Consider the following 461,373-nt stretch of genomic DNA (forward strand, 5'->3'; position numbering starts at 1 on the left):
GGTGCGCCGCCGTCGGCGCCGCCAGCGGACCCGGTCGACGATCCACTTCACGACGGTGCGGCGGTACACGGTCAGCATCAGCGCAAGAATCGCCACCACCGCGGTAGCCGCCGTCGGCCACCACGACCAGCGGCCCGGCGGGAGGATCAGGATGGCGGCGAGCGTCGCGACCTCCACCCCGACCACCACGGGGATCGAGGCGTTGACGCCGATGGTGCGCGCCTTCATGAGCGCCTCCGCCGGACTGCCGCGGCGGCGGCCACCACCACGGCGAGTGCGCCGACGACCGCAGCGCCGATCAGCGCGGTGTGCCGCGGCCGGAGATCGGGTGCGGGCGGAGGTTCGGGCACGTTCAGCAACTTGGTCAGGTGCTCCGTCGGCAGCCGATCACCAGGCGGCACATCGAATGTCAGCGCCGCGACCGGATCGATGACGCCGTAGCCGACCTTGTTGTCGAAACCGCGCGGCGGGTTGTGCGCGGTCTCGGTGATCCGCCGGATGATCTGATGTGACGACAGCTGTGGGTACTTCGCGCGGACCAGCGCGGCCACACCGGACGTGTAGGCGGTGGCGAAGCTGGTGCCCGACAAGGGCACCGCCCTGCCTGGCTCACGGCCGGGCAGCGCGTTGATCGGCGCCCCGTTGACGCTGGCGAGGCCCATCACGTCGAGGCCGGGCGCCGCGACGCCGACCCACGGACCGGCGATGCTCTGCGGCAGCGGCTGGCCGTCAGGCGACACCGCGCCGACCGTGAGGACGTAGTCGGAGTACCAGGCGGGCGTGACGATGGTGGACACGTCCTGCCAGTCGCGGGGGTCGTCGGCCCGCAGCGGGTTGAACAACGGATTTTGTCCGCACGCCGAACCCTCGCCCTCGTTGCCCGCGGCGGCCACGATGACGATGTCCTTCTCGACGGCCGCGTAGCGGATTGCGGCGCCGAGTGCGGCCTGATCGATGGGCTGTGCGGCGTTAATGCAGGCCGTCACCGAGATGTTAATGACTTTCACCCCGAGGTTGGCCAGGTGCACGACGGCACGGGCCAACGTGGCGATATCGCCTGCCTTGCGGCGGATCTCGTCGTTGTCGCCGGGCTGCGGCCGTGCCGGCCCGAACGCCGAAGAGGATTGCCGAACCGAGATCAGCGCGGCATCGGGCGCAACTCCGACGACGCCGTCGGGGCTGCCGGGTGGCGGGCCGGGCACCGGTGGCACTTCGGCTCCGCCCGGGCCGGCCGCGGGGGCGACCTCCTCCGGCGGCGGCGGCGGTTCGGCGGGCGGCGCCGGTGGTGCGGTCACCGTCACTGTGCTCGGTTTCGGCGGCGCAGGTGGGGGCGTTGTCGGGAACGGTGACGCCACCACCTCCGGTGGGGGCGGCGGCGGCCCGATGTTGGCAGGCATCGGCGGGGGTTTGGCCGCCGGGTCGGACGGTTGGGCCGCGATGATCGAGGCGACGACGGTGCCGTGCGAATCGCAGTCGAACAGGCCTCCGTTCTCGTCACCCATCACATAGTCGCCGCCGGCGAACAGGGCAGGCAGCCGCGGGTTCGGTGTCACGCCGGTGTCGATCATCCCGACGGTCACGCCCGCGCCGGTGGAGTACCTCCACGCCTTGGTGATGTCCAGCATCACGTTTCCCGGTGCCGCCGCAGTGACGTCGGGTGTCGCGACTGTCAGCGGATCGGCGCAGGTGTTCTGCTGCTTCATCTCCTGATCGGGCCCCGGTGTGTCGTCCGGCGGCAATGCGGCGGGGTCCACACCCGGCGGTTCGACGGCCACAGCCGCAGCTGGCATTACCAGGTTGGCGCCGACCAGCAGCACCGCCGCTGCCGTCGCAGAAGAGGTCCGCGCGCCTCGGGTGAGCCGGTGCATCAGTGGTAGCGGATGTATTGCAGGATGCCGAGCGCCCATGCGGCGAAGGGGATCACCAACGCCAACAGGATGTACTCGGTGTACTCGACGACCTTTCGGATCGGCGGGGAGAAGATCCGCGGCGGGACGACGGTGGCGGCCACCAGGGCGAGGGCCGCGATACCGAGTGCCGCACCCGCGGCGACGAGCGTCATGGTCGTGTCGTCCGCCGCGGCCTCGAGCCCGTATTTGGCGGCCGCACCGATCAGACCGGTGACGGCGACGCCGACCAGGATGATCGCGTGTCGCCGGTCACGAAATGCCCTGGCGCGCAGGATCAGAACGGCGGCGACGGCTCCGAGTACGACCAGCTGCGCCCATTCCCGCCCGCCGTGCGGGGTCACGGTGAGCCACGCCGCGGGCACCGCGACGGCGGCAACGCCGAGCAGCACGCCGGTCAGCACCGTGTTCGACTTGCGAGCCGCGGCGGCCACCTGTTCGCCGGTGAGGGTGACATCGGACGGCGGGCCGTCTTCGACGGGGGAGACCGTGTCCTCCGGCTGACCGGGAGCGCGGGCGAAGATGTCGCGGCCGGTGATGGATCCGAAGGTTTGCCGAGGGACGTTCGCCATGCGCAGTGCGATCGTGGGCGCGGTGGAGACGGCGACAAGAACCGCCACCAGCACGGCGATCCCGATCCGGGGGGCAGGCACCTCCCAGTACATCCGCACCAAGGCGATCACCGCCGCGCCGAAGCCCGCTGTCATGATCGCCGCGGCCGCCGTCCAGTACCGGCCGGTGAATCGCACGAGCAGCCAGACGCCCGCCAAAGCGGTTGCGGCGCTGAGGAAGGCGTGCGGAGCGCCCGGCGAACCGCCCGGCGGTATCGTCGCGGCGGCCAGCCCCGCGGTGACCAGCGCAGCCCATGCGGCGCCGTCGGTGATGACGCGTCCCGCTCCGACCCGGGCGCCCACCGCGACCGTGATGAGCAACCCGATGGTGGCGGCCGCGAACAGGATCGGTACCAGAAGTGCGCTTTCGTGAGCCCAGCGCAGCCGCCACAACAGGGCGCTCGCCACCCCGAGCGCGCCCCCGATGATCACCACCGCGACCGCCATCGCGGTTTTCGCCGTCACCCGGACGAAGTGATCGGATGCGTACTGCGCCAGCGCCGTCGACACGTTCTCCACCACCGGTCCGTACCGTTCGGCGGATCCGGCGGGCACGAGTGCCAGCACTTCGCCGTCGGCGATGTTGTGGCCGGCGAGCGAAACATCCGACGCCAAGGCGGTCATGCCCGCAGCACGCGCGAATTCGTATGCGGCAGGCGATAGTCCGGTAGCACCGCGACCGCGCAGCACCTTGTTGATGGCGATGACGGTCGGATCCACCAGCGTCGTGAGTGGTACGGCCGATGGCAGCACGAGATCGATTTGGTGGGAGTCGCCCGCAAGAATCGACACCCGGCACGACGGCGGCACCTCAACCGGGGTCGCGGTGCGACTGGCCGCGGCGGCGGCCGGTTCACGAACCGTTGTCACCGGCGGTCCCGCGGTCCGTCTGTCGTGGAGGCGAAGTGCTCGGCCAGTGCGGCGGTGATCTCGATGAACCGCCGCCTCGTCACGGGCGACATCTCCGCTTGCACGTCGATCACCCCGCCGGGCCGCAGATGCGAGTCGAACGGCACCTCGACGACGACCTGTCCGCGACTTGCGAACTGCTGCACCAGGATCGACCGGGTGCGTTTGTCGGCATGCCCGTCGGAGTCGTTGAGCACAACGACGGTGCGATGCAGCAGGCCGGTGTACCCGCGGTTGGCGAGCCACTCCATGGTCTGGCCTGCCGCCGACGCGCCGTCCACCCACGGCGAGGACACCACGATCAGCGCGTCGAGGTCACGCAGCACCTCCTGCGCGATGGCGGAGTCCATCGTCGATCCGCAGTCCACGATCGAGATCGTGAAGTGGCGGTCCAGTCGGCCCGTCGCTTCGCGGTAGATGGCGGGATCCAGCACGCGTCGCCTGGCCGTGCTCGCCTCGCCGGCGAGCACGAACAGACCTGCGGAGTTGTTGCCTACCCGGCTGCGAACGTCGGCGAAGGTGTCGAGGTGCTCGTCGGCGGCCAACTCCCAGTAAGACCCCGCGGCATTGGGGTCGATACGGCTGCCGAGCTTGCCGAAGGCGGTGTCGGCGTCGATGGCGACCACGCGGTCGTCCTGACGGAACTCGGCGAAGATGGAGCCCACACAGGCCGAGACGGTCGTCTTTCCGACCCCGCCCTTGCCGAACACGCCGATCTTGTAGTGGCCGCGCAGCAGTGAACGGATCTTGTTTTCAAGGTCGGCGAGCCGCTGCTCGTCAGGCGACGGCCCGAGGTTGACCAACCCGAATGTGCCGCGATAGATGAAGCGCCGCCAGCCTTTTCGGGGCGGCACCTTCTTGCTTGGCACCAGCTCACTGGTGCGGATGCTGTCGACGTAGGAGTAGCCGGTCGACGGCGGCGCGGCGGGCGCCACCGCCCAGTTCGTCGACGACGGGGCCGGCGCCGACGGCGAGCCCCAATCCTGGCCCGCCGGGCGCGGCGTGCGCTCACCTCGGGACAAGTCCTGCTGCCAGGCGGGGCGGGGGCCGGTGGGCGGCATCATCCTGGTGGATTCGGCTTCGGCCGCGTCCCGCGGCCTGGCCTCGGCGCCCCCGTCACCGCCGCGGGCGGGCGGCGGGGCCTGCCGGAAACCCCCGGGCGCGATGCGCTGCGGTCCGGCCGGTCCGCGACTGGTGTCCGCTGTCCAACGGGGCCGGGGATTGTCGGGGCCCGCAGGCCGACCCGGCTCCTCCGGGGGCCTGCGTACGGCGTCGTCGGGTACATGGCGGGCATCGGCGTCAGAGCCGCCGGCTCGCGGCACCTCGTCGACTCCGTTGCGGATCTGGCCGTCGTCTGGCACGGGCGGGCGCGGCTGCTCGACCGGCCGAGCGGGCGGCGTGTCGTCGGACGGGGGTGAAAGGTGTTCCCGCAGAAAGTCGTCGCGGTCGGTCACGGCGTCAATCCTGACTGCGTGTCCATGGTCTCCTCCGGTGCTTTTCGTGGTCTGCGAGCGGTCATCGATCTCACTGCGGTCCGTTCGCCGAGGTCAGCGGCGCCGCCTCCGCGGGCGCTGCCAAGGTGTCGTGCTGCGTCATCGCGTCGGCGCGACTGAGCGCTGGTCCGGGGGCGAACACCCGGATCAACGGCCACGGCGCCTGCCGCGCCTGCGACGGTGAAATACCAAGTGCCCGCAAGGTTTCGTCTTCCAGTGAGATCCCGTACCGCACGCCCTGGTCGCTGATCCACCACATGGATTCACGGCTGGTGGCGTCCGGCGCCGCACCGGTGGCCATCACGAGGTTGGTCGCCCCCGCAGACATATATACCTGGTCGGCTTCGATGCTTTCGGGCGACCGGTCATTCTTCACCAGCCTTATCAACCGGTTGTCTGACCCTATCGGGATCGGCAGCCCCTTACCGGACAGCACGACGGTTTCAGCGGTTCGATCCGTTGAGCCCTTCGACCACTTCAGGCATGTGACCGGGTTGGCGGCGGTGTCGACGAGATCCAGCCGGGTGGTGGGGTAGTAGTCGATCGGGAGACTGTCCACGACCGGCACGCTGGCCAGCTTGTCGGGTGCGACCACCACGGGCAACTCGTCGCCGAAGGAGTTGGCGGACCGCAGAAGCGAGGCAACGAACGGCGAGATCGGCTGGACACCGTTGCGCAGCAGGACGTAGAAGTTGTCGGCGTCTGTCTGCAGGTCGCGTACCGACAGCACCGACCCTACTACGGCCCGCCGCGCCATGTTGAACTGCGACGGGGCGCCTGCTGCAGGAATGACCGGGGAGTTCAGCGGTTCGGTGGCGGGCAGCGAGTCGAACAGCGGGGTGGAGATCTTCACCGGCGGCGGCGCGTCGGTGTCGACTCCAAGTGCCAAGGCCACCGCCTTGTTGGACAGGTCGATTTGCGACCGCTGCCCATTCCAGATGACATAGGTCTTGTCGTCGTGCTCGGCGAGCACCGCCTTCGACGCGTCGAGCGGCATGGCGCGTGACCCGATCGAGAGCGGACCGCCGATCGCCGTGACGATGGGGGCCGCGTTGGGATTGTCGGGCGCGCTGTCGCAGACCGTCCACTCCGAGCTGTCTGCCGTGCGCAACGGCATGGCCGGGGGCGCGCCCGCGATGCCGACCGACGGGCCCTGCGGGTACTTCGCCAGTTCGTTGGCCTTGACGAAGGTGGGGTTACTGGCCTGACCGGTGATGAGGCGCGCGCTGATCAGGTTCACCGCCGGATGCAAGCGCCCGTCGACGAGGACGAAGGTCGCGCCGGTATCGCGGTCCGCGAGCATCGCCGACTGCCCGACCTGTCCGGCCGGCTTGAACCAGGACAGGACGAACATCAACGCCACCGCGAGAATCGCGAAAATGAAGCCGAGAATCAGCGATGCGCGCTGCCGCTGCACGGGGTCGAACTCCATTCGCACACCGTGGTGCGACAGCGCCGCGGCGTTTCGCCGGTTCCAGAAAAAATGGGCCGACACCTGAAGTCCGCTGGCCAGGTTCAAAGCCATGACTCAATACCTTACTTGCGGGTCCGGTCCCGTCGAGCCGCAGATTCGGGGAGGGAACGTGGTCTTCATCGGTGCGTCGAATCGATTTGCTGCGTGCGTTATCGCGCCGCGGAAGCAGCCGGCGCCTTTGCCGAATTGAGTAGCTTGCCGATGTCTTGTCGCAGGCCCTCGACCGAGGTGGGCCAAATGCTCGTCCAGCGAGTCCCGTCGGGCCCGGCCGTGTGGCTGATGGTGATGCGTCCGAACTCGGAGTCGGCGATGGCGATGACGTTGTCGTGGAAGTGGTCCTGTATGCCGTGGTCGATCACCGACACCACGGCCATGGCTGATTCGTCGAGGTGACAGGCGGCCGACAGCACCGCGACCTGATCGGGTGACAAGCCGAGCCGGGCCAGAGCCGTCGCCAGTACCCGGCGACCCTTGGGGACGTTCTCCCTGAGCGTGGCTTCGAATGTCGCGCTCGGCACGTTGAAACCCGAGATCGCCGCTGCCTCCCCGCGAGAGAAGGCGTGCATCAAGGTGTCGCAGATCAAGTCGATCTGCTCGTCGCTACGCGCAGCCTCGCCCAGTGGGGCGAGCACGACCTCGTCTCCGCTGCGCGCGATCATGGCCAGCCAGCGGTCGCGCTGACAGATCGACATCACGCGCTCCTCGATGAACGCCGGGGGTTCCTCATCCTCGGGCACTGGGCCGTCGAGCGGTGCAGGCCGACGGATGACCACAAGGACTTCTCGCTGCGGCCTGCCGACGACGGCCATCCAGTCCCGAACCGCATCGTCGACGCGACCGTCGGCGTCGATGACTTCGGCGGCGACGTGCGATTGATACTCGGCGGTCTGAGACCAGGGCACATCGCCTAGCACCGTAGCGACGGCGCCATCGCCGTCCACCGACGGGATGAAGGGACGCAACCGCAACGCGGTGGGCATCTTCTCGACGCCGAGCAGCGCCTGAAGTATCCAGATTCCGTTCGGTGTCGTCGTCAGGTCTGCCATGCTGTCCCTCCGTCGGTGTCAGACGTATCAGGGGAGGCCAACACGTCGGTCGGCCTCCCCTGTCGCGCGGGTGCGGCGGTCTGGCTACGCGCCGAACGAGCCTGCGTTGGCGATGTCGGTGTTCACCATCTCATCGAGCACGTGCATGACGGTGGTGGAATGCCTGTTGCAGACCTCGACGCCTTCGTCGATGCCGCTGTTGATCAGCATCTGGGCGTGTTCGAACGATCCACCGCCTTGGCCTTCGAACTCCTCGCGGACCGCGACGAGGGCGTTCGTCGCCGAGGACCGGATGTTCTCGAGGTGGCTGGCGGCTCCGCCGATGCTCTGCGCGAGATCGGCGATCTCGCCCGGGCTGTATGCAAACATTTGATAGTCCTTTCGGATAGGTCGGTTCAGGTCAGTCGGGTCACATCGATTGCGAGACGCCTTGCATGGCGGCGCGTGCGGCCGCTTCCTGCTCTTCGTACCTGGTCGCCGCGGTTTGCAGGGCATGGATCAGCTCGCCCCACTGGGTGTTGAGCTTCATCTGGGCGTTGTGGATCTCCTCGGTGGTGACCACGTTGGCCAGCGACGCGTCGCCCTTCCACCCGCCGCCGGCGACATTGTGCGAGGCCTGCAGGTAGTTGGTGAGAGCGCCCTCGGCCTCGTTGCGCAGATTCTCGAGCTGGCTGGCTGCGGCGCGCAGTTTGTCGGCGCCGACGACAATGTTCTGTCCCACTAGATATTCCTCTTCTTCAGTTTGCTGACGGGATGTCTAGAGCCTATTCCGCTGGCGCGGAGGTCTTTGCACCAATTTTTCGGTCAATCCTCCCTTCCGGAGCGGGGACCAACCGTTAGCTGCATGGTCCTGCCCTCAGCGGAACCGTCCCTGCCGCGTTCGTCGCGTCCCATATGGCCCGCGGCACCTGCGGCAGCCGGTGCGCCGTACAGGCCGCCCGTGCCGGCACCCGTCGCCGGGCCCGCCGATGTGGCCACCTCCGGAACTCCGGCTCCCGGCGTCCAACCGGTCGGCAACTTCGGGGGACCGGGTGCATTGAAACTGCCCGTGGGTCGGGTGAAGCTGGACATCACGCCGGCTCCGCCGCCGAGACCGCCCGCGCCGCCGCCACCACCGCCGCCTCGTGCGGCGGCATCGGTGGTGGCCGCCAGCGTCGCCTGGTCGAACTGGCCGACCTTGTCGATTCCCGCTCCGCCGAGGCCGCCCTGGCCCATGCCCTGCGACAGGGGGCCGAGCATGCCCATCGCCATCTGTGGCATCTGACCGAGCATCTGCGGGAACTGACCGAGCATCTGCATAGGCTGGGCGGCCATTTGCGGCAGCTGGCCGAGCTGGCTCATCATCTGCATCGGCATCTGTGCCATCGAGTTCGCTGGCGCGGCTGCCGCCTGGGCGCCCGGCTGCACCGCGCTGGACGCCTGGTTCACGCCGTTGAGGCTCTGCGACATCGCGGCGCTGGCCGCGCCGCTCGCCGCTGCCTGGCTGACCGCGGCGGCCTGGCCTGCAGGCCCTGCGGGATTGGCGGTGAGGGGGGCCGGTGGCGGCGGGGTGAGCAGCGCGGTGAGGATCGTGGTAACGATTCCCTCGTATCCGCCCATCTGCCCGGCGTTGTTCAACCAGTACCCCTCGTAAAGGCCGTCCAGAACCCCCATCGGCGGAAAGTTGATACCGCAGAAGTTCGTCATGGCCAGACCGGTCCACGTGGTGCGGTTTGAGGTGCAGACCGGTACCGGAATCATCGCCGTCTTGGCGGTGACGTATGCCTGCTCGATACCCGCGGCCGATACCGCTGACTGCTGCACCCAGGCGGCGAGCAGCTGGAGGGCGGCGACGTAGGGCATCGCCGTGGCCATCATGGCTGTTCCACCGGCGCCGACCCATCCGGTCGACGCCGTGACGCCCGCGGTGGCCGCCATCTTCGCGCCCTCGGCGGTGAGTGCTGCGGCGAGCGCCTCGTATGCCGCGGCCGCCGCGGCGATGCTGGCGCCGTTGTCACCGGCCATCAGCTGACCGGCGTTCACCTCAGGGGGGAACGCACTCCACTGGCCCGCCATGGACGGCTAGGCCCCTCCGATGGTGGCCGCAGCGGTGTTGATGGCCTCGACCGCGGTGTAGGTGGCGCCGCTGGAGCCGATCGCGCCAGCGAACATTTCCCGCATGGCGACGTACTCGGCGAGAATGCCGGTCGTAGCCGCGCTGCGGGCGACCAGCGCCGCGGCCGCGCGTACCGACACGTCGTCTGCGCCAGGGGGGATGACAGCGGAGGTGGGTCCTGCTGCTGCGGCCGCGGCACCCGCCAGGGTTGCGGCGCCGCCGCTCTCCGAGGTGGCCGCGGCTGCCAAGATTGCCGGATCGACGTTCACTAGCATGTTCTCTCCCGACTGACGTAGCTGCTGTATGGAGTCTAAGGCCGTTTTGGACTACTGCCGGACGCCAATTTCAAATCCGGGATCACTGTACGCCTATGTTTGCGGACCCGCCGAAGTCGGTGGAGTCGGGGGAGTGCTCCACCCGATGAGAGCACCCGTAGTACCTGTTCGGGTGAAATAGATCGCTTTGCCGGGGCGCTGCGGCTCGGCGTAGATGTCGGCAACGATCTTTCCGGCGTCCCTTCGACCGTCCATCACAAGAATGGGTGCAAGCGACGCGCGGAGTTTGCCGAGCACGGAGCTGCCGATTGCGACCTGGTTCCAGTTCGCCACCGCGGTGGCGGCAAAGATATGGAGTCCGGTGTCTCGGGCCCCCTCGACGTGCGGGCCCAGATTCATCAGCGGGTTGTCCATCGACGACCACACCCCGGCATCGTCGATCACGACGAAGATCTCGGGTCCGGAGTAGAACTTCTTCGTCATCATCTCCTCCTGCGTCGTTCCGGGGGGAGGCTGGCGACTCTCGAGTTCAGCAACGAGATCGCGGATCGCTTCGCGGATCGCCGTCTGCGTGTAGGCATAGTCCAGAAGGTGTGGCCCCTGAACCACGCCGAGCAGTGTCCGGCGGGGGTCGAGCACCAGTATCTGGGCCTCTTCCGGCCGGTAGAGAGAGATGATCGACCGGCACATGACCCGCAGGAAGTTGGACCGTCCCGACCGCGGTGCACCGACCGCGACCGCATGCGGATGGTCGGCGATATCGACATAGGCGGGCCCGAGATCGGTCTCCGAAAGGCCGAACGGCACAAGACTGCGCCGTGTGATCGGCTGGGCCAGTCGCTGAACCTCTTCGAAGGGCACCGCTTCGGGCAGCCTGCTCACGGTTGCGGCTTTCTGAACGCCCGAGACCTGCGCGATCAGCGTGCCGATGTCGCGCGTCGCCACCCGGACCCCGTCGGGTCGTTCACCGAGTTCAGGCACACCTATCAAAAGATGCATACCGGGCTTGGTCAACCCCCGGCCCGGCATTCCTTTCGGGACCTTCTTGGCGAGCTGGCGATTCATCTCGGAATCGCCCGGGTCGGTCAGCCGCAGCTCGATGCGCTCGGTGGCCAGCGGCTTGAGTGCCTGCTTGAAACCCTGCAGATAACTGGTGTGCGAGATGACGATGTGCACGCCGTAGCCCAGGCTGCGCCCCAACGCGACGATGTGATCGACGTACTGGGGAAACTCGGTGGCGAACGTTGCCCAGCCGTCGATGACGAGCACGACGTCGCCGCCCGCGACCGGGACCGGCTCCGGCTTGTCGCTGAACTTGCGCCGCCGGACCTCGTCCATGTCCAGCCCGGTCTTGGCGAACACCGCCTCCCGCTCGGCGACGATGCCCTGCACCGACGAGATGATGCGGCCGACGCCTTCACGGTCGACGGCGGGAGCGAGACCCGCCACGTGCGGCAGCCCTGCGACGGCCGACAGGCTCGGGCCTCCTGCGGCCACGCAGTAGAACTGCACCCGCTCAGGCCGGTACATCAGTGCCGCCGTGGTCATCGTCGTCGCGAGTGTGGTCGTGACACCGGACTGCGGCCCGCCGATCACCAGGGCGTTGGCGCCGAGCAGATCCATTGTGTGCACGTCCTGGCGGTGCTGGCGCGGGCGGTCCTCGATGCCGACCGGGAACGTCAGGCCCGGATTGCGGCCGTAATCGACATCCCATGGCTTGCCCCGCATCAGCCGGACCAGCTGATCGGCGGTCGCCGGTGTCTCCAGCGGCGGAAGCCACAGCTTGCGCGGCGGCCTGGCGCCCGTTGCCTGCAGCGAGTTCACGATCGTGTCGACGACGGTCGGCGGCAGCTCCCCGGGGGCCAACGCCACCGGCGCCTGCTCCTGAACGGGAGCGGGTTCGTGACCGTTCGTCTCAGGCGGTGCCAGCAGACCCTCGACGTCGGGGACCTCGGTGGCGGTGAACGTCCGCGGGGTGAACCACGTGCCCGCGGCGGCGACCTGGGCCGGGCCGCCGTCCTCGGGCGGCGGCACAAACGGTGGCGACGTGTAGAACGCCCGGAACTCGCGCGGTGGCCGCATGCCCTCGCGCAGATAGCCCGTGCCCTCCTTGCCCTTTTCGGGCAGATGGGCGGCGATCGACGAGCCGATGGCTTCGCGGGAGTCCTCTTCGGTGCCGGTGCGCAGCGCCATGAAGAAGCCGATCAGGCTGCGGATCTTCATCAACCGGTGCGCGTCGACGGTCTGGCCGGCCAGTTGGAGGAAGACGTGCATCGAGCGGCCCTGCCGCACGATGCGCCAGCACAGGTCGACGAATTCGGCCCCGAGCTCGCTTCGGAACAGCTCCTGGTATTCGTCGATGATCACCACGAGACCGGGCACGGGCTCCAGTGACGGGTCGACCATGCGCTTCTCGTTGTAGACGTTGAGGTCTTTGCAGTTCGTGGCCGCGCAGAGCGCGCCGCGCCGGTCGAGCTCACCTTCGAGCGCCTCGAGCATGCGCTCGACGAGGTGCATCTCGTCGCCGAGGTTGCTGACGCTGGCCACGACATGCGGAAACCGTTCCAGCACAATGCCTGCCGACTTCATCTTCCAGTCGAGAAATGCGACGTTGACCGTCTCGGGCGAGTGCGTCAGCGCCAACGAGGTGACCTCGGTGATGATCGTCTCCGACTTACCGGAGCCCGAGAATCCGATCAACACCGAGTGCATGCCCATCCCGTATTGGGAGGTTTCCTTGAGGTCCAGTTCGACCACTTCGCCGGTCGGGTCGAGCCCGATGGGGAAGCGCATCCACAGCCGGTTCTGCGTGCGGCGGGCCGACCACAGGCGGTCGACGTCCAGCTTGCGTGCGTCGCGAATCCCGAGCACTTCCAACAGGTCTCGACCTGGGCCGTCGGAGGCCGCAGTGGCCGTGGCCGCGCCGGCGGGCCGCCACGGAGCCATGCTGCGCGCGAACCGCTCCGCCTCGGCGATGCTCATGGAGTCGGCGACGGCGTAGAAGGCGTCGTCGAGTTCTTCGGGCAGCGATGTCACCGGTAACCCAACCCCACTCGCTTGCGCAGCACGCCGCCCGAAAGTCGGTAGGTAGTGTCGGGGTCGAAGCCGACGCCCCGGTGAGATGTCGCAGGCCCGACGGCTTCGAGGCCCACTTCGGGCGCCAACCGGATGAAGCACACCCGGCCAACGCCGCGCTTGCCGGTGGCCCCCGCCCAGTCTTCGGCAGCGCCGCAGTTGTCGTCGATGATCACCCACAGCGGCGGCGCCGAGGGATCCGGTCCGCCGTGCAGGCCGCTGGCCGGCGGCGTCCACTCCTTGCGGTCGAGCAGCTCGTCGCCGGCGAAGGCCTCGAGGTCTATGGGTGAGGTGAACACCAGCCTGCGCTCGCCGCAGCCGTCGCGCGCCTCGCGGTGCTGGCAGTGCGGAAGCCACTTCAGCCAGTCCCAGCTCTCCGGTGCCGACGTGACGACCATGATCTGCAGATCGGCCGGGCTGTGAAATGCCGCGAGTTGGCAGATCATCGACCTGGCGACGCCGCGCACGCCGTCCATGTCACCGACCAGGGAGATGCCGGGGCTGCGCTCCAGCCACAGCACCCGCGCCATACCGCGGACGTGCCGTTGCTCGAGGAGGAACTTACGAAGGGCATGGCCAGTCGCAGGCTCGATCTTGGACGCCGCCGCGATCTGGGGCTTGTCGACGGTCATCGCCAGCTCGACGCGCCCGGTGCCCAGCCGCACCACACCGAACTCAGGGTCGCCCGGGCGGCGTTCCCACATCCGGGGCGACCCCGCGACACTCACCAATTCCGAAGGCGCCCGATGGCTGTGCTTGCGGTGCTCCCACTGCTTGCGCGCGGCCTCCTGCACCTCGTCGCGGACCTCGTCGAGGCGGGCGAAATATTCGCGCCGGTACTGCTCGAGCTGGCTCCACGGCATCTTCTGGGCGGCACCGCGTCCACGGAAGAGCATTCCGCCCATGCTCATCAGCATGATCAGCGGGAAGATAGCAAACCCGGTAGCAAGCGATCGCTGGCCCGAGACGTACATCGCGATGATGAAGCCGAGGACGCCGACGATGAGGCCGATCGGCAGCACGATGCCCCAGATACTGCGCGGTGGCGGGACCGGCGCCGCGATCGGTGGCTCTACCGCGATCTTGCCTCCACCGGCCTCGGGAGGAGGAACCCGCGGTGGCGGCACGAAGGGGCGGGTGGTCACTTCGTAACCCTAACCGAGATCCTGCGCCGAGCAGGTCGGCAACTTTTGTGCGCTGATCAGCGGCTTGCCTTCCACGACTCTTGAGCAACCACATTGGCTCTGGCAAGCAAATCGTTGAGCTTCTCTTCGAGCGCGAGGTGGGTGAGCCTGCCGGGGACCGATTCGCCGATGGCCAGGCTGAGCAGCCTGCCGTCGGGTCCGAGCTGTATCTGGATGTCCCCGTCGGGGTCGATCGCATCGGTGCGCAGGGCGGCGAGCCGGGCCAGGATGGACGTCAGCTCGTCATAAGTAGCCGCCAACTCCGCCTGGCTGAATTTGACCTTGGCGGCGTCGTCGAGGTCCTCGAACCCGGTCACGACCGCTCATCGTTCAACGGCGCCAGGGTAATTCGGCGCATGATCGGTCCGCGAGGCGGATCGTCGTCGGAATCCGTCTTGGAGTCGGCGCGGTTTCGCGACGCTTCCGCGGCTGCCACGGTGCGGTCGGGCACCCTCCCGGTCACCGGCTCGGTGTGCGCCTGGGGCGGCGTGACGACCTTCTTGTCCGCCGGGACCTTGTCCGCACCGTCGCCACCACCCTGGCCGTGCGGCATCATCCCGCCCATCGGCATGCCCATGGGCATCCCGCCCATCGCGGAACCGCCCGATGCGGTGGGCGTGGTCGGAGGCGGCGCCGCACCCGCAGGCATGCTCGGCGGCGTGTGGGACGTCGACGGGGTGACGGGTGGGCCGAGCGAACCGGCGGGATGGGTGTCGCCGACGCCACCGCCACCACCGCCGCCTGTTCCGCCGCCGCCGAGTCCTTCCTTGGACAGCTCGCCCGCCTTGAAGTCGCCTGCCTTCTTCGCCAGCTCGGCATCGGTCGCGTTCTTTCCCAGGAGCCCGCCGAGCCCCTGTTGCGCGGTCTGGGCCAGACCCTGACCCGCTTGCATCAGCTGCTGCGGCACCTGGCCTGCCATCCCGGCCAACCCACCGGCCATCCCGCCGATCGACTGAAGCGCCTGCGGAAGCATCTGGGCGAGCTGATCGGCCCCCTGTCCGGTCTCGGCTGCTTCCGTCGCGCCTGACTTGGCCACTTGCTGGGCCTGGCCACCGACCGCGCTTGCGGCCTGGGCTGGAGCGGCTGATCCGGCGCCCGCCGCTACGGGAACTCCGGGTGGTCCCGGTACGCCGGGCGCCTGCGAAGTACCGACGCCGGTGGTGGCGTCGGTCACCCCGGCATACCGCGACGCTTCCGCTGTCGCAAGCGATTCGAGCCTGCCGAGCGCCAAGGCCGCCTGCGATTTCGCGATCGGATCGGTGGCCTGGTTGAACTGGCTGCGGGCCTGCTCGAACTCCTCCGGCTTTGGCGTCGCCAAGACCGTAGCGCTGTAGTCGTCGGCATGCCTGCGCGACTGGTCCCCGAGCGCGAACGACCGGTCGGCGATCGCGTTGAGGGTGGTGACGTACTCGTTGAGCCTGCCCGCAAGTGCGGCCGTGCCGGTCGGGCTCTCCCACAGCTCGGGCACCGCTGCGGCGACCTCCCGCACGGTCATGGCGGCGGTGTCGATGGCGACTCCGTTGTTCGTGGACGTGTTGCTGAACCCGGCCCCGTTGGCCGCCGACCCCTTGTGCACCAGCTTGGCGAACCCCTCACCGGTGAGCGGTGGCCCCGGCGAAATGGGCACCCGCGCGTCGGGCGGAAGCGGGGGCACGGGCGGCAGCGTGGCGAGGGCGACGTCGTCGGTGGCCTTCGACGCGCCTTCCAACATCGTCAGCCCGTAGGTGTTGATCTCCTCAAGGGTGCCGAACTTGGCCGCGACCATCATCAGCTGGGTCGCCGCCGTGTGCAGGCTTGCCGCCTGCGCGCACGCCGCCCCCCACAACGCCATCGAGGCGGTATCGAGGCGGAGCGCCGCGCCGCCCGATGTGGGATCGGCCGCCAGCGGCGCCGTCTCGGCAAGCAGACCCTGCGCCGAAGTCGCCAAGCCGAGCAGCTTCTGCGCGGCGGCCATGAGCCCTGGTACGTCGACCTTGATCATCAGCGGCCTACAGCTCCGCCAGCTTCCGCTCGGCGTCGGCGAGGTCCTGTTCAGTGGGCATATCGTCCACCGGGATCGACCTCCCCTCCAACTCGGCACGGATCACCAGCTGCCCCCTCAGATAGGCGACATCGTTACACGCCATGATGCTGCGTGCGATATCGATGGCCGGTCGCTTCATGGCGGCGGGCTCGATCTGCACGCCGAGGGTGTGGCCTGCGAGTGCGACCCGGACGAAGATGGCGTTGTCCGGCGTCGCGGCGGTGAAGGACTCCTCAGTCAAGGCGGACCGCCGCCGCGTTGATCTCTTCTTGGTCGGCGAACCGTTTTGCGATGGAGCGCAGGTTGTCGGCTGCGGCGCGGTGCGCGGCCTCGTGGTCGGCGAACGCCGATTCACGGCGCCGTACGACGTCGTTGGCGGCCGCCTTGAACTGATGCATGATCGGTCCGTGCGTGGCCACCAACGCGAGGATCTCCTCGGATGCGTTGCGGGCCACCGCGATCTCGTCGGCGACGTTGTCATGCTGCAGCGCAACCTGATTCAACAACGACGGGGTGATGCGGATGGTAGTCATGTGTGCTCCTACAGAAGGCGGGCGGGCCGGGTCTGCGCGGGACCGCTCGTCGGCGGCTCGCGATCGCTGGGCGGGTGCGGGTCGGCAGGACGGTCTCGCGCGTCGTCTTCCACGTCTTCGCCGGCTTCGTCGTCTTCGCCGGCTTCGTAGTCTTCTTCGTCCGGCGCGCGCTCGTCGCTGTCCTCGGTCTTTTCGGCCGAGTCCTCGGCGATGTCGGCGTGGCCTCCACGCTCGAGAAGACCCGAAACTAACCCGGCCAGCGGCGATGCCGCACCGGCCAGCCCGCCCGCCCCCTGGGCAGGAGCGGCGGCCGCGCCCTGCGCCGCCTGAGGCAAGGAACCGAGGGCGGAGCCGATCGCGGGCACCATGCCCGCAGCCTCGTCGGCCATCGGCGCACCTGCCTGCGCTGTCGCGGGCGCCATGGGCTCACCACGCTGCGAGCCCGCTAGCAGGTAGCCGCTGCCGAGTGCGCGGGTCAGCTTGGCGTGGTCCTCGTCGGTGAGTGCGCCAGCGTCGACGATGCCTTGGATCTCGGCGATCTTGCTGCGAAGAAACATCAGGAACTGACGCTCGCCCGCGGGCGTATCGAGCGCCGCGACCGGATTGTTGATGGCCTCGATCAACTGCCGCTGGATGTCCTGCAGCCGCGCGCGGCCGGAAACCGTCACCGCATGTGCGCTCAGGATCGCCTCGGTCAGTTGAACTTCCGCCGAGCGCATGTCGGAGTAACTCTTACTGAGCTCGTTCTGGAGTGTCCGGACCGCGTCGGCGGCCCTGCCGGACTGAGACTCGACGGCCGGTTGCGTCACAGCAGTCCGCCGAGGTTGTCCATGAGGTCCGGGCAAGGCGCGAACTCGGTCGGCAGCGTCGGTCGGCCGACGCCGTCATACAGCTCTTGGGCATGTGAGAGTGCCGTCAGCACGGTGCTGACCTGCCCGAGCAGCCATCCGTCCACGTCCGCCCCTTTCCTCGGACGCCAGCCTAACCCGCAGTACGGAGGCCTTTCTGCGGCAATTTCGAGGTTGGGGGCGGGCCTGCAGCAAAACGCCGAACGTGAACCCACTGCGGGAATCGCGGTGATTTTTCACAGTGAGCGCACGTTCGGCGTACGAGCTATGCGTCGAGATCCTGCTCGACGAGCTCGGCGATCTTCTTCAGCGTCGCGTCGTCGTCGCAGTGCACGGTCACCTGCGCGCCGTTGGCCGCACCGAGCGTCATGATCATCAGTGCCGAGCCGGCGTCGACGGGCTCACCGCCGTCCGTCGAAAGCGATACAGGCACAGCCGCGTTGACGGCGGCCTCGGCGATGATCGCCGCGGGCCGTGCGTGCAGGCCGATCGCCGATCCGACGGTCACGGTCATTTCTGCCATGGTTTCTCCTTGTGTGTTGGGTTGGTTCTGCGGATCAAGCGGTCGCGAGCGCGGGCGTTTCGTCGACGCTGGCGGCCGGCTTCGCGAACTGCTTGGCGGCCATGACGGCAAGCGCACCGGCCACGGTGCCGACGAGGATCGCGATGATGAACCAGATGATGTGGCCGATCGCGAAGAACACGAAGATGCCGCCGTGCGGTGCCCGCGAGGTCACGCCCGTCGCCATGCAGAGGGCGCCGGTTATCGCACCGCCGAACATCATCGACGGAATCACGCGGAACGGGTCGGCGGCCGCGAACGGGATGGCGCCCTCGGAGATGAAGCATGCGCCGAGAAGTACAGCGGCCCGGCCGTTTTCCCGCTCGGGCTCGCTGAACAGTTGCGGCCGCACAAAGGTCGCCAGCGCCATCGCGAGCGGTGGCACCATACCGGCGGCCATCACCGTGGCCATGATCTCGAAGGACGTCGTGGTGGCTGCGGTCAGCCCTGCGGTGGCGAATGCGTAGGCCGCCTTGTTGACCGGGCCGCCGAGGTCGAAGCACATCATCAGGCCGAGGATGACGCCGAGCAGGACGGCCGACGTGCCGGACATCCCGCTGAGCCAGTTGGTCAGGCCCGTCGTAGCCGCGGCGAGCGGGCGACCGAGCAGCATGAACATCAGGAGGCCGACGACGAGCGACGCGCACAGCGGGATGATGACCACCGGCATCAGCCCTCGGAACCACTGCGGGACAGCCCATTTGCTGATCCACAGCGCCGCGAAGCCTGCGATGAGGCCGCCGACGATGCCGCCGATGAACCCGGCGCCCACGAATACGGCCACCGCACCTGCTGTGAATCCGGGCGCGATGCCGGGCCGGTCGGCGATCGCGAACGCGATGTAGCCGGCGAGCGCGGGCACCAGGAAGCTGAAGGCAAGTCCGCCGAGGCTGAACAACACCGCGCCGAGGTACTGCGCGAAGCCGCCGGGCGGCAGGTTCCACAGCGAGTTCTCCAGCGCGTACATGTTGGCGAACGACTGGGTGCCGCCGTCGGGCTTGTTGGCGATCTCGTAGCCGCCGAACAGGAAGCCCAGCGCGATGAGCAGACCACCGGCCGCGACGAACGGGATCATGTAGCTCACGCCGGTGAGCAGGATCTGCCGGGTGCGGGTGCCCCAGCCGACGCCGCCGGCCTGCGCCGCGCTCGCGGGCGTCCCGTAACCGCTGCCCTCGACGCGGGCGGCGTTCGGATTGCCCGCTGCGGCAAGCGCTTCGGCGACCATCTTGGCCGGCTCGTTGATCGCGCGCTTGACGCCGGATGCGACGACCGGCTTCCCCGCGAACCGGCCCTTGTCCTTCACTCCCACATCTGTGGCGAAGATGACCGCGTCGGCTCGGGCGATCGTCGACGGGTCCAGGGGGGTGCTGCCCGACGAGCCCTGCGTCTCGACGTGCAGCGTCACGCCGGCTGCTTTCGCCGCGGCGGCGAGCGAGTCGGCGGCCATGTAGGTGTGGGCGATTCCGGTGGGGCAGGCGGTGATCGCCACGAGCGTTCTCGGCTCGGCAGCGACGGGCTCCTCGGCCGGTGCGGCTGGCTTTGGCTTCTCGCCGGGGTTGAGCACCTCGCCGACAAGGCCGACCACCTCGTCGGTGGTGGAGGCGTCCCGCAGCGACTGCACGAACTCCTTGCGGACCAGCGCGCGGGCCAGGCTGGAGAGCAGCTTCATGTGCTCGGCGCCGCCCGCCTCAGGCGCCGCGATCAGGAACGCCAGATCGGCGGGGCCGTCGGGGGCGCCGAAGTCGACGGGCGGCCGCAGGCGGGCGAATCCGATCGATGCCGTCTCGACATGCGGTGAGCGGCAGTGCGGTATCGCGATGCCCCCGGGCAATCCGGTCGCCGACTGTCCCTCGCGGGCCATGGCCGCGGCGATGAGTCCTTCTGCGTCGGTGGTGCGCCCGGAATCGGCGAGCCTGCCGACAAGGCGTGCGATCACGGCCTGCTTGTCTGCGCCCGCATCGACGTCGAGCAGTATCAGATCGGCGTCGATGATGGGCCGGGAAGCGGTGCTGGTCATGGCGATACCTTCGGTTGTTGTTGCTAACAGGCGGGGTTGGCGGCGGGGGAAACAGCCGAGAGGACAACGGCATCGAGGTCGATCTCGGCCGGGGTGGGCAGGGCGGAGCCCGGCAGGGCGGCGGCGGCGCTGCCGTATGCGACGGCCATCTGCAGCCGTCGCGGCGGCTCGGCGCCCCCGACGTCGGCGCGAATGTAGCCGGCCAGACTGGAGTCGCCTGCGCCGACGGTGCTGCGCGGTTCGATGGGCGGCGGGGTGGCGAGCCAGCTGCCCGTGTCGTTGACGAGGACGGCGCCGGCAGCCCCGAGGGTGGCGAGCACCGCGCCGATGCCGCGGTCGACGAGCCGCTGCGCTGCGAGGACGACGGGTTCTGGATCGCCCGCAGTCACTGCGGCTTCCAGCGCTTGCGGCGAGAAGCCGATGACGCCGGCGAGCTCCTCGGCGTTGGGTTTGATCAGATCGGGGGCGGCGCGGTCGAGTCCGTCGACCAGAGCGGCCAGCGGGCGGTCTGAGGTGTCGACGGCGACCATGCACGGGTACGGCGCGAGCAGCGCGACGATCTCGGCGAACCAGGTGTCCGGCATACCCGGCGGCAGCGATCCCGACATCACCACCCACGAGGCATGCTCGGCGCTGCCGACGACGGAACGGGCGAGTGCGTCGACGGCGGCGGCGTCCATGGGGGCGCCGGGCTCATTGATCTTTGTTGTCGTGCCGTCCATCTCGGTGACGGCGATGTTGGTCCGCACCGCCGCGGTGATGGGCACACAGCGAAACGGCACGCCGATGTCCCGCAGGGCGACCACCATCGGATCGGTGCCCGACGCGGGCAGCAGCGCCACGGCGTCGACGCCCGCGAGGGACAACGCCCGCGCGACGTTGACCCCCTTACCGCCGGGCTCGGTGGTCACCGAGCTGACCCGGTGCACCGCGCCGCGGGTGAGCGGCGTCGCGAGGGTGACCGTGCGGTCCAGGCTCGGGTTCGGTGTGACGGTGACGATCATGCGATCACGACTTCGATGCCCTGCTCGGTGAGTTGCTCGCGGTAGGCGCCGCTGAGCTCGGAGTCGGTGACCAGCGCGTCGACGCTCGACAGCGGTGAGAAGCTGATGAAGTCCTCCCGGCCGACTTTCGACGAATCCGCGACCACCACAACGAAGTTCGCACTGGCGATCATCGCGCGCTTAACCGCGGCCTCCTCGCTGTCGGGGGTGGACAGTCCATGCCGGACGCTGATGCCGTTGGTGCCGATGAACGCGATGTCGACACGCAATGTCTCGAGCACGCGCAGTACGTGCTCGCCGACGGCCGCCTGGGTGAGGCCGCGCACCCGGCCGCCCAGCAGTTGCAGCGACACCGACGGCACTGCGGCCAGCCGGGCCGCGATGGGTACCGAGTTCGTCACGACGTTCAGCTCGCGATCGGACGGCAGCGCGGCGGCGACCCGGCTTGTGGTGGTGCCCGCGTCGAGCAGCACGCTGGCGCCGCTACGCGGAAAGAACTCGGCCGCTGCCGCGGCGATGGCGTCCTTGTGCTCGGCGCGGGTGTTCTCGCGCTCTCCGACGCCGGACTCGACCAACTTCAACGCACGCACAGGTACGGCGCCGCCGTGTACGCGCCGCAGCAGCCCGGCGCGATCGAGGACGGCGAGGTCGCGGCGGACCGTCTCGGTGGTGACGTCGTAGGTCTCAGCCAACTCGGCCACGGAGGCGCGGCCCTGGCTGATCACCAGCGAGGCGATCGCTTGCTGACGCTCTTCGGCATACATGGCGCTCCGTCTGTGTGGGTTTAGGCCCATATGAATGTTGATATCTGTTGTTTTACTCCTGAACATGTTGACTTGTCAATGGTTAGTTTGTAACCTGCTTCACATGACCGCACCATCGCCGTCCACGTCACTCGCCGCTTCCTCCGGATCGGAAACGCCGCCAGCGGGCACCGTTCTGCAGGGCGTTCCCGTGGTCGCGGGTATCCAGTACGGCCCCGTCATCAGGCCCGGTCGCCTCCCGGTGCTCGACAACGTCGATGCGCCGCCCGAGGTGGAAGAGGAAGAGCGTCCTGCGGAGGCGGCGCGCTTCACCGCGGCGGCCAACGCGGTGGCTGCCCGGCTGCGCGACCGCGCCGCGCATGCGACCGGCGCCGCGTCGGAGGTGCTGGCCGCGACGGCCACCCTGGCGCAGGACCGCGCCTGGCTGGGCGCCGCAGAGAAGCTGATCAACGCAGGCGCCCCTGCGCCGCGGGCCGTGGTTGCGGCCGTCGACCAGTTCGTGGACCTCTTCACACAGCTCGGCGGCCTGATGGCCGAACGCGTCACCGATCTGCGTGACATCCGCGACCGGGTCATCGCCGAACTCAGCGGACTGCCCGAGCCCGGCGTGCCGCTACCCGATGTGCCGTCGGTGCTGCTGGCCGACGACCTCGCACCCGCCGACACCGCGGGCCTTGACCCCGCACTCGTCGTGGCGCTGGCCACCACGTTGGGCGGACCGACCAGCCACACCGCGATCATCGCCCGCCAACTCGGCCTGCCGTGCGTGGTCGCGGTCGACGGCCTCGATGTGGTCGGCGCGGGCGCGATGGTGCTCGTCGACGGCACGCGCGGCACCGTCACCGTCGCACCGGATGCCGCGGCAGCGGCGGAGGCCGTGGCGTCGGCCAAGCAGGAGGCGGAACTCGCGGCGCAATGGGGCGGCCCCGGCGCGACGTCGGACGGCCACGCCGTCGCCGTGCTCGCCAACGTGCAGGACGGCGCAGCGGCCCGCAGTGCCCGCGAGACACCCGCCGAAGGCGTGGGACTGTTCCGTACCGAGCTGTGCTTCCTCAACCGCGACACCGAGCCCAGCGTCGACGAGCAGGCGCAGATCTACGGGGAGGTGCTCGATGCCTTCGCCGGCCACAAGGTCGTCGTGCGGACGCTCGACGCCGGCTCGGACAAGCCGTTGAAGTTCGCCGGGCATCCCGATGAGGCCAACCCGGCGCTCGGGGTGCGGGGGATCCGGATCGCCGACGGCAACCCGGGGATTCTCGAGCGTCAGCTGGACGCCATCGCCGCGGCGGGCAAGGCCACCGGCAACGCTCCGTGGGTGATGGCGCCGATGATCGCGACCGTCGATGAGGCGAGCCGCTTTGCCGCTCAGGTCCGCATCCGCGGCCTGGCCCCCGGTGTGATGATCGAGGTGCCTGCTGCGGCTCTGCTCGCTGACCGGATCCTGGAACACGTCGACTTCCTGTCGATCGGGACCAATGACCTTGCGCAGTACACGATGGCCGCCGACCGGATGTCGGCCGAGCTGGCGACCCTCACCGACCCGTGGCAGCCCGCGGTGCTTGCTTTGGTCGCGATGGCCGCCAGGGCGGGTGCGGCCGTCGGCAAGCCGGTCGGCGTGTGCGGCGAGGCCGCCGCCGACCCGCTGTTGGCATGCGTTCTCACGGGGCTCGGGGTGTCGTCGCTGTCTGCTGCGGCGGCGGCGGTGAACGGCGTCGGCGCCAAGCTCTCGCAGGTGACTCTTCAGCAGTGCCGTGAGGCGGGCGACGCCGTGTTGGCGACCGGTAGCGCCGCCGAGGCACGGGCCGCCGCGCTTGAAGTGCTGGGCTAGGAATTAATCGGACCGCAGTCCGGTTCTATGCGACATGCCTGCTATCACCGCTGACACCCTGACCTTGCCGAGGCTTTCTGCGCCTACGGCAGCCGACACCGAGCGGCCCGTCCGCTCCATCACCACCGGGCCGCGCGGTTACGAAGGCGAGGGCTTTCCCGTCGTGCGCGCCTTCGCCGGCGTGAGCTCCGCCGACCTCGACCCCTTCGTCCACATGGACCAGATGGGCGAGGTCGAATACCAGCCCGGCGAACCGAGGGGCACCGACTGGCACCCCCACCGCGGCTTCGAAACGGTCACGTACATGATCGACGGCCGCTTCGCCCACCAGGACAGCCACGGCGGCGGAGGCCTGATCACCGACGGCGCCACGCAGTGGATGACCGCGGGCTCCGGCATCCTGCACATCGAGACCCCGCCCGCCGAGCTCGTCGAAAGCGGCGGCATGTTCCACGGCATCCAGCTGTGGGTGAACCTGCCGCGCAAGGACAAGTTCGCGACGCCGCGCTACCAGGCGATCGAGGGCAACGAGGTCAAACTGCTCTCGTCTGAAGATGGCGGCGCCCTGGTTCGCGTCATCGCCGGTGACGTCGACGGACATGGCGGCCCTGGTTCCACCCACACTCCGATCACTCTGGCGCACAGCACCATCGAGCCCGGTGCCCGGTTGAGCCTGCCGTGGAACCGCGACTTCAACGCGCTGGTGTACGTGCTGTCGGGCCGCGGCACTGTCGGTCCGGTAGGGCATCCGATCCACGAAGGCCAGCTCGCGGTGTTCGGTCCCGGTGACCGCATCACCGTCGCCGCCGAAGGGGCGCTGGGGGTACCACCCGGCCGAAGGCGAGGGGGAGAATCGCGGCGGCCCGCCATGGAAGTGCTGGTCCTGGGCGGCGAGCCGATCCGCGAGCCCGTTGTCGCCTACGGGCCGTTCGTGATGAACTCCAAGGCCGAACTGGTCAAGGCGCTGGAGGACTACAACGCGGGCAAGTTCGGCACGATCCCGCCGAACGCCCTGATGCCGCACAGCGTTTCGTAACAAACTAACGGTGCGCCCGCGGCACCTCGACGGGATGCGGGTACACCAGTTCCAGCTCGCCGATCGCGGCCGCCACCGTCACCAACGGCATGGCGGCCGCGATGGCCATTTCATCACCATTCGACTCGGCGCGCAGGGCCACCACGAACTCGTCGCCGATCGGCACCCAGTCGCCGCCGGATCCGATTGTCCCCGACAGCCGTTCTCCGATCGCGGTGACGTGCCGCTCGACCACCTCGCGCACCCGCGGATAGGTACCCAGCGGCGGCGGCGTCGGGATGTCGGTGATCAGGTCGGCGGCCGCGCGCACCCTGATCGCCCGGTTGAAGGCACGTACGATCGGTCCGCGGAAATCGGTCTCCCCGCCGCCCTCGGAAAGATATTGCCGCACAGCGTCATCCGCCACTCGTGACGACGCGATCGCAGCTTGACTGAGCGTGGCCAGCCTGTCAGCGGTCTGTTCGTAGTCGCCGCGGGTGATCCGGTGCACGGCGGCCTCGAGATACCTCGCGAAGGCGTTGCGGGCCGATTCGACCGCCGCCTCCGCCGACGCGGTCGCGCCGCGCGGCCACAACAGCAACGAGACCACCACGCCGACGAGGGCGCCGACGATGACGTCCTCTACGCGGATCAGACCGACGCTCCACCCCGTCGGCACAATCAGGTTGAAGAAGATAAGCACCATCATCGTGAACGCCGCCTGCCCTGCGGTGAACGACGCGATCTCGGGTACGAACGCCGAGCCGAACACCACCAACGGCATGAGGATCCACAACACCGCGGGATCGACGCCCACCACGCTGATCAACAGTGCACCGAGGACGAAGCCGATGCCGGTGCCCAGCACCGCGCGCAGCATCTTGGTGCCGGTGGTGAGCGCGCTGCTGCGCAGCACCGACAAGGCGCCGAGCACCACCCAGAACCCGTGCTCGACGGGGAACACGTTGGTGACGGCGACTGCCAACGCCAGGCCAAGGCCGGTGCGCAGCGCATTGCGCACCGCGACCGATCGACCGCCGAGGAAACTCGACGTCGTCGAGCTCACCGATCTGCTCGCAGGCAACAGCCGGTCGGTCGCTGTCGTCGCGGGCATCCCCAGCCCGAGCGCCCTGGCCCACACCGGCCTGGCGTCGGCGGCCGCCGCTGCGGCGATCACCCTTCCGGTCGCCCCGATGGTGGCCGCGATGGTGCGTCGGTCCAGCAGCCGGTGCCCGATCGCGACGGCCGCGTCGTCGTCGGGTGCGCCGAGGATCGCTTCGACGTCCTGGCGGTAGCGTCCACGCGCGACCGAACGCAGATGGATGAGCGCCGCTTCGAGATTCGCGCGGTCGGTCGTCCGGTCGGCGGCCCTGGTCTCCCGCAGCACCGCGGCCGAGCACCTCAGCACCCGCACGCCCGGTGCCTGCATGTCCCGCATGCCGGGGCCAGCCTCGTCGCTGACCCGGTCGGCGAGCCATTCGAGGTCCTCGACGACGCGCACCAGCGCGCGGCTGCCCGCCGACAGGCCGACCGGGCGGAAGTCGGCGCCGAGAAAGCTCTCCCGTAAGGCCAGCATCGCCACCACCACCTCGTCGCGGCTGGCCTTGCCCTCGAGCCGATCAGCCAGCGCGGCGACGGCATCGGCGGCGTGCGTGCGCAATTCGCCGTGGTGTCGCGGCGGCAGGAAGAACAGCGCCGCGGGGACGCACACGGCGAGCGCGATCGCCCAACCGAGCAGCCGCTCGTCGATCGGTCCCGCAGGCGTGCACGCGGGCAACACGAATGTCAGCAGCGTGGGCCGTTGGCCCGCCGCGATCGTCTCGCTGAGCACGCCGGAGAACATCACCGCCACGCCGAGCGCGAACATCAACCCGACCGACAGCCACGGATGCGGAGACACCAGCGTGCCGAGCGTGATCAGAACGGCGCCGTTGATGCCCAGTCCCGTGTATGCCAGCGCCCTTGTCTGCCTGTTGCCGGGGAAGTCCGCCAGCACCATCAGCGCGAAGGAGCCGAAGATCGTGAACAGCGGGGTCTGCGAGTTGCCTGCGACGGCGAAGCTGACCGCCGCGGCAAGGGGCACGACGACCGCGGCCCGCACCGCGCGCCGCAGCGCGTCCAACTCGGGATCGCGTTCGCGGATTCGAGCGCGAACGCGAGGAGCGGAAATGGTACCGACGGCGCGGCGTGTCAGGCCGGCCGGCGCGCTAGTCATTCGTGGGAACGGAGGCGAATCGCCCGCTGTCGAGCGCGTCGGTGAGCTGCCTTGCGATCCATGTCAGCGCCACGGTGTCACGCGGAAGAGTGGACTGCTCATGTCCGACGAGGAGGTAGACGGCCCAGCGGGCGAACATCTCCGCCTGGTGTTGGTCGCCGAGGATCTCCAGCGCCGACGAGTACATGATGTCGTAGCGTTGCTGGTCCACCTTCACCTGAATGTCGTGGACATCCGGGTCCAGTGAACTCCACGCCCGAATCGCGGCTTCGGCGCCGTGCGGCAGCTCCAGACCGACCTGCACGAGGCTGTCGATCCGGCGGCGGGGGTCGGTTTCGCGTTTCAGGAATTCGATGACGAGAACCGTGCGCTCTTCCATCCAGTTCTCGAGCAACTCGCGGGTGTAGGCAGGCCAGCCGGAAAAGTAGTGATAGAAGGACCCGGTCGTGACCCCGAGGCGATTGCACACCTCGGCCAGCTTGAATCCGCCGTATCCGAGGTCGGAGAGCACGTCGAGGCCCGTTTCGAAATAAGCCTCGCGCGAAACCAGGCCCGCCATGGGTCCGAACCCTAGCCTGCGATCAGGATCACCGAGTGCTGTCGCGCATTTGCCTGGCCGATCATGAGCAACTGGCCTGACCGGGGTTTCTGTGCACGCAGTTTGCTGAACTAGCGTTCAAATCGGGTGTTCTGCGAAGCCCCTTGATGTCGTGTGGCAAGATATTGACTATGCCGCATACGGCGAGCAGGGGGCCAGGTCGTCCACCAGCAGCGAAGGCCGCTGAAACACGTGAGCGCATATTGCGTGCCGCTCGCGAGGTGTTCAGCGAACTCGGCTATGACGCTGCGACTTTTCAGGCGATCGCCATACGCGCCGACTTGACCCGGCCTGCCATCAACCACTATTTCGCGAGCAAACGGTTGCTGTACCGCGAAGTAGTCGAGCAGACCAATGCGATGGTGGTCGCTGCGGGCATGGCGAAGGCTCAAGGTCAGACGACCCTGCTCCGCCGACTGTCGGCGTTCTTCTCCGCGGCGATGCAGGCCGACAGCGAAGATCGTTCTGCCGCAGCGTTTCTGGTGACCTCGGTGCTCGAGGGACAGCGACATCCCGAGCTTCGCAGCGACGATCACGATTCGATGCGCAATTCGAGGGCCTTTGTTTCGTGGGCGGTCAACGACGCCATTGAGAAGGGCGAGCTGACCACTGACACCGACGTACCGCAACTCGTCGAGATGCTTGTCGCGGTGATGTGGGGGATGGGCTTCTATGCCGGATATGTCGGCTCGCACAACGAACTGGAAGCCATTGTCGACAAGCTCGAACTGCTGCTGGCCAACAAGCTGTGGAAGCTGGCCGAGTAAACCTTCCTGGCAAATTGCTGTGTGACCTGTGGTGATGTCTGCCACACATGCATGTAGATCAGCTAACTTATTGGGTAGCATGGCTTACGAAATGACTGACCTCCATGACGCCCCCACCGTCCGCACCGATGGCGACAGCTGGGAAATCACCGAAAGCGTCGGCGCGACCGCACTCGGAGTCGCCGCCGCCAGGGCCGTCGAAACGGCCCGCGACGACGCACTGATCCGCGACGAGTTCGCCTACCTGTTGGTGTCGTCAGCCGGGCCGGAGTGGGCGCAGATGGCCAGCAGCGATCTCACCTGGCTTGCCGACGACGAGGAGTTCCGTCGGCTGCACGACATGTCTCGCGACTATCAGGCCGTCCGTACCCACTACTTCGACGACTTCTTCCGCGCCGTGATGCGGGCGGGCATCCGGCAGGTGGTGATTCTCGCCGCGGGGCTGGACTCACGCGCTTATCGGTTGGACTGGCCCCCGGCCACCACCGTGTTTGAGATTGACCAGCCCAAGGTGCTGGAGTACAAGACCGCGACGCTGGACGCGCACGGCGCGCACCCGAAGTCGGAGCGCATTCCGGTGCCCGTCGACCTGCGCGACGACTGGCCTTCGGCGTTGATCGCCGCCGGCTTCGACGCCGCACAGCCGACCGCCTGGCTGGCCGAGGGGCTGCTGCCCTACCTGCCGCCGGACGCGCAAAACCGGCTCTTCGAACTCGTCACCAGCCACAGCGCGGCCGGCAGCCGCATCGCCGTCGAGGCGTTCAGCATGGACCTGTCGGAGCAGGCCGAGCAGGACAGGGTGGCCCGCCGCGAGCGGACCGCGCGGATGCGCGAGCGCACCGGCATCGACATCGACGTGGACACGTTGACCTACGCCGACGGCAACCGCGCGGACGCGGCGGGATGGCTGGCCGAGCACGGCTGGACCGTCGACGCGGTGCCGAGCGAGGTGGAGATGACCCGGCTCGGCCGGGCCGTGCCCGACTACGAGGCCGAAGAAATCGCCTCGAGCGTGCTGTTGCGTGCCGAACTGTCCTGAGGAGTCTCGATGAGCTCACTGCGCACCCACGACGACACCTGGGACATCGCCACCAGCGTCGGCACCACCGCGGTGATGGTTGCAGCGGCGCGTGCCGCCGAGAGCAGGCAGGACGACGCGCTGATCAACGACCCGTACGCCGACGTCCTCGTGGAGGGTGCGGGAACCGGCCCGTGGAGCACCATGCTCGATGACGAAATCGTCGAGAAGACCGCCGCCATCGATCCGGAGATCGCCGCGATGTTCCGCCACATGCGCAACTACCAGGCCGTGCGCACTCACTTCTTCGACGAGCACTTCACCGCGGCGGCCGAGGCCGGTATCCGCCAGATCGTCATCTTGGCGTCCGGTCTCGATTCGCGGGCCTACCGGTTGGCTTGGCCCGCGGGCACCACCGTCTTCGAGATCGATCAGCCCAAGGTGCTGGAGTACAAGGCGACGAAGCTCGCCGACAACGACGTGCAGCCGGCGGCGACACTGCACCAGGTACCGATCGATCTGCGCAACGACTGGCCGAAAGCCCTGCGCGACAAGGGTTTCGACCCGAGCAAGCCGACGGCATGGCTGGCAGAGGGTCTGCTGATGTATCTGCCCGCCGATGCGCAGGACCGGCTCTTCGCGTTGATCACCGAGCTGAGCGCGCCCGGCAGCCGGATCGCCGCCGAAGCGGTCGGTGTGCGCTCGGACGAACGGCGCCAGGAGATGTCCGCGCGGTTCGACAAGATCGCCCAAGAACTCGGCATCGAACGCGAGATCGACGTAGCTGAACTGATGTACAACGACCCTGACCGTGCCGACGTCGCCGATTGGCTGAATGCGCAGGGCTGGCGGGCAAAGGCCGTGACGTCACAGGACGAGATGCGCAGGCTGGGCCGCTTCGTCTTGCCGCCCGGCGCCGAAGACGACGCGTTCGCCACATTCGCCACTGCGGAGAAGCTGTAGGTCGGTCACTTCTGGGCGTCCCAACCGGTTGGTTAGGATCAGGGACGCACGTGAGGAGCAGGAAAACCCCTGCCCTCCTCGGGTCAGGAAGGACCTCCGCCATGACCGCCGACTCAATTTCCCAGCCTGCGCCCGCTGTGCCAGCTCCGACGGCACCCGGCATCCCCGAAACTGTCGCCCGCCTGCGGGCCACCTTCGCCAGCGGCCGCACCCGCAGCATCGAGTGGCGTAAGCAGCAGCTGCAGGCGCTTGAACGGATGATGACCGAGAACGAGGCGGCCGTCGCCGCCGCGCTCGAGCAGGACCTCGGCCGCGGCGCGTTCGAGTCGTGGCTGGCCGACATCGCCAGCACCGTCGGGGAAGCCAAGGACGCCGCCAAGAACGTCAAGAAGTGGACCCGCAGGCGCTATCGGCTGTTGGAGATGTCGCAGCTGCCGGGCCGCGGCTGGGTCGAGTACGAGCCGTACGGCACCGTGCTGGTCATCGGGGCGTGGAACTTCCCGTTCGTGCTGACGCTGGGGCCCGCCGTCGGCGCGATCGCGGCCGGCAACACCGTCGTGCTCAAGCCTTCTGAGGTGTGCCCGGCGTCGTCGGCCCTGATGGCCGAGTTGGTGCCCCGCTACCTCGACAACGACGCGGTTGCGGTCATCGAGGGCGACAGCGCAGTGAGCCAGGAGCTGATCGCCCAAGGCTTCGACCACATCTGCTTCACCGGAGGCACCGAAATCGGTCGCAAGGTTTACGAGGCCGCGGCCCCGCACCTGACGCCGGTCACACTCGAACTGGGTGGCAAGAGCCCGGTGATCGTGGCTGCCGACGCCGATATCGAGGTCGCGGCCAAGCGGATCGCGTGGACCAAGCTGATCAACTCCGGTCAGATCTGCATCGCGCCGGATTACGTGCTGGCCGACGCGAAGATCCGCGATCAGCTGGTCGACAAGATCAAGGAGGCCGTGACGACGTTCGAAGCCGAAAACCCAGACGGCAAGCGGATTGTCAACGAACGTCACTTCGATCGGCTGACCTCCGCGCTGGCGGCCACCAAGGGCAACATAGCGATCGGAGGCGGCTCCGATTCGTCGAAGATCAGCATCCAGCCCACCGTCGTGGTCGATCCCGATCCGGCCGAACCGCTGATGACCGACGAGATCTTCGGCCCGATCCTGCCGATCATGACGGTCCAATCCCTCGACGAGGCAATCGGTTTCGTGAATTCACGGCCCAAGCCGCTGGCCGCCTACCTGTTCACCAAGACCAAGAACATCCGTGAGCGGGTGATCAAGGAAGTCGCCGCAGGCGGCATGGTGATCAACCATTTGCTCTTCCACTTCGCGACGAACAAGCTGCCGTTCGGTGGTGTCGGGCCCTCGGGGATGGGCGCCTACCACGGCAAGTTCGGCTTCGAGCAGTTCAGTCACAAGAAGACCGTGATGACCAAGCCGACCCGACCCGACGTCGGCGCCTTCATCTATCCCCCGTATACAGAAAAAGCATTGAAGCTCGCCAAACGGCTGTTCTAGGAAGGAACGTCATGCCAGGAGTGCAGGATCGCGTCATCGTCGTCACCGGAGCCGGCGGTGGGCTGGGGCGTGAGTACGCGTTGACGCTCGCCAGGGAGGGCGCCAGCGTCGTCGTCAACGACCTCGGTGGTGCGCGTGACGGCACGGGCGCCGGCCACAACATGGCCGACGAGGTGGTCAAGGAGATTCGCGACGCCGGCGGCCGCGCCGTCGCGAACTACGACTCCGTAGCCGAATCCGAGGCCGCCGAGAACATCATCAAGACCGCGATCGACGAGTTCGGCAAGGTCGACGGCGTGGTGAGCAACGCGGGCATCCTGCGCGACGGCACATTCCACAAGATGGAGTTCGGCGCCTGGGACTCGGTGCTTAAGGTGCATCTGTACGGCGGCTACAACGTGATTCGCGCCGCTTGGCCGCACTTCCGGGAGAACAGTTACGGCAGGGTCGTCGTCGCGACATCCACCAGCGGCCTGTTCGGCAACTTCGGCCAGGCCAACTACGGCGCGGCGAAGCTTGGCCTCGTCGGGCTGATCAACACGCTGGCTCAAGAGGGCGCGAAGTACAACATCAAGACCAACGCCGTCGCGCCGATCGCCGCCACCCGCATGACGCAGGACATCCTGCCGCCCGAGGTGTTCGAGAAGCTGACGCCGGAGTACGTCGCCCCGGTGGTGGCTTACCTGATGAGCGAGGAAAACCCCGATACCGCATCGGTGTTCATCGTCGGTGGCGGCAAAGTACAAAGGGCAGCGCTCTTTCAAAACGAAGGCACCACATTCACAACTGTGCCGTCGGTCGACGACGTCGCAGCCAAGTGGGGCGAGATCACCGACCTGTCCGCTGCGCAGCGGGCGACCTTCAGCCTGGGTTGATCGCCTCCGAATGAAAGCGCTTGTCGCGCGCGAACTTTCCGGGCCGACCGGACTCGACTACACCGAGGTCGACGACGTCAGCGGCGGCGACGACGCCATCGTCGTCGACGTCTGCGCGGCCGGGGTCAGCTTCCCGGACCTGCTGCTGCTTCGTGACGAGTACCAGCTGCGGCTGGAACCACCGTTCGTCCCCGGCATGGAGGTCGCAGGCGTCGTGCGGTCGGCGCCCTATGAATCCGAATTCAGACCGGGTCAACGGGTTACCGCGCTGTCGATGCTCGGCGGCTGGGCTGAGCAGGTGGTGGTGCCACCGGCCAACCTGACGCGGACACCGGATGTTCTCGACGACGCCGAAGCCGTCGCGCTGCTGGGCAACTACCAGACGATGTACTTCGCGTTGGCCAAGCGCGCTGCGCTGCGGGCAGGCGAGACGGTCTTGGTGCTCGGCTCAGCGGGCGGCGTCGGGACGGCGGCCATTCAGATCGCAAAGGCCTTGGGCGCCAGAGTGGTCGCGATGGTGCACCGGCCACAGGCCCACGACTTCGTGCGTTCGCTCGGTGCCGACGTCGTGCTGCCGTTGACCGACGGCTGGCTGCAGGCCGTGAAGGACCACACCGACGGCCGCGGCGTCGACCTTGTGGTCGACCCCGTCGGCGGTGACGCGTTCGACGATGCGGTGCGCGCGCTCGACACCGAGGGCAGGCTGCTGGTGATCGGCTTTGCGGCGGGTGGCATTCCGACGGTCAAGGTCAACCGGCTGCTGCTGCGCAACGTCAGCGTCATCGGCGTGGGCTACGGCGAGTACGTCAACCGCAGACCCGGTTCGCAGGCGGTGTTCGAATTCGGGGTGGGCGAACTGGTGAAGGCCGGTCTCCGGCCGCCGCCGCCGATGAGGTACCCGCTTTCTGAAGGCAGCGCTGCGTTGCAGGCTCTGGCCGACGGCGGTGTGCTGGGGAAGGTCGTGCTGGAGCCGTGACGAGCGCTTGCGCGAGAAACCGACAAATATGACGAGCGCTTGCGCGAGAAACCGACAACTATGACGCCGAAAGCCTTGGCGTTCGACGTGTTCGGCACGGTCGTCGATTGGCGCTCCAGCATCATCCGCGAGCTCGAACAGTTCGGGCAGATGCACGGCGTCGCCGCTGACTGGGCCGGCATGGCCGACGACTGGCGTAAGGGCTACGCGCCGGCGATGAACCGGGTGCGCGGCGGGGAACTGCCGTGGACGCGCATCGACGACCTGCACCAGATGATCCTCGACGAACTGCTTGCCGCAGCGGGTATCACGTCGGTCGGCGAGGACGACATCGACCACCTCAACCGGGCCTGGCACCGGCTGGACCCCTGGCCGGACAGCGTGGCGGGCTTGACCCGGCTGAAGGAGGGGTTCGTCATCACCACTCTGTCGAACGGGAACGTGTCGCTGCTGACGAACATGGCCAAACGGGCTGGGCTGCCGTGGGATTGCGTGATCTCGGCGGAATTGTTCCACCACTACAAGCCCGACCCGCAGGCATATCTGGGCTGCGCGGATCTGCTCGGCGTGCGACCGGGGGAGTCGATGCTCGTCGCCGCGCACCCCTCCGATCTGCGGGCGGCGCGCGACGTCGGTCTGAAGACCGCGTTCGTCTCCCGGCCGCAGGAGTACGGTCCCGGTCAGCGGCCGCCGAGGATGGACGACGGCGAATTCGATTTCACGGCAACCGATTTTCTCGACCTCGCCGGTCAGCTGGGTGCCTGAAACGACGGCGTAGCGTGAAAGGATGACCGATCAGTTGACGACGGAACTGCCGCCCGCATTGCGCAGGGCGATCGGCCTGCTCAAAGATCCGCCTGCCGACCCGGACGTGAGCAGAGGCTATCTCGACCTGACCTTCGACATCCCGGTGTCCGACGCCGCGCTGCCGAAGAACACCGGCGCCATTCAGGCGGCGTGGGCGTCGGGGCTCGGATCGATGCTCTACGACAACGCGCAGGCCTTCGCGCGCAGGTTCGTCGGCGCCTGGCAGTTGCCGGTCGACTGGCTGAACGTGCCGGCGGGCGGGGTCGCCCTCGACGTCGGCAGCGGCCCTGGCAATGTCACCGCGTTGCTGGCCCGCGCCGCGGGCCCCGACGGGCTGGCGCTGGGCGTCGACATCTCCGAGCCGATGCTGGCCCGCGCTGTCAGTACCGAGGCCGGTCCCACTGTCGGTTTCCTGCGTGCCGACGCCCAGCGGCTGCCGTTTCGCGACGAGACCTTCGATGCGGCGACGTCGATGGCGGTGCTGCAGCTGATCCCGAATCCGGCGACGACGCTGTCGGAGATCGCACGGGTGCTGAAGCCCGGTGGCCGGGTCGCCGTCATGGTGCCGACCGTGGGCCGCGGCGCCGAATTTCTGCGCTGGCTGCCCAACGGCGGCGTGCATTTCTTCACCGAGGACGAACTCGGCGACACCTTCGAGGAACTCGGCCTCGTCGGCGTCCGGACGAAGACGCTGGGCAATATCCAGTGGGCGCGCGGCCGCAAGCCCTGAGGCCGTAGATTCGACCTCTACGAGGAGGTGCAGGCGATGGCAGGCCCTGACCTTGCCGAGTTGTGGGATGCGCACTGCAGATGCGAGTTCGAGTCGCGTGACGTCGACGCAACCATGGCGACCATGGTCGCCGAGCCATACGTGAACCACATTCCCACCATGACCGGCGGCGTCGGCTTCGCCGATTTGCACTACTTCTACTCAAACCATTTCGTCGGGGTGAACCCACCCGACATGGAGCTGGAGCCCGTCAGCCGCACGGTCGGCGACAGTTCCGTTGTCGATGAGTTCATCCTGCGTTTCACCCACACGACGGTGATGGACTGGATGCTGCCCGGAATCGAACCCACCGGGCGCGCCGTTGAGGTTCCGATGGTTGCGATCGTCCAGTTCACGGGCGACAAGCTTTCCCATGAGCACATCTACTGGGATCAGGCCAGCGTGCTTCTGCAACTCGGATTGCTCGAGGCCGACGGTCTTCCGATTGCCGGCGCCGCGACCGCGGACAAGGTGCGCGACGTCGGCCTGCCCAGCAATACTCTGATCCCGTGAGCGCCGGCGGGATCGTCCTCGTTGCACTCGTCATCGCCGTCGGCATCATCGGCATCATCGTGCCGCTGCTGCCCGGCATCCTGCTGGTGTACGCGGCGATCCTCGTGTGGGCCGTCGTCGAGCACAACGTGGCGGCATGGGTGACGCTCGGCGTCGTCACCGCCTTGATCGGCGCGACCACGCTGATCAAGTACATGTGGCCGATGAAGCGCATGCGCGCCGCCGACGTCGGCACGATGACGCTGCTGGCCGGCGCGGTACTCGGCATCATCGGTTTCTTCGTGATCCCGGTTGTCGGGCTGGTGATCGGGTTCGTGCTCGGTGTCTATTTGGCCGAGCTGGCGAACCACCGCGACCAACGGGTCGCATGGACGTCGACGAAACACGCGCTCAAGGGAGTGGCTCTTTCGGTCGGTGTCGAGTTGGCGGGCGCGCTGCTGGCCACCGTCGCCTGGGCGTTCGGGGTCTACATAACGCAGTAAAACGCGCGCCGATCTGGCTAGGTTCTTTCCTATGGGCAAGCTCCGCTTCGGATACTTCATCGCGCCGTTCCACCGCGCAGGCACCAACCCCACCCTCGCTCTGCAGCGCGACCTCGAGTTCGTCGAGCATCTCGACAGGGTCGGTTTCGACGAGGTGTGGATCGGCGAGCATCACTCCGCCGGCAGCGAGATCATCAGCTCTCCGGAGGTGTTCATCGCCGCCGCGGCCGAGCGGGCGAAACGGATCCGGTTCGGCACCGGCGTGATCTCTCTGCCGTACCACAACCCGCTATGGGCGGCCGACCGGCTGATGCTGCTCGACCACCTCACCCACGGCCGCATCATCGGCGGCGTCGGACCCGGCTCACTGCCGACCGATTCGTCGATGATCGGCCTGACCCCGACCGACACCCGCGAGCTGCTCGAGACCAACCTCGACATCCTGGTGCGGCTGCTGGCCGGCGAGACCGTCACCGCCAAGACCGCGACGCACGAACTGCACGACGCACAGCTGCAGCTCGCGCCGTACTCCGACGGCGGCATCCCGCTCTCGGTTGCGGCCGTGGCCTCGCCGACCGGCGCGCGGCTGGCGGGCAAGCACGGCATCGGGCTGCTGTCTATCGGCGCGACGCTTATCGTCGAAGGGTTCGACGCGCTCGCGTTCCACTGGGGCATCGCAGAGGAACGCGCCGCCGCGTTCGGCACCACCGTCGACCGCAGGAACTGGTCGCTGGTGTGTCCGATGCACATCGCCGAAACCGAGGAGCAGGCGCGCGAGGACGTCCGCTTCGGTATCGCGCCGTGGTTCCGGTACTTCCAGAAGGTCGCGGCCTTCCCGCAGATGACCATGCCCGGCGATGAGGTCGACGAGATGATCGGCATCATCAACGACGCCGGCGCTGGCGTGATCGGCACACCCGAGACGGCCAGAGCTCAGGTGCAGCGGCTGTGGGACCAGTCGGGCGGGTTCGGCTGCATGCTGCAGATGGGCCACGAATGGGCCAACCCTGCCGCCACCAGACGCTCCGCGGAACTCTTTGCCGCAGAGGTCATTCCGCACTTTCAAGGGCAGGCGAAGCCGACACTCGACGCCGCGGCGCGCGCCAGCGACGTGCGCGAGGACCTGGCGCAGACGGCGATGAGCGCCATCGAGCACATGACAAAGAAGTACGAAGCCGAGAAGAGCGGCGGTTAGCGATTCGGGCGCGCTGGGTCACCCTCAGCGTGACTGCGCGCGCCGAAATCACTTCGTGCGGCGCGGTATGCGCGGAACGCCGGCCAGCAGGCCTCGCTGGGGAACTCCAAGCACGGGCTCGGCGGCAACACCGAGTTCGGCGAGGATGTCGTTGGCGGCGAGCACCCCGGACATCGCAGACCGCTCCATCAGCCCCGACAGATAGGGCAGCTCGACGAAGTCGCCGGCAATCCGCAGTCCCCGTGCGTCGGTGCGTACTCCGGGGCGGGTGCCTGCCGACCCCGGTGGAAAGGCGGGTGCGGTCGCCTCCATCCGGTCGTGCCGGTGGACGACGGCGGCGTCGGCGATTTCGGGCCACAGCGCGGCCAGCTCCTCGCGCATGGCCTTTGCCGCGACATCGGCGTTGTCGAGACCGCAGGAGTAGGAATGCAGTTCGATCACCGACCCGCCGGTCTCGCGGGCCCAGCGCGCACTGGGCTCCTCGAGCCTCGAGTACACGGCGACTGAGTCGAGGTTGGGCTGGCCGGTGACGGCGCTGAAGGACGCTCTCTCGGGTGCGACGTCTCGGTCGAGCCACAGCCTGCTGACCGCGAACGGCGGTGCCACGGTGAGCGATTGGCACTGACGCGCGAGCCCAGGCGCCGCTGCCGCAGTGGTCGGTGACGCCGCGAGCAGCGTCCGCAGTGCACCGGGGTCCAAGGCCAGTACGACGTGCCTGCTTCGGAGCTCGCCGGTTTCGGTGCCGATGCGCCAGCCCTGCCCGTCGGGCTCGACACCGGTGACCCGTGTCTCGGTCCGCAACTCGGCGTCGCGACCGATCAGGTACTCGCGCAACGGGTTCCAGATCGCCGTCGCGTAGTCGGTGTCGGTGACGTCGAAGCCGATGCCCTCCGGATTGCCGAGGAAGTAGTAGTGGAACATCGCCACCAACTCCGCGGCCGACAGGTCGCCCTGGTTGCAGAAGAACGACCGCGCGAAGGCCTCGAACAACATGCTGCGGGTGCGTTCGGACATGCCGAGGCTGTCAAGGAAAGCGGCGGCGTCGGTGTCGTCGAATTCGGCGGTCGTGGTGGCGCGGTCGTAGGCCAGCAGCGCCCGCCCCGCGTCGGGGTTGGCGCGCGTCAGTTCCCGACGGGTCAGGCTCTTCGAGCGCAGCGCCAGTGCCAGCAGGTTGAGCGGCGGAGCGGCAGGCAGACCCGAAAGGTCCTCGGCCGGGTATGTCGCCGAGATCACCGGATAGCTCGGCACCGGTTGAAGAAACGACAACTGCGGATCGACGCGGCGCAGGATGGACCGCCATGTGTAGTAGTGTCGGAAGAACGCGTGAAAACCGTGTTCGACGTGCTGCTCGCTGCCGCAGGGCAAGGTCTCATGCCACGCGCCCAAGCGGCCGCCGAGATACCCGGCCGACTCCAAAACCGTGACCTTGACGCCTCTTTCGGCCAACACGACCGCAGCGGACATCCCCGCGATGCCCCCGCCGACGACCGTCACCTCCGCCGGATCGGAGACATCGCGCGGCAGCAACGGATCGGCGACGACCAGACGGCGGGGCCGCATCCGGAACGGGGCGGCACGGCTCCGCAATGCGCTCATGCCTCGACTCCCGCTCGCTCCGGTCCTCGCTCGTTCCTCGCTGCGATCCTCACTCGCGCTCGTCTTCGGGGGTCGCTCACGCCGCCACCATATGTGGCGTACGTCCGCGGCGGCGCACCAGCGCAACGGCGAAGGGCACCGCGATCGCGCCCATGAGCACGGCGCCGGTGATGGCCGACCCGGGCAGATCGAAGAAGACCGCATGACCCATCACCGAGGAGAAGTACACCCACAGATACAGCGCCGACGCGGGCGCCGACGGGACCTGCTCGCGCGGCAGCGCGCGGTCGAGGCTCGCCATGATGACCGTCGAAACCAGCAACCAGCCGAGGTAATTGGTCAGGGGGATGCCCGGTATCAGCGGCAGGCCCGGCGCGGGATCGAACCACGTCCAGTGCCCCGCGGCCACCATCTGCGGGTCGAGGAACACGTCCCATGCGGTCAGTGCCGCCGCCCCGACGACCGCGACGGCCGGACCGCGCGCCACCAGCGTTCGGGCCACCACCAGCGCAGGCCAGGCCATCATCACCCAGGCCAGCGGCACGACCACCGGCACACCGAGCAGTTCGGGGCCGAGCGTGCCGGTGTAGGCGTAGTGCCCGAACGGTCGTCCCGTCGCCACGCCGACCGCCTCGGCGGCCAGCCCCCCTCCGCCGGCCACCGCGGTAAGGACGCCGGCGCCCGCAGGACCGTGCACCCGCGCGGCGTCGGCCACCGCGGCGACGAAGAACACCACCACGCTCGCCACCGTGACCTCGGTGCGCCAGCCTTCTGGCATCAGCGGGTAGGCGATCTGCACCCCGACCGCCGCCGCGACGAGCGTCCACACCACATAGGCGACGCGCAGCTGCGCAACGGGCACGGCGATCGCCACGCGCACTACCTCCGCAGTTCTCCAAACCCGGTGCTGCCACCCGGTGGGCTGCCTTGCCCCGGTACGACTTCGTAGAGTTTCCAAGGTGCCCGATACGCGCCTCGACAAAACGCTGCGCGCGCTCGTCGTCACGGGTTCGTCACTTGCTTGCCTCGGCACGGCCCACCAGCTGATCAATCAGCGCGTGCTCCGCCGGCCGCCCGCCGATCCACCGCAGGTGTCCGCTGCGGTGTCGATTCTGGTGCCCGCCCGCGACGAAGCGCACCGCATCGCGCCGACGATCCGGTCGATGCTCGCGCAGCAGGGGTTGTCCGACGCCGAGATCCTGGTGCTCGACGACGGTTCGACCGACGGCACCGCCCACGCCGTCCGGGTTGCGGCCGCGTCGGATCCGCGCCTGACCGTGCTGACCGGGACCCCGCCGCCGCAAGGCTTCCTAGGTAAGCCGCACGCCTGCGCGCAACTGGCCGCCGCGGCGCGCGGTGAGGTGCTGGTGTTCGTCGACGCCGACGTCGTCCTCGAACCGGACGCCGTTGCGGCCGCCGTCGCGGTGCTGCGCGGGCCGCAGCCACTGGACCTGCTGTCGCCGTGGCCGCGCCAGATTGTCGCGGGATGGTCGGGTCGTCTGATCCAACCGCTGTTGGCGTGGTCGTGGCTCACCACCCTGCCGCTCCGCCTGGCCGAGCGTTCGCGTCGGCCCTCGATGGCGGCGGCCAACGGCCAGTTCCTGCTGATCGAGGCCGCCGCGCTGGCACGGGCCGGGGGCTGGCAGGCGGTGGCGGGCGCCGTGCTCGACGACATCGGCATGGCCCGCGCGATTCGGGCGTCCGGCGGCCGCACCGGTATCGCCGACGGTTCGGCGTTGGCGACGTGCCGGATGTACGCGAGCGGGCGGGAACTACGCGAGGGGTATCGCAAGTCGCTGTGGGCGGCGTTCGGGTCACCGGCGGGTGCGCTGGCGGTGGCGGCGGCGCTCGCGGTCGTTTACGTGCTGCCCGCGGCCGCCGCGCTGACCGGTTCGCGGGTCGGCGCGCTTGGCTACGCAGCCGCCGTCGTCGGGCGCGTTTTGGTGACCCGGTGGGGCGGCAGGCCGGTCGACGCCCTCGCGCATCCGCTTTCGGTGGTTGCCCTGCTGACCTTGTTGGCGTCGTCGTGGGCGGGCCGGACGCGGGGCTCGCTGCGCTGGAAGGGCCGGGCGGTATGAGCCGGATCGTCGTGATCGGCGCGGGCCTCGGCGGCCTCGCCGCAGCGGCCCGGCTGGCCGCTGCCGGGCATCGCGTCACCGTGTTCGACCGCGCAACCCCCGTCGGCGGCAAGCTGGGCGTCCTCGAGCGCGACGGTTTCACGTTCGACACCGGTCCCTCGCTTGTGACGTTGCCCGACGAGTTGACCCGGCTGTTCGGCGACACCGGTGGGCCGGCCGACCTGGCCCTGACGCCCGTCGACCCGGCGTGCGCCTACGTGTTCGCCGATGGCACCGAAGTGGCGTTTCCGCACGACGCCGCGGCCGTTCCCGCCGCACTCGACGAGGCGCTCGGGGTCGGCGCGGGAGAGCCGTGGCGCCTGTTGCACGATCGATCGCGACGGGTGTGGGAGCTGGTCGGCGAGCCAGTGCTGCGCCGGCCCGTCACACTCGCCGCACTGGCCCGGATGAGCCTGCGTCCCGCGGACCTGCGGGCGGTGGCCCCGTGGCGGACCCTCGACACCCTTGGCAGGCAGATGTTCGCCGACCCGCGAATGCGCATGTGGCTCAACAGGTATGCGACGTACTCGGGTTCCGATCCGCGCCGCATCCCTGCGGTCTTGGCGGTGACGAGCTTCGTCGAGCAGGAATTCGGCGCGTGGTACGTGCCGGGCGGATTGCGGCGCATCGTCGATGCCGTCGCGGCACGCTGCCGAGAACTCGGCGCCGAGATCCACACCGGTTCGGCCGTCGACGGGGTTCTGGTGTCCGGCGGTCGCGCCAGCGGCGTGCGCGTCGGCGGTCGCGAGTTCGCGGCCGACGCGGTGGTCAGCAATGCCGACGCCGCCGCCCTCTACGGCCAGCTGCTGCCCGCGGGCGCAACGCGGGCCGGCGGGCGCCGACTGCGACGCAGCCCGCGCTCGATGGCCGGGTTCGTGCTGCTTCTCGGGTTGTCGGGGCGCAGGCCAGGAGTGGCCCACAGGGTGTACTTCCCGCGCGACTACGACGCCGAGTTCGACGCCGTCTTCGGACGCCGGCCGCAGCCCGTCGCCGATCCGACGGTCTACGTGCACGCCCCCGACGACCCGGCGCAGCGTCCCGACGACGACTCCGAGGGCTGGTTCGTGATGGTCAACGCCCCGTCACACGATCCAGGCCTTGGCGTCGACTGGGACGAACCCGGCCTTCGCGAGCGCTATGCCGGACACGTCCTTGACGTGCTGGCCGGGCGCGGCGCCGACGTCCGCGACCGCATCCGCTTCGTCGAGACGATCACCCCCGCCGATCTCGAGCGTCGCACCGGCTCACCGGGTGGCGCGATCTACGGCACGGCCTCACACGGACCGAGGGCCGCGCTGCGCAGGCCGGCCAACCGCAGCCCGCTGCCCGGGCTGTACCTCGTCGGCGGTTCGGCTCATCCCGGTGGCGGCATTCCCCTGGTGTTGATGTCCGCCGAGATCGTCGCCGGGCTCATCGGCCCGGCGGAAACGTCGGCGGGATCGAGCGCCGGATCCCGCGGACGAGTTGGGCCAGCCCGACCACCCCGACGACGGTCCAGATGATGGCCATCATGGCCGCCCATCCCCAGCCGAGGCCGGGCACGCCCGCCGGGAACACCGCCGAACCTACCGCCGCGACGCCGACCAGGATCAGCCGCGTCGGTCGTTCCGCCACGGTGACGGCGCCGACGCCGGGCATACCGACCGACTGCGCGCGGGCGCGCAGATACTCCAGCAGCATCAGCAGCGCGATTGCCGCCAGCACCAACGGCGGCGGCGCGCCGAGCGCCAGCAGACACGCCCCGAGCAGCAGGTCGCCGAGGCGGTCGGCGACGGAGTCGACCACCGCGCCCCATGGTCTGGCCCGGCCGGTCGCCAGCGCGACGGCGCCGTCGAGCCCGTCCAGCACCCCGCCGACCACGATCAGCAGCACGCTGACCGCGGGCCAACCGGGCCCCGCTATCGCGGCCCACGCCCCGGCCAGAGCAATGACCCCGGCGGCGGAAAGCACGTCGGGCGGAATGTGCGCGACCGGACCGCCGGCGAGGATCCGCACCATGGAAAGCCATCCACGCACCAGGCGGGACGGCTGTATCCCGCCGTGCAGCGACGACCACCCCGCATCACCGGCGCCGCCGCCGGTTGAGCCGTCCGACGTCATGCCGCCAGCCTGCCAGTGCCGTCACCGGAGCGAGTGGGTAGTGCGATGAGCATGTTGCAGAAATTGACGGCGGGGGCGCGTCGAACATTCCCGGGCACCGATCTGGCGTTGTGGGCGGCCGGTGCGACGTACTTCGGCGTGATCGGGTTGGTTTCGCTGGCGCTGACCTCGTTGTGGGCGGTCGGCGCGCTGGTGGGTCACAACACCGTCGTCGAAGCCATGGATGCGGCGATCGCCGGGTTACCCGGCGGGCACGGAACGCCGGAGGCGCTGCGCACGCTGACGTCGGTGGCGCTGTCCATGTCGTGGCTGCAGGCACTTGTCGTGCTGTTCCCCGCGAGCCTGTACGGCGAGGGCCTGCGCAGAGCCTTCGTCCAGATGTCCGCGGCACGCGACACCCTGACCGGCTGGCGCGGTCGGGCGGGTCTCATCGGCGTTGCGGCCGTCGCCCCGTTCTTGGTGCTTGCGGTGCTCGCCACAGCGCCCTACGTCGGCCCGTTGTACGCCGGGGATGGCTGGTCGCTCGTCTGGGGGGTGGTGGTCGCATTCCACATCGTGTGGCTCGCGGTGTCCACCGCGCTGCTGGGAGTCTTCGCGCTCATCGGTCCGGGCCGCATCGGCTGGAAAGCGTTGTGCATCGGTGCTTTCGGCACGGGCGCGATCGTGGCCGGCTTCCTCCAGGGGTTCCTGCTGTTTCTCGCGATCCCGATCCCGTGGTCGGCTCCGTTCGGGGGCCTGCCCATCATCGGCGCGGTGTCGGCGCTCGCGCTGTGGCTCTACGTGCTGCACATCCTGGTGCTGTGCGGGTTCCGGGTCACCGTGGTGCTCGACGAGCTGCGACGCTGAGAACTCGCTGAGACGGCCAAAGCCCGCTCGGCCCAACCACTTTCCGCCCGTGACGGGCCAGTTCATCAATGGCGTGTATAACGCCGAGTTATGGGTAATTGACCAAAGGGATAACGCGAGGAGTTCGATCATGAACATCGTCTCGGGCGCTGTCCGTGTCGTCACCAAAACAGCGGACGCCACCACGGCGGCGGCCGGAGCGGTGGGCGGCGCGGCAATCAACGGTGTGGTCGGGGGCATCCAGGGCACGGCCGCCGGACTGCGCAATGGCTTGAGCAACGGCAGCCAGTCGCCAGCTGCCGCGGCCCTGACGCTGGCGGCGGTCGGCACCGCAGGGCTGGTGGAGTGGCCGGTTGTGCTCGCGGTCGGCGGCACGGCACTTGTCGTGCATCAGCTGAACCAGCGGTCCGGCGAAGGCGAAACCGCAGTGGAGCGCGCGACTACGGCGAAGCCCGCGAAGGCATCGAAGGCGTCGAAGCGCGCCCCGGCGAGGTCACGCCGGACCGCCGCTAAGTGAAGCCCCCGTTCTCAGCACTGGTCGTCCGCGCGTCGACCATGGCCGTCGCGCCTGTCGCCGTCGGCCTGGCGGTTACGGCCACCGCAGTCGAAACGGGGCTGCGAATCGGCTCTTCGCCTGCGCGCGCAGCGGCACGGATCGCTAACCGGGAGTCGCTGGAGTTCACGCTGAGCGTGGCGAGGGAACTCATTGGCGGCGCGCCGAGCAGGCGGTGTTGGACGGGTCGCGACCGCTGCTGGATCGAGGTTCGCGGCCTGCATTCCGATGACGGCAGCCGAGTCGGCACGGCGATACTGCGTGCTCTGCGGTCGACCGACGGCGTGGCTTCGGCTCAGCTCAACTATCCGCTGAGCCGGGTCGTCGTGGAACTCGACGAGCCCGGCCCGGCCATTGCCGATCTCTGTGACCTCGTCGCGGAGGCGGAAGCATGGGTTCTGCTATACGACGGCCCGGAGTTCGCCGCGCCCACCAATCTGCCCGCCGACGGTGTGGTGCTGGCCGGCAAGCTGATCGCGACCGCGGCCAACGGCGTCGGTCTCTGCCTGGCGACTGCGGGCCGGGTGTTCATGTGGCCCAGCCTTACTGCCGGCCTTTCGGCGGCGGTGACCCTGGTCGACTATCAACCGAAGCTGCGCGAAGCGGTCGAGGCGCGGCTCGGGCAGGACGCCGCCGACGCCGTTATCGCCGTCGCGGCCGCAACGGTGTACGCGATCACGCAAGCTCCCGCAACGGTGGCCGTGGAGTTAGTCCGCCACTTCGCCCAGATCGGTGAAGCCGTCGCCGCGGCCCGTGCCTGGGAGGCCTACGAACCCGAGTTGGCCGCCGGTGCGCAGTGCATCGACGCGGTTCCGAAAAGGCAGCGGCCGTGCCCGATGCCGCCAGGGATGGTCGAGAGGCACGCGGCGCGCAGCGGCGCCGCTCAAGGTCTGGCGGCGCTGGCTGTCGGGCTGCTGACGCGCAATCCGAATGCGGCGGCGACCGCGGCCGTCGTAGCCGCGCCCAAGGCGGCGCGCAACGCCAGGGAGGCGTTCGCGAGCACCCTAGGCAGAGGACTCGCCGACGAGCACGGCGTGCTGCCGCTGCGGTCAGCGGCGCTGCGCGTCCTCGATCGGGTCGACGCCGTCGTCGTCGACCCCCGTGTCCTGCTCATCGAAAACCTGCGGATAGGGCAGATGCGCGACGTCGCAGAGCGGGATCGGAGGGCGGCCTGGCAATGGGCACAGGACGCGTTGGAGCGGGGTGAACTCGATGCGGGTTGGCATCGCATACCGCCGGAACTGAAAGGCGGACGCACGAACGGCGCTCCGCGTGGCGAGGTGTTCGTGCGCAACACGCACCATCCGCTTGCGCACAGTGTGCTCGCCGAGATACGCCGCGCTGCCGTCGAGGTCGTCTCGGTCGATGTGGATCTACTCGACGATCTGCGCTCCTCGTTCGACGAGTTGTGGCCTCATAAAGGGTATTTCGATGCGGCGCTGGCACGGGCCGTCGATGATCTTCAGCGGGACGGCAAGACCGTAGCCGTACTCGCGACGGGCGCGCCGCTCACGCTTAACGCGGCGGACGTCGCCGTCGGCCTGATCGAGTCGAACGGTGCGCCACCGTGGCATGCCGACCTGCTGGTCGGCGATCTCGAGGGCATGTGGCGCATCCTGCATGCGCTGCCCGCCGCACGGAAGGCGAGTCGGCGTGGAGTCGAACTCGCCACCAGCGGAACACTTCTGGGCGCACTGTTGATGATCCCCGGTGTCCGCGGCCGTGGGCCTGGCCCCGTGGTCGCCGGCGCAGGAGCAGGTCTGGCGACCGGCTATTCGCTTGCGCGCGGAGCGCTTCGCGGGAAGGCGCCGACCCCCGCCCCTGTGCAGGACTGGCATGCGATGTCACCCGATCGGGTGCGTACCGCGCTATCTCAGTCGAATAAGATTCCGTCCGTCGATCTTTCGCGATCAGCGGCAAGCAGGGCGAAGCACCGAGTCGGAACGGTCGGCGAATCGGTGCGCCGCCCTGTCGCGGAGTTCCTGACCGTGCTGCGCGGTGAGCTGTCCGATCCGCTGACCCCGGTGCTTGCGGTCGGCTCGGCGGCGAGCGCGCTGCTCGGGTCTCCTGTCGACGCCGTGCTCGTCGGCTCCGTGCTGACCGGCAACGCCCTGCTCGCTGCGACGCAGGGGGTCCGTGCCGAACGACTGCTGCGTCGCCTGCTCGCCGTCCAGGATCCGCCGGCCCGCCGGCTGGTCGACGGCAGGGCGCAAGACGTCGCGACCGCAGCGCTGCGACCGGGCGACGTGATCGAGGTGCGACCGGGGGAGGTGGTGCCCGCGGATGCCCGCATCGTGGAGGCAGGTGATCTCGAGGCCGATGAGTCGGCGCTCACCGGTGAGTCCCTGCCGGTGCCCAAGCAGGTCGATGCGACTCCGGGAGCGGTGCTGGCCGAGCGCAGCTGCATGCTGCACGCCGGCACGACGGTGGTGGCGGGCTCGGCGACCGCAATCGTGACGACGGTCGGAGCACAGACCCAGGTGCGCCGCGCCGCGGAGGTTCCGCGCACCGAGGGATCGACTGTGGGGCTGCAAACACAACTTCGCGACCTCACCAACCAAGCGCTGCCATTCGGCCTCGCCGGCGGCGCATTGGTGAGCGGCCTGAGTATGTTGCGGCTCTTCCCGCTTCGCCAGGCGGTGGCCAGCGGCGTGGCGGTGGCCGTTGCGGCGGTCCCGGAGGGCCTGCCCTTGGTCGCCACCCTGGCGCAGCAGGCATCGGCTCGGCGACTGACGCGTGCCGGAGCCCTTGTTCGAAGCCCACGCTCGGTCGAGGCGCTCGGCCGCATCGACGTCGTGTGTTTCGACAAGACCGGCACGCTCAGCGAGAACCGGCTGCGGGTCACCAGCGTCGAGACGGCACAAGGACATTCGCGCGACGATGTCCTCGCTTGCGCCGGCCGGGCCACCCCGGCGCCTAACGGGGCGCGCCACGAGCACGCAACGGACGCCGCCATCGCCGAAGCCGCCTTGGCCGTCAGCGCCGAAGCTCTCGATGATGCCGCGCACCTGCCGTTCCGGTCCGGGAGACCGTTCTCGGCGTCGGTCGCCGGCGACGAGTTGTCTGTGAAGGGTGCGCCCGAGGTCGTGCTGGCGGGCTGTGTCGACCTCGACCCGGCCGACGAGGAGACGGTCGCCGAGATGGCGCGGGCGGGACTGCGTGTCATCGCCGTCGCGAGCCGCACGCTGACGGCGAAGCAAGCCGCGCGGGTCGGCGACGACGCCGACCACTTCGCCGCACTGTCGGGTTCGGACCTGCGGCTGGTTGGCCTCCTCGGTCTCTCCGACACTCCGCGTGAGAAGTCCGCGGCAGTGCTGGAGTCGTTGCAGGAGCGGCAGATCGGCGTGCGGCTCATCACCGGCGACCACCCGGTCACCGCCACCGCGATCGCTGCGGAGCTCGGGCTCGCGGTGACCGCCGAACAGGTGATCAGCGGATCGGAGTGGGATGCGCTCCCGCGCCGCGCGCAGGAGCGCGCCGTCCGCGACCGCGTCGTCTTCGCCCGCATGTCGCCCGAGCACAAGGTTCAGATAGTGCAGACGCTCGAACGAACCGGGCTGGTCTGCGCGATGGTCGGCGACGGCGCCAACGACGCGGCCGCCATCAGGGCGGCGACGGTCGGCATCGGCGTTGCGTCGCGGGGCAGCGACCCGGCCCGCACCTCTGCCGACGTCATGCTGCTCGATGGTCGGATCGGCGCCCTGCTCGACTGCCTCGATGAGGGTCGTCAGCTTTGGCGGCGCGTCGAGGCGGCGGTCTCGGTCCTGTTGGGCGGCAACGCCGGTGAGGTGGCGTTCGCGATCGTGGGGAGTGCGCTGACGGGACGGTCGCCGATGAACACCCGCCAACTGCTGCTGGTCAACATGATGACCGATGCGCTGCCTGCCGCCGCTCTGGCGGTGAGCCCGACCACCAACGGCGCAGACGATCGCAGTGGCCACGGCCCCGATCGCGCCGCGCTGTGGCGCACCGTCGCGATCCGCGGCACGACGACGGCCGGAGCGGCCACCGCCGCCTGGTTGATGTCGGGCTTCACACTGTCACCGCGCCACGCCTCGACGGTATCGCTCGTCGCACTGGTGTCGACCCAGCTCGGTCAGACGTTGATCGATTCACACAGTCCGCTGGTGGTGGCCACGGCAGCGGGATCGCTGGTGTCGCTTGGCGCGCTGATCTCCACGCCGGGCATCAGTCAACTGCTCGGGTGCACACCCATCGGACCGATCGGGTGGACTCAGGCGCTCGGCACGGCGGCCGCTGCGACGGCGGCTGCGGCAGTCGCCCCGCGTCTGCTCGGCGCGGTGGCGTCGTCGATGTCGACGACGCCGATTCTCCACAGCGCCGCATACAGTTCACGCAACGGAATGGACAGCACGCGCGCGACGATCGTCACGGGATCCGACGGCGTGTTGATAACGGAAGCGGTCATGGATTCCACGCTGGAAAAGCCACGGGTCGAGAAGCCGAAAACGACATGACGGGAAGGCAAAGAATGGCTGAAGAATCCCAACCGACCACTCATCGCGACGCGGTCGAGCGGGTTCGGGAGGCCCAATCGTTCACGGTCACGTTGCCCGTCGTCGGTCGGGTGCGGGTGCCCCGGCCCGAACAACTGGCGTTCTACGGAGCGCTCGGAGCGCTGGCGGCTGTCGAGATCATCGAATGGCCCGTCGCCCTTGTCCTCGGCGTCGGGCATGCGCTGATGCAGAACGAGCACAGCCGCGTTGCCCAGGAAGTCGGCGAGGCGCTCGAGGACGCGTAACGGGTCAACCCCGCAGCGCTGCGCGCAGCTTCGCGACATCGTCGGCGGACACGCCCGCGGCGTCGAGGTAGCCGTCGAACGAGCCGAAATCCGCGACGAGCGCACCGCGCGCCGCATCGAGGTAGGCCTCCTGCACACCGAGCACCGCATCGGTGAGACGGGCCTCGGCCACCTCGGCGATCTCGGGCGAGTCCGACATCCGGTTGCGGATGGTCTCGACGATGTGGCCGCGCAGTTCGGGCACGGCGGCATTGCTGGCCAGATAGTCGGCCATGATGGCGTCGCGGTCGACGCCCGCCGCCTCGAGCACCACCGCGACGGTGAACCCGGTCCGGTCCTTGCCCGCGAAGCAGTGTGCCAGGACGCGGTCGCCGTCACCGAGCATCGTGATCACCTTGTGTACGGCGCGCTGCGCGAGCGCCGACCTCGCGATCCGCCCGTACTCATCGGTCATGTAGCGGGCCGCGGCGTGGCCGACGGACTCGTCGTCGGGCTTCTCGGTCAGCATTTTCTGGAAAGCGTGCTCGTGCGGCGCATCAGCATCGGAGGCGAGGGTTTCCACGAACGGCAGGTGGTGGATCGTCACGCTGTCGGGCACCAGGCCCTTGCCGTGCCGCTCCAGCTCCGGCGCCGAGCGCAGATCGGCGACAGCGGTGACCCCGACGACGGTCAGCGTTTCGCGGCCCGCGTCGTCGAGGTTGCTCAGCTCACCGGACCGGAACAGCCTGCCCGGCGCGATCCCGGCATTGTCGGCGACGTCGCGAAAGTTCCATGCCCCGGAAAGCGGCGGCACTAGCGCGTCACCGCCGCTGCGAAAGCCGACTTCTCCCTGCCGAGTTCCGCCCGGGCGATCGTGCGCATGTGCACCTCGTCGGGACCGTCGAACAGCCGCATGGCGCGATGCCAGGCGTACAGCTTCGACAACGGCACGTCGTCGCAGATACCCATGGCGCCGTGCACCTGGATGGCTCGGTCGACGACGTCGCACGCCACCTGCGGCGCCACCGCCTTGATCTGCGCGACGAGCACCTGGGCTTCCTTGCTCTTGTTGCCATGCTGGTCGATGGTCCAGGCCGCCTTGTGGCACAGCAGCCGGGCCTGGTCGATCTCGTTGCGGGACTTCGCAACCTGTTCGCGCACCACGCCCTGTTCGGCCAACGGCTTGCCGAACGCGACCCGCTTCTGCACCCGGTCCACCATCAGGGCAAGCGCACGCTCGGCGGCACCCATGGCGCGCATGCAGTGATGGATGCGGCCCGGGCCGAGCCGCGCCTGGGCGATCGCGAAACCGCTGCCCTCCTCGGCGAGCAGGTTCGCGGCGGGCACCCGCGCGTTCTCGAAGGAGATCTCGCAGTGCCCGTGCTGGTCCTGCCAGCCGAACACCGGCAGCGACCGCTCGATGGACACCCCGGGGGTGCCGACCGGCACCAGGATCATCGACTGCTGCTGGTGGCTGGCCGCGTCGGGGTTGGTACGGCCCATCACGATGAGGATCTTGCAGCGGGGATCGGCCGCGCCGGTGATCCACCACTTGCGGCCGTTGATGATGTAGTCGTCGCCGTCGCGGAGGATCGTCGTCTCGATGTTGCGGGCGTCGCTGGACGCGACCGCAGGCTCGGTCATCGCGAACGCGCTGCGGATCTCGCCGGCAAGCAGCGGTTCGAGCCACTGCTTGCGCTGCTCCTCGGTGGCGAACAGGTGCAGCGTCTCCATGTTGCCGGTGTCGGGCGCCGCGCAGTTGGTCACCTCCGGCGCGATCTCCATGCTCCAACCGGTCAGCTCGGCCAGTTGCGCGTACTCGAGGTTGGTCAGGCCGGACTCGTCGGGCAGGAAGAGGTTCCACAGGCCCCGCTCCTTGGCCACCTTCTTGAGGTCCTCCACGACGGGCGGAACCGTGTGGTCGTCGGGGCCCGCCGCGCGCCGGTACTCCTCGTAGGAGGCCTCGGCGGGGAAGACGAATTCGGTCATGAAGGCCGAAAGGCGTTTGTGGTAGTCCTGCGCCTTTGCCGACATCGCGAAGTCCATGTAGCCACACTAAACGGTGCGCAAAATGGGCTGATGACCGAGAGCCGTCCCCCGTTCCCGCCGTTCACCCTCGAGACAGCGCGTCGCAAAGTCCAGGCCGCCGAGGACGCCTGGAACACCCGCGACCCGGAGCGCGTCAGCCTCGCGTACACCCCCGATTCGCAATGGCGCAACCGCGACCAGCACACCGTCGGCCGCGAGCAGATCGTCGCGTTCCTGACCCGAAAATGGGAACGCGAACTCGACTACGCGCTGCGAAAGAGCCTGTGGGACTTCCACGACAACCGCATCGCCGTGCGCTTCCAGTACGAGTACCGCGACGCGGCCGGGCAGTGGTACCGCAGCTACGGCAACGAATTGTGGGAGTTCACCGCAGAGGGGCTGTCCCCCGCAAGCGGGAGGTGCCCCCAGGCGCGCGGGGGAGGCCAGTATCAACGACGTCAAAATCAGCGAATCGGAACGCCGCTACGCCGGCCCGCGTCCGGAATCCGAGGACGGGCTCGAGATCCCGCTCTGGTGAGCGGCTAGGCCGAGGTGTCCGGGTTGTGCGGCGTCGGGCTCTCCCGATTCCCACTTGGACTCCATCGCGTGGGTCACCAAGGTGCCGGCCGGGATCTCCTTCTGGAAGGTCTCGCCGTCGTTGTCTTCGAATGTGATGGTGTAGACGGCCCCAGCCTCGTCGGAGTCCTTGAACACCACCTTCGACGGCTGCGGATCGCCGATGCCCCGGTCAACGGCGATGATGTCACCCGGCGCCACGTCGTCGATCCGGTCGCTGGAAATGTTCGACATGGCACCGACGGTAGTCAAAGAGCCGAACCAGTGAGGCCCTCCCCTGGTTACGCCGCCTGGGGAGGGCCTCTGTGGAGGAAGGTCTATTCAGTTTCCGGTTGTGCCCTTACTGGCCGAGGTAGCTGTGGCCGTGGCCGTGGTGGTAACGCCAGCCAGGCAACGCGCCGGGCGCCGGCTTCGCGTAAATGTCCGGGGTGGCGACGATCGCGGTGTGCGAGCCGCTGTCGTTCTGGGTGGTGGTGACTGTGGCGTTGGCCATGCCTGCCAGGCCGAGGGCGGCTCCGCCGAGGACACCTGCGGAGACCATGGGGAGAGCGATGCGGGCGATGATGTTGTTCATGTCGATTCCTCTGTCTTGGTTGGCTTTCGATTTCCCCGCCGGTGTTCTCCGGCGATGAGATAAGAGTGCCGGAGCGAGACGTCGGCGTCTGTCCGCCGACCGGCTCACGACACGGTGGAATTCGTTGTCCCCCAATCGGGGGAACGGCCGGCGTCGCTGTGCCAAGCTGAAGCCGTGACCAGCGAAAAGGTGCGCGTGGTGGTCGGTGACGACCATCCGATGTTCCGCGAGGGTGTGGTGCGTGCGCTGGTGTCCAGCGGGGAGATCGAGGTGGTGGCCGAGGCGGAGGACGGCACGGAGGCGCTCGAGCTGATCCGCGAGCACCGACCGCAGGTCGCGTTGCTCGACTATCGAATGCCCGGGATGGACGGCGCGGAGGTGGCCGCCGCTGTCACCCGCGATGAACTGCCGACCCGGGTGCTGCTGGTGTCGGCGCACGACGAGTCGGCGATCGTCTACAAGGCGCTGCAGCAGGGGGCCGCGGGCTTCTTGTCGAAGGAGTCGACCCGCAGCGAACTGGTGAGCGCCGTGGTGAGGTGCTCGAAGGGCAAGGACGTCCTCGATCCCGAGCTCGCAGCGGGACTGGCCTCGGAGATCAGGCGCCGCAACGAGCCCGACGTGCCCGCGCTGAGTCCCCGCGAGCGGGAGGTGTTGAAGCTGATCGCCACGGGCAGCAGCATTCCGGCCATGGCCAAGGAGCTGTTCCTCGCGCCGTCGACGGTCAAGACCCACGTGCAACGGCTGTACGAGAAGCTCGGGGTCAGCGACCGCGCCGCCGCGGTGGCCGAGGCCATGCGGCGCAAGCTGCTGGACTGACCGGGCCGCAGGGAGCACAACCGTACCGTGGACCGATCTGTTCGCCGTCTGGTCGACGACCTTGCGACCGAACCGGTCCGCGTCTCGGCGATCCTGCGTCTGCCGCTGATCGCCTTGATCGCGATCCTGGTGTGGATCTGGGAGGTCGACCACTGGCTGCCCGGGCTGTACGCCGTGATCCTCGGCGTATATGCGGTGGCGGCGGTGCTGTGGCTGGCGGCCGTGCTGCGCGGGCCGGTGCCGCGGTGGGCGGACTGGGCGTCGACGATCGTCGACCTGTTGGTGATCGTCGCGCTGTGTCTGGTGTCGGGAGGTGCGACGTCGGCGCTGCTGCCGGTGTTCTTCCTGCTGCCGATCTCGGTGGCGTTCGGTGACCGGCCCGCGTTGACGGCGATCTTCGGGATCGTCACGGCGGCAGGCTATCTCGCGGTGTGGATCTTCTACTCCAAGCGCGACGACCGGATCGGGCTGCCGAACATCGTCTACACGCACTTCGGTTTCCTGCTGTGGCTGGCCGTCGCGACGACGGCGCTGTGCATAGTGCTGGCTCGGAGATCGCTGCGGGTCAGGGCTTTACAGGAGGTGCGGCGTCAATTGGTGTCGGAGGCGATGCAGGCCGACGAACGCCGCAGTCGCGAATTGGCCGAGCACCTGCACGACGGGCCGTTGCAGACCCTGCTCGCGGCGCGGCTGGAGCTCGACGAGGCGCGTGGACGAAATTCCGATCCCGCGCTGAACATGGTCTACGAGGCGCTGCAGGAGACGGCCACCGGCCTGCGCTCCACCGTCACCGAGCTGCATCCGCAGGTGCTCGCGCAGCTGGGGCTCACCGCCGCGCTGCGAGAGATGGTGAAGCAGTTCGAGACCCGTGCACCGATCCGCGTCGACGCCGATCTCGAAGAGGTGGGGAAGCCGGCGTCCGCGCAGCTGCTCCACCGCGCCGCGCGCGAGCTTCTTGTCAACGTCGACAAGCACGCGGCGGCGTCCCGCGTGCAGGTCAGATTGACGCGCAACGGCGAGCGGATCACGCTGACCGTCGCCGACGACGGCAGGGGTTTCGATCCGGAGGTGGTGGGTCAGTCGGTCGCCGAGGGCCACATCGGGCTCGGCTCGCTGCTGGCCAGGTTCGACGCGATGGGCGGCGCGATGCACATCGACTCGAAGCCGGGCAGCGGCACACGGGTGACTGTCACCTCGCCGCCCGAGCCGGTCAATTCTTTGGCCGAGCAATAGCTCCTATGTCAAGCCGCGACCGGTTGTAGCGCTTGGTTTCGGGTTTGGTGGTCGGCGAGTAGGGCTTGGTAGACGCGGCGGGCGATGCGTCGTTTGAGGCAGCGTCGAGCGGCAGCTTTGGTTTTTCCTTCCGAAATCAGTCGTTGGTAGTAGGTATGACCCTCGCTGCCGGTCATGCGGATCTGGGTGACGGCGATGCGGTGCAAGGCGGCGTTGAGTTGGCGGTTACCTGAGCGGCTTAACCGCATCTGGCCTTCGCTGGCACCTGACCACGCCGGGATAGGGGCCACTCCGGCGTGGCAGGCGAAGGCGTCGGCACTTTTGAACCGCTCGATGCCGGCGGCTTCGCCGACGATCTTGGTCGCGGTCAACTGGGCGCAGCCGTCGATAGCCAGCAGCGCGGGGGCAACCACGTCGGCCCTGTCGCTGAGACGCTTATCCAACACGTTGATCTCGGCGGTGAGGCGGATGATGTCGGCGAGCTCGGCACGCGCCATTTCCGCCACCATCCCCGACACCGTGGCAAGCCACTCGCGCAGGGCCTTCTGGTGCTTGGCGGCATTGAGCGAGCGTGGCGCGGGGCCGCGTTCGGGGTCAAGTTCATGCACATGCCAGCGCAACCGGTTGATCGACGACGTGCGTTGGGCCACCAGCACATCACGGCGATCAGTCAACAGCTTCAACTCCCGCGAGACCTCATCATGGGAAGCCACCGGCAGATCGGGTTCACGCAACACCGCACGGGCCACCGACTCGGCATCGATCGGATCGGACTTGCCCCGCCTGCGCGCGGACTTGCGGGTGACGGCCATCAGCTTGGTGGGCACCCGCACCACCAGCTGACCGGCGGTGAGCAGGTCGCGTTCCAGCCGCGCCGACATGTTGCGGCAGTCCTCGATACCCCATTTCAGATCGGTGCCGAACTGCTCACGGGCCCACCTGATGGCCGCAATGTGGCCCTGCGTGGTGGCTTTGACGGTCTTCTCACCCAGCGTGCGTCCTAGCTCATCGACAGCGACAAAGGTGTGTTTGTGCTTGTGTACATCGGCGCCAATCACAATCATGAGCAGTGCCTCCTTCACTTCCTGGACAGAGGTGTTGAGGTTGGGCCGGCCGGCGGACACATCTCAGTCGAGGCGAAAGCCACGCTCCTATCAAGTCACCCGGCCGGTCCGTCTCACCCGGTGCCGGCACTACTGCTCAACGCCAACCCATTTGCAGGCGGCAGACGTAAAACGAGCCAGACACCAGGTGAAACGGAACCAACCACCGCGCCACGACACCTGTCACGCAGACACGCCGCAAACCCGGCAAAATCCACACTCACACTGAGACGTAAAAGTGCCCCGCACAGACGGTCTCAGGGTACTTTTGCGTCTGTTCGCGGCTTCGCGGGCCCCACGCGCTAAGTGGTGGCCAGCCCGCGGGCGATGACGAGACGCTGAATCTGGTTGGTGCCCTCGAAGATCTGGGTGATCTTCGCCTCCCGCATGTAGCGCTCGACGCGGAAGTCGCGGGTGTAGCCGACGCCGCCGAGCACCTGCACGGCGTCCGTCGTCACCTTCATCGCGGCGTCGGTCGCGGTCAGTTTGGCGATGGAGGCCTGCGTTGAGTACGGCATGCCGAGGTCGCGCCTGCGGGCGGCGTCGAGGTACGTCGCGCGCGCACTGGCGACGGCCGCGGCCATGTCCGCGAGGACGAACCCCAGGCCCTGGTGGTCGATGATCTTGCGGCCGAACGTCGTTCGCTCGTTGGCGTAGGCCGTCGCGTCGTCGAGCGCGGCCTGGGCGAGCCCGACGGCGACCGCGGCGATGCCCAGCCGCCCGGAATCCAGTGCGCTGAAGGCGATCTGCAGGCCCTGCCCCTCGTCGCCGATGCGGCGGTCGGCGTCGACGGCGGCGTCGTCGTAGAACGCCGCTGTGGTGGGCACCGCATGCAGGCCCATCTTCTCCTCGGGCTTGCCGAAGCTCAGCCCGTCGAGGTCGCCGGGAATCAGGAAGCAGGAGATCCCGCGCGAGCCTTCGCCGGTGCGCGCGAACAACGTGTAGAAATCCGCCACCCCGCCGTGGGTGATCCACGACTTCGAGCCGTTGATGACATAGCCGCCATCAGTCGCCACAGCCGCGCACTGCAGCGCCGCGGCGTCGGAGCCGGCCTGCGGTTCCGACAGGCTGTATGCCCCGATCTGCCGGCCCGAGAGCATGCCGGGCAGCCAGCGCTTCTTCTGCTCGTCGGTGCCGAAGGCGAGCAGTGGGTGCGACGAGAGGCTGTGCACGCTCACCGCGACGGCGACGGCCGCCCACCGCGCCGCGATCTCCTCGAGCACCTGCAGATACACCTCGTAGGGAACCCCACCGCCACCCCACTCCTCCGGCTGCGGCAGGCTCAGCAGCCCGGCCGCGCCGAGCTGGGCGAACACCCCTTCGGGGTAGGTCTCTTCCTTCTCGTGCACGTCGACGATCGGGTCGAGCACCTTGTCGCAGATGTCGCGAGTGAGTGCGATCAGCTCGATGGCGTCGTCGGAGGGCAGCAGGCGGTCCGCCGGCATGGGGCTGTGTCAGACCTTCTCGGCGACGGAGAGCTCCGCGTTGATCGCGTCGACCCGATCTTTGGCATCGCCGAACAGCATCTGTGTGTTCTGCCGGAAGAACAGCGGGTTCTGCACGCCGGCATAACCCGAGGCCATGGACCGCTTGAACACGATCACGTTGTTGGCGTTCCACACCGTCAGCACCGGCATCCCGGCGATCGGGCTGCCCGGGTCCTCTGCGGCCGCCGGGTTGACGGTGTCGTTGGCGCCGATGACCAGGACGACGTCGGTGTCGTCGAAGTCGTCGTTGATCTCGTCCATCTCCAACACGATGTCGTAGGGCACCTTGGCTTCGGCCAACAGCACGTTCATGTGGCCGGGCAGGCGTCCCGCGACGGGGTGGATCCCGAACCGGACGTTGACGCCGCGGGCGCGCAGCTTGCGGGTCAAATCGGCGACGCCGTATTGGGCTTGCGCGACGGCCATGCCGTAGCCAGGCGTGATGATCACCGAAGTGGCCGATTCGAGCAATTCGGCGGCGCCCTCGGCGCTGATCTCGCGGTGCTCGCCGTAATCCTTGTCGTCGGCGGGCCCGGCCTCGATCCCGAAGCCGCCGGCGATCACCGAGATGAACGACCGGTTCATTGCCCTGCACATGATGTAGGACAGGTACGCACCCGAGGAGCCGACGAGCGCGCCGGTGACGATGAGCAGGTCGTTGGACAGCAGGAAGCCCGAGGCCGCGGCAGCCCAACCCGAGTAGCTGTTGAGCATCGAGACCACGACGGGCATGTCGCCGCCGCCGATCGAGGCCACCAGGTGCCAGCCGAGCAGCAGCGCCAGCACGGTGACCACCACCAGCAGCCACAGCTGAGGGTCGATGACGAACCAGACGGTGAGCGCGGCGAAGGCGACGAGCGCGCCGACGTTGAGGAGGTTCTTGCCGGGCAGCATCATCGGCGCCGACTTGATGCGGGCCGACAGCTTGAGGTTGGCGACGATGGAGCCGGTGAACGTCACGGCACCGATGAAGACGCCGATGACTACCTCGGCGCTGTGGATCCCGAGCATGCCCTCCTGCTGCAGCAGCGTGGCTTCTGAGCCGGCGAGAGCACGTTCGACGTGCAGGTAGCCGTTCCAGCCGACCAGCACGGCGGCCAGACCGACGAACGAGTGCAGGAGCGCGATCAGCTCGGGCATCCCGGTCATCTCGACGACCTTGGCGCGCCACAGGCCGATCGCCGCGCCGATGACCATGGCGCCCACCAGAAGTGCCAGGCCAACGGGTTCGATGTGGCGGGCGAGCGCCAGTGCGATCGTCGCTATCAGGGCGACGGCCATTCCGGCAATGCCGAATGTGTTGCCAGCCCTTGATGTCTCATGCTTGGACAGTCCGGCCAGCGCCAGTATGAACAGCAGGGCCGCGACGACGTACGCCGCGGTTGCGGTGGTTTCCAGTGTGAACATTCCTTTAGCTCCTCGAGAACATCGCGAGCATGCGGCGGGTGACGGCGAAGCCGCCGAAGACGTTGATGCTGGCGAGCAGGATCGCCAGGGTTGCCACCGCGGTGATGGCGATATTGCCGTGCCCGATTTGCAGCAGCGCACCGACGACGATGATTCCGGAGATTGCGTTCGTCACCGACATCAGCGGGGTGTGCAGCGCGTGGTGCACATTGCCGATCACGTAGTAGCCGATCACGATGGCCAAGACGAACACGGTCAGGTGCACCTGCAGCGCGGCCGGCGAGAGCGCGATCAGCGCCAACAGCACCGCCGCGGCGGCGAAGGTCAACCCCAGCCGGCGCGCGGTGCTCATGTGTTCCTTGGCCGGCTTGGTCTCGACCGGAGCCGTTGCGGTAACGGGGGCCGCGGACACCTGCACAGGAGGCGGCGGCCAGGTGACCTCGCCGTCGCGGACCACCGTGACCGAGCGCTGAACCACGTCCTCGAAGTCGAGGATGAGCTTCCCGTCCTTCTCCGGGGTGAGCAGCTTGAGCAGATTGACCAGGTTGGTGCCGTACAGCTGCGAGGCGGTCGCGGGCAGGCGGCCTGCCAGATCGGTGTAGCCGATGATCGTCACGCCGTGGTCGGTGACGATCACCTCGTCCTTGACGGTGCCCTCGACGTTTCCGCCGTTGGCCGCGGCCATGTCGACGATGACGCTGCCGGGGTTCATCGAGGCCACCATGTCGGCGGTGATGATTCGCGGGGCTGGCTTACCCGGGATCAGTGCGGTGGTGATGATGATGTCGACGTCGCCTGCCTGCTCGGCGTAGAGCTGCGCCTCGCGGGCCTTGTAGTCGTCGCCCATCTCCTTGGCGTAGCCGGTGGCCGATACCTGTGCTTCCGGTGACTCGATCGAAAGATATTCGCCGCCAAGGGATTTGACCTGGTCGGCGACCTCGGGCCGCGGGTCGGTGGCGCGCACGATGGCGCCGAGGCTGCCCGCTGCGCCGACGGCGGCCAAACCGGCCACGCCCGCGCCGACGACGAGCACCTTGGCCGGCGGTACCTTGCCGGCCGCGGTGACCTGCCCGGTGAAGAACCGGCCGAATTTATTGGCGGCCTCAATGACGGCGCGATAGCCCGCGATGTTCGCCATCGACGACAGCACGTCCAGCGACTGCGCCCTGGAGATGCGCGGAACGGCGTCCATGGCGAGCACGGTGATAGGGCGGGTACCCAGCCGCTCGACGAGCTCCGGCTTGAGCGCGGGCGAGATCAGGCCGATCAGGGTGGCGCCGTCGCGTAGGGCGGCGATCTCGGCGTCGTCCGGTGCGTTGACCTTCAGCACCACGTCGGCGGCCCAGACCTGCTCGGCGGATCCGACAGTGCCGCCGGCCTCCGTGAACGCCTCGTCGGAGAAGCTCGAGGCGGCGCCCGCGCCGCTCTCGACCACTACCTCATAGCCGAGCTTGATGAGTTGGGCGATCGTCTGTGGCGTCGCGGCGACCCGCGTTTCCCCAGGCAGCGACTCTCTCGGAATCCCGATGATCATCGATTTCGATCCGATCTAGGTTCTTGTCACGGTCTGGTCGGGGCGCGAGAAGGCACCCCGACGCAGCTCGTCGTGGGACGAGTGGAATACGTCAGTGTAAGAGCCGGGCCAAATCGCCGGTACGGCGTGTGGGCCGGTGCCGGGGTTTCGGCAATCGCATCGTAGGGAACTCGAAATTAGCGGGCACGTCAGCGACGGCCCGAAAGGTTCCCACGGAAGGATCCGCCATGGACAACAACGTCATCGTCTGGATTGTCGTTGCCGTAGTCGCCGTCATCGTGATTGTGGCGTTGCTGCTCGCTGCGAGAAAGAGGCGCAATCAGCGCCGGCATGTCGAGGCGAAGCAAATCCGCGAAGACCTCACTACGCATGTCGCAAAGGTGGACAAGCGCGAGGCACTCGCCGATGAGACCGCTGCCCGCGCCCGCGCAGCTGAGGCCGAAGCCCAGGCGAAGGCTGCGGAGGCCGCCAGGCTCAAGGACCAGGCGGACAGCCATCGCGGCGTGGTCGCCGAATCGAGAGAAGAGATCGACGAGCGCCGCAGGCACGCCGACCGCATAGACCCGAAGACCAAGGTGCGTGACGACGCCGACGACTCCCACGGCGTCAAGCACGACGACGCTGCGCGGGATGCAGCCGCGCAGCGGGATGCCGCCGCGCAGCAGGACGCCGCACGGCGCGACACTCCGCGCAGGTAAACACCAAGCTCAGTGCCGCGCTCGGGGTAGGCGTATCCCGGAGCGCGGCGCTGCCATGCATTCATCACGGACGGCAATGCAGTAGTTCACTACTCGTGCCGTCGCGGCCGAGCCCGGAAACGATGGATGTCATGCGAGAGACACCGAGCGACGTGCTGCAGGGTCAGCTGCCGAAGCTGAAGGAGTCAACAGTCAAGGCGTTGATCGAGGATCACGAGGTGGAGCTGCTGCGCACGCAGCGCGTCCGGTTCGACGGGTTCTTCACCGGACCTACCTGGTAGGCCGGCGCGAAGCCGGTCGGCTACACCGGCGGATACGCAGGCGGCGGATAGACGCCGCGAAGCAGCCACGCCAACGCGGCGGCGCCGTACTCGAGCTCGTCACTGGCGTCATAGTCCGGATTCGGATCCATGTGCACACCCTTTCGTGTTCGGCTGCCTCTCTCGCAGAGAAGTCTAGACCCGCAGTGGCGGCCGCGACACCCCGAAGCCCTAGACTGCCAACCAGTTGATTGGTGCCCCGGACCGGTCCGGGCCTGCGTTAGTGAGTCGTATGTCCTCGGAGACCTCGAACGGGCTGTCCCGCCGCGAGGAGTTGCTGGCCGTAGCCACCAAGTTGTTCGCGGCGCGCGGCTACCACGGCACCAGGATGGACGACGTCGCCGACGCCGTCGGGCTGAATAAGGCGACGGTGTACCACTACTACGCCAGCAAGTCGCTGATCCTCTACGACATCTACAAGGGGGCCGCCGACTTCACGGTGGCCGCATTACACGACGATCCGTCGGCGTCGGCCCGCGAGACCATCTACCACTTCACCCGCAGGCTTCTGGTGGGCATCGCAGGCGATCTCGAGCGCGCGGCGGTGTACTTCCAGGAGGGGCCCTACATCACCGAGTGGTTCACCGAGGAGCAGGTGGAGTACATCCGCGAGAAGGAGACCCAGGTCTACGAGCATGTCCGCGACGTCATCGACCGCGGCATCGCCAGCGGCGAGTTCTACGAATGCGACTCGCATGTGCTGGCTCTCGGCTACATCGGGATGACCCTCGGGTCCTATCGCTGGTTGCGCCCGCAGGGCAGGCGCACCGCGCAGGAGATCGCTGCGGAGTTCAGCACCGCGCTGCTTCGCGGTCTGATCCGCGAGGAGGCCGTGCGGGTGGAATCGCCGCTGGGTCTTCGCGTCGGCGAGGTCAGTTAGCCGGTACTCGCTGCAGCGCTGTGGGAACCGGCGTACACCTCGCCGATAGGCTGGGCGGATGCCGTTGGTGAGCAAGACTGTGGAGGTCGACGCGTCCGCGGAGTCGATCATGTCGATCGTCGCGGATTTCGAGGCCTATCCCGAGTGGAACGAGGAGATCAAGGGCTGCTGGGTGCTGGCGCGTTATGACGATGGCCGGCCCAGCCAATTGCGACTCGACGTTGTCGTTCAGGGGCAATCGGGGACGTTCATCACCGCGGTCTACTACCCGACACCCAACGAGATCTACACCGTGCTGCAGCAGGGCGACCACTTCGAGAAGCAGGAGCAGAAGTTCTCGGTTGTCGCGATGGGGCCGACGTCGCTGCTGACCGTCGACCTCGACGTGGAGACCAAGTTGCCGTTCCCGAAGCCGATGGTGAAGAAGGCCATCGGCGACACGCTCGACTATCTCGCGGGCAACCTCAAAACGCGCGCCGAGCAACTCACCACAGGCTGACGCCCGCTGATTCGCGCTGAGGTTGTCCGCGCGACAGGCGGCTATTTTTCGTCGCGACGGGTACTCCATGCCGAGAGGGCGATTCGATGTGTGAGGAGGCGACATGGCCAAGGACCACGGCTCGAGCGTCAAGAATGACAAGCAATACGAAGGCCTGCGCAAGAAGGGCATGCCGAAGTCGCGCGCCGCGGCGATCGCAAACACCCCTGACGCCTCGAAGAAGGGCGGCAAGAACTCCGGCAAGAAGAAGAAGTCGAGCTAGCGGGTTCTCCAGAGCCCGCGGGCGTCAGCTCCAGATGCCCGTTTTCTCCAAGCGTTCGGTCAGGCGGCGCGCGCCGTCGTCGAACTGCCAGCTCGTCAGCCGGACCACTTCGGTGACGTCGCGGCGCCGCAGCGCCGCGATCAGCTGTCGATGGTTCGCCACGGCCTCGACGCCCCACTGCGGGTCGGCCGCATAGATCAACGGTGGCATGTAGCGGGCCACGTGCAGCAGGAACCACGCCAGCTTGATCCGTCCGGTGGTGTGATTGAGCGAGCGGTGGAATCGGAACTCCGCTGCCGCGATGGCTTCGGCCTCGCCGGTCTCGACGGTGGCGGCCAGTTCCTCGTTGAGCCGCTCCAACTCGGCGATCCGGTCATCGGTGATCCGCCGGGCCGCCGCCTCGGCGAGTTCCTTGGCGATCGTGGCCTGCAACCAGAAGATGTCCTCGATGTCGCGCCGGCTCAACGGGGCGACGACGTGGCCTCGGTGCGGCTCCAACAGCACCATGCCCTCGCCGCGCAGCGTCCGTAGGGCCTCCCGCACAGGGGTGATGCTCACGCCAAGCGCAGCGGCGGTTTCGTCGAGCCGGATGAAGGTGCCCGGCAACAACGTCCCAGACATGATCGCGGCCCTCAGATGGCCGGCGACCTCGTCCGACATCTGCTCGCGTCGAACGGGTCGAACGGCACGTCGCGGCCGGTGAAGGGCCTTCGCCACCGCGTTCACTGGGCCTCCGATCGAGGGGTTGTCCCGTGACCCCCGAAGCCATAGTGTGACCCTCGCGAACTCAATGTTTGATCAAATATCGCGTTAGTGCAACCGGGAGCCTCAGCCGTTGACCGATCAGCCCCATCTCGCGAGACGGCAGAACTGGAGTAACCAGTTGGCCCGCCACGCCTTGATGCAGCCCGAGGCGACGGCGCTGCGCCATCTGGGCCGCACGACCACCTGGGCTGAGCTCGACCGCCGGGTTTCGGCGCTCGCGGGCGCGCTGCACCGTCGCGGCGTCCGGTTCGGCGACCGGGTACTGATACTGATGCTGAACCGGACCGAGTTCATCGAGAGCTTCCTTGCCGCCAATCGGCTCGGCGCCATTGCCGTTCCGGTCAACTTCCGGATGACCCCGCCCGAAATCGCCTTTTTGGTCAGCGACTGCGACGCCGCGGTGATGGTCGCCGAGCCCGTGCTGGCGAAGGTGGCCACGGCGGTCCGTGGGCTGGAACTTAAGCTGGAAACGATCATCGTCGCGGACTCGCCCACCGACGACGACGTGCTGGGCTACGAGGACCTGCTGACCGAGGCCGGCGAACCCGCACCGCCGGCGGACATCCCCGACGATTCACCCGCGCTGATCATGTACACCTCGGGCACGACGGGCCGTCCCAAGGGCGCGGTGCTCACCCACAACAACCTCGCCGGCCAGGCGATGACGTTCCTGTTCACCAACGGCGCCGATATCAACAACGACGTCGGCTTCATCGGCGTCCCGCTGTTCCACATCGCCGGTATCGGCAACATGATCATCGGGCTGCTGCTCGGCCTGCCGACCGTCGTGTATCCGCTCGGCGACTTCGATCCCGGCGCGCTGCTCGACGTACTCGCGGCCGAGAAGGTGACCGGCATCTTCCTGGTGCCCGCGCAGTGGCAGGCCGTCTGCGCCGAACAGAAGGCCAACCCGCGCAACTTGCGGCTGCGCGTGCTGTCCTGGGGCGCGGCACCCGCGTCGGACACGCTGCTGCGAGCGATGTCCGAGACGTTCCCGGGCACCCAGATCCTCGCGGCGTTCGGCCAGACCGAGATGTCACCGGTGACGTGCATGTTGTTGGGAGACGACGCAATTCGCAAACTCGGCTCCGTCGGCAAGGTCATTCCGACGGTCAGCGCGCGGGTCGTCGACGACGACATGAACGATGTGCCCGTCGGCCAGGTCGGCGAGATCGTCTACCGGGCGCCGACGCTGATGGAAGGCTATTGGAACAACCCGAAGGCGACCGCGGAGGCGTTCGCCGGTGGCTGGTTCCACTCCGGCGACCTGGTGCGCCAGGACGAGGAGGGCTACATCTGGGTGGTCGACCGGAAGAAGGACATGATCATCTCCGGCGGTGAGAACATCTACTGCGCCGAGGTCGAGAACGTCCTCGCCGCCCATCCGGCGATCCTCGAGGTGGCCGTCATCGGGCGAACCCACGAGAAGTGGGGTGAGGTGCCCGTCGCCGTCGTGGTCCAGCGCGCGGTGTCGGAAAATGCCCTCGCGCTCGCTGATCTAGACGAATTTCTGACCGGTCGGCTGGCGCGGTACAAGCATCCGAAGCACCTGGAGATCGTCGACGCCCTACCCCGCAACCCGGCTGGCAAAGTACTGAAAACGGAACTGAGAAACCGGTTCGGAACCCAGAAATCAACTGACGCTGACGAAAGATCTTCTGCCCCAACGGTTTCTGCAGCCGGGGCAGAAAGTTAACTGGCGGGGGTGCGTTTGCTAACGGTTCTAGGCACAATCCGACGGATGCGGTGCAACGCGCGGGGAGCATCGTGTACATTCCTGTGGTCCGCCTTACTACCAGTCAGTAGGGAGACGGTGGTCACAGACAGGGGTTCAGTGCAAGGAGGGGGCGTGCGACAGGTATTGCCGTGCGGCCACGTCGGCCTGAGCGTGGGAGCGCGCCGGTGACGGCCACGCAGCAAGGGCTCGGCGGCTACGTCGCCAATCAGACCCGGCCTGCGTTGGAAGCAGTGGGCGGGTTCGTCCGCATGTGCGTGCTGACGGGCAAGGCGCTGGCTCGGCGCGATTTCCAGTGGCGGGAGTTCATCCTGCAGAGCTGGTTCCTCTTCAAGGTCTCCTTCCTGCCTACGCTCGCCGTTTCCATCCCTCTGACGGTGCTGCTCATCTTCACCCTCAACATCCTGTTGACGGAGTTCGGCGCGGCCGACATCTCCGGTGCGGGCGCGGCACTGGCCGCCGTCACTCAGCTGGGGCCGCTGGTCACCGTGCTCGTCGTCGCAGGCGCCGGATCGACGGCCATCTGCGCCGACCTCGGCGCCCGCACCATCCGCGAAGAGATCGACGCCCTCGAAGTGCTCGGCATCGATCCGATCCACCGGCTCGTGGTGCCGCGCGTGGTCGCGTCGACGTTCGTGGCTCTTCTGCTCAACGGCGCCGTGATCACCATCGGCCTCGTCGGCGGTTTCATCTTCGGCGTCTATCTGCAGAACGTGTCTGCGGGCGCCTACGTGTCCACGCTGACGCTCGTCACGGGACTGCCCGAGGTGCTGATCTCGGTCATCAAAGCCACCACGTTCGGCTTGATCGCCGGCCTGGTCGGCTGCTACCGCGGTCTCACCGTCGCAGGCGGCGCCAAGGGCGTCGGCACCGCGGTGAACGAGACGCTTGTGCTCTGCGTCATCGCGCTGTTCGCGGTCAACGTCGTGCTCACCACCATCGGTGTCCGGTTCGGCACGGGGAGTTGACGTGAGCACGACGAACGTTCTCAAGGCCCGCTTCCCCCGCGGCTACGCGCGCACCGAGAAGCTGGCCGGTGCACCGGCGCGCTTCCTCGACAGCGTCGGCCACGTCGCGTGGTTCGTCGTCACCGCGATCGGCTCCATCGGCCACGCGCTGAGGTACTACCGCAAGGAAACCCTGCGGCTGATCGCCGAGATCGGGATGGGCACCGGCGCCATGGCGGTCGTCGGCGGCACCGTCGCCATCGTCGGCTTCGTCACCCTGTCGGGGTCATCCCTCGTCGCGATCCAGGGTTTCGCGTCGCTCGGCAACATCGGTGTCGAGGCGTTCACCGGGTTCTTTGCCGCGATGATCAACGTGCGCATCGCCGCGCCGGTCGTCGCGGGGCAGGCGCTGGCGGCCACCGTCGGCGCGGGCGCCACAGCGGAACTCGGCGCCATGCGGATCAGCGAGGAGATCGACGCCCTCGAGGTGATGGGCATCAAGTCCATCTCGTATCTGGTCTCCACCCGCATCATGGCCGGCTTCGTGGTGATCATCCCGCTCTACGCGATGGCGATCATCATGTCGTTCCTGTCGGCTCAGGTGACGACGACCTTCTTCTACGGTCAGTCGATCGGCACCTACGAGCACTACTTCCGGACGTTCCTTCGCCCGGACGACGTGTTCTGGTCCTTCGTGCAGGCGATCATCATCTCGGTGATCGTCATGCTCAACCACTGCTACTACGGCTACTTCGCCAGCGGCGGACCGGTAGGCGTCGGCGAGGCCGTCGGCCGGTCGATGCGCGCCTCACTTGTCGCAATCGTGTGTGTTGTCCTGTTCGCATCGTTGGCGCTGTACGGCACCGACCCGAACTTCAACCTCACGGTGTAGCGCATGACGGCCCCACTGAACGCTCCGCGCACACCGCCGTACAAGTTGGCCGGTTTGGTGCTCACGCTGCTGACGATCGTGGCGATCGTGTTGGTGTACCTGCAGTTCCGCGGCGACTTCCTGCCGCGCGAAGAGGTGACGATGATGTCCGCCCGCGCAGGCCTCGTGATGGATCCGGGTTCCAAAGTCACCTACAACGGGGTCGAGATCGGACGGGTGTCCGAGGTCAGCGAGGTTTCGGTCGGCGACGACACGCGGGCCAAGATCCTGCTCGAGATCGACAAGAAGTACCTGAACCTGATCCCGAAGAACGTCGACGCGAAGATCAGCGCAACGACGGTGTTCGGCAACAAGTACGTCTCGTTCACGTCGCCGAAGAACCCGAGCCCTCAGCGGATCACGTCGGCCGACGTGATCGACGCGACCCACGTGACGACCGAGTTCAACACCCTCTTCGAGACGATCACCTCGATTTCGGAGAAGGTCGACCCGATCAAGCTGAACCAGACGCTCAGCGCGACCGCGCAGGCTCTGCAGGGCCTCGGCGAGCGGTTCGGTCAGTCGATCATCAACGGCAACGAGATCCTCGGCGACCTCAACCCGAGGATGCCGCAGATCCGCCGCGACAACCAGTTGCTCGCCGACCTCGGCGACGTGTACGCCGACGCCGCACCCGATCTGTTCGACGGGCTGGAGAACGCCGTCACCACTGCGCGCACGCTGAACGAGAATCAGGGCAACATCGACGCCGCGTTGATGGCCTCGATCGGATTCGGCAACGTCGGCGCCGAGATCTTCGAGAAGAGCGGCCCATACTTGATCCGCGGCGCCGAGGACCTGCTGCCGACGTCGGCACTGCTCGACGAATACAGCCCCGCGCTGTACTGCACGATCCGTAACTACCACGACGTCGAGCCCAGGGTCGCGGCGTCGCTCGGCGGCAACGGCTACTCGCTCAACACCCACTCGCTGGTGCTGGGTGCGAGCAACGCCTACGTCTACCCGGACAACCTGCCCCGCGTGAACGCCCGCGGTGGTCCAGAGGGCAGACCCGGCTGCTGGCAGCCCGTGACAAGGGACCTCTGGCCGAACCCGTACCTGGTGATGGACACCGGTGCGTCGATCGCGCCGTACAACCACATCGAGCTTGCGTCGCCGTTCGGCTGCGCGGGCCTGCCGCCCTGCCTGCTGCCGATCGTCATTCCCACGTTGCCTGTGCCGCTGGTCGCCGCCGCGCCCCTCATCACTCCGGGCATCGAATACGTCTGGGGCCGTCAGTTCGGGGAGCACACGATCAACCCATGAAAATCACCGGTACCGCCATCAAGCTCGGCATCTTCGCGTTGGTGCTGCTGCTGTTCACCGCGATCATCATCGTGGTGTTCGGTCAGATGCGTTTCGACCGCACGACCGGTTACTCGGCAATCTTCAGCAATGCCAGCGGTCTGCGCGCCGGCCAGTTCGTCCGGGCATCCGGCGTGGAGGTCGGCAAGGTCTCCAAGGTCGAGATCCAGGACGGCGGACGGGTGGCGAAGGTCGACTTCAAGGTCGAACGCGACCTGCAGCTGTTCCAGGGCACGACGGCGTCGATCCGCTACCTGAACCTGATCGGCGACCGCTACCTGGAGCTCAAGCGTGGCGACGACAACAAGCGTCTGCCCGGCGGCTCGACGATCCCGCTGGAGCGCACCGAACCCGCGCTGGACCTCGACGCGTTGATCGGCGGCTTCCGCCCGCTGTTCCGCGCGCTGGACCCCGACAAGGTGAACAACATCGCCCAGTCGATAGTCACGATCTTCCAGGGCCAGGGCGGCACCATCAGCGACATCCTGGATCAGACGGGGCAGCTGACGTCCGCGCTCGCCGACCGCGACCAGGCCATCGGCGACGTGATCCGCAACCTGAACAACGTGCTCGACACGACCGTCAAGCACCAACAGCAGTTCGACGAGACGGTCGTGGATTTCGAGAAGCTCATCACCGGACTCAAGAACCGCGCCGACCCGATCGCGACCTCCGTGGCGGATATCAGCGACGCGGCGGGCACCATCGGTGATCTGTTCGCCGACAACCGTCCGCTGCTGCAGAGCACGATCAGCCACCTCGAGGTCATCCAGCAGCCGCTCGTCGACCAGAAGGACCAGTTGAACGACATCCTGACCAGGCTGCCGACCGCGCTGAAGATCATCGGCCGCGCGGGCGGCGTCTACGGCGACTTCTTCAACTTCTACGCCTGCGACGTCACGCTCAAGCTGCCCGGCCTGCAGCCCGGCGGACCGGTTCGCACGGTGAAGGTCTGGTCGCAGCCCACGGGTAGGTGCACGCCGCAATGAGAACCCTGGAGGGTAGCAACCGCGTCAGGGGCGGGCTGATGGGCATTCTCATCACGCTCCTGGTGATCGGTGTGGGGCAGAGCTTCACCAGCGTGCCGATGCTGTTCGCAGAACCGTCGTACTACGCGTACTTCCAGGACACCGGCGGTCTGAGCGGTGGCGACAAGGTGCGCATCGCGGGCGTCGACATCGGGAAGGTGCAGTCGTTCACGATCGAGGGCGACAAGGTCAAGATCGGCTACACGCTGAGCGGCACGCAGATCGGCACCGACAGCCGCGCGGCCATCCGCACCGACACGATCCTGGGCCGCAAGAACCTGGAGATCGAGTCGCGCGGCACGACGGTCCTCGAGCCCAACGCCGCCCTGCCGCTCGGGCAGACGACGACGCCGTACCAGATCTACGACGCCTTCTTCGACGTGACGAAGGCGGCGCAGGGCTGGGACACCGAAACGGTCAAGCGCTCGCTGAACGTGTTGTCGGAGACCATCGATCAGACCTACCCGCACCTGAGCGCCGCCCTCGATGGGGTGGCCCGGTTCTCGGACACGATCGGCAAGCGCGACGTAGAGGTCCGGCAGCTGCTGGCCAACGCGAACAAGATCGCGGGCGTGCTCGGCAACCGCTCGGAGCAGATCAACGCCCTTCTGGTGAACGCGCAGACGCTGCTGGGGGCGATCAACGAACGTCAGTACGCCGTCAGCATGCTCCTGGAGCGTGTCAGTGAGTTCTCCGCTCAGATCGCCGGTTTCGTCAACGACAACCCGAACCTCAACAAGGTGCTGGAACAGCTGCGCACGATCAGCGACATCCTCGTGGACCGCAAGTTCGACCTCGTCGACGTGCTGTCCACGCTGAGCAAGTTCACCGCGTCGCTGGCCGAGGCCATCGCCTCGGGCCCCTTCTTCAAGGTCATGCTCGTCAACCTGCTCCCGCCGTGGCTGCTGCAGCCGTTCGTCGACGCCGCCTTCAAGAAGCGAGGCATCGACCCCGAGGAGTTCTGGCGCAACGCGGGTCTGCCCGCATGGCGGTTCCCCGACCCGAACGGCACTCGATTCCCCAACGGTGCGCCCGCGCCGGGACCGGACGTGCTCGAGGGCACCCCGGCGAACCCGGGACCCGCGGTCGTCGCCGGGCACCCGTGCTCGTACACGCCCGCGCCGGGCACCCTTCCGCGGCCCGGCGATCCGCTGCCGTGCGCCGACGAGCCGCACGGCCCGTTCGGCCCGAATCCGTACTCGGCCCCACCCGGACAGGGTTACACCCTGCCCGACGTGATCACCTCCCCGCCGAACCCGAACGGTCCCGGCTTCACCCCCGGCGTGCCCGCGGCGGCCGTACCGGGCCAGTTGCCGCCCGACATGGGGGGCGTGCCCGCACCGCTGCCACCGGCTCCGCACGGTGCGCGCACCGTGCCGGTCGGCCCACTGCCGCCGGAGGGACCGGACTTCACGCCCGGCATCGCGCCGCTGCCGCCGGCGCTCAACGGACCGCCGCCGCCGCCGGGACCCGGACAGCAGGTGCCGCCTGCCGACACGCCGCCGTTCCCCGGCAATCCGCCGTACCTCCCACCTGGTTCGCAGAGCGGAACGGGGCCCTAAGACATGTCAACTATTTTCAACGTACGAAACTTCAAGCTGCCGAACGTCTCCCGGACGACGGTGATCGTCGGCGCGCTCGTCGCGGTGCTGGCGCTGGTGGCCGGCATCGTCGGCTGGCAGCTGTACAAGAAGCTGACCTACAACACCGTGGTCGCCTACTTCCCGCAGACCCTGGCGCTGTATCCGGGCGACAAGGTCCAGATCATGGGCGTCAAGGTCGGCACGATCGACTCGATCGACCCTGCAGGCGACAAGATGAAGGTCACCTTCAACTACGCCAACAAGTACAAGGTTCCCGCGAACGCGACCGCGTCCGTGCTGAACCCCAGCCTTGTCGCGTCGCGCACCATTCAGCTGTCGCCGCCGTACACCGGTGGGCCCGAGATGCAGGACGACGCGGTCATCCCGATCGACCGCACCCAGGTTCCGGTCGAGTACGACGACCTGCGCGACTCGATCAACCGGATCCTCACCGACCTCGGCCCGACGCCGGATCAGCCCAAGGGCCCGTTCGGGGACGTCATCGAGTCCTTCTCCGACGGCCTGGCCGGCAAGGGCGACCAGCTCAACAAGACGCTCACCGGTCTGTCCGAAGCGGTCACCACGCTCAACGAGGGCCGCGGCGACTTCTTCTCGGTGGTGAAGAGCCTCGCGCTGTTCGTCAACGCGCTGTACCAGAGCGATCAGCAGTTCGTCGCGTTGAACAACGACCTGGCCACGTTCACCAACTCGTTCACCAACACCGACAACGAACTCGCCACGGCGCTCAACGATCTCAACGATCTGCTGACGACCACACGCAGGTTCATCAGCGAGAACGGTGAGGTGCTGGCCCACGACATCGACAACCTGGCCGAGGTCACCAACGCGATCCTGCAGCCGGAGCCCCTCAACGGTCTCGAGACCGGCCTGCACGTCTTCCCCAACCTCGCGTCGAACCTGATGAACATCTCGTCGCCGAACGCGGGTGGCATCGTCGGCCTGCCGACGATCGCCAACTTCGCCAACCCGATGCAGTTCATCTGCAGCTCGATTCAGGCGGGCAGCCGACTCGGCTACCAGGAATCGGCTGAGCTGTGCGCGCAGTACCTGGCGCCGATCCTCGATGCGATCAAGTTCAACTTCCCGCCGATCGGCATCAACCAGTTCGTGACGGCGATGACGCTGCCGAAGCAGATCTCGTACTCCGAGGACCGGCTGCGCCCCGCGCCGGGATACAAGGACACGACCGTGCCGGGCATCTGGTCGCGCGACACCCTGTTCTCGCACGGCAACCACGAGCCGGGCTGGGTCACCGCACCGGGCATGCAGGGCATCGAGGTGCAGCCGCACACCGAGCGCAACCTGACCCCGGAATGCCTCGCCGAGCTGCTCGGCGGACCCGACTGTGTGATCCCCGGCGCGCCACCGGCCTTCGGCGTCAACAACGGCAGGCTGCCAGGCCCGCCGAACGCCTACGACGAGCGCAATCCGCTGCCGCCGCCGTGGTACCCGCAGCCGGGACCGCCGCCTGGTCCATCACCCGGCGTGATCCCCGGCGATCCGCTCGGCGCCATCTCGCCCGCGCCCGCTGCCGCGCCTGCGGTAGCACCGGCACCGGCCGGACCACCGCTGCCCGCTGAAGCAGGAGGGGGCTAATGCCGCGCACGCGAGGAGCACGTACGTTCGGGGCCCGTAAGTGGAGCCGCATCGCACGGCGCGCCGCCGGACTGGTGGCGGTCGGTCTCGTGCTGACCTCCTGTGGCTGGCGCGGCATCGCGAACGTGCCGCTGCCGGGTGGCCCCGGCACAGCGCCCGACCACATGACGGTCTACGTGCAGATGCCGGATACGTTGGCGCTCAACGTCAACAGCCGGGTGCGCGTCGCCGACGTCTATGTCGGCCGGGTGCGTTCGATCGAGCTGAAGAACTGGATCGCCACGCTGACGCTGGATCTGCAACCGGGTATCAAGCTGCCGGAGAACGCGCTGGCGAAGATCGGCCAGACCAGCCTTCTCGGGTCGCAGCACGTGCAGCTCGACCCGCCGCCGGACCCATCGTCGCAGCAGCTGCGCAACGGCGACACGATCCCGCTGAAGAATGCGTCGGCGTTCCCGACGACGGAGCGGACGCTGGCCAGCATCGCCACCATCGTGCGCGGCGGCGGGATACCCAACATCGAGGTCATCCAGACCGAGGTGAACAACCTGCTGACCGGTCGCGCCGACCAGATCCGCGAGTTCCTGAACCGGTTGGACACCTTCACCGACGAACTCAATCAGCAGCGCAACGACATCACGCGGGCGATCGATTCGACGAACCGGCTGCTGAACATCGTGGGTCAGCGGACCAGCACGCTGGATCGGGTGCTGACCGAATTCCCGCCGCTGATCAAGCATTTCGCCGATACACGGGATCTGTTCGCCGACGCGGTGGAGTCGTTGGGCCGCATCAGCAACGCTGCCGACGACGCGCTCGCGCCGACGAGCGACAACCTGCACACCAACCTGCAGAACCTGCAGCGTCCGCTGAAGCAGCTGGGCAAGGCCTCGCCGTACCTCGTCGGCGCGCTCAGGTTCCTGTTCACGGCGCCGTTCAGCATCGAGAACGTGCCGAAGGTCGTGCGCGGCGACTACATCAACGTGTCGCTGAACGTCGACCTGACGCTGAGTTCGCTGGACCAGGGCTTCCTGTCCGGAACCGGTGTGGCGGGCATGCTGCGCGCCCTCGAGCAGGCCTGGGGCCGCAATCCCGAGACGATGATCCCGGATCTGCGCTACACGCCGAACCCGCACGACGCACCCGGCGGACCGTTAGTGGAAAGGGGTGAGTGAGCAGTGCTGACCAGGTTCATCAAGTTCCAGCTGGTCCTCTTCACGATTCTCACGATCCTCGCCCTGGTCGTGCTGGGTTGGTACTACCTGCGGCTGCCGAGCCTGGCCGGCATCGGTCAGTACACGCTGAGCGCCGACCTGCCGCGCTCGGGCGGCCTGTACGCCACGGCGAACGTCACCTACCGCGGCACGCAGATCGGCAAGGTCACCTCCGTCGAGCCCACGGAGAACGGCGCACGCGCCGAGATGAGCATCGACAACCGGTACAAGATCCCGGCCGATGCCACTGCCAATGTGCACTCCGTCTCGGCGATCGGTGAGCAGTACCTCGACCTGGTCTCGACCGGCAACCCGGGTCAGTACCTGGCAGACGGTCAGACGATCACCACCGGCACGGTGCCCAGCGAGGTGGGTCCTGCGCTGGATTCGGCGAACCGGGGTCTCGCCGTGCTGCCCAAGGAGAAGATCGACTCGCTGCTGACGGAGACGTCGAAGGCCGTTGGTGGCCTGGGCCCCGGGCTGCAACGGTTGGTCGACGGCACGACGAACCTGGCGCAAGGCTTCCAGGAGAACCTGCCTCAGGTCAACGACATCATCGAAAACGCGACGCCGATCCTGCAGAGCCAGGCCGATTCCCGTGACAACATCTCGCAATGGTCGAGAAACCTCAACATCCTTGCCGCGCAGTCGGCTTCGGAGGACCAGGCGTTGCGAAGCGGACTGCAGCAGGCGGCGCCGACGCTGGATCAGGTGACGGCCACGTTCAGCGACGTCCGCGAATCGTTGCCGCAGACGCTGGCGAACCTCGCGGTCGTCATCGACATGCTCAAGCGCTACAACAAGGGCCTTGAGCAGGCGCTGGTGATCCTTCCTCAGGGGGGCACGGTCGCGCAGGCAGGCACCATCTTCGAAGGGGAGGGCCTGCTGCACTTCGGCCTGTCGATCAATCAGCCGCCGCCGTGCCTCACCGGCTTCCTACCCGCGTCCGAGTGGCGGTCGCCTGCCGACACTTCCATGGCGCCGCTGCCCGCAGGCACGTACTGCAAGATCCCCAAGGACGTCCAGAACGTCGTCCGCGGTGCGCGTAACTACCCGTGCGCCGATGTGCCCGGTAAGCGTGCGGCGACTCCGAAGGAGTGCCGCGACGACAAGCCCTACATCCCGCTGGGCACCAACCCCTGGTACGGCGATCCGAACCAGATCGTCAACTGCCCGGCACCAGCCGCTCGCTGCGACCAGCCGGTCAAGCCCGGGTACGTCATACCGGCACCGTCGGTGAACAACGGTATGAACCCACTGCCAGCCGACCAACTGCCGCCTGGCGGATCACCGCAGCCGGTCAGCGACCCGCTGACCCCGCCGAACCAGGGCAGCGTCCAGTGCAGTGGACAGCAGCCCAACCCGTGCACGTACACTCCGGCACCAGGCAGTGCGGTCTACAGCCCGACAAGCGGCGAGGTCGTTGGGCCCGACGGCGTGAAGTACTCCGTCAGCAATTCGAATAACCCAGGAGACGACGGATGGAAGGAGATGCTGGCACCCGCCAGCTGAACCCCACCGATGCTGAGGACGCGCCGGACGATTCGGTAGCAGTATCTGAACAAGAGCAGACGAGCCAGGAGCACCGGGACACCGTCGACGAGCCAACCCAGGAGGCTGAGCCGTCAGATGCAGTCGCCCGTCGTCCGCCGCGGCTCGGCCGTGGCTGGATGGCCGGTATCTGCGCGGGACTGGTGGCACTGACCATCGCCGCTGTGGTCGGTGGCATCCTGCTGATCCGCGACAACCACGGTATCGAAGAGGTCAACCGCAACGATGCCGCCGCCCTCCAGGCCGCCAAGGACTGTGTCGCGGCGCTGCAGGCGCCGGACACCGATGCGATGTCTGCCGCACAGATGAAGATCATGGAGTGCTCCACCGGCGCGTTCGGCGCGCAGGCCTCCACGTTCGGCGGCGTCCTCGTCGAGGCGTACCGGGCCGCCAACGTCAAGGTGCAGGTGTCCGATATGCGTGCCGCCGTTGAGCGCCACGACCCCAGCGGATCGGTGGACGTCCTGGTGGCCGTACGCATCAAGGTGACGAATTCCGACGTGGAAAATCAGGAGTCGGGCTACCGGTTGCGGGTCACGATGACGCCGGATCAGGGTAAGTACCGGATCGACAAGTTGGAACAGGTCACGTCGTGACGGCTGTTCTCGACGCGAGCGCGAAGACGGCGGTGCACGTTCAGTCGTCGGCGCTTCCGCTGGCGTCGTGGCAGGCGCGCGCGGGCGCGCTGTGCCTCGACGTGCTGCTCGGCGTCGGTGTGCTCGCCGTGTTGGCGCCGCTGGTGGCGACCGCGCCGCAGCGTGGCTGGTTGTGGTGGGTGTACATGATCGCGGCCGCCGTCATCGTGCTCCTCGTGCTGGCCAATCGTTGGCTACTGCCCACCACGACGGGGTGGAGTTTGGGCCGGGCGGTGGTCGGCCTCAGGGTCGTGCGCCGGGGCGACGACGAACCTGCCGGCTTCGTGCGGCTGATGGTCCGGGACTTCGCACACCTGTTGGACACGGCGCTGCTCTTCATCGGATGGCTGTGGCCGTTGTGGGACTCCCGCCACCGGACATTCGCAGACCTGTTGGTGCGCACCGAGGTTCACCGGGTGGACCGGCCTGTCCGCAATATGCGCCGAACGGCGGCGAAGGTCATCGTCGCCGCGGTCGTGGCGTGCGCGGCGTTCGTCGCACTGAACTACTCCGTGGTGTACCGCCACGAGCGGGCCGTCGATCAGGCCCGCACCGAGATCGCGGAGCAGGGGCCGAAGATCGTCGAGCAGATGCTGACCTACAACGTCGACACGCTCAAGGACGACTTCGACCGGGCGCAGTCACTGGCCACCGACAGCTACCGTTCGCAGTTGGTCGCCCAGCAGGAGGCCGTGCAGAAGCAGGGCCCGGTGTCCAACGAGTACTGGGCGGTGAGCAGTGCGGTGCTGTCGGCGGACGCGGACCGGGCGGCGATGCTTCTGGCCATGCAGGGCCAGCGCGGCACCGATCCGAAGGACCTGCGGTTCATCACCGCGACGGTGCGAGTGGACTTCGACAAGTCACGCGACGGTAAGTGGCGGGTGGCAAGCCTGAGCGTGCTGAAGAAGCCATTGATGCAGGAGCAGGCGCCGCGATGAGCCCACGCCGCAAGATCGACGCCGAGGAGCCCGAGCTCTACACCGCGCCGCCGCCGAAACCCAAACGGCAGTGGGGACTTCCGCTTGTTGCGTGTGTCGCCGGTGTGCTGATCGCGGCGGCCATCACCGCGAGCACGCTGATGTTGGTGTCGCACGAGAACGATCGCCGCACACAGGTCCGCGACGCCGATGTGCTCGGCTACGTGAAGTCGTTCATGACGACGTACACGACGCTGGACCCGTTCCAGGCCAACTACTACGGCGATCGCATCCAGTCGCAGGCCACCGGTGACTTCGCCGAGATGTTCAAGGAGAAGATCAACGAGATCCTCGTCCAGGTGGCTCGGGTGGAGCCCACGCAGGGCACGGTGATGGATGCCGGTGTGCAGCGCTGGAACGACGATGGCAGCGCCGACGTCCTCGTCGCCACCAAGATCTCGAGCAAGGACCCGAGCGGTAAGTCCATCGAGAGTGGAAACCGTTGGGTGGTAACGGCGAAGAAGGAAGGGCAGCTGTGGAAGATCAGCCAACTGATTCAGGTGATCTGACCACGGATGCGGCCGCGGCACCTTCGGCGCCGGCGCCTCGTGGACGACATCGGATGCCGATCGGCAAGAAACTCCGTGCCACCAAACCGGAGGCCGAGGCGAGTGCGCCCGTCGATGACGAGGTCCAGGTGGAGGAGTCCGCTGACCCTGTCGAACTGCCAGCGCCGAGCGTCGAGGAGACGCCCGCCGAGGAGACGCCGACCAAGAAGGGCCGCCGACGGGGTTTCCTGCGGCGCGGCAAGGATCAGCCCGCTGCGGTTCCGGTCGAGGAGAAGGCGGACGAGCCCGTCGACGCCGTGGCCCCGGCCGAGGAGACCGTCGGCGAAACCGCCGAGCCGGTGGACGCAGACGATGAAGCGGCGGAGCCGGAGGAGCCAGCGGAAGGCGAGATCGCCGCCGAGGAAACCGTTCTCGTGCCGCACCGGCCTGCGGGTAAGCGCATGAAGATCGTCGCGGCGGCGGCCGCCGTGCTGTTCGTGGCGGGCGGTGCGTTCCTCGGTGCGACGGCGCAGCCGGTGATCGCGAACAACGCACTGGTCGAAACCAAGCTGAACATCGCCCGGACGGCCGCGAACGCCATCACCACGCTGTGGTCGTACACCCCCGAGAACATGGACTCGCTGGGCGAGCGGTCGGCCCGCTACCTGACAGGTGACTTCGCCTTCCAGTACAAGAAGTTCATCGACTCGATCGTGGCGACCAACAAGCAGGCGCAGGTCACCAACACCACCTCGGTGCTCGGCACAGCCGTCGAATCCGTGACATCGACCGACGCGTCAGCCGTGGTGTACACCAATTCGATTGCCACCAGCCCGGTTTCGAAGAACATTCCGTCGCTGCGGTATCTTTCCTACCGACTGGAGATGAAGCGCGACCACACCGAGTGGCGCATCACCAGGATGACGACCATCACCACGCTGGATCTGACCCCGCAGCTGTAGGCCGGCGCCGTGTCCGTCACCTCCCCGGTCTCGAATCGGCTGACGGTGACGGGGTTGCTCCTGCTGACGTTCGGGACCGGCATGATCGACGCGATCAGCGTCCTCGTACTGGGGCATGTCTTCGTCGCGAACATGACGGGAAACGTGGTGTTCCTCGGGTTCTGGTTCGCGCAGCAGAACGTCGTCGACATGACGGCAGCCGTCGTCGCCTTCGGGAGCTTCCTGTCGGGTGCCGTCCTCGGCGGTCGATTCTCCCGTCACCTCCAGCACGACACCCGACGTTGGGTGACGGTGGCGCTCGCTGTGGAATGCGCGCTGCTGCTGACGTTGTCGATGCTCGCGGGCACCGGCGTGCTCGACTACCACGACGACACGAAGCTGATCCTGATCGCCGGCCTGGCGGTGGCCTTCGGCAGCCAGAACGCGACGGCTCGGGAGTTCGGGATCCAGGAGTTGAGCACCACGGTGCTGACGTCGACGATCGTCGGCTTCGGTGTGGACAGCAGGTTGGCGGGAGGGAAGGGCGAGCGAAGGACGCTGCGTCTCTCCGTCGTGGTGACGATGTGCGCGGGAGCGGTGGTCGGGGCAACGCTGTCGCGGTTCATGGTGGCGCCGGTGATCGCGATGGTGGCGGCGCTGGTGGCGACGACGGCTGTTCTGTTCTAGTTCGGACCGCCGGTCCCGGCCGACGACTAAGGTCACGGCTATGCCAACAGTTCTCGTCACCGGCGCGGCCAGGGGCATCGGCAAGGCGATCGTCGAGCATCTGGCGTCGACCGGATGGGACGTCGTCGCCGGCGTACGCAGTGAGCAGGATGCCGATGCGATCACCAAGGTAGACACCCAGCGGGTGTCCGCGGTGATCCTCGACGTCACCGACGCGGACCACATCGCGAAGTTGGCCGATGCGTTGCCCGCGCGGCTCGACGCGGTGGTCAACAATGCGGGCGTGGCCGTCGGCGGTCCGGTGGAGACGGTGACGCCGGACGACTGGCGGAAGGTGCTGGAGGTCAATGTCATCGGGCAGTTCGCGGTGACCCGGGCGGTGCTGCCGAAGCTGCGTGAGTCGCGGGGAAGGGCGGTGTTCATCTCGAGCGTGAACGGCCGTATCGCGACGCCGATGCTCGGGCCGTACTCCGCGTCGAAGTTCGCGCTCGAGGCGGCATGTGACGCGTTGCGGGTCGAGTTGAGGGGCTGGGGCGTGCCGGTGGTGCTGATCGAACCGGCGCAGACCGACACCGACATGTGGCGCACGGCGGGGGACATGGTCGATCAGATCGAGGCCGACATGTCTCCCGACGACCGCGATCTATACGCCAAACACATCGCGGGCATGAAGAAATTCGTGCCGCGGGCCCGCAGGATGGCGTCGCCGACGACGAAGGTGGTCGCCGTGGTGGAGGATGCGCTGACCGCCCGCAGGCCGCGGGCCCGGTACGTGGTCGGACTGTTGCCGAAGATTCAGGCGGCCGTGGTGCCGAATCTGCCGACGGCGCTGAGTGATCGGGTGATGACGATGTTGGTTGGGCTTCCACGCCGCCCGCGTGGCTGAGTTCGTCAAGACCAATCTCAGCGCGCCGCCAGGCTTCTTCGCGCTGGAGGCGGCGGCATTGCGCTGGCTGGCGGTCGACGGCGGGGCGCGATGTGCGCGCGTCATCGACTACGACGAGCGCTCGTTGACGCTAGAGCGGCTGGATTCGGTGGCACCGACACGGGATGCGGCGCAGGAGTTCGGATCTCGACTTGCCGTGACACACGACGCGGGAGCGCAGCTGTTCGGCTCGGGTCCGGACGGCTGGCGCGAGGACGGCTTCTTCGGTCCATTAGCGGAGCCGCTGCCGATGTCGTTGAGGGGCCGTCCGACGTGGGGCGCCTTCTACGCCGAAGAGCGGTTACGCCCGATGGCCGATCGGGCCCAGCGGCGGCTGAGCGACGAGGCGGCGCGACTGGTCGACGCGGTGATCGAGAGATGCCGAGCGGGTGACTTCGACGACGACGACCCGCCGGCGCGCATCCACGGGGACCTGTGGAGCGGCAACGTGATGTGGACGGCCGACGGTGTGGTGCTCATCGACCCGGCGGCGCACGGCGGGCATCGGGAAACCGATCTGGCGATGCTGCAATTGTTCGGATGCCCGCATCTCGACGAGGTGTTGGCGGGGTACCAGAGCGTGCGACCGCTGCGGGACGGCTGGCGGGCCAGGGTGGGACTTCATCAGCTGTACCCGCTGCTGGCACACGTCGCGTTGTTCGGATCGGGCTACGTACGCCAGGTGGAAAGAGCCGCGAGGAGCGCGGTGGCGCTGGCTGACGACTGAGGTGTGTAGCAACGCGCCTAGCTGGCTAGGGCCCGCTCGACCATCTCGGTCAGCAATGGTACGAGCACCTTCGCGTACTCCGTCGTGATGTGGTTGTCGTCCCGGTACACCAAGGTGTTCCCGACAACGACCGGACACCGCTCCGCCGTGCAGAACAACTCCGACAGCTTCGCGTACTGGCCGCCGCCCGCTGCTGTCGCCGCGGCCTCCGCCGCGATGCCAGCGTCGTTGAGACCGTCAGTTCGTGGGGGCGCGCACGCGGCGGCATCATCCATATGTGCAGACACACACGTCGGCACTGTCGAATGCGGATCCGCGACCGGTCCCAGCACCAAGACCTCAGCGCCTGTTGCCCGTAAGGTTCGCACCACGAGCGTCAGGCGGTTCTGCCATGCCTGGTCATAACTCGTGAATCCGAAGTCCGCACCGTATCTGCGCGACATGTCGAGGACGATCATCTGCGGCTTGTCCCGATAGAGCCGCGCCATCACGTCTCCCCGCCACCGTTCACACTCGGTGAACTTGCGGCCGAGATACGGGCTGTTGATGGGTAGATCCAGAAACGGGCACAACACCTTGCTCATCGTGGCGAGTCGCCAGTGCTTCTCACGCGCAACGGGTTCCAGCGCCGGCTGCCACATCGCCGCATGCGAGTCGCCCACCAACGCCACCGTCGCCGGCGAACCCACATCGCCTGAGACACAGTCGGGCTGCGCCACGTCCTTCCACGAAAGCACGCAACCGTTGACGAACACCTCGGGCTTCGCGATCGCGTTCAAAGCCGGCGTGAGATTCGACGGCACCGGACCGCCGTCGGCTGACTTGGCCACCGCCGCCAACACCTGATCGCGCACCGACATCGGTGGAGGAGCCTTCTTTGCAGACGAATCCGCGGACTCAACCGGTGCGACGGGAGCCACCGGCGCCGCCGCCATGCCATGGCCCACCGGTACCGGTCTGACCGTCAACAGCACCAGGCACACCGCGACCGCTAGAGCGGTCAGCACACCGCCGACCGCCAAGCTCCGCAGCGATGAGCCCTTCACCGACGGCGCGAACCGCACCGGGTTCTCGATCAGATGCAGCGTCAGGATCGCCAACCCGAACGACACCACCACCATCGCCGACTTGCCCGTCAGCCCCAACGGGTGCCCGATCACCGCGGGCGCGAGCAGCAGCACCGGCCAGTGCCACAGGTACCACGAGTAGGACAACCGGCCGATCATTCGCATCGCCGGCTTCGACAGGAGCCGACCCACGCCGACATCCGGTGTCGCGCAACCAGCGCCGATGATCAGCGCCGTACCCATCACCGGCAGCAGCGCCGCCGTCCCCGGGTATGGCGTTCCCTCACCTATCTGAGTGCACGTGACGAGTATCAGTGCCAGGCCGCCCCAGCCCACCAGCGCCGTCGACGGACCCGGCAGATGCCGCCACGCACCGGCGGTCAACGCCACCAGCCCGCCGACCGCCAACTCCCACGCCCGCGTGGGCAGCGAGAAGAACGCCCACGACGGCCAGTTCTCGGTCCACGCCATCGACAGCGCGAACGACACCGCCGCCAACAGTCCGAGCACCAACACATACGGCGTCACCGATCGCGCGCCAATACGCTGGGCCGCCCGCGCCAGAACCCAAGCGGTGCCGATGATCAGCGCAGGCCACAGCAGATAGAACTGCTCTTCCACACCCAACGACCAGTAATGCTGTAGCGGCGACGGCGGCGCATCTACGGCCAGATAGTCGGTGCCGTGGATTGCAAACCGGTAGTTGCCGACATACAGCGCGCTCGCGATGCCGTCGCCGAGAACGCTTCGCGCCTGCAGCGGAGGCAGCAACACCGTCGACGCAACACAGGTAGCCACAAGAACGGTGACCGCCGCGGGCAACAGCCGTCGTGCCCGCGCCCCGTAGAACCGGGCCAGCCGAACGGTGCCGCTGTCGGACGCCTCTCGCCACAGCAGGCCGGTGATCAGGAAGCCGGAAACGACGAAGAAGACGTCGACGCCGATGAAGCCGCCGCTGACGCCGGGCACGCCGGCGTGGTAGAGCACCACGGCGATGACGGCGACGGCCCGTAAGCCCTCGATGTCCGGGCGAAACCCCTTCTGCGGCGGAGTCGTCCGCCCGCTCGCAGGGAAACCGCGTCGGGAAACAGATCGGGGGGACGTCGCAACTCTGTTCACTCGAGTAACGATCGTCTCACGAGACCCAGAGCTCTTCCGGGATCAACGCGCTACGTCGACAACCAGGCTAACTCTCGCGGTAGCTTCTCCTGCCAGGCCGACGCGTCGTGTCCGCCGACGAACGAGACTCCAGACGGCGGTTTACGCAGCGACGCGACGAATTGTTTCGTGGCGTCGTAGAACCGGTCACCTGCCCCGCAATCGATCCTCAACGGGATCTCCGACAGCGCCGGTGTGCCGTAGACCGAATACGCGAACCAATCCGCCGGGCCGTCGAACGCATGTTCCGCGATCGCCTCGCCGTAGTCGGTGAACAGTGCGGGCGCCACGGCACATATCGCCGCGGTGCGCGCCGGGCCCAATACACCGCCGAGCAACAAGGCGCCGTAGCCGCCCATCGACCATCCGATGAGACTCACCCGCCGAGTGTCCAGGCCCTTGCTCGTCAACATGGGCAGGAACTCTTTCAACACCATCGATCCGGAGTCTTCACCGGTGACGCGCCGGTGCCACCACCCGTTCCCACCGTCAACCGCCGCCACCGCGAACGGCGGGTAGCCGGCCTTCGCCAATTCGGCCAACACCGCCTCGACGCCCATACCCATGACGCCGTCTGCGTTCATATCGCGACCGTGCAATGCGATGACGGTGCGCAACGGCCGCGCAAAGCGGCCGGGCGGCACGGCGATCGCCCACTTGGTCTCGAGGCCGCCCCGTGCCGCCGAGACGAACGAGCCGGTGAAGTAGGTCTGTGTGGCCTTGGCCGACGAGGGAGACGGTTGGTCGGGCGGTGCGCCCGACGCGGTGGCGAGCCCCAACTGCAGGATCGGGTCGAGTGCACAGGCTCCGGCGAGCCCGGTGCCCAGCCGCAACAGCGTGCGGCGCGTCAACTCCAGCATCTGCGTCAGGCGAAGGCGAGCCAGCTCGGAAGCGCGCGTTCACGCGAATCGCAAAGTACCTGGCGAGTATCACAGCTGCCCTTGGGAACGCCTGCGCCACTCCACATTCCGCCGGTGTCACGGCGCAGCACGATCGCCGACGATCCACCTCCGTCCAGCAGCACCGCGCTATCGGAGCCCAGTCCGCGGAACAGGTCCTGAATCTGGTCGGGTGTGTAGCTTCCGCCCTGGAAGACGTACAACTGGTCGTTGGTGCGGTTGTAGGCGACCGCGGTCCGCGCTGCGCTTGGTCCTCCGTCGTTGAGCTGCCCGGTGTCACCCGGCGCGAGAAGGCCGATGCCCGCCACCGCGACGAAGCGCGCGTTCTGGTCGAGAAGCTTCTGGATCTCCGGCGATGCGGAGTCGTAGTCGTCAGGGCCCTTGGGCATGACGACATAGGGAGCACCGCCGGACGGAAGGATCATGGTGGCCAACGACGACCAGTGTTCGCTGCCGCCGGAAAGTCCCTGTTTACCCGCATACGCGAGCGTGCCGGTGACGGCGGCGTTGGCCCTGCCCTGGCCGCGCGTGTTGTCGACGTAGGCGCCGAGCGGCGAACTGCATTTGGTGTCGCGCCACGAACCGCCCTTCTGGCCGCGCACATCGAAGAAGTTGGCGTTGATCGCGATCGTCGGCTGACCGAGCGCCTGCCAGGCCTCGAGCGGTGCGAACACCTCGGAGGCCTGCCACAGCCCCTCGCCGGTGCGCGCACCTGGATCGCGTTCGCACCGACCCTGGTAGCCCTGATGGCTGTCGACGAGCAGTCGAGGCTTGAGGCGGCCCGCGGCGTTCTTGATCGTCATCAAGTGGCCGCCGCTGTTCATCTCGTACCAGCCGCCGCCCGCATTCAACATCGGGGCTGGGTGACCGTCACCGAAATTGTAGACGAGATACGACCCGCGGGTGTTTGCGATGGCTCCGGCGAGCAGTGTGCGGCCATCTGCCCGGGCGACCGGTGCCACCGTCGACGCGAGCCCGGCGCACAGCATCAGCGCAGCGGCGTACGCCATCAGGCGCCGGCTGAACGCCGCGACAGTCGACACGGTTGCCTCTCGACAAAAGACGAGGAAGTGGAATCACTTCAATCACACCAACCTCACAGTTACCTTCAGTAACAGCGACGTCACGATTGGGTATCGCACCCTACGGGCGTGGAATCGCCCGCCGAGTGGGTAATCCCGTCTGGGTCGGAACTCATTCGAAGGAGCAGACATGATCGGAACGATTCTCAGCGCTTTGATCGTCGGCTTGATTGTCGGCGCGCTTGCGCGACTCATCATGCCTGGTAAGCAGAACATCGGCGTGATCATGACGATCATCCTCGGCGCGCTCGGCTCGTTCATCGGGTCGTGGTTGACCTATCAGTTGGGCTACCAGAACTCCAACGGCGGCTGGCAGGTCATCCCGTTCCTCGTCGGAATCATCGTCGCGATCATCCTGATCGCGGTCTACGTCGGCATTACCGGTCGCCGGGCCACCAGGACGACCAGGACGACGCCGACGGCGCGTTAACGCCCAGGTGGCGCCAAGCGGTAAACGGCTCCCGCGTAGTCGTCGCTGACGTAGATGGCGCCGTCCGGTCCGACGACAGCCGCGACCGGGCGGCCCCATCGGGAGCCGTCCTCGGCTTGGAAGCCGCCCATCAACGTCTGCTGATCGCCCAGAGTGCCGTTGCGCCACGGGAAGAACGACACCTCCGGTGCGCGCGGCGGCTGTCGGTTCCACGAACCGTGGATGCCGACAAGTGCACCATCTGTGTACGGTGCCGGCAGCGCCCCAGTCGTGAACGCAAGGCCCAGTGGTGCCGCGTGCGCGCCCATGCTCTGCTCCACCGGAGGCAGCGCTGCGCAGTCCATCCGCGCCCCGTCCTCGTTGGTCGACATGTCGCGAACGAAGGGCAGGTCGGCAGGCCCGCCGTCGGGATTGCAGTAGGGCCAACCTAACTCGCGGCCGGGAGTCAATCGCGCCAGCGCTTCCGGTGGATGGTCGTTGACATACTGAATGTCGAGGTTGCCGTCTGGATCGGGTGCGTTGTCGCGGTTGTTGACCGCCGTCCAGATCGAACCATCGGGGGCGACGGCGAGGCCGGTGCCGTTGCGGACACCCGTCGCGAACGGTTCGGCGACGCCACCGCCCGGCGGAATGCGCATGATCGTCGCGCGCGGTGGGTCGGCGTCGCGGTCCTCGGCGGAGATGTTGCCCGTCGACCCGATCGAGAAGTACACGGCCCCATCGGGACCGACGGCGACGCTCTTCAGCGCATGCGCGTAGGCGCCGTTGAGTTCGGGGCTTTTGGCATCGGGCAGGTCGGCAGATACCGTCCGCGGATTGATCGCCGCGCCGTTGACGTAGTCGTACGCGTCGATCTGATCGCTTTCGGCGACGTACAGCGTCGGCCCGGCGAACGCCATGCCGTGCGGCTGGTCGAGGCCATCGAGCAGCGTCGACTGTTCCGGCGGCGCACCGGGTTTCGGTGTCAGCTTCACGATCTGGCCGGCTCTTGGCAGCGATACGAGCAGGGCGCCGTCAGGCGTCCAAGTTTCCAGGCGCGCCTTCGAAATCCGCGCCCACACACCGACTGTCCAGCCCTCGGGGATCATCGCCTGCCGCGATTCGTCGAGCGGCGCCTGGGCCAGGTCGCCGGGAACCTTCAGCGGTGCGGACACCAGATTCGGTGAACCGGGTGCCGGCGCGGCCGGTGTGGTCGACGACGCGGACGCGGGTGACTGCCGTTGAGCTGACTCTGACGAACATCCGGCCAGCGTGGCGAGGCCGACGAGGCCCACGACGACGGCGTCACGCGGAGGCCAGATCGGCATGCATCTCCCACACTAGGATCTCGGACGGTTCGGTGGCGGTGACGCGCTGGCCGCCTGCGCCGGTGAAGCGGGCGGCGTCCCCGTCGCGCAGCGGCCCGGAGCCTTCGAGCGTCACCGCGCCGCGTGCCACGAAGAGGTGCAGGAAAGGCGCATCCGGCAACTCGACGACCTGTCCTGGCTGTATCCGCGCAGCGTGCAGCGCGGCGTTCCTGTTGTGGAGGTGGACGGCGGCGTTGTCACCGCGGCCAGCTGCAATCGTCATCAATCCGCCGGTCAACCCCCTGTCGTCGATCTCGACCTGCTGATAGCCGGGATCGATGCCCGCCTCATCGGGGACAACCCACATCTGCACGAGATGCACTCGCTCGCTTGCCGATCCGTTCTTCTCCGAGTGCAGCACGCCGGTGCCTGCCGACATGCGCTGAGCCAGACCGGGGTAGATGACACCCGAGTTACCCATCGAGTCGCGGTGCTCGAGCGCGCCCTCCAGCACCCAGGTGACGATCTCCATGTCGCGGTGCGGGTGCGTATCAAACCCAGCATCCGCGGCAACGATGTCGTCGTTGTTGACGAGCAGCAGCCCGTGATGGGTGTTTTCCGGGTCGTAGTAACCGGCGAACGAGAACGAGTGTCGGGAGTCGAGCCACTCCGTCCTGCTCGCGCCCCGGTCGGACCCGCGGCGGATGTCTACCGATGACGTCATCCACCCCAGGGTAGCGAGCGGTCCGAGTCTGTGGATAACGCTGCTCCGGGGCCCAAACCTGTCGTTCGCACTTACGACGGTGTCTCCATGAAGACATGGCCTTTCGTCGGGACTGAAGCAATCGCTCGCGGCGCCGTCAGCCCGCGGACATTGAAGGGCGGGTATCACCGCATCTACCGCAACGTGTACGCGCCACGAGGCAGCGTGTTGATGCCGGCTGACAAGGCGGTTGCGGCGTGGTTGTGGTCGAACCGGCAGGCCACGCTCGCAGGTTTGTCGGCCTCAGCGATGCACGGTGCACAGTGGATCGGCGCTGAGAAACCGGCCGAGGTGTACCGCAGGAACGGGAAGCCGGTCGCGGGCATCCTCATCCACCGCGACGAGTTGTTCGACGACGAGCACAAGATGATTCGCGGAATCGACGTGACGACTCCGGCTCGGACCGCCTTCGACTTGGGACGCCGCCGTGGACGAACGATGGCGGTCGTCTACGTCGACGCCCTGGCCAACGCGACCGGGTTGCGACCGGGTCCGGTTCGCCCACCTCATCGACAGGCACCCGGGCGTGCGCGGACTCCGGCAACTTCGAGAAGTCCTCGAGTTGATGGACGGCGGCGCTGAGTCGCCTCAGGAAACCAGGACGCGGTTGGTTCTCATCGACGCGGGCCTGCCGAAACCGGAAACGCAGATTCGCGTGGCCCGGTGGCGCATCGACATGGGGTATCGCGAATTCAAGGTCGGTGTCGAGTACGACGGCGAACAGCATTGGACAGATCCGCGTCGCCGCAACCACGACATCGACAGGCACGCTGAGTTGTCGGCCCTCGGATGGGTCATCGTGAGGGTCAGCGCAGACATGCTGCGGTATCGCCGTCAGACAATCGTCGAGCGGACATGTGCCGCGCTGCGCGCAGCCGGCGCCGAATGGCCAGTTAAGCGGCATAAGTGGCCACTCGCGCTCTAGAGAGACGAAGGCAGCCCGAAGCTTTCGAACAACCCATCGCCAGCATGAAACGCCACGACATGGGCGATACCGCCTGGCCGGACGTCGAGCACGTGAAGCTGAAACTCCTCGTGCTTACCGGTGTCACGGTTGAGCATGTACAGCGCCGCGGCGGGCTGGTCGTTGGCGGTGGTCGCGATGAACTTCATGTCACCGGGACCCTCGGCGGGGCAGTGATTCTTCGACAACGAGACGATGTCGGCGGGGCCCTGATACCAGCCGTCGAACGGCGGCATCTCGAACACGGCGTCCTCGGTGAACAGCTTCACCAGCTCGTCCATGTCGTATTCCTCGAACGCCGCGATGTAGCGCGCGAGTTGGGCCTTGGCTTCCGGTGCTTCGGGAGTTGCCGGCTCGCCGTCGTGAGTCGGCCGGGCCGCATCGAGCTGGGCCCTCGCGCGCTGCAGCAAGCTGTTGACCGCGGCCGTCGACGCGCCGATGGCTTCACCCACCTCGGCCGCCTTCCACTGGAGAACCTCGCGAAGTATCAGCACCGCCCGCTGCCGCGCCGACAGGTGCTGAAGCGCCGCCACGAACGCCAGCCGCACCGACTCGCGGGACTCGACGATCACCGACGGGTCCGACGGGTCCTCTTTCGGGGAATCGGGCAGGGGCTCCAACCAGGTGACCTCGCGGTGCTCGGCGATGTCGCCCGTCGGGTTCGATGCCGACTGGCCGAGCCCAGAAGGAAGCGGGCGCCGCTGCCTGCTCTCCAACGCGGTCAGGCTGGTGTTCGTCGCGATCCGATACAGCCAGGTCCGCACCGACGATTTGCCCTGGAAGCCCTTGTAGGACTTCCACGCGCGCAGGTAGGTGTCCTGAACCAGGTCCTCGGCGTCATGGATCGAGCCGGTCATCCGGTAGCAGTGGGCAAGCAATTCGCGTCGATACCGCTGGGCATCGGCAAGAAATGCGTCCGCGGCGGCCGCCTCGTCAGCGGATTCCAGGCCTTCTGCGAGCACGCTCACGCCGTCGAGCTTACGCAGGGGTCCGACAACTGACACCGAACGAAGCCGCCGGGTTAGCTAGTCTGCGCTGATGGCCATCTGCCGACACGAACGGTCCTTCGAAGGGGTCGGTGGCGTCCACATCGTCTACGACGTGTGGGAGCCCGAGGAAGAGGACCCGCGCGGCGTCGTGGTGCTCTGTCACGGCTACGCCGAGCACGCCCGCCGCTACGATCACGTGGCCAAGCGGCTCGGCGAGTCGGGGCTGGCGGTCTACGCCCTCGACCTGCGCGGGCACGGCCGCTCCGGCGGCAAGCGCGTCTACCTCAAGGACATCTCCGAGTACATCGAGGACTTCCACACTCTGGTCGGCATCGCGGCCGCCGAGTACCCGGAGCTCAAGCGTGTCGTGCTTGGCCACAGCATGGGTGGTGGCGTCGTATTCGCCTACGGCGTCGAACACCCCGACGACTACGCGGCGATGGTGTTGTCCGGTCCGGCGGTCGACGCCCAGGACGACGTGTCGCCGGTGATGAAGTTCCTCGCCAACACGCTCGGCAGAATCGCGCCGGGCCTGCCCGTCGAACAACTGCCCGCCGACGCGGTGTCCCGCGACCCCGCCGTCGTCGCCGCCTACGAGAACGACCCGTTGGTGCATCACGGCAAGCTGCCCGCAGGCATCGGCCGCGCGCTCATCGGGGTCGGCGAAAACATGCCCCAACGGGCCCCCGCGCTGACCGCGCCGCTGCTCGTCGTGCACGGCGAACAGGACAAGCTGATCCCCGTCATGGGCAGCAAGCGACTGATGGAGTTCGTCGGGTCGAAGGACGCGGAGCTGAAGGTCTACCCGGAGCTCTACCACGAGGTGTTCAACGAACCCGAGCAGGCGACGGTGCTGAACGATGTCGCATCGTGGATCGAGGCGAGGCTTTGAAAGCGCTTGCCGCGCAGGTGCTTTCGCTGCTGATACTCGTTACGGGCTGCTCGTCCGATCAGAAACAGCAGCGGTGGGTCGAGGACGAGGTCAGCTTCGAAGCCGACGGCCTGACCATCCACGGCACGTACCGCCACCAGCAGGACGCGCCTCCCGCTGCCGCGGCGCTGCTGATCTCGGAGAGCGGCAACACCGACCGAAACGGCGACAACATCGTCGTCGGCAAGATCGGCAACATGCGCCAACTCGCGGAAGCGCTGTCGGACAAGGGTGAAGCCAGCCTGCGCTACGACAAGATCGGCACCGGCAAGACCGGCCTCGGCCCGTACCAGCAGCGTCCGACCGACGTCGTCAGCGCCGTCTACACCGCCGGCGCCGAGGCCGCGGCCCGCTACCTGCGCGAGCAGCCCGGCACCGACAAGGACCGCCTGTCGGCGTACGCGCTGGGGGAGGGCACCGTGCACGCGATGACGCTGGCGTCCGACACCTCGCCCGGCGCCCCGAAGATCCACTCGCTCGGCCTGCTGCAGCCGCTGTCGGGCCGCTACCTCGACATCATCACCAATCGGGTGCGCTCCGACGCCAGCCCCGAGACGCTGAACACCTGGCTGACCGCCGTCGACGAGGTCCGCACCAAGGGCACGGTGCCCAAGGACCTGCCCGAGGGCCTCGGAGCGATCCTCAACCCCGGTAATGCGAGGGCCATCGAGGAGGCCGACAAGATCGATCCGGTGGCGCTGGCCGCCAAGATTCCGGCAGCCACACCGGTGTTGCTGACCTGCTCGGACATGGACCGCCAGGCGCTGTGCACCACCATGAAGCCGCTCATCGACGCTTTGGCGCACACCGCGCTGACCGTTGTCGAACTCAAGGGGGTCAACCATGTGCTGCGTGACGACCCGACCGACAGCATCGCCAACCTCGCCAAGGACGCGCCGCTTTCTCCACAGCTTGTGAATGCGCTCGACGGGTTTGTCACGAAGTAGTTTTAGTCTGTTGGGCGATGACTGACGACAAGATGCTCGCCCGCATCGCCGCGCTGCTGCGCCAGGCCGAGGGCACCGACAACGCGCACGAAGCCGAGGCCTTCATGTCCGCTGCACAGCGCCTTGCGACGGCGACGTCGATCGACCTCGCCGTCGCCCGTTCGCATTCCACCGAACGCACAAAGGCGCAGACGCCGGTGCAGCGCACCATCACCATCGGCAATGCGGGCACGCGCGGGCTGCGTACCTATGTGCAGCTCTTCACCGTGATCGCCCATGCCAATGACGTGAAGTGCGACATCGCGTCGAACTCGACGTTCGTCTACGCCTACGGGTTCGCCGAGGACATCGATGCCAGCCACGCGCTCTACGCCAGCCTGGTCATGCAGATGGTCAGGGCGTCGGAGGCCTACATCTCCTCCGGAGCGCATAAGCCAACGCCGACCATCACCGCGCGCATCAACTTTCAGTTGGCCTTCGGCGCCCGCATCGGCCAGCGGCTGGCGGAGGCCCGGGAGCAGGCCCGCCGCGAAGCGACCAGGGGCAGGCGGCGCGAACCAGGTACCGCGATCGCGTTGCGCGACAAGGATCTCGAGCTCAAGGACTTCTACCGCGAGACGTCCGAGGCGCGCGGCACCTGGCGGGCCACCAGCGCGACCGCAGGCTATTCGTCCTCGGCGCGACGGGCCGGCGACCGCGCGGGTAAACGAGCCCGCCTCGGTAACAGCGCGGAGATCAACGGCGCGCGTACCGCGCTGAACCGGTGAGCGCCCGCGACACGCAGCGCGCCAAGGTCTACGCCGCAGAGGACTTCGTCCGAACCTTGTTCGACCGCGCGGGCGAACACGGCAACCGCGCAATCGAGTTCTTCGGCACCAATCTCACCCTGCCGCCGGAAGCCCGGTTCGCGTCGGTGGACTCCGTGCAGCGCTACGTCGACGACGTGCTCGCGCTCGGGCCCGTTCGCGAGCATTGGCCGGACGTCGCGCATCTGTCCGTCCGGCCGCGGCGAGGGCTCACCGCCGCGCACTACGAACGCGACGACGACGGCGCCGCGATAGCGGTGCCCGAGCGACGCACGACGTGGGCGTTGCGGGAACTCGTCGTCCTGCACGAGATTGCCCATCATCTCTGTGACGCCGACCCGCCGCACGGGGCTGAGTTCGTCGCGACGTTCTGCGAACTCGCCGAGGCGGTGATGGGCCCGGAGGTCGGCCACGTGCTGCGGGTCGTCTACGCCAAGGAAGGTGTGCAGTAGGCGGACGACGATCAAGCAGCGAGGTACGAGCTGCGTTGAGGAGTACGACCACTCCGCCCCCCGGAGTAACGTCGGGCCGGTGACCGAAGGTGCTGCCGCTCCTCGCGTGGGCGAGCCGGACCCCAAGGCCCTCGACGAGTTGTTCACCAGGGTGCTGCACACCGAGGACGCCGCACTGCGTGCCGCGCGGAAATCGGCTGCGGCGGCGGAGATGCCTGCAATCGAGGTGTCGGCTCAACACGGCAGGCTGCTGCAACTGATAGCGCGGATGTCCCATGCCAAGCGCGTGCTGGAGATCGGCACGCTGGCCGGCTACAGCACCATCAACCTGGCCCGCGGTGTCGGCGCCGACGGTCGCGTCGTCACCCTCGAGTTCGAGCCACGGCACGCCGAGGTGGCGCGCAGGAACTTCGAAGAAGCCGGTGTCGCCGACCGCATCGAGGTCATCGTCGGCACCGCGTTGGACACGCTGCCGCAACTGGCCGAGCGCGGCGAGAGCTTCGACATGTTCTTCATCGACGCCGACAAGGAGAACAACGTCGCCTACGTCGAGTGGGCCGTCAAGCTGGGCCATCCCGGCTCGATCATCGTGGTGGACAACATCGCCCGGATGGGGCGCGTGCTGCACCCGGCGGACGACGACCGTCAGGCCAAGGCCATTCGCGACATGTTCGAGATGATCGGCGAAAGCCCGCATCTGGACGCCGCGGCGATTCAGACCGTCGGCACCAAGAACTGGGACGGTTTCGCGGTCGCGCTGATCACCTGAACGCCGCGGTGATGTCGGCGACGCGCGGATCGGCCTTCAGTTCTTCCAGTGTCACGGGCAAGGGCAGTCGCCAGTTCGGGTATTCGTCGATCGTCCCGGGCAGATTCGGCTGCCGGGTCTCGGCCAGCACGTCATAGGGCGAGACCAGCTTGAGTCGGCTGGGGGCCGACGCCAGCAGCCGGTGCATCGCGGCGATGATCGCCCGCTCGTCCGATTCCGCCCCGCCATCGGACTCCGGCAGCAGCCCCTCGGAACGCAACAGCGCCAACCACTCCGCGCGCTCCTTGTCGGCGTTGGCCTGCTCGGCAGGAACGTCGTCGAGGATCCCGAGGTCGGCACGCGCTCGCACATGCTCTCCGCGCAGAAAGCCTGCCGCAGTGGGTAGGTCGTGGGTGGAGAGGCTGGCCGCCGCTCTCGACGGCCACTTCGCAGGCGGCAGAAGCGGTTCGCCGGGCGCGGACTCGTCACGGGTGAACCAGGCCACCGCGCAGCCGAGCATCTCGTTGTCGGCCAACGCCTCGGTGACTTCGGGTTCGACGGTGCCGAGGTCCTCGCCGACGACGGTGGCGCCGGCGCGGTGCGCTTCCAGCGCCAGGACCGCAAGCATGGTGTCGGCGTCGTAGTGCACGTACGTGCCTCGATCGGGACTGTCGCCCGGTGGAATCCACCACAGTCGCCACAGGCCCGCGACGTGGTCGATCCGCAGCCCGTCGGCGTGCGCGAGCACGGCACGCAGCATGTCACGCAGGGCCGCGTACCCGGTCGCTGCCAGCCGGTCGGGACGCCACGGCGGCAGTCCCCAGTCCTGGCCCCGCGGGGTGAAGTTGTCCGGCGGCGCGCCGACGCTGACCCCGGATGCGAGCACGTCGGCCAGCGCCCACGCGTCGGCGCCGTCGGCGTCGACGCCCACCGCGAGGTCGTGCAGCACCCCCAGCGACATGCCCGCGGCGTGCGCGCCGGCTCGGACGGCGGTCAGCTGCTGGGCGCACTGCAGCTGTACCCACGCGTGAAAAGCCAGGCGTGGCTTCAATTCCCGACGCGCCGAGGTCACCGCCGAGCCACCGACGTCGCGCAGCGCTTCGGGCCACCGCGACCAACGGCCGCCGTGCCGCTCGGCCAGCGCGCAGTAGGTCGCCCAGTCCCGTAACCCGTCCGACGCCGCGTGATCAGCCAAGGGATCGGGCCTGCCGTCGGCACGCCACAACAGTTCCAGCGCATCGCGTTTGGCTGCCCAGACGAGGTCGTGGTCGATGCGACCTGTGGCCGCCGACACCCGCAGGGCGTCCACCTCTGCGCGGGTGTCCGGATCGGCTCGGCGATAGGCGTCGACGTCCTCGATGCGCAGCGCCAGCGGATTGGCGAAGCGACGGCTCGACGGCGTGTAGGGCGACGGCTGCACAGGGTGGGTGGGTCCCGGTGCGTGAAGCGGATTCAGCAGGACGGCTCCCGCACCGTGCTCGGCTGCGGTCCAGTTCACGAATTCCCGAAGATCGCCGAGGTCGCCGATGCCCCACGAGCGAGATGAGCGCAGCGCATAGAGCTGCAGCATCCAGCCCCACGTCGCCGGTGAGATCGGAACCGTTGGAGGCGCGGCGACGAGGGTCGCCTCCTGCCCGTCCTGGGTGTGCAGCCGATACCAGCCCGGCGAAAGGTCAGCGGGCAGCGAATCGCGCACCGCCATTTCCGTACCGTCCTCGCTCACCAGCGACGAGGCGCCAGGCAGCGGGTGAGGACGCCCGTCCACCCGAATGGCGATCGTCGGTGCGATCACGCCCGCGCGGTCCCGGTGCGCCAGCTTGGTCAGCTCCGCTGTGCGGTCGGCTTCAGTTGCCGCTTCGACGTCGAGCAGTCCAAGCACCCGGATCACGACATCGGCGTCGACCTGGACCGGTTCACGGCGCTCATTGCGGTACGCGGTGGCTACTCCATGGGCTGCAGCCAACCGGCGCAGGTCATCGGGAATCGGTTTCGGTGGCACGCGGCTTCTATACCCAGGCCACCTATTCTCAAGCCGTGGCCCTCTCGCCTGACATCGTCGGTATGACCTACGTCTACCCCGACTATTACGAGGTGGGCCGGGAGAAGGTTCGCGAATACGCCGTGGCTGTGAAGAACGAGGACGCCGCGTATTTCGACGACGGCGCCGCCAACGCACTGGGGCACGACGCAATCCTTGCGCCCCTGACCTTTGTCTCGATCCTCGGGCTCAAGGCCCAGATGGCGTTCTTCGAACACCACAACATCCCGATCACGGAGGAGAAGCTGGTTCAGGCCGAGCAGGGTCTGACGATGCTGCGGCCCATCAAGGCCGGCGACAAGCTCTACTGCCACATCCGTCTGGAGTCGCTTCGGCGAGCGTTCGGGGCCGACGTCCTCACGATCAGAAGCCGCATCACGAACCAGCACGGCGAGATCGTCCAGGAGGACTACACCACGATGGCCGGGCGCACGGACGACTCCGACTAGCGCGGGGCAGTCGAGGCCACTTTACGATCGGCAAGCACTCTGCTGTACGATCGGCAAGTATGCAGACAGCCGCAGTGCAGTCGCCGAGCGCTGCCGACACCCGGCAGCGGCTGATCGACGTTGCCGTCGACCTGTTCACAAGGCACAGCTTCGCGGGCACCTCGTTGCAGATGATCGCCGACGAGATGGGCTTCACGAAGGCCGCGATCTACTACCATTTCCGGACCCGCGAAGAGCTGCTCGCCGCCGTCGTCGAACCGATATTCGAGCAGCTCAGTGTGGTCATCGCCGCCGCGGAGGCGCAGCGAAGCTCATCCGCGAGAGCCGGCCACATGCTGCGCGGCTACGCCGAACTCGCCGTCGCAAACCGTGCGCTGGTGTCGGTGCTGGCCTGCGATCCGAGCGTCATCATGCTGCTTCGCGAGCAGCCGAACTGGGCGCAGCTGATCACGCGGCAGCTGGCCCTGCTCGCCGGTGATGAGCAGGAACCGGGTGGACTGATCAGGGCCACCGTCGCGCTGGCCGGAATCTCGAGCGCCGTCGGACCCGCATGGATCGCCGTCGACGACGACGATTTGCTGCGGCACCTCGTGGAGACAGGACGGCGCACGCTCGGGCTGCGCAGGAAGGGAACTCGTTCATGAAGACAGCTGTTGTCACCGGCGGAGCGTCGGGCATCGGTCGTGCTATTGCCCAGCGGCTTGAAGCCGACGGCCACCACGTCGCCACCATCGATCTGCAGTCGTCGGGGTCTGACTTCGCCTACACCGCCGACGTCACCGACCGCGAGCAGGTCGACGCCGCGCTCGACGCGATCCGCACCCAGCTCGGTCCGGCGTCCATCCTGGTGAATGCGGCTGGCCTGGATGGGTTCTCACGCTTCGCCGACATCTCGTTCGAGAGCTGGCAGCGAGTGCTCGACGTCAACCTCAACGGTGTGTTCCACTGCTGTCAGGCCGTCTTGCCCGACATGGTCGAGGCCGGCTGGGGCCGAATCGTGAACATCAGCTCGTCGAGCACACACTCCGGTGTCGCGGGCATGGCGCATTACGTTGCAGCCAAATCCGCCGTCAACGGCCTGACGAAATCCTTGGCACTCGAGTACGGACCCAGCGGCGTCACCGTGAACGCGGTGCCGCCGGGGTTCATCGACACCCCGATGCTGCGCAGCGCCGAGGAGCGCGGCTTCACCAATGTCGAGAAGGCGATCGCGATGACACCGGTCCGCCGGATGGGCAGGCCCGAAGACATCGCCGCGGCGTGTGCGTTCCTGGTCTCCGATGAGGCCGGCTACATCACCGGGCAGATCCTCGGAGTGAACGGCGGGCGGAATACGTGACGTTCCGGCGTGGCTCACACCCGCTTGCGTAGGTGCGCACTCGCCAGGCCGATAGCGGGTACACCTCTGCAATGCTCACCGTCACCAGACGCATCGACGCCCCCGCAGAAGCCGTGTGGAAGCTGCTCGTCGACACCGACGCCTGGCCGCAGTGGGGACCGACCGTCGCCGGCGGCGAGATCGACGGCGATGCGCTGACCCTTGGCGCGACGGGCCGGGTGATCACGCCGGTCGGCATCCCGTTGCCGTTCACGATCACCGAATTCGATCCAGGCCGTCGGTGGGCGTGGGCGGTGGCCGGAGTGCCTGCCACCTCGCACGCCGTCGAACCCGACGGCGACGGTTGCCGCGCGAGCATGTCGGCACCGTGGTGGGCGCCTATCTACCTGCCGGTGTTGGCCATTGCGCTCGCGCGGATCGAGAAGATGGTCCGCTAGCCGCGTCGCTGTGCTAACCAGGCACTATGAGAAGCACGACGAGAAGGCTGGCGTTGTTCGGCGTCCTGGCTACAAGCGTCTGGTCGACCGTGGCGCCGGTCGCCCATGCGGATCGGCCGCAACCGCCGCCGCTGTACGGGTACTACGACGTGTCCGTGGACTTTTCGAAGCAGACGTTCAACGGGATGCCGACACCGATGGAGTCCAAGACCTTTCCCGTCCTGTTCACCACTCAATGCGACGTGAACGGATGCGTTGCCCGTATGGACAACCGGGACGACCAAAAACGCAACCCGGGCGCCCCCTTGGAATTCGAGTACCGATGGAACAACGGTCGGTGGGAGACAAGCGGTGAGCAGCCCTACCTCTGTCAACGCACCGATCCCGACAGCGGCGTGCCGTCCCGGCGCTCCGACTACTGGATCCCCAACCCGGACGGCAGCTTTCACGGTGAGCGCACTCTCGTCGTGGACGGTGCCGGCTGCCCTGGCGAGGGTCCCGGCACGCACTGGGTACCCATCAGCTTGACCCCGACCGAACCTCCGTCGGGCTAACCGAACCCACTCCCACGCTAAATGTCGTACCCGTCTGCGATGCTGGGTTCATGTCCTCGACGGCATACCCCACCTGCACGGGAAACGTTGCTGACCAACGTCTCGTGGCGTTGTTCGAGGAGTTGTCGGAGTTGGCCGGGCAGCGCAACGCGATCGACGGGCGCATCGTGGAGATTGCCGCGGAGATGGAGCGCGACTCGCTGTGGGGCGCCACGGGTGCGCGGTCGGTGGCGGCGTTGGTGGCCTGGAAGACCGGTTCGTCTCCGGCCAACGCGCACACCATCACTGCGATCGCGGATCGGTCGGCGGAGTTTCCCCGCTGCGTTGCGGGCTTGCGGGAGGGCCGGTTGTCGCTGGATCAGGTCGGCGTCATCGCCGAGCGGGCCGCAGACGGCTCCGACGCGCATTACGCGGCACTGGCCGAGGTCGCCTCGGTCAGCCAGCTGCGCACCGCGATCAAACTCGATCCACGACCCCAACCCGATCCACAACCGGAACGACAGCAGTCGATCAGCAAGACCAGCGACGGCGAAAGCACCACCTGGCGGATCACTCTCCCCAAGCTCGACGCGGCGAAATTCGACGCGGCGCTGCAATCACATCAGGATGCGTTGATCGCCGAGTGGAAGCGCGATCACGACGACGACCGACGCTCACCGAACCGGCCGCCGATACCCGGCACTATGGATGCCTTCCTGCGGTTGGTCGAGACCGGGTGGGACGCCGACGCCGCGCGGCGCCCGCACGGGCAGCACACCACGGTGGTGGCACACGTGGACGTCGACCAACGCGCTGCTGCACTGCATTTGGGTCCGCTGCTCACCGACGCCGAGCGTCGCTACTTGACCTGTGACGCCACCTGCGAGGTGTGGTTCGAGCGCGCCGGGCAAGTCATCGGCGCCGGCCGGGCGACGCGGGTGATCAACCGCCGGCTGCGCCGCGCCCTCGAGCACCGCCACCCCAGCTGCGCGGTGCCCGGCTGCGGCGCCACCCGCGGCCTGCACGCCCATCACATCCGACACTGGGAAGACGGCGGCCCCACCGAGTTGGACAATCTGGTGCTGGTCTGCCCGTACCACCACCGGCAGCACCACCGCGGAGTCATCACCATCACCGGACCCGCAGCCGACCTGACCGTCACCGACAGCGAAGGACGACAACTCAGCCCGGGATCACTCGCCCGCCCACCAACGAAACGCCCACCCGCGGTAGCGCCCTACCCCGGCCCCATCGGCGAACGCGCCGACTGGTGGTGGTACGACCCCTTCCAACCCCAACCACCACCCACAAACAACTGACTTGATGAGTGTTGCGTGAAGGGGCCGCGGTGAAGCGGCGGCCGAGCGATATTCGGTGCAGAACAACGTGATTGGGCAAACCGGCCAGCTCGCGGACGATCGCCGGACCGGCGACCAGGCGCCTGTGCGGTTTTAAGAGCAGACCGCGCCGGTGGCCGCAGACCCGACCAGCTTGGTGTACTTCGCCAGCACGCCGGTCTTGTAGACGGGCGGCAGCGGCTCGAATCCTGCCTTGCGCGACTCGAACTCGTCGGCGTCGACCACCACGTCGAGCGTTCCCTTCCCAACGTCAAGGCGGATCTTGTCACCGTCGCGGAGGAACGCGATGGGGCCGCCGTCGACGGCCTCTGGCGCGATGTGGCCGACGCACAGTCCGGTGGTGCCGCCGGAGAACCGCCCGTCGGTCATCAGCAGCACGTCCTTGCCGAGGCCAGCGCCCTTGATCGCGCCGGTGATCGCGAGCATCTCGCGCATCCCCGGTCCGCCCTTGGGGCCTTCGTACCGGATGACGACGACGTCGCCGTTGGTGATCGTGCCGTCCTCGAGGGCGTCAAGCGCCGCCCGCTCGCGTTCGAAAACCCTTGCGGTGCCCTCGAACACGTCGGAGTCGAAGCCCGCCGACTTCACCACCGCACCCTCGGGCGCCAGCGACCCGTGCAGGATCGTGATGCCGCCGGTGGGGTGGATCGGGTTGTCCATCGCCCGCAACACCTTGCCGTCGGGATCCGGCGGCTCGATGTGCGCCAGGTTCTCGGCCATGGTCTGGCCAGTGACAGTGAGGCAATCGCCGTGCAGCAGACCGGCGTCCAGAAGCGCCTTCATGACGACGGGCACACCGCCTATCTCGTCGACGTCCTTCATCACGTGTCGACCGAAGGGCTTCACGTCGGCGAGATGCGGGACCTTCTGCCCGATGCGGGTGAAGTCCTCGAGGCCGAGCTTCACGTTGGCCTCCCACGCGATCGCCAACAGATGCAGCACCGCGTTGGTGGAACCGCCGAAGGCCATCACGACCGCGATCGCGTTCTCGAACGCCTCCTTGGACAGGATGTCGCGCGCGGTGATCCCGCGCCGCAGCAGTTCCACGACGGCCTCACCGGACTTGCGGGCGTAGTCCTCGCGCCGGTTGTCGACGGCCAGCGGGGAAGCGCTGCCCGGCAGCGACAGGCCCAGCGCCTCGGCGGCGGACGCCATGGTGTTGGCGGTGTACATGCCGCCGCACGCACCCTCGCCGGGACAGATGGCGCGCTCGATGATGTCGACGTCCTCACGCGACATCAGCCCGCGGGCGCACGCGCCGACCGCCTCGAAGGCGTCGATGATCGTGACTTCCTTCTCGCTGCCGTCGGTGAGCTTGGCGACTCCCGGCATGATCGAGCCGTTGTAGAAGAACACGCTGGCGAGGTCGAGCCGGGCGGCGGCCATGAGCATGCCGGGTATCGACTTGTCGCAACCGGCCAGCAGCACCGTGCCGTCGAGGCGCTCGGCCTGCACGACGGTTTCGACGCTGTCGGCGATGACCTCACGCGAGACGAGGGAGAAGTGCATGCCCTCGTGGCCCATCGAAATGCCGTCTGACACGGAGATGGTGCCGAATTCGAGCGGATATCCGCCGGCATCGTGCACGCCGGCCTTGACCGACTGCGCCAGCCGCTGCAGCGACATGTTGCACGGAGTGATCTCATTCCACGACGAACCCACGCCTATCTGCGGCTTGGCCCAGTCGTCGTCCGTCATGCCTACCGCGCGCAACATTCCCCGTGCCGCGGTCTTCTCCAGGCCGTCGGTGACGTCGCGGGAACGGGGCTTGATGTCGATCTGACCGGAATCTGAGGGCATGGATGTCAGTATGCTCGTCTCGTTTCGCCCGGCCAAACCTATATGCATACCCCGTAGGGGTACCGGTAAGCTGGAGTGATGACAGCCACCCACGGCTATACGTACAACAAGGACAGTTACGCGAAACGACTGCGCCGCATCGAGGGCCAGGTGCGCGGGATCGCGAAGATGATCGAAGAGGACAAGTACTGCATCGACGTCCTCACGCAGATCAGCGCCGTCAACAGCGCCCTGCAATCGGTCGCGCTTGGCCTGCTCGACGAACATCTCGGCCACTGCGTGACGCAGGCGGTCGCCGAGGGCGGCGGCGAGGCCGATGCGAAACTCGCGGAGGCGTCAGCGGCGATCGCCCGGCTCGTGCGTTCGTAGCCGACGGCTACCCACCACCCAGCGCGTCCTCGATGCGCTGCACCTTGGCCGTCAACTGCCCGGTATGGCCGGGCCGGATGTCGGCCTTGAGCACCAGGCTCACCCGCGGTGAGGCCGCCGCGACCGCATCGACGGCCTGCTTCACCACCGCCATCACCTCGTCCCATTCGCCCTCGATGTTGGTGAACATCGCGTTGGTCTCGCACGGCAGACCCGATGCGCGGACCACGCGGACCGCCTCGGCGACGGCCGCGCCGACACTGCCGGATTCGTCGCCGCCCGACGGGGCGACGCTGAACGCCACCAACATCGGCTACTGCTTCGTGTAGCCGGTGGGCCGCACGACGAGGATCACGCGGTCGGCCTTGTCGGGAGGCGGCTCGGTCAGCGGCCCGCTGTAGCGGTCGTTGAGCTCGAGATAGAACGCGCCCGTCGGGTCCGGCACGATCTCCTCGACGACTCCACGGACCTCGAGATAGCGGTACGGGTTGTCCGGATCGACGATCGACATCGCGACTGCGGGGTTCGCCTCGATGTTGCGGAACTTCTGCCGCTTGTTGGTGTGGGTGAACCGCAGCAGGTCACCGTCCCAGGCGAACCACATCGGGTTCACCTGCGGACGGCCGTCGGGTCTCACCGTGGCGAGATGTCCGTACTCGGGTAGATCCAGCAGGTGTGCGTATCCGTCGGGAATGTCGGCCATCACGGTCCTCTCTCAATTTGGGCGGCGTTCGCGTGAAACAAGACAACCAGCTTCCCGGGTATCTGCATACCGAGCCGCTACCGTCGATCGGTACCCCCTTCAACCGCGGAGACCCGCACCTCGCCGGGCCGAACATGGTCGCCCCGCATCGCCGTGCAGATGGCGGTGCTGGCGTCGGCCGCCTTCGTCTACGTCACCGCCGAGATGGTTCCGGTTGGCGCGCTTCCCGACATCGCAGCCGATCTCCGCGTCAGCGAGGCCGTCGTCGGCACCCTGCTGGCCAGCTACGCCCTCGTCGCCGCGGTGACCACCGTGCCGTTGGTGCGGCTCACCGCACACTGGCCGCGGCGCCGCACCCTGATGGTCACACTGGTCTGTCTCACTGCGTCACAACTGATTTCGGCACTGGCCCCCAACTTCGCAGTGCTCGCCGGTGGCCGTGTGCTCTGCGCGCTGACACACGGGTTGATGTGGTCGGTGATCGCGCCCATCGGCGCGCGGCTGGTACCGGCGACCCACACCGGGCGGGCAACCACCGCGATCTACGCCGGCACGACGCTGGCGCTGGTCCTCGGTAATCCGCTGACGGCGGCGATGAGCGAGCTGTGGGGCTGGCGGCAGGCCGTCGTGGTGGTCACGGTCGCCGCAGCTGCGGTCACCGCCGCGGCATGGGTGACGCTGCCGCCGATGGTGTTGTCCGCAGCGGAGGTCGACACCGTCCGCAGCCATGACCGCCACCACCGCCGCGGCCGGTTGATGACGCTGAGTGTTCTGACGCTGGTCGGGGTGACCGGCCACTTCATCTCCTACACCTTCATCGTGGTGATCATCCGCGATGTCGTCGGAGTAGAAGGGCCGAATCTGGCCTGGCTTCTCGCCGGCTTCGGCGTCGCAGGGCTGACGGCGATGGCGGTCATGGCCAAACCGGCGGACCGGCACCCGAAGGCGTCGGTGCTCGGGTGCCTTGGCGCGCTCGCGGCCGCGTTCACGGTGCTGGCCGCGCTGGCAGGCGGGCGCCTGCCCGGTGCCGCCGCGATCGCGCTCGGCGCCGCGGCGATCATCGCGTGGGGCGCGGCGTCAACGGCACTGGCGCCGATCCTGCAGGCGATCGCCATGCGCACCGCCCCTGACGATCCCGACGGCGCGTCAGGCGTCTACGTCACGGCGTTCCAGTCGGGATCATGGCCGGGTCCCTGCTCGGCGGGCTGTTCTACGAGCAGGCCGGCCCCGCGGCGATGATCGGAGCGTCAGCGGCGCTGGTGACGTCGGCGCTGGTCGGCGTCGTGGCCGCGCGCGGGCTGTTCACCGACGTCCAGGTAACCAGCAGGAAGTAACATTCGACACCGACGGCCGATGAACCGGGCAGCCCAGCGCCGTTTACCGGACAAGTGTCCAGTATGGGGAGGCCCTCTTCGGCGTTAGCCGGTCTCCACCCTGTGCGAAACTGGTTCAAGCTTTTGACTGGAGGTGTACGCATGCGGCAGCGCATGATGCGGAGGCTTGTCACCGCGACGATCGCGGTCGGCCTGATCGGTGGTTCGGCGTTCGGTAGCCCGTTGGCGATCGCAGATCCCGAGCCCGCTCCCGACCCGTTCGCGCCGCCACCGGGGCCTGCCCCAGCGGCCGAGGCGCCGGTGGATCCCGCCGCGGCTGTCGCGCCCCCACCACCCGCTCCGGTCGACCCGTTCGCGCCCCCGCCGCCGCCCGCGGACCCGCTGGCCGTGCCGCCGCCTCCGCCCGGGCCGGTCGACCCGCTGGCGCCGCCTGCCGGCCCGGCTGCGCCCGCTGCTCCTGCCGATCCGTTCGCCAACCTTCCGACGACAATTCCCGAGGGCACGCCGGCCGGCCAGAACCCGACGCCGTACACCGGTGATCCGGTGTTCCTGCCGCCGTCGTTCAACCCGACCAACGGCTCCATGGTCGGCGTCGCCAAGCCGATCATCATCAACTTCCAGCGGCCGATCGTCGACCGCCCGATGGCCGAGCAGGCCATCCACATCTCGTCGAATCCGCCCGTGCCGGGCAAGTTCTACTGGATGAGCGACACCCAGGTGCGCTGGCGCCCGCTCGACTTCTGGCCGAAGAACACCACAGTGCTGATCGACGCCAGCGGTGCCAAGTCCACCTTCCGCACCGGTGACTCGCTGGTCGCCACCATCGACGACAAGGCGCATCAGATGACGATCACGCGCAACGGCAAGGTGGAGAAGACCTTCCCGGTGTCGATGGGCAAGCCCGACGGCAAGCACGAGACCAAGAACGGCACCTATTACGTGCTGGAGAAGTTCGCCGACATGGTGATGGATTCCGCGACATATGGTGTGCCCACCAACTCGGCGGAGGGCTACAAGCTGAAGGTGCAGGACGCGGTGCGGATCGACAACCTCGGCACATTCGTGCACAGCGCGCCATGGTCGACCGGTGACCAGGGCAAGCGCAACGTCAGCCACGGCTGTATCAACCTCAGCCCGGCCAACGCACAATGGTTCTACGACAACTTCGGCAGCGGCGACCCCATCGTCATCAAGAACTCCGTCGGCACATACGACAAGCTCGACGGCGCCTCCGACTGGCAGATCTAACGCCTTCAGCCATGGGTGTTGCGGCCGGGACCTGACCGCGCTCAGGATGGGTCATGGCCCATCGGCCGCGCGTCGTCGCCGTGATCGTGCTTGTGATCGTGGCGGCCGTCGCGCTGCACGGATACCTGCCCGGTGCGGAGACTCCGCCGCGCGAGCGGCCTGCCAGCAGCTTCGGCAGCCTGTTCGCCGTCATCGCGATGCTCGCGGTGTCGATGGCAATCATCGTCATCGCTGTCGTCACGCAGTCGCGCCACCGTCCCGTCTCCCACGGCGCCGGTGAGCTTCCCCGCGAGCGGGCGGGCGACAAAAGGCCGCTGACGTGGCGCATGGTGCTCGTCGCGGTGGCCGTCGTGATCGCGTGGCTGCTTCTGTTCGCGCTGTTGTCACGGATGAACGCGCAGCTCGACGTCGACGCACCGCCTCCGGACGCGGATGCGTCGCCATCGGGCACACCCGCACCGCCCGTAGAGCCCGCCGATGAGGCGCAACCGTCGTCCAACGTCTTCTCACTGCTGGCCGGGTCGACGGTGCTGCTCATGCTGGTGGTGTTCATCGGCGCGGCGATCGCAGGCCACCGGCAGCGCCGTCGCGGCGGGCCGGCGCCCGTACCCGGTGGCGAAAATCCAGTGGCGGCAACGACCTCCGCATCCGACCCGCTCACAAGGGCGGCCGAGATCGGGCTCGCGGAGGCGGGCGACCTGAGCCGAGAGCCACGCGAGGCGATCATTGCCTGCTACGCCGCGATGGAGCATGAGCTCGAGAACTCACCCGACGTCGTGCCCCGCGAATCGGATACGCCGACAGAGGTGCTGGCCCGCGCCGTCGAGCACCGCGCGCTACGCGCCGACAGCGCAACCGAACTCGTCGAGCTCTTCGAGGAGGCACGCTTCAGCCCGCATGTGATGACCGAGCAACACCGCGAGGCCGCGGTGCGGGTCCTGCGGCTCGTGCTCGCCGAACTGCGGAGCGTGGCATGACCGCCAAGAAGTTGACAGCTGCGGGCCTCTGCCTGGTGATCGGGGTGCAGATGCTGGCGATGCTGGCCCCCGACCGGCGGTTTGTGCTGGTCATCGTCGGGGTAGCCGTAGCGGTGTCCCTGCTGGCGCTGCGGTGGTATCTGGCGCGCGGAACCGAGGACGATGCGGTGCCGCCGAGTGCGAATGACGCCGAAGAGTCGTTGCGCCGCTGGCTGTCTCGCACCGAGACGTTGATCTCCTGGTCGGAGTCCACCCGGTCGGACTGGGACCGACATCTGCGGCCGATGCTGGCGCGGCAGTTCGGCATCGCCACCGGCCAGAAGCAGAACAAGAACCGGGACGGTTTCCGGGCCACCGGGCGGATGTTGTTCGGTGAGGAACTGTGGGCGTGGGTCGATCCTGAGAACGTCGCGCGCACGAACCAGCATGTGCCGGGCCCCGGCCGCGACGCGCTCGACGAAATTCTTCGAAGGTTGGAGCTGCTATGACCGGGATGTCACTGCCTGCGGCGACGACGACTGCCAACTGCGAAGCGGTGCTCGACGAGATCGGGAAGGTCGTGGTCGGCAAGCGGTGGGCACTGAACCTCATCCTGACGTCGGTGCTCGCGGGCGGACACGTGTTGATCGAAGACCTACCCGGGCTTGGCAAGACGTTGATCGCGCGGTCGTTCGCAGCGGCGCTCGGCCTGGAGTTCACCCGCGTCCAGTTCACCCCTGACCTGCTGCCCGCCGACCTGCTCGGCTCGACGGTCTACGACATGCAGTCCGGCCGATTCGAATTCCGATCGGGCCCGATATTCACCAATCTGCTTCTCGCCGACGAGATCAACAGGACGCCGCCCAAAACCCAGGCCGCACTCCTCGAGGCGATGGCCGAAGGTCAGGTGAGCATCGACGGAGTCACCCATCGGCTGCCGGACCCGTTCATCGTGCTCGCCACGGACAACCCGATCGAGTACGAGGGCACGTATCCGCTGCCGGAGGCGCAACTCGACCGGTTCGCGATCCGGCTGGAGTTGCGCTACCTCTCCGAGGACGAGGAGGCGTCGATGCTGCGCCGCCGTCTGGAGCGAGGCTCGGCGGAGCCGACGGTGAATCAGGTTGTCGACGCCCATGATCTGGTCGCCATGCGCGAGTCGGTGGAGCAGGTGACCGTGCACGACGACATGCTCGCGTACGTGGTGTCGCTGGCCAACGCGACGCGGCAGCATCCGCAGGTGGCCGTCGGCGCGAGCCCGCGCGCCGAACTCGACCTCGTCCAGCACGCCCGCGCGCGGGCGCTTCTGCTTGGCCGCGACTACGTGATTCCCGAGGACGTGAAATCGCTTGCCGTTCCCACCATGGCGCACCGGATCAGCCTCAAACCCGAGATGTGGGTACGTCGGGTGCACGGTGCCGACATCGTGGAGGAACTGTTGCGGCGGTTGCCGGTACCGCGGGCCCGCGGATGATCGGCGCGGACGCGAGGAGCAAGAACAACCTCAGTCGCGTCACGGAGCCCGAGCTACGCTGGCACGCTTCGCCTTTGGCACGTGCGGTCGCCACCTGTGCGGGGGTCCTGCTTGCGGCGGCGTTGATCGGGTCACGTTGGCAGCTGATCGCATTCGTCGCGCCGCTGCTTGGCGTGCTGTGTTCGATCGGTTGGCAGCGCGCCGTGCCCAAGGTCTTCGTGCACGCCGAGCCGGACCTGCAACGGTGTTTCGAAGGCGAGCAGGCACAGCTGACCATATGGGCGTCAGCCGATCCGGGTGACGTCGACGTCACCCTCGCGCTGGCAGCTGTGGACGGGATGACGCTCGAGGTGGCGGACGCGGGCGACGGCAGGCAGACGGTCACCGTTGCGGCCGACCGCTGGGGTCGCTACCCGATCCGCGCGACGGTCGACGTGGTCGCGCCGGGCGGGCTGCTCTCGGGCACCGCGACCGCCGACGCATGCGACGTGTTCGTGTTCCCGGTCGCCCCGCCGCAATCCACGGCGATCCCCAAGACGGAGCTGCTCGACCGGCTGGGCACCCACCTGACTCGGCACATCGGGCCGGGGGTCGAGTACGCCGACATCCGACCGTATGTGCCCGGTGACCAACTGCGCACGGTGAATTGGCCGGTGAGCGCGCGCCGCGGCAGCCTGCACGTCACCCAGCGGCTGACCGATCGGGCCGCCGATGTGGTGGTGCTGATCGATACCTACGCACAGCCGCCGGGGCCGGCGACAGAGGCGACCGAGCGCGCACTCCGCGGCGCCGTGCAGGTGGTGCAGAGCGCGCTGCGCAGCGGCGACCGCGCGGGCGTCGTGACGCTGGGCGGCGGGCGCCCACGCTGGCTCGGCGCCGACATCGGCAGGCGGCAGTTCTACCGGCTGCTCGACACACTGCTCGGCGCGGGCGACGAATTCGAGACCACGACAGGCACATTGGCGCCGCGCGCGGCGCTACCACCTGGCGCCGTCGTCGTCGCCTTCTCCACGATGCTCGACACCGAATTCGCCCTGTCCCTGATCGACCTGCGCAGGCGCGGGCACACGGTGGTGGCGGTCGACGTGCTCGAGGGCGCCCCGTTCGAGCCTGGAATGGACCCGTTGTTCACCCGCATGTGGGCGATGCAGAGGTCGTTCATGTACCGCGACATGGGCACCATCGGTGTCGACATCGTGTCCTGGCCGGAGCGGAACACCCTCGACCAGTCGATGAAGCTGGTCCCGGAGCACCGGCGGCCGGTGCGGGGGCGGCGATGAACCTTCTCGGCAGGGCGCATCTGCTGTCGACAGCCTTCGGGCTGGTGATGGTCGCGTCGGCCGGCCTCCAGACCACCGGGGCCGCACTGATTCTCGCCGTGGCGGCCGTGGTGGCCGTGCTGGCAGGCATCGTGGCCCGGGTCGCCGCGACCCTCGCGGTGTTGTTGTCGGCGGCGGCGATCGTCGTCGCCGACGCCCCGGCGGTGCTCGCGGCGCTCGCCGGGCTGTCCGCGGCGTGCTACCTCGTGCTGCGCTACACCGAAGGCGGATCCACGAGGGTGATCGGCGCATCCGCTCCGGCAATGCTTGCCGCCCTTGGTTTCACCTTCGTCGGCGTGCTCGCGGCGTCGTTCCCGTTCGAGTTGCCGTGGCTGCCGCTGCTCGCTCCGTTGGCGGTTTTCGGCATCTACGTGCTCGCCACCCGCCCCTTTTACCAGGCCGGTGAGGGCACGCTCGACATCAGTTCCAGATCCTGACCCGTCTCTCCGGCTCGAGATACAGGGTGTCGTCCTCGTCGACCTCGAACGCCTGGTAGAACGCGTCCATGTTGCGGATCACGCCGTTGCAGCGGAACTCCGGCGGTGAGTGCGGATCGACGGCCAGGCGCCGGAGCGCCTCAGCCTCGCGGGATTTGGTGCGCCACACCTGAGCCCATCCGAAGAACACGCGCTGCACACCTGTCAGCCCGTCGATGACCGGAGCCGGCTCACCACCCAGTGAGAGCTGATAGGCCAGCAGCGCGATCGACAGACCACCGAGGTCGCCGATGTTCTCGCCTACCGTGAAGGCGCCGTTGACATGTGATCCGTTGTGCCCTCGAAGTTCCCGCGGCACGAACTCGTCGTACTGCTCGATAAGCTTCTTGGTGCGCGCGCCGAACTCGGTGCGGTCGTCGTCGGTCCACCAGTCCACGAGGTTGCCGTCACCGTCGTACTTGGCGCCCTGATCGTCGAACCCGTGGCCGATCTCGTGGCCGATCACCGCGCCGATACCGCCGTAGTTGGCGGCGTCGTCGGCGTCGGCGTCGAAGAACGGCGGCTGCAGAATCGCCGCGGGAAAGACGATCTCGTTCATGCCGGGGTTGTAGTAGGCGTTCACCGTCTGCGGCGTCATGAACCACTCGTCGCGGTCGACAGGGCCGCCGAGCTTGGCGACCTCACGCTCCGAGCTGACGATCGCGCCGCGCCGGTAGTTGCCGTACAGGTCGTCGCGCTCGATGACCAGCGTCGAGTAGTCACGCCACTTCACCGGATAGCCGATCTTCGGCGTGAACTTGTCCAGCTTGGCCAGCGCGCGCTGACGGGTCTCGGGTGTCATCCACTCCAACTGATTGATGCTCACCCGGTAGGCCTCGCGCAGGTTGGCCACCAGTTCGTCCATCCGCGCCTTGGCGTCCGGCGGGAAGTGCCGCTCGACGTAGAGCTTGCCGAGCGGGTCGCCCATCAGGTTCTCCACCACCGAGACGCCGCGCTTCCAGCGTTCCCGGATGGATTCGGTGCCGCTGAGCGTCCGGCCGTAGAAGTCGAAGTCCTCGGCGACCAGGTCGTCGGTGAGCAGGAAGGCGCGCGAGTGAATGACCCGCCACCTGGCCCACCGCTTCCAGTCCTCGAGGTCTTCGGCGGCCCACAGCGCAGCGAACGCGGTCAGGTAATCCGGTTGCCGCACAACCAGTTCGGCTGCGGTGTCGGGACCGGCGCCCATCGCGGTGACCCAGCCGGCCCAGTCGAAGCCAGGCGCCTCTGCGGACAGGTCGGTGAACTGACGCAGGTTGTAGGTGAGGTCGGCGTCGCGCCGCTTGACGACGTCCCAGTGCGCGGCGGCCAGCTTGGCCTCCAGCGCGACGATCCGCTCGGCGGTGGCCTGCCATTCGCCCGGCTGCGGCTCCTCGCCGTGCACCAGCCCGAACATCGAGGCGATGTGGCGCGGGTAGGCGGCCAGGATCTCGGCATGCTGATCGTCGCGGTAGTAGGACTCGTCGGGCAGTCCGATGCCCGACTGGCTCAGGTGCAACAGATACCGGGCGGAGTTCTTGGAGTCGGTGTCGATGTAGGCGCCGGTGCCCCCGCCGACGCCCGCGCGCTGCAGCCCGCCGATCACCGCGGCCAGCGCGTCGGCATCGGCAGCCTCGTCGATCAGGGCGAGTTCGTCGAGCAGCGGCGCAACGCCGATCCGTTCGACCGTCGCCTCGTCGGTGAAGCTCGCGAACAGGTCGCCGATGCGCTGCTGGTCGGTGCCGTTGGCGGCACCGGCCGCAGCCGCCTCGTTGATGAGGTCGCGAATCTGCTCCTCCGCCCGGTCGTACAGCGACCGGAACGCCCCGTCGGTGGCCCGGTCGGGGGGGATCGCGTAGTCGGCCAGCCAGCGGCCGTTCACGTGCCCGAACAAGTCGTCCTGGGGGCGGGCCTGGTCGTCGACGTGGCTCAGATCGATGCCGGAGCGGATTGCTTCTACTGTCACCCCACCAGGTTGCCAGAAGGGTGGGAGAGCGCCGTGACCCCTCAGTCCCGCTCGGTACCGCCGGTGGCATCGCCCAGCTCGACCCCGAACATCGCGGCCAGGCAGCCGTGCTCGGCGCAGTCATGTCGCGCGACCGCAACGGCGGCACCTCGACGGTTCGAGGCGGTGGTGTCGGTGGTGGTGGTCATCTCAATTTCTCCTGTTCGCCGTGTATTTCGGCTGGTAACCGGATTGTTCCGGCGAACACAAGCTAGGTCTCCGCAGCTCACGTGGCTCGCTTGTGCGCACAAGCCGCACAGTTCGCGATCGCCGTTTTTTGCGCATTGTGCTCAAGGGCCGGGGTGGTGCCCGGGATAACAAGGAAAATGCCGACCGCTTCGGTACCCTCACGGCCATGCCCGCCGACCGCGCCGACGAAGCCATCGCCGACGACGACATCAAGAACGACGACATCAAGAACGACGACATCGAGAACGACGGTCCCGTCATCTCCGGTCTCGGCATCGCATCCGCGGCACTTGGCGTGCTGTCGGTGGCCGCGGTGGTGCTCGCGCTGATCATCTGGTCGGGCCATAGGGCCGACGCCGACGAGCGGGTCTATCAGACCGAGGTGCTCAACGCCGCCGCCGACTGGACCACCGTCCTCATCAACTTGAACTCCGGTGACGTCGACGCCAGCCTGCAGAAGCTGCACGACGGCACGGTGGGCAAGCTCAACAGCGAGTTCGAGTCGGCGCTGGAGCCGTACAAGAAGGTCGTGGAGACACTGCAGTCGCGGACCAAGGGCCAGGTCGACTCCGTCGCGATCGAGGCCATCCACCACCGACCTGCGACCCTGCCCGACGGCAGGCCCGCGCCGGCTCCGACGCCGCAGCCCGCGCTCGCCGAGGCGGTCAGACGCACCGACACCGTCATGGTGGTGGCGACGTCGATCAGCGACAACGTCGGCGGTAAGCCGCAGACCCTGCGCTGGAACATCCGGCTCGACGTCTCCGACGTCGACGGCAAGCTGCTGATCTCGCGGCTGGAGCAGGTGCAGTGAGGAACCGCCTGCGAGTGCTGGCGTTCGACGTCGTCGCACCGCTCGCGGTGATCGCCGCGCTGATCTACATCGGGATGGGGATGGGTTGGCCGCTGTGGTGGGTGTCGCTGGCATCGGTGCTGTGTCTTCTGGTCATCGAGGGCGTGATCGTCAACGTTGTGCTGGCCCGACGCGACGGCGTGACGGTCGGCACCGACGATGACGGGCCTGCGCTGCGGTTGGCGGTCGTCGGGATAGCCACGGTCGCCCTGATGGCCGCGGTGCTCGTCGGCTACACGCAGTGGACGGTGCCCGACCGCAACTTCCGCGACGATAGCGCCGAGGTCGTCGGCATTGCCAGCAGCGTGGCCGAGGCGAGCGCGACGTTCACCCCGTCGAGCCCGACCGCGGCGATCGACCGTGCCGCGGCGCTGATGACGCCGGAGCGCGCGGACAAGTACAAGAACGAATTCGCCACGGTGGCAAAGCAATTGACGAGCAAGAACGTGTCGGCTCAGGCGAGCACCATCTCGGCGGGTGTCGAGGCCATCGGTCCGACCGACGCCAGCGTCGCGGTGATGATGCGGGGCACCCAGAGCGTGCCCGGCAAGCCGGCGGACCTCGCGGTGCTCGCGCTGCGGGTGACGCTGGGAAAGGACGGCGACCGCTGGCTGGTCGACGACGTCGTGCCGATCAACTCGCGCTGAGCAGGCGCGCGTGGTCCACCTTGAGGCAGCGGTCCATCACGACCTGAAGGCCTGCGGCCTCGCCGTCGCGGGCCACTTGCTCGTCTGCCAGACCCGACTGCAGCCACAGTGTCTTGGCACCCACCCTGATCGCGTCGTCGAGCACGGCGGGCAGGTGCTCGTGGCGCCGGAACACGTCGACGAGGTCGGGCACGACGGGCAGCGACGCCAGGTCGGGATAGGTGGGTGTGCCGTCGACATCACCGATGGTCGGGTTGACGAGATACAACTCGTAGTCGCTGGCGGCCTTGAGATAGCTCCACACGCCGTAGACGGCGCGCGTCCTGTTCGCCGAGGCGCCGACGATCGCGACGGTTCGGGTTTCGCGCAGGATGGCATCGATGTCGGCAGTCATGACTACCGGTATACCCGCGCGGCGGTCAGGTGCTCAGTGCGGTCCGCCGGTGCGGTGTGCCTTGATCTTGGCGAACCGATCCGACAGCCGGCTCATCCGGACCATCAGCGACGCGGGCGGGCTGTTCCTGCCCTCGAGGTAGCCCGCGAGTTCCTCGCCGGGCACGCCGATGCGTGACGCGAACTCCGTCGGCTTCAGGCCGGACCGGCCGACCATCACCCTGATCTGACGGGCGACCTCAGCGCGTTCGTTGGCTTCCAGGTTCTCCCTGGTGCGGGTCAGCACTTCAGACAATGCCTTCGAGACCCCATACGGCCGTGTCGACTCCAACACCTCCTCGACTTGCCGCGCGGTCCTGCCATACGGATCACGCTTGATGGCGGTGACGATTAGCTGCCACACCGTCAGGTCGTCGGTTTCCAGCGCCTCGCGGATCGCGGCCGTCGGCCAGAACTCCACGGGCTTGTCGTCGTTGATCGGATGGCGCGTCCGCATCGGCGCGCCGGTGGGTATCCGTGCGGTCTCGGCATCGGATCGCGCGGCCCGTATCTCGGGAGCCACAGTCACCTCGCCTCCTCCAGCATCGCGACCGCCACTGACAGGCACCGCTCCCTGACCTTGGCCCAATCGGCCTCCGCATCAGGGCCCGACATGGGGATGTCGAACTCATCCGACGGATGCGGATCGGCCAGTCGGCGCACCAGCTGCGTGGCCACCCACTGCTTCCTGGATGGCTCACCACAGTAATACCGATCCATTCCGGCCAGAACCACAGCGGCCGTTTGAGTCTCCATCGAGTCGACCAAATCGGCAAACTCGGCGAAGTCTTTGGTGCTGTTCCGGCACATGATCAGGTAGCTCTTGAGCCGCAGCGTCTCGGCTCCGGTCGGGATCGACAGCCGGTCGCCGGTGGGCAGTTGGACGTTGGTGGTCTCCATCGGGCTGTTGCGCTCGACGGGCGGCCGGTCGGTGTCGGCCTCGGTTTCCAGGGCATCCAGCGCCACCAGCAGCCGTCCGCGCCACATCGTGACGGGATGCATCGGCCGCGGTCCACGCTTCAGCTTCACGGTCCTGCCGTTGTCGGCGCCGGTGGCATGCGGATGTCCGTTGGTGTACCCGTTGAGCGCGTTCACGCAGTCCGAACCGTTGGACGGCAGGCAGCCGCTGAACGCCAGCGGATCGGCGACGGAGATCGTGTGCGGCGCCATGTTCTTGAGTTTGGCCGCCGATTTGACCACGTTGCGGATGTCGATGCCCGATGCGGCCAGCGTCGAGATGTCGTCGGGGATGATGATCAGGTCGCCGATGTCGGCCTTCGGCAGCGGTTTCTCGAAGTCCACCGACGGCAGCAGGCGGTCCAGCCAGCGAGGCAGCCACCAGTTCCATTCGTCGAACATCGCCATCAACGCGGGCACCAGGATCAGCCGCACCACGGTCGCGTCGACGGCGATGGCCACCGCGCACGCCACGCCGAGCTGAGCGACCAGCGGCATACCGGCGAACGCGAAGCCGATGAACACCGCGATCATGATCAGCGCGGCGCTGGTGATCGTGCGCGCGCTGGTGCTCACCCCGTAGGCGACGGCGTCACGGGTGTTGTTGGTCTGCAGGAAGCGCTCGCGGATGCGGGTCAGTAGGAAGATCTCGTAGTCCATCGACAGCCCGAACGTCATCGCCAGTACCAACGGCGGAATCGTGCTGTCCAACGACGAGATCTGCCGGAACCCGAGCTCCTCCAGCCAGCCCCACTGGAAGACGACCACCAGGCTGCCGTAGGCCGCCGCGACCGAGAGCACGGTCATCAGCACGCCCTTGAACGCCAGGAACACCGACCGGATCGACACCAGCAGCATGACGAACGCGATCAGCGCGACGAAGCCGAACACGGCGGGCTGCGTCGCCGAGACGCGGTCGTCGAAGTCCTTGATCAATGCGGTCGGGCCGCCGACGTCGATCGTCGCGTTGTCTCCAACAACCGGCGGCAGTTCGGCCCGCATCCAGTCGACGGACTCGCGAGCGGCCATGTCCTCCGGGTCGACCGACAGCACGGCCGAGACGAGGGCGCTGCGGTAATCGTTGCCGAACACCGCAGGCTGCACGGTGACGACGTTGGGCGCCTGCGACATCCGCTGCTGCACTTCCTGCAGAAGCGGTTCCTTGGCTGGCGCGGAGGCGGAGTTGCCGTCGGGGAAGGTCACCAGCACGCGCACCGGGCCGAGCGCGCCAGGGCCGAGCGCGTCCGCGGCGGCGTTCACGCCACCGCGGATCTCGTGGGTCGGTTCGAACTGCCGTTGCATGCTGTTGCCGAGCACCATCGAGAACGCCGGTGCCGCCATCGCGAGCAGGAGCACCGTCGCGCCGAGCGCCGACACCCAGGGCCTCCGCATCACCGCGCCGGTCCACCGTGTCCAGAATCGCGACTGGGTGGTCTCGGGCCGTCTCGACCAGTGCAGCAGCCAAGACCGCTTCGCCGCCGCGCGGCCGAACGTCGCGAGCACCGCAGGCGTCAGCGTCGTCGACGTCAGCACCGCGACACCCACGGCGAGGATCGCCCCGGTGGCCATCGACACCAGCACCGGGGTGTTGATGAGGTAGATGCCGGTGACCGATGCGATGACGGTCAGACCGGACAGCACGACGGCCAGTCCCGAGGTGGCCATCGCGGCGTCGGCGGCCTGGTCCGGTTCCCGGCCCGCCCGCAGCTCCTCCCGAAACCGCATGAGAATGAACAACGAGTAGTCGATGGCCAGTGCGATCCCGAACATCGACACCGTCGACGTCACGAACACCGACATCGTCGTGTACATCGACAGCAGATAGACCAGACCCATGGTCACCGCGACCGTGCAGATGCCGAGAACGAGCGGCATCGCGGCCGCGGCCAGCGAGCCGAACACGGCGAGCAGGACGACAAGGACGATCGGGAGGTTCCACTGTTCGGCCTGCGCGATGTCGTGTTTGGTGGCCGCCGTCGCCGCCGCACCGAGCGCCCCCTGGCCGATGACGTACAGCTTGACCTTGCCGTCTTGCACTTCGCCCGGCTGATCGCCGTTGATGCCGACCTTCTGACGCAGTTGCTTGGCGACGTCCACCGCGCCGGTGTTGTTGAAGTCCAGCTGCAGCGTCACGACGTAGGGCCGGTCCGGCTGCGGCGGCGGCTGCTGCGGGTTGGGCACCACCTTCACGCTCGGCACCTCGCCTGCGAGCCGTTCCAGGTGCGCGACGGCGGCGTCCATGTCCGCGAACGAGGCGTCGGCGCGCGGTGCCGCGACCAGCGCGAGAGGTGAGGCGCCCTGGTCGGGGAACTGCTCCTCGAGCTCACGCTGGACGTAGAGAGACTGCGACCCGGTCACCTCGAAACCGCCGCCGGTGAGGTGGCCGGACTGATTCATCGCGAGATACACCGCGGGCACGAGGAGAAGTAGCCACACCACGAACACCGCCCAGCGGAATCTGCGCAGGCCACCACTCAAGCGCATCATGAACTGCTGGATGGTCTGTCCCGCTTTCTCCCCGCTCGCGTTACGTAGCGTGAGGATATATCAGCCTGCGCTGGCGCGACGCGGCCTAACTGACGCCTTAACGTGCTCTAACCGGCTCCTTGTGAATTCCCGGGCCTTGCCTGCGGCTGCCTGGCGCCCGGCTTCACCTGCGGGTCGTCGTCGCTGAATTGGTTCGCTTCCGACGGTGATGGCATTATGTCACCTTGGCCGCCACCGCGTCGGGGCCTGTTCGGCACCGATCGCAGCCGTTTGCGAGGCGCACGTCGTCCGCAAAACGTAAGGAGTTGTCTCGTGACACCGACACCTGTGACCGCCCGCCGCGGCCTGTTCGCCGCATTCGCTGTATGTGCCGCAGGCGGCGCGACCGTGTACGCGCTGACTGTGCCGCCGTCCCCGTCGGCAACCGCGGCACCCGATCCGTGCGCGGCCAGCCAGGTCGCCAAGACCGTCGGGTCGGTGGCCAACTCGACGGGGACCTACCTGGACTCCCATCCGCAGACCAACCAGGCGCTGACGAGGATCTCCCAGCAGCAGGGCGGACCGCAGTCGCTCGTCGCACTGAAGACGTACATGGACGCCAACCCGCAGGTCGCCGAGGACATGCAGACGCTGCAGCGGCCGCTGACGGACCTCGCCGGCCAGTGCCAGCTGCCGATCACGATCCCGCAGGTGCTTGGGCTGATGCAGAACGCACAGCAAGGCGGCGGGCTCACCGGCGGTTTGCCAGGCGCGTTGCCCGGCGCTCAGACCGCGGGTGCGCCCGGATCGGCTTTGCCAGCTCAGTCCTCGCCCGCATCGGCGACGGCCCAGGGCACCGGCCCGCTGCCCGGTCCGGCGACCGCCGCCACGCGGTAGCTGACCTGCACCACGCAGGCCAGAAGGCCGCGACGCTGAGCTGGGGTTTTTGATTTTTCTACTATTCGTTTCGCCGCAAGGCAGGAAAGTCGACGGCGATTCTGATTAGCTTTCGGTGGCTGTAACCGCAATGGTTACTGCCACACCTCATTCGATGAAGGAGCCTGTAGATGTTGCTCTCTGCCCGTACGGCGCGGCGTGCGGTAGCTGGCGCGGTTGGAACCGGCGCGCTCGCCGGCGTGATGCTGTTCGGTGCTCTTCCGTCGGCGATCGCCGAGGAGCCCGCCAACTGCACTGCCGCCGATCTGGCCTTCGTGGCCGCAGGCGTTTCGAAGGCGACGTCGGATTATCTGTTCAGCCACCCGGACGTCAACTTCTTCTTCACGAGCCTCGAGGGCAGGAACCGTGACGAGGTGCGTGCCGACGTGGACACCTATATGAACAACAACCCGATGGTCAAGGGCGAGCTGACCGGCATCCGCCAGCCGCTGGTGGACATCAAGAACCGCTGCGGCGACAGCAACGGCGACGGCATCGCTGACACCCAATAACCGGCGTGCGGGCCGGGGGAGAGCCGCCCGCGCAGGAGGGCACCGGTCGAATGGTGCTCATGGTGGACGACGATCCGGACGTCAGGACGTCTGTCGCCCGTGGGCTGCGGCTTTCGGGTTTTGACGTGCGGGTCGCCGCGACCGGCAAAGAGGCACTGCGGCTCCTATCCAACGAGAAGCACGACGCCCTGGTTCTGGACGTGCAGATGCCAGAACTCGACGGCGTCGCGGTGGTCACCGCGCTGCGCGCGCTGGGAAACGACATCCCCATCTGCGTGCTGTCCGCCCGCGACACCGTCAACGACCGCATCGCGGGTCTGGAGGCAGGCGCCGACGACTACCTGACCAAGCCCTTCGATCTCGGTGAACTCGTCGCGCGGCTGCACGCCCTGCTGCGCAGGACGAGTCACGGCGATCAATCCTCGGACACCATGTCGGTCGGTCCGCTGACGATCGACACCGCACGGCGGCTGGTGTTCGTCGACGGTGAGCGGGTCGATCTGACCAAACGTGAATTCGACCTGCTTGCGGTGCTGGCCGAGAATGCGGGGGTGGTGCTCAGTCGCCAGCGGCTGCTTGAACTGGTGTGGGGCTACGACTTCGACGTGGACACCAACGTGGCCGACGTCTTCATCAGCTACCTGCGCCGCAAGCTCGAACGCGAGGAGCTGCCCCGGGTCATTCATACGGTGCGCGGGATCGGCTACGTGTTGCGGGACGAAGCGTAGCGGCGCTTGAGCATGTTGTACCGAGACGAGCAGTGAGTGCGCTGGATCCCGAACATCCGCTCGCCGTCGCTGCGTACCAGGGTCGCCCTCGCCGCCGCGACCGCCGCGGCCGCCGTTGTGGCGGTGTTCACGATCCTGACGTCGGTCGTCCTCGCCAACAACGATGCCGCCCAACTAGATCGGCGCTTGGACGCGATCGTCGAGGCCAGCATGTATCCCGAGCAGCTGTCCGACCCCGGGCAGGGGGTACTGACGACCGGCCGCATGGAGTCGACCGGCCAGGTGGTGTTCCAGCGCGGGCTCCAGCTGCCCCCGCTGCAGCCCGGCACCGCCGACGTCGTGGTGAACGGTGTCGACTACCGGGTACGCACCATTCCCGTCGAGCAGCAGGGCGGCGTGCTGATGTCGATCGGCATCCGCGCCGACAGCATCCTGTTGAGCCGCGCCCGCATCCCGTTCTACGTCGCGGTCGGCCTCGTGACGGTGTTGATCGCCGCGGGTGTCGGGTGGCTGCTGTCCGGCCCGGCCATCCGGCCGCTGCGCAGGCTCACCGAACACACCCGCAGGCTGGGCAAGGGCACCGAGGAGATGCCGAAGGTGCGCGGCGTCCGTGAGGCGGAACAACTTTCGGAGGCGATGACCGGCATGCTCAGCCGGCTCGCCGCGGCGCAGCAATCCACCCAGAACTCGCTTCAGTCCGCACAGGATTTCGCCGCGAACGCCGCACATGAACTGCGCACCCCGCTGACGGCGATGCGGGCCGACCTCGACACCCTGCGAATCCACGACCTGCCCGCAGACGAACTGGCCGAGGTGGTCAACGACCTGTCGAGGGCCCAACGCCGCGTCGAGGCGATCATCACGGCGCTCGGCCAGCTCGCCTCCGGCGAGCTGGCACAGGCGGAGGACCGCGAAATCATCGATGTCACAGACCTTCTCGACAGGGTGGCGCGTGAAAATATGCGGCCGGGAGGGCCGGTGGAGGTGACGGTGGAGGCCGACGAGGACGTCGGCACCATCTGGGGGTGGCCGGGCGGGCTTCGTCTCGCCGTCGACAACCTCGTGCGTAACGCCGTCGCGCACGGACCCGCGACAAGGATTCTGCTGTCGGCCCGTCGGTTGGGCCGCTCCCTCACCATCACCGTCGACGACAACGGCCGCGGCATCCCCGCAGAGGAACACAAGAACGTGCTGGGCCGGTTCACGCGCGGAAGTACCGCTGCATCAGGTGGTTCCGGACTCGGCCTGGCACTGGTTGTCCAACAGGCTGCGCTGCACGGCGGCAGAATCGAGCTCTCCGACAGCCCGCTCGGTGGGCTGCGCGCCACCTTGACGGTGTCGGCGGCCGAGCCACAGCCGGACCGGGGTCAGTCCTGAGCGGACCTGCGCCGCAGAGCGGCAACGGTCACCCGCCAGCCGAGCAGCATCACCGCGGTCGCCGCGCTCGCCACGATGACGAAGCTCATCGCGACACCGGCGGAGGTGGCTTTGCGCAACAGCATTCCGACCACGACAGTGCACAGCCACACCACCACGCCGGTCGGCACCACCGCAGCGGGCTGCCGCCAGGCGCGGCTCAGCAGCCAGCCGACCGCGGTGCCGACGAGAAACGGCCACGCGGTGTCAGCGACGCCCGCCACCGTCAGGCCTTCGGCGTGGCTACGCCGTCCGATGGTGCAGAACAGCAACACACCGACGATGTCGGCGAGCGCAGCGTATGCGCTACTGCGTTTCATAGGTCATCACGTCGAGGACCAGTGGGCTGACCGAGGACTCGTCACGGGCGGTGAACCCGGGCTGCATCGTCGCAGGCTTGCCCTGCAGCAGCGGGTCGAGCGCCTCCTGCGAGACGAGCCGGTTGTCGAGCGAGAACGAGTCGATAAGGAACGGCAGGCCGTCCGACCTCAGCGGATCGGGGGTGCTCATCACATGGAAGTGCAGATGCGGCGCATCGGTGTTGCCCGAATTGCCCAGCGCGGCGATGACCTGACCGGTCGTCAGTTGGTCACCGACCTCGACCTTGAGGCTTCCGGTCTTCAGGTGTGCGTAGAACGCGTAGTTGCCGTCGCCGATGTCCTGCACGATGTGGTTGCCGCCGTACTGCTCGAGCGGCAGGCCGGTCGGGGTCTTCGCCGGGACCTGCTCGGGCAGTCCGTCCAGCACTGCGACCACGGGTCCGTCGGCGACGGCGCGGATGCCCGCACCGAAGTAGGGGTAGCTCTCGAGCTTGCTGACGTCGCCGGTGGTCATCATGCCGTCGGGCTGAAGTTGAACGTAGTCGATGGCGAACCGTTCGGCCGCCCACAGTCCGCCGCTGAGCGGGTTCATTGCGTTGCGGTGAGCGGTCATATCGCAGCAGCTGTTGCCGTCCAACCAGTTCGGGCCGTCCAACGGCGGCGCGATGACGGCAGCCCTGCGGGTCTGCACGGTGACCGGTGCAACCTCCTCCGCCATGCTGGCAGGGAACAGTGGGGGCGACGGCTTCGGGATCGCGACACCGATGGTGTGCACCAGGTCGCCGGGCACCTTCCCGTTCTCGACGGCGACGTCCAGCCACACGACTGCCGCTTGCCCCGGTGCCAGTTTCGTTGTCGGCGTTGGATTTCCGAGCGCGCGGGTCCAGTAGCCGAGTTTGTCGCCTGACAGTGTGAGCAGGCTTTGATCGCCTGCGCGCACCGCCACCGACGTCAGCGTCACCTCCTGCCCGAGCGTGTTCGTCAGCGCAAGCTCGTAGGCGAGATGGGTTTTGCCGTCGGTGGTCGGAGCGGGCACCGGCGCAGACACCACGTGCGCCAGTACCGGTGTTACGGCCACCGGCGCTTCGGGTTTCGAAGGAGCAGGCGCGGGAGCCGACGGCGTCGCGTCCTTCGACTGTTCGGCAGGCGAGCACGCGGCGCCCGCCACGGTGAGCACACCCAGAATCGCGGCGACGGTGCGTGTTCTGGTGTGCATCCAGTGCTCTCCTACGAGTCCGGTCGGGGGTCGTCGAGTGCGGCATCGGGGTCGACGTCCTTCTCGGTGCGGAACATGAAGAAGAACACCACCCACCCGATCGCCGCGATGAAGATCCAGCTGACCAGACGGTAGATCAACATCGCCGAGATCGCCGAGGCCAGCGTCATCCCGCTGGACACCAGACCGGGCACGAGCACCGCCTCCACGACCAGCAATCCGCCGGGCATCAGGGGGATCGATCCCACCGCGCGCGCCGCCGCGTAGGCAACCGTTAGGCCGGCGAGCGACGGCTTGCCGCCTGCGGCGTACGCGGCGAACGCCAGGCACGCCACGTCGGCGATCCAGTTGAACAGCGACCAGCTGAACGCGAGGGTGAGGTCGCGGCGGCTGAGGCTGACCGACTCCAACTGGTGGAGATGCTCGCGCCAGGTGGCCACACCGGTGTCGGCGGGCTTCCCGCGCAACGAGTTGAACCACGACAGCACCTTGACCCCGATGCCGTCGATGAGGTCGGGCCGCGACGCGACGGCCTGCGCCAGCAGTAGCAGCGCGACGAACCCGCCGAGTGTGAAGATAAGCGACAGAGGGTTTTTCGAGGCGCCGAGCATGAAGGCGCCGCCAAGGCCGAGCAATGCCAGCCCGACGACCTGCAGCACGCCGGACATCACCAGCTGCCAGGACGCCACCACCGGCGAGGCGCCCCACATCCGCTGCTGGCGGTACATGAACGTGGCCGAGAGCACCGGGCCGCCCGGCATCGTCGTCGACAGCGCGTTGCCCGCGTAGAACGCGGCCTCCGAGCGCCACTGGTGCACCTCGACGCCTGCCGACCTCAGCAGGGTGCGCTGAATCTGGGCGAAGCTGTGCATGGACGCCATCGCCGCGAGCACCGCGGCGAGCACCCACAGCCACTTGGCCGCGTAGAGGCTGTGAAATGCCTTGGCCAGTTGGTCCCACACAAGGGTGACCTCGACCGTCAACACCACCACCGCGACGCCGATGATCACCCACCGCAGCCACCAGTACTTGCCGCGGGTGGATCCCTCTTGGCTGCGGGCGTCGTTCGCCTGCGCGTCGTGGGACACGCTCTACAGGGTAAAGGTTTGCCCCTCCGACCGGCGGTTACGCTACCGGCATGGCCGCCACTGGATTTGCCGCTTCGGTTCATGATGATGCGGTACCTCCGCTGATCCGCAAGGCGGCGGCGTGGGCCTGGCGCCTGCTGGCGATCATCGCGCTCGCGGTGGCGCTACTGTGGGTGGTGCGGCGCCTCGAGGTCATCGTCGTTCCGGTCGCGCTTGCGTTGATGGTCAGCGCCCTGATGATCCCGGCCGTCGACTTCCTGGACCGCCGCGGCGCACCCCGGGGCGGTGCGGTCGCGCTGGTCCTGCTGACCGGGATGGCCATCGTCGGCGGCGTGCTCGCATTCGTCATCAGCCAGTTCGTCACCGGCGTGCCCGGCCTCGTCGACCAGGTCACCCAGTCGATCGAGAGCACCCGCACCTGGCTGATCGAGGGACCCCTTCACCTGAGCAGGGATCAGATCAACAACGCGGGCAACTCGGCCATCGAGGCGATCCGCAACAACCAGGAGAAGGTGACCAGCGGGGCGCTGTCGACGGCGGCCACCGTAACCGAGATCGTCACGGGCGCCCTGCTCACGCTGTTCACGGTCATCTTCTTCCTGCACGGCGGCCGCAACATCTGGCAGTTCGTCACCAAGATCTTCCCGGAGAACGTCCGCGACCGGGTGCGCGACGCGGGCAGCGCCGGCTTCCACTCCCTGATCGGGTATGTGCGTGCCACGTTTCTGGTGGCCCTGGTCGACGCCATCGGCATCGGCACCGGTCTGGCGATCATGGCGGTCCCGCTTGCGCTTCCGTTGGCGTCGCTGGTCTTCCTCGGTGCGTTCATCCCGTTGATCGGTGCCGTCATCGCCGGCTTCCTCGCCGTCGTCGTCGCGCTGCTCGCCAAGGGGTTCGTCTACGCGCTGATCACGCTGGCGCTCATCATCGCCGTGCAGCAATTGGAAGGCCATGTGCTGCAACCGCTCGTGATGGGCCGGGCGGTGTCGGTGCATCCGCTTGCGGTGGTGCTGGCGATCGCCGCGGGCAGCGTGCTGGCCGGAATCGTCGGCGCGCTTCTGGCCGTGCCGATCGTGGCCTTCCTCAACAGCGCGATCCGGGTGCTTGTCGCCAGCGCGCCCGAAGCCGAAATCGAGGCGCAGAGGGCGGAGAGCGGAAAGGTCATCGAGGCTGAACCCGACGACGTGGGAACCGCCGCCACGAGCTAGTGGTCCACCTAGGGGCTAGTGGCCGCGGCCTTCCCTGCGCAACAGCTCGGCGGCGCTGACACCGCCGTTGACACCGCGACGCGTGCTTTCTTCCTCGGCCTGCTGCGCGGTCAGCTTCTCTGTCGCCTCGGGATCTTGCGGCGCCTGGGCGGGGATCGCGGTCGTCGGATCGGCCCCGCCGTTGGAGGGGCGACTGGTGCGTGGACCCTGCGGCGTGGGAATCGCGGTGGTGGGCTCCGCGCTCGGCTGCTGCGGGGGCTGCCTCGGTACGGGCTTGGCGGCGGCGGGGCCGGTCCCGCGAAGTTCTCCGAGCCAGGACTCGATCTCGCGATCCTCGCGTACCGGCGGCGGCGGGGTCGGGCGTCTGCGCGCAGGGGCGGGATTGGTGTTGTTCACCGGGTTGCGGGGCTTGCGGGCGGCGGCGGGCATCCGCGTGGTCTGCGGCTCGCCCGCCGGGGTGGCCCGCGGCGTGCGCATCCTGGTGGTCCCGGCCACCGACGGAGCATTGGTGGCCGCCGGTGCGGTCGGGATGCGCGTCGTCGCGGCGCTCGGCCGTGACTTGCCCTCGACCGCGGGATGGCTGGGGTCGTGCGGCGGCCTCGGCCGCGGCGGCAGCGGTGCGCCGGCGCCGACCAGCGCCTCGTCCGGCTCGTGGACGGTCGGCCGCTTTCGTTCGTCGGGCAGTTCGGTCTCACCGAGGCCGAGCCGCTCCTGGAGCCGCTTCATCCACTTCGGGGCCCACCAGCAGTCGTCGCCGAGCAGCTTCATCACCGCGGGCACGAGGAACATGCGAATCACGGTGGCGTCCAACAGAAGTGCGATCAGCAGACCGAACGCGAGGTACTTCATCATCACGAGGTCGGAGAACGCGAAGGCGCCCGCGACGACCGCGAGGATCAACGCAGCGCCGGTGATCAGCCGGCCAGTGGTGGCCGTACCGATGCGAATGGCCTCGGCGGTGGACATGCCGCGCTCGCGGGCCTCCACCATGCGCGAGACCAGGAACACCTCGTAGTCGGTGGACAGGCCCCAGATGATCGCGATGATCATGCCGATCATCGGCGCCATCAGCGGCTGCGGCGTGTAGTTCATTAGGTCGGCACCGTGCCCGTCGACGAACATCCACGTGAGCACGCCCATCGTGGAGCCGAGGGTCAGCGCGCTCATCACCGCCGCCTTGATGGGCAGCACGACCGACCCGAACGCCAGGAACATCAGGATGGTGGTGGTGACGATGAGGACGGCGACCATCATCGGCAGCTTGTCGAACAGGCTGTGAATACTGTCCTGCTCCAGCGCGGGCGTGCCGCCGATGGACATGCTGATGCCGTGGGGCGGCGGTATCGCGCGCAGTTCCTCGATCTTCTCGGCGGCGTCGTTGCGGTTCTCCAGACCGTTCTGGATCACATGAACCGACGGGTCCTTGGACGCTCCGTCGAGAAAGGGCCGTTCCTGCCACATCTTCGACGGGTCGTTGTTGGGGTCGATGAAGCCCGGGATCTGCATCGCCTTGTTGCGCACCTCGGCGATCTGCGCATCGGTGACCGGTTGACCGTCGTCGTTTTCCATCACGATGGTCAGCGGCTCGGTGCGGAACCCGGGGAACGTCTTGTCGAACTGCTCCTGCGCCTGGCGCACGTTGTTGTCCGGCGGCAGGTACTTCTCGCTGATGCCGCCGAGCGACAGCTGGCCCAGCGGGATGATCAGCAGGATCATCACGATGATGATCGGCGCGGCGAACGCGATGGGCCGCTTCATCACCCGGTTGACGAGCTTGCCCCAGAAGCCCTGCTCGACCTCTTCGCGCGTCTTGGTCTTCTGCGTCTTCTCGGCGAACCAGTCGATGATCCGCCGGGAGAACGACCAGTTCCGCAGGAACGGCACCCGGAGCAGCGTGCGCACGCCGAGCGCGTCGATATTGGGTCCGACGATGGCGAGCGCACCCGCGAGCACGGTGATCGACAGCAGCGCGGACAGCACGACCGTGGCGATGATCGCGTAGGTGATGGACTTCAGGAAGGTCTGCGGGAACAGCAGCAGCGGAAGCGCCGACGCCACGATGATCACCGCGGAGAACGTGATCGTGCGGCCCGACGTCATCATCGTTCGACGGAGGGCGGCTTCGGTGTCGTAACCCTCGGCGATCTCCTCCCGGAACCGGCTCACGATGTAGAGCCCGAAGTCGATCGCGATGCCGAGCCCGACCAGCGTCACCACCGGTTGGGCGAAGAAGTGCACCGGGATGAACTCGGCCAGCAGACGGATGATGCCAAGGGACCCGGCGATGGTCAGGCCGCCGACGATCATCGGAAGGCTGGCCGCGATGACGCCGCCGAACACGAAGAACAGCACGACCATGACCAGCGGCACACCGAGTAGCTCACCGCGCTGCTGGTCCTCGCCGATGGTGCCGGTCAGCTCGCTGGCCAGCGGCTGCAGGCCGGCTTGCTGGACGTCGACGCCGGGGATGTTCAGCGCTTCGGAGACGGTCGTGCCGTCTTCGCCGACGTTCTTGTTGTAGTTGGTCAGGATCGTGTCGTCGTTGTCACCCTTGAGCTGGATCGACATGAACGCGTGCTGCTTGTCGGCATCGGCCATGTTGGTGAGCACTTCTGGGCTCTTGAAGTAGCCGATCGAGCGCAGGACCTGGTCGGGGTGGTTCTTCTCGACCTCGGCCAGGTTGTCCAGGATCTTCTTCCGGAAGGCCGGATCGTCGACCGTCTTGCCCTCGGGCGCGGTGTAGATCCCGATGATGTGGCCCGACGTGTCGCGGCCATACGCTTTATCCGACACGACAGAGGCATGCACCGACTGGCTGCCCTCGTCGTAGAACCCGCTCTGAGTGACGTGCTGGCCCAGGCTGATGCCGTAGACGCCGCCGCCAAGGCACAGTGCGACCATCACACCGATCACGATGTATCGGTAGCGGAAGACCGTACGGCCCCACCAGGCGAACACCTAAGCTCCTAACTCACAAAGTCTCTATACGCGCCGTGCGCTGGTTCTATTGTTCACACACGCGAGGTCAGTAGCGAGGACAGCGGCCGGAATGGCTGCAGCCAGGCCCCTTGCTCGGGCAGCGAATCTAGGCCGATTCGCGGTAGCGGTTCTCGGAACACACCCGGAATGTCTTCCAGGTCGACGAACTCCAAAGTATCCGAGGCTAGCGCCCAACTCGCATGTTCGCGAAATCCGAGCACCTGAACAGGGGTTCCGGCACGGGCGATGTCCTCCAGCGGCTGACGAAAAGCCTGTCCGTCAGCCGAGGCGACCAGCAGCCCGGCCAGCCCCTCGCCGCGGCGAAGGGCGATGTGATCGAGCATGTCGACGTCGACGTCGCTGTCTTCGTCGATCTTGGGTTTCGCGAAAACCGCGAATCCCACGTTGCGCAGCGCCTCGACCCATGGCCGGACCACGTCGGCGCTGCCGGGGGCGATATTGGTGAAGACGGTGGCCTCGGGCTCGAGCGTCGTGCCGTCGCCATCGGAAGCGTCGTTGTTCCTCGCCTGCGCGGCCGACAAGTCGGCCGTGCGGGCCAGCAGCCAGCGGCCCAGCGCGTCGAACCGGGGCCGGTGTGCGGCGGTCGGGCGGCCGCCGAGGATGGCGCCCAGGCCCATGTCGAGGTTGGGCGCGTCCCACACCAGCAGGACGCGTGACGTGCCCGGCGACACCTTCGGCGCCTCGACGATTTCCTCGGTGATGCTCATGGTCAGCATTTCTCCCAGAGCAGTTCAGCGACCGCACTGTCGGCGTCGTGCGCTTTCGACTCGTATTTGGTGATCGGTCGCGCCACCGAGATGGGCAGCCAGTCTTCTGAACCCTCTCCGCTCCTCGCGTGCGCGGCGTGAACGCGGCGCAACCGGGGTTCGGCGTCGCCGACCTCGGCGATGTGGTCTGCGTAGCCGGCATGGTCGGTCGCGACGTGCAGGACACCGCCGGGCCGCAGCCGGTCGGCGATCAGCGCGACGGTGTCGGGTTGCAGAAGCCTGCGCTTGTGATGGCGGGCCTTGGGCCACGGATCGGGGAAGAACACCCGCACACCGGTCAGCGACCCCGGTCCGAACATGTGCTCCAACACGTCGACTCCGTCGCCGCGGACCAGACGGATGTTGGACACCGGATCCGTTTCGGCCGACCGGTCGATCGCACTGAGCAGCTGCGCCAACCCGCGTCGGTAGACCTCGACGGCCACCACGTCGATATCCGGCTCAGCCTTGGCCATCGCCAATGTCGACGTGCCGGTTCCGCAGCCGATCTCCAGCACCAGCGGCGCCGATCGGCCGAACCACGTCGTGGTGTCGAGCAGCCCCGCGGGCCCGTCCTCGGAGCGCGCGTGCGTACCGAGCTCGGGCCAACGCCGGTCCCACGTCTGCTGCTGAGCGCTGGAGACGGCGGATCGCCGGGACCGGTAGGCCGTGACCCGGGGATGCAGATGCGATGCGGTTCGAGTCATCGCCGCCTCTCGAAGGACGGCAGTCCGACACCCCAGCGCTGCGCGTGCATCCGTCCATGGTCGCGCATCGATGTCCGGGAACCCGCACCGTGGTGCAATTTGATACCCAACAGTTGCCTTCTTTTCGATCCGCCCAAACTCACACGTGGGCGCAAATGTGCGAGCCATCGCCACCCATTCGTCGCTTTCGGCGCGCGGGGCCACCGAAACAAGCGCTCGCGGAGGGGCCGTGGAGATGCCACCATTTGCGGTGGGGGGCAGAAACGTGCGCGAGAAGGCGATAAGGGAAGGCCACGAGATTTTCACCAACGAGCTGACGCGGTTCGCGCGACGCGCAGGTGACGTGCGGATAACGGCGCTCATCGCGCAGCTCCGCGGGCCACTGCGGGTCGCGGTCCTCGGCCGCGACGGGGTGGGGCGTGCAACGGTGGCTGCCGCGCTCGCCGACGCTGGGCTGATCGTCTCCGACGACAACGCCGAGGTGTCGGTCGTGGTGGTGGCCGAGACGCTGAAACCGGAGGACCGGGCGATGCTGGGCGCGGTTCCGTCGCTGCTTGTGCTCAACAAGGCCGACCTCGCAGGCTTCGGCGCGGGCGGCCCGATCGCGGTCGCCGACCGGCGGGCGGCCGAGCTCCAGGCGATGACCGGGGTGCCCACGGTCTCGATGGTGGGCCTGCTGGCCGCCGCCACAGTCGACGAGGAACTGGTCGCGGCACTTCGCGTGCTGACCGTCGAGCCCGTCGATCTGATGTCGGTTGACGGCTTTCTGGCGGCCAACCACAGCCTGGCCCGCGACGTGCGCGAGCGACTGCTGGACACCCTCGACCTGTTCGGCATCGCCCACGGTGTCCTCGCGCTGCGACAGGGCGCCGAAGCCGCGGCGCTGCCCGCCGTGCTTCGTCGGCTCAGCCAGGTCGATCGGGTGATGGCGCGGCTGGCGGCGGTCGGCGCGGAGGCGAGGTACCGGCGGCTGCACGCGGCCCTGGTGACGCTGCGCACGATGGCGGTGGACGGCGCGCCCGGCATGGCCGAGTTCCTGTCCGGCGACGACGCCGTCATTGCGACGATGGCAGCCGCCGTCGACGTGGTGGAGGCAGCGGGCCTGACCGTCGACGACGGCGACGACCCGTCGGCCCATCTGCGGCGCGCTCTGCATTGGCACCGCTACAGCCGGGGACCTGTCAGCCACCTCCACGGGCGTTGCGCAGCGGACATCTGCCGCGGCTCGCTGAGGCTGCTGCAACGGGCGGAAGCGCGGTGACCGACGTCGACCACGCGAGCGACCCGATCGGTGCGGTCGACGCACTTGTCGCGGAGGTCGATCCCGGACTGAGCTCACCGGGTGTGGAGAATCGCGACGTCGTGCTCGTCACCGGGCCGTGGCTGGCCGGTGCGACCGGTGTGATCGCCGCGCTTCGCGACCGGCTGCCCGAGCACCAGTTCGTCGAGGCCGAGGACGTCAGGGCGGCCGACGCGCCGGCAGCGGTGGTTTTTGTGGTGTCGGCGGTGGCACCGATCGCCGAATCCGACTGTGCGCTGGTCGATCTCGCGGCCCAGCACACCGACCTGGTGATCGGCGTGGTGTCGAAGATCGACGTCCATCGAAACTGGCGCGATGTGCTCGCCGAGGACCGGGCGCGGCTCGCCGCACACGCCGAGCGCTACCGCGACGTGCCATGGGTCGGGGTGGCCGCGGTGCCCGATCTCGGTGACCCGAACATCGACGACCTCGTCGACCAGTTGCTGTCGCGTCTCGACGATCCCGATGTCAAGCGGCGAAACAGACTGCGGGCCTGGGAATCTCGGCTGCAAGCGGTGATCTCCCGATACGACAAGGACGGCGCGGGCGCGGACCGTCAGGCGCGGGTGACGGCACTGCGGACGCGACGGGAAACCGTCCTTCGGGAGCGCCGGGTGTCGAAGTCCGAGCGCACCATCGCGCTGCGCAGCCAGCTCCAGCAGGCTCGCGTTCAGCTGTCGTACTTCGCCCGCAACCGCTGCACCTCGGTGCGGACCGAACTGCAGGAGGACGCGTCGTCGATGACGAGGCGCAGGTTGCGCGGCTTCGAAAGCTACGTCGGAACCCGCATCGACGAGGTGGTCGACGAAGTCGAGGCGGGAATCACGCAGCACCTCTCCGACATGGCGACAGAACTCGGCCTCACTCCGCCCGAGCCGCCTGCCTCGTTCTCCCCGCCCGCGTTCGCTCCGCCGCCGCTGGAATCCCGTCGCCTCGAAACCCGGCTGATGATGGTGTTGGGGGCGGGCTTCGGGCTCGGGGTTGCGCTCGGCGTCAGCCGGTTGTTCGCCGGCCTCGCGCCGGAGTTCGCGATCGCCGGGCTGGTCGCGGGCGGCCTGATCGGGCTGTTGCTCACCGCCTGGGTGGTCAGCATGCGCGGTTTGCTGAGTGACCGCACGATGTTGGATCGTTGGGTCGGGGTGGTGATGGGGTTGCTGCAGGGCTCCCTGGAAGGACGTGTCGCCACTCGCATCGTCGCCGCAGAAGCGGAGCTGACCTCCGAGGCGGCCCGGCGCGACGAGGCCGACGTCGAGGTCGCGACGGCCGACGTCGGCGAGATCGACGCCGAACTCCGTGAGCACGCTGTCGCGACAGCACGGGCCGCGGCCCTGCGGGACAGGCGACTGCCGCCCCTGCAGAAGGCGCTTGACACCGTTCGGGCCGAGTTGGGCGACGGCCAACCGCAGTGATCAGGTCTTTCTGAATCGTTCCTGTGAGTGATCGGACATAGATCCGGATGTCGCAGGGTATGTCACCCGCGTTAACCTTGTTAAGAAGGCGATAAGTACCAGTGACGCCAATACTCGCGTCCCGGTGACCACCTACGCAGGAGATTTTCATGACGTCAGCGACCATCCCCGGTCTGGACACCGCACCCACGAAACACGCAGGCCTGCTCGCCTGGGTCCAGGAGGTCGCGGAGCTCACCCAGCCCGATCGGGTGGCGTTCGCCGACGGCTCCGACGAGGAGAACGCGCGGCTTTGCGCGCAGCTCGTCGAGGCAGGCACCTTCCGCAAGCTCGACGAGAGGAAGAAGCCGAACTCCTACCTCGCGCTGTCCGATCCGTCGGACGTCGCCCGCGTGGAATCGCGCACCTACATCTGTACCGAGCGGGAAATCGACGCAGGACCCACCAACAACTGGATGGACCCGGCCGAGATGCGCGAGACCATGACTGAGCTCTACCGCGGCTGCATGCGCGGTCGCACCATGTGGGTGGTGCCGTTCTGTATGGGCCCGCTGGGCGCCGAGGATCCCAAGCTCGGCGTCGAGATCACCGACTCGGAGTACGTCGTGGTGTCGATGCGCACGATGACCCGGATGGGCCAGGCGGCGCTGGACAAGATGGGCACCGACAGCTTCTTCGTCAAGGCGCTGCATTCGATCGGCGCCCCGCTGGAGCCCGGCCAGAAGGACGTGCCGTGGCCCTGCAACGACACCAAGTACATCAGCCATTTCCCCGAGACCCGCGAGATCTGGAGCTACGGCTCGGGCTACGGCGGCAACGCGCTGCTCGGCAAGAAGTGCTACTCGCTGCGCATCGCCTCGGCGATGGCGCACGACGAGGGCTGGCTCGCCGAGCACATGCTGATCCTCAAGCTGATCTCGCCGGAGAACAAGTCCTACTTCGTCGCCGCGGCGTTCCCGTCGGCGTGCGGTAAGACCAACCTCGCGATGCTGCAGCCGACCATCCCCGGCTGGCGCGCCGAGACCGTCGGCGACGACATCGCCTGGATGCGGTTCGGCAAGGACGGCCGCCTCTACGCCGTCAACCCGGAGTTCGGCTTCTTCGGCGTCGCGCCCGGCACCAACTGGAAGTCCAACCCGAACGCGATGAAGACAATCGAAGCGGGCAACACCGTCTTCACCAACGTCGCGCTGACCGACGACAACGACGTGTGGTGGGAGGGCCTGGAAGGCGAACCCGACCATCTGATCGACTGGAAGGGCAACGACTGGCTTCTTCGCGAGACGGAAAGCAAGGCCGCACACCCGAACTCGCGGTACTGCACCCCGATGTCGCAGTGTCCGACGCTGGCCTCGGAGTGGGACGACCCGCAGGGTGTGCCGATCTCGGCGATTCTGTTCGGCGCCCGCCGCAAGACGACGGTGCCGCTGGTGACCGAGGCCCGCGACTGGCAGCACGGTGTCTTCATCGGCGCCACCATGGGTTCGGAGCAGACCGCCGCCGCAGAGGGCAAGGTCGGCACCGTGCGCCGCGACCCGATGGCGATGCTGCCGTTCCTCGGCTACAACGTCGGCGACTACTTCGCCCACTGGATCGAGATCGGTAAGAAGTCCGACGAGTCCAAGATGCCGAAGATCTTCTTCGTCAACTGGTTCCGTCGCGGCGACGACGGGCGCTTCCTGTGGCCAGGCTTCGGTGAGAACAGCCGGGTCATGAAGTGGATCATCGACCGGATCGAGCACAAGGCGGGCGGCCGCACCACACCGATCGGTACCGTGCCGACCGCCGAGGATCTGGATCTCGAGGGCCTCGATGTCGACGCAGCCGACGTGGACGCCGCGTTGGCCGTGAACCCCGAGGAGTGGCGCAAAGAGCTACCCGATATCGAGGAGTGGTTCGAGTTCGTCGGTGAGAAGTTGCCGACCGGCATCAAGGACGAGTTCGACGCGCTGAAGCACCGGCTGGCAGAAGCCGACTAGTACTGCGCTGGAACGCAAAGCCCTCGGGAGACCGGGGGCTTTTGCGTGCTTATGCCGTGGCGACGAAGAAGACGCCGAGGGCGACGATCAGCAGCCCGATCCCGACGCCGACGACGAGGAGAGCGCGCCCACCCGGCTCGTCCACGGTCACCTGGGTCGGGTCGGCGGGGTCGTACCAGACGTCGACGAGATTTCGGTGCACCGGCTTGGAGTGGCCCTGGATCGAAACATGCTCCAGCCATTGGCCATTGGGGCCGGGAAAGCGGACCTTGGTGTGATAGAAGCGTGAGCCTTTCGCGCCGACCTCGACCTCTTGGCCGATCACCGTCGCGGTGACTCTCACCCCGGTGTGCTTGGCGTTCTTGACGCTGCGGTCGCCGAAGATGACCAGCGCCACCATCGCGAGCCCGAAGGCGATGCAGAACAGGCCGCCGAACATCTGCGACAGCCTACTCGGCGCCGACCGAAGGCGATCGGCTCGTGAGAAGACGGAAAAGTACCTGAGATCCTTGCGCTTCGGGCACTTTTGCGTCTGCTGGGCGGCTCAAGCGATCTACCGTTTTCCGCCCTCTTGACACCCGTCAAATTCGCGCATCGTAAAGTGCTGAGCATGCAGATCCGCGAGCATGCGCAAGCGCATGCCGACAAGCCCGCAGTCATCATGTATCCGTCGGGTACGACGGTCACCTTCGGCCAGCTCGAGGCGCGCGCCAACCAGCTCGCGCACGTCTTCCGACGCAACGGGCTGCGGGAAGGTGACGCCGTCGCGATCCTGATGGAGAACAACGAGCACTACCACGCCGTGATGTGGGCGGCGCGCCGCAGCGGGCTCTACTACGTGCCCATCAACACCCACCTGACCGCCGCGGAAGCGGCCTACATCATCGACAACAGCAGCGCCAAGGCGATCATCGGCTCGGCTGCGCTCCGTAAGGTCCTCGAAGGGCTGGCGGCCGAGCTGCCGAACGGTCTTCCCGACGTCTTGATCGCCGCCGACGACGATCTCGACGGATGGCGGCGCTACCCGGAATGCGTTGCAGATGAACCGGATACGCTGATCGACGACGAAATCGAAGGCGACCTGTTGCAGTATTCCTCCGGCACAACCGGACGCCCGAAGGGCATCAAGCGCGACCTGCCGCACGTGCCTCCGTCAGAAGCGCCGGGCATGATGTCGGCGCTGGTGAGCTTCTGGCTGGATCCCGAGGCCATCTACCTGAGCCCGGCACCGCTGTACCACACCGCGCCCTCGGTGTGGTCGATGACGATCCAGTCCGGCGGCATCACGACGGTGGTGATGGACAAGTTCGACGCAGAAGGCTGCCTCGATGCGATCCAGCGCAACAGGGTGACGCATGGCCAGTTCGTCCCCGTGATGTTCACGCGCATGCTGAAACTACCGCAGTCCGTGCGTGATTCGTACGACGTGTCGAGCCTCAAGCGGGTCATGCACGCCGCCGCCCCGTGCCCGGTCGAGATCAAGAAGCAGATGATCGACTGGTGGGGGCCGATCGTCGACGAGTACTACGCCTCCTCCGAGGCCCACGGATCGACGCTGATCACCGCCGACGAATGGCTGACCCATCCCGGATCGGTGGGCCGGCCGATGGGAGGCGCGCTGCACATCCTCGACGAGGACGGCAACGAGTTGCCGCCGGGCCAGGCGGGGGAGATCTACTTCGAGGGTGGCTTCGACTTCGAGTACCTCAACGACCCGGAGAAGACGGCGAAGTCACGCGACAAGCACGGCTGGAAGACCGTCGGCGACATCGGCTACCTCGACGACGACGGCTATCTCTACCTGACCGACCGCCGCCACCACATGATCATCTCGGGCGGGGTGAACATCTATCCGCAAGAGGCCGAGAACATGTTGGTCACCCATCCGAAGGTGATGGACGCCGCGGTGTTCGGGATCCCCGACGACGACATGGGCCAGAGCGTGAAGGGCGTGGTGCAGACCGTCGATGCGGCCGACGCCACCGACGAGTTCGCCGACGAGCTGCTCGGTTGGCTACGCGACCGGTTGGCCCACTACAAATGCCCGCGCTCGATCTCGTTCGAGGCACAGCTGCCGCGCACCGACACCGGGAAGCTCTACAAGCAGGAACTCATCGCGAAGTACTCGTAGGGCAAGCTGTGACGATGCGCGGCGACGAACCCGGCGGACCCTTCTTCGACGACCTGGAGGTCGGGCAGGTCTTCGACTGGGCGCCGTCGATGACGCTGACGGCGGGCGCGGCCGCCGTGCACCAGTCGATCGTCGGTGACCGGCTGCGGCTGGCGCTGGACGCCGACCTCGCGATCGCGGTCACCGGCGCGACCGCGGCGCTCGCGCATCCGCAGCTGGTCTGCGACGTCGCCATCGGACAGACCACGCTGGCCACCCAGCGGGTGAAGGCCAACCTATTCTATCGCGGGCTGGCGTTTCACCGGTTCCCTGTCATCGGCGACACGCTGTTCACCCGCACCCAGGTCGTCGCCCTCAAGCAGAACGCGGCCAGGCCGGGCCGGGCGCCCACGGGCCTCGCCGCGCTGCGGATGACGACGATCGATCAGATCGGCAGGCTGGTGCTCGACTTCCATCGCTGCGCCATGCTGCAGCTGCGCGACGCGGGCGCCGACACCGGCCACGCCGACGACATGTCCGCGATCGGCGTCGACGCGGCGCCCGCGCCCGACCCCACCGCGGGCTGGGACGCAGCCGCTTTCCGCGCCAGGGTGCCGGGGATCCACTTCGACTCCGGGATCGCAGGCATGGTGCTTCACAGTACGGCCGACGTCGTCAGCAGCGCGCCTGAGCTGGCCAGGCTGACGCTCAATATCGCTGCCACCCATCACGATTCCCGTGTAGGCGGGCATCGTCTGGTCTACGGCGGGCACACCATCGGGCTGGCTTTCGCACAGGCGACGCGACTCCTGCCGAACATCGCGACGGTGCTGGGCTGGGAATCGTGCGACCACACCCGCCCGGTATACGAGGGCGACACCGTTCACAGCGAGTTGCATGTCGACGGCGCCGTACCGCTGCCCGACAACCGCGGCGGCGTGCTGAAGTTGCGCTCGCTCGTCTACGCCGCAGGCGATGCCGCCGAGGACCGCCAGGTGCTCGATTGGCGGTTCACCGCACTGCAGTTCTGACCGCTCGCGACAGAGCTACTTCAGCAGCGGATCGCGGGGCAGGCCGAGGATGCGCTCGGCGATGGTGTTGCGGGTGATCTCCGATGTGCCGCCCGCGATCGTCATCGCCCGGCCGCCCATGTAGGTGCGGATCAGCTTCTGGTTGCCGCCGACGACCGCAGCCGAGCCCGCCAGCTCGATGCCCAATTCGGTCAGGTGCTGGCCCGACTCCGCCACCAGCAGCTTGGTCACGTTGCCCTCGGGACCCGGTTCGGCGCCCGCAATCGCCCGGCTTGCGCGCCGCAGGTTGAGCAGCCGCAGCGTGTGCAGTTCGGCGATCACCTCGCCCGCGCGACGCACGTGCTGAGCGGCGACGTCGGACGGCGCGCTGTCCAGCAACTTGACGAGATCGTCTGCGTCGAAACCGATCTGGCCACCGGAGCCGCCGCCGATCGAGACACGCTCATTGCCGAGAGTGGCCCTGGCCACCAGCCAACCCTTGTTCACGTCGCCGACCACGTCCTCGTCCGGCACGAAGACATCGTCGAAGAAGACCTCGTTGAAGTGGGCGTCGCCGGTCAGCCCGCGCAGCGGATTCACCGTCACCCCGTCGGCTTTCATATCGATCGCCATCATCGTCACACCGGCGTGCTTGGGCGCGTCGGGATCGGTGCGCACCGTCGCGAGCCCCCACTGGCAATGCTGAGCGAGGCTCGTCCACACCTTCTGCCCGGTGACCCGCCAGCCGCCGTCCACCTTCTTGGCGGCCGTACGCACCGCCGCGGCATCAGAGCCGGCGCCCGGTTCGGAGAACAACTGGCACCACATCACCTCGCCGCGCAGCACGGGCTCGACCCAGCGCTCACGCTGGTCATCGGTGCCGGCCTGCGCGATGGTGAGTGCGACCCAGCCCGTGATGCCCATGTCGGCGCGCTCGACGTCGGCGAACTCCTCTTCGATCACCAACTGCTCGAGCACATCTGCCGCCCGACCCCACGGCTTGGGCCAGTGCGGCGCCAGGTATCCGGAGTCGACGAGGAAGTCACGCTGCTTGTCCTCGGGCAGCGATCGCACCTGCGCGGCGGCCTCGGCGGCCTGACGGCGGTGCTCTTCTGCCGCCGCAGGAAGCATGAACGACGCACCGTGCGCCTGCCCGCTGCGCTTGCCGTCGACGACCTCCAACAGCGGGTCGACGCCGTCGCCGATCAGCGCTGCCAGCGTGCGCGCCCGGCGGAGATAGAGATGCGCATCGTGTTCCCAAGTGAAACCGATACCGCCGTGCAGCTGAATGTTGTTCTGCGCGTTGAAGACCTGCGCCCGGATCGCGTGCGATGCCGCCACCGCGGCGGGGAACCAGGCGCTGTCCAGGTCGTCGGCGCGGGCCGCGTCCCAGACCGCGGCCGTGGTCTGCTCCGCGTTGACGAGCATGTTGGCGGCGTGGTGCTTGACGGCCTGGAAGGTGCCGATGGTCCTGCCGAACTGCTCTCGCACCTTCGCGTAGTCCACCGCCATCTCGAGGGTGGCCCATGCGACACCGACGGCCTCAGCGGACGCCAGAATCCGGAACGCCGTGCGGGCCCGGCGCGCGGCGCCGCGCAACACCTTGTCCGCGTCGACCGTCACGCCGCGCAGCGCCACCGCCGCGATGCTGCGTGAGGTGTCGAGCGGTTCTAGTGCGGTGACCGTGACGCCTTCGGTGGCGGCGTCGACGACGACCACGTCGTCGCCCGCGATCAGAACGAGGATGTCGGCGTCCGACGCACCAAGCACCGCGGGGGCCTCGCCCGTGACATCGAGATCCGTGCCGACGACGATGCTGCCCGCCGTTCCGAGCGCGCCGACCGTCGACCCGTCCACCAGCCCGGGGAGCAGTTGAGCGCGAAGCGAGTCGGAGCCACACCTGTCGATCACCAGCGAAGCCGCCACGGTCGGCAGAAACGGGCCTGGGCTCAATTCACGGCCCTGGGCCTCGAGCACCACGGCCAGCTCAGCGGGCCCGAACCCCGACCCGCCGTGTTCCTCGGCGACAGCAAGGCCGAGCCAGCCCTGCTCGGCCGCCGCCTGCCACACGTTCTCAGGGTGCGACGGGCCGCCCTCTAGCGTGGCGCGCGCCGCTGCTCTGGTCGACAATCGTGTCAATTGGCCGATCGCCGCATCCGCGAGGTCGGAGTGTTCGTCGATGATGGCCAGTGCTGACTTGCTCACGTTGGAAGTCCTTTGCCGTTGACAGGTGTCAGAAGTAAGTTAATCCGCATTCTGGCAGGCGCGATATTGTGATTCAGGTCACATTTGTGCGCCTGACTTGGAGTTACTAGACAACCTCCGGATCTTCTCGTTTCAAAGTCGGCTACCGGGGTACGCTCGCGCCATGACGGTCAGGCCGGACATTCGGCACCCCGCGCCCTCCTTGGCCAAGCGCGCACGCTGGTTTCTCCGCGCAGGCCCTTCTGATTACCTGATGGCGTTGAGCGTCGGTTCGGCTTCACTGCCGTTCATCGGGAAACACCTTGAGCCACTTGGCACTGCGACCGTCATGGGCATCTGGGGCTACCGCCACATGCCGGACTTCTTCGCAAGCACTGCGCGCCCACGGCGCACGCCCGATCAGGCTGAGATCCGCAAGCAGGAGCGCGAATCCACCAACGCGGTGATCGACGCCGCGCTGCGCGGCATCGTGGCTCCGGCGAATCTCGCAATCGAATGGCCAGCCCCGGAGCGGCAGGCCCCGGTGTTGAAGATGCGCCAGCACCGTCGCAGCATGCACCGTGCCTCGGTGCGCTACGGCGATCACCCGTCACAGTTGCTCGATGTGTGGCGGCCGAAGGATTTGCCCGTCGAACCGGCCCCGGTGATGATCTTCGTGCCCGGTGGCGCGTGGGTGCACGGTGGCAGGCAGCTGCAGGGCTACGCGTTGATGTCGCATCTGGCCCAGCAGGGCTGGGTCTGCCTGTCGGTGAACTACCGTGTCGCGCCGCACCATCGCTGGCCGCAGCACATCACCGACGTGAAGACGGCGATCGCCTGGGCCAGGGCCAACGTCGACCGATTCGGCGGCGACCGGAATTTCGTTGCGGTGGCGGGCTGCTCGGCAGGCGGCCACCTGTCCGCCCTGGCGGGCCTCACGCAGAACGATCCCGAGATGCAGTCCGACCTGCCGGAGGACTCGGACACGTCGGTCGACGCCGTCGTCGGCATCTACGGGCGCTACGACTGGGAGGACCGCTCGACCCCCGAACGGGAGCGGTTCGTCGACTTCCTCGAGCGCGTGGTGGTCAAGCGCAAGATCGACCGTCATCCCGAGATCTTCCGCAAGGCGTCACCGATGGCGCAGATCCACCCCGACGCCCCGCCGTTCCTCGTCATTCACGGATCCGGCGACTCCGTCATTCCCGTCGCGCAGGCCCGCAGCTTCGTCGAGCGGCTCCGCTCGGTCTCCCGTTCGGTGGTCAGCTACGTCGAGTTGCCGGGTGCGGGTCACGGGTTCGATATGACCGATGGGGCGCGCACGGGTTCGGTGTCGACGGCAATCGGCCTGTTCCTCAACCATATTCACCGAAACCGGTCACTGATGAAGGCCAAAGAGGTTATATAGCCTCCTACTAGGGAGGTAAGTGTTTGAAGAGGCTCAGCGGCTGGGACGCGGTACTGCTCTACTCCGAGACGCCCACCGTGCACATGCACACGCTCAAGCTGGCGGTGATCGAGCTCGAAGACCTCAAGGGGCGCACGTTCGGCATCGATGAGTTCCGCGAGGTCATTCGCGGGCGGCTCCACAAACTCGACCCGTTCCGGTATCAACTCGTCGACATCCCGCTGAAGATGCACCACCCGATGTGGCGGGAGAACACCGAGGTCGATCTCACCTACCACGTCCGTCCCTACCGCATCGAGCCTCCGGGCGGCCGGCGCGAATTGGACGAGGCCGTCGGTCGGATCGCGAGCACACCCCTTGACCGAACCAAGCCGCTGTGGGAGATGTACTTCATCGAGGGCCTGGCGGGAGGCCGGATCGCGGTGCTCGGCAAGATCCACCACGCGCTGGCCGACGGGGTGGCGTCGGCGAACCTGCTGGCACAAGGTATGGACCTGCAGTCGGGACCGCAGGCCGATCACGATTCGTATACAACCGATCCCGCGCTGAGCCGCGGTGAACTGGTCCGGACCGCGTTCGCCGACCACATGCGACAGATCGGCCGGCTTCCCGGCGTCATGCGCTACACCGCGCAGGGGATCGGCAGGATTCGCAGGAGCGACAAGAAGCTGTCGCCCGAGCTGACGCGCCCGTTCACGCCGCCGCCGTCGTTCATGAATCACCGCGTCGATGCGCAGCGCAAGTTCGCCACCGCGACAGTGGCGCTCGCCGACGTCAAGGAGACCGCCAAGCACCTCGACGTGACGATCAACGACATGGTGCTCGCGATCTCCGCGGGCGCGTTGCGTGAACTGTCACTGAAATACGACGGGCATGCCGATCATCCGCTGTTGGCTTCTGTGCCGGTGAGTTTCGACTTCTCCCGCGATCGCATCTCAGGCAACCGCTTCAGCGGGGTGATGATGGTGGTGCCGATCCAGCTCGCCGATCCGCTCGAGCGGGTGCAGGCCACCCACGACGCGGCAGTCGACGCCAAGGAGACCCACAACCTGATGGGTCCCGAGCTGGTCAGCCGATGGTCGGCGTACTTCCCGCCCGCGCCCGCCGAGCGGCTGTTCGGATGGCTTGCGGAGAAGGACGGCCAGAACAAGGTGCTCAACCTGCCGATCTCCAACGTGCCCGGCCCTCGCGAGCCGGGCCGCGTCGGCGGCGCGCTGGTGACCGAAATCTACTCGGTGGGCCCGCTGACGACCGGAAGCGGTCTGAACATCACGGTGTGGAGCTACGTCGACCAGCTGAACATCTCGGTGCTGTCCGACGGCGCCACGCTGGATGACCCCCATGAGCTGACCGACGCGATGATCGAGGCGTTCATCGAGATCCGTCGTGCCGCCGGGCTTTCCGAGGAGTTGACGATCATCGCCAGCGCGATGGCGCAGTAGCTCAACGCTTCCGACGGCTGCTCGTCCGGATGATCCGGTTGAACGCGCGCCCGACGGCCGGTGCACGTCGGCCAGTGCTGTACAGCGCTCGCTCCGCGAGCGATGAGCTTGCACGGTCATCGGCCAGCGGAAGCGGTACTGACGTACCTTCTACGGCGAAGAGGTGCCATTCGCCGGGAACGCCTTTCAGGACGTGGTGACCACGATCTGCGAAGTCGATGCCCGAACCGAGCACCAAGTCGCGCACCGTTCCCGATACGAGGACTTCGTCGGGAGCGGCCAGAGCCCCGATCCGCGCCCCGATATGCACGGCGAGACCGGCGACGTCGTCGCCCCGCTGCTCGCATTCGCCGGTGTGCAGGCCGGCGCGGATGCTGATACCGAGTGAGGCCGCTTCCGACGCGATGTTGGTCGCAGAACGCACCGCGCGTGCGGGCCGGTCGAACATGGCAAGGAACCCATCGCCGAGATTCTTGATCTCGCGTCCTCCGTGCGCCGCGAGCTGTCTCCGTACGATCTCATCGTGCTCTTCGAGCACGGCGCGCCATGTAGCGTCACCAAGTGACGCGGCGCGCTCCGTCGAACCGACTATGTCGGTGAACAGGACAGTGGCAAGCAGTGTTTCGGATTCGGGCAGGCCGCGCACGCCCGTGACGAACTCCTCGACCTCGGCCACGATCGCATCCACATCGCCGACGAACGGCCAATGGTCGGATCCATGGAGTTCAACGATCCGCGCTCCCGGAATGTGATCGGCGTAATACCGTCCGTGCTCGATCGGCACGGCTTCGCCACTCCGGTGCAGCACAAGTGTCGGCACAGAAATCGAGGACAGTATGGGACGGATGTCGATCTCGAAGTTGGCCTTCATGTTCGCGCGCGCCATCGCCGGGCTCATGTAGAGGCGCTCCCACAGGCCCACTGCCCGTCGCATTGTCGGGGTGTCGATGCTCGGTGCTGCCCACGCGAGGTTCACGCCCTCTCCCCAGCGACCTTCGGCGTCTGCCCTGATCTCTCGCCAGCGATCGGCGTATCGCTCGACTCCGGGACCGTCAGCTCGGTCCAGGCTGCAAACGAACGAGCCGTAGATGATCAGTCTCTCGGTGCGTTCGGGATGCGTCGCCGCGAACAGCGCGCCGATAGGCCCGCCCTCGGAGATCCCGAAGATGGTTGTCCGTTCCGTCCCCGTGGCGTCGAGGACTGCGAGAACGTCATCCATGCGCTCGTCCAATGATGGCGCGGCAGGCACCGGATCGGACATGCCAGTGCCACGTTTGTCGTAGTTGATTACGCGGGCGAAATCGGTCAATTCGCGCATCATCCGGTGGTAGCCGGGTTCGTTCCACAGCTGCTCGATATGCCACACATAGCCCGGCACGATGAGTAGGTCATGCGGCCCGTCGCCGAATACCTGGTATGCGATGCTCAGATCGCCACACCGCGCATAGCGCGTCGGAGGAGGCACTTAGCGCTCCAGGTCAGCCGGTGGCCGCTTCATTCGCTGATGGTAGGCGCAGTAGCTATTTCTCGTCGCGGGTGGCGTGCACCCACGACAGAAACTTCTCGACGCTATGCGCCGTGTAGTAGCCGCGCGGCGAACCGAAGAAGTCGAACGCGTGCTGTGCGTGCGGAATCTCGGAGTAGACGACGGCGTCCTTGGAGACGTCTTTGAGAGCGGCGACGAACTTGCGTGCCTCCGGCACGGGAATCAACGAGTCGTCGACGCCGTGCAGGATGTAGAACGGCGGTGCGTCGGGCCGTACCCGGGTGATCGGCGACGCGTCGCGGTAGACCTGTAGGTGCTTGGTCAAACGCTTCTTGACGACCATCCGCTGCAGCAGGATCAGCACGAACTCCCAGCGGCCCGGCCCCTTAGTGGTGAACCAGTCGTAGCGGCCGTAGATCGGCACCGCTGCAACCACGGACGTGTCGGCGTCTTCGAATCCCGGCTGATACTGCGGATCGTCGGGCGTCAGCGCGGCGAGCGCGCACAGATGCCCACCGGCCGAGCCGCCGGTGATCGCCACGAAGTCCGGGTCGCCGCCGTATTCGGCGATGTGCTCCTTGATCCACGCCAGCGCGCGCTTGACGTCGACGATGTGGTCGGGCCAGGTGTTTTTCGGACTCACTCGGTAGTCGATCGAGACGCACACCCATCCCCGCTCGGCCATGTGGCTCATCAACGGATACCCCTGCGGCCGGCGCATGCCGATCGACCACCCGCCGCCCGGAACCTGAAGCAGCACAGGCGCCTTGCCGTCGCGTGGTAGGTCGCGTCGGCGCCAGATGTCGGCATGGTTCACCCGGGGGTGGGGCCCGTACTGGACGACGTTCGTCTTCTCGACATAACGACGGCGCAAAAACTCGTTCGGAAGCACATGACTGAGGCGTCTGCGCTTCACCGGCTGCGACTGCGCGGCGACGGCCTCGTAGTCGTCGCCGAGGGTGTCCCGCAACGGTGTTTCGAAATACGGCTCCGACGCCACGTTGCGGCGATGGATGAGGTACAACAGAGCCCACGTGATCGCCTTGAGCAGCAGGGAGATTCGTCCCCCACGGGTTGCGTAGTCGCCTCGCAGCCAGCGCCACGCCGCACCGAGCATCGAGCCTGCCAGGTACAGCGGCGCCATCTCGGTGGTCGGCCAGCCTGCGAAGAACGCGGGGACGGTCGGGTAGCCGTCGCGCCCGAAGGGGCGTACGCCGTTCGCGGCGTTGGCGAGTTCGATGCTTGCGCGGAGCAGCGGCCTGTGTTTACCCATTGTCCACCAATACGTTGAGTTCCTTGCGGTCGATCTTGCCGGTGATGCTGCGCGGGAGTTCCTCGAGCACCGTGATCTGCCGAGGAACCTTGTAGTTCGCCAGGCTCTCGCGAACGTGCTCTTTGAGCGTCTCGGGCGTGGCGCTCGCGCCGTCGTTCAGCACGACGAACGCCGCCAGCCGCTGACCGTACTGCTCGTCGTCGACGCCGATGACCGCCGCCTCTGCGACATCGGCGTGTGACGCCAGGGTCTTTTCGACCTCGATCGGGTAGACGTTCTCGCCACCGGAGACGATCATCTCGTCGTCGCGGCCGACGACGAACAGCCTGCCGTTCTCGTCGACGTAGCCCATATCTCCCGACGCCATGAAGCCCTCGTGGAAATCTTTGGTCTTGCCGGAGGTATAACCGCCGAACAATGTCCCGCTGCGGCAGAAGATCTGGCCGACCTCGCGGGTGGGGACCTCGTGAAAGTCCTTGTCGAGCACGCGGATCTCGGTGCCCGGAGCAGGCTTGCCCGCCGTATCGGGCGCCGCCCGCAGGTCTTCTGGCGTGGCCGACGCGATCAAACCGGCCTCCGTGGCGTTGTAGTTGTTGTAGATGACGTCCCCGAACTGGTCCATGAAGGCCGTCACCACATCCGGCCGCATCCGCGACCCCGACGCGGCGGCGAACCGCAGGGTCCGTCCGCTGTAGCGGTTTCGTACCCCGTCGGGCAGCTCCATAATCCGGTCGAACATGACGGGTACGACGGCGAGCCCGGTCGCGCGGTGGCGGTCGACCAGTTCGAGCGTCGCCTCGGGGTCGAATTTGCGCCGGGTGACGATCGTGCACGCCATGGTGGCGGCGAAGATCATCTGCGAGAAGCCCCACGCGTGGAACATCGGCGCGGCGACGACGACGGCCTCCTCGGTGTGCCACGGGGTGCGGTCAAGGATCGCCTTCAGCGCGCTGGCATTACCGCCCGTCATCGTGGCGCCCTTGGGGGTGCCGGTGGTGCCCGACGTCAGCAGAATCGTTCGGGGCTTCTGCTTGGCCCGCTGCGGCGTCTGACCCGCGTGCGCGGTGATCATGTTCTCGACAGTCGGTGAGTCGCCGAGCGCTGCGGGGTCGTCGGTCCACGCGACTATGCGGGTGACGTCGGGAACGCCGGTCAGCGCGCGGTCGACGATCTCGGTGAACTCCTCGTCGTAGACGACGGCATCCGCGCCCTCCCTGGCGACCACCTCGGCCAGGGCGGGACCGGCGAACGACGTGTTCAACAGCAGGAGATCGGAACCGATGCGGTTGGCCGCGACGACGGCCTCGATGAAGCCCCTGTGGTTGCGGCACATGATTCCGATCACCCGCGGCGCCCCACCGGGCAGTGCCTGGAGGGCCGCGCCGAACGCGTCGCAGCCCTGGTCGATCTCACGCCAGGTCAGCGTGCCGATTTCGTCGACGAGGCCCGGCCGGTCCGGGCACCGCTGCGCGGCGGACGCGAAACCCGAAACGGCTGAGATGTTTTCGCGGCTCATCGCCGCGGCGATCCGCAGGTACTTGTCGGGCCGAAGCGGTGCGATGATTCCTGCCCGCCGCATGGTGGCGACCATGCCGACGGTGTCGGTCAATTTATCGAAGAGTGCCATGTCTTCAGCCCAGGATCGGCAGGCGACGTTCGGCGGCCAGCTCGTCCAGCGCGCGCTGCATGACGTGCCGGACGTGGGCGTCGACCTCGTCGATGTCGGGGTCCTCGCCGAACTCGGCGACGATGTCGATGGGCGGCAACACCTCCATGACGATCTTTGCGGGCAGCGGAATGTTCAGCGGCACCACCAGGCTCAGGCCGAACGGGAAGCCGAACGAGATCGGCACGATCTTGGCGCGGGCCAGCCTCGCGATCGGTCCGAGGCGTTTGGCCAGCCACGTCCCCCTGGTGAGATACAGCTGGGTTTCCTGTCCGCCGATGCCGACCGTCGGCACGATCGGCACACCCGCGTTGAGTGCGGCCTTCACATAGCCGGTGCGGCCGCCGAAATCGATCTTGTTCTCCGACAACGTGGGCCGGTACGAGTCGTAGTCACCGCCGGGAAACACCACGACGAGCCCACCCGAGCGCAGCGCCGCGTCGGCATTCTCGTGGTTGGCACTTATGTAGCCGATCTTCTTGAAGAAGTCGCCTGTGGGCCCGACCGACAGCATGTCGTGGCTCAGCGTGTACAGGGGTCGGTCGTAGCCGTGCTTCTCGTAGAAGTCGACCGACAGGATCGGCACGTCCATCGGAAGCATCCCGCCGGAGTGGTTACTCACCAGCAGCGCGCCGCCGGGTGGCATGTTCTCCAGCCCCCGAACCTCCGATCGGAAGTACCGCTTGAGGAACGGCCGCATCACCCCCATCACACGCTCGGTCAGACCCGGATCCCACTTTGTGAGCTCCGACGCCTCGATATCAGTGGTGGCCATGGGGTCCCCTCGCTAAATTAGAACGTGTTCTAGTTTTACATAGTACCCAGTCGGTGTAGCGTGCCAAATTCTCCTCGCTAGCATCACCGGAGTGAGCGAAGAAGCCAACAACGAAGAAGTTGTGCTGGTCGAACAGCGCGACCGTATCCTGATCATCACCATCAACCGGCCCAATGCCAGGAACGCGGTGAATGCGGCGGTCAGCAGGGGCCTGGCCGACGCCATGGACCGACTCGACGGCGACGAAGGCCTTTCTGTCGGCATTTTGACCGGTGCGGGCGGCTCGTTCTCGGCTGGCATGGACCTCAAGGCCTTCGCGCGCGGCGAGAACGTCGTGGTCGAGGGCCGGGGCATGGGCTTCACCGAACGTCCGCCCGCCAAGCCGCTCATCGCGGCCGTCGAGGGCTACTGCCTGGCGGGCGGATGCGAGCTGGCGCTCGCCACCGACCTGATCGTGGCGTCGAAGGAGTCGGCGTTCGGCATCCCCGAGGTCAAGCGCGGGCTGGTGGCAGGCGGTGGCGGTCTGCTGCGGCTGCCCCAGCGCATCCCCTATGCCGTCGCCATGGAGCTCGCGCTGACCGGGGAGAACCTCTCGGCGCAGCGAGCGCATGAGCTCGGGTTGGTGAACGAGCTGGCCGAGCCGGGACAGGCGCTCGATGCCGCGATCGGGCTGGCCGAGCGCATCAGCGGCAACGGCCCGCTCGCAGTGGCCGCCACCAAGCGCATCATCGTCGAAGCGCGCGGCTGGAGCCCTGAGGAGATGTGGAACAAGCAGACCCAGATCCTGGCGCCGGTCTTCATGTCGAACGACGCCAGGGAGGGTGCGGTGGCCTTCGCCGAGAAGCGGGCGCCGCAATGGACAGGCACCTGATCGTTTTCGGTTCCCCACTGGTGGGCAACCGATAGGCATGGCTCACAGCGACGAACTGCCGATCCCGGACTACGACCAGCTGGCCCTCCCCGACATCCGACACCGGATCCGGTCCTTGGCGGAGGAACCGCTGCGGCGGCTCTTCGACCACGAAACCGAGCACGGCAACCGGATCCCGGTGCTGGAAGTGCTGCACGCGCGGCTGAAGGAACTGCACGACGGTGCGGAGCCGTCCGGCGGCGACCAGTCCAACGCACCAGGGGCGGCGCACACGTCCGCCGGTTCGCCGGTGCAGGAGTCGACGGCCGCAGAGCCGAACACGCCGTTGCGCCACGGTGTCGCGGGCCAGACCCCCTCGCGCGGCAAGCCCTAGAGCCGGTCAGCTGTTGCGTCTTTTGCGGTGCTCGCTCGCACTTCTCCGCAACAAACGCAACACTCGGTGACATGACCCCCCACGCCGCCGACATGGCCGACGACACCCTCGCCGAGTACTTCCGTCGCGTCTCCTACGACGGTTCTGCCGAGCCGACTGCAGACGTGCTGGCGGCCCTGGTCGCCGGGCACAACCGCTCGATCCCGTTCGAGAACCTCGACCCGCTGATGGGCATACCGGTGATCGACCTGAGCGCCGACGCACTCGTCGACAAGCTGGTGCGGCGCCACCGGGGCGGCTACTGCTTCGAGCAGAACGGTGTGATGGCACATGTGCTGTCGCGGTTGGGTTTCGGAGTCGACGTGCTCGGCGGGCGGGTGGTGTGGATGAGCGACGGCGGCGAGCTTCCCGCGCAGACGCACCAGGCGCTCGCGGTTTCGCCGCCAGGGGATGACGGCCGATATCTCGTCGACGTCGGCTTCGGCGGCCAGACCCTGACCTCGCCGATCCGTCTCGAGCTCGACATCGTGCAGCAGACCCGCCACGAGCCTTACCGGATCCGCGAGCATGGCGACGGGCTGGTGCTGGAGAGCGAGATCCGTGACAAGTGGGAGCCGCTCTACCTGTTCAGCACGAGGCCGTTTCCGATGATCGACCGTCAGGTCGGAAGCTGGTATGTGTCAACGTATCCGAAGTCGGGCTTCGTCACGGGGCTCTCCGTCGCGCTCATCACCGACGACGCGCGGTGGAACCTGCGCGGACGAAATCTCGCCATCCACGGCAAGGGCGGTAGCGAGCGGATCCGCTTCGACGCCGCATCCGACGTCGTCAATGCGCTGACCGAACGGTTCGGTATCGACCTCACCGGCCTCGGCGACGTCGAGGCACGTATCAACGAGGTGATGGACAGCTGACGACGACGTCCCACGGGTCGCCGGCTGCAAGCGTCACGCGGCCCAGCCGCCGCGCGTAATGCGCGGTCGTGCCGAAATCGTCGACCCAGCTTCGTGCCCGCATGGTGGCCAGCCACAACCGGTGCTCACGGGTGACACCGATCGCGCCGTGCAACTGGTGCGCGACAGTGGTGACCGGCTCGACGGCGCGCCCCACCGCCACCTTCGCGACGGTCACCGCATAGTCGGTCTGCGGACTGCCGAAACCGTAATCGGCAGCCGCAGCGATCGCCAATGTCGTTGCTGCGCGGGCCCGTTCGCTCTCGCCCGCCATCGCCGCCAGCGAATGCTGGACGGCCTGGAAGGCGCTCAGCGGCCTGCCGAACTGCCTGCGCTCGCGGGTGTGGGAGACGGTGAGATCCGCCGCGGCGTCGAATGTGCCGAGGATCTGCACGCAGCGAGCCCATGCTGCGCGGCGGGCGAGCTCGTCGCCGGTCCTCGGGTCCGCCACGGCGGCGCTGTCCGGGTGGAAGTCGAACGTGAACGTTCCGCGCGGTTCACCCGCGAGATTGTGCCCGTCGACGATGGTCGGCTCGTCGATCGTCGCGACGTAAAGCCCGTCGGGGGTCCGCGCGGCCAACAGCACCAGGCCCGTGTGCGGCCACGGCACGTCTGCCGCGGTGCCGGTGATGCGGCCGTCGATGGTGTCGGCGTGGGCCATCGCGATCGTGAGCGGCCCGTCGGCGGGCACGTCGGTTCCCACCTCGGCGGCGAGCCAGGCGGCGAGCATGTCCGTTTCGGCGATCGGCACCGCGCCTGCGTGCCGGGCCAGACCGGACAACACGATCGCGGCCTCCTTCGGACCAGCCTCCCCGCTGCTGAGCAGCCGGCTCAGGCCGGTCTCCTCGAGATTGCGCCACAGCGCGTCGTCGAACTGCTCAGGACCGCCGCGACGGCCCAACCGGGCATCGAACGACCGGCGGCCGATCTCGTCGACGAGCTGCGCGAGTTCGTTCGCCGCGGACGCGCGGAGCTTGAGCGGTTCCAGCGCCCCCATGCCCTTGGCGACCACGCCGCGCAGCACCTCGTTGGTGCCGCCGCGCAACGTGAACAACGGCGAATGCAGCCGCGCGGTGGCGAGCAGCCCCCGCAGCCGCTCGGTGTGCGGCGCCCGCGGGTCGAGGCCGTCGATCAGGTCGGCGACGCGCTCCACCGAGTCCTGCTCGAAGCGGGTGCCCAGGTCCTTCACCAGAGCGGCGCGGCCCCCGGCGTCCTCACCGTCGGACAGGGCGCGGGCCACCGATACCGATAGCTGCCGCAGTGAGATCATCCGGGCCATCAGATCGCCGAGCTCGGCGGCCGTCCGGTCGTCGACGTCTCCTTCGGCCATTGACAGCACCGCGGAGGATACCAGTGTCGCGGTGGACAGGATCCGTTCCGGCCCACTGCGTTCGAAGCTCAGCTCGGCGGTGACCTGGTGCCAGCCGTTGCCGATCTCCCCGAGCAGCCCACCCTCGGGGCCTTCGGCGACGAAGACGTCGTCGAAGGCCACCTCGTTGAAGTGGTGTTCGCCGTTCATCAGCTCGATCGGGCTGATGGTCATTCCGGCGGCGTCGGTTCCAACGATGAACTGGCTGAAGCCGGCATGGCGATGTTCGGGATCGAGCGGGCTGGTTCGGGCCAGCACGACGATCTGATGCGCGACGTGTGCACCACTGGTCCACACCTTGGTGCCGGACAGCCGCCAGCCGCCGTCCGTCGCGACCGCGCGCATCGAGACCGCGGCGAGATCGGAGCCTGCACCGTGCTCGCTCATCCCGATCGCCGAATACAGGGTGCCTGCGACGATGCGTGGCAGTAGGCGCCGCTTCTGTTCCTCGCTGCCGTAGGCGAGCAGGGCGGGAGCCACCTGTCGGTCGGCGATCCAGTGCGCGGCGACGGGTGCGCCGTTGGCCAGCAATTCCTCGGTGACCACGTAGCGGTGCAGGTAGCCGAGGCCATGGCCGCCGTACTCGGTCGGGATGGTCAGACCGACGAACCCAGCGTCGGCCAGCCGGACGGAGAAGTCCGGATCCCACTTGGCCAGCCAGCAGTCCACCGCTGGTGTCCATCCGTGCGTGGCGCGATCAGCGGCCAGGAAGCCCCGGATCGACGCACGCAGGGTGGCCAGTTCGCCGTCGTTGGCGCACAGGCCCTCGAATTCAGTCACCGAGTCGCGAGTCTATCCAGGCGCGGCGCAGCGGGATGCAGCAGAAATTGTCATGCCCAACACGGCAACGGCGGACCATACTCGGTGAGCGTGACAGACCCTGCCGGTCGCGACCGCCTTCGCGAACTGCTCGACGCGGTCGTCGACGCCGACAACAGCGCTGTCGGGGAGATGGCCCGCAGCAGCTTCGCGTCGGAATTCCACTTCTCGCGTGAGGTTCGCAGGCTGACCGGCGAGTCGCCCGCGGCCTTGCGGCGGCGCATCATGCTCGAGCGCGCGGCGTGGCGACTGCACGGCGGGGAGCGGGTGGCGAGGGTGGCCGCCGACGAAGGCTGGTCGTCGTCGGAGGTGTTCTCCAGGGCGTTTCGCCGCACGTACGGGGTGCCACCGTCGCGGGCCGCCGACATCGAGTTCCGGCTGCCCGCACCCAACGGCCTGCACTTCCATCCACCCCAGTCGCTGTGGCTCGACAGTGACGGCGACACGAAGGAGCCCGACATCTCGCAGCTGATGGTGAGGCATGACATCGCCGACACGGCCTATCTGATCGCCAAGGCGTCTGAACTGACGAAAGATCAGTGGTTACAGGACATCTCGCCGGGCCAGGTCATCCTCGACTGGGACGGTCCGGAGCCGAGCGTCGGCGCGGTGCTCGGCGCCACGGTCTGGACGAAGGAGGTCTGGTTGGCCACCATCGAGGGCCGTGACTTCCCGAGTCGGGAATCCACGCAACCGGATTCGACGACGGCGGCGCAACTGGCCGTCCATCATGAAGACCTCGGAACCCGTTGGGGCGCGATGGTATCCGAGTACACCGCCGAGGGCAGGCTCGGTGACACCATCATCGACGCGCTGTGTGATCCACCTGAGTCGTTTCAGCTCTACGGCATCGTCGCGCACGTGTTGACGTATTCCGCGCACCGCAGACAACTGGCCCGCGCCATGCTCGCGCGGCACGGCGTGGAAACCCGAAACGGTGACCCGCTCGACTGGATGAGAGGCAACTGACATGGCGACGGTCTACTACACGGCATCGAGCATCGACGGCTACATCGTCGACGACCGAAACAGCTTGCACTGGTTGCTGTCCCGCAACATCGACGCCGACGGCCCGTTCGGCTACCGTGCGTTCGAGGATTCGGTCGGCGCGGTGGTGATGGGTGCGACGACATACGAGTGGATTCTCGCCAACGACTCCGAATGGCATTACAAGCAACCGACGTGGGTGCTGACGCACCGCTCGGACATCGTGCGGGCAGGTGATTCGGTCACGGCCTACCAGGGCGACGTGACCGCGTTGCACCCCTTGCTGGTGCAGGCGGCGGGCTACCAGGACGTCTGGGTGGTGGGTGGCGGAGAAACCACTGCGCAGTTCGCGAACGCCGGGTTGATCGACGAGATGATCGTCAGCTATGCGCCGTGCACGCTCGGCACGGGCGGGCGGCTGCTGCCGCTGCACACCGAATGGCAGCTGATCGAATCGGGCGTCAACGGCGATTTCGTCTGTGCCCGTTGGCGAAGGGGTTAGCGATCGACGGTCGGCAGGCCGTTGCGACGAACGAATTCCCGTGACTTGATCAGGAATTCCATCTGGCTCGCCACCTGACGCAGCGGCTCGGCGTTGCGGATGGAGCGGCACAACACCACGGCGCCCTCCAGTGAGGCGATGCAGGTGACGGCGAGCGATTCGGCCTCGGCGGCATCGAAGTCGTCGGCGACGAAAGCACGGGTGAGCGCGTCGCGCCAGCGGCCGAAGATAGTGCTGGCGATGCGGGCCAACCCGGCCTCGTCGCTTGCGCAGCCGATCGCCGCGGCGACGACGGGGCAGCCTGCGCCGAAATCACTCTCCTGCAGCGTGCGCTCCCAGAACGCGGTGAAGCCGCGGACGAGGGACAGCGCGCCTTTCTCGGCGGCGGCGTCGATGCTGTCGGCGATCGCGTCCCCGGCCCACACCAATGCCTCGGCAAGGATCTGGTTGCGGCCCTCGGGAAAGTGGTAGTACACGGAGCCGCGTGGTGCGCCGCTGCGCGCGAGCACTTCGTCGATGGTCACGCCCGCGGCGCCGCGCTCGCGCATCACCTCGGCGGCTGCGATCAGCATCTTGCTGCGCGTCGAACCCCGTTTGGTTCGAGATCTGGTGGCCTGCACTGTCTGGTGGGCCCTCTACGCAGCCTGCTCGTTGCGCAGCTGCGCTGGACGCCATCCCGCAGTGCGGGTGGCCAGACGGTAGAGCGGTCGCCGGCGGTCGAACACACGATGGGTGAACCTGCGGCCGACGAAGTTGATCTCGATGACCCACATCATGTGCCTCCTCCTGGTGAGCGGCGCCGTTGCCGCCTCCCCGAATTATGTCTATGAGCATAGAAACGATCAGACACGTGTGCAATTCCCAAACCGCGATCGCACCGCGGTGAACTGGGTAAACGCACGTTAAACAGCTGCTGAGTCGCAGGTCAGGGGTTCGAGGCGGACTGAGCAATATTATGGTGTATTGCATAATCCTGCCGAAAGCGGTTGACTCCGGAGATGACTGCAACCGCCCTGATCCTCGACACGGTCACTGTGGAACGCGACGGCCACGTCCTGGCCATCGGCCTGAACCGCCCCGAGAAACGCAACTCCTTCAACCTGGCGATGCTCGCCGACCTCTCCCGCGCATACGGGCTGCTGGAGTCCGACGAGACGCTGCGCGCGGGCGTTCTGTTCGCCCACGGCGACCATTTCACGACCGGCCTCGACCTCGCCGACGTCGGCCCTAACATCGCCAGCGGCGAACTGCCGTTCCCCGACGACGGGCGCGATCCGTGGCGGTTGGACGGCGCGTGGACCAAACCCATCGTGGCCGCGGCGCACGGCTGGTGCATGACCCTTGGCATCGAACTGCTGCTCGCGGCCGACATCCGGGTGGCGGCCGCCGACACCCGATTCACGCAGATGGAGGTGCGTCGCGGGATCTACCCGTTGGGCGGGGCCACCATCCGACTGCCACAGCAGGCCGGCTGGGGCAACGCCATGCGATACCTGCTGACCGGCGACGAGTTCGACGCCGACGAGGCGATGCGCATCGGGCTCCTTCAGGAGGTCGCCGCCGACGCGGCGGAGGCGCAGGCCACCGCGCGCGCCATCGCGCACACCATCGCCGAGCGCGCCGCCCCGCTCGCTGTTGCCGCGGTGCTGTCGTCGGCGCACCTGGCCCGCGCCGACGGTGACGCGGCGGCGATCGATCGGCTGCGATCCGAGGTCACCCGCCTGTTCGGCACCGCGGACGCCGCTGAGGGCGTGCAGTCCTTCATCGAGCGTCGCGAAGCGCGGTTCGCAGGCTGCTAGGTCGGGTTACGCTCGGCGCAGTCGCGGCGAGAAGGGCTAGCCATGGGCCACTACAAGAGCAATATGCGCGATCTCGAGTTCAACCTCTTCGAGGTGCTTGCCCTCGAGAAGGCGTTGGCGACGGGAGAGTTCGGCGATCTCGACGGCGAGTCGGTGCGCCAGATGCTCGCGGAGGCGTCGAAGCTGGCGGAAGGACCGATCGCGGAGTCGTTCGCGGCGTCCGATCGCAAGCCGCCGACCTTCGATCCGCAGACGCACACGGTGTCGTTGCCTGAGTCGTTCAAGAAGTCACTGAACGCCTGGCGTGAGGGCGAGTGGTTCCGGATCGGGCTCGACGAGGGGCTCGACGGCGTGCCCGCACCCGCCATGCTCGCGTGGGCGATCAACGAACTGCCGCTCGGCGCCAACCCGCCGGTCTTCCTGTATATGGCGGGACCGATCATGGCCGACATCCTCTATAACATCGGCAACGAGCAGCAGCGGCATCTGGCATCGCGTGCCGTAGAACGCAATTGGGCCGCGACGATGGTGCTCACCGAACCCGACGCGGGCTCGGACGTCGGCGCGGGCCGAACGAAGGCGGTCGAGCAACCCGACGGCACCTGGCACATCGACGGCGTCAAACGGTTCATCACCAACGGCGACACCGACGACGTGTTCGAGAACATCATGCACTTGGTGCTCGCCCGACCCGAAGGGGCAGGACCGGGAACGAAGGGGCTGAGCCTGTTTTTCGTTCCGAAGTTCCTGCCCGACCTCGAGAGCGGCGAACCGGGCGAACGCAACGGCGTATTCGTCACCGGTCTCGAGCACAAGATGGGCCTGAAGGCGTCGGCGACCTGCGAGCTGACGTTCGGCCAGCACGGGGTGCCCGCTGTCGGATGGCTGGTCGGTGACAGCCACAACGGCATCGCCAAGATGTTCAAGATCATCGAGTACGCCCGAATGATGGTCGGCACCAAGGCGATCGCGACACTGTCGACCGGCTATCTGAATGCACTGGAGTATGCGAAGACCAGAATTCAGGGCGCCGATATGACGCAGATGACGGACAAGACGGCGCCGCGGGTCACCATCATTCATCACCCCGATGTGCGGCGCGCGCTGATGACGCAGAAGGCCTATGCCGAGGGCCTGCGGGCGCTGTATCTGTACACCGCTGCGCACCAAGACGTCTCGGTGGCGCAGATCGTGTCGGGGGCGAACGCCGAGATGGCCGAGCGGGTCAACGATCTGCTGCTGCCGATCGTCAAGGGAGTCGGGTCCGAGCGGGCCTACCAGTGCCTCACCGAGTCGCTGCAGACGTTCGGTGGGTCAGGCTTCCTGCAGGACTACCCGATCGAGCAGTACATCCGCGACGCGAAGATCGACAGCCTCTACGAGGGCACGACCGCGATTCAGGCGCAGGACTTCTTCTTCCGCAAGATCGCCCGCGATCAGGGTGTGGCGTTGGGCCACGTCGTCGCGCAGATCCAGAAATTCCTCGACAAGGAGAACGGCAGACCGGAACTTGCCGACAGCCGCATGCTGCTGGCAAAGGCGCTCGCCGACGCGCAGGCGATGGCGGCCACACTGACCGGATATCTGATGGGCGCCCAGGACAACGCCCGCGAACTGTACCGGCTCGGCCTGCAGTCGGTGGCGTTCCTGCTTGCGGTCGGAGATCTGTTGATCGGCTGGCTGCTGCTCGAGCACGCGGAGATCGCGCTGACCGCATCTGACGGCGAGGTGTCGGAGCGCGACCGCCCGTTCTATCAGGGCAAGGTGGCGGCGGCGAAATTCTTCGCGCGTAACGTGTTGCCGCGGTTGACCGCCGACCGCACGATCGTCGAGGGTGTGGATCTGACGGTCATGGATTTACGAGAGGAAGCATTCTGATGAAGGTGATCACGTCGATCGACGATGCCGTCGCTTCGGTGGGCCAGGAACTCGGCGTCGGCGAATGGCAGGAGATCGACCAGGACCGCATCAACACGTTCGCCGATGCGACAGGCGATCACCAGTGGATCCACATCGACGCCGAACGCGCCAAGACCGAAAGCCCCTACGGGCAGACGATTGCGCACGGCTTCCTGACGCTGTCGATGATCCCGGCGCTCACCAAGGACAACTACCGCGTCGACAACGCCAAGATGGCGATCAACTACGGGTCGAACAAGGTGCGGTTCATCGCCGCGGTGCCGTCGGGCGGGCGGATCCGGGCGCGCTCCGAGCTCATCGACGCCGCCAAGGTCGACGACAACACCGTCAACCTGACAGTGAAGAACACCATCGAACTCGACGGGTCCAACAAGCCGGCCGCGGTGGCCGAGACCATCGTGCGGGTGCTGTTCTAGCCCGTCGACACTGCGGTTCGTGACAAAAATTAGTCGAAAGTCCTCGAAAAACCGCAGTCTCGAAATGTCGCCTCAGTACCCCGGATAAGGCGGCGGATACGGCGGCGGGCACGGATACCCCGGATAACACGGCGGCGGCGGGGGAGGCGGCGGCGGGATGAAATACCACCACGGCGGAATCCAGTTCCCGACGTTCACGTCGACCCAATCGACTCCACCACCCCAGTTCCGGCCACCGAGGTCCCAGTCGGGACCCCAATGCCCCTTTCCGGGTCCGGGTATCCCCGGGATTTTAGGCCCGTGTGGTTTGGCGTCGGCCACTCCCGCGCCCAGGCCGAGGCCGGCGAAACCGACCATCAATGAGGTCGCGGCTACGGCAACGATTTTCTTGAGATTCATACTGCACCCCCAGGTGCAATCAGTTACCTCACTGATGGTCCTCTCGGAGAAACCGCATTACAAGAGAATCGCGTCGACGATCGGAACATCGTTCGCGACGACTACTCGGGCTTATAGCCAAACGGCAGCAGCACGCTCTTGGCCTGCGTGTACTGCTCGATACCCTCCGGTCCGTTCTCGCGGCCGATGCCCGAGTTCTTGTAGCCGCCGAACGGCGCGCCCGGATCGAACGCGTACATGTTCACCGCGTAGGTGCCGGTGCGGATCTTCGACGCGATCTTCATCGCCTTGTCGTTGTCGGTGGTGTACACGCTGCCGGCCAGGCCGTAGACCGAGTCGTTGGCGATGCGCACCGCGTCGTCCTCGGTGTCATAGGGGATGACCGCGAGCACGGGGCCGAAGATCTCTTCCTGGGCGATGGTCATCGAGTTGTCGACATCGGCGAAAACCGTCGGCTGAACGAACCATCCGTCGTCGAGGCCCTCGGGCCGGCCGCCGCCGGTGACCAGCCGCGCACCCTCTTCGACACCCTTCTTGATGTAGCCCTCGACACGCTCGCGCTGCTTCTCGGAGATCAGCGGGCCGATCATCGCCCCGGCATCGTCGGGCAGACCGATCGGCATGGCCGCCACGGCGCCCGACAGCTTCTCGACGACCTCGTCGTAGCGCGACCGCGGCGCGAGGATGCGGGTCTGCCCCACGCATGCCTGCCCGCAGTTCATCAACCCGGAGAACACCAGCATCGGCAGCGTCGAGTCGAGATCGGCGTCCTCGAGGATGATCGCCGCTGACTTGCCGCCCAGCTCGAGCGAACACGGCTTCAGCTTCTCGGCCGCGATCTTGCCGATCTCCTTGCCCACCGCGCTGCTGCCGGTGAACGTGAACTTGTCGATCTCGGGATTGGCGGTCAGCGCGCGGCCGGTCTCCGGACCGCCTGGCACCACCGACAGCACGCCCTCGGGGAGGCCCGCCTCGGCGAACATCTCGGCCATCGCGAACAGCGAAAGCGGCGTCTCGGCGGCCGGCTTGACCACGATCGTGCAGCCCGCGATCAGCGCTGGGCCCAGTTTGTTGGCAGCCAGGAAGAACGGCACGTTCCACGCGGTGACGGCGGCGACGACGCCGATCGGCTCGCGCAGCACCATCGTCTCGCCGTAGACACCCTGGCGGAAGTCGCGCCAGGTGAACTTGTCAGCCGCGGCAGCGTAGTACTGGAACGCCGACATCGCCGCGCCGTACTGCATCATGTCGACGATCGTCGGCGGCTGGCCCGTCTCGGCGGCGAGCAGGAACTTCAGCTCGTCGGCGCGCTCTTCCATGATCTTGACCGCCGCGGCGAGCACCGCCCCGCGCTCCTCCGGCGACATCTGCGGCCACGGGCCTTCGTCGAATGCCTTGCGTGCGGCCGCGCACGCGGCGTCGACATCGGCCGCGCTCGCCAGCGGAACCTTGCCGACGAGCTCACCGGTGGCAGGCGAATGCACCTCGATGACCTCGGCGGTCGCGGGCTCGGCCCACTTCCCGCCGATGAACAGCTTGTCCCACTCGGTCTTGAAAGCCGTGCTTTGTGTCATGGACGTCACATTACCCATCGAACGACGAAACGAGAACCTGTTGCAGTTCGGCCGGTCATCGCGGCCGCAGCACCAGCACCAGATTGCTCACCAGGAATTCCCGCAGAACCGGTACGCGGGTCATCCACCAGGCCCATCGCGGGTGGTAGCGCGGAAATGCGGCCACCAGCGCGCCGGTGCTTGAGCCGAAGTCGAGCCCGGCGGCGGCCGACACCGCGAACAACGACGAACCGTAGTCATTCTTGGCCCGGTGGCCGTGTTTGCGCGCGTAGCGCTCCGCCGCCCGTGCGCCGCCGAGATAGTGCGTCAGCCCCATCTCATGCCCGCCGAACGGGCCGAGCCACACCGTGTACGACAGCACGACCAGCCCGCCTGGCCTTGTGACCCGCAGCATCTCCCTGGCCAGCCGCCACGGCTCCCGAACATGCTCTGCGACATTGGACGACAGGCAGATGTCGACGCTGGCGTCGGCGAACGGCAGCGCCGTCCCTGAGGCGCGGACGTATCTGGCCGAGCCGGCGCCAGCAGGCCCGGCGTGCATCGCATGAATTTCTCTGGCGTCCGGTTCCACACCGATGTAGGTGAACCCAGCGTCTTCGAAGGCCGCCGCGAAATAGCCTGGGCCGCCTCCGACGTCGAGCAGGGTCCGGCCGGTGCCAGCCTCGCCGCGGGTCGCCTGCCACAGATCGCCGACCATCGCCGCGGTGTCTCGAGCCAGTGCGCCGTAGAACCGGGCCGGGTCGGACTGCTCGAAGCGGAACTGCGACAGCAGCCGAACCGACCGCGACAGTGTCGCGCGCCTGGCGAAGACGTCGGTGGCGGTCATTTTCGACGGCCGCTTGCGTGAGGAGACGACATCAAGGCGAACCATACGCAGCGGTTACGCTGGCACGGATGTCCAACCGTGCCGTTCGCTCCGTGCTGCTGTTGTGCTGGCGCGATACCGGCCATCCGCAGGGCGGCGGCAGCGAGGCCTATCTGCAGCGCATCGGTGCGCAATTGGCCGCCTCCGGGATTGATGTGACGCTGCGGACGGCCCGCTATGCCGGTGCCCCGCGCAACGAAACCGTCGACGGGGTGAAGATCAACCGCGCAGGCGGCACCAACTCGATCTACATCTGGGCGGGACTGGCGATGGTGGCGGCCCGCATCGGTCTCGGCCCGCTGCGCAAGGCTCGCCCGGACGTGGTCATCGACACCCAGAACGGGCTGCCGTTCCTTGCCCGGCTCGCCTACGGCCGCCGCGTCGTCGTGCTGGTGCACCACTGCCACCGCGAACTGTGGCCGGTGGCCGGCCGGCTGAAGGGTCGGTTCGGCTGGTTCGTCGAGTCACGGCTTTCGCCGTGGCTGCACCGGCGCAACCAGTACGTGACGGTGTCGCTGCCGTCGGCGCGGGACCTGACCGACCTCGGTGTGGACGCAGCGCGTATCGCGGTGGTGCGCAACGGGCTCGACGAGGCGCCTGCGGCGACGCTCGAACTGCCCCGTGCAGATCATCCGCGTGTCGCCGTGCTGAGCAGGCTGGTGCCGCACAAGCAGATCGAGGACGCGCTGACCGCCGTCGCCGAGCTGCGGCCGCGGATCAGCGGCCTGCACCTCGACATCGTCGGTGGCGGCTGGTGGCGCGACCGGCTCGTCGACCACGCGCGGGCGCTCGGCGTTTCGGACGCGGTGACCTTTCATGGCCACGTCGACGACAACGCCAAACACGAAGTGCTGCAACGGTGCTGGCTGCACGTGTTGCCATCGCGCAAGGAGGGCTGGGGCCTCGCGGTCACCGAGGCCGCCCAGCACGGGGTGCCGACCGTCGGCTACCGGTACTCCGGCGGGTTGACCGACTCGGTCGTCGACGGCGTCACCGGTCTGCTCGTCGACGACCACGCCGAGATGGTCGCGGGCATCGAGCGGCTGCTGACCGACCCCGTCCTGCGCGACCAGCTGGGCGGCAAGGCGCAGGCCCGCAGCGCCGAGTTCTCGTGGCGCCAGAGCGCCGAGGCGATGCGAGACGTGCTGGAATCGATGCTGGCGGGCGACCGCGTCAGCGGCGTCGTCCCGGCATCCGCCTAAGCGGCATTCCCGTTGCGCCCAAACCAACGATCGGGCGGAAAAGTGCGAGTAAACGCCGCCATTTTGTCGATCTCAGCGCCGCCCCGGCGAAGCCAAGCCTCGTACACGCGCGCGAGGATTTCGCTCGGACGGTCCTCGTTGAGCACCCGGATGACCTGCCAACCGAGCCGTTCGATCTTCGGAATACGCCTGGCATCCTTGACGTACTGGGGGCGATCGGTCCGATGTTGCTCACCGTCGTACTCGACCGCCAGGTGAAGCTCATGCCATCCCATGTCGAGGAAAGCGAACGGTTCGGCGCCGTCGAACACCGGAATCTGGGTTTCGGGAATCGGAAAGCCGTTGTCGATCAACAGCAATCGCAGCCAACTCTCCTTCAGCGATGCGGCGCCGGGATCGACCATCGAAAGAAGCTCGCGCAGCTGCCGGACCCCCCGAACCGGACCGTATCGCGACATGAGCATGGCCACGTCTTCCGCTGTGAAGGGTGCCGCGCGCATCAACGCATCGAGCCGGCCGAGGGCCATCGACCGCTTCTGGTATCGGCCCATGTCGAAGGCGGTGCGCGCAGGAGTCGTCACCGGCAGCCCGGCAACAGTGACGACCTCGTCGTCGGCGATGCGATCCATCCGCACGACGAGACCGGGTTGGCGGCGTCTCTCGTCGACCAGGATTTCGATCGGATGGTTGCCGTCGACCCAGTCGGCGCCGTGCAGGGCCGATGCGGCGACACCGGCGATGACGCCGTCCCGGTTCGATGTGAGCCACGCCCCTGTCGTCCTGTCGTGTAGCGACGGCGTCGACCATATCGGACTGTGAACGCCCCGGAACATCGGCCGATACCAACGCCGCAAGTCGTGCCGGGACAGGCCGTCGGCCAGTGCTTCTCTACCAAGAAATACTTCCCCCATGGATCGCATCGTGCTCCGGCGGTCCGACACGCGCCGAGATCGACGAAATGGCGCGATCTTCTCGCACTTTGCCGCCCGATCGTTGGTTTGGGCGTAAAGGGTCAGGCGTCGAAGGCGATGGGAAGCGTTGCCGGGCCGCTGATTCCGACCATCGGCTTCCACTGCGCGATGCCGTCGCGACGCAGGTTGGGCATGCGGCTTGCCATCGTCGACAACGCCGTGGCGATCTCACGCCGGGCGAGGTTCGCACCGAGGCAGTAGTGCGCGCCCGCGCCGAACGTCTGCATCGGCGGCGCGTCCTCGCGCGTGATGTCGAAACGCTCCGGCTCGACGAACACGTCGGCGTCGTGGTTGGCGGCTGCCGTGTTGCACATGACGAACGTGGCCGCAGGGATCGTCACGCCGCCGATCTCGACGTCCTCGGTCGTCATCCGCATCGCACCGAAAATCACCGGGCTGAAACGCATGACCTCTTCGACGGCCTTCATCGCCAGCTCCGGACGCTCGCCGAGCAGCGCCCACTGCTCGGGATAGTCGCAGAACACCTCCAGAGCGGCGGCCACCTGGTTGCGGGTGGTGTCCGTGCCTGCCATCAGGATTCCGGCGGCCAGCATCCGCAGCTCGCCGATCGACAAGCGGTCGCCGTCGTCCTCGGCCCGGATCATCTCCGAAATCAGGTCCTCGGTGAGGGATTCGCGCCTGTGCGCCACCATGTCGTCGATGTAGTCGTCGAGCTCTGCCCACGCGGTCAGGATGTCGTTCTCGTACTCGGCGACGTTCCAGCTGAACAGCTTGAAGAAGTCGTCGGCCCAGTCGGAGAACTGTCGCCAGTCTTCGCGCGGGGCACCCAGCAGCGCCGAGATGATCGGCACCGGATACGGCCGCGCGATCTCGGCGACCGCCTCGCACCGTCCGTCGGCGCCCAGTGAATCGATCAGCTCATTGATGACGTCGGCGATGATGCCGTCGAGCCGGTTGACCGACCGCGGCGTGAACGCCTTCGACACGAGCCTGCGCAACCGGGTGTGGTCGTCCCCGTTCATGGCCAGCAGCGACGTGCTCGCGCGGTGCCACAGCGGTCCCGACGTGATGCCCTGCGTCTCCAGCCCGAGGCCTCGCGGCACCTGGAACCGGGCGTCGCGCAGTGTCTCGCGCACGAGCTGGTAGCGCAGAATTTCGGGGCCGTGCGCCCCCATCGCTATCGGGCCCTGCTCGAGGGCCTTGCGGAGATTCCGGTGCGCCTCGTCGGGAGTCGTCGCTTCCTCGTACTCCACGGTCGGCAGGTCGGCTTCCAACACACTCGACGCAGTCATGGAAACCATGCTTCTTCGGTGTGAAGTGGGTCACTAGCGTAGTCCACTACCCCAGTCGGCGACGGACCAGCGCGACGAGCGCACCGACGCCGCCGACAGCCAGCATCGTCAGCCATAAACCATGCATGACAAGCATCAACGCCCGGTGCGGCGCAGCCGGGTGATCGCCGCCGATCCGCGTCACCGTCAGCTCGCCTGCCGTCTCAGTGACCAGCCACCCCACGCCGGCGCGGGCCAACTCGTCGCGGTCGGCGCCCGTCGCCAGCAGCCGTTCGACCTCGCGTGCGCGCCCGCCCTCGCCGGGCACCACACGGCCCGAGATCGTCAGGTCGCCGGTCGTCAACACATCGGCGGTGACCCAGCGCGGAAGCGGATCGAGCACCGGCGCATCGCCTGCCCACGAGAAGATCCGCATGCTGCCCGGCGGCCGCACCGCCACGGGACGCGGATCGTCGTTGATCGTCGCCGCGGCCGTGGCCCAGCCGGCCGGGTACTGCACGGCGACCACCTTGCCGCCGACCCCCCACGCCAGATCGGGCAGCGTCGCGATCAGGGCCAGACTGCAGACGGCCGCCGCGGCGACGGCGGGCAGCCACCGCCGCAATGTCAGCACGGTCGCGGCAGCGGCCAGCGTGTAGCCCGGCACCGCCAACGCCACCCACTTCTGCGCATCGCGGAGCACACCGAGCCCCGGCAGCGCCCGCACCATCGACTCGACGGCAGCGAGTCCGGGCGTCGTCGCCATCAGCGCGGGAACCACGACGGCGGCCGCGGCCAGCGCCAGTAGCGGAACCGCGGCGGGTGTGCGGATGACGACCGGTAGACCCGCGGCCACCACACCCAGCAGCACGACCGCGGCGATGACTGCGAAAAGCGTTGTCCGCGAGGATGGTACAGCGTCGGAGTTCCAGATACCGCCCAGGCTGGCAAGGCTCCCCAGCGTGGCGAGGCCCGGTTCGGCCCGCGCCGCGAACGCGGACACGCCCTCGGCCTGTGACGACGACAAGGACTCTGCGGCCAGCGCGGCCGTCAGCCACGGCAGGGCCGCCAGGATCGCCGCACCGAGCCCGACGCCCGCGCACAGAAGCCGTGACCGACCCGAACCCGGCGCGGATGCCGTCACCACCGCGACGGCCGCGGCCAGCATCAGCCCCGTCGGCGTCAGCCCGGCCAGCGCCGTCCAGAACGCCAGCGCGCAGATCTCGGCCCACAGCGCGCCTTTACCCGCGCGCATCGCCAGCACGGTCGCCGCCACCCACGGCAGACACCCGTACCCGACCAGCAGGCTCCAGTGCCCCTGCAGAAGCCGTTCGCCGACATAGGGATTCCACACCGCGAGCGTCGCGGCGAGAAATTGACCCGGCACACCGGCATCGGGCAGAACACGAGCCGCCAACCGTGCGGCGCCCCAGCCCGCGAGGCACAGCCCGGCGACGAGCAGCATCTTCACCACGACACCGCCGTCGACGACGTGCGACGCCAACGCGACTGCGAAGTCCTGGGGAAGGGCCCGCGGGGCAGCGGCCGAAAGGCCAAGTGCCGCATCGGACAGATACGAACGCGGAGTGGAAACGGCGTCGCGTAACAGGAGATAGCCGGGCGCCAGCAACGGGCCGGTCACCACAAGAGCGAGCGCCAGCGCATAGGCCGGCGCCCAGAACCTCGTCAGGAAACGGCTTATCGGTCCGGTGGCTGTCTGGGCCGCTGCGTCGGCAACTGCATCTTCTCGGTCTTCGCCTCCGCGCCGGGCACCTTGATGCCCTGGGTGTCGAAGAAACCGTGATCGGCCTCGTCGAGGCCGGGGTCGATCAGAGTGGACTCCGCACGCAGGCTGAACGATCCCAGCAGCGCGCCGCCGACCAGCGAGACCAGCCCGATGGCGGTGAACGTGATCGGCAGGATGCGACCCCACAGCGCGACCCGGTCCCGCTCGTCGCGTGCGGTGGCGACCTGCGACTCCACCGTCTGCTCGGTGGAGGTGACGGTGTAGTCGACGAACGTGACCTCGGGCCGCAGGGCCTCACGCGCGTAGTACTGGTTGGCCCGTTCCTTGGACCTGACGATGGTGCCCGACACCGGATCGACCCAGAAGGTGCGCTGGGCGGCGTAGAAGCGGGTCATGGTGATCCGCTCTTCGGGATCGCCGGGCAGGCCCCACATGCCCGCGGTCGCGGACACCTGGCTGTCCTCGTCGTCGTCGTACAGCGACGCGTACTTGACCGGTTCGACGAGCTTGCCGTCGGCGTCGTAGCCGACGTTCTGCGTGAACCGGTAGGTCGTCAGCCCGTTGACGTCTTCCTCGCCGTCGTAGTTGGCATCGAAGGCTTTCTGGGCGATCGGGTCGAAGAAGGGGTACGTCTTCTTCTCCGTATCGAACGGGAAGCGGTAGGCAAGCCCCTCGTGCGGCAGTGCGATGTTGGTCGGCGGCTGGTCGTCCTCGATCGTGCGCGGCTTCTGCACTGCACCACCGGGATTGCTCTCACTGGAGACCGCCATCGCGGTCTTGCGGTCGACGGTGACGGTGTCGACGAGGGCCAGCAGAAGGCCGTTGTCCTGTTGTTTGTCGGTGCGACGCAGCGTCGTGCCGACCTGGAGGGTGACGACGTCGGCGTTGGACGGCGCCTCGACACTGACCTGCTGCTGCTGGCTCACCGGTCTGTTCTTGCCGATCTCGAACTTCGGGGCGGAAAGCGACGCGGGGTCGAAGGCCGTTCCGGTGCCGTCGCTGACCAGGGTGGCGTCCAGGTCCAACGGGATCTTCGTGATCTTGCTCTTGGTGTAGGTCGTGAGCAGCAGCGCGGCGATCAACAGGGCAGCACCGAGCCCCAAGATTCCGCACGCCGCGATCCGCAACGCCACTGCGCGGTTCAAACCGTTCCTCCCGTGCTCCATGTCGCCGGCGTCCGGCTCCGTCGGTTTGGGCTGCCCCAATGGGAAGCGACCCTAACAGCACAAACTAAGGCCATCGTTTACCACGACGGCTTACCGGCCCTGCCGTATTGCACACTGGTCGCTGTGTCCGGTTCCGAAGCGCGCTCCGAGGGCGTTGGCGGCACGCGCGGATTCCTGCCGCCCGTCGAGGGCATGCGTGCCTGCGCTGCCGTCGGGGTCGTCGTCACCCACGTGGCATTTCAGACCGGGCACACCGGCGGAGTGGTCGGGCGGCTGTTCGGCCGCTTCGACCTGGCGGTCGCGGTGTTCTTCGCGTTGTCTGGCTTCCTGCTGTGGCGCGGCCACGCCGCGGCGGCGCGCGGCCTTCGCCCCGTGCCCGCGACCGGGCACTATCTCCGCTCCCGCCTTGTCCGCATCATGCCCGCCTACCTGGTTGCGGTCGTGGTGATCCTGACGCTGCTGCCCGACGTGAAGGCCGATCTCACGGTCTGGCTGGCGAACCTGACGCTCACCCAGATCTACGTCCCCCTGACGCTGACGGCCGGATTGACGCAGATGTGGAGCCTGGCCGTCGAGGTGAGCTTCTATGTCGCACTGCCCGTCATCGCGCTGCTGGTTCGCAGGGTGCCGGTGAAGGCCCGCATTCCCGCGCTGGCCGCTGCGGGGCTGCTGAGCCTCGGGTGGGCGCTCATTCCGTTCGCCACCCCGGTTGGGGTCAGCTCGGTGAACTGGCCGCCTGCGTTCTCGGCGTGGTTCGTCGCAGGCATGCTGCTGGCCGAGTTGACGGTGACACCGGTCTGTCTGGCGCACCGGTTGGCCAGGAAGCGGATCCTGATGGCGGCCGTCGCGCTGGTGGCCTTCTGCATCGCGGCGTCGCCGATCGCGGGCCCGGAGGGCCTCACACCGGGCACCGCGCAGCAGTTCATCGTCAAGGTCGCGATGGGCGCGGTGGTCGCCGGTGCGCTGCTCGCACCGCTCGTGCTCGACGCGCCGGACACCCCGCACCGCATCCTCGGCAACGCGACGATGGTGACGTTGGGCCGATGGTCCTACGGGCTTTTCATCTGGCACCTGGCCGCGCTGTGGATGGTGTTCCCGATCATCGGCGAGTTCGCATTCAACGGGCACATGCCGGTCGTACTCGTGCTGACGGTGGTGATCGGCTTCGCGATCGCGGCGGTCAGTTACGCGCTGGTCGAGTCGCCGTGCCGGGTTGCGTTGCGGTGCTGGGAATACCGCCGCAGCAGCCCCGCAGCACCCGCTCCGCCGCTGGACAGCGCGGTCGCGGTCGAACGGGTCGGCTGACCTCGACCCGCAACCCATGTGGACGGCTCTAATCTTTGCTGATTGTTAAGACGCGCCCGCCGTTGACCTGCAATGCTGCTCGTATCGCAGGAGAAGCGTGGTCGGGCAGCGGAGGGGAGAGCAAAATTTTCAGAGCCCGTATCGCCACCGTGTGCGCGGCGGTCCTCACCGCAGCGGGTATCGCCGCCTGCAGCTCGGGAGGGACAGAAGAGGGCACCGCCCAGACGCCGGCTTCGCCGTCGGCATCAGCCGAGCCGTCCTCGGGCACCAAGGACGGCAATCTCGCGTTCACGCTCGACCGTGTCGAACGCGATTGGGTGGACCCCGACCACAGTCGCGCGCCTCAGGGAACCTGGGTGCGGATACCACTGACGGTCAGAAATGAAGGCGACACCGCACAGACGTTCGCAGCCGATGACCAGAAGCTGAAGGAACCGGGAGGGCAGACGCTGTCGCCGGATACCGAGACGATGAACGCGGAGTTCCCCGGCCACACCTCGGTGGTGATACAGCCCGGTAGCCAGTCGCTTGTCTACCTGCTGTTCGACGTGCCGTTCGGTCTCATTGCGAACAAGATCGAACTGCACGAGTCCGCGCAGTCACCCGGCGTCACGCTCGATCTGCCGTAGCCACTGCGGTCAGGAGTGCGCCCCGGCCAACCGAGCGAGGATCTCGTCGCGCACCGCCGACCGCCGCGCCTTGCCCGCATCGTCGCGCAGCGGCGTGTCGGTGAACTCGACGGCGCGCGGCACCTTGTAGCCGGCGATGCGCTCGCGCAGGAAGTCGACGACGGCGGCCTCGTCGAGCCCGTCGGACTGGACGACCGCGTAGGGCACCTGGCCGAGATCCTCGTCGGGAACGCCGACGACCAAGCAGGTAAGCACCCCGGGGTGTGCGCTCAGCGCGGACTCGATCTCGGCGGGGTAGACGTTGCGGCCGCCGACGGTGAACATGTCGACGCGGCGGTCGTTGAGGTAGAGGAAGCCCTCGGCGTCGAAGTAGCCGAGATCGCCGAGTGAATCCCAGCCGTCGCGGCTCTTGGCCTTCGATCCGATGTAGCGGTAGGTCGGCGGGCTGCCGGGCGCGGGCCGCATGTAGATCTCCCCCGTGACGCCGGGCGGGCATTCGTTGCCGTCATCGTCGAGGACTTTCATCTCACCGGCGACGACAACGCCCACCGACCCGGGATGGGTCAGCCACTGATCGCCCGAGATGAACGTCAGCGCCTGAAGTTCGGTGCCGCCGTAGAGTTCCCACACGGCTTCTGGGCCCACGAGGTCGATCCAGGCCTGCTTGATCGCGGGCGGGCACGGCGCGGCCAGATGCCAGAACCGCCGGATCGACGACAGGTCATAGGCATCGGGGTTGGCCCGGTAGACGGGGAGCAGACGCTGCATGATCGTCGGCACCGTCGCCAGAAAAGTGACCTTGTGTTCGGTGACGAGCGACAGGAACTCGTGCGGATCGAAACGCGGCATCAGCACAAGGTGATGGCCCTGCACCAGTCCGATCCCAAAGGTGGAGAATCCGGTGTTGTGGCTCAGCGGCACCGAGATGAGGTTGACATCGTTGTCTTCAGCGCCCAGCGGGTACCCGGCTCCCGGGGGAAACCGGCTGTCGCCGCCCGCCTCGATCAACTTGGGCCTGCCGGTGCTGCCGCCCGACGCCATCGACTTCCACACCGGTGACACCATTTCGGGAAGCGGGTCGTCGGACAGCGCCGGATCCGGCGTGAAACCGACGGGCACACTGGCGGTTCTACCGCGCGGGTCGTCGCGTCCGACGATCAGCGCCTGCGACCGCAGGTCCAGCAGAGCTTCGAACTCCGCGTCGGGCAGCCGCGCCGACAGCGGCTGCGGCGTCGCGCCGAGTTTCCACGCGGCCAGCACCGACTGCGCCCACTGAATCGAGTTGGGCAGCACGATGGTCACGTAGTCGCCGACGCCCACCCCGCGTTCGGCGAACGCCCTCGCGAGCCGGTTCGTTGACAGGTCGAGCTCGCGGCGGGTCAGGGTCTGACCGGAGCAGGTGACCGCGGGCGCGTCGGGATCTTGGGTGGCCAGCGCGGCGACCTGCGTGCCGATCGGCGCCGTGTCGTCGGGCACGTCAGTAGCCGCCCTGGTTGGCGAAGATGTCGCGCGGGTTGTCCACCATCATCGTGTGGATCTGTTCGTCGGTCACGCCGCGTTCTCTCAGCGCGGGCAGCACATCGTCGGAGATGTGCAGGTAGTGCCAGTTCGGCATCGCGACCGGAACCAGTTCCTCAGGCAGCCAGTCCATGAAGCACGACGCGTCGTGCGAAAGCACCATCTTGTCGGAATGGCCGCGTTCGCACATCGTCGCCACCGTGTTCACCCGCTGCTCGCTGTCGAGGAAGGTGTCCAGCCCGAAGCGGTCCATGCCGATGTAGGAGCCGTTGCCGACGAGCTCTTCCAGGTAGTCGATGTCGGTGGTGTCGCCGCAGTGCCCGATCACGACGCGCGACAGGTCGACACCCGCTTCTTCGAAGATCCGCTGTTGCTCGAGCCCGCGGCGAGTGGCGGCGTGGGTGTGCGTCGAGATCGGCACACCGGTCTGGCGGTGCGCCTGCGCCACCGCCCGCAGCACCCGTTCGACACCGGGGGTGACGCCCGGTTCGTCGGTGGCGCACTTGAGGATCGCCGCCTTGACACCGGTGCCCGCGATGCCTTCGGTGATATCGCGGACGAACATGTCGGTCATCGTCTCGGGGCCGTCAAGCAGCGTGCCGGGGCCGGTGAAGTGGAAGTACATCGGCACGTCGTTGTAGGTGTACACCCCGGTGGCCACGACGATGTTGATGTCGGTCTGCGCGGCGATGCGCGCGATGCGCGGGATGTAGCGGCCGAGCCCGATCACCGTCAGGTCGACGATGCTCGTCACGCCGCGCGAGGCGAGTTCGTTGAGGCGGGCGACGGCATCGGCCTCACGCTTGGCCTCGTCGCCCCAGACCTCGGGATAGTTGTGGTGGATCTCAGGGGACAGCACGAAGACGTGTTCGTGCATCAATGTCACTCCGAGGTCTGCGGTGTCGATTTCGCCTCGCGCGGTATTGAGTTGCGGCACGACGCCGATGCTAGGGCGGCGACCGAGATCAGCGCCAGCAGTTGGACAACCCAGAAGTGTCCGGCGTACCCGTCAACCGAACGCCACGGGTTCTGCGACAGCACCGATCCTGCCAGGATCAGCCCGCCCGCACTCGTGCCCACCGTTACGGCGTCGTACAGCGTCGGCCGATGGCGAAGGAGGTGACCGGCACCGAGGGCCGCGGCGAACACGACGACGCCCGCGAAACCGGCGATCACCCCGCCAGCGGCCAGCACCGCCAGGCCGCAGAGAACTGTGTTGGGTTGCCAGGGCCGGGCCGGCTCGGCCACTGGCGGTGGACGCCGCGCGGGTACCAAGGCCAGCAGCGTGAGGATCGGCAGCAGCGCCAGGCCGCCGATGATTCCTGCGCGGTAGACGGCGTTGGAGCCGAACGTCAGAGTCACGGTCCCCGACGTGCCCTCTGGCACCACCCAGCCCTGCTGCCAGCCGTTGACGGTCACCGGGTGCAACGTCGTGCCTTCGGCGGTGCGCGCGGTCCACCCCGGGTTGATGCTCTCGGGCACCACGAGGACGCGGGATGTTCGCGACGCGGGGACCTTCACCTCGCGGTGGTCAGGTCTCCAGGCGCCTGTCTCCACCGGAACCGTTGGCGCGCTGCGCAATTGACGGCCCAACGGTCCGGTCAGTTGCACGCCGTCGGCAACGAAGGCCGCACCGGGGCTGACGATCAACTCCTGCTGACCCTCGGGCAAGGCTATCGGTCCGGCCCGGCACGGCGTTGCCGCGATGGGCTCGCCGTCGAGCAGCTGACCTACTGTCGTGTCGATCCTGGTCTGCACGAACTGTCCTGCGACGGCGATGACCGGGCCCGTGCCGCACGGCAGTGACACCGTCCGCGCTCTGTTGCGCGCGGCGTCGGCGGCGGCGATCGGACGGCCCTGCGCGTCGAGTGCGGTCACCTCGGCCAGCCCCGGCGGCTTGAGTTGGTCGAAGCCGAGAGCCGTCCGGTCGATGACGTCGTCCCAGTCGAGGATGGACACCGTGACCGTGTCGGTGACCAGCGGTCGCAGCTTCACCGTCTGCGCGCCCGCATCGGCGGCCAACGGACGCACCTGCGGGCCGTCGCCGAGGTCGATCGCGACCAACCGGGGATGCGCAGGCAGCGTCGACGCGCTCGGTGTCACCCGCAGGGCGCTCACCTCTTGCGCGGCAGGCAGTTTCACCGTCAGGTTGGGCGGTGTGCGGTGCTGCACCACGCGCTGCGGCGCCGTCCACGCTGTGCGAGGGTCGCCGTCGGTCGCGGAGTAGACGGAGCCGAGTACGTCGATCGGGTCGGAGTCTCCGGTGGCCGTCGCGGTCTCCGGCTGCCGGATCAGGTCGGCGAGGCTGGGGCCCTGGCGCGGCCGCACCCACACCCTCGAGCTCACCGAGATCGGCTCCGGCACCATCAATGTCCGGCTCATGTTCACCGGCTCCTCGGGCGCCAACGCCATCGCCGCCGCACAGTGCACACCGTCGGGCCCGTCGGCGCAGCCGGAGCGGCCGAGCAACTCGGGACCAAGATCCCATTGCGCGGCAGCGGAGTCCGGTGGCGGACCGGGCACCGCGACCGTATGGCGCAGCTCGATCGGATGGGCGAAGCCAGACGCGTCGTACTGCGTGACCGTGAAGTCGGTGATGCCGAACTGGACGCCGGGCGACCCGTCGTCGGTGCCTGCGGCGGTGATGCGGACCCATGGGGTCTCGCCATAGGGCAGCGCCGCGGTGATCGGCTTGCCCGGCTCGTCGAAGCGCAGCGTACTGGTGCCGTTGACGGTGGAGATCTCCATACGGCGAATCTGGGCGCCGACGGCCGTCGCGCTCGGCGTGATGGTGAGGGTGGCGTTCGTGACCGGATGGTCGAAATCGATTTGCATCCACTGCCCGACGGCGGACTGCAGCGCGTTGGACACCCAGCTCGTCGACGAGTCGCTGTCGATGGCCGCTGTCGGGGCGGTCGCGGGTGCGACGTTGGGCAGTGCGGTCGAGTCCGCCGCGGAGCTCGATACCGAGATACGGCCGCCGGTCCACTCGCCGTGCACCGTACGGGCATCACCCGCGGGATAGTCCGGCACGCGGTTGAACGTGTGCCGGGTGTCGCCCTCCGCGCGGATCGCCGACGAGTGGTCGTCGACGCGGCCGTAGTCGGTCTCGCGGGCGAGTGGGGTGTCGGTGACGGTGACGACGGGGGTCGGCAGCCCGGCGCGCTGGGCGTCGGCGGTCAGCACCATCGGCCCGAGCGGCGGCTGCTTGCTCAGCCTGCGGCGCTCGTCGAGGCGCAGCAGCGCCTCGGAACCGCCGTCGACGCGGGCCATCGCGTCGGTGTCGGTGAGATACGGACCACCGAGCCGTACTGCATCGACACGAAAGATCTCGACGGCCGGGTACTTGGGCCGCAGCCCGCTGTCGGTGATGAAGCCGGAGAGCGTGCCAGGGCCGACCGGTGCACCGAACTCGGCGACCTTCGTCAGCCCCTTCGAGTCCTCGATCGCGCGGTGCACCAGCACGGGCCGCGCCGACCGCGACGTCTCCGGGTCGAGGTCGTTTCGCACGACGACATACGAGATCCCCTGTCGGGCGAGGGTGTCCGCCAGTCCGGCCGACGGTCGGCCCGCTGCGAACAACCGCTGCACCGAGTCGAGCGCGCGGATGGTCTGCGGCGGTGTCAGCGGAATCGAGTCGCGCACACCCCACGGGCCGGCGCCAAGCACCTGCAGCGGTTCATCGTGGCTGGACCCCCACGTCTGCGTCGCGAACGGCGCACCCGGCGCCACCAGCACGCGACCCGGCGGCGACCCGGTGTTGTGCTCGTCGAGCCAGGCCGCCGTCTGGTGCCAGTAGGGCGGGATCGCGTCGAACGCGCCAGGTGGTGTCAGCCGTCCCGTCCACGCCAGTGAACTGCCCGCGGCCAGCGCGACGAGCACCACCATGCCGACCGCCACCCGCTTGTCGTTCTCCGGGTGCGCGAAGGCGTGCAGCCATTCGCGTCGCGGCACAGCTCCTGGCAGCGGGATGCGGCCGAGCAGGTGCGCAAGGCCGAGTACCAGTGGCAGCCGGATCAGCGGTTCGAGCTTGTGCACGTTGCGCAGCGGGGTGCCGTCGGCGTCGAGGAACGTCTGAACCGCATGTGCAAGAGGCGATCCGAGGCCGCCCGCATATCCGGCCGCCAGCAGCGTGATGCCGATCAGCAGGATCGTCACCAACCGACCGCGGGCAGGCATCCCGCGCATCGCGAGCCCCGCCAGTCCCGCGGCGGCCACAAGCGTGGTGGCCAGTACCGCGACGGTCCCGGTGACCAGCGTCGCCCCGGCGGTGGCGTTCGGCGCCACGAACGGCGTCCAGCTGTCGGTGCCGCGCAGCACCTCGGTCAGCGAGGTCCATTGCGTTGTGACACCGGAGGATTCGATGAAGTCGAGGAATGGCGGGCTGACCCGGCCGAGCATGACGAGTGCCACCACCCACCATGCGATGGCCAGTACCGCACACAGCGCCCACCACGCGGTGAACCGCAGCCACAGCCGGTTCGGCCGGTGACAGGCCCACCAGATGAGCGCCGGCAGGCAGCCGGTCAGCGTCGCGACCGCGTTGACCGCACCCATGAGCGCGAGCGCCAACGCCGACCGCGCGGCGAGCACCCGTACGTCACCTGAACCGCGCAGCGCCAGCACCACCGGCAGCAGCACCCACGGCGCCAGCATCATCGGCAGCGTCTCCGACGAGATCGCGCCGATCGTCGTCAGCACGCGCGGCGACAGCGCGAAGGCGGTGGCCGCGATGACACGCGAACCGGGCGATCCGATGCCGAGCGCTTCGGCCAGCCGCAGCAGTCCCCAGAACCCGATGGTGAGCAGCAACGCCCACCACAGCCGCTGGGTGACCCAGCCGGGCAGGCCGAGCACGTCGCCGAGAAGGAAGAACGCGCCGTGCGGGAACAGGTAGCCGTAGGCCTGGTTCTGGGTCTGGCCGAACGGCAGCTCGCTGTTCCACAGGTTTAGCGCGCGGGCAAGGAACCGCAGCGGGTTGGCGGTCAGGTCGAGCTTAGTGTCTGGCGAGATCTTGCCCGGCGACTGGGCGAACGTGAGGGCCAGCGAAATCGCCGCGACCAACCACAGCCAACGGCGAGGAACTGGCGTCAGGCTAGCTGCGGTCGCCGTACTCGACACGGTTCAGCACGGCTGACGCCGGATCGCCTGCCTGTACCGGCGGCTTGGTGTCCTGCTGCACCATCAGCGTGATGCCGAAGATGGCGGCCGCGCCCAGCAGAAGGCCGACAACGATGCTTGCCGCAGCGGGCACCAGAAACCGGTCCATGCTCGCCAAACTAACATGCTCGACGAGCCCGAGATCTCCCACGCGTCACCGTCCGGTAGCGCCATGACAGCATGACCCCATGGCCCTGCCCCGTGTAATCGGTGTTCTCGCGGCGACGACCGGCTTGCTGCTGGCGTGCTCGACCACCACCGAAAAGCCCGACGCGTCGCCCCAGTCCAACACCTCGCAGGACAGCCCGCTGCCCGCCGCGCCCGCACCACCGGCCTGCGGTGATGTGCTCGCTTCCATGTCGGTTCGCGACAAACTGGCCCAGCTGCTGATGGTCGGCGTCACCGGCGCCGACGACGCGCGCGCCGTCGTCGACAACCACCACGTCGGCGGCATCATGATCGGCAGCTGGACCGACCTGTCGATGATGGGTGCCCCGCTCGCCGGCATCGCCGACTCGGCGAACCCGCTGCCGCTGGCCGTCAGCGTCGACGAGGAGGGCGGCCGGGTGTCGCGCCTCGCCGGCCTGATCGGCCCCCAGCCGTCGCCGCGGGTGCTCGCACAGACCATGACGCCGGACCAGGTCCGCGGTATCGCGTTCCAGCGCGGCCAGGCCATGCGCGGGCTCGGGGTGACGATCGACTTCGCCCCTGTCGTCGACGTCACGACCGAGACCGATGAAGAGGTGATCGGCGACCGCTCGTTCGGCTCGGATCCGCAGCAGGTGATCGAGTATGCGGGCGCCTACGCCCAGGGATTGCGCGACGCCGGTGTGCTGCCGGTGCTCAAGCACTTCCCCGGGCACGGCCACGCGTCGGGCGACTCGCACGAGGGCGGCGTCGTCACCCCGCCGCTCGATGAGCTCAAAACCGACGACCTGATCCCGTATGCGACGTTGACCACCCAGGCGCCGGTCGCCGTCATGGTCGGCCACATGCAGGTGCCCGGCCTGACCGGCACCGACCCCGCCACCCTCAGCCCGGCCGCGTACGGCCTGCTGCGATCCGGCGGCTACGGCGGACCCGGCTTCGGCGGCCTCGTCTACAGCGACGACCTGTCCAGCATGGGCGCGATCAACCAGCGCTACGGCGTCGCCGACGCGGTGCTGCGCGCACTGCAGGCGGGCGCCGACGTCGCGCTGTGGGTCACCACCGACGAGGTGCCCGCGGTGCTGGACCGGCTGGAGAAGGCGCTGTCGGCGGGCGAGCTGTCGCAGGCCCGCGTCGACGACTCGGTGCTCAAGGTGGCCACCCAGAAGGGGCCTAACCCGAAGTGCTGATATCCCGTCACCGCACGGCCCGCACGACTCCCATCGTCGGATCCGATGCGCTGATCGGGTTGCCCGCATCGCGTAGCGCAGCGAGCAGCCCGATGACGTCGTCGTCCAACCGCTCGCCGGGCATAACCAGCGGAATGCCCGGGGGATAGGGCGTAATTGCTTCCGACGCAATGCGTTTCGAGGCCTGCCGCAGCGGGACCGCCTCGTCGGCGGCGAAGAACGCCTGCCGCGGCGTCAGCACCATCTCTGGACGAGCCGCGAGCACGTCGGCGGTCAGAGCGCGCGGTGCGCTGTGCCTAGCCGGCCCGACGTGCGCGGCGACTTCGGTGAAGCCGTCGACCAACCGGTCCATGTCCTCGTCGGTGTTGCCGATCGTTACGATGCACAGCACATGTCCCGTGCCCGCGAGTTCCGGTTGCACGCCGTGGACCTCGTTGAGACGCCGGACGATGTCTCGTGCGTCGGCGGCCAGACCCGAAGTGCCGACCAGCAGTTTGGTCTCGTCGAGCTGGTGCAGTCCGGTGCCTGCGCCCGTGAGATGCCGCGGTCGCAGCACAGTGAGACCGTCGACGGCCTCCACCCGCTCCGCGGTCCGCCTGGTCCGCGCCAGTGTCTCATCGAGGAGTGCCCGGCCCTCGAGCATCATCTGTCGACGGGCCAGGTCGATCGAGGCCATGATTGCGAAGTGCGGGCTGGTGGTCTGGATCAGCTGCAGGCCGCGCCGCACGGCGGCGGATTCGATGATCGCGGTGTCGACGTGCACGACGGCGGCCTGGCTGAGGCCCGACAAGATCTTGTGCACCGATTGCACCGTCGCCGCCGCACCCGCCCTCTCAGCGGGTGTGGGCAGGTCGGAGTGGAATGCGAAATGCGGCGAATGTGCGCCGTCGACAAGGAGCTTGGCGCCGTGACGGCGGCACAGCTCGGCGAGCGCGACGATGTCGCCCGTGGTCCCGTAGTACGTCGGGTGCAGAGTCCACAGCGCTTCGGCGGCGGTCTCGGCGAAGGCGCGTTGCACGGTCGCCGTGTCGAGGCCGTGTGCCACCCCGAACTCGTCGTCCCAGCGCGGTGCCAGCCACACCGGTCTCGCACCGACAGCCACGAGGCCCGCAAGCACCGACTTGTGCGCGTTCCTGGCGACGAGCACCGGCTGGTCGGCCCGCAGCGCCGACAGCGCGACGGCGATGTTCCCGGACGTCGATCCCTGCACCAGGATGAAGCTTTCGGGCACACCCCACGCGTCGGCGATCAGGCGTTCCGCTGCAAGGATCGGGCCCGCCGGGCAGTGCAGGGTGTCGGTGTCGGGCAGGTTGTTCAGGTCGATCGCGGCGATGTGCTCCCGAAACCACGCGTCGAGCGTCCGGCCGCCCTTGTGGCCCGGGCTGTAGAACGGCGCCTGGTCCCGCTCGACGAACCGTCTCAGCGCGTCGAAGAGCGGTGCGGCAGCGTGGGTCATAGCGAGTAGACGCGTTCGGCGTTGTGCACGCCGATCATGTCGACGATCGCGATCGCGTCCTGTTCGCCGCAGTCGCCGGTGCGGACCCACTCGCCGAGGACGAGCCCCATGGCCCGGCGCCACAGCACCGCGCCGAGCAGGTGTAGTTCCGGCGGTCCGAACGCGTCCGAGCTGTACAGCTGTTTGGCGAACGGTGCGGTGTCAAGAGCCTCGGCGACCAGTGAGGTCGATCGGCTGCCGAGATAGTTGATGGCAAGCCCCACATCGAAATTCACGTTGTCGAAGGCCTGGGCGAGGTAGCCGGCGTTGCGGTGGAACGGGTAGCAGTGCAGCAGCAGCACCGGCACCGGCGCCATGGTGCGCAGCAGCGGGAGCAGCAGCAGCGGGTCGGTCCGGTTCAGGTCCAGATCCCGGTCGCCGAATCCCACGTGCACCTGCAGCGGCAGCCCGTGTTCGGCGGCGGCGTGCACACCGAAGGCGATCAGCACCGGGCTGTCGACCCGTAAATCGTTGCCCCGCGCGCGGATTGCGGTGGCGCTGTCGACGACCGTCATGTCGGTCGGGCGCGACCAGTCGATGTCGAAGCCGGTCCGGTAGGCCACGATCGTCTTGGTGCCTACGACGTCGGGCGAGTCGGCCGCCCGCTGCAGCGCCGACCGGAACGCGTCGGGGAAGTCGATGGGGTCGGTCCCGGCCTCCAGCAGGTCTTCGGTGAGCCGCTCGAGCCGGAGGATCGACGAGGCGGGCGTGCCGCTGCGCTCGGTCATCTGGTCCGGGGTGGTGAGCAGGTCGCCCTTGAATCCGGTGTCGACCACCCAGCGCGCGACACCAGCCTGCGTGAGCATCGCGGTGGTCAACTCGTCGGGCCCGAGCTCGCTGCGTCGCGCCCAGTAGTCGTCGGCGGACGCATGCGGGGGCAGCCCGAGAACAGGTGCACACCAACGCCGGATCGCCAACCCGAGCGGTGAATCGAACATCGTCATGAAGTCGGGAACAGGGTCGGTGGACCCCTCGTTGATCGACGCTTCGAAGTCGGCCCTGTCGACGGGCTTGGAGAAGGCGCCATGCACGTGGTGATCGACGAGTTGAATGCCGCGGATGTGGTCGGCGAGCGCTGCGGGCACCTGGTCTTCGACGCCGGAGAAGACGTCTGGCACCTCACCAACCTCCATAACGTGCAACCTCCTCGGCGTCGACCTTTCCCGCTGCGGCGTCGGCGATGGCATCGCCGAGGATGGCGGCCGCCCGGCCCGCCTCGTCCTCGGTCAACACCAGCGGCGGCGTGATCTCCAGGACGTTTCCGCCGACGTAGAAGACGACCGCTCCCAACTCCCACGCACGGTAGACGACCTGCGCCGCGAAACGCGGATCGCGGTCGCCGGTCTGCGGGTCGACGAGTTCGAGCCCGATCGCCAGGCCGCGTCCGCGCACTTCGCCGATGCGGTCAGTACCGGGCGACCCGGCCAGCCCGCGGAGGGCATCGGCAAGGGCCGCGCCGACTTTCGCGGCATGGTCGGCGAGCTTGTCGGCGACGATGGTGGCGAGCACCGCGCGTCCGGCCGCGGTGCACACCGGGTTGCCCGCGGTGGTCAGCAGCGCGGCGGCGGGCGGTTCGTCGAGTATCGCCGCCGGGCCGACGGCCGCTGACAGCGGAAGCCCGCCGCCGAGCACCTTGCCGAAGGTGACGATGTCGGGCACCACGCCGTCGTGTTCGAAGGCGTGCAGCGTGCCTGGGCGGCCGAGGCCCATCTTGACCTCGTCGCAGATCATCGGAACGCCGTTGGCGCGGCAGAGGTCGTGCAGTCGGGCCAGAAAGCCGTCGGGCGGCACCACGAGCCCGCCGTCGGACAGGATCGGCTCGACGATCAGGCAGGCGGCCGATCCTGTCACCAGGTGTTTCTCGGCCAGATCGAGGCACTGGGCGACATCGGCGTCGATGCCGGCCCCCGACGGCCGAAACGGATTGGGATACGGCAGAAAGACCGCGTCGGCGTCGGGCGGTGCTCCGGCGTCGACGTGCACGCCGGAGACGCCCATGGCCACGCCGACGCCGCCGTGGTAGCTGTGCTCGAACGCGAGCACGGTGCGCTTGCCCGTTGCGTGCCTGCAGGCCCGAATGGCGACGTCGTTGGCGTCAGAACCGGCATGCCCCAGATAGACCCGGCGCTCTCCGCTTCCCGGCACCAGCGCAAGCAGATCCTCGGCGAGCCCGACAGAATCCGGATGCACCGCCGAGAGTCCGCCTGCGCCTGGGGCCGTGCGCACCGCCCTGCTGACCGCTTCTGCGACGGCCGGGTGGCCGTGGCCAAGCCCGCTTGCCGTCCAGGTGGCCGACAGGTCGAGCAGTTCGCGGCCGTCCGGATCGACCAGGGTCGAGCCGTACCCCGACACCACCTCGAGCGGGAAGAACCGCAGCTTCTCTATGCCTGCGATGGCGGCTTCGTCGCGCTCGTAGAGGGTGCTCACTGTGGCTTCAGGTTGAGCTCGGCCGACAGCGACTCGCCCACACGCTTGGCGATGCCGGAGGCGGCAACGGCGATGATCGCGCCGATGACACACCAGTACAGCCCGAGCAGCGGTGCCGAGGTGGCGGTTTCGGCGTCCTTGACGTTGAACCACAGCACGACGACGATCACCAGGGCACCGAGCAGCGGCAGCACGATGCCTGCGATCCTGCCTTTGCCTCCGTGCACGCCAACAAATTTCGGTGAGCCGACGAACCAGGTGGCAGCGAGCTCGACAAGCAAATAGCAGACCATCAGGCACACCGAACCGGCGACGGCGAACAGGAAATAGGTGTCGATCGCGTCGTTGCCGGTGCCCATGTCGGGCCAGCCGACCGCGCCGCAGATGAGGTTGACCACCACCGCGACGATGACGACGAGCCAGGTGGCGCGGCGCGGGCCGCCGGTCGTTGCGTGGATGTGCGCCAGCGCCTTCGGGCCGAAGCCGTCGCGCGCGAACGCGTACAGCATGCGCCCTGAGGTCGCCGATGTGGCCAGGTGACACCCGAACGCCGACACGATCGCGGTGAAGATGACCACGAGGCCGAACCACTGGCCGACATAGGTTCCGCCGAGGTCGCCCAATGTGTTTCCCGAGTTCTGGAACGCGTCGAGCCCGGCCTGGTCGGTGCCGAAACCGTTGACCTGAGCGAACATCACGACGACGAACAGCACGCCGGTGAGCAGGAGTGTGCCCGCCAGCGCCCTCGGGATGTTGCGGCCGGGATTGTCGGTCTCCTCGCCCATCGACGCGCACGCTTCGAAGCCCGCCCAGGACAGGAACGCCGCGACGACACCCGCGAGCACCGCCGACGGGGAGACGCCGCTACCGGAGAAGGAGAACACCGAGAAGTCGATACCCGTCGACGGTGCGCCGCCTTTCGCGAAGATCACCACGACGAGCGCGATCATCGCCAGGATGCCGAGGCCCTCGATGACGAGAAGGACCTTGGCGAGCAGCTTGACGTCGCGGCCCGCGAGCAGGAAGGAAATCACCGCGGCGATCACGACGACCACCAACCACGGCGGCTGGGAGGGGTTTTCGCTGTCGGGCCGCAGCTCGGTGATGAAGGCTCCTGTGAACGCCGCGGTCAAGGCGAGGGTGCCGATCGAGAACATCCAATACGCGCCGAGCATCGCGAAGCCGGCGAAGAACCCGGCCCTCGGCCCGATGGTGCCGCCGACCAGGCCGTAGGACGAGCCCGCGTGGTTGAGGTGCCGGGTCAGCCGCACGAAGCTGTAGCCGACGAGCGACACGCCGACGAGCCCGATCAGGAACACCAGCGGGATGGATTTACCGACGGTGCCGATCAGGCCCTGGCCGTTGCCCGACATCGCCAGGGTCGGACCGACGAGCGCCACCGAGAGGGCCAGCGCCACCCAGAAGGGCAGCTGCCTGTGCGGGATCTGGTCGACTTCGTCCGACGCCCCGGCGGGGGTCTCTGTGGTCATCGCCGTCTCCTTCTACTCGAGAGTTTCACGTGTGGTCAGCAGCTCCAGGCCAGGCGCAGGGCCTGGGTCGTCTCGGCCAGGGGCCGGTCGCCGTAGGTGGTGATCTCATGCCGCCGGACCGCGACCAGTCCTTCGATCACCCACGGAGACAACAGCTGCGCGGCGACGGGGGAGTTCTCCAGCGCCTTGATGACGGTCTGCTGGTCGGTCCGCAGCATGGGTGGCGGCTGAGCCGCCTTGGCCGGATCCTTGGGCACTTCGGCAGGCAGCTCGAGGTGCTGGTCGATGCCGAGCAGCGCGCTGCCGAGGAACGACACCGCGGCGAGGTAGGGGTTGGCACTCGGATCGATCAGCTTGAGTTCGATGTTGGCGCCGTGCGGTGTGCCCGGTGTGGCTGCGATGAATCGCAGTGCGGCTTCGCGGTTCTCCAGGCCCCAGCACTGCGCCGCGCCTGCCCAGTTGCCGGGTTTCAGTCGCGCCGACGACAGCACCGAGCCCGCGTAGACCCCGAGCAGATCGGGAAGCGTCTGCAGTACACCGGCGATCGCGGCGCCGCCCGCCTGGCGGGTGCCGTGCGGGCCTTCGCCGCCGGAGAACAGCGGCCCGTCGCCGTCGGCGAGGGAGAGGTGCAGGTGGGCGCCGTTACCCGCCTCACCCTCGAACGGCACGGGGGAGAACGAGATGCGCAGACCGTGCCGTGCGGCCGCCCTCCCCATCACGATGCGCGTGGCCGCGACGGCGTCGACGGCGGCCACCGGGGTGGACGGGGCGAGCGATACCTCGAGCTGATCGTGGCCGTACTCGGTGTGGATCTGCTCGATCGGCAGGCCGGCGCGCTCCGCCGCTTCGGCGAGGTCGACGAGGAACGCCGAACGGTCCAGCGAGGTGCGCACCCCGTACGGTGACCACGGCTGCGCGGATGCGTGTCCCGCGTCGTCGGACAACATCGTGGCCTCGAGCTCAGCGCCGATCTTGGCGGTCAGACCCTTTGCGCTCAAAGCTTTTTCGACACGCTTGAGCAGGGAGCGCATGCACAGGTCCGCCGGGTTGCCCTGCTGATCAGTGAGGTCGCCTGGGGCCCACGCGATTCCGTCCTCGACCAGCCGAAGGTCGGCGGGGTCGATTCGGATGCGGAGGTCGCCGTCGACGCCGATGTTCGGCGTGAACGCGATGCCGCTGTCCACGCAGAACACGCTCCATGACGGGGAGACGCCCATCCCTGACCGCTGAAAGGCCTCGAGTCGACGCAGCGGCACGTACTTTGCGCGCGTCACGCCCGCCAGGTCGGTGATCGAACCCGCGACGAGCCCGACACCCTGTGCGCGCAGCTCCTCGACGTCTTTGGGCAACGGCATTGAACCTCCTCGGACGTCACGAGTGTGCGAGCCGTTTATGTCATAAATGTTTCATAATCTCTAAGATCAGCGCTAGAGGATTGATATATAAAATTCTGACGCGTGCCGTTGAAGGGGTTCAGCCATGTGCCGATTGCTGGGTGTCGTCTCCGCCACCCCGATTTCGGTGTCGCGCGCCGTCGGTGAGCAGGTGTTGGCGGACTTCGTGGCGTTGACGAAGATCCACGGCGACGGATGGGGAGTCGCACGCGTCCGATTACCCGGTCACGACCCGAAGATCGAGGTGTCGGCGGGCAGTGCGGCAGATGATCCGCACTTCATCGCGGCCACCCACGATCAGCGGTCAGCGGCGAACCTCGTCCACCTGCGCTGGGCCACGACCGGCCTCGCGGTGCGGCCGGACAACTCACACCCGTTTCTCGCCGATCGAATTGCGATGGCGCACAACGGCTCCGTCAAGCCGATCGGTCAGCTCGATGACCTGTTGTCACCCGAGATCGCCGCGACGATGCGCGGGTCGACCGACAGCGAACGCTATTTCGGCCTGATCCGCCAGCAGCGCGCCTCGTCGCCGGATCTGGCTGAGGCGGTTCGCCGGGCGGTATCGCAGCTGCGCGAGGTCTTCCCGACCGCCAGTCTCAACGCGATCGTCATGGGCGAGGATCAGATGATCGCGGTGCATGCGCACGCCCGCAGCCAACTGCCCGACCCGGACATCGCCGAGATCACCGCGGCGGGTCTGCCCGCCGAGCACCTCGAGGACTACTTCGGTATGAGGTGGACCCGCACCGATGCGGACAGGGTCGTGATCGCGTCGACAGGTTTCGGCGACCTCGACTGGCAGCCGCTGGAGTCGGAAAGCGTCACCGCGATCTCGATGTACGACCTCTCCATGACGACGCTGCCGCTGATGACTCCTTCGACGCCATGACCGGCGAAACGGTGGCGGTGAAGGCGAATTCCGCGCTCTCGACGCTGAGCAAGGCCGAGCGCCGGGTGGGCCGTGCACTGCTCGCCGACTATCCGAGCGCCGGGCTGGCCAGCGCGGCCCGGCTGGCCGAACGCGCCGAAGTCAGTCCGCCGACCGTGCTGCGGTTCGCCCAGTCGCTGGGGTACGAGGGGTTCACCGATCTGCAGGTCGCGTTGCGCGCCGAGCTGTCGGCCCAGTCGAACGGGCCGATCACCCGGCTGCCGGACGCTCCGCCCGCGGGCGGCCTACTCGACCGGCTCCTTCAGCAGGCCCGGGCCCAGAACGAACGGGCCGTCGAAACGCTTGCCGCACTGCCGTCTCCGGCGCTCGAGGCGGCTGTCGCGCTGCTTTCGGACACCGGGCGGACGGTGCACCTGCACGGGGGACGGTTCTCCCATCTGCTGGCCGCGCACCTGGCCGCGCACCTGGAGCAGCTGCGTCCAGGGATTCGGGTACTCGCCGATCCCGACGGCACCGACATGGGCGTGATGCTCGAAATGTCGCGCACCGACGTCGTCGTTTTGTTCGACTACCACCGCTACCAGCGCAGCGTCGCCGAGCTCGCATTGCGCGTGCACCGGGCGGGGGCGACGGTTCTGCTCATCACCGACGACCTGGCCTGCCCGGTGGCGCCGGAAGCCGAGGTGGTGCTCGCCGCGTCGAGCACGGTCGGCACGGCCTACCAGAGCATGGCGGCCGGATTTCTCCTCACCGAGCTGCTGGTTCCGCTCGTCATGGACACATTGGGGGAACCGGCGCGCACGCGGATGGCGCTGTGGGAGGAGCAGCGCAGAGCCGTACTGCTGCCCTGAACCGTTACCCTGGAGCTACCCTGGTCCGATGGCTGGTGGTACCAAACGGCTCCCGCGTGCCGTCCGAGAGCAGCAAATGCTCGACGCCGCGGTGCAGATGTTCTCGATCAACGGCTATCACGAGACGTCGATGGATGCGATCGCCGCACAGGCCGAGATCTCCAAGCCGATGCTGTATCTCTACTACGGCTCCAAGGAAGAACTGTTCGGGGCGTGCCTGGATCGCGAGCTCGCCCGCTTCGTCGAGACGGTGCGCGCCGAGATCGACTTCAGTCAGAGCGCGAAGGATCTGCTGCGCAACGCGGTGCTGTCGTTTCTCAACTACATCGACACCAACCGCGCGTCCTGGATCGTGCTCTATACGCAGGCGACCAGTTCGCAGGCGTTCGCGCACACGGTGCGCGAGGGCCGCGAGCGGATCATCGACCTCGTCGCCCGGCTGCTGCAGTCCGGCACCCGAAACCCCGAGCCGGACGCCGATTTCGACATGATGGCAGTAGCGCTGGTGGGCGCGGGCGAGGCGGTGGCCAACCGCGTCAGCGCCGGCGACGCCGACGTCGACGAGGCCGCCGAGCTGATGATCAACCTGTTCTGGCGCGGACTGAAGGGCACGCCGTCAGAAAAGGAAGCCTCTGCGGCAACGACCACCGGCGGCTAGACGGCTCTGCCTTCCACGAGGCTGATCGGGCCTGCGGTTGGCACGACTCGGGTCATCTGAAAACTGGCCTGCTCGTGTAGGTTTCGATACTCGTCGGCGGTTCGTTCCCTGGCGGCCACCTGCACCAGCATCTCCATGTCGGCCCACTTGCCGATGAACCCCCTGTCGTGGTCGGGGATCACGAATTCGACCAGCAGCAGCGTGCTGCCCGGTTTCGCCGCCTTGCGGACGTTCTTCAAAATCGTCAGCGCCTCGGCGTCGGGCCAGTCGTGGATCACGTTCTTCATCACATAGGCGTCGCCGCCGCAAGGGGCGGCGTCGAAGAACGAGCCTCCGATGACCTGGACTCGTTCGGCGACTCCGTATTTCGTCAGAAACGCCGGTGCGCCCTCGACCACCGCAGGGAGGTCGTAGAGCACACCGCGAGCGCCGGGAGTCGCGGCGACGATCGCCGACAGCAAGCGGCCGTGCCCGCCGCCGACGTCGACGATGGTGGAGAACGGTGAGAAGTCATAGGCGGCAACGACAGGCGCGACAGCGAAGTCCGAAACACTCGTCATCGCATCGTTGAAGACCGCGGCGAACTCGGGTTGCGTCTCGAGCCACTCCCACGACCCCATGCCGCGCAGTTTCGGTGGGTACGCTTCGCCGGTCCTGGCCGCGTCGACCAAGCCGCTCCAGTGCTCGCGATAAGAAGGATGGCCCACCATCCTGGCCATCCCGGCCATCGACATCGGGGCGTCGGATCGCAGTGTTTCACCCAGTGCGTTGAGCGCGAACCGACCGTCGCGGCGGCGTTTGAAGATGCCTTCGCTGATCAGCGCACGCATCAGCCGCGCAAGCGCATCCGGGTCGGCACCAACGCGACGAGCAAGGTCGTCGGCGGTCAGCGGACCGTCGGACAGCGCATCGGCGACCTTCAGTTCGGCGGCAACGGAGATGCCCTGCACGCGCCACGCCCAGAGGATCATCTCCATCATGGCGCCCGCGGGCGGCGCACTTCGCTGATGCGCCATGCCGAGAACGTGGCGGACGCGTTCGATCACGCGGACGAGCTTGGCCGGAGGAATCCTCGAGGCGTTCACGGCTCGACTGTAGGACAGTTCGCCGCCCGTACCCCATGCTTTACACATGGCGTCGACCGGACTCGTGTGGCGCAGCCTCGGCATGCTGCGGGCGGTGCGCGGCCTCATCATGGTCTCGCTGGTCCTCGGCGTCGTCGCCGCGGCGCTGCCCTACGTTGCGGCGGCGGCCTTCGGGCCGATGGTGCAGGTGATTGCCGACGCGGGTGAAAGTGGAAACCTCAGCGGGGTATGGGAGCTGCGGGGCCCGCTCGTCGCGCGGGAGGACGGACTGCTGCGCTCGGTGGCGGGCTCTGTTCCGTTCGCGGTGCTGCTGGCGACGTGGATCATCGCGCTGCTGCTGACGCAGTTGATGTACTTCGTCAACGCGTGGGTCGGGGCGAATGTCGACAGGATGATCCTCGTCGACATCAGGCAGCGGGTTCACGACCACATGCAGACGCTGTCGCTGGACTTCTTCACGAGATCGCGAACCGGCGAGCTGATACAGCGGGTGACTGTCGAACCCGCAGGCGTGCAACGTCTTCTGACCGACTGCCTGCTCCCGCCCCTCATCGACATCGTCGTGCTGATCGTCGCGATCGGCTACTTGCTGGCGATCTCGTGGCAGATGACGGTCGCCGCGTTGGTGCTAACGCCGCTGGCCCTGATCGCGCTGAGAATCGCAGGCCGCGGCGTTCAGTCGGCGATGCGCCGGGTGATGACCGCAGACCGCGCGATGGTCGCCGAACTCGAGCAGACGGTGAGCGGGATCTCCGAAATCCAGACGTTCAATGCCGAGCCGCTGCGCAGCAGGCGGTTTCGCGAGGTCTCCGAGAACTCGGCGAAGAGCACCGCGACGTCGGTGGTCTGGATGCAGGCGACCGCGAACGGGTCGCAGGTGTTCATCGCCCTCAGCACCGTGGTGGTGCTGCTCGTCGGGATCGCGTTCAGCGCAGACTTCGGGCTGACGTTCGCGGGCCTCATCGTGTTCACCGGAATGGTCCCGACGATGTTCACTGCGGCGCAGCGGGTGTTGGGCGCCTACACCACGTACCAGTCGGTGGCACCGAACGCCACGTCGACCTACGAGCTTCTCGACACCAAGCCGTCGGTCGCGGAGCTTCCTGACGCCGTCGCGCTCGGCGATGTGCACGGCAACCTGGTGTTCGAGGAGGTGACTTTCGGTTATGCGCCCGGCCGGAATGTGCTTGACGGGTTGTCGTTGTCGATCGCGGAAGGCGAGACCGTTGCGGTGGTAGGCGGTATCGGATCCGGTAAATCGACGGTGTTGAACCTGTTACTGCGGTTCCTCGATCCGCAGCGCGGACGAATACTCCTGGACGGCAACGACATCACGACCGTCACCATCGCCTCACTGCGCGATCAGGTGTCCAAGCTCGCACAGTTTCCGTTCTTCATCAAGGACACCATCCGCGAGAACGTTCGGCTGGCGCGTCCGGACGCCGACGACGCCGATGTCGAAGAAGCCTGCAAGCAGGCCCACGTGCACACCGTCATCGTCGACAAGGGGAAGATGGCCGACGGCTACGACACGGTGATGGACGTTCAGGTGCCGTCGGGCGGTCAGAAGCGTCTGATCGCGCTGGCCCGCTGTCTGTTGCGCAGACCGGAGGTGCTCCTGCTCGACGAGCCGACGGAGAACCTGGACGCCGACCAGCGGGCCAGGCTGACCGGCGTGATCCGCGACTATGCGCGCGACCGAACCTGTGTGGTCATCAGCCACGACATGGATTTCGTTGCGGCGGTGGCGGACCGCATCCTCGTGCTGGAGAACGGCCGCATCGCACAGGTGGGCGGCCATCGGGCGCTGATCGCCGAGGGCGGTCTCTACAAGCGGCTGTACGAAGCGCAGAACGCCACCGCCTAGAGCGCGGTGACGGTGCCCTTCAGGTGCGGCTCGCCCTTCTTGACGTCGCGCAGGTTCAGCTCCCAGCCGCCGTCGATCCGCTCGACGTACAGCCCGGCGTTGGCCGGGAGCACCACCGGCTTGGCGAACCGCACCGAGTACTTCACCGCACCCGGCAGCTGACCCTCGATGTTCGCGAGCACCGCTGCGGCGCTGAACATTCCGTGGGCGATGACGGTCGGAAACCCGAACAGCTTCGCGGCGATCGGGTTGGTGTGGATCGGGTTGTGATCCCCGCCGATCGACGCGTAGTGGCGGATCTGGCCCGGCGTGATACGCAGCACGGCGTTCGGCGGCCCGAGCCTGGGTTGCTTCTCCTGCGGCGGCTTGGGCTCATCCGACAGGCTGGTCCGCTGCTGGTGTAAAAACGTCGTCACCTGATGCCATGCGGTCTCGTTGCCGACCTTCACATCGGTGACGATATCGACCAGCAGTCCCTTGCGGTGCTCGCGCAGGTTCTCCGCATGCACCGCGACGCCGACGGTGTCGGTGACCGCGATCGGGCGGTGCTGTGTGATGTGGTTCTCGATGTGCACCGAACCCATTGCGGCGAACGGGAAGTCGAAACCGGTCACCAACGCCATCACGGTCGGGAAGGCCAGCGCGAACGGGTAGGTGAGCGGCACCGTTGCGCCGAACCGCAACCCGGTGACGTTGGCGTAGGCGGCGACGTTGGCGGGGTCGATGGCGAGGTCGTCGACGGTCAGCGTGCGGTCGGGCAGCGAATCGCCACGGGGGACGAACGGCAGTGCCCCGGCGGCCGCACGCAGCAGGTTCTTCAGCCCAGACGGTTGAGTCACGGTGATCAGCCTAGGCACCAAGCCAGGCCTGGCCGCAGACCCGGATCGTGTTACCGGTCACGGCATTGCTGGCCGGGCTGGCGAAGTAGGCGATTGTCTCCGCGACGTCGACGGGCTTGCCGCCCTGATACAGCGAATTCAGTCGCCGCCCAACTTCGCGGGTGGCCAGCGGGATCGCCTCGGTCATCTTCGTCTCGATGAAGCCGGGAGCCACTGCGTTGATCGTGATGCCCTTCTCGCCGAGCTTCGGGGCCAGCGCATCGGTGAGGCCGATCATGCCCGCCTTGGTTGCGGCGTAGTTGGTCTGGCCGCGGTTGCCTGCTATGCCTGCCATCGACGAGAGCCCGATCACCCGGCCGTCCTCGGCCAGGGTGCCGTTGTCGGCGAGCCCCTCGGTGAGTTGCAGTGGCGCAAGGAGATTGACGGCGAGGACGGAGTCCCACCGCGACTCGTCCATGTTGGCCATCAGCTTGTCGCGGGTGATGCCCGCGTTGTTGACCAGGATGTCGAGCCGGCCGCCGTGGTGCTCGCGGATGTGTTCGGTGATCCGATCGACGGCGTCGGCGGCGGTCACGTCGAGGGTCAGTGCGGTGCCGCCCACCTTGGTCGCGGTGATGCCAAGCGGTTCGTGCGCTCCTTCGACATCGACGCAGACCACCTTCGCGCCGTCGCGTGCGAACACCTCGGCGATGGTGGCGCCGATCCCGCGCGCGGCGCCGGTCACGACGGCGACCTTGCCGTCGAGCGGCTTGTCCCAGTCAGCGGGCGGTGAGGCATCGGCCGGGCCGACGCGGAACACCTGCCCGTCGACGTAGGCCGACTTGCCCGACAGGATGAAGCGCAGGGTTGACTCGAGACCGGTCGCCGCGGGCTTGGCGTCGGGGGAGAGGTACACCAACGACACCGTGGCGCCGCGGCGCATCTCCTTGGCCAACGACCGGGTGAAGCCTTCGAGCGCCCGCTGCGCGATCTGCTCGTGCGGGCTGGCCGTTTCGTCGGGCGTCGTCCCGATGACTACGACGCGCCCCGACGGCCCGATGTTGCGCAACACCGGCGTGAAGAACTCGTACAGGCCCTTCAGTCCGGCCGGCTCGGTGATGCCGGTGGCATCGAACACCAGGCCGCCGAACGAGTCGGCCCAGCGGCCGCCGATGTTGTTGGACACCACGTCGTAGTCCTCGGCAAGCGCAAGCCGCATGGGCTCGACGACGCGGCCCTCCCCGCCGATCAGAAGGGAACCCGCCAGCGGCGGCTCCCCGGCACGGTAGCGGCGCAGCGTTTCGGGCTGCGGGATGCCGAGCTGTTTGGCGAGGAAGTTTCCGGGCGCCGAGTGAACGAGTTGTGAGTACAGGTCGGTAGCCATGGGGACGAACTTACTCCAGAGTAAGAAGGGTGGGTACTATGGGTGCATGGCTAGTGATACCCACCGACGGGTCGCAATCCTCGGCGGCAACCGAATCCCATTCGCACGTTCTGACGGCGCCTACGCGAACGCCTCCAACCAGGACATGTTCACCGCCGCGCTCGGCGGACTGATCGACCGCTTCGACCTGGCAGGCGAAAGGCTCGGCGCGGTCATCGGCGGCGCGGTGCTCAAGCACAGCCGCGACTTCAACCTGATGCGCGAATGCGTGCTCGGCGGCGCGCTGTCGTCGTACACGCCCGCCTTCGACATCCAGCAGGCGTGCGGCACCGGCCTGCAGGCCACCATCGCCGCGGCCGACGGCATCGCCGCAGGCAGATACGACGCGGCCGCTGCGGGCGGGGTCGACACCGCATCCGACGCCCCGATCGCTTTCGGCGACGACCTGCGCCGGGTGCTGCTCGGCCTGCGCCGGTCCAAGTCCAACGTCGATCGACTCAAGCTGGTCGGCAAGCTGCCCGCGGCGCTGGGTGTCGAGATCCCGGTGAACAGCGAACCGCGTACCGGAATGTCGATGGGCGAGCACGCGGCCGTCACCGCCAAGGAGATGGGCATCAAGCGGACCGACCAGGACGAACTGGCCGCGGCGAGCCACAACAACATGGCGGCCGCCTACGACCGCGGCTTCTTCGACGACCTGGTCACCCCGTTCCTCGGGCTGTACCGGGACAACAACCTGCGTGCCGACTCGTCGGCGGAGAAGCTGGCCAAGCTCAAGCCCGTTTTCGGGGTGCGTTCCGGTGACGCGACGATGACGGCAGGCAACTCCACGCCGCTGACCGACGGTGCGTCGGTGTCGTTGCTGGCCACCGAAGAATGGGCCGAGGCGCACGGGCATCCGGTGCTGGCGTACTACGTCGACGCCGAGACCGCGGCCGTTGACTACGTCAACGGGCGCGACGGCCTGCTGATGGCGCCGACGTACGCAGTGCCCCGGCTGCTGGCCCGAAACAACCTGAGCCTGCAGGACTTCGACTTCTACGAGATCCACGAGGCGTTCGCGTCGGTCGTGCTGGCGCACCTGCAGGCCTTCGAGTCAGAGGAGTACTGCAAGGAGCGTCTCGGCCTCGACGCGGCGCTCGGCTCGATCGACCGGTCCAAGCTCAACGTGAACGGCTCGTCGCTGGCGGCGGGTCACCCGTTCGCCGCGACGGGCGGCCGCATCGTGGCCCAACTGGCCAAGCAGCTCGCCGAGAAGAAAGCCGAGACCGGTAGGCCGGTGCGAGGCCTGATCTCGATCTGCGCCGCAGGCGGCCAGGGCGTCGCGGCGATCCTCGAGGCATGAGAAAAATTCTGACGCGGCTGTAACGGCCCCGTTCAACGGATCGATACATGGGATAGCTCCGTGTTGTCGTCTGACCCCCCGACCCGACGGCAACACGGGGCGACTACTTCGGCGGATCTTTCACCGCCTTGATCGGCCCCGCCGTCGGCGGCGGGGCGAACAGGTTCCCGCGCACGCTGCCGCGGGCGGTCTGCACCGCCACCAGCCCCCACGTCCCGAGCAGTGCGACGTAGGCGACGGCGGCGGCGATCCGGAACGCGGGCAGCCCGGTGTGGATGGCCAGCTGCGTGGTGCCGGTGACGAAGGTCCCCACCGGAAACGTCAGGCTCCACCAGGTCAGCGCGAACGGCATTCCGCGCCGCAGCGTGCGCACGGTCAACTGGGTGGCCAGCGTGATCCACAGCAGGGCGAAGCCCCACACCGGAACGCCGAACAGCACCGCGAAGACGCTCATCCCGCTGGCAATGTCGGGGGCCACCGCCAGCGCGGCGTTCGAGCCGAGCAGGCCCGCCGCCGTGATGCCCTGGCCGAGCGGGCCGAGCACGATCCACAGCGTCGGGACCCGCGTTGTCCCCGACGTCCCGTACAGCGCGAGCCTGCTCCAGATCATCGTGATGATGATCACCGCCGCGACCAGTGACAGTCCGAACATGGCGTAGCAGCCGTAGAGCATCGTCGTGCGGCCGCTACCCGGGGCCATGTGCGGGATCAGCAGGGCGCCCGTCGCCGCCGACACCATCGGTGGCACCACGGGCATCAGCCACCCGCCGAACGCCGCATCCGGTTCGACGTTGAGCTGGGTGAACATCAGGTAGGGAATCGTCGCGGCGGTGAACAGTCCGCCGAGGGTGCCCGCTGACCACAACATCCAGGAGAGATCGACGGCCATCCGCTCGCCGATCAGGTCCTTGCCGGTCAGCAGCGCGCCCGCACCGACTGTCATCAGCGCCATCGGCGCGGCGCCGTAGAAGTGGCTCATCTGCGGGTTGCGCGCATGGCTGCGCGCCACGGTGGGATGGCGCGCCCATTGCGCGGTCACCGCGATCACGAGCACCACAAGCAGTGCGGCGGCGACCACCCACACGATGTGCGAGAACCCCCGCAGCCCTGGCACGTGCACCGGCAGCGTGACGCCTGCGGTGGCCACGATCCCGGTGCCCATCACCGAGGCGAACCAATTCGGTCCGAAGTTCTGCAGCCGGGCCAATTCGGTGGTCATGGGGCAACATCGTGTCACGCACGTGCTTCGATGGGTCGCATGCGAATGAGCCTCAACCTCGTCAGCGCCATCGGCGGCTCGCCAATCGATTCTCTGGTGGCGGCCCTCGCCACCGCACGCGACGAGGGTTTCCGACGGATCTGGATGGCGCAGATGCCCTTCGACGGTGACCTGTTGACGGCCCTCGCCGTGGCGATGCGCGAGGTCGACGGGATCGAGGTCGGATCCGCGGTGCTGCCGATACAGAACCAGCATCCGATGCAGATGGCGCAGCGCGCGCTCACGTTGAACGCCATCGCAGGCGGCCGCTTCATCCTCGGCCTCGGCATGACGCATCAGGCCGTCACCGAGGGCATGTGGGGGATTCCCTACGACAAGCCGGTGCGCCGGATGCGGGAGTATCTCGACGCGCTGCAACCGCTGCTCGCCGGTGAGGCCGTCAACGCGGTCGGTGAGACGGTGACGGCTCGCGGCGCTCTTCAGATCGCGGGCGCGCCGGAACCCGAGGTGTATCTCGCCGCGCTCGGTCCGCAGATGCTCAAGCTGTGCGGCCGCCGCACGGCGGGCACGCTGACGTGGATGTGCGGGCCGAAGACGCTCGGCGACCACATCGGGCCGACGCTGCGGGCGGCGGCCGAGGAGGCTGGACGGCCTGCGGGAGCTGTTCGCGTGGTGGCCGGCCTGCCGGTCAGCGTCACCGACGATGTGGCAGGAGCGCGGGCGCAGGCCGCCGAGCAGTTCGGGATGTATGGAACGCTGCCCTCCTACCGCGCGATGCTCGACCGGGAGGGCTACGCCGACCCCGAGGACGCCGCGATCATCGGCGACGAGACGGCGGTGTCCGAGCGGCTCGAGGAGTTGAGCGCGCTCGGCGTCGACGAGTTCTCCGCGGTGGTCTTCGACACCGCCCCTGAGGTGCGCGAACGCACCCGCGCGCTGCTGCTCTCGAAGGACTCCTGAGGACCGGAAATTGCCTCTGGTATGACCGTTGTCACAGGGGTACAGTCGATCGCACGACGGGTTCGGGAGTGACCGATCCAAAGAGTCGGCAAGAGGTGAAAGCCGACCGCGCGAGACTAATGTGACGCACCTCGAATGTCCTCCCGGACCCGCCCTTTATTGTTTCTGGGTCAGGTACGCGACGATGCCCGCGGTGATCGCTTCGGCGTAGCGTTGCCGCCCTTCGGGGGTCTCCATCGCGGCAGCGTCGTCGGCGTTGCGCATGTTCCCGGTCTCCACGAGGACCGCCGGATAGTCGGCGAGGTTGAGACCCGCGAGGTCGGCACGGCCGTACAGCCCGTCAGAGCCGAGATACGTGGACGGCTGCAGTCCTGCCGCGACCATGGAGTCGCGCATGACGGTCGCCAACTGCACCGACCCGGCGCCCTGCGCGTCGTTGAGCGGGGGTGCGGAGTAGTTGACGTGGAAGCCGTGCCCGGAGGGCGGTCCGCCGTCGGCGTGGATGCTGACGTTGGCGTCGGGATGCATGGCGTTGGCCGCCGCCGCCCGCGCGTCGACGCACGGCCCGACCGAGCCGTCGTCGGCCCGCGACATCTGGGTGTGCACACCCCTGCGCTCGAGCGCGGTGCGCACCATGGCCGCGACGTCCCAGTTGAAGCTGTGCTCGGGATAGCCGTCGGCCGTCGACGTCCCCGTCGTCTGGCAGTCCTTGGTGCCTCCGCGTCCGTTGGGCACCTGGCTGGTGATCGACGCGTCGTTCGCGCCGCTGTGGCCGGGGTCGATGAAGACACTCATCCCTTCGATCGAAGACGCGCGTGCGGTCGCCGGGCAGACAAGCGCAGCGAGCACCAAAACGACGCAGGCAAGGGTCACACTTCGGGATGTCACCACAGGAACACTCTCGCACTCTGCCCGCCTTGGCGAATTCTTGGCGGCGATCAGCGCTCGATGGACCACTGTCAAGTGTCGCGCCACTCGAGCCCGCCGAGAGACCAGATCGTCAGGTACGCGAGCCCGAAGAACGCCGCCACGGCGACTGCCACCCCCGTGGACTGCACGTAGGCGAAGGGTGACCGCACCCACTCGAGCGTCTCGGTGATCACCAGGGTCGGCTGTCTGACCAGATCCCACGAGTTCCACCGCTGGAAGCGTCCGATGACGACCCCTATCGCGCAGAGTCCGACGGAGACGACGACGGTCGCCCATCCGAACACCGGGCCGAACTCGCGCTCGATTCGTATGTGCACCAAGCGCATCGACACGACACCGAGCAGGATGCCCGTCCATGCCGCGAAGCCGTACTGCAGGACATGGCGCCAGAGTTCAACGCCCTCCCCCAGGTGGACGAGGTCTGTCACCAGATAGGGCGCGTTCGGCAGGAAGGCGAGCCAGCCGAGGCCCAGCGGAAGCAGCCAGACGCGGCGGCCTGCGGTGGCGAACCAGATCGCGAAGAAGACCGGGATCCATGCGAGGAACAGATTCCAGACGAGGAACCGCGTCGGGTAGTACAGCGGGCTGTACGGGTCGGTGATGCCGAGCGCAACGGTCAGGGCGCTCGTCGCCACCAGCGATACGAACAGCGCAACGAGGCGCACGGTGATCACTGCTTCAGTGTGCCGAAGCGACGCAAAAGCCCCCGGGGAAGAGTCCCGGGGGCTTTTGGTCCGATGCGGCGAGAGAAGGCTTAGAAGGCCGCCTCGTCCAGTTCCATGATGTCGTTGTCGATGTTCTCGATCACCGCACGGGTGCTGGTGAGCAGCGGCAGCATGTTCTTGGCGAAGAACGACGCAACCGCGACCTTGCCCTCGTAGAAGGCGCGGTCGTCACCGCTGGCACCTGCGTCGAGCGCCTCGATCGCGACGGCGGCCTGCTTGGCGAGCAGCCAGCCGATGGCCAGGTCTCCGACACTCATCAGGAAGCGCACGGAACCGAGGCCGACCTTGTAGAGGCTCTGGGGGGTCTCCTGCGCGGCCATCAGGTATCCGGTCAGCGAGGCGGCCATCGCCTGCACGTCCTCCAGCGCGGTCGCCAGCAGCGCCCGCTCGGCCTTCAGGCGGCCGTTGCCGGACTCGTTGCGCACGAACTGCTCGATCTGGCCGGCCACGTGGGCCAGCGCCACACCCTTGTCACGGACGATCTTGCGGAAGAAGAAGTCCTGCGCCTGGATGGCGGTGGTGCCCTCGTAGAGCGAGTCGATCTTGGCGTCGCGGATGTACTGCTCGATCGGGTAGTCCTGCAGGAAGCCGGAGCCGCCGAAGGTCTGCAGGCTCTCGGTCAGCTTGGCGTAGGCCTGCTCCGAGCCGACGCCCTTGACGATCGGCAGCATCAGGTCGTTGACCTTGACCGCCAGCTCGGCGTCGACGTCGTGAAGGGCCTTGGCGACCGCGTCGTCCTGATAGGTCGACGTGAACAGGTACAGCGCGCGCAGACCCTCGGCGTAGGCCTTCTGGGTCATCAGGCTGCGACGCACATCGGGGTGATGCGTGATGGTCACCCGCGGCGCGGTCTTGTCGGTCATCTGGGTCATGTCGGCGCCCTGCACGCGGTTCTTCGCGTAGTCGAGCGCGTTGAGGTAACCGGTCGACAGGGTGGCGATGGCCTTGGTGCCGACCATCATTCGCGCCTGCTCGATGACGTCGAACATCTGCGCGATGCCCTCGTGCGTCTCGCCGACCAGCCAGCCGACGGCGGGCTTGTCGTGCTGGCCGAGGGACAGCTCGCATGTCGCGGAGACCTTCAGGCCCATCTTGTGCTCGACGTTGGTGACGTACACACCGTTGCGCTCGCCGATCTCGCCGGTCTCGAAGTCGAAGTGGAACTTCGGCACGAAGAACAGCGACAGCCCCTTGGTGCCAGGCCCTGCGCCCTCGGGGCGGGCCAGCACCAGGTGAAAGATGTTCTCGAACAGGTCGCCGGAGTCACCCGAGGTGATGAAGCGCTTCACACCGTCGATGTGCCAGGAACCGTCGTCCTGCTTGACCGCCTTCGTGCGGCCTGCGCCGACGTCGGAGCCCGCGTCGGGCTCGGTCAGCACCATCGTGGAGCCCCAACCGCGCTCGGCGGCGATGACGGCCCACTTCTTCTGCTCGTCGGTGCCGAGGCGGTACAGGATGTTGGCGAAGCCTGCGCCGCCGCCGTACATCCACACTGCCGGGTTGGCGCCGAGGATGTGCTCGTGCAGTGCCCACATGAGCGCCTTGGGCGCGGGTACACCGCCGAGTTCTTCATCGAGACCGACGCGGTCCCAGCCGCCGTCGAGCATGGCGCGGACCGACTTCTTGAACGGCTCGGGCAGCGTCACGGAGTGAGTCTTGGGGTCGAACGTCGGGGGGTTGCGGTCGCTGTCGGCGAACGACTCTGCGATCGGGCCCTCGGCCAGCCTGGCGATCTCGCCGAGCATGTCCCTGGCGGTGTCGGCGTCGAGGTCGGCGTATTCGCCCTCACCGAGCGCCTTGTCGAGGCCCAAGACCTCGAACAGATTGAAAACCTGGTCACGAACGTTGCTCTTGTAGTGGCTCACGTTTCCTCCTCGTCGAGAATGCCACTGTCGGTTGGGTACTTTTGGCTAAGTTACCCACCAGTAACTGCGGCCGACTATACCGCCCGGTAACTTCAACGCAAAGCCACCCCGAGCAATTTCCGGCGGCTAAGTAACCAGACGGTTGGTCGGGTGCCGTCTGACCGGCAGAAATCCGCATTGATCTGCTGTTTCGTTCGCCTGTGATACCTGCCACAGCGTTGTCACACAGACCACTAAGGTGAACGTATGCAACAGCGGGTGGCGGTATGGGGAACGGGCAACATGGGGTCGACGGCGATCCGGTCGGCACTCGCGTTCCCCGGGCTGGGGCTATCCGGGATCATCACCTCGTCGGAGGCGAAGAACGGCATGGACGCCGCCGAGTTCGTCGGCCTCGACAGCCCCACCGGGCTGATGGCGACGACGGACGTCGACGCCGCGCTCGCCGCATGCGACGCCGTCGCCTACATGGCGTCCGGCGACGTCCGTCCCGAGGAGGCGGTCAACGACATCGAGCGCTGCCTGCGGGCGGGCAAGCACGTCGTCACGCCGTCGCTGTACTCGCTCTACGACCCGCGGTCCGCGCCGCCCGAGTGGGTCGAGCGACTGACCGCGGCCGCCGAGGAGGGCGGTTCGACGCTGCTCGTCAGCGGCGTCGATCCGGGCTGGGGCAATGACGCGCTCGCTGTGACGGCGGCCAGCCTCTGCACCCGCATCCGATCCATCACCTGTCAGGAGATCTTCGACTACTCCACCTACGACCAGCCGTTCGCGGTCAAGGTGTCCTGCGGCTTCGGCGGCTCGATGGACGAGACGCCGATGATGCTGCTGCCGACGATCCCCACGATGGTGTGGGGCGGCAACGTCCGGCTGATCGGCCGCGGGCTCGGCATCGAGATCGACGACATCACCGAAGAGGTCGAGCGCCTTCCCCTCCAGCAGGCGGTGGACACCGTGATGGGCCGCTTCGACGAGGGCACGCAGGGCGCCTTCCGGCTCAAGGTGATCGGCTGGTCCGGCGGCAAGCAGCGGGTCGTCATCGACCACATCACCCGCATCCATGCCTCCTGTGCGCCCGAGTGGCCCTATCCCGACGAGGGCGTCGGCGATCACCGCGTCATCGTGGACGGCGATCCTGCGCTGACGATCACGACCCGCGCCGACGTGCCCGGTGGGACCCGCGCCGACGGTGGAAACACCACCGCCGCGAATCGACTGCTCGGCGCGATCACCTGGCTCGCGGAGCAGAAGCCGGGCATCTACGACGGACTGCAGGTGCCACTGCGCTCGGCGTTGCCCGCCGAGGCGGAAGCCGAGCGCTGGAGCGACTGAGCTAGTCCGAGTTCTCTTCCATTTCTGCACCACGGTCGCTGTCGAGCCCGAATCGCGACCCTGGCGCAGAAATCGCTACTGCGATGGGTGACTCCGCTGCGGCCGGCGCGGGTTCCGGCTCTTGCGGCTGTGTTTCCGTCGGTTCCGCATCGGGCAGCTGGCCAACGAGATACTCGGCGAGCCCACCGATGGTCGGGTAGTCGAAGACCGCGGTCGCGTTGATGGTGAACTTGCCGCCGAACTGACTGTGCAGCCGGTTGCGCAATTCGATCGCCATCAGCGAGTCGGTACCCAGATCGAGGAACCGGCTCGACGCGGCAGGCGGTTGAGCCAGGCGCAGGAAGTTCTGCACTTCCCGCTGAAGGAACTCGGTGACGAAACCGGCGCGCTGCGGCACCGGAATCTCCATCAGCGCCTTGAGCAACTCGCTGTCACCGGTCACCTCGCCAACGGCACTCGGCAGCACGAGGTCGAGGATCGGCGGCCGCGAACCGCCGAGCACTTTCGCCGCCCGCTGCCAGTTGGCCTTGATGACAGTGCCCTGGCCGGTGCCGTTGGCGACCACCTCGGCGAGAGCGCCGAGCGCGGCCGAAGGCTCGAGCGGAATCAGGCCCTGGGCGCCGATATTGGCGGTCGCCGCCTCCGAGGAGGCCATGCCGCCCTGCGCCCACGGACCGAAGTTCACGCCGGTGGCAGGCAGACCCTGCGCCCTCCTCCGCGCGACAAGGCCGTCCAGAAGCGCGTTGGCGGTGGCGTAGTTGGCCTGACCGGGCGAGCCGAACAGGCTGGAAACCGACGAGGACACGATGAAGAAGTCCAGCTCATCGTCCCTCGTCAACCGGTCCAAGTGGTAGGCGCCGAACGCCTTGGGCGACAACGTCGTCCGGAACCGCTCCACGCTCTGCGCGGACAGCAAGCCATCATCGAGCACACCGGCCAGATGCACCACCCCAGCCAGCGGCGGCAACTCGTCGTGAATCCGATCCAGCAGCGTTGCCACCTCGGACTCGTCGCCGACATCGGCTGAGAAGATGTGGATCCTGCAGTGGTAGCGCTCGGTGATCTCGTCGATCGCCTGTTGCGCCTGCGCGTCCGGCGCGCGGCGACTGGTCAGCACGATGTCACCGGCACAGCGTTGGGCCAGATAGGCCGCGGTATGCAGACCGATCGCGCCGAGGCCGCCGGTGATCAGGTAGCTCCGGTCGCCGCGCGGCTGCAGCGGGGTGGGTATCTGCACCACGATCTTGCCGATGTGCCGAGCCTGCTGCATGCGACGGAACGCGGCCCTCGCCTCGGTCAGCGGATAGATCTCGGCGGGCAGCGGCTTCCACTCACCCTTGCCCAATCCCTCCGACACCTCGGTCAGCAACTTCCGGATCCGCTCGGGCTCACAGAGGGTCACCGTGTCCAGCGCGACGATCTCGTATTCGATGTCGGGACGCGCTTCCGCCATCTGCTCCGTTGTCCAGATGTCGCGCTTGGCGATTTCGGCGAACCGGCCGTTCTTGGCAGTGGCCCGCACCGTCGCTTCGAGGAACCCCTCGTTGGTGAGGCTGTTGAGCACGACGTCAACACCCGAGCCGCCGGTGTCCGCCAAGATTTGATCAGCGAAATCCGTTGTGCGCGAGTCATATACGTATTCCACACCCAGATCGCGCAGGGTCGCGCGCTTGTAGGTGCTCGCGGTGGCGAAGACGATAGCGCCCTGCTGTTGAGCCAGCTGAACGGCGGCGAGGCCGACACCACCGCTGGCGGCGTGGATGAGGACCCGGTCGCCGGGCTTGATCTGAGCCCAGTCGAACGCCAGGCGGACCGTCAGCGCCGCGGCCGGGATGGTGGCCGCCTCGACCGCACTGATCCCGTCGGGAATCGGCGCGAGCAACTGGGCGGGCACATTGAACCGGCTGGCGAACGCGCCCTGCATGAAGCCGTAGACGCGCTGGCCGACCTCGAGTTCGCTGACGCCGTCGCCCAATTGGGTGACGGTGCCAGCGAAGTCGCCGCCGATCGGCCCGGGGTCGCCCGGGTAGAGCCCGAGGACGTTGAGCACGTCGCGGAAGTTGAGGCCCGCGGCCTCCACCGCGACCTGCACGTAGCCTTCCTCCGGCGGCGGCACGTCCTTCTCGATCAGGCGAAGGTTGTCGATCGCGCCACGTTCGGTGGGCGCGAGTGCGTAGTCGCCTCCCCGCGGCACCGTGAGATGACCGCTGCGGGCCCACGGCAGCAGCCGTGATGCCAGCAGCTTGCCTTGTCGCAGCGCCAGTTCCGGCTCGTCGGCACCGGTGCCGAGCAGGCCTGCCAGTACCTTCACGGCCTCCGGTGAACCGTCGCAGTCGACCAGCTTGCACCGCAGCGCAGGTTCCTCGTTGATCGTTGTCCGCCCGAGCCCCCACAGTGCCGCCTGCACCGGATCGACCGGCTCGCCGGATTCGCATGCCACCGCGCCCTCTGTGACGATCCACAGCCCGCCGGGCAGCTTCACCCGGCCGCCCTGCACGGTGTGCACGGCGCTGAGCAGGTTGGCGATCTCGTCTTCGAGCCGTGCGGCGACCTCGAGGGTGGACTCGTCTGGGCTCGGCCCAGCGCTGCGCCAGACCACACCGGAGAACGGCAGACCGCGTTCGGCCGCCTGGGTCAGCAGCTGCCCGAGGGGCTCCGGATCCGTTGTCCGGTCGAACGGAATGCAACCGGGCACCGTGGCGGCCAGCTCGTCGAATCCGGCGATCAGCCAGGTGCCGCTCGCGCTCTCGACCACGTCATCGGAACCCTGCAACGGAACCTCGTGCCAGCCGACGGTGTACAGGAGCCGGGTGGCGTCACCGCCGAGTCCGCGCAGCAGCGCCTCGCGCGGCGCGCGCTTGACCGTGAACTCGCGGATCCCGCCGAGCAGGCGGCCGTCCCGGTCGACGAAATCGAGGTCGAATACCTGGGTTTCGGCGTCGAGGTCGCTCTTGTGCCACCGCGCGCGGCAGTAGAACCTGCGCGGCATCTTCTCCCGAAGGAACACCTGCCCGTACCGCAGCGGCAGGTAGAGGTCGTCAACTCCCTGTTCGGCTGCCAGCATCGCCGGGAACGCCGGGAAGGCGACACCGGTGCAGAGATCCATCAGCACGGGATGCATCGGCTCGGTGCCGAGGTTCTCGGCGAGTTCCTCGCCGACGGTGATGTCGCCGATCGCCTCACCCTCGGTGAGCCACAGCGACTTCAGCGAACCAGACCAGTTCGGTCCCCACGCGAGCTCCATGTCGGCGAACGTCTCGAACAGGTCCTGCGGACGCATGCGCTCCATCCGCTCGATCGCCGCATCGACGGGCTCGTCCTGCTCGGGTGCCTGCTCGTCATCGACACCGGTGACGGCGGTGCCCTCGGCGTTGAGCGACCAGTCCGAGTCGCGGTCACCGTACGGGCGGCTGTGCACCTGGAAGCGCAACTCGCCATCGGCCTCCAGCGGATGCAATGTCAGCTGCACCTCCCGAGAAGCCTTCTCGGGCAGAATGATCGGCTCGTAGAAGAAGAGATCCTTCACCCTCGCAGGGGTACCGACAGCGGCCAGCGTCATCGCCGCATACGTCGCGCCCGGCACCACAACGGTGCCGTAGATGACGTGGTCGGAGAGCCACGGCTGCGACTTGACCGACAGCCTGCTGGTGTAGACGGTGTCACCGGAGGCGAGATCCTTGGCACTGCCGAGGATTGCCGAGCCCCCGGTGCCATAACCGTCGGAGCCGGCCATTGCCGATGTCTTGGGCCAGAACCGGCGACGCTGGAACGGATAGGTGGGCAGCTCGACCCTGCGGCGCGGCTGACGATCCAGCGCGGCGAAATCAGGCCGGTGGCCGCCGACGTATGCGGCGGCAAGTGCGTCGGCGATCTGACGGCGGTCGCCGACGCCCTTGCGCAGCGAGACGATCGCCCGCGGCGCGGCCAGATGCTCGGGCCAGACCTGCACCGCAGCTCCGGCCAGCACCGGCTGCGGACCGATCTCCATCAGGACCGAGCAGCCGAGCGCCGCCGCGGTGCGCACGCTCTCGGCGAACTGCACCGGCTGGCGGGAATGCCGCCGCCAATACCGGGCGTCGAGCGGCGTCTGTGTCGTCAGCACGGCACCGGTGCGGTTGCAGATCAGCGGCAGGGTCGGGGCGGCGTAGGTCAATTGCGCCGCGTACGACTCGAATTCGTCCAGTATCGGATCGAGGAGCTCCGAGTGGAACGCGTGGCTGGTCTGAAGCCAGGTGCAGCGAATCGCGTCGTCTTCGAGCGTGGCGACGATCTTCTCGAGATCCTCGCCGGGACCCGACAGCACGGTGTTGGGCCCGTTGTACGCGCCGACCGACCCCCGCGGGTACTGGCCTGCGACCTGCTCGACGTGCTTGGCGTCGGTGAACACCGCCACCATCCGCCCCCCTTCGGGCAGGCTGCCGAACAGCCGGCCGCGCTGGGCCATCAGCCGTGCGCCGTCATCGAGGCTGAACACGCCGGCCACACACGCCGCGGCGTACTGGCCGACACTGTGCCCGAGCACCACGTCGGGCTCGATGCCCCACGACTGCCACAGCCGGGCAAGGCCCATCTCCACGGCGAACAGCGCCGGCTGGGCAAACGACGTGTGCCGCAGTGTTTCTCCGGCTTGGCCGCCGGTCTCGCGACCAGTGGCGAACAGCACCTCGAGCAGCGGGCGCGGCAGTATGTCCTTGACAGCCTCCGCGCACCGGTCGACCGTCTCGGCGAAAACCGGCTCGGCGTCGTACAACTCGCGCGCCATCCCCGGATACTGACTGCCCTGCCCGGTGAACAACCATGCGGTCGTCGGTCGGTCAGTGCACTCGCCGCGGACCACGCCGGGGCGCACCCTGTTCGCCGCCAACTCGGTCAGCCCGTCGTGGGCCGTCTGCACCGAGTCCACGACCAGCGCGGCGCGGTGTTCGAAATGTGAGCGACCGGTTCCGGCGGTGCGGCACACGTCGGCGAGATCGGCATCGGGATGGGCGGTCAGCCAGGTCTCGTACCGTTCTGCGAGCGCAACCAGTGCTTCCGGTGACCGCGCCGACAGCGGCAGAACATTGACGGACTGCTGACCGGTGTCCGGCGAAATCGACTCCGCCGCAGCGCTTTCCGCCGCCGCCATTTCTGCGGGCACCGGTGGTGTCGGCGCCTCCTCGATCAGCACATGTGCGTTCGTACCGGTGAACCCGAAGGAGCTGACGCCTGCGCGCCGAGGCCGTCCGTTGGCGTGCCACGGAATCGCCTTGTCGACGACCCGGACCGGAAGTGAATCCCACGGGATGTGTGGCGACGGGTTGTCGAAGTGCAGGCTCTGCGGCAGCACCTCGTTCTGAAGCGACAACACGACCTTGATCAGGCCCGCTGCGCCCGACGCTGATTCGAGGTGGCCGATGTTGGTCTTCACCGATCCCATCAGCAACGGACGGTCCGCCTCACGTGACGCGCCGTAGGCGGCGGCTGCCGCCTGCACCTCGATCGGATCACCCAGCGGGGTTCCGGTGCCGTGTGCCTCGAGATAGTCGACGTCGCCGCCCGCGAGCCCCGCGCGAGCCAGCACCGTTCCGATCAGTCGTTGCTGCGCCCCGCCGTTTGGCACGGTGAGACCGCTGGATGCGCCGTCCTGGTTGACCGCGCTGCCCGGGATGATCGCGTGCACCCGGTCGCCGTCGCGTTGCGCATCGCTCAGCCGCTTGAGCACCAGCATGCCGCAGCCCTCACTGCGCACGTAGCCGTCGGCGGAAGCATCGAAGGTCTTGCATCGCCCGACGGGCGAGAGCATCCGCGCGCGGGACGCGGCGACCATCGTCACGGGACTCAGCAAGACGTTCACGCCGCCTGCCAGCGCCATGTCGCAGTCGCCGGAGTGCAGCGCCTGGCACGCCTGATGGACGGCCACGAGTGCCGAACTGCATGCGGTGTCGACGGCCATCGCGGGACCTTCGAGCCCGAGTGCGAAGGCCACCCGGCCCGAGATGGCGTTGAGTGCGTTTCCGGTGATGAAGTAGGGCTGGATCTTGTCGATCGACTCCGAGGACAGCAGGTGCGCGTATTCGTTGGCGGCCACGCCCGCGAAGATGCCGGTCCTGCTGCCGCGCAGTGTCGCGGGCGAGTATCCGGCCCTCTCGAGGCCCTCCCACACCGTTTCGAGCATCAACCGCTGCTGCGGCTCGATCCACACCGCCTCGCGCGGCGAGATGCCGAAGAACTCGGGATCGAATCCGTCGATACCGTCGAGGAAGCCACCGAAGCGCGTATAGGTCTTGCCGGGCGTCTCCGGATCCGGGTCGTAGAACTCGTCGATGTCGAACCGGTCTTCGGGAATTTCCCGGATCGCGTCGACGCCGCCGGCGAGCACGTCCCAGAATGCCTCCGGGTCGGGCGCGCCGGGGAAGCGGCACGACACCGCGACGATCGCGATGGGTTCGTCGGTTCGCGTCACCGATGCCACCTGCGCCGCCGGCTTCGGCTGCTCGCTGAGCCCAAGCACATCGCCAAGCAGGTATTCGGCGACGTCGATCAGTCGTGGGTAGTCCATCACCAGGGTGATGGGGATCTCGCGACCCACCCCCGCCTCGATGCGGCGCCGCAGTTCAACGGCCATCAGCGAATCCATGCCGAGGTCGAAGAAACCCGCGTCCTCGCGAATCTCCGCGGTGTCGACGCGCGTCACCTCGGCGACCGCGTTGCGCAGGTAATCTGTGAGAAGCTTCTTGCGTTGCTGGACAGGCGCATTCGTCAGCTGCTCGACCAGCTGGGTCGTCCCGGACGCCGTCACCGCGGGCGCCGCATCAGGCACCTCGCGGCTCAGCTCCGCCAGGAACGCTCTCCGGCCCGCCTGCTGGTAGAGCGGCAGGAACCGGGCCCAGTCGATCCGGGCCACCACGCCATGGGCGGCAGGGGACGCCGCGACGTCGGCCAGCCCAGCCAGTGCGTCGGCCGGCGACAACGTGCGGACTCCACGCCGGTCCAGTCGTGCGCGCGATTCCGCGTCGGCCATCCCCGCCGACCAGGGGCCGAAGTTCACGCTGATCCCGGCGATGCCCTTCTCACGCAGCCGAGAGGCCATCCCGTCGAGGAATGCGTTGGCCGCGCCGTAGGCGGTCTGACCGAATCCGCCCCATACCGAGGCGATCGACGAGATGTTGATGAAGAAGTCGAGCTCGAGATCTTCGGCTGCTTCACTGAGATGCCATGCGCCCCAGACCTTACCGGCGAAGACGCGATCCACCTCGGCATCGTCCTGGTCGCTCAGCGGAGTGGTTCCGATCTCGCCTGCCGCGTGCACTATCCCCGCCAGCGGCGGCATGTCGGCCTGTACGCCCGCCAAAAGGCGCGCGACGTCGTGCGCATCGGCGACATCGGCGGTGACGACGCGGATGTCGCAGGCGTGCTGCTTGCCGAGTGCGTCGATGCGCTCACGGGTCGCTTCGGTCGGCGCACGTCGACTGGTCAGTACCAGATGCTCGGCGCCTTGGGCGGCCAGGAATGCGGCGATCTCCAGCCCTATCGCCCCTAGCCCGCCGGTGACCAGATACGTTGCGCCCTTACGCAATTCCAGCGGCGCGCCGGTCGGCTTCGCTGTTCGTCGCACCAGCCGGGGGACATAGACAGCATGACCCCGCAGCGCGATCTGGTCCTCTCGGACCGCCGCGTCGTCCGACGTCGCGATCTGGTCGATGATCAGAGACCATTGGTCGGCGGTGCCGTCACCGAGATCGGCGAGGCCGCCCCACACCTGGGGAAGCTCAAGCGCCGCGGCGCGCCCGAATCCCCAGAGGCAGCTCTGATCCGGAGAAACGCTGTCGGTGTCGGTGACCCGTTGTGCGCCGCGGGTTATCACCCAGACGGGCCTGCGCAGCTCGGCGGCGAGCGCGGCGGCGAAGAGCCTGCGCGTTCCGCCGAGCACTCGGTGTTGCATCCGCAACAGGGACTGCATCGACGGTGCGGTTTCGGAGTCCAGGGCCGCGACATGCACGATGCGCAGCATCGGATCGTCGGTCGCCGCCGCACGCAGCGCATCTGCGAGCGTTTCGGTGTCCGCATCGGAGTCGGGCAGGCCGATGATCCGGTGCCGGTGGCCGCGCTGCGTCAACAGATCGACGAACGGCTCGATCGCCTCGGTGTGGTCGCCGATGATGATCCAGCTGCCGGCATCCGCACCGGAGCTCGACGTGGCGGATTTCTCCCAGCGGAACTCATAGCGGTCATCTGCGATGGACTGCGTCCTCCGCTGCTGATTGTGTTGTGCTGCAAGCTTAGTCAGCACGCCCAACGTCTGACCGTCGCCGCTTCCACCGTCGATCAGCGCCGCGAGTTCCTCGAGCCCGCCGTCCTCGAGAAGACGGACGGCTTCGGTGCGCGGTCCACCGATGTGCTGCTGCTGGTTGGGCCGCTCTCGGTTGTCCAGATACCAGTACTGGCGATGCTCGAACGGATAGGTGGGCAGGTCGAGCTTTCGCGCGTGTGGCGCAAGGAGTGCGCCGAAGTGCGGCAGGTGGCCCGCGACATAGGCGTCGGCGAGCGCCTCGGTGATCTGGCGATGGTCGGCGGTGTTGCGCCGCAACGACGCGATCGCACGCGGCGTGGTGGCCGGGTCGGGCCAGGCCCGCAGTGCTGCGGCGGTGAGAACCGGCTGTGGACCGATCTCCAGCAGCACCTTGCAGTTCAGGTCGGCGAGTGTCCGCACGCTCTTGGCGAACTCGACGGGTTGCCGGGCATGGCGGCGCCAATAGGCGCCGTCGAGTTTGACGTTTCTGCCGAGCGCCGCGCCCGTGCGGTTGCAGACCAGGATCCGCTGAGGTGCGCCGTATTCGAAGCGGTTCGCAAAGGCCTCGAACTCGTCGAGGATCGGGTCCAGAAGCGCAGAGTGGAACGCGTGGCTGGTTTCCAACCAGTCGCACCGGACGCCGGCAGCGGTCAAGGCGGCCACTGCCTGGTCGAGATCCTTTGCCGGCCCGGATAATACGGTGTTGGCGCCGTTGTACGCGGCTACCGACAGGCTCGGGAACTCATCGGTGAGGCTTTCGACGCGCTGGTCGTCGGCGAACACCGCGACCATCCGACCGCCCGCAGGCAGGCTGCCGAACAGTCGGCCGCGCTCGGCCATCAACAGCGCACCGTCGGTGAGGCTCAGCACACCCGCGACGCACGCCGCCGAATACTGGCCGACGCTGTGGCCGAGCACCACGTCGGGATCGAAGCCCCATGACTGCCACAGGTGAGCCAGGCCCATCTCCACCGCGAACAGTGCGGGCTGTGCGTAAGACGTCTGCCTCAGCGTCTCTTCGCCGTCCGGGCTGTCCAGATCGAAAATGACGTCGAGCAACGGCTTTTCCAGGACGTCGGCGACAGCGGCCGCGCACCGGTTGAGTGTCTCGGCGAAAACCGGTTCGGTGTCGAACAATTCGCGCGCCATGCCCGGGTATTGGCTGCCTTGGCCGGTGAACAGCCACGCCGTCTTCGGCGGATCGTGGGACTCGCCCCGGACAATGCCGGGTGCCGGGCGGTCATCTGCGAGTGCACCGAGAAGCTCGACGGCGGATTCCTTCGAGTTGACCACCAACGCGGCCCGCTGCTCCAGGTGCGCGCGCCCCGCTCCCGCGGTCAAGCACACGTCAGCAAGGGTGGCGTCCGGGTGCGCGGCCAGCCAGTTGCGGTAGGTGCCTGCGAGCTGAACCAGCGCGTCGGGTGTGTGCGCCGAGAGCGGGAGAATGCTGAACTTGCGCCGGCCGGGCTGCTCGATCCGGGCGGGCCGTTCGGCCGCCACCGGCGCTTCCTCGAGGAGGACGTGCGCGTTCGTGCCCGCGAAACCGAACGAGCTCACGCCTGCGATGCGCGGCTCGCCGTTGCGTTCCCACGGGGTCGCCTCCTTGACCACCTGCAGGGCGAGCCGGTCCCAGGGGATGTGCGGCGACGGGTTGTGGAAGTTCAGGTGCGGCGGGAGCAGTTCGTTCTCCAGCGACAGGACGACCTTGATGACGCCCGCGATGCCCGCGGCCGCCTCAAGGTGCCCGATGTTGGTCTTGGCCGAGCCGATCAACAGCGGCCGGCTCGCCTCGCGCCCCTGACCGAGCACGGCGCCTGCGGCCTGCGCCTCGATCGGGTCGCCGAGCGATGTCCCGGTGCCGTGCGCCTCCAGGTATCCCACGTCGCTTGGTTCGAGGTCGGCGCGTTTCAGCGCATCGGCGATTACCCGTTGTTGTGCAACGCCGTTGGGCACCGTCAAGCCGCCCGATGCACCGTCCTGGTTTATCGCACTGCCGCGAATTACGGCGCGGATGCGGTCACCGTCGCGGACCGCGTCCTCGAGGCGTTTGATGACGATGACGCCGCAGCCCTCGCCGCGTACGTAGCCGTCGGCGGCCGCGTCGAACGTCTTGCACCGGCCGTCGGGCGCGAGCATGTGGGCATGAGAGAAGGTGATCATGGTGGCAGGCGTGAGCATGACGTTCGCGCCGCCGGCCAGCGCGAGGTCACATTCGCCCAACCGCAGCGCCTGGCATGCCTGATGGATCGCCACCAGCGACGAACTGCACGCGGTGTCGACGGCGACACAGGGACCCTGCAGTCCAAGGCGGTAGCTGATCCGGCCCGCGGCGGCGGCGTTCGACGTCCCGATGGCCATGTAGGCCTCGATCTCGGGGTAGGTCAGCTCGTCGGAGGCCATTCCGAGGTAGTCGTGGGTGGCCAGGCCGACGAAAACGCCGGTGTTGGTGTCGGCCAGTTCCGTTGGGGCGGTGCCGGAGTGCTCCACCGCACGCCAGGCGGTCTCCAGAAGGATCCGATGCTGCGGGTCCATCAACCTGACCTCGCGGGTCGACATCCCGAAGAACGGCGCGTCGAACCCCGTCACGTCGTCGACGAAACCCGCACGACGGGTCACGACCTTGCCGGGTGTGCCGGGCTCCGGATCGAAGAACTCGTCGACGTCCCAGCGGTCCTCGGGCACCTCCGATATCGTTTCCCGGCCCTCCCGCAGCACGTCCCAGAATCCATCGGCATCCGGAGCACCCGGAAAGCGCGCTGCGTAGCCGACGATGGCGAAACGAGCCGGCTCGGTCAGCCGTTCGGCGGGAGCCACGAAGTTGTCCTCCTTGAGGGGTTCGGCGGTAGCGTGCAAATCAACGCAGACGAAAACTATTGCACGCAAGTCGTTGGCACGCGAGGCGTTGCTAATGGGCTGCCACAAGCGAAAAGCGACTCGACCGTAACCGAGGGTATGTTGATCCAGCAAAGTGTGATGCCGGGCGCCGGACCGGCCAACCAGGAAGGATGGCGTTTTGCGCATTGGCAAGATAACTATTGGCGCTCTTGACGAATGGGCGGTGAATCCGGGCTCGGTCACCTCTTGGCGCCCGACCGCGGCGGCTCAGGAAACGGCGCGACGCGCGCCTGTGAGCCCGGTGCCAGTTAGCTACATGCAACGTCAGCATCTACGCAACTACAGCGACCGCAGCGCTGCGGGACTGAACTTCTCCCGGCAGATCATCGCCAGCTGCGATGTGCCGGGCCAGTGCGATATCTCAGCCATGGACCACGCGGTCAATGCTTACCTGCGTCGGCACGACACGTTCCGCAGCTGGTTCTCCGAGACCGCCGAGGGAGAGTTCATCCGGCATGCCGTCGCCGATCCGGCCGACATCGAATTCCGGCCCGTCGATCACGGTCACATGACCGTCGACGAGATACGCGATCACGTTGTGGCGATACCGAATCCGCTGGAGTGGGGCTGCTTCGTTTTCGGGATAGTTCAGAACGACAGCTACTTCTCATTCTTCGCCGCTATGGACCATGTCCACGGGGACGCGACCCTGATCGGCACGACAATGCTGGAAGCCAACGGGATGTACTCGGCGTTGAGCGGGACCGGACAGGCCCTCGCGCTTCCCGACGCAGGTAGCTTCGACGACTTCTGCGTCCGTGAACGCGAGTACACGTCGGAGTTGACGGTGGATACGCCGGAGGTACAGGCCTGGATCGACTTCGCCGAGAACGACGGTGGTGGCTTCCCTGGATTCCCGCTGCCACTGGGCAATCCGAACGACTCGACGAAGAGCGACATGACGTCGCACATCCTGATGAACACGGCGCAGACCGAACGCTTCGAATCGGCCTGCACGGCCTCGGGCGCGCGGTTCGTCGGCGGCCTGTTTGCCTGTCTGGGCCTGGTGGAGCATGAACTCACCGGGGCGCTGACCTATTACGGGCTCACTCCGAGGGATTCCCGGACCGCAAGCGACAATTTCATGACGCAGGGATGGTTCACCGGGTTGATTCCGATCACCGTTCCGGTTGCGGCGACGTCTTTCACCGATGCCGCATGGGCGGCGCAGGCCTCTTTCGATTCCGGTCTGGACATGGCCAGGGTGCCGTATTACCGCGTTTTGGAGTTGGCGCCCTGGCTGAACTGGCCACAGCCGAACTTTCCTGTGTCGAATTTCCTGCACGGCGGTGCAGCACCGCTGAATGCGATTCTTGCGGCGGCGGACATGGGCCTTGCGAACAATATCGGGATCTACCCCGACGGCCGGTTCTCCTACCAGTTGACGATCTACATTTTCCGGTACGCGGAGGGCACGGTCATGGCGATCATGCATCCCGACAACCCGGTCGCCAGAAAATCGGTCACCCGCTACATGGACGCGATGAGATCGGTGGCCGTGCGGGTTGCTGACAGCGGCGACTGGGGACGCGTCGCATAGCGCGAGCAAAATATGGCCAGAGTTTTTTCGCGACGCGCGAATTCGCGGCGAGGATGAGGACGATATGCGACGTCTAGCCGGTGTTGTGGTGCGGTGGCCGTGGGTGGTCATCGGGGTGTGGATCGCGATCGCGGTCGCACTGCCCCTGACGTTCCCGAGCCTGAATGAGATGGCGCAGCGCAATCCGCTCGCCATCCTGCCCAGCGACGCCCCCTCCAGCGTCGCAGCCAGGCAGATGACCGAGGCGTTTCGCGAATCAGGCTCGGACAACCTGCTCGTCGTCGCGTTCATCAACGAAGACGGGCTCAAGCCCGCTGACGAGGACACCTATCGCAAGGTCACCGACGCCCTGCGCGACGATGTGACCGATGTGGTGATGGTTCAGGACTTCATCACCACCAAGCAGTTGCGCCCGTTTCTGACCAGCAAGGACAAGACGACATGGGTCCTGCCGGTCGGTCTCGCGGGCGAACTGGGTACGCCGCGCGCCTACGAGTCCTTCAACCGGGTGTCCGACATCGTTCAACACCACGTGCCCGACGGCCCACTCACCGTCTACGTCACCGGGCCTGCGGCCACCGTCGCCGACCTCACCGTCGCGGGCGAGCACGACCGAATGCCCATCGAGATCGCGATCGCCGTCCTCGTGCTGCTCGTCCTGCTGGTGGTCTATCGCAACCCGATCACCATGCTTCTGCCGCTGGCGGCGATCGGGACGTCGCTGGTGACCGCACAGGCCCTGGTGGCCGGAGTGTCGGAATTCTTTCACCTCGGCGTCTCCAATCAATCGGTCATCTTCCTGAGCGCGATGATCGCAGGCGCGGGCACGGACTACGCGGTCTTCCTCATCAGCCGCTACCACGACTACCTGCGACGAGGCGCCGATCTCGAGGATGCGGTGCGGCGCGCGATGATCTCGATCGGCAAGGTAATCACCGCATCCGCCGCCACGGTGGGTGTCACGTTCATCGGGATCAGCTTCGCCAAAATGGGCGTGTTCTCCACGATCGGCGTGGCGTGCGCAATCGGGGTCGGGGTGGCCTTCCTCGCCGCGATGACCCTCCTGCCTGCCATCCTGGTTCTGGCCGGGCCGCGCGGCTGGGTCAAACCGAGGCGTGAGCTCACCGCCCGGTTCTGGCGACGTTCGGGCGCGCGCATCGTGCGGCGGCCGAAGGCGCACCTCGTGGGGAGCCTGCTCGTGCTTGCTCTTCTGGCAGGCTGCGCCGGCCTCGTGCAGTACAACTACGACGATCGAAAAGCGCTCGGCCCTTCGGAGCCCAGCTCGATCGGCTACACGGCGCTGGAGCGCCACTTCCCGATCAGTCAGGCCGTGCCCGAATACGTTCTCGTCCAGTCACCGCGTGACCTGCGCACCCCGCAGGCCCTGGCCGACCTGGAGCAGATGGCGCAGCGGGTCAGCCAGCTGCCGAACATCGGCCTGGTCAGCGGCATCACCCGACCCACCGGACAGGTGCCGCCGGAGTTCCGCGCGACCTATCAGGCAGGCATCGTCGGTGACCGGATGGCGCAGGGTTCAGCCCAGATCGGTCAGAGCACCGGCGACCTCAACCGGTTGGCCGGCGGGGCCAACACGCTGGCCGACAGCCTCGCCGACGTCCGCGGCCAGATCAACAAAATCGCGCCGAGCATGCAACGCCTTATCGACACGCTCTCGGCGATGCGCAGCCAGTTCGGCGGGGACAAGTTGGTCAAGCAGGTCGAAGCCGCCGCCCAGCTGGTGCAGAGCATCAACGCCATCGGAAATGAAATGGGGGTGAACTTCTCCGCCGTCAGGGACATGTTCGCATGGGTGGGTCCGGTGCTGGCCGCGCTGAACGGCAACGCGATCTGCGACGCCAACCCGTCCTGCAGCGCCACCCGTATTCAATTCCAGAAGCTGGTCGACGCACGAAACGAAGGGCGCCTCGACCAGGTCAACACCCTTTCTGCCCAGCTACAGGAGTTCGGGGACCAGAAGTCGCTCAACGCAACGGTCAAACAACTCAACGACACGCTGTCCACGTTCAGCTCGGCGGTGCGTTCGATGGGTCTCGATCGGCCCGGTGGCCTTCAGGCGGGTCTGACCGAGGTCAGGCAGGGCGCCAACAAGTTGGCCGACGGGAGCCAGCAGGTGGCAGGCGGAGTGGACCAACTGGTCGGCCAGGTCAAACTCGTGGGCGCCGGACTCGACGAGGCGGCCGCCTTCCTGCTGGCGATGCGAAACGATGCGGCCGATCCGTCGATGGCGGGGTTCAACATCCCTGCCCAGATCCTGCAACTCGACGACTTCAAGAAGGCCGCGCAGATCTTCGTCTCGCCCGACGGGCACTCAGCGCGGTACCTGGTGCAGACCACGCTGAACCCGTTCAGCGCCGAGGCGATGGACCAGGTGAATGAGATCAGCAACGCCGCCAAGAGCGCGCAACCGAACACCCAACTGGCCGACGCGACGATATCGATGGGGGGCTTCCCCGCCGCGCTGCGGGATACGCGTGACTACTACGAGCACGATATCCGCTTCATCATCATCATGACGCTCATCGTGGTCCTGCTGATCCTGATGGCGCTGTTGCGCGCGATCATCGCGCCGCTGTATCTCATTGGCTCCGTGGTGGTCTCGTACTTCGCCGCGCTCGGCATCGGCGTTCTGACGTTCCAGTTCCTACTCGATCAGCCGTTGCATTGGAGCGTGCCGCCGCTGGCGTTCGTGGTGCTGGTCGCCGTCGGCGCCGACTACAACATGCTCTTCGTGTCGCGAATGCGCGACGAGTCTCCGCACGGTATGCGGTACGGCGTCATCCGCACCCTCAGTTCGACGGGCGGTGTGATCACCGCGGCGGGTCTGATCTTCGCCGCGTCGGTCGGCGGGCTGCTGTTCTCCAGCATCGGCATCGTGGTGCAGGGCGGCTTCGTGATCGCGGTGGGAATTCTCTTGGACACCTTCGTGGTGCGCACGATCACGGTGCCCGCCATCGCGTCGCTGCTCGGGCGGGCGAACTGGTGGCCGTCGAGGCCGTACGCCGTCGCCGCCGCGGGCCCAGCGAGCACGCCTGACCTGTGTGAAACTACGAAACCTGACGCGACGAGTAATACGGACGAAAAGTGACGCCTGCTCCCCAATCATCCATTCTGTCGATGCTGCACGGGCGTGCCAGTCTGCGTCCTCATGATGTGGCATTCACGTTCACCGACTACGCCCACGATCCCGGCGGTGTCCGCGCGAGCCTCACCTGGTCGCAGCTGTCGCACCGAACGTTGAACCTGGCACGCGAGATCCGTCGCCACGGGGCGGTCGGTGACAGGGCGGTGATCCTCGCCCCGCAAGGTCTGGAGTACGTTCTGGCTTTTCTCGGAGCCATGCAGGCCGGGTTCGTTGCGGTACCGCTCCCCCTGCCCCACCGCGGCTCGAGTCATGACCGGGTGACCGCGGTCTTCGCCGATACCGAGCCGTCGGTGGTGCTCACCACGTCGGAGGCCGCCGACGATGTCCGCGAGTACGTCGAGCAGTCACGGATGGACGACGCCCCGAAGATCGTCGAAATCGATTCGTTGAATCTCGATGCCGCAGACGGTGTCCTTCTCGAGCCGGCTGACCTGCCGAGCATCGCCTATCTGCAGTACAGCTCGGGCTCCACGCGGCTCCCGACGGGAGTCATGCTGTCCCACCGCAACCTCACGGTGAACTTCGAGCAGTTGATGAGAAGCTTCTTCGCCGACACGCAGACCAAGCTGCCGCCGGAGATGACGATCGTGTCGTGGCTGCCCTTCTACCACGACATGGGTCTGGTGCTGGGAGTCTGCGCGCCGATCCTCGGCGGCTTTCGTGCCGAGCTGACCAGTCCGCTCGCGTTCCTGGAGAGGCCGGCCAGATGGATGCGCGCGCTCGCCGAGAATCCGTACGCGTGGTCGTCGGCGCCGAACTTCGCCTTCGACCTGGCTGCGCGCAAGACCACCGATGCCGACCTGGCAGGCCTTGACCTCGGCGGGGTGGTCGGCATCATCAGCGGTGCCGAACGTGTCGAGCCGGCCACCTTGCAACGCTTCGTGGATCGGTTCGCGCACTTCAACTTTCGCGATCACATGATGCGGCCCTCGTACGGGTTGGCCGAGGCAACGGTCTTCGTGGCGGCCGGCACATGGAGCGAGTCGTCGCCCGCGAAGCACTTCGACGTAGGAGAGCTGGGAGCGGGCCGGGTGGCACCGTGCCCAGCCGGCAAAGGCACAGCGCTGGTGTCCTACAAGGCGCCGACTGCGCCTCTGCTGCGCATCGTCGACAGCGAGACCCTTCGTGAGTGCCCGCCGGATCTGGTCGGCGAGATCTGGGTGCACGGCGAGAACGTCGCCGACGGCTACTGGCGAAAGCCGCCGCAGGAGCAGCCGTGCTTCGGCGCAACCATCGCCGACCCGTCGCCAGGGACGCCGCAGCGGCCGTGGCTGCGCACCGGCGACCTCGGTTTCATCTACTCGGGCGAGCTGTACATCGTCGGCCGCATCAAGGACTTGGTGATCATCCGGGGGCGTAACCACTATCCCGAGGACATCGAGGCGACGGTCTCGGAGATCACTCGCGGGCGGGTCGCGGCGATATCGGTTCCGGTCGACAGCACCGAGAAACTCGTCACCGTCGTCGAGGTCACGAAGCGGACGGACCGGGGCGGCGACACGACGAGCTGGCTCAGCGAGGTCAGAAGCGACGTCACCTCGGCGGTATCGAACACGCACGGCGTGAATGTCTCTGATCTCGTTCTTGTCCAACCCGGGTCGATCCCCACCACGACGAGCGGCAAGATCCGCCGTGCCGCGTGCATCGAGGCCTACCGGCAGGACCAGTTCGTTCGGTTGGATGCCTGATATGCGGAGTACAGTCTGGGGAGTGGGAATGCGGAGGCTGTTCGCATCGGTCACTGCGCTGGTAACCGTCGGTGCCACAGGGTTTTTCACTGTCGGCATCGCGGCAGCCGATGATTCGCAGGCCGGGTGGACGCCCGAACACGGAGCGCCCGACAACACGGCTCCGGCGATTGGAACGCCGGGACGGGGTTACGCGCTCGGCGGTGCACACGTGCTGGGCATCCCCTATGACGAGTACATCAAGCGCACCGGCGCCGACTGGTTCCCCGGGCTCGACCGCCAGATCGTCGACTATCCCGCTGGCCAGGTACAGGGGCACACCCTGGAACGGCTGTTCCCCGGTATCGGTCGGCTGGACGACAACTTCCCGGGTATCGGCATCGACGGGCCGAGCGTCGGTGAGTCGGTCGACGAGGGAGCGCCCAACACCATCAACGCGATCCGCGAAGGCGGTCCCGGCACCGTGATCGGCCTCTCCGAGGGTGCGATGGTGCTCAACGAAGTGCAGGCGCGCCTCGCGAACGATCCGAACGCGCCGCCGCCGGATCGGTTGAGCTTCGCGATGTATGGCGACCCGGTGGCCAAGCACGCCTTCGGGGAGAGCTTCCTGACGCAGATGTTCCCCGTCGGCAGCGTTGTTCCGTCCCTCGATTACCGCATTCCGCAGCCGGTCGAAAGCCAGTACGACACTTATCAATTCGTCTCTGCCTACGACAGCATCGCCGACTGGCCCGACAGGCCGGACAACTGGATGTCACTGGCCAACGCCGTCGTCGGGCTGGCGACCGGCCACACCGCGGTGGCGTTCACCGACCCGAGCATGGTGCCTGCGCGCAACATCAGGACGACCGTCAACTCCAAGGGCGCGAAGACGACGACGTACATGATTCCCGAGCAGCACCTCCCGCTCGTGTTGCCCTTCAAGTACCTCGGAGTCGATGAGGGCACGCTGAACAAGCTCGACGGCGTGCTGCAGCCGATGGTGGACGCGGGATATTCACGAAACGACGACCCGCTGACCGCTCCGATCACGGTGGACCCGGTGCACGGCTACGACCCGGCGGAAGTCACCGCGCCTGCCACGCAGGCCGCCTTCGGTGGCGGCTCCGACCCGGTCTCGCAGTTGATGGCGGGCCTCCAGTACGTCATCAACAACCAGGGCGGCGGCTAGAGCCCGGTCAGCCCTGCGACGAGCAGCACACAGCCGACCACCGTCAGCAGGACGGTGACCGCGCGACGGCGCCTCGTTCGCAGCCACTCCTGCAGCGTTGTCAGCGCCGCGCGGGTGCGGTCGGGTGCCACCAGGTAGCAGACCAGCGGAATCTCGACGAAGGCGAACGCAAGCACGTTGAACGAGAGCAAGGCGACGACCTGCACGGAAGCGGCGGCGCCGGAGGCGACGATGAGCGCGAGCACCGCGAGGTAGTCCACCGACGGCAGCGCGATGCCCAGGCCTGCGAACCCCGCCGTCCACAGCGACCGGCCGTTGACGAGTTGTCTGGCGCGCGTCGTGACGGGTTCGAATCGGCGTGAAGCAAACCCGTCGGAGCTGGTGTCGCGCCTGCGGATCACGCCGGTCGCTATCACCGCGGCGTTGATCAGCAGCACCACGCCGACCACGATCTGCACCCTCGGCAGCGTGAAATGGGCCGAGCCGAGAGCAGGCCGCAGCATGAACAGCACGACGAGGCCCACCGTGATGCCCATCGCGAAACCGCCCGCCAGAAAAGCCAGCAGTTGTCGACCCGGCCGCGGCCGGTTGATCATCAGGACGGTCATGCCGATCCGGAAAGGCTCGAGGCTGACGGCCACGGCCATCGCCAGGAGCGTTATCCACATGTCGAGCGCCACGTTACCGCGACCACGGCGTGGCCGCCGTGGGAGGTCACGTGTGAAAATGGACGGTATATGAGCACCACCGACTTGGATCCGACGTCGCTACGCGAGGCGTTCGGTCACTTCCCGTCCGGTGTCATCGCGATCGCCGCGGAGGTCGACGGCGTCCGCATCGGACTCGCCGCCAGCACCTTCGTACCGGTCTCGTTGGATCCGCCGCTCGTGTCGTTCGCCGTACAGAACTGCTCGGAGACCTGGCCCAAGCTGAAGGACCTGCCGCGACTGGGCATCAGCGTGCTCGGCGAGTCACACGACGAGGCGGCACGCACGCTCGCGGCGAAGACCGGTGACCGGTTCGCGGGCCTGTCGACGGTGTCGCGCGAGAGCGGTGCGGTGTTCATCGAGGGCACCAGTGTCTGGGTGGAGAGCGCCATCGAACAACTGGTTCCTGCGGGCGACCATACGATCGTCATATTGCGCGTCGCCGACATCACCGTGCACCCGGCGGTTCCGCCGATCGTCTTTCACCGCAGCACGTTTCGCCGGCTCGGCGCTTGAGATCCGATCAGGGCCGAGCGGCGAGTTCTTCCCGATAACCCTGGACGCGCTGCTCCAGTTCGGCCGCGTCCTCGTGCCTACCCTCTTTGCGGGCGAGATCCGCGCGAGCCGAGAGTTGACGGATTGCGGTGCGAATGTCGTTGATGCTGTGCGTCTCGGACATGTTTGCTGCCTTTCGCCGGTGATTGGCCGCTATCTCGTCAGGTTACCCGCGAACGCCGAAACCAACAGACGGGCGGAAAAGATCGAGTAACCGCCGCCGTTTCGTCGATCTCGGCGTCGTTCGGGCCGAAGCGATCAGCCCCTGCGGAACAACTTGTTACCCAGCCACACGACGGGGTCGTACTTGCGGTCGGCGGCGCGCTCCTTCATCGGGATCAGCGCGTTGTCAGTGATCTTGATGTGCTCGGGACACACCTCGGTGCAGCACTTGGTGATGTTGCAGTACCCGAGGCCGTTCTCCTCCTGCGCCTGCTCGGGACGCCGCTCCAGCGTGTCGAGCGGATGCATGTCGAGCTCCGCCTGCCGCATCAGGTAGCGCGGGCCGGAGAACGCCTGCTTGTTCTCCTCGTGGTCACGCACGACGTGGCAGGTGTTCTGGCACAGGAAGCACTCGATGCACTTGCGGAACTCCTGGCTGCGGTTCACGTCTTCCTGGGCCATCCGGTACTCGCCGGGCTGTAGATCCTTGGGCGGCGTGAACGACGGGATCTCGCGTGCCTTCTCATAGTTGAACGACACGTCGGTGACGAGATCGCGGATCACCGGGAACGTGCGCAGCGGGGTCACGGTGATCGTCTCGTCCTCACCGAACGTCGACATCCGCGTCATGCACATCAGCCGAGGCCGACCGTTGACCTCCGCCGAGCACGAGCCGCACTTGCCTGCCTTGCAGTTCCACCGCACGGCCAGGTCCGGGGTCTGGGTCTGCTGGAGCCGGTGGATGATGTCGAGCACCACCTCACCCTCGTTGACCTCGACCGCGTAGTTCTCCAGCGCACCGCCCTGTAGGTCGCCGCGCCACACCCGCATATTGGCTTGGTAGGCCATCACTTGCTCCGTTCTGGATGCTGGGCGACTTCCTCGTCGGTGAAGTACTTCTCCAACTCGGAGAGCTCGAACAGGTCGAGCAGGTCTTGCCGCACCGGAATCTGGTCCTGCTTGGTGACGCTGACGTCGGGCACGAGGGCTTGTGGGTCACCGTCGGCGCGGCACACCAGAAGTGTCTTCCGCCAGTCCGATTCCATCGACGGGTGGTCGTCGCGGGTGTGCCCGCCGCGGCTCTCCGTACGTGTCAGCGCGGCCTTCGCGATGCACTCGCTGACCAGCATCATGTTGCGCAGGTCGATCGCGAGGTGCCAGCCCGGATTGAAGGGCCGGTTGCCGTCGATCCGGACCCGTTTGTACCGCTCCCGCAGCTCGGTCAGCTTGTCGAGGGCCTCGGTGATCTCTTCTTCCTTCCGGATGATCCCCACCAGGCTGTTCATCGTGTCCTGCAGGTCGAGTTGCAGCGTGTACGGGTTCTCCGGAGCATCCCCGTTCGTCGCCGTCTCAAACGGCAGCAGCGCCCGCTTGGTCGCGTCCTCCACCGCCTGCTCGGACACCTGCGGCCGCTCGGGAAGCGCACGCACATAGTCCGAGGCGCCCAAGCCGGCGCGACGACCGAACACCAGAAGGTCGGACAGCGAGTTGCCGCCGAGGCGGTTCGACCCGTGCATGCCGCCCGCGCACTCGCCCGCGGCGAACAGCCCCGGGGTCTTGGCCGCAGCGGTGTCGGGATCCACCTCGACGCCGCCCATGACGTAATGGCAGGTCGGCCCGACTTCCATCGGCTCCTTGGTGATGTCCACCTCGGCCAGCTCCATGAACTGGTGATACATCGAGGGAAGCCGACGCTTGATCTCCTCGGCGGGCAGCCGCGACGCGATGTCGAGATAGACGCCACCGTGCGGCGTGCCCCGTTCCGCCTTCACCTCGGAGTTGATGGCGCGGGCCACCTCGTCGCGCGGCAGCAGGTCCGGGGTGCGGCGTGCGGAGTCGTTGTCCTTCAGCCACTGGTCGGCCTCGTCGATGCTCTCGGCGTACTGACCTTTGAACACCGGCGGGATGTAGTCGAACATGAAGCGGGTGCCGTCGGAGTTCTTCAGCACGCCGCCGTCGCCGCGCACCCCCTCGGTGACGAGGATGCCCTTGACGCTCGGGGGCCAGACCATTCCGGTCGGGTGAAACTGAACGAACTCCATGTTGATCAGCGTCGCGCCCGCGCGCAGGGCCAGCGCGTGCCCGTCACCGGTGTACTCCCACGAGTTCGACGTCACCTTGTAGGACTTGCCGATGCCGCCGGTGGCCAGCACGACGGCCGGCGTCTCGAAGAGGATGAAGTTGCCGGTCTCGCGCCAGTAGCCGAAGGCGCCCGCGATGCGCTCGCCGTCCTTGATCAGGTCGGTGACGGTGCATTCGTGGAAGACCTTGATACGGGCGTCGTAGTCGCCGAACTCCGCGAAGTCCTCCTGCTGCAGCGAGACGATCTTCTGCTGAAGGGTACGGATGATCTCCAGGCCCGTGCGGTCGCCGACGTGGGCCAGCCGCGGGTAGGTGTGCCCGCCGAAGTTGCGCTGGCTGATCCGACCGTCCTTGGTGCGGTCGAACAGGGCGCCGTAGGTCTCCAGCTCCCACACCCGGTCGGGGGCCTCCTTGGCGTGCAGCTCGGCCATCCGCCAGTTGTTCAGGAACTTCCCGCCGCGCATGGTGTCGCGGAAGTGCACCTGCCAGTTGTCCTTGGCGTTCGCGTTGCCCATCGAGGCCGCGCAGCCACCCTCGGCCATCACGGTGTGGGCCTTGCCGAACAACGACTTGGTGATGACTGCGACCTTCTGACCGCGTTCGCGTGCCTCGATCACCGCGCGCAGGCCTGCGCCGCCGGCACCGATCACGACGACGTCGTATTGATGCCGTTCGACTTCCGATGGGCCGCTTGCGCGAAGAGCATCGGGTTCAGCAGTCATGAATCCTCACTTGCCTGGGCTGTGAATTGGCTGTCAGCCAATGAATCTGAGGTCGGAGATGGCGCCGCTGGCCACCAGCATGATGTAGAAGTCGGTCAGCATCAGCGTTCCGAGCGTGACCCATGCGTACAGCTTGTGGCGGGTGTTCAGGCGGCTCACCTGAGTCCACATCCAGTACCGGATCGGGTGCTTGGAGAAGTGCTTGAGGCGACCGCCGACGATGTGGCGGCAGGAATGGCAGGACACGGTGTAGACCCACAACATGACGACGTTGACGACGAGGATGATGTTGCCCAACCCGAAGCCGAAGCCCGACGGCGAGTGGAACGCCACGATCGCGTCGTAGGTGTTGATCACCGAGATGATGCCTGCGATGTAGAAGAAGTACCTGTGCGTGTTCTGGATGATCAGCGGGAAACGGGTCTCACCGGTGTACTTCGCGTGGGGTTCGGCGACCGCGCACGAAGTGGGGGACTGCCAGACCGACCGGTAGTAGGCACCCCGGTAGTAGTAGCAGGTGAGCCGGAACAGCAACAGGAACGGCAGCGACATTGCCGCATAGGGCAGCCACCACACGTCGGGCAGGAACTGGCCGAAGTGGCTGGCCTCGGGAATACAGCCCACGCTGACGCACGGCGAGTAGAACGGCGTCAGGTAGTGGTACTCGGGGACGTAATAGTTGTTCTGCAGGAACGCGCGAACGGTCGCATAGATGACGAACGCGGCGAACCCGAGGTTGACGATGAGCGGCGACTGCCACCACCGGTCGGTGCGGAGGGTGCGCTGAGGAATCTCGGCGCGGGTCGGCGAGAAAACGCCGGTACCCGGACGGTCGGCGGTGGGTGCGCTCACAGTGTGTCTCCAGGCCTCTCCGGTTGCGGGCTGCGCAATTGCGGCAAGTGCGACCGAGCCTAGTTCAGCCCCTGCTGTGACCCCCGACACCCTCGTCATCGACGTCCCGCCAGAAGTCGGAGTCGTACTGGGTGTCGGGAATCGCGATCTTCTCCGCCGACTGCCGGGGACGGGTTACCCCGCGGGAGAGTTCCAACTCCTCGGCGTCGATATCGAGGCGGTCGATGTCGTTGACCATGCGCCGCGTCGCCGGGCTGTCCCCGTACTGCGACGCCAACGACGTCACGCACCGGCGCAGGCCACCGATCAACTCGTGCAGCTCGGCAAATTCTTGGGTGCTCGACATCAGACCTCCTTGGGCTGAAGGGTGTCTGTAGCTCACAGTACGACAACCGACGCTAGCTAGATCATGATGATGAGGCGTGACACCGGTCACGTCATAGATGGAAGGACGCCATGACGGATAGACAGGTTCTCGCCGACCGGGCCGCCGCACTGCTCGAACTCCATCAGCCCGGCGATCCGGTCGTGCTCCCGACGGTGTGGGACGCCTGGTCGGCGAAGCTCGCCGTCGACAGCGGCTTTTCGGCGCTGACGGTCGGCAGCCACCCGCTTGCCGACTCGGTGGGCAAGGCCGACCGCGAGGGGATGACGTTCGACGACGTCTGCACCCGCATCGCGCAGATCACCGCCGCCGTCGATGTTCCGGTGTCGGTCGACATCGAGTCCGGCTACGGACAGGAGGCCGGCCGTCTGATCGACGGCCTGCTCGGTGCCGGCGCGGTCGGGCTGAACATCGAGGACACCGTGCACGGCGAGGGCGGCCGGTTGCGGGCCTCGGCCGAACACGCCGAGGTGGTCGGCGCCCTGCGGGCGGCCGCAGACGCGGCGGGCGTGCACGTGGTCGTCAACGCGCGCACCGATCTGTTCCTGAGGCAGGACGGCGACGAGTCCGACCGCGTCGACAGGGCGGTGGCACGGCTGAAGGAGGCTGCAGGGGCAGGCGCGGATGTGTTGTACCCGGTCGGGCGTCACGAGCCGGATGTGCTGCGGCACTTGACGTCGGAGCTACCGCTTCCGGTCAACGCGATCGCATTACCGGACAAGGACGATCCATCGTCCTTCGGTCCTCTCGGCGTCGGCAGGATCAGCTTCGGCCCGTTCCTGCAGGCGACGCTGTCCGCACATGCGAAAGAGGTCCTGGCCCGCTGGGGGTAGCGCTACGGTGCGCCGATGTTGCGCACCGGAGTACGACGGCGCGGTGTTCAAGAACGGTTTGGCGCGCTGCCGCTAGCATTCCCCGGTGCCCGCTTCCGACCACGACCCCGAACACTGGTCCAACCGGCCCGCGACGATATTCGCCGCCGGTGCGGCCGCGGTGTTGTTGATCGGGGTTCTGGTGTTCGCGGTGATGCGCACATCGGAGGGCTCGTCGGAGCCGCCGGGCACCATCGTCACGCCGTCGAGCAGCGCGCCGTCGAGCGCGTACACGACGTCCTCGACCACGACGACCACGTACACGACCCCTGCCCCGCAGACCAGCGATCAGGACCTGCCTCCTGCCGTGCCGTCGACCTCCGACACCGGACCGCCGGCACCCACTACCGAGGACACCCCAGACCTCGGTACGGTCACCGAGACGGCCAGTTTGCTACCCCCTCCGCCGTAAGGGCCTCCAATACGCCGCGCCGTCACTTAGGCTGGCGATATGCGAACGTCGACTCGCCGTATGACAAGCGTTATGGCCGCGGTCGGTTTGATCGGGGTGGGATTCGGAACCGGATCGGCGACGGCCGACGTGGCCAATGGCGGAACGGCTCCCATGAGGCAGGTCTACCGGTCGTGTGATTTCAGTGTCGCCAAGTACGTCGACGCCAGCGGCTACGGGTCCGGTCATGCAACGATCGGCACGGGCGGAAGCGGCACCGTGACCGCCGACGTCTTCCTGATGATCGGTAGGCCCAACACCCCGTACCAGGTGCGGCTCATCCAGGGTCCGCGGCCGGGCTCCCAAACCTGCAATGCCGGCGACCCCGGGGTCATGAGCGCGGTGCTGAACACCGACGGCAACGGGACCGGCTCGGTGACTCTGCGAGACGCCGTGCGCTCCGGTGCGACCAATGCGTGGGTGTTCGTCGACGGCCCACCGGATCCGGGTGAGATCCGCGGCGAGTTCTACACCTCCGAGGTCCTCACCAGCCTGCAGTAGCCCGCGAGTGCGCCTCACACCGGCCGCGTCGAGCCGGTGAGAACACCGTGATGGGGGCGTCACACGAGGCGACATGGCGGCAATGTCGGCTGCCTAGCCTCGGGTCATGGCGTCAGATTCCACACCCGCCCGGCATGTCGTGGTGGTCGGTCACGGCATGGTCGGCCACCGGTTCGTCGAGGCGATGCGCGCGCGGGACACCGCGGCGTCGTGGCGGATCACCGTGCTGGCGGAAGAGGCCGATGCCGCATACGACCGCGTCGGCCTCACCGGATACACCGAACACTGGGACCGCACCAGGCTCGCGCTGCCCGGCAACGACTACCGGGGCGACGATCTCGTCGAGGTTCGACTCGGTGCCCGAGTGTCCGAGATCGACCGCGAGGCGAAGTCCGTCGTCACCGCCGACGGTGCACGCGTCGACTACGACGCGCTCGTGCTCGCGACGGGCTCGTCTGCGTTCGTCCCCCCGGTGCCCGGCCGCGACCTGCCTGCCTGCCACGTCTATCGCACGCTCGACGATCTCGATGCGATCCGGGCCGACGCCGAACGCGCCAAGCGCAACACCGATACGCCGGCGGGGGTGGTGATCGGTGGGGGCCTGCTCGGTCTCGAGGCCGCCAACGCGCTTCGCTCGTTCGGTCTGCGTGCCCACGTCGTCGAGATGGCGCCGCGGCTGATGGCCCAGCAGTTGGACGAGGCGGGCGGCGCGCTGCTGAGCCGGATGATCGGCGACCTCGGCATCACGGTGCACACCGGTTCGAGCACCGATGCGATCCGGCCCGCGCAACGCAACAGGCCCGTTCGGCGATCAGCCGAGACGGAGGCGATGGCGGTGGTGCTCGGTGACGGCACCGTCATCGACGCGGGCGTGGTGATCTTCGCCGCGGGCGTCCGTCCGCGCGACGAGCTGGCCCGCGACGCCGGACTCGACATCGCCGACCGAGGCGGCGTGCTCACCGATAGCTCCTGTGCCACAGCGGATTCCAGCATCTACGCCATCGGCGAGGTGGCCGCGATCGGCGGTCGCTGCTACGGCCTCGTCGGACCGGGCTACACCAGCGCGGAAGTCGTCGCGGACCGGCTGCTCGGCGGTGCGGCGGAGTTCGGAGAAGCGGATTTGTCGACCAAGCTCAAGCTGCTCGGCGTCGACGTGGCGAGTTTCGGCGACGCGATGGGTGCCACGCCGAACTGCCTCGAAGTTGCCGTCAACGACGCCGTCAACCAGACGTACGCCAAACTCGTGCTGTCCGACGACGCCAAGACGCTGCTCGGCGGCATCCTGGTGGGCGATGCGTCGGCCTACGGCATTCTGCGCCCGATGGTCGGCGAACCGCTGCCCGGCGACCCGATGGCCCTGATAACACCGTCCGGAACCGACGGCGGCAGTGCGGCGTTGGGAGTGGGCGCGCTGCCCACCGGTGCGCAGATCTGCTCGTGCAACAACGTCACGAAGGGCGATCTCACCGAGGCCATCGCCGGCGGCTGCTGCGATGTGCCCGCGCTGAAGGCATGCACGCAGGCCGGCACGTCCTGCGGGTCGTGCGTACCGCTGCTCAAGCAGTTGTTGGAGGCCGAGGGTGTTGAGCAGTCCAAGGCGCTGTGCGAACACTTCAGCCAGTCACGAGCCGAACTGTACGAGATCATCGCGGTCACCTCGGTCCGGACGTTCTCCGCACTCATCGATCGCTTCGGTAGCGGAAAGGGTTGCGACATATGCAAACCCGCCGTCGCGTCTATTCTGGCCTCGACGAGCTCCGAGCACATCCTCGACGGTGAGCTGGCGTCGCTGCAGGACAGCAACGATCACTTCCTCGCCAATATCCAGCGCAACGGCAGCTATTCGATCGTGCCGCGGGTGCCCGGCGGGGACATCACGCCGGAGCAGCTGATCCTGATCGGCGAGATCGCAAGGGATTTCGACCTCTACACCAAGATCACCGGCGGTCAGCGCATCGACATGTTCGGCGCCCGCGTCGACCAGCTGCCGGAGATCTGGCGCCGCCTCGTCGACGGTGGGATGGAATCCGGGCACGCCTACGGCAAGGCACTGCGCACGGTGAAGAGCTGTGTCGGCAGCGATTGGTGCCGGTACGGGCAACAGGATTCGGTGCAGATGGCGATCGGTCTCGAACTCCGTTACCGAGGGCTGCGGGCCCCGCACAAGATCAAGATGGGGGTATCCGGTTGTGCGCGCGAGTGCGCGGAGGCGCGCAGCAAGGACGTGGGCGTCATCGCCACCGAGAACGGGTGGAACCTCTATGTCGGTGGCAACGGCGGGATGACCCCGAGGCACGCGGAGCTGCTCGCGGGCGACCTCGATGATGAAACGCTGGTCCGCTACATCGACCGGTTCCTGATGTTCTACATCCGCACCGCAGATCGGCTGCAACGCACCGCACCGTGGGTCGAGCAACTCGACGGCGGCCTTGATCACCTGCGCGACGTGGTCTGCAACGACTCCCTCGGACTGGCCGCGGACTTCGAAGAAGAGATGGCGCGCCATGTCGCGGGGTACGCCTGTGAATGGAAGGGCGTGCTGGACGATCCCGACAAGCTGTCGCGGTTCGTCTCGTTCGTCAACGCACCGGACGCGCCCGACCCCACCGTCACGTTCACCGAGCGAAAGGGCCGCATCGTGCCGATGCCCATGCCGACAGTGCGGAAGGGTGCCGAAACATGAGCCTGGTCAACGATATTGGAGTATGGCTGCCGGCGTGCGCCTACGACCGCCTCATCCCGTGTCGTGGAGTCGGCGTGCTGTTGCCCGATGGAGCGCAGGCCGCTCTCTTCCGCCTCGATGACGGCACTGTGCACGCCATCGGCAACATCGACCCGTTCTCCGGCGCGGCGGTGATGTCGCGGGGCATCGTCGGCGATCGCGGCGGCAGGGCCACCGTTGCGTCGCCGATCAAGAAGCAGGCGTTCGCGCTCGATGACGGCACCTGTCTGGATACGCCCGATGTCGTCCTTGCGGTGTACCGGACCCGCGTCACCGCCGACGGCGTGGTGGAAATCTGCGCTTGACGACAGTTCGGTTTGCCCGTGGGCAGTTGGTGGTAACCAGCACCCATGTCCCAGGACTGCATCGCGTCAGCCCAGAGGCGATCCGCACGCAGGTACGGACGTGCGGACGTGATCCATGATGCAACTACGCTGCTCATGGAGCGTTTCGATCTTGACGCCGGCCAGGCGGTCGCGCAGCTTGTGAGGGTGTCGAAACGTCAGAACGACTCCATCGAGGCGGCCGCGCGCATGTGCGTCGACGCCCAACTACGCGGCCAGCCGTATCCGCGCGCGCTTGAACCGGTTGGCGATGAGCCGAACCATCGCAGGATGGTCGCCTAGCGGCTCGGCGACACGGTCGGCTCCGCTGGCGCGTAGCCGATCTTGAAACAGGCCGTCCGCCAACAGGTACGACGCCAGCACGACGCGGCGCGCACCGTCGCGGCGCAATGCCGCCACTGCATCGGCGACCGCGGGCGCTCCGGTGGCGGCGTAGGCGAGTTCGACGCGATCGCCGATCGTCGCCGACAGCGTTGCCGCGGTGCGCCTGAGATCCGACTGGGCATGCGCATCCGATGTGCCCGCGGCGGCGAGCAGCACGGTGTCGCCGGGCCGCCACCCACATTCGACGAGGCGTTGTGACAGCACCTGCACCGTGCCGGCGCACGGGCCGAGGGGGGGCGGTGACCGTCACGGCCCGGTGACCGCTCGAAGCGACGTGGGCGGGCAGGTCGACCCTGACGTGGTAGCCGCTGGCCAGGAACGCCGGAACGACCGTCACCGGCGCGTCGGCTGGCAGCGCGCGGAGCACCTCCTGCGGTGTCGGTCCGAGAACGTCGACGAACGCGACATGAACCGGCCGGTGCAGCAACTCGGCCACTCGTTCGGCCAACTGGGCGACCATCGTGACGCCCTCCGCTTTCCGTGTGCCGTGGGCGACCAGCAGGTAGCTCATCGCGCCGGCGCCTGCGATTCGTCGATGGGCAGCCGGTAGCCGCGCTTGACCACCGTCGAGACGATGCTCTTGTCGCCAAGGGCTGTTCGCAGTCGCAGCACGGCGGTCTCGACGGCATGCGTGTCGGTGCCCGTGCCGGGTAGCGCGCGCAGCAGATCGGCCCTGCTGACGACGCAGCCCGGTCGGTGGGCGAGCGCGCGCAGCGTCGCCATGCCCGCAGGGGACACCTCCTTGACCGCGCCGTCCACCACGACGCACGTACCGCGGATCTCCAGCCTGTGCCCGGCAACGTGCATCGTCCGCGACTGCAGCAGCGGCAACTCGTCGGTGATGTGGCGCGCGAGGGCGCCGAGCCGCATCCGCTCCGGTGCCGACGTCGGCACACCCAACCGCACAAGCGGCCTGGCGGTGACCGGTCCGACGCACATCGCATGGACGTTGGTGCGCAGCGCGGTGAGCACGCCGTCTTCGATGCCCATCTCGGCGGCGCGCATCAGCACGGCCGCGACCGCGGGTGCCGACGTGAAGCTCACCGCATCGAACTTCTCCTCGGCGATGCCCGCCACCAGTTGGTCGAAGTCGCCGTCGCGGCGCACCGGAGTCCAGCGATACACCCGGATTGGCACCACGTCGGCGCCTGCGCTGCGCAGCTCGTCGAGGAACTCGGGGAACGGGTCCCAGTCCGCGGTGGCCCCGTGCAGCTGAACCGCGATGCGCTGACCGGAGATGCCGCCCTCGACCAGATAGTGCAGCACCTCCCGCGACGACTCTGACTCCGGCGACCATTCCTCCGGCAGACCCGCGGCGCGCAACGCCCCTGTCGCCTTCGGCCCGCGCGACACGATGCGGGCCTTTCCCAGTGCCGTGATGAGGTGGCCGGCCATGCCCCATCCGTCGGCGGCGGCGACCCAGCCGCGGAAGCCGATCCCCGTGGTGGCGATCACGATGTCGGGTGGCGTCTCGATGAGCGCCTCGGTGTGCACCCTCAGTTCCTCGTCGTCGGGTAGCGGCACCATCTCGATCGCCGCTGCGCTGGTCACGGTCGCCCCGCGCTTGCGCAGCAGTGCACTCAACTCGTCGGCACGGCGGGCAGAGGTCACCGCCACCCGAAATCCGGTGAGCGGTGCCCAGTCGGGCTCACTCATGGGTCCAGTGTTTGCAGGTTGTGTTTCCGGGCGATTAACCGGCTATTGCGCCCCCATGTCACCGCTCGGGACGCCGGTGAATTTCGTCTCACCGCCGCGGCTCATGGGTGTCAGTTCAGTCGACGCGGTGCGCGTGCACCACGGTGAACGGCAGGTGTACCTCATCGCCGTCGAGCAGATCTGCGATGGTCTCGAATCGGGCCCTGACCTTCTGCATCTGCTCGAATGTCTCCGGCGGCATCTGCTCGACCATGTCCTGCGGGAACTCGTCACCGGCACTGCCGAAGCCGGCTGCGCTGGCCAGATAGGTTGTGGGGCCGAGGAAGTCGATCCGCCACCCGTTCGCGGTCAAGGTGTCGCGGATGCTGGACTCCGACACCGAGCCGATCGGGGCGACGAGGCCGTTGACGTTGGCGTCGGAGAAGCAGTACAGGTGCCAGCGAGCACCAGGGCGCGTCGCACGGTACAGACCGGCGGCGTAGGCCTGGCGGCCGTCCTCGTCCAGACAGTGGTACAGCGCGCTGTCGACGACGGTGTCGAACCGGCCGTCGTAGCCGGTCAGGTTGGTGGCGTCGGCGACGTCGAAATCCACCGAGACACCGGCAAGGCCGGCGCGCTCGCGGGCCTGCTCGATCGCTGCGGGCGATCCGTCGAGCGCCGTGACGGAGTGTCCGCGCGACGCGAGGAAGATCGCGTTGTCTCCGAGGCCGCAGCCGATGTCGAGGACCTCGCCGCCGATGCCACCGAGCGCCTCGAGTTCCATCAGACGCGGCTGTGCCTGCTTGATGTCCCACGGCACGCCGGTGGGTTTGGGCGCGCCTTCGACGGCGGGCTCGCCGCGGTAGAGCTTGTCGAACGAATCGGTAGTCGGCTGAAAGACGTTGGGCGTAGTCACTTCATCCAACATACGCGGGTCACCACACGTCGCCGTCGCGCCAATCACACGTCAGCGCTTCACCGGTATCGACAACCACCGAGACCGGCAACACGAAGACCGACCCGTCGTCGTCGGGGGTGCGCACGACACCCGTCGGCGCGAGCACGGAGGTGGGACCGTGCCACGGCAGCCAGCCTCGTGCGGCGTACAGGTTCCGGCCCGCGTCCGACGCGCTGAGCGCACCGAGTTGGTACGCCCCGCGCAGCACTTGCTCGACGGCGTCCATCAGCGCACGCGCAAGGCCCTGGCCGCGCCAGTCCTCGCGGACCGCGACGCCTTCGACATAGCCGCACCGCAGTGCCGATTGCCGGTACAGCAAGCGGCGCTGAACCACTGCCGCATGGCCGATGAGCGCCCCGTGGTGCGAGATCAGCGCATGCATGCCACCGAGCGCGTGTTCCCAGTCGGCGTCGGTGAAGTCGGGTGCGCCGCCGCCGAACGCGTCGATGACCATGCGACGGGCTTCGTCGCGGGTGTCGTTGTCCAGGTCGGCGGTATGGACCAGGCGGGCCGTCATCACCTGGCTAGTCACACCATGTGTCTACCCCGTCAGGAACCGTTGCGGAAGGGCCTTCGCGGACGCGACCAGTGCAGGCGCACCGTCTGGCCGGGCCGGATCTGGGCGATCCGGTCGATGTCGGAGTCAACAACCACACCGATGACCGGATAGCCGCCGGTGACGGGATGGTCCGGCCCGAGGATGACGGGAAATCCGTTCGGCGGCACCTGAATCGCTCCTCGGGTGGCACCTTCGCTTGGCAGTTGCCGGTCGCCGTACCGGTACTCCAACGGCATCCCGACCAGGCGCATGCCGACGCGGTCGCTGCTGTTGGTGACCTGCCAGTTGGTGCGGACAAGCACGTCGGGGTCGGTGAACCAGTCGTCGCGCGGACCGGGGACCACCGACAACTCGACGACGTCGTCGGAGATCGCGGCCACCGGCGCCTGGTCGAGCTCGGGGAATTCCTCGGTGTGTTCGCCGATGGGCAGCACATCGCCCGGCTGCAGTGGCAGCGGCCCGATGGATGACATCACGTCGTAGCTACGCGAGCCCAGCACAGGCGTTACGTCGATGCCACCACGCACGCCCAGGTAGGACCGCAGCCCTGAGTGCGGAGCACCGAGAGAAATCACCTCGCCGTCGTGGGCGTAGTGAATGCTGTTGGTACCGAAAGGAACTCCATTGACGGCTGGGTCGGTATCGGCACCGGTGACGGCGATAGCCACGTCACCTCCGCGGACCCTCGCGCTGAAACCGCCGAATGTCACCTCGATGGTGGCGCGGTCGCCGGGATTGGCCACCAGCCGGTTGGCCAGCTTGTGTGCCCGGCGATCGGCGGCGCCCGACCGTGTCACGCCGAGGTGCGCCATCCCCTTGCGGCCGAGGTCCTCGACGAGTGCCAGCGGCCCGGTACGCAGAATCTCCAGGTGGGTTGTCATGATGACACCTCCCGGAACTGCACCCACTTGCCGGGCGTCAACAGAGCCGGCGGCTCGCGATCGACGTCCCACAACTGCGCGGAGGTGTGACCGATCAGCTGCCAGCCACCGGGTGACTCGCGGGGGTAGACGCCGCTGAACTCACCTGCCAGCCCGACCGAGCCGACGGGCACCTTGGTGCGCGGCTCGGACCGTCGCGGCACATTGAGTCGCTCGTCACCGCCGATGAGATAACCGAAACCCGGTGCGAAGCCGGTGAATCCGACCCGCCACGGGGCCCGGGTGTGCGCATTGACGACCTCGCGCGCCGTCATGCCCGTCAGCTTGGCGACCTCGTCGAGGTCCTCGCCGTCGTAGACGACGTCGATCACCACGTCGGCGCGGCCGCCGCGCGGCGCGGTGGTGGCCTCCGCCAATGCCTCCTGCGGCAGCCTGAGCTTGCTGAGGTGCTGCCGTGCGGCACTCGCGTACCGCGGTCCGTCGAGCTTGACGAGCACGGTTCTCGAGGCGGGGACGATGTCGGTGACGCCGAGCAGCTCGGCGTCACGCAGAACGGCATTCCACGCCAATACCTCCGCCGTGCTGTCGAACTGGAGCAGCAGCGCCTGATCCCCGTAGTCGGTGATCGTGCCGATCACCATCGCGTCCGCTATCACGGTCATGACTCAAAGCTACCGCCGGGTAGGGTATCGGTGCCCTGCTCTGTGAGGGTTGCCAGAGGTGCCTTACCGAAGCCTCAGACGGCAGGCGCGTAGGTGGGCTCTCGCCGCTTGATGAAGGCGATCACCCCGTATGTCACGGGCAGCAGGAGGACCTCGACGGCGGTCTTGTACAGCCAGCCGAGCGCCGTGTAGACCACGAAATCGGTGAAGCTGGTGATCCCTATCGCGCTGGCGGCGATGCTGCAGAACACCAGGGTGTCGCCGAGTTGGCCCGCGAACGTCGATCCCACCAGGCGCGCCCACAGGTGCCTCTCCTTGGTGCGCTCCTTGATCAACACGACCACCCAGGCGTTGATCGTCTGGCCGACGATGAAGCCCGCCAGCCCCGCCACGATCAGCTGGGTGTAGGCGCCGACAATGTTCTCGAAGTGCTCCTGATTGGTGTAGAAGTCCGCGGCAGGCAGGTACACGGTTACCCAGAACGCCGCCGCGGCAAGGGCATTCATGGCGAAACCGAGGAAGATGACCCGCCGCGCCGCCGTGAAGCCGTAGACCTCGCTCAGCACGTCACCGATGACATAGGTGAGCGGGAAGACGATGAATCCGCCGTCGGTGATGATCGGGCCGAACGCCACACCCTTCGTCGCTGTCACGTTCGATATGATCACCAGGGCGGTGAACACCGCCGCGAGTACCGGGTAATACGCCGAACCCACCTGCGCGAAGGCCGCGCGCTGCTCGGTGGAGATCTGCTCAGGCACTTTTCGCTCCTCGCGTGCGCGACGTCAACCCGGCTATCAAACTCTCAGCCGAGCACCTTCGCCAAAGCGGGTGGCAGTTGGTCGGCGATCACGGGATAGGACAGTGGCGACCCGAACGCGATAGCACCTGTGAGGTCCTTGCCGGTGAAGAGGTTTCGCTTGGCGGTGGTTGCGGTCAGCGCGGCGATGGTCGGGTCGGCCAGCAGCACGGCCTGCTGGTCGTCGTTCTCGGTCGTCCAGATCAGCACGTCGGCGGTGTGGAGAACCGACTCCATCCTGTCGCGCGTGATCACAGTGCCGCCGGTGTCGGGAAGCGTGAAGCCCATCTGTGTCAGGAAGTCGCTGCGCCAACTCGGCGTCACCACGTGGACCGCGTCGTCGACCAACGCGCCTTCCAGCAGCAGCGCTTTCCTGCCTGCGAACTGCGGGTTGCTCTTGCCGATCTCGATGAACTTGTCCTCGATGCTCTTGACCTGGCCCGCCATGTCGTCGAACTTGAACACCGCCTGGCTGACCGCCGCGGCCTGGCTCTTCCACGGCTCGAAGAAGGCGTCCTGGCCGGATTGTGCGATCGTCGGCGCGATCTCAGACAGCCTCTTGTAGGTGTCCTCGTCGAGGCCTGCGTTGGTCGCGACGATGAGGTCGGGCTTGAGCGTTCCGATCCGCTCGAGCTGGATTCCGTTGGCGAGGTCGAGCACCTCTGGCTGCGCCCCGCCGAGCCTGCCCAACGCCCAGGGCCACACACCGAACGGCTGATCACCGAACCAGGTGGTGATCGCGATCGGAACGACGCCGACGGCCAGTAGGTCGTCCTGTTCGGTGTAACCCGCGCTCACCACCCGCTTCGGCGGGGCTGGCACCTTCGTCTCACCGAATATGTGCTTGACCGTGACGGACCCGTCGTCGGAAACCGCACCGGGTTTCTCCGGGCTGCACGCGGCGGTGACGGCGACGGTTGCGGCCATCGCCAGGAAACTTCGCCGCGACGAGACCTTGCGCACACCGCGAGCGTAACTCCAGAACCAGCTAACTAGCGCGAGGTGAGATCAGCGAGCCCGCGCAACAGCACGTCGAGGCCGAACTCGAAAGCATCGTCGGCTCTGACGGGTTTCGGCCCGCCGGTGGCCAGCGCGGCGGCCAGTTCGGGCCCCACCTCGGCGCCGGCCTCCCATGGCTCGACGGGCGCGGCGAGATCCAGCGCGGAGCCCAGCACGAAGCAGTCCATCAGCGTGATGGCACGCAGGATGTCGGCGCCCGTGAAGCCCGCCCGCTGCAACGTCGTTGCCAGCGCGTTGTACATGGTGAACGCGTGGCTGCTGTTCACCGCGTGCGCGGTCAGCAGCGGGATCAGCCGCGGATAGCGTGCGTAGCTGCGGCGGTAGGACCGCATGATTCCGGCGACGGTTTCCGTCCACGGCAGATCCGCGTCTGCGGGCAGCACGACCTCCGACATCGCACGTTCCCGGAGGAGTTCGACGATCTGCTCTCGACCCGAAACATGGTTGTACAGGGACGACGGGCTGACCTTCAGCGTGCGGGCGAGCTCGGGGATCGTGAAGCCGCCCGTCGCGCTGACCAGATCCATTGCCGCGCTTGCAATGAGATCGGTCGACAGCAAGGGCACAGGTGGCCGTCCCATGTGCCCACAATAAACGAACGTGATTCGTTTCGGCACGTGTTTGATCATGCGGCCCAGTGGAAACCAGGCTTCCATGACAGAGCACGAGAAGGCCGATCAGGCCCGTAAAGGGTTGGTCGATTCGGTCAAGGGCAAGGCCAAAGAGGTCGTCGGCGCCGTCATCAAGAGCGACGAGTTGACCGCGCAGGGCCAGGTCGAACAGGCGCAGGCCAAGCAGCGCAAGGAGGCGAACCGGCTGGAGTCGGTCGCCGACGCGGAGACCGCAGAGGCGCAGGAGCAGCGCGCAGAGGCGACGTCGCAGGCCGCCGACGCGCGAGTGGAGGCGAGCCAGGAAGCCAGGGCCCGTGAAGACGCGATCCGCAGCGATCAGGAGGCGCAGAAACAGCATGCAGCGGAAGCCGGAGCGCGCGACGCCGCCCTCGGCCAGCAGCAAGCGGAGGGCAAGGCACAGCGCCAGCAGGCTGTGGCCAATGCCGAGGAAAACAGGGAAGTGAACGCAGCGCAGGCCGAAGTCGCAGAAGCGCTCGACGACCGTGAGCAGGCGGTGCATGAATCTGCCGCCGCGCGAGCGGAGGCTGACCGCATCAGGCGCCAGGCCGACTCCCTGTCCGACGCCGCCGATGTTCCCCCGGATCGTTGAGGAGACCAAACCGATGAGAATCACCGATGTTCCGTTCGCCGTACTGCGCTTGCAGTATCAGCTCGCTCGAGCGCCTCTGCAGCTGCTCGAGGAGCGCGTGGTCGGCCGACTCGATGCAGAGGCGCCTGCGCGACTGCTCTATGAGCGGTCGGTCGGCAGGCTCGACGTCGCCGTCGGCGCCGTGCTGGGTGCACCAGAGGTTCAGCGCCGCGGGGCGGCACTGATCGAGCGAAGTGAGGCGCTGCACCGCGCGGCCGTGCTCGACGAGGCTGCCGAAAGAGCAGTCGACGAAGCGGAGACCGACCTCGAAGACGCTCAGGTCGCGGCGAATGTCGTCCGCGAGAAGGCGCACGCCGACAAGATCGACGAAGTCACCCAGGCCCGTGCCGCCGCCGCGCACGAAAAGGTCGCGGCGATCAACGAAGCCGAGAAGCGAGTCGACAAGGCGAAGAAGCAAACTGACAAGGCCGCCGCGCAGCGCAAAGAAGCAGTGGAGGCGGCGAAGCGCGATAAGCAGGATCGGGCCGACGCCGCTGCGCAAAGCGTGACCGCGGTGGCCGAGGCGAAACTGGACGACGCCGACGAGAAGCGCGCCGCAGCTGCGACTGAGAAGGCCGTGGCGGATCGGACCGAGCGATTGGCCGATGATGGCTGACGCGGGCGAGATCGTCGGCCGCGTCGTCCGGGCCACTCGAGCGGTCGGCGAGCGCGCCGCTGAGCGGGTGGGCCTGACCAAGCAGGGCCGCGAGAAGCCGAAGACGCCCGCCAAGAAGACGCCCGCCAAGAAGGCGGCCACCGAGAAGGTCGCCGCTGCGAAAAAGGCCGCGCCGGCGAAAAGGGGATCACCGGCGAAGGCGGCGAAGAAGGCAGCCACGCCGGCGAAGAAGGGTGCGGTGAAGGAACCGTCGGCCAAGGTCGAGGCGGCGAATCCCGCGAAGAAACCCGCGAAGAAGGCCGCGAAGAAGCAACCGCCGCGCCGGGCCACGCCCTAGCTTCGACGTTTTCCGGGATTGCATTAAACCGTTCACCTGATGCTGTTCGGCGCTCGGAATGCTTGTGTTGGGAACCGTTTTGGCTCGTACCGGCATCGTCGCGCACTGCCTGAGCACCATGAGTGACGCATCCGACAAATTGGGCGGTTTAGCCTTCGCGGAGCGGCGGGTAGCCGGACTGTGGTGCACCTCGCGCCGACAAAATCGAAGTCAACGCTGGGGGAGAAAGACGTTATGACAACACCCGATACAACTACTCTGCTGGCACAACTGCGTGCCGTTCTCGATTTGACGAACACCGAGGTCCAGGTCGCCGAGACGCGCGTCACCCAGGCACGCACCGAGGCCGTGCAACGCGAACTGACCCAGAACGCCGCGAACGGGCGTGATCGCGCTGAGGCCATCGAGTCGGCGATCCGCGAACTCGGCGGCTATCCCGATGTCGTCGGCCCCTTCATCGGTCGCGCGGCGGCCGCGGTCAAGGCGCTTACCGAGCAGGCGCAGCCTTTCGACGAGGCGCTGCTGGGCGATCTCGCGCTCGAACATCAACTGCTCGACCGAGCCCGCTACATCAAGGCGCTTTCGGTCGCGGTAAATCACAAGGAGATTCAGCGCCTTGCGGACCGTCTCATCGAGGCGCACAGCGCGACTGTCGACTGGCTGACCACCGTACTGGCCGAGGACGCTCTCGGCGGCCCGGCCGCGCTGCGACGCACACCGCTGCAGGCAGCGGCGGGCGCGGCGGTGCGGTTGGCGTACATCCCGATGTCGCTGTCGGCCCGCGGGCTGGACAGGGCCATCGACACCGTGCGCACCGCTCCTCCGGCCCTCGAGGAGCTGCTCAGCCGTAGTGCCCAGGCCCGCGACGTGGCGCTGAAAACGCTTTCGGCGTCGAGGGACGCCGCGCTGGAGACCGCCGAACGGGTTGTGCGCGGCGAGGGAGCGCAGGAGGCTGCCGACGCGCTGCACAACGTCCGGGCCGCCACCGGCGTCCTCGATGCCGACGAGCTGCCCATCGCGGACTACACGGAGCTCAATGTGAGCCAGGCTGTCGCCGCGGTCAAGGACCTCTCCGAGCCGGCCGACATCCGGGTGATCATCGCGTTCGAAGAGGCGCACAAGAACAGGCACGGCGTCGTCTCGGCGGCGCAGACGCGGTTGGCCGACATCGCCAAGGAGGTCGTCGGCATCAGCTGAGCGGTTTGACAACGAAGTGCCCCGGTGCCTGAGCGCGCCGGGGCATTTCTTTGTCTTGCCAAAGGGGCGTGCCCGCCAGCACAATAAAACGAAAGACATTCGTTTTAGGAGCGGAATGATCACTCTGACAGCCGCGGCGCCCGCCTCGTTGTCGCGCACCACGGCGACTAATCGCCCGTCCCTACGGGTCGGGTTGGTTCAACACAGGTGGCGGCCGGACCCCACGGTGTTGACGTCGGTCCTGCGTGGCGCGATCGATCGGGCGGCGGGTGAAGGCGCGCGGATCGTCTTCCTGCCCGAGATCGCCCTGCTGCGGTATCCGGCAGATGTTCCAGCAGGCCCCGATTCGGGCGCTGCGGCCGAGGATCTGGTTGACGGCCCGACGTTCGCCCTGGCCGCCGACGCGGCGCGGGCCAACGGAATCTTCGTGCACGCGTCGCTGTACGAGAAGGCGCAGGCCGAGGACGGCCTCGGGTTCAACACCGCCATCCTGGTCTCGCCGTCCGGCGAACTGGTGGGTCGCACCCGCAAACTGCACATCCCGATCTCGGCGGGCTACTACGAGGACACCTACTTCCGGGCCGGGACCGCGGACGGCAACCCATACCCGGTCTACGAGCCCGACGGCCTCGGCGCCCGCATCGGCATGCCGACGTGCTGGGACGAATGGTTCCCCGAAGTCGCCCGCAACTACTCGCTCGGCGGCGCCGAAATCGTCGTCTACCCAACGGCGATCGGCTCGGAGCCGAAATTTCCGGCGTTCGACACCCGCCCGTTGTGGCAGCAGGTGATCGTGGCCAACGGCATAAGCAGCGGGCTCTTCATGGTGGTGCCCAACCGCACCGGCGACGAAGGTGCCCTGTCCTTCTACGGCTCGTCGTTCATCTCCGACCCGTACGGCCGCGTTCTCGTGGCCGCCCCGCGCGACGAGGAGGCCGTGCTCGTCGCCGATCTCGATCTGGACCAGCGCCGCGACTGGCTCGAGCTGTTCCCCTTCCTGTTGACCCGCAGACCGGACACCTATGCCGCCCTGACCGCACCCGTCGACACCGAGCGGCCCTACGGGGCGGGCCACGCCGCGACGGCCGTCATCAAATGACCCTGCGTGAGTAGGGCTCTCGGCGTAGGGTGCCGCTGGTGACCGCGACGATCTTCACCGGTGGCGTGATCTGGACCGGCTCGGGTCCCGTGACCGATGCGCTCCTTGTCACCGACGGGGTGGTACGCGCGACCGGCGACGAAGCCAGGTCATCGGCGGAAGGCGCCGACGAGATTGATCTCGGTGGCGGCTTCCTGATGCCGTCGTTCGGCGACGGGCACGCCCATCCGCTGTACGGCGGCCTCGAGTCCGCGGGCCCGGAGGTCCGGCCGTGTCACACCGTCGATGAGATCGTCTCCGCCGTCAAAGACTTCGCGATGAAGAATCCCGACGAAGACTGGATCGTCGGCGCGTCATACGAGAGCAGCATGGCGCCCGACGGACTGTTCGACGCCCGCTGGCTCGACGCCGCGGTGCCCGACCGGCCCGTGGTGCTGCGGGCCTGGGACTACCACACGATGTGGTGCAATTCCGTCGCGCTGGAGCGTGCGGGGATCACAGCGGACACCCAGGAGCCTGTGCTCGGTGAGATCCCCCGCCGCGAGGATGGTTCGGTGCTCGGCACGCTGCGCGAGTGGGGCGCGATGGACCTCATGAACTCGGTGATGCCGTCGCACAGCGAAGATGTCAGGGTGGCGGCGCTTGCCACCGCCGCCGACTACTACCTGGCCCGTGGCGTGACCTGGGTGCAGGACGCGTGGGTCGAGCCGGCCGACCTCGACACCTACATCGCCGCGACCGGAAACGATGCGCTGCGGATGCGGTTCAACCTCGCGTTGTACGCCGACCCGCGCTATTTCGACTCGCAGGTAACGGCTTACGCCGATGCGCGCCGCCGCGTCGACGACGCGGGCTCACCGCTTCTGACCGCCCAGACGGTGAAGTTCTTCGCCGACGGGGTCGTGGAGAACGAGACCGGTGCGCTTCTTGCGCCCTACTGCTCCGGGCTGCACAACCACGGACAACGCAACTGGGAGGGCGACTCGCTGGCCGAGGCGGCCGCCCGTGTCGACGAGCAGGGCCTCCAGATCCACATCCACGCGATCGGCGACGCGGCGGTTCGTCAGGCGTTGGACGCGATCTCCTATGTGGTGCACCGCAACGGCCCCCGAGACCGTCGTCCGGTGATCGCACACGCCCAACTGGTCGACGACGCCGACCTCGGCCGGTTCGCCGAGCTCGGAGTGATTCCGAACATGCAACCGCTGTGGGCACAGCTGGACGCACTGATGACGGTGCTGACGGTACCGCGGCTCGGCGCGCAGCGTGCCGACAAGCAGTACCGGATACGAAGCATCGAAGAGTCCGGCGCCCCTTTGGCTTTCGGTTCGGACTGGCCGGTGTCGTCGGGCGCACCGTTTGACGGCATCGCGATCGCGGTGTCCCGGCAGACCGAAGACGGCGAGCCCGCGGGGGGATGGACCCCGGACGAGATCCTGCCGATCGAGCGGGCGCTGTCGGCGTACACGGCCGGCGTGGCCTATCAGGCGTTCGCCGAACACGGCTGGGGCAGGCTCGTCCCTGGGGCGAGCGCCGATCTGGTCTGGCTGGATCGCGACCCACGTACCACCGCGGCGCTGGAGCTGCCGGCGCTCGACATTCGTGCCACGTATCTGCGCGGCGAGCCGGCCTACTCGGCCACGGATTAAAGGAGAAGCACATGTCCACTGCGCCAGCGGATTCGACCGTTCCGCCACCGTTCGCCGAGGAGGGGGAAGGCCACCTCAAGCGGGTCCTGGGCACCCCGTCCCTTGTGCTCTTCGGGCTGGTGTACATGGTGCCGCTGACGGTGTTCACCACATACGGCCTTGTGACGCAGATGAGCGGCGGCCGCGTGCCGGTGGCCTATCTGGTGACGCTTGCCGCGATGGTGTTCACCGCCAGATCGTATGCGCGGATGGCCGCGGCGTACCCGGTGGCGGGTTCGGCGTACACGTACGCGCAGAAGTCGTTCGGCGCGCCGACCGGCTTCCTGGCGGGCTGGTCACTGTTGCTGGACTACCTGTTCCTGCCGATGCTCAACTACCTCGTCATCGGCATCTACATGGGGGCCGCGCTGCCCGGCGTTCCGACGTGGGTGTGGATCCTCATCGCGATCGCGGTGGTGACGATCCTCAACATTCTGGGCATCGTGTCGGTGTCGTGGGCCAACGTCGTCATCATCGGATTGCAGTTCGTGTTCATCGCCGTGTTCGTGGTGATGTCGATCTCGTCGATCTCGGGATCCGGCAGCGTCAACCTGATGGCGCCGCTGGCCGGGGATGGCACCGTTGACGGAATCAGCCCCGTCTTCACCGGTGCCGCGCTGCTGTGCCTGTCATTCCTGGGCTTCGATGCGGTCTCCACTCTGTCCGAGGAAGCCAAGGACGCCAAACGCACTGTGCCCAAGGCGATCATGATCGCCACAGTGCTGTCCGGCTTGATCTACTTCGTGCTGTCCTACATCTCGCAGTTGGACTTCCCGTCCAACCAGTTCGAGGACGTCGACTCGGGTTCGCTCGACGTCATGCTCGCTGCGGGTGGGCAGTTCCTCAACGTGTTCTTCACCGCGGCATACGTCGCGGGGTGCATCGGGTCGGCGCTGACGTCGCAGGCATCGGTGTCGCGGATCCTGTTCGCGATGGGCCGGGACGGAATTCTGCCCCGCAAGGTGTTCGGCCATGTATCCGTGCGGTTTGCCACCCCGACTTTCGCGATCCTGGTGGTATCGGTGATCTCACTGCTGGCGCTGTGGATCGATCTCACGGTGCTGATCGCGCTAGTGAGTTTCGGCGCACTGGTGGCCTTCTCGGCGGTCAACCTGTCGGTGATCAAGCACTACTTCTTCGACCGGAGCGAACGCAATGTGTTCAACAACATGGTGCTGCCGATCATCGGCTTCGCGCTGACCCTGTGGCTGTGGACCAGCCTGCCCGGCCTTGCGCTGAAGGTCGGATTGATCTGGCTGGCCATTGGATTCGTCTGGCTGCTCGGGGTGACACGCGGGTTCCAGCGCCCGACGCCGGTGCTCGATTTGAAGGAGTAGTCACCTCAGGCGATCGATGCCCTTGAACATCACGCCGCTGTCCACCCGGCCGGTGGCGACGACCGCTATCCGACGGGGAAGTTGCCGAACAGGAGAAGCGCCAGGCCGAGCGCGACGAACGCGAAGATCAGAAACCACGTGCGCAGGTCGTTGAGGGTCGCGATCTCGGCCTTGCCGTCGCTGACCCACTGCAGATACAGCGTGCCGATGATCGAGGCCGCGACGAAGCCGAGCACGAACTTCACCGAACCGCTTCCAGAACTCGAAAAGAGAAGGACTGGCCACAGACTCATTTTCTCGCGCATGCGCCCGCTCGACCTTCAGCGCGAAGTAGGCGGTCAGCGCGATCGCCACCACACCGATCAACGCGTTCTGGGTGGTCTTGACGATCGTCGCGATCTGCAGCGCGTGCTCCCCGGCGATGGCGCCGGACGCCGCGACCGCTGCCGTGGTTTCGATGTTGCCACCGATCCAGGCCCCCGCCACCGCGTCGGAGAGGTCGAACACGTCGGCGAGCCACGGCAGCAGGAAGATCGACGGCAGCGCGCACGCGATCACCAGCGATGCGGAGTAGGCGAGTTGTTCGCGTTTGGCCTGCACTGCGCCCGCTGCGGCGATCGCCGCACTCCCTCCGCAGATCGACAACGCCGACGACAGCAGCGCGCGCAACTTGTCGTCGAGGCCCAGGACGCCGCCGAGCCACCAGGTGAAGCCGAAGACGATGGTGATCAGCAGAAGAGCCTGGATGATCGCCGGACCGGCCGCGCTGACGAGCACCTTGAGGTTGATGGATGCGCCGAGCAGCACGAGGCCGGTCTTGATGAAGAACTCGGTGCGAAAGCCTCTGGACAACGCGTCGCGCAGTGCGAGCCGCGTCAGCACCGCGTTGCCGATCAGGCCCAAAGCGATGGCGTAGACAGGGAATTCGATCGATTTGGCGACCCGTGCGAACGGCGTACCCGCCGCCCACTGCGGCACTTGCTGTTCGAGCAACCGGGCCAGCGCGCCGAGTGCGAAGACGACGAGCACCCCGGCGATCGCATACCCGAGTACCGGCCGTTTCTCGGGTTGCTCTGAGGTGGTGTGCTCCGCGACCTGTTCTGTCATGGAATCACGCTGCCCGGAATCGCGCCGACGAGCACCAACACCAGCAGTGCCAGTCCGACGATGACAGCGAGCCAGTCCTCGTTCATGCGGATCGAGGCTAGTGCGCACGCCTCCGGCCGTGAATCATTGCCATCACAGCGAATTCAACGGCTACATGCCGGCAAGCCGCTTGTTCACCAGACGGAGCAGCCAAGCCGGCGAGAACCGCGCACCGAGCGTTGACACCTTGGTCTGCGAGCCGACAGGGAAGTGCACCTGGTGGATGATCCGACGCGGTAGGGACGGTTCGACCGCCGCCAGGATGGCGTCGGCGACGTCCTGCGCGGTCAGCCGAATACCGAGCGAGTCGGTGGTGCCGGTCTTGACGTTCTCGGTCATCGCGGTGTTGACGTACAGCGGCCACATCGCGATGACGCGAATGTCGTACCGGTTCCATTCGAGGTCGAGTGCCTCGGTGAGTCCTCGGACGAAGAACTTCGTGGCACTGTAGGTGGCGAGCTCGGGTTGCCCATAAATCGAGGACGCGGAGGCGAGGTTGACGACGACCGGGTTCGGGGTGGCCCGCAGGTAGGGGAACGCGGCGTGCAGCCCGTTGACCACGCCCTTGGTGTTGATGTCGATTTCCTGGAGCTGGTCGGCGATGTCGATGTCCTCGAAGCGACCCGTCCGCATGATGCCCGCGTTGTTGATCAACACGTTGAGGCGGCCCCCCGTGGTGGCGGTGAACTCGCCGAGTCGTTGCGCCATTTCGTCGGAGTCGGTGACATCGAGGTGTCCGGTGACCGCCGTGCCGCCGAGCGCCTCGATGTCGTTGGCGAGTGCTCTCAGCCCCACCTCGTCGATGTCATACCCGCCGACCGTGTAGCCGTTGCGGCCGAAGTTGAGTGCGGTGGCGCGGCCGATCCCTGCGGCTGCGCCGGTGATGAAGACGGCTCTGGTGAGAGGCATATACGTCATCATCGCCCAACGGCATTACTTCATTGTCGCCAGGTTGTGCCACAGGTTCTTCAAGCTGTCGGTGCCGCCGAACAGCGTGGTGAAGTGGGTGGAGTCGATCAGCACGATGTCGCCTGAGCGCTGTCCGTTCGGCGGCATCCAGATCAGGGCATTGAACTCGGTGTTGCCTTCCGCGGTGAAGGGATGCGGACGGTTGGGGTCGACACGTTGTTTCCCGAGCACCCGCAGGGTGTCGCTTTCCGGCGCCGTGAGTTCGTAGTGCGGCAGGTGGGGGTGGAAGTTGAAGGTGGTGACATTGTCGAGCAGTCGGGCGTTGTCGAGATCGCGGACCGCGGTAAGGGGTGCGATGTCCTTGGTGCCCTCGACGACGGCAGGCCGCAGTCCCCAGATGTTGTGCACGGGCACGTCGAGTGCCCGCATCAGGGAGCGGGTGTACTGGCTGAACCGCTGTTGGCGTGGCACGAGCCGGTCGCCGTGGTGGAGGTACTCGACCTGGCGCTGCTCGTAGTCGTCGGTGAAGCCCACATCGTGATGCGGTGCCAGCAGCAGACAGGTGCCCTCCCGGTTGAGCCACTCTTTGATCGCGGCGATCTCCTCGGGTGCCGCCTCCTGTTCGCCGAGCAGGTGGTCGAGCCCGAAGACCATCAGCGTGTCGGTGTCGGCCAGAATCCGTTCGTCGATCGGCAGCTTGTAGCCGGCCTGGTCGATGCGCTGGTAGACGGCGACCGGGTGCCCGGTGGCTTCTCCGGCGAGCTCCTGGAATGCCAGGGCCGAGCGGTGAAAGAGCTCCAGAGTGCCCGCAACGCCCTGTAAGAAATTGGCGGCGTTGTATTCCTCGGTCTCGTAGGCGGGCCACAGGACGCTGCGCACTTCGGTCATCGTGGAGAACCGGTTCTCGATGATGGCCGGATCTCTTTGTGCCTCCCAGGGATAGCTCCACGTCCAGTAGATACTGATGCGGCGGCCGCCGGTGTGGGCGCGCGGGACGTGGTTCTGATTGTAGGTGCGGGGTAGCGGTAGCGTGCTCATGATGTTCCTTATGTGCCTAGCGTCGCGAGATACCGCATGGCGTTGATGCCGGGCAAGAAGAAGTAGGCCCCACCCGTCAAGGTGGTGAATGCCGGCAGGCCCTTGTGTACCTTGCGAATCGGCCGCTTTGGGACTGTGAAGTCCAGTGTGCCGTCTTGAGTTCCGCAGATCGGGTCGTGCTCGTTGTCGAGTTCGTGGAACGTACGGTCGTTGATCCACACGTTCTGAGCGAACTCGAACTGCCGAACCAGGTCTGCGCAGATGATGAATGCGGCGATACCGCGATCCACCCCGTCATCTTCAGCGCCATCAGCAAGCGCGAGTCCATAGGTAGCGCCGCGACGGATCATTCTGCGGCGATTCATGTTGTGGGCGGTATCTCGTGGATTGAGGCGCCGCGCGTGCGAGCCCAGGGGACAGGCGTACCCGTGCGGATCCATCTCTTTGTAGTTGAAGTCGTTGTTGCGCATGGAGTCCGCGCCCAGTTCGGGGTCGTCCTTGTCCGGCGCCAGCACAAGCGGGGCACCGCTGCGCCACCGCCCCATGAACTTCGCGGCCAGCAACTCCTCCTCGTCAGGCGTCTGCGCATTCTGTCGCAGATAGTCTCGGAACAGCACTACATGTTCCTGCAGTCGCCGATACGCCGCGTAAGTTCCGTTGCGGGACAACGTTTCCGGCTGGGGCAAGTTACCAACGGGCCCCCATTCATCCGGGTACCCGAGCAGGAACTCGCCCGGCTTTAGGGCGGCACCTGAACCCGGTGTGGGTTCCTCGCCCGAACCCTCGATCACCGGCTGTGACAGCCGGTCTCGGAACCCGAAGTGATCGTGCGCATAGTTGAACGGCGGCGTCGCGTTCAGGTCCAGATACGACAGCCGGCGAACGCCGTCACATCTGGCCACCAATTCGTCGTGCGCCGAGGTCGCTCGGCTGTGCTCGTCGTCGTCGCGCGCGAACAAGATAGCGATGGCGTGCAAGTCGTTGCCGGCCAACCCGCCCTCCCAGTGGTCCGGGTGATTGCGTCCGGTGTCGCCGAGGATGTCGGCGCGGGCGGCCATGCCCTCGCGGAACGCGTCGGGGAAGGTCGCCAACGAATCCTCTGGCACCCCGAGCGCCCGCAGCCCGTGCCATGTGAATCCAAGCGTGACCCAGCGTTTCGTGGCATCCATCGTTTCCCGCACTGACGCCGCGGATTCCACGACATCGGTCAGTTCCGACAGCCAAGCTCGTCCACCGGCCGGGTCGTCAAACGACAAAAATTCGTAGCGGCCGGTCATCGAAGGGGTTCGAGTCAGCAGGATGTGTTGAATGTCGTCGAGCTCAAGCATGGGTGAGCACTTCGCCGAGGTTCACTGCATTTGATCGAGCATTGTGGAGAATGCCGCCTTCAGGCGCAGCGCCTTCTTGATTTCGTCCGCAGTCACAAACGGGTATTCGCCGTACTCCAGGAAGCTCGGATAGTGATGCTCCCGAACGAACTTGATGAACGCCTCAGGGTTTTCCTTCCAATCTTCCGGGAACCCCTCGAGGTTTGTGAAGACCGTTGTGATGCCCGTTGCGCTGAACAAAGCGACCGCATCCTCGGTGTACTTATCGAAATCCGTGTCGAAGATACCCTGGTATTGGAAATGCAGACCCGATCCGACGTCGAAGAGCACCCAGCGCAGGTAGTGCAGGCGCAGCGGTGCCAACGCCTCTGGACTCGCCGCGATGGTCTCCTCGATAGTTTTTCCGTAAGCGCGGACGGCCTCTTCACGGCCTTCCTTGACCTTCGCGATGATCGAGAACCCGTAACACGCGGGGGTCCTCGGAAATATCGGGCCGTACCGCCCGCGCTCCTCTTCGAAGTAGCCCTCTGGGGGGATGGCCATCGCCGACGGCGTCGTCCAGTCATGATCCGTTGTCGTCATATTCACCCTTCACTCAAATCCTATGTTGCCGACGGTACTCCGGTGTATCACCGCTACGACAGTTTCACCCCGAAATTGCGCAGTCGACATGTCCTGTTCACAATATGAGCACACGAAGCTGTTTACCTAGCAGTACGAAGTTGTTTGCTTCGTCGGAAAAAATGGGGTATGTGACATCCCTGACCGGCCAATGAGAAAAAGCGCGCAAAATTTCAATTTTGGCCAACCCACTGCGATCGGCAGAACATACTCCCTGTACGGGTCGCCTGGCCCTACAAATCGAGAAAGGGAGCAGCCGTGCGATCAACACAGCGCTACCTGATATTGGGAATTGTGATGGCGTCCGCCCCATTCACGATCGTCGCCTCGCCACCCGCGAAGGCGGATTGCACCAACGCCGGCGCATCCACCGTGTGCGCCCAGGGAACCGTCCGCGGCGGTGGTCCGACCGCCCCTGTCGCGGGGCCGGCCTACCCCAGTTATTGCGCCGACCCCTGGTATTGCGACGACGGCTGGGATATGGACGTGATCATCGGACGGCCCGGCCGTCCCGGTGGTATCGGTCCGCGCTGAGCATTGCCATGTCTTGTCAACCACTCAATCAAGGAGCCACCATGTTCTTCCGTAGCGTGATTAGCGCCGGCCTGATCGCCGGGTCGATGCTCGTAGGTACCGCCGCAACCGCTGCCGCCGATCCGCCGGGCTGCACCGCCGCCGACCTCGCAGGCGTGATGTCCGGCGTCAACGCGGCGACGCAGTCCTACCTGTTCAGCCATCCGGATGTGAACGCCTTCTTCACCGGCCTCAAGGGCAAGTCCAGAGAACAGATGGCCACCGAAATCGCAGCGTACGCCGACGCGAACCCGCAGGTGCGAGACGAGCTTCGGGGAGTACGGCAGCCCGCCGCCGACTTCCGTGAACGCTGCAACGCGCCTGTCCCCGGCGGGCCTATGGGCGCGCCTGCCCCTGACGGGCCTATGGGCGCGCCTGTCCCCGAAGGGCCTATGGGGTAGAGGTCTTCGATTACACCGCGATCATCGCGACGCCGAGGCCGATCATCGTCGCGGCGATCAGCCCGTCGAGGATCCGCCACGTCATCGGCGTGGCGAACAGGCCGGCGAGGCGTCGTGCGCCGAGCCCCAGGCTCACGAACCACACCGCGCTCGCGGTCACTGCGCCGATGCCGAAGAGCCAGCGGCCGTCGCGATGCTCGTTGGCCAGCGCCCCAAGCAGCACGACGGTGTCGAGGTAGACGTGCGGGTTGAGAAATGTCATCGCCGCACATGTCACGAGGACCTCGGCCAGTCGGGCGGGCGCTGATTCCGACGGCGTCAGTGACGACGGCCGCCATGCTCGGCGCACGGCCAGCAGCCCGTAGCCGAACAGGAACACCGCTCCGCCGAACTTGGCGATGGTGACCGCGCTCGGGTGTGCGTTGATCAGCGCGCCCACGCCCGCGATGCCCGTAGCGATCAGCGCGATGTCTGACACCGTGCACATCGCGACGACCGGTAGCACGTACTCGCGCCGGATGCCCTGCCTCAGCACGAACGCGTTCTGCGCCCCGATCGCGGCGATGAGGGTGAACGAGGCCAGGAAGCCGACAATCAACGGCGAGTTCATCTCATCGACGCTAGGCATGCGCTGTCAATCAGTACAGCTAATGGTTCTTCACATGAATTAGAATTGCTAATGTGAAGATTGACGGGCAGCAGCTCGCCGCCTTTGCCGCCGTGATCGAGCACGGCAGCTTCGACGCCGCGGCGGATCGCCTGCACATCACGCCGTCGGCGGTGAGCCAGCGGATCAAGACGCTCGAGCAGCGCGTTGGCAAGGTCCTCGTCCGCCGCGAGAAACCCTGCGTCGCAACACCCGCAGGGATTCCGCTGCTGCGGCTCTCCGCCCAGACGGCATTGCTCGAGGCCGAAGCGCTGGCCGAACTGGGCGGCGGTTCGGCGCAGCACACGCGCGTCGCGATCGCCGCAAATGCCGATTCGATGGCGACCTGGTTCACCGCCGTGTTCGGTCGACTGCCCGGCGTGCTGTTCGACATCAGGATCGAGGATCAGGACCACTCGGCACGGCTGCTTCGCGAAGGCACGGTGATGGGTGCGGTCACCACCGAGCGCGCGGCCGTGCCCGGTTGCCGCGTGCTGCCACTCGGCGTGATGCGCTATGTCCCGGTGGCCGCACCCGGCTATGTCGAGCGGTATCTGCCCGACGGCTTCACTGCCGACGCCATGGGCTCCGCACCGTCGCTGGCGTGGAACCGCGATGACGCTCTGCAGGACTCGTTGCTTCGCAAAGCATTTCGGCGCGACATCAGGCGGCCGGTGCACTACGTACCCACCGCAGAAGGGTTCGGCGCAGCGGTCCGGACCGGCTTGGGCTGGGGCATGTTCCCTGACCGCCTCGCCGACGTCCACGAAGCCGACGGGACGTTCGTGCGGATATCCGATGTACACCTGGATGTGCCGCTGTTCTGGCAGTGCTGGAAGCTCGATAGTCCGCTGGTGGACACGATCACCGAGGCGGTGCGATCGGCCGCCGAGCGTCTGCTGTCTCGATGACCGTGACTTTGGTCGGGAATGCAGACGGAAGGAGCGCGAAATGCGACCATTGTCTCCAGATCACATCTTGGGGCTGTGCCCGCGGGCGGCAGGAGAAGAACGACATATCAAGACATGCGCGTATGGCTGCGGGCCTCTGCGTGCTCTCCGTGAGCCTGGTCTTCGGCGGATTCGGGGGAGCGGTCGCCGCCGCCGACACGGAAACCGACGGCTCGGTCAACGAAGCCCATGGGCTGACCGACACTGACCAAACGGTCGACGCGACGTCTGTCGAGCCGGCCGAAACCGCGGTGTCGCCAGGGGTGGTCGAAACGGTCCCGACGCTTGTCGGGGCCTTCGATACCGCTAGCCTGTTCGAGTCCGGCGAGCAGGAGTCGTCCCCGGACAATACCGCCGGCGGAACTGGCGAGGCGGAGCCCACAGGCTTGACGGGGCCGATGGCCCTCGGGGTGAGCACCGGCAGCGAGCCGGGCACGGATGCGCCCTTAGCGGTTGCGGACGACAACAAGGGCTCCGACTCGGTTCCCGCGGACGCCACTGCCGACGTGCACGAGCCGCAAGTCGTCGTCTCACACTCGCCGGTGACGGAACCGTCGCCGGCGCCGGAGTCGGTCGCGTCGGGTGCGGATTCCGCTCCACCCGCCGGTGACCCTACCGCGCAGGAGTCGACAGTTGTTCAACCGGTTGCCAACGACGTTGTCGATGCGGGGGATGCGTCTGCCCAGACCGAAGCCGCCCCTTCGGTGATAGGTCCGGCTGCTGCAGGCAACCTGATCGCGGTGCTGGCATACCTCTTCATCGGATCGCCCGGCGAGCACGCCTCGTTCCTCACATTGTCCGGGAGCCTGCTCTCGTTGCTCGGGTTCCCGATGGCGGGAGAAGTCGGCGCCGCGCCGATCACCGCGGGAGGAATCGGCGGAAGCCTGCTGGCCGGCGGAATGTTCACGGCCGCGCGCACGGCGCTGGTGTCATTCCTGTCAGCGCCCGCGAACTGGCCGGAGATGCTGATCGCTTCCGGCGGCTCACGCGGGCTGTCGCCGGCCGACGGCGTGTTGCATCGGGCCTTCGAGGGCATCTCCGCCACCGGGGTGAGAGAAGAGCACGTCTCCATGGCGCTCACCGACTCCGTTGTGCCCGAGCAGGTGCGGTCGATCCTTCGGCACGCCGTCGGCGCCGTGCTGGCGCCCCTGTCGCTACTGGTCCTTGCGCTGATGGCGTCGCCAGGCGTCGCGGGGCTCGTCCTCCTCGGCGCCGCAGGAACGTTTGTCGGCTACCGCCAGGCCAGGGCGGCATCCGTTCTGCGGGCAGTCGGTATCGGCCGCTTCGTGAAGGCGGGACCGTTGGGCGTCGTACGGTCAGGAGGCAGTGTCGCCGTGCATTTCCGGCAGGCGGATCCGGATCGTCGGCAGTCCCGCGGCACGGCCACGCTGGAGTCGGTGGCCTGAGCGGGACGGCCCGCCAGCCAACGTCTGTCGTGCAAGGATTGATTAAACCCGCTGCGTAAATTAGGTTCGCGTAGTTGGAGAATGACGTTTACGGATCGGCGGAGGACACATGGCGGGACGGCTAGAGGGCAAGGTCGCATTCATCACGGGTGGTGCCCGTGGTCAGGGCCGCGCACACGCGCTGGCCATGGCCAAGGAAGGCGCCGACATCATCGTCATCGACATCTGCCGCAATATCGACTCCAACCCGTATCCGCTGGCCACGCCCGATGATCTCGCCGATGTCGAGCGGTCGGTCAAGGAACTCGGCCGTCGGGTCTTCGCCAAGATCGCCGACGTCCGCGAACGCCATGAGCTTCGTGACGCCATCGAGGCGGGGGTCGCCGATATGGGCAAGCTCGACATCGTCGTCGCCAACGCGGGCATTCTGCCGATGGCGTTCGGCAATGAGTTCGATCCCATGCATTTCGTCGACGCCACCGACGTCGACCTGCTCGGCGTGATGAACACCGTCGCGGTGTCTCTCCCGCATCTGCCGAACGGCGCATCGATCATCATCACGGGTTCGACGGCGGGAATGATCAAGGGGACCAGCGACAACCCGATGATGGGCCCTGGCGGCGCAGGATACGGCTGGAGCAAGCGGACACTGATCGACTACGTCGACACCCTTTGTCTGCAGGTGGCGCCCAAGATGATTCGGGTCAACGCCATGCACCCCACCAACGTCAACACCCACCTGCTGCAGAACGACGGCATCTACAGTGTGTTCCGTCCCGACATGATGGCGGAGGGCAAGAAGCCGACCCGCGAGGACGCCGAACCGGCCTTCACTTACTTCAACGCCATGCCGATTCCGTATGTCGAGCCGGAAGACATCGCCAATCTCGGCGTATTCCTCGCCAGCGAGGAAAGCCGCTACATCACCGGGCAGCACATCCGCGTCGATGCGGGCTCGATGTTGAAGTGGCCCAACGGTCCTGGAGCCTGAGCGCGCTACTCGGCGGGATGCTCCCTGTGAGTAATCCACGGCGGATCGGTCATGATCGCGAACTCGGGATGAACTCCTGCAGTTTGGTCTTGGCGCCCTGGTACACCAGGTGCCACGCGTTGGGGTCGCCGCGAAGCACCGCCGACGTGAGGTCCTTCATCTGCTCGTAGGTGGCGTGCGGGGGAATCGGCGGCACCTCCGGGTCGCACCTGATGTCGAGCAGGATGGGCCCTTCGGCGCTCAGGGCTGCCTCCCACGCGCCTGCCACCGCGTCATCGGTGTCCGCGGAGATGGCCTGCAGGCCCATGGACCGTGCTACGTCGGCGTACGAGACCTCCGGAAGTGATTGTGACTCCTCGAATTTCGGTGCGCCGCCCATTGCGCGCAGCTCCCACGTGACCTGGTTGAGGTCGTTGTTGTGGAAGACGCAGATGACCAGCCGCTTGTCGGGCCAGAGGTCTTGGTAGCGGCGGATGGTGAGCAGTTCGGCGAGCCCGTTCATCTGCATGGCGCCGTCGCCGACCAGCGCGATGACGGGGCGCGACGGGTGCGCGAACTTGGCGCCGATCGCGTAGGGCACCGCACAGCCCATGGTCGCCAGCGTGCCCGAGACAGATCCACGCATACCCGCACGAAACCGGACACACCTGGCGTACCAGTTGGTCGACGAACCCGAGTCGGCGGTCACGATCGCATCGTCGGGCAGTTGTTCGGAGAGCTCCCATGCCACGCGCATGGGATTGACGGGTTCGGCGGCCAGCAGGCTCTGCCGCCGCACGGTCTCCCACCACCGGCTGACACCGCTCTCGATGGTGTCCCGCCATGACGGGTCGGCCTTGGCTCGCAGGTGCGGGATCAGTGCGCCAAGGGCTGCCTTCGCGTCGGCGACGATGTTGATCTCGGTGGGATAGCGCATGCCGATCGAACTGCCGTCGGCATCGATCTGTATGGCGCGGGCGGCGCCGTACTCCGGAAGGAACTGGCTGTAGGGGAAGTTGGAGCCGACGATCAACAGGGTGTCGCAATCACGCATCAACTCATAGCTGGGCCTGGTACCCAACAGCCCGATCGCCCCGGTGACGAATGGCAGATCGTCAGGCAGAACGTCCTTGCCCAGTAGGGCTTTCGCCACCCCGGCACCGGTCAGCTCGGCGACCGCGGCCACCTCGGAGGCGGCGTTCCTTGCGCCCTGACCGATCAGGATCGCGACTTTCTCGCCGGCGTTGAGGATTTCGGCGGCCGCGCGAACCTGCTCTTCGGTCGGAGCGGCCAGGCCGATGGCATCGCCGGGGTCGCTCGACGGCACCTGCTTGAACACGTGCTGCGGCGGGCTGTATTTCTCCTCCTGCAGGTCGGAGGGGATGATGATCGCGGTGGGGGAGCGGCGCGTGCGGGCGGTTCTGATCGCGCGGTCGAGTGCCAGCGGAAGCTGTTGCGGCACATTGACTTCGACGAGATAGTCGCTTGCGACATCGCTGAACAGCACCTGCAGGTCCACCTCCTGCTGATAGCTCCCGCCCATCGCACTGCGTTCGGTCTGGCCGACGATCGCCACGACGGGCACATGGTCGAGCTTGGCGTCGTAGAGCCCGTTGAGCAGATGGATCGCCCCTGGCCCGGAGGTGGCCATGCAGACACCGACCTCACCGGAGAACTTCGCGTAGCCGGTGGCAGCGAAGGCGGCCATCTCCTCGTGGCGGGTCTGCACGAACCGTGGCCGGTTGTCCGCCCGACCGAAGGCCACGACAAGGCCGTTGATGCCGTCGCCCGGATAACCGAACACCTGGGTCACGCCCCACTGCCGAAGGCGTTCGAGGACGAAATCGGCGACATCTTGGCTCATGGGAAGCGCGTACCCGCGCGCCGGCGCCGTTAAGCGCGCGACCGGCTAACGGCCGCGCAGCCTGGCCGGCGAGACCATAGTCGAGCCCAGAGCGGTCTCGACCGGCTAACCTGAACGCGTGATGCGCATAGCGCTGGCGACCGCCGCGGCAACGGCCATGCTCGCCGTCTCGGTGCCGCCGTCGGTCGGCGCGGCGCCCGGAACCGACGACGCCGGCTACGTGGACTCGACGGCGCGCTGCGAAAAGCCGGCGACCGCTGTGCTTTTCGGCGCAACGGCCGACTCTCGCATGGCCATCTGCAAGGCGTCCGACGGCACGTTCTCCTATCGCGGTGTGCGGATCAGCGACGGCGCCAAACTGATCGTGCCCGCAGAGGAGTCGACGGACGGCGCGTTCGTCGCCGAGAACAGCGGAATCGAATACATGGTGACGAAGAAGTCTCTGGTCGTCAGCCAGGGCCGTGAGGTGCTGCGCGAGGAGCCGATGGTCGACTTCCACGGCGCACAGGCCGCCATTGCGCCGTCGACGCCGACCTCGCCGACGCCACTGCCGCCCCCGCTGCCCGCCGAGCGCACCGCCGAGGGCTGAGTCGGTCGGGCCTGCGCGCTGATCTCTGGCATGTTCGAGGGGTGACCGCAGCAGCCCGCGAACGCGCCGCCCTCGTCAACACGATGCGGGCCGTCGGCCCCGACGCTCCGACCCTGTGCGGGGACTGGACCACCCGAGATCTCGCCGCCCACCTGATCCTGCGCGAACGCCGGCCCGACGCGGCGGCAGGCATCCTGATCTCGAGGCTGGCGGGTTACACCGCGCGCAAGCAGCGCGAGCTCTCCGACGGCATCGAGTGGTCCGAACTGCTCACCCAGATCGCGTCGGGACCGCCGCTGTATTCGCCGCTGAAACTGCTCGACCCGCTGGTCAACACTACCGAGATGTTCATTCACCACGAAGACGTCCGTCGTGCAGGCCCCGGCTGGCAACCTCGGCAACTCGACGCCGACCTGGCGACCGCACTGCGCAGACAGGTCCGCCTTGCGATCCGGATGTCGCTCGGCCGCGCTTCCGCGGCGGTGACGCTGCACGACACCGACGGCGCGACGCTGGCGTCGATCGGCACGGGGCCGCCATGTATGATCACCGGAGCCCCGCCCGAACTGCTGCTCTTCCTGTCCGGCCGTGACGCCGCCGACATCGAGTTCACCGGAGACGACGCGACGATCTCCGCAGTGCGCTCCGCCCGTCGCGGGCTTTAGGCCCACTCCGCGATTTCGAAACCTACAGTTGCCCTCTGTATCGTGGGTCGGTCGTCTTGATCAGGAGCAACGCTGTGACCCTCAACACTATTGCGCTCGAGCTCGTGCCTCCCAATGTGGAGCGCGGGCAGGAGTATGCGGTGGAAGAGGCACGCAAGGTCGCGCGGATCTCCGCGGAGTCCGGTCTCGCGGGCCGGATCAAGCACGTGATGATCCCGGGAATGATCCCCGAGGACGACGACCGGCCCGTGCCCATGCTGCCCAAGCTCGACGTTTTGGACTACTGGTCGCTCATCCGGCCCGAACTGCCCGGTCTTCGCGGGCTGTGCACGCAGGTCACCCCCTTCATGGACGAGGCGGCCCTCGGCAAGCGGCTGACCACTCTCGGTGATGCCGGCTTCGAGGGCATCGTCTTCGTCGGGGTACCGAGGACGATGAACGACGGTGAAGGTTCCGGTGTCCCGCCGACGGATGCGCTGTCGATCTACAACAAGACCGTCGACAACCGCGGCGTGATTCTGATCCCGACCCGCGAGGGTGAAGCGGGCCGGTTCGACTTCAAGTGCAATCAGGGCGCCAACTTCGGCCTGACGCAGCTGCTGTACTCCGACGCGATCGTCGGATTCCTCTCCGATTTCGCCAAGAACACCGACCATCGGCCCGAGATTCTGCTGTCGTTCGGCTTCGTGCCCAAGGTCGAGACCAGGGTCGGTCTGATCGACTGGCTGATCCAGGATGCGGGCAATGAGGCCGTCGCCGAGGAGCAGGAATTCGTCCGGTCGCTGGCCGGCCGCGACCCCGCGGACAAGCGTGCGCTGATGGTCGATCTGTACAAGCGGGTGATCGACGGCGTCGTCGACCTCGGGTTCCCGTTGAGCGTCCACTTCGAGGCGACGTACGGCGTATCCGGTGCGGCGTTCGAGACATTCTCGGAGATGCTCGCCTATTGGTCTCCGGACCGTTAGAGCGCGCGAATGCCGGTGTAAGCCAACAGAACACCGACGACGAGCAGAATGACTGCCGTTGCGGCGGCATGTTCGCGCTGCATCCACTTCCTCACCCGTTCGAGCTGATCGTCGACGCGCTTGCCGGCGACGACGTAGGCGAGTATCGGTGCGATCACCGTCGAGCCGGCAAGCGCTGTGTAGAACGCGACGGCGAGCCACACCATTGCGCCTGCGGCGGAGGTCCCGATGATCAGACCCGCCGCGGCATTCATGACGAGCACCTTGGGATTGGCCACCACCAGCCCGAAGCCGATGATCCCAGCGCCGGCGGGGGTGATCTTGGCGAGCCGGTCGAGGAATGCGGGTGGGCGGGTGGTCCGGGTTCGGGTCAGCCATCGGCCGATGGCCGCGACGATGAGCAGCATCCCGAGCCCGATCCGGACCCACGGCATCCACGGCGGCGTCTCATCGAGCCCGTGGACGAGATGGGGGACCGCCACGAAGAGAGCGGTCATCGCGGCGAGCCCTGCGAGCCAACCGGCCATGAAAGCAAGGCCCGTGGGGCGGGGATGATCGGTGTGCAGTACCAGCACAACCGCCGGGACTATCGAAACCGGCGACAGTGCGACAACGAGTGCGAGCGGGAAAAGCTCGCCGAGCAACGACTGAGCGGACTAGCGGGCAGCAGCGGGGGTCGTCGTGTGCCTGACATGCAGCAGGCGGGTCAACCAGCGGAGATCGATTAACACGTGCTCGCTCTTTTCCTAGGCGGTCTTGGTGAGTAGTGGAAGCAAACGGCGGCGTTCGCTCATGCTCGTGGCGAATTCATGGAGCGCTTCGGCGACCGAACCCACGGTGGGGAACGTCTCACCTTCACCGAACAGCCGCAAGTTGCGAATAACAGGCTGGCTGGCAACGACTGCCCATTCGACACTGGCGATCTCACAGTTCTCGTCGATGTCGTGGAGCAGCGAAATACATTCCGGCGAAAAGGAATTCACGCCGGTCAGATCCAACACGAAAGGCTTCTCCGTCAGGACGAAGCGCCGTGCGTAGGCGCCGATGCGATCGAGGTTCGACTCGTCGATGTCACCGGTCACCGTCACCACGGTCGCCAGCTGACGACACAGCGCGCGCATCTGCGCGCCGTTGCAATCGACTGCTTGGTTTCCGTACATGCCTAAAACCTAGGCCGCTGATCTAAGGCATTGGGGAGCGTGCGGTAATACTTTGCTAAGAACAGTTTTTCGAATCTGCGCCCGACGGTCTGCGGAACTGCGCGCCGGAGTAGTTTTCCCACGGGCTGTAGTCCGCCAGCAGCGCTTCCTGTGGTGGACGCCGGTCTTCTGGCACGTGTTGAAGATTGATCCGGACGCGGTACCAGATCGAACTCGGACCGCGCATACCGTCGAGTAACACGTCCGCGGGCTTAAGTTTCTTAGCCACTTCCTCATATTTGGCACGCCAGACGTCCAGCGCGGCCAACGCCTCGTCCTTCGTCTTGGTACGGGCGATCTCGATCAGCGGCTTCGAGGAGATCCGGCTGCCGCCGCCGGTGCCCTTCTTCGCACCCTTCGGGGCCTTCTCGGCGGGGCCGAGGCGATCGGCGAGGTCGAGCAACTGATCCAGGGTGCCTGCGGCGTCGTCCATGCCCTCCCACGGATCGCCGCGTTCGGCGAAGCGCTGCGGCACCGTGGCGATGGTGAAGTTCTCCGCGCGGCAGTCGACGACCTCGTCCCACACCAGCGGTGTCGAAACCCGGGCGTCGGGCGTGGCCCGCACCGAGTAGGCCGAAGCCACCGTGCGGTCGAACGCGTTCTGGTTGAAGTCGACGAAGACGCCTTCGCGTTCTTCCTTCCACCATCGGGCGGTGGCGTGATCGGGCGCGCGTCGCTCGACTTCCCGAGCGATGGCCTGTGCGGCCAGCCTGACGAACTTGAACGGCCACCGCCGCTCGACGCGCGCATAGATGTGGAATCCGCGTGAACCCGATGTCTTCGGCCAGGCCGTCAATCCGTGGTCCTCGAGCACCTCGCGCGCGACTAGCGCGACGTGAATGATCTGGCGCCAGTCGACCCCCGGCATCGGGTCGAGGTCGACGCGCAGCTCGTCGGGGTGGGCGAGATCGTCGGCGCGCACCGGATGCGGATTGAGGTCGACGCAGCCGAGGTTGATCGCCCATGCCAGGCCTGCTGCGTCGTGCAGCACGGCTTCCTTGGCCGATGTGCCGGAGGCGTACTTCAGCTCCGCGACATCGACGTAGTCGGGCCGGTTCTTCTCGGGTGCCCGCTTCTGGAAGACGGCCTCTTCGGTGATGCCCTTGACGAATCGTTTGAGGATCATCGGCCGTTCCGCCACGCTGCGCAGCGCGCCGGGAGCAACAGCGAGGTAGTACCGGATCAGGTCGAGCTTGGTGACGCCGAGGTCGGGGAAGACGACCTTGTCGGGATTGCTGATGGGCACCTGCTCACCGTCGACCTCCAGGTGTTCGACCTTGGCGGACGATGCGGCCATGAGGCCATGGTAGTGACGCAGCACGTTCCTGCCGCGCTGCGACGTGCGTCACATATTGTGGTGCCATGCCGAAGCTCACCGATCTTCCCCTGCAGGCAGCGGCCAAACTCCAGCAGTCCATCGGACCTTATGTCGAACGCGGTGCAGCCGAGCTGCACTACGCCCGCAAGATGTTCGAAGCGGGCGCACTGAAGCTGGAGCCGCCGCAGAACATCGTCGCGTTCCTGGCCGACATCCGGCGCTGGGGCGAATTCGGCATGATTCCGGCGTTGAACGCCCGCCGCACCCCGAACCGGACGGCGGTCATCGACGACGACGGTGAGCTGAGCTTCGCCGAACTCGACGAGGCCGCGCATGCCGTCGCCAACGGCCTGCTGGCGATGGGCGTGAAGGGCGGCGACGGGGTGGCGATCCTGGCCCGCAATCACCGCTGGTTCCTCGTCTCGGTCTACGGCGCTGCCCGCGTCGGCGCCCGCATCATCTTGCTCAACAGTGAATTCTCCGGCCCGCAGATCAAAGAGGTGTCCGAGCGCGAGAACGCGCACGTGATCATCTACGACGACGAGTACACCAAGGCGGTCGCATCTGCCGAGCCGCCGCAGGGCAAGCTGCGCGCGCTCGCCACCAACCCGGACAAGGACGAGCCGTCGGGCAGCACCGACGAGACGCTCGCCGACCTCATCAAGCGCAGCAGCAAGCAGCCTGCGCCGAAGGTGACGAAGCACTCGTCGATCATCATCCTGACGAGCGGCACCACCGGTACGCCGAAGGGCGCCAACCGAAGCACGCCGCCGTCGCTCGCGCCCATCGGTGGCGTGCTGTCGCACGTCCCGTTCAAGGCGGGTGAGGTGACGTCCTTGCCTGCGCCGATGTTCCACGCACTCGGCTTCCTGCACGCCACCATCGCGATGATGCTCGGCACCACATTGGTGCTGCGACGACGCTTCAAGCCCGCGACCGTGCTCGGCGACATCGAGAAGAACAAGGCGACCGCGATGGTCGTCGTACCGGTGATGTTGTCCCGGCTCCTCGACGAGCTCGAGAAAACGGAGAAGAAACCCGACCTGTCGTCGCTGCGCATCGTGTTCGTCTCGGGTTCGCAGCTGGGCGCCGAGTTGGCCACACGGGCGCTCAAGGACCTCGGTCCGGTGATCTACAACCTGTACGGGTCGACGGAGATCGCGTTCGCGACGATCGCGCGGCCGAAGGACCTGTCCATCAACCCGGCCACCGTCGGGCCGGTCGTCAAGGGCGTGAAGGTCAGGATCCTCGATGACAACGGCAACGACCTGCCGCAGGGTGAGGTGGGCCGGATCTTCGTCGGCAACACCTTCCCGTTCGAGGGCTACACCGGCGGCGGCCACAAGCAGATCATCGACGGGCTGATGTCGTCGGGTGACGTCGGATACTTCGATGAGAACAATCTGCTCTACGTCAGCGGGCGCGACGACGAGATGATCGTGTCCGGCGGCGAGAACGTCTTCCCCGCCGAAGTCGAGGACCTCATCAGCGGCCATCCGGACGTCGTCGAGGCCACCGCGCTCGGTGTCGAGGACAAGGAGTGGGGCCATCGGCTGCGCGCTTTCGTGGTCAAGGCCGACGGCGCCAGCGTCGACGAGGACGCGATCAAAAACTACGTGAAAGAGAATCTCGCCCGCTACAAGGTGCCGCGGGAAGTCGTCTTCCTCGACGAGCTGCCGCGCAACCCGACCGGCAAGATCCTCAAGCGCGAACTCCGCGAAATGGAAGTGGAGTAGAGCTTTTCGCGGCTACTGGCCGGCGGGCGGCTGCTGCTGATCCTGTGGTGGCGTTGCGGCGCCGACGATCTGCTGGGCGGCGTCCGATCCCTGTTGCGCGACATCGCCTCCCACGAACGTGTCCTCGGCGGTGCAGTTGCCCGCATGGACGGGCCCGGAGGGAATGCCGGACGAGGCCATTTCTGATGGGATGCCGCCTGGGGGAATGTAGATCGGGAAACCGTTCATCCTCATGCACACGCCTCCCGGCGCACCTGATGTCGGGTAGGGGCTGGCGGCCGGTGCCTGGTTGAGAGCGTGGTTGGCCTGATCGGTTGCAGAACCGACGATGGCGGCCGGATCGGGCGGCTTCTGCTGTTGTTGGCACGGCACATCGTCCGGATTGCAGGGAGGCGGCTCGGCACTCGCAATCGGCGCCAAGGCGATGATGGCGCCCGCGGCGGCTCCTAGCACGAGGGTGGCGGCAGCGGTGATGCGCTTCGGCATGCGGTCGTCCTTAGTGGCAAAGTGAAGCGCCCGATGTGGCGCTTGCTGTCAACACTGGCAGCGCACCACGACCCTCGCAATGCGGTTTGCTGACTTTGAATTCAGTTAGTTGCGAAGGCAACCAAAATCAGCGCACACCACTTGCGTACATCGCCGCTGACCAGGGAATCGACAGGCAAACCAGCATGAGGGTCAGCAGAAACCAGCCTGCGCCCTGCCAGACCGGCCACGTACCGCCGACGCGCCAGGCCCGGTAGGCCCTCACCAGAGCGCCGACGCCGCCGATCAAGAGGACCGCGGGAACGGCGGAGGCAAGCACGACCGACCCCCTGTCGACGACGGCGAAGACGACGAACGCGATGGCTGCCACGATGATCACGCCGACCCCGTAGGTGACGGCGGCGCGTAGCGCAGCCGGGTCACGCCAACGCTTTTCGACATCTCGTGCGTCGCTCATGTGAGGCGGGTTCCCGGGACGGGCGCGGGAAAACTATCAGGGGCCGTTGACGTACCAGGACAGGCATCCCGGGCGGTTCCGGCACGCGATGATGGCCCCCGCGTCGGGCGCGGCCCCGCGCACCCTCGGACCGCGGGGCGGGAGATTGCAGTTGACCACGTACGGGTTCCACGGGATGACGCCGTTGACGCACGGTTGGGCGGAGGATCGGGGAGCCGTGTCAGGGATCAGCGCGGGCGTCGCTGTGAGGAAGGCGGTCCCGGCGGCGCCGCCGAGCAGCAGGCGCAGTGTTCGTTGTCGGAAGCTTGTCATCTCGTCACCGCCAACAACTTCGAAGAGCCTGCTATTTCGAGGATAGACCTCGATCGCGCGACCAACGGCGGAATCGCATTGCGCGGCACGGTCTGATGTGCGCGACCGGGAAGTGCAGGATTCTCCCGTCAGTACTCGATGGCTTCGATCAGCGGGGACGGCTCGTCCATCATCGCCCAGAACCGATCGCGGATCTTCACCGTCAGCGGGCCGGGTTCGCCGTTCCCGACCGGCTCGTCATCGAGCGAATTGATCGGTGTGACACCGCCTACCGCTGCGTCGATCCCGTGCAGGGCCTCGTGCACCTTGGGCAATTATGCGGCGCCGAGTTCGGTCAGGGCGACCTCCCGGGTGCGGGTGAACAGCATGACACCCAGGTGGTGCTCGAGCTGCTTGATCGCCGTCGACAGCGCGGGCTGCGTGATGAACAGCCGCTCGGCGGCGCGCCGGTAGTTGAGCTCCTCGCCGAGCACGGCGAAGTACCGGAGTTGGCGCAGCGTGACGTCGGTAGTCGTGACCGAACTCCTTTCCGCGGACGGGGATCCACCCGCGGAAGCCAGGGTGTCACGCCACCGCGCGCGTCGCCCACAGTTGGTCGAGGCAAACCGCCGTGAGCTGCGCTACGGATCGCGGGGAAGACCCAATAGCCGCTCGGCGATGATGTTGAGCTGCACCTCCGTGGTGCCACCGTAAATGGTGGTGGCCCTGCTGTAGAGCAGATGCTCCGCCCACTTGCCCTGTGGCGATTCGGGATCGCCGATCGCGCCGTCGGTGCCGAACGACGACACCGCGAACTCCGCGTAACCCTGGCCGGTACGCATCGACAGCAGTTTCGAGATCGCCGCGGCGGGCATCGGATCGCCGCCCGCCAGCGTCAGCAGCGTCGAGCGCATGTTCAGGATCTTGGCGGCGTGGCCCTCGGCGATCAGCCGCCCGGCCCGGTTCTGCGCGATCTGGTCGAACTGGCCGTCGCGGATGAACTCGATAAGGCCGTCCAGGCTCGCCATTCCCGGCGGCTCGCTGCTGCCGATCGACACCCGCTCGGCGGTCAGCGTGTTGCGGCTGACCTCCCAGCCGCGGTCCACCTCGCCGAGCACATACTCGTCGGGAACGAAAACGTCGTCGATGAAGACGGTGTTGAACATCGCGTTGCCGGTGAGCTCGCGAAGCGGCTTCACCTCGACGCCCTCGCTGCGCATATCGAGCAGGAAGTACGTGATGCCATTGTGTTTCGGAGCGCTCGGGTCCGTTCTCGCCAGCAGAGCGCCCCACTGCGACCACTGCGCCGCGGTGGTCCAGATCTTCTGACCGGTGATGCGCCAGCCGCCGTCGACCTTGGTGGCCTTCGTGGAGAGGCTGGCCAGGTCGGAACCCGCACCCGGCTCGGAAAAGAGCTGGCACCAGACCATTTCGCCGCGGAACGTCGGCGGCAGGAACCGCTGCTGCTGCTCGTCGGTGCCGAACGCGACGATGGACGGAATGATCCACGCCGCGATGCCCATCTGCGGGCGCTTCACCATGCCGCTGGAGAACTCCTGGGCGATGATGATCTGCTCGACGGGATCCGATGCCCGTCCCCACGGTTTCGGGAGGTGCGGTTGGACCCAACCGCCTTCTGCGATCGCGACGTTGCGCTCGGCACCGCGGGGCAGCGCCTTGAGCGCGGCCACCTCGGCGCGGATCTCTTCGCGCAGCTTCAACGTGTCAGGATCGAGGTCGATGTCGAGCTTGCGCATCCCCGTCGTGGTCGCGACGTCGACGACCTGCTGTGGGTAGTCCGCGGCGCGGCCGAAGCATGCCGCCAGCACGAGCGCGCGGCGGTAGTAGACGTTAGTGTCGTGCTCCCACGTGAAACCGATGCCGCCGTGCACCTGGATGCAGTCCTGCGTGCACCGCTGCGCCGCGACCGGCGCGAGAGTCGCCGCGACGGCCGCCGCGAACTCGAATGCGCTGTTGTCGGACCCTTCGCGCGACTCGTCGATCGCCCGCGCGGCATCCCAGACCGCCGCGGTGGCGCGCTCGGTGTCGGCGATCATCTCGGCGCACTTGTGCTTGATGGCCTGGAACTGACCGATCGGCCTGCCGAACTGCTCGCGAATCTTGGCGTAGCCCGATGCGGTGTCGGTCGCCCACCGCGAGACCCCGACCGCTTCGGCCGACAGCAGCGTCGACATCAGTGCGCGGGCCAGCGTCTGGCTCAGGTTGCTCAGCACCCGGTCGTCGCCGACCTCGACGGCGTTCGCACGGACGTGTGCGAGCGGGCGTAGCGGATCGACGCTTTTGACGGGCTCGATCTCGAGTTGGCCTGCGTCGAGAACCACCCATTCCTCACCGCTGTCGATCGCCACCGGCAGGACAAGCACCGAGGCCTGCGCGGCGGCGGGGACGGCGCGCACTTCGCCGCGGATGACGAGGTCGTCGCCCTGGCGGGTGGCGGTCAGCCCGGAGTCGATGGCGTACGCGGCGATCAACTCCCCGGAGGCCAGATCGTTGAGCAGGGCAGCCCCGGGGTCGTGCGCGGCAACCAGCGCGCTGGCGATCGCGGAAGGGACGAACGGCCCGGGCACTGCGCCGTAGCCGAATTCAGCGAGCACGATCGCCAGTTCGAGGATGCCGAAGCCCTGTCCGCCGACCGCTTCGGAGAGATGTACCCCTTGCAGACCCTGCTCAGCGGCGGCCTTCCAGTACGGCGGCGGGTTGGAGATCGGCGTCTCCAGCGCCTCGTGCAGGACGTCGGATGGCGCCACTTTCGCGACGAAGGACCGAACCGAGTCGGCCAGGTCGTTGTGCTCAGGATTCACTGCAATGGGCATGCCGAGTTGCCTTCCCTAATAACCGGTCGGTTGGGAACGACATTACCCGCGTGATCAGGTGACCCCTCGAAGGGCCAATCGCACGTTAGCGCCAGCGCTTCGCGATCCATCTGGCGATGGTGTCGGCCTTCTCGCTGCGCGCGCCGGGGGTGGTGAAGTAGTGATCGGTGTCGATGGCGCACTGCGTCTTGTCCTTGGTCGCCAGCGCGTCGAATATGCGCTGGGCGTCGGATGGGAAGACTCCGGTGTCCTGTTCGGCATTGATCACCAGCGCCGGGCAGTCGATGCGGGCAAGATGCGGCTCCGCGCGCGTCTGCGCATGGCGCAGGCTCCACATGCCGAGCCAGCTGCGCAGCGTCGAGGCGGCTGCGATGCCGTGCGCCGACCTGTTGGCCTTGGCAGGCTCGCCGACGTAGCACATGTTCGCCGGCCGCCCGGAGGGCTCGAGCGTGGGATCGACCATTCGCGGATCGGCCCAGGTGCGCAGCACCGTGAAAGGGCGGTCGGAGAAGCCGGCGGCGCGGACTCTCTTGAGCTCACGTTCTGCCCAGTCGGTGATCGCGTTGTTGCGGGTGACCTGTGCCGACCGGTAACGGGTGATGAAGTCCTCGCTGTAGGGTGGCCCGTTCTTGGGGTCGAACAGATCCAGTCCAGGATCCGTTGCGAGCGGGTCTATTTCGTCGGTCACCGAGGCGTCCATCCACGCGGTGAGGACATCGGGGCGACCGGGGTGCGCCGCGGTGGCGACGTATCCGTCGGCGGCGGGCAACTGGTCGAGGCCCACGGCGGGACGCATACCCTCCATCGGTGCAACGTGGGGATCGACCGCCTGCGCCTGGTAGGCCGCCATCAGCGAACCACCGCCGGAATTCCCCAGCAGCACAACTGTTTCCACGCCCTGCACCTCGCGCAGCCATCGCACCCCGACGCCGATGTCGACAAGGGCGTGGTCGAGCAGGAAGCTGCTCTCGAACCCCCGGAACCGGGTGTTCCAGCCGAGGAACCCGACGCCGCGGGTGGCCATGTAGTCCGCGAGATAGTGCTCGGAGAAGTCGATCTGATAGTGGGCGGCGATCATCGCCACCTTCGGTTTGCGTCCGACTCCGCGGTGATACAGGCCCTGACATGGGTGGCCGCCCGAACCCGCCCGTCTCGCGGTGGGGGAGTCCAATCCGATGAATTCGCGGGTCACTCCCGGTGTGCCCGAGGACGGTGTCCTTGTCATGTCGGTCCGGTCTCCTTGTGATAGATCGTCCGGTGAAAGACGTCGGCCAAGCAGAATTGGTTGAGCATGGAAACTAACGCCAGCGCAAAGAGTCTCGGGTCGCCGCCCCGGCAGTGGCCGTCGCACTGGACGGTGCGCACCATCGATTTCTTGGAGTCGTAACCGTTGTCGGACGACCCCGCCGACCTGTCTGCCTCACCGGCGGTATCGGACACGGTGTTAGCGAGAAAACCCTTGCGCGCGATCACCGCTCGCACGGCAGCATCAATAGCCGCTTGCGTCTGCCGCCCCCGTGCGGCCGGCAGCACGTCTCGCGGATTGACCGTCACAGTTCTCCTCCGCCCAGGACACTGCGGTCATTGCTCCAACCTGAACCTGATGTTAGATTCAGATCTTGCTCGCGGCAGGAGTTTCGCGTAGTTGGCTCGAGGGGACGCGACATGATCAGGCCCGATAATCAAAATTCGGAATTTCAGCTCGGCGGCATCAACCACGTCGCGCTGGTCTGCTCGGACATGGCCAGGACGGTCGACTTCTATTCGGGCGTGCTGGGGATGCCGTTGATCAAGTCGCTCGACTTGCCCGGCGGTATGGGCCAGCACTTCTTCTTCGACGCGGGAAACGGCGATTGCGTGGCGTTCTTCTGGTTCGCCGAGGCGCCCGACCGTGTTCCCGGCATCTCCTCACCTTCCGCGATCCCGGGAATCGGCGAGATCACCAGCTCGGTCAGCTCGATGAACCACCTCGCGTTCCACGTCCCCGCCGAGAAGTTCGACGAATACCGGCAGCGGCTGAAGGACAAGGGAGTCAGGGTCGGACCCGTGCTCAACCACGACGAGAGCCCGGCGCAGGTTTCTGCCACCGTGCACCCCGGCGTCTATGTGCGGTCGTTCTACTTCCATGACCCTGACGGCATCACACTCGAATTCGCTTGCTGGGTCAAGGAATTCACCGAGGCCGACACGCAGACCGAGCCCAGGACCGCAGCCGACCGCCGCCCGGCGGTACCGGCGCGCTAGTCGCTGTAGAGGGCGGGGTCGTCCAGCGCGCCGAGGATCGCGGTGAGTTGGTCGATCAACTGCTCCTGGCTCAGGGCGATGTCGCCTGCCAGCCACGCGCTGAGGGTCTGTCCCACACCGCCGACGACGAACCGAACGGTTGCCTTGACACGGTCGTTGGCGTCCCCGCGTAGCAACGAGTCGACGTAGTGACTCGTCATGAGCGCGAAGATGTCGCCGAGTGCCCCACGCTTTCGCAGTATCACCGGGTCCGAGAGCCCGGTGTCGAACAGCACACGGCCGATACGCGCGTCGGCGCTGACGGTCCGTACCAGGTTGGCCATGCCTGCACGGTTCTGTTCGGAAGGGGGCGAGGTGGCCACCGCGGCCTGCGTGGACGTTGCGATGTCGGCGACGGCTGCGTCGAACACCGCGGCGACGAATTCGTCCTTGTCGGTAAAGCTCTCGTAGAAGTAGCGGGCAGTCAGACCCGAATGCCTGCAGACGGCCCGCACGGTCAATTCCCTGTCCGGGCTGCCGCCGAGCAGGTCAAGGCCCGCATCGAGGAGCCGGCGTCGGCGTGAGTCGATGCGCTCCGACGCCTCGACTCCGCGATAAGGGCGGATCTGGGCCACGGCGGCCATCCTGCCATCTTGACACTCGTCAACGGCCTGCGGCAGAATCTGACAACCATCGTTCTCACATTTAGGACAGGTTCAATGGCGATCCTTCAGAATCGGCGCCGCGTCTCGAAGCCCCGCGCCGAAGCCGTCGGCGGGATGCTGGGTGTCGGTCTGCTGGCCGGTGCCGCGAACGTGATCATGCAGCTGGCCCGGCCCGGTGTCGGCTACGGCGTGCTGGAGAGCCGGGTGCAAAGCGGGCGCATCGACCGCCACCCGATCAAGCGGGCCAGGACCACCTTCACCTACCTCGCCGTCGCCGTACAGGGCACGCTGGAACAGCAGGCCGCATACCGCCGTGCGGTGAACGGCGCACATGCCCAGGTGTATTCGACCGACGAAAGCCCGGTGTCGTACAACGCGTTCGACCCCGATCTGCAGATGTGGGTGGGCGCCTGCATGTACAAGGGCGTCATCGATGTCTACGAACTGTTCGTCGGCGAGATCGACGACGCCGCTGCGCAGCAGTTGTGGCACGAGGGCATAGCGCTCGGAACGATGCTCCAGGTACCGCGGGAGAAGTGGCCCGCGGACCAGGCGGCGTTCGATCGCTACTGGCACGAGTCGGTGGAGAAGGTGCACATCGACGACGCCGTGCGCGACTTCTTGTGGCCGATCGCCGCAGGCCGGGTGCGGGGGGTGAAACTGCCCGCATCGGTACAGCGCAGACTTGACGACTTCAACCTGTTGATCACTGGAGGTTTCCTGCCGCAGCGGTTCCGCGAGGAGATGCGCCTGGACTGGGACGACGACCGGCAGCGCCGCTTCGATCGCTTGATCAAGCGCCTCCGTACGGTGAACAACGCGCTGCCGCGAGTGCTTCAGGAGTTTCCCTTCAACTGGATGCTGAGGGATCTCGACTGGCGGATTCGCACCGGCCGACCGCTGGTCTAAGCGTGCGGCGCAGGTCAGCGGTCTGTCGAAATCCGCAGGTATACCGGAGTCATGCGTTCGGACAAGGACACTTGGGATATCACCACGAGCGTCGGTGCGACCGCGCTCTTCGTCGCCGCGTCGAGGGCCTTGGAGGCCAACAAGTCGGCTCCCCTTGTGGTCGATCCGTACGCGGAGATGTTCTGCAGGGCTGTCGGCGGTGAATGGGCCGATGTCCTGGACCGAAAGGCGCCGGAGAACAAGCTGGTGTCCGAGTTCGGCGAGCATTTCGTCAACTACCAGGCGGCTCGTACCAAGTTCTTCGACAACTACTTCTACGCGGCCGCCGACGCAGGCGTCCGCCAGATCGTCATCCCTGCCGCCGGGCTGGACTCCCGCGCCTACCGGCTCGCCTGGCCCAGCGGCACGGTCGTCTACGAGTTGGATCAGCCGCAGGTGCTCGAGTTCAAACGCGAAACTCTGCGTCGCAGCGGTGAGTCACCGACGGCCGAACGTAGAGAGATAGCGGTCGACCTTCGCGACGACTGGCAGGGCGCCCTGCTCGACTGCGGCTTCGATCCGACGACACCGTCGGCCTGGCTGGTCGAGGGATTGCTGGTTTATCTGCCCGCATCGGCGCAGGGCGAGCTTTTCACCGGCATCAACCAGCTGGGGGCGCCCGGCAGCCACGTGGCGGTCGACGACGGGAAACCGTTCGACCAGGACCTTTACGAGGCGGCGCGGGACGCGGAACGCACGGCTGCGGACGGGGCCAAATTCTTCTCGCTGGTCTACAACGAGCAACACGCCCCGGCGATCGACTGGTTCACCGATCACGGCTGGCAGGGCGCAGCGGTCGAGTTGCCCGACTACCTCCGGCACCTGAGGCGGCCGCTGCCGGACCCCGATTCCGAGGCATGGCCGATGTTCGCCAGCATTTCGCTGGTCAGCGCCATCAAGGGGTGATACAGCGGCTCGCCTAGCTGAACATGAAGTCGCGCATGAAGCGCGTCATCCTGCGCAGGTAATCCGGCTGGCTGACGTGCAGGATGTGGTTGCCCGGGAACCAGTGGAACGCGCAGCGATCCCAGTGCTCCCACAGCGTCTCGGCTTGCTGCGGCGGCGCGAGGCGATCGCCGAGACCGGCGATGATCAGCCGGCGGTCCTTTCCTACGAGTGCCGGATAGTTCAGCGGCGAGTGGAACATCGCTGCGGCGGCCTGTAATTCGGCGTTCGTATCGCTGAGCCTGTCGCCGAGCGCGACCAACATGTTCGCCGGCCACCATTCGTCGACCAGCTTCTCCGGCATGACGACGGGAACATTGGGGATGACGGCCTGGATGCGGTCGTCCGCACACGCGATCAACGCCGACGTGTACCCGCCGAGGGACATCCCGGTCAGCGCGATCCGGTCGACACCGGTGAACTCCAGATAGTCCATCAGCGAGCGGAAGTCGTACACGGCTTGTGCCATCGCCTCCGCAAACCCTGCGAAGCCGTTGGCGAACAAACCGTAACCGCTGTAGGGAGAGTACTTCTCGGCCCGACGACCGTGGAACGGCATTGTGTAGAGCATGATGTCGTAGCCCGACCGGTAGAACCACGGCAGCGAGAAGAACAGCCCGTTGAACATGTACGCCGACCCCATGAAGCCGTGTATCACACACAGCGTCGGGCGGGGCCCGTCGTCGTGGCGCCAATGTTGGGCATGCACCACGTTGTTGCGCTGATACGACCCGCACCGGTCGCGCATCGCGGGGTTGATCGCCCGGTAGCTGCTGTTGAATCGGATGTTGTGCACGCGGCCGTTGGCCATCCACTCCGCGACGGGGTTGGCCGGACGCGACGAGATCCGCGGCGCCTCGGTCGGTGTGGGGAACGCTTGCTCGGGATCCTTCGTCGCACCCAGTTCGGCGTAGTACCGCAGCGCATTGCGCTGCTCCCTGGCTCCCGAGCCGTTGAACGCGGACAACGCCACCTGAGGCAACATCGCTGCGCCGACGACAGACGCCAGTGCGGTACGCAGGCCGAGGTCGGCGATCGCCGAGGAGTCGACGATCAGCCGCTGGCGGAGGGTGAGATCGACGCGGCGCGGGAGACCGCGCGCGGTCGCGTCGGCGCCGGGAACGTCGGGTACAGGGATCGGTGGTGGCTCAACCGGCTCGGCGCTGGGCGGCTCGGAAGAGGACACCGCCCGATCGTACTGCGTATGCGAGGAGCGGTAGGGCTATGTCAACGGGCCGATGCCGACTGAGCCGCCGCAGCGTAGAAGAGGTTGCCGTAGCCGGTCGCCGAGAAGTTCCACAGGTGGAGCGCCACGGTGGCGACGAGCAGCGCGCCGAGCACCATCTGCGGACGCCGGTCGACGGACGGCTGTCATGCCGATCACCGTGCCGTGCATTGCTGGCGGCCGGGCTGCTGCGCCGCTGCGAACCACCTGTGAACACACGGGTGCCACACTGTGTGTCATGTGGAACCCGGACGTCTACCTCACCTTCGCCGACCATCGCAGCCGACCGTTCTTCGACCTGACGTCGCGGATCGCTGCCGAGAACCCGCGTCGCGTAGTGGATCTGGGGTGCGGGCCGGGAAATCTCACCGCCACCCTCGCCGAACGCTGGCCCGAAGCGGTGCTCGAGGCGTTGGACAGCTCGCCGGAGATGGTCGAGTCGGCCAGAGAGCGCGGGGTGGACGCGCAGATCGGCGACGTCGCGTCGTGGCAACCCGAACCCGACACCGATGTCCTGGTGAGTAACGCGACCCTTCATTGGGTGCCCGAGCACCGGGAGCTCTTGGTGCGCTGGGCGGGGCAGCTGACTGCGGGTTCCTGGATCGCGGTGCAGATGCCCGGCAGCTTCAACACGCCGTCACACGAAGCGATACGCACAGTTGCGCGCCGCGAGCCGTTCGCGAACACACTGCGCCACATGCCGTTTCCCGAACGCGACCGGGTCAGCACCGCCACCGAGTACGCCGGACTGCTCAGCGACGTCGGCTGCCGAGTGGATGCGTGGGAGACCACCTACATTCAGGACTTGGCAGGCGAGAACGCGGTGCTGGAGTGGATGTCGGGCACCGCGCTACGCCCGGTGATCGATCGGCTGTCGCCGGAGGACTGGCAGCAGTTCCGCCGGCAGCTCATTCCCATCCTCGACGAGACCTACCCGCGCAGGCCCGACGGCAGGACGTTCTACCCGTTCCGCCGGATCTTCGTGGTGGCGCAGGTCGGCTAGCGGCGCCTGTTCAGCAGTTCGATGACCTGTGCGGCCAACTGGTCGATGTCCGCGCCTGCGGTGTCGAGCACCAGGTCGGGGCTCTCCGGCGGCTCGTAGGGCGCGTCAACGCCGGTGAGCCCCTTCAGTCCTCCGGCCCGCGCCCTGGCGTAGAGGCCCTTGGGGTCGCGCCGCTCACATTCGGCGAGCGACGTGGCCACGTGTACCTCGATGAACGGAAGTTTCGCGGCATCGCTGAGCGTGCGGGCGATCTCGCGGTCGGACCTCAGCGGTGACACCAGCGAGGCCAGTGCGACCACGCCCGCATCGGCGAACAAGCGGGTGAGGTGGCCGACCCGACGGATGTTCTCGGCGCGGTCACCGGCGCTGAAGCCCAGGTCATCGGACAACCCGTGCCGGATGTTGTCGCCGTCGAGGAGGTAGGCCACATCGCCGGACTCGACCAATGCCCGTCCGACGGCGACCGCGATCGTCGACTTGCCGGATGCGGGCAGCCCGGTCAACCAGATGACGGCGCCCTTCTGCCCGTGGCCGCCCACCGGTGATTGCGATCCAATGCCGAGGGATGCCAACGGATGTCGTTGCGGGCCTGCCTGCCCGGTTTGACTTCGCGCGGCTCGGTGATGGTGCCCGCACCGACGGTGTCGTTGGTGGTCTCGTCGATGAGGATGAACGCACCGCTGTCCCGGTTGTCGGCGTAGGCGTCGGACACCACGACCGAACTGGTGCGCAAGGTGATGACCCCGATGTCGTTGAGCACCAACTCGACCGGGTTGTCGAGCTCTTCGAGGGTCTCCGGGTCGAGCCGCGAATGCAGCGCCTGCACGGTGGCCCGCACGGTGCGTGCGCCCTGCCCAACGCCAGCCGATCGCCTGCCCGAAGAGGGTGGTCGACGAACCAGCATACCGTCGCGTCGAGTTCACGAGCAGGTACAGGTAGGACGGCGTCGTCGGCGCCGCTGACGAAGACGTCGCCGCGGCCGACGTCGATGTCGTCAGCGAGTTCGATCGAAAACAGACAGTGGTGCAACGGCAACGGCCCGGTCGTCATCGAGGGCGTCGACGGCGGTGACGGTCGACCTGGTACCCGCGGGAAGGCTGACGACGGAATCCCCGACCTGAAGCGTGCCCGCGGAAAGTCGGCCGGTGTAGCGCCTGCGCTGCAAGGTCGACGGTCTCGAGACCCACTGCACCGGCAGTCGCAGCTTCGCCGCATCAGGGTGCGGCGCGGACAGTTCGACGTGCTCCAGGTAGTCAAGCAGCGTCCGGCCGTCGTACCACGGTGTGCGGTCGGACCGGTGAACGACGTTGTCGCCGTGCTTGGCGGCGATCGGGATGACGGTCACGTCGGCTTCGCCGAGGCGGGCCGCCACCTGGCGGAGTTGCTGTTCGACCTCGCGATACCGACCTTGATCGAAGTCGACCAGATCGAACTTGTTCACCGTCGCGACGAAGTGGTTGATGCCCAACAGCTTCTCCGCCAACCTCAGCAGCACGATGGAGTCCTTGCCTGCCGAGAAGAGCAGGACGGGACGCTCCAGCTCGGCGACCACCTCGCGGATGATGTGCACCGCTTCGGCTTCGAGGAGCCGTAGTTCGTCGACGTGGACGGTGTCATAGCCCGCAGCTGTCGCTGTCATGTCGGCAGCCCTTCCTTCTCGGCGTCGGCGCGGTACCGGTCTACCCAATCGTCGGACCGTTGATCCGCCTGTCGTTCGAGTACGGGCGTAGGTGCCAAGCCAGGGTCCTGGCCGAGCGCTTCCAGGACATCGCCGACGATCGACGTGAGGTTGCGCCAGAGCACCGGATAGGAGACCTCCATGGGGGAGACGCCCTCTTCCTCGAACCAGGCCCGCCAGCCCTTCTCCTGGTTGCGGAGCATGGTGACGACATGGGCGATCGCACCGGCGTGGTATTCGGCGGCGGAGTCGCGCCGAGGGTCGGGCCTGCCGCGCCAGACACGCGTCTGCACGGCCCGCCAGAACGAAACAGCTTGGGACACAACGTCAGGCCGGTAGACGTGGATGAGCACGGGGTCGCTGCCGATGACGTCGCGGATTGCTGAAAGCAACCCGTCGCCAGAGCGATCCGGCAGCCTGTCGGCGCGCTGGAGCAACAATGGCGTCTGATTCCACATCAGCTTGCCGCCCCAGATGCCATTGGGCGTCCGGCCTACCGTGCGGATGTAGTCACGCCAGATCTCTGGTGGCGCGAGCTCCGGCCTGCCCTCGTCCAGTGGGTCCAGTAGGCGCAGGATCGACTCGTCTTCGACGTCCTCGAACCATTGCCTCGGCTGCGGCGACTGGCTGGTGCTCGGCAGATATTGGAAGAACTCCCCTGGTTCACCGGCAACGCCTGTGGCTCTGAGAGATTCGACGAGAAGTGTGCTGCCGCTTCGTTGCGACGCGAGAACCAGATATGCAGACGCGGCCATGGGATCACCTAACTGTGTTCGTCTTCGATTCCGCGCTCGGCGGCGATGGCGGATCGGCTGGTCACCGCATGGCCGTGAATTCGCAGGTACGTATGGGTGTATCGCTCGGAGATACGCGTGCCCGCGAACTCCGACGGGATGACGTCGTTGGTCTTCTCTCGCCAGTCGTTGAGCTGCAGCGAGAGGTCGTTGGCGATCGCCTCCGCCTTGTCTGTCGCGTCCGGGCCGAGCAGGTTGTGCGACTCACCGGGATCGTCGAGCAGGTCATAGAGTTCGCGCTCCGGGCGTCTCTCGCTCACCAGAGGTGCGACGGCCATTCCCGGCGCGCTGTCGGCGATGTCCCACGGCAGGTCGAGCAGCGGTCGCGTCGCGTAGTTCTCGATGTAGCTGTACTCCTTGGTCCGGATGGCCCGTATCGGGTCGAAGGAGTCGTGGTAGGTCTTGATCGTGTAGACCTTGGACCGTACGGATTCACCTGCGGCGGTCCGGATTTGGTTGGCGTGCGACACACCGTCGACCTCTGCCGGCACGTCGACTCTGAGCAGGTCCAGCAGGGTGGGCAGTAGGTCGACACCGCTGAACAGGTCGTCGTAAACCCGAGGGGCAAGGCCGCTGTCGCGCGGCGGGCGGACGATCAATGCGATGCCGGTGCCCGCGTCGTACAGTGTCGACTTCGCGCGGGGGAGCGCCGGGCCGTGGTCGGTCATGAACACGACCCAGGTGCTGCGGTCGAGTCCGGTGGCCGCCAATGTGTCGAGCAGTTGGCCCACCGCGTCGTCGGCGACGGTGATCGCGCCGTAGAACTCGGCGAGGTCCTGGCGCACGGCGTCGGTCTCGGGTAGATAGTCGGGCAGCTCGACGCTGGTCCGGTCGGCGGGCTGGTAGCGCTCGGGCGGGTAGGGGCGGTGGGTTTCGAAGAAGCCCGCGGTCAACAGGAACGGCCCTTGCGGACCGCCATCGAGCCACTGTGTCGCGTGTTCGACGACATACTCGCAGAACGAGTTCGACACGTCGTACTCGTCGAAGCCCAGCCGGGGCGGATACGACGTTTCGTGTTGCATGCCGAACAGCGCGGTGTGCCAACCCGCTTCCGACAGGATCTGCGGGAGCGTGCGGACGTCCGCGCGGTACTCCCAGCCGTGGTGGGCGAGCCCGACCAAGCCGTTGCTGTGCGGGTAGCGGCCGGTGAACAAGGAGCCGCGCGACGGCGAGCACAGCGGAGCCGTGGCGTGCGCGCGGGTGAACAGGATGCCCTCGGCGGCGAGCTGGTCGAGCCGCGGGCTGGACACATCGGAATGGCCGTAGGCGCCGAGATAACGGCCGAGGTCGTGCCAGTGCACGATCAGCACGTTGTCTTGCGGTCGTTCCGACATATGGCGGGCCTTTCGGGGTCGTCGATACACCGAACCGGTCGTTCGCTGAACCGGCAAGGATTTAGATCAGTGAGAGCAAGTTATCCACAGTGGCGGGTTTACACACAGGCGTGGGCTTGAGCGGGTGATTGTGAGGCTTGCGGGTCGCCTGACCTACGTAAATTCGAAAGCATGTTCGATGGTTCGGTGCCCGAGATCGCTGACGTGGCGTCGTTGACTGACGCGGAGTTGGTTGATGCTGCCGGTGGCTGGGTGCGTGCGGAGAACGGGGCGGGTGCGCGCAAGTTGGCGGTGATGGCCGAGATCTTCGCCCGCCGCACCAGGCTGTCTAGTGCCCAGGAGCGGGAGTGGTGGTGGATCGACCCCGACGCCGCGGTGGCCGCTGAGTTGGCCGCCGTGCTGAGTGTCAGCTCAGGAATGGCGCTGCACCAGACCAACCGCGGCGTCGCGCTGCGCGACCGGCTGCCTCGGGTGGCGGCGTTGTTTGCGGCGGGGCTGCTCAGCGATTTGTTGGTGCGCGCGATCGTGTCGCGCACCTACCTCATCGAGGACCACGACGCGATGGCCGCCGTGGACGCCGAACTCGCCGACCGGGTCACCCGCTGGGGAGCGTTGTCGGTGAAGAAAACCGAAGAAGCCATCGACGCCCTGGTCGACGAACACGACCCTGGTGCGCTGCGCCGGACCCTGCAGGCCGGCGCCGAGGAGACCGTGCAGTTCGGCTGCCCGTCTGATGTGGCGGGGACGACCACGATTTGGGCGCGGGTGAACTCTCCGGATGCGGTGTTGATGGAGCAGAGCGTCGAGGACATGGCGCACAGCGTGTGCGACGGTGATGTGCGGTCGATGGATCAGCGTCGCGCCCACGCGTTGGCCGCCAAAGTCAACGGCACTGCCTTCGCCTGCCGGTGCGGGGAACCCGACTGCCACGGCGGCACCACAGGAGATGCACCGCTCAAGAACGCCACCGTCTATGTCGTGGCCGACGAGAAATCGGTTGATGCGGTGAACGCCGCCAAGTCCGATGCTGTCGAGAACGCGACCGAGCCCGCCGAGACCGCGGTCGACGCCGAGGCCGACGCCGAGCAGTGCACCGCGCCGCCGGCATACGTGTTCGGCGGCGGGATCCTGCCGACGCCGCTGCTCGGCGGCATCCTCGAGCGCGCCACCATCCGCGAGGTGCGCCACCCCGGTGGGAACCCGCGACCCGAACCCCGCTACACCCCGTCACGGCAGCTGGCGGAGTTCGTGCGCTGCCGCGACCTGACGTGTCGCTACCCGAACTGTGACAAGCCCGCCCAGGTCTGCGAGATCGACCACACCGTGCCCTACCCGGTCGGGCCGACGCATCCGTCGAACCTGAAGTGCCTATGCGGTTTTCACCACATGCTCAAAACGTTCTGGGTCGGCTTCAACGGCTGGAGCGAAAAGCAACGACCCGACGGCACGGTGGTCTGGACGCTACCCACCGGCCACACCCGCACCACCTACCCGGGCAGTCTGCACCTGTTCCCACAACTGTGCGAGCCGACAACGACACTGTGGCCAGGTGAGCCGCCCGTCGTCGAAGCCGTCGCCGGCCGCGGAATGAAGATGCCCAAGCGTCGACACACCCGCGCGGCCAACACCGCCAAAGCCAAAGCAGCAGAACGCAAACTCAACGACGACCTCGTCGCCGAACGCAACAAACCCCCACCCTTCTAAGCGACGGCGTAGAGATTCCATTGGCCGGGCACGCCTTTGAGTTCGTGGGCGCCGCGGTCCTCGAACTCCAGTCCCGACCCGATCACCAGATCGCGCAGCGTGCTCGAGACGAGCACGTCGTTCGCTCCGGCCAGAGCGGCCACGCGTGCGCCGATGTGCACACCGATGCCGCCGATGTCCTCGCCGCGCACCTCGCACTCACCGGTGTGCAACCCGGCACGGACATTGATACCCAGCGCCTCCACGGCCTCGCGGATTGCCATGGCGCAGCGGATCGCCCGCTGCGGGCCGTCGAAGGTGGCGAGGAAGCCGTCACCCGAGGTGTTCACCTCGCGGCCGCGAAACCGGGCCAGCTGTGACCGCACCACGGCGTCGTGCGCATCGAGCAGCGCACGCCAGTCGCGATCACCCAACACAGCCGCCCGCCGCGTCGAGTCCACGATGTCGGTGAACAACACCGTCGCCAGCACCCGATCATCGGCCACATCGGCCCGTTCGCCAGTGATGAACTCGGCTAGCTCCCGAAACGACGTACGCCAATCGGGTTCGACGAAGTGGTAACTGTTGCGGCTCGACACCTCAACGTATTTCGCGTCAGGTATGTGTTCGGCGATGTACCTGCCCTTCGCGGGCGGGGTGACGACGCTGTCGGCGTGCTGGAGTACGAGAGTCGGCACACGGACTGTCGGAAGCAAAGCCCGCACATCCATTTCCATCGCGAGAGGCAACATGAGGGCGAGCGTCCTTGGGCTCAACGCCAGACGTTCCATTCGAGCCCACGTTGCCCGGATCTCCTCATTCCACGGCATGTCCGGATTACCCCGGTGTTGAATCTCCCCACTGCCCCACATACGGACAAACGCGGCATGAACTTCGTCTCGAACGAATGCGGTTCCGCCCGCATCCGCATAACCGTCGAGCCCGACCAAGGCGGTGGTGCGCGACGGATGCGTGCCTGCGAACAGCGCAGCGGTCGCGAACGCGAAGTCCGACGCGACGAGAACCGCTTCGCGACTCCCGAGGTCGTCGAGCACCGCGGTGATGCTGTCGGCCCATTGCTCCAACGTCGGCAGCGCCCCGGGCGTGACGGGATCGGATGCACCCGTGCCCGGCTGGTCAAAGAAGATCAACCGACCGAGCGATGACATCGCCTCGACCCACCCCTGAAGGGACGGTAGTTCCGGAAGAACCTCGCAGCACGTGAACCAATTCGGGACTAACACGATGTCGCGCGCGCCCTCGCGCGAGGTGCGGTAGGCGATGCGCAAGTCCCCACTCGGGGCGTAGCGCGTCTCCGAGAACATTGCGGAAGTCTATGCCGAGCGAAGAGTCGAGGGCTGCCTGTCGGCAGCGTTTGTGCTGCTCACGACGCGACGGCGAAGATTCGCCACTCGCCGGGCACGCCCTTGAGCTTGTGCCCGCCGCGGTCCTCAAATTCGAGTCCTGACCCGATCACGAGGTCGCGCAGCGTGCTGGACACGAGCACGTCGTTCGGCCCGGCCAGGGCGCCCACGCGTGCACCGATGTGCACCGCGATGCCGCCGATATCCTCGCCACGGTTTTCGCACTCACCGGTGTGCAAGCCGGCGCGCACCTGGATACCGAGGGCCTGCACCGCGTCGCGAATTGCCATGGCGCAGCGGATGGCTCGCTGCGGGCCGTCGAACGTCGCCAGGAAGCCGTCTCCCGATGTGTTCACTTCGCGGCCTCGAAAGCGAGCCAGCTGCGCCCGGACTATCGCGTCGTGCGCGTCGAGAAGCGCATGCCAGTCACGGTCACCCATCTCCGCAGCGCGCCGCGTCGAATCGACGATGTCGGTGAAAAGCACCGTCGCGAGGACACGGTCGTCGGCTACGTCGGCCTGCGCGCCGGTGAGGAACTCGGCGATCTCCTGAAAGGACGGTCGCCATGGTTCGACGAAGTGGTAAAGATTGCGCCCTGAGAGTTCGACGTATTTCGCGCCTGATATGTGGTTAGCGACGTCCTTGCCCCACTCGGGCGGGATCAACGGGTCCTCGGCGTGCTGGATGACCAGGGTCGGCACGCGGACTGTCGGCAGTACCGCCCGCACGTCCAATTCGAACACGAGCGGCATCACAAGAGCTACAGTCGCGGGGCTGGCCGCCAGGCGCTCCTCTCGGGCCCAGGTTGCGCGGATCTCCTCGTTCCACGGCATGTCCGGATTGATGAGATGCTGCCATCCCCCCGTGCCCCACGCGGTGACAAAGGCAGCGATCGCTTCCTCGGGAGCGAACCCATCAGTGCGCTCAGCCATCGGATCGGCGTAGCCCTCGAGCACGACGAGCGCGGCGGTGCGGGACGGATGTGACGCTGCGAAGAGCGCCGCTGTCGGGAGCGCTCCGGGGCTCGCGAGCAGGACCGCTTCGGGACTCCCGAGGTCGTCGAGCACTGCGGTGATGCTGTCGGCCCATTGCTCCAGGGTCGGGAGTGCGCCCGGTGTGACGGGGTCGGAGGCTCCCGTGCCCGGTTGGTCGAAGAAGATAAGTCGACCAAGCGAATTCATCGCCTCGACCCAGCCTTGGAGGGACGGCAGCTCCGGTAAGACCTCACAGCACGTGAACCAGTTCGGCACGATCACGATGTCACGCTCACCCTCAGGCGACGCGCGGTAGGCGACGCGCAAGTGCCCGTTCATGGCATAGCGCGTCTCCGAGAACATTGCGGCAGTGTAAGCCGAGGAGCGCGAGGAAAGAGCCGATCACCGAGGTCACAGCCTGTGGCTTTCGCCAATGATGGGTGGCACCATCATCTGGACCAGCCCGACCGGACACACCTACGCCACCCACCCGGGCAGCCTGCACCTGTTCCCCCAGCTGTGCCAACCGACCCGCCACATTGTGGACCGGCGACCCACCCACCACCCAACACACCTTCGGGCGCGCGGTGATGATGCCCAAACGCCGCCACACACGCGCCCACAACACTGCCAAAGCCAAAGCAGCAGAACGCAAACTCAACGACCCCCACGTCGCCGAACGCAACAAACCCCCACCGTTCTAGCTCAGCAGAGCAGCATCCGCAGAGGATTCTTGTAGTACACGTCGAGTTCGGCGACCAGTGCACCACGCACAGTGAACATTTCGGTCATACCCATCTCGACGCTCTGACCCGACGCGCGCGACGTGAATGTCAGACGGTAGGAAACTTTGTGCGCCAACGTAATCGCCACTGTAGGGGACATCCCCCCGCGGCGTGAACAACGAAGTCGTCGTGCAGCAGGCTCCACGCGTCCTGCAGCCGTCCTTCGCCGAACGCGACGACGAACTGTTCGACGACCGCCCGCGGCTCCACTGTCAGCCCCCGGGTGGCACGCCGACCGCCCGGAGGACGTACTCGGGGGGCACCTCGAACGCGAGCGAGCGACGGGGCAGCCGCATCAGGACGTCTTCACCGATGTCGGTTTTGTAGTTCAGCGAGAGACGACCGTCGAACTTCGGGTCGACCTCGCCGATGTCGACTTCGATGTGCAGACCGCTATCGGAGATGTCGGCCTTCGCCGGGCCGGTCTGCTCCGCGTCCCACCGTTGGTCGATGGTGCGGCCGGCGAGTTTCGGCACCGACGACAGGGTGGCCAGCACGCGTTGCGAGGAAATCGCCAGCGAGCCGACGTAGCTCGCGATGTTGGCGTTCGCCCTCTTGCCGGGCACCGATCCACTGAAGCGCCGGGTCACCGGAACGTACTCGACCAGGTAGATGATGCCTTCGGCGTCGACCTGGTTGCGCAGGTCATCGGGCAAGCCGCCGATGCGCATCAGCTTGCGCAGGAAAACAGCCATACCAGCACCGTAGCCGCCGCGTGGTACTCGTTGGGGGTGGCACCGCGGAAGGGATGGCTGATCGGCTCCGCGGCATGTGCGCTGGCGCTGTACGTGCTGCTGTGGGTCGGCTTCGTTGCGCAGTGGCCGTGGATCGATGCCCTGGACCGCTTCGCCCTCGAGCCCCTTCACGACTTCGGAGTCGACCGCCCCGGCTGGGTCGCCCGGTGGGACGTTCTGTGCACGGTCCTCGGGCCGATTGCGTTCCGGCTCGTCACCCTCCTCGTGATCGCCTTTGCCCTGCTGCGACGCAACCTACGGACGGCGCTGTTCCTCGTCATCAGCATCGAGCTCAGCGGGTTGATCACCGAAGCAGCCAAGGCGGCCGCGAACCGGTCGCGACCGATCGAGGCGTTCGTGCCCGGATGGGGATTGTCGTTCCCCTCGGGGCACGCGCTGGGACTGATGGTTGCCGTTCCTGCGCTCCTGATGATCGCGCTGCCCCTCGTACGCAGGCCGACGCGCGTCTTACTCATCGTCACCGGCGTCGTTGTGGTGGCGGTGATCGGCGCCGGACGCGTCGTGCTCAACGTGCATCACCCCTCCGACGTGCTGGCCGGTTGGGCGCTGGGTTACGTGTGGTTGGTGGTGTGCGTGCTTTCGGTGCCGCCCGTCGCACCGATCACGGAAGCGGACGAAATACCGGCAGCGCCCGGTACTTCACGTTGAACCTGGCCTCGTCGCACGCGGTGCCGATCTCGCCGTCGTGCGCCAACTCAGTGCACCCGTCCACGGCGGTGAATGCGAACTCGGGAACCCGCATCTCGTGGTAGAGCGGGCTGCGGGTGAGTCGACCAAGGGCGAGCGCGCCGACGATGCGCAGAGTGCTGAACCTTTTGCCGGTTTCCAGGATGCGAACGTCCATCAGGCCGTCGTCCATCCGTGTGCGTCGTGACGGCGCGAAGCCAGACGGCAGGTATGTCGAATTGCCGAGGAAGAACAGCGACGTCTGCAGCGTCTTGTTGTCGTAGGAGATTCTCACGGGCTCGTCACGGCGCAGGGTATGGAACATCGCGTAGAGGCCTGCGAGCGGCTTGCCGATCTTGTGCTCCAGCTTCTCGCGTGTCTGCACGAACCGCGGATAGGCGCCGATGCTGGCCGTGTTGACGACGATGTGGTCGTCGTTGAGGCACACCAGGTCGACACACGACACGTCGCCGCGTCGGATCGCCTCGACCGTCTTGGCCACACTGTCGCAGCCGATGTCCTTGGCGAAGTGGTTGAAGGTGCCGCCCGGGAAGACCGCAAGTGGAATCTTGTGCTCGACGGCGATGCCTGCCGCGCACGCTACGGTGCCGTCGCCGCCGCCGACGGCGAGTACCTCGGTGCGTTCGGCTGCTTCCCGCAACGCCTCCTCGATGTCGTCGTCGTCGCCGAGCTCGATGATTTCGGCTTTGGGCAGGGCTTCGCGCACTTCGTCGACGACGCGCGCCCCCGTCCCGCTGCCCGACGCCGGGTTGATCACCAGCACGACGCCCGCTCCGGTGGGTCGCGGCAGCGTGGTGACACGCAGGGGATCGGCGGTGGGGATCTTGGTAGGCGTGACGGGTGGCACGATCCGGCCGCCGAGCACAGCGATACCTGCTCCTATTCCGAAGCCCGCGAAGACGTCGCCTGGGTAGTGCGCGCCGACGGCGATGCGCGACAGGCCGACCAGGCCTGCGAGCAGGGCCAGGCCCAAGCCGACCGGAGGGTTCTCGAGTCCGACCCCCACTGCGAATGCGGCGGCGCTCGCCGAGTGCCCGGACGGCAGAGAATTGGACGTCGGGAAGCGCCTGCTCTGCCGCGCCAAGGGCACCAGGATGCGGCTGGGCCGCGGCCGCTTCCACACTCGCTTCGCGAATTGGTTGGTCACCAGGCTGGTCATGCCGAGGCTCACGACCCCGCGCATGGCGCCCCGGGCGGACGCCTTGTGTCGCGTCGCGATGAGCCCGGCGGCGATGACGAACCACAGCTTTGAGTGATCGGCAGCCCGGCTCAGACGCGGCATGCTTGAGTCGAGCAGCGGGCTGGGCGACTCGGCGACCGCCTCGAAGACCTCGCGGTCGAGGGTGCCGAGGCCCTGACCGATCTGGGTCAGGCCGCGCAGCCCCTCTAGGTTTCGACGGAATAGCATGACGCCTACCTATCCGTAGTGGACAGATGCCAAACCTTTGCGGCCGCGAGCTACCGGGCGACGACCTGATCGTGTGCGACCATGGGCGCGTGCGCCGATCGCTGCTCGTGCTGATCGCAACGCTGTCCCTTGGGGTGGCGGCGGTGAGCTCGCCGGTGAGCCGGGCCGATTACACGCCGTGGTTCGCCCCGAAGGTGGGTAATGCGACACAGGTCATCTCCGTCGTGGGAGCCGGTGGTTCGTCGGCGAAGATCGACGTCTTTCAACGCACCACAGCCGGCTGGCAGGCGGTGAAAACCGGTATTCCCGCGTTCGTCGGCTCGAACGGCATGGCCCCACAGACTCACGACGGCCAGGCGAAGACCCCGATGGGCATCTTCACCCTCGATTTCGCATTCGGCACCGCGCCGAACCCCGGCGGCGGACTGCAATACGTCCAGGTCGGTTCCAACCACTGGTGGGACGGCGACATGAAAAGCCCGACCTACAACACCATGCAGGTGTGCGAGAAGGCGCAGTGTCCGTTCAACACCGATCCGGCCAGTGGCACCGAGAACCTCGACATCCCGCAGTACGTGCATGCCGTGGTGATGGGTGTCAACAAGCAGCGCGTCCCTGGCAATGGCGGCGCGTTCTTCCTGCACGCCACCGACGGGGGACCGACCGCGGGTTGTGTCGCGATCGACGACGGCACCCTCGTCGAAATCATGCGCTGGCTGCAGCCGGGCGCGCTCATCGCCGTCACCCAGAACGCTTAAATATTCAGCGCCTCACCGGGTGTCACTTTGAAGTTGGTGATGGACTCGGTGGACATGTTGACCTCGTACGTGCGCTGGTACCCGGTCGCGCTGATCCGCCAGCCGTCGGCGGTACGCCGATAGCGGTCGTGGTAGAACGCGGCGCCGTAGAGCATGAAGTTGAAATCGGGAACTATCACCCGGTCCTGGAGGTACCAGGTGCCGGTGGCGTCATCGCCCTCGACGTCGATCTCGGGATGTGTCACCCGGTGCTCGGTCAGCACATTCGCGGGCATCGACGTGCGCATGAACTCGACGAGCGAGTCGCGATCGGTGAAGTGGTGTTCCTCGCCGAGCGAGCTCCCGTAGTCGCCGACGATGTCCTCGGTGAGCGTGTCCGCGAACTCGTCCCAGCGCTTGGTGTCCAGCGCACGCAGGTACCGGTACTTCACCCGCATGATCTCGTCGATATCGCCCATGCCGGGGATACTACTGAGCGGCAGTCAGATCCCTGGTCGCAGGACCTTCCAGCAGCTTGCCGTTCGGTGCGAACCTCGAGCCGTGCAATGGGCACTCCCACGATTCGTCGGCGTCGTTCCAGTTCACGATGCCGCCGAGATGTGGACACACCGGCGACACCCTGTGCTCCACACCGTCCACGACCGCGCGCCCCTCGAGTTGCCATGGCGGTCCGCTGACGACGCCACCCTCCTCGGGTGTGCGACTGAGGGTGCGGGTCACCGGTGTGATCCATCCCCTGGCGAGGTACAGGCCTACCTCGGCGTTCAGCTGCATGGCTTTCGGAATCCCCGAGAGCTCGTGAGGACTCCAGCTGGCGAACGCCTCGGCCCAGTCCATCCGGCCGCCGAGGATGCGGCTCGCCAGCGCGAGCGCCGCCGCCGACCCGTTCGTCATGCCCCACTTGTCGAAACCCGTCGCGACGAAGATCTTGTCGTTGCCCGGCAATATCGGTCCGACGTAGGGCAGCTCGTCGATCGGCGAATAGTCCTGCGCCGACCAGTAATGCGTCTGCATCGCGCCCGGATAGTGCTTCTTGGCCCATGCGTCGAGCTCCTGCACCGAAGAGGCCGGATGCTTCTCGTGGCCGACCGGATGTCCTGCGCCGCCCACGATCAGACGCTGGCCCTCGTTCGTCGGCGCATACCGGACAGACCGCGTCGGGGAATCGGCGGAGATGTACATGCCGCTGGTGATGTCACCGGGCACCCGGTAGGCCATGCAGTAGGACCGGCTCGGCTTGAGACGCGCGAAGAACCCGCCGCGGTCGAGGATGGGAATGCCGGTGGCCAGCACGCATTGGTCCGCCTTGACGATGAACTCATCGCCGTCGGTCGTGCGCACGTGCATCGCCAGCTTGTCGCCCTCGCCCGAAACCTTCTGCACCCGAACGCCTTGCGCAAGGCGTCCGCCACGCTCGTCGAGCTCGACGATCAGGCTGTCCAACAACGGCATCGGATCGAACTGCGCCTGGTCGGGCATGCGGACGCCGCCGCTGAAGGGGAACGGGACGTTGGCGTCCTCGACCCACTCCACGGGTAGGCCCGCCGCTTCGCACGCCTCGAGTTCGGCCCGTGCCGACGCGATGCCCTGCTCGGACTGCGCATAGGTGAAGGCGTCCTCGCGCTGCACCGAGATGCCGTGCGACTCGCAGTGGCCGATGAGCCAATCCTGACCCTCGCGGTTGCCCTCGACGTACTGCTGAGCGCGTTTCACGTTGTGTTTGGCGAGTATCTTCGACATCTTGCTGCCCTGCAGCAGGCTGATCTTGGCCGTCGTGTTGCCGGTTGCGCCCGCGCCGGGCGTCAGCGCTTCGAGCACGATGACGCTTCTGCCTGCCCGCGCCAGCAGAACGGCCGTGATCAGCCCGGTGATCCCCGCGCCGACCACCACGATGTCGGCCTGGCGGTCGGCCTCCGGCAAAGCGCTCGGCGGCGATGCTTGGTTCGCCCGGTCGGCCAGCCACAACGAAGTCATGGCACTGGCAGTACCCTGCGTCACGGTGATGAAAACTCGAGCCACCAAAAGCATGCTGGCCGAACGTTGTTCAAACGGGCTGCATACGGAGTGTCTGAGCGGTATCGGCGCACAGCAGAGCTAGGGTGTGGGCCGTTATGAGCGACCCCTTGGGGTTGTCGGTAGGGACAACGAACCTGGTCGCGGCGCGTGTCGGCAATCAACCTGTGACGCGCCGCTCGATGCTGACCCTCGCGAAGTCCGGCGGCACCATAAGCGGCTTCGTCGAACGCGTCGGCGATCGCGTCCCTCTGGTGACGCCCGATGGCACCAGCTATCGCGCAGAACAGCTACTGATGCAGGCCCTCGACGCGATGGTCGAGGTGGGCGGCGGACCGTCGCCGGACGTCGCGATCGCGGTACCCGCGCACTGGAGTCCGACGACGATCTGGGCGTTCCGCAGCGCACTGGCCAGCAGCAGGCAGCTCTCGCGAAGCGGTGACCAGGTTCGCGTCGTCTCCGATGCCGTCGCCGCACTGACGGCCCTGCAGGCCAACCCGGGCATCGCCGCCGGCGGCGTGGTGGCACTGCTCGATTTCGGCGGAAGCGGCACGAGCATCACGCTGGCCGACGCCGCGGCCTCGTTCGCGCCGATCGGCGAAACCGTGCGCTACCCGGACTTCTCCGGAGACCTGATCGATCAGGCACTCCTGGCCCACGTGTTGGACAGCCTCGCCGACAAGGCCGACCCGGCGGGCACGACCGCGGTCGAGTCACTCACCAAGCTGCGCGCAGAGTGTCGGCGGGCCAAGGAGCGGCTTTCCGCCGACACGGCGACACAACTCGTCCTCGACCTTCCCGGCCACCGCGCCGACATCCGGCTGACCCGCGAGGAACTGCAAGAGCTGATTCAACGCCCGCTCGACGGCGTCGTTGCCGCACTCGATGAGCTGACCGAGCGCAACGGCACATCGCCTGCGGGCCTCGCCGCGGTCGCGATCGTCGGCGGCGGCGCCAACATACCGCTTGTGACACAACGCCTTTCCGAGCACACCCAGCTTCCCGTGGTGACGACGCCTCAGCCCGCTCTCAATGCGGCCGTTGGCGCGGCGCTGTTCGCCGCGTTCGGGGCCGACGCCGATGCGCCGACCGGCGCCAACGCGGCGACCGCTCTCGGCGCTGAGGCGCCGACGGGCGCAGCGGCCGCCGCCACAGATCTGACTGCAGCGGGACCGGTCTATGACGGGCCCGGCCTGGATGCGCCGGGTTCGGCGACGTTCCGCGCCTTGGCGTGGTCGCAGGAGGAGGGCGGCGAGGAGCTAGTTCCCTACACCGGTGAAAACCCATATCTGGTAACGAATTCCGACGTTCGGCCGGTGATCGAGTACTCACCGGCGACGGGCAAGGTGGACTACGTTGAGCCGCGCCGGCCGTGGCACCGCATGGCCGTGTTGGGAATCGGGATGGCGGCCGTCATCGCCATCGTCACCGTCGGTGGTGTGGCGTACGCACTGACCAGCGCCACCGAGAGTACGAGGGCGACACAGGAGCCGAAGGCGGACCCGCCGAAGCCGCCGGAGCCCAAGCAGCCCCAGCTCGAGCCGCCCGCGCCACCGAAGCAGGAAAACCCCGAACCGCCGCCGCCGGAGCCACCACCGCCACCGCCGCCGCCCGAAACGGTGACGATCACCAGCGAGGCGCCGCCTCCGCCCCAGACTCCGACCACCACGGTGCCCACGACCACGAGAACGACCACCACGACGTCGCCTACCACGACCACCACATCGCCGACAACGACGACCACGACACCGACAACCACCACGACGACCAGTACGACTCCGCCGATGACGACGTCGTGGATCAACGTTCCCTTCGTGCCGGTGCCGGTCCCGATCCAGGTGCCCAATCAAGGACCGCCACCGCCGCCTGCGTACCAGCCGCCCGTGTATCCGCAGGGTCCGTGGGGGTAGCGACCTGTCGTATCGACGCGATGACCAGGGGAATCACTGGACTCTCGTGCGGAAGCGCACAATGGACGAATGAGTAGCAATGGGCCGTTCGGCTTCGACCCGGACGACTTCGATCGAGTGATCCGTGAGGCCGGCGAGGGACTGCGCGATGCGATCGGCAAGGTCTTCGACATGACCGGCGAGCGCCAAGGGTGGAGCGTGCTCTTCGACGAGTTCTCCCGCCGCCAGCGACACGAGCCGGAAACCACCGGCGAGACCGGCGACGGGGTGTGGTCGATCTACACCGTGGACGACGAGGGCAAGGCCCACGTCGAAGAGGTGTACGCCAGCGAACTCGACGCGCTGCGGGCGAACAAGAACAACACCGACCCGACGCGCAAGGTGCGCTTCCTCCCCTATGGGATCGCGGTCAGCGTCTTGGACCCGTCACCGGACATCGCCGACGGGTCAGACGACACCGAACCGTCGGAATAGTAACCAAAACGCGAAGCCGCACCCGTTCCCTTCCTACGATCGGGGAATGGTGAAGAGCAGCTTTGTCGTGTCGTCCGCGGCCGCAGCGGCGGTGACGGCGCTCATCTCGTCCGGCGCCGCGGCGGCCACCCCTGCCGAGGGCGACGTCCAACGCACCGATCTGGCCAAGGGCACGACGAGCACGCCGATCTCGATCGTCACCAACGGGGAAGAGACGGCGTTCTACGTCCAGAGCCTCGCTCTGGCGCCCGGTGCGAGCAGCGGTTGGCACGCCCATCCCGGGCCCGAACAGTCCGTGATCACCGAGGGCACGGTGTTCGTGCAGACCGCAGGCAACTGCATACCGGTCGCGTACTCGTCGGGTCAGACGGTTTTCCTTCCCGCCGGTGTTCCGCACATCGTCACCAATCGCGGACCCGCGGACGCCGACGTGGTGGTGACCTACACGCTGCCCGCGGACCACACGGTCCGAGACGACGCCCCGGCCGCCTGCCCCTGAACTTTCTGCGGATCGGTTATTGCACCTTCTGCCACAGGCAGTGACCCCGCAACTCGACGGTGAAGAGCATCGGCAGCACCCGAAGCGTCAACGGCTCTCCGGGCTCGCTCATGGAGACCTGCGGTGGCGTTCGCTCGCCCGCGGCCGTGTTGTCCAGTTGCGCGGCCTCGCACCGACTGTCGGCGGCTTGGGGGTAGGCGACCCAATCACCGGAATCGATCTCGCGATTACGCTGTCCCTCGCCATGCAGCGTCAGCCGAGGACCGTAGGTCAGCCAGCGATCACTGTTCGGGTACGGGGAATCCGGACTGAGCCAACGAAATTCACCACCCTGATTTCGGCACTCCAGAAACGTCATCCGGTCGGGTAGTTGAGTCATCGCGCCTGCTGCGGCCGGTGCGCACGAGGCGCCCGGCTGGGGGACTGGCGCTGCGCCGGCGACGGGCGCCGCGGCGACGGCGATGCCAACCACCGCCGCGCCGACGGACATCCGTTTCATGTTGCCCGCGTCACACCTTGCTCAGGTCGGTACGCATGGTCGTCACCTGATAGTTGTCCCAGGTCGACAGGTTCCAGTAGAGATACTGCCTGTCGGCTTCGGGAACGTTCTGCGTCGAGGACCACGGGTGAATCATCGGCGCGTACGCGCCGGGCATCCGGGTGCCCGACACCAACGTGATCGGTGCGGACCACGGTCCCTGTGGCTGACTCGCCTTGCGCATCACCACGTTGCCCGCCGAGTCGGTGGTGAGCATGATGTACTGCTTCTCGTATTCGTTGTACTGCACCGACATTTCGCCCACCTTGGGGTATGTCGTGGTCCTGAAGAAGCCGAAGAACCCGCCGCTCGTTGTTGCCGGCAGAATGGGTTTGGCCGCAGCAGGGTTGTTGGTGACCCACGACGACCCGTTCCAGTACTGATACTTGGTCGCGTCGAGGATCTGGGTCTCGTGCACCCGCGAGAGGTAGACCGTTCCGGCTCGTCCCGACGGGGTGCCGTAGGCGTAGACCCAGCCCTGTTGGGCTTCGACCGAGCCGGCTGGCGGTTTGACCAGGGCGAACTGCTGGAAGTTCTGGTTACCCGACACGTACGGCACGGTCGAGTAACCCGGCGCGGAGGCGCGAATGCTCTCCCGTGCGACATGCCATGTCACACCGTTGTCGTCGGAGAACGCGACACCCGAGTAATTGGTCGTCCACCGGCCGGCCGTATCCCACGACCTGACGTCCATGAACGTGGCGTACTGCCGGGAGCCGTAATCGTTGGCGTACGGAACCGAGATGGCAGAGGTCGGGATGATCGTCACATCCGGGCCTACCGCGTAGCGTTCGTTGGCGATGACCTGCTTGAAGATGTTCTGGTTCAATTCTGAGTTGTACACCAGTGGGGCGCCGGAGAAGTCATCGGCGGTGGTGCCCGCGATCGGAACACTGCCGTTCTGGATGTACATGCCGTTGGACAGCATGTTGTCGGAGCTGCGGAACAGGAAGTTGTTACGCCACACTCCCGTGCGGACGGGGGTGCTGTTGGAGAATGTGTCTCCGAACAGCATCAACACCTGATGTTCGTTCACGGCGGTAGCGGTGTTCTCCGATATGCCGTTGTCCCACATGATTCCGAGGTCGGTGCCTCCGACGCCGAAGCGGCGTTGCGTGTCGTTGAGGCCGCCAGGACCCGTGACCTGGGTGATGATCCAGGTGTTGCCGCTGACGGCGGTCGGGGTGACCACGTAGGACGTCGACGGATCCGACGGCGCGGCCAGTGCGGCCGTCGACATATCCGTAAGGGCGAGCGCCGCGACAGGCGAGTTGCCGACGGCCGCAGTCTTCGTCAGCGTTGTCACCGACTCCGCCTCACGGCGTGCTCCCAAGGCGAGGAGCGCCATGACGATCGGTGACCCGATCGGTGCACCGGGAATGTTGGATGCCAACGCGCCGAGCCCGAAGACCGATATCAGGTTGGTCAAAAGCCTTGGTATCGCCTGAAGTTCGACGGGCGCCTCGGCCGCTGCGGTCATGACGGGAATGGAGGCTTGGTCAATTGTACCGGCGGACAAGGTTTGAAATGCGTTCTGGCTCAGGGCCACCGCGGCGTTCTGTGCAACGGCTACGGGTTGCGCGGCTTCGACGAACTTTGCGACCGCGGTGCGCCCCGTGGCAGGCGCCTCGAGACGATTGGACACCGCCGGGAGGTGGCGGACGAACCGCTCAACGGGGTTGTTCGCGAGCGCGGACGACCTCTTCGCGGCACTCTTGGCTTCCGCGGGCACGATGGGCTCGGCTTCCGGCTGTTCGGTCTCGTCGGGTTCTACCGGTTCGGGCACGGGATCGGTCTGGCCGGTGGCTTTCCCACTGGTGAGCGCTCCACCGGTCGATACGGCGACTCCCCGTTCCGCAGCACGCGTCAGCGAGGACAACACTTCATTTGCTCGCGAGGTCAGCGCCGTCAGCGACGGGATCTGGTTCGCCTTGGTCTTCTCGGGCGTGGTGGACACCGTCGTCGTGTTCGCGACGGGTGATTCCGGCGTCGAGGCCGAATCGTTGTTGTTGCCGTCGGTTTCGGCGGACGGCGTCGGCTCATTGGTCGTCGTATCGGATTCCGTCGGACTCGCCGAGGCCACTCCCTGGCCCGTGGCGACGGCCGCGCCGATGCCGAGAGCGACAGCTAACGCGCCGACACGCCCAATATGGTCAGATGCACTCATCGTCAACCCTAAATTATTGATGAATCCCCAGACCTGCATGAAGTGTGTCACTCCAGCCACCGAATTTCTCGATTTTCACAAACGTCACTTAATGCTTGTGATCGGACGGCCGCGAGTAAATTCGACATCAGAAGGTCAAGTTCGCTTCAAAGGAGGCCTTCGATGAAAAGTAATCTCCGCCGCCTCGGGACTGTCGTCACTGTAGGGCTCGCGCCACTCGCATGGGTCACGGTGCTGACTCCGGGGATCGGCAATGCGATCGAGTGCGGATACGGCACCGTGTTCGACCCGCCGTCCAACACCTGTGTCGGCGCACCCGCGCCACCGCCACCACCCCCGCCCCCACCGGCATGGAACGGGGACATCACACCGTACTTTTCGGTGGGGATCTGCGCGCCCATCCCGTTCGTCGCGCTATGCACCGGTATCTGACCGTTCTGCCACCGCGACAATTTTGCTAGAAGACTGGTGCCCCTTCGCTGTCTATGCCACGATGGTCGATAATTCCTGCCGTTCATCGGTGCAGGTATACAGGTAAGGACACAAAATGCGGACACAGAGCCGTTTGCCTCGCCGATTCGCTATGGTTGCCGGTTTGGGAGCTCTCGCGGCCATGGGCATGATCACCGCCGGTTGCGCGAAGGAAGAGGAGAAGGCCCCGGAGACCTCGACGACGACCACCACGTCGACCACGACATCGCCCGCCGCTGCGCCAACGGAGACCCAGAAGGCGCCGCGCATCGATCCTCAGGCGCCGAACCTTTTCACACCGCCCGTCAAGGCGCCGCCGCCCTCACAGGTTCAGCCCGGCGAACACGGGCGCCACGTGACCAACGGCTCCTAAAGCCATACACACAATGCGGCGTCGTTTTCCGGCGCTCGTTGCCGCGTCGTCACTGGTCGTCGCGTCCGGGTTGGCTGCGGGTTGCGCGCCGACCGGTTCGGCGGTCATCGGCGGCCCGTTCGCGGCGTTGCTCGCCGACTCGACCGACCTCGGCCCGTCGCGCGCGGTCGGTGCGCAGTTGACCGTCACCCTGCCCGGTTCCGCTCGCCCGGACGGCTTGATGGACTGGGCGATCGCCCGAGATCTTCGGGTGCGCTGGCGGGCAGGCGACCAGTGGGCTGTCGTTGAGGGTGACGCGGGCGATGTGGCCGAGGCCTTCGATGTGCCGGTGCACGACTACCGAGGGCCGAAGGGTCAGGAGTTCTACGCCTCGCCCGAGCAGCCGGCGGTGCCGACCGGACTCGAGCAGGGTGTTACCGCGCTCGGCCGGATCATGAGCTACATGCCGCATCGAACGAAGAAACCGGACGTTCTTGCGCGCGATGTCCAGAAGGGTGGGTTGACCCCGCCGGGCTTGCTGGATGCGTACAACGCCGATCCGCTGGTGAAGGAGGGGCACTCCGGTAAGGGCGAGACCATCGTCTTCTTCGAGTTCGACGGCTTCGACCAGAAGGACCTCGACGAATTCTCCGACACATCGGGGTTGCCGCGGTTCACGCCCGAAGTGATCGGTGGCGTCGCGGAGAAATCCTACGGTGAGACGGCGATGGATCTGCAAGTCGCGCATGCTATTGCCCCCGATGCGCACCTGGTCTACGTCAACGCCAGGCCAACGCTGGAAGGCGACGGCGGCTACGAGAAGATCGGTCGAATGTTCTCCGACGCCGACCGGCGATTCCCCGGAGCGGTGTGGAGCCTGTCGATCGGCTGGGCGTGTGACAAGTTCGTCAACGCCGCCGATCTCGCCCCCGCCGAAGCCGCACTGATCAAGGCGCAGAGAAACGGCACGACGGCGTTCGACGCGACCGGTGACAACGCCGGTCTCGAATGCAAGGGCGCCGACGAGTGGTCCTCACCTCCTGGGCCTGACGACGTCGGGTTGGACGCGGTTTCGTCGTTGCCGACGATGACCGCAGTCGGTGCGACGACGTTGTCGACCGGACCTCGTGGCCAGTGGCTGGCGGAATACGCGTGGTTCGACGCACCGTTGTCCCAAGGAACCAGCGGCGGCGTTTCGACGCTGTACGCGCGACCGAAATGGCAGGATCAGCTGGCGGCGGGACGAGATACGGAGCAGCGCAGGCTATCTCCTGACGTCTCCGCAGTCGGAGATCCGTTCACGGGCGTGCGCTTCATCTTCGGGCAGAACGAGTACGTCGGAGCAGGCACATCCCAGGCGGCGCCGATCTGGGCCGCGCTGGCGGTGCTGATGAACCAGTACCTCAAAGCCAACGGTGGACGACAGCTGGGTAACGCGAACCCGCTCCTGTATCGGGTCGCAGCAGGTGCGGATCTGCCTGGATTCCGCGATGTCGGATTGGGCGGCAACGCAGTTCATCTCGCCGGGCCCGGCTACGACCTCGTCACAGGGCTTGGCAGTCCCAACACCTACAACCTCGCTCAGAACATTCTGAAGATTCAACTGCAGGCAGCGCCCGGATGACAGAAGGGCCGTTGGCCCGCCTGCGGGTGGAGGCGTATGTGCCTGCGCCGGACGAGCCGGTGGTGCGGCTGTCCGTGGCGAGCTCCCTGTTCCCACTTCTTTCGCAACGCTCTCGCGCGGCTTTCCGGGCCGGCCTGGCCGTCATCTTCTTGCTGTTGGTCATTCTCGGGCTGCTGCGGTGGCAGGCGCCGATGATCGCGATCAGTGCCCTTGCCCTGCCTTTGATATTCCTGCTCTACCTGTATGAGACGGACAGGCACCACGTTTCGATGTTTCGTGTGCTGGTACCGACTGCACTGCTTGGCATCGGGCTCGGTGTCTGCTGGGCGTCGGCGACCGGCTCGCTGGTGTCCGCCTTCTACGACGTTTCCCCGGCAGACAGGGAATCCAGGAGGCTGGCGGTGCTCGCCGGCATCGGGGTTCCGGTCGGTGGAGCGATCCTGATGCTCGTGCCAGTGCTGGTGATGCGGTTCGCCCGTCCCACGCGAGACTCGTTGCACGGCTTCGTCATCGGATCGCTTGGCGCAATCTGCTTCACCGCCGCCGCGACGCTGGTCCGGCTCGCGCCGCAGTTCGCGACAGGACTGGTCGCACGTGACCGCCCTGCCAGCGTGCTGCTGATTCAGGCCGGCGTCCAAGGTGTCGCCGCGCCGGTAACCGCGGCGGCGCTGGGCGGACTGGTCGGAGCGGCACTGTGTTTCGGCGGTCGGAGTCTCGTGGCGTCGAGCGTGCTGGTGACCCTGGCGCTCTACGCCGTGCTCGGCGTCACGGAAGTCGCCCCGGCATTGGAGGGGCTCCATCTCGGTGCCCACCTGATGATCACCGTTCTCGCCGTGCTCGCGCTGCGAATCGGATTGCAGTACTGCCTACTCAATGAGGGACGGGATGCGGCGCGAAGCACGCGTTGGGGCGATGCACCGGTGCGCCAGGCCGATACCGGTCGGCTCTTCACGGCCTTGGCTGCGGGCCTCGTGGTTGCGGTTGCGGCCGGTGTGACCGCGTCGGTTCTGGCGACACCACTGCGTCCGCGGTACACCTGCCCGCCCGATTGCGGGCGTCCGCCGATCGGAGCGCCGATCGACGCGAACCCGCGGTTCGTCGCCGATGGCGGTGAGTTTTCAGTGCAGTACCCGGGCCCGGGGTCGCTGTACAAGGCCACGCTGTACCCGGACTGGGTCGCGTTGGAGTATGCCGGGGGCGACACCGGAACCCTCGATCTGTGGGGCGAGCCTGCCGAAAAGCGCACGGCCAAGCAGGTCATCGACCAGATGATCGCCGAGTACTACCCGGACGCCACGCTTCACTACGAGATCCCCAATGCGATGGTCGGTTACGAGCTGGGATACGGCGGCGTATTCGACCAGTACCCGCAGGATTCCAGCGGCACGTTCACCCGTCTCCGGTTGGTCGCGCTCAGCGCGATCCAGAACGACTATGCGCTGGTGGCGCTGGCGGTCGGTCCGTACCACGAATTCACGCCGGATTTCGGGACCGGTCACCCGTCGGGGGCCAACCTCGCTCTCGCCCTCGATATGGGCAAGTACGTCAACAGCTTTCGCTGGGTCATTGGTCCTGCTGCGTGAGCGGCTAGGCGGCGGTGAACGTGACGGGCATCGAGTGGATTCCGTTCATCAGGTTCGACCGCACCCGCTCGACGGGACCGGCGAGTTCGAGGTCCGTCAAGCGGGCCAGCACCTCGGGAATGATCGCGCTCGCCTCGACGCGCGCCAGGTTGGCGCCGAGGCAGAAATGAGTTCCGCCGCCGCCGAACGCGAGGTGAGGATTCGGAGCGCGGCCGATGTCGAAGCGGTCGGGATCGTCGAAGTGGTTCTCGTCGCGGTTGGCGGACGGATAGAACATCGCCGCCCGATCGCCTGCCTTCACCGGGATCCCACCCAACTCGCTGTCTCTCGTCGCCGTGCGGACAAACGCCGTGACCGGGGTGGTGAAGCGCAGCATCTCCTCGATGGCGGTCGGCAGCAGCGAGGGGTCGGCGACAAGGCGCGCCCGTTCGGCGGGGTGCTCCATCAGCGCGAGGATGCCCGACGCGACGAGGTTGCGCGTCGTGTCTCCGCCGGCGTTGATAAGGAGGAGGAAGAACATGTTGAACTCGAGATCGCTGAGGCGCTCGCCGTCGACCTCTGCGTTCAACAAGGCAGTGGCGATGTCGTCGCCGGGATTCGCCCGCTTTCGCTCCGCGAGCTCGGTGCCGTACTGAAACATCTGCAGCTGCGCTTCGATCACCTGCGTCTGCACGGCGTCGCCGACGGCACCCGAGTTCATGATCTCGGTCAGCTCGTAGAGCCGTCGGCCGTCCTCCAGCGGTATGCCGAGAAGTTCGGCGATCACGTAGGAGGGCAGTGCGCCTGCGACGTCGTTGACGAAATCGCACTCGCCGCGCTCGGCGACGTTGTCGACGATCTGGCGGGCCATGTCCGCGACGTGATCGTTGAGGCGTGCGACCCGTCGCGGGGTGAAGCCCTTGCTGACAAGCGCGCGGAGCTGGGTGTGACGAGGCGGGTCCATCGTCAGCAGCATCAGCGAGAGCTGGAACTCCTCATGCTCGCCGAGCAGGTCGAAGAAGACGCCCGCGGTCTGCGACGACCACGTTGCGCTGTCTCTCGAGACGGCCAGGATCTCGTCGTAGCCCGTCAGGGCAAGGAAGCCGGGTCCGTCTTTGTACGGGTGCCACGCGACCGGCGCGCAACGCCGAAGCTCGCTGAAGGCGTCGAGGGGCATGCCGGATAGGTAGGTGTCCGGATCGGCGAGGTCGACGCCGCCGATGGTGATGGCATCTCGAGCCACGTGAGACAGTCTGACCGACAGCAGCGATCGAGGGACGACATCGAACCGGCCGAGTGAGAAACTGCCGGCTCGGTAAGGCACCCGGCCGATTCGACGCTGTGACGTACGCTACGCGGCTGATCTCGCCGGCAACGCGCCGCCGCCCCGCTGAGCTGGGAAAACGTTACCTTTTCGTGATCATTGCTGGTCGGCGGACTGACAGCGCTTTCTAAGGGTTCTTTGAGGGAAGATGAACATTTCATTCTTTGCTCGTATGGTGCTACGTGATGGGGAGGCACAGTGTCGCTCGGCGCCGACGGATAACGCCGTCGGTCGTCCCCGCGGCGGCAGTGATCGCGCCCTACGCTCTCCTCCTTGCCGCTGGTGGCGATGTGTCGGTTCCCGCGCCTGTGCACGAGGCCGACACGAGCGATCAGGTCGTTGAGGACTTGCGCCCCGCGGAGGTCGTCGCCTCGGCACCGGACACCTTGTTGGCGACGACGACCGCGCCCGCGCCCGCCAGCGTCGAGCCGGCGGCCGGAGTCGAGCAGATCCAGTTCGCGGCGGCGTCGAGGTACCGGGTCTACAACCGCGAGGCGGAGCGAGTACTGCCCGTCGGAATAGCGCCGGAGAAGGGTCTTCAGGTCAAGACCATTCTTGTCGCGCGAAGCATCAGCGCGTTGTTCCCCGAGATCCAGCAGATCGGTGGAGTCCGGCCGGATGCGCTTCAGTGGCACCCCAACGGCTTGGCGCTCGACGTGATGATTCCGAACCCGACATCGGCGGCGGGCATCGCGCTGGGGAACCGGATCGTCCAGTACGCACTCGAGAATGCGGATCGGTTCGGTCTGCAGGACTGCATCTGGCGCGGCATGTACTACACGCCCGGTGGCGCGAAGGCCGGCGGCTATGGCCACTACGACCACGTCCACATCACGACACGCGGTGGCGGATACCCCACCGGCGACGAGGTCTACATCCGCTGACCCTGCCACGCAGAACATGACGGTCAAAGGCGTCGGCGCAGTCGGCACGATCGGACGATACTGCCGGTACTCGGGCGACGTCATGGCCGGAACGTCACTCCGCCGTCGACGCTGATCGTCTGCGCCGTGATGAAGCTGCCGTCATCGGAGAGCAGCAGCGCGCCGAGCGCGGCGACGTCGTCGGGCGTGCCGAAGCGTGACTTGATCATCTGCCTCGCCCTGGTCTGGTCGACGATGCCCTCGGGCATCGGGTTCTGGTCGAACTTGTAATGCCAAATCAGCCCCGGCGCAATGGCATTGCACCGGATGCCCTTCGGGCCGTACTTGCGTGCGATGTGGCGCATCAACGCCAGCTCGGCCGCCTTGCTCATCTGGTAGGACACCCGGGTGCTCGCGCCGTTGTAGGCGTCGATCGATGCCGTGAACACCAGCGACCCGCCACCGCCCTCGATCATCGGCGGGATGGCGTGCTTGGCGCAGATGACGAAGCCGCGGGTGTTGACGCGCATCACCTCGTCGAACGCGTCCAGCGGCAGATCGACGACGCCGCCAGGTAGGTACGCGTCCGCGGCGTTGGTGAAGTTCAGGTGCATGCCGTCGAGCCGGCCGAACGTGTCGACGGCGAGGCCGACGATGCCGATCACCGATTCCTCGTCGGCGCCGTCCAGCGGTACGCCGCGCACGCGCTGACCTGACGGATCGAGTTCGTCGGCGATCCGTGCCGTCAGCTCAGCGTCGAGATCGCCGACCACCAGTCGCGCGCCCTCGTCGGCATAGCGCCTGGCGAGGCCGTTGCCGACGCCGCCGAGTCCCGCGAGGATGACGACCTTGTTTTCGAGTTGCCCGGTCACACGTCAGATACTGCCCGAAGCGATGACTTTCGCGTGCCGCCGTGGTCTCTATGGAGAAGAAGCGTCGAGAGGAGAGTCCGCATGGCCGAAATGGTGAAACCCCCGGTTGTCGATCAGGAGACCTGGCGCAAGGAGCTCGATGAGCTAAGACGACGCGAGAAGGCCGCGACGCGTGAACTCGACACCATCGCCGCGCAGCGCCGCAGGCTGCCGATGGTCGAGATGGACGACTACACGCTGATCGGAGAGGACGGGCCCGTCCGGCTCGCGGACGTCTTCAAAGGGCGCTCGCAACTCATCGTCTACAACCACATGTGGGAGGACGGCGCGCAATGGCAGTGCGGCGGCTGCACCGGGTTCACGTCGCAGTTCACCCGGCTGGAGTTTCTCGACTCTTATGACGCACGGTTCGTGATCGTCACCAACGGACCCATCGAGGAGGCGCTGGCCTACCGCGACAAGGTCGGCAACAAGATGGAGTGGTACTCGTCGGCGGAGAGTTCGTTCGGCGCCGACGTCGACGCACCACCGGGAGCCGGCTTCGGCGTCAACGTGTTTCTGCGCGACGGTGACAAGGTCTACCGCACCTGGCACACCAACGGCCGCGGCACGGAACAGCTCAGCCACTCGTTCGCCCTCATCGACCTGCTGCCGTTCGGGCGGCAGGAGGAGTGGCAGGACTCGCCGGAGGGCTGGCCGCAGTCACCTACCTACTCGAGGTGGTTGGACTCGCCTGACATCGCGAAGGCGTACGGGCCGACTACCTGACGCAGATGTCCGTGGTGGGGTCGCACGGCGTCGCCGCGGGCGGGTCCACCTGCTTGGGCGCGGGTCCGACCGGGTCAGGCACCTGTTGCGCGGGCGGCTGGGCCGGCGGCACCTGCTGTGCCGGCGGCTCGGCGGGAGGAACCTCCTGCGCCGGTGGTTGAGCCGGCGGCGCTTGCGGAGCCGGAGCCTGTTTCTGCGCGGGCGGTTGCGCGGGTGCCTGGGCAGGGAACTGGGCCGGTGGCCGCGCAGGGTTCTGCGGCAGCGGCAGTTGCGGCAGCTGGAACGGAAGCTGGCCGAGCGGCGGCTGCGGAATCGGTGCCGGAGCGGGGGCCTGTACGGGAGGCGGTGCGGGTGCGGGTGCCTGAGCGGGAGGCACGGCCGCAGGGGGTTGAGCCGGTTGCGGGGTGGGCAATTTCGCCCCCGGCGTGGGCGGCGGCGCGGCGGGGCGAGGTGACTGCACCTGCCGCGGCACGGGGGTGGCCCGTGGCGCCTGCGGTGTCGGGAGAACCGCGACGGGGGTCGGCGCGGGAACGGATGCGGTTGGCGTCGGCTGGGGCGCGGGTTGCACCACGCCGCTCGGGGACAAACCGACGCTCGGAAGATATAGCCACGCGAGCGTCCCGCCGAGGACGAGGATCGGGACACCGATCAACAACGCCATCAACGGCACCACGCGACGCTTCGGCTCGTCGCCCGTCGGACCGCCGACGAACGCCGCGGGTTCGTCACGACGCGGAGGCTCAACCGGTGGCTGGAAGGGCGCCGGTGCGATCGCGGGTCTGGCTGCCGTGGCAGCGGCGTGGAAACCCGAGTCGGCCTGCGGCCGCATCTGCGTCGCGGCGGCATTCGACTTGTTCATGTTGCGCGACGCCGACGTCAGCTCGAAGTCCCTGGTGACGCTGTTCTTCAGCCAGGCGGGCGCTGGGATGAACACCGGCGCGCCAAGCAGAGCGGCCGGACTCACCGACCGGCGACGCAGGTCTTCGCACGCGTTGCACGACTCGATATGGCGCGCAATGCGTTTGCGCATCAGGATGTTGAATTTGCCGTCCCAGCCATGCAGAACCGACGCCAACTCCGGGCAGCTGGCCGGATTGGACTGGATGCGGCGTGCCACGAGCAGGGCGCCGAGCGAGCGCTCGATGGTTTCGCGCAGACGGCCGACCATCGTGTTGGCGTTGGTCTGCGTGACCCCGAGAGCCATCGCGAGTTCGGGACCGTCCAGCCCTTGGCGATAGGCCAACTCCAGCACGGCCTGGTCGCGGTCCGACAGTCCGCCTGCCGCCTCGGAGATGAGGTTCGCCAACTCCAGTCGCTGAGCCATTGTGTCCGGGCCTGCGTCGTGCGACATGACGTCGGGCATCTCGTCGGACAGCCGTTCGCGCTTCAGTTCGCGGAGACGTTTATGGGCTTCGTTGCGGACGACGGAATAGAGCCACGGCCGCAACTTCTCGGGCTCGCGGAGCCCGCCGAGGCTAGTGGACACGATGCAGAACGCGTCCTGGACGCAGTCCGCGGCCGAGTCGCGGTCGCGGAGCATTCCGATGCAGAAGTCGTGCAGCCGGTCGGCGTAGCGGTCGTAGATCTGAGCAAAAGCGTTGCGGTCGCCGGCAGCCGCTGCGACTGCGATCTCCGCGTCGCTGCTGCCTGGGCCTATGCCACTCCAGTTCGATAGTGCGGCGGTCATGGTCGAGACTCCAGATCGATCGGGCGGCGGTAGCTGTCAGCGTAATTGCTGGGCCCCGCCTGGGCGAGATATTCGGACGATGAATAGTGCTCAGCCCAGGCCGGGTGACCTGGGCTGAGCGGTGTTGTGTGTGGTTCACCCGAACGGCAGGTTGTCGAAGGCATCCTCGGCCTGCTTGAGCTGGTCTTGAACCTGCTTGTTGAGCGCTTCGTTCGCGGCCGCCTCGGCCGCCGCGTTCTCGGCCTGCGTTGGGCCCTCAGCGGTGGTGCCTGCGCCGCCTGGGGGCTTGCTGCCTGCGCCGCCGGTGGACGGGGTCGTGCCGCCGGTGGAGGGGGTGGTGTTGCCGCCGCCGGTGGACGGGGTCATGCCGCCGGTGGAGGGGGTGGACGGGGTGGTGGTGCCGCCGGTGGAGGGGGTGGTGGTGCCGCCGGTTTGGGGACCCGGGACCGCGACCACGACGTCGCCGCCGTTCTGACCGGGGACGCCAACCTCGACGAAAGGCGTCTTGACCGCGACGCCGGGACCCTTCGGCGCGGGCGCCGGAGCGGCGGGCGCGGGCGCCGGAGCAGCCGCCGGCGCTGGCGCGGTGACCGGCTTCGACGAGGTGATCGGCTTCTGGGTGGCGACGGACCGCGGTGCGGACGCCGGACCGCTGACGCGGATCGGCGCCGGGTTGTTGACGATGATCGGCGCCGGTGCGTTCTGCGCCGGTGCCAAAGCCGGAACCTCAACCGCCGAAGGCAGATTGACGACGGGCGCCGGGGCGACAGCGGCCGGAGCGGCACTTGTGGAGGCGGTCGGCTCGGAGCTGGTCGAGTTCATCAGGTAGATGCCACCGAACGCGGCAGCGCCCACGACGGCGAGGCCGGCGACCAACAGCAGGCCCTTGCTCGATGACGACGACGATTGCGAGACCGGCACCTGCACCGGCATCGGCTGCTGCGGCAGCGGTGCCTGCTCGCCGTAGTACGACCCGTAGCCGTAGTTGGGCTGCGGCGAGTAGCCGTAGTCGGGCTCAGGCAAGCACTGCGAGTAGGCCTGCGATGAGCTCGAGCGCACGGTCGGCTCGGAGTAGCGGATGTAGTTGGTGGTGGCGTTGGCGTTCATGATCTCTCCTTGGTTTGAAGTTGCCGTGGTGGCTGCTTTCACAGGTAGGAGCGATGGGCCGGGTGCAGTCGCACACTTTTTCCGAAAATTTTCGACAGATTTTCCGCGTAGTTGTCTGCGCAGGTCAGAGGGTTATTACGCGCTGTGGAGCGGTCGGTTTCTGGCCTTAGGTATCGGCAGTGTCTGGGCCAGGTCACCTTTGGGAAACAGTGCGGCGTGGCCTGTCGCGCATGTCGCTATGGCTGCTAAGAATTGACGCCATCGCCTAAATACGAAGCGTGTAACTCGCTTGAAGCAGTGTCAGAAGGAGTCGACGCCGATGAAGTTCACTGATCGGTTCAACATCAGAACCCTCGTTTCCTGTGCGGGGTTGTGTGCGACCGGCATCGCGTTGTGCTCAGCCGCTGCCGTCGCCGCCGCCCCGCTCGCGACCGCCGAATGCGCGCCGGGTGCACCGACGGGCAAAGAGTGCGGTGCGCCTGCCTCCGCGTTCGCCCCGATGGCCGGCGTTCCGCTGGCTTTGCCCGGGCCCGTCCCGGCTCCGGTGGCGCCTGTGCCCATTGTTCCCGCCGCGCCGCCCATACCGGTGATCCCCGCCGCTCCGGTTCCTGTGGTTCCGGGCGGTGCGCCGTTGGCCGGTGCGCCATTGGCCGGTGCGCCGGTGGCCGGAGGATCGCCAGTAGGCATGGCAGGCGGCCTCGCAGGTAAAGGTGATCGCGTCGGAGCGCCTCCGGCCGGTGCGCCCCTGCCCGGCCAGCCGCTCCCCGCCGGTCCTCCGGGCGCGAGCTGACGAACAGTGCCGCCCCAGCCGATGAAGCAGCCTCGTCTGATGAAAGAAGGAGCCATGCGGGCAGTTGGGCGGTGCGTTCTCGCGGTGATCGTGACAGCTGCGAGTGTGGTGTCGAGCCCGGCCGGCTTCAGCGCCGCGGCGAGCCAGTCATCAAGGTTCGGCATAGCGTCGGTTCTGCCCGCGCCGGACCAGGTGGTGGGCGTGGCCCATCCGGTGGTGGTGACGTTCAACGCGCCGGTATCCGACCGCCCCTCGGCCGAACGGGCCATCAGGATCAGGTCGCAGCCCGTGATGACAGGCAGATACGAGTGGCTCGACCACAAGGTCGTCCAGTGGGTACCGGACGGCTTCTGGCCGGCGCACACCACGATCGCGCTGTCAGTTGGTCGGATGAAGACCAACATCCAGACAGGCCCGAAAGTGGTTGGCACCGCCAATATCTCGGACCACACCTTCACTGTTTCTATCGACGGCGTCGAGACGGGGCCGCCCCCTGACCTGCCGTCGCCGCATCACCGACCCTTCTGGGGCAGGCCGGGCGTATTTCCAGCATCCACGGGCCGACCCGAATATCCAACGCCGGTGGGCACATACGCCGTGTTGGGCAAAGAACGCTCAGTTCTCATGGATTCCAGCAGCGTCGGCATCCCGGTCGATGCGCCTGACGGATACCAGATGGACGTGGAATACGCCGTCCGCATCACTGATCGCGGGTTGTTCGTGCACTCGGCACCGTGGGCGGAGAACGCGCTGGGGTATGACAACGTCAGCCACGGTTGCATCAGCCTGAGCCCGACTGACGCAGAGTGGTACTTCAATACGGTCAACGTCGGGGACCCGGTCATCGTGCGGGAGAACAGCCTTGAAGTTCCTCGAGCGGTGACGGCCGGCGGCCGCCGCTAGCGCACAACTCGATACCGACTCAAGACCGAATCGAGACCGTGTCGCACGGGAATCTCGCGGCGCGCAACTTAGCGTCAGGTGTCAACTTCGCGCAACGGATGGGTAAATGACAGCTATCGACGATGCGGACGACGCGCTGGCAGATACACACTTCTCCAGGGTGGAAGCTCTTTCGCGCGCGACGACTCGACTCCGTTTCGATCCGTATGTGGACATCGATTGGGACGCACCGGAGAACGCGTTGGACGAGAGCGATCCGGGGTGGCTGGTGGATCCGGATACCGCTCCGCTCGCCGCAACGGAGTGGTATGCGGCACAGTCGCTGCAGCAGCGAATCGACATGAGCCGCTGGATAACTGCGAATACGTTCAAAGTCGGAATTCAATTCGAAATGATTTTGATTCGAGGCGTTGTTCATTACGCTGGAAAGCTATCCAATTCCGATCCAGTGTTTCGCTATCTCATGCACGAGATCACCGATGAATGTAATCACATTCAGATGTTTCAGGAGTTCATCAATCGGAATGGGCAGGATGTACCCGGTATGCGGCGGATGTCGCGAGTCCTGGGTCCCATCGTGGGTTTCATCAGCGGATATTTGAGCGTCATGCTCTTCATAGGTGTCCTTTGTGGCGAACAGCCAGTCCATTTTCAGCAGACGCTGCTACAGCGAAGGGCACAACGGATACCTCCCTTGCTGAACAAAATCACTTATATCCATCTGGCGGAAGAGGCCCGCCATATTACTTTCGCGGACGACCATCTGGCCGAGCACATACAGCATTCCGGACGCTTCAAGCGGGTAGCTTACGCAATTTGGTTTCCACTCTTTCTTCGCTGGTTGATGGGGGAGATATTCACCCCGCCGCGGTCGTTCGCGCGACAGTTCGGCGTGCCGCGCCGGACCTTCAAGTCCGCCTATTGGCGAAGTGGGCATTCGCATCGAATGATGGCGGAGTCGGCCGCCGACGCACGCCGGGTGGCAGAGCATCTTGGTCTTCGGAGCATCTGGTCACGTTGGATTTGGCGGGTGCTGGGCATCGATGGCCGCGTCCCACGCTTCCGTGGCGAGCCGAATCGGATGTTCGGAGGGTCAACTGACGCGCAGCTTGTCGAGATCCGGACGACGACCCTGGGGCGCGCCACTGCCGCGGCGATCATGACGATCGTCGCGATCTTGGCGACACCGGTTGGATTGCGGATCACCTTGGTTGCCGCTGCCGGGACCGCCGCGTGGGCGATCTACCATGCTCTCCGGGAGCGTCGTGGCGGTGTGGTGGCGAATCAGCCGTTTGAATGGCCGAGGCTTCTCGTCTGGATTGCGTTCTGCCTCATGATGATTCCCGTCGGCGGGCTGATCGGACTCGCCATGGTGGTGTTCATGATCCTTGCTTTCGCCGAGTTCATGCCCACCCTTTGATGCCTGAATTCGGGCCGCCGTCCGACGGCCCGGCAACCTCGAATCCACTTAGAAGGGTGGTACTTTCCGCAAATGGCTGAGCTTCCATACTTTGACCTGCTGATCAGCGAACGGCAAGACGGCGGCGTAGCCGGCGAGCTGTGGGAAAGCCAGGTGCACTGGGGCTATTGGGAGAACCCAAGGTCTGCCGACGGAACCCGGGCCGACTACGTCGCTGCCATGGCGAACATGAACAACGTGCTGTTCGAGGCTGGACAGGTCACTGACGGGCAGAGACTGCTGGATGTCGGCTGCGGCTTCGGCGGAACCATCCAGCAGATCAACTCCCGCCATTCCGACATGTACCTGACTGGTCTCAACATCGACGCGCGCCAGCTCGCCGCTGCCGACGCTCAGACCCACGCCGTGAACGGCAACTTCATCGACTGGGTGGAAGGCGACGCATGTGCTCTGCCGTTCGAGGACAACTCTTTCGACCGTGTCCTGGCAGTCGAATGCATCTTCCACTTCCCGTCCCGTGAGCGCTTCCTCGCAGAAGCCGCCAGGGTACTCAAGCCGGGCGGTTATCTTGCGGTATCCGACTTCGTACCGACCATGACGTTCTTCGGCAAAACCCCATTCTGGATGGCCGTTCGTACCCAGATCGCCAAGACGTACGGAACGCTGGGGAACATACCTCTGCGCTCCTACAAGGCCATGGGTAGACGCGCGGGCCTTCAGCTCGACGCGAAACGCAACATCCGAAAGAACACGTTGCCGACCTACCCATTCATCATCAAGTTCTTCGTTGAGGAAGGTTCAGCCGAAGCCCAGAAGACGATGATCGGCGGCACTCGGTGGATGAAATGGCTGTCAAGGTTGGGGCTGGTTCAGTACAAGGTGTACACGTTCCGCAAGCCTGAATAGCCTTCGCGCGTCGGGAACTTCGGCACGCACCGCTCAGTCGTCGATGAGGGTGAACTCGTGTCTGTACGTGCCGCCTTCGTTGCGTGTCGTCGCCACTTGGCCGCGGGCGCCCGTGAAGTTGCGGGTGCCGCCGACCACCGCGCGGAGTTGCGGCGCGCTCGGCGTCATCTGCACAGCCTCGCCACGGTAGATCGACTCGCCGATGACCGCGATCGTGTTGCCGTTCCCGAGGTCGAACGACAGCTGGCCGAGGCGGTCGGAGTCGAGGTGGGCCGACCGTAGTGCCTCCGCATGGCCGGGGAGGCGATATCGAGTGTCAGCGCAGCGCACTCGACCCGCGAGTCAGGTACGTCGACCAACGTATCGGTGGCTGGCCGGCCACGCACAGTCAGCGATCAGGGCCGTAACCTCGTCTGCCAGTTCGATCTGCGGGAAGTGGCTGTACCCGTGCAGCATCTCGATCCTGGCCGACGGCACGTGCGCGCTGACCAGTTCCAGCCACGGTGAGCTCAGGCCCGGTTCAAGCGATACCCGTCTGCGTGCGGTGTCGAGCGTCGTGCTCTGGATGGCGAGCAGGGGGACATCGACCGAATTGAGAGCGCTCTCCATTTCGCGGGCGTCCCAGCCGGCCAAGTCCGTCATCAGGGTCCTGCCCAACCCCGCGGGAAAACGCAGCGCGCGCTCGACGATCCCCCTGGCGAGAGCGGGATTGCTTGACGGGAAGAACATCGATTCGAAGAAGTCTCGTACGAAACGCCGGTAGCCGTCTCCTGCAAGCTCATCGGCCATGGCCTGCTTTGCCGCGATAGGATCACCGCTGCCGATTCGGCTGCCGTCCACGAGTACCAAAACGGATACGGCGTCGGGCTGCACTCGATTGGCCTCAAGGACGACACGGCATCCCATGCTGTGGCCCACGAGAATTGCCGATCGCGACGGCAGTTCCCTGACAATTTCCGCTACCGCAGCGCCGTACGCCTTGATGGTGCACTCGGCCGGGGTGCCGGGGCTGGATCCATGCCCGGGCAAGTCGCACACGACGACGGTGGTCCTTTTCTCGAGCGACTCGCGCTGCGCCTGCCAATCCGTGCCATCGCAGGCGAATCCGTGTACGAAGATCAAGGCAGGGTCGCCGGTACCGGTCGTCGTCATTCGCATAATCGGAGTCCTCTGCGCTGGCCTTGAACCCACGATCGTCCGGCCGGATCATGGTGCGTGAAATCCTGTCACGGCTGTTCCCCAAGTGGAGCTGAATGCGGATGTTGTTCTCGGCGCCAGTCAATCGAAAGCGCCACTGCGGCATTACTCAAATGAACCCCCGGTCGTCATCGCGCTCGACATCGGATGGCGTCAAGGTGGCTTCCCGTTTCCGACTCAGTCCGGGTTATCAGCGATTATCATCGTGCGGTCGAAGGAGAACGACGTGGACGACGCGCCACCGGGCAATATGTCGACCTGGCGGCTTCATAGTCCAGCTGTGACGGTGTCGTCCGTGCCGACGATGGCGTGCGCTGTGGGCGTCGGCAGGGCGAAGCGCAGGGAGTGTGGCCGGTGAGCCGCTGGCTCGTAAACGACGTCCCCTCGTGGCTGCTCCTGGCAGGCCTCATCATTCTGATCGTGGGTGGATCGGTTCTCGTTCAGGTCTACGTTCGGAAGCGATTCCCGCGGCTCAAGAACGGGGCCCATAACGACGTCACGAAATTCGTCTACGGCGTCGTCGGGTTCGTCTACGCGTTCTTCATCGGGTTCGTCGTTTCCGCGATGTGGGGGGAGGTAAACATCGCGGATGACGAAACCCGAAGCGAGGGAGCGTACGGCGTGCAGCTGGCGAGGGACATCTACGTGTTCGACGAAGCCGACGCCGACCGGATCCGACGCGGCCTGCTGGAGTACGAAAAGGCAACGATGGCGGAGTGGCCCCACCTGGCCAACGGCCAGCGCGTCTCCGATGCGGATGAGGCGCTGCACCGATTGTATGTCGCGTACACGGACGTCAAGCCGCGCACAGACACTCAAAAGACCTTTCTGGCAACGTCATTCAATAACCTGAACCACCTCAGCAAGGCCCGTACGGAGCGGGTCGACCTCGCCACCAGCGATACCGGACCCCCTTGGTCATTGTGGGTGGTCATCTTCCTGACGAGTGGGCTGGTCCTCGGTTGTTCGATCATCTACGGAGTGGAGAACGCCGCCATGCACTATCCGATGGTGGCAACCGTGGGTGTGCTGGTGGCCGCCAACACATTTCTGATCCTCCAGCTCTCGCATCCGCTCGTCGGCGACATTGCGACATCACCTGCTCCGCTGAGCGAGGTCGTTCAGGTCGTGTCTCCGCGTTAACCGAGCATTGATGCTCGGCTGAGCTGCCGTCCTTCCAGCGCTCTGCGGACCGCTCAACGTCAGCGTCGACGGATGGCCAGTACTCGTAGCGCCCACCGGCTTCGAGTCTGTCAGCCAGATGGGCACGCCACGAGGTGGTCTCTTGGTACGCTCCGCCGCGCAATGCTGTTTCTCTATCACCTTCCCAACTGGCTGCTGGCCGTGTGCATCGTCGGCGCGGTCCTCGCGCTCGCCTACCCCGGATACGTTCTCATCCATCGACTCTGGCGGCGCTCGTTCACCGAGGCGGAAACGAACGTGTCGATGGCCGTGCTGAACGTCATCGCGACCGTCTATGCTCTGTTGCTCGCGTTCGTCGCTGTAACAGTCTGGCAATCGTTCGGCGCAGCCGAAACGGCCGTGGTCAATGAATCCAACAGCGTCGGCGAACTGGCACGCGCCCTGTCGCTGTTCGACAGCCCGCAAGCGCGACAGGCGCGCGGGACTCTCCGCGAGTACGCCGACGTCGTCGTGACGGTGGAATGGTCCGAGATGCGTCAGGGACAATCAAGCACTGAGGCGTGGGACGCGTTCGACCGAATGTTTCATGCCGTCGGCCAACTCGAACCCGACACGCCGCGCCGCGCCGCGCTCATGCCCGAGATCTGGTCAGCGGCAAACGATGTCCTCAGCGAGCGTCGAACGCGGCTTCACGCCGCCGACGCCAAGGTCCCAGCCACGCTTTGGATGGTCGTATTGATCGGCTCGGCGTTGACGATAGGGACGACTGCGGTGCTCTCGCCGTCCCGCTTCAGCTTGTGGATCATCGGGTTGCTCGCGATGTCGATGGGACTGGTCTTCTTCCTCATCGTCGTGATGGACCGCCCCTTCACGGGAGAGGAAAGCATCGGTCCGGCACCGTTTCACACTGCGATAGAGAACATGGATCGATGGGACGCCCAGTATGCGCATGCGAAATGATGCCGACCAACCGGTAGAGGGTCATGAGCACGCGGGATCGTCGAGCTGCTCGAGTGGGACTGCGTTTCGCATCGCCTGATAACCCGCAAGGTTGAAGTGACGTGGTCAGAGCCGTCGAAAGCCGGATTGATGCGTGAAGGGTCCACAGGATCACGAACCACAGCGTCGAAGTCGATCACCGCCTCAGCTGGGCTCTCCTCGCGCCAGAGCGGCCGAGATCGCCACTCGCTTCAGCAAGAGCACGCCGATTCCTCTGCCGTCATCGAGGGTCCGATCTGTCGTGCCGGATGATGACTGGAATTCCCGTGAACACCGTTGACCCGATGTCAGCCGCCGGGCGGAGGCTCGGTGACCGTCACGGTCGTGGTGCTCGTCGTTGTGCTGGTGATGGTGCTCGTAACTGTGCTTGTGGTGGTGGACGGCTCGACTGACGTCGGCGCGGCGGAGGTGGTCGGCGGCGCTGACACTGTGCTGGTCTCCGTGATCGTCACTGTCTCGGTCTCCGGCGCAGCAGTTCCCGCAGTTGTGGTCATCGACGTCGGGGCGATCGGGGTCAGCGTGGTGGTGGTCGTGCTGTCCGCATCGTCGGACCCGACGACAGACCACACGATCAGCGCCAGCAGCAGCGTGACCAGCACCCCCGCCGCAAACATCGCGGCCGGCGTCCGGTACCAAGGCACGGGCTCCTCCGGTGGCATACCCGGAGGTCGACGCTCGCCGCCGTACCCGCCAGGCTGATCGTCGTAATAGCCGCCGTCACCGGGCGGACCGTAGTTCGACACGGTTGGATGCTAGTCCCGCGACGGTGCCGCCTGTGCCGTTAGCCATTGAACTGGCCGGGCTCGACGGATTTATCTGCTGCGCGACCTACGCCGACTTCTGGTGTCGCGGGATGATCATCACGGGGACGGGAGCATGGCGCAGGATCTTCGAGGCGGCTGAACCGAGAAAGACTTGAGCTGCCTGTCCGGCTGCGCCGGATCCGAGCAAGAGCATGTCCCCGGCTTGCCAGGGGACGTTCTCGACGGCCTCTCGCCAATCGTGGCCGCTGCCGACCACGACATCTACGTCGGGAACCGAGATTCGATTGCGAACCTCGTTGAGCTGCTTGACAATATCGTCCATCATCCTGTGCGCCCACTGCTCGACGACGAGGTCTTCCGCCGAACGCTCGATCTTGCCGCTGAACACCGCCACCGGTCGCACGGTGAACGACACGATCCGCAATTGGACCGGCCACTGGGTGGTCAGTTCGGCAGCCGCCGGGATGAGGCCGTGGATGTCGGCTTCGCCTCCGAATGCGACGGTGAGCCGTCGTATCGGCTCGGGCGCCAGCGGGTAGCCGCGCGGAGCGATCGCGACCGGTACAGCGGCGGTATGAACCAGCCGTTCGGTGACGCTGCCCAGCGCCACCCGACCGAGCAACCCCGAAGACGACGAGCCGACGACGACCATTCTGGCGTCGTGAGCGGTCACGAGTTCGAGCAAACCTGTTGGAATTGAGGTTGATCGGTGAACCACAGTGGGGATGTCCAAGTCGCTGGGCAGCTGGGTGACCACTTTCTCGAGTGATCGCGCCGCCTCCGAAGTGACATGGCGCAGGTACTCGTGCTCGACGGGATCGTCCTTGGCAGGCCAGGGCCGTTCCACGATCGCTGCGGCCACCACCTTGTCGCCGGTCCAGCGCGACAGCTGCGCTGCCAGGTTGAGGGGCGCGGTGCCCTGACGGCTCGAGCTGAAGCCGGCGATGATGGTCATGCCACCGGCTCCGCTTTCTCGGTCTGGGTAGCGACCACGTGCGTCACCGGCAGGCGGTGCGCTTCACGCGCGCGGTCCACGACGTCGAACCGATTCCAGACCGACTCCTCGGGCGGCAGTGTCGAAATCACGATTTGATCCGGCCGGAACGAGTCAACGGCGCCGGCCAGGGCGCGCAGGGGCCGATAGTCACCCAATTCTCCGTCGGCCTCGAGGTTCTCGGAGCGCAGGATGGCCACCGTGTCGTCCAGTCGCTGCTGCGCGATGACCCGGGTCGCTTCCTCGACGTCGAGCGGACCGTGGGTGGCTGCGGTTCCTGTCTCGATCGGGCTGACGGGAACGATGACGCGATACTTGGCAGTCCTGTCCGCGCCGATGCGACGAAGCTCGTCGAGCAGCTCCCGCGATCCGACCGTCTGGTTGGCCAGCACCAGGACGCGATGAGGACGCTCTGTCGGGGCGACTTCCTCGGCGGCTGGACGGCGATTGACGTACCACCGGTTCGCGAGGAACAGCGCGATCACGACGGCCCATGACAGCAGGCTGAGCGTCAACGCCTCCCTGTTGGTGCCACCCTGCATTCCCATCTGAATCAGGATTGCCAGGATCGCGCAGGCGGTGAGGATCGACAGCACCGGGAACAGCCACATCTTGACCCGAAGCTGCGAGTCGTCTGCGCGGCGGCGCAGCACGATCTGGGAAATCGCGATGAGCAGGTAGACGAACAGGATGACCGCGCCGCTGGAGTTCAGCAGGAACGCGAAGATAGTGTCCGGCGAGATGGCAGCGGCGATGACGCACAGGAAGCCGACCACCGAGGACGCGAGAATCGCGATGGCCGGAACCCCGCGCCGCGTCACCCGGACCAGCTGTGCGGGCGCCTCACGCCGCGCGGCGAGAACGAACAACATGCGAGACGCGGTGTACATGCCCGAGTTCAGACAGCTCAGCACCGCTGTCAGCACCACCGCGTTCATGATGTGGTCGGCGTAAGGAATCCCCATCTCCGTGAACGCGGCGACGAAGGGCGACGCGCCCGCCTCCTCGTCGTTCCACGGCAGGATGACCGCGAGCAGGAACGTCGAGCCGACGAAAAACACTGCGATACGCGTGATCACCGAATTGGCGGCCTTCGCTACTGCACGCTCCGGATCCGACGACTCCGCCGCGGCGATCGTCGCGATCTCCGCGCCGACCATGGAGAAGATCACGGTGACCACACCGACGGTGACGGCCGTGACACCCAGCGGGAAGAACCCGCCGTGGGCAGACAGGTTGGAGAAGTCCATCGACTTGTCCGGCCACAAGCCGAACACGAAGAGCCCGCCAAGAGCGATGAACGCCACGATCGCGGCCACCTTGATGCCGGCGAACCAGAACTCGAACTCACCGAACGACGAGACGGAGAACAGATTGGTGGCAGTCATCAGGACCATCAGGATCAGAGAGCAGAACCACAGCGGAATGTCGATCCAGTACTGGATGATCTTCGCGCCCGCGATGGCCTCGAAGCCGACGACGATCACCCAGAAGTACCAGTACAGCCACCCGACCGAGAACCCGGCCCAGTTGCCCATTGCGGCTCGGGCGTAGTCAGCGAAGGATCCGGTCGACGGGTTGGCCACGGCCATCTCGGCCAGCATCCGCATGACCATGATGATCAGCACGCCGGCAAGGGCGTAGGCGATGAACGCGCCTGGCCCGGTGCCGCCGATGACGACGCCGGAGCCGACGAATAGGCCGGCACCGATGACGCCGCCGATGGCGATCATCGTCAGCTGCCGCTGGTTCAGCGCCTTCTTCAGTGTGGGTGTTGCGCTCATTGCATCCTCCGATGCTCGTGCGGCAGATCGATAGCCGTGACAATCGGCCCGAAATCACAATTGTCTTCATGATCAATTGTCTGGTCAAACTATCTGCCAATCGTAGGCCGCTTGGCCGCTGCGGGGGCTGGATTTGGAAGTTGATACTAGATCGCCCAGACGTGACTTTCAGCCGGCACGTTGTCCGAACTTCTGTCGCTACGTTCGGGCACTTGCCGGAGGACGCTTGTCAGGCGTATGCCAAATGCGGCGTTAATGTTGATATCGCCCTGCGATATTCGCGCCTGCTTCGCCCCCGGCCTGCGGGCACCCGGGCGATGCCGAGTCCCTCCATGCAGCGGTTGGTTAAGGGCTCGAATAGCTCAGTGGGACAACGTAATTCGACTACGCTGTCGCATGTATGCGCAGGTCAGCGGCCTAGCGTAGGGGTTGTAAGCGCTCGTAACGAACCGAGGCTGAGGAGTTACCAAGCATCCGTCGTCGACAGCGGATGGCGTTCGACGGAGCGCCCGAGACGACCCTCGCCGTGATGACGCCCAACTTGACCATGCCAAGGTACGTCGACGGGTTGAACATTGTCGGCCACACCGTGCGTGCTTTGTGCTCGTTGACCGGCCGGTCCGTGAATCGATCGTGCAGCCACCTCAGCGTCATGGGCGCAGACAGTGGATGCAACAGCAGATGACCACAGAACCGGTCGCGGTGATAGGTGACCGCTGCACCGATGCGGTCATACTCGGCCACCAGTGCGTCGATATCGTCGACGCTGATGATCCCGTCGTGCACCGCCTGTACGACCAGCACGGGAGGCTTGGGCCTGTATTTGCCGAGCTTGGTCTCGTCGAAGATGTGGCGCACTTCGGGTAGGTCCCACAGCTCGTCGGCTGTCATGTCGACGTAGGACCCGATGTCGACGTTGCGCAACTGCCATACCGCCTGGGCCGTCGTCATTGTCTGCAACTCGTCGAGCAGCGCATTGCCCTCATCAGTCGCGTGCTCGTCGACGACGTTTGCGCGCCGGGGAAGACTTGCGTCAGTGCGGAGATCATCAGCGCGGCGAGACCGGCGAAGAAGCTGCCGTTGAGGCGGCGCGCCACACTTCCCGGGTCACCGACGGGCGAACCCAGAGCGGCGCCAACGATATTGAGTTCCGGCGCATATCGCTCACACAGCTCGGCCGCCCACGCCGACGCCAAGCCTCCCCCGGAATATCCCCACAGACCCACCGGTGCAGACGGCGACAATTTCAAGCGCTCGCACCGTATCGCGGTCCGCAGCCCGTCCAGTATCCGGTAGCCGGGCTCGACGGGAGCGCCCCACATGCCGTGGCAGCCTTCGTGATCCGGCACGCAAACCGTCCAGCCTTCGGCCAGCGCGGCGGTCACCAACAAGTACTCGGCTTGGACGAACGCACCGATTGGTCGCCCACCGCGCCGCATGGCGAACGAGGGTAAACAGCGCGACGCCACCGGACGGGCCACGTCTGACTCGCGCTGCGCCGGGACAGCACGGTCGTCACGGCGACTTCCGGTTCTTCGTGCAGATTAGTGGTGCGGTACAGCAACTGAGTGGCTTTCACAGGTTGGCTGATGAGACCGAGAAATCCGATCTCGACGTCGCGCGAGCGCAACACCATGCCCGGTTCTGCGTGCTCGTAGCCCTGTGGCGCCCGGTAGAACGGGTCGTCGTCGGGTGACATCGGACGTTCGCCGCTTCGCAGCTCGTCGTGCGGGACGTTTGCGAATCTTACTGGCGTGGCGGAATAGTTATCCATTGGTGTGGCGACCCCTCGGTAGTGCTGACGGCGCGCACCCCAGGCCGCCCGAGTATCCATTGCCCGCGGTACCGGGCTGTCAACCTTCGGTTATCCGATACCAGCACCGAACATCAGCCCGAGCGCGTACGTGATGGCGGCCGCGCCATAGCCGATCAGCAATTGGCGTAGCGCGCGTCGCAGGGGTGGTCCCCCTGACAGCAGTCCGACGATAACCCCGGTGGCCAGCAGCGTCACGCCGACCAGTCCTGCCGACAGGCCGATTGCCACGGTGCCATGCAGTCCGAACAAGAACGGCAAGACTGGAATCAATGCTCCTGAGGCGAAGCAGCAGAAACTGGACAGTCCTGCAATGAGCCCGCTGCCGACGGCCTCGTGGGGGTCATCACGTGCCGCTTCGTCGATCGAGCCGGTGTCGCCGCTGCCCAGCGTCCTCAAGACCTCTTCCGCCTTGGTGCCAGCCTCGGCCTCACTCATTCCACGCGCGCGGTACACCAACGCCAGCTCGTTGGCTTCGACATCCAGCTGGGGAAGCGCAGCACCGGCCTGCGGGTTCGGTGTCGAGGCTTCGAGCAGTTCACGCTGCGAGCGCACCGAGACGTATTCGCCGGCACCCATGGACAACGCTCCGGCCAGCAGTCCGGCCATCCCGGTCGCCAGCAAGGTGTGGGTGCTCACGCCGGTAGCGCTGACGCCCAGCACCAGCGCCAGGTTGCTGACCAAGCCATCGTTGGCGCCGAACACCGCGGCACGAAATGCGCCGGAGAGCCGACTGCGTCCGCGGGCGGCTAGTGCGCGCACGACCTCCTCGTGCACACGCTCGTCAGCGGCCATCCTGGGCGTCGCGTCGGCGTCGCTCTCATACGTCGACCGGGCTTCTGCGCGCTGCGCCAACGCGAGGACGAACACGGACCCGAAGTGGCGGGCCAAAAAGCCAAGCGCTCGCGTCCGCAGCAACGGTCGGTGCGGCGTGCCGACGTACGGACCCAAAAGATCGAGCCAATGCTGCTCATGACGGGCTTCGGCATCAGCAAGCGCCAGGAGAATCTCGCGATCGGCACCGGTGCTTCGCTGCGCGAGATCACGGTAGATCGCTGCCTCAGCGCGTTCGTCTGCCAGATGTTGTCGCCAGCGACGCAGATCCGAACGCGAGGGAGCTAATCGTTGAGCACTCACCAGTCCTCCCTCCGATGACAGCGCTTATTCCACTCGAGGAATAACCCACTGTGTCACCGGACGACGCGGTAGCGCAGGTGGGCCACTCCAGGCGCGGGAAGTACCCGCGCGAGTTCGGCTAATGATCGCGGTAGAGCGGACCGATGCTCGCTCTCGGTCGACTGCCCTCCGCCATTGCGTCAATGCCGATCGTTGCGGCCGCTGGATGCTGTCGTGCCCGCCAGAACGTGTACACGCTGCAGATGAGCACGATAGTAAGCGCTAGAAGGTAAGCGGCGGGCAGAAGCTGATCCCACGTCCCGGGGTGGCGCAAGGACATCAGACCTGCTTGTGGAGGCAAGCTTCGAGATGCGACGAACCACCCCCCGAAGATCGCCCCAAGCGTCCACATGGCCAGCGCCGCGACGCGCGAGCGGTGTACGTACCCGCGAAGCCCGAGATGGACAAGAAGCAGTGCGAACCACACCCAGTGGTGACTCCAGCTGAAGGGTGAAGCGGCGGCCGAGGTCATCCCCGCGATGGCGACGCCCAAGAGCAAAAGACCGCGACGCCATGCCACCGCGGCGATGGCGATGGCGACGATCGCGAATACGACTGCGGCCACAGTGGGCCACGGCGTTGCCCACTCGAAGCGCTCGAGCAGTCCGGCCAGGCTGGTGTTCGCCAGAGGGTCGCTGGAGATCCGCCGTATGTCTTGGAAGTGCCCCTGCAGCCAGAAATCTCTGGAATCGACTGGCAGCAGGGCGAATCCGACGGCGATGGTGAAGATGAAGGTCAGTCCGGCGACGGCTGCCTCGCGACGTCGCCCGGTTGCAACGAGAAAGACAATGAAGAGTGCGGGAGTCAGTTTGATGCCGGCGGCGATCCCGATACCTATCCCAGTCCACCTGCGGGACGGTGGTGACAGCACGTCAGCGAGGACGATCGCCATCATGAGCAAATTGATCTGGCCGAGCTGCAGCGAAAGCCGGACAGGTTCCAGCCAGACGATCGGAGCCATCAGAAGCGCCGTCAGCCCCCACACGCCGGTTGCGGTCCTGATTCCTGCAGCATTGAGCATCCGGCGGACCATGTAACCCACGCAGGCAATGTTCACCAAAAAACCAAAGGTGAGAATCGCAGCCTCGCTCAACCCGATGAGCGGAAGAAAGCACAGCGCAGCGAATGGCGGGTAGTCGAACAGCATCGTGTGTGAATTCCCGGTCATCCCCACTGAGTACAGGTCTTGACCATCCCAGACCCGCGCGGCTCCGAACCGGTACACCAACAGGTCGACCTGGCTGGCCAGGCTGGGCCACCGTAGATATGCGGCTAAGTACAACGCCAACGCAACCAGTAAGACGACCGGCCCCAACACACGGACCGATCGAGAGATGGCGCGCGGAGGGCGATGGTCCTGCACGATTGAGGCGACTCCTTCATCGGTGTCCGTATTCGTGCCTTGGCAATTACGCGCGAACTAACTCGCGAAGTCGGGGAGACGTACGACACCTGCTACCCGGCGCAGCGCCCGGCAAACGGCTTTGTAGCGGTTGTCTCGCCGCGCCGGGGCAAACGACGGTCAAGATCAGTTCTGATGGGCGCTGGTAGTCGCCAAATATGCCGCCGAAATGCGGATCGCCGACGCCGGAATCGAACCCGCGTACGCAGCTTGAGAAGTATTGCGTCCACCTTGGCGAAGGGACTAGGGCGGGCAAACTTACTCGCCAGCCGCCTCCGATCACAGCCGTCGCACATCCGCCCAGACGGCAGGCTTTACGCTACCGGGGTCAGCTAAAGTAGTGCGCCGTGCTGGTCTGGATCGCCCCACTCGTCCTCGTCGTGGCGGTTACGGCGGCGATCACAATCAAGCTGCTGGTACGCCGCCGCGCGCCGATGGGCGGCTGGTTCAGTGACGCCCCTCGTAGCGCCGGCACCTTATCGGTAATCGGCACCATGTTCGCGGTGGTGCTCGCGTTCGTAATCTTGTTCGCGCTCCAGAGTTACCAGCGAGCGCGGGACGGCGCCAGCGTCGAGGCCGTCGCCGTGGCCGAGCTCCACTCCGTCGCTGATGTGTTCCAGGCACCTTCGAGCGATCGTCTGCAGGGAGGACTCGTCTGCTACGCGCGCGCCGTCATCGAGGACGAATGGCCCACGATGAGAGACGGGCGGTCAAGCGAACTGGTGCAGTCGTGGATCGACACTCTCGGCCGAGAGTTCGCGACCACCGACCCGCGCGGCGCGCGGCAGGAGGCGGCTTACGCACAGTGGTTCGACGAGCAGGCTCAGCGCCGTGATGGTCGTCGAGCGCGCATCGCCGAAGCGTCCCCATTCGTGTCCCTCCCGCTGTGGATCGTGCTGGGTATCGGCGCCTCGCTCACGATCGCCTACATGTGCGCCCAGGCCGACCGGCGCGAGGGGGCGCTTATCCAGTCGATACCGATCGGCTTCGTCACCACCCTCATGACCGCAGGCCTGCTAGTCGTTGTTCTCCTCGACCATCCGTACGCGGACTGGAGCGGCAGCATCGCGCCGACCGAGATGCGCCGGACGCTCGCGCTTATAGATCACGGAGGCGCCCCGCCGTGCGACAAGCGGGGCATCGCCCGTTCCACCTGACGGCCCAGCTGCGGGTCGCATCAACTCATCGTTTTTGACGTTTTTGAGACAGCCGGAGAGAAGGACACTTTGCTTCTGCCCGTTGCATGACACCGAAACTCAACGCGCTCCTCGGCTTAGACTTCCGCAATGTTCTCGGAGACGCGCTACGCACGAAACGGGGACCTGCATGTCGCGTATCGCGCGTCACGCGAAGCTCCGCGCGACATCGTGTACGTCTCTAATTGGTTCACAAATTGTGAGATTTTTCCGGAGCTACCGTCCGTTCAAGGGTGGGTTGAAGCGATGACATCGCTCGGTCGGCTCATCTTCTTCGACCAGCCGGGCACCGGAGCGTCCGATTCTGTCACTCCGGGCGCGATGCCAACCTTGGAACAGTGGGCCGACAGCATCACCGCAGTGCTCGACGATCTCGGCAGCCGCGAAGCGGTCCTCATCGCAGTCGACGGCGCGTTCGGGCCAGCGGCGCTCTTCGCAGCGTCACATCCGTCCCGTACCACCGCGCTTGTCGTGCTCGACGGCTACGCCGATCCGATGGCTCAACGCACTGATGGGCTCGATCGCGAGGAAACCAAGGCTGCCACGGTCGCCATGTGGGGCACGGGGGAGGTCCAGCATGTCTTGAACCCGGACATGCCGTGGAACGAGGAGATCCGGGCAACGTGGGCTCGACACGAACGCCTGGCGGCGAGTCCGGGGACCATCGCACTGATGAGGCCTCTCGTGACCGAATTGGACGTGCGGGCAGTACTTCCCACAGTCCGCGTGCCCACCCTGGTCATCCAGCACGCCGACGATGCGATCATCCCGCCCGAGTCGGGCAAGTACATCGCTGATCACATCTCGGGCGCGAAGTACGTTGAGCTGCCGGGGCGCAACATGTACCACTTCGTCGAACCGTGGCGCGAGTCCTTCCAGGAGATCGCCGAGTTCCTCACCGGCCACCACGCTGAGGTGGCCGATGATCGGGTTCTCGCCACGGTGTTGTTTACCGACATCGTGGACTCGACGCGCCGGGCCGCGGAGATCGGTGACCGCGACTGGCACGCGCTGCTTGACGCTCACGACGCCATCGTGCGGTCGCAGCTTGCGCGTTTCCGTGGCCGCGAGGTGAACACGTCGGGTGACGGCTTCCTGGCGATGTTCGACGGTCCTCAGCGCGCGATCCGCTGCGCGATGGCGATCCGCGACGCGGTGCAGGCGCTCGGTATCGAGGTGCGCGCGGGGTTGCACACCGGCGAGTGCGAGGTCCGCGGCGATGACATCGGGGGGATCGCGGTGCATATTGGCGCGCGGGTGAGCGCCCTGGCAGGGCCGAACGACGTGCTCGTATCCAGCACGCTGCACGACCTCGTGATCGGGTCGGGGCTTGAGTTCGAAGACCGCGGCGCTCACGAACTCAAGGGCGTGCCCGGCGAGTGGCATCTCTCCGCCGTCACCTCGTAGATGCGGGCCTGGCCAAACTGCTCGCCTACCGCCAAGGTAATCAGGTGATCAAGAATTACTTCGAGACGGCGTCCAGTTGTGCTCGCGCTTGGTCGATTTGGTGGTATGCGTACGCGACGATCTCGGCGGTGGTCATCGTTTCGCCTTTACGAGCGAGCGATTCGTAGGTTTGGTTGCCGAGGACATCGCGGAGGTGCGTGATCGCGTTGTTGATATTGGGAAACGTCGCGGCGGTCAAGGGACTGAATGCAAAACCCGCTACAGTGGCCGCTGGTTCGAAGCGTCCGCCTCGGTCAAGAAAGATTGCAAGGTTTGTCAAGGGCGAACGGATAGTCACCATGTTGCCCGATTCGTGCATGTGGCGGATCGCCAGACCGATGTGGTCGAGCGCTGAGAGCGGATCGCCACGTTCCACTTCAAGCTGGGCCAGATTGGCCGTCAAGTGGCTTTCGTTAAAGCGGTTGCCGCTGTCGTGGGCAACCGCCAGCCCCCGTTGCATCACCTTCAAAGCGCGGTCGGGGTCCGCGTTGCGCCAGGCAAAGCCGTAGGCCATCAGCGCCAACGAGAGCGCTTGCGGGTTGTGTGTGGCCTCGGCAGCCTCGATTAGCCCGTACGCGGCGCCCAATGCTTCGTCATCGCGACCCGCGGTCGTCAATGCCATGACGAGAAACGCCGTGATGTTTATGTGCGCATCGCGGGTGCGTGCGAGCAGGGCACGGCACCAATCGACTGACCGATCAGGTTGACCGATGGCTATGTACGGATTACCGAGCAGGCCTTCGAAGCCGAATGGCAGTTCACCACGGTCTGTGAGCATCGCCGCCTGTCCGGCCTCGGTGTACCGGACCGCCTCCTCGATTCGTCCCACGAACCAGCATTGCGTAGCCATCGCATACAGGAAGACGAGCCGGCGGTGATCGACAGCGCAGGCGGTTTCGATCAATTCTTCGGCCCACGCGACGGGCTCGTAATTTTCGACGCAGACGCCGAGGAACGCCGCGTAGGTAGCGATGGTGGCGGCCACGTCGAGATTGCCGTGGTCGGCGGCCCACCGAAACGCTGTTCGCAGATTGGCCAGTTCGGCTGTCAACCACGTGTAGGCCTCGCGCTGTCGCGGGCTGTCCCACACGGCAATGATGTCTGCTTCGCGCTCGGCGAAGTAGCGGGCGTGCGCGGCACGAACCTCTTCCGCCGCACCGCTCGCGACGAGTTGCTCCTCGGCGAATTGGCGGATCGTTTCCAGAATCGAAAACCGGGTCTGCCCCGAAGATCTGTCGGCAACGAGCAAGGACTTGCGCACTAGGGCGTCTAGCAGATCGAGCACGGCGTAGTCGTCGTTAGCATCGAATCCGCCTACTGCACAGGCACTTTGGAGGTCGAATCCGCCGGCGAACACCGAACACCGCTCCAGTAGCGCCTTCTCGGCGTCGTCGAGGTGGTCGTAGGACCATGCCACTGCGTGGCGCAGCGTTTGGTGACGTTCCAGCCCGCGCCGGGAGCCGACCAACAGCCGGAACCGGTGATCGAGACGGTCACGCACCTCGCTGGCGGTCATCGACGCCATTCGCGAGGCCGCCAGTTCGATGGCCAACGGAATGCCGTCGAGGCGTTGGCAGATCTCCACCACCGCGGCGGCTTCATCAGCCGTGGCCAGCGAGAAGCGCGAGGCAACACTGCGGGCGCGTTCGACAAACAGGGTCACCGCCGCGGAGTCGATGCCAGCATGCACATCCAGCGAGGGCACCAGCCACAACTGCTCGTCGGCCACCCCTAATCCTTCGCGGCTGGTCGCCAAAACCCGCACCGTCGCCGACTGCGCGAGAATCACCTCGACCAGATCCGCCGCAGCGTCGCGCACGTGCTCGCAGTTGTCGAACACCAGCAAGCGGACTCGGCCCTCCAGGGCCGCGGCCACGCTCTCGCTCACGCTCTTCCCCGGCTGCCGAGTGATGCCCAGCACCGCCGCAACCGCGTCGGGCACCGCCGCCGGATCAGTCACCGCAGCCAACGCGAAAATCCACACCCCGTCGGGGAAATTATCGGCCAGTTGCGCGGCGACTTCGGTGGCTAGGCGGGTCTTGCCGACCCCGCCGACCCCAGTCAAGGTCACCAGCCGATGAGCATTGACCGCCGCATGCACCCCGTCGAGTTCGGACTCACGTCCGATCAAGGTGCTGGCGGCAGGCCGCAGGTTTCCGGGACTGGTATCCAGTGCCTGCAATGAGGGGAAGTGTGTCTGCAGTCCGGGTGCTCGGACCTGGAACACCCCCACCGGCGCTGACACATCACGCAATCGTCGCGGTCCCAGATCGAGAAGATCAACACCGCTGAGCAGAACCGCTGTCGAGTCGGCGACCAGGATCTGACCGCCATGCCCGGCTGCCATCACCCGCGCAGCGCGATTCAGCACCGTCCCGAAGTAGTCGCCATCTCGCAACTCGGCCTCGCCGGTCCCAATGCCCATCCGCACCGGCAACTCCAGCCCCTGCTGTGCAGCGATCGCGGCGTCGACGGCGGACCTCGGCGACGCAAACGCGGCCGCCACGCCATCGCCGCTGTGGCTGAACAAGAAGCCGCCGTGCGCCTCGATCGCCGAGCGCAACACCTCGTCATGGGCGGCCAACGCCGCCCGCATGCCATCCGCGTCGGTCTCCCACCGACGGGTCGAACCCTCGACATCGGTGAACAGAAACGTCACCACCCCCGAAGGAGCAGCCGCCGTCATGGCATGGCCTCGGCCCACTTCATGTGGCCTTCGAAGCCAAGCTCTGTGGCCATCGCGCGGTAGCGACTCACCAAGTCCCGGTAGGCATCATCGTCGCCGCAGGCAAGAGCGAGCAGTGCGCGCAGCCGCAGCTGCGTGATGTCGACGATCGCCGAACCTTCGTCGGCCGGCAGGGTCGCCAAACGGTCGATCGCCTCTTGGGCTTCGGCCAGGTCACCCTGGGTGCCACGCTCCAGCAGCGCCTCCACCAGAAGGGGGGTGCCCCAAACTGCGTGCGCGAGCCGTCCTGTCTGGTGCATACCGTCGACGGCTTTCCGCATCACCGCAATGGCAGCATCGCGGTCGCCGCGCCTGGCCTCCTCCCGCGCGATCCACAACTCGGTGTTCGGGACCATCTGAAGACAAATCTTTTGGCGCAGCCAGATATCGCGGGCCTGCACCATCAGCTCCAGCCCGCGGTGGCGGTCGGCCTCGTCGCGATACAGCAGCGCGCCAGCCAACCCGTACTTCGTCACGCTCATTGCGACATCGTTGCTGGCCACTTCCGCGGTCTGCACCGCCTCCTCGAGGATGCGCACGGTGGTGTCATCCGCCCGAAGCACCCCGTTGTGTGCTGCGAAACCGTGGCCCCAGAGGGCGACACCGGCGAGGGTTGCCGGATTGCTGTTTCGGGCCATCGCGAGGGCGTCGTGGAGGTCTTGGCGCCATCCGGGACGGCCCAGCCACCACCGAGCAAAGCCGCGCCACGTCAACGCAATCGCCAGCGGTGATCCAAAACCGAAGCCGGCACCCTTGGATGGATCGCCGGCGGCCAGGTCGATGACGGTCTGCGACCACCGCAAGATCTCGCCGCATTCGCCGGTATCCGCCCAGTTTACGAACGCTATCAACGCCAGCCCGACGCTCAGCGTGGGATCGCCGATCGACTCGAGCAGCGTCATCTGTTCGGCCGCCAGCTGTGACCCCTCACGCGGTCGCGAAGCGTAGAGGAGGTCGGCTGCCAGTCCGGTCATGCCGATTGCCAGCGAGACCTTGTCGCCGGCCGCGTTGCACAACTCCCGCAGCTCCGCGAAGCGGCCCCGGGTTTCGTGAATTGCTCGGTCTTGCCAGTCGGTGGCACACAGCATGCTGCGGGGGGCGATGCGCATCGACAATTGGTCGGGGTCGTCGACAGGCAGCGCGTCGGCGATGCGGCGTGCCCGCTCCCAGCTGAGCCGGGCGGCGATGTGGTCGCGGTTGGCGGACCACGCGGCGGCGCGCATGTGCCAGCCATAGGCCGCGCGCAGCTCGCCAACTGCTTCGAGGTGTTCGGCGATCAGCGCCGCGTTCTCCTCCAGCGAGCCGGCCTCACGCTCTTGGATCGCGGCGGCCAGGCGCCGGTGCCACTGGGCGCGATCGGATCTCAGCTGCGATTCGTAGGCCACCGCGCGGATCAACGGATGGCGGAACGCATACTCAGCCGATGGTGTGAAGCGGACCTGGTCGATCAGTTCGGCCTTGACCAAGTCATCGAAGGCCGGTTCGATGCCCAGCGCGGCCAGCAGCACCGCGCCGAAGCGGGCGCCGATCACCGACGCCGCGTTCACCGTGCGCTTGGCTCCGCTGTTCAGCCGGTCGATGCGCGCCTCGATGGCCGCTTGCACCGTGGCCGGCACGCTCACCTCGGCCACATCCACACGACACACGTAACCGCCGCGCTCACCGGACAGCACCCCGCGCTGGGCCAACTCGCGCACCATCTCCTCGGCGAAGAACGGGTTCCCGGCGGCCCGCTCGGCGATGATCGCCGCCAGCTCGCCGACCGAGGGATCCGACCCCAGCAGCTCACCGATCAGCGCCGTGCTGTCCCAATCGGCTAGTGGGGCAAGCGCGATCGTCTGCGCGCCATGCACTCGCATCAGCGCCCCCTCATATTCGGGGCGCGAGGTGATCAGCACCATCGCCGGGATGCGCGGAATGACGGTAAGGAAGTCGGCCAGCATCGACTCGCTGACCGCATCGACCCAGTGCGCATCCTCGACGATGAACAGCGCCGGTTCGGTGCGCGCCAGCGACGCGGTATTGATCAGCGCGGTCAACCGGCGCCGCCGCGCATCCGGGTCAATCTGGGGCAGCGCCACCTCGGGGTCGGCGATGCCCAACAGATCATCAAGCAGCAGCAGATCCTGCGCGTCGGCATCCGGGAACTGGTCCCGGACCCGGGCGCGGGCGGGCGGGCCGTCCAGGTCTTCGATCCCGTTCACCGCGCGCAGCAGCCGCCTCACCGCATGAAACGGGATGTCACGGGCGTGGGATTCGCAGAAGGCCCAAAACACCTCGAGCCCGCGAGCGGCCGCCAACCCCGCTGCCTCCCTGGCCACCCGGCTTTTGCCGATGCCCGGTGGTCCGACGACATTGACCACGCCACCGCGGGCATTGATTGTGCGGTCCGCAAGGGCATCAAGGGCCGCCATCTCCCAGCGCCGGCCGACCAGACTAGCCTCGGTGCGTCCGCCCCGGCCGTCGCGCGGGCTGATCGCCAGCAGTCGACGCGCGAGCACCGGTTCCTCAGCCCCCTTGATGCGCATCTGCTCCGGTTCACCCAGCATCACGGTGTGCTCAACCAGCCGCGCGGTCGACTCCGACAGCATCACCGAACCCGGCGCGGCCACCGATTCCATCCGCTGCGCCATCCCGACCTGCTCACCGATCGCGCCATAACCCAAGGATCCCGAACCGATCTCACCGGTGATCACCTGACCGGAGTTGAGTCCCACCCGCACCCGCAGCGCCACACCGTCGCGGTCTTGGACTTCGACGGCAAGCCCCTTCGCCTCCTCCTGGATAGCCAGCGCGGCCAGGCACCCCCGGAAAGCGTGATCTTCCAACGCCACCGGGGCGCCGAAGACCGCCATCACCCCGTCGCCGGTGAACTCCACGCTCCCGTCGTAACGTCGCACCACCGCCGCCGACCGCTCCACCAGATCGGTCACGATTTCGCGCAACCGCTCAATGTCCAGCGCGGCCGCGATCGCCATCGACCGCACCACATCGGCGAACAGCACGGTGACCTGCTTATACTCAGCCGACTGGGTGGCCTGCGTCAGTCGCGTACCGCACTCGCCGCAGAACTTGCCGGTCGGGCTTGACTGCGCGCCGCAGGAACCACAGACCGCCCCCGTCGCGGTCAGTCCACCGCCACCATCCCCGCTGGGGTCCACGTCAGTATCGTTTCACTGCTGGTCAACCATGTCTGTCGTATCGCCGTGCCACCTCCGACACGGAGCTCTGAGACCCTGTATGTCGTCTATTTGAGACGCGGAGGGCTGAGTCGACGATCCATCAGAGACATTCGCCCCGCGTACACCATGTGGCATTTCGGGCATGCAGCCTTCTGGGCAATGGCGGCCCGTCCGCCACCGAGTCGCAGGTCGGCAATGCCACGGGGTGTGTCCGCCGCCGATATGAGCGAGGCAGGCGACGCGCGCGATGAGGACTTGGTTGGCGCGGATGGGGGTGTCCGTTGGGGCACCGGGTGGCGCTTCGGTCACCCACTTGCCTTTTCGGAGTCCCGGACGGGATCACCCTCGACACGTGCCAGATTGTCGGCCTCCGCCGTCAAATGCAACAGTGCGACAGTGCGACAGGCGATAGCGTCGTCACCTGCGCCAAAGTCGGTATTCGCAGCGTCCGGGATCCGTATGGTCAATGCCGTGCCGGAAACGTCGTACGCATCCTGCGGCGACCTGAGTCTGGCGTATCAAGTGTTCGGCGACGGACCCGTCGACCTCGTCTTCGCCGGGTCTTTCGTCAGTCACGTCGAGCTGTTATGGACCATCCCCGAATTTGAAGCTTTCTTCGAGCGACTCTCGACGTTCTGTCGCGTCCTTTTGTTCGATAAAGCCGGGGTCGGCCTGTCGGACCCCGTCCCGCAAGTTCGCACGCTCGATGATCGAGCGGCCGAGATCGAGGCCGTCATGAACGCCGCCGGCTTCGGAAAAGCCGTCATCTTCGGTGTGAGCGAGGGCGGCCCGGCCGCCATCGTCTTCGCGGCAAAACGACCGGAACGAACGCGGGCGTTGATCCTTACCGGCACGTTCGCGTTCCAGGGCTACGCCGGGTGGAACGACATCGATTGCGACCCGGCCGAGCTACGGGCGCGCATCCTATCCGAGCTTGGTGAGGACTACACGCCGTCGACGCAGCAGATCGCCCACGTCCAGAAGCTCGCCCGCGCCGCCCGCTCGGCGTGGGGCAGCGGTGAGACACTCAGCGGCCTCGTGCCGTCGGTCCGATCGAAACGCCAGCTCGGAATGTTGGAGCGCATGAGCGCGAGCCCGGGGATGGCGCGCGTGACAATCGAAGCGATGTTCCGGATTGACGTGCGGCCGATCCTGTCGACGATCACTGCGCCAACCCTGGTCATCCATGCCCGCGAGGACCCGATTCCGGTGCAGGGCGGCCGGTACCTCGCCGACCACATCCCCGGCGCGCGGTTGCTCGAAGTCAACGGCGCGGACCATGCGCCCTGGTTCACCGATCCCGACGGGATCACGAGCGGGATCGAGGACTTCCTCACCGGCAGCCATGCCGCGCCCTCACAGTCGCATCGCGCCCTGCGCACCGTGTTGTTCACCGACATTGTCGCCTCGACGCAACACGCCGCGGCGACGGGCGACGAGCGGTGGCGTGCGGTGCTCCACCGCTTTGATGAGATCACCGCCGACCTCACGGAACGCTTCGGAGGCACGGTGGTCAAGAGCACCGGCGACGGCCACCTGATCACGTTCGACGGCCCGACGCAGGCCATCCGCTGCGCCGAGGCCTTACGCGACCACGCCGAGAGACTGGGCATCGAGGTCCGCGCCGGCATCCACACCGGGGAGTGCGAACTGCTGGGCACCGACATCGGGGGGATCGCCGTACACATCGCGGCGCGGATCCTCGGCCAGGCCGGGGCGGGCGAAATCCTTGTCGACCGCACGATCCGGGACCTGGTTGTCGGCTCGGGCACGGGCTTCGACGATCGCGGCAGCGTCGAGTTGCGCGGGGTGCCCGGCACCTGGCAGCTGTTGGCGGTCGATCGTGACGGTGCGCAGGCGGGATCGGCCGAGGCGAAACTCGCCTCAACGCCCACCCCCGGCCCTCGCACCGCGATGCTCCGAACGGACCGCGCCATGGCGGTGATGGCCAAACGCACACCGTGGCTCCTCCGCGGCATGGCCCGCCTCACCCCGGCCAGCAGCCGCAGCTGAATAAGTTCCCGGAGTCAGCTCGCTGCGGGGACGGATTCTGAAACCCAACCTTCGCCCGCTGCTATTCGAGCCCTCGCCACAGTTCGGCAGTTTGCGGTCCTTGCGGTCGCGTGGCCGCTCGCGACTACATCGCCACTAGGTAGTACCGCGCCGGAATCGGGCGAGATTGCAAAGGCTCTGGCCGACAATACGACCGCTGAGGTCACGTCGCATCGGTATCCTCAAAGAGACGACATACGAGGGCCGAATGCCAAATCAGATCCTCTCGGCGCTTGCTCTCGCGCGTTCGGGACAGCTCCACGCGCTAAAACAAGGCCGAAGTACAGGCGTTGACCGGCAAAAGGCTTGGCCGAATTACAACGTGGAGTGTTCATGAACTCGCCATATCCGCTTCGAACTAGCGAAGCGTTTCATGTCGTGGCACCTGAGGTCGGACCGCAGGGCGCCTATGACGAGACATCGGGCGGCGCGATGCTGACTCGTCGCCGCCTGGGCACACGATTCTGGACCCGGCTGGGTGTCGCGTCGATGGGTGCGCACGTTTTTTACGAGCTTGGGTCCGGGGTGGCGATGCCGTTCGCCTCGTTGGCTGGGCCTGTCCCCGCCGCGACCGGGTGGGCCGCCGGGACGATAGCGGCCTGGCGTATTGCGAATCGTGTCGACGAGCGGTACAACACCGTGATCGGTGTCATGAACGGCATGTTTCTCACCGCGGTGTTGGCGCACTTCATTTACTGGCCGAAACGCTGGATAAACAGCGTGCCGCTGCTAACTGAATGCGAAGGTCTGCGCGGCAGAGTGTTGGCGCCGTACAACGCCATCCTCCATTTCTCAGGGGTCGCCGCCGTGGCCGGACTCCTCGAAAACGGCCGCCGCGCCGCTGTGCGCGGCGCCCTTATCCCCGTGGTGTCTGTGCCTGTGCTCCTGCAAATCCAGAAGATCGAGTTCCGGCGTTTGAGGGTGCAGGCCCGACGAAACCCTGGCTGGTGGAACCGCCGCCTGCAGACTCGATAGCTCGCTGTCGGCAGGCAGTTTCTACTCAGCTCCTACTCGTAGAGGTCCTGAATCGAGGCACGTCCGACAGCTTCGACATCCCGGCGCGGCGCTCTTCCGTCAGATGAGCCCACTTGCGTGCTGGCTCAATGTCGGACTGGTGACGAGCGGCGTGGGCGCGGTGTCGGGCAACAGATTCGGCGTCTAAGTCCGCGGGAAACCACCCCAGTTCTCTGGCCAGTTCTGCGCGCAGTCGCCGGTCGCGCTCACTGCTCGCCCCACGGCAGTCATTCATTTGGGCTCACCGACGGCGCCGCGGTCTTCGCTGACGCCGAGGCGCAGGGACTCGTGTGCCGCAATGTCGCCGAGCTAGTCAACCGCGTCGCGACACCACACCGGGAACTGTGCACCTATACCGAGGCCGAGGTCCGAGAGTTCCTGAAGGCGATCGCCGATGATCGTCTCGGCCATGCATGGGACCTGGCCCTGTCGGGCCTGCGCCGTGGCGAGACCGCAGGCCTCCGGTGGGCTGCCGTCGACCTCGAGGCGAAGAGCCTTGCGATCGTCAACAATCGTGTGATGGCCGGCGCCCGCGCGGTTGAGAATGACCCGAAGTCTGCCGCGTCTCGCCGCACACTGCCTTTGCCCGACAGGCTCGTGTCCGTACTGCGGGCGGCGAAGGTGCGGCAGGCAGCCGAACGGCTTGCAGTCGGAACTGGCGAGACTTGGGAGTACGTCGTTAGTAATGAGATCGGCGAGCCCTACGCGCCGGCGGTGTTGTCCCGGTACTGGCGCGACGCAGTGAAAGCCGCCGGCATCCGGCACATCAAGCTGCACGCGGCTCGCCACACCTGCGCGACGTTGATGCATCTGCAGGGAGTGCCGGTGGCGGTGATCGCCGCATGGATCGGCCATAAGGACGCTTCGCTGACACTGAAGCTGTATGCGCGCTCCCAGGACGATGCGCTGAAAGCCGCTGGGGCGACCTTGGATCGGTTGTGACATCTCGTGACAGCGGAGCCTGCTTATCGCACAGTTCGAACAGCGTTCGCACTGCTCAACGTGGAGCCGATGACGGGAATCGAACCCGCGTGTTCAGCTTGGGAAGCTGATGTTCTGCCATTGAACTACATCGGCACGCCCGGCTGACGCCGGTGACCCAGAAGGCTAACACCTCAGCGGCTACGCTCGTCGGGTGCTGCTCTCAGATCGCGACATCCGTGGCGAGGTCGCCGCCGGACGTCTTGGCATCGACCCGTACGACGAGAGCCTGGTGCAGCCGTCGAGCGTGGATGTCCGGCTCGACAACCTGTTCCGGGTCTTCAACAACACCCGGTATACCCACATCGACCCCGCCATCCGCCAGGACGATCTGACCACCCTCGTCGAACCCAAAGAGGGCGAGCCGTTCGTCCTGCACCCCGGGGAGTTCGTGCTCGGGTCCACACTGGAGCGGTGCTCACTTCCTGTCGATCTCGCGGGTCGTCTCGAGGGCAAATCGTCGCTCGGACGGCTCGGCCTGCTGACGCATTCGACCGCCGGCTTCATCGACCCCGGCTTCAGTGGGCATATCACCCTCGAACTGTCCAACGTCGCGAATCTGCCGATCACGCTGTGGCCCGGCATGAAGATCGGTCAGCTCTGCCTGCTCCGGCTGACGAGCCCGGCCGAGAGCCCCTACGGCAGCGCAAAAGCGGGGTCAAAGTATCAGGGGCAGCGCGGACCGACGCCGTCGAGGTCATACCAGAACTTCATCAAATCGATGTAGAGCAGAGCCGCTTTCGAGCCGGGAAGTAGAAGCGGGGGGTTCGTGTTTCCCCTCACGCGAGTAGGGTTTACCTATCGGCTTCGGTGGGTGTCCGTGCCGTCGTGATCCGGCCAGGACTTCACCGCCTTCAGCAAATGCGGTCGGCTGTAACGCCCGCCCTGGTAGAGGCGATGAAGTAACTAGTCGTCGGCTCGCGTCGGTCGAATGCGCATCGGCGGCTCATACGATATAGCAAACACTTTTGGAGGGTCAGTGGACATCGTATTAGGTGTGTCGATGACACCTACGACGGTCCGCATGGTGCTGGTAGAGGGCGATGAGGCCGACGGCGTGACCGTCGACCACGATGCCTTCGACATCAACACAACCGACGGCTCAGCAACGTCCGGTGCGGCCGAGCAAGTTGCCGCGGCAGTGCTCGGAACGAAGGAGAGCGCCGCCGCAAGCGGACATCATCTGGCGTCGATCGGTGTGACGTGGATGAACCATTCCGACGCGGCCGCCCTGCGCGACATTCTTGCCGCGCGCGGTATCGAGGACGTGATGCTCGTCTCGGCGACGCATGCCGCCGCGTCACTCGCCCAGGCGGTCGGCCGCGCCATCGGCTATGACACCACCGCGCTGCTGTTCATCGAGAAGGACGTCGCGACGCTGTCGGTCGTCAAGACCGAGGACGGGTCGGTCGTCAAGGTCTACACACGCGATCTGCACGACGCGGACGCGATGGCCGTGTTCACCGAGATGGCCCAGTCCGTCGAGCTCACCGACTCGCCTCCGCAGGGCCTGTTCATCGTCGGGTCGGGTGTCGACGCCGCGGCCGTCAAGGCGCACGTGGAGAATTTCGTCGCGTTGCCTGTCAGCGCTCCCGACGAGCCGGAGCTGGCCCTCGCCCGTGGCGCCGCGCTTGCGTCCGCCCACGCGCCCGAGATGGAGGCGTCCACCGCGGGCCTCGCCTATTCGCAGGATTACGACGGCACCACCGCGGCCGACGCATACCCCGAGCTGGCGGCAGGTGCGGTCACCCAGATGGCGGGCGTGGCCACCCAGCTCGCTCCCGTCAGCGCATCGGAGGCCTACTCCGATGAGCTGGCCTACTCCGACGAGCTGCCGGAGGCCGAAGCCGAGCCGTCCTACGAGGACGAGTCCCGCAAGCCGTTCCTGCTGGTCGGTAGCGCGCTGACGTCGATCTTCGTGGTGGGCGTTGTCGCGCTTGTGATTTCGCTCGCCGTCAGCATCCGGCCCACGGTCGACCAGCGACCGAGCCCCGGTGAGACACCGGTCATCCCGAGCCAGGCTGCGCCCGCGCCCGTGCCCGAGTTGGCCCCTGTCGCTCCGAAACCCGCTCCAGCGCCGGCAGCGCCGCCGCCGGCAGCGCCGCCGCCGCCGGAGACCATCAAGGCACCCGTGCCCGTCGCTGCCCAGGAGCCTGCGCAAGCACCGAGGACGGTCTTCGTGCAGCAGCCCGCTCCCGCACCCGCGGCGGTACCGGCACCCGCACCCGTGGCACCGCCGCCCGCACCCGTGCCTGCCGCGCCGATCCCGGTGCCCGCCGCGCCACCGGTAATCCCGCCGGTGCTATCGCCACCCGTCTACAACCCGCCGGCGTATTACCCGCCGCGGCCGCCGGTCTACATCCCCCCGAAGCCGCCGGTGTGGGTGCCGCCGTGGCAGCCCCAGCAGCAGTCGCCGCAGTACCCCCAGTACCCGCAGTACCCCGGCTCAGGTTCGGGTGGTTACCCCGGCTCGGGTTCGAGTGGTTACCCGGGCTCGGGTTCGAGTGGTTACCCCGGCTCGGAGTCGCGTTCGGGCGGCTACCCCGGTTCGGGTTCCGGTGATTACGGCCGTGGCTCCGGCTCCCGAGGAGGATCTGGCGGAGGCTGCTTCCTCATCTTCTGCAGCAGGTGACGCCCGCCGGCACTAGCCGGACACCTGCCGTTGGCCTCCCGCTTGGTGTCGGTTAGCGGTTAGCTCATCGCGGCCACCTATACCGGCAGTATGCGATGCACCGTGTTTGGTACCGGCTATCTAGGGGCGACACACGCCGCAGGCATGGCCGAACTCGGTCACGAGGTTCTCGGCGTTGACATAGATCCGGGCAAGGTGGCGAAACTGGCGGGCGGTGACATTCCGTTCTACGAGCCCGGCTTGCGAAAAATGTTGTGCGACAACATCGCCGCTGGACGACTCAATTTCACGACGGACTATGCCGCCGCAGCGGAATTCGCCGACGTGCACTTCCTCGGCGTCGGCACGCCGCAGAAGAAGGGCGAGTACGGCGCTGATCTGCGGCATGTGCACGCCGTCATCGACACCCTGGTGCCGCGGCTGCGCCGGTCCGCGGTGATCGTGGGCAAGTCGACGGTGCCCGTCGGCACCGCAGCCGAACTCTCCGCGCGATCGCGTGGTCTCGCCGCCGCAGGCATTGACGTCGAAATCGCCTGGAATCCGGAGTTTCTCCGTGAAGGTTTCGCCGTCCACGACACGCTGCATCCGGACCGGATCGTGCTGGGGGTGCAAGCCGACTCGGTGCGCGCCGAGGGCGCCGTCCGCGAGCTGTACGCACCCCTGCTCGGAGAGGGTGTGCCTTTTCTGCTGACCGATCTGCAGACGGCCGAGCTGGTCAAGGTATCGGCGAACGCCTTTCTCGCAACGAAGATCTCGTTCATCAACGCGATCTCGGAAGTGTGTGAGGCCGTCGACGCCGACGTCACACTGCTCGCCGACGCACTCGGTTACGACCAGCGCATCGGCCGCCGGTTCCTCAACGCCGGTCTCGGCTTCGGCGGTGGTTGCCTGCCCAAGGACATCCGCGCGTTCATGGCGCGAGCGGGCGAGTTGGGCGCCAACCACGCGCTGACATTCCTGCGCGAGGTCGACAGCATCAACATGCGCCGCCGCGCCAAGATGGTCGAACTCGCGACCAAGGCGTGTGGGTCGCTGCTCGGCGCCAACGTCGCGGTGCTCGGAGCGGCGTTCAAACCCGAGTCCGACGACGTTCGGGACTCACCCGCACTGAACGTGGCGGGCCTGCTGCAGCTCAACGGGGCGACCGTCAACGTCTACGACCCCAAAGCCATGGAGAACAGCCGGCGGCTCTTCCCCACGCTGAACTACTCGACGCGCGGTCGAGGCATGCGAATGGGCCGACGCGGTGCTGGTGCTCACCGAGTGGCGCGAGTTCGTCCAGCTCGACCCCGAAGAGCTGGCAGGCACCGTGCGCGCCAAAGTCATTGTGGACGGCCGTAATTGCCTGGATGCGTCGATGTGGAGAGACGCAGGCTGGCGGGTCTACGCGCTGGGCAGAACCGCCACTGTTTGACGCTTGTACAACAACATCGGCGGTCGTAAGCTCGGCGGTATGAGGCAACGAATCCGGTGGGTGGCCCTGCACGGTGTCATCCGCAGCCTCTCCAAGCTCGGTCTTCGCAGCGGCGATCCGCAAGCTCGGCTCATCGCCGACCCCGCGGTACGGGAGGACCCCGCGGCCTTCGCCGACGAAGTCCGAGGACGCGGTCCGGTGATCCGCTGCCGGGCGGTCCTGATGACCTTCGACCACGGCGTCGCGCACGAGCTGCTGAGGTCGGACGATTTCAGCGTCACAGAGCAAGGCGGAAACCTGCCGAAGCCGCTGGCATGGGTGGCGCGGAAGACCGACCCAGGGCTGCTGCACCCGCTGCGGCCGCCGTCGCTGCTGTCGGTCGAGCCGCCCGACCACACCAAGTACCGCAAGCTGGTGTCGTCGGTGTTCACCCCGAGAGCCGTCGCGACGCTGCGTGAGAGGGTCGAAGGGGCCGCGAACGCACTGCTCGACCGACTCGAGCTCGACCATGACGACGACGATGTCGTCGACGTCGTCGACAGCTACTGTTCACAGCTTCCCGTGACCATCATCGGTGACGTCCTCGGCGTGCCCGACGAAGACCGCTCTCGCATACTGCATTTCGGAGAAATGGGCGCGCCGAGCCTCGACATCGGAGTTTCGTGGCGGCAGTTCCAGCAGGTGCACGAAGGCATCGTCGGCTTCAACAACTGGCTCGCGGATCATCTGCGGGAACTGCGCCGCAATCCGGGTGACGATCTGATGAGCCAGATCATCAAGGCGTCCGACGAAGGCCCACGACTGAATGCCGAGGAGTTGCAGGCGCTCGCGGGCCTCGTTCTGGCCGCGGGCTTCGAAACCACGGTCAATCTGCTCGGCAACGGAATTCGGATGCTGCTCGATGCGCCGGAGCACCTCGAAACGCTCGCCGCCCGCCAGGACCTGTGGCCGAACGCCGTCGAAGAGATCCTGCGGCTCGACTCGCCGGTGCAGATGACAGCGCGCGTCGCAGCGAAGGACGTCGAGCTGGCAGGAACCCGGGTACTGCGGGGCGAAACGGTCGTCATCCACGTGGCGGGCGCGAACCGCGATCCGCGTGTCTTCGCCGACCCGCACCGCTTCGACATCGAACGCGACAACGCGGGCAGGCATCTGTCCTTCTCCGGCGGCAGGCACTTCTGTCTCGGTGCGGCACTGGCGCGCGCCGAAGGTGAGGTCGGGCTTCGCACGTTCTTCGAGCGTTTCCCCGACGCGCGACTTGCAGGCAGCGGCAGCCGCCGTGACACCAGGGTGCTGCGAGGCTGGTCCTCGCTTCCTGTTGCTCTAGGGACGGCGCGCGCGATGAGTTCGCGGCCCTGAGCCGGTCTCCATTCATATGGCAATCGAACATGTCCTGGCCGTCGTCCCGGTGTCCGACATCGACGCAAGCGCGCAGTGGTACGCCGCACTGTTCGGCAGGCCCGCCGACAACAATCCGATGCCCTCGCTCGTCGAATGGCAGGTGCTTCCCGGCGCCTGGGTTCAGGTGTTCAGCGACCCTGACCGCGCGGGCAATGGGCTGCTGAACTTCGCGGTCGACGACCTGGAGCGCCATCTCGCCGAGATCGCGGAACGGAGCATCAAGAGCGAGGCGATCGTCGACGCGAGCAAGGGCGTGCGCACGTGCGCGGTGACCGACCCCGACGGGAACACCATCAACTTCATCGGGGGTTTCCGTGTCGATTATTGAGTTAGGTTCATGACGTGGATATGCGGGCTGCGCTCATCGAGGAGACCGCGGCGCTCGGCGAACTGATTCGCGACGCCGATCCGGCGACACCGGTGCCGACGTGCCCGGACTGGACACTGCGGCAGCTGTTCCGTCACGTCGGCCGCGGAAATCGTTGGGCCGCGCAGATCGTCGCCGATCGGCGCGATACCCCACTCGATCCGCGGGAGGTGCGCGACGGTAAGCCGCCGGACGACCCCGACGCAGCCGTCGACTGGCTGAATGCGGGTGCACAGCTGATTCTCGACTCCGTCGACGACGTCGGCGCCGACACCTACGTCTGGACGTTCATCGGTCCGAGGCCCGCGCAATGGTGGATCCGCCGCCGCGTGCACGAAGCGACGGTGCACAGGGCCGATGCGGCGATCTCGCTCGGCACCGACTTCGAGCTGGCGCCGGACGTGGCCGCCGACGCGATCGACGAATGGTTCGAGCGCATCGCCGTGGAGGCCGGCGCCGAATCCTCGCCGCTCGACGCGGGCCGCACACTGCATCTGCACGCCACCGACGACGGGCTCGGAGGCGCAGGCGAGTGGACGCTCACCGGCACCGGCGAGGGCATCGTGTGGTCGCACGAACACGGCAAGGGGGACGCCGCGCTGCGAGGACGCGCGAAGGATCTGCTGCTGGCCGTCGTCCGGCGCCAGACCGCCGCCGACGGCGGGCTCGAGGTCTTCGGCGACACCGCCGTCTGGGACGGGTGGCTGAACCGCACTCCGTTCTGAGCGGGGTACGTTGCGAACATGACGACTTCGGAGATCGCGACCGTCCTCGCCTGGCATGACGCGTTGAACACCAAGGACTTCGACACACTTGCGCAGGTGTCCAGCGACGACATCGAGTTCGGCGACGCCAACGGGGCCGGCCAGGGGCATGAGGCCCTGCGCGAATGGGCGGGCTCGCTGGGTGTCACCGCCGCCGACCCGGAACGCCTTTATGTCCGCGACGGCGTCGTCGTCGCCGAAGAGCAGGACGGCGACGCAGTGGCATTCCGGGTGGTCCACGACCACATCACATCGGTTTTCCGGCATGCCGACCTGCGCTCGGCGTTGGCGGCGACCGAACTGACCGAAGACGACCTCACGAGCTGACGCGAGAGTCCCTCGCTCCTGCGGGTGTGGCGAGGATGGCCGCGATCGCGGTGGTCAGCGGCACCGACAGCGCGAGTGCGATACCGCCGACAGCGGAGCGGGCGATCTCGATCGCGACCGTCTCACTGGTCAGCACGTCGCCGAGGGACCTGTTGGCCACGCTGAACAACAGCAGAAGCGGAAGCGCGCTGCCCGCGTACGCCAGCACAAGGGTGTACACGGTGCTCGCGATGTGATCGCGGCCCACCCGCATCGCCCCGAGGAAGACACCCCGCCGCGAGCTGCTCTCGCCGACCTGGGCCAGCTCGAAAACCGTCGACGCCTGCGTGATGGTGACGTCGTTGAGCACGCCGAGCGAGCCCACGATGAAGCCGGCCAGCAGCAGACCGGTGATCGAGACGTTGCCCAGGTAGGTCGCGACCGCGTTGCTCTCCTCTTCGGACAAGCCGGTGATATGAGCCAATTCGATTGCCGCCCAGGACAATCCGGCAGCGAGCAGCAGTGACGTCAACGTACCGAGCAGTGCAGCGCTGGTGCGCAGACTCACCCCGTGGGCCAGGTATATCACCACGTAGAGAATCGCGGCGGAGGCGACAAGAGCGACGGGGATGGCGGCTCCGCCGTCGCGCAGAGCGGGCAGCATGAACACGACAAGCACCCCGAACGCGACGGCGATGCCGATCAGCGCGCGGAAACCCCGCCACCCGGCGACCGCGGTGATCACAACGGCGAACATGACGGCCATCGCGATCAGCGGCCAGGCCCGCTCGTAGTCGTAGAAGGAGTACGTCGTCAGGCCGGTCGGGTCGACCTGGCGGGTGATCCGGATGTGCTCGCCGGCCATCAGTTGAGGCTGGCCCCCGCCGACGCTGAACTCGAGCAATGTGTTGGCGCCGCTGTTCGGGCCGGAGTCGATCGCGATGAGCGCCTGCGTACACGGGGTGTCCTCACCCTCGGCGGGCTTTGGTGTGGTTGTCAGCACCGTGCCCACCTGCTGGTCGCCGCACGGGGCGGCGCTCGTGGACTGCACATGGCCGGACTCCGTGGTGACGGCTCCGCCCGCCGCGTTCTGATACGGCAGCGGTATCTCGACCTTCTGCTTGCTCGGCCAGAGCCACGCGGCGCCTACCAGGACCAGGACGCCGATGGCGATGAGCAGCCCGACGACGACCTTGGCGGCCAACGGACCGAACGGCGACGGGCCGTCGAGGGAGTGCGAGTGGGCGTGCGAGTGCGTCACCCGCACGAGGGTAGAGGCAGGACCTGAGGTGGGCGCTACTGCCGGTAGCTGGTGAGGAAGTTGCCGAGCCGTTCGATGGCGTTGGTGAGGTCTCTTGCCCACGGCAGGGTGACGATGCGGAGGTGATCGGGGGTGGGCCAGTTGAAGCCGGTGCCCTGGGTGACGAGGATCTTTTCCTGCAGCAGCAGATCGAGGACGAGTTGTTCGTCGTCGTTGATGTCGTACACCTCGGGATCGAGGCGAGGGAAGACATAAAGGGCGCCTTGAGGTTTCACGCACGACACCCCGGGGATTTCGTTGAGCGCGGTGAAGGCCGCGTCACGCTGCTCCAGAAGGCGGCCACCGGGCAGGACGAGGTCTTCGATGCTCTGATGTCCGCCCAGCGCAACCTGAATCGCATGTTGGGCAGGCACATTGGGGCACAGCCGCATGTTGGCCAGCAGGCTGATGCCCTCGAGGAAACTGCCCGCGTGATCCTTGGGCCCGGTGATCACCAGCCAGCCCGACCGGTAGCCGGCGACCCGGTAGGCCTTGGACAACCCGTTGAACGTCAGCGTCAGCAGGTCGGGTGCCAGGGTGGCCAGGCTGATATGGGCGGCGTCGTCGTAGAGGATCTTGTCGTAGATCTCGTCGGCCAGCAGTAGCAACTGATGCTTACGGGCCAGCTCGACCATCTGCTCGAGTACCTCGCGCGAATACACCGCGCCGGTGGGATTGTTCGGGTTGATCACGACCATCGCCTTGGTGCGATCGGTGATCTTGGACTCCAGATCGGCGATATCGGGCTGCCAACCGCGGGTCTCATCGCACAGGTAATGGACCGGGGTGCCGCCTGCCAGCGACGTCGAAGCCGTCCACAGCGGATAATCGGGAGCCGGGATCAACACCTGGTCGCCGTTGTCCAACAACGCCTGCAGGGTCATCGTGATCAGTTCCGACACCCCGTTGCCCAAATAGACGTCGTCGACGTCGAACCGGGGGAACCCGTCGACCAACTCGTAGCGGGTGAAGACTGCGCGGCGGGCGGCCTGGATGCCCTTGGAGTCCGAATACCCCTGCGCGTAGGGCAGCGCCTGGATCATGTCGCGCATGATCACGTCCGGCGCCTCGAAACCGAACTGCGCAGGATTGCCGATGTTCAGCTTCAGGATGCGATGGCCCTCCGCCTCCAACCGCGCAGCATGCTCGTGCACCGGGCCACGAATCTCGTACAGGACATCCTGCAACTTCGTCGACTGGGTGAACGTGCGCTGCTTGGGGTGGTGACCCGTCGCATGCCACGGCGCCTGGTGGGTAGTCACGTCGTCCATGGTCTCACCGATGGCAAATCGTATTTGCCGATCGATACCCTGCTGTGACCTTCGACCCGCTCAGCGCTTTCCCGGCGGACGTGCGCCCTTGGCGATGCCGAGACCTTTCACCGGCGGTGCCGCCGGCTCGCCGTTGCCTTCGCTGGAGGACTCCGGGGCGGGCGCCGGTTCGCTGGCGGCCTCCGGCTGCGGCTTGGGCTGCGGCGGTTGGGCGACAGGCGCAGCCGTTGCCTTCTTGGCGCCGGGCCTACGCGCACCCGGCGCGATACCGAGTCCCTTGACCTCCGGCTCGGGCTTCGACTCGAGGCCCAGATCGGAATCGGCCGTGTCGGTCTTCGCGCCCGGCTTGGCCTGGTCGGGATCGACGTTCGGCGGCTGCGTGACGGTGGCCTCACCCTCGTTGGGCGACGCTTTCGCCGGAGCCTTCTTCGCGCCGGGCCTGCGCGCACCGGCAGCGATCCCGAGTCCCTTGACCTCCGGCTCGGGTTTCGCGGGCGTCTCGGCGGCAGTCTGCGCCGGCGTCTCGGCCTTTACTTCCTTGGCGTCAGAGGGTGCGGCGGCCGTCTTCTTGGCGCCGGGCCGCTTGGCGCCCGCAGCGATCCCGAGTCCCTTGGCCGGTGCCGCCTCGGCAGGCTTGGCTTCCGACTCCGCAGGTGCCGCGGCCTTCTTGGCGCCGGGTCGCTTCGCCCCGCCCGCGATGCCGAGCCCCGTCACCGGCTTGGTCTCCGCCGGCTGAGCCGGCGATTCAGCTTCCGTCGCTGCGGCGGCGTCGGCCTTCGGCTCCGGCGCGGCGTCTGGTTCGGCTTCGACCGTCGCGGTCTCGGCCTTCGCAGGCGCCTCGGCGGCCTTCTTCGCGGCGCGCTCCTCGGCTTCCTTTGCCGCGGTGCCCTTTTCGGGCAGCGTGACAGTGCTGGTGTCGAGCGAGCCGAGCAGCAGCTGCGCCAAGTCGAGAACCTCGGCCTTCTCGACGTCCCGTGCGGCCGACACTTCGTCGACACCGTCGGTCATCATCACCCGGCAGAACGGGCAGCCCGTGGCGATCTTCGACGCGCCGGTGTCGAGCGCCTCCTCGGTGCGCTCGGTGTTCACCCGCTTGCCGATGTGTTCTTCCATCCACATGCGCGCTCCGCCTGCGCCGCAGCACAAGCCGCGGTCGGCGTGCCGCGGCATCTCGGTCAGCTTGGCCCCGGATGCACCGATCAGCTCACGCGGTGCGTCGTAGACCTTGTTGTGCCGCCCGAGGTAGCACGGGTCGTGATAGGTGATTTCGCCGCCCTCGCCGTTCACCGACTGCACCGGCACCAGCTTTTTGTCCCGGATCAGCCGGTTGAGCAGCTGGGTGTGGTGCAGCACCGTGTAATTGCCGCCCAGTTGCGGGTATTCGCGGCCGAGCGTGTTGAAGCAGTGCGGGCAGGTGACGACGACCTTGCGGTCCACCCGCTCGACGCCTTCGAACAGGTCGTTGAGGGTCTCCACGTTCTGCGCGGCGAGCTGCTGGAACAGGAACTCGTTGCCGGAGCGGCGGGCCGAGTCACCGTTGCAGGTCTCGCCCTGGCCGAGCACCAGGTAGCGCACCCCTGCGACCGCGAGCAGTTCGGCGACGGCCTTGGTGGTCTTCTTGGCGCGGTCCTCGTAGGCGCCGGCGCAGCCGACCCAGAACAGGTATTCGTAGCCCTCGAAGGAGTCGACGTCCTGGCCGAACACCGGCACGTCGAAGTCGACCTCGTCGATCCAGTTGGTCCGGTCCTGGGCGTTCTGGCCCCACGGATTCCCCTTGGTTTCAAGATTTTTGAACAGCACGCCGAGTTCGCCGGGGAACTCCGATTCCATCATCACCTGGTAGCGGCGCATGTCGACGATGTGGTCGATGTGCTCGATGTCCACCGGGCACTGCTCGACGCAGGCGCCGCAGGTGGTGCAGGACCACAACACGTCGGGATCGATCACGCCGCCCTGTTCGAGAGTGCCGACCAGGGGTCGGGTGGCCTGCGCGGGCCCCGAGCCCATGATCCGCTCGAAGCCGGACTCGGGCACGTGCTCGTGTGAATGTTCCTCGCTGTGCTTCTCGCCGCGCACCTCTTCGCCGAGACCACCCTCCGGGGTGTTCTCGAGCGGGGTCTCCTTGCCGTCGAGGATGTAGGGCGCCTTCGCGAACAGATGGTCGCGGAGGTTCATGATGACGAGCTTCGGGGACAGCGGCTTACCGGTGTTCCACGCCGGGCACTGCGACTGGCAGCGGCCGCACTCGGTGCATGTCGTGAAGTCGAGGTAGCCCTTCCACGTGAAGTCCTCGATCTTGCCTCGGCCGAGTACGGCGTCCTCGGGGGGATCCTCGAAGTCGATCCGCTCGCCGTTGTACTCGACGGGAAGCAACGGACCGAGGCCGTTGGGCAGCCGCTTGAACGTGACGTTCAGCGGCGCCAGGCCGATGTGCAGGTGCTTGGAGTGCAGCACGATCAACAGGAAGATCAGCATGACCGCGATGTGGCCGATCAGCGCCAGCGTCTCGATCCACTCGTTGGCGGACTCACCGAACGGGTGCAGGACCCAGCCCATGAAATGGGAGAAGAAGGCGCCGTTGCCGTAGGGCAGGGCACCGGTGTTGGCCCCGGCGCCCCTGACCAAGGCATAGGTCCAGATGACGTTGAAGATCATGAAGAGGATCAGCCACGCGCCGCCCGTGTGCGAACCGTAGAACCTGGAGTCGCGGCCGTGTTTCTTGGGCTCGCGGACGATGCGGATGATGGCGAACGTGATGATGCCGACGAGGACCGCGACGGCGAAGAAGTCCTGCAGGAACCCGAGGATGCCCCAGCGGCCGACGATCGGGATGTGGAAGTCGTGGTCGACGACCTGACCGAACGCCTCGACGTAGACCGAGCCGAGGATGAAGAAACCCCACATCGTGAAGAAGTGCGCGAGGCCGGGGATCGACCAACGAAGCAGACGGGTTTGCCCGAAGACCTCTTCGATCTGCGTCGTGATGCGTTTGCCGATCTCGTCCTTGCGGTTGTTCTCGACGCTGGTCTTGGCGCCCGACCTGATCAGATTGGTCAGGAACATGACCCGCTTCAGTGCGAAAACACCGACGACGGCGAGCATCAGAACGACGACGACGATCCTGATGAGCATTTGGGTGTCCACCCGCGGTGCCTCCCGGTATCTAAGTTACCCAACAGTAACTTATCCGAAGTTACCCGTCGGTAACTTATGCGTGATGCCTGCTCATAGTTGCATCTCGCCGGGAAAGCCCGCTACACAGGCTGACCTAACCTACGACTGGGGCGTCAGAATGGGATGGAGGATCGGTGCCACGAGTCCGGGCTTTGCCGGAGCCTTCTCCTCGCCACCGGCAGCCGTACCCGTGCCGGTTCCAGGGGTCGTGCCGGTGCCGCCTGTTCCCGTCCCGCCCGTGCCGGTCTGGCCACCGCCGGTGCCCCGGTCGATGGGCGGCGTACCGGTGCCGCCACTGCCGGTGCCGCCACCGGGGTCGATGGGAGGTGTGCCGGTCCCCGGATCGCTCGGAGGAGCCGGATTCTCGGGTGCGGGCGCGGGAGCCGATGGCTCAGGCTCTTGTGCAGGCGGCGCAGGCGCGGGAGCCTCCGGAGCTGGGGCGGGAGCCGCCGGAGCCGGGGCGGAGTGCGGCGGTGCCTGCTGCACCACGGGGACCTGCTGCGGGCGCGGCGCGTACCGCGGCTGGGGACGGGCGACCACGGTCGTGACGCCGGGCGCCATGGCGGGCGCCGGCGCCCGGGCCGCGGGCTCCTGCTGTTGGGCAGCCGGCGCAGGAACCGGGGCGATGCCGGACGACGTGTCCGCCGGAACGGTCGAGGTGTCCCGGGTGATGGCGGCCAGGCCGAAGACGACACCGGCGACGAGGACCACCGCCGCCGCCAGCCCGGCCAGCAAAGCCGGACCGCGCCGACGCGACTCTGTGTGCTTCTCCCGCTCCTCGTGCCGGAAGCGAACCTCGGGCCTGCTGGCGGCGGGTGCCGGCGCGTACCGATCTTCGAGATACGGCGAGGTGTGCAGGACGTCGTAGGCATCGTCGTCGACCTCCGACCACGCGAGCGCCGCCGACGGCGGGCGCGGCGCCATCGCGCAGCGCTGCCGCGGAGACGGTGGCGGTGGCCGGAGCGGCTGGCGTGGCCGGCGCCAGCGCGGTCGCCGTTTCGACGATCTGGCTCCGCTCGGCGATCAGTGCCGCCCCCGCGGCGGCCGTCAACTGCGGCTGCGGGGTGGTGACCACCGTCGCGCGGAGATGCTCCGACAGCCGCTGGGTGATCAGCGGGATGCGCGCGCCGCCGCCGATCGTCGCGACAGCCGAGATGCTCGCCAACGGAATCCTGTTGCGCTGCAACGTCTCCGCCAGCGTGGCAAGGAAGCCTTCGAGCGGCTCGTCGATCAGACCCTCGAGTTCCTTCCGGGTCATCCTGACGGTGGTCTCCATGCCGGGCACGTCCACGGCGATCGCGGTGGCCGTCTCATCGGACAGGCGTTCCTTCCCGCGCCTGCACTCGTCGCGCAGCACGGCCAGCGAACCGACCATCGACGTGCCCGCGGGGTCGGCGTCCGACGCCTCGAAGACCTCGGCGACCACCTTGGCGATGACGGCCTGGTCGATCTGGTCACCGGAGAAGTCGGGCACTCGGACCGTGTCGCCGATCGGCGCGTCCTCGGCTGCGGCGTCGACAAGGGTGATGCCTGCGCCGCTTCCGCCGAAGTCGCACAGCACGATCACGCCGGCCGTCGGCAGGCCGGGGCTCGAACGCAGCGCCGTCAGCGCGGCGGTGGCGTCGGACACCAGCGGCGAGCGGGCCAGTCCCGGCTTGCTGCGCAGCGCGCCGCGCAGCGCCTCGACCGCCGACGGTCGCCAATGCGCAGGTACGGCCACCGCCACCTCCGACACCGGGGTGCGGGCCGCGGTGCGGGCCACTCCGTCGAGGGCCTCCACCAGCAGAATCTCCGGGCGATGGCGCGAGCCGTCCTGGGCGACCATCGGCACCGGGTCGCCGACGCGGTCGACGAATCCGGTGAGCGTTACCCCGCGTTCCAGGGTCACCGCCGAGGCACGAATGACAGGTCGTTGGCCGTCGCCGGTACCGGCGAGGTTGGTGGCTCCAACGGCGAGGCCAAGCGAATTGCCCTTGCCGCCTTGAGGGTTCGACATGTCACACCTCTGCGTCGGATTGGTCGCGAAACGGTCTAACTGACACTAAAGCGCAGGTAGGCGTCACGGATCGGTGCTCACCCCGGCGCCTGGGTGTGACCCATAGGGGAAATCGATTAGGGGATCGGAGTGCGTTAGGGGAGAGAAGGGGTCAGCCTGGCGTGGCCAGCATCGCCCGCAGCATGGACAGCATCTCCGAGCGGGATTCCGCTCCCAGCCTGCGCCGGATGCGGGCGACGTGGTGCTCGACCGTCTTGGCCGAGATGAACAACTGGCTCCCGATGTCGCGGTACGGCATGCCCAGCAGCAGCAGTTCGGCGACCTCCCGCTCGCGGTCCGACAAGCGTGACGACTGCGGCCGTGGTGCACCCGTCGGCGCGCTCGTCGCGGGCGCTGAATCGGTGCCCTCGTCGACCGACGTCGTCAGTTTGAGGTCACGGGCCAACTGCAACATCGTGCCGGAGACCCGCCCGTCGGGGGTCTGCAGGGCGGCCTGGCCCGCCAGTCGGGTGGCATCCGAGGTCAGCCCGAACTGCGACAGCGCCCGCGCGGCGGCGGTGACTTCGTCGACGTCGACATGGTTGGCGAGCACCCGAAGCCACGTCCGGCCCGCGCCGGAGAGGGCCTTCGCGAACGCGCTGCCGCCCGCAGCCGAGGTGAGTGCATGACCATGCGGGGCTACCGCCTCAGGCGAGTTGGCGAGAATCCCGGCATGCACACCCGCCCAGTGCAGCGGCACCGACCACAGAGTCGGGTCGCCCAGCGAATCGAGAATCGCGAAGGCCCCGTCCAGGGCGTGCTGCAACCGGTCGATCTGCCGCATGCGCGCCGCGGCGACCCACAACTCGCCGAGCGGAAGCAGCGAGAAGAGGTCGACGGAGTACTCGGCAAGCACCTCCATGGCGGCGTACCAATGCTTCTGAACCGCTCCGCCGTCTCCGCTGCGGCGCGCGATCGCGGTGTTCAACGCCGCCGCCCACAGCGCGTCGCGCCGGTGAAGACCTGCCTCACCGACGGCAGCGGCGTCGGCCGTAGCAGCGGCGAGCTGGCCGTCCTGCATGCGCACCCAGCCGAGGAGCAGCCGATGGCGGTGAACCGAGAACACGTCATCCTCGTGCGCGCCGCGCACCGCGCGCCCGATGACGCTTCGTGCGCGCACCGGGTCGCCGCCGTGCAGTGCTGCAAGCGTGACCAACGCGGCGGCACTGTCCGGGGCGACGCCAGGTTGGTGCTGTTCGATCGTGATGGCCTGGCCGAGCCGGGCGATGGCGACAGGGAAGGGCGCCTCGAGGGACAGCAAGAGACCCTCGGCCAAGTTGTGTGCGGCACGTGCGGTCGACGTTGGGGGGCCGGCGCTTTCGGTGTTCAGCGCCGCCCTGGCGGCCTCCCCGTCGCCCCCGGCGATCGACACGACGGCATTGGCGGCACTGATGTAGGCGTCCGGATAGGGGCCGAGCCAGCCGAACAGGTCTTTCGCCTGGGCCGCACCGCCGTCGTGCATCGCGATACTCGCCGCGATCCGCACCGCCGCCGCGCGCTCTGCCGCGTCGTCGGAAGCCAGCAGTTCGTCGGTCAGCCGGCCCGCGGTCGCGCAGTCACCCGTCATCGCCAGCGCATCGGCCAGCCGCGCGCTGACCGCGGTCGCACCGGCCTCCGCCGCCGCCCGGTAGAGCTGCGCCGCCTTGGCCGGCTGGTCTCGATGGCCGGTGGCGAGGTCGGCGAGCGCGGTGGCCAGCTGGTCGTCGCGGAGTCCGTGGTCGGCCATCCGCAGCGCGAGATCCGATGTCAGCGTGGTCAATTCCATCTGCGAGCAGAGCAGTGCTATCTCGACGTCGTGGTGGCGGGCCGCGCCGATGATCGCGGCGACGCCGATGTGCACCGAGCGCAGAAACGACTGACTGTGAGAGGGCTCGATGAGCCCGCTGGCACGCGCGCGGTCTACCAGGCGCGCGGCCTCCTCGGAGCTGAGACGAAGCGCCGCCGCGACGTCGTCGGCGCCGAGTTCCGGGCTCAACGACGAGACCAGCAGGGTGTCGAGCACCGGCTCCTCGACCCGTCGCAGGCGCTCGATCAACGCGAACCTGGCCGCCTCGATGACGGCGTTCGCCGCGGCCTCTCCAGTGCGGGACGCCGCCGCGGCGACGGCAGGTCGTAGCAGGAAGGGTAATCCGGCAGTCGAAACCATCAGCGCCCGAACCAGTTCCGGTGACGGCTGGCCACCGGTGGCCGCAGCGGCCGCTTCGCTGACGTCGGACGCGGCCAGCGAGCCGAGCGACAGCACCGGGTTCTCCCGCTCCAAGGCGGTAACCAGTGCACGAAGCGACTGCCGTTGGGTGAGCGGTTCTGCGGCGACGATGACCGTCGCGCGGGGGTCGGAAACCCGCTCTGCGAGTCGGAGAAGCTCGTCGTCGGCGAGCACATGTGCGTCATCGATGACGACGGCCGCGCCCGGATCGTCATCCGGCCGCGGTGCCCGCGTCACTACCTGAATGTCCGCCGACCGCAGGGTATTACGCATCGCCGCGAGCACTGAGCTCTTGCCCGTACCGATGCCGCCGGACACCAGGATCCTGACCGGCTCGGTGGGTGCGGCGGTCAGCGTCGAGACGGCCTCTCGGGCGGCAGGCGGTATGTCGTTCATCAGCCGGAGCCGGCCGGCGGCACCGGCTCGGGCTCCGGCTCAGGTTCCGGTTGCGGCCTCGGTGCGGGCGGCGACGTCGTCGTAGTCGGCGTAGTGGTTCTCGTCGTCGTAGTGGTGGCTGTTGTCGTGGTGGTCGTCGTGGTCGTGGTGGTGCTCGTCGTTGTGGTGGCCGACGTCGTCGTCGGCGTCGTGGTGGTCGAGGTGCTCGACGGCGGAGGCGGTGTGACGATCGTGGTCGTCGGCTGGCCGTCGGAGCCGGTCACCGTGACCGTCGTCGGTCCAGCCGATGTCGGTGGCGGCTCCGTTGACGGGCCGATGGAGAACGTGGTGCTCGTCTCGGTGACCGGACCGAGCACCCCGTCGCCGCTCGTCAGAGTGACTGCGAGCCCGCCGATCGCGAGCACCGCGGCCGCGGCGGCCGCGCCGAACAGAATCGGCGGACGCTTGTACCAGGGCAGTGGCGCTGGTTCGGCCTCGTACTGCGATTGCGTGTCGGTCGCGAAATCCATCGCTGGCCGGGCGTCGGTGGCTCCGGAGTAGACGTCGGCGGCGTAGTCGGAACCGGTGTAGGGCACCGGTTCGTCACCGATGGCGTCGTCCTGCGACCACGCCAATGCGCGGTGCGTCGCCGATTCGGCGCCGTCGGCTGCCGACTGGCTGGCTGCCAGCCCGGCAGCGCCCGCCGCCCACGCTGTCGGCGCGATACCCGTCGCGGAATCGGCGAAAGGCGAAAGCCCGGTCGGCGCATCTGCGGCCAGTTCCTGGTCGGCGAGCAGTGCCGCGCCCGCGGCCGTGTTCAGCTGCGACTGAGGTGTGGTGATGACGGGGACGCGGAATTGTTCGGACAGTCGCTGGGTGACCAGAGGTATGCCCGCGCCGCCGCCGACGGTCGTGACCCCCGCAAGCGCAGAGGGGGCGATGTTGTTGCGCTCCAACGTTTCTGCGACGGCGGCGAGGAGCCCTGCGAGCGGACCGGCGATGAGGTTGTCGAGCTCGGCGCGGGTCAGCCGGACGTCGGACGAGAAGCCGGGCAGGTCGACGGGCACCGCGGTGGCGGTGTCCGCGGACAGTCGCTCCTTGGCTTGCCGGCATTCGTCACGCAGCCGAGTCAGTGAGCCGACGGCCGCGGTGCCCGCAGGATCGGCGTTGTTGGCATCGGCGACGCCAAGGATCACGTGGTTCAGGATCGCCTGATCGATCTGGTCGCCGGAGAACTCTGCGTATCGGACGGTTTCCCCAACGGGCGTGAGATTCTCATTCGCGTCTGCCAGCGAGATGCTGGTTCCGCTGCCGCCGAGGTCGACGAGCGCGATGACGCCGGCGGGCAGTCCCGGTGCGGCCTGCAGCGCGGTGAGCGCGGCGACCGACTCCGGTATGAGCGCGGCGGGGACACCGCCGGGCGACAGGTTCGGCTTGTCCCGCAACGCACCGCGCAACGCACCCACCACCGCCGGTCCCCAGTGCGCGGGCACCGCGATCGCGACCGGCCTGCCACCACCCACCGCGTTCGTCATGGCGTCGAGCGCCTCGACGAGCACCTGTTCGGCGCTGTGAGAGCTGCCATCCTCGGCGACGAGCGGCACCGGGTCGCCGACCCGGTCGACGAAACCGGACAGCACCACTCCCGGCTGGCCGAGCGCGGGGTTCTCTGCGGGTGCTCCGACCTCGGGGGGGCGGTCTGGAAACAGCGTCAACACCGCGCGCCGCATCACGGGCGGACGACCGACGCGGGCGGCGACGAGGTTCGTCGCCCCGATGGACAATCCGAGCGGTGTGCTCATGGATATAGAGTCTCCTGTCCTGGCCGTTGCTCACGATAGCGGCCGAAACGCCGGCGAACAGCCGATCCCCCTAACGGCGCGGAACCCCTAACGCTGCGTCCCCTAACGCCCCCGCCGTGGGGGAGGGTTCGCCACCGATCTCCGATTACCTGTACCTGGATAGCATCGTGGCTAACCAGGGGCACTCGCCCCAAGCAATCGCAGGAAAGAAGGTGAGTCATGGCAAACCCGCTACTCGACTTTGTCATGTCGTTGGTGCGGGACCCTGACGCTGCTGCCCAGTATGCCGCTGACCCGGCGGGCGCCATCCACTCAGCCAACCTGACCGACGTGACCAGTGCAGACGTCAACGCTTTGATTCCAGTCGTTTCAGAGTCGCTGTCGACGGCGATGCCGGGTACCGGCGCAGAAGCCCTCGTCGGGGAATCGGCCGGCAACATCTGGAGCAGCGGGGCCGCGACGACTGCATTCGACGCTTTCGACGACCACCTGGCGGTGCCCACGATCGACGACGGGCACAGCATCGCGTCGAACGTCATCGAGCAGCCCGCCGACTCGCTGCACGCGGGGGTGGACGCAATCGACGACGCCGCACTCCCTGCGGTCGCCGATATCGATGATCCGTCGACGCAGCTCACAGGCGGAATCATCGACGATGCACCCCTGGTCGGCGATGCCACCGACACGGACTGGCACTCGGTCGTCGACGACGCACAGCACCACCTGGACACCGGCGACACCGGATTCGACATCTTTGACTAGTTCCACTGGCAGTTCGGCAGCGGCGCGGCCATCGACGGTCGCGCCGTTTTCGCGTTCCAAGACCCTGCCGGCCTGCGCAGATACCTTCATTCCCAGCCATCCCCTAATCCCCTAATGGGGCACCCCCCACAATCCCGGCATGAAGCCCCGTAGGGATGGGACTCGACCCCGTTCCCGGGGGCTCGCCGGATCCATAACGTAGTTCCCAGATCGCCGGACAAAGCCCGGTGACGACGACAACGAAACACCCACCCGAAAGGCACTGACGATGTCCAATCCCATCTCCTTCCTCTTCGACTGGCTCCTCGGCCTGACCCGCCCCGGCGCCGATCCGTCCGACGTCCGCTCCTTCATCGCCAACCCCACCCAGGCGGCTTCGCAGGCGATGGGCACCGCGGTGACCCAGGCCCAGCTGACGCAGGCTGCGTCCGCGGTCGTCGCCCCCGCTGCGCTCTATGGCGGAGGCAACCCGATTGAGGCGCTGCAGCACACGGTCGCCGACAACAACGGACTGACCTTTGCGCCGCAGCGGACGTTCGCCCCCGAGACGGCCTTCGCGAGCCACAACGACACCGCTCTCGCCAGCGGCAACGATATCGGCAGCCCGCGGGCCGGCGAAGACGTTCAGCAGGGAGTCGGCAACTTCGACCTGGACTTCGACTTCAGCCGTGACATCAACGCCAGCGACGGCAGCACCGTCAACACCGGCACCATCAACGGCGATGTGGACAGCACCAACGTCGAGGGTGACGGCAACGTCGTCGGCGACGACAACGACGGGAACAACACCGGCGATGTCATCGCCGGGCAGGGCTCCAACGTCAACGCCGGTGGCACCGACAACGACATCGACGACAGCGGCGACGACGTCAACACCCAGGCGGGCGGCGACGTCTCCACCAACACCGGCAGCGGGCAGAACACCCAGGTCGGTGACATCGATACCAGCGGCGGCGGCGCCGCGGGCGGCGACGGTGGGCACGGCGGCGGCGGCCTCATCAACGTCGGCAGCGACGGTGGCGACGGTGGCGGCGCGGCAGGCGGATCGGGCGGTGGCGTGATCATCGCTCCGACGCAGCCCACCAACACCAACAGCAATAACCAGGCGGCCGGCGACGACATCAACAACGTCGACGCGTCGGGTTCGCAGGCTCCGGTGGTGGTCGGCAACACGGACGACCACTCGGTGTCCTCGGGCGGCGGCGACGTCACCCAGGCCGATCACGTGGGCGGCAACGTGGATGCCAGCCACGACGACAACTCGACCCACCAACAGTCGGGTGTCGACGTCGACCTCTTCTGACCGACCCGCACAACCACATAGCGCACTGGCGGGGACCGTATTCCGGTCCCCGCCAGTTGGCGCGTCTACCGTGGGGACACCATGACGCAACCGAATGACCCGCGCAATGTGAAGGTCATCCTCGAGCTGATCGACCACACCCGCAAGATCGCCGAACTCAACGAGCGCGGCGACCTGGCCGAGCGGCTCGAGCGAGCCAGGGTGCGCATCTCCGATCCGCAGATCCGCGTGGTGATCGCGGGCCAGCTCAAACAGGGCAAGAGCCAGTTGCTCAACTCGCTGCTCAACGTTCCGGTGGCCCGCGTCGGCGATGACGAGACGACGGTGCTCGCCACCGTGGTCTCCTATGCCGAACAGGTGTCGGCGAAGTTGATCGTGGCCGCGCCCGACGGCGGCGAGCCTTCGGCGATTCCGATCCCGCCTGCCAACCTGCGCAACGACCTGCGCCGAGCGCCGGAGGCCGCCGGCCGCGAGGTGTTGCGGGTCGAGGTCACGGCGAGCAGCCCGCTTCTCAAACGCGGTCTGGCGTTCATCGACACACCCGGAGTCGGCGGGCACGGCCAGCCGCACCTCTCGGCGACGCTCGGGCTGCTGCCCGACGCCGACGCGATGCTGATGACCAGCGACACCAGCCAGGAGTTCACCGAACCCGAGATGACCTTCATCCGGCAGTCACACGAAATCTGCCCGGTCGCAGCGATTGTCGCGACGAAGACCGATCTCTATCCGCACTGGCGGCAGATCGTGGCCTCCAATCAGGCCCATCTGCAACGGGCCGGACTTTCGATTCCGCTGATCCCCGCCTCGTCGCTGCTGCGCAGCCACGCGCTGCAGACCAGCGACAAGGAACTCAATGAGGAGTCCAACTTCCCGGCCATCATCCGGTTTCTCAGCGACCGGGTGCTGTCCCGCGAGGACGACCGCATTCGCGATCAGGTGCTTGCCGAGATCCGTTCGGCGGCCGAGCATCTGACACTCAAGGCGAGTTCCGAACTGTCGGCGCTCAACGACCCCGAAACCAGGGGGCGGCTGAATGACGAGCTCGAGCGGCGCAAGGAGGATGCGCAGGAAGCGCTGCAGCAGACAGCGTTGTGGCAGCAGGTCCTCAATGACGGCATCGCTGACCTGACCTCGGATATCGATCACGATCTGCGGGCGCGCTTCCGCGCGATCACCCAGCACACCGAGAAGGTCATCGACGAATGCGACCCGACCAATCACTGGGCGGAGATCGGCACGGAACTCGAGGAAGCGGTCGCCACCGCCGTAGGCGACAACTTCGTCTGGGCCTATCAGCGCGCCGAGGCGCTCGCCGAGGAGGTGGCTCGCACGTTCGTCGAAGCCGGGTTGGAGGCGGTCAAGATGCCGCAGATCGACGCGAGGGAAATGGGTGCCGGTCTCAGCGACCTCAAGTCGTTGGCGAAACTCGAGGCCAAACCGATCAAAGCCGGCGACCGGGCGGTTTCCGGACTTCGCGGGTCATTCGGCGGCGTGCTGATGTTCGGCATGCTGACCTCACTGGCCGGACTGGGCATGTTCAATCCGTTGTCGCTGGGTGCCGGGGCGGTGTTGGGCCGCAAGGCATACAAGGAGGAGATGGAGAACCGGATGCTGCGAATCCGCAGTGAGGCGAAGATGAACATGCGCCGGTTCGTCGACGACGTCGCATTCGTCGTCGGCAAGGAATCACGCGACCGGCTCAAGGGCATCCAGCGCCAGATCCGCGATCACTACCGCGGAATCGCCAACCAGGCCACCCGCTCACTCAACGAATCGCTTCAGGCGACGCTCACGGCCGCGAAGATGGAGGAGAACGAGCGCAACAGCCGGGTAGCCGAACTGGAGCGGCAGCTGAACATCCTCGGTCAAGTGACCGACCACGCGAACAGGATCGCGGCGGCCGCGCCGGATCCGGCTCCTCGACCCGTGGGCGGCAGCTGACGCGGCCAACCCACCGGCGGCGGTGCTCAGAAGCGGCGAATAAGCTGGTTAACCGGACATGAGCACGAGCGATCAGGTGCGCGCGATCCTGGGCGGCACCATTCAGGCCTACAGGGCCGATCCGGCGTACCACCACCGCCCGGACGTGCACAACGAGCTGGATCGCATCGGCCGCAGGCTCAACCAACCCATTCGGATCGCACTGGCCGGCACACTCAAGGCCGGCAAGTCGACGTTGGTGAACGCACTCGTCGGTGAGGACATCGCGCCGACCGACGCGACCGAGGCGACCCGCATCGTGACGTGGTTCCGCAACGGGCCCACGCCGAAGGTGACCGCGAACCACCGTGGCGGCAGGCGGTCCAATGTGCCGATCGCCCGCAACGGCGGGCTGACGTTCGACTTCGCCAGCCTCGATCCCACCGATGTCGTCGACCTCGACGTCGAGTGGCCCGCCGCCGAGTTGATCGACACCACGATCATCGACACGCCCGGAACGTCGTCGCTCTCGCGCGATGTCTCGCAGCGGACGCTGCAACTGCTGGTCCCCGAGGACGGGGTGCCGCGCGTCGACGCGGTGGTGTTCCTGCTGCGGACCTTGAACGCCGCGGACATCGCGCTGCTGAAGCAGATCGGCGAACTCGTCGGCGGTTCGGCGGGGGCGCTCGGCGTCATCGGCGTGGCCTCGCGCGCCGACGAGATCGGGGCAGGCCGCATCGACGCGATGCTGTCGGCCAGGGATGTGGCCAAGCGGTTCACCGCGGAGATGGACAAGACCGGCATCTGCCAGGCCGTCGTCCCGGTGTCGGGTCTGCTGGCGCTGACCGCGCGCACGCTGCGCCAGAGCGAGTATGTGGCGCTGGAGAAACTCGCCGCGGCGGACGCCGCCGAACTCGCCAAGGCGATGCTGTCGGTCGATCGCTTCGTCCGCGAGGACAGCGAACTGCCCGTCGACGCCGCCACAAGGGCTGCGCTGCTGAACCGGTTCGGCATGTTCGGCCTGCGCATCTCGATCGCCGTCCTGCGCACGGGGGTGACCGATTCGGTGGGGCTGGCCGACGAACTGCTCGAGCGCAGCGGCCTCGTCGCGCTGCGCGACGTCATCGACCAACAGTTCGCGCAGCGCTCGGATCTGCTGAAGGCGCATACCGCGCTGCTGTCGTTGCGCCAGTTCGTGCAGACCAACCCGATCTACGCGACGCCCTACATCCTCGCCGACATCGATCCGCTGCTCGCCGACACCCACGCCTTCGAGGAACTGCGGCTGCTGAGCCAACTGCGTTCGCGATCAACGACATTGAACGACGACGAGATGGCGTCGCTGCGTCGCATCATCGGCGGGTCGGGCACCGATGTGGCCAGCAGGCTCGGTCTGCAGCCTGACGATCCGTACGACGGGCCGCGGGCGGCCTTCGCTGCCGCGCAGCGGTGGCGGCGCCGGGCGGACCACCCGCTCAACGATCCCTTCACCACCAGGGCATGCCGGGCGGCGGTGCGCAGCGCAGAGGCGATGGTCGCCGACTACGCCGCGCGCGGCCGCTGAGCGCTATCCCCCGGGGATCGGGATCTGCGGAATCTGCGGGATCTGGGGGACCGGATTACTCTGCGGCGGCGACACCGTGACCGTGCTGGTGCTCGTGCTGACCGATGTGGAAACAGACGTGCTCACGCTCGTCTCGGCCGACGTCGTCTCGGTAGGCGGTGCGGTCGTCTCGGTGCTGGTCGACGGGGGAGGCGTCGTCTCGGTGACGGTCGGAGTCGGTCCGACCGCCGGCGCGGACGTCTGTGTCGTCGTCGGCGTCGTGGTCGACGTTTCGCCGCTGCCCGATGAATCGTCGGACATCAGGCTGATCGCCAGCCACACGATGAGGGCGATGAGCAGCGCGATGAGCGCTCCGAAGCCGATCAGCGCCGGGGGCTTGCGGTACCAGGGCGTCTCGGGCTCGGGCGGTTCGCCCGGTTGTCCGTAGGCACCCGTCTGCCCGTAGTCGCCGTAAGCGGTCGCGTCGCCGTAATTGGCCGCGTAGGCGGTGGGCTCGCTGTCCGAGTAGTTGTTCGGGTCGTCGGGAGGTCCGTTCTTCGCCACGGGGACCGATAGTAGGCGCTCGGCCCGATCAGCCGGGACCCAGTGTGCGTGTCACGTTCAGGCGGGGCCTGTTTCGAGACGTGGGGCCGCCGGTGTTGTCCTCGTCCTGCGGCGGCCGCGGGCGGGTGAAGGTCGGAGCGCTGGCACTCTCGCTGCTGCTACTGCTACTGCTGCTACTGCTGCTACTGCTGCTGGTGCTACTGCTGGTGTCCGACGTGCCCGAGGTCGTCGATGGCTCCGGCGGCACGTTGATCTCGGTGGTCGAGAGCTTCGGGGTACTGGTGATGGTGGGGGTCGTTGTCATCGCCGAGGACGCCGCAACGGTCTCCGAGAAAGACGGGTCGACGAAATTCACCGGCGCGTCGGGAGGCTCGTCGCCTCCGCTGACGAACATCACCGCGGCGCCGAGGACGCCGATGACGGCGATGCCCGCAGCGCTCGCGCCGATGACCGCGCGCGTCGAGTTGTGCCACGGCTGCGAGGGCTTGTCGGAGCCGGATTCGTCGTCAAGGTCGGGCCTTGTCACGGCAACCGATATTAATCCGCCGGACCTGCGATAACGCCCGCTCAGCCGAATTGAGGCATGACCTCGCTGGCGAAAAGGTCGAGGTGATCGAGGTCGGCCATATCCAGAAGCTGCAGGTAGACCCGCTGCACGCCGATCTCGGCGAACGGGGCGAGCTTGTCGACGATCTCGTCGGGGGTGCCCACCAACGGCGAACTGCCGCGAAGTTCGTCGACCTCGCGTCCGATCGCGGCCGCACGGGAGGCGACCTGGGCGTCGTCGCGTCCGGCGCACACCACGAATGCCGCCGAATAGGTCAGCGAGTCAGCTGACCGTCCGGCGTCGGCGACAGCGGCGCGTACCCGGTCGTAGGTCGCTTTGAGCGTGTCCGCCTGCATGAACGGGGCGTTGAACTCGGCGGCGAACTTCGCGGCGAGGGCAGGCGTGCGCTTGGGTCCGCCGCCGCCGATGATGATCGGCGGGTGTGGCCGCTGCACCGGTTTGGGCAGTGCGGGCGATTCGACGACTGACTGGTGCGTGCCGGTGTAGTCGAACGTCTCGCCGGCCGGTGTCGTCCACAGCCCGGTGATGATGTCGAGCTGTTCGCGCAGTCGCTCGAACCGTTCGCCCAGCGGCGGGAACGGGATCGCATACGCCTTGTGTTCGGCTTCGAACCAGCCTGCGCCGAGGCCCAGCTCGACGCGGCCGCCGCTCATCTCGTCGACCTGCGCCACCGAGATCGCGAGCGGGCCCGGGTAGCGGAACGTGGCGGAGGTGACCATCGTGCCCAGCCGTATCGAGGTCGTCTCGCGCGCGAGCCCGGCGAGCGTGACCCACGAGTCGGTGGGCCCTGGCAGCCCGTCGCCGCTCATCGCCACGTAGTGATCGGAGCGAAAGAAGGCCGAATAGCCAAGAGCCTCAGCGGCTTTGGCGACAGCGAGCTGGTCGGCGTAGGTCGCGCCCTGCTGGGGTTCGACGAATGCGCGGAAGTCCACGACCGCCAGCCTAGAGGCGCGACCTGTGACTAGAAGGCTTCGACCTTCTCGATGCTGACGAACATGCCGCGCCTGGTGCGCTGGTTGGTGAACCGGGTGCCGTCTTCGGTGGCGTCGATCGTCCAGCCGACCGCGCTGTAGGTGCGGTAGTCGATGGTCACGACGGGTATGTCACCGAGGTTGCCGACGATCCACTTCAGGGCCCCGTCGGCCGAAACGGTCACGCCGTTGGCCGGCTGCCCGCCCTGGGTCGGCGGGTTCTCGAACGGCGCCTCGCAGCCGACCGACTCCTCGTCGAGCTGGCATCGGGTCTTTCCCGACTTCGTCTCGATGAAGACGTAGCCGGACTCGTCGGGCGGCAGCATCTGCGCGCCGGGCGGCGACACCGGTGCGGACGTCGTCGTCGTGGTGGATGTCGTGGGCGTCGGTCTGCTCGTGGACGGCCGCGACGTCGGGAAGCTCGGCTCGGTGGGCTCGCTGGAACTCGTGACGGGCGTGCCCTGGGTGCCGGACTGGCAGCCCCCGACCAGCAGCGCGCATGCCGCGACTGCGCACGCGGAAAGCAGGCGGGCCTTCATCCCCGCCAACGCTACGCAGTCGGGGGGCAATCTCCAGTTACTCGTCGGCTTCGGCGTTTCGGCGCCACTCGGAGACTTTGCGACCCATCGAGTCGACGACCGTGGTCGCGCCTGGGCGACTCCTCTGACGATCCCGGACAGCCCCTCGCGGATGCCCCTGATGAGCGGGTCCTGCGAGGATCGAAGCCGTCCTTGTAATGTTTTGCGGCCGCGCCGAGGTCGTAGGTGAAACCGGCCCTGCCGTCGTCGCCGCGCCGGGGATAGTCGCCCGCCATCAGGGCGCCGTAGCCGCCTGAGTCGACCCACTGGGACGGTGCCGCAGTCCGAAGCACGGAGAACGGATGCGATTCCAGTTCGAGGTTCAGCAACTTCAGCACGCCGTCGCGCATGTCACCGGTGCGCTCGTACTCACGGGCCTGAACACAAACGCCTCCGAGTCGGGCTTGTCGACGCGGTTTCCTCCGGCGAGTTTCATCTCGACGCGGATCGCGGTGTCGAAATCCTGCGCGCGCAGAAGCCCGGCGCGGTCCCCCGAGAGTTCTGACTTCCGTTGCCATTCGAACAGGGGGCGACGATCGCACGCAGCGCCCAACCGCCAAGCGCAATGAAACCGAACGAGTCCGCCAGCCGGAGCAGGTGCATCAGCATGGCGCGGTAGACGGCATGTCCCGACAGCGCGTGCCCGAGCTCGTGGCCGACCACGAAGCGCATCTCGTCGCGCGTCATCAGGTCGTACATGCAGAGGTGATGACGATGAACGGCGTGTCCATGCCGATGCAGTAGGCGTTCGCCAGCGGTGACTGCCGCACGAAGAGTTCCGGCTTGTCGCCGGCATCGAGCACGTGAACGCATTCGTCGAGAAGTGTGTCGAGGTCCGCGATTGACGGGGTCCGACGCTCGCCGCGCTGGCCAGGTACAGCAGCCGGTGCTGGCGCTCGGGCAGCATCACCGCGAGAACCTTGAGCACCTGGTCGAAGCCCGTGAGGCGGCGAAGCGCGGTGAGAGCGACGCGGTCGGCCGGGTGCTCCTATGCCCGGGAGCTGATATCGGGAAAGGTCGTCCGCCCGGTCACTGGGGGAAGCGTAATACTTCGTATGCGCGGAGTTCTGCAGTGCAGCACCCAGGACGCTCAAAGGCATTATCCTGCCGGTTATGGCGGGAACACCGTCAGCGTGCCGGCAGTGTGGCGCCGAACCGCGTCCCGGTGCCAGATTCTGTGACGCCTGCGGATCACCGCTGGAGGCCGAGCCACAGCTCACCGAGTACAAGCAGGTGACGGTGTTGTTTGCAGACGTGGTGAAGTCGATGGAGATCGCCGCGACGCTCGGCGCCGAACGGCTGCGGGAGCTGATGACCGAACTCGTCGAGCGTTCCGGAGTGGTCGTGCAGCGCTACGGCGGCACCATGAACCAGTTCACCGGCGACGGCTTCATGGCGCTGTTCGGCGCCCCCTCCGCTCTGGAGGATCATGCCCTGCGTGCGTGCCTTGCTGCGCTGGACATCCAGAGTGAGACGCACGCGATGGCTGCAGACCTGATGCGCCGTGACGGAATCGCGCTCGGCTTGAGGGTCGGCCTGAATTCAGGTGAAGTCGTTGTCGGCGAAATCGACGCCGGACCAATGCATTACACGGTGTCGGGTGAACAGGTCGGCCTTGCCCAGCGAATGGAATCCGCAGCAGAGCCGGGCGGCGTGATGCTCAGCGAGTCGACCGCGCGGCTCGTTGCCGGCGACGTGACTCTCGGTGGACCGCAGTTGGTCCGGATCAAGAACATCGCTGACCCGATTCCCGCTCATCCGCTGTTGGCGGTCGACGGCGAGCGGCACCGGTCGGCTCGCACCGATTGCCGGCTGATCGGACGAGAGCGGGAGAGAGCAGCCATCGAAGCGGCGATCAAGCGCGCGCGCGATGGCTGCGGAGGCTCGGTGACCGTTGTAGGCCCGCCAGGTATCGGGAAGAGCCGTCTTGTCCGCGAGTCGATAGACACCGTGAAATCCGCTGTAACAGAGATCTATTGCGAATCCCACACCCATGACATCCCTTTTCACGTCGTCGCGCGCGCAGTGCGCAAAGCCGAGACGGTCGGCGGGTTGGCCCCAGATGAGGCCAGGTCGCAGATCCGTCGCCGGCTGACGGATCGAGATGAACAGGATCTGCTCCTGCTCTACGACCTTCTCGGTATCCGGGATGCCACCGTCCCGATGCCGGACATCAGTCCGGATGCGCGTCGCAAGCGACTCGTTGAGATTCTGAAAGGTGGCGTCGCCGCGAACCCGAGTCCCGCCGTCTACGTCGTTGAAGATGTGCACTGGATCGATGCGGTGAGCGAGGGTCTGCTGGCCGAGTTGGCCGCGGAACTTCCGCGCACGCGGTCACTGATGATCTTCACTTTTCGGCCCGAGTACCGCGGGCCCCTGTCACACGTGGACGGATCACACACAATCGCGCTCGAGCCGCTGAATGATCTTCAGAGCGCCGAGTTGACCGCAGAACTGCTCGGCAGAGACCCTTCCGTAGCGGAACTGTCCCGGCTGATCAGCGAACGTGCCTCAGGCGTACCGTTTTTCGCCGAGGAGATCGTCCGTGATCTCGCGGAGCAGGGCGTCCTGACGGGGACAAGGGGCGCCTACAGGTGTACGACACCCGTCGCCGACATCGACGTGCCCGCGACTGTGCAGGCCGCACTCGGTGCACGGATCGATCGGCTCGGCGTGCGTGCGAAACGGGCGCTTCACGCCGCCGCGGTCATCGGCGTTCAGTTCAATGCTGACCTCGTCCGAAAACTGATCGCCGATGATGAGCTGTCCGATCTCGTCGAAGCGGAACTCATCGACCATGTCGCGGGAGCGTCTGATGCCGAGTACGCGTTTCGTCATCCATTGATTCAGAAAGTGGCATACGATTCCCAGCTGCGCGCGGACCGGTCGAAGCTACATCGCCGCCTGGCGGCGTCGCTCGAACAGGTCGACGAGAACGCCGCGTTGCTCGCGAGTCAATGGGAGGCGGCGGGCGATTTCGGTCAGGCGTACGTGTGGCACATGAGGGCGGGTTCCTGGTTGAACTATCGCGATCACAGTGCGGCGTATCGGAGCTGGCTGAGGGCACGCGATGCCGCCGACCGGTTGCCCGCCGACGATACGGACCGACTATCTAAGCGGATCGCGCCTCGAACGGTGATCTGTGCGACCACGTTTCGTGTCGGCGGCCAACCTGCCGAAACGGGGTTCGCCGAACTGAAAGAGCTCACAACGCGCGCAGGTGACAAGAGATCGCTGGCGATCGGGATGGCCGGCTACCTCACCACCTTGGCGTTCATGTCGCACCATGGCGAAGCTTCAGAACTTGCTTCCGAGTTCGTCACTCTCGTCGAGTCGATCGGTGACCCAGCGATGACCGTCGGGCTCATGTGCGCAGCCGCGCAGGCTAAATATGAGGCGGGCGAGAACTCCGAATGCCTGGCCTTCGCCGACCGTGTCATCGACCTGGCCGAGGGTGATGCAGCTATGGGCGACATCGTGGTCGCGTCCCCGCTCGCGTGGGCGTACACGTTGCGTGGTACCGCGAAGATGTGCCTCGGACGCGACGGCTGGCTCGCCGACATGGATGCGGGGAGGGATCTTGCCGCATCCTTCGACGTCCAGTCCCGGTGCAACGCGGCCCTTTACAAGAATGTGCTGGCGACGCAGTACCGCCTCTACATCCCTGACGGCCATGACCTCGCCTTCACCGCCGATCTCCTCCGGGCAGGCATCGAAACCCATGACAGCACGCCCATGACGCTGGTCAGGCTGATCCGCGCAGTGACACTGCTGAACCATTCACCCGAACACCGTGATGAGGGTATGGACCTGCTCACAGAGGCCTACGGCACCCTGGCGCGACTCTCGGCCGGTCTACGAAGGTTCGCCGATATCGAGATCGCAAGACATCGCGCAGCCATCGGCGATCTGGGCGGAGCGGTTGCGTTGGCTCAGGCGACGATCGACGAGCAGTTCGCGACGGGCGAGATGATCTCCCGGGGCACGGCGACCACGGTGCTGGTCGAGGCGTTACTCAGGCGCCGCGCGAACGGCGACCTCGACTCAGCGCGAGCGGCGATTGACCGACTGGCGGCCGTCCCCGTAGAGCGGGGTTTTGTGCTGCACAAGGGACCGGTTGAGCAGCTGCGACGGCAGTTAGCAGCGGCCTACGGCTGATTTGGGCCCGCCGGGAACAAATACCGAATACCGCCCGTTGACCACTTCGAACAGTTGAGTCGGTTCGGCTCAAGTCTGGCTTGACACGAAAGCGTGGCAGGAGCAGGCTTGAGCGCGGTCCACTCAGACCCTACAAAAGCTATCTCAGGAGGATCACCATGGCTCGTGCGGTCGGAATCGACCTCGGGACCACCAACTCCGTCGTCGCGGTACTGGAAGGTGGCGACCCTGTCGTCGTCGCCAACTCCGAGGGCTCCCGCACCACCCCGTCGGTCGTCGCGTTCGCGCGCAACGGCGAGGTGCTCGTGGGCCAGCCCGCCAAGAACCAGGCGGTGACCAACGTCGACCGGACCATCCGTTCGGTCAAGCGTGAAATCGGCACCGACTGGTCCGTTGAGATCGACGGCAAGAAGTACACGTCGCAGGAGATCAGCGCACGCATCCTGCAGAAGTTGAAGCGCGACGCCGAGGGCTACCTCGGTGAGGACATCACCGACGCGGTGATCACCGTCCCCGCCTACTTCAACGACGCCCAGCGCCAGGCCACCAAGGAGGCAGGCCAGATCGCCGGGCTCAACGTGCTGCGCATCGTCAACGAACCGACCGCGGCCGCGCTGGCCTACGGCCTGGACAAGGGTCAGAAGGAACAGACCATCCTGGTCTTCGACCTCGGCGGCGGCACCTTCGACGTCTCGCTGCTCGAAATAGGCGAAGGCGTCGTGGAAGTCCGTGCCACGTCGGGTGACAACCACCTCGGCGGCGACGACTGGGACGACCGCATCGTCGAATGGCTCGTCGACAAGTTCAAGGGCACCAGCGGCATCGACCTGACCAAGGACAAGATGGCCATGCAGCGGCTGCGTGAAGCGGCCGAGAAGGCCAAGATCGAGCTGTCCAGCTCGCAGAGCACCTCGATCAACCTGCCCTACATCACCGTCGACGCGGACAAGAACCCGCTGTTCCTCGACGAGCAGCTGACCCGCGCAGAGTTCCAGCGGATCACTCAGGACCTGCTGGATCGCGCGCGTCAGCCGTTCAAGTCCGTTATCGCCGACGCAGGCATCTCGGTGTCCGACATCGACCATGTGGTGCTGGTGGGTGGTTCCACCCGCATGCCCGCGGTGGTCGATCTGGTCAAGGAACTGACCGGCGGCAAGGAGCCCAACAAGGGCGTCAACCCCGACGAGGTCGTGGCGGTCGGTGCTGCGCTGCAGGCCGGCGTGCTCAAGGGCGAGGTGAAAGACGTTCTGCTGCTTGATGTCACCCCGCTGAGCCTTGGCATCGAGACCAAGGGCGGCGTGATGACCAAGCTGATCGAGCGCAACACCACGATCCCGACCAAGCGGTCGGAGACCTTCACCACGGCCGACGACAATCAGCCGTCCGTGCAGATTCAGGTGTATCAGGGCGAGCGCGAAATCGCCTCGCACAACAAGTTGCTCGGCAGCTTCGAGCTCACCGGCATCCCGCCGGCCCCGCGCGGCGTGCCGCAAATCGAGGTCACCTTCGACATCGACGCCAACGGCATCGTGCACGTCACCGCCAAGGACAAGGGCACCGGCAAGGAGAACACGATCAAGATCCAGGAGGGCTCCGGCCTTTCCAAGGAGGAGATCGACCGGATGATCAAGGACGCCGAGGCGCATGCCGAGGAGGACCGCGCGCGTCGCGAGGAAGCCGATGTTCGCAACCAGGCCGAGTCGCTGATCTACCAGACGGAGAAGTTCGTCAAGGAACAGCGCGAAGCCGAGGGCGGCAGCAAGGTTCCCGAGGACACGTTGACCAAGGTCGACGCCGCCATCTCGGAAGCGAAGACGGCGCTGAACGGCACCGACATCTCCGCGATCAAGTCCGCGATGGAGAAGCTGGGTCAGGAGTCCCAAGCTCTGGGCCAGGCGATCTACGAGTCCACCCAGGCCGAGCAGGCCGCGGGCGGCGGTGCGGGCGCACCGGGTGGTTCGTCGGGCGCGTCGGATGACGACGTCGTCGACGCCGAGGTGGTGGAGGACGACAGCCCGAACGGTGGGGAGAACAAGTGAGCTCAAACGATCCGCACGAGCCGGTGACCGTCACCGACAAACGGCGAGTCGATCCCGAAACCGGACAGGTACGTGAGCAGGCAACCGGCCCGGCCCCCAGTGGGCCGGCGCCGGAAGCCCCTCCCGCTGGCCCCTCGGACGGCTCCGACAAGGTCGCCGAGCTAACTGCAGACCTGCAGCGCGTGCAGGCCGACTTCGCCAACTACCGCAAGCGCGCTCTGCGCGACCAGCAGCTGATCGCCGACCGGGCGAAGGCTGCTGTCATCACCCAGCTGCTCGCGGTGCTCGACGATCTCGACCGGGCGCGCAGCCACGGCGATCTCGAGTCAGGCCCGCTCAAGGCGGTCGCCGACAAGTTGGTGACCGCGCTGGAGGGACTGGGCCTCTCGGGGTTCGGAGCCGAGGGTGACGAATTCGATCCGGCCCTACACGAGGCCGTGCAGCACGAGGGCGACGGAACCCATCCCGTCGTCGGCACTGTGATGCGACGCGGCTACAAGGTCGGCGATCAGGTGGTGCGCCACGCCATGGTCGGCGTGGTAGACACCTTGCCCGACGCCGGGGAACCGGATACTGAGCAGAACGCAGCCACGACGCCCGACGAGGACGCAGAATAAAACCACATTCACGACAACTCGAGAGAGGTAAGGAGGTGACGCGTTATGGCCCAACGAGAATGGGTTGAAAAGGACTTCTACAAAATCCTCGGCGTCTCCTCTGATGCCGACGAGAAGGAAATCAAGCGCGCCGCGCGAAAGATCCTCGCCGACAACCATCCGGACCGCAATCCAGGTAACTCGGCCGCGGAGGAGCGCTACAAAGCCGCCTCGGAGGCCAAAGAGGTTCTGGGCGACTCGGCCAAGCGCAAGGAATACGACGAAACCCGACGGCTTTTCGCCAACGGCGGCTTCGGCCGTGGCCGATTCAGCGGCGGCGGCAACTTCGGCGGGTTCGGCGGCGGCTATGGGTCTGATGGCGGCGAGTTCAATCTGAACGACCTGTTCGACGCGGCAGGCCAGACCGGCGGCGCCAACATCGGCGATCTGTTCGGCGGGCTGTTCGGCCGTGGCGCACAGCAACCGCGGCCCACCCGGCCGCGGCGTGGCAACGACCTGGAGACCGAGACCGAGCTGTCCTTCATGGAGGCCACCAGAGGCGTGGCCATGCCGCTGCGGCTGACCAGTCCGGCGCCGTGCACGAGTTGCCATGGCAGCGGGGCACGTCCGGGCACCAGCCCGAAGGTGTGCCCGAACTGCAACGGCGCAGGCGTCGTCAATCGCAACCAGGGTGCCTTCGGGTTCTCCGAACCGTGCACCGAGTGTCGCGGCAGCGGCTCGATCATCGAGCAGCCCTGCGACGAGTGCAAAGGCACTGGCGTCACCACCAGGACCCGGACCATCAACGTGCGAATCCCGCCGGGCGTTGAAGACGGACAACGCATCCGGCTCGCCGGACAAGGTGAGGCCGGGCTGCGCGGCGCGCCGTCGGGCGACCTGTACGTGACCGTACATGTCAAGCCGGACAAGGTATTCGGCCGCGACGGCAATGACCTCACCGTGACGGTGCCGGTCAGCTTCAGCGAGCTCGCCCTTGGTGCGACGCTGTCGGTGCCGACGCTGGAGGGCAAGGTCGGCGTCCGGGTGCCGAAGGGGACGTCGGACGGCCGCATCCTGCGGGTGCGCGGCCGAGGCGTGCCCAAGCGCTCCGGTGGGCACGGCGACCTGTTGGTCACCGTCAAGGTCGCGGTGCCGCCGAACCTCGAGGGTGAGGCCGCCGAGGCGTTGGAGGCCTACGCAAAAGCCGAGCGGGCAAGCGGATTCGATCCGCGCGCCGGTTGGGCGGGTGCGTGATGAGCGTTTGCGCGAGGAACCGAGCGCACTGATGGCGGCAAGGCGATCCGACGACCGCGATTCGGCGAGGACCTTCCTGATCTCCGTGGCCGCCGAGTTGGCCGGTATGCACGCGCAGACGCTGCGGACCTATGACCGGCTCGGTCTGGTCAGCCCGCAACGCAGTTCGGGCGGTGGCCGCCGCTACTCGCAGCGTGACGTCGATCTGCTCCGCGAGGTGCAGCGGCTGTCGCAGGACGAGGGCGTGAATCTCGCTGGCATCAAACGGATCATCGAACTGACGAATCAGGTCGAGGCGCTGCAGTCGCGGCTCGCCGAACTGGCTGACGAGGTCGACCGGCTGCGCGCCAAGCCGGGCCGCGATATCGCGGTCGTGCCGAAGAGCACAGCCCTCGTGGTCTGGCAGCCGCGCAAGAAAAGCCGCTGATCACTCAGTTGTTCGTCGGTGGTGGTTGGGGTTGGAAGGGGTCGTACCACCACCAGTCGGCGCGTTCGCCGCTGGGGCCGGGGTAGGGCGGCACCGCCGGCGGGGGTTTCGTTGGTCGACGGGCGAGTGATCCCGGGCTGAGTTGTCGTCCTTCGCTGTCGGTGACGGTCAGGTCGTGAGCGGGTCCGGTGATGGTGATGACCCCGCGGTGGTGTAGCCGGTGGTGATACGGACAGACCAGCACCAGATTGTCCAAGTCGCTGGGGCCGCCGTCTTCCCAGTGCCGGATGTGGTGGGCGTGCAGGCCGCGGGTGGCCCCGCAGCCGGGCACCGCACACGTGGGGTGGCGGTGTTCCAGGGCGCGGCGTAGCCGGCGGTTGATGACCCGCGTTGTCCGGCCGGCGCCGATGACCTGCCCGTCACGTTCGAACCACACTTCACAGGTGGCATCACAGGTCAAGTAGCGACGCTCGGATTCACTGAGCAGCGGGCCCAGATGCAGCGACGCGACGCGATCTTTCACGTCAACGTGGGCCACCACCGTGGTGTGCTGCCCATGTGGACGGCGGGCGGCGTCGGCGTCCCACCCGGCCTCGACCAAGCGCAGGAACGCCTCCACAGCGCCGGGTAGCGGCGGCCGATTCGGTGAGCGTCGGTCGTCGTCGTGATCGCGCTTCCACTCGGCGATCAACGCATCCCGGTGTGATTGCAGCGCCGCGTCGAATTTCGCCGCGTCGAGCTTGGGCAGGGTGATCCGCCACGTAGTGCTTTGCCCGTCGCTGGTTTTGGTGATCGACTGCTGTCGTTCCGGCTGCCGATCGGGGTCCGGTCGCGGTTCGAGCCTGACCGCGGTGCGCAGCTGGCTGACCGAGGCGACCTCGGCCAGCGCCGCATAATGCGCGTCGGAGCCGTCTGCGGCCCGCTCGGCGATCACGCCGACCTGATCCAGCGACAGCCGGCCCTCCCGCAAGCCCGCAACGCAGCGGGGAAACTCCGCCGACCGATCCGCGATCGCGGTGATGGTGTGCGCGTTGGCCGGAGACGAACCGGTCTTCCAGGCCACCAACGCCGCCACCGACCGCGCACCCGTGGCACCCCACAGCGAGTCACGCTCCATCACCGCGGCGATCTCCACGATGCGCCCGTCAATCGCGTTGCGCTGCCCGGCCAACTCCGACAACTCCTCGAACAACCCCTCAAGACGCGCCTGCCGAGGCGGCGAGGGAACGAACGACGGTGCGGTCGAAGGCATGACCCCATCAAAGCACCGGGGTACGACATTTAGCGTGGGAGTGGGTTCGCGGGCGGTCGTGGGTCCGACTGGGACGCCGGTGGTGATCCCTGGAATTTGAGTGGTCGCTCGTGAGCTCGGTGCCTGGTCGAGCGGTGTCCTTGTTCGGGAACTTGGAAGCCAGCCGTGGGGTGTGGACTCCTGCTTAGAGAATGTCTGGGCCGTGGCCGCGAGTATCAGTCACCTTGCGAACGGGAAGTGACTGATGGGAGACAGAAGTGGCGTTGACACTGGGTATCGACGTGGCGGTGCGGGCAGCGCATCAGGCGACGCTGGCCCGTGATGGAGCCACGGTGTGGCGTGGCAGAAAGTTTGTTCTCGCACAGCGGATCTGGAACGGTTGTGGGCCGAACTTGACCTCGATGTTCCGGGCGAGCTGACTGTGGTGCTCGAACCCACTCGTAACGCCTGGATTGTGGTAGCGGAGTGGTTCCGCCGCCGCGGCGCGCGGGTGGTGATGGTGCCGACGACTCAGTCGGCGGATCTGCGCAAGTATTACTCCAAACACACTAAAAACGACCGGATCGACTCCGAGTTGCTGGCCCGGTTGCCGCTGCTGCACCCCGATGGTCTGCATGAGTACTCCGGGCAAGGACCGGCTGATCCGTTGCGGCGGTTGGTCAAGCAGCGTTCGACAATGGTCAAGCGCCGCACCGCGGTTCATGCCCGCCTCGATGCCCTCGTCGAGCTCCTGGGCCCGGCCTGGTATGCGGTGCTCGGGTCAAACTACGGCAACGCGGCGCTGGAATTCCTGGCGCGTTACGCCGACCCGCACGCGGTGATGCGGCTCGGCCAAGCCCGCTTGAGCAGGTTCTTGATCGCCCGCTCCCGCGGTGTCTGGCGGGCCGATCACGCCGCCGGTCTGATCGCCGCAGCCAAGGAGACACTCGCGCTTTGGGGTGAGGACGGCATGGACTTCGCCGAACTTGCCGAAGACATCGCCCACGAGGCCGACCAGGCACTGTTCTTGACTCGCCAGATCAAACAGATCGATGAGCGCATCGCCAACCTCTACGCCGATGCCGACCCTGACAGAATCGTCGCCTCCGCGCCCGGTGTCGGGCCGACGACCAGCGCGGTGATCGCCGGCCGGCTGGGAGATCCGCACCGGTTCACCTCGTTGGCCGCCATCCGTTCCTACTCCGGTCTCATTCCCAAGGTCAGCCAGTCCGGAGTGTCGAAAATCGAAGCAAGTATCACCAAGGCCGGTGACCCGCTGCTACGGGAGATACTCTTCGCCGCAGCCGATGCGGCCCGCAAGATCGACCCTCAACTGGCAGCGAAATACCAGCGTCTGATGGCCGGCGACCGCCACCATTGCTCGGCGATCTGTCACTTGGCCACCCAGCTACTGACCCGGATCGCGACCTGCATGCGCAACGGCGAGCACTACGTCCTGCGCGACGTCGACGGCACCATCATCACCGAATCCGAAGGCCGAACCATCGTCAAAGAGCGCTACCAACTCGATCCCCGCCGGCGCGACCACGTCCGCCACAAGCTCATGCGTGAGCGCCGCAATAAGGCGGGCCAGGAGTCACAGGAGTCGCCAAGCGCTCCAACATCCCAGCCCGCTAAACGCAAGCCTACGACGAGCCCACAAGTGGCTTGACTTCAGTTAGGAACTCAACTGGGTGCGTCGGCTAGCCGACGCGGATCGAGAAGCGCAACGTCTCCGGGCTGTCCGCGGCGGCGCATCGGTAGGTGCCGCGGGTGAGCGCATCCGTCGGGGCGGCCATCGGCTCGATGGCGACCAGGCTCTCGCCCGGCGGGGCGAACAATTGCGCCGCCGGATAACCCTTTTCGATCGTCACCTCGATGCGGCGGCCGCCGCCCGACAACGTGAAAACGGTGCCATCGGCCACGTCGTCGAAGCCGTCGTCGTAGGTGGCCTTACCCAGCGGTCCGCTTGCGCCGCTCCACTTCTCCGAGGAACCGGTCGGGATACCCCGGTCGTCCACGGGCAGCCGCCGCATGGCCGGCGCCGTGAGCGTCCATTCCTCGCGGGGCACATCGGGGATCGCGAAATACGGGTGGTAGCCGAAGCACAGAGGCACCGGAGTCGCCGTCGTGGGGGTCACTGTCGTGTCGACGGTCAGGGTGCGGTCGGACAACGCGATGTGCTGGCTCAGTATGTGCGGGAACGGAAACGACGCCAGCAGTCGCCGGTCCGCGCCGTAGTCCACCTCGGCGCTCAACGTGTTCTCCGACCCGGCTGTCACCCGCCAACCGGGGTAGGCCGCCAGCACGCCGTGGATGGGTGCGCCGTGCTCGTCGGCGCGCACGCCGTCGGTGCCGACGGTCAGCGAGACGACGGTGCCGTCGACCTCATAGGTGGTGGCGCTCAACCTGTTCGCCCATGGATAGAGCAGCGGGATGCCCATCGTCTTACCGTTGGCCACATACGCTTCCAGCCCGCGACGTTGACCGAGTAACTCGACCCCGGCGTCGGCCAACGAGGTGCAGATCATCCCGGCCGCGGGCACGTAGGTCGCGGTCAGCGACGACGACGGGTCGCGCAGCGTCACGGACTCAGTCGTAGACAATTCTCTCCTCGGGTCAGCTGGCCAGCGGGTCGTGCTGAATGTTCTCTGCAGGAGCCCCTTTGGCGATCAATGTTTCCATGGTCGCGGCCACCATGCCGGGTCCTCCGCAGACGAGGATCTGCCGGTCACCCCAGTTTCCGTATCGGGTCACCACGTCGGGCAGCTTGCCGGTCTGGCGCACATGCAGGCCCCGAGGTGGCTGTACGTCGGGATAGTCGGCCGCCCACGGCGGGTCCTGCGCGAACTCCGAAACCGGGGACACCGAGAGCCATGGGTTGTGCGCCGCGATCTGCCATAGCGTGCGCAGGTCATACAGTTCGCACGGATACCGCGCGCCGAAGAACAGATGGACCCTGGGATTCTCGCCGAACCGGGTGAGATCCATGATGAGTGCGCGCAGCGGCGCCAACCCCGTGCTGCCCGCGACCATCAGCACGTCGCCGCCGTTCCTGTCGATCTGCATGCCGCCGTGTGGGTTCGACAGCCGCCACCGGTCGCCGGGCTGGGTCTCGACGACGACGGTGGGACTGACCATGCCGCCGGTGACCGAGCGCACGTGGAACTCGATGGCGCCGCTGGGATCGGGCGGTATCGCGGGGCTGAGATAGCGCCAACGGCGGGGCCACTGCGGAACCTGCACGGTCACGTACTGGCCGGGGAAGTAGGCCAGCGGTTGGTCCAGCTGCAGCCGGATCACCGAGATGTCCCGGGACACCCGGTTGAGCTCCACGACGGTCCCATCGCAGAACGGCGGTCCCTTTTCGGCATCGGCGGCCCCGTGCATGACCCCGATGAACAGATCCAGCACTGCGCGGGCGGTGTCGTCGAGCTTGTCGTCCCAGTTCTCGCTGAGCCGGCTGCGCAGCGTCGTGTACAGCGCCTCGTGCATGCTGAAGTACTGGCCCTGCTGCACTCCGTACTTGCGATGGTCGCGCCCGAGCTGGGCAAGGAAGGCGACGGGCTCCTCGGCCCGCTGATCGATGAGCTCGGTGAACAGCCAGGTCAGCGCTTGGCTGAAGATCCTGAACTGGTTGCCGAGGTCGGGCGGGAACAGGTCGCGCACCGCCATGTCGATGGCGAACCACTTGGTGTAGAACTCGCGGATCGTCTCGACGCCGTCGCGGCGTGGGTCGATCGCGTCGCGCAGCATCCGCAGCCCGTCGCGATCGTCGAGTCCCACGCCGCTTGAGTGTAGGTATCAGCCGGGCAGGTGTGCACGTCCGCCGTCGCGCACCGCGGCGATGACGACGAGCGTGGCACCTGCAACAGCCCAGAGGGTCAGGACCGCGATCGCCATTTCTGCGCCCGCACCGTCGAAGAAGGCCGTCGACCGCAGCAGCGTGGCGTTGGCGCCCTGCGGCAACCACTGTCCGAACGCACCCCAACCGCTGGGCAGCAACTCCGGTGCACTGGTCAGCCCCGACAGCGGGTTGCCCAGCAAGAGGGCGAACAGCGATCCAGCGGCCAGCCCGGGCCTGCCGAACACCGAGCCGAGGCCCAACATCGTCAGACCGGAGGCGAGCACACCGAGCGTCAACCCGCCCGCAACGCCCCACAGGTTCGCGTCGATCGAGCCGAGCACGAACTTCAGCAGCGCGGCGATGGTCAGGCCCGCCAGCCCGGCGAACACCACCACGGCCGTCAACCTGGTCCACACCTCGCGCCGCAGAAGGAGGACGAGCGCGATGGCGGGCAGCAGTCCGGCCAGCGTGATGGGCAGCGCGGACGCCGCAAGCCCCGCGCCGCGCGGATCGTCGCTGGTGGGTGGGGCGACGTCCTCGGTTTTCAGCGCGACGCCGGCGTGCTGGGAGATACCGTTGCCGACCTGACTCAGAACTTGCGCGACAGTCGGACTGGCGCCGGTGGCGATCAGCAGTGTGCGGCCCTCGGGGCCGAACGAGATTCCGCCGTAGACGTCGCGGTTGCGGATCGCATCGCGCAGCGCAGCCTCGCCGGGGTAGTAGGTGATGTCGAAGGCGCCCGGCGCGTTCTGCTCGAGCATGGCGGCGACTCCCCTACCCAAGGGTGGGGTCCCCAGCCCGCTGGCGGCCTGCGGACCGGCCGCGCCGATCGGCACGTCGTGCGGCTTGGAGCGCGCCGCGGGCAGCGCGAAGGCGATCGCGACGAGCGCGATGCCCACTGCCAGTACGGCCACGATGCCGGTCGCGCGAAGCGCGGCAGGCGGTTGGTGGGCCTCGGCCGCATGGTGTGTGTATCCGGGGAGCGACTTCGTCGTCATGGCCATCTCACTTTTCATCCGACGTTGAATTAGTTCTGTCGCTGAGCGTAACGCCCCAGCGGACATTTTTCAACAGCCATTGAAATGCTAGTGTCGATGTATGGCCCCACCAGCGAAGACGACCAGTCGTCGCGGCAGACGGCAGGGCGAGCCGGTTTCCCGCGACGCGGTATTGCGCGCCGCCAAACAGCGGTTCGCCGGGGAGGGCTACGAGAAGGCGACGTTGCGGGCGATCGCGAACGATGCACATGTGGATCCGTCGATGGTGATCTACCTCTTCCGATCGAAGGCTGAACTTTTCAGGGAGTCGCTGCGGCTGATCATCGACCCCGACGTACTGGCTGCAGCGCTCGCGGACGGCGAGGGCGACATCGGCACCAGGATGGTGCGCACGTACCTCGAGATCTGGGAGCACCCCGACACGGCCGCCAGCATGGTCGCGATGCTGCAGTCGGCCACCTCGAACCCCGACGCCCACGAAGCGTTCCGCGCGTTCATGCAGAGATATGTGCTGACCGCGGTGTCGGGCGCGCTCGGCGGCGGTGAGCAGGCGCGGCTACGAGCGCTGCTGGCCGCGACCAATCTGGTCGGAACCGCCATCCTGCGCTATGTCATGCAGGTGGCGCCGCTGGCGGAACTTCCGGCCGACGACGTCGTGCGGCTGATAGCGCCGTCGGTGACCCGCTATCTCACCGCACCCGCCGAAGAGTTGGGCCTATCCGGGCTATAGCCCGTGAATCCCCTTGTAGGCCACCATGACCCCGACCACCACCAGGATTGCGGCGATCAAGACATTGTGCCGTCGTTCCATCCAGTCCTTGAGCCGGGCCAGTGGCTCGTCGAGGCGACTGCCCGCCACCGCGTAGGCGAGGACCGGGATGGCCACGGTCGACCCGGCGACCAGGACGAACCACACCACGGCACTCCACGTGCCCGGCGCCCGCAGACCCGCGGTTCCGATCGCCAAACCTGCTGCGGCACACATGAACAGGACCTTGGGATTGACGACGCTCAACGCCGCCGCCACCAGGACCGCCTTGGCCGGGGTGAACTGCTTCATGCTGTTCATCCAGCCTGGCGTGTGGGCGGACCGATTGCGCCTCAACCACCGCACGAGACCGAACACGATCAGTGCCGCGCCCACCACGATGCGCAGCCACGACGCCCAGCTCGGCGGCCGCTCACGCAGGCCGCCCGCCAGGCTGGACACCTCGAGGAAAACCGAGCACAAGACCGCGAGCCCGAACAGCCAGCCGGTCAGGAATGCCAGGCCCGTGGGCCGCGGTCGGGCGGTATCCAACACCAGCACGGCAGGAATGATCGTCAACGGCGACAGCGCGACGACCAGTCCCAGCGGAACGAGGTCGGTCAGCACCGATCCCCAATTGCTCGACATCGACGGCCCTTTCGTCGCACCATCCCTCTGCAGAACGTAGCAAGCCGCCAGGCCGTCGTGGTGGCGATCGGTTCCACCATTTGCCGATGCCGCGGTTGCACCTGCGTGGCGAGTCGATGACTGATTTGCCGCCGTAGGAATTGCCTGGCTGACATACTGGCGATCCATGACGCGATCTGTGTTGGGCGAATGCGCAATGGCGCTCGTGGCCTTCGCGGCGCCCGCGGCTGTTCTCACGGTCGCACCGCAGGCCACCGCGTGGGCGGACAGCTGCTCGGATGCGCTGTCGAATTCGCCGCTAGCACTTGGTGACCCCCCTTGCGCCGATGTGCTCGCACAGGAGAGGCGCTGGCTGACGGCGATCACCGACGGCGACCGCGCAACCGTGGAATCGATTCTGGCGCCGAGCTTCAAGCACATCAACTCCGACGGGCAACTGCTCGATCGGGCGCTGGAGATCGCGAGCGTCGAAAAGGTGTCGTTCACGATGAACCCCTCCGAACAACTCGTCGACATCGCGGGCGACACCGCGGTCATTCATGGGGTCAACACGCTGATCGACGACGGCAAGGTGCTGGCGCGCGAGAGGTTCACCGACGTCTTCCAGCTTCAGAACGGCAGGTGGCTCGCGCTCTCGGCCCAGGAGACAACGCTGTAGCCATACCGTTGTGGCAGATTTGCCGCGGTCGTCAGCGGGGCTGAGTACCTTTTTTGCTATGCGACGCCTCCGCGCCAAGTCAATCCCGGTCATTGCGCTCGCCGTCGTCGTCTCGATGACCGCGATGACGACCGCATGCGGCAAGCAGAACAGCGTGCCTGCGCCACAGGGAGGCGTCAACGCCGGTGCGGACGGCGAGCCCGCGCCGTTCAAGGAGCCGGTCCGGCTTTCGAGTGAGGACGGCGTCCTCGAGGTTCGGCTCTCGGCGCACCAGTCCACCGTCAATCTCGACACGGTCAAAGAACCCGTCACCAACTTCCTGACCTACGGGTTCGACATGATCAAGGGCACCAGCTCCGACGGCTCCACCAAGGGTGACCACCTCTATCCGGGACCCACGCTGCGCGTCGAACCCGGCGAGAAGCTGATCGTCCACTACGACAACGATCTCCAGAATCTCGACATCGGTGACTTCTACGATCCGGCGTTCACGCCGAAGAACGGCGAGGTGCCGATCTACCCGCCGCCGTTGACAGAGACGCCGCTCAATCTGCACACCCACGGACTGCACGTGAGCCCGCAAGGCAACGCCGACAACGTGCTTCTGTCGATCCCGGCGGGCATGGGCAACACCTACACCTACGACGTCCCCAAGACGATGCCCAACGGGCTGTACTGGTATCACAGCCACCGGCACACGATGACGTCGCAGCAGACCTACGCCGGCCTGGCCGGGCTGCTCGAGATCGGGCGGCCCGACGGCAATCTGCCGATCGTCACGAAGAACAAAATTCCGGTGCGGGACATGGCGATTCAGTACAACTTCGTCTTCGACCGCAAGGGCAGAGGCCATCAACTCAGCAACTACACGTGGCCGCAGTTCGTGAGCACGGTCAAGCCGGCCGACGGCTCACAACTGGCCGACGGGACGTATCAGCCGATTCTCGCGCCGGTGAACATCGCCGACACCACAGAGGGCGCCAAGTACATCACGCCCTGGTATCAGGGACCGCTGTCGCCGCACAACAACCGCGGTCAAACCCAGTTCATGCCCTCGAATCTGATCGGTTTCGACAGCCCGACCGAGAAAGTCGGCGAGAACCCGAATCTGCCGGACAACCAGCGCGACGTGCAATTCACCATCAACGGCCAGTTCCAGCCGGATTTGAAGATCAAGCCGGGCCAGACCGAGATCTGGGCGGTGGCCAACATCAGCGACATCGCCTACATGACGGTGCGCTTGACCGAAACGGCAACGGGCAACCACCCCAAGATCACCATCGTGGGCCAGGACGGCAATCCCTACACGCAGGTCGGCAAGCCGGTATACGGCGACGGCACCACGCTCGACATCCCGCCGGGATCCCGGTATGCGATCGCGGTCAGCATGCCGAAGGAGGGTGACCTCGTCTTGGAGTTCCCGCCGGATCCCCGCGCCAGGGAGATCGTGAATCCCGGTGTGCTGTACACGAACAACGGAACCAAGAACCCGCCCGCTGTGCTGGGCACCTTGACCGTCGACCCGAAGTACATCAGCTACGCCGACGGCTTCTTCGTGTTCCCCACCCAGACCCTGATCCACGCCACGCCCGACACCAGCGGCGAAGGACGGACGACGGTATTCGAGCCCGGCCAGAACCTCGACGCGTTCACGTCCTTCGTCGACACCTCGGTGATGACGCCCGCCGTCAAACGCGCACTGACGATCACCGACACCATCGGCGGCGACAAAGCCAGTAACAACGACCCCAAGGCCGTCATCTACCAATTCGACGACAGCGCCTTCCCGAATGTCGCGCTGATACAACCGCGGCTCAACTCGGTTGAGGAGTGGCGCATCACCAACTTCAACAATGATGCACACCCGATGCACATCCACGTCAACGACTTTCAAGTGATGGAGATCGACGACCCCCACCGGGGCAAGACCGGTGTGCAACCGTGGGGGCTGGACAACGTCAACGTGCCCGCGCCGGTCTTCGACGACAAGCACGTCGTCAGCACGCCCGCGACGCTGACACTGCGCCAGGAGTTCCTCGAGTACGCGGGCACCTACGTGATCCACTGCCACCGGCTCAACCACGAGGACAACGGGCTGATGGCGCTGATCAACGTCATCCCACAACTGTCGACGTACGCGGTCGCGATACCGGGGGCCAAGGGCAGGCCGGCCTCGGTTCAGGTGCGTGATGGCAACGGCGACAAAGTGCTTCGGACGGTCGTCCCGTTCCCGGACTTCGAGGGCACTCCCTCGGTGGCGATGGGCGACGTGAATGGGGACATGATCCTCGACCTCGTCGCGGGCACGGGCAGAGGGGCCTCACCGGAGGTCGTGGCGTACGACGGCAACGACACCGCCGACGGGCTCTTCAGAACCGAGATGACCAGGTTCGCCCCGTTCGGCGCGGACTCCACGGGCGGGGTGACCGTCGCCGGTGCCGACATCGACGGTAACTCGTTGGCCGACAACATCATCGTCGGCTCCGGCCCGGGAATGGAGTCCCAGGTGAAGGTCTTCTCGTCGAGCCTGCCGGCCGAGCCCGGCGAGGCGCCTGAGGTGTTCTCGACCTTCACCCCGTACCCGGGTTCGAGATCCGGAGTCAGCCTCGCCACCGGGCTGGTCGAAGCGGGATCCGGACGCGAGAGCGTCGTGACCGCTCCTGGACCGGGAGACACACCGCTGATCAAGTCGTTCCGATGGGATCTGTTCACCCCGACGGCCAAGTCGCAGGCCAACGGTACGGCCACGCAACACCATTCGGGGAAACCCAGCGATCCGGCGATGACGTCACAATTCATGGCCTACGACGAGGACTACTCCGGCGGCGTTGCGCTGTCCGCTGGCTGGGTGGCGGGCGCCGAGGGCGGTGCGATGAGTATCGTCACCAGCCAGCTCGCCGGGGACGGCAGGGTCAGGGTGTGGTCGAGCGGGTCGAAGCTCGACGGGCAGCCCACGATGTATCTCGACAACCCGAACCATCACGAAGAAGACGTCAAGTACGCCGAGATCTCGTCATTCGTACCGTTCCAAGGTGCCAAACCCGGTGCGACGGTTGCGACGAGCAGCACCGAGTACGGGGCGGACCTACTGGTGGCCGGGATGACCCCCGGCGGTCAGGAGGTTCGCAAGTACACCTTGCAGCGTCCCGCCCCTGACGCGAAGACCGTCGCGCCGAAGCAGATCGCGAGCCTGCCGGTGATACCGGGTGTCGCCGCCGCGGCGCCGTTGGCCGGTCGCTGAGGGCGGGCGGCCGCAGCGGCGGGCATCAAGGAAAGTGCCAGATCACCCTGGTCGCCAGGTAAAACACGACGGCCCAGAACGCCAGCGCGGCGGCGGCGATGACGATACCCCGCCGGTTGTTCCTGGCGGCAGGCACATTCGACGGTGGTCGTAGCCAACGCTTCAGCAGCGGGTTGACGTAGTAGGGCATCGTCAGAAACGTCATGGCGAAGCTGGAGCACAGGTTCCCGACCAGCAGGTTGAGCCACAGCGGCATCTTCAACGGCCACAACAGCAGGGACAGCAACACCACCGTTGGATACAGGCCGACCCAAACCGCGATGGAGGTCTTCACATCCGACGGTGGGGACGCGTCAGACCGGTCGTCGTCGAATACGAACCAGCTGCCGAACGAGTTGTCGATGGTGCGGGAGTTGAAGTCGGCGAACTTCTCTCCCTCGGCCAGCAACTGCTTGCGTTGATCGGAGACAAGCCACCGGTCCAGGTCGGCGGCACTGTCATAACGGTAGAGAGCGGTCCACTCCTCCTGCACGCCGGGAACCGGGCGGAAGAGCTCGGTGCCCCGGAAGCCGGGAAAGCCGCTCTCCGCCAACTTGAGCCGATCCTGCCAGGCGAGGAACTCCTCGACGTCCTGCTCACTCACGCGGTGGCTGACTGCGACGGTCACCAGCGGGTCGGCCTGTCGTGTTCCGCCACCGAGTACCTGCTGGGTGCCGGGCCCCTCGAAGAACTGCTGGCCGACGGCGAGCCGCTCCTGACGGGTGGCACTGTTGAGCCACGCCATGACATGCGGAATGGAGTCGAAGCGGTAGACGACCACCCATTCCGGTTGCACGGCCGTCGGTGGGTTGATCTCGGCGGCAAGGAAACCCGGGTACTTGGAGGCTTCCCGGTTCAGATCCTTCTGCCATTCCTGGTAGGACTCTTCGGTGCCGGCGCGGACCTTCTGCCCGATGATGATCGTGGCGGTGGTGGCGGTGGAATCCTTGGTGTCCATCAGTTGGCGGGGATCAATCTACTGTAGACGAGCCTGCGGTAGATCCGCTCGGGGGACAGCGGAAGTTCCCGGTAACGGACTCCGGTGGCGTCGGCAACCGCATTGGCCAGCGCCGGAGCCACCGGGTTGACGTTCGACTCCGCGATTCCCTTGGCGCCCATCGGGCCCACCGAGTCGGCCGTCTCGACGACGAGTACCTCGGTGCGCGGAATATCGGCGAAGGTGGGGATGCGGTAGTTGCGCAGGTTGGGATTGACCATCACGCCGTCGGCGTCGACGTGGAAGTTCTCGGTCAGCGCGAACCCGATAGCCTGGGCAACGCCGCCCTCGATCTGCCCGCGCACCTGTGCCGGGTTGATCACGACACCGGCGTCGGTGGCGTGCACGCTGTAGAGGATGCGGATCTCGCCGGTCACCCTGTGCACGGCGATGCGGAAGCCGTGCGCGTTGGAGGTAACGCTGCGCGGCGATCCGTATGCCTTGCGCGACACCGTGAACGTCATATGTCGCTCACGCGCGGCCGCCATCAGCTCGCGCAGCGGCAGCGTGACATCACCGCACTGCACCGCGTCCTGATGCAGCGAGCATGCCGCGAGATCGACTCCGGTGTGGCGTGCGGCGAACCGCAGAATGGCATCGCGTAGTGCGGTCGAGGCCTTCTGCACGGCATTGCCCGACACGAACAGGCCCGCGCTGGCAAATGCGCCGGTGTCGAAGCCGGTCCTGTCGGTGTCGGACTGGACCAGCACGACCCGCGTGGGGGTTGTGCCGAGCACGGTGGCCGCGATCTGCACGTGGGCCGTCGACGTGCCTTCGCCGAATTCGACCGTGCCGACAGCGATCTCGTAGACGCCATCGTCACGAAGGGTGGCCCACGCATCCGAGATGTGTTCGGTGGGCGGCGCGGTTTCGTGGATGGAGCTGGCGGTACCGGTACCGACCAGCCAGTCATCGCCGAGGGCGTGCCCGTTGCTGCTGCGCGTCAATGCGGCGTCGACCATGTCGATGCACGCGGTCAGGCCGTCTTCGGAGAAGGTCACATCGTCGGGATGCTCGCCGATGGCCAGCAGCGCGTCACCGGGGCGGATCACGTTGCGCCGCCGGAACTCCAACGGGTCGAGGTCCAGCGCGAGCGCGAGCTCGGTTATCGCCGACTCGACGGCGAATGTCGGCTGCGTCATGCCGTAACCGCGCAGCGCGCCGCTGGGCACCGTGTTGGTGTAGACGGAGTACCCGTCGAACTTCTTGTTGGGACAACGGTATTGCATCACCGCGGCACCGCCGGCGAACAACGTCTCACCGCCGTGGTTGCCGTAGGCGCCGGTGTTCGACACGTTGCGGAAAGCCAGCGCGGTCAGCGTGCCGTCGGCTTTGGCGCCGAGCTTGACGGTGATCGTCATCGGATGCCGTGGCGACGCGGTGGTGAACTCCTCCTCGCGGGTGTACTCCCAGCAGACCGGCCGGCCGATGTCCATCGTCGCCATCGCGACCAGGTCCTCCGAGATCACCTCCTGCTTGCCGCCGAATCCGCCGCCGACCCGTTTGCAGAACACGCGCAGCTGATCGGGACGCAGGTCGAACAGGTGCGACAGCTTGAGTTTGCAGATCGACGGGGACTGTGAGCTCGTCCTCACGTGCAGCCTGCCGTCCTCCATCCACGCGATCGACCCGTGCGTCTCGAGATGGGCGTGCTGCACCCTTGGCGAGTGGTAGGTCGCCTCGTGAACGACGTCAGCTTCGGCGAAGCCCGCTGCCACATCGCCGATCTCCCCGTGCAGCTCGAGAAGGATGTTGTGCTCGGGGTCGACGATGAACGGGTCGTCTGCGCCGTGCAGTCGGGGCGCACCGTCGGCCATTGCCTCCTCGGGGTCGAATACGGCGGGCAGCACCTCGTAGTCGACCTTGACCTGCCTGCAGCCCTTCTCCGCGGCGCCGACCGAGTCCGCGACGACGGCCACCACTCGCTGACCGGCGAACCGCATCAGGTCGTCGAGGATCATGGTGTCGTCGGGATCGACGAGATGGTCGGTGTGGATCGCGGTGTTGAACCGCTTCTGCGGCACGTCCTGCCAGGTGTAGACGCGGTGCACGCCGGGCACCGCAAGCGCGGCGGTCTTGTCGATCGACACGATGCGGGCATGCGCGTGCGGTGAGTGCAACACCTTGAGGTGAAGCATGCCGTCCATCTCGGTGTCCATCGTGTACTCGGCACGGCCGGTGACGACGTCGGTGCCCGCGGCCGCCGCCACGCTGGTGCCGACGGCCTCGCCGGGGGCGGCCTCCTCGATGTCGACGACCCCGTTGATCGCATCCTCGATCGCCCGGTAACCGGTGCAGCGGCACAGGTTTCCCTTCAGCGCGCGCGGCAGATCCCGCTTCTGCTCGTCGGTGAAGGTCGCCGACGTCATGATCATGCCCGCGGTGCAGAAGCCGCACTGGAAGCCGGGGGCGTCGCGGAACTGTCGCTGCAGGGGATGCAGCTCCTCCGGAGTGCCGAGGCCTTCGATCGTCGTCACCTCGCGGCCGTCGGCGCGGAAGGCGGGCGTGATGCAGCTGTGCACCGGATCGCCGTCGAGCCATACCGTGCATGCACCACAATCGCCTGCGTCGCAACCCTTTTTGACGCCACGCCAGCCCAGCGAGCGCACGAAGGTGCGAAGGCACTGCCCTGGCCGCGGCTCCTCATGGAAGGTCTCGCCGTTGACGGTGTAGCTCATGCGGCCAGCTCCGTCCGGATCTCCTCTGCGAAGTGCTTGGCCAGATGTCGCCGGTGGTCGGGTGTGCCGTTCGGGTCGTCGAACCAGATCTGCTCGGGCAGCGAGTCGATACTGTGCTGCAGCGCGTCGGTGTCGGGTACGGCGTCGAACGCGAGTCGCACCGGGCGCGTCGTGCCCGCGGTGATGGTCAGTCCGAAACCGCCGTCGGCCTGCGTGGCGATCATGAAGATGGTCGACCGGCCCAGCTTGGTCAGCGTGAATCGCCGGTGGGTGTTCCGCTTCCGAAGCGCAGCGGCCGGGATGTCGATCTTCCGCAGCAGTTCGCCGGGCGCGAGGATGTTCTGGTGGTTGCCGGTGACGAAATCGGCGGCGTCGACGGTGCGCTCGGACCCGTCGGTGGACTGCAGCGTATAGGAGGCTTCGAGCGCGACCGTCATGGTGATCATCGGTCCCGCGGGGAGTGACATGGCGATGTTGCCGCCGACCGTCGCGGTGTTCCATACCTTGAACGATGCGAGGAAGGCCTCGCAGCTGGTTCGGAACAGCGGCGCGGCCGCCCAATCGCCTGGTGCCCGGTACCCGTAGAGGGCAGCAATGGTGCACATCGCGCCGATTTCGAGGCCGTCGTCCGTCGCGATCAGACCGTCCCAGCCCAGGGGAACCAGGTCGATCAGGCGGCGCAGATCAGGTTGCTGATCGGAGAAAAGCCAGGTCCCTCCCGCCAACCAGGCGTCGCCCTCGCGCCAGTCGCCCGGCAGCTCGGACGGGTGCCGGACAACCTCGGTGATCGTGTTGACGTCCACGTCAATGCCCTTCAGAGGATGGGAGGCAGCACGTTGGGGCCGGCGAAGCCGACGTCGCTGACTTTAGGCGGTCGACGCCGTGACCACGGGTAGTTGACGTGTTTGCAGCGCGCCGGCTAGCAAGCGGCTGGGCTGTACAAAGAAATCCAAAAAAGTCAGACTTGAGCGGAACAGACTCAACCTTGACTGCGTTGAGCCTTAAGACAAGCATTTCCCTATCCGTAGATCGGAGGTGTCGTGGACTCGTTCAATCCGACGACCAAGACCCAGGCTGCGCTGACCGCGGCGTTGCAGGCGGCGACCACCGCAGGTAACCCGCAGATCATGCCTGCCCATCTGTTGATGGCACTGCTCACCCAGAACGATGGCATTGCCGCCCCGTTACTGGAGGCCGTCGGCGTCGAACCCGCGACTGTTCGCACCGAGACGCAACAGCTCCTCGACCGGCTGCCCAGCGCCAGTGGCGCAAGCTCGCAGCCGCAACTGTCCCGTGAATCGATCGCAGCCATCACCACGGCGCAGAACCTGGCCACCGAGATGGACGACGAGTACGTCTCGACCGAACACCTCATGGTCGGCCTCGCCACCGGCGATTCGGACGTCGCCAAACTGCTCACCGGCCACGGTGCGTCGCCGCAGGCGCTGCGCGAGGCGTTCGTGAAGGTGCGCGGCAGCGCCCGTGTCACCAACCCCGATCCGGAGGGCAGCTATCAAGCGTTGGAGAAGTACTCCACCGACCTGACCGCCCGCGCGCGCGAAGGCAAGCTCGACCCGGTCATCGGGCGCGACACCGAGATTCGACGTGTCGTGCAGGTGCTGTCGAGGCGCACCAAGAACAACCCGGTGCTGATCGGCGAGCCCGGCGTCGGCAAGACCGCGATCGTCGAAGGTCTGGCGCAGCGCATCATCGCAGGCGATGTGCCCGAGAGCCTGCGCGACAAGACCGTCATCTCACTGGATCTCGGCTCGATGGTTGCCGGCAGCAAGTACCGCGGTGAGTTCGAGGAGCGGCTCAAGGCCGTGCTCGACGACATCAAGAACAGTGCGGGACAGATCATCACGTTCATCGACGAGCTACACACCATCGTGGGTGCCGGGGCGACCGGTGACTCGTCGATGGACGCGGGCAACATGATCAAGCCCATGCTGGCCCGTGGTGAACTGCGGCTGGTCGGTGCGACCACGCTCGACGAGTACCGCAAGTACATCGAGAAGGACGCCGCGCTGGAACGCCGTTTCCAGCAGGTGTACGTCGGGGAACCCTCGGTGGAGGACACCGTCGGCATCCTGCGCGGCCTCAAGGAGCGCTACGAGGTGCACCACGGCGTGCGCATCACCGACTCCGCGTTGGTGTCGGCCGCGACGCTGTCCGACCGCTACATCACCGCACGGTTCCTCCCTGACAAGGCCATCGACCTGGTCGACGAGGCCGCGTCACGGCTACGCATGGAGATCGACTCGCGGCCCGTCGAGATCGACGAGGTCGAACGGCTGGTCCGTCGACTCGAGATCGAGGAGATGGCGCTGGCCAAGGAGTCCGACGACGCGTCGAAGGAACGGCTCGACAAGCTGCGCTCCGAATTGGCCGACAAGAAGGAGCAATTGGCCGAGCTGACCACGCGCTGGCAGAACGAGAAGAGCGCCATCGACATCGTGCGTGAGCTCAAGGAGCAACTCGAGACCCTGCGTCAGGAATCCGACCGTGCCGAGCGCGACGGTGATCTGGCCAAGGCCGCCGAGCTGCGCTACGGCCGCATCCCCGAGGTCGAGAAGAAGCTCGACGCGGCGGTGCCTCAGGCCGAGGCGCGCGAGAACGTCATGCTCAAGGAGGAGGTCGGCCCCGACGACATCGCCGAGGTGGTTTCGGCGTGGACCGGTATCCCCGCCGGGCGCATGCTCGAAGGCGAGACGGCCAAGCTGTTGCGCATGGAGGACGAGCTCGGCAAGCGCGTCGTCGGCCAGCGCAAGGCCGTGCAGGCCGTCTCGGATGCGGTACGGCGTTCGCGCGCAGGCGTCGCGGACCCGAACCGGCCGACGGGGTCGTTCATGTTCCTCGGCCCGACCGGTGTGGGCAAGACCGAGCTGGCGAAAGCGTTGGCGGAGTTCCTGTTCGACGACGAACGCGCGATGGTGCGCATCGACATGAGCGAGTACGGCGAGAAGCACTCCGTGGCTCGCCTTGTCGGTGCACCTCCCGGCTACGTGGGCTACGACCAGGGCGGTCAGCTGACCGAGGCGGTGCGCCGCCGTCCGTACACGGTGATCCTCTTCGACGAGATCGAGAAGGCGCATCCGGATGTGTTCGACGTGCTGCTGCAGGTGCTCGACGAGGGTCGGTTGACCGACGGCCAGGGGCGCACGGTCGACTTCCGCAACACGATCCTGATCCTGACGTCCAACCTGGGCTCGGGTGGGACCGAGGAGCAGGTGATGGCCGCGGTGCGCTCGGCGTTCAAGCCCGAGTTCATCAACCGGCTCGACGACGTGATCATCTTCGACGGGCTCGAACCCGGTGAGCTGGTGGCCATCGTCGACATCCAGCTGGAGCAGTTGGCCAAGCGGCTGGCCCAGCGCCGGCTGACGCTGGAGGTGTCGTTGCCCGCCAAGCAGTGGCTGGCCCAGCGCGGCTTCGACCCGCTCTACGGCGCCCGGCCGCTGCGCCGACTCATCCAGCAGGCCATCGGCGACCCGCTCGCCAAGATGCTGCTGGCCGGCGACGTGCACGACGGCGACGTGGTGCCGGTCAACGTCAGCGCGGACGGCGACTCGCTCGTCCTCGGGTGAAAGAACCGTTGAGACTGCGGTCGGATCGCGATTTCGCTTCGGGACGCGATCCCGTCGCAGTTTCGCGTTTCTAGCCCGGCCTGATCTCGCCGCGTTCGAAAGCGCGGGTCTGGGCGCCAGCGTCGATGATCCGCTGCAGCCGTTCGCGAGCGACCGGCTGGGCAAGGGCTTCGCGCATCAGCTGATCCTCGATGCGCAGACCGGTAGTCAGATCGGTCTGCGCATCGAGCGCGACGTCGACCGCCCGTTTGGCCGCGGCGATGGCCGTCGGAGGGCACGACGCGATGCGGGTGGCGAGCTTGTCGACGAACCGCCTCAGCTCGTCGGCGGGCAGCGTGCGGTCGACATAGCCCCACGCCTCGGCGGTTTCGGCATCGATGTCCCGGCAGCCGAGGATGACTTCGAGTGCCCGGCTGCGACCGATCAGGCGAGGGAGGCGCTGCGTGCCGCCGCCGCCGGGGATGATCCCGACCGCCGCCTCGGGATGGCCGAGGACCGTTGTGCCGAGTGCGGCGTAACGCATGTCGAACGCCATCGCGAATTCGCAGCCACCGCCGCGGGCGGTGCCCTCGATGACGGCGATGGTCGCGACGGGCAGCGTGCGGAACTTCTCCGTCATGGCGTGGAACACCGATAGCTCGTCGTGCAGGGCCGTGTCGCCGATCGGCAGGTTCATGATGAGGCCGACATCGGCGTGCGCTATGAAGAACTGCGGGTCGGCGGAGTCGACAATGAGCACGCGCAGTTCGTCGTCGGCTGCGACTTCCGTTGCGAGGCGGTCGATCTCACTCATCAAACCCACATCGAGCAGGTTGATCGGCGGATGGTCGATGGTCGCGCGGCAAATTCCGCGCTCGACCGTCAGGTGCAGAAACCGGTAGTCGTCGTAGGCCATGAACAGAGACGCTATGCGACCCGGATCACAAACTGACGTTTCCGCTGGAACGGCTTTGGCTACTCCTCGCATTGACGAGGAGGTCAGAAATGTCGGAGTGGTTGTGGATCGTGATCGCGATTCTGGTGGTTGTCGGACTCGCGATCCTGGTGTGGTCGATGAGCCGCCGAAAAAGGCGGTCGGCTCGGCTGAAGGAACACTTCGGACCGGAGTACGAACGGACCGTCGACGAACTGGGTGAAGAGCGGGCCGCGGAAGCCGAACTGCTGCAACGGGAGAGGAAGCACAAGAAACTCGACATCATCGAGCTGACGCCGGAGGCACGCCAGGAGCACGCGGCGACGTGGCACAAGGTGCAGGCCGATTTCGTCGATGCGCCGTCCGAGGCGGTCGGGCAAGCGGAGCGCCTGGTGACGCGGGTCATGCGGGAGCGCGGCTACCCGATCGACGACTTCGAGCAGCGCGCCGCCGACATCTCTGTCGACCACCCCGACGTTGTCGACAACTACCGCAGCGCGCACTCGATCTATCAGTCACACCACAACGGTCAGATCGAAACCGAAGCGGCGCGACAGGCATTCGTGCACTACCGCGCCCTCTTCGACCGGTTGCTTGGATCGGATTCCGGCACCGAGAAGCAGGTTCAGACCGACAATCATTTCAGGAGGCAGACGCATGACCACGCATGAGACTCAGCCCGCGACGATGGACACGACAGCCCGGCTGAACCGGGGTGCGGCGCCGAGCTCGGAGCCGGTCGAGCAGGCGCGGGAGCCGCAGAATCTGGCCGAGTCGACGTCCGCGGCCGGACCGGCTCATGCGGCAGGCTCATCCGACCAGACGCTGTTCGGCGACGGTGAGCTGTCGGGCTTCCACGCGCGGTGGACCGAGGTGCAGGCGGCGTTCGTCGACGATCCGCGCGACTGCGTGCAGAAGGCCGACGGCTTGGTGTCCGACGTCGTCGACCGGCTGACGGCCGGCTTCGCGCAGGCGCGTGCCGGGCTGGAGGAGCAGTGGAGTCGCGGCGAACAGGTCTCGACCGAGGACCTTCGCCTGGCCCTTCAGCGTTATCGCGACTTCTTCGAGCGCCTACTCGCGATTTGAGCCGTGGCCAGAGGGGCCGCTGAAGCCATGCGTAACGGGGTTGTGACCCGCTCGAGTTCTGGTATATGGGCGACCGCCAAGTAGGCTATGGGTAATGGTTCCCCTCTGGTTCACGCTGTCCGCGCTCTGTTTCGTGGGTGCGGCCGTGCTTCTGTACGTCGACATCGACCGTCGGCGCGGTCTGGGGCGTCGCCGCAAGTCGTGGGCGAAATCGCACGGCTTCGACTACGAGCACGCGTCCGACGACCTCATCACGCGGTGGAAGCGCGGGGTGATGTCGACTGTCGGCGACGTCAGCGCCAAGAACGTCGTGCTCGGCCAGATCCGCGGCGAGGCGGTGTTCATCTTCGATCTCGAAGACGTCGCCACCGTGATCGCCCTGCACCGCAAGGTCGGCACGAACGTGGTCGTCGATCTGCGGCTCAAGGGCATCAAGGAGCCCCGCGAGAACGACATCTGGCTGCTCGGCGCGATCGGCCCGCGGATGGTCTACTCCACCAACCTCGACGCGGCGCGGCGCGCCTGCGACCGGCGGATGGTGACGTTCGCCCACACCGCGCCCGACTGCGCCGAGATCATGTGGAACGAGCAGAACTGGACGCTGGTCAGCATGCCCGTCACCAGCACGCGCGCCCAGTGGGACGAGGGCCTGCGCACCGTGCGGCAGTTCAACGACCTGCTTCGGGTGCTGCCCCCGGTTCCGCAGACCGGTGCAGGCGCCGCGACGGGCCAGCCCGCCCGCCCCGCCGCAGCGCCAGGGCGTCCGGTCACGCCGGCCCCCACCGAGGCCCGCTATGCACAGCCGCGGGCCGACCGGTCCGACCCGGCGATCCGCCGCCCACCACCGCGAAACGGCCGCCAGTCACCGCACTATCAGCGGTAAGTAACCTCATCGCATGCCGCGTCCTGTCGCTTTGATCACCGGACCGACATCCGGTCTGGGTGCCTGCTTCGCGCGGCGCTACGCCATCGACGGCTATGACCTGGTGTTGGTGGCCCGTGACGTCCCTCGGCTGGAGGCACTGGCCGCCGAATTGCACGACGAGGCGGGCGCGACGGTCGAGGTGCTGCCTGCCGACCTCGCCGACGCGGCCGATCGTGCCAAGGTCGCCGACCGGTTGTCCGCGGGCGTGCGGGTGCTGGTCAACAACGCAGGCTTCGGCACCTCCGGAGAGTTCTGGACAGCCAGCCTCGATGTGCTGCAGAGCCAGCTCGATGTCAACGTCACCGCCGTCATGCAGTTGACCCACGCCGCGCTGCCGCCGATGCTCGACGCGGGCGAGGGCACCGTCATCAACGTCGCCAGCGTGGCGGGGCTGCTCCCAGGCCGCGGGTCGACGTACTCGGCGTCCAAAGCATGGGTGGTCTCGTTCAGCGAGGGCCTGGCGAACGGTCTCGGCGGCACCGGAGTCGGCGTGCACGCGCTGTGTCCCGGCTTCGTGCGCACCGAATTCCACGAGCGCGCGGGCATCGAGATGGACGGTACCCCGTCGTTCCTGTGGCTCGAGGTGGACGACGTCGTGCGCGACTGCCTGGCCGACGCCGCGAGGGGCAACGTCGTCATCGTGCCCGGCGTGCAGTACAAGGCGCTGACCACCGCGGGCCGGCTGGTGCCGCGAAACCTGGTGCGGCGCATCAACAAGACGGTGGCCAAGGGCCGTGGCCGTACCTGAGTCTCGGTGCGCGCTCTAGTCGCCCTGCTGTCAGCGGTCGCACTCCTGATGGCATCGGCATGCTCACGCGACGACGACAGCACAGACCCGTACGCCGTGCAGACCGCCGCGATCGGCGAATCGCTTGCCGTGCTCGGCTGGAACATCTCGCTGGCCAATCTGCGGTTCGACGGTGACTACGTGCTGTTCGACATCGACGCATCGCCGACCGAGGCCGACAAGCCGCATGCCAAACCCAACGACATCCGGTTCGGGCTCTACGGCGCGCTCGCGCACCCTTTGGAGGCGAACGCGATCGGCGGGTGTCGCGACGTGACCAGCCTCGCGGTGCAGCCCGCGGCCGCGCCGACCCCCAACCAGCTCTCCGGCACGGTGTGCATCGGGCCGATGCGCGACCAGGCCCAGGTGCGTGGCGTGTACGCGTACTCGCCGAAGGACCGGATGGCCGGTACGACCGTCTCCTACGGCGCGGCCTATCCGGTCGGGGTGCCGCAGACCAACGATAACGACGCGGGGCTGTCGGTCAGCACGACGAGCGTCGACGCGTTCCGTGCCGACGGCGCCCAGCTGGACCCCACCGCGCTCGGCGACCCGAATGCGTTCAACGGCAAGGGCTACATGCTGCTCGGACTCGAAATCAGCGGCGTGGCAGCGCGATACCGCGACCAGTCCGCGGCGCGGGGCGGCCCGCTGATGGTGCTGGCCGCACCGACACTGCCCGCACCCGGCCTGTCGCACGCGTGCGACGTCTACGGCGCGTCGCTGCTGGTGCTGCCCGACGCGTCGCTGAACGCCGTCCAGATTCGGGCATCGCTGTGCACGCAGGGCGAGATGAACGCCGCACTGCTCTATGCGTCGGTGTCGCTCGTCGGCACGCACGCCGCGCTGTGGACCAAGAATGACTGACGCGGGACCGACGGAGTGGGGTGAGACCGCGGGCGTCGGCCCGTGGAACTGCGACCCGCCTGATGACCCCCGCTACGACCCCGCACTGCTGCGCGACGGCGATACCCGCAACGTCGTCGACGCGTACCGCTACTGGACGCGGGAGGCGATCGTCGCCGACATCGACGGGCGCCGCCATCCGCTGCACATCGCGATCGAGAACTTCGGCAACGACGCCAACATCGGTTCGGTGGTGCGCACGGCCAACGCGTTCGCCGTCGACACCGTGCACATCGTCGGGCGGCGGCGCTGGAACCGCCGCGGCGCCATGGTCACCGACCGCTATCAGCGGCTGCGCCACCACGACACCACCGCAGACCTGCTGACGTTCGCATCCGATGCCGGGCTGACCGTGGTCGCCGTGGACAACGTGCCCGGCGCGCGGCGCATCGAGGAAACCCCGCTTCCCCTGGCCTGCCTGCTGGTGTTCGGGCAGGAAGGCCCCGGCATCACCGACGACACGAGGACCGGCGCCGAACTAACCGTGTCGATCGCCCAGTTCGGTTCCACACGCAGCGTCAACGCGGGCGTCGCCGCCGGTATCGCGATGCACACCTGGATCGTTCAGCATGCCGACCTCGGACTCGCCTGGTAGCCGCGCGCGCAGCAGCATCCAGACGGCCGCGGCGGAGATCAGCATCAGTGCCGACCCGACACCGGAGGCGATCGCCAGGCCGTTGGTGAAGGCTTCCTTGGCCGCTGTCAGCAGCGCTTCGCTCTGGGCGGCGGGCAGTGTTTCGGCCACGTGGATCGCCGCCGACAACGAGTCGCGGGCATGGCTCTCGACGGCGGGCGGGATGCCGGCCGGAACCGCGAAGCCGCGGTACACGCTCGTGACGATCGAACCGAGCGTCGCGATGCCGAGCGCCATGCCCAGCTCGTAGGCGGTTTCCGAAACCGCGGCCGCGGCGCCTGCGCGCTCCTTTTCGACGCTGGCCAAAATGACGTCGCTGGCCACGGTGAACGCCAGGCCGAGCCCGACGCCGACAAGGAACAATGCGGTGCCCAGCGGCAGGTAGGGCGTCGACGGTGTGAGGAAGGTCAGCGACGCCATCGCCACGCCGACGAGGGCGAGGCCTGCGGTGAGCACGGCCCGTGACGACCAGTAGCGAACGGCGACGCCTGCGAGCACACCGAAGATCGTCGCGGTCACGGCGGCAGGCAGCTCGGCGAGCCCGGCTTTCAATGGCCCGTATCCGTGCACCAGCTGGAAGAACTGCGACAGGAAGAACACCAGGCCCGACAGCCCGAGCACCGAAAGAAGGTTCGCGGCCACCACGCCGGAGAACGCGCGGTTACCGAACAACCGGACGTCGATCAGCGGCGCGGGCAGTCGCAACTGTCTGCGGACGAACACGATCAGCGCCGCGGCGCCGAGTGCGCCCGCCGCCAGCACGTCGGGCCGGACGCCAAGCGCAGCGCCTTCTTTGATGGCGTAGACGACGCCGAGCATGCCGACCATCGACAGGCCGACGCTCGGCAGGTCCCACGGCCCTGGCTGCGGGTTGCGGTGTTCGGGCAGCAGCAGGACGCCACCGATGAGCAGCACGACCATCACGGGCACGTTGATCAGGAACACTGAGCCCCACCAGAAGTGCTCGAGCAGGATGCCGCCGAGAACAGGCCCGAACGCGGCGCCTGCCGAGAAGGCCGCTGCCCAGATGCCAACGGCGACACTGCGTTCCCTCGCGTCGGGGAAGAGCCCGCGGATCAGCGCGAGCGTGGCGGGGGTCAGCGTCGCGCCCGCTACGCCGAGCATCGCGCGCGACGCAATCAGCATCTCGGCGCTGCTCGAATACGCGGTGATGACCGACACGAGCGCGAATGCCGTTGCACCGCAGAGCAGAAGCTTCTTGTGGCCGATTCGGTCACCGAGGCTGCCCATGCTGATCAGGAGGGCGGCGAGCACGAATGAGTAGATGTCGCCGATCCACAGGATCTGGGTGAAACTGGCGCCGAGGTCTTCGCCGATGAAGGGCGTGGCAAGGGCCAGCACAGTCCCGTCGACGCCGATCAGCAGGACGGCGAGGGTGAGGACACCGAGGGCGAGCCAGCGGCGGGTCATGAGGTACTCACTCCATACAGAAGTAGTTCGGTGATGATGTGCTCGAAGTCGCGAGCCGCGACGCGGCCGACCTGTATGGACCAGCCCGCGCCGGCGGCGAGGCTGTACAACGCCTCGGTGAGCCAGGTGGCGGTGAGGTCGGGCCGGAACTCGCCCGCGCGCTGGCCACGGGTGAACAGCGCGGTGATCTCCTCGTCGATGGCCGCCCAGCCGTGCATCGACTGGTCGGGGTCGATCTCCTGGCTCTGGCTGTAGAGCAGTGCCAGGTAGGGCGACACCCGCTGGAAGGCGGTGATCAGCCTGCGCAGCGCCGCCGTGGCCGAATCCTCGTCGAGACGGGCGGTTTTCAGCGCGTTGCGCATCTCGTCGATCGCGAGCTCGTCGAGTGCCTGCATCAGCGCGGGCTTACCCGAGAAGTGGCGATGCAGGGTCGCGCGGCTCACCCCGACCGCGGTCGCGATCTCGTCCTGGGTGGCGTTGGGTCTGCGGCCCAGGAAGTCGGCGGCAGCGCGAAGCAGACCGTCGCGATCGAGAGACATGAGACAACTATAGCTCAAATGAGACGATAATGTCTCAACCCGTTTGACCGGGCACGCTCCACCGCCGGGGCCCATTAAGGCAGGATCAACGACATGGATCAGGTATGGGCGAATCGGGCGGCAAGCGCCGAGGCGGCGGTGATGAAGCGCCATCTGAAACGGCTGTGGCAGTTGCCCGGCACCCAGCTCGGTGTTGTCGGCTGGCCGCCCACGCGCAAGGACCTTACGTTCGGCACCTGGCACTACTGGTGGCAGGCGCACCTGCTGGACAACCTGGTCGACGCGCAGCTGCGCGACCCGCAGCCCGAGCGGGAGAAGCGGATCAAGCGGCAGATCCGGTCACATCGACTGCGCAACAACATGTCCTGGGTGAACAGCTACTACGACGACATGGCGTGGCTGGCGCTGGCCCTCGAGCGCGCGGGCAGGCTCGTCGGCGTCGAGAAGCCAGGGGCGCTCAAGAAGCTGTGCAACCAGTTCGTCAACGCGTGGGTGCCCGAGGACGGCGGCGGCATCCCGTGGCGCAAACAGGACCAGTTCTTCAACGCGCCTGCCAACGGTCCTGCGGCCATCTTCCTCGCCCGTTACGACGACCGGCTGCGGCGCGCCCAGCAGATGGCCGACTGGATCGACGAGACCCTGATCGATCCGGAAACCCATCTGGTCTTCGACGGCATCATGGGCGGATCGCTGGTGCGCGCGCAGTACACCTACTGTCAGGGTGTGGTGCTCGGGCTGGAGACCGAACTCGCCGTGCGGACCGAGGACGCCGACCACGCGCAGCGGGTGCACCGACTGGTCGCCGCGATCGACAAGGAGATGGCTCCCGAGGGCGTCATCAAGGGTGCAGGCGGCGGCGACGGCGGACTGTTCAACGGGATCACGGCCCGCTATCTGGCGTTGGTCGTCACCGATCTGCCGAACAATTCACCGGAAGACAAAGCGGCCATCGCCGCCGCGCGGAATATCGTGTTGAAGTCGGCGCAGGCGGCGTGGGACTACCGGCAGACCGTGGAGGGGCTGCCGCTGTTCGGCCCGTTCTGGGACCGCAATGCGGACATGCCGCTCGCGGGCGGGCAGGAGGCCCAGTTCGTCGAGGGCGCGGTCAACGCCTCCTCGTTCCCCGAGCGCGACCTGTCGGTGCAGTTGTCTGGCTGGATGCTGATGGAAGCGGCGCACGCCGTCTCCGCGAACGGAGAGAGCACATCAGGCAAGGCGAACGGAGAGAGCGCAGCAGGAGAAGAGGAGGGCACACCGGCATGACCGCGCACGCGTGGGGGCACCACCCGCCCGAAGGGCAGGGAGAGAGCGGAGAGGACACCGAACCCGGGAGCTGGACACCGGATGACGACACCGTCGAGCGCGCCAATCTCACCCACTTCATGGCATGGCTGGCCGAAACCGGCCGCGGCGATTTCGGCGGCGACTATCAGCGGCTGCTCGCGAAGTCGCTCGAGGACATCGCCTGGTTCTGGGATGCGGTGTGGCACTACTTCGACATCCGTGCGACGACGCCCCCGGAAACGGTGCTCGCCGACAGGCGAATGCCTGGGGCGCAGTGGTTTCCGGGCGCCACGCTGAACTACGCCGTTGAGGTGTTCCGGCACGAGACCGACGAATACCCCGCGTTGGTGGCAGCGGGAGAGGACGGGTCGACGGAGTGGTCGTGGGCGCGGCTGCGGTCCGAGACGGCGGCGTTCGCGAACTATCTGCGCAGGCTCGGCGTCAAGCCGGGGGACCGCGTCGTCGGATACCTGCCGAACATCGGCGAGGCCGTCGCCGCCTTCCTCGGTGCGGCCAGCGTCGGCGCGACGTGGGCGGTGTGCAACCAGGACCTCGCCGTCGACGGCGTGGTCGCGCGGCTCGGCCAGCTCGAGCCGTCGGTGCTGGTGGCCAGCGACGGCTCGGTGTATGCGGGAAAGCGCCATGACCGCAGCCGGGAGCTGGCCGAAATCCGGTCCAAGCTTCCGACGTTGAAGGCGACGGTGGTGGTACCCCGGCTGGGTGACGAAACGACTGACGCAGACATCACGCCGTGGTCCGACGTGCTCGCACTCGACGCGCCTCTGGAGATCACCCCCGTGCCGTTCGCGCATCCGCTGTGGGTGTTGTTCTCCTCCGGGACCACCGGAACGCCGAAGGGCATCGTGCACGGCCACGGCGGCGTGGTGCTCGAGCACCTCAAGTATCTGAGCCTGCATGCCGACCTCAATCCCGGTGAACGCTTCTGCTGGTACTCCACGACCAGCTGGATGATGTGGAACCTGCTCGTCAGCGGACTGCTGGTCGGTGCGACGGTGGTGCTCTACGACGGCAGCCCGACCTTTCCGCAGACCGACGGCATGTGGAAGATCGTCGCCGACCACGACGTCGCGTTGTTCGGCGCGGGCGCAGGCTATTTCCTCGGCTGCGCCAAGGAGGACTTGCATCCCGGGAAGGATTACGACCTTGCCGCGCTGCGCGGCATCGGATCGACGGGTTCGCCGCTGCCCGCATCGGGCTTCCGGTGGATTCAGGAGGGCGTCGGCCGGCCCGTGCCCGTCATGTCGATGAGCGGAGGCACCGACGTGGTGACCGCCTTCATCGGCGGCTGCCCGCTTGTCCCGATCCGGGCGGGCGAGCTGAACGTCATCTGCCTCGGCGCCGATGTGCAGGCGTGGACCGATGCGAACACGCCCGTGGTCGGCGAGGCGGGCGAGCTGGTCATCACCCAGCCGATGCCGTCGATGCCGGTGTTCTTCTGGAACGACGCCGACGGCAGCCGCTACCGCAGCGCGTACTTCGACAAGTACCCCGGCATCTGGTGCCATGGCGACTGGATAACCATTACCGATCGTAATTCGGTTGTGGTACATGGCCGTTCGGATGCCACATTGAACCGGATGGGTGTTCGGATGGGCAGCGCCGAGATCTACAACGCGGTGGAAGCGCTGGCCGAGGTGGCGGACTGTCTCGTGGTGGGGGTGGAGAAGGACGACGGCGGCTACTGGATGCCGTTGTTCGTCCACCTCGCCGGGGACGCGGAACTGGACGACGAGCTTCGCGGCAAGATCACCGCCGCCATCCGCACAGGTGCGTCGCCGCGCCACGTCCCCGACGACATCCTCGGCGTGCCCGGCATTCCGCGCACCATGACGGGTAAGCGACTGGAGATCCCGATCAAGCGAATCTTGCTCGGCGCCAAGCCTGCCGACGTGGTCTCGGCGAGCGCCGTCGACAAGCCCGACCTGCTCGCCGTCTTCGCGGAGCACGCCCGGGCGTGAGCGTCGACGCGGGACAGGAGAACGCAGGCGGCTTCCCGCGTATCGTCCGGATGCTGCCCACCCGCTTCAGCCGAGACCCGAAGGGCAGGCGCAGCACCGAGAACAGCGCTGCGGGCGTGCTGCTGCTAGCAACGGTCATCGCGATCCTGTGGGCCAATTCGCCGTGGTCCGAAACCTATTGGGCGCTGCTGGACACCCACATCGGCTTCAGCTTCGGCGACATGCACTTCGAGTTGACGGTCAAACACCTCATCAACGACGGCCTGATGACGTTCTTCTTCTTCGTCGTCGGCCTCGAGGTGATGGCGGAGTTCACGATCGGCGAGCTGACCGACCGGGCGAGGGCGGCGGTCCCGGTGCTCGCGGCCGTCGCCGGTCTCGCGGTGCCCGCCATGATCTTCCTGCTGATCAACAGCTCGGGAGAGAACGTGAACGCATGGGGTGTGGTGATATCGACCGACACCGCCTTCCTGATCGGTGCGCTCGCCATCATCAATCCGAAATTCCCTGCGCGGCTGCGTCTTTTCCTGCTCACGCTGGCCGTCGTCGACGACATCGGTGCGCTGTCGGTCATCGCGCTGTTCTACTCCGACAGCATCCGGATCGGGCCGCTGCTGGTGGCCGCGCTCCTGATCGTGGCGATCGCATTGGTGCGGTACCTTCCCGCGGGCCGCGGCGCCGCTTACGCCGTCATCGGCTTCGTGCTGTGGGCCGCGCTCTACTTGGGCGGAGTGCATCCGACGCTCGCCGGTGTCGCGATCGCTCTGCTGATCCCGGTGTTCACTCCGGAGCGCAGGCAGGTGGAGGAGACTGTCGAGTTGATCAGCGCTTTCCGGCAGTCGCCGAATTCCGAGTACGCCCGTGCGGCCAGTCGCGGCCTGCGGGAGTCGATCTCCATCAACGAGCGGTTGCAGACCCAGTTCGGGCCGTACGTGTCGTTCGTCGTGCTGCCGTTGTTCGCCCTGGTCAACGCCGGGGTCAGGTTGACAGCGGAGACGATGTCGGCGGCGATGCGGTCGCCGCTGACGTGGGGCATCGTCGGCGGCCTCGTGCTCGGCAAGTTCATCGGCATCACCGGGGCCACATGGCTTGTGGCGCGGCTCGGTTGGGGTGAGCTCGCGCCCGGCCTGACGCTGCGCCGGGTCGCAGGCGGGGCGGCGCTGTCCGGAATAGGTTTCACCATCTCGCTTTTCATCATCGACATCGCGATCGACGATCCGCTGCGCCAGGACGAGGCGCGCGTCGGCGTGCTGCTCGCCTCGCTGCTGGCGTTTTTGCTCGGTTGGGCCATCTTCCGGATCACCGACTGGCTCAGCCCGCCAGAGGCGGTCGGGATGAAGCTGGTCAGGCCCGTCGACCCCGAGCGCGACCACATTCGCGGGAATCCCGATGCGGCGTTGACGCTGGTCGAGTACGGCGACTTCGAGTGCCCGTTCTGCAGTCGTGCAACGGGATCGATCGACCAGGTGCGCGATCACTTCGGCGACGAATTGATCTACGTGTGGCGACATCTGCCGTTGGAGCGGGTTCATCCGCGCGCGTTCGACGCGGCGCGGGCCAGCGAGGCGGCCGCGCTGCAGGGCAGGTTCTGGGAGATGGCACGCACGATGTTCGCCCATCCCGACGACCTGGAGTGGTCGGACATGTACCGCTACGCCGTCAACGTCGGCTGCGATATCGAGCGGTTCGACAAGGACGTGCGCGTGCACGCGTCGAAGGTGTTGCACCGGGTCGGCGACGACGTGCAGGACGCCGAGGTGATGGACCTCAACTCGACACCGACGTTCTTCGTCAACGGCAAGCGGCACAAGGGGCCATGGGACGCCGCGAGTTTGATCCGGGCGCTCGAGGAGGGCCGACATGCGTGACGTGCTGGCCGATCTGCTCAACGTCTGGGAGGCGGGCGGGACCGTGGGCGTCGGCACCGTCGTCCGGACATTTCAGTCCGCACCCCGGCCGCCGGGCGCGTCGATGGTGGTGGCGCCCGACGGCTCGGTGAGCGGCTCGGTGTCGGGCGGCTGCGTCGAAGGAGCCGTCTACGAGTTGGCCAAAGACGTTGTGCGCGACGGCGTACCGCGTCTCGAGCGGTACGGGATCTCCGACGACGACGCCTTCTCGGTCGGGCTGACCTGCGGCGGGATCATCGACGTCTTCGTCGAAGCGATCTCTCAGCGCACCTTCCCCGAGCTGAGGGCGGTGGCCGACGACATCGCCGCCCACCGGCCGGTCGCCGTCGCGACCGTCGTCGCCCATCCCGACGCCGGCTGGGTGGGACGCAGGCTCATCGTCGGATCCGGTTCGACGCAGGGCACTCTGGGTTCGGCGCGTGCCGATGCCGCCGTCAGAGACGATGCGCTCGGACTGCTTGCCGCGGGCAGCAGCGAGGTGCTCACCTACGGCCCGGACGGTCAGCGCCGCGGTGCCGGCATGGAGGTGTTCGTCGCAGGCTATGCGCCGCGGCCGCGGATGCTGATCTTCGGTGCGATCGACTTCGCCGCCGCGCTCGCCCGGCAGGGCTCGCTGCTCGGCTACCGCGTCACCGTCTGCGATGCGCGGCCCGTTTTCGCGACGCGGGCGCGTTTTCCGACGGCCGACGAGGTGGTGGCCGAATGGCCGAACCGCTATCTGGCCGCACAGCAGGAGGCGGGCGAGATCGACGGCCGCACCGTCATCTGCCTGCTCACCCACGACCCGAAGTTCGACGTTCCGCTGCTGGAGGTCGCGCTGCGGCTACCCGCCGCTGGCTACATCGGCGCGATGGGGTCACGACGCACGCACGACGACCGCATGCGCAGGCTGGCCGAGGCGGGGCTGAACCAGGACGAGCGCAGTCGGCTGGCCAGCCCCATCGGGCTGGATCTGGGTGCGAGGACCCCGGAGGAGACCGCGGTGTCGATCGCCGCGGAGATCATCGCGAGGCGGTGGGGTGGCGGAGGCCGTCCGTTGACCGACGTTGACGGTCGCATCCACCACGAGGGCGGCAGGTGGCCGGGTTAGTCCTCGACCGGTGCCGCGACGCGGCCCGCCTTCCGGCGCTTGTACCACTCGACGATCATCGGGGTGATCGACGCGACGGCGATGAGGATGAAGATCGGCTCGAGCAGTTTCTGGATGATCTCGAACTGGCCGAGCCCGTACCCGAGAAGTGTCAGGCCGACGCCCCACACGACCGCGCCGATGACATTGAACAGAGTGAAAACGCCGTAGCCCATCTTGGCGGCTCCGGCGGTGATCGGTGCCAACGTCCGCACTATCGGCACGAAGCGGGCGATCACGATCGCAAACGGTCCCCGCTGTTCGAAGAAGGCGTGTGCTTCGTCGAGGTAGCGCTGCTTGAGGAGGCGCGCGTTGGGCTTGAACATGTGTGTGCCGACGTAGCGGCCGATGAAGTAGCCGACCTGACCACCGAGGACGGCGGCGATCGGGATGAAGACCAGCAGCTGCCACAGCTGCAAGCTCGCCTGGCCCGCCGCTGCGGTACCCGCGGCCAGCATTCCCGCCACGAACAGGAGGGTGTCGCCGGGCAGGACGGGAAACAGCACACCGGACTCGATGAAGATCACCAGCAGCAGGCCCACCAGGGCCCACGCGCCGAAGTAGCCGATGAGCTTGATCGGGTCGAGGAAGTCCGGCATCAACATCACCGTGGTGGTCATGGCTACCCAAGATACCGGCGTCTGGGCGACGGCCTGCTCAGCGCGCTCGGGCTTGAGATACTGCTTTCCAACAGCAGCGCCACGAGAGGACGTGCCATGCCCATCGCCACACCCGAGGTCTATGCCGAGATGCTGGCACGCGCCAAGGAGCATTCCTATGCGTTCCCCGCGATCAACTGCACGTCCTCGGAGTCGATCAATGCCGCGCTGAAAGGTTTCGCCGACGCGGGCAGCGACGGCATCATCCAGTTCTCGACGGGCGGCGCCGAGTTCGGCTCGGGGCTCGGGGTGAAGGACATGGTGACCGGAGCCGTCGCGCTGGCCGAGTTCGCGCACATCGTCGCCGAGAAATATCCGGTCACGGTCGCGCTGCACACCGATCACTGCCCGAAGGACAAGCTCGACTCCTATGTGCGGCCTCTGCTGGCGATCTCGCAGAAGCGGGTGTCCGACGGCGGCAACCCGCTGATCCAGTCGCACATGTGGGACGGCTCCGCGGTGCCGATCGACGAGAACCTGCAGATCGCCCGCGAGCTTCTCAAGCTGTCGGCCGAGGCCAAGATCGTCCTGGAGATCGAGATCGGCGTCGTCGGCGGCGAGGAGGACGGCGTCGAGGCCGAGATCAACGAGAAGCTCTACACCACGCCGGAGGACTTCGAGAAGACCATCGACGCGCTCGGTGCCGGCGAGCACGGCCACTACCTGTTGGCCGCGACGTTCGGCAACGTGCACGGCGTGTACAAGCCCGGCAACGTCAAGCTGCGGCCCGACATCCTCGCGCAAGGCCAGAAGGTGGCCGCCGCCAAGCTCGGAATTTCCGCTGACGCACAGCCTTTCGATTTCGTGTTCCACGGCGGGTCCGGCTCCTTGAAATCCGAGATCGAGGAGTCGCTGGGCTACGGCGTGGTCAAGATGAACGTCGACACCGACACCCAGTACGCATTCACCCGCCCCGTCGCGGGCCACATGTTCGCCAACTACGACGGCGTGCTGAAGATCGACGGCGAGGTCGGCAACAAGAAGGTCTACGACCCGCGCAGCTACATGAAGAAGGCCGAGGCCGCGATGGCCGAGCGCGTCGTGGAGGCCTGCAACGACCTGCACAGCGCGGGCCGGTCGGTGTCGGCCGGCTGAGCCGGCAATTCAGCTCGGCCGGCTGAGCCGGCAATTCAGCTCGGCCGGCTGAGCCGGCAATTCAGCCAAGGACTAGCCGCTCGGCGCCTGACAGATCTTCCACTGGTCGTCGCGGAACTGCAGGTCAAAGCTGCGGGTCGACCTGGTCTGCGGCGCGTACGCCATGAACGTGGTCACGTTGGCCTCTGCGTGATCGCCGTTGACGACGATCTGGTCGATGCTGGACACCACCGGGTACTGCTTGGCCGCCGCCACCCTGGCGTGGGTGTCGGCCCAGGCCCGCTCGTCGTAGTTCACGTAGCTGTCACGGGTGGTGCCGCAGGTGATGCTGCGCAGCGTGGCCAGATCACCGTTCTGGACCGCGACGTCGAAGTTCTCGATCGTCGAGCGGACCATCTCCTCCTGTGACTCCTTGGACTCGGAGTCGCGGGTCAGCAGCAGCGTGCCGAGTATCGCGACGGCGGCGAGCGCGGCGATGACCAGGATGAGCGCTACGACCCAGCCCCAGCTGCGCCTGCGACCCTGCGGGGGTGGCGGCGGGGGTACGTCTGTGCGCGGCGGAATCGTCTGTGGCGCAACCGGTTTGTTGGGCGATAGCGGTTCGGTGGGCGTCGAGATGATCTCCGTCGCGGGGTCCGCAGTCTTCTCGATGAACTTCGTCGCCGACGAGTCCATACCGGACGGCGCGGTGTACCGCCGCTCGGCAGCCACCTCCTCGGTCGGCGGGCCCGTGTCGATCGTGCCGGTCTCTTCGACCGCCATCACCTCGGTGGGATGCTCCTCGACGATCGGGGCCGCCTGGGTGGGGGCGTCGTGGACGCCCTGCGGCGGCTGCGTCTGTCCGGCCGGCTGCTCGGCGTCGGCGGGCTTGTCGGCTGAGCCCACGACCGGTTCGTCTCCGTGCTCGGGCCCTGATGGGTTCGACATCCCTGCAGCAGTCCTCCCGTGCCGATCAACGTCTGTCGGCTCGGCCGACGTGGTCTCTGTCCGAGCTTAATTGCCCCACGGCACAATAGGCGTATGACGCGGATGGGTGATCTTCTGGGACCGGATCCGGTCCGTCTTCCCGGTGACAGTGCGGCCGAGGCGGAACTCGAAGCCGAGGAGAAACCGGCGATCGTGGCCGCCGCCCACCCTACGGCTTCGGTGGCGTGGGCGGCGCTGGCCGAGGATGCGCTGGCCGACGAAAAGGTCATCACGGCGTACGCCTACGCGCGCACCGGCTATCACCGCGGGCTTGACCAGTTGCGCCGCAATGGCTGGAAGGGGTTCGGGCCGGTGCCGTATTCGCACGCACCCAACCGCGGCTTCCTGCGGTGCGTGGCGGTGCTCGCGAAGGCCGCGGACGCGATCGGGGAGTCCGACGAGTACGCGCGCTGCCTCGACCTGCTCGACGACTGCGATCCCGCGGCGCGCGGCGAACTCGGCCTCACCTAGACCTCACCAGCTCGCCTCGCAGTTGCAGTCGCCCGCGGCGTCGGGAGTCTCGATCTGAACGGTGGCGTGTTCGAGGCCGCGGGCGGCGAGTACGGCCTTGGCCTCGTCGAGCACCTTCGCCGAGTCGGCGGTGGACGTCAGGTGCGCGGTGGCCATGTCCTTGCCGGGCACCAGTGTCCATACGTGGAGGTCGTGCACCTCGGTCACGCCGTCGAGCGCGCAGAGCGCCTTGCGAAGCTCCTCGACGTCGATGTGGCTCGGTGACGACTCGGACAGGATGCGCAGCGCCGCCCGCGCGAGCGAAATGGCGCGCGGCAGCACCCAGAGCGCGACCAGGACGGCGACGACGACGTCGGCGTACGGCCAGCGCGTGGTAACGGTCACGATGCCCGCGATCAGCACGCCGATGCTGCCGACGGTGTCGGCGACGACCTCCATGTAGGCGCCCTTGACGGCGAGGCTGCCCTCGGAGTGCGAGCGCAACAACAGCACCACGATGGCGTTGGCGATCAGCCCCGCGAGCGCGACGACGATCATCGGCACACCGGGGATGTCGGGTGCATCGCCGAACCGGTCGACCGCCTCGTAGAGGATGAAACCCGCCACGAACAGCAGCAGCACGGCATTGGCGACGGCGGTGAACACCTCGGCGCGGTGCCAGCCGTAGGTCCTTTTGGCCGACGCGCTGCCGTGCCGGGCCACCAGCACCGCGGTCAGGCCCATGAACATGGCGACCAGATCGGTGAGCATGTGGCCCGCGTCGGCCAGCAGCGCGATCGAGTTGATCAGCAGCGCGGTGGTGAGCTCGATGACGAAGAAGACCGACAGGATGCCCGCGGCGATGAGCATCCGGCTGACGCGGGTGTCGGCGCCCCCGTGATCATGGTCCGCACCCATGCGGCCAATCTATGCGTAAAGACGCATGTGTCGCAAGACGCTCTACATCCAGGCCGACCAGAACTGGGTGAGGCCCAGACCGTTGCCGACGAGGAACCTGTCGACACCGAAGATGTCGACGAACCAGGTCACAACCGAGAAGAAGTACCGGCTCAACGGTGTCGCGATGAACAGGATCAGCAGGATGAACAGGCCCCACTGCTTGGCGGGGTTGAGCGCCCGCTGGGTGTCGGCGCTCAGATGCGGTTCCAGTGCGCTGTAGCCGTCAAGGCCGGGCACCGGCAACAGGTTCAGCACGACGGCTGTGACCTGAAGGAAGCCGGAGAACGCCATGCCTGCCCAGAACACCATGTGATCGGGGTCGTAGAACAGCGCCGTCGCCGCGAGCAGGATCACGGCGAACACGATGTTGGTGAACGGACCCGCGAGGCTGACGATTGTCTTCTGCCACTTGGTCATGAAGTCGGTTCGCACGTACACCGCCCCGCCCGGGACGCCGATGCCGCCGAGCGCGATGAAGATGATCGGCAGCAGAAGCGAGAGCACCGGATGCGTGTACTTCATCGGGTTGAGCGTCAGGTATCCGCGCATCGCGACGCCGTGGTCGCCGAAGCGCCACGCGGTGAAGGCGTGGGCAAACTCGTGTAGGCAGAGCGACACCACCCAGCCGGCGATGACCAATACGAAGACGCCGACGTAGGCCAACGGCTCGATGCTGTCGGCGGCCTGCCATGCCACCACGCCACCGGCCGCGGTGATCGCGACGATGGCCAGAAAGATGGGGCTCGGCCGCACCGACCCGGCCACTACGGGAACGTTCACCTCACGAAGCTACCGGTGCTCAGGTGGGCCAGTCGCATTCGGTCAGCTCGGCCGACAGCTTCCACAGCTGCCGTGCGGTCTGTGCGTCGCGCGCCTTCTTCAGCGGCTTGGTCACCCGCGGCTTGCCGAACTGCTTGAACACCGGGCAGAGATACGTCCCGGCCGGCAGGTCCGCCGTCACACCCATGACGCTGGAGCGCGACGCGGTCTTGGCGCTCTGCGGCAAGTCCTTGAAGAGGGCCTGCTTCGATGACCAGGCCAGGTAGCCGCCGCTGTAGCGCACGATGTTGGTGTCGGCGCCGCCGGGATCGACGACGATCGCACGCACGCCCTTCCTGGCCAGTTCATAGGTGAACAGCATCACCGCAAGCTTGGACTGGCCGTAGGCCGACCACTTGGAGTACGGACGGGTGTGCCAGTTCAAATCGTCGAGATGCAACTTGGCGAACATGTGGTTCATGCTCGTGACGGAGACGACGCGGTCGGTGATCCGGTCGCCGAGCAGGCAGGTCAGCGCGAAGTGGCCGAGATAGTTCGTCCCCATGTGGGTCTCGAAGCCGTCGGCCGTCCGCGACAGCGGAAGGCCGAGCACGCCTGCGTTGTTCACCAGCACGTCGACGGCGTCCACCGAGTCGGCGAATTTGCGCACGCTGGTCAGGTCGGCCAGATCGAGATGGGCGACCTCGATGTCGCCGGCGATGTCCGCTGCGGCCCGCTCGGACTTCTCGACGTCGCGCGCCGCGATCAACACTCTGTGGCCCGCTGCGGCCAATGCCGTCGCCGTCTCCCTGCCGACACCGCTGTTGCCTCCGGTAACGATGATTCGCACGCGCCTATCTCACCAGCAGCCAACCCTGTGTGTGGCGATAAAACGTAGATCGGCGAACGATTTCTTGCGCCTCCCGCTCGTCGCGGACCACCACCGCGCCCGGCGTGCCGAGCTGAGCGGCCCGTCCTGCCGACCACTGCCGCACGCCTGGGCGAACAACGCACGCGCGAAGCCCTGGCATGGCCTGTGTCGGTTCGATGCGGACACCTGCGACCTCGCCGTCGAACAGCTGGGTGTCGTCGACGACGGCCTCGCCGCGCAGCGGTTCACCGTCGGCACCGCGCCATTCCGCCGCGCCGACGATGACGTGGCCGGTGTCGTCCCGGATCAACGGCACCCGCTGCGCCCTACCGCGTCTCACCCGCCGTGCCGTCCACCATCCGGTGGCGCGGCCGACTTCGACGTCGAGCCGGTCGGTCCGCAGCAGCCGGGTCAGCACCGACGCCACATCCGCGTTGGAACCGACGACGATCAGCCGGCTGGCGCAGGCCGCCGCGGCGTCGATGTCGTCTCGTCCGTCGGCCTTTCGTGCGTGAAGACCGGCCAGTGGCCGAGGCGGGCGTCGGCCGCCGAACAGCAACACCGCGACATCAGTCGTGCTCAACGCGCTCCTTCGGGTACCTGGAGGTCAGGTCGGATACAGTGGCTCACCGGCTGAAACACAATAAGCGGGAGAAACGCCATGCCGGCAATCGTGCTCATCGGCGCTCAGTGGGGCGACGAGGGCAAGGGGAAGGCCACCGATCTGCTCGGTGGTCGCGTCCAGTGGGTCGTGCGATACCAGGGCGGCAACAACGCCGGCCATACCGTCGTCCTTCCGACGGGCGAGAACTTCGCGCTGCATCTCATTCCGTCGGGCATCCTCACGCCCGGCGTCACCAATGTGATCGGCAACGGCGTGGTCGTCGACCCCGGCGTGCTGCTCGACGAGCTCAAAGGGCTCGAGGACCGCGGCGTCGACACCGAACGCCTGCTGATCTCCGCCGACGCCCACCTGCTGATGCCGTATCACGTCGCCATGGACAAAGTGGTCGAGCGGTATGCGGGCAGCAAGAAGATCGGCACCACCGGCCGCGGCATCGGGCCCTGTTACCAGGACAAGATCGCCCGCATCGGGATCCGGGTCGCCGATGTGCTCGACGAGGCCGCGTTGGCCCAGAAGATCGAAGCGGCACTGGAATTCAAGAACCAGGTGCTGGTCAAGATCTACAACCGCAAGGCGCTGGTACCCGAAGAGGTGACCGACAGCCTGCTGACGCAGACCGAGGGTTTCCGGCATCGCATCGCCGACGCCCGCAGGCTGCTCAACGTCGCACTCGACAACGGCGAGACTGTGCTGCTCGAAGGATCGCAGGGCACGCTGCTCGACGTGGATCACGGCACGTATCCGTTCGTCACATCGTCGAATCCGACCGCGGGCGGCGCGGCCGTCGGGTCGGGCATCGGGCCGACGCGCATCACCACGGTGCTGGGCATTCTGAAGGCGTACACCACGAGGGTCGGTTCTGGTCCTTTCCCCACCGAGTTGTTCGACGAGATGGGCGAGTACCTGTCCAAGACGGGCGGCGAGTTCGGCGTGACCACCGGCAGGCGACGCCGCTGCGGTTGGTTCGACTCGGTGATCGCACGCTACGCCACCAGGGTCAACGGCATCACCGATTACTTCCTGACCAAGCTCGACGTGTTGTCCAGCCTGGAGACCGTGCCGATCTGCGTCGGGTACACGGTGAACGGCAAGCGCACCGACGACATGCCGATGACGCAGAGCGATATCGGCATCGCCGAACCGATCTACGAAGAGATGCCCGGTTGGTGGGAGGACATCTCCACGGCGCGCGAGTTCGACGACCTGCCCGCGAAGGCCCGCGATTACGTGTTGAGGCTGGAAGAGCTTGCCGGCGCCCATATCTCGTGCATCGGTGTCGGACCCGGGCGTGACCAGACGATCGTGCGTCGCGACATCTTGGCGCCCTCGTGACCGATCCGCGACTGGAAGATCCCGACTACGACAAGCACGGCGGATTCCCGAACTTCGAAGCGGCGCAACCGGGTCCGGGTTTCGGCCGATTCCTCGCGGCGATGCGGCGGACGCAGGACCTCGCAGTGTCGGCCGACCCCGACACCGACAGCTGGAACGAGGCTGCCGACCTCGCGGAGAAACTGGTGAAGCTGCTCGATCCGTTCGAGGCGCCCGAGGGCGTCGGCCCCGCCAACAGGGTGCCGGCCCTTCCGGGTTCGGGCAGCCTGCTGATGCCGCCGTATGCGGTGACGAAGTTCGAATCCGACGGCGTGGAGCTGACCGTGCAGTTCAGCCGGTTTCACGTAGGCGGCAATTACGCGGTACACGGTGGTGTTTTGCCGTTAATGTTCGACTCCATGTTCGGCATGGTGATTCACGCCTCCGGACGGCCGATCAGCCGGACCGGTTTCCTTCATGTCGATTACCGGAAGGTGACGCCGATCGATACCCCGTTGACGATGCGCGGCTGGGTGCGGGACACCGAGGGCCGCAAGGCGTTCGTCAACGCCGAACTGCGTGACCCCGACGACAACCTGCTGGCCGAGGCCAATGGGCTGATGATCCGCCTGCTGGCGGGTCAGCCGTGACGACGCAGCTGCCGCACCCGCTGACCACCCCTCGCGCGGCGGCGCTGGCCGGTGTGTTGTTCGGGCTGTTGTTCGGGAGCGCGCTGATTCTGATCCGGACCGCGCTGCCCGCGGGCGCCGAGGAGGGCGCGCAGTGGCTGGACGCAGGCAGCCAGAAGATGAGGGTGGCGGCCATCTTGATGCCGTTCGCGGGCATCGCGTTTCTGTGGTTCATCGGCGTGGTGCGCGATGGGTTCGGCCGGCTCGAGGACAAGTTCTTCTCGTCGGTGTTCATCGGCGCCGCGCTGATGTTTCTGGCGATGATGTTCACGGCCGCAGCTATCGGTGCCGGATTGGCAGCCAGCAGTAGGGATGTCGTCGACGCGGCCGCGCATGCGGAGGTGGCCACGTTCGGGCAGATGGTGTTGATCGCGTTGACCAAGACCTATGCGCTGCGAATGGGCGCGGTGTTCATGATCTCGCTGGCCACCGTCTGGCTCAAGACCGGGCTCATGCCGCGCTGGTTGGTTCTCGTGACTTATGTTCTGGCCCTTGGCATTCTGCTGGCCACTGATTTCAGCATGTGGATGACCCTGGCCTTTCCGGTGTGGGTGCTGATCGTGAGCCTGCTACTGCTGGTGCGGGCCGGGGTCATCGACCTCGATCGAGATGGCGACAGGTAGTCACTCCTGTGCGATCGTCAGCGCTTGGGACGGGCAGAGCTTGACCGCCTCGCGCGCCTTGTCCTCCTCGCCACTGGGGATTTCGTCGGCGAGCACCACCACGATGCCGTCGTCATCCTGGTCGAAGAGGCTGTCGGCGACCATCACGCAGTTACCCGCCTGGATGCAGACTTCGCGATCGGCGTGCACCTTCACCAGCCCACCTCCAATGACTTCAAGCCGTAGATGAAGTTCCAGCTGCGGAACGCTACATCGGAAAAGTCCTCGGCGAGAGCTAGATTCGGGAACCGCCGCAGCAGTGCGGGGAATGCGATGCGCATCTCCATCCGCGCCAGCGGTGCGCCGAGGCAGTGGTGCACCCCGTGCCCGAAAGCCAGATGGCCCGGCGCGCCGCGGGAGATGTCGAGCACTTCCGGCGAGTCGATGAAGTCGCCGTCGCGGTTACCCGACGGCATCGACGGGAAGACCAGCTTGCCTGCAGGGATCGTCACGCCCGCGATCTCCACATCGGTCGTCGTGATGCGCGGGATCGCGGTCTGCACGATGGACAGCCAGCGCAGCAGTTCCTCGATCGCGGGGCCGATGGCGTCGGGATCGTCGCGCACGGCGGCCAGCTGCTCGGGGTGGCGCAGCAGCGCCAGCGTGCCGAGTCCCAGCATGTTCGACGTGGTCTCGTGGCCCGCGAGCAACAGCAGTCCCGCGACACCGACCAGCTCACCGTCGGTGAGCTCGTCGCCGTGCTCGCGCACCAGCATGCCGAGGATGTCCTCGCCGGGCTGTCGCCGCGCCCGCGCGACCAGCGTCGTCATGTAGGCGCGTGCCTCCCGTTGGAGTTCCAGGCGCTCGGGGATCGGGATGGAGAAATCCAGTTGTCGTGCGCTGCGCCGCTGGAAGTCGCCTCGGTCGTCGTACGGCACCCCGAGAAGTTCGCAGATCACCAGCGAGGGAATGGGCAGCGCGAAGTTCTCCACAAGGTCGACCGGTGGACCGGCTTTCGCCATCGCGTCCAGCTGCGCGTCGACGATCTCGACGATGCGCGGTTCGAGGCGCTTCATCCGCCTGATGGTGAACTCGGGCGTCAGCATGCGCCTCAGCCGCGAATGCTCCGGCGGGTCGAGGCCGAGCAGATTGCCAGCGCGGTTCGACGCTGCTTCTTCTTCGGAGGGCTGTGGGACACCCTGTATCGCGAAGCCGACCGGACGCTCGTTGGAGAACCGCTCGTGGTCGGAGAGAACGGCTTTGATGTCCTCGTGCCGGGTGATCAGGAAGGACTGCATTCCGAAGGCGTTGATGAACTCGCGCACGCCCTCCGTCTTGCGGATCGCGCCGAGTTCCGGCGTCGGACTGAACGAATCGCGCCGCATGTGCAGCGGCGGCAGCTCAGGGGCTTCGGTCATAACCTGACGCTACTCGCGGAACACGAAGTCATCGATCAGCTTGTTCACCAGCGGCGGGTTCTCCAGCCCGGCGAGATGGGCGACACCGTCGAGCACCGCGACCGCGGAATCCGGTATCGCCTCGGCCATTGCGAGGGTTTCCGGCACCGGGAAGGTGGCGTCCTCGGCGCCCGCGACGACCAGTACCGGCGTCGAGATGTTCGCGAAGAGCGAACGCTGATCGGGCCGAGCCGGCACCACGCTGCGCACCGCAAAGGATGCGGACTCGATGTCGACGTCGGCCACGGTGTCGCGGACGAATTCGACGACCTCGTGGCGGGTGGCGAAGGTGGTCGGGCCGAGGAACGCCTTGAGCACGGAGCGGGTCAGCGGCGGCCGGATGCCGCCGAGCAGTGTGGCCATCCGCAGCAGCAACCCGTACTCGAGCTTCTGCCGTGTGCCAGCGGCCGACGCGGTGCAGTTCATCAGCACGGCATGGGAGATCCTGTCGGGGTGAAGCGCGGCGAACGTGCCGCCGATCATGCCTCCCCACGAGTTGCCGACGAAGTGCGTCCGCGGCTCGCCGAGCGCATCGAGGATGTCGACGATGGAACGTGCGCAGTCGGCGAAATCGAACATCGCGGTCAGCTTCTGGCTCCGGCCGTGACCCGGCGGGTCGACCAGGATCACGCGGCAGCGGTCGGCGAAGTGTTCGGCCGCCGCCGCCCACATATCACCGGTCATCAGGAGGCTGGGCCAGAACATCATGGCCTCGCCGCTACCGCGGGTCTGAACGCGCAGTTGCCCCAGCGCGGTGTCGACCATGTGACTTTCCACCGCTCGAACCGTAGTCCGCGTCGCGGAGGGCGGGCCACCAGATCCGCGGCCCGATCAGTGTGAACACCGCGGGGATGATCACGGTGCGCACCAGGAACGTGTCCAACAGGATGCCAAGGCCGACGATGATGCCGATCTGGGTGAGCACGATCAGCGGCAGCACGCCGAGCACGCAGAACACCGCGGCCAGCACGATGCCGGCGCTGGTGATGACCGCGCCCGTCGCCGACACCGCCCGGATGATGCCCTGTCGGGTCCCGTGTCCGGGTGTCTCCTCACGGGCGCGGGTGACGAGGAAGATCGTGTAGTCGACGCCGAGCGCGACCAGGAACAGGAACGCGAACAGCGGCGCGGTGTTGTCGAGTGCGGGGAAGCCGAAGATGTGCACGCTCGCCCAGCCGCCGAGTCCGAGCGCGGCAAGTGCGCTCAGCACCGTGACGGCGACGAGGATCAGCGGGGCGAGTGCCGACCGAAGCAACACGTAGAGCACGACCAGCACCACGACGAGGATGGCCGGGATGATGACAAGCCTGTCCCTGGCAGCCGCCGCGCTCGCGTCGCGCGCCGCAGCGTCTGATCCACCGACCAGCGCGTCGGGATCAGCGGCGTGAACCGAAACCCGGAGTGCATCAATTGTTTTGAACGCGTCGTCGGATGCGGGTTCAGCGCTCAGCACCACCGACCATTGGCTGATGCCGTCCGATGATGCGCCTGCCGGATCAGCCGACACCACCCCGGGTGTCGAGGTGATCGCCGCCTCCACCTTCTGGGTCTTGTCCGTCGAGGCGATGACGCGGGTCGGATCGGTAAGGCCGCTGGGGAAGTGGGCGGCGAGCGTCTCGAATCCGCTCACCGATTCGGCCTGGACGCGGAACTGCTCGGTCTGTGAGAGGCCGACCGGTGTGGTGGTGATTCCGAGGCAGAGCAGCAGCAGTGCAGCGATCGCCACCGCGGTGACCCGGGCGGGTCTGCGCGCCACCGCGTCGGCGATCCGGTGCCAGACACCGCTGTCGGTGAGAGCTTGGGCGCCGACCCGCGGGACGAACGGCCAGAAGAGCCGCCTGCCGAACAACGCGAGCGCGGGCGGCAGGACAAGCAGCACGAACACCGCGGCCACGACCAGGCCCGCCCCGGCCTGCACGCCGAGGCTTCGGGTGCTCGGCGACGAGGCGAGCACCAGGGTCAACAGCGCGAGCACCACGGTGGCATTGCTCGCCAGGATCGCGGGGCCGGCCCGGCGCACAGCCACCTTGAGTGCCTCGCGGTGATTTTCGTTGCGGCCCAGCTCTTCCCGGTACCGCGAGATCAACAGCAGGGCATAGTTCGTACCCGCCCCGAACACCAGCACGCTGGTGATGCCGGAGGTGGAGCCGTCCGGTGTCATCCCGAACCCCTGGGCGACTGCGCTGCCGACGACGGCGGCGACGCGATCGGCGAAGCCGATCACCGCGAGCGGCACGAGCCACAGCACCGGCGAGCGGTAGGTGACGATCAGCAGCAGCGCCACCACGACCGCGGTCACCGCAAGCAGTGTGATGTTGGCACCGGAGAACGAGTCGGCGATGTCGGCGCCGAAGGCGGGGCCGCCGGTGACCTCGACCTTCATTCCGTCTGGCAGACCGTCGCCCGCCGTCGCGCGCAGGTCCTTCACCGCGTCGCCCAGCGCGAAGCCGGACAATCCGGCGTCCAACGGCACGGTCGCCACCGCTGCCTTGCCGTCGTCGGCCGCCACCACGGGCTGTTGTCTGATCGCGCCGAGATCCGCGGGGGACAGGGGGCCTGCGTCGGTGCGGCTGAAGACGAGGATGGCGGGCACCGTGTCACCGCCCGGCAACTGTGCCCGCAGGTCGTTCGCACGCGTCGACTCCGCGCCGGTCGGTACGGGTACCGGCGACTGCTGGCTGGAGTCGTCGCTGCCGATCAATCCGAGCAGCGCTCCGGAAACGATGAGCACGGCCAGTGCCAACAGCCACGAGAAACGCCCGGTCATGACCACTAATATTTCAGGGACTGAATTATTAAGCAAATGAACTTTCTGAGGTTATGCTCGACGGGTGGCTAATGCCGACCGTATCGAGCTGGAGGCGCTGATCGCGACAGATATGCGGGCGTTGACAGCCGAGTCCGATGAGATCGGCAGGCACTTCGCCGGCCGGCATGACGTCACCGCCAACGACTTTCGTGCGCTGCTGCATGTCATGGTCGCCGAAACCGCCGGAGCGCCGCTCACCGCGGGCGAGCTGCGAAGCCGAATGGGGGTGTCGGGTGCGGCCATCACCTACCTGGTCGAGCGGATGATCGCCTCAGGCCACTTCCTGCGGGAGTCGGATCCCTCCGACCGCCGCAAGGTGATCCTCCGCGTCGCCGACGTCGGGCGGACCGTCGCCCGCGACTTCTTCACCCCGCTGGCCGAACACAATCAGCGGGCAATGGCGGAACTGCCGGACACGGACCTCGCCGCGGCCCACCGAACCTTCACCGCGGTCATCACCGCGATGCGGGCATTTCGCGCGCAGCTCGACGAGCCGTGATCTGGGCGACGAGCCGCTCGGCGGCCACCGACGCGCCATCGGTCCGGATCCGGCCCGCCATCGCTTCCGCACGTGCGCGGATGTCGGGCGTCAGCGCTGTCGCCAGCGCGGCCGACAACGAGTCGGCCGTCGGCGTCGGCCCGTCGTGTGCGGCGCCGATGCCGAGATCGGCCACCCGCCTCGCGAAGTAAGGCTGATCAGCGAACTGAGGCACCACCACCTGAGGTACCCCCGCTGCGGTTGCCGTCGTCGTGGTGCCAGCGCCGCCATGATGGACGACGGGGGCGACGCAGCGAAACAGCGCTTGATGATTGACCTCCCCGACGGCGAAGCAGTCGTCACGGTCGTCGATCAGCGCCAAGTCGGCCCAGCCGCGGCCGACGACGACGCGCATACCCTGCGCGCGCACCGCATCGATGGCAACCCGTGCGACGTCGTCCGGCGCGCGCACGCTGCCCATGCTGACGTACGCCGCAGGTGCGCCGGATTCGAGGAACTCCGCCAAGTCCGTTGGCAGAGGCCGACGGTCGGGCAGGATCCATGCGCCGGTCCGCGCCACGGCGAAGTCGGGGGAGCCGGGCCACGGCGCGAGGATGGGATCGGCCGCCAGCCAGGGTCGGGCGGTGAACACGTGGTCGCGCACATTGGCCACCGGCGGCAATCCCAGCGCCGCCCGGTGGGCGTTGAGCGGTTCGCCGTAGAGCGCCTGCACCCGTTCGGCGTCCACCTGCCACATCGTCTGGTTGTCCGCGCCGGGCGGGAACGGCTTGCCGGGCCGCGGCAGCGGCGAATGGTGCGGTGACGGGATGGGACACGGATGCAGTGCGACGAGCACGTACGGGACGTCGAGCACCTCGGCGATCGTCCGCAGCCCGGCAGGCATCAGCCCCGACGCCACCACGGCGTCACACCCCTTCGCGGCTTCGCCCACGATGTCGAACTGCAAGTCCACGAGCCGGGCCGCCGTTCGCGGCGCATCGGCGGGCGTCAGCGGCTTGTCGCCGTGCAGCAGGTTGCGCAGCGAATCCCCCAGTGGGATCAGCGCTACGCCCGCGCGTTCCGCAAGGTCGGCGAAGTCCGGTGGTGCGCAGATGCGCGCCTCGACGCCGAGCTTTTTCAATTCCACCGCGAACGCCGTCATCGGCTCGACGTCTCCGCGTGATCCCCAGGTAGACAACAACACACGAGTCATAGCCGGCGATTCTGGGGCATGACGGGGGTCTTGCCGCAAGACCCCCCATGCGATATACGTTGAAGTGGGAAGGAAACAAGGCTCCCGCCAGTCAGGTCCGGTTGAGCGTCGCTTCCTCGAGATCCAGCCCGTGCAGCACCGACCTCAGCACTTCGTCGTCGATGTGTCCGTTGTCGCGTTCGGCGATGAACGCCGCGCGTTCGGCGGCCAGCATCTCCAACCGCAGCCGCCGGAACGCCGCCGTCGGGCTTTCGCCGATCTCCTCGTCGGTGCGGCCGAGACGCTCCCACGCGGAATTGCGGCGGCGAGTGTTCCACGCCCGCAACACTTCTGCGGCGCGCTCCGCTTCGGTCGTATCGGACTCGGCGAGCAACTCGTCGAGTCGGTCGGCCGCCGCCCTCGCGGCCTTCTCCTGCGCTGCGGCCGTGGCAATTGCGTCGGTGCGAACCTCGTCGCCCTGCACTCCGAGCTTTCTGATCAGCCACGGCAGGGTAAGGCCGTGCAGTAGCAGCGTGCCGATCACCACGACGAACGTGAGGAACACGATGTGGCTGCGACCGGGAAACGGCTCGCCCGACAGCGTCGTCAGCGGCACCGCGAACGCCGCCGCCAACGAGACCACCCCGCGCATCCCCGCCCAGGCCACGACGAAAACCTCGATAGCGTCGGCGCGGTCTCGCGCGCCCTGATTCGCGGCGAGAGCGTCCGCGGCAGATAGGCGAACGCGTACACCCACAGGATGCGCACCCCGATGACCGTCGCCAGCACCGCGAGCGAGTAGGTCAGCATCGTGGTGAACGGCATGCCCCGAATCTCGTCGATGACGCCCGGCAGCTGCAGGCCGATCATCAGGAAGGCGAACGACTCCAGCACGAGCTGGAGCGCCTTCCACACCGCCTGGTCCTGCAGCCGGGTCTCATAGCCGGCGTGGAAGGACTTCTGCCCGAGGATGAGCGCCGCGACCACCACCGCGAGCACCCCCGAGCCGTGGGCTTCCTCCGCGGTGAGATAGATGACGAACGGCGCGACGAGACCGACGGCGCTTTCCACCAGCGGGTCGTTGAGCCGCCACCGGATGAACGCGATGACGAAGCCCATCGCCAGCCCGATCACGACGCCGCCGCCCGCGGCGAGTGCGAATGTCGCGAGACCGCCGCCCCAGGTGGCCGCGGTGCCGATCGCGGCGGCCAGCGCTACTTTGTAAGCGGTCAGCGCCGTCGCGTCGTTGAGCAGGCTTTCGCCGCTGAGCAGCGTCATGATGCGACGCGGGAGGCCGAGTCGCCGGCCCACCGCCGTCGCCGACACCGCGTCGGGAGGCGCCACGATCGCACCCAGAGTGAGCCCGGCGGCGATCGTGAGATCCGGCACCGTCTTGTACGCGACGAAGCCGACCGCGAACGTCGTCGCCAACGGCAGCCCGACGGCCAGCAGCCCGATCGGCCGAAGATTGTTCTTCAGGCCGACGTAGCTGCTCTCAAGGCCGGCCGGCCAGAGCAGGGGCGGCAGCAGGACGTAGAGGACGAGTTCTGGTTCGAGCTGGATGTCGGTGAACCCGGGAATGGTGCTCACCACCAGCCCGGCGAGTACCAGTGCCAGCGGCGCCGACACGTCGTAGCGGCGCGCGAGCGCGGCCAGCAGGACCGAAAGCACCAGCACCGCGAGCAGTGAGCCTTGCACCTCCACCCACCTCCTATCCTTGGTCAGCATGCGCAAGAGTTCACGCGGACGCGATTCCGGGGCGCGCTCAGCGCCGAAGCTGTGCCCGCACCTCTGCGCTGCAACCTCCGAAGCCGCGCCTCTTACTCCCGGAGAATGCCAGGATTGCGCCGACCTGGACGAGCACACGTGGGCGCATCTGCGGATGTGCGTGACGTGCGGTCACGTCGGATGCTGTGACTCGAGCCCGCATCAGCACGCCAGCGAACACTTCCGCGCAACCGGCCATCCCGTCATGCGATCGGTGGAGCCGGGCGAGGATTGGCGATGGTGCTACATCGACGTCCGGCTCGGCTGAACATCTGGCAGTCTTGACGGGCGATGAGCGAAATCACTGAGTCTGAAGAACCCGCGCCCGAGGACACGCCGGCCGAGGACCCGACCGACAGTAAGCCGATCGCGGCGCGTGACGAGCCGAAAGCGGTGATGTTGCTCGGCTCCGGCGAGTTGAGCCGAGAGTTGACCCTGGCGTTTCAGCGGTTGGGTCGCGAGGTCATCGCCGTCGACCGGTACGCGAACGCGCCCGCACAAGGTGTCGCCGATCGCGCGGCCGTCGTGAAGATGAACGACGCCGAGGCGCTGACCGCGATCATCGACCGGGCGAACCCGCTGTACGTGGTGGCCGAATCGGGCGTCATCGCGGTCGACGCACTGGTCGCCGCCGCCGAGCGCGGGCTCGAGGTCTTCCCGACTCCGCGCAGCGTGCGGATGGCGCAGGATCGCGAGGGTATGCGCAGGCTCGCCGCCGACGAACTCGGTCTGCCGACCGCGCCGTTCTGGTTCGCCGGCTCAGTCGACGAACTCAGCGCGGTGGCCGACCACGCGGGCTTCCCGCTGGTGGTGACGCCGGTTGCGGGTGTGCCCGGCGAGGGCAGATCGGTGCTGCTGCGCATCGACGACGTCGACGCCGCCTGGCAGCGCGCGGTGGCGGCGGGCCGGGTGCCGCAGAACCGGGTGCTCGCCGAGACCGTAGTCGAGGTCGACGTCGAGATCACCCTGATCACGGTGCGAACCACTGGGCCGACCGGGCCTGCGCTGCACTTCTGCGAGCCGATCGGCCACCGCGAGGGCGACGGTGACGCGCTCGAGTCGTGGCAGCCGCAGCAGCTGTCCGCGCCCGCGCTCGACGCCGCCAAGTCGATAGCCGCCCGGATCGTCAACGCGTTGGGCGGGCGTGGCGTCTTCGGTGTCGAGCTGCTGGTGCGCGGCGACGAGGTGTACTTCTCCGACGTCCGCATGCGGCCACACGACAGCGGCCTTGTGACCCTTCGGACGCAACGTCTTTCGGAGTTCGAGCTGCACGCGCGGGCGATCCTGGGGCTGCACGTCGACACCATCATGATTTCGCCGGGCGCAGCGGAGGTCACATATGCCGGCGGTGAGTCGGCACCGGTCGACATCGCGCCGGAGAACGTCAACGCGGTGCTCGGGGACGCGCTGGCCGTCGCCGAGAGCGATGCTCGCCTGTTCAACCGGCCCGACGAAACCGAACCCCGCCGCCGTCTCGGACTCGCGTTGGCCACCGCGCCCGACGTGGTGACCGCACGGGACAGGGTGCGCCGGGTCACCGGCGTGCTGCGCAAACTCTGGTAGCCGTGCCGTCAGAAGAGCAGGCCGACGGGGCGCCCGACCGGCCGACGATGGCCCCGTTCCTCGGTGCTCTGGCAATCATTGTGGTCGTCGTGATCGTAATCTGGTTGTTCAGCGTTTTCTCCGACGACCGGATACCGGAGGATCAACGGGTCGGCACGGCCGCCGTCGGCCAGAACGATGCCCTGCAGCGGGAGAATTACGCCGACTTCAGCACCTACACGTGCGTCGCGGAGCGGGGCAAGGAAGCCGACATCCTTGCGCGTCAACGTGATTCGGCAGCCAAGCGCGGTGCGCGCTTCGTCGACGACGTCACCGACGTAAAGATCGAAGGGGACCGCGCGACGGCGACCGTGACCTATCACTTCGACAAGGCGAAGGACGACAAAAAGCCTGTTCCGATGACCTTCGTACGCGAGGACGGAGCATGGAAGGTCTGTTCGACCGGTCCCAGTTAGGTATGGGACACTCGCGACCGTGAGCTACGCGGGAGACATCACGCCTGAAGAGGCTTGGAAGATACTCAACGATGACCCCGAAGCCGTGCTCGTGGACTGCCGCACCGATGCAGAATGGCGCTTCGTCGGTGTACCTGATCTGACGGAGCTCGGCCGCGAGGTGGTCTACGTCGAGTGGAACCGAACCGACGGCAGCCGCAACGAGGGTTTCGTCGACGACCTCGTCGCAGCTGGCGTTGAACCCGACGACCGCCCCGTTGTCTTCCTGTGCCGCTCCGGGAACCGTTCCATCGGGGCCGCGGAGGCCGCGACTGCGGCGGGGATTGCGCCGTCGTACAACGTGTTGGACGGATTCGAAGGCGACCTAGACGACAACAAGCATCGCGGCGGCACCGGCTGGAAGGCCATCGGCCTGCCGTGGAAGCAGTCATGAGTTCACCCGACTCATCCGGCAAGGATGTGCCGTCGGTGCGCATTCCGGCGGAGCTGCCCGAGGGTGTCAGTCAGGCCACCATCGGGGTACGCGGCGGCCTGCTGCGGTCCGGATTCGAGGAGACATCAGAAGCGATCTACCCGACGTCGGGCTATGTGTACTCAAGCGCGGCCGAGGCGGAGAAGGCGTTCACCGGCGAGATCGACCGCTACGTGTACTCGCGCTACGGCAACCCCACGATCTCGATGTTCGAGGAGCGGCTGCGGCTGATCGAGGGTGCACCAGCAGCTTTCGCAACGGCGACAGGGATGGCCGCCGTCTTCACGTCGCTGGGCGCGCTGCTGGCCGCAGGTGACCGGCTGGTCGCGGCGCGCAGCCTGTTCGGCTCCTGTTTCATAGTGTGCAACGAGATTCTTCCGCGGTGGGGCGTCGAGACGGTGTTCGTCGACGGCGACGACCTGTCGCAGTGGGAAGAGGCGCTGTCGAAACCGACCCAGGCGGTGTTCTTCGAGACGCCGTCCAACCCGATGCAGTCGCTGGTCGATATCGCGGCGGTGTCGGAGATGGCCCACGGTGCGGGTGCGAAAGTGGTGCTGGACAACGTGTTCGCCACTCCGATCCTGCAGCAGGGTTTCCCGCTCGGCGTCGACGTGGTGGTGTACTCGGGCACCAAGCACATCGACGGGCAGGGTCGTGTGCTCGGCGGCGCGATTCTCGGCGACAAGACCTACATCGACGAGCCCGTGCAGAAGCTGATGCGGCACACCGGGCCAGCGCTCAGCCCGTTCAACGCGTGGGTGTTGCTGAAGGGCCTGGAAACGCTGGCGGTTCGGGTGCAGCACAGCAACGACTCCGCACAGCGCATCGCGCAGTTCCTCCAGAACCACCCCGCGGTGAGCTGGGTGCGCTATCCGTTCCTCGAGTCGCATCCCCAGTACGACCTCGCCAAGCGGCAGATGACCGGCGGCGGAACGGTTGTCACCTTCGAGCTGAAGGGCGGTACCAAGGAACGCGCCTTCGAGGTGCTCGACAAGCTGAACATCATCGACATCAGCAACAACCTCGGCGATGCGAAGTCACTGATCACCCACCCTGCGACCACGACGCATCGGGCGATGGGTCCAGAGGGTCGCGCGGCGATTGGCCTCGGCGACGGGGTGGTCCGCGTCTCGGTGGGTCTCGAGGGGACCGAGGATCTCATCAACGATCTGGACCGGGCGCTGGGCTAGGTGTCGCGAAAGTCGGATGCGAAGAAGGCCCGCCGTGCCAAGCGGCAGGCCTCACGGGACGCGAACTGGATTCCCGACACCGTGCTCGACGGGATCGTCGACGACGTCGAACTCGTCGAGGGCCTGGAAAATTTCGACACGCGAATCACCGAGCGGGGCTGGGCTTTCGACGACGACCAGTCCGATGACGAGTTCGTCATCTGGTTCTACCCACCATCGGGCGCGGAGGTCGGCGAGGGTCTCGAGCCGGTGACCACGATCTGGATGCACGTGGCGGAGAACGCCGAGTTCGTGCATCTGATCCGGGTGGGGACGGCGGAGGACGAATTGCTGAAGCCCGACGAGTTCTTCGAGCGCATCGACGTGATCGAGGCCTACCGGTCCGGAGATTCGACGACGCCCTGAGCCGCCTGGGCGCGCTGCTCGTAGCCCTGCCGCTTGTCGCGGTCGAAGTCCAAGAACACGCTGTCGAGGCCGAGGCGCTTGTTGAGCCACCGCCGTCCGCGCGGACCGAGCATCTGCGCGGCCTGTGCGGTGAAGCGCAGCGGAGGCGGCACGGAAACATGGGTTTTCGGCTTCTGGAGCGTCTTGACGATGGCGGCCGCGATGTCCTCGGGTTCGACCGGCTTGATGGCGCCGCCGGACGCCGTGCCCGAGATCAACTCGGTGTTGGTGAACGGCGGCATGATGACCGAGACGTCCACCCCGTGCGAGGCGACCTCGTCGGCGAGTGCGGCCGTGAGGCCGACGACACCGAACTTGGCTCCGACGTAGACCACCTGGCCCGGGACCGGAATGAGGCCCGACAGCGACGCGATGTTGATGATGTGGCCGCGGCGCCGGGAGATCATGTCGGGCAACGCCAACTGGCATCCGGTGATGACGCCGTAGAGGTTGACCTCGATGGACGAGCGGATCGACTGTTCGGACTGTTCGAGGAAAGGCCCGATCGGCATCACGCCGGCATTGTTGATCAGCACGTCGATGTGGCCGCCGCCGTCGGTGCGGGCCTTGTCGAGGAAGGTGGCGAACGACTCACGGTCGGTGACGTCGAGCGGGTAGCCCGACACCGGCCCGAGCGTGGTGAGGTCGGCGACCGCTGATTCACCGAAGGCCACATCGCGGTCCCCGATGACCACCCGCGCACCGCGGGCCAGCAGCGCTTTGGCGGTGGCGAACCCGATGCCGCGGGCAGCGCCGGTGATCGCGATGGTCTTACCGGAGATGTTGTCCATGCGACCAAATTTTACAGGTGTCAAGTTTGTGTTGGAAGCGGTGCGCGAATAGTTCGAGGGCGTGCTCGGTTGATCTAGTGGGGTCGCCAGAACATGGACCGAGGAGCCTTCAGATGAACACGATCAAGAGGATCACCGCTGGTGCGCTGCTTGCGGGAATGCTCGGCGCAGGTGTTCTTGCCGGTGCGGGCGCTGCCGCCGCCAAGCCGTGGCAGCCATGGCCGCCGGTTCCCAACCCGCCGGGTCAGGGCTTTGTTCCGCCGCCGGGGCACTTACAGCAAATCCCGTGGGTGCCGCCACCCGGGCACTGGCCGGTCAACCCCGGATGGGTGAATCAGTGGTGAGCTAGACCGTCAGTGGCCGCAGATACTTGCTCCGTGACTGCTCCAGATGCCTCTTCGGGTATCGCTTTGGCTGCCGCGAGCGCCAATTGCCTACGCTTGAACCACAACCAGACCGCCGCACCTATCGCACCTACCGCAAAAAGCACCGCACCCGCCACGGTGGACCAAGCTCGATTCATGATGCTTCGCCTCGCAATGTTGATTTGTTGACCAAACCGTCAAATTCGGAGTACCCGAAGCTCCGTCGGCTGAAAACCTCTCTCCCACGAAGCCGGGGTTGCTGCGGACAATGAGGCGAAGTCCTTGCCCGAATCGGGCCTCCAGGAATGCGCCTTCGCGCAGTGCGTTAGACAGTTGAGTGATGTCCGCCCACGCCGTCGATGGCCTGCGCTTCCAGGCCGTCGCCCAGCATGACCCGCTGGCCGAACCGCTGTTGGCGGAATTGGCGCTGGAGTACGCCAGCCGATATCGCGCGTCGTTGGACTCGGTGTCGAAATGGCTGCGCACCTATCCTGCCCATGAGTTCGCCCCACCGGACGGCGTGCTGCTGATCGGCCTGCGCGGCGACCGACCTGTCACCGGCGGCGCGTTCCGGCGGTTCGACGACGAGACCGCGGAGCTCAAGCGCATCTGGACCGACAGCCGCTACCGCAGGCGCGGGTTCGCAAAGGCTCTGCTGGTCGAACTCGAATCCGCGATCGCCGCCCGCGGCTACCGGCGCATCTATCTGACCACCGGCGACAAGCAACCGGAGGCCGAAGAGCTCTACCTGTCCACGGGATACGTGCGTCTCGACGAGCCGCTGCCCGCCGAGGGCGACGAGAACTATCCCGTCGCATTCGCCAAGACGCTCGCCTAGCGACCCCGCCACTCGGGCCTGCGTTTCTCCGCCCACGCCCGAATCCCCTCTGCCGCATCCTCGGTCGCCCCAGCGACCTTGCGCATCGTCTCGCCGAACCGCACCGACTCGATCCATCCCATGTCCGCGGTGCGCCACGCCACCTCCTTGGTCGCCCGCTGCGCGAGCGGCGCCGCCGCAGTCAACGTGCGTGCCCAGGTGCGAGCCTCTGCCTGTAAGTCCTCTGGCTTGACCAGTTTCCACACCAGGCCGACCTCCTTTGCGCGCTCGGCGCTCATCGGCTTGCCTGTGAGAAGCAGCTCCATTGCGTTGGCCCAACCCACACGCCCCGGAAGGCGAATCGCCCCAACTATCGTCGGCACTCCGATAGTCACCTCCGGCACGGAGAACATGGCGTCGGTGCTGGCGATCACGAAATCGCAGAACAACACTCCCGTCAGCCCGTAGCCGACACACGGACCATTGACCGCGGCAATGGTCGGTTTGAAGAGCTCCATCCCGCTTTCGAAGGAATTGATCGTGGGCTTCTCCCAGAATGTGCCCGCGAACGTGCCGACAGAGCCCTTGCCGTCCTTGAGATCGCCGCCGGCGCAGAACACATCGCCATTGGCGGTCAGAATTCCCACCCAGGCGTCCTCGTCGCCGCGAAATCGCTCCCACGCCGCATTGAGGTCGTCCCGCAGTGCCCCGTTGATGGCGTTGCGGGCCTCCGGACGATTGAGGGTGATGGTAGCGATGTGGTCTTGCAGCTCATAGGTGACCAGGCTCATGGTTGCACCCTAGTTCTGGTCGTGCGGGCGTATAGGCTGAGTGAGGCTGTCGCACAGGGCGGCGGGGGTGTGGTGGGGTGCAGATTTCGCAGACGACCGTGGGGTGGCTGCTCTTTGCCGCCGCCGCGCTGACGCTTGTCGCCGGTCTCGCCCTGCGGTCGTTTCTCGGCAGGCGGCGAGAAGCACCCGACGACGGGGACCTCGATGACAAGATCCTGATGCCGACGTTCGTGCTGTGTTGCGGTCTCTGCCTGACCGCGATCTTTCTGCTCGGCTACGAAGCGCTCGCCTAGCGGGGCGTCGCCCTCTCGCACGCTTCGCGGATCGGGCCCCGCCACACCTGGCCGTGCCCGGGCACCAGCACATCGGTCTCCAGCAACGCCAACGCGGCCAAGCTGCGCACACAGCCGTTCTGATCGTGGTTGAAAACCTTGTGCAGCAGTTGAGGGCCGGTGCTGGCGGCGACCGGATGTCCCGTCACCAGGGCGTCACCGCTGACCAGCACACCGTCGACGACGAACGAGCAGTGCCCGCCGGTGTGGCCGGGGCTCGGGATGGCCATCGGAGCGCCCGGCAGAACGGCGGCGACGTCCCCGGTCAGCGCCTGTGTGGTCGGGATGCCGTCGTGGGTGAACGCGCCCTTGCGGCTGATCGCCACCGACCATCTCAGCCAGCGCGGCTGCCAGACGTGGGCGGCGACATCCACCGGCGAGGCCTGCTCCAGATACTCGCGCTTGCTGTGGCCGACCTCGTCGGCGTGGCAATACACCGGTGTGCCACGGGTTTTGGCGAACCAGATCGCCGAACCGAAGTGGTCGATGTGGGCGTGTGTCAACAGGATGGCGCGCAACTCGTCGACCCCGAATCCCAGCTGGCGTATCGAAGCCACCACGTCGTCACGGTCGCCGGGGAAGCCTGCGTCGATCAGGATGACGCCTTTGTCGTCGGCGACCAGGGTCCAGTTGACCAATTCGGTGTGCGCGAAATGGACGCTGTCGCTGATGGCCGTGAGAACCGCTGCCATGAGGCGAGTGTAGGTAGTGGAGTAGAAACGAACATGTGCCTGAACTCAAACTTGGATACAAGGCGTCGGCGGAGCAGTTCGCGCCCCGTGAGCTCGTCGAGCTGGCCGTTGCGGCAGAAGCGCATGGGATGGACAGTGCCACGGTCAGCGACCACTTCCAGCCGTGGCGCCACAAGGGCGGCCACGCGCCGTTCTCCCTGGCGTGGATGACTGCGGTCGGTGAACGCACCGAGCGTCTGGTGCTGGGCACCTCGGTGCTGACGCCGACGTTCCGCTACAACCCGGCCGTCATCGCGCAGGCCTTTGCGACCATGGGTTGTCTCTACCCGGACCGGATCTTCCTCGGTGTCGGGACCGGTGAGGCGCTCAACGAGATTGCGACCGGCTACGAGGGCGACTGGCCGGAGTTCAAGGAGCGCTTCGCTCGGCTGCGCGAGTCGGTCAAATTGATGCGCGAGCTGTGGCTCGGCGATCGCGTCGACTTCGAGGGCGAGTACTACCACACCAAAGGCGCGTCGATCTACGACGTTCCCGAGGGCGGCATCCCCGTCTACATCGCCGCGGGCGGGCCGGTGGTCGCCAAGTACGCGGGCCGCGCGGGGGACGGCTTCATCTGCACCTCTGGTAAGGGTGAGGAGCTGTACAAGGACAAGCTCATCCCCGCCGTCAAAGAGGGCGCCGAGGCCGCCGACCGCAACCCCGAGGACATCGACCGGATGATCGAGATCAAGATCTCCTACGACCCGGACCCGAAGCTGGCGCTGGAGAACACCCGGTTCTGGGCGCCGCTGTCGCTGACCGCCGAACAGAAGCACAGCATCAACGACCCGATGGAGATGGAGAAGGCGGCCGACGAGCTGCCCATCGAACAGGTCGCAAAGCGCTGGATCGTGGCGTCCGACCCCGACGAGGCCGTCGAGAAGGTGGGCAAGTACGTGAAATGGGGACTCAACCACCTGGTTTTCCACGACCCCCGCAACGACCAGCGTCGGTTTCTCGAACTCTTCCAGAAGGATCTGGAGCCCCGGCTGCGCCGCCTCGGCTGATGACCACCGGCATTTACGTGGCTTCGCCCGAGGGCGACACCGGCAAGTCGACGATCGCCCTCGGAATAATGCACCGGCTGGCGGCCACGGTCGCCAAGGTCGGGGTGTTCCGCCCGATCACCCGGCTGGGTGAAGACCGCGACTACATCCTGGATCTGCTGTTGGCCCACACCACCGCCGGTCTGACCTACGAGCAGTGCGTCGGCGTGAGTTATCAGCAGCTGCACGATGATCCGGACGCAGCCATCGCCGACATCGTCGACCGCTATCACGAGGTCGCCGACCAATGTGACGCCGTGGTGATTGTCGGCAGTGACTACACCGACGTGACCACCCCGAGCGAACTCGACACCAACGCCCGTATCGCGGCGAACCTCGGCGCGCCGGTGGTGCTCGCGGTCAAGGCCAAGGACCGCACACCAACGGAGGTCGCCCTGGTAGTCGAGCTGTGCCTGATCGAGATCTCGGGCCAGCACGCCCACACCGCCGCCGTGGTGGCCAACCGGTGCGACCCGGCGCAGATGGGCGCGGTCAGCGACGCGCTCAAGGACTTCGAGCCGAAGTCATACGTGCTACCCGAGGAACCGCTGCTGGTCGCCCCCGCGGTCGGTGATCTCGAACGCGCCGTCGACGGGTTACTGGTCAGCGGTGACCGGGAACTGCTCAAGCGCGAAGTGCTGGACGTGCTGGTGGCAGGCATGACCGCCGAGCACGTGCTGGAGAGGCTCACCGAGGGCGTCGCGGTGATCACCCCTGGCGACCGCTCCGACGTGGTGCTCGCGGTCGTCAGTGCCCATGCGGCCGAGGGCTTCCCGTCGCTGTCGTGCATCATCCTCAACGGCGGTCTCGAACTGCACCCGTCGGTGAACAAGCTGGTCGGCGGACTGAACCAGCGGCTGCCGATCATCGCGACGACGTACGGCACGTTCGAGACGGCGAGCAGGGTCGCCGGCACAAGGGGCCGGGTGACGGCGTCGTCACAGCGCAAGATCGACACCGCGATCGAGCTGATGGAAGCCCACGTCGACACCGCAGATCTGCTCACCCAGCTTGCGATTCCGATCCCGACGGTCGTCACGCCGCAGATGTTCACCTACCAGCTGCTCGAACGGGCACGGGCCGACCGCCAGCGCATCGTGCTCCCGGAGGGGGAGGACGACCGGATCCTCAAGGCGGCGGGCCGGCTCATCCAGCGCAACGTCGCAGAGCTGACGATCCTCGGCGATGAGCAGCAGATCCGTGCGCGCTCAGCGGAACTCGGTGTCGACCTGTCCGAGGCCACGGTGCTCAACCCCCGCACCAGCGAGCTGTGCGATCAGTTCGCCGAGCAGTACGCCGAGCTGCGCAAGCGCAAGGGTGTCACCGTCGAGCAGGCGCGTGAAACCATCCACGACGTCTCCTACTTCGGCACCATGCTGGTGTACAACGACATGGTCGACGGCATGGTGTCCGGGGCGATGCACACGACGGCACACACCGTGCGACCCGCTTTCGAGATCATCAAGACGCTGCCGGGCATCACCACCGTCTCCAGCATCTTCCTGATGTGCCTTTCGGACAGGGTGCTCGCCTACGGTGACTGCGCGATCGTGCCCGACCCCACTGCGGAGCAGCTCGCCGACATCGCGATCTCGTCGGCGCGCACGGCGGCCCAGTTCAACATCGAGCCGCGGGTGGCGATGCTGTCGTACTCGACGGGAACCTCGGGAACCGGCGCAGACGTCGACAAGGTCAGGGCGGCAACCGAATTGGTCCGCGAGAGAGAACCCGATCTACTTGTCGACGGGCCCATCCAGTACGACGCGGCCGTCGATCCGACCACCGCGGCGAGCAAGATGCCCGATTCGGAGGTGGCGGGCAGGGCGACGGTGCTGATCTTTCCCGACCTCAACACCGGCAACAACACCTACAAAGCCGTGCAGCGCAGTGCGGGCGCCATCGCCATCGGGCCGGTGCTGCAGGGGCTGAAGAAACCGGTCAACGACCTGTCGCGAGGCGCGTTGATCCAGGACATCGTCAACACCGTGGCCATCACCGCGATCCAGGCGCAGACGCAATGACCGTCCTCGTGCTCAATTCTGGCTCGTCGTCGGTGAAGTACGCCGTGGTCGACCCGGATTCGGGCGAGATGCTCACCGACGGCATCGTCGAGCGGATCGGTGAGGGCGAGGTGCCCGATCATGCCGCGGCGATGCAGGTGGTGTTCGACGAGTTGTCGGACCACATGGCAGGCATCACCGCTGTCGGCCATCGGGTTGTGCACGGTGGACCGGACCTGTACCAGCCGACGCTGGTCGACGACGCGATCGTCGCCGAGCTGGAGGAGCTCGCGCCGCTGGCCCCTCTGCACAACCCGCCCGCCGTGCTCGGCATCCGGGTCGCCAGGGATGCGCTGGGAGGCCTGCCGCACATCGCCGTCTTCGACACGGCGTTCTTCCACGACCTTCCGGCCGCCGCCGCGACATATGCGATCGACCGGGAAGTCGCGCGCCAGTGGCGGATTCGGCGGTACGGCTTCCACGGCACCTCGCATCAGTACGTCAGCGAACAGGCGGCGCAGTTCCTCGGCACACCCGTCGAGTCGCTGAACCAGATCGTGTTGCACCTCGGCAACGGCGCATCGGCGTCGGCGATCGCCGCGGGCAAGCCGGTCGACACCTCGATGGGCCTCACGCCGATGGAGGGCCTGGTGATGGGCACCAGGTCCGGCGACGTCGATCCCGGCATCCTCACCTATCTGGCACGTACCGCGGGGATGAGCGTCGAGGACATCGAGACGATGCTGAACAAGCGGTCCGGTGTGCTCGGCCTCGGCGGATCGATCGACTTCAGGAAGCTGCGCAAGAGCATCGAGTCCGGTGACACGGCAGCGCAACTGGCCTACGCCGTCTACATTCACCGGCTACGCCGCTACATCGGCGCATACCTGGCGGTGCTCGGCAACACCGACGTCATCACCTTCACCGCGGGAGTTGGTGAGAACGACGCGGCCGTGCGGCGGGATGCGCTTGCGGGCCTGAGCGGGCTCGGTATCGAGATCGACGCGGGCCGCAATGAGAACGGCGAAAACTCCGCACGCCGGATATCCACCGACAAGTCGACGGTGACGGTGCTGGTGATCCCGACGGACGAGGAGCTGGCCATCGCGCGGGCCTGCGTGAGCGTCGTCCAGGACTGACACTGGTTCGAAATCCGTCGTTCGGCGGCAGCCGAACTATGGGGATTTTCGCTTATTGGCCACGGGTTGGGCATCGGTGCCCTTGGTGAGCCGGAGTGCGAGCAAGATGTCGAAGAACGTGATGAACAAACCCCACCAATACATCCACTTCAGCGACGGATCTGGGTCCGATACGAAGTATCCGATGAGGAAGATCGGCCCGACGATGCCGAAGACGAACATCATTCCCTGAAAAACCAGATAACGCTTGAACGTCTCCACGCGGCGAGTGTAGAAGGTGCTGGTGTGCCGCGAAATAGCATTCCTGGTTGTGATTTCGCGGTAATCACGACCACCCCTGCTATCTCGCGGAGTTCGAATGGCCAGCGCGATATGAACTAGAAGGTGCTGGTCGGCCGGACGCTGTTGGCGAGGTCGACCAAGGAGTAGCGGTGCGCCTGCGACGGCGCGACCCTGGCCAGGCTTCGCAGCGAGGCTTCCACGCCGAGCTGCAGCCCGTGCTCGGTGAACGGGAATCCGAGAATGTGGTTGGTGCTGGCGCTGTGGTCCGCCAGCCAGTCCATCGCGGTGCCGAGGACCAGCGCGCGAATCTGCAGGACCCGCGGCTCGGAGTCGGGCAGCGCCTCCACCCGCCGGGCGGCGTCGCGGATGTGCCGTTCGGTGATCTCGGTCATCGACCGGCCGGACAGCAGCGTCACCGCGCTGGTGAGCCGAGCCGTCGTGAAATGCCGTGAGGTGGCGGGGACCTGGTCCAGCGTCTTGACGGCGGCGTCGCGGTCACCCGCCGCCGACTGCGCCCGAGCCAGACCGAAGCCCGCCGAGATGATGCCGTTGTCGGTGCACCACACCGTGTTGTAGAACTTCCGTTCGTCGGGATTGCCCGCCAGCTCGGCGGTGGCCGCCAACGCCAGCTTGGGGGCCAGCTCACCGGGCAGGGTGTTCAGCACCTCGGTGAAATGCTTTGTGGCCGACTCGTAGTCGGCGGTCAGCATCTCGGACACGGCGCGAAACCACGTCAGTCGCCACTGCTGAGAAACGTCACGGCTGGACGCCTTCCAGCCCACCCGGCCTGCCAGATCGTCGAGCTTGCGGGTGGCCTTGGCGACATCCCCGAGATCGAGCAGGGCGCGCACTTCCATCAACGGCAGCTCGACCGATTCCGACAGGTCGATGCCCTCGGAGTCCAGCGCACCGTGGCGCGCGGCGCGCAACTGGTCGAGCGTCTGCACCGGCTGGCTCAGCACGCTCGCCGACAGCACAGGTGCGCCCACATCCGTCGGGTCGACAAGCGGCACCGGCAGCGCCTTAACGATCTCCTGCGCCGTCAGCCTCTCCGAATGCACCTGCCCGTCGAGATAGACGTCGGTGTGCGCGACGAGCAGGTCGATGCCGAAGGTCGATCGGGTCGGGCTGAAGACCGTCGAAAGACCGGACCGGGGCGTCCCGGTGTCCTGCGCGACCACTTCGCGCAACACCCCGAGCAGCTGGCTCGTCATCACCTCGGCGCTGCTGAACCTGCGGCGCGGGTCGGGATCGATGGCCCGCCGCAGCAGCCTCGCGAACGAGTCGTAGTCGGCGAGCACCGGGTCGTCTTCCGGTAAGCCGTCGACGAAGCGGCCCCTGCGCATACGCAGGTTCAGCGTCAGTGCCGCAAGGGTCCGGCCGACGGTGTAGATGTCGCTGGCGACCGTCGGTCCGGTCCGCACGATCTCCGGCGCCTGGTAACCCGGTGTGCCGTAGAGGTATCCGAACGAATTGATCCGCGACACCGCACCGAGGTCGATCAGCTTCAGCTGATCCTCGGTGATCATGATGTTCTCGGGCTTCAAGTCGTTGTACGCCAGCCCGATGGAGTGCAGATAGCCCAGCGCGGGCAGGATCTCCAGCATGTAGCCGATGGCCTCGGCGACCGGCAGCTTGGCGGTCCTGGCCTGTTTGAGCGACTTGCCGCCGACGTACTCCATCACGATGTAACCGACGGGGTTGCCGTGCTGATCGGGGTGCTCGACGAAGTTGTAGATCTTGACGATCCCTGGGTGCGTCACCTCGGCGAGGAACTGCCGCTCGGCCATCGCGATCTTCTGGGCCTCTGCGTCCCCGGAATGCACCAGACCCTTGAGCACGACCGGCCGTTCGTTGACGTTGTGGTCGAACGCCAGATACACCCAACCAAGACCGCCGTGCGCGATACAGCCCTTGATCTCGTATTGATCGGCGACCATGTCACCGGAAACCAGTTGCGGCAGGAAAGAATACGCGCTGCCGCAGTGGGGACACCAGCCTTCCGACAGTGCTCTGCCGTCGGAAGAGGACCGGCCGACGGGCCTACCGCAGTTCCAGCAGAACCGTTTCGACTCGGCGACAACGGGATTGGTCATCAACGCCGACAGCGGATCGATTTCGCGCACCCGGGGAATCTCCACCAGCCCGCCGCCGAGGCGCCGGGTCGGTGACAGCGCCCGCGTCATCGTGGTCGAATCCTCGGGTTCGGTCTCGGCCGTGCCGACCGACATGCCGTCCGTGTCGTCGAAATGCGGCCGGAAAACTGCCTGCGTCGCCATCGGGCGAATCGTCGACATGGAATCCATGTCGAGGTCTTCCAGCGCCGCCGGTTGGGTGCTGGGCCCGTCGAATTCGTCCTCTGCCGTCGACATCAGCCCGAATACCTCGGAACGGGCGGCGCGGGCGGCGCGCCCAGCACCGTCAACCACTTGCGGTACAGCGTGTTCCACGTGCCGTCGCGGCGGACGCGGTCCAGCGTGCCGTTGACGAACCGGACCAACCCGGTGTTCTCCAGGTTGATGCCGATGCCGTAGGGCTCCTCGTTCATGCTCGGGCCGATGATGTGCAGATACGGGTCTTGGGCCACCAACCCGGCGAGGATCGAGTCGTCGGTGCTGACGGCATCGACCTGACGCTGCTGCAGGGCCACCAGGCAGTCGGCCCACGTGACGACCTGAATGACGATCGGCGACGGGTTGATCTCCTGGATCCGCTGCAGCGACGTGGTGCCCTTCACCGCGCAGACGCGCTTCCCGGACAGGTCGCTGGCCTGCGAGATGGTCGAATCGCGCGGCGCCAGAATCCGTTGATTTGCAACGAGATACACCGTGGAGAAGTTGACCAGCTTCTTGCGTTCGCAGGTGATGCTCATGGTCTTGACAACGATGTCGACCTGGTTGTTCTGCAAAGCCGTGACGCGATCGGCCGACGACAGAATGCGGTACTCGACCTGTGACGGCGTGCCGAAGATGTCGCGCGCGACCTCGCCCGCGACGTCGACGTCGAAACCGGTGATCTCGCCGGTGACCGGGTCGCGGAAGCTGAACAGGTTGCTGCCGATGTCGAGCCCGACGATGAGCCGCCCGCGGGCCTTGATGTTCTCGACGGCCTCGGCGGCGTCCGCGCTGTTCCCGAACGGCCGCAGGCTGGCGGTGAGATCGCACTCGTCGTCGGTGTCCTCGGGCACCGGCACCAGCTCCGGCGGCAGTTCCTCCATGCCTGCGGGCGTCGGCGGCGGAAGGGTGAGGCTCGGCGTCGGCGTAACCCCTTCCGCGCGGCCGCAGCCCGCCAGCACGGTCACTATGGCGACCGCGACGCAGAACATCTTGAGCCTCATCAGCGGTACTCACTCAGCCGAGGCCACAGCCCGAGCGCCACCGCGATGGCCGCGACGACGGACAGCACCGCGGCGCCGACGGTCGCACCGGACAACACCCGCCGCGCGTTGAGGATGTCGCTGCGCAGTTGCTCGCGGCTCTCGGCGATGCCCTTGTTGAGCGCCTCGTCCAGCCGATCGAACGCGGGCGTCGAGTCGTCCTCGCTGCGGCCGAGCGCGACCTGCGTGGCCGCCTGGTAGTTGCCGACCGCGATGTAGGAGCTGATCCGGTCGTCGGCCGCGCGCCAACGGCGCAACAGCTGTTCGGCGTCGGACAGATCGCCCTTGTCGATCGCGTCCTCGCGACCGAGGTATTCGGAGAGTTGCTGCTGCATGGTGTCGATGCGTTGGTAGTAGGACTGCTTGCGGACGCTCTCGTCGCCGCGACGGATCAGCGACAGCGTCTCGTCGGCTCGCGCCTGCTGGGCCGTGATAGCCAGCGTAGTCACCGTTTTCAGCGACTCCGCGGCGGTGTCCTTCGCGCTGCGGCTGTCGATGGTCGAGATCACCAAGGCCGTGAAAACCCAGATGAGCATGATCAGCACGGCCATCCCGCCCGCCACGAAACCGATGTTGACGCGGCGCCTGGTACGGCGGGCCAGCCAGCGGTTGGCGAAGGCGCCGAACAACAGCGTCGCCAGCACCACGAGGATCACCGGTGCGGGGATGCGGGTCGACGCCGTCGTCTCCCTGTCGACGCGCGCCGAGGTTTCCTCGTAGAGCCGTTGCGCGTCGGGCAGCATCGTCTGCTGCATCAGCGCCGACGCCTCGGACAGATACGACGAGCCGACCGGGTTGCCCGCCCGGTTGTTGGTGCGCGCCGTCTCGACCAGCCCGGTGTAGACGGCGAGGTTGGCGTTGATCCGGCCGAGCAGCTGGATCAACGTCTCGTCGGTCAACCCGCTCGACGCCCGCGTCACGGCGTTGGCGGCGTCGGTGATCGCCTGTTCGTAGCGCTGTCGGACGTCGCGGGGTTCGGCACCCGCGATGAACGCCGTCGCGGCTGCGGCATCGGCGACCGAAAGCGTCGTGTAGAGCTGGCCGGCCGCGAAAGCCAGCGGCTCGGTGTGCTCGAGCACGGCGGTCAGCGCCCGCTGGCGATCGTTGACGGTGGTCGAAGTGGCAAACGCGCTGGCGATCACGAGAGCCGAGAGCACGATGCCGATGGTGAGGATGCGACCAGGGGTCGTCCAGAGGAACCACCAGCGTGGGTGCGCGGGTGTAGCCGGCGACCGCGATGCGAGCGGCTCGGTCGACGGGTGCGCCAGCTCCACGGTCACCGGTGCGCGGACCTCATCTTTTAGCTACTTTCCGACTGCTCTTCCGATCAACTTCCGACTCTATAAAAGAATTCTAAGAGTTATTCGAGTGACGTGTGGGCATTCGAGGGCCGCGGGTTTGCACCGGCGTTGCCTAAGCTGAATGCGTGCGTGGCGACGGTGACGGCTGGGTGGTGTCGGAAACCGGCATGTATTGGGGCAAGCACGGTGCAGCGGGTCTGCTTCTGCGTGCGCCGCAAGCCGACGGTTCGGCGGCCGTGCTGCTACAACACCGCGCGCCATGGAGCCATCAGGGCGGCACATGGGGACTTCCCGGCGGCGCCCGCGACAGCCACGAAAGCCCGGAAGAGGCCGCGGTGCGCGAGGCGCATGAGGAGGCGGGGCTCACCGCCGACCGCCTCGTCGTGCGCACGACGGTCGTCACCGCTGAGGTCTCCGGGCCGGGCGGCCCGTATTGGACCTACACGACCGTGATCGCCGACGCGCCCGAACAGCTCGAGACGGTGCCCAACCGGGAGAGCGCCGAGCTGCGCTGGGTGGCCGAGGACGAGGTCGCCACGCTGCCCCTGCACCCCGGGTTCGCCGCGAGCTGGGCCGAGCTGCGCGCCGTCGCGGCCACTATCCCGCTGATGCAAGCCGAGCTTTGAGCCTGCTCGCGGCCGCGGCGGGGTCGTCGGCTGCGGCGATAGCCCGCACCACGACGACGCGCCGCGCGCCCGCGTCGAGCACTTCGGGCAACCGCTGCTCGTCGATGCCGCCGATCGCGAACCAGGGTTTGGCTGGGTTCATCGACGCGGCGGTCCGCACGAGGTCCAGACCAGGCGCAGGCCTGCCCGGCTTGGTCGGGGTGGGCCAGCACGGGCCGACGCAGAAGTAATCGACCGATTCTTCGACGGCGGCAGCGACTTGCTGTGGGTCGTGCGTGGAGCGGCCGATCTGCTGGTCAGACCCCACGATGTCGCGGGCGATCGTCAGCGGTAGGTCGTGCTGGCCGAGATGCAGCACATCGGCTCCTGCTGCGCGGGCGATATCGGCGCGGTCGTTCACCGCGAACAGCGCGTTGTGGCGGCGCGCGGCGTCGGCGAGTATTTCCAGCGCGGCCAGTTCATCGCATGCTTCGAGGGGTCCGAACTGCTGCTCGCCCGGCGAACCCTTGTCACGCAACTGGATGATGTCCACCCCGCCTGCGAGAGCCGCGTCGGCGAACGCGGCGAGATCGCCGCGCTCACGGCGCGCGTCGGTGCACAGGTACAGCGACGCCGACGCAAGCCGGGCCGTCGGATCCTGAAGGGCAACCACACCGCGAGGGTAATGTGGACCGTCGACACGGGAGTCCGGAGAGCGGACTGAGAGTGGGCACACCGGCTGACGCACCTGCCCTGACCGTCGAACCTGATCCGGGTCATGCCGGCGAAGGGAGGGGAGAAGATGTCTCACAGGTCCGACAAATCCATTGCCGTCATCGGCGGTGGCGTCATCGGGCTTTCCATCGCACGCCGGGCCGCGCTCGACGGCTATCCGGTGAGCCTGCACCGATCCGACGATCGCGGAGCATCCTGGGTGGCGGGCGGCATGCTCGCCCCACACAGCGAAGGGTGGCCACGCGAGGAGGGCCTGTTGCGCCTCGGTCTCGCGTCGCTGGCGTTGTGGCATCGGGGGGGACGCGGCGGTTTCACCGACGGGCTGGGAGAAGGCGTGATCACCGCGCGCGAATCGCTTGTGGTCGCCGTCGATCGCGCCGACGCCGCGGACCTCAGGACGGCCGGGGAGTGGCTGGCCGCGCAGGGTCATCCGGTCAAGGTCACGTCTGCCGCCCGCGATATCGAGCCGCTGCTCGCCCAGGGCATTCGGCACGGCTTCGTCGCCGAGACCGAACTCGCCGTCGACAACCGTGCGGTGCTCGAGGCGTTGGCCGCGCACTGCGACCGGCTGGGTGTGCTCATGCGCCCGCCGGTCGACGACCTCGCAGCGGTCGACGCCGACGTCCGGGTGATCGCCAACGGGATCGACGCACCGACGCTGTGGCCCGGCCTGCCCGTGCGGCCCGTCAAGGGTGAGGTGCTGCGGCTGCGCTGGCGGAAAGGGTGTATGCCGGTGCCCCGGAGAGTGATCAGGGCACGTGTGCACGGTAGGCAGGTGTACCTGGTGCCGCGGTCCGACGGCGTGGTCGTCGGAGCCACCCAGTACGAGCACGGCCGCGACACCGCGCCTGCGGTGACCGGTGTACGGGAACTGCTGGACGACGCCTGCACGGTGATGCCGGCGCTCGGCGAGTACGAACTGGCCGAATGCGCGGCCGGCCTGCGTCCGATGACGCCCGACAACCTTCCGATCGTCGGCCGCCTCGACGACCGCACACTGGTCGCGACGGGCCATGGCCGGTCCGGGTTCCTGCTGGCGCCATGGACCGCGGAGGCGATCGCGGGCGAACTCAACGGTGCTCCGCTGCCAGACTCCGAACTGCTGGAGGTGCGATGAAAGTCATCGTCAACGACGAAGACGTCGAATGCGACGAGCAGATCACCGTCGCGGGTCTGCTCGAGCGACTCGGCTTCCCCGAGAAGGGGATTGCGGTTGCGGTGAATTGGACTGTGCTGCCCCGGTCGCGTTGGCAGACGACATTGTCCGACGGCGCGCGACTGGAAGTGGTGACGGCGGTGCAGGGTGGCTGAGCTCGATGCTCTTTGCGCAAACGGCTCATCGGCCGACAAGCTCACGATCGCAGGCCGCGAGTTCGGGTCGAGGCTGATCCTCGGCACCGGCGGTGCCGCCAATCTTTCGGTGCTTGAGGAGGCGCTGATCGCGTCTGGTACCGAGCTGACGACGGTCGCGATGCGCCGTGTCGACGCCGAGGGCGGCACGGGTGTGCTCGATCTGCTCAACCGGCTGAACATCACACCGCTGCCCAACACCGCGGGATGCCGAGGCGCCGCGGAGGCGGTGATGACCGCGCAGCTGGCCCGCGAAGCACTGCAGACCGACTGGGTCAAGCTCGAAGTGATCGCCGACGAACGCACACTGTTGCCCGATGCCATCGAGTTGGTTCGCGCCGCTGAGCAATTGGTAGACGACGGCTTCGTCGTGCTGCCGTACACCAACGACGATCCGGTGCTGGCGCGGCGGCTGGAGGACACCGGCTGCGCGGCGGTGATGCCGCTCGGCTCGCCGATCGGGACCGGACTCGGCATCGCCAACCCGCACAACATCGAGATGATCGTCGACGGGGCCGGTGTCCCCGTGATCCTGGACGCGGGCATCGGGACGGCAAGCGACGCCGCGCAGGCGATGGAACTGGGCTGTGCCGCAGTGCTTCTCGCGACCGCTGTGACCAGGTCAGCCGATCCGCCGGTGATGGCCGCAGCGATGGCAGCCGCCGTCACCGCGGGCCGCCTCGCGCGGCAGGCAGGCCGGATTCCGAAGCGGTTCTGGGCCCAACCGTCCAGCCCATCTCTATGACGGACCGGCTTACAGGGAAACGGTATGTCGCGCTTGGCAGTTCGATGGCTGCCGGCCCGGGGATCGCTCCGCGCGACAAACACGCCCCGCTCCGCGCCGTCCGCTCGGCGGCCAACTACCCACACCTGGTGGCGCAGCGACTCGGCCTGGACCTCGTCGACGTCACCTACTCCGGTGCCACCACCGCCGATGTGCTGACCGACCGGCGGAACGGCTTGCCGCCACAGGTGACTGCGCTCGACGGTTCCGAATCGCTCGTCACCATCACGATCGGCGGGAACGACGTCGGCTACGTGCCGCTGATGACGGCGGCCGCGCTGCCGCACGCGGTGCGCTGGATGCCGGTGGCCGGTGACCGCGTGCGGGAGTCCGTCGACCCGACCGCCCGCGATCGCGCTCTGGTCGCCGTGGCCGAGAAACTGGCGAACGTCGGGCGCGAGGTCCGATCGCGGGCGCCGCGGGCGCGGGTGCTGTTCGTCGACTATCTGACGCTGCTGCCCCCCGCGGGCGAGGACGCCTCACCGCTTTCGGGGGTCGACGCCGCACTCGGCCGTCGGGTCGCCGCGACGCTCGAACGGCTGACGGCCGAGGCGGCGGAGGTCACCGGCTGCGATCTCGTGCGGGCCTCCGATGCCAGCCGTGCACACCACGCGTGGTCGGCGGACCCGTGGACGACGAAGCCGTCGAGGTACGGTCTGCCGATCCCCGGTAGGCCGTTTCCCGCCCACCCCAACGCTGCGGGGATGCGCGCGGTCGCCGAGTTGGTCGCTGCCTCGGTCGGCTGACAGGATAACCACGATGATCGAATTGGTCGGGCTCACCAAGGTATTTGGGCGGACCCGCGCGGTCGACGAGCTGACCTGCACCATCGAGCCCGGCATGGTCACCGGTTTCCTCGGCCCGAACGGTGCGGGCAAGACCACCACGATGCGCATGATCCTCGGGCTGGACCGCCCCACGTCGGGCAGCGCGACCATCGACGGAAAGCGTTATCGGGAACTTGTCGACCCGCTGCGCCACGTGGGCGCCCTTCTCGACGCGAAACAGACCCATCCCAACCGGTCGGTGCGCGCACACCTGCGGTGGCTGGCGGCGACGAACCGGTTGTCCGCAGGGCGCGTCGACGAGGTGCTGGAGAAGGTCGGGCTCTCGGCGGTCGCGGCCAAGAAGGCGGGCACGCTGTCGCTGGGTATGAGCCAGCGGCTCGGCATCGCGGCCGCACTGCTGGGCGATCCGCCGGTGCTGCTGTTCGACGAGCCGGTCAACGGCCTCGACCCCGAGGGCATCCGGTGGGTGCGAACGCTCATGCGCACGCTGGCGGATGAGGGTCGAACCGTCTTCGTGTCCAGCCATCTGCTGGCCGAGATGTCCAACACCGCCGACCGGCTCGTGGTCATCGGCCGCGGCAAGCTGATCGCCTCGACGACGGTGGCCGAGTTCGTCGGAAGGGCCGACGGCGTCAGGGTGCGAAGCCCGCAACTGGACACGCTGCGCACGGTGCTGACCGAGTCCGGCATCGAGGTCGGCGATGACGAGGCGGCAACGGCGCTGCTGGTACGCGGCGCCGCCTGCGAGGTGGTCGGCGATCTGGCCGCGCGCAACGGAATAACGTTGCACGAGTTGACCTCACAGCAGGCGTCACTGGAGGACGCGTACATGAAACTCACCGACGACGCCGTGCAGTACCGGGCGGCGACATGAGCGCGCTGGCGGTGATCAATGCCGAACGCATCAAGCTGTTCACCACCAGGTCGCTGCTGTGGTCGGCGGCCGCGATCGCGGTGCTGAGCCTCGGGCTGGCGGCCATTCAGGCGTCGACCACATATGGTCCCGGCACGGTCGCGCCAGAGAAGGCGGCGATGGGCGTGGCCGTTTTCGGCGTCCCGGTCATGATGATTCTCTCGGCGCTGACCGTCACCAACGAGTACCGCAACGGCCTCATCCGCAGCACGTTCGCCGCGGTGCCGAACCGGACGCTGGTGCTGCTCGCGAAAGCCCTTGTCGCCGCGCTGATCTCGGGCATCTACGCCGCCGTGATGGTGATGGCTTCGATCGTGGTGGCGCACTCGGATCCCCGTGATTGGCGGCTGGTCGGCGCCATCGCGCTGTATGCGATGCTCGCGGCGGTGCTCGGCGTCGGGGTAGGTGCACTGGTCCGGGCGTCGGCCGGCGCGGTGGCGCTGCTGCTGCTGTGGCCGCTCGTTGCCGAACCGCTACTGGGCAACATGCCCAACATCAGCGGCCGGATCGGCCCGTACCTGCCGTTCGCGAACGCGTTCACCTTCATCGATGTGCAGTGGCTCTACCCGTACTACGCCATGCCGTGGGGACCGGTGTCCTCGATCGTCTACTTCGCGTTCGTTGTGGCTGCGGTGTTCGTCGCGGCGCTGGTCGCGATCAACCGGCGCGACGCATGAGCCGACCAGGCGCAGCCGCTAACGTGGGAGCAATGGTTCGTAAGTCGCGCGGGGTTTGCGCTGTGGTCGCCGCGGTCGGCATGGTCGCTGCCTTCGGTGGCTGCGGCAGCAAGCCCGCCAAGGAAGCCACCAGCCCGCCCTCAACGCCGGCGGCCTCCGCTGCGGCAACCAAGTACGCCGCGACGCTGCGTGGGCGCATCAAGGCCGACGCGATGATGGCGCACCTGCAGAAATTGCAGGACATCGCCGACGCGCACGACGGCAACCGGTCACTGGGCACCGCGGGCTACGACGTGAGCGTCGACTACGTCGCCACGACGCTGCGCGACAAGGGTTTCGACGTGGCGACCCCCGAGTTCGAGGTGCGGCTGGCGTTCGCAGAGGATCCGCAGCTCACCGTGGGCGGCGCGACGATCGAGGCCAAGCCGCTCGAGTACACCATCGGCACGCCCGACGGCGGCGTCTCCGGTCCGCTGGTCGCGGCCCGTGTCGACGACACACCGGGTTGCACGGCCGCCGACTATGACGGCCTTCCCGCCCAGGGCGCGGTCGTGCTGGTGGACCGTGGCACCTGCCCGTTCACGCAGAAACAGGCCGCGGCCGCCGAGCGCGGTGCGGTGGCCCTCGTCGTCGCCAACAACGAGGACGGCGACGAGATGGGCGGCACGCTCGGCGAGGAGTCGAACGTGAAGATCCCCGTCGTCAGCGTCGACAAGGCCTCCGGCGAGCGACTGCGCGCCGCGCCCGGCGACACCACGCTCAAGCTCAAGGCCGGCGTGGAGGTGAAGAAGACCCGCAACGTCATCGCCCAGACGAAAACCGGATCGACCTCCGATGTGGTGATGGCCGGTGCGCACCTTGACAGTGTGAAAGAGGGTCCGGGCATCAACGACAACGGCTCCGGGGTGGCAGCGGTGCTGGAAACCGCGCTGCAGCTCGGCCCCTCGCCGGATGTGCAGAACGCGGTGCGGTTCGGCTTCTGGGGCGCCGAGGAAATGGGGCTGAAGGGGTCGAACAACTACGTCGAGTCGCTCGACGTCGAGGCGCTCAAGGATATCGCGCTCTATCTGAACTTCGACATGCTCGGCTCGCCGAACCCCGGGTACTTCACCTACGACGGCGACCAGTCGGTGGCGCCGAGCCCGAGGAATCCCACACCACGGGTGCCCGAGGGGTCGGCGGGCATCGAGCGCACCTTCGTCGCCTACCTCGAACAGGCCGGTAAGAGCGCGCAGGACACCGGCTTCGACGGCCGCTCCGACTACGACGGGTTCACCATGGCAGGTGTACCGGCGGGTGGACTGTTCTCCGGCGGGGAGGAGAAGATGAGCCGCGAACAATCCGAGCTTTGGGACGGCAGTGCCGACGAGCCGTTCGACCCGAACTATCACAAGAAATCCGACACGCTGGACCACATCGACCGGAAGGCGTTGGAGATCAACGGCGCCGGTGTCGGATACGTCGTCGGTGTGTACGCGCAGGATCAACGCGGCCGAAACGGTGTGCCGATCCGCGACGACCGCACCCGGCACGTCCTTTCCCACTCATGACGCGACCGATCACGGGGGCGGCTGTCATCCTGGTTGTGCTGCTCGGCGGGTGTTCGTCGACACCGCAGCCGGCGACAGATCTCGCCCGCGATCTGGCCGACAAGGTGGGCGTCGATGGGATGTACACCCACCTGCGCAAGCTGCAGGAGATCGCCGACGCCAATAACACGTCGCGCGCCGAGGGCACACCCGGGTATGACGCGAGCGTCGACTACGTTGCGCAGACGCTGCGCGACAGGGGTTTCGACGTCCAGACGCCCGAATACGAGCGGCTCGGCGTGGTCTCACCGGGACGGCCGAGGGTCACCGTTTCCGGCCGTGACTATTCCGTCGACCAGGCCTCCCTGCTGACCGCGACCAAGGCGGGTGGGCTACGGGCCGCGACGCGCAGGCCGCAGAAGCCCGCCGGTTGCACCGCCGCCGACTACGGGGCCACGAAGGCGACCGGCGCCATCGCCGTCGTCGACGACACCGGCTGCTCGATCGTCGACAAACAGAAGACGGCCGTCGGTGAGGGCGCCGTCGGACTTCTCGTCGTCAGCGATCCTGGCGCGCAGGGCAGTCCGAAGCGATTGTTCAGCCCCGGGTACTACCGCGGCCTGACCGTTCCCGTCGCGGTCGTCGACCGGGCCGCCGACGCCTCGCTGCGCCGCACGAATGCGCCGGTGCTGCTGACGCTCGACGCCGATGCGGCGATGGTGAAGTCACGTAATGTGTTGGCGCAGACGAAGACCGGCGATACGCGCAACGTGGTGATGGCGGGCGCACATCTGGACAGCGCCGCGGGAAGTCCGGGCATCAACGACGATGGCAGCGGGGTGGCTGCGCTGCTCGAGACCGCCGCCGCGCTGGGTTCGCAGCCGCAGACCACCAACGCGGTGCGGTTCGGTTTCTGGGGCTCCGAGGAGAAGGTGCTCGCCGGGTCGACGAAGTACGTCGAGGGGTTGGAACGCGATCAACTCGACAACATCGCGCTGTACCTCGACTTCGACATGCTCGGTTCGCCCAATGCAGGCTTCTTCACCTATGACGGCGACCAGTCGGGTCAGCCCAACCCCGACGTGCCCGCCAAAACCGTGCCTGCGGGCTCCGCGGGCATCGAACGCACGCTGGCTGGCTATCTGAACCTGGCCGGTATCCGGCCCGCCGACATGCCGCTGGGCAAGGCAGGTGACTACAGCCCGTTCCTGAGTGCGGGCGTCCCGATCGGCGGAGTCACAACCGGTGCGTCGCAACGGAAGTCGGAGGTCCAGGCGCGCCTGTGGGGCGGTGTCGCCGGTGCCGCGTTCGACCGCAACAACCACCTTCCTGGCGACACCGTCGACAACGTCAACCGTGATGCGCTGGCCGTGACGGGCCCCGCGGTGGCGTTCGCCGTCGGCACCTACACCCAGTCGATCGAGGGTGCGAACGGCGTTTCTACCCGCGAGCAGCGCCGCCGGCATACGCCTTAGCGACGCGGCTGACGAACTGGTACACGCCGTCCTCGTCGGGGGCGAGCGGTCCCGGTCTGGCGTGCGGTGACTGCAGGCCGCGCTGCACGGACTCGCACGCCGCCCAGTCCTGCCGGTTGGTCAGGTCCCAGAAGTCGACGGCATAGGACGGATCGAACCCAGGGCTTTCCGCGACCTCCCTGGGGAACGCCCACGCGCATTCGACGTGCGTGCGGTCCACCGCCAGCGGCGTCATGATGTGGGTCATCACGTAGTCGGGGTGCAGGCTGACGAGAAGGTTCGGATAGCCGACCACGTACATCACCGTGCGCCGTTCGTGTTCCGACAGCCCCTTGATCGCGACACCGCCGCTGGCGCCGGTCAGCGACATCGTCTCGGCTCCTTCGATGATCGACATCCAGCCGCCCATCCACGAGCCGTCGGTGTCGAGGTTCTCACCGCTGTGCGGCGGGCTGATCCGGGACAACTCGGGGTGGATCGTCGAGCAGTGGTAGCACTCCTGGTAGTTCTCGGCGATGACCTTCCAGTTGGTCTCCAGTTCATAGGAGTGCCGGTCCACTACGGTCAGGTCCTCGGGCCGGTATGGCGCGATGACCTCCTCCCAACCCGAGACGTGCTCGGCGAAGTCGGCGTCCTCGCCGCCGGCGTCGACGAACAGATAGCCGTGCCAGTTCACCAGCCGCAGTTCGGCGAGCCGGAATTGGTCGGCGTCGAAGCCGTCTTCGTCCCTGAAACCCGGCGCGTTCCGGACACTGCCGTCCAGCCGGTAGGACCACGAGTGGTACGGGCACACGATGGCGCGGCCCCTCGTGGACTGGTTGTAGGCCAGCAGTTCGTGTCCCCGATGACGGCAGGTGTTGGCGAAGGCGCGGACCTTGTCCTCGCCGCGCACCAGCAGCACCGCGTTCGGCCCGGAGCCGACCGCCTTCTGGGCGCCGACGGTGGCCAGGTCGGACGCGTGGCCGACGCAGGTCCAGCCGGAGAAGATGTGGCGCTGCTCCCACTCGAATACCGCTGGGTCGACGTAGGCCTCCCGCGGCAGCATCCTTGACTGGCCGAACGGGGCCATTGCCGCGGCGACGCCGTCGGCAGGAAGGGGAGCCGGGGAATGCCGTTTGAACATACGGTCAGCCTAATTTATCAAGCCTCTCCGGTGAAGCCGCCCAGTCCGCTGTCGCCGAAGACCTTGCACCGCTTACCGTTTCTTGACAGCAGACTTCTCATCGGCAGGTAGGTTGAGCGCGCGTTCGGCGAAGCGCATCGCTATGTCGTAGGCCACCGTCGAGTCGACTTCGGGATCATCGAGTGCCACCTGGATGGACAGACCGTCGAGAAGCGCGGAGAACTCGAGTGCGAACATCCGCGCGTCGATGTCGGCATCGAGTTCGGCCGACTTGACCGTATCGACGATCATGTTGCGCCAGCGGGCATCGAGCTCGACCCGACCCGCCTTCACCTCGTCGTGGCGAAAAGCCTGCGCCCACAGGTCGAACCACAGACCCCAGGCACCGGGGATCTCATCACTCATCTCGGGCACGCAGGTCCACCTGACGAGCATTGACAGCCGCTCGCGAACAGATGGCGTCTCGGCCAGCATCCTCTCGGCGGCTTCGTAGAACGCCTCCTCGGAGTAGCGCAGCGCATCGACCAGCAGCCGGTCCCTTGTGCCGAAGTAATAGATGACGAGTGCCGAGCTGACGCCGGCGCGTTTGGCGACGTCGGCGATACGGGTGTCCCCAAACCCCCGTTCGCAGATGAGCTCCGCCGCCGCGCGGAGCATTTCGATGCGACGGGGTTCGTTGTTCTCTGTCGCGGGCGCCGGATCCGCCATGTGCTCCCCCTGTAGTAACAGCATTGCCCCTTGTCTACAGACTAACACTTGATTAGATTGAACAGTCAGTCAAGGGGCCGCCGAGGTGTTGCGCGTCTGCGCCCGCGAGATGCTCGACGTGTTGCGTATCCGTCCCTGTTGGATGGCTGGCGCAGTCGACGCGCTGGTGCAGGTGCAGAATCGGTAGCCATGGCATGGGACTTCTCGACCGATCCGGATTTTCAGAAGAAGCTCGACTGGGTCGAGGAGTTCTGCAAGGAGGAGGTCGAACCGCTCGAGTTCGTCTTCCCCTACGCGGTCCGCTCGCCCGACCCGCGGGTGAAGGCCTACGTCCGGGGCCTGCAGCAGCAGATCAAGGACCAGGGGCTGTGGGCGCTGTTTCTCGACGAGGAACTCGGCGGGCCCGGCTTCGGCCAGCTGAAACTGGCGCTGCTGAACGAGATCATCGGTCGCTATTCGGGCGCGCCGCAGATGTTCGGCGCCGCTGCGCCCGACACCGGGAACATGGAGATGCTCGCGGCGTTCGGCACCGACGAACAGAAGAAGCGGTGGCTGGAGCCGCTGCTGAACCAGGACATCTTCTCGGCGTACTCGATGACCGAACCGCAGGGCGGGTCAGATCCCAACCTGTTCAGGACCACCGCCGTGCGCGACGGCGACGAGTGGGTGATCAACGGCGAGAAGTGGTTCACCTCGGCGGGCCGCGTCGCCGATATCCTGTTCGTGATGTGCACCAACGGCATGTTCGTCGTTCCGCGCAAGACGCCCGGTGTGGAGATCCAGCCGGAGCCCCGCAACCACAACCACATCATCTATCGCGATGTGCGGGTTCCGCTCGATCATCTGTTGGGTCCGGAGGACGGCGCGAAGACGCTGGCGCAGCGCAGGCTCGGCGGCGGCCGGATCCACCACGCGATGCGCACGATCGCGCAGTGCAAGTTGGCCTTCGACATGATGTGCGAGCGCGCGCTGTCGCGCGAGTCGCACGGCAAGGTCATCGGCGAGCACCAGATGGTGCAGGAGAAGATCGCCGACTCCTACGCAGCGATCCGCATGCTGCGGCTGCTGGTGCTTGAAACCGCTTGGAAGATCGACAATACGAGCACCAAGGAGGCGCGCACCGACATCGCGACGGTCAAGTTCACGATGGCCAAGGTGTTGCGTGAGGTGTCGTTCAACGCGCTGCACATCCTCGGCTCGCTCGGCACGACGGACCTCACACCGCTGCAGGCGATGTATGCGAGCGCGCCGACGATGGGGCTTGCCGACGGCGCCGACGAGGTGCACAAGGCCACCGTCGCCCGCCGCGTGCTGCGCGACTACTCGCCGCAGACGCATCCGTACTGGCCGACGGAATACCTACCGGCCAAGCGGGAGGCGGCGTGGGCGAAGTTCGAGCCGAAGTTCGAAGCCGATCCCGGCTTGCGCGAATCTGCCGAGGCGTACAAGCAGTACTTCCGCAACCGGGGTTGAGACTCTTCCGCGAGCAGACGCAACAGGTCCCGTTTCACGGCGTGCCGGGGGACTTATGCGTCTGCTCGCGTTGGAAGGCGTCATCCTATTCGAGGACGAGGGTATGTCGACGGTCGAGTATGCGGCTGACACCATGCCTTGCCGCCTTATGAAATTTGCTTGCGCCGTATTCGGCAGGGCGGCCGGAGTCCGCCGATCGGCCGAGTCGAGACTGAGTGCTAGACGAGTGACCGAGACCTCGGCTGCGTGAGTCGGCCGAAGCGTACAGCAACACTTCCGCAATCGGCGCTAGATGTTCATCCCCGAGAACATCACCCGGTTCGGATCGTACTTCTGGCGAACGGCGCTGAGCTTCGACAGGTTCGGCCCGAAGTAGCGCGAGGCCGGTTGGTTCGCCTCGAGATAGTTCACATAGCCGCCTGCCGAATACTGTTGCACCGCTTGGTGGGCGGCGCCCAGCCAGCCGGCTGCCGCGGACGGGTTCCCGGAAGTTTCGACGTACCACTGCACCAGCGCCGAGTGCTTGCGCCACGGAAACGCCGTCGCCCCAGGCGCCACGGAAGCCAGTGCCCCGTCGAGGGTGTGCATGATCACCAGCATGCGGCCGGCCCCGCTAGGGAAGGCGTTCATCGCCGCGGCGATTCCCTGAGCCGCGCCCGCGTCGATGACCGGGAAGACGTCCGATCCGCCGACGTACCCGAGCGGCGCCGGGTTGAGATTGTCGGCGGCCAGATATCGCACCAGATCGAGATAGTTGAACGTCTGGATGTCGGTGCCGGTCGGTTGCACGCCGACAGCCGAGGTGATCGCGCTCTGCACGCTGCTGCCGGACCCGACCGGGCAGGTCGCCATGATTCGGCAGTGCGTACCCGTCGCGTCAGCAGAGGCTTCGGCCAACGCCCAGTTGTTCTTGTCGGCGGTCCGCAACCAGTTCTGCCACCCGACGAGCATCTGCGCGAACGACTGCGGCGGGTAGTGCAGGTTCACGACGTCGACATCCGAAATGGGGAACGTCGAGAACGTCAGTGAGGTCGTCACCCCGAAATTGCCGCCGCCACCGCCACGCAGCGCCCAGAACAGATCCGGATTCTCGGCGGCCGACGCGGTGACCGCCTGGCCTCCCGGTAACACGACCGACGCTGACGTCAGCGCGTCGGAAAGCAGTCCCGCATGCCGGGACTGGGCGCCGAGACCGCCGCCGAGGGCGTGTCCGCCTGCTCCGACCGACGGGCACGTCCCGGTCGGGATACCCCGGCCCGCAGCTGCCAGCACCTGGTGCAATTCGTACAAGCTGGTCGCAGGTGGTGTCGTGACCCGGCCGCTTGCGGCGTCGTAGTCGGCGCCGCCGGGCAGCGCACGGAGGTCAAACACCAAGGCGCCGTCGGCCGTCGACGCACCGGTGTAGGAATGGCCGCCGCTGCGCGGCGCCACCTGCAGTTTGTTCGCGGCGGCGAACTGCATTGCCTTCTGCACGTCTGCGACCGATGTCGGCGTCACGATGGCCGCCGGCTTCGAGCCGTTGTAGTTGGTGTTGAAGACCTGCTTCGCGGCGCCGAACTGCCCGTTGTCCGGAAGGACGAGGCGTCCGCCGACTGCGGTCGAAAGTCCTTCCCAGCCCGTCGCAAGCGGTTCTGCGGCCGCGCGTGCCTGACCGAGTATCGTGCCTGCGGCCAAGGCTCCTGCGGCACCCCTCAGAAACGTCTGGCGGGAAATCTCACGCGCCACTGTCGCGCTCCCGCGTTTGCGTCACAACTGGGATTGTCGACCAAGATCAGACGAAAACCGGTGCCGCGCACAACCTGTTGCGCGACGGTGACCGAACAGAGATCAGACGGGAATGACATCAGCGAGCGCTCACTGTGGTACGGGTTCACCGCTGAAATCTGTACCTGAGTGAGCACTCGCCAACCCGAACAGTCCCACCGTCGGCGGTGCTCGAAGGTCAATGAGCCGGCCGGCCCCGCAGCCGGACCGACAAGCACGTCACACAGCCTTCCAGCTTCTCGAACTCCGAGACGTCGACGGGGACAACCCGGTAGCCACGCTGCTGGAATAGCTCGGCTGTCCTCGGCGCTGCCGACGACATCAGCAGCGCGTCGTCGTCGAGCAGCACGACGTGCGCGCCCGGCTCCTCGGGCACGGCGAGGAAGTTCTCGCCCCAGACGCCGGGATCGTCGACGACGGGTTCGTAGCCGATGATCGTCCCGTCGGGTAGCGCGGTCACCGCGGACTTGAGATGCAGTGCCTTCGTCAGCGGGACGCGGATCACGGTGGCGCCGAACGGTTCGAGGTGTGCCTGCAACTGCGCGACGCCCTCGCGGTTCGTCCGACCGCCCACGCCGACCCAGACGTTGCCGCCGTGCTTGAGCACATCGCCGCCGTCGAGGGTGCCCGGCGCTTCTATGCGCACTACGCGGTATCCCGCTGCACGCACCGCGTCTTCGGCGGCGGAGACCTCCGGCCACCGTTGGTCGGCCCCGGGGCGGCAGATCACCGCCAGGTCGCCGTAGACCACCATGGTGTCCTCGACGAACACCGAATCAGGACAGTCCGGCGCAGCGGGCACCTCGTGGGTGATCCAGCCCGCGCTGTTCAACGCGCCGACATAACCGTCCCATTGACGTTGCGCCAATTCGAAATCCACGTCGGCGCTGCGTTCGATATGGGTGATCAACCCGTCTGCGAGCCGTGGCGACGGTCGGCGTATCAGGGCGTGGCGGGCGGTCATGGTTGCACCGGCTCTGTTTCCGCAGCCGTCGCCTGGCGCAGCCCGAGTAGTCGCATTCCGTGGTAGACCACGAGCGCGGCGATCGACCCGAGCGCTATCCCGGTGAACGTCAAACCGCCCAGCTGCCAGGTGAAGTCGGCGATACCGATGATCAGCGGGATGGCCGCGGTCATCTGGTTCAGCGGCTTGGAGAAGTCGACGTCGTTGGTCAGCCAGATCCGCACGCCGAGGATGCCGACCAGCCCGTAGAGCACGATCGTGGCGCCGCCCAGCACGCCGGGCGGGATCGCCGAGATCGCCGCGCCGACCTTGGGGCACAACGCCAGTGCGATGGCCACCGCGGCGGCCACCCAGTACGCGGCCGTCGAGTAGATCCGCGTCGCGGCCATCACGCCGATGTTCTCGGCGTAGGTGGTGGTGGCCGAACCGCCGCCGAAGCCGGCCAGTGTGGTCGCCACCCCGTCGGCGGCCAGCGCGCGGCCCATCAGCGGGTCGACGTCGGTGTCGGTCATCTGGCCGACGGACTTCACGTGTCCGATGTTCTCGGCGATCAACGCGATCACAGCGGGCAGGAACATGGGCAACACGGCCAGGGTGAACGTCGGCGTCTGGAACTCCGGCAGCCCGATCCACGGCGCCGCGGCGATCCCGGCGGTGTCGACGTCGCCGAGTATCAGCGCCAGCACGTATCCGGCGACGACGGCGAGGAAGATCGCGAGGCGGCCGATGATGCCGCGGAAGAACGCCAGGCCGGCAACCAGCAGCACCAGCGTGACGACGCCGACCAACGGACCCTTCTCGAAGTTCGCCTTGGCTGCCGGCGCCAGGTTGAAGCCGATCAGCGCCACGATTGCACCGGTGACCACCGGCGGCAACATGACGTCGATCCAGTGCGTGCCGACGACGTGCACGACAACGCCGATGACGATGAGCGCGACGCCGACGGCGACCAGCCCGCCGAGCGCGCTGCCGGTGCCGTTCAACGCGACCGCCGCCGTGACGGGCGCAATCACCGAGAAGCTCGAGCCGAGGTAACTGGGCAGCCGGTTACCGGTAATGACCAGGAACAGCATCGTGCCGACACCGGAGAACAGCAGCGTGGTGGCGGGCGGAAAGCCGGTCAGCACCGGCACCAGGAAGGTGGCGCCGAACATCGCTACCACGTGCTGGGCGCCGATGCCGATGGTGCGGGCCCAGTCCAGGCGTTCGTCGGGTGCCACGACGAAGTCCGGGTCGGCCTGCGCATCCACGCGTGTCCATGTCAGCGGTATCACGACGAGTATCTTGCCTGGGCTCGCGCGGTTCCGCGGTTATCGGCGCAATCGCCGCACCGCATAGATCGCTGCGCCGAGGGCGACCACGACGGCGCCGGCCACCACCGACGCCACGGGCAGCAGCGCTGCCAACAACACGCAACCCGCCAATCCGATCACCGGAACGAGCTTGCGATCCAACGTCATCGCCGACGCGTTGGCGATCGCGTAGTAGACGAGCACGGCGAACGCCGAGAACCCGATCGCCGAACGAACGTCGGCCAAAGCCGCGACGACCGCGACGACGGCGCCGACGGCCACCTCGGCCCGGTGCGGCACGCCGAACCGCGGGTGCACGCTGGCCAGCGCATGCGGCAGGTGACGGTCGCGGGCCATCGCCAGCGTGGTCCTCGACACGCCGAGTATCAACGACAGCAACGAGCCGAGCGCCGCCACCCCCGCACCGACACGGACCATGGGTTCGAGCCCCGAATGTCCTGCGGCGCTCACGGCGTCGGCGAGTGGAGCGCTCGAGGTCGCCAACGCGGCACCCAGCTGTAGCTCTACAGCTGCTGCGACAGCGCCGTAGACGACGAGCGTGATGCCGAGCGCTATCGGGATGGCAAGCGGGATGGTGCGTTTCGGATCGCGGACCTCTTCGCCGAGGGTGGCGATGCGGGCATAGCCTGCGAACGCGAAGAACAGCAGCGCCGCCGCCTGCAAAAGCCCGCCGATGCCGCCGTTCTCGAAGCGCGAACTGGGCGGGTTGTGGACGGTCCCGTCTCCGAGCACGGCCACCACGACCGCGGCGAGGACGGCGAGCACGATCACCACGATGACGCGGGTCAGCACGGCCGACTTCTGGACTCCCCGGTAGTTGATCGCCGTCAGCGCAACGACCGAGGCCGCCGCGACCGCGTGCGCGTGGTCGGGCCATGCGTAGACACCGACCGTCAAGGCCATCGCCGCGCACGACGCGGTTTTGCCGACGACGAAGCTCCAGCCGGCAAGGTATCCCCAGAATTCGTTCAGCCGCTCGCGGCCGTAGACGTAGGTGCCACCGGACTGCGGGTACAGCGCGGCCAGCCGCGCCGACGACGTCGCGTTGCAGTAGGCGACGACGGCGGCCACCGCCAGCGCGATGTGCAGGCTCGCACCTGCCGCCGCCGCGGCGGGGGCGAGCGCCACGAAGATGCCTGCGCCGATCATCGAGCCGAGCCCGATCATCACGGCATCCGCGATGCCCAGCCGCCGTTGCAGTGCGGACTCCTCCGGTGTACTCACCGGGGATCGATACTAAGTCAGGTGGCCGGGTCCTCGCCGAACACCGACTCGCGGCCCCAAACGGTGGCGGCGACGAAGACGACGACAGCCAGCACTATCGAGCCGACGGCGACCAACGGGATGGCCCAGAGGCGACGCGCCAACAGCGCACTCTCGCATTGCTCGGCATGATCGCCACCGGCTTCGGCAGCCTGGGTCAGGTTGGAGAAATAGCCGGTGCCGCACTTGATCTGGAACCCGAACTGATCGAAGGCGTTGATGAAGACAGGGAAGTTGAGGGCCAACAAGCCGACAACGATCATCGCGACGCCGAGCACTCCGACATAAAAGGCGCGATGGTGATAGTGATGCACTTGTTCGGTCCTCCCGCTCAGATCATGCATACGTCTGCGACAAGCAGCACCGGCCACGAGACGATCGTGCCGAGGAACGACGCGGCGAGGTCGGTGCCGCCCATCCTGTTCAGATGGTCGGTGTGAGTGCTCGACCAGATGGCGCCAACGATGAGGTACGGGGTGCCCAGCAGAAGCGCGATGACAAGCAGCTGACCGACACTGACTCGGTAGCCGAGCAACCTTCGCAACGCGTCGAGCACGGGACCCCCATCCGGCCTGCAATTCGCCGCTATGTTAATGATCATTCTCCGGCTGGCGACAGGTTTGAAGATTATTTATCAGCCGAAGTCGACCGCTATGTTCCGCCGGGGTCCGTTAGGGTGATCGCCATGGCGCCCACCCCGCATCCGGGCATCAGGCGACGGCCGAAGGATCGAAAGGCGCAGATCGCACGGGCCTCCGCGGAAGCGTTCAGCGCGCTGGGATACCACGCGGTCAGCATGGAGGCGATCGCCGCGAGGGTGGGGATCTCGGCGACCGCGCTGTACCGGCACTACCCGAGCAAGTACGACCTCTTTCGCGATGCGGTGCTGGCGCTCGGCGAGCAACTGGTGGCATGCACGGCGTTCTCCGACGAGACGCGCGCCGACGCGGACACGCTGCAGCGGCTCATCGGCGCCATCACCGACACCGCGCTCGCCAACCGCGAGTCCGGCGGGCTGTACCGGTGGGAGGCGCGTTTCCTGCGCGGCGACGACCAGGCGACGCTCAACGCTCAGATGCGAATCGTCAACCATCGAATTCAGCGGCCTCTCATGGCACTTCGGCCGGGGCTCACGTCACGGCAGCGCTGGACGTTGTCGTCGTCGATGCTGAGCGTGATCGGCAGCATCGTGGACCACCACGCCAAGTTGCCCGCCGTCCACATTCGCGCAGTGTTGGCCGAGGTCGCCACCGCGATCTCCACAGCCGACGTCGCTGACGTACCGGAAACGACGGCAGCGCCCGGGCGTAGGCGGCGGGTAGGTGTCGACCCGTCGAAATACGAAGCGCTGCTGACTGAATCGGTGGCGCTGTTCAACCGGAAGGGTTACCGGGACACCACGATGGAGGAGATCGCATCGGCGGTCGGCATGCCGACGTCGGGGATCTACCGGTACTTCTCCGGGAAGAACGACATCCTCGCCGCGATCTACCGGCGCGCCGCCGACCGGCTCTCGTCGGAGGCCTCGTCGATCCTCGTCGAGGTCAGCGATCCGGAGCGCGCGCTGACCGGCCTGATCGACGCCTACGTCAAGCGGTCCTTCGACCATCCCGAACTCGCCTACGTCTACTACACCGAACGGTTGCACATGGCGCCCGCCGACCAGAAGATCCTGCGCAATCTGCAGAGGGCGACGGTCGAATCGTGGGTACGGCTGGTGACCGCGATCCGATCGGACTGGACTGTGGGGCAGGCGCGGTTCGCCGTACACGCGGCCATGGCGCTGGTAATCGATGTGGGCAATCTCGTGGCCTACGACAACACCGTGGCCTCGCGGATGATGGTCGGCAGGCTGCTCGACCTCACGCTCCTCGGCCGCTACCGGTTGCGGACGACGTTGCCCGCCAGATAGGCGCCGTAGCCCAGCAGGCCGATGATGGCCAGCTTGCGTGTCTTGCGCGACGCGAGCCCGAGCCCGATCGCGGTTTCGATGCCACCGTCGATGTAGACGTGTTTGCGGGTTTCGCGGGGAAAGGCCTGCTGCGTGACGTCGTCGAACAATTCGGGCCGCACGAAGTGCGCAACGCCGACGCCTGCGACCCCGAGGCCGGCGAGTGTCGCGAAGCGCGATCCGCCAGAGTTCTTGTCGGACAAGTCGTTTCCTTTCGGACTATTTCTTGAGAGTGCCGGTGCGCGGCGCATCGGTGGTCGCGATGCACGTTACCGTGCGGTCGCCCTGGGCCCACGAGTCCTCGCTCGGATACAGCACGAACAAGCCGACCTCCGGGTCTTCCGCCGCTCCCGGCGAGTAGTCGGCGAATTCCGGCCCGCACTTGTTCTGGTACTCCTCGATCGCGGAGGTGCCAGGGAAGTCGCCGTCGGGCATCTTCATCACCGAGAAGATCTCGCCGGTATGCGGTTCGCCGCACGGCGCGGTGTCGACGGTGACGACCAGACCCGAAGCAGGCACCTCCTTGAGGCAGTCACCCGCCTTGACATCGGTCGCGCTGACCGTGTCTTTGCCGAAGACCAGCAGGACGAACACGAGCACCACGACCCCGACCGTCCACAGCGCCGAGAGCACCAGGCCCGCGATGGCCATTCCGCGGCCACCCCGGCCCTGTTTGGCCCGGTTCAGCCCGACGATGCCGCAGACCACGCTGATGAGGACGCCGCCGATCACGCCGAAGACCAGCGAGATGACCGCCCACCAGTTGGTGCCGGGAGTCGGCGGGTACGGCGGCTGTTGCTGGTAGTACGGCGCCTGGCCGGGATAGCCGCCCGACGGCGGCGGTGGAGGCGGGGGATAGGACCCCGGCGGTGGGGGCGGGTATGCGCCGGGGGGCGGCGGTGGCGGATACGACCCCGGCGGCGGTGGCTGGTCGGGCGGTGGGCCAGGTGGCATCGTCACGAGAGCAACCGTAGCCCCGCGTCGACGGCCAGTACCGGCACATCGAGACTCTTGGAGCCGAGATCGTGGCGGGCGCCGGTGATCTCGACGACCTCGGTCGTCGCCGGGATCAACGCTGCAGCCGCGCGCACCTCGTCGATGGAACCGAACGGATCCGACGTGCCATGGGTGAACACCGTCGCCGCGCCGATCCTCGGCAGGTGTTCGGTGCGGGCTCGTTCCGGCTTGCCCGGCGGGTGCAGCGGGTAGGAGAACAACGTCAGCGCATCGACGCGCGCACTGCCATCGGCGACAGCCATCGACGTCATCCGGCCGCCGTACGAATGGCCGCCGGCCAGGACCGGGCCCGAGATCGTGGCGGCGACGAGCTCGATCGCCTCGACGACGCCTGACTGGTCGGCGGCGGCGGATCCCGAGGGCGGACCCTTGTGCCGTCGCCTGCGGTAGGGCAGGTTGTAGCGCACCGCGAGCCAGCCTCGGGCGGCCCATTCGTCGCAGATCCTCTTCAGCAGCGGGGCTTCTCGGCTGCCGCCCGCCCCGTGGGTCAACACCACCGCGCCCTTCGGCGTGCCCGCAGGCTCATGTGCGATGCCCGCAATGGCCGCAAGATTCATCAGGGTGCCATGCTCAGCCGGAACAGCGGTGACACCGGGCCGTGGCCCTGCCCCAACGGGTATGCCGCACGCAGGCATTCGGTGACCCACGACTTCGCGAAGGCGACCGCGTCGGTCATGGGGTAGCCGTGCGCCAGCGCGCTGGCCGTGGCCGCGGCGAGCGTGTCACCCGCGCCGTGGTCGTCGGCGGTGTCGATGCGGGTCGCGCCGAATTCGTAGAAGTCGGTGCCGTCGTACAACAGGTCGGGGCTCTCCGGCGACGACCGCAGATGACCGCCCTTCACCAACGCCCACCGCGGCCCGAGGGCGTGCAGCGCGCGGGCCGCCTCCCGCTGAGAGGAGTCGTCGACCACATCGATGTCGACGAGCAGTCGCACCTCGTCGAGGTTGGGCGTGATCAGAGTCGCCAGCGGAAACAGCTCATCCCGCAGGGAGTCCAGCGCGCTCGGGTGCAGCAACGGGTCGCCGTGCATCGACGCGCAGACGGGGTCGACCACAAGGGGAACCGTGCCCGCCAGGCCCTGCGAGCGCCAGGTGTCGGCGATCGTTGCGATGATCTCCGACGACGCCAGCATTCCGGTCTTGGCGGCCTGGATCCCGATGTCGCTCGCGACGGCTTCGATCTGGCCTGCGATCACCTCGACCGGGATCTCGTGAAAGCCTCGGACGCCCATCGAGTTCTGCACCGTAACGGCCGTCACCGCAACACACGCGTGCACACCGAGCAGTGCGAAGGTGCGCATGTCGGCCTGGATGCCTGCGCCGCCGCCAGAGTCCGAACCGGCGATCGTCATCACCCGCGGCGGGGTCTGATTGCCGGGCGTCAACGGTAGGAAACTCATGACATCTCCCTACGCCGGCATTACCCGGTCAGGTTCATACGGTCGACGGCACCGTGACGCACTCGAGCCGTCCTCTCAGCGCGCTCGGTGCGCGCTCCCGCGTGGGTGTTCAGGCGTTGTCACGCTATCGCATGGAACAAGAATTGCTCGGGAAAGGTTTGTATAGCTAATATATGTTTTTTGAACCGATACGAACTCTTGTGTGAGCGAAGTGTGATGACGACCGAAACCGAGATGACGAAACCTCCAGTCGTGGCCAACGCCGATGTCGCAGTATTCGAGACCGCGCGCCGCCGCAGGCGCATGGACCACGATCACCCCTTCTACAAGTGGGTGGTGCTGTCCAACACCACGCTGGGGACCCTACTGGCGACGATCAACGCGTCGATCGTGCTGATCTCCCTTCCCGCCATCTTCCGCGGCATTGGGCTCAACCCCCTCGCCCCGGGCAATGTCAGCTACCTGCTGTGGATGCTGATGGGATACCTGGTCGTCACCGCGGTCCTGGTGGTCCCGTTCGGTCGACTCGGCGACATGTTCGGCCGGGTGCGCATATACAACCTCGGCTTCGTGGTGTTCACGCTGGCGGCCGTCGCGCTCTCGTTCGACCCGTTTCACCTCGGCAGCGGCGCGCTGTGGCTGATCGCCTGGCGGGTGGTCCAGGGCGTCGGTGGTGCGATGTTGATGGCGTCGTCGTCGGCGATCCTCACCGACGCCTTCCCGTCCAACCAGCGCGGCATGGCGCTCGGCGTGAACATGGTGGCCGCTGTCGCCGGCTCCTTCCTCGGACTGCTCATCGGTGGCTTCCTCTCCGAGTGGCACTGGAAGGCAATCTTCTGGGTCGGCGTGCCGATCGGCATCCTCGGCACCATCTGGAGCGTTCGGTCGCTGAGGGAACTCGGCGTCCGCACCCCCGGCAGGCTCGACTGGGCGGGCATCCTGACCTTCGGCCTCGGCCTGACGATTCTGCTCACCGGCATCACCTACGGCATTCAGCCCTACGGTGACTCGACCACCGGCTGGACGAGCCCGTGGGTGCTTGGCGCGATCGGGTCCGGCCTGATGTTGCTCGCGGCGTTCTGCTTCATCGAACTACGGGTGGCCGACCCGATGGTCGACATCAGGTTGTTCCGCTCCGCCTCGTTCGGGATGGGCAACCTCGCGGGGCTGATGTCGTCGATGGGCCGTGGCGGCCTGCAGTTCATGCTGATCATCTGGCTTCAGGGCATCTGGCTCCCGTTGCACGGCTACAGCTTCGAATCCACTCCGCTGTGGGCCGGTATCTACATGCTGCCGATGACCGCGGGCTTCCTCGTCGCCGGACCGTTGGCCGGTTCGCTGTCGGACCGTTTCGGCGCGCGCCCGTTCACCGTCGGCGGCATGCTGCTGATGGCCGTGACTTTCGTTGCGTTGGTGATGATTCCGGTGAACTTCGACTACTGGCTGTTCGCCCTGCTGGTTTTCCTCAACGGACTCGGCGGCGGCATCTTCACCGCACCGAATACGGCGGCGATCATGTCCAGCGTTCCCGCCGCCCAACGCGGAGCGGCCTCGGGTGTGCGTGCGACGTTCTTCAACGCGGGGTCGTCGCTGTCGATCGGTGTCTTCTTCTCCCTGATGATCGTCGGGCTGGCCCACACCCTTCCATCGGCGATGAGCAGCGGACTGCAGGCGCAGGGCGTTTCCGCCTCGGTGGCCAACGATGTGGCCAATCTGCCTCCCGTGGGGAGCTTGTTCGCGGCGTTCCTCGGCTACAACCCGATCGCCGAACTACTGGCCCCGTCGGGGGCGCTGGACAACCAGGGCGTCGACGTCGACGTGCTGACCGGCAAGACGTTCTTCCCGCAGCTCATCACCGAGCCGTTTCACTCCGGGCTCACCGTGGTGTTCATCGCGGCGGCGGTCATGATGCTCATCGGTGCTGTTGCGTCGATGTTCAACCCGGGCCGCTACGGCGACGCCGACACCGAGGCTTGACCGAGCGCCTCGACCTGCTTGGCCAGATCCGCGCGCAGGGTCTTCACCCGGCGGAGCCCCTTCTCCTCGTCGAGAACAGCTTGCAGCGCATCCTTCAAATGCCGCAGCGTCTCGTCGCCCGTTGCCGCGATCGTCTCGAAGGCATGTTTCTTCGCGACGTCAGTCAGCATCTGCAGAATCAACTCAGCGCCGTCAAGACGCCCCCACAAGTAGTCGTTCTCGCGGGCCTCCGCCGCGAAGAAGGCCGCGAAATGATGCACCGGAATGCCCTTGAGCTTGGTCGGCTTCGGGTCACCCTCCTTGCTCGGTGGCTTTAGCGCTGTTGCGGTGAGCGGGCTGAATTGCGCCACCGGGATGGGTGAGAGCTGGGGAAGCTCGCTCAAAGAGATCGTCGGGAACAACAGTCCGTCCCACAGGGCGAAAGCGAGGTAGCTGCTGAGCAGAGAGTTCCTCGCCTCGTCCGATCGCCACTCCTTTGTGCGCAGCCGGAACTCTTCGAGGAGCTTGACGCTGTCGTCGCGGGCCGGTTTCAGTGCGTCGGCATACCGCTCGAACATGACCTGCAACATCTCGCGGTTGTCCGCCGCGAACTTCTCCGGGTCGAGCCGGACCACGTCGTCATCGCTCAGGCGCAACAGATTCAGCACTCCTTCGAATTCCATTCGCCCGATTGCGTCGATCGTTACGGAGCGGACCGTCGCGATCATCTCCCAAGCCTTCTCTTTGAGCTTGTCCAGATCACCTACGGGCGGTGTCCATCCGTTGTCGTCGAAGTCGTACAAGCTGTTGATTCGGCTGAGAATGAACATGAAACGCCGTTCGCGGTAGGGCATATCCGACTCACGCAGCAGGTTGCCGAGCGCACGGGTATGTCCCATCTGCCAAGCGTCGTGCTTGCGTGCCCAGGCGATCCACGTGGCGGCGACGAACCCCGCTCTCGCAGAGGGCCTCGGATATCGGAGGCACCAACTGATTTCGTCGGCGAGCCGGTTGAGTACGGCCTCGAACTTCAGCCGTTGATACGTGGACCAGGCCGGGCCGAGCGAATCCCTGGCATCCGCATACACCTCGTTCGAGACGGCCTCGATCTTTGCTTGCAGTGCGGTGCCGTCGGCGGCGGTGACTTCGTCGACGAGTTGAGTGATGGTCATGGCTTCGGTGTTTGACTGCTGCAGTTGATTGGACAGCGCCGCCCGGACTCGCTTCTCGACGTATTTCTCCTGCTGTTCGGCGATGGCCTTCACCTCGGCGATTCGCCAGTTCATGTCCCGCAACTTGGTCAACTCGACCAGGATCGGATGGCTGCCGCGCACGGTGGACAACGTGAAGAAGATGTCCTTGAGCCACCGTCTGCCTTTGTCCGCGGGCTTGCCGTGGGTCATCGAATAGAGCTCCTGTCCCGGATCGGGCTCGATGTAAACGAGCTGCCTGTACACCCGGGTCCGTGCCCTTCGCCTGGCGATCGCGTCGATCACCAAATCGAACGGTGCGTTGTCCAGCACGCCCCCGTCGACGAAGTACGCGTCGTCGGCCTCATCCGGTTCGTATTGGCACAGGAAGACGGTCTGTGGGTGGAGGTCGACGTCCTGCCCGATCTCCTCCTTGAACGAGGCTTGGCTCACAGGCGCGAACGCGCCGGGAAAGCTGGCGCTGGCGCGACCGGCGAATGCCAGGTCGGCGGTGTACTGCTCGCCGAATTGCTGCGGGTTCTTGCCTACCCCGCTGAACACCAGCACCTGGCGGTAATCGCGGTCTCGGTTGCTCGCGCCTCCGATGCCTGACGGGACCAGCACGTCGTAACCGTTGAGATCGGTTGCCGGCACGTACAACTCCAACTCGGGAGCGGTGTCCGGTAGGAGCGAGTAGGCGGATTTATCCCGATCGCTCTCCATAGCCGTAAGCGCTTGATACAGAAGCTTGGACAGGTGCTCTCCGCGCAGCGGCGAGGAAGCGCCGAACATCCGGAACAACTGGCCGACAACGGTGGTCAGCACCTGCGCGCGAAGGCCGAAGAGTCGTGTCCCTCTCAGCAGCTTCCGGATATCACCTTCCTCGATCCACACCTTCTTCAGGGGCTCGAGGCTGGCGTTGCGGGCGATGGCTTTACTCAATGCGATGCCGTTGATTCCGCCGGCCGACGTACCTCCTATGATGTCGACGCTCACCTCCAGCCTCGGCCCGGACTCGGCGGTCCGGGTCAGGGCATCGAAGTACACCTTCTCGGTTCCTGCCGAGAATGGATTGGCATCCAAGCGCTTATCAAATTGTCTTGCAGCGCAAAGCAACTTGTGAATCTCCTTGGTCACTCCGTGCATATAGACGGCGAGTGACACGCCGCCGTAGCACACCAAGGCCAACCGCAGTTCGGCGTCGTTGTTCTTCACCAGAGCACCCCCGCTCTACAGCACCAGGACCTCGAATCGGCGCTACTGAACCTGAGGGTAAGTCCTCGCATCGGCCTGTGGGATTGCTTTTTGCCCAGTGGGGTAGTCGGGTACTCAGCCGGCGAGCTCAACCAACACCGGCGCGTGGTCGCTCGGCGATTTGCCCTTGCGTTCCTCGCGAACGATCTCGGCGTGAGTCACCCGTTGCGCCAGCGCAGGCGATCCGAGGATGAAGTCGATGCGCATGCCGCGGTTCTTCGGGAAGCGCAGCTGGGTGTAGTCCCAGTACGTGTAGACCGCGGGCCCCGGCGTGAAAGGCCGTACCACGTCGGTGAATCGAGCGTCGACGATCGCCTTGAACGCGGCCCGCTCCGGTCCGGTGACGTGGGTGCTGCCCCGGTAAGCCTCGACGCTCCAGACGTCCTCGTCGGTGGGCGCGATGTTCCAGTCGCCCGTCAGCGCGATCGGCGCATCCGGGTTCTCGGCCAGCCACCTCTGCGCCGTAACCCTCAGCGCCGCAAGCCATGCCAGTTTGTAGCCGTAGTGCGGCGAATCGACGATGCGGCCGTTCGGTATGTAGAGGCTCCACACCCGCACGCCGTGACACGTCGCGCCGAGCGCCCGCGCCTCTGCCACCTCCTGAACATCAGCCCTGTCGCTCCACGTCGGCTGACCGTCGAAACCGACCTGGACGTCGTCGATGCCGACCCGCGAGGCGATGGCCACCCCGTTCCACTGGTTGAAGCCGCAGTGCACGACGTCATAGCCGATGGCGGCGAACGGCATCGTGGGGAACTGGTCGTCGTTGCACTTGGTCTCCTGCATCGCCAGCACGTCGACGTCGGCGCGTTCCAGCCAGTCGGTGACTCGGTCCACGCGGGCCCGGATCGAGTTCACATTCCAGGTGGCCAGCCGCATGGCTACAGGCTACGGATCGACGGTGCCCGCCATGTGCGCACCATCGATGTAGCGCGAACGATGCTGCGCGGTCAAGCCCATGTGTTCGTACAGCGCGATCGCGGGCGCGTTGTCGACGAGCACCTGCACATAGCAGCGCTCAGCGCCCTGTCCGCCTGCCCAGTCCAGCAGCGCCGCGCACAGGACCCGCGCGTGCCCCTCGCGCCGGTGACCTTCGGCGACGCGCACGGCCGAAAGACCCGCCCACCGAGTTCCGTCGGGCGCGCAGGTGACGGCAGCGCGTCCGACCGCGGCGTCCCCACGGGTCGCGAACACCACGACGCCGTCGAGCACGGCCGACAAGACCTCCACGGGCACCTCGCGTTGGTAGAGGCGCAGCCACGTCGCGTCGGGCAGCGGCGCCAACGTCGTCGTGCCGTCTGGTGCACCTGCGGGCAGGTCGCGCACCATCACGATGGTCTCCAGGTGCGGCGAGTACGTTCCGTGCAGGCTCAGCAGCCGGTCGGGTACGGCGAGCCACGGTGTCTGGCCGCGTCGCGCATACCAGTCGACGACTGCGGGCACGCCCGCCACGCTCGCTGACAGATCAAGTGGGACAGCGGAATTCGCGCGATGGGTGTGGCCGTTCGCGCCGCGCACCAGCCAGCCGTCGATCCATTCGTGTTCGGTTCCCGGCCATGCCAGCGCGGCGGCGTGCTCCATCGCCCTTATCTGCGATGTCCGTACCGGGACGTCGGTCAACGCTCGCACGGTGACGACATCTTCGGCCCTGAGTTCAACCACCGCACCGGCTTTCGTCCGCACCCGGATGACGGGGCCGGTATCGAGCAAGTGGCCGATCACATCGGTGAGCGGCGGCACCGAGCCCTGCGGTCGTCGGTAGCGCAGGCTGACGCGCGTTCCGACAACGGGCAGAGCCACCATGTCAGTGCCCGAACGGGTCGGGGACCTCGCCGGGCATCCAGGTCAGACCGGGCACACCCCAGCCGTGCGATTTCACCGCCCGCTTGGCGCTGCGCGCATGCCTGCCCACCAACCGGTCCAGATACAGGAACCCGTCGAGGTGTCCGGTCTCGTGCTGCAGCATCCGGGCGAACAGCCCGGTGCCCTCCAGCGTGATCGGTGTGCCGTCGGCGTCCAGTCCGGTCACCCGCGCCCAATCGGCGCGACCGGTGGGAAACGTTTCGCCGGGCACCGAAAGGCAACCTTCGTCGTCATCGTCCGGGTCGGGCATGGTCTCGGGCACCTCCGAGGTTTCCAGCACCGGATTGACGATGACGCCGCGTCTGCGGGCCGACTTCCCGCGGTCCTCCGCGCAGTCGTAGACGAAGACTCTCGACGACACACCGATCTGGTTGGCGGCGAGGCCAACACCGTGCGCCGCGTCCATCGTGTCGTACAGGTTTGTGATCAAGTCGGCGAGATCGGGAGGCAGCGAACCGTCATCGGCAACCGGCACCGGGGTGGTAGCGATGTGCAAGACGGGATCTCCGACGATTCGGATCGGGACGACTGCCACGGTTGGCAAGCTTAAGTGAGCCGACTCGCCCGGTTGGCTGACGGCCCTGGTAGCAATGCCGTGGTTGAATATTCGCGGTATCGCTAGCGAGGTTAAGTGCAGGAAAGGGTCCACGAGCAACATGGACGGCGCCATCGCGCGGACTGAGCAATCCGGGGACGACTCTGAGCTCACCGATGGGCTGACCCGCCGCGAACACGACATATTGGCCTTCGAACGGCAGTGGTGGAAGTACGCAGGCGCCAAGGAAGACGCCATCAAGGAACTGTTCTCGATGTCGGCGACCCGCTACTACCAGGTGCTCAACGCCCTCGTCGACAGGCCCGAGGCGCTGGCGGCCGATCCGATGCTGGTCAAGCGGCTGAGGCGGCTTCGCGCGAGCAGGCAGAAGGCGCGGGCGGCACGCCGTCTCGGCTTCGAGGTGACCTGAGCCTTCCTGTGCCTTGCTGAGCCTTCCGCAGGTCTCACCCCCTTCGCCGATACAGTGGGCCCAATGAACGAGCGCCATTCCGATTCCTCCGGGCTGCCCCTGCGCGCCATGGTGATGGTGCTGTTGTTCCTCGGCGTCGTCTTTCTCCTGGTCGGATTGCAGGCCATGGGCGGAGGGGACGACTCGAGCGCGGACGACTCACCGGTGGCCGTCAGCAGTTCTTCGACCCCGTCGCCGACCCCGTCGGAGGCCCCGGCGCCCGCCGCGAAGGCCGAAGTCCGCGTCTACAACACCTCCGAGACCGCGGGGGCCGCCGAGAACACGGCCAATCAGCTCCGCGAGGCCGGCTGGAATGTCACCGAGACCGGGAACCTCACCATCGAGGGGTTGACCGCGACCACCGTCTACTTCAGCGACGCGCCCGGCGAGCGGAAGTCCGCCGATGAGGTCGGCCAACTGCTGTCGGCGCCGGTCGAGCCGAGGGCACCCGAACTGGCCGAGCAACCACCGGGCGTCGTCGTGGCGGTGGCGGGATAGGCTCTCGACATGCTTGCCTCGCGTGCGCAGACGCTGACCGTAGCCACCCTGTTCGCTGTTCCGGCACTCGCACTGAGTGCCTGTACCCCCAACGAGCCCATTGCCTCTGAGCCCGGCACCACACCGTCGGTGTGGACCGGGTCGCCGGCACCGTCGGCCCAGGCCGAGAGCGAGGGCGAGGGTCAGGGCGAAGCCGCTCCGTCGGGTGAGAAGCTGACCGCGCAGCTGAAGAACCCCCGCGGCTCCACGGTGGCCACCGCCGACTTCGCATTCTCCAGCGGCTACGTGACGGTGACCGTGAAGACCACCGGCTCCGGACAGCTCGCACCGGGCTTCCACGGAATGCACATCCACTCGGTGGGCAAGTGCGAAGCCAGCTCG

The 461,373-nt window shown here is 67.0% G+C and carries 411 protein-coding genes, 1 tRNA gene, 17 pseudogenes and 2 riboswitches (2 of these 431 only partly in view); of the genes and pseudogenes, 216 read left to right on the forward strand and 213 right to left on the reverse strand.

Annotated features, from left to right (window positions below):
• The 22 genes from eccE to C6A82_RS00390 form a co-directional block, all read right to left on the reverse strand.
• Positions 1-228, reverse strand: partial view of a type VII secretion protein EccE gene (gene eccE / locus C6A82_RS00285; RefSeq protein WP_311101576.1) — the 5' portion only. The gene continues 1,416 nt to the left of window position 1, outside the view; only the first 228 of its 1,644 coding nucleotides appear in the window; its start codon is at positions 226-228; its stop codon lies off the left edge, out of view.
• Entirely contained in the window at positions 225-1,868 is a 1,644-nt protein-coding gene (gene mycP / locus C6A82_RS00290) for a type VII secretion-associated serine protease mycosin (protein ID WP_105341791.1), read from the reverse strand. The genes eccE and mycP overlap by 4 nt, the downstream gene beginning before the upstream one ends.
• Complete coding sequence (eccD, locus tag C6A82_RS00295) at positions 1,868-3,388, reverse strand: type VII secretion integral membrane protein EccD (RefSeq protein WP_233216724.1); 1,521 nt, start codon at positions 3,386-3,388, stop codon at positions 1,868-1,870. The genes mycP and eccD overlap by 1 nt, the downstream gene beginning before the upstream one ends.
• Positions 3,385-4,881, reverse strand: a complete 1,497-nt coding sequence (locus C6A82_RS00300; protein ID WP_311101577.1) for a MinD/ParA family protein — start codon at positions 4,879-4,881, stop codon at positions 3,385-3,387. Before C6A82_RS00300 ends, eccD begins: the two co-directional genes overlap by 4 nt.
• Before the next feature lie 70 nt (positions 4,882-4,951).
• Positions 4,952-6,445 (reverse strand): type VII secretion protein EccB, encoded by a 1,494-nt coding sequence (gene eccB, locus C6A82_RS00305; RefSeq protein ID WP_105342193.1) that lies wholly within the window; start codon positions 6,443-6,445, stop codon positions 4,952-4,954.
• A gap of 98 nt (positions 6,446-6,543) precedes the next feature.
• A complete protein-coding gene (locus C6A82_RS00310; RefSeq protein ID WP_233216748.1) occupies positions 6,544-7,440 on the reverse strand; it encodes an ESX secretion-associated protein EspG in 897 nt (298 codons plus the stop codon).
• 84 nt (positions 7,441-7,524) lie between these two features.
• Complete coding sequence (locus tag C6A82_RS00315) at positions 7,525-7,809, reverse strand: WXG100 family type VII secretion target (protein WP_105342192.1); 285 nt, start codon at positions 7,807-7,809, stop codon at positions 7,525-7,527.
• Between the two features lie 40 nt (positions 7,810-7,849).
• Entirely contained in the window at positions 7,850-8,161 is a 312-nt protein-coding gene (locus tag C6A82_RS00320) for a WXG100 family type VII secretion target (RefSeq protein ID WP_105342190.1), read from the reverse strand.
• An 83-nt stretch (positions 8,162-8,244) separates the two neighbouring features.
• Positions 8,245-9,495: a PPE family protein gene (locus C6A82_RS00325; RefSeq protein WP_105342188.1), complete on the reverse strand. Its 1,251-nt coding sequence runs from the start codon at positions 9,493-9,495 to the stop codon at positions 8,245-8,247.
• Positions 9,496-9,501: 6 nt separating this feature from the next.
• Entirely contained in the window at positions 9,502-9,810 is a 309-nt protein-coding gene (locus C6A82_RS00330; protein WP_105342187.1) for a PE domain-containing protein, read from the reverse strand.
• A 93-nt stretch (positions 9,811-9,903) separates the two neighbouring features.
• The gene (gene eccCb, locus C6A82_RS00335) at positions 9,904-12,846 is read right to left on the reverse strand and encodes a type VII secretion protein EccCb (RefSeq protein WP_311101578.1); all 2,943 of its coding nucleotides are present in this window, start codon (positions 12,844-12,846) and stop codon (positions 9,904-9,906) included.
• Positions 12,843-14,030 carry a hypothetical protein gene (locus C6A82_RS00340; protein WP_233216729.1) on the reverse strand — a complete coding sequence of 396 codons (1,188 nt, stop codon included), beginning with the start codon at positions 14,028-14,030 and terminating at the stop codon, positions 12,843-12,845. The genes eccCb and C6A82_RS00340 overlap by 4 nt, the downstream gene beginning before the upstream one ends.
• A 56-nt stretch (positions 14,031-14,086) precedes the next feature.
• The gene (locus C6A82_RS00345; protein WP_105341832.1) at positions 14,087-14,386 is read right to left on the reverse strand and encodes a hypothetical protein; all 300 of its coding nucleotides are present in this window, start codon (positions 14,384-14,386) and stop codon (positions 14,087-14,089) included.
• Complete coding sequence (locus C6A82_RS00350) at positions 14,383-16,050, reverse strand: hypothetical protein (RefSeq protein ID WP_105341830.1); 1,668 nt, start codon at positions 16,048-16,050, stop codon at positions 14,383-14,385. Before C6A82_RS00350 ends, C6A82_RS00345 begins: the two co-directional genes overlap by 4 nt.
• 7 nt (positions 16,051-16,057) lie before the next feature.
• A complete protein-coding gene (locus tag C6A82_RS00355) occupies positions 16,058-16,333 on the reverse strand; it encodes a DUF2694 family protein (RefSeq protein WP_233216728.1) in 276 nt (91 codons plus the stop codon).
• Positions 16,326-16,625, reverse strand: a complete 300-nt coding sequence (locus tag C6A82_RS00360) for a type VII secretion target (RefSeq protein WP_233216727.1) — start codon at positions 16,623-16,625, stop codon at positions 16,326-16,328. Before C6A82_RS00360 ends, C6A82_RS00355 begins: the two co-directional genes overlap by 8 nt.
• 8 nt (positions 16,626-16,633) lie before the next feature.
• Positions 16,634-17,434, reverse strand: a complete 801-nt coding sequence (locus tag C6A82_RS00365) for a DUF4226 domain-containing protein (RefSeq protein ID WP_311101582.1) — start codon at positions 17,432-17,434, stop codon at positions 16,634-16,636.
• Positions 17,431-17,580: a hypothetical protein gene (locus C6A82_RS00370; RefSeq protein ID WP_158261576.1), complete on the reverse strand. Its 150-nt coding sequence runs from the start codon at positions 17,578-17,580 to the stop codon at positions 17,431-17,433. The genes C6A82_RS00365 and C6A82_RS00370 overlap by 4 nt, the downstream gene beginning before the upstream one ends.
• Positions 17,581-17,738: 158 nt before the next feature.
• Positions 17,739-17,996 carry an HPr family phosphocarrier protein gene (locus tag C6A82_RS00375; RefSeq protein ID WP_105341201.1) on the reverse strand — a complete coding sequence of 86 codons (258 nt, stop codon included), beginning with the start codon at positions 17,994-17,996 and terminating at the stop codon, positions 17,739-17,741.
• Positions 17,997-18,030: 34 nt separating this feature from the next.
• A complete protein-coding gene (locus tag C6A82_RS00380; protein ID WP_311101583.1) occupies positions 18,031-20,052 on the reverse strand; it encodes a fructose-specific PTS transporter subunit EIIC in 2,022 nt (673 codons plus the stop codon).
• 23 nt (positions 20,053-20,075) lie between these two features.
• Positions 20,076-21,056, reverse strand: coding sequence for a 1-phosphofructokinase family hexose kinase (locus C6A82_RS00385; protein ID WP_105341950.1), 981 nt, complete (start codon positions 21,054-21,056; stop codon positions 20,076-20,078).
• Positions 21,053-21,820, reverse strand: coding sequence for a DeoR/GlpR family DNA-binding transcription regulator (locus C6A82_RS00390; RefSeq protein WP_105341948.1), 768 nt, complete (start codon positions 21,818-21,820; stop codon positions 21,053-21,055). Before C6A82_RS00390 ends, C6A82_RS00385 begins: the two co-directional genes overlap by 4 nt.
• Positions 21,821-21,923: 103 nt before the next feature.
• On the opposite strand from C6A82_RS00390, the gene C6A82_RS00395 reads away from it, so the two are divergent.
• Both C6A82_RS00395 and C6A82_RS00400 read left to right on the forward strand, forming a co-directional pair.
• A complete protein-coding gene (locus C6A82_RS00395; RefSeq protein WP_199193593.1) occupies positions 21,924-23,648 on the forward strand; it encodes a putative PEP-binding protein in 1,725 nt (574 codons plus the stop codon).
• A 34-nt stretch (positions 23,649-23,682) separates the two neighbouring features.
• The gene (locus tag C6A82_RS00400) at positions 23,683-24,684 is read left to right on the forward strand and encodes a pirin family protein (RefSeq protein WP_311101585.1); all 1,002 of its coding nucleotides are present in this window, start codon (positions 23,683-23,685) and stop codon (positions 24,682-24,684) included.
• A 4-nt stretch (positions 24,685-24,688) separates the two neighbouring features.
• On the opposite strand, the gene C6A82_RS00405 is transcribed toward C6A82_RS00400, so the two are convergent.
• Together C6A82_RS00405 and C6A82_RS00410 are read right to left on the reverse strand one after the other, a co-directional pair.
• Positions 24,689-26,878 carry an FUSC family protein gene (locus C6A82_RS00405; protein WP_105345949.1) on the reverse strand — a complete coding sequence of 730 codons (2,190 nt, stop codon included), beginning with the start codon at positions 26,876-26,878 and terminating at the stop codon, positions 24,689-24,691.
• Complete coding sequence (locus tag C6A82_RS00410) at positions 26,871-27,437, reverse strand: TetR/AcrR family transcriptional regulator (RefSeq protein WP_105345947.1); 567 nt, start codon at positions 27,435-27,437, stop codon at positions 26,871-26,873. Before C6A82_RS00410 ends, C6A82_RS00405 begins: the two co-directional genes overlap by 8 nt.
• A gap of 170 nt (positions 27,438-27,607) precedes the next feature.
• On the opposite strand from C6A82_RS00410, the gene C6A82_RS00415 reads away from it, so the two are divergent.
• The 11 genes from C6A82_RS00415 (at position 27,608) to C6A82_RS00465 (ending at position 37,361) form a co-directional block, all read left to right on the forward strand.
• The gene (locus tag C6A82_RS00415) at positions 27,608-28,243 is read left to right on the forward strand and encodes a TetR/AcrR family transcriptional regulator (protein ID WP_105345945.1); all 636 of its coding nucleotides are present in this window, start codon (positions 27,608-27,610) and stop codon (positions 28,241-28,243) included.
• Between the two features lie 91 nt (positions 28,244-28,334).
• Positions 28,335-29,282 carry a class I SAM-dependent methyltransferase gene (locus C6A82_RS00420; RefSeq protein ID WP_105345962.1) on the forward strand — a complete coding sequence of 316 codons (948 nt, stop codon included), beginning with the start codon at positions 28,335-28,337 and terminating at the stop codon, positions 29,280-29,282.
• Positions 29,283-29,291: 9 nt separating this feature from the next.
• The gene (locus C6A82_RS00425) at positions 29,292-30,224 is read left to right on the forward strand and encodes a class I SAM-dependent methyltransferase (RefSeq protein ID WP_105345944.1); all 933 of its coding nucleotides are present in this window, start codon (positions 29,292-29,294) and stop codon (positions 30,222-30,224) included.
• 101 nt (positions 30,225-30,325) lie between these two features.
• Entirely contained in the window at positions 30,326-31,744 is a 1,419-nt protein-coding gene (locus C6A82_RS00430; RefSeq protein WP_105345942.1) for an aldehyde dehydrogenase family protein, read from the forward strand.
• Between the two features lie 11 nt (positions 31,745-31,755).
• Entirely contained in the window at positions 31,756-32,619 is an 864-nt protein-coding gene (locus C6A82_RS00435) for an SDR family oxidoreductase (RefSeq protein WP_105345940.1), read from the forward strand.
• A gap of 10 nt (positions 32,620-32,629) precedes the next feature.
• A complete protein-coding gene (locus tag C6A82_RS00440) occupies positions 32,630-33,595 on the forward strand; it encodes an NADPH:quinone oxidoreductase family protein (protein ID WP_105345939.1) in 966 nt (321 codons plus the stop codon).
• Positions 33,596-33,655: 60 nt separating this feature from the next.
• Entirely contained in the window at positions 33,656-34,360 is a 705-nt protein-coding gene (locus C6A82_RS00445; protein WP_105345937.1) for a haloacid dehalogenase type II, read from the forward strand.
• Between the two features lie 22 nt (positions 34,361-34,382).
• Entirely contained in the window at positions 34,383-35,132 is a 750-nt protein-coding gene (locus tag C6A82_RS00450) for a methyltransferase domain-containing protein (RefSeq protein ID WP_105345935.1), read from the forward strand.
• 36 nt (positions 35,133-35,168) lie between these two features.
• Positions 35,169-35,684 (forward strand): ester cyclase, encoded by a 516-nt coding sequence (locus C6A82_RS00455; RefSeq protein WP_105345960.1) that lies wholly within the window; start codon positions 35,169-35,171, stop codon positions 35,682-35,684.
• Entirely contained in the window at positions 35,681-36,166 is a 486-nt protein-coding gene (locus C6A82_RS00460) for a DUF456 domain-containing protein (protein WP_105345933.1), read from the forward strand. The genes C6A82_RS00455 and C6A82_RS00460 overlap by 4 nt, the downstream gene beginning before the upstream one ends.
• 31 nt (positions 36,167-36,197) lie before the next feature.
• Positions 36,198-37,361 (forward strand): LLM class flavin-dependent oxidoreductase, encoded by a 1,164-nt coding sequence (locus C6A82_RS00465; RefSeq protein ID WP_105345931.1) that lies wholly within the window; start codon positions 36,198-36,200, stop codon positions 37,359-37,361.
• A gap of 48 nt (positions 37,362-37,409) precedes the next feature.
• Here the strand turns inward: C6A82_RS00465 and C6A82_RS00470 are convergent, their stop codons facing one another.
• Positions 37,410-38,957 carry an FAD-dependent oxidoreductase gene (locus tag C6A82_RS00470; RefSeq protein ID WP_158261644.1) on the reverse strand — a complete coding sequence of 516 codons (1,548 nt, stop codon included), beginning with the start codon at positions 38,955-38,957 and terminating at the stop codon, positions 37,410-37,412.
• A gap of 76 nt (positions 38,958-39,033) precedes the next feature.
• Positions 39,034-39,831 carry a carotenoid biosynthesis protein gene (locus C6A82_RS00475; RefSeq protein ID WP_233216975.1) on the reverse strand — a complete coding sequence of 266 codons (798 nt, stop codon included), beginning with the start codon at positions 39,829-39,831 and terminating at the stop codon, positions 39,034-39,036.
• A gap of 85 nt (positions 39,832-39,916) precedes the next feature.
• On the opposite strand from C6A82_RS00475, the gene C6A82_RS00480 reads away from it, so the two are divergent.
• Together C6A82_RS00480 and C6A82_RS00485 are read left to right on the forward strand one after the other, a co-directional pair.
• The gene (locus tag C6A82_RS00480; protein ID WP_233216973.1) at positions 39,917-41,035 is read left to right on the forward strand and encodes a glycosyltransferase family 2 protein; all 1,119 of its coding nucleotides are present in this window, start codon (positions 39,917-39,919) and stop codon (positions 41,033-41,035) included.
• Positions 40,984-42,576, forward strand: a complete 1,593-nt coding sequence (locus tag C6A82_RS00485) for a phytoene desaturase family protein (protein WP_311101586.1) — start codon at positions 40,984-40,986, stop codon at positions 42,574-42,576. Before C6A82_RS00480 ends, C6A82_RS00485 begins: the two co-directional genes overlap by 52 nt.
• Here the strand turns inward: C6A82_RS00485 and C6A82_RS00490 are convergent.
• Positions 42,485-43,174, reverse strand: coding sequence for a CDP-alcohol phosphatidyltransferase family protein (locus tag C6A82_RS00490; RefSeq protein WP_105345928.1), 690 nt, complete (start codon positions 43,172-43,174; stop codon positions 42,485-42,487). The two genes, C6A82_RS00485 and C6A82_RS00490, sit on opposite strands and share 92 nt — an antisense overlap.
• A 45-nt stretch (positions 43,175-43,219) precedes the next feature.
• On the opposite strand from C6A82_RS00490, the gene C6A82_RS00495 reads away from it, so the two are divergent.
• From C6A82_RS00495 to C6A82_RS26885, 3 genes and pseudogenes are all read left to right on the forward strand, one after another.
• On the forward strand, positions 43,220-44,020 hold the full coding sequence (locus C6A82_RS00495; protein ID WP_105345926.1) for a YhjD/YihY/BrkB family envelope integrity protein: 801 nt from the start codon (positions 43,220-43,222) through the stop codon (positions 44,018-44,020).
• 130 nt (positions 44,021-44,150) lie between these two features.
• On the forward strand, positions 44,151-44,537 hold the full coding sequence (locus C6A82_RS00500; protein ID WP_105345924.1) for a hypothetical protein: 387 nt from the start codon (positions 44,151-44,153) through the stop codon (positions 44,535-44,537).
• Positions 44,538-44,575: 38 nt separating this feature from the next.
• A pseudogene (locus C6A82_RS26885) lies at positions 44,576-48,868 on the forward strand (HAD-IC family P-type ATPase); the annotation flags it as partial.
• On the opposite strand, the gene C6A82_RS00510 reads toward C6A82_RS26885, so the two are convergent.
• Positions 48,808-49,095, reverse strand: coding sequence for an Rv1535 domain-containing protein (locus C6A82_RS00510; protein WP_311101587.1), 288 nt, complete (start codon positions 49,093-49,095; stop codon positions 48,808-48,810). The pseudogene C6A82_RS26885 and the gene C6A82_RS00510 overlap by 61 nt on opposite strands.
• On the opposite strand from C6A82_RS00510, the gene C6A82_RS00515 reads away from it, so the two are divergent.
• Positions 49,066-49,335 (forward strand): hypothetical protein, encoded by a 270-nt coding sequence (locus tag C6A82_RS00515; protein ID WP_105341560.1) that lies wholly within the window; start codon positions 49,066-49,068, stop codon positions 49,333-49,335. The two genes, C6A82_RS00510 and C6A82_RS00515, sit on opposite strands and share 30 nt — an antisense overlap.
• Before the next feature lie 4 nt (positions 49,336-49,339).
• On the opposite strand, the gene C6A82_RS00520 is transcribed toward C6A82_RS00515, so the two are convergent.
• Complete coding sequence (locus C6A82_RS00520; RefSeq protein WP_105341562.1) at positions 49,340-50,128, reverse strand: tyrosine-protein phosphatase; 789 nt, start codon at positions 50,126-50,128, stop codon at positions 49,340-49,342.
• Entirely contained in the window at positions 50,128-51,348 is a 1,221-nt protein-coding gene (locus C6A82_RS00525) for an acyl-CoA dehydrogenase family protein (RefSeq protein WP_311101939.1), read from the reverse strand. Before C6A82_RS00525 ends, C6A82_RS00520 begins: the two co-directional genes overlap by 1 nt.
• 45 nt (positions 51,349-51,393) lie before the next feature.
• Between C6A82_RS00525 and C6A82_RS00530 the strand changes: the two are divergent.
• Positions 51,394-51,880, forward strand: a pseudogene (locus C6A82_RS00530) (DUF1348 family protein).
• Between the two features lie 4 nt (positions 51,881-51,884).
• Here the strand turns inward: C6A82_RS00530 and C6A82_RS00535 are convergent.
• A pseudogene (locus tag C6A82_RS00535) lies at positions 51,885-52,152 on the reverse strand (hypothetical protein).
• Between the two features lie 106 nt (positions 52,153-52,258).
• Positions 52,259-52,492 (reverse strand): hypothetical protein, encoded by a 234-nt coding sequence (locus C6A82_RS00540; RefSeq protein ID WP_105348558.1) that lies wholly within the window; start codon positions 52,490-52,492, stop codon positions 52,259-52,261.
• A gap of 174 nt (positions 52,493-52,666) precedes the next feature.
• Here C6A82_RS00540 and C6A82_RS00545 point away from each other — a divergent pair, with 174 nt between their 5' ends.
• Positions 52,667-53,308, forward strand: coding sequence for a response regulator transcription factor (locus tag C6A82_RS00545; protein WP_105348560.1), 642 nt, complete (start codon positions 52,667-52,669; stop codon positions 53,306-53,308).
• Positions 53,309-53,335: 27 nt separating this feature from the next.
• On the forward strand, positions 53,336-54,541 hold the full coding sequence (locus C6A82_RS00550; RefSeq protein WP_105348562.1) for a sensor histidine kinase: 1,206 nt from the start codon (positions 53,336-53,338) through the stop codon (positions 54,539-54,541).
• 11 nt (positions 54,542-54,552) lie between these two features.
• On the opposite strand, the pseudogene C6A82_RS00555 reads toward C6A82_RS00550, so the two are convergent.
• The 4 genes and pseudogenes from C6A82_RS00555 to C6A82_RS00570 all read right to left on the reverse strand — a co-directional run.
• Positions 54,553-55,605: pseudogene (locus C6A82_RS00555) on the reverse strand (IS110 family transposase); the annotation flags it as partial.
• A gap of 341 nt (positions 55,606-55,946) precedes the next feature.
• Positions 55,947-57,089 (reverse strand): acyl-CoA dehydrogenase family protein, encoded by a 1,143-nt coding sequence (locus tag C6A82_RS00560; RefSeq protein WP_105348563.1) that lies wholly within the window; start codon positions 57,087-57,089, stop codon positions 55,947-55,949.
• Between the two features lie 9 nt (positions 57,090-57,098).
• Complete coding sequence (gene pntB / locus C6A82_RS00565) at positions 57,099-58,538, reverse strand: Re/Si-specific NAD(P)(+) transhydrogenase subunit beta (protein ID WP_105348565.1); 1,440 nt, start codon at positions 58,536-58,538, stop codon at positions 57,099-57,101.
• A gap of 4 nt (positions 58,539-58,542) precedes the next feature.
• Entirely contained in the window at positions 58,543-60,072 is a 1,530-nt protein-coding gene (locus C6A82_RS00570; protein WP_105348566.1) for a Re/Si-specific NAD(P)(+) transhydrogenase subunit alpha, read from the reverse strand.
• 227 nt (positions 60,073-60,299) lie between these two features.
• On the opposite strand from C6A82_RS00570, the gene C6A82_RS00575 reads away from it, so the two are divergent.
• Positions 60,300-60,770: a hypothetical protein gene (locus tag C6A82_RS00575; RefSeq protein ID WP_199193944.1), complete on the forward strand. Its 471-nt coding sequence runs from the start codon at positions 60,300-60,302 to the stop codon at positions 60,768-60,770.
• 131 nt (positions 60,771-60,901) lie between these two features.
• Complete coding sequence (locus C6A82_RS00580; RefSeq protein ID WP_158261670.1) at positions 60,902-61,051, forward strand: hypothetical protein; 150 nt, start codon at positions 60,902-60,904, stop codon at positions 61,049-61,051.
• Positions 61,052-61,071: 20 nt separating this feature from the next.
• On the opposite strand, the pseudogene C6A82_RS00585 reads toward C6A82_RS00580, so the two are convergent.
• Positions 61,072-61,188, reverse strand: a pseudogene (locus C6A82_RS00585) (CAP domain-containing protein); the annotation flags it as partial.
• 134 nt (positions 61,189-61,322) lie between these two features.
• Here C6A82_RS00585 and C6A82_RS00590 point away from each other — a divergent pair.
• The 3 genes from C6A82_RS00590 (at position 61,323) to C6A82_RS00600 (ending at position 62,731) form a co-directional block, all read left to right on the forward strand.
• A complete protein-coding gene (locus tag C6A82_RS00590; protein WP_105348570.1) occupies positions 61,323-61,970 on the forward strand; it encodes a TetR/AcrR family transcriptional regulator in 648 nt (215 codons plus the stop codon).
• A 58-nt stretch (positions 61,971-62,028) separates the two neighbouring features.
• Entirely contained in the window at positions 62,029-62,469 is a 441-nt protein-coding gene (locus C6A82_RS00595) for an SRPBCC family protein (protein WP_105348571.1), read from the forward strand.
• Positions 62,470-62,572: 103 nt separating this feature from the next.
• Complete coding sequence (locus C6A82_RS00600; protein ID WP_199193945.1) at positions 62,573-62,731, forward strand: hypothetical protein; 159 nt, start codon at positions 62,573-62,575, stop codon at positions 62,729-62,731.
• A 24-nt stretch (positions 62,732-62,755) separates the two neighbouring features.
• Here C6A82_RS00600 and C6A82_RS00605 read toward each other — a convergent pair whose 3' ends face one another.
• Positions 62,756-63,391 (reverse strand): GntR family transcriptional regulator, encoded by a 636-nt coding sequence (locus C6A82_RS00605; protein WP_105348573.1) that lies wholly within the window; start codon positions 63,389-63,391, stop codon positions 62,756-62,758.
• Positions 63,392-63,566: 175 nt separating this feature from the next.
• On the opposite strand from C6A82_RS00605, the gene fadD5 reads away from it, so the two are divergent.
• The 16 genes from fadD5 (at position 63,567) to C6A82_RS00685 (ending at position 80,787) form a co-directional block, all read left to right on the forward strand.
• On the forward strand, positions 63,567-65,192 hold the full coding sequence (fadD5, locus tag C6A82_RS00610) for a fatty-acid--CoA ligase FadD5 (protein WP_105348574.1): 1,626 nt from the start codon (positions 63,567-63,569) through the stop codon (positions 65,190-65,192).
• 290 nt (positions 65,193-65,482) lie between these two features.
• The gene (locus tag C6A82_RS00615) at positions 65,483-66,199 is read left to right on the forward strand and encodes an MlaE family ABC transporter permease (RefSeq protein WP_396836845.1); all 717 of its coding nucleotides are present in this window, start codon (positions 65,483-65,485) and stop codon (positions 66,197-66,199) included.
• A gap of 1 nt (position 66,200) precedes the next feature.
• Positions 66,201-67,070 carry an ABC transporter permease gene (locus C6A82_RS00620; RefSeq protein WP_105348576.1) on the forward strand — a complete coding sequence of 290 codons (870 nt, stop codon included), beginning with the start codon at positions 66,201-66,203 and terminating at the stop codon, positions 67,068-67,070.
• A gap of 3 nt (positions 67,071-67,073) precedes the next feature.
• A complete protein-coding gene (locus C6A82_RS00625) occupies positions 67,074-68,375 on the forward strand; it encodes an MCE family protein (RefSeq protein ID WP_105348577.1) in 1,302 nt (433 codons plus the stop codon).
• On the forward strand, positions 68,372-69,403 hold the full coding sequence (locus C6A82_RS00630; RefSeq protein WP_105348578.1) for a virulence factor Mce family protein: 1,032 nt from the start codon (positions 68,372-68,374) through the stop codon (positions 69,401-69,403). The genes C6A82_RS00625 and C6A82_RS00630 overlap by 4 nt, the downstream gene beginning before the upstream one ends.
• Positions 69,400-71,004 (forward strand): virulence factor Mce family protein, encoded by a 1,605-nt coding sequence (locus C6A82_RS00635; protein ID WP_105348579.1) that lies wholly within the window; start codon positions 69,400-69,402, stop codon positions 71,002-71,004. The genes C6A82_RS00630 and C6A82_RS00635 overlap by 4 nt, the downstream gene beginning before the upstream one ends.
• Positions 71,005-71,007: 3 nt before the next feature.
• Complete coding sequence (locus tag C6A82_RS00640) at positions 71,008-72,642, forward strand: virulence factor Mce family protein (RefSeq protein ID WP_105348580.1); 1,635 nt, start codon at positions 71,008-71,010, stop codon at positions 72,640-72,642.
• Positions 72,642-73,817: a virulence factor Mce family protein gene (locus C6A82_RS00645; protein WP_105348582.1), complete on the forward strand. Its 1,176-nt coding sequence runs from the start codon at positions 72,642-72,644 to the stop codon at positions 73,815-73,817. Before C6A82_RS00640 ends, C6A82_RS00645 begins: the two co-directional genes overlap by 1 nt.
• Before the next feature lie 3 nt (positions 73,818-73,820).
• Positions 73,821-75,368 (forward strand): virulence factor Mce family protein, encoded by a 1,548-nt coding sequence (locus tag C6A82_RS00650; protein WP_105348583.1) that lies wholly within the window; start codon positions 73,821-73,823, stop codon positions 75,366-75,368.
• Positions 75,338-76,003 carry a hypothetical protein gene (locus tag C6A82_RS00655; RefSeq protein ID WP_105348584.1) on the forward strand — a complete coding sequence of 222 codons (666 nt, stop codon included), beginning with the start codon at positions 75,338-75,340 and terminating at the stop codon, positions 76,001-76,003. The genes C6A82_RS00650 and C6A82_RS00655 overlap by 31 nt, the downstream gene beginning before the upstream one ends.
• On the forward strand, positions 76,000-76,980 hold the full coding sequence (locus tag C6A82_RS00660) for an RDD family protein (RefSeq protein ID WP_105348585.1): 981 nt from the start codon (positions 76,000-76,002) through the stop codon (positions 76,978-76,980). Before C6A82_RS00655 ends, C6A82_RS00660 begins: the two co-directional genes overlap by 4 nt.
• Complete coding sequence (locus tag C6A82_RS00665; protein ID WP_105348586.1) at positions 76,977-77,528, forward strand: mammalian cell entry protein; 552 nt, start codon at positions 76,977-76,979, stop codon at positions 77,526-77,528. Before C6A82_RS00660 ends, C6A82_RS00665 begins: the two co-directional genes overlap by 4 nt.
• Positions 77,495-78,469 (forward strand): mammalian cell entry protein, encoded by a 975-nt coding sequence (locus tag C6A82_RS00670; protein WP_105348588.1) that lies wholly within the window; start codon positions 77,495-77,497, stop codon positions 78,467-78,469. The genes C6A82_RS00665 and C6A82_RS00670 overlap by 34 nt, the downstream gene beginning before the upstream one ends.
• A gap of 9 nt (positions 78,470-78,478) precedes the next feature.
• Positions 78,479-79,135 carry a YoaK family protein gene (locus C6A82_RS00675; protein ID WP_105348589.1) on the forward strand — a complete coding sequence of 219 codons (657 nt, stop codon included), beginning with the start codon at positions 78,479-78,481 and terminating at the stop codon, positions 79,133-79,135.
• Positions 79,136-79,175: 40 nt separating this feature from the next.
• Positions 79,176-80,021 carry an SDR family NAD(P)-dependent oxidoreductase gene (locus C6A82_RS00680; protein WP_105348591.1) on the forward strand — a complete coding sequence of 282 codons (846 nt, stop codon included), beginning with the start codon at positions 79,176-79,178 and terminating at the stop codon, positions 80,019-80,021.
• Positions 80,014-80,787, forward strand: a complete 774-nt coding sequence (locus tag C6A82_RS00685; protein ID WP_105348601.1) for a fructosamine kinase family protein — start codon at positions 80,014-80,016, stop codon at positions 80,785-80,787. The genes C6A82_RS00680 and C6A82_RS00685 overlap by 8 nt, the downstream gene beginning before the upstream one ends.
• A gap of 17 nt (positions 80,788-80,804) precedes the next feature.
• On the opposite strand, the gene C6A82_RS00690 is transcribed toward C6A82_RS00685, so the two are convergent.
• The 3 genes from C6A82_RS00690 to C6A82_RS00700 are packed head-to-tail and all read right to left on the reverse strand — an operon-like array spanning position 80,805 to position 84,921.
• Entirely contained in the window at positions 80,805-82,973 is a 2,169-nt protein-coding gene (locus C6A82_RS00690; RefSeq protein WP_105348592.1) for an acyltransferase family protein, read from the reverse strand.
• A gap of 50 nt (positions 82,974-83,023) precedes the next feature.
• On the reverse strand, positions 83,024-83,872 hold the full coding sequence (locus C6A82_RS00695) for a hypothetical protein (protein WP_105348594.1): 849 nt from the start codon (positions 83,870-83,872) through the stop codon (positions 83,024-83,026).
• 5 nt (positions 83,873-83,877) lie between these two features.
• Positions 83,878-84,921: a phosphodiester glycosidase family protein gene (locus C6A82_RS00700; protein WP_105348603.1), complete on the reverse strand. Its 1,044-nt coding sequence runs from the start codon at positions 84,919-84,921 to the stop codon at positions 83,878-83,880.
• Between the two features lie 202 nt (positions 84,922-85,123).
• On the opposite strand from C6A82_RS00700, the gene C6A82_RS00705 reads away from it, so the two are divergent.
• The gene (locus C6A82_RS00705; RefSeq protein WP_105348596.1) at positions 85,124-85,423 is read left to right on the forward strand and encodes a GlsB/YeaQ/YmgE family stress response membrane protein; all 300 of its coding nucleotides are present in this window, start codon (positions 85,124-85,126) and stop codon (positions 85,421-85,423) included.
• On the opposite strand, the gene C6A82_RS00710 is transcribed toward C6A82_RS00705, so the two are convergent.
• Positions 85,420-86,730 (reverse strand): sorbosone dehydrogenase family protein, encoded by a 1,311-nt coding sequence (locus C6A82_RS00710; protein WP_105348597.1) that lies wholly within the window; start codon positions 86,728-86,730, stop codon positions 85,420-85,422. The two genes, C6A82_RS00705 and C6A82_RS00710, sit on opposite strands and share 4 nt — an antisense overlap.
• Entirely contained in the window at positions 86,708-87,433 is a 726-nt protein-coding gene (locus C6A82_RS00715; protein ID WP_199193946.1) for a pirin-like bicupin family protein, read from the reverse strand. The genes C6A82_RS00710 and C6A82_RS00715 overlap by 23 nt, the downstream gene beginning before the upstream one ends.
• Positions 87,434-87,520: 87 nt before the next feature.
• On the opposite strand from C6A82_RS00715, the pseudogene C6A82_RS00720 reads away from it, so the two are divergent.
• Positions 87,521-88,397, forward strand: a pseudogene (locus C6A82_RS00720) (DUF559 domain-containing protein).
• Here the strand turns inward: C6A82_RS00720 and C6A82_RS00725 are convergent.
• On the reverse strand, positions 88,394-89,404 hold the full coding sequence (locus C6A82_RS00725) for a sigma-70 family RNA polymerase sigma factor (RefSeq protein ID WP_311101591.1): 1,011 nt from the start codon (positions 89,402-89,404) through the stop codon (positions 88,394-88,396). The pseudogene C6A82_RS00720 and the gene C6A82_RS00725 sit on opposite strands and share 4 nt — an antisense overlap.
• 70 nt (positions 89,405-89,474) lie before the next feature.
• Between C6A82_RS00725 and C6A82_RS00730 the strand changes: the two genes are divergently transcribed.
• The 5 genes from C6A82_RS00730 (at position 89,475) to C6A82_RS00750 (ending at position 93,330) form a co-directional block, all read left to right on the forward strand.
• A complete protein-coding gene (locus C6A82_RS00730) occupies positions 89,475-90,317 on the forward strand; it encodes an alpha/beta hydrolase (RefSeq protein ID WP_105341657.1) in 843 nt (280 codons plus the stop codon).
• Complete coding sequence (locus C6A82_RS00735) at positions 90,314-91,303, forward strand: hypothetical protein (RefSeq protein WP_105341658.1); 990 nt, start codon at positions 90,314-90,316, stop codon at positions 91,301-91,303. Before C6A82_RS00730 ends, C6A82_RS00735 begins: the two co-directional genes overlap by 4 nt.
• A 17-nt stretch (positions 91,304-91,320) precedes the next feature.
• Positions 91,321-92,070, forward strand: coding sequence for a DUF2786 domain-containing protein (locus C6A82_RS00740; protein ID WP_105341655.1), 750 nt, complete (start codon positions 91,321-91,323; stop codon positions 92,068-92,070).
• Positions 92,067-92,561 carry a TIGR04338 family metallohydrolase gene (locus C6A82_RS00745; RefSeq protein ID WP_105341653.1) on the forward strand — a complete coding sequence of 165 codons (495 nt, stop codon included), beginning with the start codon at positions 92,067-92,069 and terminating at the stop codon, positions 92,559-92,561. The genes C6A82_RS00740 and C6A82_RS00745 overlap by 4 nt, the downstream gene beginning before the upstream one ends.
• 79 nt (positions 92,562-92,640) lie before the next feature.
• Positions 92,641-93,330, forward strand: a complete 690-nt coding sequence (locus C6A82_RS00750) for an O-methyltransferase (RefSeq protein WP_396836761.1) — start codon at positions 92,641-92,643, stop codon at positions 93,328-93,330.
• Here the strand turns inward: C6A82_RS00750 and malQ are convergent.
• Positions 93,323-95,308, reverse strand: a complete 1,986-nt coding sequence (gene malQ, locus C6A82_RS00755; protein ID WP_311101592.1) for a 4-alpha-glucanotransferase — start codon at positions 95,306-95,308, stop codon at positions 93,323-93,325. The two genes, C6A82_RS00750 and malQ, sit on opposite strands and share 8 nt — an antisense overlap.
• 35 nt (positions 95,309-95,343) lie before the next feature.
• Between malQ and hadA the strand changes: the two genes are divergently transcribed.
• The 6 genes from hadA to C6A82_RS00785 all read left to right on the forward strand — a co-directional run bounded on the left by hadA (position 95,344) and on the right by C6A82_RS00785 (position 99,424).
• Positions 95,344-95,796, forward strand: a complete 453-nt coding sequence (hadA, locus tag C6A82_RS00760) for a (3R)-hydroxyacyl-ACP dehydratase subunit HadA (RefSeq protein WP_105343087.1) — start codon at positions 95,344-95,346, stop codon at positions 95,794-95,796.
• Positions 95,797-95,855: 59 nt separating this feature from the next.
• Complete coding sequence (locus C6A82_RS00765) at positions 95,856-96,440, forward strand: TetR/AcrR family transcriptional regulator (protein ID WP_105343072.1); 585 nt, start codon at positions 95,856-95,858, stop codon at positions 96,438-96,440.
• Complete coding sequence (locus C6A82_RS00770) at positions 96,437-97,135, forward strand: SDR family NAD(P)-dependent oxidoreductase (RefSeq protein WP_105343074.1); 699 nt, start codon at positions 96,437-96,439, stop codon at positions 97,133-97,135. The genes C6A82_RS00765 and C6A82_RS00770 overlap by 4 nt, the downstream gene beginning before the upstream one ends.
• Positions 97,136-97,206: 71 nt before the next feature.
• The gene (locus C6A82_RS00775) at positions 97,207-97,572 is read left to right on the forward strand and encodes an SRPBCC family protein (protein ID WP_105343076.1); all 366 of its coding nucleotides are present in this window, start codon (positions 97,207-97,209) and stop codon (positions 97,570-97,572) included.
• 26 nt (positions 97,573-97,598) lie between these two features.
• On the forward strand, positions 97,599-98,126 hold the full coding sequence (locus tag C6A82_RS00780; protein ID WP_233216812.1) for a hypothetical protein: 528 nt from the start codon (positions 97,599-97,601) through the stop codon (positions 98,124-98,126).
• Between the two features lie 50 nt (positions 98,127-98,176).
• On the forward strand, positions 98,177-99,424 hold the full coding sequence (locus C6A82_RS00785) for an HNH endonuclease signature motif containing protein (protein WP_105343077.1): 1,248 nt from the start codon (positions 98,177-98,179) through the stop codon (positions 99,422-99,424).
• 132 nt (positions 99,425-99,556) lie between these two features.
• Here the strand turns inward: C6A82_RS00785 and ilvD are convergent, their stop codons facing one another.
• On the reverse strand, positions 99,557-101,263 hold the full coding sequence (gene ilvD, locus C6A82_RS00790) for a dihydroxy-acid dehydratase (protein WP_105343079.1): 1,707 nt from the start codon (positions 101,261-101,263) through the stop codon (positions 99,557-99,559).
• A 78-nt stretch (positions 101,264-101,341) separates the two neighbouring features.
• Between ilvD and C6A82_RS00795 the strand changes: the two genes are divergently transcribed.
• Entirely contained in the window at positions 101,342-101,632 is a 291-nt protein-coding gene (locus C6A82_RS00795) for a metal-sensitive transcriptional regulator (protein ID WP_105343080.1), read from the forward strand.
• A gap of 7 nt (positions 101,633-101,639) precedes the next feature.
• Here the strand turns inward: C6A82_RS00795 and C6A82_RS00800 are convergent, their stop codons facing one another.
• Together C6A82_RS00800 and C6A82_RS00805 are read right to left on the reverse strand one after the other, a co-directional pair.
• Positions 101,640-101,942 (reverse strand): MTH1187 family thiamine-binding protein, encoded by a 303-nt coding sequence (locus C6A82_RS00800; RefSeq protein ID WP_105343082.1) that lies wholly within the window; start codon positions 101,940-101,942, stop codon positions 101,640-101,642.
• 3 nt (positions 101,943-101,945) lie between these two features.
• Positions 101,946-102,335 (reverse strand): PPOX class F420-dependent oxidoreductase, encoded by a 390-nt coding sequence (locus C6A82_RS00805; RefSeq protein WP_105343083.1) that lies wholly within the window; start codon positions 102,333-102,335, stop codon positions 101,946-101,948.
• Between the two features lie 159 nt (positions 102,336-102,494).
• On the opposite strand from C6A82_RS00805, the pseudogene C6A82_RS00810 reads away from it, so the two are divergent.
• From C6A82_RS00810 to C6A82_RS00840, 7 genes and pseudogenes are all read left to right on the forward strand, one after another.
• Positions 102,495-103,669 (forward strand): annotated as a pseudogene (locus tag C6A82_RS00810) (MFS transporter).
• Positions 103,670-103,810: 141 nt separating this feature from the next.
• Positions 103,811-104,917, forward strand: a complete 1,107-nt coding sequence (locus tag C6A82_RS00815) for a L,D-transpeptidase family protein (RefSeq protein WP_311101595.1) — start codon at positions 103,811-103,813, stop codon at positions 104,915-104,917.
• Positions 104,918-104,970: 53 nt separating this feature from the next.
• A complete protein-coding gene (locus C6A82_RS00820) occupies positions 104,971-105,894 on the forward strand; it encodes a DUF4129 domain-containing protein (RefSeq protein ID WP_105342759.1) in 924 nt (307 codons plus the stop codon).
• Entirely contained in the window at positions 105,891-106,382 is a 492-nt protein-coding gene (locus C6A82_RS00825) for a hypothetical protein (RefSeq protein ID WP_105342761.1), read from the forward strand. The genes C6A82_RS00820 and C6A82_RS00825 overlap by 4 nt, the downstream gene beginning before the upstream one ends.
• Positions 106,383-106,387: 5 nt before the next feature.
• Positions 106,388-107,347, forward strand: a complete 960-nt coding sequence (locus C6A82_RS00830; protein ID WP_105342771.1) for a MoxR family ATPase — start codon at positions 106,388-106,390, stop codon at positions 107,345-107,347.
• Entirely contained in the window at positions 107,344-108,627 is a 1,284-nt protein-coding gene (locus C6A82_RS00835) for a DUF58 domain-containing protein (protein ID WP_105342763.1), read from the forward strand. The genes C6A82_RS00830 and C6A82_RS00835 overlap by 4 nt, the downstream gene beginning before the upstream one ends.
• Positions 108,624-109,103, forward strand: a complete 480-nt coding sequence (locus C6A82_RS00840) for a hypothetical protein (RefSeq protein ID WP_105342764.1) — start codon at positions 108,624-108,626, stop codon at positions 109,101-109,103. Before C6A82_RS00835 ends, C6A82_RS00840 begins: the two co-directional genes overlap by 4 nt.
• Here the strand turns inward: C6A82_RS00840 and C6A82_RS00845 are convergent.
• Together C6A82_RS00845 and C6A82_RS00850 are read right to left on the reverse strand one after the other, a co-directional pair.
• Complete coding sequence (locus C6A82_RS00845; protein ID WP_105342766.1) at positions 109,087-111,084, reverse strand: M13 family metallopeptidase; 1,998 nt, start codon at positions 111,082-111,084, stop codon at positions 109,087-109,089. The genes C6A82_RS00840 and C6A82_RS00845 overlap by 17 nt on opposite strands.
• 41 nt (positions 111,085-111,125) lie before the next feature.
• A complete protein-coding gene (locus C6A82_RS00850) occupies positions 111,126-111,272 on the reverse strand; it encodes a hypothetical protein (protein ID WP_158261599.1) in 147 nt (48 codons plus the stop codon).
• Between the two features lie 206 nt (positions 111,273-111,478).
• Here C6A82_RS00850 and C6A82_RS00855 point away from each other — a divergent pair, with 206 nt between their 5' ends.
• On the forward strand, positions 111,479-112,126 hold the full coding sequence (locus C6A82_RS00855) for a hypothetical protein (protein WP_233216791.1): 648 nt from the start codon (positions 111,479-111,481) through the stop codon (positions 112,124-112,126).
• On the forward strand, positions 112,123-112,812 hold the full coding sequence (locus C6A82_RS00860; protein WP_105342768.1) for a hypothetical protein: 690 nt from the start codon (positions 112,123-112,125) through the stop codon (positions 112,810-112,812). Before C6A82_RS00855 ends, C6A82_RS00860 begins: the two co-directional genes overlap by 4 nt.
• On the opposite strand, the gene C6A82_RS00865 is transcribed toward C6A82_RS00860, so the two are convergent.
• The 3 genes from C6A82_RS00865 to C6A82_RS00875 are packed head-to-tail and all read right to left on the reverse strand — an operon-like array spanning position 112,799 to position 116,688.
• Positions 112,799-113,206, reverse strand: coding sequence for a CoA-binding protein (locus C6A82_RS00865; protein ID WP_105342769.1), 408 nt, complete (start codon positions 113,204-113,206; stop codon positions 112,799-112,801). The genes C6A82_RS00860 and C6A82_RS00865 overlap by 14 nt on opposite strands.
• A gap of 33 nt (positions 113,207-113,239) precedes the next feature.
• A complete protein-coding gene (locus C6A82_RS00870; protein ID WP_396836762.1) occupies positions 113,240-113,773 on the reverse strand; it encodes an XRE family transcriptional regulator in 534 nt (177 codons plus the stop codon).
• The gene (locus C6A82_RS00875; protein ID WP_105343855.1) at positions 113,770-116,688 is read right to left on the reverse strand and encodes an MMPL family transporter; all 2,919 of its coding nucleotides are present in this window, start codon (positions 116,686-116,688) and stop codon (positions 113,770-113,772) included. The genes C6A82_RS00870 and C6A82_RS00875 overlap by 4 nt, the downstream gene beginning before the upstream one ends.
• Positions 116,689-117,000: 312 nt before the next feature.
• Here C6A82_RS00875 and C6A82_RS00880 point away from each other — a divergent pair, with 312 nt between their 5' ends.
• The 4 genes from C6A82_RS00880 (at position 117,001) to C6A82_RS00895 (ending at position 120,220) form a co-directional block, all read left to right on the forward strand.
• Positions 117,001-117,564: a hemophore gene (locus C6A82_RS00880; RefSeq protein ID WP_233216854.1), complete on the forward strand. Its 564-nt coding sequence runs from the start codon at positions 117,001-117,003 to the stop codon at positions 117,562-117,564.
• Between the two features lie 170 nt (positions 117,565-117,734).
• Entirely contained in the window at positions 117,735-118,115 is a 381-nt protein-coding gene (locus C6A82_RS00885) for a heme-binding protein (RefSeq protein ID WP_105343851.1), read from the forward strand.
• A gap of 50 nt (positions 118,116-118,165) precedes the next feature.
• On the forward strand, positions 118,166-118,843 hold the full coding sequence (locus C6A82_RS00890; protein ID WP_199193681.1) for a response regulator transcription factor: 678 nt from the start codon (positions 118,166-118,168) through the stop codon (positions 118,841-118,843).
• Positions 118,844-118,879: 36 nt separating this feature from the next.
• Positions 118,880-120,220 (forward strand): HAMP domain-containing sensor histidine kinase, encoded by a 1,341-nt coding sequence (locus tag C6A82_RS00895; RefSeq protein ID WP_105343847.1) that lies wholly within the window; start codon positions 118,880-118,882, stop codon positions 120,218-120,220.
• On the opposite strand, the gene C6A82_RS00900 is transcribed toward C6A82_RS00895, so the two are convergent.
• The 3 genes and pseudogenes from C6A82_RS00900 to C6A82_RS00910 all read right to left on the reverse strand — a co-directional run.
• On the reverse strand, positions 120,211-120,579 hold the full coding sequence (locus tag C6A82_RS00900) for a DUF3054 domain-containing protein (RefSeq protein ID WP_105343846.1): 369 nt from the start codon (positions 120,577-120,579) through the stop codon (positions 120,211-120,213). The genes C6A82_RS00895 and C6A82_RS00900 overlap by 10 nt on opposite strands.
• Complete coding sequence (locus tag C6A82_RS00905) at positions 120,566-121,795, reverse strand: M23 family metallopeptidase (protein ID WP_105343844.1); 1,230 nt, start codon at positions 121,793-121,795, stop codon at positions 120,566-120,568. The genes C6A82_RS00900 and C6A82_RS00905 overlap by 14 nt, the downstream gene beginning before the upstream one ends.
• Positions 121,796-121,816: 21 nt before the next feature.
• Positions 121,817-122,883, reverse strand: a pseudogene (locus C6A82_RS00910) (YbhN family protein); the annotation flags it as partial.
• Between the two features lie 50 nt (positions 122,884-122,933).
• On the opposite strand from C6A82_RS00910, the gene C6A82_RS00915 reads away from it, so the two are divergent.
• On the forward strand, positions 122,934-124,091 hold the full coding sequence (locus tag C6A82_RS00915) for an AI-2E family transporter (RefSeq protein ID WP_105343840.1): 1,158 nt from the start codon (positions 122,934-122,936) through the stop codon (positions 124,089-124,091).
• Between the two features lie 15 nt (positions 124,092-124,106).
• On the opposite strand, the gene C6A82_RS00920 is transcribed toward C6A82_RS00915, so the two are convergent.
• Genes C6A82_RS00920 through trmB form a run of 3 tightly spaced genes read right to left on the reverse strand, consistent with a single transcriptional unit; the run spans position 124,107 to position 128,544 of the window.
• Entirely contained in the window at positions 124,107-127,049 is a 2,943-nt protein-coding gene (locus tag C6A82_RS00920; RefSeq protein WP_311101598.1) for an MMPL family transporter, read from the reverse strand.
• A gap of 53 nt (positions 127,050-127,102) precedes the next feature.
• Positions 127,103-127,798, reverse strand: coding sequence for an NYN domain-containing protein (locus C6A82_RS00925; RefSeq protein ID WP_199193721.1), 696 nt, complete (start codon positions 127,796-127,798; stop codon positions 127,103-127,105).
• A 2-nt stretch (positions 127,799-127,800) separates the two neighbouring features.
• Positions 127,801-128,544 (reverse strand): tRNA (guanosine(46)-N7)-methyltransferase TrmB, encoded by a 744-nt coding sequence (trmB, locus tag C6A82_RS00930; protein WP_105344593.1) that lies wholly within the window; start codon positions 128,542-128,544, stop codon positions 127,801-127,803.
• A 235-nt stretch (positions 128,545-128,779) separates the two neighbouring features.
• Between trmB and C6A82_RS00935 the strand changes: the two genes are divergently transcribed.
• The 3 genes from C6A82_RS00935 to C6A82_RS00945 all read left to right on the forward strand — a co-directional run bounded on the left by C6A82_RS00935 (position 128,780) and on the right by C6A82_RS00945 (position 133,232).
• Positions 128,780-129,805 carry a hypothetical protein gene (locus tag C6A82_RS00935; RefSeq protein WP_396836763.1) on the forward strand — a complete coding sequence of 342 codons (1,026 nt, stop codon included), beginning with the start codon at positions 128,780-128,782 and terminating at the stop codon, positions 129,803-129,805.
• Positions 129,802-131,253 carry a hypothetical protein gene (locus tag C6A82_RS00940; RefSeq protein ID WP_105344595.1) on the forward strand — a complete coding sequence of 484 codons (1,452 nt, stop codon included), beginning with the start codon at positions 129,802-129,804 and terminating at the stop codon, positions 131,251-131,253. The genes C6A82_RS00935 and C6A82_RS00940 overlap by 4 nt, the downstream gene beginning before the upstream one ends.
• A 149-nt stretch (positions 131,254-131,402) precedes the next feature.
• On the forward strand, positions 131,403-133,232 hold the full coding sequence (locus tag C6A82_RS00945; RefSeq protein WP_105344597.1) for a phosphoenolpyruvate carboxykinase (GTP): 1,830 nt from the start codon (positions 131,403-131,405) through the stop codon (positions 133,230-133,232).
• Between the two features lie 49 nt (positions 133,233-133,281).
• On the opposite strand, the gene C6A82_RS00950 is transcribed toward C6A82_RS00945, so the two are convergent.
• Entirely contained in the window at positions 133,282-133,671 is a 390-nt protein-coding gene (locus C6A82_RS00950; RefSeq protein WP_105344598.1) for a DUF3592 domain-containing protein, read from the reverse strand.
• 171 nt (positions 133,672-133,842) lie between these two features.
• Between C6A82_RS00950 and fadD4 the strand changes: the two genes are divergently transcribed.
• Both fadD4 and C6A82_RS00960 read left to right on the forward strand, forming a co-directional pair.
• Positions 133,843-135,363 (forward strand): fatty-acid--CoA ligase FadD4, encoded by a 1,521-nt coding sequence (gene fadD4 / locus C6A82_RS00955; protein ID WP_105344608.1) that lies wholly within the window; start codon positions 133,843-133,845, stop codon positions 135,361-135,363.
• Between the two features lie 14 nt (positions 135,364-135,377).
• On the forward strand, positions 135,378-136,373 hold the full coding sequence (locus C6A82_RS00960) for a MaoC family dehydratase (RefSeq protein ID WP_105344610.1): 996 nt from the start codon (positions 135,378-135,380) through the stop codon (positions 136,371-136,373).
• Positions 136,374-136,388: 15 nt separating this feature from the next.
• On the opposite strand, the gene C6A82_RS00965 is transcribed toward C6A82_RS00960, so the two are convergent.
• Positions 136,389-138,557, reverse strand: coding sequence for an acyl-CoA dehydrogenase (locus C6A82_RS00965; RefSeq protein WP_105344600.1), 2,169 nt, complete (start codon positions 138,555-138,557; stop codon positions 136,389-136,391).
• 163 nt (positions 138,558-138,720) lie between these two features.
• Here C6A82_RS00965 and C6A82_RS00970 point away from each other — a divergent pair, with 163 nt between their 5' ends.
• Together C6A82_RS00970 and C6A82_RS00975 are read left to right on the forward strand one after the other, a co-directional pair.
• A complete protein-coding gene (locus C6A82_RS00970; RefSeq protein ID WP_105344602.1) occupies positions 138,721-139,944 on the forward strand; it encodes an alpha/beta hydrolase in 1,224 nt (407 codons plus the stop codon).
• A gap of 23 nt (positions 139,945-139,967) precedes the next feature.
• Positions 139,968-141,386 carry a wax ester/triacylglycerol synthase family O-acyltransferase gene (locus tag C6A82_RS00975; protein ID WP_311101602.1) on the forward strand — a complete coding sequence of 473 codons (1,419 nt, stop codon included), beginning with the start codon at positions 139,968-139,970 and terminating at the stop codon, positions 141,384-141,386.
• Position 141,387: 1 nt separating this feature from the next.
• Here C6A82_RS00975 and C6A82_RS00980 read toward each other — a convergent pair whose 3' ends face one another.
• Genes C6A82_RS00980 through C6A82_RS00995 form a run of 4 tightly spaced genes read right to left on the reverse strand, consistent with a single transcriptional unit; the run spans position 141,388 to position 146,586 of the window.
• Positions 141,388-142,851 carry an adenylate/guanylate cyclase domain-containing protein gene (locus tag C6A82_RS00980; RefSeq protein WP_105341253.1) on the reverse strand — a complete coding sequence of 488 codons (1,464 nt, stop codon included), beginning with the start codon at positions 142,849-142,851 and terminating at the stop codon, positions 141,388-141,390.
• A 55-nt stretch (positions 142,852-142,906) separates the two neighbouring features.
• A complete protein-coding gene (locus C6A82_RS00985) occupies positions 142,907-144,145 on the reverse strand; it encodes an alpha/beta hydrolase (RefSeq protein ID WP_311101603.1) in 1,239 nt (412 codons plus the stop codon).
• The gene (gene fadD12, locus C6A82_RS00990; RefSeq protein ID WP_105342259.1) at positions 144,138-145,772 is read right to left on the reverse strand and encodes an acyl-CoA ligase FadD12; all 1,635 of its coding nucleotides are present in this window, start codon (positions 145,770-145,772) and stop codon (positions 144,138-144,140) included. The genes C6A82_RS00985 and fadD12 overlap by 8 nt, the downstream gene beginning before the upstream one ends.
• Positions 145,773-145,776: 4 nt before the next feature.
• A complete protein-coding gene (locus C6A82_RS00995) occupies positions 145,777-146,586 on the reverse strand; it encodes a lysophospholipid acyltransferase family protein (protein ID WP_105342261.1) in 810 nt (269 codons plus the stop codon).
• A gap of 91 nt (positions 146,587-146,677) precedes the next feature.
• Between C6A82_RS00995 and C6A82_RS01000 the strand changes: the two genes are divergently transcribed.
• From C6A82_RS01000 to C6A82_RS01010, 3 genes are all read left to right on the forward strand, one after another.
• Positions 146,678-147,457 carry a crotonase/enoyl-CoA hydratase family protein gene (locus tag C6A82_RS01000; protein ID WP_199193609.1) on the forward strand — a complete coding sequence of 260 codons (780 nt, stop codon included), beginning with the start codon at positions 146,678-146,680 and terminating at the stop codon, positions 147,455-147,457.
• Positions 147,458-147,494: 37 nt separating this feature from the next.
• Positions 147,495-147,830, forward strand: a complete 336-nt coding sequence (locus tag C6A82_RS01005) for a hypothetical protein (RefSeq protein ID WP_105342263.1) — start codon at positions 147,495-147,497, stop codon at positions 147,828-147,830.
• A 71-nt stretch (positions 147,831-147,901) separates the two neighbouring features.
• Complete coding sequence (locus C6A82_RS01010) at positions 147,902-148,744, forward strand: arylamine N-acetyltransferase (protein WP_396836764.1); 843 nt, start codon at positions 147,902-147,904, stop codon at positions 148,742-148,744.
• On the opposite strand, the gene C6A82_RS01015 is transcribed toward C6A82_RS01010, so the two are convergent.
• Together C6A82_RS01015 and C6A82_RS01020 are read right to left on the reverse strand one after the other, a co-directional pair.
• Positions 148,722-149,780 carry an acyl-CoA dehydrogenase family protein gene (locus C6A82_RS01015; RefSeq protein ID WP_105342267.1) on the reverse strand — a complete coding sequence of 353 codons (1,059 nt, stop codon included), beginning with the start codon at positions 149,778-149,780 and terminating at the stop codon, positions 148,722-148,724. The genes C6A82_RS01010 and C6A82_RS01015 overlap by 23 nt on opposite strands.
• Positions 149,775-150,932: pseudogene (locus C6A82_RS01020) on the reverse strand (acyl-CoA dehydrogenase family protein); the annotation flags it as partial. The pseudogene C6A82_RS01020 and the gene C6A82_RS01015, both read right to left, overlap by 6 nt.
• Positions 150,933-151,022: 90 nt before the next feature.
• Here C6A82_RS01020 and C6A82_RS01025 point away from each other — a divergent pair.
• On the forward strand, positions 151,023-151,940 hold the full coding sequence (locus C6A82_RS01025) for a helix-turn-helix domain-containing protein (protein ID WP_105348460.1): 918 nt from the start codon (positions 151,023-151,025) through the stop codon (positions 151,938-151,940).
• A gap of 1 nt (position 151,941) precedes the next feature.
• Entirely contained in the window at positions 151,942-152,460 is a 519-nt protein-coding gene (locus C6A82_RS01030; protein ID WP_105348451.1) for a dihydrofolate reductase family protein, read from the forward strand.
• Here the strand turns inward: C6A82_RS01030 and C6A82_RS01035 are convergent.
• On the reverse strand, positions 152,457-153,032 hold the full coding sequence (locus C6A82_RS01035; protein WP_105348450.1) for a TetR/AcrR family transcriptional regulator: 576 nt from the start codon (positions 153,030-153,032) through the stop codon (positions 152,457-152,459). The genes C6A82_RS01030 and C6A82_RS01035 overlap by 4 nt on opposite strands.
• A gap of 63 nt (positions 153,033-153,095) precedes the next feature.
• Positions 153,096-153,236: a hypothetical protein gene (locus tag C6A82_RS01040; RefSeq protein ID WP_158261667.1), complete on the reverse strand. Its 141-nt coding sequence runs from the start codon at positions 153,234-153,236 to the stop codon at positions 153,096-153,098.
• Positions 153,237-153,458: 222 nt separating this feature from the next.
• On the opposite strand from C6A82_RS01040, the gene C6A82_RS01045 reads away from it, so the two are divergent.
• From C6A82_RS01045 to C6A82_RS01055, 3 genes are read left to right on the forward strand one after another with little or no spacing between them, the layout of a single operon-like run.
• Entirely contained in the window at positions 153,459-154,259 is an 801-nt protein-coding gene (locus C6A82_RS01045) for a crotonase/enoyl-CoA hydratase family protein (protein WP_105348449.1), read from the forward strand.
• A 42-nt stretch (positions 154,260-154,301) separates the two neighbouring features.
• Positions 154,302-156,137: an acyl-CoA dehydrogenase gene (locus C6A82_RS01050; RefSeq protein ID WP_105348448.1), complete on the forward strand. Its 1,836-nt coding sequence runs from the start codon at positions 154,302-154,304 to the stop codon at positions 156,135-156,137.
• On the forward strand, positions 156,137-156,595 hold the full coding sequence (locus C6A82_RS01055) for a MaoC family dehydratase (protein ID WP_105348447.1): 459 nt from the start codon (positions 156,137-156,139) through the stop codon (positions 156,593-156,595). Before C6A82_RS01050 ends, C6A82_RS01055 begins: the two co-directional genes overlap by 1 nt.
• 72 nt (positions 156,596-156,667) lie before the next feature.
• On the opposite strand, the gene C6A82_RS01060 is transcribed toward C6A82_RS01055, so the two are convergent.
• The 3 genes from C6A82_RS01060 to C6A82_RS01070 form a co-directional block, all read right to left on the reverse strand.
• A complete protein-coding gene (locus C6A82_RS01060; protein WP_199193937.1) occupies positions 156,668-156,994 on the reverse strand; it encodes a hypothetical protein in 327 nt (108 codons plus the stop codon).
• Positions 156,995-157,095: 101 nt separating this feature from the next.
• Positions 157,096-158,568: an aldehyde dehydrogenase gene (locus tag C6A82_RS01065; protein ID WP_105348446.1), complete on the reverse strand. Its 1,473-nt coding sequence runs from the start codon at positions 158,566-158,568 to the stop codon at positions 157,096-157,098.
• 55 nt (positions 158,569-158,623) lie between these two features.
• Complete coding sequence (locus C6A82_RS01070; protein ID WP_105348445.1) at positions 158,624-159,394, reverse strand: class I SAM-dependent methyltransferase; 771 nt, start codon at positions 159,392-159,394, stop codon at positions 158,624-158,626.
• Positions 159,395-159,462: 68 nt separating this feature from the next.
• On the opposite strand from C6A82_RS01070, the gene C6A82_RS01075 reads away from it, so the two are divergent.
• Entirely contained in the window at positions 159,463-160,635 is a 1,173-nt protein-coding gene (locus tag C6A82_RS01075) for a glycosyltransferase family 4 protein (protein ID WP_105348444.1), read from the forward strand.
• Here the strand turns inward: C6A82_RS01075 and C6A82_RS01080 are convergent.
• From C6A82_RS01080 to C6A82_RS01095, 4 genes are all read right to left on the reverse strand, one after another.
• Positions 160,632-161,555: a DUF559 domain-containing protein gene (locus tag C6A82_RS01080; RefSeq protein ID WP_233217134.1), complete on the reverse strand. Its 924-nt coding sequence runs from the start codon at positions 161,553-161,555 to the stop codon at positions 160,632-160,634. The two genes, C6A82_RS01075 and C6A82_RS01080, sit on opposite strands and share 4 nt — an antisense overlap.
• A 92-nt stretch (positions 161,556-161,647) precedes the next feature.
• Positions 161,648-162,859: a cytochrome P450 gene (locus C6A82_RS01085; RefSeq protein ID WP_233217133.1), complete on the reverse strand. Its 1,212-nt coding sequence runs from the start codon at positions 162,857-162,859 to the stop codon at positions 161,648-161,650.
• 46 nt (positions 162,860-162,905) lie between these two features.
• Positions 162,906-164,480 carry a hypothetical protein gene (locus C6A82_RS01090; protein ID WP_233217132.1) on the reverse strand — a complete coding sequence of 525 codons (1,575 nt, stop codon included), beginning with the start codon at positions 164,478-164,480 and terminating at the stop codon, positions 162,906-162,908.
• 56 nt (positions 164,481-164,536) lie between these two features.
• Complete coding sequence (locus C6A82_RS01095) at positions 164,537-165,730, reverse strand: DUF3068 domain-containing protein (RefSeq protein ID WP_105348455.1); 1,194 nt, start codon at positions 165,728-165,730, stop codon at positions 164,537-164,539.
• A 213-nt stretch (positions 165,731-165,943) separates the two neighbouring features.
• On the opposite strand from C6A82_RS01095, the gene C6A82_RS01100 reads away from it, so the two are divergent.
• Both C6A82_RS01100 and C6A82_RS01105 read left to right on the forward strand, forming a co-directional pair.
• Entirely contained in the window at positions 165,944-167,056 is a 1,113-nt protein-coding gene (locus tag C6A82_RS01100; RefSeq protein WP_105348454.1) for an acyltransferase, read from the forward strand.
• A gap of 149 nt (positions 167,057-167,205) precedes the next feature.
• Positions 167,206-167,685 carry a DUF4352 domain-containing protein gene (locus C6A82_RS01105; RefSeq protein WP_158261666.1) on the forward strand — a complete coding sequence of 160 codons (480 nt, stop codon included), beginning with the start codon at positions 167,206-167,208 and terminating at the stop codon, positions 167,683-167,685.
• 9 nt (positions 167,686-167,694) lie between these two features.
• On the opposite strand, the gene C6A82_RS01110 is transcribed toward C6A82_RS01105, so the two are convergent.
• From C6A82_RS01110 to C6A82_RS01125, 4 genes are read right to left on the reverse strand one after another with little or no spacing between them, the layout of a single operon-like run.
• Positions 167,695-169,161, reverse strand: coding sequence for an AMP-binding protein (locus tag C6A82_RS01110; protein ID WP_105348441.1), 1,467 nt, complete (start codon positions 169,159-169,161; stop codon positions 167,695-167,697).
• 1 nt (position 169,162) lies between these two features.
• Positions 169,163-170,140 carry a phosphotriesterase gene (locus C6A82_RS01115; protein ID WP_105348439.1) on the reverse strand — a complete coding sequence of 326 codons (978 nt, stop codon included), beginning with the start codon at positions 170,138-170,140 and terminating at the stop codon, positions 169,163-169,165.
• Complete coding sequence (locus C6A82_RS01120; protein ID WP_199193939.1) at positions 170,086-174,297, reverse strand: DUF3367 domain-containing protein; 4,212 nt, start codon at positions 174,295-174,297, stop codon at positions 170,086-170,088. The genes C6A82_RS01115 and C6A82_RS01120 overlap by 55 nt, the downstream gene beginning before the upstream one ends.
• Position 174,298: 1 nt before the next feature.
• Complete coding sequence (locus tag C6A82_RS01125) at positions 174,299-174,472, reverse strand: DUF2613 domain-containing protein (protein WP_105348436.1); 174 nt, start codon at positions 174,470-174,472, stop codon at positions 174,299-174,301.
• Positions 174,473-174,551: 79 nt separating this feature from the next.
• Here C6A82_RS01125 and C6A82_RS01130 point away from each other — a divergent pair, with 79 nt between their 5' ends.
• Positions 174,552-175,700 carry a glycoside hydrolase family 3 N-terminal domain-containing protein gene (locus tag C6A82_RS01130; protein WP_105348435.1) on the forward strand — a complete coding sequence of 383 codons (1,149 nt, stop codon included), beginning with the start codon at positions 174,552-174,554 and terminating at the stop codon, positions 175,698-175,700.
• 7 nt (positions 175,701-175,707) lie between these two features.
• On the opposite strand, the gene C6A82_RS01135 is transcribed toward C6A82_RS01130, so the two are convergent.
• Genes C6A82_RS01135 through C6A82_RS01155 form a run of 5 tightly spaced genes read right to left on the reverse strand, consistent with a single transcriptional unit; the run spans position 175,708 to position 182,461 of the window.
• On the reverse strand, positions 175,708-177,156 hold the full coding sequence (locus C6A82_RS01135; RefSeq protein ID WP_105348433.1) for an aminotransferase class I/II-fold pyridoxal phosphate-dependent enzyme: 1,449 nt from the start codon (positions 177,154-177,156) through the stop codon (positions 175,708-175,710).
• Entirely contained in the window at positions 177,153-178,328 is a 1,176-nt protein-coding gene (locus C6A82_RS01140; protein WP_105348432.1) for an amidohydrolase family protein, read from the reverse strand. Before C6A82_RS01140 ends, C6A82_RS01135 begins: the two co-directional genes overlap by 4 nt.
• A complete protein-coding gene (locus tag C6A82_RS01145) occupies positions 178,315-179,622 on the reverse strand; it encodes an aspartate aminotransferase family protein (protein ID WP_105348430.1) in 1,308 nt (435 codons plus the stop codon). Before C6A82_RS01145 ends, C6A82_RS01140 begins: the two co-directional genes overlap by 14 nt.
• Entirely contained in the window at positions 179,619-181,112 is a 1,494-nt protein-coding gene (locus tag C6A82_RS01150) for an APC family permease (protein ID WP_105348429.1), read from the reverse strand. The genes C6A82_RS01145 and C6A82_RS01150 overlap by 4 nt, the downstream gene beginning before the upstream one ends.
• A gap of 35 nt (positions 181,113-181,147) precedes the next feature.
• The gene (locus C6A82_RS01155; protein ID WP_105348452.1) at positions 181,148-182,461 is read right to left on the reverse strand and encodes a glutamine synthetase family protein; all 1,314 of its coding nucleotides are present in this window, start codon (positions 182,459-182,461) and stop codon (positions 181,148-181,150) included.
• Between the two features lie 130 nt (positions 182,462-182,591).
• Between C6A82_RS01155 and C6A82_RS01160 the strand changes: the two genes are divergently transcribed.
• The 3 genes from C6A82_RS01160 to C6A82_RS01170 are packed head-to-tail and all read left to right on the forward strand — an operon-like array spanning position 182,592 to position 184,907.
• Positions 182,592-183,398, forward strand: a complete 807-nt coding sequence (locus C6A82_RS01160; protein WP_105348427.1) for a class II glutamine amidotransferase — start codon at positions 182,592-182,594, stop codon at positions 183,396-183,398.
• Positions 183,395-184,249 (forward strand): MurR/RpiR family transcriptional regulator, encoded by an 855-nt coding sequence (locus C6A82_RS01165; RefSeq protein ID WP_105348426.1) that lies wholly within the window; start codon positions 183,395-183,397, stop codon positions 184,247-184,249. The genes C6A82_RS01160 and C6A82_RS01165 overlap by 4 nt, the downstream gene beginning before the upstream one ends.
• Positions 184,250-184,277: 28 nt before the next feature.
• A complete protein-coding gene (locus C6A82_RS01170; RefSeq protein WP_105348424.1) occupies positions 184,278-184,907 on the forward strand; it encodes a TetR/AcrR family transcriptional regulator in 630 nt (209 codons plus the stop codon).
• On the opposite strand, the gene C6A82_RS01175 is transcribed toward C6A82_RS01170, so the two are convergent.
• Positions 184,904-186,040, reverse strand: coding sequence for a methyltransferase (locus tag C6A82_RS01175; protein WP_105348423.1), 1,137 nt, complete (start codon positions 186,038-186,040; stop codon positions 184,904-184,906). The two genes, C6A82_RS01170 and C6A82_RS01175, sit on opposite strands and share 4 nt — an antisense overlap.
• On the opposite strand from C6A82_RS01175, the gene C6A82_RS01180 reads away from it, so the two are divergent.
• Positions 186,039-187,859 (forward strand): ABC transporter ATP-binding protein, encoded by a 1,821-nt coding sequence (locus C6A82_RS01180; protein WP_105348421.1) that lies wholly within the window; start codon positions 186,039-186,041, stop codon positions 187,857-187,859. The genes C6A82_RS01175 and C6A82_RS01180 overlap by 2 nt on opposite strands.
• On the opposite strand, the gene C6A82_RS01185 is transcribed toward C6A82_RS01180, so the two are convergent.
• Together C6A82_RS01185 and C6A82_RS01190 are read right to left on the reverse strand one after the other, a co-directional pair.
• Positions 187,856-188,698 (reverse strand): MaoC/PaaZ C-terminal domain-containing protein, encoded by an 843-nt coding sequence (locus C6A82_RS01185; protein WP_199193915.1) that lies wholly within the window; start codon positions 188,696-188,698, stop codon positions 187,856-187,858. The genes C6A82_RS01180 and C6A82_RS01185 overlap by 4 nt on opposite strands.
• Positions 188,699-188,708: 10 nt before the next feature.
• Complete coding sequence (locus tag C6A82_RS01190; protein WP_105347900.1) at positions 188,709-190,061, reverse strand: 3-oxoacyl-ACP reductase; 1,353 nt, start codon at positions 190,059-190,061, stop codon at positions 188,709-188,711.
• A gap of 46 nt (positions 190,062-190,107) precedes the next feature.
• Between C6A82_RS01190 and C6A82_RS01195 the strand changes: the two genes are divergently transcribed.
• Positions 190,108-191,406, forward strand: coding sequence for an acetyl-CoA C-acetyltransferase (locus C6A82_RS01195; RefSeq protein WP_105347898.1), 1,299 nt, complete (start codon positions 190,108-190,110; stop codon positions 191,404-191,406).
• Positions 191,407-191,509: 103 nt separating this feature from the next.
• Here C6A82_RS01195 and C6A82_RS01200 read toward each other — a convergent pair whose 3' ends face one another.
• Entirely contained in the window at positions 191,510-192,625 is a 1,116-nt protein-coding gene (locus C6A82_RS01200; protein WP_105347897.1) for a TDT family transporter, read from the reverse strand.
• A gap of 39 nt (positions 192,626-192,664) precedes the next feature.
• Between C6A82_RS01200 and C6A82_RS01205 the strand changes: the two genes are divergently transcribed.
• Positions 192,665-193,585, forward strand: coding sequence for a TIGR03564 family F420-dependent LLM class oxidoreductase (locus C6A82_RS01205; protein ID WP_105347893.1), 921 nt, complete (start codon positions 192,665-192,667; stop codon positions 193,583-193,585).
• Between the two features lie 156 nt (positions 193,586-193,741).
• On the opposite strand, the gene C6A82_RS01210 is transcribed toward C6A82_RS01205, so the two are convergent.
• From C6A82_RS01210 to C6A82_RS01220, 3 genes are all read right to left on the reverse strand, one after another.
• Positions 193,742-194,473: an Rv3717 family N-acetylmuramoyl-L-alanine amidase gene (locus C6A82_RS01210; protein WP_396836765.1), complete on the reverse strand. Its 732-nt coding sequence runs from the start codon at positions 194,471-194,473 to the stop codon at positions 193,742-193,744.
• Positions 194,474-194,544: 71 nt separating this feature from the next.
• Positions 194,545-195,189: a DUF1361 domain-containing protein gene (locus tag C6A82_RS01215; protein WP_105347889.1), complete on the reverse strand. Its 645-nt coding sequence runs from the start codon at positions 195,187-195,189 to the stop codon at positions 194,545-194,547.
• A gap of 80 nt (positions 195,190-195,269) precedes the next feature.
• Positions 195,270-197,105, reverse strand: coding sequence for an acyl-CoA dehydrogenase (locus tag C6A82_RS01220; protein ID WP_105347887.1), 1,836 nt, complete (start codon positions 197,103-197,105; stop codon positions 195,270-195,272).
• Positions 197,106-197,351: 246 nt separating this feature from the next.
• Here C6A82_RS01220 and C6A82_RS01225 point away from each other — a divergent pair, with 246 nt between their 5' ends.
• Entirely contained in the window at positions 197,352-198,437 is a 1,086-nt protein-coding gene (locus C6A82_RS01225; RefSeq protein ID WP_105347885.1) for a dihydrodipicolinate reductase, read from the forward strand.
• A gap of 1 nt (position 198,438) precedes the next feature.
• Here C6A82_RS01225 and C6A82_RS01230 read toward each other — a convergent pair whose 3' ends face one another.
• Positions 198,439-209,520 carry a type I polyketide synthase gene (locus tag C6A82_RS01230; RefSeq protein ID WP_105347906.1) on the reverse strand — a complete coding sequence of 3,694 codons (11,082 nt, stop codon included), beginning with the start codon at positions 209,518-209,520 and terminating at the stop codon, positions 198,439-198,441.
• Positions 209,521-209,719: 199 nt separating this feature from the next.
• Between C6A82_RS01230 and C6A82_RS01235 the strand changes: the two genes are divergently transcribed.
• The 4 genes from C6A82_RS01235 (at position 209,720) to pe (ending at position 217,163) form a co-directional block, all read left to right on the forward strand.
• Complete coding sequence (locus C6A82_RS01235) at positions 209,720-211,141, forward strand: condensation domain-containing protein (protein ID WP_105347883.1); 1,422 nt, start codon at positions 209,720-209,722, stop codon at positions 211,139-211,141.
• Between the two features lie 64 nt (positions 211,142-211,205).
• Entirely contained in the window at positions 211,206-214,247 is a 3,042-nt protein-coding gene (locus tag C6A82_RS01240; protein WP_105347881.1) for an RND family transporter, read from the forward strand.
• Positions 214,244-215,992, forward strand: coding sequence for an AMP-binding protein (locus tag C6A82_RS01245; RefSeq protein WP_105347879.1), 1,749 nt, complete (start codon positions 214,244-214,246; stop codon positions 215,990-215,992). The genes C6A82_RS01240 and C6A82_RS01245 overlap by 4 nt, the downstream gene beginning before the upstream one ends.
• A gap of 28 nt (positions 215,993-216,020) precedes the next feature.
• Complete coding sequence (pe, locus tag C6A82_RS01250; RefSeq protein WP_105347904.1) at positions 216,021-217,163, forward strand: acyltransferase PE; 1,143 nt, start codon at positions 216,021-216,023, stop codon at positions 217,161-217,163.
• On the opposite strand, the gene C6A82_RS01255 is transcribed toward pe, so the two are convergent.
• Positions 217,160-217,831 carry a GAP family protein gene (locus C6A82_RS01255; protein ID WP_105347902.1) on the reverse strand — a complete coding sequence of 224 codons (672 nt, stop codon included), beginning with the start codon at positions 217,829-217,831 and terminating at the stop codon, positions 217,160-217,162. The genes pe and C6A82_RS01255 overlap by 4 nt on opposite strands.
• 69 nt (positions 217,832-217,900) lie before the next feature.
• On the opposite strand from C6A82_RS01255, the gene C6A82_RS01260 reads away from it, so the two are divergent.
• Positions 217,901-218,386, forward strand: coding sequence for a flavin reductase family protein (locus tag C6A82_RS01260; RefSeq protein WP_105347877.1), 486 nt, complete (start codon positions 217,901-217,903; stop codon positions 218,384-218,386).
• Between the two features lie 7 nt (positions 218,387-218,393).
• Here C6A82_RS01260 and C6A82_RS01265 read toward each other — a convergent pair whose 3' ends face one another.
• The 5 genes from C6A82_RS01265 to C6A82_RS01285 form a co-directional block, all read right to left on the reverse strand.
• Positions 218,394-218,549, reverse strand: a complete 156-nt coding sequence (locus C6A82_RS01265; protein ID WP_105347876.1) for a hypothetical protein — start codon at positions 218,547-218,549, stop codon at positions 218,394-218,396.
• A 134-nt stretch (positions 218,550-218,683) separates the two neighbouring features.
• The gene (locus tag C6A82_RS01270) at positions 218,684-219,436 is read right to left on the reverse strand and encodes a succinate dehydrogenase/fumarate reductase iron-sulfur subunit (protein ID WP_105347874.1); all 753 of its coding nucleotides are present in this window, start codon (positions 219,434-219,436) and stop codon (positions 218,684-218,686) included.
• Positions 219,436-221,391 carry a fumarate reductase/succinate dehydrogenase flavoprotein subunit gene (locus C6A82_RS01275; RefSeq protein WP_105347873.1) on the reverse strand — a complete coding sequence of 652 codons (1,956 nt, stop codon included), beginning with the start codon at positions 221,389-221,391 and terminating at the stop codon, positions 219,436-219,438. Before C6A82_RS01275 ends, C6A82_RS01270 begins: the two co-directional genes overlap by 1 nt.
• A gap of 33 nt (positions 221,392-221,424) precedes the next feature.
• On the reverse strand, positions 221,425-222,243 hold the full coding sequence (locus tag C6A82_RS01280; RefSeq protein ID WP_311101605.1) for a hypothetical protein: 819 nt from the start codon (positions 222,241-222,243) through the stop codon (positions 221,425-221,427).
• 64 nt (positions 222,244-222,307) lie between these two features.
• Positions 222,308-222,589 (reverse strand): hypothetical protein, encoded by a 282-nt coding sequence (locus tag C6A82_RS01285; protein WP_105342555.1) that lies wholly within the window; start codon positions 222,587-222,589, stop codon positions 222,308-222,310.
• Between the two features lie 110 nt (positions 222,590-222,699).
• On the opposite strand from C6A82_RS01285, the gene C6A82_RS01290 reads away from it, so the two are divergent.
• From C6A82_RS01290 to C6A82_RS26890, 6 genes are all read left to right on the forward strand, one after another.
• Positions 222,700-223,461, forward strand: a complete 762-nt coding sequence (locus C6A82_RS01290; RefSeq protein ID WP_105342557.1) for an isocitrate lyase/phosphoenolpyruvate mutase family protein — start codon at positions 222,700-222,702, stop codon at positions 223,459-223,461.
• Positions 223,462-223,546: 85 nt separating this feature from the next.
• Entirely contained in the window at positions 223,547-223,912 is a 366-nt protein-coding gene (locus C6A82_RS01295) for a hypothetical protein (protein WP_142405879.1), read from the forward strand.
• Positions 223,913-223,972: 60 nt separating this feature from the next.
• A complete protein-coding gene (locus tag C6A82_RS01300) occupies positions 223,973-224,452 on the forward strand; it encodes a hypothetical protein (protein ID WP_105342561.1) in 480 nt (159 codons plus the stop codon).
• A gap of 106 nt (positions 224,453-224,558) precedes the next feature.
• On the forward strand, positions 224,559-227,135 hold the full coding sequence (gene nirB, locus C6A82_RS01305; RefSeq protein ID WP_105342563.1) for a nitrite reductase large subunit NirB: 2,577 nt from the start codon (positions 224,559-224,561) through the stop codon (positions 227,133-227,135).
• Positions 227,132-227,479, forward strand: a complete 348-nt coding sequence (gene nirD, locus C6A82_RS01310; RefSeq protein WP_105342565.1) for a nitrite reductase small subunit NirD — start codon at positions 227,132-227,134, stop codon at positions 227,477-227,479. Before nirB ends, nirD begins: the two co-directional genes overlap by 4 nt.
• A gap of 45 nt (positions 227,480-227,524) precedes the next feature.
• Positions 227,525-227,800: an ANTAR domain-containing protein gene (locus C6A82_RS26890; RefSeq protein ID WP_142405880.1), complete on the forward strand. Its 276-nt coding sequence runs from the start codon at positions 227,525-227,527 to the stop codon at positions 227,798-227,800.
• Here C6A82_RS26890 and C6A82_RS01315 read toward each other — a convergent pair.
• The 9 genes and pseudogenes from C6A82_RS01315 to C6A82_RS01355 form a co-directional block, all read right to left on the reverse strand.
• Positions 227,726-228,413: pseudogene (locus C6A82_RS01315) on the reverse strand (sirohydrochlorin chelatase). The gene C6A82_RS26890 and the pseudogene C6A82_RS01315 overlap by 75 nt on opposite strands.
• Positions 228,410-229,558, reverse strand: coding sequence for a uroporphyrinogen-III synthase (locus C6A82_RS01320; protein WP_105342566.1), 1,149 nt, complete (start codon positions 229,556-229,558; stop codon positions 228,410-228,412). The pseudogene C6A82_RS01315 and the gene C6A82_RS01320 overlap by 4 nt, the downstream one beginning before the upstream one ends.
• A 115-nt stretch (positions 229,559-229,673) precedes the next feature.
• The gene (locus C6A82_RS01325) at positions 229,674-230,453 is read right to left on the reverse strand and encodes a class I SAM-dependent methyltransferase (RefSeq protein ID WP_105342568.1); all 780 of its coding nucleotides are present in this window, start codon (positions 230,451-230,453) and stop codon (positions 229,674-229,676) included.
• 19 nt (positions 230,454-230,472) lie between these two features.
• Positions 230,473-231,012: a GNAT family N-acetyltransferase gene (locus C6A82_RS01330; RefSeq protein WP_396836846.1), complete on the reverse strand. Its 540-nt coding sequence runs from the start codon at positions 231,010-231,012 to the stop codon at positions 230,473-230,475.
• 32 nt (positions 231,013-231,044) lie between these two features.
• Positions 231,045-231,935, reverse strand: coding sequence for a 5-oxoprolinase/urea amidolyase family protein (locus tag C6A82_RS01335; protein ID WP_105342127.1), 891 nt, complete (start codon positions 231,933-231,935; stop codon positions 231,045-231,047).
• Positions 231,932-232,597, reverse strand: a complete 666-nt coding sequence (locus C6A82_RS01340; protein ID WP_105342119.1) for an allophanate hydrolase subunit 1 — start codon at positions 232,595-232,597, stop codon at positions 231,932-231,934. Before C6A82_RS01340 ends, C6A82_RS01335 begins: the two co-directional genes overlap by 4 nt.
• Positions 232,598-232,671: 74 nt before the next feature.
• Positions 232,672-233,358, reverse strand: coding sequence for a queuosine precursor transporter (locus C6A82_RS01345; RefSeq protein WP_233216742.1), 687 nt, complete (start codon positions 233,356-233,358; stop codon positions 232,672-232,674).
• A 44-nt stretch (positions 233,359-233,402) separates the two neighbouring features.
• Positions 233,403-234,359: an ABC transporter substrate-binding protein gene (locus C6A82_RS01350; protein ID WP_142405859.1), complete on the reverse strand. Its 957-nt coding sequence runs from the start codon at positions 234,357-234,359 to the stop codon at positions 233,403-233,405.
• Between the two features lie 29 nt (positions 234,360-234,388).
• Entirely contained in the window at positions 234,389-234,997 is a 609-nt protein-coding gene (locus C6A82_RS01355) for a TetR/AcrR family transcriptional regulator C-terminal domain-containing protein (RefSeq protein ID WP_105342123.1), read from the reverse strand.
• Positions 234,998-235,070: 73 nt separating this feature from the next.
• Between C6A82_RS01355 and C6A82_RS01360 the strand changes: the two genes are divergently transcribed.
• The 7 genes from C6A82_RS01360 (at position 235,071) to C6A82_RS01390 (ending at position 241,950) form a co-directional block, all read left to right on the forward strand.
• On the forward strand, positions 235,071-235,637 hold the full coding sequence (locus C6A82_RS01360; RefSeq protein ID WP_105342117.1) for a CsbD family protein: 567 nt from the start codon (positions 235,071-235,073) through the stop codon (positions 235,635-235,637).
• A gap of 13 nt (positions 235,638-235,650) precedes the next feature.
• Positions 235,651-236,292 (forward strand): IF2 family translation initiation factor, encoded by a 642-nt coding sequence (locus tag C6A82_RS01365; protein ID WP_105342121.1) that lies wholly within the window; start codon positions 235,651-235,653, stop codon positions 236,290-236,292.
• Complete coding sequence (locus tag C6A82_RS01370; protein WP_396836766.1) at positions 236,282-236,629, forward strand: hypothetical protein; 348 nt, start codon at positions 236,282-236,284, stop codon at positions 236,627-236,629. The genes C6A82_RS01365 and C6A82_RS01370 overlap by 11 nt, the downstream gene beginning before the upstream one ends.
• A 234-nt stretch (positions 236,630-236,863) precedes the next feature.
• Complete coding sequence (locus C6A82_RS01375) at positions 236,864-237,826, forward strand: ferritin-like domain-containing protein (protein WP_311101608.1); 963 nt, start codon at positions 236,864-236,866, stop codon at positions 237,824-237,826.
• A gap of 115 nt (positions 237,827-237,941) precedes the next feature.
• Positions 237,942-238,925, forward strand: a complete 984-nt coding sequence (locus C6A82_RS01380; RefSeq protein ID WP_105343480.1) for a nitrilase-related carbon-nitrogen hydrolase — start codon at positions 237,942-237,944, stop codon at positions 238,923-238,925.
• A 38-nt stretch (positions 238,926-238,963) separates the two neighbouring features.
• Complete coding sequence (locus tag C6A82_RS01385; protein ID WP_105343494.1) at positions 238,964-240,574, forward strand: amidohydrolase; 1,611 nt, start codon at positions 238,964-238,966, stop codon at positions 240,572-240,574.
• An 11-nt stretch (positions 240,575-240,585) separates the two neighbouring features.
• Positions 240,586-241,950: an APC family permease gene (locus C6A82_RS01390; RefSeq protein WP_105343482.1), complete on the forward strand. Its 1,365-nt coding sequence runs from the start codon at positions 240,586-240,588 to the stop codon at positions 241,948-241,950.
• Between the two features lie 83 nt (positions 241,951-242,033).
• Here the strand turns inward: C6A82_RS01390 and C6A82_RS01395 are convergent.
• From C6A82_RS01395 to C6A82_RS01415, 5 genes and pseudogenes are all read right to left on the reverse strand, one after another.
• Positions 242,034-243,057, reverse strand: a pseudogene (locus C6A82_RS01395) (YeiH family protein); the annotation flags it as partial.
• A 150-nt stretch (positions 243,058-243,207) separates the two neighbouring features.
• Positions 243,208-244,005, reverse strand: a complete 798-nt coding sequence (locus C6A82_RS01400; RefSeq protein ID WP_105343495.1) for an SDR family oxidoreductase — start codon at positions 244,003-244,005, stop codon at positions 243,208-243,210.
• A 24-nt stretch (positions 244,006-244,029) separates the two neighbouring features.
• On the reverse strand, positions 244,030-245,043 hold the full coding sequence (locus tag C6A82_RS01405; protein ID WP_105343483.1) for a hypothetical protein: 1,014 nt from the start codon (positions 245,041-245,043) through the stop codon (positions 244,030-244,032).
• 8 nt (positions 245,044-245,051) lie between these two features.
• The gene (locus C6A82_RS01410; protein WP_105343485.1) at positions 245,052-246,371 is read right to left on the reverse strand and encodes a peroxidase; all 1,320 of its coding nucleotides are present in this window, start codon (positions 246,369-246,371) and stop codon (positions 245,052-245,054) included.
• A gap of 21 nt (positions 246,372-246,392) precedes the next feature.
• Positions 246,393-246,953, reverse strand: a complete 561-nt coding sequence (locus C6A82_RS01415; RefSeq protein ID WP_105343487.1) for a hypothetical protein — start codon at positions 246,951-246,953, stop codon at positions 246,393-246,395.
• A gap of 297 nt (positions 246,954-247,250) precedes the next feature.
• Between C6A82_RS01415 and C6A82_RS01420 the strand changes: the two genes are divergently transcribed.
• On the forward strand, positions 247,251-247,526 hold the full coding sequence (locus tag C6A82_RS01420) for a hypothetical protein (RefSeq protein ID WP_233216832.1): 276 nt from the start codon (positions 247,251-247,253) through the stop codon (positions 247,524-247,526).
• Positions 247,527-247,567: 41 nt separating this feature from the next.
• Positions 247,568-247,966, forward strand: coding sequence for a heme-binding protein (locus C6A82_RS01425; protein WP_105343490.1), 399 nt, complete (start codon positions 247,568-247,570; stop codon positions 247,964-247,966).
• Between the two features lie 10 nt (positions 247,967-247,976).
• Here the strand turns inward: C6A82_RS01425 and lysE are convergent, their stop codons facing one another.
• A complete protein-coding gene (gene lysE, locus C6A82_RS01430; protein ID WP_105343492.1) occupies positions 247,977-248,576 on the reverse strand; it encodes an L-lysine exporter in 600 nt (199 codons plus the stop codon).
• Positions 248,577-248,647: 71 nt separating this feature from the next.
• On the opposite strand from lysE, the gene C6A82_RS01435 reads away from it, so the two are divergent.
• The 3 genes from C6A82_RS01435 to C6A82_RS01445 all read left to right on the forward strand — a co-directional run bounded on the left by C6A82_RS01435 (position 248,648) and on the right by C6A82_RS01445 (position 251,959).
• Positions 248,648-249,523, forward strand: a complete 876-nt coding sequence (locus tag C6A82_RS01435; protein WP_311101609.1) for a LysR family transcriptional regulator ArgP — start codon at positions 248,648-248,650, stop codon at positions 249,521-249,523.
• A 122-nt stretch (positions 249,524-249,645) separates the two neighbouring features.
• On the forward strand, positions 249,646-250,968 hold the full coding sequence (locus tag C6A82_RS01440; protein ID WP_311101611.1) for a hypothetical protein: 1,323 nt from the start codon (positions 249,646-249,648) through the stop codon (positions 250,966-250,968).
• A 109-nt stretch (positions 250,969-251,077) separates the two neighbouring features.
• Positions 251,078-251,959, forward strand: coding sequence for a mycofactocin-coupled SDR family oxidoreductase (locus C6A82_RS01445; protein WP_105344441.1), 882 nt, complete (start codon positions 251,078-251,080; stop codon positions 251,957-251,959).
• 49 nt (positions 251,960-252,008) lie between these two features.
• Here C6A82_RS01445 and C6A82_RS01450 read toward each other — a convergent pair whose 3' ends face one another.
• Positions 252,009-253,802, reverse strand: a complete 1,794-nt coding sequence (locus C6A82_RS01450) for a thiamine pyrophosphate-requiring protein (RefSeq protein WP_105344442.1) — start codon at positions 253,800-253,802, stop codon at positions 252,009-252,011.
• A 121-nt stretch (positions 253,803-253,923) separates the two neighbouring features.
• Here C6A82_RS01450 and C6A82_RS01455 point away from each other — a divergent pair, with 121 nt between their 5' ends.
• From C6A82_RS01455 to C6A82_RS01465, 3 genes are all read left to right on the forward strand, one after another.
• Positions 253,924-254,391 carry a hypothetical protein gene (locus C6A82_RS01455; RefSeq protein ID WP_105344459.1) on the forward strand — a complete coding sequence of 156 codons (468 nt, stop codon included), beginning with the start codon at positions 253,924-253,926 and terminating at the stop codon, positions 254,389-254,391.
• Between the two features lie 41 nt (positions 254,392-254,432).
• Positions 254,433-255,056 (forward strand): TIGR03085 family metal-binding protein, encoded by a 624-nt coding sequence (locus C6A82_RS01460; protein ID WP_105344443.1) that lies wholly within the window; start codon positions 254,433-254,435, stop codon positions 255,054-255,056.
• Positions 255,057-255,130: 74 nt separating this feature from the next.
• Positions 255,131-256,021, forward strand: coding sequence for a mycobacterial-type methylenetetrahydrofolate reductase (locus C6A82_RS01465; protein ID WP_105344445.1), 891 nt, complete (start codon positions 255,131-255,133; stop codon positions 256,019-256,021).
• Here the strand turns inward: C6A82_RS01465 and C6A82_RS01470 are convergent.
• From C6A82_RS01470 to C6A82_RS01480, 3 genes are all read right to left on the reverse strand, one after another.
• Positions 256,018-256,665, reverse strand: coding sequence for a GAP family protein (locus C6A82_RS01470; RefSeq protein WP_105344447.1), 648 nt, complete (start codon positions 256,663-256,665; stop codon positions 256,018-256,020). The genes C6A82_RS01465 and C6A82_RS01470 overlap by 4 nt on opposite strands.
• Positions 256,666-256,767: 102 nt before the next feature.
• Complete coding sequence (locus C6A82_RS01475; RefSeq protein WP_105344449.1) at positions 256,768-257,181, reverse strand: STAS domain-containing protein; 414 nt, start codon at positions 257,179-257,181, stop codon at positions 256,768-256,770.
• Positions 257,182-257,236: 55 nt separating this feature from the next.
• Complete coding sequence (locus tag C6A82_RS01480) at positions 257,237-258,517, reverse strand: DNA polymerase domain-containing protein (RefSeq protein WP_105344461.1); 1,281 nt, start codon at positions 258,515-258,517, stop codon at positions 257,237-257,239.
• Between the two features lie 65 nt (positions 258,518-258,582).
• On the opposite strand from C6A82_RS01480, the gene fadD2 reads away from it, so the two are divergent.
• Positions 258,583-260,274, forward strand: coding sequence for a long-chain-fatty-acid--CoA ligase FadD2 (gene fadD2, locus C6A82_RS01485; protein ID WP_105344451.1), 1,692 nt, complete (start codon positions 258,583-258,585; stop codon positions 260,272-260,274).
• 12 nt (positions 260,275-260,286) lie between these two features.
• Here fadD2 and C6A82_RS01490 read toward each other — a convergent pair whose 3' ends face one another.
• The 8 genes from C6A82_RS01490 to C6A82_RS01525 all read right to left on the reverse strand — a co-directional run bounded on the left by C6A82_RS01490 (position 260,287) and on the right by C6A82_RS01525 (position 265,896).
• On the reverse strand, positions 260,287-260,760 hold the full coding sequence (locus C6A82_RS01490) for a hypothetical protein (protein WP_105344453.1): 474 nt from the start codon (positions 260,758-260,760) through the stop codon (positions 260,287-260,289).
• Positions 260,761-260,887: 127 nt separating this feature from the next.
• The gene (locus tag C6A82_RS01495) at positions 260,888-261,217 is read right to left on the reverse strand and encodes a hypothetical protein (RefSeq protein ID WP_105344455.1); all 330 of its coding nucleotides are present in this window, start codon (positions 261,215-261,217) and stop codon (positions 260,888-260,890) included.
• 36 nt (positions 261,218-261,253) lie between these two features.
• Positions 261,254-261,529 (reverse strand): hypothetical protein, encoded by a 276-nt coding sequence (locus C6A82_RS01500; protein ID WP_199193713.1) that lies wholly within the window; start codon positions 261,527-261,529, stop codon positions 261,254-261,256.
• A gap of 128 nt (positions 261,530-261,657) precedes the next feature.
• The gene (locus C6A82_RS01505; protein ID WP_233216890.1) at positions 261,658-261,834 is read right to left on the reverse strand and encodes a hypothetical protein; all 177 of its coding nucleotides are present in this window, start codon (positions 261,832-261,834) and stop codon (positions 261,658-261,660) included.
• Between the two features lie 9 nt (positions 261,835-261,843).
• Entirely contained in the window at positions 261,844-262,089 is a 246-nt protein-coding gene (locus C6A82_RS01510; RefSeq protein WP_396836847.1) for a LysR family transcriptional regulator, read from the reverse strand.
• A gap of 60 nt (positions 262,090-262,149) precedes the next feature.
• Positions 262,150-264,342: an acyl-CoA dehydrogenase gene (locus C6A82_RS01515; protein WP_105344457.1), complete on the reverse strand. Its 2,193-nt coding sequence runs from the start codon at positions 264,340-264,342 to the stop codon at positions 262,150-262,152.
• A gap of 85 nt (positions 264,343-264,427) precedes the next feature.
• Positions 264,428-265,567, reverse strand: a complete 1,140-nt coding sequence (locus C6A82_RS01520; RefSeq protein WP_311101612.1) for an alpha/beta hydrolase — start codon at positions 265,565-265,567, stop codon at positions 264,428-264,430.
• Entirely contained in the window at positions 265,564-265,896 is a 333-nt protein-coding gene (locus C6A82_RS01525; RefSeq protein ID WP_105341301.1) for a hypothetical protein, read from the reverse strand. The genes C6A82_RS01520 and C6A82_RS01525 overlap by 4 nt, the downstream gene beginning before the upstream one ends.
• 111 nt (positions 265,897-266,007) lie before the next feature.
• Between C6A82_RS01525 and C6A82_RS01530 the strand changes: the two genes are divergently transcribed.
• Entirely contained in the window at positions 266,008-266,586 is a 579-nt protein-coding gene (locus C6A82_RS01530) for a VOC family protein (RefSeq protein WP_105341299.1), read from the forward strand.
• Here the strand turns inward: C6A82_RS01530 and C6A82_RS01535 are convergent.
• A complete protein-coding gene (locus C6A82_RS01535) occupies positions 266,583-267,209 on the reverse strand; it encodes a TetR family transcriptional regulator (RefSeq protein WP_105341297.1) in 627 nt (208 codons plus the stop codon). The two genes, C6A82_RS01530 and C6A82_RS01535, sit on opposite strands and share 4 nt — an antisense overlap.
• Before the next feature lie 75 nt (positions 267,210-267,284).
• Here C6A82_RS01535 and C6A82_RS01540 point away from each other — a divergent pair, with 75 nt between their 5' ends.
• Positions 267,285-268,139: an oxygenase MpaB family protein gene (locus C6A82_RS01540; RefSeq protein WP_311101613.1), complete on the forward strand. Its 855-nt coding sequence runs from the start codon at positions 267,285-267,287 to the stop codon at positions 268,137-268,139.
• A gap of 51 nt (positions 268,140-268,190) precedes the next feature.
• On the forward strand, positions 268,191-269,084 hold the full coding sequence (locus tag C6A82_RS01545; RefSeq protein ID WP_105346878.1) for a class I SAM-dependent methyltransferase: 894 nt from the start codon (positions 268,191-268,193) through the stop codon (positions 269,082-269,084).
• A 13-nt stretch (positions 269,085-269,097) separates the two neighbouring features.
• On the opposite strand, the gene C6A82_RS01550 is transcribed toward C6A82_RS01545, so the two are convergent.
• Positions 269,098-270,309, reverse strand: a complete 1,212-nt coding sequence (locus tag C6A82_RS01550) for a S9 family peptidase (protein WP_105346879.1) — start codon at positions 270,307-270,309, stop codon at positions 269,098-269,100.
• Between the two features lie 277 nt (positions 270,310-270,586).
• Here C6A82_RS01550 and C6A82_RS01555 point away from each other — a divergent pair, with 277 nt between their 5' ends.
• The gene (locus C6A82_RS01555; protein WP_105346896.1) at positions 270,587-271,351 is read left to right on the forward strand and encodes a trans-aconitate 2-methyltransferase; all 765 of its coding nucleotides are present in this window, start codon (positions 270,587-270,589) and stop codon (positions 271,349-271,351) included.
• Here C6A82_RS01555 and cysC read toward each other — a convergent pair.
• From cysC to C6A82_RS01570, 4 genes and pseudogenes are all read right to left on the reverse strand, one after another.
• Positions 271,348-272,825 (reverse strand): annotated as a pseudogene (gene cysC, locus C6A82_RS01560) (adenylyl-sulfate kinase); the annotation flags it as partial. The gene C6A82_RS01555 and the pseudogene cysC sit on opposite strands and share 4 nt — an antisense overlap.
• A pseudogene (locus C6A82_RS26895) lies at positions 272,823-272,948 on the reverse strand (sulfate adenylyltransferase small subunit); the annotation flags it as partial. The pseudogenes cysC and C6A82_RS26895, both read right to left, overlap by 3 nt.
• Before the next feature lie 38 nt (positions 272,949-272,986).
• Positions 272,987-273,784 (reverse strand): trehalose 2-sulfotransferase, encoded by a 798-nt coding sequence (locus C6A82_RS01565; RefSeq protein ID WP_105346880.1) that lies wholly within the window; start codon positions 273,782-273,784, stop codon positions 272,987-272,989.
• A gap of 8 nt (positions 273,785-273,792) precedes the next feature.
• Positions 273,793-275,157 carry a sulfatase gene (locus tag C6A82_RS01570; protein ID WP_105346881.1) on the reverse strand — a complete coding sequence of 455 codons (1,365 nt, stop codon included), beginning with the start codon at positions 275,155-275,157 and terminating at the stop codon, positions 273,793-273,795.
• A 171-nt stretch (positions 275,158-275,328) separates the two neighbouring features.
• Between C6A82_RS01570 and C6A82_RS01575 the strand changes: the two genes are divergently transcribed.
• Entirely contained in the window at positions 275,329-276,861 is a 1,533-nt protein-coding gene (locus C6A82_RS01575) for an HNH endonuclease signature motif containing protein (protein ID WP_105346882.1), read from the forward strand.
• On the opposite strand, the gene C6A82_RS01580 is transcribed toward C6A82_RS01575, so the two are convergent.
• The 4 genes from C6A82_RS01580 to C6A82_RS01595 form a co-directional block, all read right to left on the reverse strand.
• Positions 276,858-278,165 (reverse strand): adenylate/guanylate cyclase domain-containing protein, encoded by a 1,308-nt coding sequence (locus C6A82_RS01580; protein WP_105346883.1) that lies wholly within the window; start codon positions 278,163-278,165, stop codon positions 276,858-276,860. The two genes, C6A82_RS01575 and C6A82_RS01580, sit on opposite strands and share 4 nt — an antisense overlap.
• A gap of 59 nt (positions 278,166-278,224) precedes the next feature.
• Positions 278,225-279,541 (reverse strand): adenylate/guanylate cyclase domain-containing protein, encoded by a 1,317-nt coding sequence (locus C6A82_RS01585; protein ID WP_105346884.1) that lies wholly within the window; start codon positions 279,539-279,541, stop codon positions 278,225-278,227.
• A gap of 342 nt (positions 279,542-279,883) precedes the next feature.
• Positions 279,884-280,039, reverse strand: a complete 156-nt coding sequence (locus C6A82_RS01590) for a hypothetical protein (protein ID WP_158261656.1) — start codon at positions 280,037-280,039, stop codon at positions 279,884-279,886.
• Between the two features lie 136 nt (positions 280,040-280,175).
• Positions 280,176-280,658, reverse strand: coding sequence for a hypothetical protein (locus C6A82_RS01595; RefSeq protein ID WP_105346885.1), 483 nt, complete (start codon positions 280,656-280,658; stop codon positions 280,176-280,178).
• Positions 280,659-280,694: 36 nt separating this feature from the next.
• On the opposite strand from C6A82_RS01595, the gene C6A82_RS01600 reads away from it, so the two are divergent.
• The gene (locus C6A82_RS01600; RefSeq protein ID WP_105346886.1) at positions 280,695-281,366 is read left to right on the forward strand and encodes a phosphatase PAP2 family protein; all 672 of its coding nucleotides are present in this window, start codon (positions 280,695-280,697) and stop codon (positions 281,364-281,366) included.
• Here the strand turns inward: C6A82_RS01600 and C6A82_RS01605 are convergent.
• On the reverse strand, positions 281,320-282,813 hold the full coding sequence (locus C6A82_RS01605) for a bifunctional phosphatase PAP2/diacylglycerol kinase family protein (RefSeq protein WP_105346887.1): 1,494 nt from the start codon (positions 282,811-282,813) through the stop codon (positions 281,320-281,322). The two genes, C6A82_RS01600 and C6A82_RS01605, sit on opposite strands and share 47 nt — an antisense overlap.
• A 26-nt stretch (positions 282,814-282,839) precedes the next feature.
• On the opposite strand from C6A82_RS01605, the gene C6A82_RS01610 reads away from it, so the two are divergent.
• Positions 282,840-283,571, forward strand: a complete 732-nt coding sequence (locus C6A82_RS01610) for a L,D-transpeptidase family protein (protein ID WP_142406000.1) — start codon at positions 282,840-282,842, stop codon at positions 283,569-283,571.
• Here the strand turns inward: C6A82_RS01610 and C6A82_RS01615 are convergent.
• Together C6A82_RS01615 and C6A82_RS01620 are read right to left on the reverse strand one after the other, a co-directional pair.
• On the reverse strand, positions 283,568-284,029 hold the full coding sequence (locus C6A82_RS01615) for a nuclear transport factor 2 family protein (RefSeq protein ID WP_105346888.1): 462 nt from the start codon (positions 284,027-284,029) through the stop codon (positions 283,568-283,570). The two genes, C6A82_RS01610 and C6A82_RS01615, sit on opposite strands and share 4 nt — an antisense overlap.
• A 10-nt stretch (positions 284,030-284,039) precedes the next feature.
• Complete coding sequence (locus C6A82_RS01620) at positions 284,040-285,545, reverse strand: FAD-dependent oxidoreductase (RefSeq protein WP_105346898.1); 1,506 nt, start codon at positions 285,543-285,545, stop codon at positions 284,040-284,042.
• A 137-nt stretch (positions 285,546-285,682) separates the two neighbouring features.
• Here C6A82_RS01620 and C6A82_RS01625 point away from each other — a divergent pair, with 137 nt between their 5' ends.
• The 3 genes from C6A82_RS01625 to C6A82_RS01635 all read left to right on the forward strand — a co-directional run bounded on the left by C6A82_RS01625 (position 285,683) and on the right by C6A82_RS01635 (position 288,467).
• Complete coding sequence (locus tag C6A82_RS01625) at positions 285,683-287,494, forward strand: Hsp70 family protein (RefSeq protein WP_105346889.1); 1,812 nt, start codon at positions 285,683-285,685, stop codon at positions 287,492-287,494.
• A 69-nt stretch (positions 287,495-287,563) separates the two neighbouring features.
• Positions 287,564-287,968: a hypothetical protein gene (locus C6A82_RS01630; RefSeq protein ID WP_105346890.1), complete on the forward strand. Its 405-nt coding sequence runs from the start codon at positions 287,564-287,566 to the stop codon at positions 287,966-287,968.
• 46 nt (positions 287,969-288,014) lie between these two features.
• Complete coding sequence (locus tag C6A82_RS01635; RefSeq protein WP_105346891.1) at positions 288,015-288,467, forward strand: cupin domain-containing protein; 453 nt, start codon at positions 288,015-288,017, stop codon at positions 288,465-288,467.
• A gap of 16 nt (positions 288,468-288,483) precedes the next feature.
• Here the strand turns inward: C6A82_RS01635 and C6A82_RS01640 are convergent, their stop codons facing one another.
• Positions 288,484-288,966, reverse strand: a complete 483-nt coding sequence (locus tag C6A82_RS01640; protein ID WP_233217029.1) for a hypothetical protein — start codon at positions 288,964-288,966, stop codon at positions 288,484-288,486.
• 10 nt (positions 288,967-288,976) lie between these two features.
• Positions 288,977-291,172: a DUF4185 domain-containing protein gene (locus C6A82_RS01645; protein ID WP_105346892.1), complete on the reverse strand. Its 2,196-nt coding sequence runs from the start codon at positions 291,170-291,172 to the stop codon at positions 288,977-288,979.
• A 162-nt stretch (positions 291,173-291,334) separates the two neighbouring features.
• Between C6A82_RS01645 and C6A82_RS01650 the strand changes: the two genes are divergently transcribed.
• The 4 genes from C6A82_RS01650 (at position 291,335) to C6A82_RS01665 (ending at position 295,202) form a co-directional block, all read left to right on the forward strand.
• Positions 291,335-291,604 (forward strand): hypothetical protein, encoded by a 270-nt coding sequence (locus C6A82_RS01650; RefSeq protein ID WP_105346893.1) that lies wholly within the window; start codon positions 291,335-291,337, stop codon positions 291,602-291,604.
• 163 nt (positions 291,605-291,767) lie between these two features.
• Positions 291,768-292,016, forward strand: a complete 249-nt coding sequence (locus tag C6A82_RS01655) for a hypothetical protein (protein WP_396836767.1) — start codon at positions 291,768-291,770, stop codon at positions 292,014-292,016.
• A 13-nt stretch (positions 292,017-292,029) separates the two neighbouring features.
• On the forward strand, positions 292,030-293,619 hold the full coding sequence (locus C6A82_RS01660; protein ID WP_105346895.1) for a S8 family serine peptidase: 1,590 nt from the start codon (positions 292,030-292,032) through the stop codon (positions 293,617-293,619).
• On the forward strand, positions 293,616-295,202 hold the full coding sequence (locus C6A82_RS01665; protein ID WP_311101615.1) for a zinc ribbon domain-containing protein: 1,587 nt from the start codon (positions 293,616-293,618) through the stop codon (positions 295,200-295,202). The genes C6A82_RS01660 and C6A82_RS01665 overlap by 4 nt, the downstream gene beginning before the upstream one ends.
• A gap of 4 nt (positions 295,203-295,206) precedes the next feature.
• Here C6A82_RS01665 and C6A82_RS01670 read toward each other — a convergent pair whose 3' ends face one another.
• Positions 295,207-296,358, reverse strand: coding sequence for a cytochrome P450 (locus C6A82_RS01670; protein ID WP_199193600.1), 1,152 nt, complete (start codon positions 296,356-296,358; stop codon positions 295,207-295,209).
• Positions 296,359-296,690: 332 nt separating this feature from the next.
• On the opposite strand from C6A82_RS01670, the gene C6A82_RS01675 reads away from it, so the two are divergent.
• Positions 296,691-297,389 (forward strand): hypothetical protein, encoded by a 699-nt coding sequence (locus tag C6A82_RS01675; RefSeq protein WP_105342066.1) that lies wholly within the window; start codon positions 296,691-296,693, stop codon positions 297,387-297,389.
• An 80-nt stretch (positions 297,390-297,469) separates the two neighbouring features.
• Here C6A82_RS01675 and C6A82_RS01680 read toward each other — a convergent pair whose 3' ends face one another.
• Positions 297,470-298,240 (reverse strand): SDR family NAD(P)-dependent oxidoreductase, encoded by a 771-nt coding sequence (locus tag C6A82_RS01680; protein ID WP_233216738.1) that lies wholly within the window; start codon positions 298,238-298,240, stop codon positions 297,470-297,472.
• An 81-nt stretch (positions 298,241-298,321) separates the two neighbouring features.
• Between C6A82_RS01680 and C6A82_RS01685 the strand changes: the two genes are divergently transcribed.
• A complete protein-coding gene (locus C6A82_RS01685) occupies positions 298,322-299,008 on the forward strand; it encodes a DUF899 family protein (protein ID WP_199193599.1) in 687 nt (228 codons plus the stop codon).
• Here the strand turns inward: C6A82_RS01685 and C6A82_RS01690 are convergent.
• Positions 299,001-300,695 carry an RNA polymerase sigma factor gene (locus C6A82_RS01690; RefSeq protein ID WP_304597969.1) on the reverse strand — a complete coding sequence of 565 codons (1,695 nt, stop codon included), beginning with the start codon at positions 300,693-300,695 and terminating at the stop codon, positions 299,001-299,003. The two genes, C6A82_RS01685 and C6A82_RS01690, sit on opposite strands and share 8 nt — an antisense overlap.
• Positions 300,696-300,830: 135 nt before the next feature.
• A complete protein-coding gene (locus C6A82_RS01695; protein ID WP_311101616.1) occupies positions 300,831-301,802 on the reverse strand; it encodes a hypothetical protein in 972 nt (323 codons plus the stop codon).
• A gap of 319 nt (positions 301,803-302,121) precedes the next feature.
• Between C6A82_RS01695 and C6A82_RS01700 the strand changes: the two genes are divergently transcribed.
• The 4 genes from C6A82_RS01700 to C6A82_RS01715 all read left to right on the forward strand — a co-directional run bounded on the left by C6A82_RS01700 (position 302,122) and on the right by C6A82_RS01715 (position 305,821).
• Positions 302,122-302,592, forward strand: a complete 471-nt coding sequence (locus C6A82_RS01700) for a hypothetical protein (protein ID WP_105343230.1) — start codon at positions 302,122-302,124, stop codon at positions 302,590-302,592.
• Positions 302,593-302,646: 54 nt separating this feature from the next.
• The gene (locus C6A82_RS01705) at positions 302,647-303,495 is read left to right on the forward strand and encodes a L,D-transpeptidase (RefSeq protein ID WP_105343229.1); all 849 of its coding nucleotides are present in this window, start codon (positions 302,647-302,649) and stop codon (positions 303,493-303,495) included.
• Between the two features lie 106 nt (positions 303,496-303,601).
• Entirely contained in the window at positions 303,602-304,915 is a 1,314-nt protein-coding gene (locus C6A82_RS01710) for a diiron oxygenase (protein ID WP_105343228.1), read from the forward strand.
• Positions 304,916-304,987: 72 nt separating this feature from the next.
• Positions 304,988-305,821, forward strand: coding sequence for a class I SAM-dependent methyltransferase (locus C6A82_RS01715; RefSeq protein WP_105343223.1), 834 nt, complete (start codon positions 304,988-304,990; stop codon positions 305,819-305,821).
• A gap of 33 nt (positions 305,822-305,854) precedes the next feature.
• Here C6A82_RS01715 and C6A82_RS01720 read toward each other — a convergent pair whose 3' ends face one another.
• Positions 305,855-306,151: a hypothetical protein gene (locus C6A82_RS01720; RefSeq protein ID WP_105343222.1), complete on the reverse strand. Its 297-nt coding sequence runs from the start codon at positions 306,149-306,151 to the stop codon at positions 305,855-305,857.
• A 12-nt stretch (positions 306,152-306,163) separates the two neighbouring features.
• On the reverse strand, positions 306,164-306,973 hold the full coding sequence (locus C6A82_RS01725; RefSeq protein WP_233216821.1) for an alpha/beta fold hydrolase: 810 nt from the start codon (positions 306,971-306,973) through the stop codon (positions 306,164-306,166).
• 399 nt (positions 306,974-307,372) lie between these two features.
• Here C6A82_RS01725 and C6A82_RS01730 point away from each other — a divergent pair, with 399 nt between their 5' ends.
• Both C6A82_RS01730 and C6A82_RS01735 read left to right on the forward strand, forming a co-directional pair.
• Complete coding sequence (locus tag C6A82_RS01730; protein ID WP_105343231.1) at positions 307,373-308,161, forward strand: DUF4239 domain-containing protein; 789 nt, start codon at positions 307,373-307,375, stop codon at positions 308,159-308,161.
• Between the two features lie 303 nt (positions 308,162-308,464).
• Positions 308,465-309,121 (forward strand): DUF4239 domain-containing protein, encoded by a 657-nt coding sequence (locus tag C6A82_RS01735; protein ID WP_233216820.1) that lies wholly within the window; start codon positions 308,465-308,467, stop codon positions 309,119-309,121.
• A gap of 326 nt (positions 309,122-309,447) precedes the next feature.
• Here the strand turns inward: C6A82_RS01735 and C6A82_RS01740 are convergent, their stop codons facing one another.
• From C6A82_RS01740 to C6A82_RS01765, 6 genes and pseudogenes are all read right to left on the reverse strand, one after another.
• Positions 309,448-309,903: a hypothetical protein gene (locus C6A82_RS01740; protein WP_199193655.1), complete on the reverse strand. Its 456-nt coding sequence runs from the start codon at positions 309,901-309,903 to the stop codon at positions 309,448-309,450.
• A gap of 85 nt (positions 309,904-309,988) precedes the next feature.
• Complete coding sequence (locus C6A82_RS01745; protein ID WP_105343209.1) at positions 309,989-310,879, reverse strand: universal stress protein; 891 nt, start codon at positions 310,877-310,879, stop codon at positions 309,989-309,991.
• A complete protein-coding gene (locus C6A82_RS01750) occupies positions 310,876-312,702 on the reverse strand; it encodes an amino acid permease (protein WP_311101617.1) in 1,827 nt (608 codons plus the stop codon). The genes C6A82_RS01745 and C6A82_RS01750 overlap by 4 nt, the downstream gene beginning before the upstream one ends.
• A gap of 463 nt (positions 312,703-313,165) precedes the next feature.
• Positions 313,166-314,476, reverse strand: a pseudogene (locus C6A82_RS01755) (lipase family protein).
• Between the two features lie 90 nt (positions 314,477-314,566).
• Positions 314,567-315,652 (reverse strand): VIT1/CCC1 transporter family protein, encoded by a 1,086-nt coding sequence (locus C6A82_RS01760; protein WP_105341607.1) that lies wholly within the window; start codon positions 315,650-315,652, stop codon positions 314,567-314,569.
• Between the two features lie 118 nt (positions 315,653-315,770).
• Complete coding sequence (locus C6A82_RS01765; RefSeq protein WP_396836768.1) at positions 315,771-317,054, reverse strand: glycosyltransferase 87 family protein; 1,284 nt, start codon at positions 317,052-317,054, stop codon at positions 315,771-315,773.
• A 386-nt stretch (positions 317,055-317,440) separates the two neighbouring features.
• Between C6A82_RS01765 and C6A82_RS01770 the strand changes: the two genes are divergently transcribed.
• Both C6A82_RS01770 and C6A82_RS01775 read left to right on the forward strand, forming a co-directional pair.
• Positions 317,441-318,250: a hypothetical protein gene (locus C6A82_RS01770; protein WP_311101619.1), complete on the forward strand. Its 810-nt coding sequence runs from the start codon at positions 317,441-317,443 to the stop codon at positions 318,248-318,250.
• 129 nt (positions 318,251-318,379) lie between these two features.
• Positions 318,380-319,696, forward strand: a complete 1,317-nt coding sequence (locus C6A82_RS01775) for an adenylate/guanylate cyclase domain-containing protein (protein WP_105347181.1) — start codon at positions 318,380-318,382, stop codon at positions 319,694-319,696.
• A 55-nt stretch (positions 319,697-319,751) separates the two neighbouring features.
• Here C6A82_RS01775 and C6A82_RS01780 read toward each other — a convergent pair whose 3' ends face one another.
• The gene (locus C6A82_RS01780; protein ID WP_105347182.1) at positions 319,752-322,421 is read right to left on the reverse strand and encodes an NB-ARC domain-containing protein; all 2,670 of its coding nucleotides are present in this window, start codon (positions 322,419-322,421) and stop codon (positions 319,752-319,754) included.
• Positions 322,418-325,591 carry an adenylate/guanylate cyclase domain-containing protein gene (locus C6A82_RS01785; RefSeq protein WP_105347199.1) on the reverse strand — a complete coding sequence of 1,058 codons (3,174 nt, stop codon included), beginning with the start codon at positions 325,589-325,591 and terminating at the stop codon, positions 322,418-322,420. Before C6A82_RS01785 ends, C6A82_RS01780 begins: the two co-directional genes overlap by 4 nt.
• 522 nt (positions 325,592-326,113) lie before the next feature.
• Here C6A82_RS01785 and C6A82_RS01790 point away from each other — a divergent pair.
• The 3 genes from C6A82_RS01790 (at position 326,114) to C6A82_RS01800 (ending at position 329,650) form a co-directional block, all read left to right on the forward strand.
• On the forward strand, positions 326,114-327,655 hold the full coding sequence (locus C6A82_RS01790) for an adenylate/guanylate cyclase domain-containing protein (protein ID WP_105347201.1): 1,542 nt from the start codon (positions 326,114-326,116) through the stop codon (positions 327,653-327,655).
• Between the two features lie 417 nt (positions 327,656-328,072).
• Complete coding sequence (locus tag C6A82_RS01795) at positions 328,073-328,669, forward strand: hypothetical protein (RefSeq protein WP_142406016.1); 597 nt, start codon at positions 328,073-328,075, stop codon at positions 328,667-328,669.
• Positions 328,670-328,996: 327 nt separating this feature from the next.
• Positions 328,997-329,650: a site-specific integrase gene (locus C6A82_RS01800; RefSeq protein WP_233217060.1), complete on the forward strand. Its 654-nt coding sequence runs from the start codon at positions 328,997-328,999 to the stop codon at positions 329,648-329,650.
• A 61-nt stretch (positions 329,651-329,711) separates the two neighbouring features.
• Here C6A82_RS01800 and C6A82_RS01805 read toward each other — a convergent pair.
• Positions 329,712-329,785: transfer RNA gene (locus C6A82_RS01805), tRNA-Gly, on the reverse strand.
• Between the two features lie 58 nt (positions 329,786-329,843).
• On the opposite strand from C6A82_RS01805, the gene dcd reads away from it, so the two are divergent.
• The 7 genes and pseudogenes from dcd (at position 329,844) to C6A82_RS01840 (ending at position 336,594) form a co-directional block, all read left to right on the forward strand.
• A complete protein-coding gene (gene dcd / locus C6A82_RS01810) occupies positions 329,844-330,416 on the forward strand; it encodes a dCTP deaminase (RefSeq protein ID WP_105347187.1) in 573 nt (190 codons plus the stop codon).
• 252 nt (positions 330,417-330,668) lie between these two features.
• Complete coding sequence (locus tag C6A82_RS01815) at positions 330,669-332,321, forward strand: hypothetical protein (RefSeq protein ID WP_105347189.1); 1,653 nt, start codon at positions 330,669-330,671, stop codon at positions 332,319-332,321.
• Between the two features lie 90 nt (positions 332,322-332,411).
• Positions 332,412-333,735, forward strand: a pseudogene (locus tag C6A82_RS01820) (UDP-glucose dehydrogenase family protein).
• Between the two features lie 39 nt (positions 333,736-333,774).
• The gene (locus C6A82_RS01825; protein ID WP_105347202.1) at positions 333,775-335,094 is read left to right on the forward strand and encodes a cytochrome P450; all 1,320 of its coding nucleotides are present in this window, start codon (positions 333,775-333,777) and stop codon (positions 335,092-335,094) included.
• 16 nt (positions 335,095-335,110) lie between these two features.
• Positions 335,111-335,464 carry a VOC family protein gene (locus C6A82_RS01830; protein WP_105347191.1) on the forward strand — a complete coding sequence of 118 codons (354 nt, stop codon included), beginning with the start codon at positions 335,111-335,113 and terminating at the stop codon, positions 335,462-335,464.
• 14 nt (positions 335,465-335,478) lie between these two features.
• A complete protein-coding gene (locus C6A82_RS01835; RefSeq protein ID WP_105347193.1) occupies positions 335,479-336,228 on the forward strand; it encodes a maleylpyruvate isomerase family mycothiol-dependent enzyme in 750 nt (249 codons plus the stop codon).
• 18 nt (positions 336,229-336,246) lie between these two features.
• On the forward strand, positions 336,247-336,594 hold the full coding sequence (locus C6A82_RS01840) for a nuclear transport factor 2 family protein (protein ID WP_105347194.1): 348 nt from the start codon (positions 336,247-336,249) through the stop codon (positions 336,592-336,594).
• Here the strand turns inward: C6A82_RS01840 and C6A82_RS01845 are convergent.
• The 6 genes from C6A82_RS01845 to C6A82_RS01870 form a co-directional block, all read right to left on the reverse strand.
• Entirely contained in the window at positions 336,584-337,834 is a 1,251-nt protein-coding gene (locus C6A82_RS01845) for a YibE/F family protein (protein ID WP_105347204.1), read from the reverse strand. The two genes, C6A82_RS01840 and C6A82_RS01845, sit on opposite strands and share 11 nt — an antisense overlap.
• A 35-nt stretch (positions 337,835-337,869) precedes the next feature.
• The gene (locus C6A82_RS01850) at positions 337,870-339,144 is read right to left on the reverse strand and encodes a pyridoxal phosphate-dependent aminotransferase (RefSeq protein ID WP_105347196.1); all 1,275 of its coding nucleotides are present in this window, start codon (positions 339,142-339,144) and stop codon (positions 337,870-337,872) included.
• A 60-nt stretch (positions 339,145-339,204) separates the two neighbouring features.
• The gene (locus C6A82_RS01855) at positions 339,205-342,288 is read right to left on the reverse strand and encodes a heterodisulfide reductase-related iron-sulfur binding cluster (protein ID WP_199193886.1); all 3,084 of its coding nucleotides are present in this window, start codon (positions 342,286-342,288) and stop codon (positions 339,205-339,207) included.
• A gap of 421 nt (positions 342,289-342,709) precedes the next feature.
• Complete coding sequence (locus C6A82_RS01860; protein ID WP_105347197.1) at positions 342,710-344,314, reverse strand: Hsp70 family protein; 1,605 nt, start codon at positions 344,312-344,314, stop codon at positions 342,710-342,712.
• Between the two features lie 151 nt (positions 344,315-344,465).
• Complete coding sequence (gene iniR, locus C6A82_RS01865) at positions 344,466-346,955, reverse strand: isoniazid response ATPase/transcriptional regulator IniR (RefSeq protein WP_311101620.1); 2,490 nt, start codon at positions 346,953-346,955, stop codon at positions 344,466-344,468.
• On the reverse strand, positions 346,955-348,736 hold the full coding sequence (locus tag C6A82_RS01870; protein ID WP_105344505.1) for an Hsp70 family protein: 1,782 nt from the start codon (positions 348,734-348,736) through the stop codon (positions 346,955-346,957). The genes iniR and C6A82_RS01870 overlap by 1 nt, the downstream gene beginning before the upstream one ends.
• 219 nt (positions 348,737-348,955) lie before the next feature.
• On the opposite strand from C6A82_RS01870, the gene C6A82_RS01875 reads away from it, so the two are divergent.
• The 4 genes from C6A82_RS01875 to C6A82_RS01890 all read left to right on the forward strand — a co-directional run bounded on the left by C6A82_RS01875 (position 348,956) and on the right by C6A82_RS01890 (position 354,285).
• The gene (locus C6A82_RS01875; RefSeq protein WP_105344503.1) at positions 348,956-349,498 is read left to right on the forward strand and encodes an Rv0340 family IniB-related protein; all 543 of its coding nucleotides are present in this window, start codon (positions 348,956-348,958) and stop codon (positions 349,496-349,498) included.
• A gap of 268 nt (positions 349,499-349,766) precedes the next feature.
• Positions 349,767-350,801, forward strand: coding sequence for a hypothetical protein (locus C6A82_RS01880; protein WP_105344501.1), 1,035 nt, complete (start codon positions 349,767-349,769; stop codon positions 350,799-350,801).
• Between the two features lie 81 nt (positions 350,802-350,882).
• Entirely contained in the window at positions 350,883-352,742 is a 1,860-nt protein-coding gene (locus tag C6A82_RS01885) for a dynamin-like GTPase family protein (protein ID WP_105344500.1), read from the forward strand.
• A gap of 58 nt (positions 352,743-352,800) precedes the next feature.
• Positions 352,801-354,285: a dynamin-like GTPase family protein gene (locus C6A82_RS01890; protein ID WP_105344498.1), complete on the forward strand. Its 1,485-nt coding sequence runs from the start codon at positions 352,801-352,803 to the stop codon at positions 354,283-354,285.
• Positions 354,286-354,288: 3 nt separating this feature from the next.
• Here the strand turns inward: C6A82_RS01890 and C6A82_RS01895 are convergent, their stop codons facing one another.
• Complete coding sequence (locus C6A82_RS01895) at positions 354,289-354,828, reverse strand: hypothetical protein (RefSeq protein ID WP_105344497.1); 540 nt, start codon at positions 354,826-354,828, stop codon at positions 354,289-354,291.
• A gap of 92 nt (positions 354,829-354,920) precedes the next feature.
• Here C6A82_RS01895 and C6A82_RS01900 point away from each other — a divergent pair, with 92 nt between their 5' ends.
• Positions 354,921-355,388: a hypothetical protein gene (locus C6A82_RS01900; RefSeq protein WP_158261624.1), complete on the forward strand. Its 468-nt coding sequence runs from the start codon at positions 354,921-354,923 to the stop codon at positions 355,386-355,388.
• Between the two features lie 7 nt (positions 355,389-355,395).
• Here the strand turns inward: C6A82_RS01900 and C6A82_RS01905 are convergent, their stop codons facing one another.
• From C6A82_RS01905 to C6A82_RS01915, 3 genes and pseudogenes are all read right to left on the reverse strand, one after another.
• The gene (locus tag C6A82_RS01905) at positions 355,396-356,328 is read right to left on the reverse strand and encodes an LLM class F420-dependent oxidoreductase (RefSeq protein ID WP_105344494.1); all 933 of its coding nucleotides are present in this window, start codon (positions 356,326-356,328) and stop codon (positions 355,396-355,398) included.
• Positions 356,329-356,357: 29 nt separating this feature from the next.
• Positions 356,358-356,906: a hypothetical protein gene (locus C6A82_RS01910; protein ID WP_105344492.1), complete on the reverse strand. Its 549-nt coding sequence runs from the start codon at positions 356,904-356,906 to the stop codon at positions 356,358-356,360.
• A gap of 37 nt (positions 356,907-356,943) precedes the next feature.
• Positions 356,944-357,993, reverse strand: a pseudogene (locus tag C6A82_RS01915) (M48 family metallopeptidase).
• A gap of 65 nt (positions 357,994-358,058) precedes the next feature.
• Between C6A82_RS01915 and C6A82_RS01920 the strand changes: the two are divergent.
• From C6A82_RS01920 to C6A82_RS01940, 5 genes are all read left to right on the forward strand, one after another.
• A complete protein-coding gene (locus C6A82_RS01920; RefSeq protein ID WP_233216892.1) occupies positions 358,059-361,103 on the forward strand; it encodes an AAA family ATPase in 3,045 nt (1,014 codons plus the stop codon).
• 158 nt (positions 361,104-361,261) lie between these two features.
• Positions 361,262-363,142 carry a molecular chaperone DnaK gene (dnaK, locus tag C6A82_RS01925; RefSeq protein ID WP_311101621.1) on the forward strand — a complete coding sequence of 627 codons (1,881 nt, stop codon included), beginning with the start codon at positions 361,262-361,264 and terminating at the stop codon, positions 363,140-363,142.
• Positions 363,139-363,759, forward strand: coding sequence for a nucleotide exchange factor GrpE (gene grpE / locus C6A82_RS01930; protein ID WP_105341880.1), 621 nt, complete (start codon positions 363,139-363,141; stop codon positions 363,757-363,759). Before dnaK ends, grpE begins: the two co-directional genes overlap by 4 nt.
• Positions 363,760-363,804: 45 nt before the next feature.
• Positions 363,805-364,992 (forward strand): molecular chaperone DnaJ, encoded by a 1,188-nt coding sequence (gene dnaJ / locus C6A82_RS01935; protein WP_105341882.1) that lies wholly within the window; start codon positions 363,805-363,807, stop codon positions 364,990-364,992.
• 31 nt (positions 364,993-365,023) lie between these two features.
• Positions 365,024-365,419, forward strand: coding sequence for a heat shock protein transcriptional repressor HspR (locus tag C6A82_RS01940; protein WP_105341885.1), 396 nt, complete (start codon positions 365,024-365,026; stop codon positions 365,417-365,419).
• A 4-nt stretch (positions 365,420-365,423) separates the two neighbouring features.
• Here C6A82_RS01940 and C6A82_RS01945 read toward each other — a convergent pair whose 3' ends face one another.
• Positions 365,424-366,671: an HNH endonuclease signature motif containing protein gene (locus C6A82_RS01945; protein WP_105341883.1), complete on the reverse strand. Its 1,248-nt coding sequence runs from the start codon at positions 366,669-366,671 to the stop codon at positions 365,424-365,426.
• A gap of 334 nt (positions 366,672-367,005) precedes the next feature.
• On the opposite strand from C6A82_RS01945, the gene C6A82_RS01950 reads away from it, so the two are divergent.
• Positions 367,006-368,322, forward strand: coding sequence for an IS110 family transposase (locus C6A82_RS01950; protein ID WP_311101622.1), 1,317 nt, complete (start codon positions 367,006-367,008; stop codon positions 368,320-368,322).
• A 31-nt stretch (positions 368,323-368,353) separates the two neighbouring features.
• On the opposite strand, the gene C6A82_RS01955 is transcribed toward C6A82_RS01950, so the two are convergent.
• From C6A82_RS01955 to C6A82_RS01965, 3 genes are read right to left on the reverse strand one after another with little or no spacing between them, the layout of a single operon-like run.
• Positions 368,354-369,256 (reverse strand): aldose 1-epimerase, encoded by a 903-nt coding sequence (locus C6A82_RS01955; protein WP_105345180.1) that lies wholly within the window; start codon positions 369,254-369,256, stop codon positions 368,354-368,356.
• Between the two features lie 13 nt (positions 369,257-369,269).
• Entirely contained in the window at positions 369,270-370,436 is a 1,167-nt protein-coding gene (locus C6A82_RS01960) for an FAD-binding oxidoreductase (RefSeq protein ID WP_105345178.1), read from the reverse strand.
• 18 nt (positions 370,437-370,454) lie between these two features.
• Positions 370,455-371,495: an ABC transporter permease gene (locus C6A82_RS01965; RefSeq protein WP_105345183.1), complete on the reverse strand. Its 1,041-nt coding sequence runs from the start codon at positions 371,493-371,495 to the stop codon at positions 370,455-370,457.
• Positions 371,496-371,595: 100 nt separating this feature from the next.
• Between C6A82_RS01965 and C6A82_RS01970 the strand changes: the two genes are divergently transcribed.
• Positions 371,596-372,225 carry a TetR family transcriptional regulator gene (locus C6A82_RS01970; RefSeq protein WP_105345177.1) on the forward strand — a complete coding sequence of 210 codons (630 nt, stop codon included), beginning with the start codon at positions 371,596-371,598 and terminating at the stop codon, positions 372,223-372,225.
• On the opposite strand, the gene C6A82_RS01975 is transcribed toward C6A82_RS01970, so the two are convergent.
• On the reverse strand, positions 372,220-372,891 hold the full coding sequence (locus C6A82_RS01975) for a GAP family protein (protein WP_105345175.1): 672 nt from the start codon (positions 372,889-372,891) through the stop codon (positions 372,220-372,222). The genes C6A82_RS01970 and C6A82_RS01975 overlap by 6 nt on opposite strands.
• Before the next feature lie 166 nt (positions 372,892-373,057).
• Between C6A82_RS01975 and C6A82_RS01980 the strand changes: the two genes are divergently transcribed.
• A complete protein-coding gene (locus C6A82_RS01980) occupies positions 373,058-373,549 on the forward strand; it encodes a nuclear transport factor 2 family protein (protein WP_233216919.1) in 492 nt (163 codons plus the stop codon).
• Between the two features lie 58 nt (positions 373,550-373,607).
• Positions 373,608-376,790, forward strand: coding sequence for a multicopper oxidase family protein (locus C6A82_RS01985; protein WP_105345174.1), 3,183 nt, complete (start codon positions 373,608-373,610; stop codon positions 376,788-376,790).
• Positions 376,791-376,815: 25 nt separating this feature from the next.
• On the opposite strand, the gene C6A82_RS01990 is transcribed toward C6A82_RS01985, so the two are convergent.
• The 3 genes from C6A82_RS01990 to C6A82_RS02000 are packed head-to-tail and all read right to left on the reverse strand — an operon-like array spanning position 376,816 to position 381,307.
• Positions 376,816-377,787 (reverse strand): antibiotic biosynthesis monooxygenase, encoded by a 972-nt coding sequence (locus tag C6A82_RS01990; protein ID WP_105345172.1) that lies wholly within the window; start codon positions 377,785-377,787, stop codon positions 376,816-376,818.
• On the reverse strand, positions 377,787-380,504 hold the full coding sequence (locus tag C6A82_RS01995) for a molybdopterin-dependent oxidoreductase (protein WP_105345171.1): 2,718 nt from the start codon (positions 380,502-380,504) through the stop codon (positions 377,787-377,789). The genes C6A82_RS01990 and C6A82_RS01995 overlap by 1 nt, the downstream gene beginning before the upstream one ends.
• On the reverse strand, positions 380,501-381,307 hold the full coding sequence (locus tag C6A82_RS02000; RefSeq protein WP_105345169.1) for a xanthine dehydrogenase family protein subunit M: 807 nt from the start codon (positions 381,305-381,307) through the stop codon (positions 380,501-380,503). Before C6A82_RS02000 ends, C6A82_RS01995 begins: the two co-directional genes overlap by 4 nt.
• 237 nt (positions 381,308-381,544) lie before the next feature.
• On the opposite strand from C6A82_RS02000, the gene clpB reads away from it, so the two are divergent.
• Positions 381,545-384,091: an ATP-dependent chaperone ClpB gene (clpB, locus tag C6A82_RS02005; RefSeq protein WP_105345168.1), complete on the forward strand. Its 2,547-nt coding sequence runs from the start codon at positions 381,545-381,547 to the stop codon at positions 384,089-384,091.
• Between the two features lie 70 nt (positions 384,092-384,161).
• On the opposite strand, the gene C6A82_RS02010 is transcribed toward clpB, so the two are convergent.
• A complete protein-coding gene (locus tag C6A82_RS02010; RefSeq protein ID WP_105345166.1) occupies positions 384,162-384,986 on the reverse strand; it encodes an enoyl-CoA hydratase/isomerase family protein in 825 nt (274 codons plus the stop codon).
• A gap of 89 nt (positions 384,987-385,075) precedes the next feature.
• Here C6A82_RS02010 and C6A82_RS02015 point away from each other — a divergent pair, with 89 nt between their 5' ends.
• From C6A82_RS02015 to C6A82_RS02040, 6 genes are all read left to right on the forward strand, one after another.
• Entirely contained in the window at positions 385,076-385,675 is a 600-nt protein-coding gene (locus C6A82_RS02015; RefSeq protein ID WP_105345165.1) for a hypothetical protein, read from the forward strand.
• A complete protein-coding gene (locus C6A82_RS02020) occupies positions 385,662-386,090 on the forward strand; it encodes a hypothetical protein (protein WP_105345163.1) in 429 nt (142 codons plus the stop codon). The genes C6A82_RS02015 and C6A82_RS02020 overlap by 14 nt, the downstream gene beginning before the upstream one ends.
• A 94-nt stretch (positions 386,091-386,184) precedes the next feature.
• Positions 386,185-386,973, forward strand: a complete 789-nt coding sequence (gene ttfA, locus C6A82_RS02025) for a trehalose monomycolate transport factor TtfA (protein WP_311101623.1) — start codon at positions 386,185-386,187, stop codon at positions 386,971-386,973.
• A 13-nt stretch (positions 386,974-386,986) separates the two neighbouring features.
• Positions 386,987-387,763: an SDR family oxidoreductase gene (locus C6A82_RS02030; protein ID WP_105341575.1), complete on the forward strand. Its 777-nt coding sequence runs from the start codon at positions 386,987-386,989 to the stop codon at positions 387,761-387,763.
• Between the two features lie 6 nt (positions 387,764-387,769).
• The gene (locus C6A82_RS02035) at positions 387,770-388,669 is read left to right on the forward strand and encodes a hypothetical protein (protein WP_105341573.1); all 900 of its coding nucleotides are present in this window, start codon (positions 387,770-387,772) and stop codon (positions 388,667-388,669) included.
• On the forward strand, positions 388,662-389,303 hold the full coding sequence (locus tag C6A82_RS02040; protein WP_105341571.1) for an RNA methyltransferase: 642 nt from the start codon (positions 388,662-388,664) through the stop codon (positions 389,301-389,303). Before C6A82_RS02035 ends, C6A82_RS02040 begins: the two co-directional genes overlap by 8 nt.
• Here C6A82_RS02040 and C6A82_RS02045 read toward each other — a convergent pair.
• Positions 389,187-390,773: an MFS transporter gene (locus C6A82_RS02045; RefSeq protein WP_311101625.1), complete on the reverse strand. Its 1,587-nt coding sequence runs from the start codon at positions 390,771-390,773 to the stop codon at positions 389,187-389,189. The genes C6A82_RS02040 and C6A82_RS02045 overlap by 117 nt on opposite strands.
• On the reverse strand, positions 390,770-391,312 hold the full coding sequence (locus C6A82_RS02050; protein WP_105341245.1) for a TetR/AcrR family transcriptional regulator: 543 nt from the start codon (positions 391,310-391,312) through the stop codon (positions 390,770-390,772). The genes C6A82_RS02045 and C6A82_RS02050 overlap by 4 nt, the downstream gene beginning before the upstream one ends.
• A 93-nt stretch (positions 391,313-391,405) precedes the next feature.
• Here C6A82_RS02050 and C6A82_RS02055 point away from each other — a divergent pair, with 93 nt between their 5' ends.
• From C6A82_RS02055 to C6A82_RS02070, 4 genes are read left to right on the forward strand one after another with little or no spacing between them, the layout of a single operon-like run.
• The gene (locus C6A82_RS02055; RefSeq protein WP_311101626.1) at positions 391,406-392,575 is read left to right on the forward strand and encodes a glycoside hydrolase family 76 protein; all 1,170 of its coding nucleotides are present in this window, start codon (positions 391,406-391,408) and stop codon (positions 392,573-392,575) included.
• Positions 392,572-394,575: an acetoacetate--CoA ligase gene (locus C6A82_RS02060; RefSeq protein ID WP_105341748.1), complete on the forward strand. Its 2,004-nt coding sequence runs from the start codon at positions 392,572-392,574 to the stop codon at positions 394,573-394,575. The genes C6A82_RS02055 and C6A82_RS02060 overlap by 4 nt, the downstream gene beginning before the upstream one ends.
• 50 nt (positions 394,576-394,625) lie before the next feature.
• Positions 394,626-396,443, forward strand: a complete 1,818-nt coding sequence (nhaA, locus tag C6A82_RS02065; protein WP_105341752.1) for a Na+/H+ antiporter NhaA — start codon at positions 394,626-394,628, stop codon at positions 396,441-396,443.
• Entirely contained in the window at positions 396,436-397,572 is a 1,137-nt protein-coding gene (locus C6A82_RS02070; protein WP_311101627.1) for an XdhC/CoxI family protein, read from the forward strand. Before nhaA ends, C6A82_RS02070 begins: the two co-directional genes overlap by 8 nt.
• On the opposite strand, the gene C6A82_RS02075 is transcribed toward C6A82_RS02070, so the two are convergent.
• Positions 397,569-398,231 carry a VTT domain-containing protein gene (locus C6A82_RS02075; RefSeq protein WP_105341451.1) on the reverse strand — a complete coding sequence of 221 codons (663 nt, stop codon included), beginning with the start codon at positions 398,229-398,231 and terminating at the stop codon, positions 397,569-397,571. The genes C6A82_RS02070 and C6A82_RS02075 overlap by 4 nt on opposite strands.
• 96 nt (positions 398,232-398,327) lie before the next feature.
• Between C6A82_RS02075 and fbaA the strand changes: the two genes are divergently transcribed.
• Complete coding sequence (gene fbaA / locus C6A82_RS02080) at positions 398,328-399,365, forward strand: class II fructose-bisphosphate aldolase (protein WP_105341453.1); 1,038 nt, start codon at positions 398,328-398,330, stop codon at positions 399,363-399,365.
• A 72-nt stretch (positions 399,366-399,437) separates the two neighbouring features.
• Here fbaA and C6A82_RS02085 read toward each other — a convergent pair whose 3' ends face one another.
• Positions 399,438-400,292: a DUF4878 domain-containing protein gene (locus C6A82_RS02085; protein ID WP_105341455.1), complete on the reverse strand. Its 855-nt coding sequence runs from the start codon at positions 400,290-400,292 to the stop codon at positions 399,438-399,440.
• Positions 400,293-400,385: 93 nt separating this feature from the next.
• Here C6A82_RS02085 and C6A82_RS02090 point away from each other — a divergent pair, with 93 nt between their 5' ends.
• Positions 400,386-400,802 (forward strand): DUF3151 domain-containing protein, encoded by a 417-nt coding sequence (locus tag C6A82_RS02090; RefSeq protein WP_311101628.1) that lies wholly within the window; start codon positions 400,386-400,388, stop codon positions 400,800-400,802.
• A 3-nt stretch (positions 400,803-400,805) separates the two neighbouring features.
• Here the strand turns inward: C6A82_RS02090 and C6A82_RS02095 are convergent, their stop codons facing one another.
• The 4 genes from C6A82_RS02095 to C6A82_RS02110 are packed head-to-tail and all read right to left on the reverse strand — an operon-like array spanning position 400,806 to position 403,954.
• Complete coding sequence (locus tag C6A82_RS02095) at positions 400,806-401,699, reverse strand: cation diffusion facilitator family transporter (protein ID WP_105348722.1); 894 nt, start codon at positions 401,697-401,699, stop codon at positions 400,806-400,808.
• A gap of 42 nt (positions 401,700-401,741) precedes the next feature.
• Positions 401,742-402,521 (reverse strand): site-2 protease family protein, encoded by a 780-nt coding sequence (locus tag C6A82_RS02100; protein WP_105348721.1) that lies wholly within the window; start codon positions 402,519-402,521, stop codon positions 401,742-401,744.
• Between the two features lie 19 nt (positions 402,522-402,540).
• Positions 402,541-403,350, reverse strand: a complete 810-nt coding sequence (locus tag C6A82_RS02105) for an SDR family NAD(P)-dependent oxidoreductase (RefSeq protein WP_105348719.1) — start codon at positions 403,348-403,350, stop codon at positions 402,541-402,543.
• A 4-nt stretch (positions 403,351-403,354) separates the two neighbouring features.
• Positions 403,355-403,954 (reverse strand): peptidase M50, encoded by a 600-nt coding sequence (locus C6A82_RS02110; RefSeq protein WP_105348717.1) that lies wholly within the window; start codon positions 403,952-403,954, stop codon positions 403,355-403,357.
• Positions 403,955-404,032: 78 nt separating this feature from the next.
• Between C6A82_RS02110 and C6A82_RS02115 the strand changes: the two genes are divergently transcribed.
• The 3 genes from C6A82_RS02115 to C6A82_RS02125 are packed head-to-tail and all read left to right on the forward strand — an operon-like array spanning position 404,033 to position 406,619.
• On the forward strand, positions 404,033-405,328 hold the full coding sequence (locus C6A82_RS02115) for an adenylosuccinate synthase (RefSeq protein ID WP_105348716.1): 1,296 nt from the start codon (positions 404,033-404,035) through the stop codon (positions 405,326-405,328).
• Entirely contained in the window at positions 405,325-405,957 is a 633-nt protein-coding gene (locus C6A82_RS02120; RefSeq protein ID WP_105348714.1) for a PaaI family thioesterase, read from the forward strand. The genes C6A82_RS02115 and C6A82_RS02120 overlap by 4 nt, the downstream gene beginning before the upstream one ends.
• Positions 405,954-406,619 (forward strand): hypothetical protein, encoded by a 666-nt coding sequence (locus C6A82_RS02125; RefSeq protein ID WP_233217148.1) that lies wholly within the window; start codon positions 405,954-405,956, stop codon positions 406,617-406,619. Before C6A82_RS02120 ends, C6A82_RS02125 begins: the two co-directional genes overlap by 4 nt.
• On the opposite strand, the gene C6A82_RS02130 is transcribed toward C6A82_RS02125, so the two are convergent.
• The 4 genes from C6A82_RS02130 to C6A82_RS02145 are packed head-to-tail and all read right to left on the reverse strand — an operon-like array spanning position 406,620 to position 410,822.
• Positions 406,620-406,814 carry a ferredoxin gene (locus C6A82_RS02130; protein ID WP_105348713.1) on the reverse strand — a complete coding sequence of 65 codons (195 nt, stop codon included), beginning with the start codon at positions 406,812-406,814 and terminating at the stop codon, positions 406,620-406,622.
• Positions 406,811-408,016 carry a cytochrome P450 gene (locus C6A82_RS02135; protein ID WP_105348711.1) on the reverse strand — a complete coding sequence of 402 codons (1,206 nt, stop codon included), beginning with the start codon at positions 408,014-408,016 and terminating at the stop codon, positions 406,811-406,813. Before C6A82_RS02135 ends, C6A82_RS02130 begins: the two co-directional genes overlap by 4 nt.
• 9 nt (positions 408,017-408,025) lie before the next feature.
• Positions 408,026-408,820 (reverse strand): alpha/beta fold hydrolase, encoded by a 795-nt coding sequence (locus C6A82_RS02140; RefSeq protein ID WP_105348709.1) that lies wholly within the window; start codon positions 408,818-408,820, stop codon positions 408,026-408,028.
• Positions 408,774-410,822 (reverse strand): MMPL family transporter, encoded by a 2,049-nt coding sequence (locus tag C6A82_RS02145; protein WP_105348707.1) that lies wholly within the window; start codon positions 410,820-410,822, stop codon positions 408,774-408,776. The genes C6A82_RS02140 and C6A82_RS02145 overlap by 47 nt, the downstream gene beginning before the upstream one ends.
• Before the next feature lie 64 nt (positions 410,823-410,886).
• Here C6A82_RS02145 and C6A82_RS02150 point away from each other — a divergent pair, with 64 nt between their 5' ends.
• Positions 410,887-411,363, forward strand: a complete 477-nt coding sequence (locus tag C6A82_RS02150; protein ID WP_105348706.1) for a MarR family winged helix-turn-helix transcriptional regulator — start codon at positions 410,887-410,889, stop codon at positions 411,361-411,363.
• On the opposite strand, the gene C6A82_RS02155 is transcribed toward C6A82_RS02150, so the two are convergent.
• The gene (locus C6A82_RS02155) at positions 411,320-412,555 is read right to left on the reverse strand and encodes a glycosyltransferase (protein WP_105348704.1); all 1,236 of its coding nucleotides are present in this window, start codon (positions 412,553-412,555) and stop codon (positions 411,320-411,322) included. The genes C6A82_RS02150 and C6A82_RS02155 overlap by 44 nt on opposite strands.
• 91 nt (positions 412,556-412,646) lie before the next feature.
• A pseudogene (locus C6A82_RS02160) lies at positions 412,647-414,232 on the reverse strand (Na+/H+ antiporter).
• A gap of 28 nt (positions 414,233-414,260) precedes the next feature.
• On the opposite strand from C6A82_RS02160, the gene C6A82_RS02165 reads away from it, so the two are divergent.
• Genes C6A82_RS02165 through C6A82_RS02190 form a run of 6 tightly spaced genes read left to right on the forward strand, consistent with a single transcriptional unit; the run spans position 414,261 to position 418,386 of the window.
• Positions 414,261-414,569 (forward strand): UBP-type zinc finger domain-containing protein, encoded by a 309-nt coding sequence (locus C6A82_RS02165; protein ID WP_105348702.1) that lies wholly within the window; start codon positions 414,261-414,263, stop codon positions 414,567-414,569.
• Between the two features lie 23 nt (positions 414,570-414,592).
• Positions 414,593-415,864 carry a formate-dependent phosphoribosylglycinamide formyltransferase gene (purT, locus tag C6A82_RS02170; protein ID WP_105348700.1) on the forward strand — a complete coding sequence of 424 codons (1,272 nt, stop codon included), beginning with the start codon at positions 414,593-414,595 and terminating at the stop codon, positions 415,862-415,864.
• A gap of 47 nt (positions 415,865-415,911) precedes the next feature.
• On the forward strand, positions 415,912-416,319 hold the full coding sequence (locus C6A82_RS02175; protein WP_105348728.1) for a lumazine-binding protein: 408 nt from the start codon (positions 415,912-415,914) through the stop codon (positions 416,317-416,319).
• Positions 416,320-416,338: 19 nt separating this feature from the next.
• Positions 416,339-416,752: a rhodanese-like domain-containing protein gene (locus tag C6A82_RS02180; protein ID WP_105348699.1), complete on the forward strand. Its 414-nt coding sequence runs from the start codon at positions 416,339-416,341 to the stop codon at positions 416,750-416,752.
• Positions 416,749-417,981, forward strand: coding sequence for an O-succinylhomoserine sulfhydrylase (locus tag C6A82_RS02185; RefSeq protein WP_105348697.1), 1,233 nt, complete (start codon positions 416,749-416,751; stop codon positions 417,979-417,981). The genes C6A82_RS02180 and C6A82_RS02185 overlap by 4 nt, the downstream gene beginning before the upstream one ends.
• Positions 417,982-418,386: a hypothetical protein gene (locus tag C6A82_RS02190; RefSeq protein ID WP_105348696.1), complete on the forward strand. Its 405-nt coding sequence runs from the start codon at positions 417,982-417,984 to the stop codon at positions 418,384-418,386.
• On the opposite strand, the gene C6A82_RS02195 is transcribed toward C6A82_RS02190, so the two are convergent.
• On the reverse strand, positions 418,356-419,216 hold the full coding sequence (locus C6A82_RS02195) for an SDR family oxidoreductase (protein ID WP_105348694.1): 861 nt from the start codon (positions 419,214-419,216) through the stop codon (positions 418,356-418,358). The genes C6A82_RS02190 and C6A82_RS02195 overlap by 31 nt on opposite strands.
• Positions 419,217-419,329: 113 nt before the next feature.
• Here C6A82_RS02195 and C6A82_RS02200 point away from each other — a divergent pair, with 113 nt between their 5' ends.
• Together C6A82_RS02200 and C6A82_RS02205 are read left to right on the forward strand one after the other, a co-directional pair.
• Positions 419,330-419,560, forward strand: coding sequence for a hypothetical protein (locus tag C6A82_RS02200; protein WP_105348693.1), 231 nt, complete (start codon positions 419,330-419,332; stop codon positions 419,558-419,560).
• A 361-nt stretch (positions 419,561-419,921) separates the two neighbouring features.
• Positions 419,922-420,419 (forward strand): GNAT family N-acetyltransferase, encoded by a 498-nt coding sequence (locus C6A82_RS02205; RefSeq protein ID WP_105348691.1) that lies wholly within the window; start codon positions 419,922-419,924, stop codon positions 420,417-420,419.
• On the opposite strand, the gene C6A82_RS02210 is transcribed toward C6A82_RS02205, so the two are convergent.
• On the reverse strand, positions 420,416-421,189 hold the full coding sequence (locus C6A82_RS02210) for an enoyl-CoA hydratase/isomerase family protein (protein ID WP_105348690.1): 774 nt from the start codon (positions 421,187-421,189) through the stop codon (positions 420,416-420,418). The two genes, C6A82_RS02205 and C6A82_RS02210, sit on opposite strands and share 4 nt — an antisense overlap.
• Positions 421,190-421,266: 77 nt before the next feature.
• On the opposite strand from C6A82_RS02210, the gene C6A82_RS02215 reads away from it, so the two are divergent.
• Positions 421,267-421,482, forward strand: a complete 216-nt coding sequence (locus C6A82_RS02215) for a hypothetical protein (protein WP_105348688.1) — start codon at positions 421,267-421,269, stop codon at positions 421,480-421,482.
• Here the strand turns inward: C6A82_RS02215 and C6A82_RS02220 are convergent.
• Positions 421,479-422,213, reverse strand: a complete 735-nt coding sequence (locus C6A82_RS02220) for an MBL fold metallo-hydrolase (RefSeq protein ID WP_105348686.1) — start codon at positions 422,211-422,213, stop codon at positions 421,479-421,481. The two genes, C6A82_RS02215 and C6A82_RS02220, sit on opposite strands and share 4 nt — an antisense overlap.
• Positions 422,214-422,248: 35 nt before the next feature.
• On the opposite strand from C6A82_RS02220, the gene fgd reads away from it, so the two are divergent.
• The 3 genes from fgd to C6A82_RS02235 are packed head-to-tail and all read left to right on the forward strand — an operon-like array spanning position 422,249 to position 426,437.
• Positions 422,249-423,259, forward strand: a complete 1,011-nt coding sequence (gene fgd / locus C6A82_RS02225; RefSeq protein WP_105348685.1) for a glucose-6-phosphate dehydrogenase (coenzyme-F420) — start codon at positions 422,249-422,251, stop codon at positions 423,257-423,259.
• Positions 423,259-425,319: a phosphate acetyltransferase gene (gene pta, locus C6A82_RS02230; RefSeq protein WP_105348683.1), complete on the forward strand. Its 2,061-nt coding sequence runs from the start codon at positions 423,259-423,261 to the stop codon at positions 425,317-425,319. Before fgd ends, pta begins: the two co-directional genes overlap by 1 nt.
• The gene (locus C6A82_RS02235) at positions 425,316-426,437 is read left to right on the forward strand and encodes an acetate kinase (protein ID WP_105348681.1); all 1,122 of its coding nucleotides are present in this window, start codon (positions 425,316-425,318) and stop codon (positions 426,435-426,437) included. Before pta ends, C6A82_RS02235 begins: the two co-directional genes overlap by 4 nt.
• A gap of 36 nt (positions 426,438-426,473) precedes the next feature.
• Here C6A82_RS02235 and C6A82_RS02240 read toward each other — a convergent pair whose 3' ends face one another.
• The 4 genes from C6A82_RS02240 to glnX form a co-directional block, all read right to left on the reverse strand.
• The gene (locus C6A82_RS02240; RefSeq protein ID WP_105348679.1) at positions 426,474-426,698 is read right to left on the reverse strand and encodes a hypothetical protein; all 225 of its coding nucleotides are present in this window, start codon (positions 426,696-426,698) and stop codon (positions 426,474-426,476) included.
• A gap of 116 nt (positions 426,699-426,814) precedes the next feature.
• Positions 426,815-429,091, reverse strand: a complete 2,277-nt coding sequence (locus tag C6A82_RS02245) for a serine/threonine-protein kinase PknG (RefSeq protein WP_105348727.1) — start codon at positions 429,089-429,091, stop codon at positions 426,815-426,817.
• Positions 429,091-430,056, reverse strand: coding sequence for a glutamate ABC transporter substrate-binding protein (locus C6A82_RS02250; RefSeq protein WP_105348678.1), 966 nt, complete (start codon positions 430,054-430,056; stop codon positions 429,091-429,093). Before C6A82_RS02250 ends, C6A82_RS02245 begins: the two co-directional genes overlap by 1 nt.
• On the reverse strand, positions 430,056-431,375 hold the full coding sequence (gene glnX, locus C6A82_RS02255) for a protein kinase G-activating protein GlnX (protein WP_105348676.1): 1,320 nt from the start codon (positions 431,373-431,375) through the stop codon (positions 430,056-430,058). Before glnX ends, C6A82_RS02250 begins: the two co-directional genes overlap by 1 nt.
• 146 nt (positions 431,376-431,521) lie before the next feature.
• Here glnX and C6A82_RS02260 point away from each other — a divergent pair, with 146 nt between their 5' ends.
• Positions 431,522-432,022 (forward strand): NUDIX hydrolase, encoded by a 501-nt coding sequence (locus C6A82_RS02260; protein ID WP_105348674.1) that lies wholly within the window; start codon positions 431,522-431,524, stop codon positions 432,020-432,022.
• Here C6A82_RS02260 and thiE read toward each other — a convergent pair.
• Entirely contained in the window at positions 431,994-432,674 is a 681-nt protein-coding gene (gene thiE / locus C6A82_RS02265; protein WP_105348673.1) for a thiamine phosphate synthase, read from the reverse strand. The two genes, C6A82_RS02260 and thiE, sit on opposite strands and share 29 nt — an antisense overlap.
• A gap of 17 nt (positions 432,675-432,691) precedes the next feature.
• Positions 432,692-432,811: riboswitch (TPP riboswitch) on the forward strand.
• Between thiE and thiO the strand changes: the two genes are divergently transcribed.
• From thiO to C6A82_RS02305, 8 genes are all read left to right on the forward strand, one after another.
• A complete protein-coding gene (gene thiO / locus C6A82_RS02270) occupies positions 432,804-433,853 on the forward strand; it encodes a glycine oxidase ThiO (RefSeq protein WP_105348725.1) in 1,050 nt (349 codons plus the stop codon). (Overlaps the previous riboswitch by 8 nt.)
• A complete protein-coding gene (gene thiS, locus C6A82_RS02275; protein WP_105348671.1) occupies positions 433,850-434,047 on the forward strand; it encodes a sulfur carrier protein ThiS in 198 nt (65 codons plus the stop codon). Before thiO ends, thiS begins: the two co-directional genes overlap by 4 nt.
• Positions 434,040-434,831 (forward strand): thiazole synthase, encoded by a 792-nt coding sequence (locus tag C6A82_RS02280; RefSeq protein ID WP_105348669.1) that lies wholly within the window; start codon positions 434,040-434,042, stop codon positions 434,829-434,831. Before thiS ends, C6A82_RS02280 begins: the two co-directional genes overlap by 8 nt.
• Positions 434,828-435,616 (forward strand): SGNH/GDSL hydrolase family protein, encoded by a 789-nt coding sequence (locus C6A82_RS02285; protein WP_105348668.1) that lies wholly within the window; start codon positions 434,828-434,830, stop codon positions 435,614-435,616. Before C6A82_RS02280 ends, C6A82_RS02285 begins: the two co-directional genes overlap by 4 nt.
• Positions 435,617-435,629: 13 nt before the next feature.
• Positions 435,630-436,532 (forward strand): ABC transporter ATP-binding protein, encoded by a 903-nt coding sequence (locus C6A82_RS02290; protein WP_105348666.1) that lies wholly within the window; start codon positions 435,630-435,632, stop codon positions 436,530-436,532.
• Complete coding sequence (locus C6A82_RS02295) at positions 436,529-437,248, forward strand: ABC transporter permease (RefSeq protein ID WP_105348664.1); 720 nt, start codon at positions 436,529-436,531, stop codon at positions 437,246-437,248. Before C6A82_RS02290 ends, C6A82_RS02295 begins: the two co-directional genes overlap by 4 nt.
• Positions 437,249-437,280: 32 nt before the next feature.
• Positions 437,281-438,798 carry a M28 family peptidase gene (locus C6A82_RS02300; RefSeq protein WP_105348663.1) on the forward strand — a complete coding sequence of 506 codons (1,518 nt, stop codon included), beginning with the start codon at positions 437,281-437,283 and terminating at the stop codon, positions 438,796-438,798.
• Positions 438,795-440,252: a M28 family peptidase gene (locus C6A82_RS02305; RefSeq protein WP_105348661.1), complete on the forward strand. Its 1,458-nt coding sequence runs from the start codon at positions 438,795-438,797 to the stop codon at positions 440,250-440,252. Before C6A82_RS02300 ends, C6A82_RS02305 begins: the two co-directional genes overlap by 4 nt.
• On the opposite strand, the gene C6A82_RS02310 is transcribed toward C6A82_RS02305, so the two are convergent.
• Together C6A82_RS02310 and C6A82_RS02315 are read right to left on the reverse strand one after the other, a co-directional pair.
• Positions 440,218-441,375 (reverse strand): aromatic ring-hydroxylating dioxygenase subunit alpha, encoded by a 1,158-nt coding sequence (locus tag C6A82_RS02310; RefSeq protein ID WP_311101629.1) that lies wholly within the window; start codon positions 441,373-441,375, stop codon positions 440,218-440,220. The two genes, C6A82_RS02305 and C6A82_RS02310, sit on opposite strands and share 35 nt — an antisense overlap.
• A gap of 72 nt (positions 441,376-441,447) precedes the next feature.
• Positions 441,448-442,083, reverse strand: coding sequence for a TetR/AcrR family transcriptional regulator (locus C6A82_RS02315; RefSeq protein WP_105343107.1), 636 nt, complete (start codon positions 442,081-442,083; stop codon positions 441,448-441,450).
• Between the two features lie 189 nt (positions 442,084-442,272).
• Here C6A82_RS02315 and C6A82_RS02320 point away from each other — a divergent pair, with 189 nt between their 5' ends.
• Positions 442,273-443,556, forward strand: a complete 1,284-nt coding sequence (locus tag C6A82_RS02320) for an acyl-CoA dehydrogenase family protein (RefSeq protein WP_105343090.1) — start codon at positions 442,273-442,275, stop codon at positions 443,554-443,556.
• Positions 443,557-443,844: 288 nt separating this feature from the next.
• Here the strand turns inward: C6A82_RS02320 and C6A82_RS02325 are convergent, their stop codons facing one another.
• The 6 genes from C6A82_RS02325 to C6A82_RS02350 form a co-directional block, all read right to left on the reverse strand.
• A complete protein-coding gene (locus tag C6A82_RS02325) occupies positions 443,845-445,281 on the reverse strand; it encodes an FAD-binding oxidoreductase (protein WP_105343093.1) in 1,437 nt (478 codons plus the stop codon).
• A 217-nt stretch (positions 445,282-445,498) separates the two neighbouring features.
• The gene (gene ddaH / locus C6A82_RS02330) at positions 445,499-446,284 is read right to left on the reverse strand and encodes a dimethylargininase (RefSeq protein WP_105343095.1); all 786 of its coding nucleotides are present in this window, start codon (positions 446,282-446,284) and stop codon (positions 445,499-445,501) included.
• Positions 446,281-447,558: a uracil-xanthine permease family protein gene (locus C6A82_RS02335; RefSeq protein ID WP_105343097.1), complete on the reverse strand. Its 1,278-nt coding sequence runs from the start codon at positions 447,556-447,558 to the stop codon at positions 446,281-446,283. The genes ddaH and C6A82_RS02335 overlap by 4 nt, the downstream gene beginning before the upstream one ends.
• A 36-nt stretch (positions 447,559-447,594) precedes the next feature.
• Entirely contained in the window at positions 447,595-448,821 is a 1,227-nt protein-coding gene (locus C6A82_RS02340; RefSeq protein ID WP_105343098.1) for an APC family permease, read from the reverse strand.
• Positions 448,822-448,838: 17 nt separating this feature from the next.
• Positions 448,839-449,174, reverse strand: coding sequence for a hypothetical protein (locus tag C6A82_RS02345; RefSeq protein ID WP_105343100.1), 336 nt, complete (start codon positions 449,172-449,174; stop codon positions 448,839-448,841).
• 17 nt (positions 449,175-449,191) lie between these two features.
• Positions 449,192-449,416, reverse strand: a complete 225-nt coding sequence (locus tag C6A82_RS02350; protein WP_105343102.1) for a hypothetical protein — start codon at positions 449,414-449,416, stop codon at positions 449,192-449,194.
• A gap of 129 nt (positions 449,417-449,545) precedes the next feature.
• Between C6A82_RS02350 and C6A82_RS02355 the strand changes: the two genes are divergently transcribed.
• Positions 449,546-450,772, forward strand: a complete 1,227-nt coding sequence (locus C6A82_RS02355; protein ID WP_105343108.1) for a TetR/AcrR family transcriptional regulator — start codon at positions 449,546-449,548, stop codon at positions 450,770-450,772.
• Here C6A82_RS02355 and C6A82_RS02360 read toward each other — a convergent pair.
• The 4 genes from C6A82_RS02360 to thiD form a co-directional block, all read right to left on the reverse strand.
• Positions 450,739-451,014: a hypothetical protein gene (locus C6A82_RS02360; RefSeq protein WP_105343103.1), complete on the reverse strand. Its 276-nt coding sequence runs from the start codon at positions 451,012-451,014 to the stop codon at positions 450,739-450,741. The genes C6A82_RS02355 and C6A82_RS02360 overlap by 34 nt on opposite strands.
• A gap of 16 nt (positions 451,015-451,030) precedes the next feature.
• Complete coding sequence (locus C6A82_RS02365) at positions 451,031-451,765, reverse strand: septum formation family protein (protein ID WP_311101836.1); 735 nt, start codon at positions 451,763-451,765, stop codon at positions 451,031-451,033.
• A gap of 2 nt (positions 451,766-451,767) precedes the next feature.
• Positions 451,768-452,385 carry an alpha/beta family hydrolase gene (locus C6A82_RS02370; RefSeq protein ID WP_105346111.1) on the reverse strand — a complete coding sequence of 206 codons (618 nt, stop codon included), beginning with the start codon at positions 452,383-452,385 and terminating at the stop codon, positions 451,768-451,770.
• Positions 452,385-453,227: a bifunctional hydroxymethylpyrimidine kinase/phosphomethylpyrimidine kinase gene (thiD, locus tag C6A82_RS02375; protein ID WP_105346112.1), complete on the reverse strand. Its 843-nt coding sequence runs from the start codon at positions 453,225-453,227 to the stop codon at positions 452,385-452,387. The genes C6A82_RS02370 and thiD overlap by 1 nt, the downstream gene beginning before the upstream one ends.
• Positions 453,217-453,338: riboswitch (TPP riboswitch) on the reverse strand. It overlaps the preceding gene by 11 nt.
• Before the next feature lie 105 nt (positions 453,339-453,443).
• Here thiD and C6A82_RS02380 point away from each other — a divergent pair.
• Complete coding sequence (locus C6A82_RS02380; protein WP_396836769.1) at positions 453,444-455,204, forward strand: MFS transporter; 1,761 nt, start codon at positions 453,444-453,446, stop codon at positions 455,202-455,204.
• On the opposite strand, the gene C6A82_RS02385 is transcribed toward C6A82_RS02380, so the two are convergent.
• The 4 genes from C6A82_RS02385 to C6A82_RS02400 all read right to left on the reverse strand — a co-directional run bounded on the left by C6A82_RS02385 (position 455,177) and on the right by C6A82_RS02400 (position 460,025).
• A complete protein-coding gene (locus tag C6A82_RS02385) occupies positions 455,177-457,588 on the reverse strand; it encodes a patatin-like protein (RefSeq protein ID WP_158261646.1) in 2,412 nt (803 codons plus the stop codon). The two genes, C6A82_RS02380 and C6A82_RS02385, sit on opposite strands and share 28 nt — an antisense overlap.
• 114 nt (positions 457,589-457,702) lie before the next feature.
• Positions 457,703-458,506, reverse strand: coding sequence for an exodeoxyribonuclease III (locus C6A82_RS02390; RefSeq protein WP_105346116.1), 804 nt, complete (start codon positions 458,504-458,506; stop codon positions 457,703-457,705).
• Positions 458,507-458,515: 9 nt separating this feature from the next.
• Positions 458,516-459,430, reverse strand: a complete 915-nt coding sequence (locus C6A82_RS02395; RefSeq protein ID WP_105346118.1) for a GNAT family N-acetyltransferase — start codon at positions 459,428-459,430, stop codon at positions 458,516-458,518.
• A 1-nt stretch (position 459,431) separates the two neighbouring features.
• Positions 459,432-460,025, reverse strand: coding sequence for a peptide deformylase (locus C6A82_RS02400; RefSeq protein ID WP_105346120.1), 594 nt, complete (start codon positions 460,023-460,025; stop codon positions 459,432-459,434).
• Positions 460,026-460,146: 121 nt separating this feature from the next.
• Here C6A82_RS02400 and C6A82_RS02405 point away from each other — a divergent pair, with 121 nt between their 5' ends.
• From C6A82_RS02405 to sodC, 3 genes are all read left to right on the forward strand, one after another.
• Positions 460,147-460,455, forward strand: coding sequence for a DUF3263 domain-containing protein (locus C6A82_RS02405; RefSeq protein WP_105346121.1), 309 nt, complete (start codon positions 460,147-460,149; stop codon positions 460,453-460,455).
• Between the two features lie 63 nt (positions 460,456-460,518).
• Positions 460,519-460,992, forward strand: a complete 474-nt coding sequence (locus tag C6A82_RS02410; protein ID WP_105346123.1) for a LytR C-terminal domain-containing protein — start codon at positions 460,519-460,521, stop codon at positions 460,990-460,992.
• A 9-nt stretch (positions 460,993-461,001) separates the two neighbouring features.
• A protein-coding gene (sodC, locus tag C6A82_RS02415) for a superoxide dismutase[Cu-Zn] (protein WP_199193812.1) crosses the window boundary here: on the forward strand, positions 461,002-461,373 show its 5' portion. Its footprint extends 342 nt past the window's final position; only the first 372 of its 714 coding nucleotides appear in the window; its start codon is at positions 461,002-461,004; its stop codon lies beyond the right edge, outside the window.

Origin of the sequence: Mycobacterium sp. ITM-2016-00318 (assembly GCF_002968285.2) — a bacterium.
Lineage (GTDB): Bacteria > Actinomycetota > Actinomycetes > Mycobacteriales > Mycobacteriaceae > Mycobacterium.

Bases quoted from the DNA above. Each gene is read 5' to 3' on its own strand.
- C6A82_RS01875 (WP_105344503.1), top strand. From the start codon at position 348,956: ATGGCAAACCCGCTACTCGACTTTGTCATGTCGTTGGTGCGGGACCCT.
- C6A82_RS02075 (WP_105341451.1), bottom strand. From the start codon at position 398,231: ATGACCACCACGGTGATGTTGATGCCGGACTTCCTCGACCCGATCAAG.
- C6A82_RS02370 (WP_105346111.1), bottom strand. From the start codon at position 452,385: ATGAATCTTGCGGCCATTGCGGGCATCGCACATGAGCCTGCGGGCACG.
- ilvD (WP_105343079.1), bottom strand. From the start codon at position 101,263: ATGCCCTCAGATTCCGGTCAGATCGACATCAAGCCCCGTTCCCGCGAC.
- C6A82_RS02050 (WP_105341245.1), bottom strand. From the start codon at position 391,312: ATGTCTCTCGATCGCGACGGTCTGCTTCGCGCTGCCGCCGACTTCCTG.
- C6A82_RS01965 (WP_105345183.1), bottom strand. From the start codon at position 371,495: ATGACGACGAAGTCGCTCCCCGGATACACACACCATGCGGCCGAGGCC.
- C6A82_RS00635 (WP_105348579.1), top strand. From the start codon at position 69,400: ATGAGAACCCTGGAGGGTAGCAACCGCGTCAGGGGCGGGCTGATGGGC.
- C6A82_RS00645 (WP_105348582.1), top strand. From the start codon at position 72,642: ATGCCGCGCACGCGAGGAGCACGTACGTTCGGGGCCCGTAAGTGGAGC.
- C6A82_RS01825 (WP_105347202.1), top strand. From the start codon at position 333,775: ATGAGGCAACGAATCCGGTGGGTGGCCCTGCACGGTGTCATCCGCAGC.
- C6A82_RS02155 (WP_105348704.1), bottom strand. From the start codon at position 412,555: ATGACTCGTGTGTTGTTGTCTACCTGGGGATCACGCGGAGACGTCGAG.
- C6A82_RS02055 (WP_311101626.1), top strand. From the start codon at position 391,406: ATGGATCAGGTATGGGCGAATCGGGCGGCAAGCGCCGAGGCGGCGGTG.
- C6A82_RS02085 (WP_105341455.1), bottom strand. From the start codon at position 400,292: ATGTCGAACCCATCAGGGCCCGAGCACGGAGACGAACCGGTCGTGGGC.
- C6A82_RS00595 (WP_105348571.1), top strand. From the start codon at position 62,029: ATGCCGTTGGTGAGCAAGACTGTGGAGGTCGACGCGTCCGCGGAGTCG.
- C6A82_RS01685 (WP_199193599.1), top strand. From the start codon at position 298,322: ATGGCCGAAATGGTGAAACCCCCGGTTGTCGATCAGGAGACCTGGCGC.
- C6A82_RS01015 (WP_105342267.1), bottom strand. From the start codon at position 149,780: ATGGGGGCGCTGGAACCGCTCAAGCTCCGCGCGTCCGCGGCGAACGAA.
- C6A82_RS01130 (WP_105348435.1), top strand. From the start codon at position 174,552: ATGGCCCTGCCCCGTGTAATCGGTGTTCTCGCGGCGACGACCGGCTTG.
- C6A82_RS01535 (WP_105341297.1), bottom strand. From the start codon at position 267,209: ATGGCCGCCGTGGCCCAGATCCGCCCTTATCGCGGAGTCGAGGCGTCG.
- C6A82_RS01270 (WP_105347874.1), bottom strand. From the start codon at position 219,436: ATGGCCTACCAAGCCAATATGCGGGTGTGGCGCGGCGACCTACAGGGC.
- C6A82_RS00410 (WP_105345947.1), bottom strand. From the start codon at position 27,437: ATGGCGGGCCTGGTTTCGCGCGAGGCTTATTTCGAAACGGGCCTCGAC.
- iniR (WP_311101620.1), bottom strand. From the start codon at position 346,955: ATGAACGACATACCGCCTGCCGCCCGAGAGGCCGTCTCGACGCTGACC.
- C6A82_RS02410 (WP_105346123.1), top strand. From the start codon at position 460,519: ATGAACGAGCGCCATTCCGATTCCTCCGGGCTGCCCCTGCGCGCCATG.
- C6A82_RS00915 (WP_105343840.1), top strand. From the start codon at position 122,934: ATGGCCGCCACTGGATTTGCCGCTTCGGTTCATGATGATGCGGTACCT.
- C6A82_RS00415 (WP_105345945.1), top strand. From the start codon at position 27,608: ATGCCGCATACGGCGAGCAGGGGGCCAGGTCGTCCACCAGCAGCGAAG.
- C6A82_RS02045 (WP_311101625.1), bottom strand. From the start codon at position 390,773: ATGACCCGCCGCTGGCTCGCCCTCGGTGTCCTCACCCTCGCCGTCCTG.
- C6A82_RS00995 (WP_105342261.1), bottom strand. From the start codon at position 146,586: ATGGCCACCACTGATATCGAGGCGTCGGAGCTCACAAAGTGGGATCCG.
- C6A82_RS00865 (WP_105342769.1), bottom strand. From the start codon at position 113,206: ATGACTGCCGACATCGATGCCATCCTGCGCGAAACCCGAACCGTCGCG.
- C6A82_RS01630 (WP_105346890.1), top strand. From the start codon at position 287,564: ATGAGTAGCAATGGGCCGTTCGGCTTCGACCCGGACGACTTCGATCGA.
- C6A82_RS01445 (WP_105344441.1), top strand. From the start codon at position 251,078: ATGGCGGGACGGCTAGAGGGCAAGGTCGCATTCATCACGGGTGGTGCC.
- C6A82_RS00840 (WP_105342764.1), top strand. From the start codon at position 108,624: ATGAACCTTCTCGGCAGGGCGCATCTGCTGTCGACAGCCTTCGGGCTG.
- C6A82_RS01625 (WP_105346889.1), top strand. From the start codon at position 285,683: ATGAGCGACCCCTTGGGGTTGTCGGTAGGGACAACGAACCTGGTCGCG.
- C6A82_RS00825 (WP_105342761.1), top strand. From the start codon at position 105,891: ATGACCGCCAAGAAGTTGACAGCTGCGGGCCTCTGCCTGGTGATCGGG.
- C6A82_RS01010 (WP_396836764.1), top strand. From the start codon at position 147,902: ATGACCCCCCACGCCGCCGACATGGCCGACGACACCCTCGCCGAGTAC.
- C6A82_RS01225 (WP_105347885.1), top strand. From the start codon at position 197,352: ATGCAACAGCGGGTGGCGGTATGGGGAACGGGCAACATGGGGTCGACG.
- C6A82_RS00525 (WP_311101939.1), bottom strand. From the start codon at position 51,348: ATGTCGGCAAAGGCGCAGGACTACCACAAACGCCTTTCGGCCTTCATG.
- nhaA (WP_105341752.1), top strand. From the start codon at position 394,626: ATGCTGCCCACCCGCTTCAGCCGAGACCCGAAGGGCAGGCGCAGCACC.
- C6A82_RS00855 (WP_233216791.1), top strand. From the start codon at position 111,479: ATGCCCGCCGACCGCGCCGACGAAGCCATCGCCGACGACGACATCAAG.
- C6A82_RS00315 (WP_105342192.1), bottom strand. From the start codon at position 7,809: ATGTTTGCATACAGCCCGGGCGAGATCGCCGATCTCGCGCAGAGCATC.
- C6A82_RS01610 (WP_142406000.1), top strand. From the start codon at position 282,840: ATGCCAAACCTTTGCGGCCGCGAGCTACCGGGCGACGACCTGATCGTG.
- C6A82_RS01100 (WP_105348454.1), top strand. From the start codon at position 165,944: ATGCGTGCCTGCGCTGCCGTCGGGGTCGTCGTCACCCACGTGGCATTT.
- C6A82_RS01075 (WP_105348444.1), top strand. From the start codon at position 159,463: ATGTCCAACCGTGCCGTTCGCTCCGTGCTGCTGTTGTGCTGGCGCGAT.
- pta (WP_105348683.1), top strand. From the start codon at position 423,259: ATGACCACCGGCATTTACGTGGCTTCGCCCGAGGGCGACACCGGCAAG.
- C6A82_RS00420 (WP_105345962.1), top strand. From the start codon at position 28,335: ATGACTGACCTCCATGACGCCCCCACCGTCCGCACCGATGGCGACAGC.
- C6A82_RS02095 (WP_105348722.1), bottom strand. From the start codon at position 401,699: ATGGGTGCGGACCATGATCACGGGGGCGCCGACACCCGCGTCAGCCGG.
- C6A82_RS26890 (WP_142405880.1), top strand. From the start codon at position 227,525: ATGTCCCAGGACTGCATCGCGTCAGCCCAGAGGCGATCCGCACGCAGG.
- C6A82_RS02030 (WP_105341575.1), top strand. From the start codon at position 386,987: ATGCCGCGTCCTGTCGCTTTGATCACCGGACCGACATCCGGTCTGGGT.
- C6A82_RS00935 (WP_396836763.1), top strand. From the start codon at position 128,780: ATGCCACCATTTGCGGTGGGGGGCAGAAACGTGCGCGAGAAGGCGATA.
- C6A82_RS00795 (WP_105343080.1), top strand. From the start codon at position 101,342: ATGACAGCCACCCACGGCTATACGTACAACAAGGACAGTTACGCGAAA.
- C6A82_RS01575 (WP_105346882.1), top strand. From the start codon at position 275,329: ATGTTCGATGGTTCGGTGCCCGAGATCGCTGACGTGGCGTCGTTGACT.
- trmB (WP_105344593.1), bottom strand. From the start codon at position 128,544: ATGACTCGAACCGCATCGCATCTGCATCCCCGGGTCACGGCCTACCGG.
- C6A82_RS00575 (WP_199193944.1), top strand. From the start codon at position 60,300: ATGGACAACAACGTCATCGTCTGGATTGTCGTTGCCGTAGTCGCCGTC.
- C6A82_RS02285 (WP_105348668.1), top strand. From the start codon at position 434,828: ATGACGGACCGGCTTACAGGGAAACGGTATGTCGCGCTTGGCAGTTCG.
- C6A82_RS01480 (WP_105344461.1), bottom strand. From the start codon at position 258,517: ATGGCCGCATCGTCCGCCAAGGTCGAACACCTGGAGGTCGACGGTGAG.
- C6A82_RS01260 (WP_105347877.1), top strand. From the start codon at position 217,901: ATGAGCACCACCGACTTGGATCCGACGTCGCTACGCGAGGCGTTCGGT.
- C6A82_RS01170 (WP_105348424.1), top strand. From the start codon at position 184,278: ATGGCTGGTGGTACCAAACGGCTCCCGCGTGCCGTCCGAGAGCAGCAA.
- C6A82_RS00425 (WP_105345944.1), top strand. From the start codon at position 29,292: ATGAGCTCACTGCGCACCCACGACGACACCTGGGACATCGCCACCAGC.
- C6A82_RS01370 (WP_396836766.1), top strand. From the start codon at position 236,282: ATGATGGCTGACGCGGGCGAGATCGTCGGCCGCGTCGTCCGGGCCACT.
- C6A82_RS00665 (WP_105348586.1), top strand. From the start codon at position 76,977: ATGAGCCCACGCCGCAAGATCGACGCCGAGGAGCCCGAGCTCTACACC.
- C6A82_RS00715 (WP_199193946.1), bottom strand. From the start codon at position 87,433: ATGACGTCATCGGTAGACATCCGCCGCGGGTCCGACCGGGGCGCGAGC.
- C6A82_RS00850 (WP_158261599.1), bottom strand. From the start codon at position 111,272: ATGACCACCACCACCGACACCACCGCCTCGAACCGTCGAGGTGCCGCC.
- C6A82_RS00875 (WP_105343855.1), bottom strand. From the start codon at position 116,688: ATGATGCGCTTGAGTGGTGGCCTGCGCAGATTCCGCTGGGCGGTGTTC.
- C6A82_RS01240 (WP_105347881.1), top strand. From the start codon at position 211,206: ATGCGACGTCTAGCCGGTGTTGTGGTGCGGTGGCCGTGGGTGGTCATC.
- C6A82_RS01580 (WP_105346883.1), bottom strand. From the start codon at position 278,165: ATGTTCTCGGAGACGCGCTACGCCCCGAGTGGGGACTTGCGCATCGCC.
- C6A82_RS01475 (WP_105344449.1), bottom strand. From the start codon at position 257,181: ATGTACGGAAACCAAGCAGTCGATTGCAACGGCGCGCAGATGCGCGCG.
- C6A82_RS02405 (WP_105346121.1), top strand. From the start codon at position 460,147: ATGGACGGCGCCATCGCGCGGACTGAGCAATCCGGGGACGACTCTGAG.
- C6A82_RS01980 (WP_233216919.1), top strand. From the start codon at position 373,058: ATGACGCGATCTGTGTTGGGCGAATGCGCAATGGCGCTCGTGGCCTTC.
- C6A82_RS01390 (WP_105343482.1), top strand. From the start codon at position 240,586: ATGTCCACTGCGCCAGCGGATTCGACCGTTCCGCCACCGTTCGCCGAG.
- C6A82_RS01135 (WP_105348433.1), bottom strand. From the start codon at position 177,156: ATGACCCACGCTGCCGCACCGCTCTTCGACGCGCTGAGACGGTTCGTC.
- C6A82_RS01640 (WP_233217029.1), bottom strand. From the start codon at position 288,966: ATGAAACGGATGTCCGTCGGCGCGGCGGTGGTTGGCATCGCCGTCGCC.
- C6A82_RS00630 (WP_105348578.1), top strand. From the start codon at position 68,372: ATGAAAATCACCGGTACCGCCATCAAGCTCGGCATCTTCGCGTTGGTG.
- C6A82_RS01340 (WP_105342119.1), bottom strand. From the start codon at position 232,597: ATGACCGTGATAGCGGACGCGATGGTGATCGGCACGATCACCGACTAC.
- C6A82_RS01780 (WP_105347182.1), bottom strand. From the start codon at position 322,421: ATGACGGCGGCTGCTCCTTCGGGGGTGGTGACGTTTCTGTTCACCGAT.
- C6A82_RS01570 (WP_105346881.1), bottom strand. From the start codon at position 275,157: ATGTCGGAACGACCGCAAGACAACGTGCTGATCGTGCACTGGCACGAC.
- C6A82_RS01275 (WP_105347873.1), bottom strand. From the start codon at position 221,391: ATGACTGCTGAACCCGATGCTCTTCGCGCAAGCGGCCCATCGGAAGTC.
- C6A82_RS01635 (WP_105346891.1), top strand. From the start codon at position 288,015: ATGGTGAAGAGCAGCTTTGTCGTGTCGTCCGCGGCCGCAGCGGCGGTG.
- C6A82_RS00325 (WP_105342188.1), bottom strand. From the start codon at position 9,495: ATGGCGGGCCAGTGGAGTGCGTTCCCCCCTGAGGTGAACGCCGGTCAG.
- C6A82_RS01450 (WP_105344442.1), bottom strand. From the start codon at position 253,802: ATGAGCCAAGATGTCGCCGATTTCGTCCTCGAACGCCTTCGGCAGTGG.
- C6A82_RS00440 (WP_105345939.1), top strand. From the start codon at position 32,630: ATGAAAGCGCTTGTCGCGCGCGAACTTTCCGGGCCGACCGGACTCGAC.
- dnaJ (WP_105341882.1), top strand. From the start codon at position 363,805: ATGGCCCAACGAGAATGGGTTGAAAAGGACTTCTACAAAATCCTCGGC.
- C6A82_RS00775 (WP_105343076.1), top strand. From the start codon at position 97,207: ATGCTCACCGTCACCAGACGCATCGACGCCCCCGCAGAAGCCGTGTGG.
- nirD (WP_105342565.1), top strand. From the start codon at position 227,132: ATGAGCCTGGTCAACGATATTGGAGTATGGCTGCCGGCGTGCGCCTAC.
- C6A82_RS01410 (WP_105343485.1), bottom strand. From the start codon at position 246,371: ATGCTTGAGCTCGACGACATTCAACACATCCTGCTGACTCGAACCCCT.
- C6A82_RS01265 (WP_105347876.1), bottom strand. From the start codon at position 218,549: ATGTCCGAGACGCACAGCATCAACGACATTCGCACCGCAATCCGTCAA.
- C6A82_RS00445 (WP_105345937.1), top strand. From the start codon at position 33,656: ATGACGCCGAAAGCCTTGGCGTTCGACGTGTTCGGCACGGTCGTCGAT.
- C6A82_RS01055 (WP_105348447.1), top strand. From the start codon at position 156,137: ATGAAGGTGATCACGTCGATCGACGATGCCGTCGCTTCGGTGGGCCAG.
- C6A82_RS01005 (WP_105342263.1), top strand. From the start codon at position 147,495: ATGGCTCACAGCGACGAACTGCCGATCCCGGACTACGACCAGCTGGCC.
- C6A82_RS02145 (WP_105348707.1), bottom strand. From the start codon at position 410,822: ATGACCGGGCGTTTCTCGTGGCTGTTGGCACTGGCCGTGCTCATCGTT.
- C6A82_RS01530 (WP_105341299.1), top strand. From the start codon at position 266,008: ATGATCAGGCCCGATAATCAAAATTCGGAATTTCAGCTCGGCGGCATC.
- C6A82_RS00380 (WP_311101583.1), bottom strand. From the start codon at position 20,052: ATGACCAGCACCGCTTCCCGGCCCATCATCGACGCCGATCTGATACTG.
- C6A82_RS01355 (WP_105342123.1), bottom strand. From the start codon at position 234,997: ATGGGACGGCCACCTGTGCCCTTGCTGTCGACCGATCTCATTGCAAGC.
- C6A82_RS01405 (WP_105343483.1), bottom strand. From the start codon at position 245,043: ATGAGCACGCTACCGCTACCCCGCACCTACAATCAGAACCACGTCCCG.
- C6A82_RS02070 (WP_311101627.1), top strand. From the start codon at position 396,436: ATGCGTGACGTGCTGGCCGATCTGCTCAACGTCTGGGAGGCGGGCGGG.
- C6A82_RS01615 (WP_105346888.1), bottom strand. From the start codon at position 284,029: ATGGGCGATATCGACGAGATCATGCGGGTGAAGTACCGGTACCTGCGT.
- C6A82_RS02315 (WP_105343107.1), bottom strand. From the start codon at position 442,083: ATGGCGGATCCGGCGCCCGCGACAGAGAACAACGAACCCCGTCGCATC.
- C6A82_RS01030 (WP_105348451.1), top strand. From the start codon at position 151,942: ATGGCGACGGTCTACTACACGGCATCGAGCATCGACGGCTACATCGTC.
- C6A82_RS00560 (WP_105348563.1), bottom strand. From the start codon at position 57,089: ATGCCGGCGGACCGCCTGCTGCCCTCCGACGACGCCATCGAGCTGATC.
- C6A82_RS01330 (WP_396836846.1), bottom strand. From the start codon at position 231,012: ATGACGGCCCGCCTGGTCCATACCGCCGACCTGGACAACGACACCCGC.
- C6A82_RS02245 (WP_105348727.1), bottom strand. From the start codon at position 429,091: ATGTCGACGGCAGAGGACGAATTCGACGGGCCCAGCACCCAACCGGCG.
- C6A82_RS02115 (WP_105348716.1), top strand. From the start codon at position 404,033: ATGCCGGCAATCGTGCTCATCGGCGCTCAGTGGGGCGACGAGGGCAAG.
- C6A82_RS02355 (WP_105343108.1), top strand. From the start codon at position 449,546: ATGGCGCCCACCCCGCATCCGGGCATCAGGCGACGGCCGAAGGATCGA.
- C6A82_RS01605 (WP_105346887.1), bottom strand. From the start codon at position 282,813: ATGCTATTCCGTCGAAACCTAGAGGGGCTGCGCGGCCTGACCCAGATC.
- C6A82_RS01070 (WP_105348445.1), bottom strand. From the start codon at position 159,394: ATGACCGCCACCGACGTCTTCGCCAGGCGCGCGACACTGTCGCGGTCG.
- C6A82_RS00680 (WP_105348591.1), top strand. From the start codon at position 79,176: ATGCCAACAGTTCTCGTCACCGGCGCGGCCAGGGGCATCGGCAAGGCG.
- C6A82_RS01335 (WP_105342127.1), bottom strand. From the start codon at position 231,935: ATGACAACCCACCTGGAGATTCTGCGTACCGGGCCGCTGGCACTCGTC.
- C6A82_RS01050 (WP_105348448.1), top strand. From the start codon at position 154,302: ATGGGCCACTACAAGAGCAATATGCGCGATCTCGAGTTCAACCTCTTC.
- C6A82_RS02390 (WP_105346116.1), bottom strand. From the start codon at position 458,506: ATGCGGCTGGCCACCTGGAATGTGAACTCGATCCGGGCCCGCGTGGAC.
- C6A82_RS01065 (WP_105348446.1), bottom strand. From the start codon at position 158,568: ATGACACAAAGCACGGCTTTCAAGACCGAGTGGGACAAGCTGTTCATC.
- C6A82_RS00960 (WP_105344610.1), top strand. From the start codon at position 135,378: ATGCGCGGCGACGAACCCGGCGGACCCTTCTTCGACGACCTGGAGGTC.
- C6A82_RS02205 (WP_105348691.1), top strand. From the start codon at position 419,922: ATGTCCGCCCACGCCGTCGATGGCCTGCGCTTCCAGGCCGTCGCCCAG.
- C6A82_RS00375 (WP_105341201.1), bottom strand. From the start codon at position 17,996: ATGGCAGAAATGACCGTGACCGTCGGATCGGCGATCGGCCTGCACGCA.
- thiD (WP_105346112.1), bottom strand. From the start codon at position 453,227: ATGAGTTTCCTACCGTTGACGCCCGGCAATCAGACCCCGCCGCGGGTG.
- C6A82_RS02090 (WP_311101628.1), top strand. From the start codon at position 400,386: ATGACGCGGATGGGTGATCTTCTGGGACCGGATCCGGTCCGTCTTCCC.
- C6A82_RS00625 (WP_105348577.1), top strand. From the start codon at position 67,074: ATGACGGCCCCACTGAACGCTCCGCGCACACCGCCGTACAAGTTGGCC.
- C6A82_RS01595 (WP_105346885.1), bottom strand. From the start codon at position 280,658: ATGGCTGTTTTCCTGCGCAAGCTGATGCGCATCGGCGGCTTGCCCGAT.
- C6A82_RS00455 (WP_105345960.1), top strand. From the start codon at position 35,169: ATGGCAGGCCCTGACCTTGCCGAGTTGTGGGATGCGCACTGCAGATGC.
- C6A82_RS01190 (WP_105347900.1), bottom strand. From the start codon at position 190,061: ATGGCTACCGACCTGTACTCACAACTCGTTCACTCGGCGCCCGGAAAC.
- thiO (WP_105348725.1), top strand. From the start codon at position 432,804: ATGTCTCACAGGTCCGACAAATCCATTGCCGTCATCGGCGGTGGCGTC.
- C6A82_RS01320 (WP_105342566.1), bottom strand. From the start codon at position 229,558: ATGAGTGAGCCCGACTGGGCACCGCTCACCGGATTTCGGGTGGCGGTG.
- C6A82_RS02295 (WP_105348664.1), top strand. From the start codon at position 436,529: ATGAGCGCGCTGGCGGTGATCAATGCCGAACGCATCAAGCTGTTCACC.
- C6A82_RS01175 (WP_105348423.1), bottom strand. From the start codon at position 186,040: ATGTGTAAAGCATGGGGTACGGGCGGCGAACTGTCCTACAGTCGAGCC.
- fadD4 (WP_105344608.1), top strand. From the start codon at position 133,843: ATGCAGATCCGCGAGCATGCGCAAGCGCATGCCGACAAGCCCGCAGTC.
- C6A82_RS02300 (WP_105348663.1), top strand. From the start codon at position 437,281: ATGGTTCGTAAGTCGCGCGGGGTTTGCGCTGTGGTCGCCGCGGTCGGC.
- purT (WP_105348700.1), top strand. From the start codon at position 414,593: ATGAGCGAAATCACTGAGTCTGAAGAACCCGCGCCCGAGGACACGCCG.
- C6A82_RS01860 (WP_105347197.1), bottom strand. From the start codon at position 344,314: ATGTCGAACCCTCAAGGCGGCAAGGGCAATTCGCTTGGCCTCGCCGTT.
- C6A82_RS01585 (WP_105346884.1), bottom strand. From the start codon at position 279,541: ATGTTCTCGGAGACGCGCTATGCCATGAACGGGCACTTGCGCGTCGCC.
- C6A82_RS01735 (WP_233216820.1), top strand. From the start codon at position 308,465: ATGGCCGTGCTGAACGTCATCGCGACCGTCTATGCTCTGTTGCTCGCG.
- C6A82_RS02200 (WP_105348693.1), top strand. From the start codon at position 419,330: ATGAACACGATCAAGAGGATCACCGCTGGTGCGCTGCTTGCGGGAATG.
- C6A82_RS00780 (WP_233216812.1), top strand. From the start codon at position 97,599: ATGAGAAGCACGACGAGAAGGCTGGCGTTGTTCGGCGTCCTGGCTACA.
- C6A82_RS02140 (WP_105348709.1), bottom strand. From the start codon at position 408,820: ATGGTCGACACCGCGCTGGGGCAACTGCGCGTTCAGACCCGCGGTAGC.
- C6A82_RS01850 (WP_105347196.1), bottom strand. From the start codon at position 339,144: ATGGACGACGTGACTACCCACCAGGCGCCGTGGCATGCGACGGGTCAC.
- C6A82_RS01140 (WP_105348432.1), bottom strand. From the start codon at position 178,328: ATGGAGGTTGGTGAGGTGCCAGACGTCTTCTCCGGCGTCGAAGACCAG.
- C6A82_RS01620 (WP_105346898.1), bottom strand. From the start codon at position 285,545: ATGACTTCGTTGTGGCTGGCCGACCGGGCGAACCAAGCATCGCCGCCG.
- fadD2 (WP_105344451.1), top strand. From the start codon at position 258,583: ATGCCGAAGCTCACCGATCTTCCCCTGCAGGCAGCGGCCAAACTCCAG.
- C6A82_RS01555 (WP_105346896.1), top strand. From the start codon at position 270,587: ATGTGGAACCCGGACGTCTACCTCACCTTCGCCGACCATCGCAGCCGA.
- C6A82_RS00390 (WP_105341948.1), bottom strand. From the start codon at position 21,820: ATGTATGCCGAAGAGCGTCAGCAAGCGATCGCCTCGCTGGTGATCAGC.
- C6A82_RS00970 (WP_105344602.1), top strand. From the start codon at position 138,721: ATGACGGTCAGGCCGGACATTCGGCACCCCGCGCCCTCCTTGGCCAAG.
- C6A82_RS00385 (WP_105341950.1), bottom strand. From the start codon at position 21,056: ATGATCGTCACCGTCACACCGAACCCGAGCCTGGACCGCACGGTCACC.
- C6A82_RS01910 (WP_105344492.1), bottom strand. From the start codon at position 356,906: ATGAAGGCCCGCCTGCTTTCCGCGTGCGCAGTCGCGGCATGCGCGCTG.
- C6A82_RS01520 (WP_311101612.1), bottom strand. From the start codon at position 265,567: ATGACAAGGACACCGTCCTCGGGCACACCGGGAGTGACCCGCGAATTC.
- C6A82_RS02305 (WP_105348661.1), top strand. From the start codon at position 438,795: ATGACGCGACCGATCACGGGGGCGGCTGTCATCCTGGTTGTGCTGCTC.
- C6A82_RS02165 (WP_105348702.1), top strand. From the start codon at position 414,261: ATGCGCAAGAGTTCACGCGGACGCGATTCCGGGGCGCGCTCAGCGCCG.
- C6A82_RS01255 (WP_105347902.1), bottom strand. From the start codon at position 217,831: ATGTGGATAACGCTCCTGGCGATGGCCGTGGCCGTCAGCCTCGAGCCT.
- C6A82_RS01495 (WP_105344455.1), bottom strand. From the start codon at position 261,217: ATGAGCGACGCACGAGATGTCGAAAAGCGTTGGCGTGACCCGGCTGCG.
- nirB (WP_105342563.1), top strand. From the start codon at position 224,559: ATGGCGTCAGATTCCACACCCGCCCGGCATGTCGTGGTGGTCGGTCAC.
- C6A82_RS01365 (WP_105342121.1), top strand. From the start codon at position 235,651: ATGAGAATCACCGATGTTCCGTTCGCCGTACTGCGCTTGCAGTATCAG.
- C6A82_RS00655 (WP_105348584.1), top strand. From the start codon at position 75,338: ATGGAAGGAGATGCTGGCACCCGCCAGCTGAACCCCACCGATGCTGAG.
- pe (WP_105347904.1), top strand. From the start codon at position 216,021: ATGCGGAGGCTGTTCGCATCGGTCACTGCGCTGGTAACCGTCGGTGCC.
- C6A82_RS00470 (WP_158261644.1), bottom strand. From the start codon at position 38,957: ATGAGCGCATTGCGGAGCCGTGCCGCCCCGTTCCGGATGCGGCCCCGC.
- C6A82_RS02185 (WP_105348697.1), top strand. From the start codon at position 416,749: ATGAGTTCACCCGACTCATCCGGCAAGGATGTGCCGTCGGTGCGCATT.
- C6A82_RS00450 (WP_105345935.1), top strand. From the start codon at position 34,383: ATGACCGATCAGTTGACGACGGAACTGCCGCCCGCATTGCGCAGGGCG.
- C6A82_RS02365 (WP_311101836.1), bottom strand. From the start codon at position 451,765: ATGCCACCTGGCCCACCGCCCGACCAGCCACCGCCGCCGGGGTCGTAT.
- C6A82_RS02250 (WP_105348678.1), bottom strand. From the start codon at position 430,056: ATGAGGCTCAAGATGTTCTGCGTCGCGGTCGCCATAGTGACCGTGCTG.
- C6A82_RS02320 (WP_105343090.1), top strand. From the start codon at position 442,273: ATGGCATGGGACTTCTCGACCGATCCGGATTTTCAGAAGAAGCTCGAC.
- eccB (WP_105342193.1), bottom strand. From the start codon at position 6,445: ATGGCTTTGAACCTGGCCAGCGGACTTCAGGTGTCGGCCCATTTTTTC.
- C6A82_RS01700 (WP_105343230.1), top strand. From the start codon at position 302,122: ATGAAGTTCACTGATCGGTTCAACATCAGAACCCTCGTTTCCTGTGCG.
- pntB (WP_105348565.1), bottom strand. From the start codon at position 58,538: ATGTTCACACTGGAAACCACCGCAACCGCGGCGTACGTCGTCGCGGCC.
- C6A82_RS01705 (WP_105343229.1), top strand. From the start codon at position 302,647: ATGCGGGCAGTTGGGCGGTGCGTTCTCGCGGTGATCGTGACAGCTGCG.
- C6A82_RS01690 (WP_304597969.1), bottom strand. From the start codon at position 300,695: ATGACCGCCGCACTATCGAACTGGAGTGGCATAGGCCCAGGCAGCAGC.
- C6A82_RS02290 (WP_105348666.1), top strand. From the start codon at position 435,630: ATGATCGAATTGGTCGGGCTCACCAAGGTATTTGGGCGGACCCGCGCG.
- C6A82_RS01440 (WP_311101611.1), top strand. From the start codon at position 249,646: ATGGCTGCGGGCCTCTGCGTGCTCTCCGTGAGCCTGGTCTTCGGCGGA.
- C6A82_RS01515 (WP_105344457.1), bottom strand. From the start codon at position 264,342: ATGCCCATTGCAGTGAATCCTGAGCACAACGACCTGGCCGACTCGGTT.
- C6A82_RS01920 (WP_233216892.1), top strand. From the start codon at position 358,059: ATGGCGGGAACACCGTCAGCGTGCCGGCAGTGTGGCGCCGAACCGCGT.
- C6A82_RS00515 (WP_105341560.1), top strand. From the start codon at position 49,066: ATGGCTGAAGAATCCCAACCGACCACTCATCGCGACGCGGTCGAGCGG.
- C6A82_RS00945 (WP_105344597.1), top strand. From the start codon at position 131,403: ATGACGTCAGCGACCATCCCCGGTCTGGACACCGCACCCACGAAACAC.
- C6A82_RS01840 (WP_105347194.1), top strand. From the start codon at position 336,247: ATGACGACTTCGGAGATCGCGACCGTCCTCGCCTGGCATGACGCGTTG.
- C6A82_RS01565 (WP_105346880.1), bottom strand. From the start codon at position 273,784: ATGGCCGCGTCTGCATATCTGGTTCTCGCGTCGCAACGAAGCGGCAGC.
- C6A82_RS00465 (WP_105345931.1), top strand. From the start codon at position 36,198: ATGGGCAAGCTCCGCTTCGGATACTTCATCGCGCCGTTCCACCGCGCA.
- C6A82_RS00900 (WP_105343846.1), bottom strand. From the start codon at position 120,579: ATGAAACGCAGTAGCGCATACGCTGCGCTCGCCGACATCGTCGGTGTG.
- C6A82_RS01165 (WP_105348426.1), top strand. From the start codon at position 183,395: ATGACCGGCGAAACGGTGGCGGTGAAGGCGAATTCCGCGCTCTCGACG.
- C6A82_RS00835 (WP_105342763.1), top strand. From the start codon at position 107,344: ATGATCGGCGCGGACGCGAGGAGCAAGAACAACCTCAGTCGCGTCACG.
- C6A82_RS01375 (WP_311101608.1), top strand. From the start codon at position 236,864: ATGACAACACCCGATACAACTACTCTGCTGGCACAACTGCGTGCCGTT.
- C6A82_RS01415 (WP_105343487.1), bottom strand. From the start codon at position 246,953: ATGACGACAACGGATCATGACTGGACGACGCCGTCGGCGATGGCCATC.
- C6A82_RS01830 (WP_105347191.1), top strand. From the start codon at position 335,111: ATGGCAATCGAACATGTCCTGGCCGTCGTCCCGGTGTCCGACATCGAC.
- C6A82_RS00805 (WP_105343083.1), bottom strand. From the start codon at position 102,335: ATGGCCGACATTCCCGACGGATACGCACACCTGCTGGATCTACCCGAG.
- C6A82_RS00925 (WP_199193721.1), bottom strand. From the start codon at position 127,798: ATGAGCATCACCGAGGAAATCGTCGAGGCGCCGAAGGTGTCGCCGGGC.
- C6A82_RS01160 (WP_105348427.1), top strand. From the start codon at position 182,592: ATGTGCCGATTGCTGGGTGTCGTCTCCGCCACCCCGATTTCGGTGTCG.
- C6A82_RS00510 (WP_311101587.1), bottom strand. From the start codon at position 49,095: ATGAGTGGTCGGTTGGGATTCTTCAGCCATTCTTTGCCTTCCCGTCAT.
- C6A82_RS00785 (WP_105343077.1), top strand. From the start codon at position 98,177: ATGTCCTCGACGGCATACCCCACCTGCACGGGAAACGTTGCTGACCAA.
- C6A82_RS01870 (WP_105344505.1), bottom strand. From the start codon at position 348,736: ATGAGCACACCGCTCGGATTGTCCATCGGGGCGACGAACCTCGTCGCC.
- C6A82_RS00540 (WP_105348558.1), bottom strand. From the start codon at position 52,492: ATGAACAACATCATCGCCCGCATCGCTCTCCCCATGGTCTCCGCAGGT.
- C6A82_RS02015 (WP_105345165.1), top strand. From the start codon at position 385,076: ATGTCGGAGTGGTTGTGGATCGTGATCGCGATTCTGGTGGTTGTCGGA.
- C6A82_RS00570 (WP_105348566.1), bottom strand. From the start codon at position 60,072: ATGATCATCGGGATTCCGAGAGAGTCGCTGCCTGGGGAAACGCGGGTC.
- C6A82_RS00360 (WP_233216727.1), bottom strand. From the start codon at position 16,625: ATGACTACCATCCGCATCACCCCGTCGTTGTTGAATCAGGTTGCGCTG.
- C6A82_RS00600 (WP_199193945.1), top strand. From the start codon at position 62,573: ATGGCCAAGGACCACGGCTCGAGCGTCAAGAATGACAAGCAATACGAA.
- C6A82_RS00640 (WP_105348580.1), top strand. From the start codon at position 71,008: ATGTCAACTATTTTCAACGTACGAAACTTCAAGCTGCCGAACGTCTCC.
- ttfA (WP_311101623.1), top strand. From the start codon at position 386,185: ATGGTTCCCCTCTGGTTCACGCTGTCCGCGCTCTGTTTCGTGGGTGCG.
- C6A82_RS01360 (WP_105342117.1), top strand. From the start codon at position 235,071: ATGACAGAGCACGAGAAGGCCGATCAGGCCCGTAAAGGGTTGGTCGAT.
- C6A82_RS00830 (WP_105342771.1), top strand. From the start codon at position 106,388: ATGTCACTGCCTGCGGCGACGACGACTGCCAACTGCGAAGCGGTGCTC.
- C6A82_RS01650 (WP_105346893.1), top strand. From the start codon at position 291,335: ATGAAAAGTAATCTCCGCCGCCTCGGGACTGTCGTCACTGTAGGGCTC.
- C6A82_RS02175 (WP_105348728.1), top strand. From the start codon at position 415,912: ATGGCCCCGTTCCTCGGTGCTCTGGCAATCATTGTGGTCGTCGTGATC.
- C6A82_RS01040 (WP_158261667.1), bottom strand. From the start codon at position 153,236: ATGATGTGGGTCATCGAGATCAACTTCGTCGGCCGCAGGTTCACCCAT.
- C6A82_RS00985 (WP_311101603.1), bottom strand. From the start codon at position 144,145: ATGGGTAAACACAGGCCGCTGCTCCGCGCAAGCATCGAACTCGCCAAC.
- C6A82_RS01885 (WP_105344500.1), top strand. From the start codon at position 350,883: ATGACGCAACCGAATGACCCGCGCAATGTGAAGGTCATCCTCGAGCTG.
- C6A82_RS02040 (WP_105341571.1), top strand. From the start codon at position 388,662: ATGACTGACGCGGGACCGACGGAGTGGGGTGAGACCGCGGGCGTCGGC.
- C6A82_RS01880 (WP_105344501.1), top strand. From the start codon at position 349,767: ATGTCCAATCCCATCTCCTTCCTCTTCGACTGGCTCCTCGGCCTGACC.
- C6A82_RS01180 (WP_105348421.1), top strand. From the start codon at position 186,039: ATGGCGTCGACCGGACTCGTGTGGCGCAGCCTCGGCATGCTGCGGGCG.
- C6A82_RS02220 (WP_105348686.1), bottom strand. From the start codon at position 422,213: ATGGCAGCGGTTCTCACGGCCATCAGCGACAGCGTCCATTTCGCGCAC.
- C6A82_RS00615 (WP_396836845.1), top strand. From the start codon at position 65,483: ATGTGCGTGCTGACGGGCAAGGCGCTGGCTCGGCGCGATTTCCAGTGG.
- C6A82_RS00500 (WP_105345924.1), top strand. From the start codon at position 44,151: ATGAACATCGTCTCGGGCGCTGTCCGTGTCGTCACCAAAACAGCGGAC.
- C6A82_RS01060 (WP_199193937.1), bottom strand. From the start codon at position 156,994: ATGAATCTCAAGAAAATCGTTGCCGTAGCCGCGACCTCATTGATGGTC.
- C6A82_RS01660 (WP_105346895.1), top strand. From the start codon at position 292,030: ATGCGGCGTCGTTTTCCGGCGCTCGTTGCCGCGTCGTCACTGGTCGTC.
- C6A82_RS00800 (WP_105343082.1), bottom strand. From the start codon at position 101,942: ATGTTGGTGGCGTTCAGCGTCGCCCCGTCGGGCGGCGACGAATCCGGC.
- C6A82_RS01745 (WP_105343209.1), bottom strand. From the start codon at position 310,879: ATGACCATCATCGCCGGCTTCAGCTCGAGCCGTCAGGGCACCGCGCCC.
- C6A82_RS01200 (WP_105347897.1), bottom strand. From the start codon at position 192,625: ATGACCACCGAATTGGCCCGGCTGCAGAACTTCGGACCGAATTGGTTC.
- C6A82_RS01150 (WP_105348429.1), bottom strand. From the start codon at position 181,112: ATGACCACAGAGACCCCCGCCGGGGCGTCGGACGAAGTCGACCAGATC.
- C6A82_RS02235 (WP_105348681.1), top strand. From the start codon at position 425,316: ATGACCGTCCTCGTGCTCAATTCTGGCTCGTCGTCGGTGAAGTACGCC.
- C6A82_RS01995 (WP_105345171.1), bottom strand. From the start codon at position 380,504: ATGAGCTACACCGTCAACGGCGAGACCTTCCATGAGGAGCCGCGGCCA.
- C6A82_RS02020 (WP_105345163.1), top strand. From the start codon at position 385,662: ATGACCACGCATGAGACTCAGCCCGCGACGATGGACACGACAGCCCGG.
- C6A82_RS01545 (WP_105346878.1), top strand. From the start codon at position 268,191: ATGCGTTCGGACAAGGACACTTGGGATATCACCACGAGCGTCGGTGCG.
- C6A82_RS01195 (WP_105347898.1), top strand. From the start codon at position 190,108: ATGGCTAGTGATACCCACCGACGGGTCGCAATCCTCGGCGGCAACCGA.
- C6A82_RS00310 (WP_233216748.1), bottom strand. From the start codon at position 7,440: ATGGCAGACCTGACGACGACACCGAACGGAATCTGGATACTTCAGGCG.
- C6A82_RS00590 (WP_105348570.1), top strand. From the start codon at position 61,323: ATGTCCTCGGAGACCTCGAACGGGCTGTCCCGCCGCGAGGAGTTGCTG.
- C6A82_RS00890 (WP_199193681.1), top strand. From the start codon at position 118,166: ATGGTGCTCATGGTGGACGACGATCCGGACGTCAGGACGTCTGTCGCC.
- C6A82_RS00705 (WP_105348596.1), top strand. From the start codon at position 85,124: ATGATCGGAACGATTCTCAGCGCTTTGATCGTCGGCTTGATTGTCGGC.
- C6A82_RS01455 (WP_105344459.1), top strand. From the start codon at position 253,924: ATGCGCATAGCGCTGGCGACCGCCGCGGCAACGGCCATGCTCGCCGTC.
- C6A82_RS01540 (WP_311101613.1), top strand. From the start codon at position 267,285: ATGGCGATCCTTCAGAATCGGCGCCGCGTCTCGAAGCCCCGCGCCGAA.
- C6A82_RS02010 (WP_105345166.1), bottom strand. From the start codon at position 384,986: ATGGCCTACGACGACTACCGGTTTCTGCACCTGACGGTCGAGCGCGGA.
- C6A82_RS01775 (WP_105347181.1), top strand. From the start codon at position 318,380: ATGTTCTCGGAGACGCGCTACGCACGAAACGGGGACCTGCATGTCGCG.
- C6A82_RS00435 (WP_105345940.1), top strand. From the start codon at position 31,756: ATGCCAGGAGTGCAGGATCGCGTCATCGTCGTCACCGGAGCCGGCGGT.
- C6A82_RS00695 (WP_105348594.1), bottom strand. From the start codon at position 83,872: ATGCTGGAGTTGACGCGCCGCACGCTGTTGCGGCTGGGCACCGGGCTC.
- C6A82_RS01725 (WP_233216821.1), bottom strand. From the start codon at position 306,973: ATGACGACGACCGGTACCGGCGACCCTGCCTTGATCTTCGTACACGGA.
- C6A82_RS01945 (WP_105341883.1), bottom strand. From the start codon at position 366,671: ATGCCTTCGACCGCACCGTCGTTCGTTCCCTCGCCGCCTCGGCAGGCG.
- C6A82_RS01205 (WP_105347893.1), top strand. From the start codon at position 192,665: ATGCGAATGAGCCTCAACCTCGTCAGCGCCATCGGCGGCTCGCCAATC.
- C6A82_RS00430 (WP_105345942.1), top strand. From the start codon at position 30,326: ATGACCGCCGACTCAATTTCCCAGCCTGCGCCCGCTGTGCCAGCTCCG.
- C6A82_RS01080 (WP_233217134.1), bottom strand. From the start codon at position 161,555: ATGCGATCCATGGGGGAAGTATTTCTTGGTAGAGAAGCACTGGCCGAC.
- C6A82_RS01665 (WP_311101615.1), top strand. From the start codon at position 293,616: ATGACAGAAGGGCCGTTGGCCCGCCTGCGGGTGGAGGCGTATGTGCCT.
- C6A82_RS00495 (WP_105345926.1), top strand. From the start codon at position 43,220: ATGAGCATGTTGCAGAAATTGACGGCGGGGGCGCGTCGAACATTCCCG.
- C6A82_RS00730 (WP_105341657.1), top strand. From the start codon at position 89,475: ATGGCCATCTGCCGACACGAACGGTCCTTCGAAGGGGTCGGTGGCGTC.
- C6A82_RS01675 (WP_105342066.1), top strand. From the start codon at position 296,691: ATGGGGAGGCACAGTGTCGCTCGGCGCCGACGGATAACGCCGTCGGTC.
- C6A82_RS01380 (WP_105343480.1), top strand. From the start codon at position 237,942: ATGATCACTCTGACAGCCGCGGCGCCCGCCTCGTTGTCGCGCACCACG.
- C6A82_RS01500 (WP_199193713.1), bottom strand. From the start codon at position 261,529: ATGACAAGCTTCCGACAACGAACACTGCGCCTGCTGCTCGGCGGCGCC.
- C6A82_RS00330 (WP_105342187.1), bottom strand. From the start codon at position 9,810: ATGCTAGTGAACGTCGATCCGGCAATCTTGGCAGCCGCGGCCACCTCG.
- C6A82_RS00490 (WP_105345928.1), bottom strand. From the start codon at position 43,174: ATGACGTCGGACGGCTCAACCGGCGGCGGCGCCGGTGATGCGGGGTGG.
- C6A82_RS01045 (WP_105348449.1), top strand. From the start codon at position 153,459: ATGACTGCAACCGCCCTGATCCTCGACACGGTCACTGTGGAACGCGAC.
- C6A82_RS02060 (WP_105341748.1), top strand. From the start codon at position 392,572: ATGACCGCGCACGCGTGGGGGCACCACCCGCCCGAAGGGCAGGGAGAG.
- C6A82_RS00950 (WP_105344598.1), bottom strand. From the start codon at position 133,671: ATGTTCGGCGGCCTGTTCTGCATCGCCTTCGGGCTCGCGATGGTGGCG.
- C6A82_RS01975 (WP_105345175.1), bottom strand. From the start codon at position 372,891: ATGTCGAGCAATTGGGGATCGGTGCTGACCGACCTCGTTCCGCTGGGA.
- C6A82_RS02210 (WP_105348690.1), bottom strand. From the start codon at position 421,189: ATGAGCCTGGTCACCTATGAGCTGCAAGACCACATCGCTACCATCACC.
- lysE (WP_105343492.1), bottom strand. From the start codon at position 248,576: ATGAACTCGCCGTTGATTGTCGGCTTCCTGGCCTCGTTCACCCTCATC.
- mycP (WP_105341791.1), bottom strand. From the start codon at position 1,868: ATGCACCGGCTCACCCGAGGCGCGCGGACCTCTTCTGCGACGGCAGCG.
- C6A82_RS00580 (WP_158261670.1), top strand. From the start codon at position 60,902: ATGCGAGAGACACCGAGCGACGTGCTGCAGGGTCAGCTGCCGAAGCTG.
- C6A82_RS01985 (WP_105345174.1), top strand. From the start codon at position 373,608: ATGCGACGCCTCCGCGCCAAGTCAATCCCGGTCATTGCGCTCGCCGTC.
- C6A82_RS00905 (WP_105343844.1), bottom strand. From the start codon at position 121,795: ATGCACACCAGAACACGCACCGTCGCCGCGATTCTGGGTGTGCTCACC.
- C6A82_RS01970 (WP_105345177.1), top strand. From the start codon at position 371,596: ATGGCCCCACCAGCGAAGACGACCAGTCGTCGCGGCAGACGGCAGGGC.
- C6A82_RS00605 (WP_105348573.1), bottom strand. From the start codon at position 63,391: ATGTCGGACGAGGTCGCCGGCCATCTGAGGGCCGCGATCATGTCTGGG.
- C6A82_RS00400 (WP_311101585.1), top strand. From the start codon at position 23,683: ATGCCTGCTATCACCGCTGACACCCTGACCTTGCCGAGGCTTTCTGCG.
- C6A82_RS01750 (WP_311101617.1), bottom strand. From the start codon at position 312,702: ATGAGCGCAACACCCACACTGAAGAAGGCGCTGAACCAGCGGCAGCTG.
- C6A82_RS02395 (WP_105346118.1), bottom strand. From the start codon at position 459,430: ATGGTGGCTCTGCCCGTTGTCGGAACGCGCGTCAGCCTGCGCTACCGA.
- C6A82_RS01490 (WP_105344453.1), bottom strand. From the start codon at position 260,760: ATGCCGAAGCGCATCACCGCTGCCGCCACCCTCGTGCTAGGAGCCGCC.
- C6A82_RS00700 (WP_105348603.1), bottom strand. From the start codon at position 84,921: ATGGCGTACGCCGCTGCGCTGATGCTGTGCGCCGGGCTCGCGTCGACG.
- C6A82_RS01425 (WP_105343490.1), top strand. From the start codon at position 247,568: ATGTTCTTCCGTAGCGTGATTAGCGCCGGCCTGATCGCCGGGTCGATG.
- C6A82_RS00885 (WP_105343851.1), top strand. From the start codon at position 117,735: ATGTTGCTCTCTGCCCGTACGGCGCGGCGTGCGGTAGCTGGCGCGGTT.
- C6A82_RS01670 (WP_199193600.1), bottom strand. From the start codon at position 296,358: ATGCCCCTCGACGCCTTCAGCGAGCTTCGGCGTTGCGCGCCGGTCGCG.
- C6A82_RS00820 (WP_105342759.1), top strand. From the start codon at position 104,971: ATGGCCCATCGGCCGCGCGTCGTCGCCGTGATCGTGCTTGTGATCGTG.
- C6A82_RS00815 (WP_311101595.1), top strand. From the start codon at position 103,811: ATGCGGCAGCGCATGATGCGGAGGCTTGTCACCGCGACGATCGCGGTC.
- C6A82_RS01710 (WP_105343228.1), top strand. From the start codon at position 303,602: ATGACAGCTATCGACGATGCGGACGACGCGCTGGCAGATACACACTTC.
- C6A82_RS01890 (WP_105344498.1), top strand. From the start codon at position 352,801: ATGAGCACGAGCGATCAGGTGCGCGCGATCCTGGGCGGCACCATTCAG.
- dnaK (WP_311101621.1), top strand. From the start codon at position 361,262: ATGGCTCGTGCGGTCGGAATCGACCTCGGGACCACCAACTCCGTCGTC.
- ddaH (WP_105343095.1), bottom strand. From the start codon at position 446,284: ATGACCGCCCGCCACGCCCTGATACGCCGACCGTCGCCACGGCTCGCA.
- C6A82_RS01990 (WP_105345172.1), bottom strand. From the start codon at position 377,787: ATGGACACCAAGGATTCCACCGCCACCACCGCCACGATCATCATCGGG.
- C6A82_RS01645 (WP_105346892.1), bottom strand. From the start codon at position 291,172: ATGAGTGCATCTGACCATATTGGGCGTGTCGGCGCGTTAGCTGTCGCT.
- C6A82_RS00770 (WP_105343074.1), top strand. From the start codon at position 96,437: ATGAAGACAGCTGTTGTCACCGGCGGAGCGTCGGGCATCGGTCGTGCT.
- C6A82_RS01290 (WP_105342557.1), top strand. From the start codon at position 222,700: ATGACGGATAGACAGGTTCTCGCCGACCGGGCCGCCGCACTGCTCGAA.
- C6A82_RS01285 (WP_105342555.1), bottom strand. From the start codon at position 222,589: ATGTCGAGCACCCAAGAATTTGCCGAGCTGCACGAGTTGATCGGTGGC.
- C6A82_RS02380 (WP_396836769.1), top strand. From the start codon at position 453,444: ATGACGACCGAAACCGAGATGACGAAACCTCCAGTCGTGGCCAACGCC.
- C6A82_RS00765 (WP_105343072.1), top strand. From the start codon at position 95,856: ATGCAGACAGCCGCAGTGCAGTCGCCGAGCGCTGCCGACACCCGGCAG.
- fadD12 (WP_105342259.1), bottom strand. From the start codon at position 145,772: ATGGCACTCTTCGATAAATTGACCGACACCGTCGGCATGGTCGCCACC.
- C6A82_RS00740 (WP_105341655.1), top strand. From the start codon at position 91,321: ATGACTGACGACAAGATGCTCGCCCGCATCGCCGCGCTGCTGCGCCAG.
- C6A82_RS01940 (WP_105341885.1), top strand. From the start codon at position 365,024: ATGGCGGCAAGGCGATCCGACGACCGCGATTCGGCGAGGACCTTCCTG.
- C6A82_RS01035 (WP_105348450.1), bottom strand. From the start codon at position 153,032: ATGCTGATCGCAGCCGCCGAGGTGATGCGCGAGCGCGGCGCCGCGGGC.
- C6A82_RS00350 (WP_105341830.1), bottom strand. From the start codon at position 16,050: ATGATCAAGGTCGACGTACCAGGGCTCATGGCCGCCGCGCAGAAGCTG.
- C6A82_RS01085 (WP_233217133.1), bottom strand. From the start codon at position 162,859: ATGACTGCGTCGAGTGTGTTGGAAGCCGACCTGCCGACCGTGGAGTAC.
- C6A82_RS01400 (WP_105343495.1), bottom strand. From the start codon at position 244,005: ATGCCTCTCACCAGAGCCGTCTTCATCACCGGCGCAGCCGCAGGGATC.
- fbaA (WP_105341453.1), top strand. From the start codon at position 398,328: ATGCCCATCGCCACACCCGAGGTCTATGCCGAGATGCTGGCACGCGCC.
- C6A82_RS02195 (WP_105348694.1), bottom strand. From the start codon at position 419,216: ATGGACAACATCTCCGGTAAGACCATCGCGATCACCGGCGCTGCCCGC.
- C6A82_RS01300 (WP_105342561.1), top strand. From the start codon at position 223,973: ATGACAAGCGTTATGGCCGCGGTCGGTTTGATCGGGGTGGGATTCGGA.
- thiS (WP_105348671.1), top strand. From the start codon at position 433,850: ATGAAAGTCATCGTCAACGACGAAGACGTCGAATGCGACGAGCAGATC.
- C6A82_RS02135 (WP_105348711.1), bottom strand. From the start codon at position 408,016: ATGACCGAAGCCCCTGAGCTGCCGCCGCTGCACATGCGGCGCGATTCG.
- C6A82_RS00395 (WP_199193593.1), top strand. From the start codon at position 21,924: ATGACCGCACCATCGCCGTCCACGTCACTCGCCGCTTCCTCCGGATCG.
- C6A82_RS01715 (WP_105343223.1), top strand. From the start codon at position 304,988: ATGGCTGAGCTTCCATACTTTGACCTGCTGATCAGCGAACGGCAAGAC.
- C6A82_RS00710 (WP_105348597.1), bottom strand. From the start codon at position 86,730: ATGCCGATCTGGCCTCCGCGTGACGCCGTCGTCGTGGGCCTCGTCGGC.
- C6A82_RS00405 (WP_105345949.1), bottom strand. From the start codon at position 26,878: ATGACTAGCGCGCCGGCCGGCCTGACACGCCGCGCCGTCGGTACCATT.
- C6A82_RS01695 (WP_311101616.1), bottom strand. From the start codon at position 301,802: ATGAACGCCAACGCCACCACCAACTACATCCGCTACTCCGAGCCGACC.
- C6A82_RS01125 (WP_105348436.1), bottom strand. From the start codon at position 174,472: ATGGACCGGTTTCTGGTGCCCGCTGCGGCAAGCATCGTTGTCGGCCTT.
- C6A82_RS02310 (WP_311101629.1), bottom strand. From the start codon at position 441,375: ATGTTCAAACGGCATTCCCCGGCTCCCCTTCCTGCCGACGGCGTCGCC.